Below are 461,373 nucleotides of genomic sequence, written 5' to 3'. Positions count from 1 at the left end.
CATTGCGTTGTGCAGAGACGGGCGTCCTTCGGGGCGCCCGTTTTGTTTTATTACGCCTGGTGCGCGCCTGTTCTGCGCCGGAAAGATGCTTTTGTTACAAAACTGGAAATAGCGCGTTAATCCTGGCTTAAATCAAAATGAGCCGCTGAAGGCTCTTTTATACTGCCCGCTGCTTGTTTGATCTGGAGTGGGTTATGTCACACAGTATCTTCAACCGCAGCTGGGCTGCCGTGATCCTTCATGCCTTAACCCGCCACGGGGTGGAGCACATCTGCATCGCGGCAGGCTCGCGCTCTGCACCGCTGACGCTTGAAGCCGGGAAACGCATGATTTGCCATACGCATTTCGACGAGCGCGGCCTTGGACATCTCGCACTGGGCCTGGCGAAAGCGAGCCGTCAACCGGTAGCGATTATTGTGACTTCCGGGACTGCCGTCGCCAACCTTTATCCTGCGGTTATTGAAGCAAGCCTGACCGGGGAACGCCTGATTGTTATCAGCGCCGATCGGCCGCCAGAGCTGATTGACTGCGGCGCGAATCAGGCTATCGGTCAGACCGGCATTTTTGCCTCACATATCAGTGGTTCCCTGAATTTACCTCGTCCTTCGCCTGATATTCCGGCTCGCTGGCTGGTCTCCGCCATCGATGCGCTTTTGCAACGGCATTCGTCAGGAGCGGTACATATTAATTGTCCTCTGGCAGAGCCGCTTTATGGCGAAGAAGGCGAGACGTTTCAGCGCTGGTACGACCCGCTTGGCCGCTGGTGGCATGACGATCAGCGCTGGCTTACGCTGGATGACGGTCAAAGTACGCCTGTAATGAGTGACTGGCACAGCTGGCGGCAGAGGCGTGGACTCATCGTTGCGGGCAAGATGAGTGCCGAAGAGGGCGAGCGGCTGGCAGCATGGGCGGCTGAACTGGGCTGGCCTTTACTGGCAGATGTGCAGTCGCAAACCGGCATGCCGTTGCCCTGCGCGGAAGTCTGGCTGCGCGAACCTCATGCGCGGGAAACGTTATCGCAGACGCAAATCATCGTGCAGTTTGGTGGCCATCTGACCGGTAAAAACGTCACCTCCTGGCTGGCAGCCGCTCAGCCGGATGCCTGGTGGCTGATCGATCCGCTGCCGGGCCGCCTCGATCCTGCCCATCATCGCAGCCGTCGTATTAAGGCCGGTATTGCCGCCTGGCTGGCCGCGCATCCTGCCGTTGCCCACCCCTGCTGGGCTCCTTCCTTAACGACGCTGGCGAATGAGACGCAAACCCGGCTCAGACGCAAACTGACGCAGTTTGGCGAAGCCCGGCTGGCCGCGCTGTTGCCAGCGCTGTTGCCGCCAGAAGGCAGTTTGTTTCTCGGCAACAGCCTGACTATTCGCCTGGTGGATGCTTTTGCTCAGCTTCCCGCGGGCTATCCCGTTTTCGCTAACCGGGGAGCCAGCGGCATCGACGGATTAATTTCCACCGCAGCAGGTATCCAGCGCGCCAGCCAAAAACCGTTACTGGCGGCGATCGGCGATCTTTCGGCACTGTATGATCTCAACAGCCTGGCGTTACTCAGGCAGGTCACTGCGCCGCTGGTGCTGATCGTAGTAAACAACAATGGCGGCCGGATATTTTCACTGCTCCCTACGCCCCTCGAACAGCGCGAGCGGTTTTTTGCCATGCCGCAGCAGGTGGATTTTTCCGCAGCGGCGGCGATGTTTGCGTTGCGCTATCACCAGCCGCAGGACTGGACATCGTTGCTTTCCGCTGTTGAGCAAGCCTGGCTAAGTGAAAAAGCCACCTTGATTGAATTACGGGTTGAGGATTGCCAGGGCGCCAGCCTGCTGGCGGCTGCCGTGAAGGGGGACGTATGATTTTGCATGCTCACTGGCAGGGATCTCATCACAGCAGCCGACCGGTTTTGGTCTGGCTGCATGGCTTTTTGGGCAGCAGCGCGGACTGGCTGCCTGTTCAGTCCGGGTTCAGCGACTGGCCGCAGCTCAGCATCGATCTCCCAGGCCACGGCGGTTCCCGTGCGCAGCAGATTAGCGATTTTGACCAGCTTTCAGCCCGACTGACTGCCACGCTGCATCATCATCGCATCCGGCGTTACTGGCTGATCGGTTATTCACTCGGAGGGCGCATCGCCATGTTTCATGCCTGCCGCCACAGCGGAGCCGAACTGGCCGGACTGGTGGTAGAAAGCGCCCACCACGGCCTGAACGCAGACGACAGAGCGCACAGGCTGGCGGCGGATCGGCGCTGGGCGACACGCTTTTGCCAGCAGCCGCTGCACCAGACGCTGGACGAATGGTATCGGCAGCCGGTCTTTGCCGATCTCAGCGCAGCGCAGCGGCAGCAGCTGATTTCACTGCGCAGCCATAATCATCCGCAGGCGCTGGCTTCCATGCTGCTGGCGACCTCGCTGGCGAAGCAACCCAATTTACTGCCTGAACTACAGCGGCTGCCTTGTCCGGTTTATTCGCTATGCGGCGAGCAGGACGCGAAGTTTAGCCAGCTCGCCCGACAGGCTGCCTTGCCCTGCGACGCGATTCCTGCCGCGGGTCATAACGCGCATCGCGCTAATCCAGGCGCCTTTGGCCGGCTGCTGGCACAGAAACTCTCTCTTGAGGAATCAACATGATCTATCCCGATGAAGCGACCCTTTATGCGCCAGTAGAATGGCAGGCGTGTGATGCCGGTTTCAGCGATATACGTTTTCATAAATCGCTGGACGGCATCGCCAAAATTACCATCAACCGTCCGCAGGTGCGTAATGCCTTTCGGCCGCAGACGGTGAAGGAGATGCTGCTGGCGCTAAACGATGCCCGCCACGATGAACAGATTGGCGTAATTATCCTGACCGGCGAAGGCAGCGAGGCTTTTTGTGCCGGAGGCGATCAGAAAATTCGCGGCGACTATGGCGGTTACCGTGACGAGTCTGGCGTTCATCATCTCAACGTGCTGGATTTCCAGCGGCAAATCCGCACCTGTCCTAAACCGATTGTGGCAATGGTGGCGGGTTATGCGGTGGGCGGCGGGCACGTGCTGCATATGATGTGCGATCTGACCATTGCTGCTGATAACGCGCAGTTCGGCCAGACCGGGCCAAAAGTCGGTTCTTTTGATGGCGGCTGGGGAGCGGCGTATATGGCGCGCATCGTCGGGCAGAAAAAAGCCCGCGAAATCTGGTTCTTGTGCCGGATGTACAACGCTCAGCAGGCGCTGGATATGGGGCTGGTCAATACCGTTGTCCCGCTGGCCGAACTGGAAAAAGAGACGGTGTGCTGGTGCCGCGAGATGCTGCAAAACAGTCCGATGGCGCTGCGCTGTTTGAAAGCCGCGCTGAATGCCGACTGTGATGGCCAGGCAGGCTTGCAGGAACTGGCCGGTAACGCCACCATGCTGTTTTATATGACTGAAGAGGGCCAGGAAGGACGTAATGCGTTTAATCAGAAGCGCCAGCCCGACTTCAGTCGATTTAAGCGTAATCCATAATGCGCCAGGCTACGCTTCTTAGTTACAACATACCTTTGGCGGCCGGGACGGTACTGCGCGATCGTCGGGTAACAACGCGCTGTGGCTGGCTGGTCAGGCTGAATGACCACGGGGCCGTCGGGTGGGGTGAGATTGCGCCGCTCCCCGGATTCAGCCAGGAAACGCCGGACGCTGCGCTGGCGGCGGCGACCTGCTGGCTGGAAAGCTGGTGTAACGGAGAAAATCCGGCTGAAAGCCCGCTCCCGTCGGTCGCATTTGGGGTGAGCTGCGCGTTGGCCGAGCTGAACGATGAACTGCCTGAGGCGGGGAACTATCAGAGCGCGACGCTTTGCGTGGGCGATCCCGATGAACTGTTCAGCCAGCTCTCTCAGCAGTCAGCACCAGTAGCAAAAATGAAGGTGGGCCTGTATGAACCGGTGCGTGACGGCATGATCGCCGCATTGCTGCTGGAAGCGTTACCGACCCTGACCTTACGGCTGGATGCCAACCGGCAGTGGAGCCTGGAGAAAGCACATCAGTTTGCCCGCAAAGTACCCGAACGGCTGCGTTCACGCATTGCGTTTATTGAAGAACCTTGCCGCACGCAGCAGGAATCCAGAACTTTTGCCCGGGAAACCGGCCTGGCGCTTGCGTGGGATGAAAGCGTACGTGAAGCAAATTTTTTGCCCCTCGCTGAACCGCATCTGCGTGCAGTGGTGATTAAACCGATGTTAACCGGCAGCCTGAGTCAGGTACGCACGCTGATTGCTGAAGCACAACGTGCAGGCCTGACGGCAGTCATCAGCTCGTCGGTGGAGTCCAGCCTTGGCCTGACGCAGCTGGCGCGCGTGGCTGAATGGCTAACGCCTGGCGTCACGCCCGGCCTGGATACGCTGGCGCTGATGCAGCAGCAGCTGGTTCGCCGCTGGCCGCACTCTTCTTTGCCGCTGCTAACGGCAGACGATTTGGTGACAGTATGGCAGCGCTGAATAACGGTTTATCAGAAACCCAAATGCGAACATTTAGTGACTGGCCATGGCGGCACTGGGCACGGCAGAGAGCGGAAGCATGTGCGCTCCGACAAGGCCAGCGTACACTTAGCTGGTCGCAGCTGACGCGGCAAATTGACGAGCTCGCCGCAGGCTTTATCCGTCAGGGCATTCATGCTGGCTGTGGCGTGGTGCTACAGGCAGACAGCAGCGAGCAGGCCGTACTGGCGTATCTTGCCTTGTTGCAGTGTGGGGCTCGCCTGCTGCCGCTAAATCCCCAGCTTCCTGCCAGCCAGACAGATTTTCTGCCTTCATTGAATATCGATTTTGCCCTGACGTTAAAAGGCGATCCGCCTGCCGGGATAGCCGCCTTACAGCGCCAGCCGCGAAGCGGAACGGTCAGGCATGAGTGGCAGGTGGAGACTATCGCCACGCTGACGCTGACCTCCGGCTCATCCGGGCGGCCAAAAGCAGCGGCCCATACTTTAAAAGCGCATCTGGCCAGCGCGCAGGGCGTGGTAGAAAAGATGGGTTTTACCGCAGCGGACAGCTGGCTGCTTTCGCTACCGCTGTATCACGTTTCAGGTCAGGGGATCCTCTGGCGCTGGCTGAGCGTTGGCGGCGGGCTGGCGCTGACAGATGGCGCAACGCTGTCAGCCTCGCTGGCGCGGTGCAGCTTTGCGTCATTGGTACCGACCCAGCTCTGGCGCTTGTTGCAACAACCTCTCCCGACACAGCTGCGCACGGTTTTGTTAGGCGGTGCGGCCATTTCCCCAGCGCTTACCCAGCAGGCAGAAGCGCAGGGCATTGCCTGCTGGTGTGGCTATGGCATGACGGAAACCGCCTCAACCATCGCGGCTAAGCGTGCCAGCGCAACTGTCGGCGTGGGGACGGCGTTGGCAGGGCATCGCATCAGGCTGGTGGCGGGCGAGGTGCAGCTCCAGTCGGCCGCGCTGGCCTGTGGCTACTGGCAAAATGGCGAGCTGCTGCCGTTGGTGGATGAGGACGGCTGGTTTCATACTCGTGATGGTGGCCACTGGGTGGCAGGTGAACTTCAGCTGACCGGCAGGCTGGACAACCAGTTTTTTTCCGCGGGCGAAGGCATTCAGCCAGAGCAGGTGGAAGCGGTGCTGGCAGCGCATCCCGCTGTTGATCAGGTATTTATTGTGCCGAAAGAGGACGAAGAATATGGTCATCGGCCGGTCGCGCTGGTAGCGATAAAGCCTGAACTGTCGTTAAGCGCTTTAGAAGCCTGGGCGGCGCCCAGGCTGGCGGGTTTCCAGCGGCCGGTAAGGTGGTATCTGCTACCGGAGCTGGACAGCGGTGGTATTAAGATTTCCCGCCGACAGTTGATAAATTGGGTAGCGCAGCAGGAAAAAGGGCGGTAATCCGCCCGGATCTGATTATTTCGCTTGTTTCAACGCTTCTTCAACGCCCGCGCCGTAAGCCGGATCCACCTGATAGAAAAGCGCAAGCTGGCGCTGCTGGATGAATTCCGGGATCTGAATCAGCTCACCGGCAATTCGTTTGAACATGCGCTGGTGCTCCTCTTCGCCAAGCAGGTTAAACAGGGCGCGAGGCTGGGAGAAATAGTCGTCATCTTCACGATGGTTCCAGTGGTCGGCCGCGCCTTCGAGTGACAGCGGCGGCTCGCTAAAATCCGGCTGTTCCTGAAAAACATGGAAGCTGTTCGGTTCATAAGTCGCACCATTGCCGCTGTTGCCGTCGACGCGCATTGCGCCGTCGCGATGATAGTTATGGAACGGGCATTTCGGCGCGTTAACCGGGATCTGATGATGGTTGACGCCCAGACGGTAACGATGCGCATCACCATAAGAGAACAGACGCCCCTGCAACATGCGGTCGGGCGAGAAACCAATGCCGGGCACCACGTTTGCCGGACTCATCGCCACCTGTTCTACTTCAGCAAAATAGTTGTCCGGGTTACGATTTAGCTCAAATTCACCCACTTCAATCAGCGGATAGTCGGCGTGCGGCCAGACTTTGGTCAGGTCAAACGGGTTATAGGGCGTCGCTGAGGCTTCCGCTTCAGGCATAATTTGCACAAAGAATTTCCAGCGCGGGAAATTACCCTGTTCAATAGCGTCAAACAGATCGCGCTGCGAGCTTTCACGATCGCGACCAATCAGCAGCGCGGCTTCATCATCCATCAGGTTCTCAATGCCCTGTTCGCAACGCATATGGAATTTCACCCAAAAGCGTTCCTGCTGGTCATTGATAAAGCTGTAGGTGTGGCTGCCAAAGCCATGGATATGGCGATAGGAAGTGGGCAGGCCACGATCGCTGAAGTCGATGGTTAGCTGGTGCAGGGATTCAGGCAGCTGCGAAAAGAAATCCCATTTATAGGTGGGATTACGCAGGTTCGTGCGAGGATCGCGCTTAACGACGTGGTTAAGATCCGGGAACTTTAACGGATCGCGCAGATAAAACACCGGGGTGTTGTTGCCTACCAAATCCCAGTTGCCTTCTTCGGTATAGAACTTCATTGAGAAGCCGCGGATATCGCGCTCGGCATCCGCACCGCCGCGCTCGCCGGCCACGGTGGAAAAGCGCATAAACAGATCGGTTTTTTTCCCCACCTCAGAAAAGATTTTGGCCCGGCTGAAGCGGGTAATATCTTTGGTTACGGTGAAGGTGCCGTAAGCGCCGGATCCTTTGGCGTGCATGCGACGCTCGGGGATCACTTCGCGATCGAAGTGGGCCAGCTTCTCCAAAAACCAGACATCCTGCAACAGCATTGGCCCACGGCGACCTGCGGTCATCACATTATTATTATGGGCAACGGGCGCGCCGGAAGCGGTGGTGAGTCCTTTTTTTGTCATGGGAAATCTCTCTGCATGAGTGGGGTTTTATTATTAAAAATCTGTTTTTAATTGGTACAAGCTATTGTATGCCGCTAGTTTGCCCGTGAACCGGCGACCTCAGCAATCTGGTGCTGGCTATCGCTGCCATACCCAAAACAAACGCAACGGCAAAATGACATTGTGTTTATTCCCCAGGCTTCATACAGTTAACGAATACTGAACGACCCGGAGAACAAAATGATCAGAGTGGAAATGCTCGCCACCGGCGATGAAGTACTGCATGGACAGATTGTCGATACCAATGCCGCGTGGCTGGCTGAGGTGTTGTTCCAGCACGGATTGCCGATGACCAGTCGACAGACAGTCGGCGATGACATCAACGAACTGGTGACGGTGCTCACTGAACGCAGCAAAATTGCTGATGTATTGATCGTGAACGGCGGGTTGGGTCCAACCAGTGATGATTTAAGCGCGCAGGCTGCGGCGATGGCAGCAGGCGTTGAGCTGGTGATGCACGAAGCGTGGCTGGCGAAAATGGAAGCCTTCTTCGCCGGGCGCGGGCGAAAAATGGCGGACAGCAATCGTAAACAGGCGGAAATTCCGCGCGGCGCAGAAATGCTGGATAACCCGGTGGGCACCGCTTGCGGCTTTGCGCTCAAGCTGAACCGCTGCTGGATATTCTTTACGCCTGGCGTGCCGTCTGAATATAAAGTGATGGTTGAACAGCAAATTCTTCCTCGCCTTAAAGCGCGCTTCCCGGTATCAGATCCGCCGGTCTGTTTGCGCCTGACCACTTTTGGCCGGGGCGAAAGCGATCTGGCCTCGGAAATTGAGCCGTTGCCGCTGCCTGAAGGCGTGGTGATGGGCTATCGCGCCTCAATGCCGATTATAGAACTGAAGCTGAACGGCCCGGCCTCTAAGCTGCCCGAGATGGAGCAGTTCTGGCAGCAGGTGCGGGAAATTGCTGGTGAAAGTACTATTTTTGAAGGCACTGAAGGGCTGCCCGCTCAGCTGTCACGTCGGCTAAAAGAAGCGGGCTACCAGCTGGCCATCAGCGAACAGTTTACTGCCGGACTGCTGCACTGGCAGCTGGCGTCGGCAGAAGCGCCGCTGGCTGCGGGAAGCGTGCTGCCAGCCAGTGAAGAAACGCTGGCAGAGCTGGTCGCCCGTAGCCAGTCACTTGCGCAAACCAGCCAGAGCGAGCTGGCGCTGGCGGTCGGCAGCATCCAGGACGAGCATCTGAATATTGCCTTACATACGCCGGGCGGAAGCTGGGGACAAAAAGTGAAGTTCAACGTCAACCGCCACGGCTTAAAAGCCCGCCAGGACGTGGTAGCGATGATGGCGCTGAATATGCTCAGGCGCTGGATGGATGGCCTGGAAATTTCAGGCGGCCACGGCTGGATTGATGTGGTTGAGACATTGCGCGGCTGAAAAGGGCTGTAAAGCAAAAGGCACGTTATTGAAAAATAAAGTGCCTTTTTTTAAATATCCACTTCGATATCGCCGTTCGCCTTACAGCAGCACGGCAGGATCTCTCCCGGCTGAATAAAGGCCAGCGGCTTCTCCGCGTAGCTGACTTCACCTTTCACCAGGCGTATGCGGCAGGAGCCGCAATAGCCTTCACGACACTGAAACTCAATTTGATATTGATGCGCTTCCAGCGTGGTGAGCAGATTGGGATGATCCTCAGCGCACTCCAGCCGGGTGCCGCAGGCGCTGAGAGTAACAAACTGGCGCATTGTTACAGCTGGAAGTCGTCGAAGTCGTTTTCACCCACTTCTGAGTCAATCTGACCCACCAGGTAAGAGCTGACCTCGACTTCCTGCGGAGCAACCTGCACGTTGTCAGACACCAGCCAGGAATTGATCCATGGGATGGGGTTTGAACGCGTTTTAAACGGCAGATCGAGGCCGACAGCCTGCATACGGATATTGGTAATGTACTCAATATACTGGCAGAGGATGTCTTTGTTCAGGCCGATCATCGAGCCGTCACGGAACAGATATTCTGCCCACTCTTTCTCCTGCTGTGCGGCGAGCACGAACAGATCGTAGCACTCCTGACGGCACTCTTTAGCAATCTCCGCCATCTCCGGATCGTCTTCGCCGCTGCGCAGCAGGTTCAGCATATGCTGAGTGCCGGTCAGGTGCAGCGCTTCGTCGCGTGCGATCAGCTTGATGATTTTCGCATTGCCTTCCATTAGTTCGCGCTCGGCGAAGGCGAAGGAACAGGCAAAGCTGACGTAGAAGCGGATCGCTTCCAGCGCGTTAACGCTCATCAGGCAGATATAGAGCTGTTTTTTCAGGGCGCGGAGATTAATCGTAACGCTTTTACCGTTAACCTGATGCGTGCCTTCACCCAGCAGATGCCAGTAGTTGGTCATCTCGATCAGATCGTCGTAGTAGCCCGAAATATCTTTCGCACGGGAAAGGATCTGTTCGTTGGTCACGATATCGTCAAATACGATCGCCGGATCGTTAACGATATTACGAATAATATGGGTATAGGAACGTGAGTGGATCGTCTCGGAGAACGCCCAGGTTTCAATCCAGGTTTCCAGCTCAGGAATCGAAATCAGCGGCAGCAGCGCCACGTTCGGGCTGCGCCCCTGAATAGAATCCAGCAGCGTCTGGTATTTCAGGTTGCTGATAAAGATGTGTTTCTCATGATCCGGCAGACCCTGATAGTCGATACGGTCACGGGAGACGTCCACTTCTTCCGGGCGCCAGAAGAAAGAGAGCTGCTTTTCAATCAGCTTTTCGAAAATGCCGTATTTTTGCTGATCGTAGCGCGCGACGTTAACCGGCTGACCGAAGAACATCGGTTCGTCCAGCTGGTTGTTTTTATTCTGCGAGAACGTTGTGTAAGCCATGAATTCTAATCCAGTGAGGGTGGGCCGGGTAAACCCGGCCCGACACATTGGCTGGGGCGAATCGCTTCGCCCCGCTAATTGTTAAATCTTGCAGGCGCCGCTTTCGCAGCCATCATCCTGAATGGAAGGTGCCAGGTCATCCTGCGCATCTTCCGCGCCGTCACGGGTGTTCTGGTAATAAAGCGTTTTCACCCCGAACTTATAGGCGGTCAGCAGATCTTTCAGCAGCTGTTTCATCGGCACACGACCGTTAGCAAAACGCGTTGGATCGTAGTTGGTGTTGGATGAAATTGCCTGGTCGATGAACTTTTGCATTAACCCGACCAGTTGCAGGTAGCCGTCGTTGTTCGGCATATCCCACAGCAGCTCATAGCTCTCTTTCAGGCGCTCGTATTCTGGCACTACCTGGCGCAGGATACCGTCTTTCGACGCTTTGATGCTGATATGACCGCGCGGCGGTTCAATCCCATTGGTGGCGTTTGAAATCTGCGAAGAGGTTTCAGACGGCATCAGGGCAGAAAGCGTGGAGTTACGCAGGCCGTGCGTTTTGATCTCTTCACGCAGCGCTTCCCAGTCCAGGTGCAGCGGCTCGTTGCTGATCGCGTCCAGATCTTTCTTATAGGTGTCGATCGGCAGAATGCCCTGCGCATAGGTGGTTTCATTAAACCACGCACAGGCGCCTTGCTCTTTTGCCAGCTCGTTTGAGGCTTTCAGCAGATAGAACTGAATGGCTTCAAAGGTCTTGTGCGTCAGGTTGTTCGCGCTGCCGTCAGAGTAGCGTACGCCGTGCTTCGCCAGGTAGTAGGCGTAGTTGATCACGCCTATACCCAGGGTACGACGGCCCATCGCGCCGCGTTTTGCCGCAGGGATTGGGTAATCCTGGTAATCCAGCAGCGCATCCAGCGCGCGAACGGCGAGGGTTGCCAGCTCTTCCAGATCGTCCAGGCTTTCAATCGCGCCAAGGTTAAACGCAGAGAGCGTACAAAGCGCAATCTCACCGTTTTCGTCGTTAACATCAGTCAGCGGCTTGGTCGGCAGCGCGATTTCCAGGCACAGGTTAGACTGGCGCACAGGCGCGATAGCCGGATCGAACGGGCTGTGGGTGTTGCAGTGGTCAACGTTCTGGATGTAGATACGACCGGTAGAAGCACGTTCCTGCATCATCAGAGAGAACAGATCTACCGCTTTTACGCGCTGCTTACGAATGCTGTCGTCTTTTTCATATTTGGTATACAGACGCTCAAACTCAGCCTGATCGGCGAAGAACGCATCATACAGGCCTGGCACGTCAGACGGGCTGAACAGCGTGATATCTTCACCTTTTAACAGGCGGGTATACATCAGTTTGTTAAGCTGTACGCCGTAGTCCATATGGCGGACGCGGTTGCCTTCAACGCCACGGTTGTTTTTCAGCACCAGCAGGCTTTCTACTTCCAGATGCCACATCGGGTAGAACAGCGTCGCCGCACCGCCGCGCACGCCGCCCTGCGAACAGGATTTTACGGCGGTCTGGAAATGTTTGTAGAACGGGATACAACCTGTGTGGAAAGCTTCGCCGCCCCGGATCGGGCTGCCCAGCGCACGAATACGACCCGCATTGATGCCGATACCGGCACGCTGGGAAACGTATTTCACAATGGCGCTGGAAGTCGCATTGATGGAATCCAGGCTGTCACCGCATTCAATCAAAACGCATGAGCTAAACTGGCGGGTAGGGGTACGCACGCCGGACATGATTGGCGTCGGCAGTGAGATTTTAAAGGTGGATACTGCGTCATAGAAACGCTTCACGTAATCCAGACGCGTCTCACGCGGATAGCCGGAGAACAGGCAGGCAGCAACCAGAATGTACAGGAACTGCGCGCTTTCGTAGATCTCACCGCTCACGCGGTTTTGTACCAGATATTTCCCTTCCAGCTGCTTCACGGCGGCATAAGAGAAGTTCATGTCGCGCCAGTGGTCGATAAAGCCGTCCATCTGCTCGAACTCTTCTGCGCTGTAATCTTCCAGCAAATGACGATCGTACTTACCCAGGTCGACCATCTGCTTAACCTGATCGTAAAGCTTAGGCGGCTCAAACTGGCCGTAGGCTTTTTTACGCAGGTGGAAGATGGCCAGACGTGCGGCCATGTACTGATAATCCGGCGCGTCGCGGGAGATCAGGTCGGCGGCAGATTTGATGATCGTTTCGTGGATATCAGAGGTTCTGATGCCTTCGTAGAACTGGATATGTGAACGTAGTTCAACCTGCGAGACGGAGACGTTTTGCAGTCCTTCTGCAGCCCAGTCAAGCACGCGGTGGATTTTATCCAGATTGATGCGTTCGGTGCGGCCATCGCGTTTAGTGACCAGTAGGCTCTGATTCATGTGGCGGTTAATCCTGTCCGTGAAGTCAAAAATATCCCCCGTTTATGCACAGCATACTCAAGTGTGAGTAACTCTGTGGATAAACACTATATATAGGGGGTAAGGGAAGTGTGGGTAACTATATGGTGAGTATTCTAGTAATTTATCAGCGCTTAACAAGGCTTGACGGCGACCCACTTTTACTGATCTAACGCCAGGCTTTTTCCTAAGTCCGCGTTTCTCAAGGCTCTGAAGCCATGTCAACAGCTTAAGATTTTTTTTAAGTTTTTTATTGAGCGCGGGATTCTTGTTCAGTACAAATAAATCAGGATTTTTTTTGCCTGAATTCTGTGCGCCAGGTAGCTAAAAAAGCAACGTCGGACAAGTACAAAAAAGCGTGATGAAAGAATTAAAATTTATATTGCCGGAAAGAGTAGCGGTTTGATGCGCAGGTTCGACAGCGTAGCGAGAAAAAATTTCCCTTAGGTAACAACAAGGCAGGCGAAGGGCCTGCCTGATACGTTACTTAAGCCGTGGATTTACCCGGCAACAGAATGCGTATGCACCATGTAGTTAACATCCACGCCGGGGGCCAGCTTAAACTTGTTGGTCAGCGGATTATAATGCAGACCGATCATATGGCGTTCACGCAGCGGCGTCTCATCAACCCAGTTGAGCAACTCGGCCGGGCGAATAAACTTCTTAATATCATGCGTACCGCGCGGCACCATACGTAAAACATACTCAGCGCCGATAACGGCCATCAGCCAGGATTTGCTGTTGCGGTTCAGAGTAGAAAAGAATACCTCACCGCCAGGTTTGACCAGGCGCGCGCATGCGTGAACCACTGAACGCGGATCCGGTACGTGCTCCAGCATCTCCATACAGGTCACGACATCGTATTGACCCGCAAACTGTTCGGCATGCTCTTCTACCGTCTGCTGGACATAATCCACTTTTACGCCGCTTTCCAGCGCGTGCAGGCGAGCGATCTGCAAGGGTTCAGCGCCCATATCCAGGCCGGTGACGTTAGCGCCTTCACGCGCCATGCTTTCTGCCAAAATGCCGCCGCCGCAGCCAACGTCCAGCACCTTTTTGCCAAACAGGCCGTCACTGTGTTGAGCAATATAACCGAGGCGCAGAGGATTGATCCGATGCAGCGGCTTGAACTCGCCTTCCAGATCCCACCAGCGGGACGCGACCGCTTCAAATTTAGCAATTTCATTATGATCCACGTTCGCGGTGGTGCCGTTTTGCTCTGACTTCATGATTAATAACTCCCATACCCGTTTGCCGTCAGTATACATCTTTCCGCATAAGTAAGGGCAGTGCTGACCTGGCGGTGGCATTCTGCCCTGATTTAAGCAGCCTGAACGACGCTTTCCATTCACCACCAGGGCGAAAGGTGATATACTTTCGCACCTTTGAATCCGGGTATAATTAGAAGGAAAGTGCCTCAATGAGTGACCTGGCCAGAGAAATCACACCGGTCAATATCGAAGAAGAGTTAAAGAACTCTTACCTCGATTATGCCATGTCGGTCATCGTTGGCCGCGCATTGCCAGATGTTCGCGATGGCCTGAAGCCAGTACACCGTCGTGTACTCTTTGCCATGAACGTGCTGGGCAATGACTGGAACAAACCTTATAAAAAGTCTGCCCGTGTCGTCGGCGACGTAATTGGTAAATATCACCCTCATGGCGACACCGCCGTGTATGACACCATTGTGCGTATGGCGCAGCCTTTCTCGCTGCGCTACATGCTGGTAGACGGGCAGGGTAACTTTGGTTCCGTTGACGGCGACTCCGCTGCCGCAATGCGTTACACCGAAGTTCGCATGTCCAAAATCGCCCACGAACTGCTCTCCGATCTGGAAAAAGAGACCGTAGACTTTGTGCCGAACTATGACGGCACCGAGCAGATCCCGGAAGTCATGCCGACCAAAATCCCCAACCTGCTGGTGAACGGTGCGTCAGGGATTGCAGTAGGTATGGCGACCAACATTCCGCCACACAACCTGACGGAAGTGATCAACGGCTGCCTGGCCTACATCGAAGATGAAAACATCAGCATTGAAGGGCTGATGGAGCACATCCCAGGGCCGGATTTCCCAACTGCCGCCATCATCAATGGCCGTCGTGGGATTGAAGAAGCTTACCGTACCGGGCGCGGAAAAATTTATATCCGTGCGCGTGGCGAAGTGGAAACCGACGCCAAAACCGGCCGCGAAACAATCATCATTCATGAAATTCCTTATCAGGTGAACAAAGCTCGCCTGATTGAGAAAATGGCTGAACTGGTGAAAGAGAAGCGTCTGGAAGGCATCAGCGCACTGCGCGATGAGTCTGATAAAGACGGCATGCGTATTGTGGTTGAAGTGAAGCGCGATGCGGTTGGCGAAGTGGTGTTGAACAACCTCTACTCGCTCACCCAGCTGCAAACTTCCTTCGGCATCAACATGGTTGCGCTGCATCAGGGCCAGCCGAAGATTATGCCGCTGAAGGATATTCTGGAAGCCTTCGTGCGTCACCGCCGTGAAGTGGTAACGCGCCGCACTATCTTTGAACTGCGCAAGGCGCGCGATCGTGCTCACATCCTTGAAGCGCTGGCCATTGCGCTGGCAAACATCGATCCGATTATCGAGCTGATCCGTCGTGCGGCCACGCCATCGGAAGCCAAAGCGGGTCTGGTTGCCAGCCCGTGGGAGCTGGGTAACGTTTCTGCCATGCTGGAGCGTGCCGGTGATAACGCCGCGCGTCCTGAATGGCTGGAAGAAGAGTTCGGCATCCGTGATGGCAAGTACTATCTGACCGAGCAGCAGGCTCAGGCGATTCTGGATCTGCGCTTGCAGAAACTGACCGGCCTTGAGCATGAAAAACTGCTGGACGAGTACAAAGAGCTGCTGGAGCAGATTGCTGAACTGATCCACATTCTGGAAAGCGCTGAGCGCCTGATGGAAGTGATTCGTGAAGAGCTGGAGCTGATCCGCGATCAGTTCGGCGACAAGCGTCGCACCGAAATCACGGCCAACAGCGCCGATATCAATATCGAAGACCTGATTAATCAGGAAGATGTTGTCGTTACGCTTTCTCATCAGGGCTACGTGAAGTATCAGCCGCTGACGGATTACGAAGCGCAGCGTCGCGGTGGTAAAGGCAAATCGGCCGCGCGTATCAAAGAAGAAGACTTTATCGATCGCCTGCTGGTGGCCAACACCCACGATACGATCCTCTGCTTCTCAAGCCGTGGTCGCCTGTACTGGATGAAGGTTTATCAGCTGCCGGAAGCGAGCCGTGGCGCGCGTGGACGTCCTATCGTCAACCTGCTGCCGCTGGAAGCCAACGAGCGCATTACCGCAATCCTGCCGGTACGTGAGTACGCGGAAGGCTGGAACATCTTTATGGCCACCGCCAGCGGTACCGTGAAGAAGACCGCCCTGACCGAGTTTAGCCGTCCGCGCAGTGCCGGTATTATCGCCGTCAACCTGCGTGAAGATGACGAGCTGATCGGCGTCTCACTGACCAACGGCAGCGACGAAGCAATGCTGTTCTCAGCCGCCGGTAAAGTGGTGCGCTTTGCAGAAAGCGCTGTGCGCGCGATGGGTCGTACCGCATCGGGCGTACGCGGCATCAAGCTGGCTGAGGGCGATCGCGTGGTATCACTGATTGTGCCACGTGATGACGGCGCTATTCTGACGGTCACGCAGAACGGCTACGGCAAGCGTACTGCTAACAGCGAATACCCAACCAAATCGCGTGCAACGCAGGGCGTTATCTCGATCAAAGTGACCGAGCGTAACGGACCGGTGATTGGTGCGGTGCAGGTTGTCGACAGCGATCAGATCATGATGATCACCGATGCCGGTACGCTGGTGCGTACCCGTGTATCTGAAGTGAGCGTGGTTGGTCGTAACACTCAGGGCGTTATTCTGATCCGTACTGCGGAAGATGAGAACGTCGTGGGTCTGCAACGTGTTGCGGAGCCGGTTGCTGAAGAAGAGCTGGATGCTATTGACGGTAGCGTTGCGGAAGGGGATGAAGATATCTCTCCAGAAGTGGAAAATGAAGATGATGCACCTGAAGGCGATGAAGACGAATAAACGTCATCGTTAAAAAGTGCCAGAGGCCGGTTCAGTGAACCGGCCTTTTTTTATGCCGAAACGAGCGGAGAAAATATTTTGGAAGCCGTTACGCATTTTAAAATGCGATAGCTGACGTCGGGCAGGAGGCTTGCTATACAGGCAGGGCACACAAAGGAGGTGGCCATGCAAATCAAGGTTGGACGTTATCCTTCCCCGTGGTCAGGGAGCCGGGAAAATTATCTTATTGGGGTAGTGAAAGCCGACGGCAGGAAGCGTGAATATCTGGTTGAAATCAATCGACTCCATTCGGCAATGCATTTTTTATTTAATAATGACTGGCCGCAATTTTATGTGGAAAATTTCATCTGGATGATTAGTTTTTATCCACATGATGCGTTATTCTCCCTCAATCAGTCCGGGCGTTTCGGATCTGACAGCAGGATGGCGTTTACTCGCCGGGAACTGGAAAGCCTGATGATCGAGGGTATTGGCGGTGCGATAGACGATTTTATGCAACGTCATCAGCCCGCGCTGTTGGTTGCCGTCGCCATACGCGAGAATCTGGGCAGGCTGTACCATCGTCTTTTAGTCCGACACGCGGCTGGTGCCGGATATATTTACCATCAAACATATGTGCAGGAGGCTTTATATGTACTCGAAATCAAAAGGAAAAGCGCCCATCCCCAGGGGCTCATCAATAAAATCATCCCGCGAAGAGGTTATCGCGCTGTCGCTGGCTTGCCTGCATGAAAGAGCGGAGCAGCTTGCCGCACTGGCGCAGTCGCAGGACGGATTAGGCAAATATGTTTTGCTGCATCCGGCAATAAAACCCTGAACGCTTCGACAGCAAGCTGACTCAGCCTGATAATACCGCTAAGGTTGTTGTTTTACAGGCTGATGATTAATCGTAATTGCGTCAATCAGCAGGGAATCGCTTTATCTGCGCAAAGTAAGCGAGGAAACGAAGGGGTAACTGGCTTTTTTACCGTTCTGGCGGTACTGTAGCGGGATCAAAATGAGTTACCCCATACCCGCTGCCACTGTAGGTTTCGCTTGAAATATTTAGTCTCGTTCAGAACCACGTTAAGGATTTCCCGCTATCTGTTCCGGGCGCTGGCGCTAATGCTCTGGACGCTGGGCGCATTGCTGACGACGTTCTATATCATTAATGTCCTGCACGAGAAAGAAGCCCAGGTTCGCCAGGAGTTCAACGCCAACTTTGAACAGGCGCAGTGGTATGTGCGTCATTCTGCTGATATTACCCGCGAGCTGAAATATATCGCTGAAAACCGGCTAAATGCTTCAGCTAACGGTCTGGACGTACTGAACGGTGTTTTTCCCGGGAAAACCTCGCTGCCTCAGTTTTATCCGCTGTATTCCGATTCTGACTGTAGCGCGATGAGTGATACCTGGCGTAATTCTCTGGAATCGCTGAGCTATTTCCTGCGCTACTGGAAAGAGAACTTTGCCACGGCTTATGAATTAAACCGGGTCTTCTTTATCGGTGGCGAAAGCCTGTGCCTGGCAGACTTTGGCGTTGGTCACGCCTCCGCCGATCGTGAGCGCACGATGAAGTCGCTGCACGAGCGCATTCTTAAATACCGTAATGGCAATGATGAAGAGCGTAAAAGCAGCTTCTTCTGGATTGCACCGACTAACCAGCCGGGCGTGAGTTATTACTATATGGTCACGCCGGTTTATATCGCCAACAAAATGGCGGCGCTGCTGGGCATTGAGCAGACTATCCGTCTGGAAGACTTTGTGCTGCCGGGCAGCTTCCCGGTTAACGCAACCATTCTGGATTCGAACAACCAGCGCGTCATGTCTTCCTCACGAATGGCGGCCAGAATCTCACTGGACGATCTGCCTGATGACAATGCCTGGTTCGGCTACATCAATGGCTATAAGCAGCTGGTGCTGAAGAAAACACTGACGCCTTCTTCACTGACCGTGGTCTACTCAGTCCAGACCAACGAGATGGTTGAAAAGCTGAAAATGCTGATCATCAATGCCATCCTGTTAAATGTGATCAGCGCATTAATTCTGTTTACCCTGGCGTGGCTGTTTGAACGACGTATGTTCCTGCCCGCAGAAGATAATGCGCACCGTCTGGAAGAGCACGAGCAGTTTAACCGTAAAATTGTCGCCTCTGCGCCGGTAGGCATCTGCATTCTGCGAACCAGCGACGGGACTAACATTCTCAGTAACGAGCTGGCGCATAACTACCTGAGCATGCTGACGCAGGAAGACCGCCAGCGGCTTACGGAAATCATCTGCGGCCAGCAGGTGAATTTTGTTGATGTCCTGACCGGCAGCAATACTAATCTTCAGATCAGCTTCGTTCACTCGCGCTATCGTAACGAGAACGTGGCGATCTGCGTACTGGTCGATGTTAGCGCCCGCGTGAAGATGGAAGAGTCATTGCAGGAAATGGCTCAGGCGGCAGAGCAGGCCAGCCAGTCGAAATCGATGTTCCTTGCCACGGTTAGCCATGAACTGCGCACGCCGCTGTATGGCATTATCGGAAACCTCGATCTGCTCCAGACCCGCTCACTGCCGAAAGGCGTGGAATCGCTGGTAACGGCGATGAATAACTCCTCCAGCCTGCTGCTAAAAATCATCAGCGATATTCTCGACTTCTCGAAGATTGAATCCGAGCAGCTGCGCATTGAACCGCGCCAGTTCTCGCCGCGCGAAGTCATCACCCACATCGCTTCCAACTATCTGGCGATGGTGGTGAAAAAGCGGCTGACGCTGTGGTGCTTTATCGACAGCGACGTGCCGGTCACGCTGGATGGCGATCCGCTGCGTTTGCAGCAGGTGATTTCCAACCTGCTGAATAACGCCATTAAATTTACCCATACCGGCGGCATTGTCCTGCAGGCTTTTGTGAAAGACGGTTATCTCGCTTTCCGCGTCCGCGATACCGGCGTAGGCATACCGGCGAAAGAAATCACCCGACTGTTCGATCCTTTCTTCCAGGTAGGGACGGGCGTGCAGCGCAATTTCCAGGGTACCGGGCTGGGGCTGGCAATCTGTGAAAAACTGATCAATATGATGGATGGCGATATCGAGGTCGATTCTGAACCGGGTATGGGCAGCCAGTTTGTGGTGCGAATTCCGCTGTACAACAGCCAGGTGATGATCCCGGTTATGCAAGACGGTCTGCAAGGAAAGCAATGCTGGCTTGAGCTGCGCAACGATGCACTGGCTACTTTCCTCATCACGCTGTTGAGCGAACATGGCATTACCGTACAGCGTTTCCAGGAAGGCATCAGCCTGGAACCGGACGATGTTATCGTTACCGATTACGATTACCAAAATCCGCAGGCGCATCGGGCGACTATTCGCTTTGACGGCAGTCATAATGACGGGCCGCAGGAGCTGTCGCCTGGGCGCTGGGTTTACGGCACCACAACGCCTCACGAACTGCCTGCGCTGCTGGGCCGTATCTATCGCGTGGAAGTGGATATGCCGAATGCCACGCCAGCCATGCCGGAAGCCGAAGAGAAAGGGGTCAGTAATGAAGATATCCTGATCCTGGTGGTCGACGATCATCCAATTAACCGGATGTTGCTCTCCGACCAGCTCGGTTCGTTAGGCTATCGGGTGAAAACGGCACAGGATGGCGTAGACGCGCTAAATGTGCTCAGCCGCAGCGAAATCGATATTGTGCTGACCGATGTGAATATGCCTAATATGGATGGATATCGTCTGACGCAGCGCCTGCGTCAATTGGGGCTAACCTTCCCGGTGGTAGGCGTCACGGCAAACGCGCTGGCAGAAGAGAAACAGCGCTGTATGGAAGCGGGAATGGACAACTGTTTGTCGAAGCCGGTTACGTTGAATACGCTGCAACAGACGCTGGCGTTTTATGCCGAGCGGGTCAGAAAAGGCCGGGAAGTATAAAACAGAGTGAAATTCGGGTATTAATCAGCAACCCGCTTGCGCAGAGGGAAGGTAGAATGCTTAAAAAAATGATCGGTGCAATGCTGCTGTCGCAGGTGCTAACGGGAACCGCCCTGGGCGGATCGGATACGGCAACCGATGCAAGAATCGACAGCCTGATGGGGCAGGGAACGCATCAACAATATCATCAGTTCCTGACTGATTTGCAGCAGGCCGTGGCGAAGGGCGATAAGCATGCTGTTGCCGCGATGGTTAGCTATCCGATAACCGTCACGGTCAATCAGAAGAAGCGGAAGATCAACACCCCCAGGGCCTTTATCCAGATCTACGATCGGGTGTTCACGCCCTCTTATCGTAAAAGTATTGTGGATCAGCAATACGCGGATGTGTTTGCCAGAGATATGGGCATCATGGTGGGTGAACACGGCGAGCTTTGGTACAGCGGTATTTGTCACTCGCAGGATTGCAGCAAGTTTACGATCAAAGTCATTGCGATTAATAATTAAAAAAAAAGGGTGAATATCTATTCACCCTTTTTATCAGAACGGAAGCTTAGTCCTTATCTACCGGCATCGTGCTGACGGAAGAAAGGTAGTTCAGCAGCGCAATATCGTTATCCACGCCCAGTTTCATCATTGCTGATTTTTTCTGACTGCTGATAGTTTTAATGCTGCGGTTCAGTTTCTTGGCAATTTCAGTCACCAGGAAGCCTTCCGCAAACAGCCGCAGAACTTCACTCTCTTTCGGTGACAGACGCTTATCGCCGTAGCCACCTGCGCTGATTTTCTCCAGCAGTTTCGCCACGCTGTCAGGCGTATACTTTTTGCCTTTCTGCAAAGCAGCCAGTGCTTTTGGTAAATCAGTAGGCGCGCCCTGTTTCAGCACAATCCCTTCAATATCCAGATCCAGAACGGCGCTGAGGATTGCCGGGTTATTGTTCATCGTCAGAACAATAATAGAAAGGTCCGGATAGTGACGCTTGATATATTTGATCAGCGTAATACCGTCGCCATATTTTTCGCCAGGCATGGAAAGATCGGTGATCAGGACATTCGCGTCCAGCTTGGACAAACTGTTGATGAGTGCTGTGGAATCTTCGAACTCACCGACAACGTTGACCCATTCAATTTGTTCGAGTGATTTACGAATGCCGAACAGAACAATGGGATGATCATCGGCAATAATTACATTCAGGTTGTTCATATTATTGGTTACCTTGCTGCAGCAGTTCGTTGACGTAGCGGTCAATTTCACTGGTGGTATTTTTAATGTTTGAATTGTCACACTCTGTAATGTGCTGTTCTAACGTTTCACAAAGCTGCTTGCCTGGTGTCAGATTAAGCATGGCAAACACGCCCTTCAGGCGATGCGCAGTCTGAGCAAGCGAACTCAAATCGCTTTCTGCGGCCTCATTATACAATCTCTTTACATCATCTGGTACTGTATCGACGAAGAGCTGGAAGTACCCCGGCGCGAAAAGCTGCGCCGTGTCCTGCTCTTCTTCCGTCTCGTCCAGGGCCAGCTGGAGCTCAATAAGCTGTAACAGCGCATCCTGCATTGCGCTACTGATATTGAAATTGACCCTGAACTGGTCACGAGAAAGCGCACTGTAGCCAGTTTCGTCATCCGCGAGCAACAGCGCCCACGGTGTCAGGTTCGCCGGATCGTCCGTTACCAGCACATCATGATCCTGTCCGGAAAAACGCTCATCAGGCGTAATACAGTTGGCACCCCAGTTTTCAAGCTGATGAACGACAATCTTTCTGACTTCATCCACGGTGATATCAATCAACGTTGTCAGGCCTTCCAGCAGCTTCTCTTCCTGCACCTGCAAATGCTCCTGCGGTGCGTGGATCTGGATGCTGTAGCGAGTGCCGATATCCGGTCGCGCCACGATTTCCAGGTGCCCGCCAAGCTGCTTACAAAGCTGTTTGCAAAGGAAGAAGGCCAGTCCAGAAGCCTGGCCGAAGCGATCCTGACTGGTTTCTCCGAGGAACGGGAAATCAGTATTTCCCATCTCATCTACGGTCAGGCCGGCACCGGTATCCACCATTTCAATGGCAAGCCTGTCTGGCCGATCAGCGGGATGACTCACCTCAATGCTGATCCGACCCCAGCTGGTGCTGGTAATCGAATAATGCAGCAGCGTAGTCAAAATTTTATAGAGTGCGCGACGGTCGCCAAAGCGGTTCTCATCGCTGTTAAGGCGATTACTGACGACCAGCTTCAGGCCTTTGCGGCGCATGGAGGGCAGGGCTTCTGTCACCAGCTCATCCAGCACGCTTTGCAAATTAAATGCGCCAGCATCGGGTGCCCAGTCATGCGTTTCAAGACGGTTAAGCAGCACGATATCGTCCACCAGACGCCGTAAAGCATGCGACTCTTCCAGCGCATCGTTGAGCGATTCAGCCGGCTGCGCTTCGCTGATGGCTTGCAGGTGATGGATAACGCTGGCCAGTGGCGCATTCAGAGCATGCCCCAGATTTTGCAGTAGCTGCTGGCGAGTCTGATGACTTTTATCCAGAACCTGCTGCGCCTTTTGCAGCTTTTTGTTCACCAGCAGCTCACGATCCTGATCGCGCATCATAAACAGCTGGGTATTAGCGGAAAGCAGGCTGCGGGCGTGGCGGATCTCATAAACCTCGTTGTTCACCGTCGCCTGTAATACGCCCTGATGCTGATCGGACATATTGATAATCTTTTGCAGATTAAGATGCGGCAGCAGGTGCTCGGCAATTTTGTTGCTGATAATAGTGCGATTGTTGGCAAAATCATACACCAGCAGACCGACCGGCATGCTGGCAACGATCTCATCATTGAGAATACGCAGCGATTCCAGCTCGGCGCTCTGGTTTTCACTCGGGCGAAGCGACTGCTGACGCAGCATAAACAGCCCGCCCAGTGAGAGCAGCAGCAGAACAAAGTTTGCCAGTAGCGGCCACATCAGGTTGCGTAATGTATCAACGATAAGCCCCAGCACGGGTACGCGATAAACCAGCTGGAGCGGGGTGCTGGTTAACGAAGCCGCAATCTCCACGTTAGGGTTGAGCAGCGTAACCGTGGTGGTATGCGTGCCGTCATCCACATCGGTGCTGTTACCGGAGACGGTGTTGTCCTGCTTAAGCTGGAAATTTTCCAGCGGCATATTGAGTGGAATAAGATCGTTAATCGGCAGATCAAAAGCCACAACCGTTGCCAGGTGGCCCGGCTGGTTAAAGGTGGTGCGTACGGTGAAGTAATGGTCGTTTTGCCAGGTAAAGCGCCGCAGAGGAGAGAAACTTTCCCGCTCGTCCAGCGCATTCGCCTGCTGAAGCATTTCTGCCCGCCGTGCGTCGACGATATTGCTAATCGCGCTCTCTTTATAACGCGTGGCCATATCCTTTAGCGGCAGGGTAGAGACCAGGATCATACTGTTGTCCTGACCGTTGAGGAAATACATCGACCAGGTACTGTTTTCAGCGCCCCACAGGGTATCAAGATAGTTGGACATCCGCAGGGTCATATCCAGCGTACTGCTGTCGTGCGAGCCAAAGATCAGCGCTTCGGTCTTACGGCGCGTTTTTTCCAGATAGTAAACGTCAGGACGCAGGCGAGTTTCCTGCAAGCTGTTTGGCGGCGTACCTGCGGCATTAGCGGCCAGATTTTCGTAAATCTGCCAGGTAGCAAAACGATAGGTATCGATACGCTTCTGCATGGCATGGGCGATATCGGCCATGGCGTAGCGTTTCTCCGTCAGCCAGGCATTGACGGCATTGTGGATCATAAACCCTGACGCGAGCAGCAGGACCAGAATAAACATCACAAAGAAGCGAGTGACATTACCCGAAGTCAGAGGAAATTTGTATGGCAACATAGCGTAGCTTAAGACCCCAGTTAACGTGTAAGCAGCCGGGCGCTGGCAGCGACGACTGGCAGCAGAACGGTAATAGCGCGAAAGGCTACGCTCAGGCTGTACTTTAATGCAAGCAACCCTGTCAGGATCGAGCCTGCCAGAATACCTGTATAAGTGTGGATTGTCATGGAGGAAATGGACCTGACAGGCGGCAGTATCAACAGGCTCATAGCATCACCCCTATTGGAATAGTTAAGCAAATTGCGTATATCTCAGGTCACGTTTCCGCCGCAGAGGCCATTACAGGTTGGGCATCCTGCATTGTCATATTTCCTGTTCAAAGCCAGGCTCCATTAGCACTACTTTTTATCACATTTAGCCAGATTTACGAAGAAAACCCGATGAAAAAAATCATTTTTCATCAAGGTTAAAACCTTGGCTGGCGCTACCGCTGACGTTATTAACCTCGAAAAACGCGCTTGTTAATGAATATTTGTCCTTAAGTGCTATTTTCCAGATAACTCCTGGCGAAACGGTGGAAATCTCACCTTAACTCAAATCATTGGCAGCAGAGGAAAATTACCCGCTCCGGGAAATGCAGTTTTCATTGGGTTGTGTAAAAAACAGGCAGTTTTTCGATGGGTATCTTTTGCCAGATTCCGTGACAGAATATAAATTTTCGCTAAATAAATCCTGACATATCTTATGGACACTCGTCCTTTTTTTACGCTTTCCCTGCGGTTTACTTACAGAATCTTAAAGTTTTTCTTTAAGTTAAATCAAAAGATTACCGCGTATGCAGCCGGGTAACCTGCATCATTTTGGTAATTCGATAAATTATAAGCTACATCATATGATTAATTTTTTTTATCTTTTCGATAAATATTAATCAAGTTATGTATCCGGATATTTCTTACTATCAGAAAAGAAAAATTTAAAAAAGATTAACCATTCAGTTTGGTTTTTTAACTTGTTTTAACAAATTAGCTCCCATTGGGATCGCTTACGCACCGGGTAAAAACCACTCCCTTAACCGGGTCTGGCTATTCATTACTTTGTGCGCAAACCTGAAGTTTTTCTTCACTTTTGCGCGCGAAACACTAATGCATACTTTGGCGCACAAGAGGTTACTATGGCTCAGCTTACTGACGGCAGCGTGGATATTCTTTCTCGCGACGATGGCAGAATCCTTTCACAGGCCGCAGCAGGGAACTCAAATACGGTTCTCCTCAATCAACCCAGCGTAGTTAGAATTCACGGCACCCGGGCGATGGTGAGCGAGTTTGAGCGACAGGGTAACGATCTTATTGTTCACATGCGCGACGGCCAGACCGTCCGCTATCAGCAGTTCTTCTTTGATGACGTCGATGGCGACCACAGCGAGCTGGTTTTCGATGATGGCGTAAATCCTCCTGAACATGCGTTATTCCCTGTTACCAGCGAGTTTGCCGATGCGCAAACGGCCATGGCGATCGCGCCGGAATATGAATCTCTGGGCGGACTCGATCCGCTGTTGCTTGCTGATACCGGGGCGGGAACGGGTGTTATCACCGCTGCGGGTATCGGTGCGCTTGGTCTGGCAGGCCTCGGCATCGGTGCACTGGCAAATGGCGGTGGCGGCGGCGGTGGCGGCGGTGGCGGAACCGCACTGGTCACGCCAACTATCGGTGTGAATACCTTTGCCGGTGATGACATTGTTTCGGCAGCAGAGAAAGGCGTTGCTCAAACGCTGAGCGGCACGACAACGGGCACGGAAGCCGGTAACACCATCACCATCGTGCTCAATGGCGTGACGTATACCACGACCATTGCCGCAGACGGCACCTGGAACGTTACCATTCCAGCAGCCGATCTGGCCGCGCTGCCAACCGGTAACAATACCCTTTCACTGAGCGTGACCAATAACGCAGGCACCACGGCGACCACCAGCGACACGATCGCGGTGGAAGCGAGTACCGTACAACCGGGTGTACCGACCATCGCGATTGCCGCTTTTGCGGGCGATGATGTGCTGAATGCCGCCGAGCAGCAAACGGCGCAAACGGTAAGCGGGACGACGACCAACGTCCAGCAGGGCCAGACCGTTACCGTAACCCTTGGTGGTCAGACTTACACCGCAACCGTGGGTGCAGATGGTACGTGGAGCGTAGCGGTACCGGCTACAGCACTTCAGGCGCTGGCGGCGGGCGCTTCAACGATCGGTGCGACCGTGACGGACACCGCTGGCGTCTCAGCAGATGCGACACACAACTTCACGGTGGAAGCACTGGCAGGCACCCCGGCCATTACCATCGCCGCCTTTGCTGGCGATGACGTACTGGATACCACCGAGCAGCAGGCGGCGCAGACCATCAGCGGGGCAACCGCCAACGTTCCACAGGGGCAAACCGTTACCGTGACCTTAAACGGTCAGACTTACACCGCAACCGTGGGCGCAGATGGTACGTGGAGCGTATCGGTGCCGGCTACTGCACTTCAGGCGCTGGCGGCGGGGACAACCACAATCAATGCCAGCATAACGGATGCCGCAGGCGCAACGGTCACGACTACGCATGATTTTACGGTCGCGGCTGCCGGTGTTCCAACAGTCGCAATTGACGCCTTTGCCGGTGACGACCTGCTGGATGGCGCAGAGAAATTGCAGGAACAGACCCTCAGCGGTACCACCACCAACGTTGAGCAAGGTCAAACCGTTACCGTGACGTTGAATGGCGTCACTTATACCGCTACCGTTGATGCTAACGGTGCGTGGAGCGTCGCGGTACCGGCTACGGCCTTACAGGCGCTGGCGGCGGGAACAGCCACTATTACCGCAGACGTGACCAACGTTGCCGGTACGCCAGCAACGGCGACGCACGATTTCACCGTCGAGTCTTCCGATCTCAGTAGCATTAGTATTAATCAGCTCAGCGGTGATGGTTATCTGAATATCACTGAAGCGCAGTCCGATCTGACTGTTTCCGGTTTTGCCACCGGGATCCCGGCAGGGACGGTAATCCGGTTAACTCTGCATGGGCGTCTTTACAGTACCACCGTCAACGATGATGGCAGCTGGAGCACGACCATTCCCGCGGCAGATCTCCAGGATTTGCCACAGGGTTCGAATTTAGTCATTGCGACTGCGACGCTGGCCGATGGCACGTTGGTACAGAACAGTACGGCCAGCGCGCTTGAGGTCATCACCATTCAGCCGAATGCCAATGTGAACGTGCCGTTTGGCGATGCGGTATTAAACAGTAGCGAAGCGGGTACGGCGCAAACGCTGGCCGGGAACACGGGCGTTACCGGGCCAGGACAAACGATTGTTGCCACGGTTGGCGGCACGGATTATACCGGTACGGTGAATAATGACGGCAGCTGGACCGTTTCCATCCCGCCTGAAGCGCTGCAAGGTTTACCGCAGGGCAGTACTGATATCACGGTCGTGGTCACCGACCCGGCAGGTAACAGCACCACCTCGACCACACCTGTAAACGTTGTCACGGTGGCGCCTGCATCAACTGTTCTGCTGCCGGATGCGCCGCTGAATCAAACGGACGTTACGCAACCGCTCACTATCAGCGGTGTCAGTGACGGCAGTCAAAATATTGCCGTTACGCTGAATGGCATTACCTACACCACCACGGTCAATCCTGACGGCAGCTGGAGCGTGAATATTCCCGCCTCCGATCTGCAACAGATTGCCAGCGGCGATTACCCCGTCACCGTGACAAACACCGACAGCTATGGCAACAGCAATACGCAAACCAGCACGCTTTCGATTGCCACCACGCCACCGACCGCGACGGTTGATACCATTTCTGGCGATGGCTACGTTAACGCCGGGGAATTTGACCTGCCGTTAAACTTCACCGGCACCACTCAGCCAGGCAATACGGTTGTTGTCCGCCTGGACGGCGTGGATCTTGCTGCCACCGTTGATCCAACTACCGGCGCATGGACGGCCGCGTTGACCGATGACATTAAAGCCGCCATTGCGGATGGCACCTATGTTGTCACCGTGGTCACCACTGACGCGGCAGGTAACAGCAGCGAAATCTATTCTTCTGTCACCTTCGCCACGACCCAACCGATTGTTACGGTAAATGCGTTAACAGCTGATGGTATTCTCAACGGCGCAGAGGTGACCGTTGCTCAAACGCTAACCGGTACGGCAACTAACGTGCAGGCAGGCAGAGAAATCACCTTAACGCTGGCCGACGGCTCGACCTTTACCGGCACGGTAGAAGCGGGAGGAGGCTGGAGCATTCTCTTACCGGCGGCCACGCTATCGGCGCTGGCTAACGGCACGCAAAGCTATAGCGTTACCGTGAGTGATGCAGCAGGAAATACCAGCAACACGACCGGCAGTTTTGACGTGGCGGTAGACAACAGCGTTGCCACGCTGGCCGTCGGACCCATCAGCGGCGATAACGCGCTGAACGCCACTGAAGCGCAGTCCGATCTGGTGATCGGCGGGAGCAGCGCCGGTCTGGCAGCAACGACGCCGCTCACTGTTACCTTTAACGGTGTTGACTATACCTCGGTAGTGAATGCCGACGGCACCTGGACCGTTACGGTACCCGCTGCGGCGCTGACGGGGCTGGCTAACGGAAACTACACCGTGGCCGTTACCGGTACCGATGCAGGCAATAATCCTGTGACCAGTGAAAGCCAGCTGGCTGTCCGTACAACTTTCCCGACTCCGGCAGATATCACCCTGAACTCACCTTTCGGCGATGGCGCCCTGAATGCAGCGGAAACAGCGACGCCGCAAACGTTAAGTGGCAACAGCGGTACCACCGCAGCGGATCAGACCGTGACGGTCAATATTGGCGGAGTCGATTACCCGGCAACCGTTAATGCCACCACGGGTGACTGGAGCCTGACGTTACTGCCAGAGGTGCTGCAATCTCTGCCGAACGGCAGCAGCGATATTATCGTTACCGTCACCGACTCGCTTGGCAACACGGTTAACAGTACCACGCCGGTGACGGTGGATACCGCTCCGCCAGCGCTGGACGCAGTAACAGTGGGCGACGGCAGCACCATTAACAGCCAGACGCAAAACCAGCCGCTGGCAGTGAGCGGGACGGCAGAAGCAGGCAGCACCGTCAGTGTGGTGCTGGATGGCGTCACCTATCTCACGGGCGCTGATGACAACGGTAACTGGAGCCTGAACATTTCTCCGTCGACGCTGCAATCGCTGCCGGACGGAAAATATGATGTTACCGTCACCGCAACGGATGCCGCAGGCAACCAGACCAGTTCACTGGTCCCCATCACCATCAGCACTGTTGCGCCGGTAGTGACGGTCGCGCCGGTTTCGGGCGACGGTTATCTGAACGCCGCCGAACATGCCGCCGCGCTGAGCGTTGCCGGTACGGCTGATGCGGGTTCAGCCGTGGTCGTTTCGCTGAACGGCGTCACGTATAACACCGTTTCTGATGCAGCAGGAAACTGGAGCGTTGAGGTTCCTGCCGATGCGGTCAATGCCTTAACCGACGGCACCTACGGCGTTAACGTGCAGGTGACTAACCCGGCAGGAAACAGCAGCAGTACGCTCCAGCCGCTCACCGTTGTGGCGCAGGCCGCTTCCCAGCCGACCATCACCGTAGCCGCCTTCGCGGGGGATAACGTGCTGGACGGTGCCGAAAAAGGACTGAACCAGCTGGTCACAGGCACCACTACCAACGTCGCCGCCGGGCAGCCGGTCACGCTAACGCTAAATGGTCAGCAATATACCGGCACGGTTCAGAGCGATGGCAGCTACAGTATCGAGGTTCCGGCCACCGCTTATTACGCGCTGGCGAACGGGGCACAAAACTATACTGTGGCGGTCAGCGATACGGCAGGGAATCCTGCCACGACGAGCAGCACCTTTACTGTTGATAACACCTTTAGCGCCATCGCTATAGGCATTGTCAGCAATGACAATATGTTGAGCGCAGCCGAAGCGCAAACGCCGCTGGTGATTTCTGGTAGCAGCCGTTTCGTCGCGTTTGGCGCGCGCATTCTGATGCGCTTCAACAGCGTGGATTATGAAACAACCGCCAACGCCGACGGCAGCTGGAGCGTGACCGTACCGGCCAGCGCATTAGCGGGCCTGGCTAACGGCAGCCAGACCATCACCGCCACCGCGACTGATATCAACGGCAACACCATTACCACCACGCAGGCACTGGATTCGGCAGTTACGCCTGATTTCAACCTGACGCTGAATCCGCCGTTTGTTGATGGTTCACTGAACGGCATTGAAGCCACCAGCGATCAGCCACTTTCGGGCAACACGGGCGTAACGGGCACCGGCCAGACCGTCAGCGTGGTGCTGGGCGGCATCACCTACACCGGCACGGTAGATACGGACGGTAACTGGTCAGTATTACTGCCGAATGCGGTGCTTCAGGCATTGCCGCAGGGCAGCAATGACCTGAATATCAGCGTGACCGATCCGTCAGGTAATGCCACCAGCCTGACGACCACCTTTACCGTCGACACGCTGACACCCACCCTGACGCTGGATGCGATCGCGCAGGACAATCGTCTGAATCTGGCTGAGCAAAACCAAACGCTGACGGTGAGCGGCAACGGCGAGGAAGGCGATACCGTTAGCGTACAGCTCAATGGCAATACCTATACCGGCACGGTAACGGGCACCGGCAGCTGGAACATTGATATCCCATCTGCGGCGTTACTGGATCTGGCTGAGGGCAGCTATAACGTGACGGTGAGCGTCACCGATGCCGTGGGCAACGTCAGTACGGTGATCCGTACGCTGGATGTCGATCTGACGCCGCCAGCGGTGACGGTCAACACCGTTTCCGGCGACGGCTATCTTAACGCGGCAGAGAGCAATCAGCCGCTGGTGGTGAGCGGCACGGGTGAGACGGGCAGCACCATTAGCGTGGATTTAAACAACGTCACCTATACCACCGTAGTAGGGGCTAACGGCCAGTGGACGCTGACCGTTCCTAATACGGCGGTTAATGGTCTGGCGGACGGTAGCTATACGCTAAACGTGACGGCCAGCGATCAGGCTGGCAACACCACGGTGACCACCACGCCGCTGACCGTTAGCACCTCGGTTCCGGTAATTAACGTTAACGACGTCACCGACAACAACGTGGTCGACGGTGCGGAACAGCAAACCGACCAGATCATCAGCGGTACAACGACCAACGTTGAAGTGGGTCAGCAAATTACCGTGACGCTGGATGGCGTCGATTACACCACCGCGATCCTTGCCGGCGGCGGCTGGCAGGTGACGATCCCGGCAGCCGCGCTAACGGGACTGGCGAATGGTGCGCAAACCCTCACCGTAAGCGTGACCGATGTGGCAGGCAATAGCAGCAGCGTTGATAAAGCCTTTACCGTCGATAACACGCTGAGCAGCGTTGCCTTCGATCCATTAAGCGCCGATGGTTATCTGAACGCGCAGGAAGCGCAAACCGATCTGTCGGTGACAGGGACAACCACCAACGTTGCCGAAGGCAGCACCGTTACCTTTACCCTCGGCGGCCAGACCTACACCGGCACAGTGGCGGCAGACGGCAGCTGGACGGTGACGGTGCCTGCGGCCGATTTGCAGGCGCTGGCGGAAGGGCCGCAAACGGCCACTGCCAGCGTCACGGCGAACAGCGGTGTGGTCACCAGCGAAAGCACGCTGGACGTGTATATCGATCGCGTGCCGGATCCAACGCTTCAGACGCCATTTACTGACGGCACGCTGACGAACGACGAAGCGGGCATTACGCAAACGCTGAACGGCACCACCGGACAAACGGGCGATGGCCAAACGGTCACGGTCAATATTGGCGGCACAGATTACACCGCCACGGTGAACAGCTCCGGCCTGTGGAGCCTCGATCTTTCTCCGGCCATTCTTCAGGCGCTACCGCAGGGGCAATCCGCTGTAACGGTGACAGTGACTGACGTGGCGGGCAACACCTCTGCTATTACGCCTGCCCCCACCATCACCGTTGCCACCACCTTACCTGCGTTAACGGTCGATCCGCTGGCGGGCGGCGACGGCATCATTAATGCTGATGAGCAGGGAAATCCACTGACAGTCAGTGGGACAGGAACGGCAGGCGATACGGTGAATGCCACCCTGAATGGCGAACAGTACTCCGCTACCGTCAACGATGACGGCAGCTGGACAATCACCGTTCCGGCGGCGGATTTGGCGGCGCTGGCAGATGGTCCTTACGCGTTGCAGCTGAGCGTCACGGACGCCTTCGGCAATACCACTACGCAGAACCTGCCGCTGTCGGTGGATACCGCAACGCCAACCTTTACCGTGGATCCGATTGCGACGGACAACATCATCGATCTGGCTGAACAGGGTCAGGGCGTTGATGTTACCGGTACAGGCACCGCAGGCGATACCATTGCCGTTACGCTGGGAGGCGATACCTTTAATGCCACCGTTGGTGCAGATGGCGTGTGGACGGTAAGCGTGCCGGCTACCACGCTGACCAACCTGACTGAAGGCGACAACACCGTCACCGTGTCGGCCACTTCGGCGGCGGGCAACACCGCCAGCCAGGATACAACCGTTGTACTGGATACCGCGATTGATGTCGGGCTGATCGTCAACACCGTGGCGGGCGATGATATTGTTAACGCGACCGAAGCGGTGCAGGGCTTTAACGTCACGGGCAGCGTGCCGGATGCGACGACCGCCGTGGTGGTAACGTTCAACGGCACAAGCTATCCGGCGACAGTCGGCGCAAACGGGTTGTGGACCGCTGCGATCCCGGCCAGCGCACTGGACGGTCTGGCCGATGGCGATTATCTGGTCTCGGTGACCGCAACGCCAGCAACGGGCGGCGCGATTACCGTACCGGCGACCATCACGCTTGATACCGCTCTGCCAACCTTTACCGTTGCGGCAGTTTCCGGCGATAGCTTCCTGAATACGGCCGAACAAGGGCAGCCTCTGGATATTACCGGGACAGGTACGGCAGGCGACAGCGTGCGCGTCACGCTTAACGGCTCCGTCTACACCGCGACTGTCGATGCCGACGGCAACTGGACAGTCACCGTGCCGGATACGGCGTTAATCGCGCTGACCAACGGGAGCTATCCGCTTAACGTTACCGTCACCGATCCGGCGGGCAATACCGCTACGCAAAGCAGCACGCTGGCGGTCGATCTCACCGCACCGCTGCTCACGGTCAACCCACTGAGCGGCGATAATATCCTCAATGCCGAAGAGCAGTCGCAGCCACTGACGGTTAGCGGTACGGCTGAAAACGGCGCGGCGATTACCGTCACGCTGGAAGGCGTTGACTACACTGCCACTGCCGCCGCCAACGGGCAGTGGTCCGTGGCAATTCCAACGGCCGATCTGCTGGCGTTAACCAACGGCGACTATACGCTCACCGTGACGGCAACGGATGCGGCGGGCAATACCACCACGCAGGACAGTACGCTCACCGTGGTGGCGGACGCCAACACGCTGCCGGTGCTGACGGTGGATAACTTTGCGGGCAACAATATTCTTGATGGTGCAGAACAGCAAGTTAATCAGGAGCTTAGCGGAACCACCACTAACGTACAGCCAGGCCAGCTGGTTAGCGTGACGCTGAATGGCGTGACCTATATCGGCACGGTACAGGCCAGCGGCGCATGGAGCATTACTGTTCCGGCAGCGGACCTGGTTAACCTGCCTTCCGGCAGTACGCAAAGCTATGTGGTTTCCGTAGGCGATGCGGCAGGCAATCCGGCCACGGTATCGGGAAGTTTTGATGTCAACACCGATTTGAGTGCTATCGCACTCGATCCGATCAGCGAAGATGGCTATCTCAATGCCATTGAAGCGCAAAGCGATTTAACCCTCAGTGGCACCGCGTCGAATCTGCCGGAAGGGAATACCGTGACGGTCACGCTGAACGGCGTAGATTACACCGCGACGATTCAAAACGGCGCCTGGAGCCTGGTGGTTCCGGCAGTGGATCTCGCGGCATTACCTGATGGCGTGCAGACAGTGACCGTCAGTGCCACAGACGCCGGTGATAATACGGTGACCAGCGACGCGACGCTCAATGTTGCCATTGCCACACTGCCAACGGCCGTTGCAGCAACGCCATTCACTGACGGAACCCTGAATGCTGACGAAGCGGCGACGGCACAGACGCTGACCGGCACCACGGGCGTCACGGGCGATGGACAAGCCGTGAGCGTGGTGATTAACGGTCAGACCTACACCGGGACGGTGGATGGCGACGGCAACTGGAGCCTGGTGCTGCCAGCCAGCGTGCTGCAATCTCTGCCGCAGGGCGACACCACGGCCCTGGTCACGGTCAGCGATGCGGCTGGCAATACGTCGACCTCGGATCTGACGCTCAGCGTTGATACGCTGCCACCGGCTGTCACGGTGGCGGATATTGCCGGAGACAACACCCTCAATGCGGCTGAACAGGGCAGCGATCTGCCCCTTAGCGGGACGGGTGAAGCGGATTCCGCGATTGTCGTCTCACTCAATGGCGTGAATTACACCGCTACGGTTGGGGGTGACGGCCAGTGGACGTTGACCATTCCGGCTGCCGATTTGGCGAACCTGGCGGATGGCGATTACGTGGTGAATACCACCGCGACCGATCCGGCAGGCAACAGCACGACGGTTGAGTCGCCGCTGACGGTCAAGGCCAGCGCGGCTGGCTTGCCAACTATCAGCGTCGATCCGTTTGCCAGCGACGATACGATCAATGGTGCCGAGCAGCAAACTACGCAATACCTGACGGGTACCACCACTAATGTTGAAGCGGGCCAACAGCTGACGGTAACGCTCAACGGCGTGGCTTACTTTACCCGCGTGCTGGCGAGCGGGGCGTGGCGGGTCGCTATTCCTTCTACAGCGCTCGCTGCACTGGAAGATGGAACCTCGACCTTCAGCATTTCCGTGGCGGATGCGGCAGGCAATCCGGTGACCACCACTCGCGACATCACCGTTGATGCAGGCGCGACCGGTATCAGTATCGATCCGCTCAGCACCGATGGTTATCTGAATGCGGTCGAAGCACAGGATGCGTTAATCGTCACCGGCACAACCGTGAATATTGCACAGGGCACGCCGGTCACTGTCACCTTTAACGGGCAGACCTTTACCGGTGCAGTGGGCGCAGACGGTACCTGGAACGCCATTATTCCAGCCTCTTCTCTGGCAGGCCTGCCGGATGGCGCGGCGACGCTAACCGTTGCGGTGACGGACGCTGGCGGCACGACAATCATCAGCGATGGCACGCTTAATGTGCAGGTTAATCAATTGCCTCTGGCCACTGCCGACGCACCGTTTAATGACGGCGTACTGAACGGCAGCGAAGCGGCAACCGCGCAAACGCTGACCGGCACCACCGGTTTGACCGGCGATGGGCAGATTGTGACGGTCGTCGTCGGTGGCATTACCTATACCGGCGTGGTTGACGCAAACGGCAACTGGAGCGTTAGCGTTCCGGCCGCCGATCTCCAGGCATTACCGCAGGGCGGCAACACGTTGCAGGTTACGGTCGCGGATGCGGCGGGCAATACCAATGTGCTGGGCGTGCCGGTCATCGTGGATACCGTTGCGCCAACCGTGACGCTGAACACCATCGCGGGCGATGGCATAGTGAATGCGGGTGAAGCCGCAGCGGAAATCACCGTTAGCGGCACCAGCACCGATGCGGAAGCGGGCCAGCTGGTTACCGTTTCGCTTGCCGGACAAAACTACACCACGGCGATTGCCGCAGACGGCAGCTGGACGCTTCAGCTCCCGGCGGGCCTGTTGCAGACAGCCGTCGACGGAACGTATCCGTTGACGGCGACCCTCAGCGATGCCGCAGGGAATAGTACCACGGCAACATCGGATATTACGTTGTCGACCGTGTCGCTACAGCCAACGCTGGATACGCCGTTTACCAATAACTATCTGAACACCGCAGAAGCGCAGGCCGACCAAACGCTGAGCGGCACCACCGGTGCGACAGGGGCAGGCCAGACGGTCACGGTGAATATTGGCGGCATTGATTATTCGGCCGCCGTGGATGCGAACGGCGGCTGGACGCTACCGGTGACAGCCGCAACGCTGCAAGCGCTTGGCGAAGGCATTCAGACCGTGACCGTAACCGCTGCGGATGCGCAGGGCAACACCGGCACGGCCTCCACGTCGATTACCGTTGACTACACGGCACCAACGCTAACTGTCGATCCGGTCGCGGGCGACAACATCATCAACGCGGCAGAAAGCTTACAGCCGGTCACCATTGGCGGCACCGCTTCGCTGAGCGAAGTGGGCCAGCTGGTGACTGTCACCTTTAACGGTACCGCCTATCAGCAGACGGTGCAGAACGACGGCAGTTGGCTGATCAATCTGCCGTCCAACGTGGTGCAGGGGCTGGCGGATGGCGCTTATCCGGTCACCGTGAGCCTGACCGACAGCGCAGGTAACGTCTCGACTCAGGATCTGACGGTCACCGTTGATGCTGCTGCGGCAAGTTTGCCAGTGATTACGCTGGATGCCGTAACGGGCGATAACTACATTAATCAGATCGAAGCCGGACAGGATCTGATCGTCACGGGTAATGTCACGAACGTCACTGAGGGACAGACCGTCACGGTGACTCTCAACAGCCTGACGTACACGACACTGGTGCAGGCAGATGGAACATGGAGCGCGACAATCCCGGCTGCTGACCTCGCCACGCTGCCTGATGGCGCACAGAATATCAGTGCCGCAGTTGCCGATGCGGCGGGTAATCCGGCGAGCGTTACCAGCCAAATTACCGTCATTGCTCAGGCCGCCGATCTGCCTGCCATCACTATCAATCCGATTACCAGCGATGACGTCGTCAATAATCAGGAAGCGCAGGACGATCTGCAAATTAGCGGAACCAGCCAGCGTATTCCTGCTGGCGATACCGTCACGGTCACGATGAATGGGAATGCCTATGTGGCAACAGTAGATGCCGATGGCAACTGGACCACGACCGTTCCGGCGGCTGATGTGCAGGCGTTGTCGCAGGGAACCAACACCGTAACGGCCAGCGGGAATGACGTGGCGGGCAACGTCGCCACCTCTACCGTTGATTTCACCGTCGATACGGTGCTGCCAGTGCTGAGTGTCGCTACCAGCGCCGGTGTCGACAACGTGCTGAACGTTTCTGAAGCGGAAGCCGGGCTGGTGGTCAGCGGCACTACCGACGCCGGACTGCCTGTTACCGTCACGTTGAACAACAAAACCTATTCCGCGACGGCAGCCGCCGACGGGACATGGAGTCTGACCATCGACAGCGGCGATTTGCTGGCGCTGGCGGACGGGCAGACACCGCTAACCGTCGCGGTAACGGATGCCAGCGGCAATACCGCCACCAGTGACCTCAGCCTGGGTGTGGCCATCAATGCTCTGCCAACGCTGACGCTGGATACGCCGTTTACCGATGGTCTGGTCAACGCGGCAGAAGCAGGAGCCGATCAGATTCTGACCGGTAGCGCGACCAACCTTGCTGAAGGCACGGCCATTACCGTTACCGTTGAAGGGCTGACTTTTGCCGGTGTGGTAAACGCGGACGGCACCTGGAGCACAACCATCCCGGCAGGTTCGTTGACCGGTCTGGGAGACGGCGCTTATCAGCTTGCCATTACCACCACCGATGCAGCCGGAAACCCGGCCAGTGCCAGCGGCAGTATCGAACTGCTGGTTGCGCCGCTGCCGGCCATTACCATCGCAACGCCATTTGTTGATGGGCTGTTGAATGCCACCGAAGCGGGTGTCGATCAGCTTATCAACGGCAATACGGGGATTACCGGAGCGGGCCAGACGGTTACGCTAAACATTGACGGTAACGACATTACGGCCACCGTAGACGAAAGCGGTGTCTGGAGCGCTACGCTAACGCCAACGCTGGCCGCAACGCTGGGCAACGGCGACCATACTATTACGGTTAACGTTGCCGACCGCGCGGGTAATACCAGCACCGATTCGCTGGTCTATACCGCCATCGTCACCGGACTGCCTGATCCAACGCTGGTTCAGCCATTTACCGATGGCGTACTGAATGCGGCAGAAGCAGCCGCGGGCGGCACGCTGGATGGCACCACCGGCATTACCGGCGCACAAACTGTCACCGTGGACATTAACGGCACGGCCTATACGCCAGTGGTTGATCCTGCCACCGGCGCATGGAGTCTCGATTTACCGGCGGGCACGCTGACTACGCTGCCGGACGGCACCTTGCCGATTACCGTTACGGTAACGGATGCCGTCGGCAATGTGGCCTCGGCTACCGATAATCTGGTTGTCGCGGTAAATACGCTGCCTGCCACCACCATCGATCTGCCCTTTGGCGATGGCCAGCTCAACGTGGCGGAAGCAGCCATCACCCAGACGGTTAGCGGCAACACCGGCATCACCGGTGCCGGTCAAACGGTAGCGGTGACTATTGATGGCGGCGCACCGCTAACGGCAACGGTTAATGCCAACGGTAACTGGACGCTGGATCTGACCACTGACCAGCTAACGGCACTGAGCGATGGCACCCATACCTTTGCCGTTACCGCCACGGACAGCGCGGGCAATGCCAGTACGGCCACCCTTGATTTCAATGCCTTGCTGACGCTGCCACAGCCTACCGTTGACGGACCGCTGTTTACCGACGGCTTCCTGAATATTGCCGAGGCGGGCGCGGCGATTACCCTGACCGGGACAACCGGCGTTACCGGCGCGAACCAGGGCGTTCAGCTGCAAATTGACCTGGACGGTATTGTCTATACCGGAACGGTTGCGGCAGACGGAACCTGGGCGGTGCCGCTGCCTGCCGGCGCGTTAAATAGCCTCGACGATGGCGCGCACAGCGTTAACGTGACGGTCATCGATGCCGCAGGTAACACCAATACCAGCAGTCTGGATTTCACCTCTCTGCTGACGCCGCCAGTCCCTGCGCTGGCCGTGCCGTTCGATAACAGCTATATGAACGGTGACGATGTGGCAGCAGGCGCTGCGCTAACGGGAACCACTGGCGTGGCGGGCGATGGACAGACCGTCATCGTCACCATCGGAGCCACTAACTATCCGGCAACGGTTGCCACCAACGGCGCATGGACGCTGGATCTCAATACGGCGCAGCTCAACGCGCTGGGCGAAGGATTGCAGAACGTCACGGTTGTGGCGACCGATGCGGCAGGTAACTCGGCAACGGTAGCGGGCAGCTTCACGGTTGATACGATTGCGCCAGTGGTTAACATCGATCCGTTCACCGGAGATAATGCGCTGGATTACGCTGAAAGTCTCACCACGCAGCTGCTGACCGGGACATCAACCGGAGCCAGTGAAGGACAGATCGTCACGGTAACGATAGGTACCGCATCCGTTGAGGGCGTGGTAGCGGCTGACGGCAGCTGGTCAGTGAACCTGACGCCAGTGCAGCTGGCGCAGCTCGGGACGACAGGCGATACCGGTACTATTACCGCCTCGATCGCTGATATTGCGGGCAATGCCGGTACGGCTACCACCGACGTAACTGTCGATCTCACCCCACCTCCGACGCCGCTGCTCTCGCTGAATCCAATTTCTGGCGACAACGTTGTTAACAGCACTGACGGCGCGACGCTAACGGTGAGCGGGACCTTCGCCAATCTGCCGACCACCGGCGGCGCGGTAACGGGCACCGTAGCGGTGACCATTAATGGTGTGGCGCAAGCGGCAACATCTGCCGTTGTCACCGCTGACGGCATCTGGACCATTACCGTTCCTAACACCACGGCGAATATTGCGGAAGGCACGGCAACGGTCACGGCAACCCTGACCACCGATCAGGGCACGACGCTCACCTCCTCCAGTCAGGTACTGGTGGATCGCATTGTGCCAACCGTCACCGTCAACACCTTTGCCGGTGACGATGTGCTGAACAACAGTGAAGCGGCCACCTCGCAAACCATCACCGGTACCGCCTCGGTCAGCGAAGCGGGCAGGGCAGTGACCGTCACGCTGAATGCGAAAACCTACACGGCGTTCGTGCAGGGCGACGGCAGCTGGTCTACCACCGTTGGCGCAGGCGATTTGCAGGCGCTGGCACAGTCCGGCCAGACCATTAGCGCGACCCTGACCGATGCGGCAGGCAACGTGGGCACCACGACGCACGACTTCACGGTTGATACCGGCGCGCCGCTGATTCAGGTGGATGCGCTCCTGGGTGACAACCTGCTGAACGCGACGGATATCCTGACAACCCAGGTGTTAACCGGTACGGCATCGGGCGCGGAAGGACAGACTATCGGCCTGTATGTCGGCGACAGTTCGCCAATCGCCACGGCGATAGTCAATGCCGATGGCACCTTTAGTCTGGATCTGACGCCTGAAGTGTTAGGCAGCCTGACGGATGGTGCTCTGGTGTTTGGCCTGCGCGTCAGTGATGCTGCGGGCAACGCCACCGATGCGACGTTAACGGTGAATAAGGTGGTTAACGCTGCGCTGAATCTGGTGGTGGATACGGTCTTTGGCGATGGCTTCCTGAATGCGGCGGATACCGCAGTTGCGCAGACGATTACCGGCGTGGCCAGCTCGGCAGGCGTTGGGGCAACCGTCTCGCTGACGCTGGGTGGAACGACCGTTAGCGCCGCAGTGGGTCAGGATGGCCGTTTTGCGCTGGTGGTGCCGCCAAGCCTGCTGGGCTTGTTAAGCGATGGCAATACCTCGCTGAATCTGGTGCTGACCGATGCGGCGGGCAATACCCGCACCGTCGGTGAAACGGTTACGGCTATCCTGGAAGCACCGGTGATTAACGCGATTACCGGCCTGTTTGGCGGCGACAACCTGCTGAACATTGCTGAAGCGGCAGTAGCGCAAACCATCGGCGGCACCATTAACGGTACAACCGGCTCAACCGTGACCGTGACGCTGGGCAGCAAGTCTTATCAGACCACGTTGCAGGCGGGCGGTGCATGGAGCATCAGCGTTCCGGCACTGGATCTGGCCGCACTAACCACCGGCAACCAGACGCTGGGCGTTACCGTTGTGGATCCGGCAGGGAACGTTTCTTCCACCTCAACCACGCTCGGCATCTTTACCGCTCAGCCAACGATTACCCTCAGCCCAATCTTTGGCGATGGCATCCTGAACGTTGCAGATGCGCTGGTTAATCAGACCATTAGCGGCACGGTCAATAACGTGGCGGCAGGCAGTATTGTCACCCTGACGCTGGGCAATGCCAGTGTCCAGGCGACCGTTGGACAAAACGGCACCTTCACCGCGACCGTCACACCAGCCATTCTCAGCACGCTGACCGACGGTAATCTGACCGTAGGCGCGAGCGTAACGGATGCGGCAGGCAACACCGCTACCGCGTCGAGTGCGCTGCTGACGAAACTCACGGCACCGGTGGTCAGTATTGCCCAGCTGTTTGGCGACGGCTTGCTGAATCTGGCGGATGCCGCGCTGGGGCAAAACGTTACCGGGACGATCACCGGGGCAGAAGCCGGTTCTCGTGTGGTTGTCACCGTAGCCGGTACACAGTTTGTAACGACCACGGCCGCGAACGGCGCGTTTAGCGTGGCGCTAACCCCGGCCATCCTTAAAGGACTGGCGGATGGCAATCTGACGGTGGGCGTCAGCGTTACGGATGCGGCGGGTAACACCAGCAGCGCCACGGCGGGGGCAATCGTGGGTGTGCATACGCTGCCTGCGGTAACGCTGAATCCGCTGTTTGGCGACGGCGTGCTTAACCTGGCTGAATCGCTGGTAACGCAGACGATCTCCGGTACGGCAACCAACGTCGCTGCGGGCTCAACCGTCACCATTGCGCTGGGAAATACCACGGTAACGGCAGTTGTCGGCCAAAACGGTGCCTATAGTGCGCAGGTTTCCCCGGCTATTCTTAGCACCCTGCTGGACGGCAACCTGACGGCCAGCGTCTCGGTCACCGATGCGGTAGGTAACGTTGCCAGCACAAGCGCTGGGTTAAAAGTGGGTATTCACACCACACCAACGCTGACGGTGAATACCGTGTTCGGTGACAGCGTGCTCAGCGCCAACGACCTCAGCACCGTGCAGACCATTAGCGGTACCGCCAGGAACGTGGCGGCGGGTTCAATCGTGACCGTGACGCTGAATAACGTCACTTACACCGCCACGGTGAACAGCAGCGGCGGCTGGACGCTGAACGTACCTAAAGCTGATTTGAGCGCGCTGCCAAATACCGTGCTGACGGTAAACGCTTCGGTGACGGACAGTCTTTATGGCAACACGGCAACCAACACCGGCACGCTGATCAATATTGCTCAGACTCCGCCATCCGTCACCATCTCCAGCATCTTTGGCGATGGCCTGCTGAATGCAGTGGATGCAACCGCGGCTCAAACCATCAACGGCACAACCACCAATGCGGAAGGTTCAATCCTTACCGTGCGGGTGGGAACGGCGACGTTAACGACGACGGTGGGTGCTAACGGGACCTGGAGCGTTTCCGTACCGGCTGCCACGCTGGCGGCGCTGGCCGATGGCACCAGCACCGTGACGGCCAGCGTAACGAACTACGTCGGCAATACCGGTTCTGGCACCGATACGGTGGTGATTAAAACCCATACGCTGCCGACGGTTGCAATCACCAACAGCACGGTATTCGGCGGCGATCACTACCTGAACCTTAGCGAAGCCAACGTTGCGGAAACCATCAGCGGTACCTCCACCAACGCGGTAGGCAGCACGGTTTCGGTTAACGTGGCGGGCAATGTTTATACCACCACGGTAGGCAGCAACGGGGCATGGAGTATTACCATCCCTTCCGCCACGCTGCGATCTCTTGCTGACGGCAGCTACACCATTAATGCAACGGTCACTGATACGGTCGGTAACACCTCGACCGGCAGTAATACCTTTACAGCGAAAACCAATAACCTGCCGATTGTGGGTGTCGATCCGGTGCTGAGCCTGGTCAGCGTGCTGGTCAACGGACTGACGATCTCCGGCGGCACGCTAAATCTGGCACAGGGCACCACCGTCAACGTTACGCTAAATGGCACCACGCAAACCGCAACGCTGGATGCGTTAGGGCGTTACAGCACCAAATTTACCGGTGGGCTGTTAACCACCTTAAGCCTTAACTCAATTGTCACCGTAACGGCCGTAGACGTGGCGGGTAACCCGGCGAACACCAGCACGACGCTGTTACTGGGTTCACTGTTGCCAACAACGACGACCTCGGCCGTGGCCGCGACCACCCTGTTGGCAGTTGCAGCAGATGATGCAACCGCGGTGGCCGCCGCTGATAACAGCGATACCACGACGGCGCAGGCAGCGACGGCCGCACGGGTGGCGACAACCTCGGAAACCAGCGACACGGATTCGTCAACCGTTGCCAGTACCACTTCTGACTCAACAACGACGACGGACGACACCACCACCACCGCCACTGCGGCAACGTCGGATGACAGCGGCTACACCATCGGCGGCCTGGTGATCGCCTTCGCGGATGGCCACACCGCAGAGGGCGCTTCCGTTACCGGCGGAACCGGCGACGATACTATCACGCTGAATACCACCAACTTTACGCACATCGACGGAGGAGCAGGCACCGATACGCTGGTGCTGAACGGGGAAAATATGACGCTGGATCTCACCTCGCTGGGGCTGAAGGTCGAGCATATCGAAGTGATCAACCTGGGCAGCAGCGGTACCAACAGCATTAAGCTGGATCTCAACGAGGCGCTGAATATCACCGACAGTCAGAGCAACGATTTGGTGATTAAAGGGGTGACAGGAGACCAGGTCACGCTGGCCAACGGAGATGGCGGCGTCTGGGCAACCACCGCGCAGCGCACGGTAGACGGGCAGGTTTATGACGTTTATCACAACTCGGCGCTGGCTTCGACCAACACGCTCGGGGACGTGCTGATCCAGCACGCGCTTCAGGTTCACGTTGTGTAACAAAGACTTTCTCTGCGCGGGGGGTGAAATTCCCGCGCAGGGCGTCTAAAGTTAAGAGGAAATTATCAATAGCGAGACGGTGACAGTTTCAAACCTAAAATCAGACCGACAAAATAAGCGTTAAATTTAAGTAAAGTGACTTCAGAAACATTAATGATAAAAAAAGCTGTTCTGGATCAATTTCCAGAATTTAGCCAATAGAAAAGTGCGTACGCGAGGATTAGCTTATCCATCTCCAGCGTTGCGCGCTTAACCTCATCTGCCGATAAGTGGTTGAGGTTAATAGTGGTAAATTGGGCTGACGCTCGGGTTCTTGCAAAGAGTGGTACTGTTTTTACTGGCTGAATCAGTCCGTATGCGTCAGGCACTGAGCACTTTTGTTTTTGGCTACAATTTTAACCATTATCCTTGTTACGGATTATTTTTCAATCCGATGAGCACCGGGTCAGGCTCGGCTCCGTTTTCGGCGCTGGCCAACGTATGTCTGCAAGAAAATAAAGCAAAGCTTTACTTTTCTGCGGCATCACTTTACTTATTTATTCGGTGCACAAGGGGATGTCCATGGCGTATTCAGGCGAAGGCCACGTCGATATTTTATCGCGGGCGAGCGGCAAATCGCTGGCTCAACTTTCAGCAGGCAATTCACACAGTTTTTTCCTAACCCAGCCCAGCGTTATTTCGCTACAGGGCACCCCTTCGCTGGTGGCGTCTTATCAACAGCAAGGCCAGGATTTGATCCTGCATATGCGGGATGGCAGCACCGTGCGCTATCAGCACTTCTTTACGGTGATGGATGGCGAACAGAGTGAACTGGTATTTCAGGAAGGCGGGCAGTCGCTTCAGCAGGCATTGTTTGCTTCTGAGTTACAAACCGATCCGCAAGCGATTGTTGCCCTGACGCCCGGCTATGAGTCACTGGAAAATGTTGACGCGCTGATGGCTTCGGCTTCAACGCCTGCCGCAGAAGCCAGCAATCCAGTGACGGCAGTGGGACTGGGCGTGCTTGGGCTGATTGGCGCAGGGGCCGGCGTCGCTGCGGCCAGCGGCGGTAGCGGCGGGGGTAACGACGCGTCCGGGCAAACGGCGGCTAACAGCACCGCTTCAGCTGACGCTGCCGTCTCTTCAGAAACTGCCGCGACCGCAACAGTCAGTGATGCCATAGCCAGCGACGCAACGGCAGCAACCACAGCCGAGTCAGCAATCCCTGATACAGCCGATGCCGGCGCAACGGCCACCGCCGCCGCACCTTCACTGACGGTCAACAGCTTTACCGGCGACGGCGTGGTCTCGGCGGATGAAAAACTGTCGGCGCAAACGCTGAGCGGCACCACACAAAACCTGGCAGCGGGCAGCCCCCTCACCATCAGTTTGAATGGGAAAACCTACACCACCGAACTGGCGCAGGACGGGAGCTGGAATGTAGCGATCCCGGCGGCCGATCTGCAACTGCTGCCACCGGGCAGCAACCAAATCAGCATCAGCTTTGCCAATGAGGCGGGCGGCACCACCACGGCCAGCAAGACGATTACCGTGGAAGCGTCCGAGGCACCGGCCGATGCGCCGCTACCCAATGCCACCATTGACACGCCGTTTGGCGATGGCCTGATGAATGAAAACGAGCATTATGCGGAATACACGCTGACCGGCACCACCGGCGTGGCGGGCACCAGCCAGCAGGTTGCACTGACTATCGATGGCGTCAGCTACACAGGCACCGTAGACAGCGAAGGCAACTGGCGCGTGCCGCTGTCGCTGGATGCCATGCGCGAAGCCGCATTCAGTGAAGGCGGCCACGATATTTCAGTGATTGTCACCGATCCCTGGGGACGAACCGCAACGACCACCAGCAGCTTTACCGTTGATACGCTGCATCCACCCGTTACAATCAATACGCTTTCAAATGATAACCTGATTGATGCCAGCGAAATCAACCAACCGCTGGTGATCTCCGGCACGGGCGAAGCGGGCAGTGCGCTCACCGTGACATTTAATGGCGAAAGCTATACGCCCGCCGTCGGTGAAGACGGAACCTGGCAGTTTACCGTCCCGGCCAGCACCCTGCAAAACCTGAGCGAAGGCAGCTATGTGGTTGCCGCCAGCGTGACGGATGAAGCAGGTAATGCCAGCTACAGCAGTCAGACGTTACAGGTTTACGCCTCAGAAGCCTTGCCCGGCCTGACGTTTAACACCATTTCTGGCGACGATGCGGTGAGCTATCGGGAAGGGATTTACGGCGTCGAAATTACCGGCACCAGTACCCATCTGGCTTCCGGTACGCAAATCGTCCTGACGCTGGATGGCAAAACCTGGACCGGCGGCGTTTATAACAACGGCTGGACGGTACAGCTCAGCGACACCGACCTGGCCGCCATTACCGACGGCAACTACAGCGTGACGGTCAGTGCCACCGACGTCAACGGCAACAGCACCAGCGCCACTCACGATTTGCTGTTAATCACTCACTACGGCAGCAGCAACCCGGTCGTCACCCCCAACGAAGTGACGCTCGCCGATGCTGTCGAACGCGATGGCCAGACCTGGTACACGCTTACCGGCACCCTGTCAGGCAGCCTTCCGATCCAAATGTTTGCCGTGCAGAGCAGCGAAATGAGCTGGCGGGATGGCGCGATCGGCGAAAACGGGCAGTGGAGCGTTGAGGTAAATTCTTACGATCTGGGATCGGGCATTGGCAGCAACACGCTACTTTTCGGCGTGCAGGACGGTGCCGGAAACTGGTTCGAGCAAGTCATTTCAGTAAGTTACGATCTGGAAACGCCAGTCGAATCCGGCAGTAACGCAGGAACCACCACGCCCGCAGAAGACAATCCCACGGACGGTGACAGCGCGTCTGCGGATAACCCAACCGGTGGCGACACGACGCCTGTTGATAACAGCGCCGATACGCCTGCGGCGACAACCGGATCGCCTTCGCTGGCGGTAAACAGCTTTACCGGCGACGGTGTAGTCTCGGCCGGGGAGAAACTGTCGGCGCAAACGCTGAGCGGCATCACGCATAATTTGGCGGCAGGAAGCACGCTGACCATCAGCCTCAATGGTAAAACGTACACGACCGCGCTGGCTCAGGACGGCAGCTGGAATGTGGAAATTCCGGCGGCGGATTTACAGTTATTGCCTGTTGGCAGCAATCGTATCAGCATCAGCTTTGCTAACGGCGTTGGCGGCACGACGACCGCCAGTAAAACCATTAGCGTGGAGGCATCCGAAGCCCCGGCCGATGCGCCGCTGCCGCACGCCACCATTGATGCGCCATTTGGCGACGGCTGGCTGAACAGTGACGAACATTACCAGGCTTATACGCTGACCGGCTCGACCGGCGTCACCGGCGTCAGCCAGCAGATCGCGTTAACTATTGATGGGGTCAGCTACAGTGGCACGGTCGACGGTGACGGCATCTGGAGCGTACCGCTTTCGCTCAACGCGATGATGAACAGTAACTATGAGGATGGCGAGCATACCGTCGCCGTTACGGTAACGGATGCCTGGGGCCGGACAGATACTGCGACCACGACCTTTATAGCTGATGCCCGTGCTCCCTCTGTTTTTCTGAATAATGTCTCTGGCGACAATTTGATTGATGCCGGTGAAATCAATGAACCGCTGGTTATTTCCGGGACGGGTGACGCGGGAGCCGCGCTGACCGTCACTTTCAATGGTGAAAGTTGGAACAGTACCATTGGCGAAGACGGGCAGTGGCAGTTTACCGTCCCGGCCAGCACCATTCAGACGCTGGCGGAAGGAAGCTATGTTGTTGAAGCCAGGGTCAGTGACGAGGCGGGCAACAGCTATTCGACGGGTAAAAGCGTACAGGTTTATGCCGCAGACACCCTGCCTGAACTCACGATTAACCCCATTTCCGGGGATGATGCTGTTAACTACCGCGAAGGGATTTATGGCGTCGAAATCACCGGCACCAGCGCGCATCTGCCAACCGGCACCATGATTGAACTGACCATAGACGGCAAAACCTGGACCGGCGGCGTTTATGGCAACAATAGCTGGTCTGTACAGCTAAGCGATACCGATCTCGCCAGCCTTACCGACGGAACTTATACCGTGGCGGTCAGGGCCACGGATGCAAATGGTAACAGTACCAGTACCAGCCGCGATCTGTTGTTGATTACCCATTACAACAGCAGCAATCCGGTAGTCACGGTGAATGACGTGACACAGGCTGATGCGGTTTATCACGATGGCCAGCTCTGGTATAAGGTCAGCGGCACCGCAGAAGGCACATTCCCTGTTTCTCTCTTCTCTATTCATGGCAGCGATAAAGGCTGGTTTGATGGCGTTATTAATGAAGATGGCAGCTGGAGCGTAGACGTTCGTGCGTATGAGTTGGGCAGCGTGGAGTTTGGCATTCAGGATCGGGCGGGAAACTGGTTTGAGCAGACGATTTACGTTAACACGCCCGATGCTCCCTCACTCAGCGTCGTCGCGGATTCTGCTGTTGCCGTGCTGGTTGCCGATAATCCTGTCGACAGCACGGCAACAACGCTCTCCACAGCGGCGACCATCGCCACCGCTGCCGACAGCATCACCGCTGAAGCCACCGCGGCGGCAGCGGCAACCGCAACGCCAAAACCGACGATTACCACGCCGTTCGTTGATTACTGGTTAAACGTGCAGGAAAGAAGCCACGATGAGACCCTGAGCGGCACTACCGGCATCACCGGCAGCGGCCAGTCGGTAGTGGTAAAAATTGGCAGTACAACCTATCAGGCAACGGTAACGGAAGGGGGCAGCTGGACGCTGCTTCTGACCCCGGCCCAGATGGCGGCCAGCAATTTTGTCGACGGCAGGCACTGGGCTCACGTTACCGTGACCAACGCCGAAGGCGAGACCGGCACCACCTGCGCCACTTTTGTGACCGACAGCGTGATGCCGCATGTCACCCTCAGCGAGCTGGCGGATGGCAACCGCATCAACGCCAGTGACATCACCGATCCGCTGGTGCTCAGCGGCACCGGCGATGTGGGTAATATCGTGACGTTAACGCTGGGAGCCGCCACATGGCAAATCACGGTAGCGGCCAACGGCACCTGGCAGGCCAGCATGTCGGCGGCGGAAGTTCAGGCGATGGCACCTGGCGACTACACCCTGTCGGCAACCATCGCCAGCAGATCGGGCAATGCCAGCAGCACTTCACTTGACGTCAGTGTTTACACCACCGACGCGCTGCCGACGCTGACTATTGATATTGTCGGCACCGATGACGCCATCAACATCAGCGAAGGCGTCTACGGCATGGCAGTCACCGGAACCAGTACGCATCTGGCTTCTGGCAGCCGCGTAGAATTAACGCTGGATGGTCAAACCTATTCAGGCTACGTCAATGGCAACAGCTGGAGCGTGCAGATTGACGATAATGCCCTGAAAGCCGTGGCGGACGGATACTACACCTTTACGGTGGCCGCCACCGATGCCGACGGTAACAGCACCAGCGCCAGCCGCGACGTCTGGCTGTTGACCCATCCCCGCACCAGTAATCCAACCGTTACCGCCAACGAAATCACCGCGGCCGACGCCATCTATCACGACAGCGTGCTCTATTACACCGTCAGCGGCACCATGGCGGCCATTTTCCCGCTTACGCTGGTCGCGCTAAAAAGCGACATCATGCAGACCTACTACACGGCTACCGTTTCGGAAGACGGCAGCTGGACAGTAGATATCCCGGCAAATGAGCTTCAGAACGGTTTTAACACGCTAACGTTTGGCGTGCTGGACATTGCTGAAAACTGGGAAGAGCAGCAGGTGGGCTTTGTCACCACGCTGAGTACGGCGAGCCTCACCACGCCGGACGGAACGGAGACTGCGGCTACCGCCACGCTTGCAGAAGATAACCCAACCGATGGCGAAACGGTTTCCGGTACGGATAACGGCCTGGCCACGGCGACGGAGAGCAATGACAGCGTGACGGATAGCAGCCTGGCGGAAAACAGCCTGAACGGAGAAAGCATCAGCGGCAGCGCCAACATTATCGGCACGGCAAGTGACGATACTTTCCGGCTCTCCTCGCTTGACTTCAGTCACCTCGATGGCGGTGCAGGTCACGACACATTGCTCCTGAGCGGTTCGCATCTGACGCTGGATTTTGCTTCGCTGGGCTTGCAGGTCAGCAGTATTGAAACCCTCGATCTCGGCACGACAGGAACCAACAGCCTGACGCTGGGCAAAACCGACCTGTTGCAGCTGACGGATAACGGCAGCGAAACGCTAACCATCAAAGGGGTTGAGGGCAATACGGTAAACCTGAGCACCACGGAAGGCGGTGTCTGGAGCGATGTTGGCCATCGCACGGTTGACGGTCAGCAGTACGATATTTACCACAACTCATCGGCCAGCTATCAAGGCATGCTGGCCGATGTATTAATTCAACACAACTTACAGGTACAGACAGCCTGACTCGGGTGGCGCGGGGCGGGCTTCTGCTCCGCGCCATTTTTGAAAACGATGGAAACAGTGGTGTAAAGATGAAGAGAGTGTGGGTATCCCTGTGGCTGGCCACGTTATGCAGCACGGGTCCGGGCGCGCTGGCAGCGGAACAACAGAAGGTGGCGTTTAACTGGCGCGCTGCGCCAACTGAAGAGCAAATTTCAACACTGACTTTGCGAGATGCGATCCTGCGGGCCTTTGCCCGTAATCCGAAAATATCTGAAGCCGCTGCGCAGATCCGCGTAGGTGAAGCGGATCTGGATGCGGCGCAAAGCGCCTGGTATCCGCAACTTTCATTACAGGCTTCCGGCGGGAGCTCACAGCAAACCTACTCCTCCGGCACCGTTAAAAATAAAGGCTCCGGCGGCATCACGCTCAGTCAGCTGCTGTGGGACTTTGGCCGCACCAATGGCGCGATTGACGAACAGCATAAACTTTCCGATGCGTATCGCTATGCGCTCTATGACACCATGACCACCGTGGCGCAGGACACGCTACAGGCTTATTTGCAGGTAAAGCGTTATCGCGCGCTGGTGGAAGCGGCGCGCAACAATGTCGCCTCGCTTGAGCGAGTCAGGAGCATTGCCCACGACCGCGCCGATGCCGGACTAAGTTCACAATCGGACGTCTTGCAGGCTGAAACCCGTATCGCCGGTATGCACGCCACCATGGAGCAGTATCGCGCTTCGGAGCGTTCGGCGCAGGCACAGCTGACGGTGCTTACCGGCGTGGTCTCAAACGATCTGCCCGATTTGCCGCAATCGCTGCTGGGCCAGCAAATCACCCTCGATCGCATTGCCTATGAAAAAAGCGCCGCCGTGCGCAGCGCCCAGTGCAAACAGGAAGCAGCAAGGGAACGCGTCCGCCAGGCGTCGTCAAATCACTGGCCAACGCTCAAAGTGGTGGCGGGTCGCACTCGTTATGAAGGAAACGCCAACACCAATACCTACTGGGATAACCAGTTGCAGCTTCAGGTTGAAGCGCCGCTGTATCAGGGCGGGCTGGTCAATGCAAAAACCCGCGCGGCTGAAGGCGATCGTGAAGCCGCCGAAGCCGCCATTCAACAGGCCAAACTGGATATCAATCAGCACGCCTCTACCGCGTATGCCGACATGATTGGCTCGCAGCAGCGCCAGGCCGCTGGCGAACAGCAGCTGAGCAGCGCCGATCATACGCGTTCGGTTTACGCCGATGAATACAAGCTCAATAAGCGCAGCCTCAACGATCTGTTGAGCGTGGAGCAGGACGTTTTTCAGGCAGACAGCAGCCGCCTGACTGCACTTTATGATGGCTGGGACGCCACGGTTCGCTATGCCGCCGCCGTTGATAACCTGCTGGACATTATGGGCATCGATCGCGAAGCGAACAGCGGACAAACCCTGCCGTCGCTTTAGCGCACAAGCCACTCCCTACAAGATAAGGTTTTTTTATGAGCAAGACCGCTAGCACCGAAAACTGGATCGACGCCATGCTGCGCGTGGCGGCAAGATTTGGCAAACCCGCGGATGGCTCCACGCTACGCCAGCAGATGCGCTGGTTCGAGCACCTTGCACCGGCACAGCAGTTGGAAAGACTCGCCGGGCTGCTCGGGCTGCATCTGACCATGACGCCGCGCGATAAAATTCGCTGGCGGCAGGAGGTGACGCCGGTGATCCTGATTATGGAAAGCGGCAGCGTGGTGGTGGTTGAAACAATTGATGCCGAAGGCAATGCGCGCTACTGGTTAAGCGACGGCGGCGACGTGGTGCGTGAGAGCGAGCTGTCACAGCTGCTTTCACAAAGCCAGGAACAGGTGGGCATTATTGGCGTGGCGGCCCGAGGCCGCGATGCAAGGATCGACGAATTCGTCCAGCCCTATAAAAAGCACTGGTTCTGGGAAAACTTTCGCGGCATGGGCCGTCGGATTATGGAGATTTCCCTTGCCTCAGTGGTCGGCAACGTGCTTGCGCTGGCCGGGATCCTCTTTTCAATGCAGATTTACGACCGCGTTATTCCGGCGCAATCAGTGCCAACGCTTTGGGTACTTTTTATTGGCGTGTTGATTGCAGCGGCCATTGAATATCTGATTCGACTGATGCGTACCCAGGTCTCCGATCTGATGGGTAAACGCATCGATCTAAAAGTGTCATCGATGCTGTTTGCTCGCGCGATGAACATTCGCAACGAAGCACGACCAAAATCGACCGGCTCTTTTATCTCTCAGCTGCGTGAAATCGATCAGGTGCGTGAGCTGCTGACCTCCACCACGGTGGGCGCCGCCGCTGATATGCCTTTTGTGCTGCTGTTCCTGTTTATCATGGCCTTTATCGGTGGGCCGCTGGTGCTGATCCCCATTCTGGCTATTCCGCTGATTGTGATCCCGGGCCTGCTTATTCAAATCCCGATGGCGAAACTGGCGAAAGAAGGGCTGCGTGAAGGCGCGCTGCGTAACGCGGTGCTGGTGGAAACTATCGAAGGCATTGAAGACATTAAATCGTTGCAGGCGGAACCCTATTTTCAGCGGCAGTGGGAGCAGACTCATGAGGTGAGCGCCACGGTTGGGATGCAGCAAAGGTTATGGGGCGCGCGGCTGACGGGCTGGGCCTCCACCGTGCAGCAGCTGACCTATGCCGGGATGCTGGTGTTTGGCGTGTATCTGGTGCTGCAAGGGGACATCACCACCGGTACGCTGGTTGCCAGCAGTCTGCTTTCCTCACGGACTATCGCGCCGCTTATGCAGCTGACCATGGTATTTTCACGCTGGCAACATGCAAAAACGGCGATGACCGGTCTGGATGAGCTGCTAAAAAAACCGCTCGATCAGCCGGAGGAGGGCGAAATGGCGCACTGTCCCACGCTGACCGGCCACTACGATCTGCGTGGCGTACAGTACAGCTACGATGAAGAAAACGTGAAAAACGTGGTCACTATCGGACAGCTGCAAATCAAACCGGGCGAGCGCATTGCCATACTGGGCAAAGTGGGGGCGGGCAAATCCACGCTGCTCAGAATGCTGGCCGGGCAGGCAACGGCGACACAGGGCAAAGTGATCGTCGACGGCGTGGATATTCGTCGTATCGATCCGGTCGATTTGCGTCGTCAGCTTGGCTGGCTGTCGCAGGATTCGCGTCTGTTCTTCGGCACGCTTCGGCAAAATCTGATGCTGGGAAATCCTCATGCCAGCGAACAGGAGATGTTGCAGGCGCTGCGGGTCAGCGGGGCGCTCAGCCTGGTGCAGCAGGATGCCGCCAGCCTGGATCGTATTATCAATGAGGGCGGTCGCGGTCTTTCCGGCGGGCAGCGGCAGATGGTGATGCTCAGCAGGATGATCCTGCGTCAGCCTCAGGTCGTGCTAATGGATGAGCCGACCGCCTCAATGGACGAATCGCTGGAGGATCACGTGATCCGTCAGATGCACGGCTGGCTTTCTGGCCGCACGCTGGTGCTGGTGACGCACCGGCCGGCGCTGCTGAAGCTGGTGGACAGAATCATCGTGATGGATAACGGACGCATCATTGCCGACGGCAAGCGGGATGAGATCCTCAATGCTGCCGCCGCGCAGTCGGCCAAACAGGCCACAACACCAGGAGATGCCGCATGAGCCTGATACTTGTCGATCGCAGCCTGAAACGTAATGAACGCAAAACGTCGGCCATTATCTGGCTGTGTACCGCAGCGCTGGTGATTTTCTTTATCTGGGCGCATTTTGCCATCCTTGACGAAGTCACCGTCGGCACCGGTAAGGTTACGCCCTCCAGCCGCGCGCAGGTCATTGAAAGTCTGGATGGCGGTATTGTTAATCAGCTGAATGTGCATGAGGGCGATATTGTCGACAAAGGGGAAATCATCGCCCGCCTCGATCCCACGCGGTTCCAGTCCAACTTTGGCGAAGCGGCGGCAAAAGCCAGGACGCTGCGCGCCTCGGCGGAGCGGCTGCGCGCTGAACTGACGGGAGCACCGCTGGCCTTCAGCGCGGAAACGCTGAAAGAGCCTGAGCTGGTCGCCCGGGAAACCCAGCTCTATCAGTCGCGTCGACGCAATTTGACCGAAACGGTGAGTAACCTCAACCAGTCGATGAAGCTGGTGCAGGATGAACTGCGGATGACCGAGCCGCTGGTGGCGAAAGGCGCTGCCGGACAGGTTGAGGTGATCAGGCTGCGTCGTCAGGTAAGCGATCTGCGCGGTAAAATTGATGAGGCGAAAAACGACTATGCGGTAAGAGCGCGCGAAGAACAGGTGAAAAATAATGCCGATCTGGATGCGCAACTTCAGGTACTGACCGGTAAAGAGGATCAGCTCACCCGCGCCACCATTTATTCACCGGTACGCGGCATTGTGAAGGATATCCAGGTCACCACGGTCGGCGGCGTTCTGCAACCGGGAGGCAAGCTGATGGAGATTGTTCCGCTGGAAGATCAGCTGCTGATTGAAACCCGTATCAATCCACGCGATATTGCCTATATTCGACCTGGCCTGCCAGCCGTGGTGAAAGTCACCGCCTACGACTCATCGATCTACGGCAATCTGGACGGTGAAGTTGAAACCGTCTCGCCCGATACTCTCCAGGATGAGGTCAAACGTGACCAGTATTACTATCGCGTTTACGTGCGCACTCAGAAAGCGGAGCTGGTCAATAAGGCCGGGCGTAAGTTTCCTATCGTGCCGGGCATGGTCGCGAACGTGGAAATTAAAACGGGTCAGAAATCGGTGATGGATTATCTGATTAAGCCCCTGAATAAAGTTAAAGAATCAATGCGCGAACGGTAAGAAATAACGCCACTGAATAGTTTATTAGCGAGACTTTCTTCGTCAGAGGTAATAAATTATTCGGTGGTTTTTGATGACGGAATTAAGACAGTCGCAGCGGGAAGTGAAAGGCATTTTTAGTGCAGATAAAAAAATGCCGAACACGAAGTCCGGCGGGAATTAGGGTAAAACAACACATTCGGGGTGAATGAAGATAATAATGAAATAAAATGATGATAGCGACGTCATTGTATAACCTGATGATGACTTATTTTTATCATTCAGTGCTCACTTAACTAACATTACCTAACTTGATGAATATGAATAATTTACTTATTTATTGACATTAAGTGCGCTATTTTTTACCTATATGTGCTGCTCAAAAGCTCCCCTCTTGAAATCATTTGCAATAATTAATTTACATAATGAAACACATTCGGAAATTTAGTATCATTTTCTTTATAGATTATTACTGGGTGAACACTAACATGTGGTTGCCGGCTGAATTTTCGACGTTCAGCACGCAGTGGTAAATAAGGCACATAACAAGAGGGTAATAAAAATGAAACTTCGCGTTCTTTCCCTGATGGTCCCGGCGATGCTGATCGCAGGTTCTGCAGGTGCTGCAGAAATCTACAACAAAGACGGCAATAAACTTGACCTCTTTGGTAAAGTAGACGGTCTGCACTATTTTTCCGATAACGACGGCTCCGACGGCGACCAGTCCTACCTGCGTTTTGGTTTCAAAGGTGAAACCCAGATTAGCGACCAGCTGACCGGTTACGGCCAGTGGGAATACCAGGCGGCACTGAACACCACTGAAAATGAAGGCACGGCAAACAGCTACACTCGCGTTGGCTTTGCAGGCCTGAAATTTGGCGATGCAGGCTCTTTCGATTACGGCCGTAACTACGGCGTGGTTTACGACATCGGCGCATGGACTGACGTCCTGCCAGAATTCGGTGGCGATACCTACGGCGCAGATAACTACATGTTCCAGCGTGCGAACGGCGTAGCGACTTACCGTAACAACAACTTCTTTGGTCTGGTTGATGGTCTGAACTTTGCAGTCCAGTATCAGGGCAAAAACAGCAGCGCAACTGAAACCGGCGGCCGTGATGTGCTGGGCGCGAACGGCGATGGCTGGGGCGTGTCTACCACTTACGATCTGGGCTCTGGCTTCGGTATTGGTGCGGCAATGTTTAGCTCCGATCGCACTAACGATCAGAACAACAACACCAACGGCATCCTGGGCAACGGCGACAAAGCGACAGCTTACACCGGCGGCCTGAAATATGACGCGAACAACATCTACCTGGCGGCGATGTATACCCGCTCACTGAACGCGACCCGTTTCGGCACCAGCAGCACCGACGACTCAACGGCTTACGGTTATGCGGATAAAGCCGATAACTGGGAACTGGTTGCACAGTATCAGTTCGACTTCGGTCTGCGTCCCTCTCTGGCCTTCGTCAGCTCTCGCGGCACCGACATCCAGGGCTATGGCAAACAGAACCTGAAAAAATATGTTGATGTTGGTGCGACTTACTACTTCAACAAAAACATGTCTACCTATGTTGACTACCAGATCAACCTGCTGGATGACAACAACTTCACCGACGATGCTGGCATCAACACTGATGATGTCGTAGCGTTAGGTCTGGTCTACCAGTTCTAATTACGAAGGGAGCGCAGCTTGCCTGCGCTCCCTCATTCTGCCGTTCCCTGCGTGTTATCTCTTCCTTACCGGCTCCCCACTTAACGATGACGTGGACGATGGAGCTGTCTGTTATGTGATTGCTTGTAATGCTTGTAGCCTGAAAAGATAATCAGCCCCAGGCAGATGAAAGGTATCAGGTAATAGATCATTAAGATCCCCCTTTTGTCGCTGAAATCAGCCGCCATACACAGGCAGCCATCTGGCCATTATCCTGGTTTGCTTACGGCATAAGATCAAGGGTGATTATACCGCATCGTTTTGATTTCATTGATATTCAGGTCCACAGTTAACTATAAAAAAAGGTTCGAAATGAGAAAGAATTGGCTCTATTGTATTGGGCTTACAGCACTTTTTTTACTTTCAGGCTGTGATAATCACCAGCGTGATGCGGACTCAGCGCTGATTCTGGAAGGACGCACTATGGGAACATTCTGGAGGGTCAGCCTGGCTGGCGTGTCGCCCGATCGGAGAGAAAAGCTGCAAAAGCAGGTGCAGCAGCGGCTTGATAATGACGATCGGGAGCTGTCTACATGGAAACCTGAATCGGTTATTTCCCGCTTTAACCGCTATCGTGGCAGCGAGCCGCAGCCGGTCAGTGACAATATGGCCGATATCGTAACGCTTTCCCTGCGTATCGGGCAAAAAACCCGTGGGGAAATGGATATCACCGTCGGGCCGCTGGTCAATCTTTGGGGCTTTGGGCCAGATAAACAGCCAATACGTATTCCCAGCCAGGCGCAGATTGATGCCGCTCGGGCGTTAACCGGCCTGCAACATCTGCGGGTGATTCAGCGCAGTGAAGGGGCATATCTGCAAAAAGATCTTCCCGATCTCTATGTCGATCTCTCTACCGTCGGTGAAGGTTTTGCTACCGATCATCTGGCGCGGCTGATGGAACAAGAGGGCATCAATAACTATCTGGTCTCTGTTGGCGGCGCGGTGCTGACTCGTGGGAAAAACGCGCAGGGCAACCCCTGGAAAGTGGCGATCCAGAAGCCGACCGATAAAGAGAATGCGGTACAGGCGCGGGTAGATTTACAGGGACATGGCATCAGTACATCCGGCAGCTATCGCAACTATTATGAACTGGATGGCCAACGAATTTCGCACATTATCGACCCGGAAACCGGACGACCCATTCAGCACAAGCTGGTTTCCGCCACGGTTATCGCGACGACCGCGCTGGAAGCGGACGGTTGGGATACCGGGCTGATGGTGCTGGGCGAAGAGAAAGCCAAAGCGCTGGCGCTGCGTGAGCATCTGGCGGTCTATCTGATTATCAGGCAGGGCAATGGCTTTACGACCTGGATGTCGCCGCAGTTTAACGCTTTTGTCCTGCCTTAAACCGGGCAGTACGCTGCCTGTGAGGAGCCGGTATGCTGGATTTGTTTAGTGAAGAAGCGCCGTGGGCAGAGCCGCTGGCGGAAGGGGCCGTGATCCTGCGGCGGCGCGCGCGTGATGAAGCGCAAACGCTGCTGGCGCTGGTGGAGCAGATCGCCGCTGAGAATCCTTTTCATCATCGCATTACCCCTGGCGGCCACCGGATGTCGGTGGCCATGACCAACTGTGGCGACTTCGGCTGGTCAACGGATTCGCGAGGTTATCAGTACAGCGAGCGTGACAGCACGACCGGGCAGCGCTGGCCTTCAATGCCGGCACCGTTTCGCCAGCTGGCACAAACCTGCGCCAGCGAGGCGGGCTTTCCTGATTTTAATCCTGATGCCTGCCTGATTAACCGCTATGAGCCGGGGGCAAAACTGACGCTGCATCAGGATAAAGATGAACAGGATTTTCAGCAGCCGATCGTTTCTGTCTCGCTGGGTCTGCCGGCAGTTTTTCAGTTCGGCGGATTTGAACGCGGAGACGCCACGCAGCGTGTTTTACTCGAACATGGCGATATCGTGGTATGGGGCGGTCCGTCACGCCTGAGGTATCACGGTATTCTGCCGCTCAAGCCTGGTATCCATCCCGCTACCGGTGCCTTTCGCTACAACCTGACGTTTCGGCGCGCTTTCCGTTAAGAAAGCCAATGAGAATTATTATTGATATCGTCCGGCTTCTCATTAAACTGCAGGCTGCTGATTTTACCGGGATGGTGTCATGGAGTTGCTTCGCGTCGTTTACCGCCAGTATCGCTGGCCTTTTGTGCTGGTCATCTTTCTCAGCCTGCTCAGCGCGGCGCTGGGCATTGGCCTTATCGCCTTTATCAATCGTGAACTGATTACTTCGCTCAACGCTTCGCTGCTGGTTTTGCCGGAATTTCTGGGTCTGCTGCTGCTGTTGATGGCGATCACGCTGGCTTCCCAGCTGGCGCTGACCCTGCTCGGGCACCATTTTGTCTATCGTCTGCGCGGAGAATTTATTAAACGCATTCTCGACACGCAGGTTGAGCGCATTGAGCAAATCGGTAGTGCCCAGCTGCTGGCAGCGCTGACCAGCGACGTCCGCAATATCACTATTGCCTTTGTGCGCCTGCCGGAGCTGATTCAGGGGATCATTCTTACCGTCGGTTCTGCGGCTTATCTGGCCTGGCTTTCGCCACGTATGCTGTTGATAACGGTTATCTGGCTGGTGATTACTATTGTGGGCGGCTGGCTGCTGGTCTCGCGTGTTTACCGCCATATGGCAAAGCTGCGCGACATTGAAGACAGCTTGTATGCGGATTATCAAACCATTATCGAAGGGCGCAAAGAGCTGGCGCTGAACCGGCAGCGCGCGCAGCTGATCTTCGAGACGGTTTATCAGGAAGATGCCCGCGCTTACCGGCACCATATCGTACGTGCCGATACCTTTCACCTGAGTGCGGTGAACTGGTCAAATATTATGATGCTTGGCGCTATTGGCCTGGTGTTTTTTATGGCTAACAGCCTCGGTTGGGCAGATACGGCGATTGCCGCCACCTACTCGCTAACGCTCCTGTTCCTGCGCACGCCGCTGCTTTCCGCCGTGGGCGCTTTGCCCACCTTACTGACGGCGCAGGTGGCGTTCAATAAGCTGCATAAGTTTAAGCTGGCGGCGCACCAGGAGAGCTTTAACGAACATGTCGTGACGCAAGAATGGCAAACGCTTGAATTGCGTAATCTCCATTTCCACTATGGCGAAAGCGGGTTCGAGGTTGGGCCAATCAATATGACGCTGCGTCGGGGTGAGCTGGTGTTTTTGATTGGCGGCAACGGCAGCGGAAAATCCACGCTGGCGATGCTGCTGACCGGTCTTTACCAGCCGGTTTCCGGGTTGATTCTGCTGGATGGCCAGCCGATCGATATCGTTGCCTGTCGTCAACTGTTCTCGGCCGTCTTCACCGATCTGCATCTGTTCGATCGACTGATCGATAATCAGGGAAATGCTGCCGATCCCGCGAAGGTTCAGCTTTGGCTGGAACGTTTACAGATGCAGGACAAGCTTAAGCTGGAAGGCAACAAAGTCCTGAATCTGAAACTGTCGAAAGGACAGAGCAAACGTCTGGCGCTGCTGCTGGCAGTGGCCGAACAGCGAGACATTCTTTTACTGGATGAGTGGGCGGCCGATCAGGATCCGCATTTCCGCCGTATCTTCTATCGTGAACTGTTGCCGTGGCTGAAAGAGATGGGCAAAACCGTGTTTGCTATCAGCCATGACGATCACTATTTCCTGCATGCTGACCGCCTGCTGGAAATGCGTGAAGGCCAACTGAGAGAACTGACTGGCGAGGCGAGAGCACAGGCTACCCTGGACGCAGTGCAGCAAACGGACACGGGCGTGGTTAGCTAAAGGCTGCATAAGCAATGCAGAAAGTCTTATTGGTCAGTAAGATACGAATAAAGGTAAGGTAATCGTGACGGCAGCAGGCCGTCACGGACTTTCCCGTCGTCTTGACTTATGGTCACGGCCGGTCTGATTTTTTTCAGGCCGGTTTTTTTATGTTGTCGCGTCGATAATCCAGCTCAGCACCTCATCCTGTTCTACCAGCACCCGTCCGCTGAATGCTCTGCCAGCCGTAAAACCCCCGGCAAAAGTGTGCGTCAGGCGTAAAGTAACCTGTTCTGCATTGGGGGTGCAGCGCACGATTTCCGCTGCATCAAAATTCATAAACTGCCTTAACTGCGGAAACAGTGCCTTATAAAGACTCTCCTTTAGTGAAAAGGCTACGGTCAGCGCTGTTGCAAAGGGCAGGCCGCTGTGTCGCAACACCGCCATTTCTTGCGCAGTCACAATCATGGACTGCATCTCCTGCGCCGTTTGGTGTTTCATCACCTGTTCACAATCCACGCCGAGTATTTTTCCACTGGTGGTTTTAGCCAGCAGCAAACTGATGCAGTGATGAGTATGTGAAAGCGATCCGGTAATGCCTTGCGGCCAGATGGGCGCGCGATCGCAATCATTGGCCAGCAAAAAGTCCTCAATGCCCAACTGACTCACAGCGTGTCTGACGCACAGGCGGCTGGCAAGATACTCCGCGCGGCGTTTATTAACGGCTTTATTCAGCGACTCGGGAAAGGGAATTTTGCAGGCGGCAAATAAAGCATTATCAAACTGCGTCAGGTCGAAGCGGGCCTGTAGCAACATGACGTCCGAATGATCTGCCGGTGACAGGCAGTTGAGGGTATGAAGAAAGTGGGGCGCTGGCAGCGGTTCTACTGGCAGTAGATCCAGCGCGCAAGGCACCAGATTGGGGAAAGAATGGTTGTTCACTTGACCTGACCTGCTTATCTCCTGAAGCGGTGATTTAAGCAGGTCAGGCACAAGATAGCAAAGCAGGATGATTTACTCGTTAGGAGGAATAGTAAAACCTTTTAACGACACGACAAAATGCTCGTTGCCACGTGATATTTTTGCTCCCCGATCGCACCAGTGGCTGGCAAAGCGAAAGAAGTCATCACTGTCAATATCATAGGCCAGTTCTACCCTGCTGATGCCGGATTGCAGCATTTCCTCTGCATCCCGATAATTTTTTGCCTTGATTGTTGCCATTATGATTACCTGTCGTAAACCGTTTTTGCTGCAAAAGTGTAACGGGAGCTTATGTTAGTAATATGACGTTTTTGTTTCAGGGCAGGGTTTTGAGATTATCGCCAGATTTTACAGGCCAGTCATTTATCGAGTGAGACGCAGGTTTGCTTCAGCGGTTAAAGAACCGGTCAGAGCGCTAAAAACTGGAGCGGCCAGCGGGAATCGAACCCGCGTCATCAGCTTGGGAAGCTGAGGTAATACCATTATACGATGGCCGCATGGTGGGTCGTGAGGGATTCGAACCCGCGACCGATGGATTAAGAGTCCACTGCTCTACCAACTGAGCTAACGACCCACGGGCGACAAAATAGCATATTGCTGGTATCAGGAATTGAGCAATATCAACTCGTTGGGAGAAAACCGCAGGCAACGCTGGATCGCTGGGTAGAAAGACCTTTTATCGGTTTTTATGCTTAGGAAAACGCCTGGAGAATTTATCTTAAAATGGACGACAAGGACGAAATATTAAGATTCAACGTTAGTGAAATTAGCCGGCAGGACAGGAAACGATGATGTTAAAGTCTTTTATTTCAAAAGATTAACGGATTTTTCAATTTTTAAAAAACAGGAGGTATCAGGGGGAACGCAATCAGACGACTCTCATCCGTAAAGCTTTTGTAAAGTGTTATGTTGCGTGCTGCAAATTTTTTTCCGGGATTAAATACCATGCGCATTAAACACTTAGATGGCATGCGAGGGTTGGCTATTCTGCTGGTTATCGGTTTTCATGCTTACAGCCGCTGGTCGTCACTGCTCAACTTCGCTACCATCACTAAAAATTTCCCTTTATTCTCCTTTGGTTATCTTGGCGTCCCGCTGTTCTTTATGATCTCCGGGTTCGTTATTTTTATGACGTTGGATAAGTCCAAAGGTTTCGTCAACTTCATGTTGAAGCGCTGGCTCAGGCTGTTTCCTGCGATGGTAATCGTTTCCTTACTGGTCTACTTTACCGCGCATCTTTTCGCCGAAAGACCTGGCGGCATCCCTTCGCCTTCAAACCTGATCCCTGGCCTGCTGTTTATCGATCCGCTGATATTGAAATATATTATTGGCTATCATATTAACGGTCTGGAAGGCTCTTTCTGGTCACTGTATGTTGAAGCGGTATTTTATATTGTTATCGGCGCAGTTTATTTCACCGCGGGCAGAAAATATTGCCTGCCATCCCTGTTGTTACCGATGCTTTTGGTGGCAGGCGCTTCGGCTTTTAAAAGTCTGGGGCATCCTGAAATCGCTGATTTTGTCGCCAAGTTTGGCTTTATCCATTATTCCTGGTTTATGATCGGCTGTCTGCTTTATGAACGTATGAACAATCGGGATGTGAAATTCCATTATGCGCTGGTCTGCGTTGCCGTGCTGATTAACTTTGCTTACTACGTTAAAAACACCGGCCCTCTGGTTATCATTCCGCTGGTACTGGCAATAATCCTGTTTACCGTTAGCTTCTATAGCAGCCACGTGCAGCGCTTTTTATCCACAAAGCTGCTCACTGCGGTCGGTTTTTCCAGCTATGCACTTTATCTTATCCATGAAAACCTGATGATTGCCTCGCTGAGAAAAATTGATGCGCTGGTGCAGAATGATTATGTCATGTTGATTATGCCGGTGCTGGTGGTATCAGTGATCTACTGCATCGCTTTTTTGATCACTAAATATGCAGAGCCTTTCCTCAGGAATATCCTGAAGAGCGTGATTTTTATGCGTGAAAAGGACAAGGTAGTGCAGGGCGGAAAGATTTAAACGCCTGCCATAGCGTTTGCTTGCTGCAATAAAAAAAGCAGCGGTTGAATTCATCAACCGCTGCTTCTTATTTTATGACGGCTTATTTGATCTCGGTAACCACGTTGGTCTCGCTTTGTGGTTCTTCGCCACGACGTTTACGGAAGACCACAATTGCCAACAGCAGCGCTGATACGGCCGGAACCGCGCCGATGTAACCGATAGATGACATCGATAAATCCAGGCTCACTTTATTACCTAACAGCGCGCCTGCACCAATACCGATATTGAAAATGCCGGAGAACATCGCCATCGCCACGTCGGTTGCATCGGGTGCCAGCGTTAGCACCTTCATCTGCATGCCCATGCCAATCATCATAAACGCCATGCCCCACAGCAGGCTGAGAACGATTAAGCCAGCCTTACTGGCGGCAACAGGCGACAGCAGAATCAGGCAGAGTGCCAGCAATGCGATTGAGGCAATCAGTAATCCTGACAGACGTTTCTCGCCGCTTTTACCAAAAATAATACTGCCGGTAATGCCCGCCATGCCAAAGATCAACAGCAGCAGCGTAGCGAAATCTTGATTAAAGCCCGCCACTTTCTGCACGAACGGTTCAATATAGGTGAACGCTGTGAAGTGTGCAGTCACCACGGTGACAGCCAGCACATACAGACCCACCAATGCCGGGCGACGGAACAGATCTGGCAGGCTTTTCAGTGAGCCAGTGTGTTCTGACGGTACGCGCGGCATGATTTTTAAAATCAAACCCAGCAGCACAAAGGCGCTTGCACCAATCAGCAGGAACGTACTGCGCCAGCCGAAGCTCTGGCCAATAATTCTGCCCAGCGGCAGCCCCAGTACGGAGGCCAAAGCCGTTGCCGTAGCAATCAGGCTCAGTGCCTGAGCACGCTTACCCGGCGGGGCCAGTCTGACCGCCAGCGATGCGGTAATGGACCAGAACAACGCATGAGCAAGCGCAACGCCAGCGCGGCTGAGCAGCAGCACATCAAAGTTCCAGGCGAAAAAGGCCAGCACATGGCTTACGGTAAACAAGCTGAATATCGCAATCAGCAGCAGCCGGCGGTCTGTCTGGCTGGTCATCAGCATCAACGGCAGCGACATCAGCGCCACGATCCAGGCATAGATAGTCAGCATGATGCCAGCCTGTGCCGACTCCATGCCAAAGCTGTGGCCGATATCTGACAGCAGACCGACCGGCATATATTCGGTGGTGTTAAAAATAAAGGCAGCTACCGCAAGAGCCAGAACGCGTGACCATGCGACTTTACGCGAGACGATGTTCATGTCAGACATAGGCTTCAGCTCCATTCCCGTTACAAAACGCGTAATTCTAGAAGCCTGCGTATAAAATTCAATCCGAAAGTGATCCTTATCACACTTTTTACAAAGCTTGAAGGTAAAGCTGCGGCTAAATTTCAATAAAAATGATTAAATTCAATTAGATAAATTTATAAGGGGATGCCGCTGGTTGAGGCTAAAATTTGGCAGCAGGTGCAAATGATGTTTGCTGATATGTCATCCCTACTGGTGGGTTACGTGTAGGATGTTGAGGGCAGTGCCGTGCCCGGGTCAAATTTTAGGCATTAAAAAGCCGCTAATCACAGAAAGTAGCGAAGTGATTTAGTCTTCGTTAAAGTCCTTAGCTGTTAGGAATCTGCACTGCTGCCAGCAACTGTGAGGCGGATAAATCGCCACAGAGCATATCGCTGGCGCTGTAATCATCCATCCGTCTTTGCGTCGTGAAAAGGGTACAGGGGAATTCTAGTGCTGGCACGGTATCGCTTCCTTGTGCGTGATAATCCATCAGCTTGTTCAGACCGTTAGAAATCATACTCTCCCTGAACAAGCTGTAAATATTCACCGACAAAGAAAAGACAATTCAGAATTCCGCCCGGTTTGCCCTGATTTTTATACAGGCAACAAAAAACCCGCAAACTCAGTGAGAATGCGGGTTTCTGTAGGGTATCCATCAGTGACCATGACTGACAGACTCTGTATTTTGGTCGGCACGAGATCACTGGAGCTAGTTTCAATAAATCAATGATTTATATCAGGAAATGCAGATTTTGATTTTCTGACGCTAGGCCCATTACTTGGCCTTAAGCTCGGACATGCATTTTTCCTCGCCTCAGACATAGGGTCGGCTGCAATCTTAATACCTTTGTTCTTTCCACATACGTCTCAGAAGGGCTACGAAGTCTTCAACGTAAGTATTCCGATCTGACGACAAAGCAAATGACTGTCTGACAATGTGTGCAGGACTTAAAAGCACAGGTTCCTTGCTTTGACCCATACCGAAAGACTGCATTGAGTTTGGACTAGCCTGGTGTTCAGCAATGGTGCGCCAGCCAGCGGAGGAAGCTCCTGCTATGCTCACGGCGGGAACAACATGAGTCAGCCGTTGCGTGTTATCTATCTCTGCCAGAAGCCATGAGGCGTAGTCAAAGCCCTTTAATAAGGTTTCGTGTACGGTTTCCTCGAGTATTACCGGCAAACCACCTGACTGCATTGGCATGGAAAGGATCAGAAGTATGTCCCCTGAGGGGGAAAGCTTGACTAAGTTGTGCACGTCGCGATTTTGACTCTGGCTGATACATAATGAGTCGCTATCTAAACTATCGTTAACTCCAGACTGCCTGTCGAAAATTGGTCCGATTCCCGAATTGTTTCCAAAAAGAGCTTCCTGCGACATGATGTTTATCAGTGCTTTGGAACCCATTTGAGCTGGACGGATAATTGTCGTGTCAGGGCCTGCTGCTATGGAGATTTGGAGTCTGACTGAGCTATGGAAATAGTTCTGATTTTCCTTAGGTAAATTCGTTATGGCTCGCTTTTTCAACCCTTCTGGGTCAACTGGTGATTGTGCATGAGCAAGCTGTAACTGACTAATGGCCTTAAGGGATTTCTCAAACAGATCCTCTGCGGAGCTGAATTCCTCTCGGAATAGTCCTTTTTCCCAGGTACTCACTTCATTTAGCAAATTTTCTTGTTCGGGCTCAGGATGAATATTTGCTTCAAGAAATATAATCAGTGGCTTAGTGGTGCGAGCTTCTAGTACTTCTTCATGAGTAGCAGACAAACCTTTTTGCTGTGGTGCTCCATAGCGAGAACCGAGTATCAAGATTACAGCGTCTGCTTCTCGGACTCCTCTGAGGCAAGTGACTTGGGGAGAGTCAGAACGCGCACCGAAATCCTCGGCCATGATAGGCTTATGACCAAGAATCGAAATGGCTCGTTTAACTGCAATTCGATTTTCTTCAAACCCAGATATCAGTGAACTAATGAAGATGTTCATAGGCTTCCCTACTTATAAAAGTTTAATGAAAAGTTTGAGGGACATAGCAACTATAAGTTTAGTACAAAAAGCACACAAAGAAATTTGACTTAAATTTAGCTATGATAAAAATCGAATGGTCGATGTAAAAAATTTTTTTCGTTTGAAAAATAAAACGTAAATAATAGCATTTTAAGTATATTGAAATTTACATATTTTCAAAATGCAAGAAAAGAATCCTTTATTCTCAAGGGGTTTAAAGATATTTATGGTATTTACTCAGGAGAAATACTATTTATCTGAGTGAATAATGAAACGTAAAATTAGACTTGAAGAAATCAATAAGAATGCAATTCGAGAAAATTTAATAATAAAAAAATTTGCAAAGTTAAAAATAATAAAATATAGATTCCCGGAGTTAATTAAAACGTAAACCGGGAGGTTGAAATGAATAAGTATGTAATTAAAAGTTTTATAATGAATGACGGTACGAGATCATGCCAAATAATACACAGTAGTTTAAAGCCTGTAGTTTATCCTAATTTGTATCTGGTAAGTGAAATAGTAAATGACAAATACACCGCTTCTACAAGACTAGCAGTAGCAAAAGTCATAATAATGCTATTAGATTTTTTTGAAAAAAAGAATATCGATCTTGAAAAGGTAATCAACGACAAGTGTTTTCTGGCAAGAGAAGACATAAAAGACATTATTACTTATATGTCTAAAAGAAAAGCTAAAGGTAATATATACGAGTTTAATCACAGAGAGGTAGGTTCAGGGACTAAATGCTATAGAGTAAAAATAGCATTTAAATATATCAAATGGTTATGTGAGTATTTAATAGGAAGCGAAGCTCACAATGACAGTCAGGCAAGACTATTTCTAAAAATGTTGAATGGATATACACCCAGAAAGAAGATCGCAGATACCTATTATATGGACGATGGAAAAGCAATTGACATTACTCAGAAAAAAGTTTTATTCAGATATGTTGGCGCTAACTCTTCAAGCAATATTTATAGTGAAAACGTCAGGAAAAGAAATGAGCTTATTATCATTTTGCTTTATTCACTCGGTATGAGAAAAGGTGAGTTGCTGAATTTAAGAATTAGCGATATTAATTTTGATAAAAGCACCATTTCAATTATGAGAAGACATGGGGATATATTTGATACTAGGGTTAATCAGCCCGTAGTTAAAACATTGAGTAGAAAAATGAAGGTGAGTGAATGGGTCATTGGAAAAGTTATTGAGTACATACAAACAGAGAGAAGAAATTATATTGGCAAGAAACCGCATGATTTTTTAATTATAAGTCACAAGGGTGGAAAACAAGCGGGATTGCCTATGTCCGTTAGTTCGTATGAAAAAACCATTCAAAAAATCAGAGAGCATGACCCTATCTTGAAAGAATTTTCAGGTCATTCGCTTAGACACACCTGGAACTATGAGTTTTCAGTGAAAATCGAAAAATTAAACTTCTCGTTGAATGGTCTCAGTACAGAGTTAATTAGATCTTATGCAATGGGCTGGACCCCTTATTCACAAATGTCGAATGTTTATAATGCTACATACGTTCGAGAACAAGCCAACAGAATTTTATCGTTAGTTCAAGATAGAATTCAAAATGAATTAAAGGAGCTTGTAAATGAATAAGTTAAAAGAAAAATTGGAACTGTCTAAAGACGATAATAAAAATAACGAAGCGATTACAGAACAAATCAGTTATTTGAGCAATTATCTTAAGAGGGACGTGACAAGCTTGCTTGAAAAAGTGCATTTTGATTTGCAGGCAGGAATGATTGAAACTTTGATTTTTTATGCGGAAAATTATTCTTTGGTATACCTAAAAAGTATTTTTCAAAGCTTACTCTATGTTTTTAAGTTTTTTTCTCCAAAAGAAATTAACAAAGAATTTGCATGGGATTTAAAAGCAAATCTTAACATTAAAAACTATAGGTATACAGTAAATACGAAAATTTTCATGATCAAATGGTTCGATCTTGGATTAGATGGTGTAAATGATGAAGCATATACCTTCTTCAAGGAAATGAAATCAAAAGGGAAACCACCAGGTCAAGTAGTTGGATCTATGGATCCTGAAAGAGGGCCATTTACAGATAAGGAGATAAGGCAAATATCTCTTATTTCCAGAAAAGCACGGAGGGAAAAAAGTTTAGATAACGAATGTTATCTAATAATTCAGTTGCTATTAACTACTGGAAGAAGAATATCACAAATACTTAACCTCAGAATGAAAGATATATTTAAAGAAGGTGGAGTGAGAATTCTAAGTATACAGAGGGCGAAACAAAGACCAGGTTCAAGAGAGTTGTACAGAACAGTCAAAGTATCAAAAAAACTTTGTAATCAACTTAATAGTCATGTAAGAGATAATCTTGACTTCTTAAAGAAGCATGGATTCAAGGATATTCCTTTAAGTGAACTTAGAAAGGCCCCGTTGTTTTTAAATAAAAAGTTACTAATGAATAGTTCTTTAAAAGGCTCGATCAATCAGTTGACAATTGGGCGGTCAAACTTGATTTATAAACTAAATAAATTTGCAAGTGTTCATAATGTAATTTCAGAAAGAACAAATAAAATTATTAAATTGAACCCTCACAGATTTAGATATACATTGGGTACTAAAATGGCCAGGAATAGGGCTAGTGTTCAAGAAATAGCAGTTGCTTTAGACCACACCTCAACAGCATGTGCAGCAATATATATTAAAAATGAGCCTGGGAATGCTGAAGTGATTGATAAAGCAGTTACTCCTTATCTTAAGGATATAGCGGAAGTCTTTATGGGGATTAGGCCTTTTAGTGGCGACGTTTTAATGAATGCTCTAAAGCCTGATTCTCTTAAAAATATCGAAAGTGAGAAGGTTTCTAGCCCTTGCCATGGCTGTAAAAGGTTTAATCCATGGAGGGTAGAATGAAAAATAATTTTTATGTCGTTGATAAAAATCGCAACCCATTAGAAAGGTTGGATAATTACATTACTGACGCCAAGAAAATATTTGAGCGTTTCAAATTCCCATTCCATTGGGAAGAAAACAAATGGAATGGATTCTGTACTTTTAAATCGTTAAAAGATGAAGATTCAAAGCCCAATAAATTGAAATATATGAATGAAAAATTTTGTGACTTTAGTAAAGCAATTATTATTCACAAGCACATTTTAAATCCCTCCAAGAGCTATACAGCTTTGATAGCTGCTCTACGGCTTTTAGAATTCTCCCTAAATAAGAAATGCAATTGTGCAGACGTTTGCTTGATTAACGAGAATGTGTTCGATTATGCTTATCAAAGAGCAAAGAAGTTATATAAAAGGAATACTGCATTTCAGATATCAGTTAATCTGCAAAAGATTTCTGAAATTATCTTTCAAAAGGGATTTCTAAATAAACACTACTTTTGCTGGAAGAATAAAACCAGACAACCTTCACCTGAACTGTATGAAAGTTTTGAGTGTCTGATAAGTCCCGAAGGGAAATTGTCTGGTTTGAAATCAATAGAGGCTTTAGCTGCAATCTTTGCAAAAGACGATTGCCTTTTAAGTGAGCAAGATTTATTTACAAGTTCAGTGTTTGCTTTACTCATGTGTGCACCTTCACGCATAACAGAGATACTGTCATTGCCTTTTGATTGTGAACTCTGTTCAGAGGATCACAATGGGGTAATGAGATATGGGCTTCGGTTATTCTCACTAAAAGGATATGGAGCAAATATAAAATGGATCCCGACCATTATGGTTCCTATAGCTAAGAAAGCTATATCGCGTTTAAAAAAACTATCTGAGAATGCACGTAAGCTGGCAAAAGAGTTAGAATATAATAACTTCGAAAATAAAAGCTCTGCCATTAAATATGGACTGGCGAAAGGATTTAAACCTGAGCAATTTAATGCGTTATGCTTGCAGCACAAGTATTGTTTTAGTTCTAAGAAAAAAACAGACTATTTTTCTCTTAGAGTTGCGAATGCAGTTGAGTTTAATAATGACATTTCATGTTATAACAAAAATAATATATTTGCTAGGCACAAATACTCTGATTCAGAAAATAAAAGTTTATTTTTTAATTCTCACCAGGCTCGTCATTTATTAAACACAATTGCATATTTAGGTGGAATGACAGATTTTGAGATAGCTCGCTGGTCTGGAAGGAAAAATGTTTCTCAAAATAATAGTTATAACCATGTTTCACAAGAACATGCTATGGATTTCATGGAGAATATACCAGAGGGGCTTTCTGAGAATGACACTCTATCAGACTTAAAAAATAATAAAGAGGAGCGTGTGAAAGAACCGGAACTAGATTTTGATCAGTGTCACGGGGCTTTTATGATTATGGACAATGGTTATTGTGAGCATGATTATGCAATGGCTCCATGTGGAAAGTATCCGGGATTTGATAAAAATAATAAATTTTTGAAAGAAAAATTTGAATATTTAATAAAAACATCAGATAAAGATAGTAGTTCTGGTGTCTACGGTGCGGATAAGTGGGCGAATGAGGAATTAATATTTAAAACTTGTAAATTATAGGTGGCTTACATGGCAAGAAGACTTACAAACAATGATAAAAGAAAGATAATTGAGTCTATAAATTCGTGGTCATTACCAGATAAAATAACCTGGGAAGGATTGTGCGATAGTGTAACCAAGAAGATTGGCAGACGTCCAACTCGACAAGCACTATATATGCATAAAGACATCGTAGGTGCATTTGAAGTTAAGAAAGATGTTATCAAATCAAAGTTAAAGTGCCAGGTGCGTCCAGGAAATCTCCAGGTTGCTGCTGAGCGGATTGAACGGCTTGAAAAGAAACTCGAAGACAGTGCTAAAACTATAGATGCTCAAAGAGAATATATAAATAAGCTACTGTTTTTTTGTGGCAAACACAATATACGTGAGAGCGATGTAATACAAAGCTGATATTAAACTAATCTTGATAGATTTCACCTATTGACTAGTTAAAGTTTTATGTTACTTTTTAATCGTCAGGATGACGATTATTGCAAGGATGCAACTATGAAAAATTATAATACTCTTACAAAAGAAGAGAAATTGCTTCTTCTTTTACAACTATATGTTGAAAAATTAAAACAGTCTGGCTTTGATCACAGTAGAATTGTGCGTTACATGTGGCTCTTCTGCGTAGGCTATTATATCAAATACTATCTTCCCGATCAGATGAACAGCACAATTGATCGCTTTACTATAATCTCTATGCTTTCAAATGCACTTAAATGTAGCTCAAAACGTATCATTGATACCTTAGGGTTTGAGCATGAGCTAACATACTTCTTTAGATATCTCATTCACTATGCGATTGATAATGAACAGGAGGCAGAGGGGATCTATCAGGCAGAAAGGGTTAAGTACGAGAAATCGGTCCTATTGAGTCAAGTATCACCTAACAAGAAAAAACGGAAAGGCAAAAGGCTTTGACTTTCCATATTTGATTAATGCTAGGATTGCACCAATCAATTAAGAATACAATTAGGTGTTATTTTCTCTTTCTTTTTTTGGAGTTTCTTTTTCTAAGCTTGGAGCTGGCTATTGCTTTTTCCTCTCTGCTTTTTTTGTTCCAAATATCTACTCCCTTAGCAAGATCTTCATACATATTATTATTGGGTTTTAGAGATTTAAGAATTTCAAGAATGATAGGAGACACGCCTAATGTTTTAGTTTTAATTACATAAGAAATATACTTTGAAGAAAAATACAGTGATAAAGAATAAGTTAATACTGTGATTTGCAACCAGATAGATTGTTCCATATTGAATCTACCCATTGAAATGTCATTTGTAATCGCAATGATGTAAAAAGAAAATGCACCCATGAAAATATTGATCAAAGCTGCAATTTTAATTGGGTATTTAACTCTACCAATTTTAAATTTGAATAATTTTAGAAAGTTGTAATGCGCACCTATCATAAAGCTTAAGCCAGCCATAGCAATGTCTACACTTGAATTAGTGAAAGTATTCTTCGAATCCCAGAATATAAAAAAAGTAATTACTGACATAATGAAAAGAGTTACAACTTCAAGTCTGCAACTCTTATATAATTTACGCATGTATGGCGTATTATAGTTTAGTGTAGACGTAACAAAGTCAAAACCATAAATGATAAACGTAATCCAGGAGGCAGAAAGTAAATTGTATTTAAACATGCCTGCTGTAAGATTAAATGAATTTTTGACTATTTCATTAATGTCTGTGCTGGAATAAGTTAGCATTATTAGTGGGCTGCTATCAGGGAATGCATGCCAGCACCAAAAAGTGGATATAAAAATAACAATCAAAATTATATATTTCATATGCGAACTTAACTTCTCATTATATAGGGCGTAAAAATTTTCTATTTTCAAAGGGATTAAAGATAATAACTAAATTTCTTGACTGGTCTTAATATTCCAACCTGACTGACTTTCTGCGCCTTTGCCGCCAGTAGAGGACTGCTCCCAATACTGGGTTTTGACTTTTGAAGCCTGAAACTGGTAGGACAATCCGATAAGGTCACGATTTGTCGTACCATGGAATGTTACGTTTGTGATTAATACGTCTTCCAGAGTTATACGGCAATACTCTATCTGGCTGCCGCCTGCTTTACAGACTGATAGCTCTATTTTGCCGATATGCTTGCCGTTTGAGACGTATCGCATGATAGCGGGTGTTGCTTTGTCGATTTGGGTCTGTACTGTTAGATCGCGAAACTGGACCTTACCAGCGCCGCCGCCGCCCCCAACTGACATATTACCAGGTTGTGTTGCACCCCATGTGAAAGAGTCTACGTTGATCCAGCCTTTGTGGTTGCTGTCCTGAGATTCACCTGTAATGCCGTCGATTTTTAAGAAGAGATCAGTACTCATGATTGGCCCTTTTTCTTTCACTCAGCAAACTTATCTGATTAAATAAACTTATAGATATACATAATGACATAAAGGGTCAGTCATGGACTACTGGAAACCGAACAGATTCGCAGATTACTTCCTGACAATGGCAAATGCAGAGGCAAATCAGCTTCTTGCTCATGCTAATCACCTGTCTCTTATCTATCTTAAAGACGGGCTTAATCGCTTGCAGTTTCAGGACGATGTTAAAGCTTTTGTGAATGCTCAACTTAACATAATACGGTCAGGATCTTCAGATGAGCAGTGCCAGAACTGCATACAGAATCTGAAAAAGGAAAATGAATATCTAACGATTCAGGACAGAATGCTTCGTGCTGGTACAGCTGCTGTACATGCGTCAGTTGAGCTCGTTAAGAAGGGAGATATCTGGGGCTATGTGATAAATGGAGTAGGTGTAGTTCTAAGTGGCCTGCAGGTTATAGCCGGAGTATCGGTCGTTGGCGCTTCCCTTGCTACCGGAACAATCATTGGAACAGCTTTTGGCGGAATGCTAGTGCTCCATGGGTTAAACGGTGTTCAGGAATCAGTTGAGAATCTGATTTATGGCAAAAGCGATAGCGAAGGGTTGTTGAAGCAGGGCTATGTAGCTACAGCGGAATTTTTGGGCTTCGATCAAAAGGTTGGACAGATAGCCTATAGCTCAACGGATCTGGCGTTATCGGTGTATGGCATTGTTCGCCTGGTTCAGAAACCGGAGGCATGGAGGCTTTTCTACTTCCTCAATACTGATTACGTTCGCGGTATAAAGGAAATGAGTAGAAAAGAGCTGTTTATTGAAGTCTATAACGACGGTATGGCGATCAAATCTATCAGTGATAATTATAATGAATGACCATGCTTTCTCATGAATCTGAATGCTTTAAATGCAGGTTTCAATGGAACGAAAACATACATGATTCCGAAACCTATTAAAAACGTAATTGAGTAAGAGACAAGGTTTTCATGAGTGCCATGACTCAATGTGAAGATAAAGCCTGCGAAAAGTATGAGCAGCAGGATAATGGAAACAACAAATCTCTTTGAAAGTTGAGATAACAACCAAGGGTAGGGGTAGGCGTCTTTCTCAGCATGTTGACGAATCACGGAAATTTCTTTAGGTGTGAACCCTTCCTGTCGTAAAAGTTGTTCGATTTGTAGTTTATTCATATCCATTATCCGTGAAGCATGAGAACATTTCAGGATTGTAACCGATAAGATGTGCTTAACACAAACTTAAAGACCCCACAAGTTTCAACCGAGGTCTTAGTCATTAAGTGTATTAGCACAGACTTCGTCTAACAGTTTTCATTAGCAGCACACAATCTGATCTGACAGTCTGCTTTGAGCGATTTTCGGAAATTACTAATAATTCGATTTTTTAATTCTTGGGTTTAGGTTAATGCGTGATAAGATAATGAGTACACTATTTGGTGTCCTATTATATTAAAATAATTGGTGGTAGATTACATTTCCGAGTATAACTGCTAAAAAACAATATGTTAAAATTTTCACAATCTTTAGTGTTGTTTCTAATATGTAATGTAGTCGAGAGGTTTCTTTGCTTTCTTTTGATGTTTTTTCCTTAACCTCTACCCCCCATTGAGAAATTTCAATCTGAGAGACGTCAGTTGTTCTGCGTGTTTTCCAAGAGATAATTGTGTTTGTTAATAAAAATGTAGAACCAAATATAATAAGTGGGGATAAATAAAACCAAAATGGAAAATCTTTCGAAAGTGTAATTGTAATGATAACGAAAATCACAATCCAAAGAAAAAGAAAAATAGCATAAAGGAAATTATTTAACCCAGCGATTGAGTAACGACTTTTGTTTTTATCAAGCAGGCTTGAGTATAATCTGCCGGAAAATAAAGGTTCTAATAGGCTTACATGATACTCCCAGTTTTTCTGCCAATATTCTCCACTTTTAAGTATGAAAGAGGAAGTTATAGTAATAATAACACCGAAAAAAGACACGCCAGCTAAGGACGCCAGTAAAAAATTTCTAGTTTCACTAAGAGCTCTATCTTTTGAAGGGTCTGCATCATGGACACGATAATAAGCTGCCGCTAAAATTGCACATGCTGTAATTAATGCAGCCACTAATGTCCAAATATAGGTGGTGCGTTTCCAGTAAAGTTCTATTTCAAATTTCCTAATGTCATGGGCCTTATCATATGACTCTTTAAGCTTCTCTAAATCTCCGTTAGTGAGATATAATTTATCGCTACAACCAAGTAGCTTTTTAAAATATAAATTAGCAGAAGGTTTTTTAAAATAATCTTGAGCAGAACTATCTTCGTAGGGATCACTTGAATTTTTATTTTTACTGGCATTATGGGAAGTAAATTCTTCATTCATAATAGTATTTTCCTTTTTAAGTCTGAGTTAAAACCAGAGATTTTCTTGGTTACTTAACAAATCTGCTTTAACAATTGTAATTACTCTAGCGTTGCCTATATTCCACAACTTAATTGGAAGTGTGTTCTGCAAACCATATATGGGTAACACACATTACTTTTGGATCTCTTTTTGCAATCTCTCCCACAAAGGTTTCAACTGCTTTCTTATTGAGTTAGAATTCATAATGCGTGAAGCACGATATCCATAAGTTAAAAAGTTTCGCTTTCCTACATGAGCATAACGTGCATAAACCTTTTCCTTAAAAAGTTCTTTGTCTGGTAGTCCTTTATTTTTTCTTATTTTATTCTTTCGCTTCATAGTTGCTTTTGCCAGCTTAACTCCACGCTTCATTCTGTCAGAATAGCGTGAAAGAGATGAGGATCTAAGAAAAATATTATCTCCATCGAAAATAAAACCTAGATATTGAAGTGGTTTATCAGATGTAATTTTTGTTGGAGTTGCTTTAAATTCTCTAATTTCTGTTTTCTTGACATTTAGAGAAACTTTAAGTTTAATCAAGCGTTTTTCTGCCTCACCAGCTACATTGTTTTTTTCATGCGTAGGTACAATAAAAAGCATGTCATCGCAATAGCGAAAATATTCCCCACCTAATGAAGACGCGTATTGATCCATCTCAATGTCGAAGTTCAACATATAGATGTTTGAAAGAAGGGCACTTATCGGAGAACCTTGCGGAATACCAAAATTAGCTTTATTAGGTACTATAAGGCTTGATTTCCTAACTTTATTCCTGAATTCTGCAAATGAGCAAATTTGCTTCCTTGTCTTTTTTGCGTGTTTTGCATTATTTTTAGGAATAGCCATAAGTTCATAAACTTTTTCTTTATCTACTTTAGAGTATTTTGTAATAGCTTTGAAAACAGCATAATGATCTCGGGGTAAAATGTCAGTAGTCAGCAATCTACACCAAGCATCTTTTAATATAGAATGGTCCAGAGTGTCAAAAAATTTAGATAAGTCTAAAGCAACCGCACTGCAATTACCTCTCCGTTTTATTTCCTGAAAGGCTGCATTAGCAAACTCAATATTACTTTTACCTAACGCTCTGAACGCTAGTATATTTTTGGATATATTGTGAGTGTGTAACTGTTCCTCATACAGGTAGTCGAGGATTTCAGAATAATAAGAATAGATATGACTATCGATGTGAGAGGAATACGCTATGGGCCTTTCTTTTATCGTTTTTTCTATTGCGTTTTTTCCCTTGTCTTTATGGATTTTAAAAGTAGTCGAAGTAAATGTTATAAACGGAAGGAACGAATGAGTGGCAACCGAATTAGGATTAGTAACTATATCTAAGGCATGCTCTACAGAAATTGGCTTATCAAAGTGCAAATAACCACGTTTTCTAAACCAAGGATGCTCACGAGATTCCATATTGTTAGTTCTCAGGGATTGTGAAACCGGGGCAACTTTGAACTGCGGTCGTCCAAAAAACATTGCCCCGGCTTAACAAAGTGGTCTTTATCCAACCTTCTCATACATACTGATTCGCAAGTAACCAGAGATGCATTTCACCGCAAATGTTAGAAACACTGTATAATGTAATCAGCTTAATGGAGACCGTTATGAGCATCGTCCACCTGTTGTTCAGTCTCTGGTCGGCGTGTTGCGAAGCTCGCTGGCCCGGACTGGACAAACTGTACACCTCCCCCAAGTCTGCACTTAGGGCAAATGATTTATAACACTTTTTAATGATTTATTGCAAGAGGAAAAAATCTTCTCTTATCTGAAAGTTAACAACTTTTTTAAACTGCTGGGAATTACAAAACTTATCGCAGATTATCTGCTTCCTGTTAATCAATACTAATTACTGTAAACTATTACCTCTTTTGGCACAGAGCTGCCTGTCAGATGAGGTTTAGGTCTGTACAATAGCTGTTTCCGCTCAAATCTGAAATAATTCAAATAAGAGCCTTTTTACAATCCGTTATGAACTGAATCGTTACTCTCACTGAAAGACCAGTTTTCGACTTTGTCTCCTTGGAACGTAACTGTTAGTGCCTTACTTTTCATGTCGGTTCCGTTCGTAAAAATTCCAACGATTGGAATATACGACGTTGCTGACATATTTGAATTCATGACTGAATAAAACCACATATCCTCGTTAGTATCAACGGTGGTTTTACGAGTAGGTTCACCGAACTGCTTTTGAATATCTTGCTTCGTGGTTCGACCTTTGAAGATCTTTGACGCAATACTTTGCTGCGTCTCATTTTTAATTGATTGATTCCCTGCTGTTGACGCACAACCTGATAAAACGATAATAGTTAATAAAGCTCCTGCAACCTTAGCTTTCATTATTTATTCCTTGTTAATAACCTGAGAAAGAACTCTCAACCAGCGTTTAATTTGCATTTCCATATCTTTATAACCGGTGTCCTGGTGAAACTTCCCTTTTTGCGGATAGAACTTGATCTGCCATTCGGGAAACATGACGTCCTTAACTTCAATGAAAAGACCTGAGTTGTTGAGATTTTGCTGTCTGATAGCGCCGGTTCCAAATCCCCCGTCATAGCCACCAGATTCCAAATTGTATCGCCAACCGATTACAGAGCTAAACGGATACGTTTTTTCGTTCTTACCATTCTTGAGCGTAATAGTCTGCTGCTTCTCATTTAGCAGTAGCTTTGAGTCGTTGAATTCATGGCTCCAGGAGCCGTCATTGCCTTCGTTGAAGTTATCGAAAGTTGAGACGTTATCTTTCTTATGCTTATAGCTAATACCAGCTGTCACAAGTAAGAAAAAAGCGGGGATACACCAAAGAATAAGCATTCCCATGGCGTCAGTTGGTTTTGCCTTGAGGACGATTAATACGGCCACGCCGATTGTAAACCAGACTCTGATTGAACGGAAGTAAGAGGGTTTTCTCATACTCATGCTGCTCATGTTGAATTCCTTTTAAAACCAATAGTTGAAGGTAGTCATGTCGGTAACTAGCTGATTGGTCACTGCTTTTACTGGGCATTTTTGAGCAAGCTCAAAACTTAAGCAAATCACTTGTACCGATCGATAGATCTTATTTGATAGTTATAAGCTATCATAATGCTATTAATTGATCTGTAAAAACGATCAATTGTTTTATGTTTTGAAGCGCTTAGACAGGAAAGATGATGTTCTTCAGAAGGTTGTCTAATTAGGCGTGTATAAGCTTTTTGAAAATTCTTCAGGCGTTTCGTTTGAAGTTTTGACGTCAGGCTCGGCTGATTTAACCGTGCTGATAACGGAAAATGAGGATTTTCTGTGGAGAAACGTTTTACCTGTCTCTTTGAGCAATTTTGCAAAGACTTGAAGGTAAGGAATGCTCAGTAGCCACTTTATGACTGCTGTCATGAGGTAGCTATTGTTGTTGGCTTGTCCCGGTGCTGTAAGCACAATGCTGGCAGGCGTATGTGCTTCGCAGGTTTCCGCTGTCTCAACTCTATGTTCCTGCTGGGGAGGTCGTGCAATAATTTCTGACTCTAACGTAGCCGGTAGTGACGGCGTAGTATCCCGGGTCGGAGCTTCTGTTACTGAATCACCCGTCTCATTACTTCTCATAGCCGGGGCTTCCAATGAAAAGAGCAGGGGGTTGTCGCGTTCAGGTGCGTAGCTGAGCTTCTCTTGTAAAGTCGCCCATGAGTAGGCTTTACCTAACTGAGAGGCTTTAAAAGCGATTCCAGCGTAGTCAAATGCGAAACCATTCATACGACCTGTAGATGATATATTTGGTAAGGGCGTTATACCGTTCTTATGGAGTGCTTCAACGAAGCTAGGAATGTCATTGTGAGTACGGAGGAGTGTATCAATTGTGTCCTGCAGGAATGTCTTCGGAGACGGGACCTGCTCGCGCTTCTCTTTCTGTTCCTCACCTCGTGATAGCCTCTTACGCCTACTGGAGGCGGTAGGGCACTGTAAAGGGGAAGGACCTATGGTTCTGGTCAGGTCATGTGCTGACTCGAGTTCCTGAATTACTCGCGTGCTGATTAGGTTTTCATTCCTTCCCAGGTAGAGCTTCCCTCCTACCAGGTCGACTCTACTGGCAATGATATGAATATGTTGACCTGCCTCGTCGTCATGTATGACATAGCAGCGCAGGTGCGTCTCACTGAACCCCATGCGATTCATATAGTCGTCAGCAAATGAAACCCACTGCTTCGCTGTGAGGGATTCACCTTGTGGCAGGCGGAGTGAGTTGTGCCACACCGGTTTTGCAACGTCTGTCCGAAGTGAAGCAGAAGCGTTGAACTCAGCAATCAGTTCAGGTGCTGAAGCGCCCAGCATGTTCCCCCCTATGATCACCGGGTCAGTTTTATGGTGAGTTCCAGGCTTTAATGCGTATATGACAACCCCAGCAAAACTCTTACCGCGCTTGATCTTCTGCATACCCTTCATGAGAGGGGATACTCCAAAGATCGGTTGTAATGAGACGTGAGCGAAGATCACTAATTTGACGTTTCACAGCGAAGAGTTCTGTTTTTGTCAGAGGGCTACATGATTGTTTCGCGTTGAGGTGATTAACAATTGCGTTTAGGCTGCGGTTTATTTCGCCAAACGTTTTCCATGCTGCTTTGTTGATCTCAGGAACGATAACAGGTTGGTTTTTCATGAAGCACATTCGAAGCCATTCGCCTTTGGCGTATTGTTTACGCTCATGATCCAAAGTATTTAGCTCTGAGTTATTCAGTCTAACACTAACGCAATGAATACGTAGGTTCTCTGCAAGGGGAGGTTGATAGGTGGTATCCATAGAAGCTCCTTTTCTATTATATAAAGATAAGCATATTCCTTATGCCTAATATATTTATAATCGATAGGTAGATTATGTCAACGATGTCGGGTTTGACTTTCCCCTTTTACAATCGAAGAGCAGAAAAAGCAAGGCTACTCAGCTTCGCTGAGTTAGCTCTTGCTCCTGAAGAGATGGATGTTGACATATTGAACAGAAATGATATTGATAAAATATAGAAGGAGGATCCAATGAAAATTTTTATATTTATAATGGTAATTGGTATTATTAACTTTTATGGTTTTATATGCCACCCGGAGATGAAACAGGCGCTCGTGCTAATGGATTTAATGTCATTTGCTATGGCATTAGCAATTATTTATGTAAGTGGAATGTCTAATGAAAGTGATGAGTAAATAAGCTGTAAGCAAACGGGGATGCCAAAAGTAGTAACGATAGTGAGAATAGTGAAATTAGAAATTTCTTTTTAAAAGGTTTTTTTCTTACCGACGAAATTGGTTTATTGTTATCTCCATTTTTTTCCCGTGAAGATGATTCGCTTTCTTTTTGACCATGCTTTTCAAATTTCATTACAGAAACCTCTTCATGTTCCAGCTTATTCCCATCTGATTTATGGTACTTATAATTAAATTGGAACCTTTCATGCTTTCCATCATTATCTTCCTTAGAGGGGATGTTTTCATTTTTGCTATGTTCATTTTTATGCATGATGAGTTCCTTTTCTGAGTTTTCTTTTACCCACTCAATTACAAACTCAAATAACGTAATTAAAGTTTTAGCTATAGTACAGTCAAGAATAACTATCTTTGCAAAGAATAGATTGCTTTCATTGACTACTGCTTTTAAATTATTTAGTTTTTGATATTCTGTATTATTAAACAGAAAAAGATAAAGTGCATAACTGACTGAAAAAAAGAGGATGAAATCGTTTAGTGATTTAATCGATTTGCCTCTATATATAAACCATGCTGCAATCATTAAGCTACTAGAAAAGATTGGAAAAAGGCTCAATAGTTCTGGGATGTTTTCAAGGGCTTTAAATAAATTAACTAAATAACTATTTTTTAAAATAAGTTGACCAAAAAACCAAGTGCATGCAACAATTAAGAGGACAAAAACTAAATCCAATACATATAATGCCTTAGAGTTTATTAGTTTTTTTTCTACATTTTCATTTGAGATATTGTTTTTTGTTTTGTTCATCTAGCTTCCTGCCTTTGTGTATCTTCATAGATTAGACAAAATACATAAATTTTTTTTATCTTATTAACTTCAAGGAGAAAGTAAAGCTTTATTTTTATTTTGTTTGTTATTGCATATAAAACAGTGTGTTGTGATAGCTTGATCACCATGAAATCCATGTTTGGAGTGTTATGATGGCTAACGATGAGTTAAAAGAAATTTTAGTTAATATTTTTGGACAACGCAGTGCAGGGCCTTTTCTTTTTGTAGGTTCTGGATTTTCAAGGAGATACATAGGGTTGCCTGATTGGGCCGAATTGCTATCAGTTTTTTGCAGTGCAAAAAAACCATTTGAGTATTATCTTTCAAGCGGAGATGGCACATACCCTACAGCTGCACGGCTTATAGCAGAAGATTTCAATAATGAATGGTGGACCGACGATTTATATTCCTCTAGCCGTGAGAAATTTAGTAAGAGAGTTACTGATAAAACTTCTGCAATGCGTTTTGAAATCTGTGACATATTGACCAAAGCTGTTCAAAAACCTTTGAGCGATAGCCTATATATTCAAGAAATAAATTTATTATCAAATCTTAACGTAGACGGGCTTATCACTACTAATTGGGACTGTTTACTTGAGCAGCTATTCCCTGACTATAAGATTTATACTGGGCAGAATGAATTGCTTTTCTCAAATCCGCAATCAATTGCCGAGATATATAAAATCCATGGAAGCGCTCACAAACCTAAGTCTCTGGTTTTAACTGACTATGATTATGTGGATTTTAATTTAAAAAATCCTTATCTTGCAGCGAAGCTAATAACAATTTTTGTTGAGCATCCTGTTGTTTTTCTAGGTTACTCACTTTCTGATAAAAATATTAGTGATTTACTTAGTGCGATTTCTGTATGTATTGGCAGCGACAATCTACATCAACTTCGAAATAATTTGATATTTGTTCAGCGAGAAGAAGGTATCGAAGAACCAACAGTCTCTGAAACTTATACTGCGATTGATGGCGTACAGATTCCTATTACGTTAATCCGAACTGATGATTTTTTACCAATTTATGAGGCCATAGACGAAAATAAAAGAAAAATACCAGCAAGAATACTAAGGTATTGTAAGGAAGAGCTTTATAATTTAGTTCAATCTAACGAGCCTGAGAAAAAGATCTATGTAGTAGATATTGATGAGGTCGAAAAACATGAAGATGTTGAATTTGTTGTTGGTGTGGGAGTAGCAGCCGCAAAGAAAAAAGAAGACGAAGTAGGCATGATCGGGTACACACAAATACGAAATTTGGACTTATTTGAAGACTTGCTAAAAGGTAATAAAAAATATCATGCCAATAGTATTTTAGATAGTGTAATTCCTAATGCTGGAAAGCATTCGCCTAACATACCTGTTTTCAAATATTTAAAGGAAGTAGATATTGAAAGTTTCGACGACTACAAAAGGTCTTCTCTTAATCTAGATAAGTGGGTTCTCCGCCAAGATAAAAGCTACCAGTGTTCTACTTATTTACGTTCTTACGTAAGAAAATTTAAAGGTAAGGATACTGAATATATAATTGAACACTGTACTCCTGAGTCAGCTGCGATCTATATTCCATTCCTTTGGGATAAAATTGATCTTGATGTTACTCGAGATTTTCTTATTGCAAATATTGATAAAATTAACCCTGATAATTCAAGTTATGCAACTTACTTTAAAAAATTGGCTTGTTTGTATGATAAACTAAAATACGGCTGGGTGTGAAGAGTTTCTATACAAATTATTAGCCCCTGTATTTTTAATGTCAGGGGTTAGTATTGAGTATCTCATTTATTAGGCTTCAAGCATTTAATAGCATGTATGAATGAGATATCTTCTAAGTCGTTTTCCTTTTTTAAATAAAAGCATGTTGTGCCATGTGAAGCTTTTCCTGTGAAAATTTCCTCAAATCCACCTCGACTCTTTTCTTCCCACTCACTATGATTTTTAAATAAACTTAATAAAAAATCATAATCTTCTCCTTTTACAGCATTTCCGATTGTGCCTTTATTGAGGATGCGCTGAGCCTCTTTCTTAATTAATTCCTTTGTAAGAAAGCTCTTTCCTGCCACGGTGTATTTCATTTCTTGTCCTCTTGAAATTGCTGAAAGTGACCGCAATGCGGTCACTAATTATTAAGCATACTGGGTTAGCTTCCAAGTAACCGACTTACCATTATAGGGTGGGAATCGATTATTTTTTGCAATCGGCGCAGTCGTTGAAGGAGTCCCAACAACAGTCCATACTCCACTTTCAGGACATGTTCCGCCAGTAGTGCCAGTGGTTCCGAGTGGTACTTTTGACATATATCAATCTCCAGAGGTCTTGTTTTAATCGTTAACACGATTTTTTCTAACGCAGATTGACATTACCATGTTTAAAAGTGCTGTTAACTCAGTTTGAGTTAATCAATTAAAAAATTGATAGCTGGAGCGATTAAGCTTCCATAATTTGAGTTAAGTAGAAATTGCAATTTACTCTGCTTTTTATCGAAAGCTAAAATTTTTTTTGTTTAAATCTTAACTGATAGTCAGCTATAATGCTCTTTTGTCCAATTGCACTGTTTTGTCGTTTTTATATTTATTTTTTTATTCTTGCGAAATATATTGCTGAGAGTAGATTGTAATAGAGAAAAATGTGGAAATACACTTGATAATTTACTGCTGGCTGAGCGTGCGCTATTAAAAAAAAGCCCCGAAGGGATTTTATGCGTTTAAGTTTACAATAATCATTTTTTTGAAGATTTACTAGGCTTCAGATCTGGAGTATTTCCAGGCGTGTTTTTGTTATCACGCTGGCGCTGATCAGGTTTGCCAGTTGATTCAGCAATGCGTTTTGGTCCTGGTTTAAGTGACATGATTGGTATCCTATATGTTCGAGAGGGAAATCTCTCAAGAATAGATATATACTTACTTGCAGGTGTTATCAAGTCTAATGACGGAATTATTTCTCTATAATAAAAGAATTATTATTAATAATTTACTGCTTTTTTATGAGAGGATTTATGGAATGGATTATTGGTGGGGTCATTTTATTTGCAATTATAGGCGCGATTCTGAAACCACGAAGATGTGATGTCTGTGGAATATTGTTTAAAAGAAACTACTACACCTGGACAATTGAAGGTCGTAAACAACATTTATGTCCTAATTGCAACAATAAAATGAGCCGAAGAGTCAGTAATAAAAGATTTACCGACAGATTCGGGTAATTAGATTATTGTAGATACTCTGTGCGGGTCTTTATTTGTTATTTGCTAAAGGTCAGGGTGGTGTAGTATCAGGATTGTATGTTCAAGATTACTTGATAACCACCCTCAATTAGTGTTCCAATTATGCACTTAGGCATTAAAAATTGTGCTAATTCTTTAAATGCCTTGTTTAGCATCAATTCTATTAGTTTCATGAAAACTATAGTTATTCGATTTTTCGATTATTCGAAGTCTTCAATTATTTTTTGGTTATAATCTTCCAAATATTTCTGTAATTCATTTCTGTCAATCAAACGTACTTTTGCTGATTCAGCAAGTTCTTTAGCCGAATTGGTGAAATATGAATTTGTAATAACCATTGCTTCGTCACATGAGTAAAATGCCTTAGCGGAGATAGCTTGTTGTACTGCTGAATTACCAACTGAGCCAGAATAGTTTTTTGCCTGAATAACAATATTTTTATCGAAACGAGTGACAAATAGATCTGCACCTTGATCTTGAGTTCTCTTGGTTTCTTTAACATCGTATCCAAGAGTTTGGAATATCTTGACTAAAAAGTCTTCAAATTCAAAACCATTCATTGAATCAACTGAGTACATATTAACATATTTATCGGGATTGAAATGTTCGAGGCGTATAGCCAATCTTTCTACCAGTATGTCAAAATATATAGTTTCACAGATTGATATATACTTTCTAACATTATCAATTGAGATCAATGGTTTTCCGGGAGTATTTTGTGCGTTCTCATCGAATTCTAATGCAGAGAAGGCTATGTTATTGCTCCAGACAAAGTATAGAAACAATGATAGATCAGATCTAAATGTCGTTCCTGCTTCTTCAATCCATGATTTTAAAGATTCTGTTAATGTAGGTTTGATATGTCTTTTGATCTCTTTCGCAAACCCGTTATATACAGCGTTAAATGATGTAGTAAGTAAAAGCTTGTCCAAAAGCATTGGCAGCTCTTCCAATTCATTAAACCCCTTTCGAACAAGTACTTCACGAAATAATACAAAATCAGAATAAGTGCTTTTGTCTTCCGATAAATCACTTTCTGATCGCTTATCATGTGAGAACTTTGTTGTGTAAATGAAATTAGTGAAATAAGGATCCTTAAACGTTGCATATTTATCTAAAACATTTTGCAAGAGACTATTGAGTTGGGACTGCTCTTTCTTTTTCCCGAACAAGTCTTTTATAATTCCTTTTGACTGATACTGAAATTCTGGATAAAAAGAGGGATTAAGAGGGATCATTTGTTCTGAGGTAATAGGGGTGGGCGTTTTTGTGCCCCATGAATTCGTTACAGTTGGTACTCCGCCAGAACACCAGGGACAAATAATTTCGAAAGATGTCTTGCTGCATGAGTAACACTGATAAATCATTAGGCTATTTCCTTTTAAAATTATTAGGCTTAGTCATGATCTTTGGATCATAAAGATGAGTTGCTATTCTTGTAGTTGAGTACAATGTTAAATGCAAATAATTATCATACTTTTAAATCATGGTAATGATTTACTGAATCATTTTCCAATCCTGATGAAAAGCTGTAGTTGCCACTTGCTGAAAGTTCAACATGCCTTCCCCACCACGCCATCATATCTCTTCGTTGCTCCAGATATTGAGAACGGTTGTAAGCTCTCCTGACCTCATTAGTATCAATGTGTGCCAATGCTGCTTCAATTACGTCAGGCTGAAACCCTTTCTCATTGAGAACAGTTGAGGCTATGGATCTCATACCATGCGCAACAAGGATGTCTTTGAAGCCCATGCGTTTCAGCGCCATGTTTGCCGTCTGACTGTTCATTGGTTCCAGTGGATTACGGTAGCCTGGAAAAACGTGTGGTCTGTGTTTACTGATAGGCTTCATGACTTCTAATACGGCAAGTGCCTGCTCAGACAATGGAACAATGTGCATACGTTTCATTTTCATGCGCCCGGCAGGAATGCGCCATTCCTTTGTCTCAAAATTGATCTCGTCCCACCGGGTCATTGCTGCCTCAGCTGGTCTTGTCATGGTTAGCAACTGCCATTCGATAAGGCAACGCGTTTGTCTGCCAATACTCGCAAATGCAAGAGCCTTCATAAGCAGGGGGAGTTGTTCAGGCGCAAGGGCAGGGCGGTGCTTAACGGTTGGTTTGTGAAAAGTTCTGCTGATTCTCGCAGCAGGATTGAAAGTGACTAATCCAGCGTTGAGAGCGTAATCCATGACTTCGTTGATACGTTGCGTAAGTCGTTTGACCGTTTCCAGTCTCCCGGCTGAGTGAGTTGGTTCAAGCGCCCCAATGAATTGCTGAGCAGTGATTTTTGAAATAGGTAATGAGCCAATGTGCGGGAAAACGTATTTACCAAGGGAGCGCCAGATATCGTTTAGCGTGTGCTGGGTTAGTCCGGCAGCTTCTTTAGTCTTAAACCATAATGCAGCAACCTTTTCGAATGTGTTTTCTGTTGCTTCTCTTTGTTGAAGTCTTTGCGCCTTCCTGTGCTCCTGAGGATCAATGTCCTGCTGCAGAAGTTTTCGGAAGTCTGTACGGAACTGGCGAGCTTCTAAAAGAGAGATTTCTGGGTAGGAACCGAAGCTGAGGATAGTGCGTTTGCTTGTAAAAGGTCTGTAGTAACGGAAGCGCCAGAGTTTTGAACCGGCTGGATTGATCTGAATTTCTAGTCCGTCTCCGTCATAGAGGACGATGGCACGTTCTGAACACTTAGCGTTTTTGATCTCAGTATTTGTCAGGGGTTTGGTCTGCCTTGCCACTTTAGCTCTCCACAAGAGTCCTTAGAGTGTTAGGCATATTGGTCGGCGCGTCACTGTATGACTAAGCCTAGAGATATGCCCAAATCAGTGGATTTCAATGTAAGAGTATGGACGTCACTAGACAATAGAAAAGTACAGCGGATCATGTTAACCCACTGTACTTTCAGGACTTATAGTCTTGTCTGGACTTTGCCAGACAAAACGTTGGGGATATGGATGGTCGGCACGAGAGGATTTGAACCTCCGACCCCTGACACCCCATGACAGTGCGCTACCAGGCTGCGCTACGTGCCGACACGTCAGCTAATACTACGCAATTTCGCTTTGAATGCAAGCGGCTAACGTCTTGACTGCTAACAATTTAACCAACTTGCCGTTGAACTTGTCGGCGATCAATTAGCGATGAATCTTTTCTCTTCCGTCAGCACCTGAAGCAGCAGGGCCAGCTGAGGTTTATGATCTTTCAGCTTATGCCCGGCGCTATCCCAGGCGGTATAGCTGCCGTTGTTATCCAGCGCCAGCGTTACCGTAGGCGTAGTGATCACTAACTGACGGTCGTTAATGCTGGAAACCCAGTTGCGGTTGCGCTGAGGGGTAAAGAGATCGTCACCCTGCGAATAGTCCGCTACCGATGTTCTTACATTCAGCAGGCGCTGCATCAGGGTAGCCATGATGTCCTGATGATCCGTAAGACGAGTAATCTGCTGCGCCGGTGTCCCTGGCCAGTGAACAACTAACGGAACCTGTAAATTGGCCCGATCGCCCATGCTGCTATTGCCGTCCAGCGCCACGCCATGCTGGGCGGTAATCACTACAACGGTGTTTTCCAGCAGGCCTTTCTCTTGCAGCGTCGCCAGCACGTTTTGTACCTGCGTATCCACATCAGCCGCCGTGCGGGTATAGCGTCGGGTAATCTCTTTCGCCGTAGCGCCGGCCTTATCCTTATCCATGCCGGAAAGAGAAAGGTAGGAGAACCACGGTGCGCTATTATTTTTCTGACCTTCCAGCCAACGCTGCCACTGCTCAACCGTTTGTGAATTCGACTGATTTTGCGAAGCAGGCAGGGAAAAATCACTCAGCAGCGCCTGGCGATAAAGAGGGGAAGCAAAGCCATCGGCAGCGAACAGGCCAAACTGATACCCCTGTTTTGCCAGCGCATCAATAAGCACTGAAGGGGTGCGTGAAGCCAGAATGCTGTCCATATAGCTGGGAGAAATGCCGTAAAACAGCCCGAACAAACCGGTGTCCGCGTGGCTTCCGGCGCTGAAATGCTGGGTAAAGTTAACGTTGGCATCCGCAAATTGCGCCAGATGGGGCAGCGATTTATCCAGCGTGTCTTCGTTCAAACCATCAACGGTCACCATCAACAAATTGTGATGGCCGGGCTCACGGAAGGTAATGTCGTTAAGCGGATAAGCAACCGACACGGCTTCCGGATTCCCCTGCTGCACCAGTTTGCGCTGATACTCCTGCGCATCCAGCAGCCCATAACGCTCAAGAAAGCGCCTTGCGGTCATTGGGTAAGAGAGCGGCAGGTTAGAGCGCTGCATGGTAATCGGGCGATAAAAGTTAGCATCGGCCCAGATATACATAATATGGCTGGCGGAAAAGGCCAGGATAAACAGCACGGCCAATGGTTTACCGAAGCTGCGCCGGTTCAGACTGCGCAGCTTCTGCCAGCTCCAGGTGGCGAACAGCATTTCCACCAGGAAAATAGCCGGCACGCTGATAAACATCAGCTGCCAGTCGCGTGCCATTTCGCTTTGATCGGGGTTAACCACCAGCTCCCAAACCACAGGATTTAGATGCAGATGAAAGCGATCGAAGACCGCGCTGTCAACCAACAGCAGCGTTAGCCCGGTGGTAGCAATAATGGCGGAAAGAAAACGAAGCAGCCGCTGCGACATCACCACAAAAGTCAGTGGGAAGACGATCAGCAGATAAGCAGCGAAAACGATGAAGCTGAAATGGCCTATCCAACTGGTAAACGCGTAAATACGTCCGGCCAGCGAGGCCGGCCAGTCGGAGACAAACAGGTAGCGACTACCCAGAATAAAGGCAAAGATAATATTAAACAGGGCGAACCAATGCCCCCAGCCAATCATCTGGGAGACTTTTTCACGGTAGCGCTGCTGGTTGTTTACCATAACAGAATCAGAGTTATCACATTAATGGGCTTTATCTTCATGCACGGAGGCTTGCAGCGCTTCGGCAAACGAGCGTGCCAGCGTGCGGCGCTGTGCCGGAGATACGCTGGTGTTGATCAAATTGGTCACCATATTTCCCAGTACCATCAGGGAAAGATCGGTAGGGGCCTTGTCTTTTTCAAGAACGTTGACCATTTCGGCGAGGAGTTTCTCCACGCGGTCGTCACTGTAACGGGATGATTGTGGCATAGCGTCGAACTTATTGAGTATTAAAGGGCGGCATCTTACCGTAAAAGTGCGATTTTTTCTGCACTTTTATCGTGAGGGAACGGTTAATGTTGTTGCCTGTTGATCGCAGCGACGTGCGGTGATTGAATACGCGCCTGTGTTATAAAGGAGAATCAACCATGAGTCTGGATATCGACCAGATTGCCCTTCACCAGATGATCAAACGTGACGAGCAGTCGCTGGAGCTGGTGCTGCGTGAATCGCTGCTGCCGGCTAACGGGCCGGTCACGGCGATGATGGAGGAGCTGCATCGCGTCTACAGTGCGAAAAGCAAAGCATATGGCCTGTTTAATGAAGAGAGCGAACTGGCCGATGCGCTGCGTAATTGCCGCAAGGGGCAGGATGATTTTCTGGCCTTCAGCCGTGCAGCAACCGGGCGTTTACGTGACGAATTAGCGAAATATCCGTTTGCCGACGGCGGCATTGTTCTGTTCGGACATTATCGCTACCTGGCGGTGGAATATTTGCTGATTGCCGTGCTGAACAGCCAGAACAGCATGCGCGTCAATGAAGAACTGGATATCAGCAGCACGCACTATCTCGATATCAACCATGCTGATATCGTCGCCCGAATTGACTTAACGGAGTGGGAAACCAACCCGGAGTCAACGCGTTACCTGACTTTCCTGCGTGGGCGAGTAGGGCGCAAGGTTGCGGACTTCTTTATGGATTTCCTCGGTGCAAGCGTCGGTCTGGATACCAAAGCGCAGAACAAAGGGCTGCTTCAGGCCGTTGACGATTATTGCTCCGAAGCCAGCCTCGATAAAAACGAGCGGCAAAACTATCGTCAGCAGGTCTACAGCTACTGTAACGAACAGCTTCAGTCCGGTGAAGAAATCGAGCTGGAAGGCCTGTCGAAAGAGCTGGCCCCGCTGGGTGAAAAGAGCTTCCAGGCGTTTACGCAGGAGCAGGGTTACGAATTGGAAGAGAGTTTCCCCGCCGATCGCAGCACGCTGCGTCAGCTGACCAAATTCGCTGGCAGCGGCGGCGGCCTGACCATCAACTTTGACGCTCTGCTGTTAGGTGAGCGCATCTTCTGGGATCCGACCACTGATACGCTGACGATTAAAGGCACGCCGCCAAACCTGCGTGACCAGCTACAGCGCCGCAGCAGCGGAAAATAGCCAAAAAAAACGCCGCGTTAAGCGGCGTTTCCTTCACATGATTTCAGACGAGCAATTAAGCGCGAACGAAGTCGATGTGGTGCAGTTTTGGCTTGAACGGGTGACGCTGAACAGCCTGCACTTTTACTTTGGTTTCTTTACCGTCAACAACCAGAGTCAGAACTTCGGTGTAGAACTCAGGCTTAACCTGCATGTTCATCACGTAGTCGTGGTCCAGTTCGATGGCAACAGCTGCTGCTTCACCGCCATAGATGATGGCTGGGAATTTGTTAGCTGTACGCAGGCGGCGGCTCGCACCCTTACCCTGCTCTTTACGTTCTTCTGCATTGATAGTGAACATTGTTCAGTCTCTTTATAGTGATTATCCTGCTACAGGCGACCCAGCAGCAGGTTGGAGTGTTCAGCTTTTGCATGTGCAAAAGCGGGGCGCATTATAGCCTGAGTTCGCCTTCACGGGCAACGAATTAAACCACTCAACCCTTAACGCAGCTCGTTGGCGCGACGATAGCGGCCCTGATAATCGAACATTTTTTCGCGGATCTGCCAGAAATGACGCTGTTTACGGGCCACCACAAAGTCGGGATGGCGAAGCAAGGGTTGCAGCGCCACGATATCCGCTGCATTCTGCCAGCCGAGGGGCACGCCGGGCGCGCGCTGATGAGGCCGCATAAACAGCTGTTCGAACGCTTTACGCTGAGCAGGCGTGCTTAAGCGGAAACGTTCACTGACTTCCGTCGCCTCTTCATCGAAATAGCGTGCTTTCAGCCATTCACCCTTTTCATCTTTACCGCTTTCCAGCACCATCGCGGCACAGCGCAGCACCAGCGCATCTTTCAGCTTGAGCGCGGCTTTTAACATATCGTCAGGATCGACCAGTACCGCATCGCACTCCTGACAGCGGCGGGCAGCGATATCGTTCTCGGCGTTGCAGTGTGGGCAGCTTTTAAAGCGGAAACGGTAGTCACACTGCTCGCGTTCGCCCTCATCGTCTTCAAAAACGCCCTGACAGCGGCGGCCAAAATGCTCAATGAGGGTGCCATCAGCCGTTGTTTTTCCCCAAAAGGTATTGGCGAAGCCGCAGGCCGGACAAAATACCTGGACCGGCTTGTTATCGCTTTTGCCTTTGGGCGCGCCGACTTCCGGCGTAAAAATATCATGTGGATTGCCGGCATAATCCAGAATCAAGCAGTCGGTTTTACCGGGACAGAGCCGCAGGCCGCGTCCGACGATCTGTTGGTAAAGGCTGACGGATTCGGTTGGCCGCAAAATAGCAATTAAATCCACATGCGGCGCATCAAAGCCGGTGGTCAGAACGGCAACGTTAACCATATAGAGTAATTCGCGGGCTTTAAACGCGGCAATTAATGCATCGCGTTCGGCCGCGGGCGTATCGGCAGTAATCAGTGCTTTGCTGCCGGGTAGCAGCCCCAGGACTTCCTTCGCGTGCTCAACCGTGGCGGCAAAAATCATTACGCCTTTTCGGTCCTGAGCAAATTCAACAATCTGCTGAATAATATGCGGCGTAATTCGCTGCTGCTGTTTCAGCTCCAGATTCAGATCGGCTTCGCTAAACAGGCCGTTTTCCCGCGCCGTCAGGCGGCTGAAATCATACTGCACTACTGGCATATCCAGCCTTTCCGGCGGCACCAGAAATCCATGCTTGATCATATAACGCAGCGGCAGTTCATAGATGCAGTCGCGAAACAGCGCCCGCTCGTCGCCACGTACCATGCCATGATAGTGGAACTGATAGATCCAGCCTTTACCGAGGCGATAGGGCGTTGCGGTTAAGCCCAGCAGGCGAAGCTTAGGGTTGCGCAGGCGTAAATGCGTCAGGATCTGTTGATACTGGCTGTCATCGGCATCGCTGATGCGGTGACATTCGTCAACAATCAGCAGGGTAAACTCACTGTCAAACTGAGCCAGATTGCGCACCACCGACTGGACGCTGCCGAAAACCACTTTGCTGCGGCTCTCTTTACGTTGCAGGCCAGCGGCAAAGATATCGGCCTCGAGGCCGTAAGCCTGATATTTGCTGTGGTTCTGCGCCACCAGTTCTTTGACGTGAGCCAGAACCAGCACACGACCGCGCGCAAGCCTTGCCAGTTCGGCAATCACCAGGCTTTTTCCCGCGCCAGTGGGCAGGACGATGACGGCAGGCTGGTGGGAGCGGCGGAAATACCCGATGGTGGCATCAACCGCTTCCTGCTGATAAGGACGCAGAGTAAACGACATTATTTCAAATCCGGAAGCAAAGCCGCATTATGCCACGAAAGCAGGGTCTGCGCGCCTGCGCCTCTGGGCCTGAGCGTGAACTCCCGATATACTCCCATCCGATATACTCTTCAGGCGTTTTAAGAACGTCGAATTTTTTCTACTAAACAGGCAGTGCAGATTGAATGCGACTTGATAAATTTTTATCTCAGCAACTGGAAGTCAGCCGGGCGATTGCCGCTCGTGAGCTGCGAGCGCGTAAGGTCACGGTTGATGGGGAAGTGGTGCGCGAAGGCTCTTATAAGCTCAGCCCTACCAGCGAAGTGGAATATGACGGCAACCCGCTGCAGCAGCAGTTTGGCCCGCGCTATTTTATGTTGAATAAACCGCAGGGCTACGTCTGCTCAACGGACGATCCGGATCATCCCACGGTGCTCTATTTCCTTGAAGAACCGACCGCTTACAAACTGCACGCGGCAGGACGTCTTGATATTGATACCACGGGTCTGGTGCTGATGACGGATGACGGACAGTGGTCGCACCGCATTACCTCGCCACGCCACCATTGTGAAAAAACCTATCTGGTGACGCTGGAAAATCCGCTGGCGGACGATACCGCAGAGCAGTTCGCAGCGGGCGTGCAGCTGCATAATGAAAAAGATCTGACTAAACCTGCCACTCTTGAGGTAGTCAGCGAGAATCAGGTGCGCCTGACGATTAGCGAAGGACGTTATCATCAGGTCAAACGGATGTTTGCGGCGGTAGGAAATCATGTGGTTGCGCTGCATCGCGAGCGTATTGGCGATATCGTGATGGATGAAGATCTCGAACCGGGTGAATACCGTCCGCTAACGGCGGAAGAAATCGCCAGCGTTGGCGTACCGGGCAGTTCAGCAAAATAAAGGACGTGAGCAATGAAGGTGCGTAAGGATAAAAATTCGTCGCTGGGCCTGGTGGTGATCCTTGGCCTGCTGGCCATGCTGATGCCGTTGTCGATTGATATGTATTTACCTGCGCTTCCGCAAATTGCTCGCGAATTTGGCGTGTCGGCAGGCAGCGTGCAGATGACGCTGAATCTCTACATCCTTGGCTTTGCGTTGGGACAGCTGCTCTACGGGCCGCTGGCCGACAGCTTTGGTCGCAAGCCGGTTATCGCCGTGGGCACGCTGATTTTTGCCGTCGCGGCCGCCGCCTGTGCGCTGTCGCAGACCATTGAGCAGCTGATTTTTATGCGTCTGCTGCATGGACTGTCAGCCGCTGCCGGCAGCGTGGTAATCAGCGCACTGATGCGGGACAGTTATTCAAAAGAAGAGTTTTCCCGCATGATGTCTTTCGTCATGCTGGTAACAACGATTGCCCCGCTGTTGGCACCGATTGTCGGTGGCTGGCTGCTGCTGCTGTGGAGCTGGCATGCCATATTCTGGGCGATTTCACTGGCTGCGGTAGTGACTACCGTGCTGGTAGTGACGCAAATCAAAGAGACGCTGCCGCGCGACCGTCGGCAGAAATTCCATCTGCGAACCACGCTTGGGAATTTTCTGTCGCTGTTTCGTCATAAACGCGTGTTCAGCTACATGCTGGCGAGCGGCTTCTCCTTTGCCGGCCTGTTCTCTTTTCTCAATGCCGGGCCGTTTGTTTATATCGAGCTTAATCACATTTCGCCGCAGGATTTTGGTTACTACTTTGCGCTTAACGTGGTTTTCCTGTTTTTGATGACGCTGATAAACAGCCGCTCGGTGCGGCGCTTTGGCCCGCTGGCGATGTTCCGTTTAGGGCTGCTGATTCAATTTACCATGGGCGTATGGCTGGTGGTTGTTAGCGCGCTGAACCTTGGATTTTTACCGCTGGTGTTTGGCGTAGCGATGTTTATCGGCTGTGTGGCTATGGTCTCCTCCAACGCAATGGCGGTCATCCTGGAAGAGTTCCCCCACATGGCGGGAACGGCCTCATCGCTGGCCGGCACGCTGCGCTTTGGCGTTGGCGCACTGGTTGGCGCACTGCTTTCCACCGTAACATTTACCAGCGCATGGCCCATGGTGGGATCGATTTTTGTCTGTGCCACGCTGTCAGTACTGCTGTTTATTTACGCCACCCGCCCACGAAGAAAAGCCACCCGTTAAATTATCTCCCCAAAGCTGAGGAACACGGTTTCCTCAGCTTCTCCGTTTTATTCGCTATAATGTTGTATTAATGTAAAGATAACTCGACGTTAAGTTACCTTTATGCAACAAAAGTGGTTGTTATCCCGCCGCGAACGCGGTAAATATAATTTTATTGAGAGCAAGCTCTCATAAAAACAGCCATGCTCTGGTAAAAATTGTTGGCAGGTCAACTCACTGGCCCAACAAAACCAGCAAAAGAATCGTCAGTAAAGGCGATGGCGTCTGATACCGATCTGGGGAGTTCAGGTGAATACGTTACAACATTCCGTGGTACACCGTTTACCGCAAAGCTATCGTTGGGGCGCAGGCACAATCGGTGCCAGCGTGGAGCCATTGCTGCTAAGCAGTATGGATGCAGAAGATGACCTGATTGGGCTTACCCTGCTCAGTCATCAGGGCATGCAGGCGTGGGATATTATGAAGATCATTAAAGAAGCGCTGGCTGAAATTCAGCTCGATTGCTCTATCGTGGAGTGGGAAGGGGAACCGTGTTTGTTCGTTGCACGCCATGATGAATGCGCGACGACCTGTCGGCTGAAAAACTTTGGCGTCGGGATTGCTGAGCCGTTTAAAAACGCTTCCGCCTGATTTCCGTGAGGCGGAAGCGCTGCTCAGGCCAGCGCAATCAGCTGCCGGGTATAATCTTCCTTCGGCGTGGCAAAAATCGTTTCACACTCTCCCTGTTCCACCACTTCTCCCTGCCGTAATACCACGACCTGGTGACATAACGATCGCACCACCTGTAAATCGTGGCTGATAAAAATGTAGGCCAGACGATGATCCTGTTGCAGCTTTTTCAGCAGCGCCAGGATCTGTTTTTGTACGGTACGATCCAGTGACGAGGTGGGTTCATCAAGCACGATCACCTGCGGCTGAAGGATCAATGCCCGGGCAATGGCAATGCGCTGGCGCTGACCGCCGGAGAATTCAGCCGGATAGCGCTGGCGCGTATCGGGATCCAAACCGACTTCCTGCATCGCTGCAATGACCTTTTCTTCACGCTGTGTCGCCGTTAAATCAGGTTGATGAACCTGTAATCCTTCCGCAATGATTTGCAGCACGTTAAGTCGCGGGTTCAGCGATGAATTAGGGTCCTGAAACACAACCTGCATCTGGCGGCGCACCGGCAGCATTTTTCGCCGATCCCACTGATGAAGCGGATGTTCACCAAACCAGATCTCACCCTGTGACGCAATCAGGCGCAGCAAAGCCAGCCCGGTGGTGCTTTTTCCCGAGCCAGACTCGCCTACCAGGCCCAGGCTTTCTCCAGGACGAAGCTCAAAGCTAAGCGACTTCAACGCATGATGGTGGCCAACAACGCGCTTCATAAACCCTTTTTTGATGGGAAATGCGACGCTGAGATCCTCAACGCGTAACAGAGGCGCAGCCTGCGTGTCAGCGGGGTCGGGCTTGCCTTCTGGCTCAGAATTGAGCAGCGTTTGGGTGTAAATCTCCTGAGGCGCGCTAAAGAGCTGATGCGTCGAATTATATTCCACGCGCTGGCCATTGCGCATCACCAGTACGTTATCAGCCAGTCGGCGCACGATGTTCAGGTTATGGGTAATAAACAGCAGCCCCATATTCATCTCCTGCTTTAGCTCTTTCAGCAGGGTAAGAATTTGTGCCTGAACCGTGACGTCCAGCGCGGTTGTAGGCTCATCGGCAATCAATAACTTAGGCTGCGTGAGCAGCGCCATGGCGATCATTACCCGCTGACGTTCACCGCCGGACAGTTGGTGTGGGAAATCGCCAAGCCGTTTTGCAGCCTGACGGATCCCTACGCGGTCCAGACAGCTTAAAATTTCTGCCCTGGCCGCCGCCGCGCGCATGCCACGATGGAGTGAAAGCACCTCGTACAGCTGCTTTTCAATGCTGTGCAGCGGATTGAGCGACACCATCGGTTCCTGAAAAATCATCGCCATCTGGTTGCCGCGCAGGCCACGCAACGTTCGCTCATCGGCTTTCAGCACGTCCTGGCCGTCGAACAGGATCTCGCCCTGAGGATAAATGGCTGGCGGCCCAGGCAACAGGCGCATCAGGGACAGTGCGGTAACGCTTTTGCCAGAGCCGGACTCGCCGACCAGCGCCAGCGTTTCGCCTGCCTCGACGGACAGCGAAAGATTGTCCACCACCAGGCGATCGATATCCGCCTGACGGAAGGCGATGCTTAAATTTTTGACAGAGAGCAGCGACATTAGTGCACCTTACTGGGATCGAAGGCGTCGCGAACCGCCTCGCCGATAAATATAAGCAGCGACAGCAGGATCGCCAGAGAGAAAAAGGCGGTAATCCCCAGCCACGGTGCCTGTAGGTTATTTTTCCCCTGTAACAGCAGTTCGCCAAGCGAGGGGGAACCGAGCGGTAAGCCAAAGCCCAGAAAATCAAGCGAGGTTAGCGTGGTGATTGAACCGCACAAAATAAAAGGCAGATAGGTAAGCGTGGCGACCATTGCGTTGGGCAGCATATGGCGCAGCATAATAGTGCGATCGCCAACGCCAAGCGCCTGAGCCGCGCGGATATAATCAAAATTACGGGTTCGCAGAAATTCAGCACGCACGACGCCAACCAGCTGCATCCAGCCAAACAGCACGGTAATCACCAGCAGCCACCAGAAGCCTGGCTGCACCACGCTGGAAAGCAGGATGATCAGAAACAGCGTCGGCATGCCGGACCAGACCTCGATAAAGCGCTGGCCCCATAAATCCACGCGCCCGCCGTAATAGCCCTGGCAGGCGCCGACGACCACGCCTATTACGCTGGAAACCAGCGTCAGCACCAGGCCAAACAGCAGCGAAATTCGCATGCCGTAAAGAATGCGCGCCAGCACATCACCGCCATTCGCATCAGTGCCCAGCCAGTTTTGTGCCGAAGGTGGAGAAGGGAAGGGGACGTTTGACGCGAAATTGAGCGTGCCATCGCCGAAGCGAATCGGTGCCCAGACAGCCCAGCCTTGCCGATCGAGACGCGATTTTAGCCACGGATCCTGATAATCGGCGGCGGTGGCTAACTCTCCGCCAAAATCTGTTTCACTGTAGTTCACAACCAGCGGAAAATAGAAGCGATCGTTGTAGTGCACCAGCAACGGCTTGTCGTTGGCCAGTAGCTCGGAAGCCAGACAAAGCACAAACAGCACGACAAAAATCCACAGCGACCAGTAACCACGGCGGTTACGGCGAAATCTTGCCCAGCGGGCCTGATTAACGGGGCTTAATCGGCTCATTGGCGTCCCTCAAAATCAATGCGCGGATCGACCAGCGTATAGGTGATATCGCTGAGAATATTCAGCAGCAGGCCGATCAGGGTAAAAATATACAGCGTACCAAACATCACCGGATAATCGCGCTGAATTGTGGCGTCATAGCCTAACAGGCCCAGGCCGTTCAGCGAGAACATCACTTCAATCAGCAGTGAACCGGTGAAAAACATACTGATAAAGGTGGCCGGGAAGCCGGCTATCACCAGCAGCATGGCGTTACGGAAAACGTGACGGTAAAGAATTTTTTTCTCATCCAGCCCTTTAGCCCGTGCGGTGACAACATACTGTTTGCGGATCTCGTCCAGAAAAGAGTTTTTGGTCAACATCGTCAGCGTAGCGAAGCCGCCTATCACCGTGGCCGTGACCGGTAAAGTGATATGCCACAGGTAATCCGTAATTTTGTCGTACCACGGCAGAGAATCAAACTGGGCAGAAACCAGCCCGCGTAACGGGAACCAGTCGAGATAGCTGCCGCCAGCAAACAGTACAATCAGCATTGTCCCGAACAGGAAAGAAGGAATAGCGTAACCAACAATGATGATTGAGCTGCTCCAGATATCAAAAGCGCTGCCGTTTTTGACCGCTTTCTTAATGCCTAGCGGAATCGACACCAGATAAATAATCAGCGTACTCCACAGACCGAGCGAGACCGAAACCGGCAGGCTCTCTTTTATCAGCTGGATCACCGAGCTGCTACGGAACAGGCTGTCGCCAAAATCGAAACGGACATAGTTCCACAGCATGGTGAAATAGCGCTCATAAAGCGGTTTGTCAAAGCCGTAGCGTTTAGTGATTTCGGCCACGACTTCCGGATCCAGCCCTCGCGAGCCACGATACTGATTATCGCCGGGTTGTGCATTCAGCTGGCTTCGCCCCTGCGTTTGCGGTGCGCCGCCCGAACCCGGCATGCCGGTGGACTGACCAAATTCGATATTCGCTAATGCCTGATCGACCGGGCCACCCGGCGCAATCTGAACGATAAAAAAGTTGATGGTGATAATCGCCCACAGAGTGGGGATCACTAACAAAAGTCGGCGTAGCAGATAAGCGCCCAAAGTTGACCCCTTTAACGACGTTGGGCCGGCAGCTGCGCGGCTTTGTTAACATCATACCACCAGCTGTCGAAGCCCAGAGAATAGGTTGGACGCGTGGTTGGCATGGAGAATTTGTTCCAGTAAGCGTAGCGATCGTTGGCGTTGTACCACATTGGGATCATGTAATAGTTCCACAGCAGTACCCGGTCCAGCGCGCGGCCCAGCGGCAGTAAGGCCTTTTGATCGCCCTGATGCTGATTAATTTGATTAACCAGCTCGTCGATAACCGGATTCGATACATGTGGGCGGTTATAGCTGGAATTAATATAGGCCGTTGCCCAGTAAATTTGCAGGTTGCTATCGGGGAACGGCATCGCCGGATAAGGCGATACCACCATATCAAAATCGCTTTTGCGCAGCCGTGCCAGATACTGTGAACTGTCGACCTGACGGATATTCAGTTTGATCCCCAGTCGGGCAAGATTGTGTTGGAAAGGCAGTACCCACTGATCGTTCCCCCCGCTTCGCATCATTAATTCGAAGTTGAAAGCGGCGCCTGTTTTCACATTAACCAGCTGCTGATTTTTCAACTCCCAACCCGCCTGTTTTAATAAATTCAGGGCGTTCAGAAGATGCGTTCGGTCGTAACCGCTACCGTCAGTATGAGAAGGACGATAGATTTGCGAGAAAACCTCATCCGGAATTTTTCCCTTGAAGGGCGCGAGAATCTCCAGCTCTTTGGCTTCAGGATAGCCAGCCGCCGCATATTCTGTGTTCTGGAAATAACTGCCGGTCCGTTTATAAGCACCGTAAAATAATGCTTTATTCATCCACTCAAAATCGAATACCAACGATATCGCTTCACGTATGCGGCGATCGCTAAACTGGGGTTTCTGCACGTTAAAGGCCAGCCAGCTGCTGGCTGTTGTGACGGTATTTGGCTTCTCATCCTGCACGATAAAGCCTTTATCAAAATTCTGTCCCTGATACTGCGTCGCCCATTTTTTAGCTGAGCTCTCAGAACGAAAATCAAACGCACCCGCTTTGAAGGCTTCGAAAGCAACGTTGTCATCCAGATAATAGTCATAGCGCAGGGTATCGAAGTTAAAACGCCCTTTATTGACGGGCAAATTAGCGGCCCAGTAATCTTTTACACGCGAATAGGTAATAGACTGACCAACTTTATAACGGGTGATGCGCCACGGACCGCTGGCAGGCGGCGGGGAAGGGAGCGGCTCGCCCAGGTTATGGTTTTTCCAGAATTTTTCAGGAAAAACGGGCAGGCTTAATAGTGAGAGCATTTTGTCGCGATCGGATGCAGGTTGCTCAAACCGCACGGTGAGTCGCGAAATAGCCCTGGCGGTGACGCCTTTATAAAATACCCGAAATTGTGGAACGCCTTCGGTCATGAACTTAGAAAAAGTAAACGCCACATCTTCAGCCGTAATCGGCGAGCCGTCCTGAAAACGTGCCTGTGGGTTTAGCGTCACTTCCACCCAGCGGTAACTGTCCGGGTAGCGGGCAAACTCTGCGATTAAGGGATAGTAACTGCCGACTTCATCTTCGGAATTAACAAACAGGCTATCATAAAGCGTATCTGTGCCTACGCCGGGGTTACCACGCGAAGAGAAGCGGTTAAAATTGTCGTAGGTACCAATAGCAGAAAGCGTAATACTCCCACCTTTTGGTGCAGCGGGATTCGCATAGTCATAGTGGCTGAAATCAGTGGCGTATTTAGGCTCGCCCAGCTGGGCAAAGGCATAACTCTCATTAATTTTCTCAGCCTGCGCTGCCTGAATAGTCAGGCTGAACACAATCAAAGCAAACCAGCGCAGTATCATGGCGTTATCAGGCTCCCAGGGAAAAACGCAATTATAACCAGACTAACAGTCAGATAAAGGATGGAGCAATGCGCTAAGACAGGTATTTACGCTTTCAGACATTATCAGTGGCGATCTCTTTTCCGGCAAGCGGCGGCAACTTGCTGTCACGGCCGAAATAATCAATCAGCTGCGAAACGGTACAAGGGCGGCTAAAAAGAAAACCCTGCATATGGTGAACACCGCGATCCGTCAGCCAGCGCGCCTGTTCGCTTGTTTCCACGCCTTCGGCCACGGTATGCAGATCCAGTTTCTTTGCCAGCGTCAGCACGGCGTCCAGTACCGGCGAAGACAAGGTTTCACGAGCAATATTTTGCACAAAACCACGGTCGATTTTTAAATAATCAAAATTGTATTTTTCCAGATAAATCAAAGCGCTATGGCCTGTTCCAAAATCATCTATGGCAATGCTGATATTGTTACTGTGCAGCCAGTTAAAAATGGTAAAGGCCGTATTTTCCTCGACCATCGCTCGCTCGGTTATTTCAAAAACATAGCGAAAATGCCCCTGCGGCATCCCTTCCAGCCACCGTGTCACATCCTGGTAAAATTCGGGATCGATAAGATGAGCAGGTGAAATATTGAGGTTTAGCCCGGTTCCCGCAGGCACCGTCTGGCATAAGGTTTCGCAATCTCGCGCCACCAACTCAAAGAGGTGGCGGGTCAGCGGAACAATCAGTTTTTTATATTCCGCGTAGCGAATAAACGTATCTGGGGGAATCGGGCCTTCAGTCGGATGCGTCCAGCGCATCAGGGCTTCAAGCGCATAAACTTTACCGGTTGCCGCTTCGATAACCGGCTGGTATTGCACGTGAAACTCGCCGCGTCTGATCCCCAGCAAAATTTCTTTACCGGGCTGTATTCGCAACATCAGCAGCAGATAACAGCCGCCGCCGCTAAATAATCCTAATAGCAGACCGGCTAACAGCAGCACATTAATATCCTGTACGGGCAGCTCTTCGCCATAAAGCTGCATGCTTAACGGGTAATTTGGCAGTGAAATTGTGCGTAGAGGCGGGTCCGGCAGCGTGGCAAGCTCAACAACACGCTGTTCCCAGCTGGTCAGCGCTTTATCACCGGTGATAATCGCCATTCCGCTGATTTCCTGCTGCCGGGCAGTAAACAGTAGCCAGGGGGTTAAATTAATATTTAGCGTAACAATAATACCGCTGCCGGGCGTCTGCTTGTTTGCCAGCCACATTAAGATCGCCGGTTTGTTAGTTCCCGCGGTCGTAATGGAGGCCAATTTGATATCAATGGATTTGCGGGTATCAAGTTCAGCGAATAGCGCTGTCGTCTCCAGGCCACCTTCAGCCGACGCGGAAGAACAATAAACATGATTATCACTCACCAATAAGATATTACGGATATTGGTCGTGAATGCGGCACGCTGAGTCAGCTCATTGCGTATACTGGCGCAGCTAAAACGCGTCATTCCCTGCAACGGGAAGAGATTTTTTTGCAGTTCGTCAAAATGGTTTAAAACATACTGCTGGGTATTCTGGGCTAGTTTGTCATGACTTTCCGCACGTCGGTGCCAGACAAAAACCCAGGCGGTGAGGGTAAACAGCAGAAGAAAAAGCAGACCTACTGTTGCACTTAGATAAACAATCCTGCGCCGGTTGAGGGCATGGCGCGTGAGAGTGGTTGAAAGTGGCATTGGGTGTGTCTCCCGTGAGTGCCGTTTTTTTTCTGCGCTGTCCTGCCCAACAGTGCTCCAGTTTTCAGATCGGCAGGATATACCGGTAAAGCGTCTTTTGTCTTCATATTATTATGATATGGATAGATTTTTTACTGTTTTCTTTCAAGAAATCAAACCTGATGGCGGCGCCCATTGCTGCGCTAAACAGGCGCAAAAAAAAACGCTGCGGAAGCAGCGTTTCTTATCTCGTTTTTCGCAGACTCAAGGGAAAGTCAGCTTTGCGTTCGGCTTAGTACCCGACGCGCATCGCGATAGCGATTTTTCCAGTAAGCTTCGTTCAGATTCGAAATCATTACGCCGCTACTGGTAGAGGCATGAACGAAGTTATCGTTGCCAAGATAAATTCCGACATGGCGCCCGGTAGAGCCTGAACGGAACAGCACTAAATCACCCGGTCGTAACTTGCCACGCTGAATACTTTTTCCCGTATCTTCCTGTTCGTAAGTCGAACGGGGTAAATCCAGACCAAACTGCTCGCGGAAGGTGGTCTGAACAAAGGCAGAGCAGTCAATGCCGCGTTTACTGGTACCGCCCATGCGGTAGCGAACGCCTTTCCAGTCCGAATACTGATCCATCAGACGGGATTTGATATCCACGTTCTGGACCATCTGTTCGAATTCATCCTGAGACGCTTGCAGTAAAAAACCGTTTTGGCCTTTAACTGCATGAGTATCAGTTTGTGCATTGTTGTTGGTATTCGTCGAGCTACAGGCTGAAAGCAGAGTGGCTAGCGCCACTGCGGGTAATACCCGCCAAATATATCTCAGAATCGGTTGAGACTTGACCATTATGTTTGTGATCCCTTGAAGTCCTTAACGACAAAGTCGCTAGCTAAATTGCGAAACAGAACGAGATTAATTAGCGCTACAGGGTAAGACCATTCCTGAAAACGTAAAACGCATCAGCGATCACGATAAAAAGTGTAAATGGCGGAAATATCTTACTGGTTGGCCTAATCGAAAATGAGATTACCCGATTAACAGCCCCATGGCGAGGGGTTTTAGCGACTTTTTTATCGCTTTTTATGATAAGAAACAGTGAGGTCGTAACATGGCCACTTTATCGGCAAACGCCCTAAAAACATGAGTAAAAAAAGGTAAAAAAGGCTGAAAATCCGGCAGTTAATCACGCCCTCAGATTAATCTTATTGCGGAGCGTCAAAGTTCAGCAGATTCCGCTGGCTGTCAAACATAACCAAACCTTTTAGTTAGCGACTAACCGGAATACGAATTAAAAAAAAAGGGCAATGAAAGCATCAGGAACTTTGCATTGCCCGGGTATTCTTTTAACGTAATCAGGGAAATTACTTAGCTGGCTTATATTTTCCTGGCAGATAACGATATAACGCATTGACCAACATATCGCTGCCTGGCGTAATTAACCACCAGCTCAGTCCCACCAGCACAATGGAAAGTGAACCCACCATCACATCGGTAAACCAGTGCGCGCCAATCATGATACGCGGCGTGGCAAATACCAGCACGATAGCGACGGCGATTAAAAAAGCACCCCGGCCAAAATAACGCAGCATAAAACAGGCAAAGACCATTAGCATCATGCCGTGGTCGCCCGGGAAGCTGTCGGAAGAGGCATCCTTGGTGGGAATACCGGTCAGCTTTGTGACGTGATTCACATCCGGGAAAAATTTCGTCGGGCTGACGTGAGAGACCGGAATTAAATGTCCCAGCTGATTAAGCACTACGGCACTCAGCAGCATTGCAATGCCAATAGCGAACAGGCGTCGCCGCCCCTGTGGCGTTTCTCGCCGCCAGAAACTGTAATACAGGCCGCCCATCGCCAGCAGTGAAACACCGTCAAAAGGGCGAAAATTGGTAATAGCAACCAGCCATAGCAGCGCCTTGTTTGTGACCAGCCGTTCGTTAAACCAGTAAAAAATCGTTTTATCGACGGTAAACCAGAAACCATGGTTTTCTGGCAGGTACCAGGAAAAAAACAGCGCCAGTCCCAGTACGTTCAGTACCAGGATACTCATTAAGCGTTTAGTATTCATTGTATGTTAAATACAGTTTAAGAAATCGTGACGGCGGAGATTATACCTGCAAAGTTAAACGAAGTTTCAACAAAGATGCCTGAAGCAGGTTCCAGTCTGCCTCTTCTTCGTGAATAATTTCGATACGGCTGTCTGGCGGCGTCGCCTGTCGAGTCTCAATGTTAAAATCTTGCCCCTGACGGTTTACACTGACTAAGCCTTCCTGAGTGCGCATAACACCTTTGATCCGCGTTACCGGCGCAAGACGTACCCACTCCAGCAGCCCGATAGTGTCAAAGCAGGTTTCGGCATCAAATATCCAGCCACAGGAATAGTAGCCCTGACCCTGATTCATCGAACGACGCCAGCGCGAAGCAGAGGTAAGGGCGAGTTTGGAAAGCTGCGACTCGGGGTGCGAATGATGATGCGGGCTTTGCGGCAGTTTCGTGACGTTTTTCCGCGGTTGATCCAGCAGTTCCTGAGCAATCTGACCAAAGCGGGCGACGACCACAGGCCGGGATAAGGCGTCCTGAGTCTGCCACTGTTGCAGCGCCATACGCGCGCTATCGTCCCAGCGGTCTTCTTTATTCGCAATAATGAAGTCAGCTGCGGCCAGCTGATCGCGAAAGTTCTCGTTTTCCCGAATGCGGATCTCATTAAGCTGGCGAGGATCGAGCAGGCATAAGGAAGCATTCAGCGTTAGCCAGGGCTGATAAACCGGTGAAGAGAGCATATCCAGAATTTGTTTTGGATGCCCAAGGCCGGTGGGTTCAATCAGCAGCCGGTCTGGTTTAGCCTGCTTTAATAACATATTCAGGCCGACCTGCATCGGAAGTCCGTTAACACAGCACATGCAGCCGCCGGGGATCTCTTTCAGTACAGCTCCGCTTTCGGCCAGCAACGCGCCATCAATCCCTATTTCACCAAACTCATTGACCAATACAGCCCATTTTTCACCCTCGGGCTTATTCGCCAATAAATGAAGCAGCGTCGTCGTTTTCCCGCTGCCCAAAAAGCCGGTAATCAGGTTTACCCGGGTCATAGTGACTCCTTAATAACGTTAAGGCTGATGATAAGGATATTTTGCAAATTATGCGATTTGGTTATTAAATGTTTATTTTTTGTGTATACTGGGTGATCTTTTAGTTAAAAATGAGGTGTTTTATGAATAGCAAACAGGCTGCGCTTGCTGCCCTGCTTTTCGCCTCATGGATGAGCAATGCTCTGGCAGCGGATTCGTCTGCCACTTCAGGTACGATCTATTTCCGCGGCGCGTTAGTGACAAACAGCTGTGAACTCTCTTCAGAACAAGATCAGGTGAACGCAACCTGTTACCGCGACGGTCAATACCAGCTTTCACGTCTTTCACTTAATAAGCGCGAGACAGCAGTGCCGGAATTTGCCAGTACGGAGGTTCGTTGGCTGGACGATGCGCATCAGCAGGGCATTATGACGGTAACCTATCAGTAACCGCTTGAGTTGTTATAACATAACAAAAGCGGCGATGCAGCCTGCATACGCCGTTTCAGAAAGGCAGGTTATTCAGAACGGCCCATGTAGCGGCGTTCAGGAATATGGATGCGGATTTTGTCGCCGCTGCTCAGATACTCGGGCACCTGAATAACCAGACCGGTGCTCATCGTCGCAGGCTTGGTTCTGGCGCTGGCAGAAGCCCCTTTAATACCCGGTGTGGTTTCCACAATTTCCATATCCAGCGTTTGCGGCAGTTCCAGCGCAAGAATCTGACCATCCATTGTCAGTACCTGAATGCCCGGAATTCCCCCTTCAGGAATAAACAGCAGTTCTTCTTCAATCTGCTCTTTTTTAAACACGTAAGGGGTATAGTCTTCGTCATCCATAAAGACATATTCATCGCCATCGATATAAGAGAACGTTACCTGACGGCGGCTCAGCGAGATCGCCTCAATAATGTCGTCGCCTTTAAAACGTTCTTCGACTTTAAGGCCGGTGCGGATATCAGTAAAGCGCATCTTATAGAGCGTGGACGCACCGCGAGCGCTGGGGCTTTGTACGTCAATATCTTTTACTAACAGCAGTTTACCGTTATAATTTACGGCCATACCTTTTTTTATTTCGTTAGCTCTTGGCATTCTGATTTTCCAATAGAAAGGGGCAGTGAAAATTCTCGCGACAAATTACTCTTGCTCACCGATTGAGGCAAGTGCTGAAGGGCGCAAAAGCGAGCCTGCCAGCGCTATTTGTGGGCTATCAGGAAAGAATAGTATTTCTTTCAGGCGGCTGCTATTGTCGCGTTTTCAGTTCAGGTGAATCCAAAATGCAGTGCCGTTCATTATGTGGTGCTTGCTGCACTGCGCCTTCTATCTCAACTCCCATTCCTGGCATGCCTGACGGTAAACCGGCAAATACGCCCTGTATTCAGCTGGACGACCAGCAGCGCTGTAAAATTTTTGCTTCACCTCTTCGGCCGGCTGTCTGTGCAGGCTTAAAGCCTGATGCGGAAATGTGTCGCAGTAACCGCAGCGAAGCGATGATCTGGCTGCTTGAGCTGGAAAGACAAACCGCACCCTAATCCCTCTGTGTCCTTCTGTTTTCTGAAAGCTGACGCCTGCTGATTAACGCTTTATAACGCGGTGTCCGTCGAAAAAATACCGGCACTGAATGTCAGGCTTTTGGTAAAGGCTGAAAATATAATCTTCTTTAAAATCATGGGGCTGAACGTGAGTTTGGGCTGTTTTGTCGAGCCTGGAAGGCGGGTGCTGAACGGGGATAAAGAAAAGCGTAAGGTGCCATCAGATTGTCAGTAAACGAAGCGGGAAGCCAGCTATTTTCTGAAATGCGCCGTCGAAGTGTGCGTGGCTTCAAAAATCTGCTACGCCGTTAACGGTAAAACTTGCAACCATATGGGCTTCAGGACCAAACTCATTGAAACGTTTCAGCGTTGTTTGAACAGCTTGTTACCTCAGGGATAACCTTTTTTCGCGAAAATTAGCTGAAACGATTCAAACGAAGCAGCGAGGAGAACTATGTTCCAGCTTGAACTGACCGCCATTCATCCCGGCGCCACGGCCGGGAGTAAAGAAGAAGCTATTCGCCAGGTTGCGGCCGCGTTGACCTCTGCGGGCAACGTTGGAGAAGGGTATGTCAACGGCATGCTTGCCCGAGAGCAGCAGACCTCAACCTACCTGGGCAACGGCATTGCTATCCCACATGGTACGACCGATACGCGCGATCTGGTGTTGAAAACCGGCGTGCAGGTTTATCAGTTTCCGCAGGGTATCGCCTGGGGCGAAGATCAAACTGCCTACGTGGTCATCGGTATCGCCGCCAAATCGGACGAACATCTGGCCTTGCTGCGTCAGCTTACTCACGTGCTGAGTGATGACAGCGTGGCGGAAGAGCTGAAAACCACTGACTCGGCCGAGACGCTGCGCAGCCTGCTGATGGGCGAAAAACAGGGCAAAGAGTTCAAATTCGACACCTCGCTGATTACCCTTGATGTGGCCACGGGCGATCTGATGACGTTACAGGCGCTGAACGCGGGCCGCCTGCAACAGGCTGGCGCAGTAGACAGTACCTTTGTCAGCCGCGTTATCGCTTCTCAGCCGCTGAATTTGGGGCAGGGCATCTGGCTGAGCGACAGCACCGAAGGCAACCTGACCAGCGCCGTTGCGGTCAGTCGCGCCGCAGCGCCTTTTGACGTAGCGGGCGAAAAGGCCGCGTTACTGGTTACGGTCGCCGTTGCAGACGATCGGCCGCTGGACGTGCTGAACTACCTCAGCGACCTGCTGATTAAGCAGAAAGCCGAACGTCTGCTGAGCGCTGATGCCGCTGGCGTGCTGGCATTATTGACCAGTGAAGTCTCAGAGCAGGCAGATGTGCTGACCGAAGAGTTCACCATTCGTAACGAACATGGTCTGCACGCTCGTCCGGGCACCGCTCTGGTCAGCGTGATCAAACAGTATAACTGCGATATGACCGTAACGAATCTGGACGGCAGCGGTAAACCTGCCAACGGGCGCAGCCTGATGAAGGTTGTGGCGCTGGGCGTGAAAAAAGGCCACCGCCTGCGCTTTACCGCCAGCGGTGAAGATGCACGAGCCGCACTGGATGCGGTTGGGGAAGCGATCGCAGCCGGTCTGGGCGAGGGCGCATCATGAGCAGACGTGTAGCAACAATTACCCTCAATCCTGCTTATGACCTGGTCGGTTATACGCCGGAAGTTGAGCGCGGCGAAGTGAACCTGGTGAAAACTACCGGGCTGCATGCGGCCGGTAAAGGCATCAACGTCGCGAAAGTATTAAAAGACCTGGGGATTGACGTTACCGTTGGCGGTTTCCTCGGTAAAGAAAACCAGGATGGCTTTCAGCATCTGTTTAGCGAGCTGGGCATTGCCAATCGCTTTCAGGTGGTAGAAGGGCGCACCCGTATCAACGTTAAGCTTACTGAAAAAGATGGCGAAGTTACCGATCTGAATTTCTCCGGTTTTGAAGTGACCGGCCAGGACTGGGAGCGCTTTACCACGGATTCACTGACCTGGCTGGGCCAGTTCGATATGGTTTGCGTTAGCGGAAGCTTACCGTCAGGCGTCGATCCCGATGCGTTTACCGAGTGGATGAGTGCATTGCGCACCCACTGCCCGTGCATCATTTTCGACAGCAGCCGCGAAGCGCTGGTGGCCGGTCTTAAGGCCGCGCCATGGCTGGTAAAACCCAATCGTCGCGAGCTGGAGATCTGGGCGGGTCGTAAGCTGCCGACGCTACAGGATGTCATTACTGCCGCGCATGCGTTACGCGAGCAGGGCATTGCACACGTTGTGATCTCTCTTGGTGCCGAAGGGGCGCTGTGGGTCAATGCGTCAGGCGAATGGATCGCCAAACCACCAGCTTGTGAAGTGGTGAGCACCGTGGGTGCAGGAGATTCTATGGTCGGCGGCCTGATTTACGGCCTGCTGATGCGTGAATCCAGCGAGCATACGCTGCGTCTTGCCACGGCAGTAGCGGCATTAGCCGTTAGCCAGAGCAACGTAGGCGTGAGCGATCGTACCCAGTTGGCCGCGATGATGGCGCGTGTCGACCTGAAACCTTTTAACTGACAGCAGGAGAGGCATAATGAAAACGCTGCTGATTATTGATCCTTCGCTGGGGCTGGCAACCAGCCATCTGGCAAAAAATATCACCCGAGCTGCGGCAGCCGCAAAAGGCCTGACGCTGACGGATCACCCGGCTGAAAGCGATCTGATTATTTTAGCCGGTAAAAACCCGCCGGCCAGCATTGCGCTGGAGGGGAAAGCGGTTTACCAGACTGATATTGCTGAACTGCTGCGTCAGCCTGAAGATGTGCTGACCAACGCGCAAACGGAAGCGACGACCTGGCATGCGCCCGCTACCGAAGCCGCGCCGGCAACCGAAGCCGCGGCCAGCGGTCCGAAACGCATTGTTGCGATCACGGCCTGTCCGACCGGCGTTGCCCATACCTTTATGGCGGCTGAAGCGATTGACGCTGAAGCGAAAAAACGCGGCTGGTGGGTCAAAGTTGAAACCCGTGGTTCAGTGGGTGCAGGAAATGCGATTACGCCAGAAGAAGTGGCGCAGGCCGACCTGGTGATCGTTGCGGCAGATATTGAAGTGGATCTGGCTAAATTTGCCGGTAAACCGATGTATCGCACCTCTACCGGTCTGGCGCTGAAGAAAACCGCTCAGGAATTCGATAAGGCCTTAGCGCAAGCTAAACCTTACCAGCCGCAGGGCGGAAGCCAGTCTTCTCAACAGGGCGAGAAAAAAGAAAGTGCGGGCGCGTATCGTCACCTTCTGACCGGCGTTTCCTACATGCTGCCAATGGTTGTTGCAGGGGGCTTAAGCATTGCGCTTTCCTTTGCGTTTGGTATTACCGCGTTTAAAGAGCAGGGCACGCTGGCCGCCGCGCTGATGCAGATTGGTGGCGGCAGCGCCTTTGCGCTGATGGTGCCGGTACTGGCTGGCTTTATCGCCTTCTCCATCGCCGACCGTCCGGGCCTGACGCCTGGTTTGATCGGCGGTATGCTGGCAACCAGCATTAACGCTGGCTTCCTCGGCGGGATAATCGCGGGCTTTATTGCCGGTTACGCGGCGAAATTTATCAGCGCGAAGCTTAAGCTGCCGCAGAGTATGGAAGCGCTGAAACCGATCCTGATCATTCCGCTGGTCGCCAGTTTAATCACCGGCCTGTTAATGATTTATGTGGTCGGTGGCCCGGTGTCCAAAATCATGGAGGCCTTAACGCACTGGCTGGCTAACATGGGCACGGCAAACGCGGTTCTGCTGGGCGCAATCCTGGGCGGTATGATGTGTACCGATATGGGCGGTCCGGTGAACAAAGTAGCCTATGCGTTCGGGGTTGGCCTGTTGAGTTCGCAAACCTATGCGCCGATGGCGGCGATTATGGCGGGCGGCATGGTACCACCGCTGGCAATGGGGCTGGCGACGCTGGTTGCACGCAAAAAGTTCAACAAAGGTCAGCAGGAAGGGGGCAAAGCGGCGCTGGTTCTGGGTCTGTGCTTTATCTCTGAAGGCGCGATCCCGTTCGCTGCCCGTGACCCGATGCGCGTTCTGCCATGCTGTATCGTTGGCGGCGCGCTGACCGGTGCAATCTCCATGTGGGTTGGCGCGAAGCTGATGGCGCCGCACGGTGGCCTGTTCGTGCTGCTAATCCCTGGCGCTATTACCCCGGTGCTGGGTTATCTGCTGGCAATCATTGCGGGTACAGTCGTTGCGGGTCTGGGCTATGCCATTCTGAAACGTCCTGAAGCGGAAATGGCGAAAGCATAATTTCCTGAAGGCAATAAGCGTGGGCAACCGCGCTTAAACTACGCAAAAACGTAAAGCGCGAGGAACATGGGCCTGTAACAAAGCGTCCTGGGCCATGGACGGTCCAGGTCGAGCCGGCAAGGACGCCGCTGTTTGCGTCTTTGTGGAAGGCACATGTTCTTCGTGCCAGCACTATATTTACAACAACAGCGCGGGCAACCGCGCTTTTTTACGTCTGAAGATTACTGCTGTTCCGACTTCAGCCAGGCGATTTCATCTTTCCAGATATCCGGATTAATGGTTTCCAGAATCAACGGAATACCGTCAAAGCGGCTGTCTTTCATTAACCAGCTAAACACCGTTTTACCGATGTTGCCTTCGCCAAGGCTGTGATGGCGGTCAACACGGCTGGCAAAAGCGCTTTTAGCATCGTTCAGGTGCATCCCTTTCAGATACTGGAAACCGACGATGCGATCGAAGTCGGCAAAGGTTTTCACACAGTCTTCTTCCGTGCGCAAATCGTAGCCGCCCGCGAAAGCGTGGCAGGTATCAATGCAGACGCCCACGCGCGATTTATCTTCCACGCCGTCAATAATGGCCGCCAGATGTTCGAAGCGAAAACCGAGATTGCTACCCTGACCGGCCGTATTTTCAATGACGGCAGTCACGCCTTTGGTTTTGTCCAGCGCGATATTCACCGACTCGGCAATGCGTTTCAGGCAGGCTTCTTCATCGATTTGATGCAGATGGCTTCCCGGATGAAAATTCAGCAGCGACAGGCCGAGCTGTTCGCAGCGCTCCAGCTCATCAATAAACGCGTGACGTGATTTTTCCAGCGCCTCTTCCAGCGGATGACCCAGATTAATCAGAAAGCTGTCGTGCGGTAAAATCTGATCGCTGCGGTAATGGTATTTCTCACAGGCATGACGAAAGGCGGAAATGGTTTCTTTACTGAGCGGGGCAGCACGCCACTGGCGCTGATTCTTGGTAAAGAGCGCAAAGGCCGTGGCTTCAATCTCATGGGCGCGAAGGACCGCCTGATCCACGCCGCCGGCTGCGCTAACGTGGGCGCCGATATATTTCATGCCTTTTCTCCTGAATGTCTGTATTACGGGCCGGTCATGATAACCAAAAACCGTCAGAAATCACGCCAGCAAATAGTGAGCTGCCAGGTTTATCGCACCACCGCCTGCAATCAGCCAGATAAACAGCAGCAGGCCCAGCAATATCGGTTTGAAGCCGGTACGCCTGAGCTGGCTGAGACGCGTCGTCAATCCCAGCGCCGCCATCGCCGTTGCCAGCAAAAGATTGTCCAGCTCGCCGATCGCCGAAACCCACGCCTGCGGCAGCAGATGCAAAGAGTTAAACAATGCGACAGCAATAAAAATCAGCGCAAACCAGGGAAACTGCACTTTTCCGCGCTGAGGGCTTTTTCCGGCGCGGGCATTCAGTAGCAGCAGGAAAGGCGCAAGCATCATGACCCGTAGCATTTTGGTAATCACCGCATTGTTTTCCACCTGCGGGCCAACGGCATGCCCTGCGGCGACAACCTGCGCCACTTCGTGCATAGTTGAACCGGTAAAAACGCCCCAGGCTTCAGGTGTCATCGCCGGAAACAACGTACTGAATTCGTGCCAGAGCAGGGGATAAAGGAAAATCGCCACGGTGCCGAAAATCACGACGGTCGCGATAGCAACGGTAACTTTTTGCGCTTCAGCCTTAATAACCGGTTCCGTTGCCAGAATCGCCGCTGCGCCACAAATGCTGCTGCCCGCGCCGATCAGCCAGACAGTATCGCGATCGAGCTTGAGAACGCGCCGGCCCAGCCAGCAGGCGATAAAAAAGGTTGAGCTGAGCGTGGCAAGGTCGATCGCCACTCCACTTATCCCTACGTCGGCAATTTGCTGGAAAGTCAGCCGGAAACCATACAGCATAATGCCCAGCCGCAGCAGATGTTGTTTTGCTATCTGCACGCCGGGCGCGCACGAGTCTGCAAGGCGCGGATAAACCGTGTTGCCCACCACAATACCCATAACCATCGCCAGCGTCAGCGTGCCGAAACCCGATGCGACGACCGCTGGCAGCGTACCGAGTCGCAGTGCCATAACCGCCAACAGTAAAGCCAGCGCAACGCCGCAGGTATAGCGCAGCGGTTGCGCTTGAAGGTTAAGTGATAATGTACTCATACGGCCTCTCCTTTGTTACAGGCAGCATGAAACAGAGTGGCTTAAAAGAGAAATTGATTATATATTTATAATCAACCTGAATAAGTAATAAGGAGGCGGAAATGTTCAGACTGATAAGGCGCTGGGCGCGCGTGATGAAGAAAGACGGGCTGATGCTGTGGTTTGCCTGTCGCGATCCGCGTACGCCCGTCTGGATAAAAGCGCTGGCCGCAGGTCTGGTATGTTATGCCTTCAGCCCAATCGATCTGATTCCGGACGTGATCCCGGTTGTCGGCTTGCTGGATGATGCGGTCATCGTGCCGTCAGGCATCATGCTACTGCTACGTTTGTTGCCGCAACAGGTGCGACTCGCCAGCCAGCAAAAGGCGACGCAGCAATCCACCAACAGAAAAAAAATTACCCGCTGGACAGGGTTAATCCTGCTGATCTGGGCAGGCATTATGGTCTTTTTGATCGGGCATTACAGCGCATAAGGAAAAGCGATGCATATTACATTAAGGCAGCTTGAGGTCTTTGCTGAAGTTCTGAAAAGCGGCTCCACCACGCAGGCCTCACAGGGGTTGTCGCTTTCTCAGTCAGCGGTCAGCGCAGCGCTGGCCGATCTGGAAGGCCAGCTCGGCGTGCAGCTTTTTGATCGGGTAGGTAAGCGGCTGGTGGTCAATGAACATGGCCGTTTGCTCTATCCGCGTACCGTTGCTCTGCTGGAACAGGCAACGGAAATCGAGCAGCTGTTTCGGGAAGATAACGGCGCGCTGAGAGTGTTTGCCAGCAGCACTATCGGTAACTATCTGCTGCCGGGCATGCTGGCAGGCTGGCGCAGGGATTACCCTGACTTGCCGCTCGAACTGAGCGTGGGCAACAGCCTGGATGTGATCAATGCCGTGGCGGATTTCCGTGTGGATATAGGCTTGATCGAAGGGCCTTGCCATGTGTCTGATATCGTTAGCGAACCCTGGCTGGAAGACGAACTGGTGGTATTTGCTGCGGCAGATGCCGATATTTTTCAGCAGCCGATCACGCTGGAAAGCCTTGCCGCCGCGCCGTGGATTTTACGCGAGCACGGTTCAGGCACGCGTGAAATCGTTGATTATTTGCTGCTGTCGCATTTGCCCCAGTTCAGGCTGGCATTGGAATTGGGCAATTCTGAAGCGATTAAACATGCAGTACGCCACGGGATGGGGATTAGCTGCCTGTCACGCCGGGTTATCGATGAGCAGCTGGCGGCAGGCACGCTGAAAGAGGTGCCGGTTCCTCTGCCAAAGCTGAAGCGCACGCTGCATCGTATTCATCACCGGCAAAAGCATCTGTCCAAGGCGCTGCTGCGTTTTCTGAGCTATTGCACTGAATAATCTACCAATGCGGCATGCAGCCGTCGGCCGCCTTCTCGTCATGCTATAAGCCGTACCGCTTATAACTAGCTTAAAATCTTCTGCTGCTAATAATCGGCCGCCGATCATGAAGCTATCTTATAACGTCGCGGAAGTAGTATCTCTGACGAAGGAGTTTGTTACAATCGCGCCTCTTTCAGTCAGAGCACAGCATTTCAAGATGGATCAGGACACAAAAACAACACAACAACCTGCTTTAAGGCGTGAGTTAAAGGCACGTCATCTGACGATGATCGCCATTGGCGGTTCTATTGGCACGGGTTTATTTGTTGCCTCAGGCGCAACAATTTCGCAGGCGGGCCCGGGCGGCGCGCTTCTCTCCTACGCATTGATTGGTCTGATGGTTTATTTCCTGATGACCAGCCTTGGCGAACTGGCTGCCTTTATGCCGGTCTCGGGTTCGTTCTCCACCTACGGCTCTAACTATGTTGAGGAAGGCTTCGGCTTCGCGCTGGGCTGGAACTACTGGTACAACTGGGCGGTAACCATCGCGGTTGACCTGGTCGCGTCTCAGCTGGTGATGAACTATTGGTTCCCGGACACGCCAGGCTGGATCTGGAGCGCCTTGTTTATGTGCGTGATCGTCCTGCTTAACTTCATTTCAGTGAAAGGGTTTGGCGAGGCGGAATACTGGTTCTCATTAATTAAAGTTGTCACCGTTGTCATCTTTATTGTCGTTGGCGTGCTGATGATCCTGGGCATTCTGCACGGCGGTGAGCACGTTGCAGGCTGGCAGAACTGGCAGATTGGCGATGCGCCTTTTGCCGGTGGCTTTTCGGCAATGATCGGCGTGGCAATGATAGTCGGCTTCTCTTTCCAGGGAACCGAGCTGATTGGCGTGGCGGCAGGCGAGTCGGAAGATCCGGCAAAAAATATTCCGCGTTCCGTACGTCAGGTCTTCTGGCGGATCCTGCTGTTCTACGTGCTGGCGATTCTGGTGATCAGTTTAATTATTCCTTATACCGATCCGAGCCTGTTGCGTAACGATGTTAAAGATATCAGCGTCAGTCCGTTTACGCTGGTCTTCAAACATGCTGGCCTGCTCTCTGCGGCAGCGGTGATGAATGCCGTGATCCTGACTGCGGTACTTTCAGCCGGAAACTCGGGCATGTATGCCTCTACTCGTATGCTGTTTACGCTGGCGCGTGAAGGCAAAGCGCCGCGTATATTCGGTAAGCTTTCAAAAGGGGGCGTGCCTCGTAATGCACTTTACGCCACGACGGTTGTGGCTGCACTCTGCTTCCTGACCTCTATGTTCAGTAATCAAACGGTTTATCTGTGGTTGCTGAACACGTCAGGGATGACCGGCTTCATCGCCTGGCTGGGCATCGCGATCAGCCATTATCGCTTCCGTCGTGGTTACGTGGCGAATGGACTCGATCTGGCCAATCTGCCTTACCGCTCCGGCTTCTTCCCGCTGGGACCGATTTTTGCCTTTGTCCTGTGCCTGGTCATCACGCTGGGGCAAAACTATCAGGCCTTCCTCGCAGACCGCATCGACTGGTATGGCGTGGCGGCGACCTATATTGGTATTCCGCTGTTCCTGATTATCTGGTTTGGCTACAAGCTGAAAAAGAAAACCCGTTTCGTGAAGTACAGCGAAATGAAGTTCCCTGAATTTAAGTAATCCTTCTTCTCCCTGAAAGGCGCGGCTCCCGCGCCTTTCGCGTTTTTCACGCCTGCTTACACATATAATTGATAACTATTATCGTTTCCTTTATTGTTAGCGCCGTATCTTTTTCGCAGGTAAGCATCCGCTGAGTAATCACAGGTATTGAGCATGAGTGTGACCCACAACCCCGAACAGTACGCCGATAAACCGCAAAGCGTGATGGGCCGTTATCATCAGGTATTGCGTCATCGCCTGGTTTTTATGGGGATACTGGTTGTCGCTATCCTTGCTTCGCTGCTGCTGGATTTCACGCTGGGTCCTTCGGGTCTGAAGCTGGATACGCTGTGGCAAACTTTGCTGTCGCCGGATAGCGTCGATGCGGGTACGCGGGTGATTGTATGGGATATTCGCCTGCCTTATGCGCTGATGGCGGTGGTCGTTGGCCTGGCGCTGGGCCTGGCGGGTGCCGAGATGCAGACAATCCTGAATAATCCGCTGGCCAGCCCGTTCACGCTGGGGGTTTCCTCGGCGGCCGCTTTTGGTGCCGCGCTGGCTATCGTGCTGGGCATTGGCATCCCGGGTATCCCCGATCAATGGTTTATCTCCGCCAACGCCTTTATCTTTGCGCTGCTGGCCGCGCTGATGCTGGACGGCGTGACGCGCTGGACGCAGGTCGCGACTTCAGGCGTGGTGCTGTTTGGTATTGCGCTGGTGTTCACCTTTAACGCGCTGGTTTCGATGATGCAGTTCATCGCCAGTGAGGACACCTTACAGGGGTTGGTTTTCTGGACCATGGGCAGCCTGGCCCGTGCGTCATGGGAAAAGCTGGGCGTGCTGACGCTGGCGCTGGTGATACTGGTGCCGTTCTCAATGATGAGTTCCTGGAAGCTGACCGCGCTGCGGTTGGGCGAAGACCGCGCCATCAGCTTTGGCATTGACGTACGTCGACTTCGTCTGGGCACGCTGCTGCGCATCAGTATTCTTTCTGCGCTGGCGGTGGCTTTTGTCGGGCCAATTGGCTTTATTGGTCTGGTCGCGCCGCATATTGCCCGCCTGATCTTCGGTGAAGATCATCGCTTCTATCTGCCCGCCAGCGCACTGACCGGCGCGCTGGTGCTGTCCATGGCTTCAGTGGTTTCAAAAAATCTGGTGCCGGGCGTCATTATTCCGGTAGGCATTGTCACTTCGCTGGTGGGCGTGCCGTTCTTCCTGAGCATTATTCTGCGTCACCGGGGGACCGTCTGATGGATGGATTGAAAATCAGCGGCTTTCATGCCGGCTATCCAAAACGTCAAATTATCAGCAACCTGAACGTGCCTTTGCTGCCCCGCGGGAAAATTACCGTTCTCCTTGGGCCAAACGGCTGCGGTAAATCCACGCTGCTGCGTTCGCTGGCGGGACTGAATCGCGCTCAGGGCGAGCTGTGGCTAAATGGTAATGAGCTGATGGCGCTGCCATTTGCAAAGCGCGCCGAAAAAGTGGTTTATCTGCCGCAGTCGCTGCCTGCGGGTGTACATCTGCACGTGCTGGAGTCGATCATTGTTGCCCAGCGCGCTTCCGGTGGACGTAACAGCGCGGCCAGTGAAGCTGAAGTAATGTCGCTGCTGGATCGCTTAGGTATTGCGCATCTGGCGCTGAGCTACCTGGATCAGCTTTCTGGCGGCCAGAAACAGCTGGTGGGACTCGCCCAATCGCTGATCCGCCGTCCGGAACTGCTGCTGCTGGATGAGCCGTTAAGCGCGCTGGATCTGAACTATCAGTTTCACGTTATGGACCTGGTGCGCAGAGAAACCCATAAGCGCAATATCATCACCGTGGTCGTGGTACACGATATCAATATCGCTTTGCGTCACGGTGAGCATGTTCTGATGCTGCAAAATGGCGAATTGATTGCTGATGGTTTGCCGGAAGAGGTTATTACCCCAGCAAGTCTGGCGAAGGTTTATGGCGTAAAAGGGCGTATTGAGCGCTGCTCGCAGGGCACGCCACAGGTTTTGATTGACGGCTTGGTGACGCAGCCTGTTTTTTGACAGGCGAGTAACGCATTCAAATAACGTCAGGCCCGGAGCTTCACGACCTCAGACAGCTGACAAGCTCAAAGCGCAAGGAACATGAGCCTGGAACAAAGCGTCCTGGGCCATGGACGGCCCAGGCCGAGCTGGCAGGGAAGCCGCTTTTTGCGTCTTTGTGGAAGGCTCATGTTCCTTGCACTTTGAGTCAGTGAGTAGCCTGAGGCCGGGATTTCCCCGGCCTTTTACATTATTCAGCCAGCAAATGCTGAGCGTGAAAGCGCAGATGATCTTCCACAAAGCTGGCGATAAAGAAGTAGCTGTGATCGTAGCCCGGCTGGATACGCAGGGTAAGCGGGAAACCCTTCTCATGGGCAATCGCTTCCAGACGTTCAGGATGCAGCTGATCGGCCAGAAACTGATCGCTGTCGCCCTGATCGATCAGCATCGGTACCGCCGTTGACGCCTGACGCATCTGCCAGCAGCTGTCATATTCACGCCAGTTCTCACTGTTCCCGCCCAAATAGGCGGTAAAGGCTTTCCGTCCCCAGGGAACCTCAACAGGATTGACGATCGGCGCGAAAGCCGACGCGGAGACAAACCGCTGTGGGTTACGCAGCGCCAGCATAATGGCGCCGTGCCCACCCATTGAATGCCCCATAATCGCCTGCCGATCGCTAACGTGGAAACTACTGGCAATCAGCGCAGGCAGCTCCTCATTAAGATAATCGTACATGCGGAAATGCGCATCCCAGGGTGCCCTGGTGGCGTTCAGGTAAAAGCCCGCGCCCTGACCGAGGTCGTACCCTTCATCATTAGGCACCACTTCACCGCGAGGGCTGGTATCCGGCATCACCAGCACCACCCCAAGCTCTGCCGCGATTCGTTGCGCGCCGGACTTGGTCGAAAAGTTTTCGTCGGTACAGGTCAGCCCGGCCAGAAACCAGAGCACCGGCGGGGCTGTTTCGCCTTTTGGGCCTGGCAGGAAAATGCTGAAGGTCATTGTACAGTTTAACGTTGTCGACAGATGGCGATAGCGTTGCTGCCAGCCGCCGAACATGCGATGTTCTTCCAGTAACTCCAGAGGGGAGGTCATTACTTTTCCTTATTTAGTAAAATGCACGACGGAACGGATCGATTTTCCTTCATGCATCAAATCGAAGGCGTCATTGATTTCTTCCAGCGGCATATTATGGGTGATGAAATCGTTAAGCTGGAACTCGCCGTCAAGATAGCGCTGTACGATGCCGGGCAGCTGGGAACGGCCTTTCACGCCGCCAAAAGCGGAGCCGCGCCAGACGCGGCCGGTGACTAACTGAAAAGGCCGCGTGGCGATTTCTTCACCTGCGCCAGCAACGCCGATAATCACGGATTCGCCCCAGCCTTTATGACAGCACTCCAGCGCGGAACGCATCACATTGACGTTGCCAATGCATTCGAACGAGAAATCCACGCCGCCATCGGTCATTTCAACAATCACATCCTGAATCGGCTTGTCGAAATCTTTTGGGTTAATCAGATCGGTTGCGCCCAGTTTAGTCGCCAGGTCAAACTTACTGGTGTTGAGGTCGATACCAATAATGCGACCCGCTTTCGCCATTTTCGCCCCGATAATCGCCGACAGACCAATGCCGCCAAGGCCGAAGATCGCCACGGTATCGCCTTCTTTGACCTTAGCAGTATTCATCACCGCACCCATACCGGTGGTGACGCCGCAGCCCAGCAGGCAGACCTCTTCCAGCGGCGCTTCTTTGCTGATTTTCGCCAGAGAGATTTCAGGAATAACGGTATATTCGGAGAAGGTCGAGGTGCCCATATAGTGGAAAATCGGCTTGCCGTCTTTAAAGAAGCGGGTGGTGCCGTCCGGCATCAGTCCTTTGCCCTGCGTGGCGCGGATTGCCTGACAAAGATTGGTTTTCCCTGACAGACAAAATTTACATTTACCGCACTCTGGCGTGTACAACGGAATGACATGATCGCCCACCTCAACGCTGGTAACGCCTTCGCCTACCGCTTCTACAATCCCACCGCCTTCATGCCCAAGGATTGCCGGGAAAACACCTTCCGGATCTTTGCCAGAAAGCGTATAGGCATCGGTGTGGCAGACGCCGGTTGCCACAATGCGTACCAGCACTTCACCTTTCTGTGGCGGCATTAAATCCACCTCTTCAATGGAAAGTGGCTCACCAGCAGCCCAGGCAACCGCGGCACGAGTTTTTATCATCTGCATCTCATTTATCTCCTTAAAGCGGGGTTGGGTATTAACGCCCGGCGGGTTAGTCGCATCAAAAGCGATCGGTCAGGGTAATTATGGACGAGTTTCATCAACTTCAGCGATATCGTCATTTTGTTCAGCGATTAGCGATTTCAGCGCCTTGATATTGGGCGTAAAGCTGTCACGCCGCCAAATCAGATAAGTCGCCGCTTGCTGGACTTTATCAGGCAACGAGTGACGCTGAACTTTATCATTCCCCGATAGCAGATCGAGTACCGATTCAGGCAGAAAAGCCAGGCCGCTGCCGCTCGCTACGCAGGCGAGCAGGGTGTGATAGGAGTGAATATCCATAAAGGCACCGGGCTGGACACCTGCATCGCGAAACCAATTTTCAAACCGCAGACGATAAGAACAGCTCGGCCTGAAGGCGAAAAGCGTATCACCGGCGGCATCACGGGGATGGCGAATGGGCGAATGGGCCTGACCTGAGATCAACACCATACGCTCAGCGAAAGCCACGCAGCTGTGAAGATCGTCGGAAATAATGGGGCCGTCAGCCAGCGCAGCTGCCAGCGTGCCTGTTCGTACCTGCTCAAGAATTTCACCGGTGGTGCCGGTACGTAATGAGAGCGACACCGCGGGATAACGCTGGTGATAGGCTGCGAGCAGGGAAGGGAGACGCGTTGCTGCCGCACTTTCCATTGAGCCGATCGTAAAATTTCCGCCTGGTTCGCCACTGTGCGTCATACTCAGCGCTTCTTCACTTAGCGCCAGGATGCGTTGGGCATAGCCAAGAAAGTTATGGCCGACGGGCGAAAGACGCAAACGCTGTTTTTCCCGAATAAACAGATCGGCCCCCAGTTCCTGTTCCAGTTGACGCAGTCGGGTGGTGAGATTGGACGGCACCCGATGCAGAGTCTCCGCCGCGCGTGCCAGCGAGCCTGTCTCAGCGACGGAGCAGAACATTTTTAGCTGTGTCAGATCCATTTATTCTCTCATCGTCAGGAAGTTGGTGTTAATTATTCACTTTTCGTGAGTTTACTGCTCGTGCATGATAACGACAACATTTTATAAACATTCAGGCTGTTCCAGTAACAAGGAGTGAGAGATGGCTTTACGTATTGCGCTGAGCGCCTTTCTGTCGCTGGTGGTAGCAATGGGCATCGGGCGCTTTGCTTTTACGCCTCAGGTGCCGCTGATGATTGGTGAGCATCAATTAACCCTCACCAGCGCAGCCGTGGTGGCCGCGTTTAACTATCTCGGCTATCTTTGCGGATCTTATGATGCGATGCGCGCTTCCCGGCAGGTTGAGGGGCGATTGAAAATCGGGATCTGGGGTGCGGTTGCGCTGACGCTGCTGTCTGCGCTGGCAACAGGCCCATGGTTGCACGCCATTATCCGTTTCTTCATCGGCTGGGCCAGCGGTTGGGTGATGGTACTGGTTGCCGCCTGGAGTAACGAACTGCTCCATAAGCAAGGGCGCATCGGACTTGCATCAGCCGTATTTGCCGGACCAGGAATGGGGATTTTTATCAGTGGCACGTTGGCCGTGGTGCTACACAGCCTGAACGTCAGTGCCGCCTGGGCATGGGGGGCGTATGGCCTGCTGGCGTTGATTCTGATTACCTTAATCGCCCGTGATTTGCCGCGCAAAGGGCAGCTGCATCGACCGGAAACGGCGCCTGAGCCGCTGGTGTTAACCACCGGCCTGAAAAAGCTGGTCTGGAGCTACAGCCTCGCTGGATTTGGCTACATCCTTCCCGCCACTTTCCTGTCACAGATGGCTGCCGCGCGTTTTCCCGGCAGCGCCTTTGCTCAGTTTGTCTGGCCGATTTTTGGTGGGGCAGCGGTAATCGGTATCGGCCTCGGGATTCTGACCCGGCGCTATGGTACGGCAAACCGGCGGCTGGCAATTGCGCTCTGGTTGCAGGCGCTGGGGGTCTTCTGTATTGACGCTGTTCCGGGGATTAGCGGGCTGGCGCTGGGGGCCTTGCTAATGGGCGGCGGGTTCCTCTGCGTTGTGCAGTTTGCTTTGCAATATGCTCGCGAGCAGGCACCGCTCCATATGCGTTATCTCGCCGGTCTGTTAACCACGGGTTATGCTACAGGCCAGCTGGTCGGGCCGTTACTGTCTGCCTTATCAACAGCGTTAACGCACAGGCTGGAACCGGCATTATACGTGGCGGGCGTGAGTTTACTGATAGCAGGTGCGCTGGTCTGGCAGCGAGCGTCAGTCGCTGAATGAAACAGTTTCGTGCTTGATTCGCTGGATTAACGGCGCATTGTGTAACAAAATACCGCCTCAGAAATTTTACCGGTCCCGCCGGGGCCGGAGTCACACCCGCTGGAGAAGAAATCGCCATGGCTACGTTAAGTCAGGAAGCCACACTCGTTCATGAAGCACTGGTTGCCCGTGGACTGGAAACCCCGTTACGCTCGCCTGCGCGTGAAATGGATGACGAAACCCGTAAACGTTTGATCGCCGGTCATATGACCGAAGTAATGCAGCTGTTGAATCTGGATCTGGAAGATGACAGCCTGGCAGAAACGCCGCACCGCATTGCTAAAATGTATGTGAACGAAGTGTTCTCTGGCCTGGATTACGCCAACTTCCCTAAAATCACCGTTATCGAAAACAAGATGAAGGTGGATGAGATGGTGACGGTGCGCGACATCACGCTGACCAGCACCTGTGAACACCACTTTGTGATCATCGACGGCAAAGCGACAGTGGCTTATATCCCTAAAGATAAAGTGATTGGCCTGTCCAAGATTAACCGCATCGTGCAGTTCTTCTCCTCGCGTCCGCAGGTGCAGGAACGCCTGACTCAGCAAATCCTGGTGGCGCTGCAAACGCTGTTAGGCACCAACAATGTTGCGGTATCGATTGATGCGGTGCATTACTGCGTGAAAGCTCGCGGCATCCGCGATGCAACCAGCGCGACGACCACAACGTCGCTGGGCGGCCTGTTCAAATCAAGCCAGAACACCCGTCAGGAGTTCTTGCGCGCCGTTCGTCATAGCTAATCGACTCAGGATCCCCGATGCCGCGTATACAGACGCTGGATTTTATCCGAGGCCTCGCCATTCTGGGGATCCTGCTGCTCAATATTAATGCCTTTGGGCTGCCCGCCGCAGCCTATCTCAATCCCGCCTGGAACGGAGCGCCTGCGTTGCAGGATGCGCTAGCCTGGGCCGCTGTCGATCTGCTTGCCCAACTAAAATTTTTGGCGTTGTTTGCTCTGCTGTTTGGCGCTTCGCTCAATATGCTTTTGCCACGCGGCAAGCGCTGGCTACAGGCCAGGCTGACCTGGCTGGCGCTGTTTGGCGTTCTGCACAGCCTGATGTTCTGGGAAGGCGATATTCTGCTCGACTACGGCCTGATTGGCATTGTGGCCTGGCGCATGATCCGCGACGTCGCCTCAACGCGCCAGCTGTTTAACACGGGTGCGCTGCTCTATGTGATTGGCAGTGGCGTGCTGATTGTACTGGGAATGGCCTCCGGGCATCAGCCGGGCAGTTCATGGCTGCCTGACGTCGCGCAGGTGCAATACGAAACGTTCTGGAAAACCCATGGCGGCTGGGAAGCGGTGCATAATCGGGTTGAACTGCTTTCATCCAGCCTGCTGTCGCTGGCAATACAGTATGGCTGGCAGCTGGCAGGCTTAATGATGATTGGCGCAGCGCTGATGCGCAGCGGCTGGCTAAAGGGAAACTGGGGCGTGGCGCACTATCGTCGCACCGCCGTTCTCCTGCTGGGGCTGGCTTTACTGATCCAGCTGCCTGGCATCTGGCTGCAATGGCACGTCGGATGGGACTACCGCTGGGCCGGTTTTTTTCTCCAGGTTCCGCGTGAGTTTGGCGCGCCGCTTCAGGCCGTGGGCTATGCCGCGCTCTGTTTTGGTTACTGGCCAACGCTTGTCCGGCTGAGAATCACCCATGCCGTAAGCTGCGTAGGACGCATGGCGCTGAGCAACTATCTGTTACAGACGCTGATTTGCACCACGCTCTTTAACCGTTTCGGCTGGTTTAATCAGCTCGACCGCCTGTCGCTGCTGGCCGTCGTGCCCGGCGTCTGGCTGGCCAATCTGCTTTTCTCCGTTCTCTGGCTACGCTATTTCCGCCAGGGGCCGGTTGAATGGTTGTGGCGTAAATTGACCGTAGCAGGCGGCGGTCAGCCGTTAACCAAATCAACTTCCCGGCATTGATATCGGTCACAAAGGTGACATCCGTCAATGTAACCGTTTTCATCCCTGTGACACCCCTCACGTAGCGTAAGCCCGCCCTCTGTCAGAATGACCGCCGGAATCACAGTGTCCGGGAGGGCTATGCAAATCTTATCTTCCTCAGGTAGCAGGTCATGATCACCATTCGCGATGTGGCCCGCGAGGCCAACGTATCGGTGGCGACAGTGTCGCGCGTGCTGAATAACAGCGCCGCCGTTACGCCAGAAACGCGTGACAAAGTCCTGAGCATTGTTGAGCGGCTTGGCTACCGGCCCAATGCCAATGCACAGGCGCTCGCCTCACAGGTAAGCGACACCATCGGCGTGGTGGTGATGGACGTGTCCGATCCCTTTTTTGGTGCGCTGGTGAAGGCTGTTGATACCGTCGCCCAGCGGATGCAAAAGCATGTACTGATCAACAACTCCTATCATCAGGCGGATAAAGAGCGCCACGCTATTGAAGTGCTGATCCGCCAGCGCTGCAATGCGCTGGTGGTTCACGCTAAGGCGCTGGGCGATGAGGAGCTCTCCTCGCTGATGTATCAGGTGCCGGGCATGGTTCTGATTAACCGCTCGCTACCGGGCTATGAGCACCGCTGCGTTTGCCTGGATAACCTTAGCGGCGCGCAGATAGCGACCCGCACGCTGCAACAACAGGGGCATCAGCGTATTGGCTATCTGGGTTCCTGCCATGCCATTGAAGACGACGTGCAGCGCCGCGCCGGCTGGCAGCAGACGATGGCGGAGCAGGGAAGCGTACCGCCGGAAAGCTGGTGCGCCAGCGCAGAACCCGATATGCAGGGTGGTGAAGCCGCTATGGTGGAACTGCTGGGACGAAATCAGCACTTAACCGCCATCTTTGCCTACAACGACAGCATGGCGGCCGGTGCGCTTGCCGCGCTAAAAGATAACGGCATTGCGGTGCCGAAGCAGGTTTCAGTCATCGGTTTTGATGATATTCCTATATCCCGCTACACCGATCCCCAATTAACCACCGTGCGTTATCCGATTGTTTCTATGGCAAAGCTGGCGACAGAATTGGCGCTTCAGGGCGCAGCAGGGCAGCTGGACGAGAGCGCGGATCACTGCTTTATGCCCACGCTGGTTCGTCGGCATTCCGTTGGCAGCTGCCAAAATGTGGCACCCGTCACTTACCCGAATAATACCGTCGTGTAACCGTTTTCAATCTGTGAGTAAATTCACAGTTAATTAACATTGTCTTCACTATGATGACAGCCACTTACCGGCTATGAAACTTGATGTAACAAATAACGTCACGCCAGCGCTGTTCCTGACCGCGACGCTGAGAACGACCCTACATAAAACCGGAGATACCATGAAAAAGGCTTTCACGCTCACTGCCCTGGTTGCCAGCATGATGTTAAGTGGCGCAGCACAGGCTGCCGACACCCGTATCGGCGTGACCATCTATAAATATGACGACAACTTTATGTCCGTCGTACGTAAAGACATTGAGAAAGAAGCAAAAAATAGCAGCGATGTTCAGCTGCTGATGAACGACTCGCAAAACAGCCAGTCGACCCAGAACGATCAGGTTGATGTGCTGGTGGCGAAAGGGGTGAAGGCGTTAGCCATTAACCTGGTCGACCCGTCGGCTGCGCCAGTGGTGATCAGCAAAGCCAAATCTAATGACATTCCCGTGGTGTTCTTTAACAAAGAGCCGTCCGCTAAAGCGCTGGCCAGCTACGACAAAGCTTATTATGTTGGCACCGACTCGAAAGAATCGGGCGTCAAGCAGGGCGAGCTGATTGAAAAACACTGGAAAGCAAATCAGGGCTGGGATCTGAACAAAGATGGCGTCGTACAGTTTGTATTGCTGAAAGGCGAGCCGGGCCATCCGGATGCGGAAGCCCGTACGAAATACGTCATCGACACCTTAAATAAAGACGGTGTGAAAACTCAGCAGCTCCATCTTGATACCGCCATGTGGGATACCGCACAGGCGAAAGATAAAATGGATGCCTGGCTCTCCGGGCCGAATGGCAACAAAATTGAAGTGGTCATCGCCAACAACGATGCCATGGCAATGGGCGCGGTAGAAGCGCTGAAGGCGCATAATAAATCCGCTGTGCCGGTATTTGGCGTGGATGCCTTGCCAGAAGCGCTGGCGATGGTGAAATCGGGCGCAATGGCCGGAACCGTGCTGAACGATGCAGAAAACCAGGCTAAAGCCACCTTTGATATGGCTAAAAACCTGGCGGCAGGGAAACCCGCAACCGAAGGCACCAACTACAAGCTGGAAGGCAAAGTCGTTCGTGTGGCTTATGTTCCGGTCGATAAAGATAATCTGTCCCAGTTTGTTAAATAAGCCCAACCTGAAACGGGCGCAGCGTGCTGCGCTCGTTATTGATGACGGCCGCCAGTAACCCTCTTTTCAGCCAGGTAGAACTATGAGCAGTGATCAAGTGCAACCAAAGCGCGAATATCTGCTGGAAATGACCAACGTCAGCAAATCATTTCCTGGCGTTAAAGCATTAGATAACGTAAATCTGAAAATACGTCCGCATTCTGTCCACGCGTTAATGGGCGAAAACGGTGCGGGAAAATCGACGTTATTAAAATGTCTGTTTGGCATTTACAGTAAGGATACGGGAAGTATTCTTTTTCAGGGTAAAGAGATTGATTATAAAAGTTCCAAAGAGGCGCTGGAAAATGGCGTTTCAATGGTGCATCAGGAATTAAACCTGGTATTGCAACGCACGGTCATGGATAACATGTGGCTTGGGCGTTACCCCCGCAAAGGGTTATTTGTCGATCAGGACAAAATGTATCGCGACACCAAGGCCATTTTTGACGAGCTGGATATTGATATCGATCCGCGTGATAAAGTGATCACGCTTTCTGTTTCACAAATGCAGATGATTGAAATAGCCAAAGCTTTTTCCTATGACGCAAAGATTGTCATTATGGACGAACCTACGTCATCCTTAACGGAAAAAGAAGTCAACCATCTGTTCACGATAATCCGTAAGCTGAAAGAACGCGGCTGCGGCATTGTTTATATTTCTCACAAGATGGAAGAGATCTTTCAGCTTTGCGATGAGATTACCGTTCTGCGTGACGGGCAGTGGATTACGACTCAGCCGCTGGACGGGCTGGATATGGATAAAATCATTGCCATGATGGTCGGGCGTTCGCTGAGCCAGCGTTTCCCGGATAAAAGCAACGTGCCGGGTGAGACAATTCTCGAAGTGCGAAACCTGACCTCGCTGCGCCAGCCGTCGATCAGAGATATCTCTTTCGATCTGCGCAAGGGGGAGATCCTCGGCGTGGCCGGCCTGGTCGGCGCAAAGCGTACGGATATTGTCGAAACGCTGTTTGGTATTCGTGAGAAGTCAGGCGGCACCATCAAACTGCACGGCAAAAAAATTAATAACCATTCCGCTAACGAAGCCATTAATCACGGGTTTGCTTTAGTAACGGAAGAACGGCGTGCAACAGGGATTTATGCTTTTCTGGATATCGGTTTTAACTCCCTGATATCCAACATCCGTAAATATAAAAACAGCATTGGCCTGTTGGATAATAACCGGATGAAAAGCGACACCCAGTGGGTTATCGACTCGATGAGAGTTAAAACCCCGGGCCATGCGACTTCAATTGGCTCACTTTCAGGCGGAAACCAGCAGAAAGTGATTATTGGCCGCTGGCTGTTAACGCAACCGGAAATATTGATGCTGGATGAACCGACGCGCGGAATTGATGTGGGCGCCAAGTTTGAAATCTATCAGCTTATTTCCGATCTGGCGAAAAAAGAGAAGGGGATCATTATCATATCCTCTGAAATGCCGGAGCTGTTAGGCATTACCGATCGTATATTGGTGATGAGTAATGGCATGGTGGCAGGTATTGTAGAAACCAAAACGACTACGCAAAACGAAATCTTACGTTTGGCATCAAAGCATCTTTAATGAGGTAAGGGCTGACACCATGAAAGCAGTAAATAAAAAGAATGCGCTCACCTGGTTAAAAGAGGGTGGGATATATGTTGTATTGCTGGTACTGCTGGCAATCATTATCTTCCAGGATCCGACCTTTTTAAGCTTAATGAATCTGAGTAATATTTTAACCCAGTCTTCGGTGCGTATTATTATCGCACTGGGCGTTGCCGGGTTAATCGTGACTCAGGGCACCGATTTGTCAGCCGGACGTCAGGTTGGTCTGGCGGCGGTAGTGGCGGCTACGCTGCTACAGGCCATGGACAACGCCAATAAAGTATTCCCGCATCTTGATACCGTACCAATTCCGCTGGTGATCCTGGCGGTCTGTGTCATCGGCGGCATTATTGGTCTGGTTAACGGCCTGATTATCGCCTATCTGAAAGTGACGCCGTTTATCACCACGCTGGGCACGATGATTATCGTTTATGGTATTAACTCCCTTTACTACGATTACGTGGGCGCTTCGCCGGTTGCTGGCTTCGATGAGAAGTTTTCCACCTTTGCGCAGGGCTTTATCCGCTTAGGCGACTTTAAGCTGTCGTACATTACCTTTTACGCGGCTATTGCGATTTTCTTTGTCTGGGTACTGTGGAACAAAACCCGCTTCGGCAAAAACATTTTTGCCATCGGCGGAAATCCGGAAGCGGCTAAAGTGTCGGGCGTTAACGTTAACTTTAACCTGATCCTGATTTATGCCTTATCCGGCGTGTTTTATGCCTTCGGTGGGATGCTGGAAGCGGGCCGTATTGGTTCAGCAACCAATAACCTCGGCTTTATGTATGAGCTGGATGCAATCGCCGCCTGTGTGGTTGGTGGCGTGTCATTTGCTGGCGGGGTGGGAACGGTAGCAGGCGTGGTTACCGGCGTACTGATTTTCACCGTTATCAACTATGGCCTGACTTATATCGGCGTTAATCCTTACTGGCAGTACATTATCAAGGGCGGCATTATTATTTTCGCCGTGGCGCTGGACTCACTGAAATACGCTCGTAAGAAATAAGCTTTCACGTTACCTCCCAGGCCAGGCGGCAGTGTCGTCTGGCCTTTGTCGTCCCTGGCTAGTGCGCCGCCTGACCTTTCATCTTTTGCTGCAATTCCAGCAGCTGCTCAGGCGTTACGGCAGGATAGCTTTGCGCATTTTCGGGGATTTCATGACGTGCTGGAATGGGCACCATCGGCCCCAGGAATCGCGGTTCACGTTTCATCAGGTAAAGATCGGCCAGTGCGCCAAGCCGGGCACCCACTTCACGAAAACGGATCGTCAGCATATTTTTTGGTGACGGGACGGCATAACACTGTGCCTGGATACCCATATGCAGCGCGATAAACAGCGCGCGTTCACAGTGAAAGCGCTGGGTGATAATAATGAAATCGTTGGTATCAAACACTTTACGCGTTCTGACAATGGAGTCGAGGGTGCGGAATCCTGCATAGTCGAGCACGATATCCGAGGGGGCAACGCCTGCGGCAATCAAATCGCGCCGCATTGTCATCGGCTCATTATAACTTTGCTGCGCATTATCACCGCTCAACAGCAGATAATTCACCTTACCGCTGTTATAGGCGTTCAGCGCGCCCTGCATGCGGTAGCGGTAATACTGATTAATTACGCCAGTGCGATAATATTTCGCCGTACCCAACACCACGCCAACCTGTCGATGGGGAAGCGACTGGAGGTCGTCGTAAACGTAAGGGGCGGTTTTCACGCTGATCCAGCGATCCAGGCCGAGCGCGGCCAGTATTATCGCGACAAGGATAATAATCAGGCCATAAATCAAGCGTTTTATCATGCCGGACGGTGCTCAGGCTTACAAAATAAAGGTGCCTCAAGGCTACTTTACCGCGCCTGGCGAAGCAAGCGGCAGCTTGCCAGATGGCGGCTTTTCGCACAATGCGCCGGGTGAAAGCGGTGTTTTTGCCGGGCGCGCAGAGCACCCGGCAATGATGGTCAGATCGAGGTCCGACGGTAGTTACGATATTGCGGTAGCCAGAAGTTGGCAGCTATCGCTCTGGAAAGCACATCTTCCGAACTCACGACGGCCACGCCGGCCAGCTGTGCAGCTTTGCCGACCGCCATGGCAATCACTTTTGATACGCCCTGAATATCTTTCACTTCAGGCAGAACCGGGCCGGTGCCGTCATTCACCAGCGGTGAACAGTCGGCAAGCGCACGGCTTGCTGCCATCAGCATACTGTCGGTGACGCGAGTAGCGCCAGAGGCGATAACGCCCAGACCGATGCCAGGGAAGATATAAGAGTTGTTGCACTGGGCGATAGGGAAGGTTTTATCTTTCCAGGTCACGGGCGCGAACGGGCTACCTGTTGCCACCAGCGCCGCGCCGTCAGTCCAGGCCAAAATATCCTGTGGCGTAGCTTCAACGCGTGAGGTCGGGTTGGACAGCGGCATCACGATAGGGCGTGCGCAATGCTTGTGCATTTCACGGATGATCTCTTCGCTGAACAGCCCCGGCTGGCCGGAAACACCAATCAGAATGTCAGGATGCGCGTTGCGCACCACGTCCAGCAGCGACAGCGAGTCGGAACTGGAATCCCACTCCGCCAGCTGCTCGCTTTTCTGCACCAGCTTACTCTGGAAGTTGAGCAGGTTCGGCTGCTTATCGGTGAGCAGACCAAAACGATCGACCATAAAGACGCGGGCGCGGGCTTCTTCATCGCTCAGGCCTTCGGATTTCATCTGGGCGATAATCTGCTCGGCAATACCGCAGCCCGCAGAACCCGCACCGAGGAAGACGACTTTCTGCTCGCTCATTTTGCTGCCGGCAGCGCGACTGGCGGCAATCAGCGTACCCAGCGTCACGGAAGCCGTTCCCTGAATATCATCATTGAAGCAGCACACTTCGTCACGGTAGCGCTCAAGCAGCGGCATCGCATTTTTCTGCGCGAAGTCTTCAAACTGCAACAGCACGTTCGGCCAGCGGCTTTTCACGGCCTGGATAAACTCATTAACGAAATTATCGTATTCTTCGCCGGTGATGCGCGGGTGACGCCAGCCCATATAGAGCGGGTCGTTCAGCAGCTGCTGATTATTGGTGCCGACATCCAGCACAACAGGCAGCGTATAAGCCGGGCTGATGCCGCCACAGGCGGTATAGAGCGACAGTTTACCAATTGGAATGCCCATGCCGCCGATGCCCTGGTCGCCCAGGCCCAGAATGCGTTCGCCGTCGGTGACAACAATCACCTTAACGTTTTGCTTGGTAGCATTTTGCAGCATATCTTCAATGCTGCCGCGATTCGGGTAAGAGATGAACAGCCCGCGCGCACGGCGATAGATTTCGGAGAAGTGCTCACAAGCCGCGCCAACCGTCGGGGTATAGATAATTGGCATCATCTCTTCCAGATGACTATCCAGCAGACGGTAGAACAGCGTCTCGTTGGTATCCTGAATGTTGCGCAGATAAACGTGCTTGTCGTTGGCGTTCTTGAAATCCTGGAACTGGCGCCAGGCGCGCTGGGCCTGTTCATCTATGGTCTCTACCGTTTCAGGCAGCAGGCCGTTCAGGTTGAAATCGTTGCGCTCCTCGACGGAGAAGGCGCTGCCTTTATTCAGCAGCGGGAATTCCAGCAAAATCGGGCCAGCATAAGGGATATAAAGGGGGCGTTTACTTTCGTGTTCGAGTTCCATGAAAAAATACTCATTCGGATCGTAATGTTGTGCGCCAATCCTAAAATAATTCATCTGAAAGTACAGCTTTTGTTAACAGCTGATAACAAAAGCTATCGCTTTGCTGCAGTTTACGTGCCCGTTACGGCAGGGAAAAGTTTCCGGGAGAAACTTATCTCAGCGGAACCGTAGTGAAATTCGCGCAGCCCAATGCCTGCAACGTAGCAAATGTCGCCTGACGCTGAATTAAGCGGGCATCTGGCGCTTCAGCCAGCACCGCACGCTGGATCTGTAGCACATCATAACCGGATAAATTCAGCATGATCAGCGCGGCCTGTAGCGGCGGCAGGCTGGGATTAAACGCGGCGTTCTCCGCATAACTACCCGCGAAAATTTTGTCGTCAGCCATCTGTAAGGCCACGCCGCTCAACGCCTGCGAGTAAGGCGCGTGGCTGCGGTTCGCAGCCTGTAAGGCGGCCTGGCAAAGCGGGTCGCCTTTTACAGTCAGACCATGATCAACGTCATCCAAAAGCAGCGTTTCAATAGCCAAATCGCGCGGGCCAAAAGCATCAGGGAGATAATCGCCCAGCGTGGCAGGCTCGCGTCCCGGAAGGTAGATGCGCAGCGACGTACCGCTGTTAAGCTCATTCATAAACTGGCGGCAATGTCCGCACGGCGTGTAGTTCACGGTGACGGCTTCCAGCGCCTTTTCACCGCGCAGCCAGGCATGGGCGATTGCGCTCTGTTCAGCATGTACCGTCTGCTGCATGGTGGCGCCAGAAAACTCCATATTGGCACCGAAATAGAGATGACCGCTTTGACCCAGCGCCAGCGCACCGACGTTGAATTTAGAAAGCGGGGCGACAGCGCAGGCAGCGGCAAGCGGCAGCAGCGCAAAACTTATCGCCTGGCGGTCCAGGCCCGTTTGGGCTTCGATCTCCGCCATCTGCGCCGGGGTTAAATACGCCGGAAAATCGTCAGCGGCTAATATTGGCTGGAGCACGGCCTGAAAAGAGGATGACAGCGTGGCAAAGGCGGGTTGAAATCGTGGGTGCATATCGGGCATCTCTTACAAGGTCGGCCGCCCATTCTGGCGGCCCGGCAGGGTATTGTATGTGATTATAATCACATTAATATTGCAACTTATGAAATAAAGCAGAGAAATGCGCGACTTATCGCAAGTTTTACCCCCACAGATGCATCAGCAGCGGAAACAGGAAAGGCGCCAGCAACGAGGTAATAATCCCGCAAATGACCAGCGCCAGCGAGCTGTAGGCCCCCTCCTGATAATCCAGCTCGGCGCAGCGAGCCGTCCCTAATGCGTGTGAAGCGTTGCCAATCGCCAGGCCGCGCGAAGCCTTGTTGTAGATCTTAAACATGTTCAGCAGCATATGACCAAATACCGCACCCAGTACGCCAGCAATCAGCACGCAAATAGCGCTGATGGCAGGAATACCGCCGAGCGTAGCGGAGACGGCCATCGCGATGGGCGTGGTCACCGATTTTGGCATCAGCGTGGCGGCGATTTGCGGCGTAGCCCCCATCCATAAGGCGATTGCCGTCCCTGAGATCATGGCCGTTACGCTGCCGATAAAGCAGACGCCGATAATTGATTTCCAGCGAGCGCGGATCTGATGCATCTGCTCATACAGCGGCAGCGCCAGCGCAACTACCGCCGGTTGCAGCAGCTGATTAAGTAATGAACTTCCCTGGAAGTAGCGCGCATAGGGCATCTGAATCAGCAGCAGCAGTGGAATAATCACCGCCATTGAAACCAGCAGAGGATTAACCAGCGAGATTTTTACTTTTGCGGCCAGCCTGCGGGCGGCAAAAAACACCAGCAGGGTAAGCGGTAACGACCACCAGATATCACTCATTACCGGCTCCGGGTTGAACAGGCCTGCCGTGCAGCCGGTGAGAAACCAGGCCCACCGTCAGCAGAACGATAAAGGTGCTTACCACGCAGGAAACCACAATCGGGCCGAACTGCGCGCTGAGAATATCGGTGTAGCTCATCACGCCGACGCTGATGGGCACAAACAGCAGCGCCATATAGCGAATCAACAGATGACTGCCGGGCTTTACCCAGTCAGCGGGAAGGATCTGAGTGGCCAGCAGGGCAAACAGAATTAACATGCCGATAATGCTGCCGGGAATGGTGACGGGCAAAAGGGCGGCAAGCGCGTTTCCGGCATACAGGCAAAGATAGATAATGACGAAGGCGCGAAGGTAACGCCAGAGAGCAGACAGCGCGGTGCGCATGAAAATCTCCTGTTTTTCCGAACCTATCCTTAGAAGGATAACAGCGTTCAGGCAAACATATGAGCACGGGCGACTGCCCGTGCTGTGAACCCTGAGGTTATTTAACCTGCATACCAGGCTGGGCACCGCTGTCAGGCGAAAGCAGGAAGATATCCTTACCGCCAGGACCCGCGGCCATCACCATACCTTCAGAGATGCCAAAACGCATTTTACGCGGCGCCAGGTTAGCGACCATCATCGTCAGGCGGCCGACCAGCACGGAAGGATCGGGATAGGCCGTACGGATGCCGGAGAAGATATTGCGGGTTTCGCCGCCGATGTCCAGCGTTAAACGCAGCAGCTTATCGGAGCCTTCCACAAACTCGGCGTTCTGGATGAGCGCAATACGCATGTCCACTTTGGCAAAGTCATCAAAGGTGATGGTGTCCGCGATGGGATCATCAGCCAGCGGCCCGGTCAGCGCCGGTTTGTTGGCCGCCGCGGCATCTTCTTTCGAGGCTTCGATCAGCGCATTGACCTTGTCCATTTCCACACGGCTGTACAGCGCTTTAAAGGCTGAAATAGTGTGGTCCAGCAGCGGCTGCTCAGTACCTTCCCAACTCAGCTGCTGATTGAGGAACGCTTCGGCACGTTCGGTTAGCGATGGCATAACCGGTGCCAGCCAGGTCATCAGCACGCGGAACATGTTGATACCCATTGAGCAGATTGCCTGCAGGTCGGCATCGCGGCCTTCCTGTTTCGCGACTACCCAAGGTGCCTGCTCGTCAACGTAGCGGTTGGCAACATCGGCCATCGCCATGATTTCACGGATCGCACGGCTGAATTCGCGGCTGTTCCAGGCTTCTGCAATGCTAACCTGCGCATCGATAAAGGTCTGATACAGTGCCGGATCGGCCAGTTCAGCAGAAAGCTTGCCGTCAAAACGTTTGTTGATAAAGCCCGCATTACGCGACGCCAGGTTAACCACTTTGTTAACGATATCGGCATTCACACGCTGAACAAAATCTTCCAGGTTCAGGTCAATATCGTCGATGCGTGAAGAGAGCTTGGCCGCGTAGTAATAGCGCAGGCTGTCGGCATCCAGATGGTTAAGCCAGGTGCTGGCCTTGATAAAGGTGCCGCGCGATTTTGACATCTTCGCGCCGTTGACGGTGACGTAACCATGAACGAACAGGTTAGTTGGCTTACGGAAGTTACTGCCTTCCAGCATGGCCGGCCAGAACAGGCTGTGGAAGTACACGATATCTTTACCGATAAAGTGGTAAAGATCGGCATCGGAATCTTTCTGCCAGAAGGCGTCAAAGTCGATGTCGCCGCGCTTGTCGCACAGGTTCTTGAACGAGCCCATATAGCCAATAGGCGCATCCAGCCAGACGTAGAAATATTTGCCCGGCGCGCCAGGAATTTCAAAGCCAAAGTACGGCGCATCGCGGGAGATATCCCACTGTTGCAGGCCAGACTCGAACCATTCCTGCATTTTATTCGCAACCTGCTCCTGCAACGCGCCTGAACGCGTCCAGGCTTGCAACATGGCGCTGAATTCTGGCAGATCGAAGAAGAAGTGCTCGGAATCACGCATTACCGGCGTAGCGCCGGACACCACGGACTTCGGATCGATCAGCTCGGTCGGGCTGTAAGTTGCGCTGCACACTTCGCAGTTGTCACCGTACTGGTCCGGGGCTTTACACTTCGGACAGGTGCCTTTGACGAAACGGTCCGGCAGGAACATGCCTTTTTCCGGATCGTAGAGCTGAGAAATAGTGCGGTTTTTAATAAAGCCGTTTTCTTTCAGACGGGTATAGATCAGCTCGGACAGCTCGCGGTTTTCGTCGCTGTGCGTTGAGTGGTAGTTGTCATAGCTGATGTTAAAGCCAGCAAAATCAGTCTGATGCTCCTGACTCATTTCGGCAATCATCTGCTCGGGAGCAATACCCATCTGCTGAGCTTTCAGCATGATTGGCGTACCGTGCGCATCGTCCGCACAGATGAAGTAAACCTGGTTGCCGCGCATTCGCTGGTAACGGACCCAAATATCTGCCTGGATATGCTCGAGCATGTGGCCGAGATGGATAGAACCGTTGGCGTACGGGAGTGCGCACGTTACCAATATTTTTTTCGCGACTTGAGTCATAGTGAGACTTGCTATACCTGATTAAAATAGGGGTTACGATGTTACCCGAAAGGCCCTCCCTGCGTAAACCATCCCGCGCGGCCCGCACCGATATTTAGCCTTTCTCAACACGTTGAGTCACATCTGATATGCTCTCAGGTAAAACCTAATCAAAAAAAGGAGCCGGGATGACCTCTCAATCCCAGAGTCAGCACTCACCGGAAGCGCTGCGCGCCATGGTGATGGGCGTTTTGACCGCATTTGAACATCCGACGCTGAAAAAGAATCTGACCGCGCTGAAAGCATTGCATCACTGCGCGATGCTGGATAATACGCTGCATATCGATCTTGCCATGCCTTTTGCCTGGCACAGTGGGTTTGAGGCGTTGAAAGAGAGCGCGAGCGCTGAACTACTGCGTCTGACCGGCGCTACGGCCATCAGCTGGCGTTTGAACCACGATATCGCCACGCTGAAGCGGGTAAAAAACCAGGCGGGCGTTAACGGCGTCAAAAACATTATCGCCGTCAGTTCTGGCAAAGGGGGGGTAGGGAAATCCAGCACCGCCGTTAACCTGGCGCTGGCGCTGGCTGCCGAAGGTGCGAAGGTCGGGCTGCTGGACGCGGATATCTATGGCCCGTCCGTACCCGATATGCTCGGCACTACCGATGAGCGGCCAACCTCGCCCGACGGCACGCATATGGCTCCGATCATGGCCCATGGCCTGGCAACCAACTCGATTGGTTATCTGGTGACGGACGATAACGCCATGGTGTGGCGCGGGCCGATGGCCAGCAAAGCGCTGATGCAGCTGCTTAACGAAACGCTCTGGCCCGAGCTGGATTACCTGGTACTGGATATGCCGCCGGGCACCGGTGATATCCAGCTGACGCTGGCGCAGAACGTGCCGGTGACCGGGGCTGTCGTTGTCACTACGCCGCAGGATATTGCGCTCATCGATGCACGAAAAGGGATCGTGATGTTTGAAAAGGTCAACGTGCCGGTATTGGGTATAGTTGAAAACATGAGCATGCATATTTGCAGCAACTGCGGCCATCACGAACCGATTTTTGGCAGCGGCGGGGCACAACGGCTGGCGGAACAGTATCAAACTCGTTTGCTTAGCCAGCTTCCGCTACACATTACCCTGCGCGAAGATTTGGACGATGGACAGCCCACCGTCATTCGCCGCCCTGACAGCGAATTCACCTACCTCTATCGTCAGCTGGCAGGCCTTGTTGCCGCACAGCTTTACTGGGAAGGCGAAGTCATTCCTGGCGACATTTCCTTCCGCGCAGTGTAATCGTGCAGCCCGGTGAACGCCGGGCTGTTATGTCCAGCCGCTTTACGCCGTCAAAGCACATAGTGCAGTAACAGATATTCTCCCTGTTCGCCCTCGCCGCTGCCCACTCTTTTCCAGCCGTGCCGCTGATAAAAAGCGAGAGCATGGGCGTTAGCTTTCAGGCATTTTAACGCGCCGGTTGAGGTGAAACTGCGTTGTACAGCCTGAAGTAAAGCACTGCCGATGCCCTGGCCCTGACAGGCTGGATCGACAAACAGACTGTGCAGAAAGTTGTCGGCAGGCAGCAAAGCAGCGAATCCTTTACGGTGTCCTTCTTCTTCAGCTACCAGAATCCGTTCGCCAAGCGTGACGCGGTCAAAGTCCTCCAGCCGCCACTCTTCGCCATCGAGCCAGTGCCAGTTTGCCTTTCGGGCCGCCAGAAATAGCGTGCGTAAAAACGGACGATCGGCTTCGGTGAAGGCGCGGATAACAATCATCTTGATCCCCAAACAGGTTTCACATGGCGTTCGCCTTCAATGCCGGTGCCACGGTATTCATAATCAATTTTTCCGGCTTCAAACAGCTGATCGAGCAGGGTGAAGTTATCCGGCGGCGTAACGTTGCAGCGGTTGTTAAGTGTGGTATCACGAATGGTGAACGAGCGATCGCCACGGGCGATTTGCTGTAAATAATTCAGCATTTGCAGGGCGGCAACGCTAATACCGTACTGCTCGTTAAGCGGTCTTGTCATGTTGCTTCTCGTTGTTCTGTGGTCGGGCTTTTTTCAGGGGATCGGAGGAACTTTAGCAAAAACTTTCAGAGGGGAACATCGGGGATTTCCGGGGGAAAGGGAAACCCGCTACCCGATGGAACGGGGAGCGGGTGGGGTTTTAGGCTAGAAACTGATGTTGATACCGCCGGCAAACAGCCAGTCGTTAGCACCTTCCTGTTGCAGCTTACGCTGATGGCGCACCTGCGTTGTCAGGGCGATATCTTTGTTTATCTCCAGCCGGCCTTCGGTCTTGATATTCAGGCTGTTTCCGCCGTTTCCGGTGTGGAAGTCCTTACTGCTCTGCCCGTTGCCTATCACCACTTTACCCTGATTATTTGGCCTGACTGCAAGGTTCACGTCCGTACCCAGGCGCAGCGTGCCTAATTTTCCTGCGGGTAGGGTGTAGTCGTAAGCCAGCCCGCCAATCCAGGCTTCACGTCGCTGTTGCTGATAGCTAACCTGAGCCCGATCGACATCGGTAAAGTTGGCTATCCGCATCTGCTGCTGACGATAGCCAGCATAAGGCCGAAACCTGTGCGCGCCTGATTGAATATATTTACCGGCTTCTGCCTCACCAAAAAATTGCTTAACGTTGGGTGATGCTGCGGTGCCGCGCAAACGGGTCGAAATAGTGCCTTTGGACCAGCCATAGCCGGACAGCAGGTTAAGATAATAGTCCTCATAGTGCCAGGAGAGCATCAGGTTCAGCGCATTGCTGTCAACGTTACCCTGGCTGACGCCATCTGCGGCGGAAGGCTTAAAGCTCAGATCGCCTTTTGACCATGCGCCGCTTACATTCAGCGACTGCCGATCGTTATGCCAGGCCGCCAGCGTTGTGCCCATCATCCAGCCTTTGTACTGGCTTTTATAGTTGTAGCCATACTGCATAAAACTGTTGCCCGATTGGTAATTATCATCACCGCGGTAGCCGAACAGGAAAAAGCGAGAGTGGCCTTCTTTCGCGCTATCCAGCGCGCTCTCTTTGAATAACATGGCCAGCTGTTCTTCTGCCCGGAACAGCGCGGAGGGCAGGGAAATATAAGCCGGAACCTGCGGCGTCACCGCGCGTCGCGTCGGTTTTGCAGGCTGAGGCGGTTCCTTTTCCGCAGGCGTTGCGGCCGGGGTTTCTTCGGCTGGTGCTTCTGGCGTTGCGGCTGGGGTTTCTTCCGCAGGCGCTTCCGGCGTCACGATCGGGGTTTCTTCGGCAGGTGCTTCCGGCGTCACGATCGGGGTTTCTTCCACAGGTGCTTCTGGCGTTACGATTGGCGTTTCTTCGGCAGGCGCTTCCGGCGTGACGACTGGCGTTTCTTCGGCAGGCGCTTCCGGCGTTGCGGCTGGGGTTTCTTCCGCAGACGCTTCCGGCGTGACGATTGGCGCTTCTTCCGGAGGCGCTTCCGGCGTGACGATTGGCGCTTCTTCCGCAGGCGCTTCCGGCGTCACGATCGGCGTTTCTTCGGCTGGTGCTTCTGGCGTGACGATTGGCGTTTCTTCGGCAGGCGCTTCCGGCGTGACGATTGGCGCTTCTTCGGCTGGTGCTTCTGGCGTGACGATCGGGGTTTCTTCCGCAGGCGCTTCCGGCTCGCTATTGCTGCCTTCGGATAACAGAACGTTTTGCAGGCGATAATCCCAATATTGACTGCCGCTACCGCTGACTTCGCGCTCGCTTTCCGCCGCGCTTCCCGGAGCAAATGCATACAGGCCATAAGCCCATGCGCCGCTGGCAACATAGTCACCCGCCAGTTTGAAACGATCTTTTGACGAATTTCCGCCAACCTGAATAATCGATACGCCTTCCGTATTATCGGCCGTGCCGTTGGCGTTGCTGTCACTGTCCGTCCAGCTACTCAGACTGTTAATGCTAACCATAACAGAGTCGCCATCGTTGATGTCTCCGGCAATCAGCAACTTGTCGGTCGCATTGCGATTGAAAGCGCTGTTCAGTGCCAGATTCACCGTACCGCTGGTATTCAGATTAGCCAGACTCAGCGTCGAGTAATTCGCCGTTTCGGCATATAAAGCGCCAGGATAGAGGGTTGATCCCTGGCTTGCATTTACCGTCTGTAGCGTTCCGCTACCCGCCAGCACGGTACCGCTTGCCATATTGACAGAAGGGGCCACATTGCCATTTAGCGCCAACGTGCCTGCTTCTAATTCGATATCCCCAGCGGTGGTAATATCCCCTTCAGCGAGTAAGACACCTTCACCGCTTTTTACCAACTTACCGTTGCCGCTAATATCTGCCGTAATCATGGATGACAGACCTTCTACGCTGCTTTCACGTTCGGTAATATCCGCCGTCAGCACGCTGTCCGTTCCTGCCAGCGTCAGGCTACCTGAAAGCAGAGTATGGGCATAAAGAGTCAGGCTGGCATTGTCTGCGACAGAGATCGTCCCGTCTAAAATGGCATGATCGCTCACCGTTAATGCTGCACCCGAGAGCACATTAGTCTTGTTTGTCAGGTAAGACTGCTCGCTCCAGTCGTCGCTGTAGAATACGTTACCGGCATGCAGCGTTTGCTGGCCTGACAAAATCAGCTCACCGCGCTTCACCGCCAGCGTTTCCACATCGGCCCCACCGGACAGTGTTGCACGGTAAGCGCTGTCTGATGCGTAATAGGAAAGATTTAGTTTGCCGCTATTCTGTTCGCCGATATGTCCAGGAAAGTTGAAACCATTGCCATACAGCGTGACGACGCCGGTTTTATCCAGGTTGCGGTTAACAATTTTTGCACCATTATCGTTATGGTTAATTTCTGCAAAAGTTAAGCCGTTGCCGTTAATATCCAGCGTCCCGCCGCGATAGCCAAACTGAATATTTTTGGTGTTAATCTGATCTTTATCCGCCAGCACCACCACCGGACGACCGCTAACCAGCGTCAGGGTAGAAAAGGCCTGCTTTAAGCCGTTTGCATCGGCCTGCTGATCGAGGATAACGGTCCCGGCACCCACGTTTAATCCACCGCTGTTTGCGCCTGTCGCATTAATATGCAGCGTGCCGTCACCGATTTTATGCAGCACATCGCCAGCAAGGCCATTTACCTGCCAGAGTACGGTCTTGTCTGCATCAACTTCGATACCACCGCCGACCCAGCTGTTATTCTGGCCCTCTGCCGATTTAACCTGATAATTATTGGAAAACTGAAGTTTGGCAGCGCCATGATTAACCGCCTGGTTTAAAACCAGAGTGCCGCCTTCGCCGTTAAAACGGAGATCTTTCGTGGCATCTAATTCTTCGTTAGTGGCATCGGTGGGCAGCGTTTTATCAGTGCCATGCCACAGCCAGCTTTTAGCCCCTTGGGTAATGGCATTTGGATCCCAGTTAATAATGCCCTCGGCGCTGCTATCAGTAATATCGGGATCGACATTGGCCGCCATCACTTGCTCAACAAAAGCATCCTGCACAAATAAAATATATGAACGCAGATTATAAGGCCCGTCGTTACCACCGCTGGTTAATACGCCTGCCAGTTTCCAGACTTTATCGACATTATCATAAACCAGCATTGGGCTGCCGCTGTCGCCGCCCCGGCTGGCACTGTCCAACGGCTGCACGTTGGGATCATCCGGGCTGTAGTTGTACCACCGCAGGCGCCAGTTTTCGAAAGTGGGATTGGTCATGGTACCGCCGGTTTTCCAGCTGTAAGCGCCCGCCAGTTGCACCAGCTCTTGTGTTTCGGCATCAACCTGAAATTGCGTACCCGCGCCCACCCGGGCGTACCAGGTATAGCGATCTGGATTTTCGCGTAATTCCGTGCCAACCACGGAAGGGATGGCGGCAGCTTCAGTGACAACCTTATTTAAACGAGGCAGATGAAAATCGCGCACGTCATATTCATTGCGATTAATCAATTTATAGATCGTTTTGTATTTGGCGTTATTGCCAAAATCAACGGTTTTATAACCGGTATTATGCTGTACGCTGGCAAGGTAAGAGGCAGAGAAAAGCGTAGCGTAGCCGCCGGAGACAACAGCACCAAAATCAGGCATCGGATAATCAAGTATGCCTGCAGAAGTGCCGTCGGTTTTAAAAACTTCAATATTTTCTCTGCCAACCGCATATTTCCCAAGGTTTTCAGCAAAGTCGCGGTATTCCTGAACGGCGACATCTTCCCGCATCACGCCAGCAAGAACGGACGTGGCGGCAAAGAAATTGCAGCAAAAAATAGCAAGAAACTTAAGCTTCATTTAATTCCCTTTGTAATCGGCATGTTGCAAATATCTTTGGTGCGTACAGCAATAAGAATTATCTTATTACTGATTAAGTTTGCCATGTGATTTTTTTAAAGCCACCTTTTGTGCCGATTTAATAAGTATTAAACTGGCGCGTTAGTTTAGTTTTATGATTAATGCTTCCAGTTAATGTTAGGCAGGTTGCAAATATATTTATATTGACAGGTCGACTATTTTATTTGTGAGATTCATGTGTTCTTCTTGTAATAGCTTCAGCTGTTTCTTAGGCGAAACGGCAGGATGAGGTAAAACTTGCGTTAATCCAGCCGCTTCCTTATGCTGCAAAGCTTGCACTATGACTCGGGGTGCCGTTTCTTTCCAAAGAAAGGGCTGAGAAAAACCCGTTGAACCTGAACTGGATAATGCCAGCGGAGGGAAGTCAGATGCCCAACCGCATCGCCTTCTTGTACGCCGGTTGGGAGTCTTATTTTGATCCAACCTTCTCGCTTTACGGCAGCGATGGCTGCGCCTTCTTTAAATCTTTTTCACCAGGCTTCACCGCTGATCCACTGCCTGACCAACGATGTGGTGCAATCCTTTACCGCCAACGTTTTGCTGGCGCTTGGCGCTTCTCCTGCCATGGTTATCGAACCCTCTGAAGCCCGGGAGTTCAGCGCTATTGCGGATGCCGTACTGATCAACGTCGGAACGTTAACAGCGGCGCGCAGTGAGGCGATGCTTACCGCCGTTAAAAGCGCCGTAAAAGCCGGGCGTCCCTGGACGCTGGATCCGGTGGCAGTGGGCGCCTTAACTTTCCGTAGTGACTTCTGCCAGCAGCTGCTGGAATACCGTCCGGCCGCCGTTCGTGGCAATGCTTCGGAAATTATGGCGCTGGCTCGTCAGACGGTTTCCGGGCGAGGTGTGGATAGCCTCCACGACTCCTCTGCCGCGCTGGAGGCGGCCACGCTGCTGGCTAAATCAACCGGGGCGGTGATTGCGGTGACGGGCGAGATCGATTTCATTACCGATGGGCTCCGCATTCTGGCCGTGCCAGGCGGCTCGGCATTAATGACGCGGGTGGTAGGAACGGGCTGCGCGCTCTCAGCGGTGGTTGCCGGTTTTACCGCGCTGCCAGGTGACAGGCTGGTTCATACCGCCAGCGCTTGCCGTTTGATGAGCCTGGCCGGAGAAAAGGCTGCTGCCACAGCGGGCGGGCCAGGCACCTTCGTGCCGTTGTTTCTTGATGAATTGTCTCGTTTACATCCGGAGGCGATGGCATGAAACGAATCAACGCGCTGACAATTGCCGGCACCGATCCCAGCGGTGGGGCAGGCATTCAGGCCGATCTCAAAACTTTTTCAGCGCTGGGTGCTTACGGCACCAGCGTGATTACCGCACTGGTAGCGCAAAATACGTGCGGCGTGCAATCCGTCTTTCCTGTCGATGCGGATTTCGTTGCAGCGCAGCTTTCCTCTGTGCTGAGTGATGTACGAATCGACAGCGTTAAAATCGGCATGCTGCATGACTCCGATATTGTTGAGGTGGTCGCGCAGGGGTTGCAATGGGCTGAGATTCCCTGGCTGGTACTGGATACCGTTATGCTGGCCAAAAGCGGCGATCCGCTGTTGTCGGAGCGCGCAGTAAAGACGCTGCGGGAGCGTCTTTTACCTCAGGCTTCGCTGATTACGCCCAATCTGCCCGAAGCGGCTGCATTGCTGGGCTGTGCAATTGCCCGTGATGAAGACGAGATGCGGCAGCAGGGCAGGGCACTGCTGGAAATGGGCTGTCAGGCGGTATTAATGAAAGGCGGCCACCTGAGCGATGAAGAAAGCCCTGACTGGCTGTTCACGCCTCAACTGGAGCAGCGTTTCACCGCTCTGCGCGTGCCGACAAAAAATACGCATGGTACCGGCTGTACGCTCTCTTCTGCCCTGGCGGCGCTACGCCCGCGTCATCAGGACTGGATAACAACCGTCCGCGAAGCCAAACAGTGGCTTCAGGTCGCGCTGGAACAGGCGGATACGCTGGAAGTGGGCGCAGGTTTTGGGCCGGTGCACCATTTTTATCGCTGGTGGTAGCGCATCTGGCAAAAAACTTTATGGGGAAGGTTCTGAAAAATGGAGTCAGCAATTTGCCTTAAGCGCGGTTGCGGGTCCACGCTGTTGGGGGTCAGGCATTTCAGCCGGGGGCGTTTGCTCTCATACACCAACAGGAGTTTACATGACGGACATCGTACAGTTACTGGGCAAAGAAGCAGACTCTCTTTTGCAACATCGCTGCATGACCATCCCCGCAGACAGCCTTTATCTGCCGGGTGCGGATTATGTTGACCGGGTGATGGTCGATAACGACCGTTCACCAACCGTGTTGCGTAATATGCAAACGCTGTATAACACCGGTCGCCTGGCGGGCACGGGCTACCTTTCCATTCTGCCTGTGGATCAGGGCGTGGAGCATTCTGCCGGGGCCTCTTTTGCCGCGAATCCGCTCTATTTCGATCCCAAAAACATCGTCGAACTGGCCATTGAAGCGGGTTGTAACTGTGTCGCCTCAACCTACGGCGTGCTGGCTTCGGTTTCACGCCGCTATGCACACCGTATTCCCTTTCTGGTGAAACTGAATCATAACGAAACGTTGAGCTATCCCACGCAGTACGACCAGACGCTGTACGCCAGTGTTGAACAGGCTTTCAATATGGGAGCCGTGGCGGTTGGCGCAACTATCTACTTTGGCTCTGAGCAGTCCCGCCGCCAGCTGGAAGATATCTCACATGCTTTTGAGCGGGCGCACGAGCTGGGGATGGTCACCGTGCTTTGGGCTTATCTGCGCAACAATGGCTTCAAAAAAGATGGCGTGGATTATCATGCCAGCGCCGATTTAACCGGCCAGGCCAATCATCTGGCTGCCACTATCGGTGCCGATATCGTTAAACAAAAACTGGCGGAAAATAACGGCGGTTATAATGCCCTGAAATTTGGCTCTACCGATGAGCGGGTTTACAGCAAGCTGACCAGCGATAACCCCATCGATCTGGTGCGTTACCAGCTGGCGAACTGCTATATGGGACGCGCAGGGCTGATTAACTCTGGCGGCGCTTCGGCTGGCGAAACCGACACCGCGGAATCCGTGCGCACCGCGGTCATTAATAAACGCGCGGGGGGAATGGGGCTGATTCTCGGCCGTAAAGCCTTTAAAAAATCGATGAAAGAGGGCGTGGCGCTGATTAACGCCGTGCAGGATGTCTATCTGGCGAAAGATGTCACCATCGCCTGACTGATGATTCAGGGGCCGGATGCGCCCCTGAATTTCCTGCTTTTTCAGTAATTTTGTTACAACTTCAGCCAGCAGAAGGGCGCTAATCTTTTTCCGCTCGGGATAAAATAGCCTTTTAATTCGTCGCGAGCTGTTGTTCATGAAATGGTTGTCAAAAAATGCCCTGCTGTTTGCCCTGAAAACCGGCATCGCGGCATTTTTAGCTTTATATATTGCGCTGGTGCTAAATCTTGATAAGCCAGCGTGGGCGATGGTTTCAGTCTATGTTATCTCGCAGCTCTATTCTGCTTCGACGCTGTCAAAAGCGCTGTTTCGTCTGCTTGGCACCGTGCTGGGCGGGATTTTTATTTTTCTCATCTATCCGGTTACCGTTACCACGCCGATCCTGTTCAGCTTCAGCGTTTCGCTGTGGGTTGCCTGTTGTTTATACCTTTCGCTGCACGATCGCACGCCGAAAAGCTATGTCTTTATGCTGGCAGGATACAGTGCGGCCATTATGGGCTTTGCGGATGTTACTACGCCGCTTTCTATTACCTACACGGTCATTTCGCGTATAGAAGAGATTACCGTTGCCATTATTTGTAGCGCGCTGGTGCATATGCTGGTTTTCCCGGTGCGAATGCGCAGCCTGCTGGAAAATAGCGTCAATCACTGGTTCGACAGCGCCAAAAAACTTTGTAACGAGCTGCTGACCGTTGAGGCAAAAAACCCTTCGCCGGAAAGAGAGCATATTCTGGTTCAGATGGCCAGTTATCCTGCCACCGTTGAATCGCTGATTACCCATTGTGTTTACGAAGGCGACGCTGCCCGAAAGCTCATTCGCCTGGTGGGCGCCCAATATCAGCACCTTTCTTATCTCATCCCCACGCTGACCGCCATTGAGAAGCGCCTGAGTTTACTGGCCGAACAGGATATCCGCCTGCCGGATTTTGTCGCTGAAGCGTTCAACCATTTTCTTGTCTGGCTCAACAGTCCGGAGCAGAGCGGTAACGCACAGGCAATACAGGCGGACCTTGCTGCGGCGCAGGATGAGATCGAAAGGCGCTACTATCATGGCGACATGAACGCGGAAGAGGGGCTGTTGCTTGTTGGGCTGCTTGAGCGACTGCTTAATTTTGTCCGGGTAGCGGAAAGTTATTTTGGCGCCAGGGAGCGGGTTAGCTTGATCAGCAGTAAAAAACAGCGCGGCGGGCAAAAGCTGATTAAAAAACATGCCGACAAAGGGTTAATGCTTTTATCCTGCTTTACCGCTTTTGCCGCAACGATGCTGGGTTGCCTGTTCTGGATTGGCACGGGCTGGAAAGATGGTTCAACGGCACCGATGATGGCCGCCGTGGTCTGCTCGTTTTTCGCGGCTCTGGACAGCCCCGTTGCTTCAATGAAGGTCTTCTTAAAAGGCGTGGTCATTGCCATCGTTATCAGCGTGCTGTACGTCGGGATTATTATTCCGGGCACCACGACCTATGAATCATTGATTATTTGCCTTGCGCCGGGGCTGTTCGCCCTTGGATTGGTTATTGCTAATCCGGCGACCAATTTTATTGGGTTGATTATTGCCACGCAAATCCCTGGTTTTATCGGCATGGCGCATCACCTTAAACCCGATTTGTTATCGATTATCAACGCGGCAATTTCAACCGTAGTGGGGATTGTGCTGGCTGTGGTGATTACCTCGGTCATCCGTAATAAAAGACCGGCCTGGACTGCCCGGCGCGTGTTGCGAAAAGGTATTAAAGAACTGCTTCAGTTTATCAGCGAAATAAACCTTAACGCCGCGACGCTGCTATCCCGCCAGCAATTTGTGGCGAGCCAGATTGATAAAATTAATATTATTTTGCCACGTAACAAAATCGATCCCATGGCAAACGTGGCGCTGGGCGGAAATCTGATCACTGAAATCTGGCTGGGCGTTAACTGCTATGATTTCTACGGCCGCCATCAGGCGATCCTCAAAGAATATTCGCTGGAAACCAATGTGCTGATGTTTGAAATTAATCAGTATTTTAAGAAACGGTTGAAGAATATTTCGCGTGAACCGCCCCAGTCATTGCTGGAGGCGCTAAATGGACTGCTGCTGCAAACCGAAGCCGCCAGCCGCTGTGAACCGGCGCTGTTTCGCCCGCTGTTCTACTTATTCAACATCCGTCTGGCACTCTATCCGACAGAAAGATGGCCAGCGCTTCCGACCTGATATCAGGGCTGTTCAAACCATTCGCTGTTTTGCTCGGCAATAGGCGTGATGGAAAAAATCATCTCCTGAAGATGGCGACGCAGAGCCTGTTCGGCGGCATCGGCGTTTTTTGCCAGCAGCGCCTGATAGATTTCATTGTGCTGCGCAATCAGGCTTTCTGGCGGCGAGACTTTACTCAACGTCAGAAAGCGCACCCGATCCATGGTGGCCTTGATATTTTCCACCGTCTCCCAGGCAAGCTCACAGTTAATGCTTTGCGCAATCAGACGGTGGAACTCATCATCCAGCAGCAAAAATGCCTGGCTGTTCTGACGTTCCGCCGACATTTTCTGTAGCTGTAAATTATGCTCCAGCAAAGCCAGGGCTTCCGGTGTGGCTTCCAGTGCCGCCCTGCGTACAACCGCGACTTCAACCGCTTCGCGGATAAAACGGCCATCGGCGACCCGCTGGGCAGAGATGCGACGCACAAAGGTACCGCGCTGCGGCAGGATCTGTACCAGTCCAGCTTCGGCCAGTTTAATAAAGGCTTCACGCACCGGCTGACGGGAAACGTCAAAACGGCTCGACACTTCTTTTTCTGACAGCAACGATCCGGGAGGGATGGCACAGGTGACAATATCCTGGCGCAGAAAACGATAAATCTGCTGATTAACGGGTTCGCTGGCGGTGATGGTGTAGGTCATTGACATTCGGTAATTTCATTCCGATAAGGCGTCATAAAAGCTGACGCTGGGAAGATCAGTCTAATCAGCCTGATGCACCAGCGCCAGCCCTTTTGCCATGAAACCATTACCCGGCGCGGATCGCCTGACGAACCGCAGCTTTTGCACCTGAAAGCAATAACAGCTGGTAGTAATGCGTAACGCGATCCCGGAATAGCGAGTTGTCCGGCAGGTCTTCGCCAAAGACTTCTTTCAGCGAAAGCAGAGCGGTAACACGTGGTTCACCTTCCGCGCTGCTTTGGGTTAATCGCGCCAGCTCAGACCGTAATGGATCGTTGATAACAAATGCTTTTCCCTGTTCATCAACGCCCTTTACGAAACGTATCCAGCTGGCAACGCACAGCGCCAGCAGTTCAAAACGACTGCCGTTGCGAAGATGCCAGCGAATGCTGTCGAGCCAGCGCTGCGGTAATTTTTGCGTGCCATCTGTCGCGATCTGATAAGTCCGATGTTTAATCGCCCGGTTTTTATAGCGTGCAATCAGGGAGTCGGCATAGGCAACCAAATCAACGCCGGTCGTTCTCAGCGTTGGCGCCTGCTCATCAAGCATGAGTTTGCGCGCGGCCAGCTGGTAATCAGCATCGTCCATGCACTCGCTGATGGTCTCGTAACCCGCCAGATAGCCGGTATAAGCCAGCAGAGAATGACTGCCGTTCAGCATACGCAGCTTCATCTCTTCATAAGGCAGGACATCGGCTACCAGTTCGGCGCCGGCTTTTTCCCACGCCGGACGACCGCTAACAAATTTATCCTCGATGACCCACTGGAAAAAAGGTTCGCATTCAACGCCCACCGGATCGGCACAGCCCAGTTTATGACTTAAAGACTGAAAAGCTTCGGCCGTCATGGCTGGCACAATGCGGTCGACCATGGTCGACGGGAAGGTAATATTCTGTCGGATATAATCAGCAAGCTGGCGATCCTGCTGCTCTGCCAGCTGTACCACGACGTTGCGGGTAACGTGACCATTTTCAGGCATGTTGTCACAGGACATCACGCTAAAAGGTGGAAGGCTGGCGTCGCGACGGCGCTTAATCGCTGCCAGAATAATCCCCGGCAGAGATTGCGGATCTTCAGGGTGCGCCAGGTCGTGTACGATGGCCGGATGGTCAAGATTCAGCTGGCCGGTTGCAGGCTGATAGCAGTAGCCTTTTTCTGTCACCGTCATGGACACGATCGCGACGTCAGGCTGACACATCGCGCTAATAATTTTTTCGATACCGTCGCAGTTACGATATAGCGCCTGTGTTACTACACCCACTACGCGGGTGTGCAGGCCGTCATCGGCTTTTTCCGTCACGCTATAAAGCAGGTCCTGTTGACGCAATGCATTGAACAGCTCGCCGTTATTGTTCAGGGTAATGCCGCACTCGCAGTAACCCCAGTCGCTGTTATGCTCGGCGGCCAGAATATCCGTGCATACCGCCTGATGAGCGCGATGAAAGGCACCAAAACCTATATGCACGATGCGCGTGCGTAAGGCGCTGCGGTCGTAATGGGGGATCAAAGTCCCTGCGGGTAATGTTTCAACGGACAGCATACATACTCCTTAATCAACAGGGTACGCCAGTGCGTACCCACAGCAACTAAACTGAAACCGGCGTTTTCGTACTTTTTGGGCTTTTGATCACCAGCAGAACCAGCACGGCACCCAGCGCCGCAACGACGCCCGCCAGAATAAAAGCGCTGTCGAATTTACCGGTGTGATGCACGATGTAACCGGTTACGACCGGGCCGACAATGCCGGAGAGGCTACCGATAAGATGGATAAAGCCGCTAATGCCGCCGACGCGGCTTTTATGCACCACATCCTGGATAATCGCCCAGTAAATCGCCCCGGTGATGTAGAGGAAAAAGATTGAGACCGACATCAGGATCACGGCGGGGTAAACGCCCTTAACCGAACCGGCAAGGGCCACGCACAAGGCTGCGGCGAAGAGAGAGACGACTAACACAATTTTTCGTGAAAGCAGGAGCTTACCGGTGATGTTGAAAATTTTGTCGGAGATCCAGCCGCCCAGCGCCAACCCGACAAAGCCGACCACCCAGGGGATCACGGTGGTCATACTCATTGATTTAATATCCAGGCTATGGGCCTGAACCAGATAGGCCGGGAACCAGCTGAGGAAGAAAAACAGAATGTAGTTATAGCAAAAGAAGGCGAAAGCGGTAACGAGGATAATCGGCTGACGCAGATAATAACCAAGGCCATGAGCGGCCTGTGCCAGTTCCTCATCCGGCGTAGTCTGTTCTTCTTTCAGGCGGGTAATCAGCGCCTGCTCTTCTGCGCTGACGCGACGGCTTTTCAATGGATTATCAGCGGCAATAAAAAACCAAATTACCATCCAGACAATCCCAATCGAGCAGATGATGACGAAGGCCGGACGCCAGCCAAAGGCGAGCGCAAGATAGCCGATAATCGGGCCGGCGACTGCGCCCCCCAGCGGTGAACCTGCGCTGAGAAAGCCCATCGCCGTGGCTGCCTGTTTTTTGGGAAACCAGCCATTAATCGCTTTGTTGGCGGAGGCGCAGATCGGGCCTTCTGCCATGCCGAACAATATGCGCAGGATTAGCATCGACCAGAAGCCAGTCGCCAGTGCAGTAAAGCCGCAGAACAGTGACCACATTCCTACTGCCACGCCCAGTACCAGCGTGGGGCCGAATTTATCGGTAGCCAGGCCGCCGATAAAATTAAAGATGGCATAACCGAAGAAGAAGCTGCCGAAGATCAGACCAAACTGCTCGGCATTGAGCAGCAGATCTTTTTCGATCATCGGCACGGTCAGCGAAAGCGCGACACGATCCAGATAGTTGATCATGTACACCAGAAAAAGCAGCAGAACGATGGTCCAGCGGAGATTTTTAAACATAGGAGTACCCTGGTTTTTTCTAATTTATAGATTCTCTTTCCGCGGCAGAGTCCTGATACCGGGAGCCTGAACCTGCTCCCAGACCGAATACGACTTAGTACGGTAAGCCTGGTGCCCGTCAGCTGAACGTTAAGATTACCTTGCAGCAGCTGCGCGGATCTTTTTCGAAAAGGGTCATGGCCGCTTCAATGTCACTTAACGGCAGATAGTGAGTAACCAATTTTTCAGGCTGGATTTTTTGCTGTTCCATCCAGCTAATGACTTCAGGAAAACGATGGCTGTTCAGACGTGAAGTAAACAGCGACAGCTCTTTACTGGTCAGGCTTTGTTGCGTCACCGTGCAGGGTTCGCCGGAAAAGCCGAGCAGGCCAATACGCGCTGCCGGTGAAGCCAGCGCAACGGCTTCTGACAGAATCGAAGGATGACAGGCGGCATCAATAATCAACGTCGGTTGCTCCCCTTCCAGCTGTGCAGCCAGCGGGATTTCACTGTTATCCAGCACGACATCAGCGCCATTCTCCAGCGCCATCTGTAGCCTTTCAGGCAGCCGATCGGCTACGATCACTTTACGGACGTTAAACACGCCTTTCAGTGCCTGAATTGCGGTTAATCCCATCGGGCCGGCGCCAAAAATCAGGGCGACATCGTTGGGCTGCGGTTTAAGAAAGGCGCAGATATTAGCGGCAATAGTAAAAGGCTCTACCAGACTTGCCAGCTTGTCAGGAATACTTTGCGGCAGCACATAAGCGTTTGAGGCTGGGACAACCGCGTACTCACTGAAGCCGCCGTCGCGGTGAACGCCAATAACCTGTAATTCGCGACAAACGTTTGGCCGGCCAACAGAACAGGGGTAGCAGTGACCGCAGCTGACGACCGGATCGACCGCCACTCGTTCCCCTGTGCGTGAGGCATCAACGCCTTCGCCTGTCGCATCGATGACACCAAAAAACTCATGGCCAATCACCCGTGGATAGCGTGCGAAGGGATTGTGACCGTGCCAGATATGTACATCAGAACCACAGATGCTGGCATAGTTGACCTTGACCCTGACTTCGCCCGCGGCTGGCTCAGGCAGGGGACGATCTTCCACGATCATTTCGCCGGGTTTAGCGATAACAACGCTTTTCATGGTGCTCTCCTTACCAGTTCCACAAGGTGCCATCTTCTAAACGAGCGACCGGCAGATAAGCGGGCTCATAGGGATATTTCGCTGCCAGCTTCTCGTCGAACTCAATGCCAAGGCCCGGTTTGTCACCCGGATGCATATAGCCATCTTCAAAGGTCCAGCTATGCCTGAACACCTCCATCATCTGCTCGGAATAGCCCATGTATTCCTGCACGCCAAAGTTGGGCACCCAGAGATCGAAATGCAGCGCAGCAGCCATACAAACTGGCGAAAGATCGGACGGGCCATGCGAACCGGTACGTACCTGATACAGCGAGGCGAAATCGGCGATACGACGCATACCGGTAATGCCACCAGCATGGGTAATAGTGGTGCGGATATAGTCGATGAGCTGCTCTTCAATCAGCTGCTTACAGTCCCAGATGCTGTTAAAGACTTCGCCCACCGCAATTGGCGTAACGGTGTGCTGACGGATCAGACGGAAACTTTCCTGGTTTTCGGCAGGCGTTGGATCCTCCATCCAGAACAGACGCGAGTCCTCAACGCTTTTGCCAAAGCGCGCCGCTTCAATGGGTGTTAAGCGATGATGCATGTCGTGCAGCAAATGTTCGTTAAAGCCATATTTGGCACGGATTGCCTCAAACAGTTTTGGTGTAAAATCGAGATACTTTTCGGTCGACCACAGCTGCTCTTCCGGCCAGTCACCCTTGGTGGCGGGCTCATAAGCCAGGCCTTTGCCTTTCGCCATGCCGTAGGTGGTTTTCATTCCGGGAACGCCACACTGCGCACGGATGGCTTTAAAACCCATCTCTTTATGCTTCGCGTAATCGTCCATCACTTCATCAATGCTGTGCCCGGTTGTATGGCAATAGACCATTACGCCAGTACGCGAGGCACCGCCCAGCAGCTGGTAAAGCGGCATATTGGCGGCCTTACCTTTGATATCCCACAGTGCCTGATCGACAGCCGAGATAGCGGACATGGTTACCGGGCCACGACGCCAGTAGGCACCTTTATAAAAATACTGCCAGATATCCTCGATTTGGTGTGCGTTACGGCCAATCAGCTGTGGGCAAACATGATCTTTCAGATAAGAAGCCACCGGTAGCTCACGGCCATTTAACGTCGCGTCGCCAATACCGGTAAGGCCTTCGTCGGTGGTGATTTTAACAGTGACAAAATTCCTGCCTGGACAGGTAACAAAGACTTCCGCTTTAACAATTTTCATTATCAAGACCCTGAGTTGCGACAATGGATAAAAAATACGCACTAACGTACTACCATACAAGTTAGCGTCGTCGAATATCCGATAACGATCACAATTGCGATCGCTTCGGCTTTCAAAATTTAAGACTTGTGCCAGCTATGGAGCTCTTTGCCCCGTTTCACCGGTGCGGTTTCTGGCAGATGAGAAATGCCGTACAGCGAAACCAACCCAAGAATGACGACATAAGCGGCCAGGCCATAATAGTGACCGCCGGACATCTGGAGGATCTTAACGGCCGTCAGGCCCAGCACGCCGCCGCCAATCAACGAACCGGTTTGCCAGATCAGCGCAATACCGCTGCAACGAATATGAGTAGGGAAAAGTTCCGGGAACCAGGAAGCTTGCGGCGCATAACACATACTGTGACCCAGCGTCAGCACGACGATCATGGCCAGCTGCGAGATCCAGTAGATGTTCTGGCTCATCGCGATAAAGAAAGGAAAAATGCTGAGGGTAAGCAGGAGAGCACCTGTCATATAGACCGGCTTCCGGCCAATCCGGTCGGAGAGTTTGCCCATCAACGGAATCGCCATAATTTCCAGAATCACCGCGACAATCATCGTTTGCATCATCAGGGTATCGCTGAGCTGATTGACTTTTCCCCATGCCAGAATGATGACCGTGAAAAGGCCAAACGAGCAGGCTTCAATCAGCTTGGCCGCCACGCCATAAACAATAATTTTGGGATAGTTGCGTATTACTTCCATTACCGGACGCGACTCGGCTGCTTTGGTTTCACGGATTTGGGCGAAAACTGGTGATTCATCAATACGCAGGCGGATAAACATGCCGACGATAACCAGCAGCGCGCTAAGTAAAAACGGGATGCGCCAGCCCCAGTCCACCATTTCTTCTTTCGACAGCAGCGCCGTTAAGGCGGCGAACAGCGCCAGAGGCAGTAAAAATCCGACCGGTGCGCCTATCTGCACCCAGCTGGCAAAATAGCCACGACGACGAGGCTCAGCATATTCAGCGGTCATCAGAACAGCGCCTGCCTGTTCACCGCCGACGCCAAACCCCTGGATTATGCGGATAATCACCAGCAGCGTGGGCGCCCAGAAGCCAATTTTTTCATAGGTTGGTAACAGCCCAATGCAGAATGTGCCCAGGCCAACCATCAGGATAGTGATAACAAGGGCTTTTTTGCGGCCGACTTTATCGCCAATATGGCCAAAAACGATGCCGCCCAGCGGCCGTGCAAAGAAGCCGACGGCGTAGGTAGCAAAGGCCGCCAGCGTGCCGATAAGTGGATCGCTGGAAGGAAAAAAAAGCGGGCCAAAAAAAAGTACTGCTGCCGTACCGTAGGCAAAAAAGTCATAATATTCGGCGGCGGTACCGATTGCGGATGCGCTGGCGACACGTCTTATAACCGAAGTGGAATCGTTTGTCTCGGCTGAAGCGATTGCTCTGGTGTTGGTCATAATCAATCCTTGAATAAGCCAGTAAGTTATAAAGACCTACTACCATACAAGCTGATTGGCAAGCCGTCTGCATGGAGGATCACATTTCTAACGTCCTTTTATTGGTGCGCAGCGGAGAAAAGAAGAGAGCCACTCGATGTGGCTCACAGCGCTATGCCAGCAGTTCGCAGGAGGGCGGCAGGCGGCAGGAAAGGGCAGCCGGCAGAATCTCAATACGGAATGACGTGCCGGTTAGCGGCTCGCCATCCAGATTAAAGGTCATTTCGTTTGGCGCATCAATTTCCAGCCAGGGCAGTGAAGCACGAATGATATTGGGATTTTCGTCGTCTCCGCCAATAACTGAATTAAACAGCGTAGGTAAGATCTCTTTTGACGTGACGATACTCAATTCCAGCATGCCATCGTTAATCAACGCGGCCGGACACAGACGTTGTCCACCGCCTGCCTGACGTCCATTACCGATCCCAATCACCAACGCATCGCCCTGCCAGTTGAAGCCGGGGCCGCTAAGCGTACAGGTGTCTGCTTTCAGGGTATCCATGCGCATCAGGCCATGAATAAAGTAGGAAACACCGCCCAGCGCCGATTTCAGCCTTTCCGGTGTTTCCGTGGTAATCCGCGTGCCGAAGCCGCCCGTCGCCATATTAATGAAATAGCGATCCTGATTGACCCGTGCCAGGTCAACCGGCGTGGCTTTACCAACGATAGCCAGACGCAGCGCATTTTCCATCTCTTCCGGAATGCCTGCGCTGGTCGCAAAATCGTTAGCGGTTCCCAGCGGGATAATACCCAATACCGGACGCTGTTTTTCAGCTACGCCCGCCAGCGAGGTGGCGATTTCATTGACGGTGCCGTCGCCACCGCCGGCCACCACCGTTGCAGCACCCAGCGTCACGGCCTCCTGCACAAAGCGCTCGCCATCCCCTTGTTCCCAGGTGACACGCACTTCAATCGGCAGGCCTTCTTCGCGCAGCTTCAGGATGGCCTCGCGCAGCGCTTCGTTACCCGCGCCCTTGCCGTTAAGGATAATCAGCGTCAGTGAATGTGTATCCATGTTATTTTCCTGTCAAAACTGCCCTGAACGAAAAGTGCTTCAGTTATAGCATATCCGCAGAGGGGAAGAAAAAGCGGCTCGTGGATGAATCGATAAATCAAAGAAAAGCCCGCCCGGAAGAACCGGACGGGCCAAAGAGGTGGTTTAGGTAAATCTGCCGTTTTGAATTGATCGTTTAAGCCTGCACAGCATACCCAGAAAAGGCGACAGGGAATGTGAGCCTGTTCTAAAATAAGTCACGTCAGGAAACTTTTATTTGGCGTCTTCCGGAAAATTCCGCATCAGGAGCGCGTAAGTCAGATCGATCTCTTCGGGCAGTGGGATCCAGACAAAATGACCGTTGCCGGGTGCGATATCGGTCGATTCCAGCCTGCGGTTTTCCATCTTTTCCAGTCGAAAATTGATATTGCCTGCGGGCGTCATCAGCTCCAGGCTGTCGCCCGTGCTGAATTTGTTTTTAACCTCCACCAGCGCCATTGCGCCGCGCCGCTCACCGGTAAATTCGCCGACAAACTGCTGACGCTCGGAGGCGGAATAGCTGTGATCGTAATTTTGATAGCTGTCATGCGTATGGCGACGGAGGAAACCTTCGGTATAGCCACGGTGCGCCAGTCCTTCCAGCGTTTCCAGCAGGGAATGATCAAAGGGTTTGCCTGCGGCCGCATCATCAATCGCGCGGCGATAGACCTGCGCCGTGCGCGCGCAATAATAGTGGGATTTGGTTCGGCCTTCGATTTTCAGCGAGTGAACGCCCATCTGCGTCAGGCGTTCAACGTGCGCCACGGCCCGCAAATCTTTTGAGTTCATAATGTAGGTGCCGTGCTCATCCTCAAAGGCGGTCATATACTCGCCCGGCCGCATCGCTTCCTCAATCATAAAGACTTTATCCGTCGGTTGACCCTCGCCGAGCGTCGGTTCAACGTTCCTGACCGGGATCGGCTGATACTGATGCACTATATTGCCAATCTCGTCCTGTTTGCCTTCTTCAACCTTATATTCCCAACGGCAGGCGTTAGTACAGGTTCCCTGATTTGGGTCGCGTTTATTAATGTAACCGGAAAGCAGGCAGCGACCGGAGTAGGCCATGCATAAGGCACCGTGGACAAAAATTTCCAGTTCAATATCGGGAACCTGCTGGCGGATTTCGGCGATCTCTTCCAGAGACAGTTCACGCGAAAGAATGACGCGCGTCAGCCCCATCTGCTGCCAAAACTTTACCGTTGCCCAGTTGACCGCGTTAGCCTGCACCGAAAGATGCACGTCCATCTGCGGGAAGGCTTCACGCACCATCATGATCAGACCAGGATCGGACATGATCAGCGCGTCCGGCCCCATTTCGACTACCGGCTGGAGATCGCGAATAAAGGTTTTCAGCTTGGCATTGTGCGGCGCAATATTGACCACCACGTAGAATTTTTTGCCCTGGGCATGCGCTTCGTTAATGCCGATTGCCAGGTTCTGATGGTTGAACTCGTTGTTGCGGACGCGCAGGCTGTAGCGAGGCTGGCCAGCGTACACTGCATCAGCGCCATACGCGAAGGCGTAGCGCATGTTTTTCAGCGTACCGGCCGGAGAAAGCAGTTCCGGTTTAAACATGAGGTATCTCGTCGATCTGATGTCAGGTCAGATATTGCAATAAAGGCCGTCACGGGACGGCCTTACGAAAAGTGTGGGGATTGTAAGAGGTGAGGGAAGGATTGTAAATTGCGCTAGATCAAACGACAGACATCTGCTTCCCAGCGATAGCCCATACCGTAGACCGCACGGATAAAGGGCTGGTCGGCGTCCAGAGCTTCCAGCTTTCGGCGCAGGTTTTTAATATGGCTGTCGATGGTGCGATCGGTAACGACGCGATAGTCGTCATACAGATGGTTAAGCAGCATCTCGCGGGAGAAAACTTTGCCCGGCTCCTGCGCCAGCGTTTTTAGCAGGCGAAACTCGGCGGGGGTTAAATCCAGCGCTAAATTATCCCAGCTTGCCTGGAAACGGTTCTCATCCACCACCAACAGTGACGCTTTTTGCGCTTCTTCCGGCGTCCGCTGGCAGCGTTTCAGAATAGTTTTGACGCGTGCCACGACCTCGCGTGGGCTAAAGGGTTTGCAGATATAATCATCAGCGCCGATTTCCAGACCGAGCAGGCGATCTATCTCTTCCGTGCGCGCCGTCACCATCACGATCGGCAGTTCTGAAAACCGACGGATTTCGCGGCAAAGCGTCAGTCCGTCCACGCCCGGCAGCATCAGATCAAGCAGCATCAGATCCGGCGGCGACTGTTTTACCCATTCCAGCACCTCATCACCGCGCAACAGATGATGGGTGCGATAATTGGCAGCCTGCAGGTAATCCACCAGCAGCTGGGCAAGCTTGGGTTCGTCTTCCACCACTAAAATGAGGGGGTCTTGAGATTCTTGATTCATGGCGCTCCTGCCGGTACGAAAAAGAGTATTGCTCTTAAATTACCTGGTACAGGGGAAGTGTATCGTAATTCTCAGTCCTCCGGCATCGGAGTGATCCGCTTTGATCGTTCCCTCGTGCGCTTCCACAATGTTCTGACAAATTGCCAGGCCAAGCCCGGAGCCGCCGCTGGCACGATTGCGGGAAGTTTCTGCCCGATAAAAACGCTCGAAAATTTGCAGGCGCTGATCGTCGGTAATACCGGGAGAGGTATCGTCAAACCACAGGGTTAGCTGGTCCGGTTGCGCCATCACCGTTACCGTCAGGGCGCCTCCTGCGTCGGTATAACGCAGGCTGTTTTCCATCAGGTTGGTGAACAGCTGCATCAGGCGATCGGGGTCGCCAAACAGCGGCGCCTGATCCGGCAGGTTAAGATCCAGCCTCAGCCCGTGGCTCTGATAACGCCCGCTGAAATTGGCGGCGACGACTTCCAGTAGCGGCACCAGATCGGTCTGGCTGCGACGGTAGGCCAGCGCGCCTTCATCGGAAAGGGAAAGCTGATGAACGTCATCCACCAGCTTAGTGAGCGTAGTGACTTCGCCCTGGAGTGAGACGATCGATTCCGGCGTCAGTTTGCGTATGCCATCCTGAATCGCTTCCAGCTCACCGCGCAGAATGGCCAGCGGCGTACGTAGCTCGTGCGAGATATCCGCCATAAAAGCGCGGCGCATGCTTTCATTTTTCTCCAGCGTGCTGGCAAGACGATTGAAATCCTGACCCAGACGGCCAAGCTCGTCGCGGCTGTCGGCTTTCACCCGGCTGGTAAAATCTCCAGCAGCGAGTTGGTGAGTCCCTTCGACCAGCCGCCTGACCGGCGCGAGCAGGCCACGCGACATTAGCCAGGTCACGGCAGCCGCCAGCAGCATCGTCAGAGCAACGATAATCCAGCTGGTGCGTTTTTGCTGCTGATCGAAATTGATATCCGCGCTGCGGGTCAGCCTTTCCGGTGGGGAACCAATAACCCAGCCGACGATATGTCCGGTGCTGGTGGTGATATTTCTGCGGCTCCCTTCTGTCGGTACCGGCGCTCGTGGCCCCATCATCACGTGATATTGCTGATCGATAATCCAGAACTGCGTGCGCCAGCCGTGCGGTGGCAGCTGATTGTTCGCATCAGGATTTTGCTCCAGCGAATGCAGGATCTGGAAAACCAGCTTGTTGTTATTGCGTAAAAAATCCCAGTTACCGTGCTGCTCATACTGGTCGGCCAGCGCGTCGCTCAGCAGGCCCAGCCGCTGTTCGTTGCCTTTTTTGATGTAATCAATAAAGCCGTGTTCAAAGCTGAGGCGCACGCCCCAGTGCATGGTGATCAGCACCAGCATGCAGGTGGAAAAAATGGCAATAAACAGTTTGGCGGTAATGCCAATACGCAACTTCGCAAACATTAAGACTTTCTCCGGCGCTGTAGCACCACGTTTTTACTGATGTCGGCCGGTACGCGCCAGAATACCAGCGCGGGGAAAACAATCACCACCGCCATACAGAGATAAGTATAAATAAAGGCTTGCTGCGTGGTTTCGCTTCCGGCAAGCGACTGCTGACCAAAGGTGCCGAGCAACAGGCCGGCCACCGTTACGCCGATACTCATCGACAGCTGCATCACCATCGACAGCAGGCTGTTGCCGCTGCTGGCTAGCTCATCCGGCAGCGTTTTGAGCGTTAAGGTGTTCATTGTGGAAAAGCGGATCGCGTTGACCATTCCCTGCAGAAACAGTACCAGCGGCAGCAGCTTTTCCCAGCCTGACAGCGCGACGGCAGGAAACAGCAGCACGACCAGCGCCAGGCCCACGGTTGACCCCGTCAGCACGTTGCGGTAGCCGAATCGGTTGACGATTTGCACCACAATCCGCTTCATGCCCATATTGCCCAGCACCATTGGGATCATCATCAGCCCGGCGTGAAAAGGGGTATACCCCATTCCGACCTGTAAAAAAAGCGGGGTCATAAACGGCAGCATGCCGCTGCCAATGCGCCCGGTCAGGCTGCCCAGCAGACCAACGGAATAGATGCGGTTATCGAACAGTTTGAGGCTGAACAGTGCCCGATCGTTATCGCGGGCGTAGAGCAGATAAAACAGCAGCGAAAAAATGCCTGCAAGAATGAACAGGCCGAGCAGGAGCGGCGAAAAGCCGGAGCCGTGAGAGCCATCCAACGCCAGCGTCAGCGTGGCCATGCCGACAGCCAGCAGCAGAAAACCTTTAAGATCAAAGCGCCCCGGCGGCAATCGGAAGTCCGGCATCAGCATCATAGTGGCAATGGCACCCACCAGCCCGACCGGTATATTAAGCAGGAAAATCCAGTGCCAGCTGGCGTATTGCACCAGCACGCCGCCCAACGCGGGCCCAAGCAGAGGGCCAACCTGGCCCGGCAGCGTGACGAATGTCATTGCGGCCATATATTGCTCGCGCGGCACCAGCTTCATTACCGTCAGCCTGCCGACCGGCACCATCATCGCCCCGCCGATGCCTTGCAGCACGCGTGAGGCAATCAGCTGATCGAGCGTGGCGGACATAGCGCAAAACAGTGAGCCGGCGCTGAACAGCACGATGGCGCTGAAAAATACGTTACGCACGCCGAAGCGATCGGCCAGCCAGCCGCTAACCGGTAGCATAACGGCGACGGTCAGCACATATGACACCACCACCGAATGCATATGCAGCGGATTTTGGTTCAGGCTTTGCGCCATCGCGGGCAGGGCGGTGTTGACGATGGTGGTATCCAGCGACTGCATAAAGAAGCCAAAGGCCACAATCCACAGCTGCCAGCGTACGCTGGCAGGAAGCGTATTCATCGGTTAATCGATCCTGAGTCAGACATAAAAGTTAGTACTCGCTCACAGGCTCTGGCTTTCTTTTCCTGCGCAGCTTATCCATATACAGATAAACCACCGGCGTGGTGTAAAGCGTCAGCAGCTGGCTCATCACCAGACCGCCGACGATGGTAATACCCAGCGGCTGACGAAGCTCAGCGCCGTCACCCGTCGTCAGCACCAGCGGCAGCGCACCAAACAGTGCAGCCAGCGTGGTCATCATAATTGGGCGAAAGCGTAGCAGACTGGCCTGAAATATCGCTTCACGGGCGCTCAGATTGCCATTACGCTGCGCATCCAGCGCGAAATCAACCATCATAATCGCATTCTTTTTCACAATGCCTATCAGCAGCAAAATACCAATCAGCGCAATCAGGCTGAACGGCGCGCTAAACAGCTCCAGCGCCAGCAGCGCGCCGACGCCCGCAGAAGGCAGGGTAGAGAGAATGGTCAGTGGATGCACATAGCTTTCATACAGCATGCCCAGCACGATATACATCGTGGCGATTGCCGCCAGGATCAGCCACAGCTGACTGCTCTGCGTCTGCTGGAAAATCTGTGCGGTGCCGGCAAAGCTGCCACGTACGCTGGAAGGCACGCCCAGCGAGGTCATGCTGCGGTCAATCGCCTCCGAAGCCTGAGAAAGCGACACGCCTTCGGGAAGGTTGAAGGAAATCGTTGATGCGGCGGACAGCCCCTCGTGATTGACCGACAGCGGCGCATTAGCAGGCTGCCATTTGGCAAAGGAGGAGAGCGGGATCGCCTTGCCGTCTTTATTAATCACGTACATCAGATCGAGCGAGCTGATGTCCTGCGTATAACGAGGATCGACCTGCATTACCACTTTATACTGATTGAGCGGCTGATAAATTGTAGAAATTTGCCGCTGTCCAAAGGCATTATTCAGCAAGTTGTTGGCATCTGACACGTCAATACCCAGCCGGGCCATGGTGGCGCGATCGTAGGTTAACGCCATCTCGGCACCTTTGTCCTGCTGGTCGGAATTGACATCCGCCAGTTCCGGCAGGGTAGCAAAAGCCTGACGGATTTTCGGTTCCCAGAGGCGTAAATCATCAAGGTTGTCCGACAGCAGGCTGTACTGATAGCCCGCGTTCGACTCGCGGCCGCCGACGCGCAGATCCTGAACCGCCATCAGAAACAGATTGGCGCCCGGCTCTTTTGCCAGTTTGACTCTGAGCCGGGCGATCACCTCCTGAGCATTTTCGCTGCGCTCACTTAGCGGCTTCAGCGAGATAAACATCGAGCCGCTGTTGGTGCGCGATCCGCCGGTAAAGCCGACAACGCTTTCCACCGCCGGATCGTCACGAACAATCTTCATAAAGTTTTCCAGCTTGCCGCGCATCGACTGAAACGAAATGCTTTGATCGGCCTGAATAAAGCCCATCAAACGGCCCGTATCCTGTTCTGGCATAAAGGTTTTTGGGATGGCGACGTAGAGATACATCGTCAGCCCAATGGTGGCGATAAACACCAGCAGCGTCCAGCGCGAATGGTTCAGCACCCAGTTCAGTGAACGACCATAGCCCTGCTGGATGCGCAGCAAGATTTTGCCCGCGCCGTGCTGCCGTGCGCCTTTGGGTTGCGCCTTCAGCAATCGCGCGCACATCATCGGTGTTAGGGTCAGTGAGATAACCAGCGAGATGGCAATAGAAACGGATAGCGTTACCGCGAACTCTTTGAAGAAGCGGCCGACCAGACCGCCAAGCATCAGCAGCGGCAGAAACACGGCGATCAGCGACAGGCTCATTGACAGCACGGTGAAACCGACTTCGCGCACGCCCTGAAGCGCCGCCTGGAGCGGTTTGACGCCAGCCTCAACGTGCCGGGAGATATTTTCCAGCACCACAATTGCGTCATCAACCACAAAGCCGGTGGCGACGGTCAGCGCCATTAGCGACAGGTTATTCAGGCTGAAGCCGCATAAATACATCGCGGCAAAGGTGCCAATCAGCGAAACCGGAACCGCCACCGCCGGGATCAGGGTGGCGCGGCCAGAGCGCAGAAAGGCGAACACCACCAGGATCACCAGCCCTATAGAAATCACCAGCGACTGTTCAACCTCGGCCAGCGAGGCGCGAATGGTCGGTGAGCGATCCTGAGCCACATCAATTTGAATCGAGGCCGGAATGGTTTCACGCAGTTCCGGTACGGCGGCACGAATACGATCCACCGTGTCGATGATATTGGCTTCCGGCAGCTTACGGATCAGCAGCAAAATGGCCGGTTTGGCATTGGCCATCCCGGCGTTACGCACGTCCTGGACTGAATCCGTCACCGTTGCCACATCCTGCAACCGCACTGTCGCGCGACCGTTATAATGCACAATCAGCGGCTGATACTCCGCGGCCGTTTTCAGCTCGTCATTGGTTTTCAACTGCCAGCGTTGGTCGCGATCTTCGATTGCACCCTGAGGCCGGCGCTGATTGGCATTATTGATAGCAGTACGTACCGCATCCAGCGAAACGCCCTGGTTGAACAGCGCCTGTGGGTTAAGATCCACCCGTACCGCAGGCAGCGAGCTGCCGCCGACGGTGACATCACCCACGCCGTCGATTTGTGCCAGTTTCTGCGCCAGCTGCGTTGAGGCGTAATCATACAGTTCACCCTGTGACCACGCATCCGAGGTCAGCGTCATGATCATAATTGGCGCATCGGACGGATTTATTTTGCGGTAAGTGGGGCGACCAGGCATCCCGGTCGGCAGCAGGCTCTGTGCGGCGTTGATTGCGCCCTGAACATCCCGAGCCGCGCCGTTAATATCCCGATCGTAATCGAAAACCAGAATAATACGCGTGCTGCCCAGCGAGCTGGTGGAGGTCATTTCACTGACGCCAGCGATGCGCCCCAGCGAGCGCTCCAGCGGCGTAGCGACCGACGAGGCCATCGTTTCCGGCGACGCGCCCGGCAGCGACGCCGAGATCATTATGACCGGAAAATCCACCTGCGGCAGCGGCGCCACCGGCAGCAGGCGGAAACTCAGGATGCCCGCCAGCGCAATGGCGATTGTCAGCAGAATCGTGGCGACAGGTCGGTGGATAAACAGGGCGAAAAATTTCACGAGGCCTTCTCCGCTTTAAAACGGCGGCGCGTCACGCGGGAAAGACGATCGAACAGCAGATAAATCACCGGCGTGGTAAACAGCGTCAGTACCTGACTGACAATCAAACCACCGACCATGGCAACCCCGAGCGGACGACGCAGTTCCGCGCCCACCCCGGTGCTAAGCATCAGCGGCAGCGCGCCAAACAGCGCGGCCAGCGTGGTCATCAGAATCGGACGGAAGCGCAGCAGGCAGGCCTGATAAATGGCTTCATACGGTGCCATGCCCTGCTCGCGTTCGGCGGCCAGCGCGAAGTCGATCATCATGATGGCGTTTTTCTTCACGATACCGATCAGCAGAATGATGCCGATAATCGCAATCACATCCAGTTCGTTACCGCTGATCATCAATGCGAGCAGGGCGCCAACCCCTGCCGTCGGCAAGGTGGAAAGGATGGTGATGGGATGGATAAAGCTTTCATAGAGCACGCCAAGAACGATGTACATCGCCACAATGGCGGCCACGATCAGCCAGACGGTTCCCGACAGGGCAGCCTGAAACGCCAGCGTGCTGCCCTGAAACTTCGTCATGATCTCCGACGGCATTGCCAGATCCTGTTCGGCAGCGGTAATAGCATTCACCGCCTGCTCCAGCGAATAGCCATCGCTGACGTTGAACGAGAAAGTGGTGGAAGGGAACTGATCCAGATGATTGATACTCAGTGCGCCGTGACGCTGTTCGACTTTAGCAATAGTGCTGAGCGGCACCACGCCGCCGTCGCTGCTGGTCAGGCGGATGCCGTCAAGCGCGGACAGGCCTGGCGTAGCCGACGTATCGTTCTCCAGCACTACGCGATACTGACTTGCCTGGGTATAAATTGTAGAGATCAGCCGCTGGCCAAAAGCGTTGTACAGCGCGTTATCAACGTCGGCCATGCTGATGCCGAGGCGGCTGGCATTATCACGGTCAACGTTGATGTAAGCTTCCAGACCACGATCCTGCCAGTCGCTGCTGATGTCCTGTAGCTGCGGCATCGTCGCCAGTTTATCCAGCAGTTTCGGCACCCACAGGCTGAGGGAGTCCAGCGAGCCGGTTTGCAGCGTAAACTGATACTGCGTGCGGCTGACCTGCGTATCAATCGTCAGATCCTGCACCGGTTGCAGATAAAGGCTGATGCCGGGCAGCGTCGAGATGGCGGCTTGCAGCCGATCGATAACCACCGGGATGCGATCGGCGCGCTGGTCTAACGGCTTGAGATTGATCTGTAAGCGGCCGCTGTTCAGCGCCGAATTGGTGCCGTCCACGCCGACAAACGAGGTCAGGCTTTGCACCGCCGGATCTTTCATCATAATCGAGGCCACTTCCTGCTGGCGCTGCGCCATTTTCGCATAGGAGATCGACTGCGATGCCTGAATCGTTCCCTGAATGATGCCGTTATCCTGCTGCGGGAAAAACCCTTTAGGGATGACGATCCACAGCAAAACGGTGACGGCCAGCGTGGTCAGCGCCACGCCCAGCGTCAGCCACGGATGATTGAGCACCCGCTTCAGCAGGCGGCCATAGCTGGCAATCACGCGATCGAACATCGCTTCGCTGGCGCGTGAAAAGCGGTTTTGCTTACGCAGCGATTCCGCATTAAGCATTTTTGCGCACATCATTGGCGTCAGCGTCAGCGAGACCACCGCCGAGATCAGAATGGAAACCGCCAGCGTAACGGCAAACTCACGGAATAAACGGCCGACGATATCGCCCATAAACAGCAGCGGGATCAGCACGGCGATCAGCGAGAAGGTAAGAGAAATAATGGTAAAACCGATTTCACCTGCGCCTTTCAACGCGGCGGCCAGCGGCTTCTCGCCTTTTTCGATATAGCGGGAGATGTTTTCGATTACCACGATCGCATCGTCCACCACAAAACCGGTGGCGATGGTCAGTGCCATCAGCGTCAGGTTATTGATTGAAAAGCCCAGGAACCAGATCACCGCAAAGGTGCCAACCAGCGACAGCGGCACCGCAACGGCGGGGATAATGGTGGCCGGCACGTTACGCAGAAACAGATAAATAATCATCACCACCAGCGCCAGCGCCAGCATCAGTTCAAACTGAACGTCCGCTACCGAGGCACGGATGTTGGTGGTGCGATCGGTAAGCACCTGCACCTCAACCGATTTTGGCAGTGAAGCCTTCAGTTCGGGCAGCATCTGTCGAATGCTGTCGGCGGTAGTGATAATGTTCGCACCCGGCTGGCGCTGGATATTCAGCACGATCGCGGGCTGGCGGTTTGCCCACGCGCCCAGCCAGCTGTTCTCCGCACCTTGCTCTACGGTTGCCACGTCGCGCAGGCGCACCGGCGCACCGTTCTGCCAACTGACGATAAGCTGACGGTAGTCTTCGGCGGACTTCATCTGATCGTTGGCGGAAAGCGTAATGGAACGCTCCGGGCCATCCATGCTGCCTTTCGCCGAATTGACGTTGGCGTTGCTGATGGCGGTACGCACCGTTTCGCTGTTTAGTCCAAGCGCAGCCAGCGCCTGTGCATTCAGTTTTACCCGCACGGCTGGCCGCTGGCCGCCTGAGAGGGTGACCAGGCCGACGCCTGATACCTGTGAGATTTTCTGCGCCACGCGCGTTTCCACCATATCCTGCACCTGCGTCATCGGCATGCTGGTGGTGGTGACGGCGAGCGTCATAACCGGCGGATCGGCTGGATTGACCTTGCTGTAAACCGGTGGATTAGGCAGGTCGGAAGGCAGCAGGTTGGTTGCGGCATTGATGGCGGCCTGCACTTCCTGCTCGGCGACATCAAGCGGCAGCGTAAGCTGGAATTGCAACGTGACGACTGACGCCCCGCCGGAACTTTGCGAAGACATCTGTTTCAGGCCGGACATCTGGCCGAACTGGCGCTCAAGCGGGGCAGTTACGGCCGACGTCATTACGTCCGGGCTGGCTCCCGGATAAAGCGTGACAACCTGGATTGTCGGGTAGTCCACTTCCGGCAAGGCAGAAACGGGCAGGGCGCGATAGCCAATAATTCCGGCAAGCATAATCGCAACCATCAGCAGCGTCGTGGCCACCGGGCGAAGAATAAACAGGCGGGATGGCCCGCCGGTCGAATTGGGCGGCATCACCTGCATTACTGGCGTGCTCCTTTGGCGGGCTGGGCGCTTTTAGCAGGCAGCGGGGTGGATTGCGGCGCGACAATTTCCACTTTGGCGCCTTCGGTCAGGCGGTCAATACCGTCCGTCACCACTTTTTCTCCCGCGTTCAGACCGGCGCTGATGACCACTTTTTCGCTGTCCTGCAAGCCGGTCTCTATCAGTTTCTTACTGACTTTGTTGTCAGCATTGACCACCCACACGAAATGCCCCTCGTTGCCCATTTGCAGCGCCGCGGCAGGGATGACAATCGCGTCCTGGAGCGTATTCACTTTTAGCCGCGTATTGACGAACTGGTTGGGAAACAGTCTGTCGTCGCTATTGTTGAAGCGGGCTTTCAGCTTAATGGTGCCGGTGGTGGTATCGATCTGGTTATCCATACTCAGCAGCGCGCCGGTGGTCAGCAACGTTTTATTACTGCGATCCCAGGCTTCTACCGGCACTGGCTGGCCCGATTTCTGCGCTGTCAACAAAGTGCCGATATCGTTTTCCGGCAGGTTGAACACCAAATCGACCGGATGAGTCTGCGTGATTACCACAATCCCGGTGGTATCACCGCTGCTGATATAGTTTCCTTCGTCGACCAGTCTCAGCCCGACTCGTCCTGAAACCGGTGCGACGATTCGGCTCCAGGTCAGATTTAGCTGGGCGCTGGCAACGCCGCCTTCGTCCGCTTTAATCGTTCCCAACGTTTCGCTAACCAGCGAACGCTGCGTATCCAGTTCCTGCTGTGAGACCAGATTGGTTTTCACCAGCTTTTCAAAACGAGCCAGATCGCGGCGGGCGTTGGCGAGCGTAGCCTGATCTTTTGCCAGCTGGCCTTGCGCCTGAGTCAGTGCGACCTGATAAGGTCGCGGATCGATCTCCGCCAGCAGCTGCCCGGCTGCAACCTGCTGGCCTTCGGTAAAGTGGATGGCGATAAGATCGCCGTCGACCCGGCTGCGTACCGTCACGGTTTTCGCGGCGGTCACCGTTCCCAGGCCCGAAAGATATTGCGGCACGCTCTGACTAACGGCTTCAGAAACCTGTACCGGAGCCAGTGCCTCACTGCCGCCGCGCCGCCCACCTTCCGATTTGGAATGGCGTGCGCCTGTTGTTTTCTGTGGAGCAGCAGAATGGCTGTGCCACCAGTAAATGCCACCCACAACCAGCGCGGCGGCGATCGACATCAGCCAGATTTTTCGGAAACGGTGCCGGTTATTCATGTTGTGTTCAGCTCTCCATTAGCAAAACGAGAAGTCCGGGGGCAAAAAAAGCCCTCAATAAGGTTATTTTAGCGGGTTTAATGACTTCAAAAGTGAAGGAAATAAGGATAACCGTTCAGTTGGTGTAAGTATTCATAACCTGAAATTCTTTTGCCATAAATCAACGAAGCGCGACAGCGAATGTTTGCTACCCTAATAATCACGCCCGAAACGCTTCATTCACAGGAGAAAAATCATGAGTCATACAGAACATCGTTCGCTGGGCCGTAGCGGTATTCAGGTACCGACGCTCACGTTTGGCGGCAACGTCTTTGGCTGGACCATCGATCAACCTACCTCTTTTTCGCTGTTGGATGCGCTGGTGGAAAAAGGCCTCAATTTTATCGATACCGCTGATGTCTACTCTCGCTGGGCGCCGGGCAACCAGGGCGGCGAATCGGAAACAATTATCGGTAACTGGCTGAAGCAGAGCGGCAAACGCGACAAAATCGTGCTGGCAACCAAGGTTGGCATGGAGATGGGCCCAAATAAAACCGGACTGGCACCCGCTTATATCCGCCAGTCGGTGGAAGATTCGCTGCGCCGTCTGCAAACTGATTATATCGATCTTTACCAGGCGCACCGCGACGACAGCGATACGCCATTGCAGGAAACGCTGGCGACCTTTGACGCGCTAATTAAAGAAGGCAAGGTGCGTGCCATTGGCGCGTCTAACTACTCGGCGGAACGACTGGCGGAGGCGCTGAAGGTGAGTGCCGATCACGGCCTGGCTCGTTACGAAACCTTGCAGCCTGAATACAACCTGTACGATCGTAAAGACTACGAGAGCGGGTTGGAAAAAGTGGCGCAGGAAAACGAATTAGGCGTCATTAACTACTACTCTCTGGCCAGCGGCTTTTTGAGCGGTAAATATCGTCAGCCGGAAGATGCGAAGAAAAGTCAGCGAGGGGAGGGCGTGGTCGGGAAGTATCTTAACGATCGCGGTCTGCGCATTCTGCAAGCGCTTGATCAGGTAGCCGAAGCCAACCATGCCACGCCAACGCAGGTTGCACTGGCATGGCAGATTGCCCGCCCCAGTATTACGGCACCGATTGTCAGCGTCACCTCGCTGGTGCAGCTTGAAGAGCTGAGCAAAGCCGCCGCGCTGAAACTCAGCGACGACGACCAGCGTAAACTCAGTGAAGCCAGCCGCTACTGAGATTAGCGGAACATTACCTGCGCCCAACGGGCCAGACCGGCGGTGACGGAACCGAAGTCATCGCCGCTGGTCAGCGGAATATCAGGCAGCTGCTGCTGTAGCGCCTGACGCAGTACCGGCGAGCGGGCGCTGCCACCCGTCAGATAGATAATGTCCGGGCGCGTGCCGCTCTCGTCGAGCGCCAGCTTCACCTGCTCCTGAATACGCTCCAGCGGCTGCGCGATAGCCGCTTTCAGCGCCTCAACGCTAATCTCAGTTTCCAGAGACGATTCAATAAACGCCAGCTCTGATGTGGTCTGGAGCTGGTCAGACAGCGCAATTTTGCTCTCTTCGGCGGCGCGAACCAGCCGGTAGCCCAGACGCTGCTGCCAGACTTTCAGCAGTCGCTTCACTTTTTCCGGCTCCTGCGCATCGCGGATCAGATCCTGCAACAGCTTACGGCTGGCGGTGGCGTAGAAATCGCTTTGCGCCGGAACATCGTTGATCGCCACTGCATTCCACCATGGCAGAGCAGGCAGGCCGATACCTTTCGTGGTGGAGCCGCCCGCGCCCAGCAGCGGCATCAGCTCCTTGAAGGCCAGCATAATATCCAGATCGTTTCCGCCCACGCGACAGCCGCTGTGGCCCAGCAGGCTGCCGTTACGGTCGGCTTTATCATGCCATTGCGGCCCCATCAGCAACATTGAGCAGTCGGTGGTGCCGCCGCCGATATCCACGATCAACACGCGGGTTTCCGTCTTCAGCGTGGCTTCAAATTCCAGTCCAGCCGCAACCGGTTCAAACTGGAATTCAACATCTTTAAACCCGGCACGGCTCGCCGCACGCGCCAGAATTCCCTGCGCCTGACGGTTCGCTTCTTCACCGCCCAGACCCTGGAAGTTAACGGGACGACCAATCACCGCCTGAGTGATGCTGTCATTCAGCTGCTGTTCAGCCGTCTGGCGAATATGCAGCATCATGGCGCAGACCAGATCTTCAAAGAAAGCCACCTGCTGTGGTTTCAAGCCGTTTGCACCGAGGAAGGATTTTGGCGATTTAACGAACCAGACATCTTCCGGATCGGCCATATACTGCGCCAGCGAGGCGAGACCGAACTGGACGCTGCCGGGCATGACTTCAACGTCCTCTTCCCGGTTCAGTGCCAGCGCGCGTCGTAAAATCGCCTGGTTTTCGGCGGCCGGCGTTGGCACCTGATGGTGGCGGAACAGCCATTCGCTGACCGCATCGCGGGTTGGCGCGCACAGCATAGAGGGGAGTAATCTGGAACCATTTTCCAGCGGCAACAGGGCAGGCATGCCCTCATTCATAACGGCGACCGAGCAGTTTGCCGTACCGTAATCAAAGCCGATAAACATTCGACCCTCCAGTAGCAATAAAAAAAGGGGGCGACTTTAGCCCAGGCCTGAAGGGAGAGCAAGAACCACAATCGTTTTTCGTCGTAAAGTTGTTATCGCTGCTGCCGTTTTGCGCGGCCAGGAGGGCTTGTACGGTCTGACATTCGCAGCGGCCTTAACCGCTGTTCATTTCCCCGTCCGGTCTAACAGCCGCAGCGGCTGCCTTGAGAGCAGCTCATTCTCCTGAAGTGACAGTACCGGTTTCAGACTGTCAATCAGATGGGGTTCGTACCGTGCATATTGACCGCGTCCGTTGCGCTTGGCGTGGTAGCAGGCCAGATCGGCCTGAGCCATCACATCGCTGAAGTGGTGGTTATCGTTGTTTAACAACGTCAGACCGGCGCAGGCGCCAATATGATGCAGACCGCCTTCCCAGCAGAAACGATAGTCGTTCACGGCTTTTACAATGCGATCCGCGATGTCGCAGGCCTGTTCTGCTGAACAATCGGGCAGCAGGACGCCAAACTCATCGCCGCCGAGACGCGCCAGGAAATCTCCGCTGCGCAGGTACAGCTTCATCTCGCTGGCAATCTCGCGTAACAGCGCATCACCCGCGGCGTGGCCTGCGCTGTCATTTACCGCTTTAAAACGATCGAGATCGAGGAAAATCAGTACATGCTGGCACTTTGCTTTACTGGCTGAATGCAGCAGTCGCTTAAGCTTTTGTTCAAAACTGACGCGGTTAGGCAACCCGGTCAGCATATCGTGCGAGGCGCTGTAGCTCAGTCTGCGCATCATTTCGCGGGAGTCGCTAACGTCCTGGATAACCATAACGCTGCCAATATTTTCACCCTCGACGGTTTTTAGCGCGGTAATGCTGTAATGAATATCAAACTGTTCGCCAGAGCGGTTATGCAACACCAGCTCCTGATCCAAATCCGGCTCTGATTTTTCCGGTGGCAGCTCACACAGCAACAGGTTTTCCATCTCAGGCCCGTCACTGCCCCGGGTGATATGCAGAATATCGCTGATTGCTTTACCGGCTGCCTGCTCCTGACTCCAGCCGCTCATGCTTTCCGCGACTGGATTCATAAAGGTCACGCGCATCTCTTCATCGGTACTGATAACCGCTTCGCCGATGGCATCCAGCGTAATATGCATGCGCTCTTTCTCTTCATGCAGCGCGTCGGTCAGCTGGCGCATGGCGGTGACATCCTGATTAATACCCAGCATTCTCGCCACTTCACCGTTATCATTCAGCACCAGCGTGGACTGGCTGCGGATAAAGCGAATGCCTTCATCGGTCTGGATGCGAAAAACCAGATCGACCGGGGAAGAGTTTCTGATCGCCTCGTCGAAAGCGTCAATCGCCGCCTGGCGATCGACAGGAAGCAGGCTGTTTACCCACGTCAGATACGTTGCCTGGCCACTTTCCTCCAGGCCGTAAATCTGAAACATGCGGCTATCCCAGCTCATCTTGCCGGTTTTCAGGTTCCAGTCCCAAACGCCGATGCCGCCAGCTTTATTTGCCAGGGTGATGCGCTGCATCAGGCTGCGGTTGACCTCTTCCGTCTGTTTCAGATCGGAGATATCTTCCATTTGTGAAATAAAGTAGAGCGGTTGCTGTTCGCTGTCACGAACCAGTGATACCGCCAGCAGCACCCAGACGATCTCGCCATCCTTACGAAAATAGCGTTTTTCCAGACTGTAATTTTCTCTTTCGCCGGTAAGCAGCGTGCGGCCCTGTTTCAAATCGGTTGCCACATCGTCCGGATGTGTGAACTGCTGAAAATTCATGCCGACCAGCTCATCTTTTCGATAACCCAGTATGCGGCAGAGCGATTCATTTACCTGCAGCCAGCGGCCTTCTGGCGACACCAGCGCCATGCCAATCACCGAAAACTCCATGGCGTGTCGAAAGCGGGTTTCGCTCTCGGTAATATGTTTTTTCTCTTCGCGGAAAGAGTGCATCACCAGCACCATCATATGGCTGGGAATAATAGCCAGTAAAAATGGCAACCACGGCGCGCTGTTAACAATAGCGAGGCCGTCGGCATACCTGACCAGCTGATTAAGCGCCAGCAGCAGCGTCATCATCGACAGCGTGGCAAAAAAGATAATAAAGGCGGAAAAACGCGGCAGGCGTACGGCGCTGTAAAACAGCACGACCATCACGAAGGTGAAGGACCAGGGCAAATAACGCAGGGCAAAATAGTTCAGCAGCAGCGTCACCACCAGCGTCAGCAGCGTTTCAAACAGCACGTTCTGACTCAGCGATTTACGCAGTTCTTCGTGCTGCCAGAGCAGCGCAATCGGGCCAAGCGCCAGCATGCCAATGGTTTCAGAGATGGCCCAGGTAACGAAAAAATGCAGGCTGGCCGTGCCGGTCAGGTTAAGCGCCCAGCAGGCAAGCAGTGCGCCAACCAGCGGGGTAAAGATGCCCGTCGCCACGACGACTTTGCTCCAGCTGAGCAGGGAGTCGAGCGGTGCTTTGGTATCCAGCAGCGCACGAAGAAGCGCGCCGCCGAGCAGCGCCTGAATCAGGTTGACCAGGGGAAAAGCCACCACCATCAAATGAGGGCCGATTATGAACGCGTTGGCGGCAACGATACCTGTCAGGCAGGCGCCCAACAGCAGCGGCAACGATCGGGGAGGTTGCCGGAAGACAAGCACGGTCATCAGCGCCGTAGAAAGCCACAGCGACGCGATCTGGTTACTCACCTTGATCAGTTCAAGACAAAATAAAGTCAGAATAAAAGCGAGCGCGCAAAGCGTTATCGCCTTCGTCCAGTTTTGCTTAGCGGAAAAAATAGTGTCAGTCGTCATTCACAAATCCAGCGCGGCACCAGCCAGGTTTGCCAGCCTGTTTCGGGTTACTTAAGGCATGCTAACACAACCCCGTTTGATTACATGGGGTAATTCAAAAGAGGGCTGTATTCGGACGATTGACCGGTTTTATTGCCGCAGTTTTAACAGGTCGCCACGCGTCCAGGGATGCTCAATGCCGGCAACCTGAACCGACAGGCGCTGCAAAAACTGCTGCGTGGTGGCAAGGCGACCCTGGCTTAGCAGCAACAGGGGCAGCAATAACGCCAGGCAAAGCTGTAGGGCCGAAAAGCCCTGAAGCCGGGTGCTGCGCTGGCTGACCAAAAAAGCGCTGCTCAGCGTGAAGCCGAGGATCAGTCCGGTCACAACTTCGCTGGTGGAATGGTAGCTCAGCAGCAGACGGGAAACGCCAACCAGTATCGGGATCAGGTAGCCTGCGCCCACGGCCACAACGCGCAGCGTGCCGGAAAAGCGACCGCTAAGCAGCCATAACATCACGGGCCACAGGGTTGCCGACATGGCAGTATGGCCGCTAACCCCCGTGAAATTGAGGTGTGCGCTGCCAAAACCAAAGCCCATAAACGCGACTTTGGTCAGGCTGACGATAGCGCCGGTCGCGCAGAATGCCAGGCACCAGTACCAGACGGTGCGCCGCTCGCTGCTTTTCCAGGTCATCAGGATAGCCATTACGATCGCGGTCGGAATAAGTAACATGCTGTCGCCGAAATAGGTCAAAAAATGCAAAGTAGGCCAGTACACCGTGTTTCCTTATTATTGTGAATTGTCCGGACGCCCCGGGCGCAGGCCGTGACGGATAACGCATATCCATCCCGCAAAGCACGGGTTTGCCAGACGCAAAAAAATCGAACCGGGTTGCTGGAATTCAGTTTACCGGGGAACGACGGTGAGAGGTAACGGGAAACTCCTAAAAGCTTTCCGCCCGTTTTCTCTGGCATCCACCCTGCATCATCCCTATAATTACGCGCGAATTCTTCCTTCCATTGTCTCAGACAATCAGTAACCAGGTCTTTAATTTATGACTGATAAGTCGCACCAGTGCGTCATCGTAGGTATCGCCGGCGCATCTGCCTCGGGTAAAAGTCTTATTGCCAGTACTCTGTATCGCGAAGTGCGCGACCGGGTAGGCGATGAAAATATTGGTGTTATCCCCGAGGATGCTTACTACAAAGACCAAAGCCACCTGACCATGGATGAACGGGTTAAGACAAACTATGACCATCCCAGCGCGATGGATCACAACCTGCTGCTGCAACATTTACAGATGTTAAAAGCGGGCCAGGCGATCGATTTGCCGGTGTACAGCTATGTTGAGCATACCCGCACCGAGCAAACCATTACGCTGAAACCGAAGAAAGTGATTATTCTTGAAGGGATCTTGCTGCTGACGGATGCCCGCCTGCGTTCGGAAATGAACTTCTCGATCTTTGTTGATACACCGCTGGATATCTGCCTGATGCGCCGTATGAAGCGCGACGTGAATGAACGTGGCCGCTCTATGGATTCCGTGATGGCTCAGTATCAGAAAACGGTTCGTCCGATGTTCCTGCAGTTTATTGAACCTTCCAAACAGTACGCTGACATCATCGTCCCTCGTGGCGGTAAAAACCGCATCGCGATTGATATCCTCAAGGCGAAGATCAATCAGTTCTTCGAATAGCCAGCTACTGCCCGGCAACCCGTTGTACGGGAGCCGGGACCTCGCGCAGGACGCGCCCGGATCTCAGGCATCCTGAAGTTATCAGTACCTTTACAGAAATGGAGTAGTAATCCATGCGTTTATGCGACCGCGATATTGAAGCCTGGCTCGACAACGGCCAGCTCGACATTCAACCCCGTCCTCCGGTTGAACGCATCAATGGCGCAACCGTTGATGTCCGCCTTGGCAATCAGTTCCGTACTTTCCGTGGGCACACCGCGGCATTTATCGACCTTAGCGGCCCCAAACATGAAGTGAGCGCCGCGCTCGATCGCGTGATGAGCGATGAAATCGTGCTGCCAGAAGGCGAGGCTTTCTTTTTGCATCCGGGTGAACTGGCGCTGGCCGTTACCTTTGAATCGGTAACGCTGCCGGATAACCTGGTAGGCTGGCTGGATGGCCGCTCGTCGCTGGCACGTCTGGGATTGATGGTTCACGTTACCGCGCACCGTATCGATCCTGGCTGGCAGGGACGTATTGTGCTTGAATTTTACAACTCAGGTAAGTTACCGCTGGCGCTGCGTCCGGGGATGCTGATTGGCGCGCTGAGCTTTGAACCGCTTTCCGGTCCGGCTGCCCGACCTTATAATCGTCGTCTGGATGCCAAATACAAAGGGCAGCAGGGGGCGGACGCCAGCAGAATCGATGAAGACGATAACCCGGCTTCTTAACCGGCCCCGCAGGATGTGAGGTAAGCCTGGCTGAACCACGCCGCCGGGCGTTCTTATTGAAAGAAATAAAGGTTTAAGGGGAAGGCATGAAAAGATTTATTACCACGCTGGCCATTTTGCTGGTGGTCGTTGTGGCTGGAATGACCGCGCTGGTATTGCTGGTCAATCCGAATGATTTTCGTGCCTACATGGTTCAGCAGGTTGAACAGCGCAGCGGCTACCGGCTGGCGCTGGACGGAAATTTGCGCTGGCACGTCTGGCCCCAGCTCAGCATCCTGTCTGGTCAGATGAGTCTGACCGCGCCGGGTGCGCAGCAGCCTGTGGTCAGCGCCAGTAATATGCGACTGGACGTCAAGCTGCTTCCCTTGCTCTCCCACCAGCTGGCGGTAAAACAGGTGTTACTGGACGGTGCCGTGGTACGTCTGACGCCGGGCAGCACCGCCCGGCAGCCTGATAATGCGCCGCCAGACCCGACGAATGCCGCGCCTTCGCTGCCTGCCCAGCGCTGGACTTTTGATATTGATAATCTGCGCGTTTCCAACAGCCTGTTGATTTGGCAACAAAGCGTTGGCAAAGAGCTGAACGTGCGCGATCTCAACCTTCAGCTGACGCAGAACAGGCAGCGGCAGGCGCATCTTGAACTGAGCAGCCGTATTAGCCGCGATCAGCGCGAGCTGCTGATGAATCTCAATGCCGATGTCAATCTCAGTCGCTACCCACAGCATTTATCTGCGCAGATCCAGCAGCTTGATTACCAGCTGAGCGGTGCCGATTTGCCGAAAGAAGGGCTGAAAGGCCAGGCAAAAATGCAGGCGGACTGGAGCAGTAACCAGGCGGCTTTCAGCCTGAAAAATCTCTCGCTCAGCGCTAACGACAGCGAAATGACCGGCAGCGCCAGCGGCACGTTGGGGCTGCGTCCTGAGGTTAATCTCGATCTTCATTCCACCATGCTAAATATGGATTCACTGCTGGGGCTACAAATCAGCGGTTCAGATGACCTATCGTTGCAGGCGCAGCGCTCCGGGCCTGCGCCGGTGATCGCCGTGGCACAACCGGAGGAACAACCTTCCGTGTTGAGCGGCATCGACGGCCAGCTGTCGCTGTCAGTGGATAAGCTGCGCTGGCGGGGAATGGATTTTGATCGGCTGATGATGAAGCTGTCAGGCCGGGATGGCCAGTTCGCGCTTTCAACGCTCAGGGGGGACATCGGTAACGGCAACTTCTCACTGCCTGGCGCGCTCGATTTCCGTCATCCGCAAACCCGGCTTACACTCCAGCCGGTGCTGCAAAATATTGCCATTGCACCCCTGATGAAGGCCTTTGAGCTGCCTGCGACGCTGAGCGGCGATCTGTCACTGACCGGTAACTTCAGTGGGGCAGGGCTGAATGTACCTGCTTTTAAGCAGGTATGGCACGGTGATGCGGCGCTGAATCTGAGCAATGCCAATATTGCCGGACTTAATCTGCAACGGATGATCCAGCGGGCCGTCGAGAACAGCAGTGCCCGCGTGCATGGCCCGGCCAAACAGGCCCCAGGCAGCGATATGCAGCAGATTACGGGTAAATTCACGCTCAACAATGGGCTGGTAAACTTTGCGGAACTGAACGGTCAGTCTTCAATGCTCAATTATCACGGGCAGGGCAGTGTGAATATGGTGAGCCAGCAGGCCGATATTCTGTTCGGCGTAACGGTGACGCAAGGCTGGCAGGGTGATGATGAACTGGTCCAGCGCCTGAAGCAGACACCGGTACCGTTACGCATTTACGGGCCGTGGAGCGGATTGAACTACGGCTTGCAGGTTGACAGCGTTCTGCGTCAGCAACTGCAGGATGAGGCCAGGAAACGGCTGAAGCAGTGGTCCGATCGTAACACTGACAGCAGCCGTAACGGCTCCGTTCAAAAACTGATGAAAGATCTCTAGACTAGGCTTCGTCGTCCTTATTCCGGGCCAGCGGGATTATCTGAACCTTCTGCACGCGATGGCTTTCCACCTGAAGCGTGCGGTACAGGTAATCCCCAATCTCAATCTCTTCGCCTTCTTTCGGTACCTGCTGCATATGCTCCATCAGCAACCCGGCCAGCGTGTGGTAATCCCGCTTTTCGTCCAGCGGCAGATGCAGATACATTACCAGATCCTCCAGCGGCATGTGGCCATTCGCGGTCCAACTGCCATCCGCGTTCTGCTGGATATCGTAACGGGGATCGAGCGTTTCGCCTTCGTTCGGCAGGTTGCCCGCAATCGTCTCCATCACGTCGCTTAGCGTCACTACACCTTCAACTGAACCAAACTCATCCACCACAAATGCAAAATGCGTACGCGCGTTACGGAACTGCTCAAGCGCTGGCAGCAGCGTTAGCTGCTCCGGAAACACCAGCGGCTGACGAATGAGCGCACGGATATCCAGACTGTCGCCATGCAAGGCTTGCTGCAACAGATCGATAACGTGTACGACGCCAAGCGGATCGTCGCTGTTATCCGTGACAACCAAACGTGTATGTTGATTCTGGTCCAGCATCGCCATAATTTTTTCCGGCGATTCGCTGAGATCGATGTGTTGAATATCCTGACGGGAAGTCATGATGCTACTGACAGTGCGCTGGCCCATCCCCAGCACGCGCGCAATCATCATACGTTCCTGTTTGTTGAAGATGGCCTGGCTTCCGTGGCTGTCGGCAATCATGGAGGAGGTTTCTGCGTCCAGCTCGGCGTGCTCATGGCTTCCGCGTAACAAGCGCAGCACGGCTTCAGCGGTGCGCTTGCGCAAAGGTGATTTGGCAGAGAGAAAACGGCGCCGGTTAAACTGAGCCAGCTGATTCAGCCCTTCAATGATGACCGAGAAGCCGATAGCGGCATACAAATAGCCTTTCGGGATATGGTAGCCGAAGCCGTCAGCTACCAGGCTGAAGCCAATCATCAGCAGGAAGCTCAGGCAGAGAATAACGATGGTCGGATGTTCATTGACGAAGCGCGTTAACGGTTTACTGGCCAGCAGCATCAGGAAAATGGCAACGATGACCGCCGCCATCATCACCGCAAGGTGATCAACCATGCCGACGGCGGTAATCACAGAATCGAGCGAGAAGACCGCATCCAGCACTACAATCTGTGCGACAACTGGCCAGAACCGGGCACCGCGCTTCTGGGGGTTCTCATCTTCATCTTTACCTTCCAGCCTTTCATTTAGCTCCATGGTGGCTTTAAACAGCAGGAACACGCCGCCCAGCAGCATAATCAGATCGCGCGCGCTGAAAGGATGACCAGCAAGCGAGAAGAAGGGGTCGGTAAGGGAAGAGAGCCAGGAAATCGATGCCAGCAGCAGCAGCCGCATGATCAGCGCCAGCAGCAGTCCGGTAACACGCGCCCGGTCGCGTTGTGACGGCGGCAGTTTTTCCGCCAGAATGGCAATAAAGACAAGATTATCAATGCCCAATACCAGCTCTAAGACAATCAGCGTGACAAGACCAGCCCAGATTGACGGATCGACGATCCATTCGAACATTACATAATCACCTTTAAAAATTCATGAATTGCCATGATGATAGCGGTTGCCTCGCAATTCAACCAATAATCCCTGTGAGTTGCCGATGGTTCAGATAATGGCTAACAATTCATCTAATCCGTAAATGAATTTATTAAACACAAATGTCACTTTTGACGTTGACTGTTTTCAAGATTATTCGCATAGGTTGTCTGATGAAACTGAGGGATACTTAAAGACTGAAGGCAAGAAGGGCGAGATTATTCTCATTTTAGAATGGAATAATTCTGAATTTTATCCGGAGGAAAAAGTGGCTACGTCAGGTATAGAGTACGGTAACAGCTAGTCTTAATCCTAAAAGAGAGTGTGGGCGGTGAGCTCCCCTTGTAAACAGGCCAGTAATAACTAGTATAGCAACGTGTTAGTAAATGTCTGCGTTAAAGTAGCAATTAGCACGGTCGCGTCTTTTAGTGTTGTTGATTATCGACACGACGGGATGACAAACGCGTTAGCCTGCCGCTCTGAGAGGACAGGATAAAACCAACAAGGTAGTCAGTTACAGCACATTGGCAGCTACAAGCCAGGGGCGGTAGCGTGTCTGAAATGGTGAAAAAACCACCACAAAAGACAGCAAATTAACCACCGTTGTTGTTGATTTTACATGTCAATTCTCGTGCTGCACTGCCAGTTACAATGACCTTTTTTACACAACTCCTGAATACGTTTCCTGTGTGATAAATGACGTGATTAAAAAACACGCGATTATTTTCAATGATGGAAATTATTAAATCACAGGCTTCCGAAGAAAAAATTAAGAGTTAACTATGCGCGATATAGAATTTACCTTTAAAGGGCTGTTAATAAAACTGTCACTGGCACTTTCAGATCTCATTTTTTTTAATGCCTCTTTATTTATTGCAGTTCTGATGATGAAAGCGTTACCGGGTAATATACTGGATGACATTTCCTCACAAGATTTGCAGTTAAATATTACCACACACATCATTCTTTCACTGATTTGTATTGCCTGGTTCTGGGTTCGCCTGCGCCATTATACTTATCGCAAACCTTTCTGGTTTGAATTAAAAGAAATCTTCCGCAGCGTCTTTATCTTCTCGGTAATTGACCTGTCGATTACTGCCTTATCTAAATGGGAAATGTCCCGCTGGACCTGGGTAACAACCTGGATTCTGGCGCTGGTACTGCTACCGCTTGGCCGTGCTCTGGTGAAAAGAATTCTTAACCGTTACGGCCTGTGGAAAAAGCAATCCATTATTATTGGTAGCGGTAAAAACGCTGAAGAAGCCTATATGGCATTGCAGAGCGAAGAGGTGATGGGCTTTGACGTTGTGGCTTTCTACGATGTTGATGGCACTACACCCGCTCCGGCGCTATTCGGTATTCCTGTTGTGCGCGAAGAGTCTGCTCTCTGGCAGCTGGTCAACAGCGAAACGCAATTTATTGTCGCCGTTGAGTTTGAACAAAGTCAGTACCGTGATGTGTGGCTGAAAAATCTGGCGAAGCACAATTGCCGTTCCGTTTCCGTTATCCCTTCTTTACGCGGCGTTCCGCTTTACGGCACGGACATGGCTTATATTTTCAGCCACGAGGTAATGATTTTACGCGTCAGTAATAATCTGGCGAAGCGCACTTCCCGCATTCTGAAACGCGCATTCGATATTGTTGGCGCGCTCGGCATTATCACGATGCTGATGCCAGCCCTGGCCGTCCTGATCTTCCTGGTGGCTCGCGATGGCGGCAACCCAATCTATGGTCACGAACGCGTGGGTCTGAACGGGCGCAAATTTAAGTGCCTGAAGTTCCGCTCGATGGTGATTAATTCAAAAGAAGTGCTGGAAGAAGTGCTGCGAACCGATCCTGTTGCTCGCGCTGAATGGGATAAAGACTTCAAATTGAAAAACGATCCGCGTATAACACGTATCGGTCATTTCATCCGTAAGACCAGTCTCGACGAACTGCCGCAGCTGTGGAACGTAGTGCGTGGCGAAATGAGCCTGGTTGGGCCGCGTCCGGTCATCGAAGATGAACTGGAACGTTATGCCGGCGATGTGGATTACTACTTTATGGCGAAACCTGGCATGACCGGCCTGTGGCAGGTGAGTGGACGTAATGATGTTGATTATGAAACTCGCGTTTACTTTGACTCCTGGTATGTGAAGAACTGGTCACTGTGGAACGACATCGCCATTCTGTTTAAAACAGTGGGTGTGGTACTGAAGCGTGATGGCGCTTATTGATACTCGCTGGTGAAGAAAACGGTGCGTTTTTGGCGAAGAACGCACCGTAGCGTGACTGATAACTGTCATTGACTTGCACGCTAAACAAACACTCGTAGCGAATGTGAAGCGTCGGTTTCGCAACCGGCAAGGCATAAAAGACGGAGTTCATGATAATGACCGACAGTTTCAGCGTTTGAATAACTGATCTCACTTTTGCAAGACGCTACACAGCGGCGGATCCGCCACTATCAATCAAATTACTGATAGCGATGAAATAGATGATTACAATCAAAACCAAGTTATTACCCTTGTTGATATCGGCAACTCTCCTTGCAGGATGTACGGTGGTGCCGGGTTCAAAGCTTTCTACCAGTGGAAAAGATGTTATTAAGCAGCAGGACAACGATTTTGATATTGATAAATACGTCAATGTCTTCCCGCTGACCCCAAGCCTGGTTGAGCGGATGCGTCCGGCACCGGTTGTCGCGCAGCCTAACCCTCAGTTGCAAAACGAACTGCAAACGTATGAGTACCGCATTGGGGTTGGCGATGTGCTGACCGTCACCGTCTGGGATCACCCTGAGCTGACCACGCCTGCGGGTCAATACCGTAGCGCCAGCGATACCGGTAACTGGGTTCATTCAGATGGCACCATTTTCTATCCCTACATCGGGCGTGTACGCGTAGCCGGCCGTACGGTGCAGGAAATTCGCAACGAGATTGCTAATCGCCTGTCTCAGTACATCGAAAGCCCACAGGTTGACGTGAGCGTTGCCTCGTTCAAATCGCAAAAAGCCTACGTGACGGGTGAAGTGACCACGTCCGGTCAGCAGCCAATCACCAACGTGCCGTTGACCATTCTGGATGCGGTTAACGCTGCGGGCGGTCTGACTGCCAATGCCGACTGGCGTAACGTGGTGCTGACGCATAACGGCAGCGAGCAGCCTATTTCTCTGCAGGCGCTGATGCAGAACGGCGATCTGTCGCAGAACCATCTGCTCTATCCGGGCGATATTCTGTATGTTCCACGCAACGACGATCTGAAAGTCTTTGTCATGGGCGAAGTAAAAGTGCAGTCAACGCTGAAAATGGATCGCAGCGGTATGACGCTGGCTGAAGCGCTGGGCAACGCGCAGGGCATGGATCAAACCATGGCCGATGCGACCGGTGTCTTTGTCATTCGTCCAATCAAAGGCAAGAACCGCAGTAAGATTGCCAATATCTATCAGCTGAACACCAAAGACGCTTCGGCAATGGTGATGGGATCGGAATTCCAGCTACAGCCTTATGACATTGTTTACGTAACTTCTACGCCGTTGACGCGTTGGAACCGTGTGATTTCACAGCTGGTGCCGACGATCAGTGGTCTCTACGATGCATCGCGTAACGTACAGACATTCCATAACTGGTAATAACCGGGAGCATTATGATTAATTCAATCTTAGTGGTCTGCGTCGGCAACATCTGCCGTTCTCCTACCGGAGAGCGGCTGCTGAAAATGGCGCTACCTGAGAAGAGAATTGAGTCTGCCGGGATAAGCGCGATGGTCGGTCATGAGGCCGACGCAACCGCCAGCAGCGTTGCCAGTGAACATGGGGTTGCACTGGATGGGCATGTCGCCCAGCAGTTAACGTCGGGCATGTGCCGGGATTATGATTTGATCCTGGTGATGGAAAAAAAACATGTCGATCTGGTTAATCGCATTAACCCCTCTGTACGTGGCAAGACCATGTTATTTGGCCACTGGCTCAACCAACAGGAAATAGCGGATCCTTATAAGAAAAGCCGCGATGCCTTTGAAGCCGTGTACGGATTACTCGAAAACGCTGCCCAGAAATGGGTCAACGCATTAAGCCGATAGTTGGGATTATCCATGAATATAAAAAGTAAGGCCTCGTCAGCGCCTAAAGAGGAAGCGGCTGGGTTTGACATCGCTCACCTGGTTGGACAGTTAATTGATCATCGCTGGATTATCGTGGCCGTCACGGCCTTTTTCTTATTGCTGGGGACGCTGTATACCCTGTTTGCCACACCTATTTATAGCGCGGACGCGCTGGTTCAGGTAGAGCAAAAGAGTCCAAACACCGTTCTGAACGATCTGACTGAAACGCCGGTGGAACCTGCTTCAGCGACCGAAATTCAGATTATCCAGTCGCGTATGGTTATCGGCAAGACCGTTGACGATCTGGGCCTGAACATTCAGGTACAGCAGGATTATCTGCCGGTGATTGGACGTGGTCTGGCTCGCCTGACGGGCAAAGTACCTGGACAGATTGCTGTTTCACGTCTGGATATGCCACGTACCTGGACTGACGGCATTGTAAAAATCGAAGTCAACGACGCCAACAGCTACACCGTTTCACGAGATGGCGACGAGCTGTTTAAAGGGAAAACCGGCCAGCTGGAAACCCATAAAAACGTCTCCGTACTGGTTAGCGATATCCAGGCCGAGCCGGGTACCAGCTTCACCGTGACCAAGCTTTCTGACCTGGCAGCAATCGGTCAGATCGTCAACAACCTTGCCGTTGCGGACAAAGGTAAAGACACGGGCGTTATGGGTCTGACCTATACCGGTGAAGATCCGGTGCTGATCAGCAAAGTGCTGAATCAGATTATGAACAACTATCTGCTGCAAAACGTTGAGCGGAAATCTGCCGAAGCTGAAAAGAGCCTGGAGTTCCTGAAGCAGCAACTGCCGCAGGTACGTGGCAAGCTGGATGAAGCTGAAGACAAGCTCAACACCTATCGTCGTAACAACGAATCTGTTGATATGTCGCTGGAAGCGAAGTCTGCCCTGGATTCCTCCGTTAGCGTACAGAGCCAGCTGAATGAACTGACCTTCCGTGAAGCGGAAGTGTCCCAGCTGTTCACCAAAGATCACCCAACTTATCGTGCGCTGCTGGAAAAACGTAAGACCTTGGAAGACGAGCAGAAAAAACTGAACCAGAAGATTGGTCAGATGCCGCAGACTCAACAGGAAATTCTGCGTCTGACGCGTGACGTGCAGTCCGGTCAGGAAATCTATATGCAGCTGCTCAACCGTCAGCAAGAGCTGAGCATCAGCAAAGCGAGTACGGTAGGGGATGTGCGCATCGTTGACCGCGCTGAAACCGCTTACAAGCCTGTTGCGCCGAAGAAAGCGATGATCCTGCTGGCGAGCCTGGTGCTTGGCCTGGTGATCTCCGTTGGCGTTATCCTGCTGAAAGCGCTGTTCCATCGCGGCATTACCAGCCCGGATCAGCTGGAAGAAGCCGGTATCAACGTTTACGCCAGCGTTCCACTTTCCGAGTGGCAGCGTAAAAAAGATGCCGAAGCGCTCAGCAAGCGCGGCGTGAAGGTGAAAACCGAACCGCAGAACAGCCTGTTGGCGTTGGGTAATCCAACTGACCTCTCCATCGAAGCCATTCGTAGCCTGCGTACCAGTCTGCACTTTGCCATGATGGAAGCCAAAAACAACATTCTGATGATTACTGGCGCAAGCCCGGGCATTGGTAAAACCTTTATCAGCGCCAACCTTGCAACACTGGTGGCGAATGCGGGTCAGAAAGTTCTGTTTATTGATGGCGATATGCGTCGCGGCTATACCCACGATTTGTTGGGCGCGAGCAACAAGGTTGGCCTGTCTAACGTGCTGTCAGGTAAAACGGCGTTCACGCCAGACCTGATCCAGCGTGGTAGCTACGGCTTTGACTTTATCCCACGTGGTCAGGTGCCGCCGAACCCGTCCGAGCTGTTGATGCACAACCGCATGAACGCACTGCTGGAATGGGCAAGCGAAAACTACGACCTGGTGCTGGTTGATACGCCGCCTGTACTGGCCGTCACCGACGCAACCATCATCGGTAAGCTGGCTGGAACCTCGCTGATGGTAGCGCGTTTCGAGACCAACACCCTGAAAGAAGTGGATATCAGCTACAAGCGTTTCGCGCAGAATGGTATTGATATTAAGGGCGTAATTCTGAACGCCGTGGTACGCAAAGCGGCAAATGCTTATGGCTACGGGTACGATTATTACGATTACAGCTACAAGGGTAATGCCAAAAGCTAAGTAACACAGAGGAGTCTTTCGGTGCTGAACTGGAAGATTCCTCTGCATTTTGGAGCCGTTGTCTGAACAGGCTGTTTCTGTATAACGTTTAATAAGGTGCCTTGTCATGAAGGATATTTTCTTCTCGATCGTTATTCCTGCATATAATGCGTCCGAATCGATTATCACTACGCTGGACTGTGTCAAAGCGCAAAGTTATCAGAACTTTGAAGTGAATATCGTTGATGATAAATCCGCTGATGCTGCCCAGCTTGCTGAAGTGGTAAACAGCGAGCGCTACCGCGACCTGAAAATTAACCTGGTGTTGTCAGAGGTTAAGCTAAACGGCGCAGGTGCAAGAAACCGAGGCATCGATCTGGCTACGGGTGATTACGTTTGTTTCCTGGATGCTGACGATGAATGGCATCAGGACAAGCTGCTGGAAACCGTGAAAAAGATTGAACAACTGACGGCTCAAGGCAAAGACCGCTTTGTTCTGTTTAGTCAGGTCAACATCATGCAGGACGGCGCCTTCCTGAAAGTCATGCCGCTTAACCTGCCTGAAAAAAATGAAAGCATCGCCGAATATCTTTTTGGCTGCTATGGCTTCATTCAGACCAGTACCATCGTGCTGAAGCGTGAACACGCGGCGGAAATCAAATTTGATGAAAGATTTATTCGTCATCAGGATTATGATTTTTGCATTCGTGCGGATAAAAGCGGCTTTGAGTTCATCATGATTGCGCAGCCTCTGGCGAACTATCATATGGTGACCAGCTTTAACTCCAAGCATAAAGGTGAATCGGTTAAATATTCCAACTTCTGGCTGGAAACCATGAGCCCGTATTTAAGCAAGCGCGATGTTTATACGTATAAAGCGTACAAAATGCCTATCCGCTATAAAGCGGACGGAAAAGTGCTGCATGCCAGCCTGAGCTTCGCACAATATTTCTTCCTGACCAATAAAGGAAATCGTGATTATTTCCTCGGCCGTTTAAAACAGAAATTTTCTGAACGCATTGCAAAAAAATAGCCTGAAAGAATAAATCGGCGGAAAGACGAATGGCAATATATTGGATAATCAGCTATAGCCTGTTGGCTTGCTGTATTTTTGAGTTGGCAGCAATAAACCAGCTTCAGGACACCAGAGTAAAACGCTTTACCACTTATCTCCTGTTCGTGGGCGCCATGGTTCTGATCTGCTTTGGCGGCTCACGAGGCCTGGGCAGTGGTATGGATGACAGTCAGTATCTTGATTTTTTCCATGATTTCTCGGCGCAGCTGCAGGTCAACACCTATTCAGCGATCACCGATACCTACCGTTATGAGAAATTATTTATGCTGCTGGCATGGGTATTTTCTCTGGTAACCAAGGAAAGCTACTACTTCCTGTTCTTTATTTGTGCAATTGCGGTATCGACCAACGTTTACTGCTATAAGAAGTATTCACCGCTGCTTTTATGCTCGCTGTGCCTGTATTCCACGCATCTGTTTATCAATAAAGATATGAACCAGATCCGATTTGGGTTATCGAGCGCCTTTGCCATTGCCTTTATCTGTTCTATGGCGACACGCAAACATATTCTGGCCGCAGTTTTCCTGGTATTGAGTACGCAATCGCACTCTACCGGCTATACGGTCATTCTGGTTATGCCGTTTATCTTTATGCGTGAGCGCAAGTATCTGCCGTTAGTGATCGTCTTTGCTTCAATTCCGCTGGGGATTATCGGCGGGAAAAAACTCTTCCTCGACTCACTGGGCATCGTGCCTGGGCTGGGAGAGCGAGCAGAAGGCTATAGCGGCACCGATTTCGATACGGCTTCGCCCGTTTTCGGCCTGGCTAACCTGAAGAACATCTTCTTTATCGGTGCTTTTACGCTTTACTACTTCCGCAATGGCATCAAGAAAGAGGACCGGCTGGTCTATATTCTGCTAATTGCTTACAGCGTCGGCGCGGCGGTTCGTATTACCTTCTCCGACTTTAGTATTTTCGGTGGCAGGGTAGGTAACCTGTTCCTGCATGCGGAGCCGATACTCTTCTCATTCCTGTTATTGCGAATACGTCATTTGCTGATCAATATTGTTTTGTTAGGCGGTATTGCAACCTATTACCTTGCCTACAACACCATCCTTTCTGCCCAGTCCATTACGGGCTACAGCGTTTCGCCATTGTTCAAACTGTTTGGCTGATATTGACGCCATCCTGACCTGAATTAAAACACCGGGATTGCTGAAAACGGCAATCCCGGTTTGTTTTTAAGATTAATTGCATGCTTCCCCGGCTGTGCCAACTGGCATAATGGGCTGTTCTTAGTGCGCGGTAGCTCCATGGTTTGAGCTGAACTTATTAACAGGATAATTTCCATGTACAGATTGCTAATTCTTATTGACGGGATATCAAACAGCGGCGGAACAGACCGGGTTGCCAGCACGTTATCAAGCCTGCTCTGCAATAATAATTATGACGTCACGCTGTTTTCTTTGAATAAAGGCGATCCTTACTACCCTACCGACAGCAAAGTAAAAATTGTTCATCCGCAGGCAACGAATCGCCTGATGAAACTCTATGAATTTATCCGCTTTGCCAAAAAAGAACGCTTTGACGGCATTATGATCATCTCAATGGGCAAACTTTCCGTTCAGTCGCTGTTAGCGATGAAGCTGTTCGGCGTGCGCTCAAAAATTATTTGCTGCGATCATGTTTCTATCGAAACCTTTAAAACGCCAATCCGCAAACTGAAAGTCTTCTGCTACGGTCTTGCCGATAAAATTGCGGTGTTAACCGATCATGACAAACACTATCTTGAAAGCAATTTCAACGTGAAGAATGTCCATGTGGTGAGAAACATTTCGCCGTTCTCTGATGAAAGTACGACCACCAGTCTGGATGAGCTGTTAGCGGTTAAACAGAATAAGGTGCTGGCTGTTGGTCGTTTAACCTACCAGAAAAACTTTGACCGTATGCTTGAGGTGTGGAAACGCGTTAACAAGCAGGGCTGGAAATTGCAGATCGTTGGCGACGGTGAAGACAAGCCTGCACTGCTGGAAAAGATCAAAAGCTATCAGCTTGAAGATTCGACCGAAATCGTCAGCCCGAACAAAAAAATCAACGAGTTTTACCGCTCTGCCGGATTGATCATCATGACTTCACGTTATGAAGGTCTGCCAATGGTGCTGATTGAAGCAAAGAACTTTGCGTTACCGGCAGTCGCGTTTGACTGCAAAACCGGCCCGGCTGAGATCATTAAAGACGACGGTTACGTCGTTGATTATGAAAACGATGAGGCTTTCGTCGCCCAGCTGAACGAATTGATCGCTGATGAAGAGAAGAGAAAGACCTTCGCCCAGGCGGCCTGGCGTAACTCCGCTAACTACGGCCCGGCCCTGATTTTAACCAAATGGAATGAACTTCTGAATTAAGGGGAAGGTGTACTATGTTTTCAGTTCTCATGTCTCTCTATCACAGAGAAAAGCCGGAAAATGTCGAGCAGTGCATGGCCAGTTTGCATCAGCAGACGCTTCAGGCTGATGAAATCGTCGTTGTCTACGATGGTCCGCTGAGCGACGCGCTTAAGGCTGCGGTCAATAAATGGAGCACGTTGCTGCCGTTAACCATTGTGCCGCTGGAAAAAAACGTCGGTTTAGGCAAGGCGCTTAACGCGGGCCTGGATCACTGTACGCACAATCTGGTTGCCCGTATGGATACGGACGATATCTGCCTGCCCGAGCGCTTTGAAAAACAAATCCCCTATATGGAAGCGCACCCTGAAGTGGCCTTGTCCGGCGCGGCAGTGATTGAGTTTGATGAGCACGGCCAGGAGCGTTTGAAGCGTCTGCCGCTGGACGATGAGTCTATCCGTCATTTTGCACGCATGAAAAACCCGTTCAACCATATGTGCGTCGTGTTCCGTAAAGATAAAGTCATTGCGGCAGGCAGCTATCAGCACCATCTGTTTATGGAAGATTACAACCTCTGGTTGCGCATGATGGCCCAGGGTTACAAGGTGTCGAATCTGCATGACGTTCTGATGCGGGTCAGAGCGGGCAGTGAAATGGTCAGCAAGCGCCGTGGCATGACCTATATAAAGAGCGAAATTCAGCTCTATACGCTGAAAAACAAGCTTAAGCAGACCAATTTTATTAACGGTAAGATCTATTTTCTGATCCGCACCTCAACACGTGTGATGCCCGCTAAAGTGATGCAGTTTCTCTACGAGAAAGACCGTAAAGGATAAGGGTAGCGTAGCTAATCCCTATGTACCGGCATTGTGAAGTACCTCTGGAGACTCGCCACAACACCTCACTAATCACGGAATTTTTATGAAGCGCAGAGAACTTATCCGAACAGCCTTCTCCTCAATTGTGGCCACAGCAGCGTTAAGTTCGCTGCCTGGCGTGGCCCGGAGTGAAGAAGCGGAGCTGAAGCTAAAAAAAGTACCGGCTGATGCTATCCCAAAGAATGACGTGCCGATTTTTTCCCCGGACGATGTCTTTACCATGCCAGAACCGTTCTGGCGCGATTTCCGCGGCAAACTCTATATCGGCAAAGCCGGGACGGATCCAACCCAGTCGCAAAATTTAGTGGATGTTTTTGTTAAGGATGCCAGCGGGGAAGTTTCCCTGCTCCAGCAGCCGATTGCCCTGACCCGCGAAACGATGAAGCGCTTCGTGGCGGCCAAAGGCGCGCTGTGGTCAAACAGCGAATATTCGATGGCGTTGCATGACGACAACGACCAGCAGCTTTTTTACGTCGCGGACGTAAAAAACAACGGTGTTTCAGAGTTCAGCCGGCGGCTGGCTCAGCCATCAGGCTATCAGCTGATTGGCGAGATAGGCTCTTACGACGCGCTGCGCAAAACCAGACCGCTGTTTAATGGCGCGAAAGTGCGTCTGAAAGGCTGGCACGAAGGTGCCGAAGTGGGCGGCGGCGCGTTTGTAGGCGAACTGACGGCAGCAAAAGATGACGGTGGCTACATCGCCTCTTCCGGCGGTGACTTCCACTGGCGGCGCGTGGTCAACGATCTCAACGCGATGACCGTCTTCGATTTTGGCGCGGTAGCCGATGGCCGGACCGATACGCTGCCCGCCGTTCAGGCGATGTATCAATGGGCGCAGGATAATAACAAAAGGTTGTCTATCCAGTTCCCGGCCGGACGCTTCTTTATCTCCTCTTTTGATATTTCCGCCCACTATGTCAGTTTCTTCCGCCTGGCTGGCGCGCCGGTCAATTTTGGCTATTTCCCCTCGACAACCCTGATCTCTGGCGGTAATTCAGACTTCGTGCTGAAAATTAATGCCCGCTGGGTCGAGCTGAGCAACATCAGCTTTGAAGGGCGTATCAAGGAGCTGCCCAACACGCAGGGCTTCTTCCATAATACCTGTCCAGCCGGGCAATACTTCCGCGGCTCCTGCCTGCGCTTTAGCTATGTCGGCGGGCCTTCTCTCAGCCTGATTGATACGCTGGATTGTAAGATTGACCAGTGGTATGCCAATAACTGTACTGGCGACGTGATTAAAGGCACCTGGTCCTACACCAAAAAGGGCAACTGGGATCACAACACCGCTATTGAACTGTCCAACTTCAACGTTCAGCACTGTTCAGGCGGTAAGGCACTTAATCTGCCGCGCTCCACGCAGTCGATTATTCATAATGGCTGGATTGAGCACACCGAATTCCCCGGCGATCTTTCTAACGGCCAGTGGATTGTGGACGCGCTGAGCATCGAAACCTGTAAAAACCCGTTAATCGCTCATCACTCACGCCTGAACATGCGCCAGATTAACCTGCAGGCAGGAAGCTGGATTGACAACTCGCTACAGGGCGATGAATGGCTCGGCCCTTATGAGCGTGGCTCAACGCGCGTCGAATCCTACGGCATCGCCGTTGACGGCAGCATGAAGTACAACTATCTGACCTCCCGCTTCCGTATTCAGAACAACAGCAATCAGGAAAAATGGTATGAGCTGGGCAACATTCATACCCCTGATGTCAGCGACAGCTGGGAAATTGAAATTCTCGGACAGTCGCAGTTCAGTAACGGCACGGTTTCCGACGCGCTTAAAAACATGATGGATGACCGCAATACCGGCGGGAAAGCTATCATCACGCTGCAACGCAAGGTGCATGGTTTTGAGGGAAGCTGGCACGTTGAAGGCAGTAGTCCGATTGTCGATGTGATTTATACCACCGAACATGATGCCGACACGCGGGTATTTGTGAAGCTGGCTGGCTGGTTAGGCTCGGCAGGGGTGCTGATGAAAACCACTGCCCGGGACCATTTCGTTACCGGCCAGTGCGCGCGTTTTGATAGCGAAATGGCTTTTGGTAATCCGCCTGACAGCGCCAGGCCTCGTCATGCGGTCCGTCGCTTCTCTGTGCATAACGGATTAGCCGGAATCGGTGCCAACGAGCAGGGCGACCTGCTGGTGCAGTCACGCCTCATTGAGGCTGATAAAGTTGATACGGCAAAAGCGCAGGGCTACGTGTCGATGGTTATTAATGGTCACCAGGTCGCTGTTCCTTATTTCGCGTTAAAACAATAACGACTTCTGTTTGAGGACAAACTCCGGGTAAAGGCTTGCCCGGAGCCACTCTTTACGTATTCCTTACGCAAGGATTTTTCGGATTATTACGCTTATTAACAAAGGGTTAATAACTGGTAAGATGGAAAGACTGATTGCGGGGGACCAGAGCCTGGTTTGTCAGTGATAATTCACTACTCAGGCTTAATGGATGACGATCTTATCAAGGTTATCATAACCTTATCATTGCAATAAGGTTACCAGCGGGTTATTCGCTCCGTGGAGCAGGAAAAGTTCTCGGGAATGATATTACCGAAGACGTCGACAGGATTTTAGGGTAAATCGATGAAACTTACATTTTTCACCATGCGTTTTCCGGTAGCGTCCGAAACTTTCGTGCTGAACCAGGTCATCCATTTTATTGACAGCGGCTATGATGTGGAGATCATCTCGGTCTTTCCAGGCGATCATGTCAACCGTCATGCAGCGTTTGATCGTTACAAACTGTCCGAAAGGATCCACTACCTGCTGCCGGAAGAACAAAGCAGCGCGGCGGAAAAGCTGAAGCAACGTTTAAAAATTGTGCTGCCGAAAATGCTGAATTCGGCCACCATCAAATCGATGAATATTCCTCGCTATGGCGATCAGTCGAAGCGACTGCTGCTGCCTGCGATTGTGGCGAATGCTAAAAAACCGATCGCCGCAGATGTGTTCCTGGTGCATTTTGGCTATGCAGGCGCGCTGGCTAACAAGCTGCGTGAACTGGGCATTTTGCGTGGTAAGCAGGCAACCGTTTTCCACGGTGCCGATATATCACGCCGTTTCATTCTTAACGAGCACAAAACCGATTATCCGAATCTTTTCCGGCAGACCGAGCTACTGCTGCCAATCAGCCATCTGTGGAAAAACAAGCTGATTGCAATGGGCTGTCCGCCAGAAAAAATTCACGTAACGCGTATGGGTATTGAACCTGAAAAATTCAATATGAAAATTCGCGAAGGATTGCACCAGCCATTACGTATTCTCACCGTCGCGCGCCTGACCGAGAAAAAAGGGCTGGGCGTGGCGGTTGAAGCCTGTAAATACCTGAAAGAGAAGGGCGCAGATTTCCAGTACACCATTATCGGCAACGGCGATATGGAAGATGAGATGCGCAATACCATCCGTAACGCCAACTTGGAAGACTGTGTCAAAATGGTCGGCTTTAAGCCTCAGGAAGAGATTAAGCGCTATCTTGATGAAGCGGATATCTTCCTGCTGCCGTCGCTGACGGCGGCCGATGGAGATATGGAGGGCATCCCGGTTGCGCTGATGGAGGCGATGGCGGTAGGTTTACCGGTTGTTTCCAGCGACCACAGCGGCATTCCGGAACTGATCGAGAACAACGTTTCAGGCTGGCTGGCACCGGAAGGCGATGCAAAAGCACTGAGCGAAATCCTGTTCCGACTGGCTGCTAACGGTGCCGATATTGGTCCGGTAGTGGCGGCGGCGCGACATAAAGTTGAAACCGAATTTAACCAGCATATCGCTTATCAAGAGCTGGCTGAAATTTTGGAAAAGCTTGCGCGTAGCTAGCTGGCTATTGGAAAAGAGCGTGGTCTTATATCGGATATCCGTCCGCGCTTTCTCTGGCCAGAAATATAATTTTTAGCAGCATGTTGCTGGCTGAAAAATTTAAAAGGGCAATCGCTGCAACGATTGCCCTTTTTTTTATTTGTGGCGATATCGTTTATTATCAGGGCGTTTTCGTACTGCAATAATTCCTCAACGCGATGCGAGTAAGCTAAGTGGGTTCAATCGCTTATCTTGTGGCGCAGTATTACGCATTCATATTCAGCTAACGCGCACAATAAAGAGCGTTCTGGGTCTCATTTTCCGTAAAAAACCGCTAAATTGCGGACCAGCTTCAGCTAAATTTTCAGATTAAGATTATACTTGCCGATCGCAGCTTTAATGCATAATCACCAGACGCTTTTTTACTTCATTTATATGGAAAAAATATGACCAAGCTTAAAGCAGTTATCCCCGTTGCGGGTCTGGGTATGCACATGCTCCCTGCTACAAAAGCCATTCCTAAAGAGATGCTGCCTGTCGTAGACAAGCCGATGATTCAGTACATCATCGACGAGTGCGTTGCGGCTGGCATCAAGGAAATTGTCCTGGTCACTCACGCATCCAAGAATGCGGTAGAAAACCATTTTGATACTTCTTATGAGCTGGAAGCGCTGCTGGAAGCGCGCGTTAAGCGTTCACTGCTGAGCGAAGTACAGTCCATCTGTCCTCCAGGCGTAACCATTATGAACGTGCGCCAGCCGCAGCCGCTGGGCCTGGCTAACTCCATTCTTTGCGCGCGCCCAATGCTGCACGACGAAGCTTTTGTGGTTGTCCTGCCGGATGTCCTGCTGGATGACTCCACCGCCGATCCGCTGCGTTACAACCTGGCCGCAATGGTTGCACGTTTTGAAGAAACCGGCCGCAGCCAGGTTCTGGCTCATCATATGCCGGATGCAGACCTGTCTGAATACTCGGTCATTAAAACCCAGGAAACGCTGGACAACCCGGGTCAGGTCAGCCAAATCGTTGATTACGTCGAAAAGCCAGAAAATCCACAGACGCTGCAATCCGATCTGGCTGCGGTAGGCCGTTACGTGCTGTCTGCCGATATCTGGAATGAACTGGAGAATCTGGAACCAGGTGCGTGGGGCCGCTACCAGCTGACCGATGCTATCGCCAGCCTGGCGAAGAAAAAACCGGTTGACGCTCAGCAGCTCACGGGTACCAGCTTTGACTGTGGTCGTAAGCTTGGCTACATGAAAGCCTTCGTTTCCTGGGGCCTGCGTAATAACGCTCAGGGTCGCGAATTCCGCGAAGAAATCAAAAAAATTCTGGCTAAGTAATTCTCAATTTCACCCTGACCGCGTGCGCGTGGTTGTAAGGAGTAAACATGGCTATTTTAGTAACGGGCGGAGCGGGCTACATCGGTTCCCATACGGTGCTAACGCTGCTTGAGCGTGGCGACGACGTTGTTGTACTGGATAACCTGAGCAACGCTTCACGCGAGTCCGTCAGCCGGGTGGAAAAACTCACCGGTAAAACGGCCACCTTCGTGGAAGGCGATATCCTTGACCGCGCCTGCCTGCGTGATTTATTCACCCAGCATGATATTTCTGCCGTCATTCACTTCGCTGGCCTGAAAGCCGTTGGCGAATCTACCCGCATCCCGCTGGAGTATTACCAGAACAACGTTACCGGTACGCTGGTTCTGTTGGAAGAGATGCGCGCGGCTGGCGTCAATCAGTTTATCTTCAGTTCATCGGCTACTGTTTATGGCGCTGATGCACCGGTTCCTTATGTGGAAACCACGCCGATTGGCGGGACTACCAGCCCTTACGGTACGTCGAAACTGATGGTTGAACTGATTCTGCGTGACTATGCCAAAGCGAATCCGGAGCTGAAAGCGATCGCGCTGCGTTACTTCAACCCGGTTGGCGCGCATGAGTCTGGCCAGATTGGCGAAGATCCAAACGGCATTCCAAATAACCTGCTGCCTTATATTGCTCAGGTTGCTATCGGCCGTCTGGAAAAGCTGGGCATCTTTGGCGATGATTATCCAACCAAAGACGGTACCGGCGTACGTGATTATATCCACGTGATGGACCTGGCCGAAGGCCATCTGAAGGCACTGGATCATCTGCCAGCCATTAGCGGTTATAAAGCCTATAACCTGGGTGCCGGAGAAGGTTACTCGGTGCTGGAAATGGTGAAGTCTTTTGAAAAAGCCTCCGGTCGTCCGATCCCTTACCAGATCTCTCCACGTCGCGACGGCGACCTGGCTGCGTTCTGGGCCGATGCCACACTGGCGGATAAAGAACTGAACTGGCGTGTGTCGCGTGGCATTGATGAGATGATGCGTGATACCTGGAACTGGCAGAGCCAGAATCCTGAGGGATATAAATAAAGTTAAGTAGCGCTTTTCTCTCAAGCCCGGCTAATGCCGGGCTTTTGCATATATTGAGGTGAGCCAGGCTCACAGGCCGATCCTTCTGTTAATTATAATAAAATCTGCTCTTATTTAATCCGCTATCATAAGTGACGAAATGTAGTTTAGCGTTCATTTTGTCTTCTTTTTGAGCTGGGTAATTTTTGCTCAGTGCCCGTATTAACTAATGTGTTATTAGCTCTGTATCCTGAGGGATAAATCTTATTTTAGTTAGTTTTCATTATTGCTGAATGATACAATCAGAAACTGTGCCTCAGGTTCAAGCGACAGGGATACTGAAAGCAAAAAATACTGTGTTTCAAAGGGTTGATGGTTAAAGCTGCTTGAGACAAACTTAACAAAGTTAAGACAGGAAGGGGAAGCAGCATAATTTTTCATCCGACGTACTGGGAGCCATGACCCAGGGGCGGTAGCGTGGCTAAAATTCATCCTGATAACCTGACCGTCGTATCCAATAATCTCTGGTTATTGTTCCAAATCACTTTTCGTTTAGAGACTTGCTATGAAGATTTTGATAACAGGTGGCGCTGGCTTCATTGGTTCAGCAGTTGTAAGACATATCATCAGAAACACTCATGATTCCGTCGTTAATGTGGATAAATTGACGTATGCGGGCAATCTCGAATCGATTAAAGAGGTCAGCGACAGCGACCGTTACCAGTTTGTTCAGTTAGATATATGTGACGCTGAAGGGCTGAGCAAGGTTTTAAATGAGACTGCCCCGGATGCCATTATGCACCTGGCCGCAGAAAGTCATGTAGACCGATCCATTACCGGGCCAGCAGATTTTGTACAGACCAACGTGGTGGGCACCTATACGCTGTTGGAAGCGACGCGCCAGTACTGGAATTCTCTTCACGGCGAGAAAAAACAGGCATTCCGTTTCCATCATATTTCTACCGATGAAGTTTATGGCGATCTTCCTCATCCGGATGAAATGAGTGGCGAGCTTCCTCTGTTTACTGAAACGACGCCTTATGCGCCAAGCAGCCCTTATTCTTCCACTAAAGCCGCCAGCGACCACCTCGTTCGTGCATGGGGAAGAACTTACAAGCTGCCGGTTATTATCACTAATTGCTCAAATAACTATGGCCCTTACCACTTCCCAGAAAAGCTCATCCCGCTAATCATCATCAATGCGCTTGAGAAAAAACCCTTACCTGTCTACGGTAAAGGCGATCAGATCCGCGACTGGCTGTACGTAGAGGATCACGCCCGGGCGTTGTACAAGGTTGTGACTGAGGCTGAGGTTGGCAGCACCTATAACATCGGTGGCCATAACGAAAAGAAAAATCTTGAAGTGGTGCAGACCGTTTGTGCGCTGTTGGACGAGCTTAAACCCGCAGAAGGCCACTACGCAGATTTGATTACCTACGTTAACGATCGTCCTGGCCACGATCGTCGTTACGCCATTGACTCAAGCAAAATCCAGCAGGAACTGGGCTGGAAACCTGTAGAAACTTTCGAATCAGGTATGCGCAAAACGGTTGAATGGTATCTCACCAACAGTGAGTGGATAAACAACGTTAAAAGCGGTGCTTATCAAAGCTGGATTGAGCAAAACTACGAGAAGCGTGACTAATGAACATCCTTTTATTCGGAAAAAACGGTCAGGTTGGTTGGGAGTTGCAGCGTGCGCTGGCACCTTTGGGTAATCTGGTTGCGCTGGATCGGCACTCCACAGAATACTGTGGCGATCTGGCTAATCCTGCGGGTATTGCTGCTACTATTAACGCGCTCAAACCAGACGTCATTGTCAATGCTGCGGCCCATACCGCTGTCGATAAAGCGGAATCCGAACCTGAAATCGCTGCCTTATTAAATACTGAAGCCGTAGCAAAAATGGCGGATGCTGCTGAAAAAGCAGGCGCGCTACTCGTTCATTATTCTACTGATTATGTATTCAATGGTCAGGGAGATAAACCCTGGACCGAAACCGACCGCACGGAGCCGTTAAGCGTATACGGTAAAACGAAACGCGCCGGGGAAGAGGCAATTATCGCCACGTGCAGCAGCTATCTGATATTCCGTACCAGCTGGGTCTATGCGGCCAAAGGCAACAATTTTGCAAAAACCATGCTAAAACTGGCTAAGGACAGAGAGGAACTCTCCGTTATTAATGACCAGTTTGGTGCGCCCACGGGAGCCGAATTAATTGCTGACTGCACGGCTCATGCTATTCGTCAGGCTAAGGGGCAACCACAGCTTTCCGGAATCTATCACCTGATAGCCAATGGTACAACGACATGGCATGAATATGCTGGTTTCGTTATTGAAACAGCAAAAGAAAAAGGGATGAATCTTCAGGTAAAAAAAATAAATCCTGTGACGACTTCTGCCTTCCCTACGCCAGCTAAAAGACCAGCTAATTCAAGACTTAATATCAATAAATTCCAGCAAACCTTCGCATTGACCCTGCCTGACTGGCGGGTAGGTGTACAGCGTATGCTTAGCGAAATTATTTAAATTGATGATAAAGCCTCATTCGAGGCTGTTTAACGGGTGCGAGAACATGAAAAATAAAGGTATTATTTTAGCAGGCGGCTCAGGGACCAGACTCTACCCGGTAACGATGGCGGTGAGTAAGCAATTATTGCCTATTTACGACAAGCCGATGATTTATTACCCGCTGAGCACGCTGATGATGGCGGGGATTCGCGACATTCTTATTATTAGCACGCCTCAGGATACGCCTCGTTTTGAAAGTTTATTAGGTGATGGTTCGCAATGGGGACTCTCCATTCAGTATAAAGTGCAGGCGAGTCCTGATGGTCTTGCGCAAGCTTTTATCCTCGGTGAAGAATTTATTGGGGATGACTCCTGCGCGCTGATTCTGGGGGATAATATTTTTTATGGCCACGATTTGGTCCCTCAGCTTGAAGCTGCTAAGAATAAAAAAACAGGGGCAACGGTGTTTGCCTATCATGTTCATGATCCCGAGCGCTATGGCGTTGTAGAATTCGATCAGGACGGCGTTGCTATTTCTCTTGAAGAGAAACCCGCCGTCGCAAAAAGTAATTATGCCGTGACCGGACTCTATTTTTATGACAACAGCGTAGTTGAAATCGCGAAAAGCCTTAAACCTTCAGCCCGTGGCGAGCTTGAAATTACCGATATCAATCAGGCTTATCTCAATAAAGGTCTCCTCTCTGTTGTTACGATGGGACGAGGCTACGCCTGGCTAGACACCGGCACACATGAAAGCCTGATTGAAGCCGGAAACTTTATTCAGACTATCGAGCATCGTCAGGGACTGAAAATTGCCTGTATTGAAGAAATTGCCTGGCGGCAAAAATTTATAACCAGTGCTCAGCTGGAAGAACTGGCTAAACCTTTTGCAAAAAACGGTTATGGCAAATATATGCTGAATTTGATTAAGAAATAATGCTCTGACTAAACTGGAAGGAAAAAACGTGAAGGTTATTACTACGTCTTTAACCGATGTCCTGATCTTTGAGCCAACGGTCTTTGGCGATCATCGCGGCTTCTTTTTTGAAAGCTTCAGCCAAAAATTTTTCGATGAAGCGGTGGGGACTTCCGTCAGCTTTGTGCAGGATAATCATTCAAAATCATCGCGGGGCGTATTACGCGGGCTGCATTATCAGTTAAATCCAAATGCTCAGGGTAAACTGGTGCGTTGCGTCGAAGGTGAAGTATTTGATGTTGCGGTCGATATCCGCAAGGGTTCAGCCACGTTCGGACAGTGGGTAGGGGTGGAGCTGAGCGCTGAAAATAAACGGCAGTTATGGATCCCTGCCGGTTTTGCACACGGTTTTGTCACGCTAACTGAAACCGCAGAGTTTGTTTATAAAACTACTAATTACTATGCCAAAGAAAGCGAGCGCTCCATCGTATGGAACGATCCTGATATCGCAATTGACTGGAAAATCTCAGACGTTCTTCTTTCCGACAAAGACCAGCACGCACCTCGTCTTCAGGATGCAGAGGTTTTCTAAATGAACGAACAGGCAAAAACACCGGGTGCCCTGGTTAAGACGATGCTGATACATCGTCGTTTAATTTACACGCTAACAAAAAGAGAAGTGATCAGCCGATATCGGGGTTCAATGCTGGGCCTGCTATGGTCCTTTTTTACGCCCGTATTAATGCTCGTGGTTTACACCTTCGTGTTTAGCGTAGTGTTTCAGGCTAAATGGAGTGAAGGTCAAACATCTAAATCGGCTTTTGCGCTGGTTTTATTCTCAGGTTTAATTATTTTCAATCTTTTTTCCGAATGTATTAACAAGGCTCCAGGCACAATTATTGCTAATGCGAACTATGTTAAAAAGGTGATATTCCCGCTGGAAATATTAACGTGGGTTAATATGGGCGCAGCGCTATTTCACTTTTTTATCAGCTGCGTAGTCTGGCTGGTGTTTTACGTTATTGAAGTGGGCATTCCGCATCTGACGCTGCTGCTGCTGCCGCTGGTGCTGATACCTCTGATATTATTGACGATGGGGCTGAGTTGGTTTCTGGCTGCATTAGGCGTTTATATTCGTGATGTCAGTCAGCTTGTCGGTATCATAACTATGGTGTTGATGTTCCTTTCGCCTATATTTTTCCCGACGTCTGCTCTACCGGCCAGCATCCGCTCATGGCTGTTATTAAACCCACTTGCACACTTTATTGAACAGGCCAGGGCGGTAATGTATTGGGGAATAATTCCCGATATGACGTCCTGGCTGATCGGCTTTGTAATAAGCACTGTTATTGCCTGGGCCGGTTTTTACTTTTTCCAGAAAACGCGCAAGGGGTTTGCAGATGTCATCTGAAGATATCATTACCGTTCAGGGACTCAGTAAGTGTTATCAAATCTACGACTCCCCTAAAGATCGGCTATTACAGATGTTTTATCGCAGCCGAAAAAAGCTCTATCGCGATTTCTGGGCGCTGAATGATGTTTCCTTCACCTTGAAAAAGGGAGAGACGGTCGGGATTATTGGAAGAAACGGTTCCGGAAAATCGACGCTGTTACAAATGATCTGCGGGACGTTGAACCCAACAGATGGACAGGTGAAGGTCGGGGGTAAAATCGCCGCCTTGCTGGAACTGGGTGCAGGCTTTAACCCGGAATTTACCGGACATGAAAATGTCTTTATGGCCGCGTCACTTTATGGCCTGACCAATGAACAAATCCGGGACCGCTATGAAAGCATCCTGGCCTTTGCCGAAATCGGCGAACATATAGATCAGCCGGTAAAAACCTACTCCAGTGGCATGTATGTCCGTCTCGCATTTGCCGTTATAGCGCACGTTGACGCCGACATATTAGTGGTGGACGAAGCATTGGCCGTCGGAGACGCCGTGTTTACGCAAAAATGTATGCGCTTTATCCGTAAATTTAAAGAAAACGGCACGCTGCTTTTTGTCAGTCACGATACCAGCTCGGTGATCAACCTCTGTGATAAGGCCATCTGGCTTCATCAGGGAAAAATGATAACCTCCGGCAAGGCGAAAGATATTGCGGAAAAATACCTGCAATACACGCTTCAGGAAGTTTATGGTGATGAAGCTAAGCTTGAAAGCCTGAAAGCAGCACCGATGTCCGAAGATGCTCAACCGATTGCTACCGGAAACGATAACGAAGCGGCAGCACTTGAGTCAGCGATAAATTATAATACCCAGTACGGTATCGAAAATAACCTTTCCGAAGCCAATGGCTGGAAAACAGGAGGGGGTGAAATAAATTCCGTTTCCTTCGCTGATATAAAAACTGGCAATACCCGACACATCTATAAGGGTGGCGAAGCGGTTAAGCTGACTGTTGAAGCAACGGTTCATCAGGAGTTTGACGCTCCCATTATTGGTTTTCTGGTAAAAGATCGCCTGGGACAGGTTCTTTTTGGTGAAAATACGTTGCCCTTCACCGCGCGTAATCCAGTGCCTGTTACGGCTGGCGACAAAATTAAAGCTGAATATACGTTTACGCTCCCTATGCTACCAAACGGTGAATATGCCATGATGGTGTCATTGGCTAATGGCGATATTAATAACCATGTACAGCACCACTTGCTTCATGATGCACTAATTATCAATGTTTCATCCAGTGAAGTACGTTGGGGACTGGTAGGTATAAAATTTGATGAAGTTAAGATGGAAATCAAATGAAGACACTTTTTGAACTCTACGAAAATCATCATGGAAAATCTTCCGACAAATGGACGATTTATTTAGAAACCTACCATGAATTCCTTTCTCCTCTACAGGAAAAGCCGGTAAATTTCCTTGAAATTGGCGTGCAAAATGGCGGTTCCCTGGAGATTTGGTCTAAATATTTTCCGAATGCTAATAACATTATCGGTTGCGATATCAACGAAAAGTGTGCGTCACTGGAATATGACAACACAAAGATAAGCCTGGTCATTGGGAATTCTTCTACAGCGAAAGTTAGAAACTGTATTGCAGAAATTTCACCGCGTTTTGATGTCATTGTTGATGATGGATCGCACGATTCTTCTGATATCATCAAATCTTTCCTTCTCTATTTCCCCCTAATAGAAGAGGATGGTTTTTATATTATTGAAGACCTTCATTGTAGCTACTGGCTAAATTTTGAAGGTGGCCTGTATGATCCCTATTCTTCAATGGCTTTTTTGAAAAAGCTGGGTGATATTCCCAATCATGAGCATTGGGGAAGTAACAAGCAGGAAAAAGACTATTTACGACCGTTTTATGAACACTACGACTGTATCGATTTCGATACCGTTGATTACAGTGAAATTCATTCCGTTACTTTCGTAAATTCACTATGCATCATTCAAAAAAGAAAAAAAGAAAGTAATATTCTGGGGCCGCGTGTAATTGCCGGCGAAGTTGAAACCGTCGTACAGGGCCATAGTAATATCCACGGCTCCTTTAACGAGCCTCAGGACCAGTTCAATAATCCATGGCGGAACCTGCCAACTTTCCCTGAAATGGAATGGAAAGAAGTTAAAGAAAATCTGAGCAGTGCTGAAAAGAAATTAAGTAAGAATCTTGATGAAATTAGAAGGCTTAAAGCAGATATTACTCATTACAAAGAAAATGAAGAAAAACTGCGCCAACAGGTTGCTGAGAAAGATGAGTTAATACATAGATTATCTCATGATAATCATGCCTTACTGACATCAACGAGCTGGAAAGTAACTCAACCTCTGCGCAAGTCAGCTACACATTTACGCAAAGTAAAAAAAGGTGTAGATCTTTCAGGCCAAATCGTCAGAGATTACGGTTTGAGCGAGAGTATTAATCGGGCAAAAAATATTTATAACCAGCATGGTTTTCGTGGCTTGATCAATAAGCTTCGTTATATTAATCAACTGCAACAGCTTTCTGCAGTGGTTGAGTCGAAGGCCCTTGCTCCCGTCACGTTACGCGCTGAGGCGCTACTCATTCCTAAAGTTCTTATTATCGCGGAAGTTTCTATCCCGCAATGTAAAAAGTATCGCGTTGATCAGAAAGTTGAACTTTTCAATCGACTCGGTATTGAAGTCACCGTTTTGCCATGGAGCCACCAAAACGAATGCATTAAAGCAATGCAGTCGCATACGCTGGTAATATTTTATCGTGTGCCTGGTTTTGCCAGCCTTGATCCGGTCTTTGCTGAGTGCAAGCGCCTCAATATAACGACCTTATGGGAAGTGGATGATCTGATTTTCGACGCCGAAATTTTGCGTAACAGCAAAACATTACAGGCTCTGGATACGGCCACTTATAATGGGCTTCTTGACGGCGCACACCTTTATAAAAGTGCTATGCTACAGTGTAGCGGCGCTATTGCTTCTACCCAGCATCTGGCTGACGAAATGGTAAAAGCCGGGGCTAAATATGCTTACGTTGTCGAAAATGCGCTTGATCCAGAAACCATTACAGCGGCTGAATCGATTACCACCGGCAGAAAAAGTCTTGAAGATGGTATTATAAGAATTGTTTACGGTTCGGGCACGACCACCCATAATATTGATTTTTTAGAAGCCGCTGATGCAATAGTGAGTGTCCTTAGGCAAAACAAGAACGTCCATTTCAGATTAATCGGCAATCTTGATTTACCTGCCTCATTCAAAGAGGTTGAAGCGCAAGTTGAATATATTGATTTATGCCCATACCGCGATTATTTAAAAGTTCTTGCTGAATGTGATATCAGTCTTGCCCCCCTGGAAGATTACATATTTAACTATTCGAAAAGTAATATTAAGTATATCGAAGCATCTATACTTTCTATACCAAGCGTTTGCTCACCGAGGCCCACTTTTAGCCGTGTTATCAAACATGGTGAGAATGGTTTTCTTTGCGAAACACCGCAGGAATGGGAAGATGTGTTAATGCAGCTGATAGAGTCGGAAACGCTGCGTACTAAAGTGGGTGCACAGGCCTACCATTCTGTTTATGAGCACTACTTACCCGAAAATATTGCGCATGAACAAGTAAAAAATATTATTTCTGACTATGCTCGTTTGAATGAAAACGACAAGAAAAATATTCTTTCGGTAAATTGCTACTATAATCCTCGCTCATTCGGCGGCGCGACAGTGGTGGCAGAGGAAATTAATAAGCGCTTTGCCAGTAACGAAGATATAAATATCCATGTTTTAACGTCGTTATCTGAAGAGTATGTGCCCGCGTATGAATTACGTCGTTATCAGTCATGGGATCATGAATGTTTTGGGATTGGCCTGCCGCGTATATTGCAACCAAATGAACACATAGTTAATCGTAAAATCGAGCCTGCCTTTTCTCAAGTTTTGGATATTGTTAAACCCGATGCGGTTCATTTCCATTCGATTCAGGGATTAGGCGTGACGATGCTTGAGATGTGTGCTGAGAGGCAAATCCCTGTGATTGTCACAACGCATGATTACTGGTGGCTATATGAACACCAGTTTATTTTGAGTTATCAGGACAAGCATCCTGCCGACGAGCGCGATAAAAATAAAATTTACTATAATCAGAAAAAGCGTGATGCGCTTTCTCTTGCTTCTGTTTTGCTGGCGCCTGGAGCCTTCTGTCGCGACCTTTATAAAAGCGAAGGGTTTAAGGAAATCTCGGTCAACAAAAACGGTGTAAATTATCCAGCTGTCAACATCGAAAGAACCAGGCCTACTACGCTTCGCTTTGGTTACCTGGGCGGTAATACTGAAATCAAAGGCTTCCACCTTCTCAAGGCTGCTTTCAAAAATATTTCGGCCCAAGATGCGGCGCTGACTATTATCGATAACACTCTCGCGCTGGGCTTCTCTTCCTTTAGCGAGTCGGACCTTGCGAACTTCAAAAATTATCAGTTGGCCCCGGCTTTTAGCCAGGAAACAATGGATGATTTTTATAACAGTATTGATGTTCTGATTTATCCTACTCAGTCAAAAGAGAGCTTCGGTTTGACGGTGCGCGAAGCGCTGGTGCGTAACGTATGGGTTATCACCTCCGATGCAGGAGGTGCGGCTGAAGACATTATTGAAGGACGTAATGGAACGATCATACCGTTCAATAATAATGCCGAAGAACTTGAAAAAGCCATCGTCGCTACGATAGCTCACTTCAGGCAGCTTCCTGCTGGAAAGATGGAAGACCTTCCGCACTCCCATATTCGCTCATTCGATGAACAATATGAAGAACTGGTAGAGATTTACCGTTCGGCTCACTGAAAAAAGGGCCTCTGGCCCTTTTTAATCAGGGTAATGTAAAGTGAACGAGAAAATTTTGGCCATAACGGTCACCTGGCAGCCTGTCATTAAAGACTTATCCCGCCAGGTTGCTGTCTTGCTCAACAGCAATGTAGATGTCGTTATTGTCGATAATGGTTCAGAAAATGTGGCAGCGCTGGAGGCGTATATCTCAGGCTGCCCGGATAATGTCTCTTTGCTGAAAATGCAAGAAAATCTCGGCATCGCTGCCGCGCAAAACCACGGAATTACCAGAGCGATAGAGCAGGGTTACGCTTATGTCCTGCTTATGGATCAGGACAGCCTGCCTGCCGAAAATATGGTTGAGGAGCTGGTCCGGGGTTTTTCAATGTTAACTGACGCGGCGGCAATCGGCCCTAACTTTACTAATGGACAAAAGGCTTCCCAGGCGCGTTTTATCCGTGTTGAGGGATTGAGCATCATTAAAATGGCGCAAAATGACAGCAGCAACATCGTTGAAGTTGATCATTTGATTGCCTCAGGTTCTCTGATCCCTGTGCGTGCGTTGGCAGTGACGGGTCTGATGGACGCGTCTCTTTTTATTGATTATGTTGATATAGAATGGGCGCTCCGTGCCAGGGCAAAAGGTTTACGCTCATATGGCTGCTTTTCTGCACAGATGCATCATGCGTTGGGTGATAATAATATAGCTTTCATGGGGCGAAATGTTGCCGTGCATTCTCCTCAGCGCCACTACTATATGGTAAGAAATGCTATTCTTCTTTATAAAAGAAAATTTATCCCGGTGAGCTGGAAAATTGTAGATTGCTATAAACTTGCTATCAAAATGACTATTTTGTTATTGTTTGCCGGGCAAAGATTCAAAAATATCAAAGCTATCATTCGGGGATGTCGGGACGGCATAAATAGCAAATCAGGTAAGTGTGAATTGAAATGAAAATTTCCGACAATGTTGATGAGTTAAATTCCGCTACTGCAAGCAGGATCCTGCGTGTCTCTGTTGTAACTTACTATATTGATGATGACATTTTTGCCCTGATGGGGTCACTGGAAACTGCATTTAAGCATTGTCAGGCTACGCGTTTTGAAGTGATCCTGATCGAAAACGGCTATAAAGAAAAAAATGAGCGCCACCGCGTTCTGGAAGAAAAGTATTGTTTCTGCGAGGTTATTATTGCCGGTGAAAACCTTGGCTATGGACGTGCTCATAACCTTGCTATGAATGCAAATGCAGACTATCACCTCATCCTTAACCCGGATATTATTTTGCATGAAAATACACTTGCGGTAGCCCTGGATTTTCTAAGCTCACATCCTGAATGTGGCCTACTCTCACCCCTTGCTCGCTGGCGTAATGGCGAGAGACAATTTTTATGTAAGCGTTATCCCAGTGTTTTTACCCTTTTGCTACGTGGATTCGCGCCATCCTTTATAAGGAAAATCTTAAAAAAACGGCTTGCTAACTATAATATGGCTGAGGATATTACCCTGGATAATGTCTACTGGAATCCCCCTATAGTTAGTGGTTGCTTTATGTTTTTCAGAAACAGCGTCCTGCAAGAACTGCGCGGGTTTGACCCTGACTATTTTCTCTATTTTGAAGATACCGATCTGAGTTGGCGCGCGGCCAGACTGACAAAAGTTGCCTATGTTCCACAAGTGGAAGTCGTTCATCATGGCGGTAATGCTTCACGAAAAGGGCTTAAACATATTATGTTGTTTACCTCTTCAATGATTAAGTTCTTTCATAAAAATGGTTGGAAAATGGTCTGATAAAAACGTTTTGAGGTGGCATCGTTTAAATAGTAAGCATGTTACCCGGAACATTTTAGATACCTATCACACCTATTGCTACCAACAGCCCTTACTCTTCAGTTAATATGAATTGAATACGGGCTTTAAGTCTATGTAATCCCCAGACAGGAGTATGTAATGTCCAAGCAACAGATCGGCGTTGTAGGTATGGCAGTAATGGGCCGTAACCTCGCTCTTAACATTGAGAGCCGCGGCTATACCGTTTCCATCTTTAACCGTTCACGCGAAAAGACCGATGAAGTCATCGCAGAAAACGAAGGCAAAAAGCTGGCTCCTTACTACACCATCGAAGAGTTTGTTGAATCCCTTGAGAAACCGCGTCGTATTCTGCTGATGGTACAGGCAGGTGAAGCGACCGACAAAACCATCGCTTCTCTGACTCCACATCTGGATAAAGGCGACATCCTGATCGACGGCGGCAACACCTTCTATAAAGACACTATTCGTCGTAACCGCGAGCTGTCTGAGCAGGGCTTCAACTTTATCGGTACCGGTGTTTCCGGCGGCGAAGAGGGTGCGCTGAAAGGTCCATCTATCATGCCTGGCGGTCAGAAAGAAGCTTATGAGCTGGTTGCGCCAATCCTGGATAAGATTGCTGCCCGCGCAGAAGGTGAAGCTTGCGTTGCATACATTGGTCCGGACGGCGCGGGTCATTATGTGAAGATGGTGCATAACGGTATCGAATACGGCGACATGCAGCTGATTGCTGAAGCCTATTCCCTGCTGAAAAATGCCCTGAACCTGAGCAACGAAGATCTGGCGAAGACCTTCAGCGAGTGGAACGAAGGCGAACTGAGCAGTTACCTGATCGACATCACCAAAGACATCTTCACGAAAAAAGATGAAGACGGTAAATACCTGGTTGACGTTATTCTGGATGAAGCGGCGAACAAAGGCACCGGCAAATGGACCAGCCAGAGCTCTCTGGACCTGGGCGAGCCTCTGTCCCTGATCACCGAATCCGTGTTTGCCCGCTACCTTTCTTCTCTGAAAACCCAGCGTGTTGCGGCTTCTAAAGTTCTGAGCGGTCCAACCGTGCAGACTATCAGCGGCGAAAAAGCGGAGTTTGTAGAGAAAGTGCGTCGCGCGCTGTACCTGGGCAAAATCGTTTCTTACGCGCAGGGCTTCTCTCAGCTGAAAGCGGCTTCTGACGAAAACAACTGGGATCTGCACTACGGTGAGATTGCTAAGATCTTCCGTGCTGGTTGCATCATCCGCGCGCAGTTCCTGCAGAAAATTACCGATGCTTATGCAGACAATGCAGAAATCGCTAACCTGCTGCTGGCGCCATACTTCAAAAACATCGCGGATGAATACCAGCAGGCGCTGCGTGACGTTGTGGCCTATGCCGTTCAGAACGGTATTCCAACGCCAACCTTCTCTGCTGCAATCGCATACTACGACAGCTACCGTTCTGCGGTGCTGCCAGCGAACCTGATTCAGGCTCAGCGTGACTACTTCGGTGCGCACACCTACAAGCGTACTGATAAAGAAGGTGTGTTCCACACCGAGTGGCTGGATTAATTTTAGCTGCTACATGAGTAATTCCAGGGGCTTCATTCTGAAGCCCTTTTGTCATATAAATATAATTTCACCCCCTGTCTTCAAATAATCGAGCGCGATCAATTATCATCTTTTAGGTTAACGTGCCTCAAATCAAGCCTCTTTCGTCATTGGTCGCGATCCACCATCATATTTTCAGGTTCATCCAGCCTGAAATTACATAAGAACTTAGTTTACCTGTGAGACAAATTTTATTAGTCTGTTCCTTTATTTTATAAAAGGACTTTCTCCCTTTGTCACTTTAAGGAATCTCTATGAGTAAAAAGATCGCTGTTGCTGTTGTTATCCCCTGTTATAAGGTAAAAAGCCACATCTTAGGGGTGATTCAGGCTATTGGACCTGAAGTGGACAAAATTTATGCCGTAGATGATTGTTGCCCGGAAGGATCTGGCGATTTTATTGAAGAAAATAATACGGATTTGAGAGTAACAGTCCTGCGTAACAGCGTTAATCAGGGCGTTGGCGGAGCAGTAATGCATGGCTACAGTGCAGCTTTAGCAGACGATATTGACGTCATTGTTAAGATTGATGGCGATGGGCAGATGGATCCGTCTTTACTGTGCGAATTTATCGCGCCTATTATAAGTGGTGAAGCCGATTACACTAAAGGTAACCGCTTCTTCAATCTTGAAAACATTATGGCCATGCCTAAAATTAGGCTGTTTGGCAATGCAGTTTTGTCCTTTATGACGAAAATATCTTCGGGTTACTGGAATATATTCGATCCGACGAATGGATATACGGCAATCCATAAAGATGTTATTAAAAACCTGCCGTTAAATAAAATAAGTAAGAGATATTTTTTCGAATCTGACATGCTTTTCAGACTTAATACACTAAAAGCTGTTGTGATCGATATCCCTATGCATGCCAAGTATGAAGAAGAAGTATCTAATCTAAAGATTTCTAAAATTATCGGCGATTTTTTGTTTAAACACGGCAGGAATTTTTGTAAGAGGGTTTTTTATAATTACTACCTGCGCGACATGTCCCTGGCTTCGATAGAGTTACCTGTTGGGCTGCTAATGTTGCTTTTTGGATTTTGTACCGGTATTTCGCACTGGGTTCACTCTATCCAGAGCGGTATTCCTACAACGTCCGGTGCTATAATGTTAGCCGCATTACCAATTATTATCGGCATACAGTTTATTATGGCTTTTGTCGGTCATGATGTGGCAAACACGCCTAAAAGAGCTTTCCATCGCAGGTATAAGTAATCATGTTTTATTTAGTCGCGCTATTGTGCGTTCTTGGTATTGCCGCAGGGCAAATAATGTTTAAGCTTAGCGCCATCGCTATGCATAAAAGTGGCACCATGTTTTCTTTTAACGCGCTGGCAATATTATTTTGTGCCTTTGCGCTTTATGGTATTACGACGATAGCGTGGGTCTGGGTTTTGCAAAAGATAGAGCTGGGCAAGGCCTATCCCCTGATGGCGCTTGCTTTTGCCATCGTCCCTATTGGAAGTTATCTGTTTTTGGGCGAAAAATTCACCTATCAGTATTTTTTCGGGGTAGCCCTAATTATGATCGGAATCATCATTGCCGTAAAATCTTAGTTTCATTTACAGATAAATGGTCTTTAAAAAAAGAGCCGTTAGCGTATGCTATCGGCTTTTTTTTTATCAATACAGCCTAATTATTATCGTTAGCTACGGCGGTGGCTGTTCTTGCTGCAAATATTACCAGGGGTATTGATTCTGCTGGCTATCCGGGCCAGGCACCGGATAGCTTTTTTATGGTCACGCTTAAATGTTATCTGTATGACCTACAGAACCATTATTTAATACTGCTATACTTAAACTGCATTTTAGGAATTTGGATCGTTTCGTCATCTTTTTGTTCAAACAGCCATAACGCCGCCGGAGAGGAATTACCAACTTTTTTGAAAGAGAAATCCATCGTTACTGCTCCGTTAGTGATTTTTAAAGGTTTATCAAATTTAAACCTGTAGTAGGCGTTATCAGGCCGGTTGCTGATATCGGAACTGGCATCGACACAGTTACCTTCTGAGCAGACATGTAAAGAAACTATGCCTTTAGCTGTTCTGCGATAGTTGGCCATTAACACATTGACATTTTTGACTTTGCCATTAGGGGTGCTTATCCCAAACTGTAAATGGTTTTCGCCGTCAAGGTTATAAATAGTCCCGTCACGCTTCACGTCGCGTTCTTGCGGAATATCAATAGTCGTATGATAGCGCTGATTAAGCGTGACATAAATAGTAGCAACAGAAACAACTGACAGGCTAACCAGTATCAGGGCAGTGGCTTTTTTATTGAATCTGAGCTGCGGCAGCGCGTACCCCAGAATTACTAAGGGAATAATAAAATATCTTCCCTGAACGCCATCTATTTCCTCGGTTGGGAAGGTAGACCATTGAACCAGCAGCGCTGCGAAAATTAAGGTAAGCGATGCAACAGCCAGTATGGCGATTAGAAATGCTGTCGCGCGGCTTGTCTTTAATTTTCCGACTACCAGATGTGCCAGTAATGAAGCCACCAGTAACGTAGCGAAAAGGTTACGGATTGTTTTATGGATGGGGGCGTCAAGCCACGCCAGGTTTCCTATCAATGAGTTATAGTAAAAGAATAGCTTGTCACTGTTTGTAAAAGTACCGATCGCTATATTCAGGGTAACCAGGGGGTTCTTGATGTAGTAGGCGATTATCTGTGCATTGCTTAATCCGCCATGCTTCACCGATGAGGGGTCATAAGAGCTTGTTATCGAATAACCAATCCAGCCCAGTGTAATAACGGATACAATAAGAAATACCGCCAAATACGTTTTTTTTCTGGAAATGAAGAACAGCCACAGCGGAATCAATACCATGCAAATTAAATTGGCGCGGCTGCCGATTACAATAATAATGCACAGTGCCAGACCTGACAGGATGTATCGCCAGTTTTTCTCGGTATCATTATTCCCACTGTTAAGCAACGTCATAAAAAATGACATGCCCAGGCAGGTAAGCGCAAGACTTATGCCATCAATAGTGGGCGAAAAAATCTGATAAACCGACATCGGCATGAGTATCAGGCAAAGCGAGAAAAGAGGAATAGGGTATATTCTGTAAGCAGCTAAAAAAATTATAATGCATATACCAAAGGTAACGTAATTTATTAGCGCGTAGGTTGAATAAACGCTGAGATTCAGCTTTTCACCCACATAAAAAGACACAGCCTGAGGGATATAGACAAAGGGCATATAAAAGGCCGTTGTCGGTAGTCCAATCTCCGCATTTTTACTTTCCCACTTTAACGACTTTAATTCTTCAATGAACTTATCACTTCCTCTATACGAGTGAGTGTGTACATAGTCACTGTATTTCAGCACCGCTTTGCCCAGTGAGCCATTAACTTCACCACCGGTAGTACCGTCTTTCCCTGTGGGCTCAAGCAAGATATAGCCCTGCGCCAGGCTATCTGCTCTGAAAAGATGTGTCGCTTCATCCGGGGAACCAAATGGAGGTTTTATGTAAAATATGGCTGACAGCAACAGGAAAGAGAATAGTATTACCGCCAGATAAACTGACCTGTTACCTTTTTTAAAGCATGCCCCAAAAGCAGCCTGAACTTTTTGTTCCATTTTTATAAGCCTGTCATCAATTTTGTAAAGTATAAAACTCTTCTACATAGCCATCCCGCACCCAACATTTAGAACGGTGTAAAAGCTCAAATCCGCCGGACTCCTCGGTAAAACGCATTACTGTGCGAGGATGAAAGCACTCGTGATTAATACTAAGAAATCCTTTAGCTACCATTTTCTTTATCTGTGTTAAATATTCCTTAATAAGGTTGTCTGAAATTTCAGGTAGGCTGTCCTGATTCAGAGCATAGGAAAATCTGTTATCATCCTGTTTTTGACATTCCCAATAAGGCAGCAGCTTCACAGCATTTTCCTTTGCTTCCTCGCCATAGAGCACGACATTATTTTCGCCAATGGCATGAATAAGATAATGCCCGGCAAGCAGACAGGTAATAGGTAAATCGAAAATTGTATAATCTTTCACGCCCAGGCGAAGTGAATACATAGCGGTTATGCCGAGGCCGCCACCAAATTCACAAACCGCTTCCTGCTTTTTATTGAGCGCATGTAGCCGGAGCGCACTATACAGGGCGTTAATATGGCGATAGTGCAAAACACTCTTGCCTGCTTTAATGCCGTCTGTGTGAATTATGCCCATCGGGGGATGAATATCTATGCCGATTTTATGAGCTATGCTGTTCAGCACGTCGGTGCTATCCGAGAGCATGTTGTCTCCCCATGGACCTGATTCCGGGCTTTCGTAGCGTAAAACGCCCAGGCTCTCCGCCAGGCTGACAAGTTTATCATGGTAGGTTAAGGCGATACTTTCGGGACGTAAATCCTTATTGAAACCGTCAATACAGGTTGTTATACCGCCAAACCAGACATAAGAAGTCCCAAAATTAGCTAAAAAATCGGCCAGTTTTACCGCGTCACGGCTGTCTATAGCGTTAAGCAACTCCGGCAGTTCATTACGTAATAAACCCGTCCATAAGTCTTCACCTTCCCGGCGAAGCGGAGAGGCCGCTTCATCGGCTAAAGCCTTATGATAGGCTTTGATTAAACGTTCTGCGACCTCCACCCGGTTTGCGATGTGGCGAGCAGGCTCGCTGGCTAGCGTCAGCGATCCGCTAAGGGATTTTATTGGATGAGATAATAGTCTTTCTGTCAGAAAATCATCACTACAGTTAAACAGGGCTGGACTTCTTGACTGAGAAATTAAAGAGGTTTTTTTTTCAATTTCATGCGTTAACCGAATATTTTCATTTCTGATATTATTGGTTGTTTCAACATAATGTCTAACCGAGGGGATGTTTAAGAGCAATTTTTTGATTTTTTGACTGGCCATTCCGTTTCTCATTATCTTAACGTCAGGGTTCTTAATAGCGCATTCTAAGTTAATTTTTTAGCAAACACCATTTGTCATAAATCGTTAGCCGCTGATTAGTCATTTAAATCAGTACTTCACCAGGCAGACAGGTAGCATCGGGCTGTTTCGCTCTGCATTTTCTTCGAACAGATGTTGCGCGAGCGTTTTCACGGTGGTAGGACCTGGGTATTGAAGCAAGGCCGCATGGTTTAATTTTGGGGGGTGATTTTTACTCGCAGAAATAAAACGATAGACATCAGCCTGTGAATTCTTATTTAAGAATGTTTGCCGGGCTGAAATCACAAACACGCAGATAATCCGCCACGTCCAGCACCATCGATTTTTCCAGCAGGCCGGCATTAAACGCGATTTCGCTGTTGCGCTCACACAGTGTGGGATCAACTAATACTTTCAGCTCATCGTGAAAGCTGAAGGGCGGTATCGCACCAAATACACAGTCGGTCAGCCGATCCACTTCCGCCGGGCTGGCCAGCGAGGCGCGCAGGCCGTCTACCGCTCTGGCCACCTTACTCAAATCAGCCTGTTGGTCGGCAGGCAATACCGCCAGGACGTACTGTTTAACGCCGTTGCCTTTGACATGGCAAACCAGCGCTTTGGCGCCCTGTCCGACAGCGGTGCCGCGGATCGCCGCCACTTCTTCACATTTACCCGTCGCTGCATGTTCCATCACTTTATAGCGTGCCTGATGGCTGTCGAGCAGCGCGGTTAGCTTGTCGAATGTGCTCATGCTTTCTCCTTGAGTAAGAGGCAGTTTGAGGGGGAGTTGAAGAATGCCTCGGACATCTTCAGCGTCAACTAAGGCCTTCAGGATGTTGATAAGCTCAAGGCATGTGCCGCATGTCAGCACAATGTTGATATCCTGAAGGCCGATCCCAGCCTGTTGCCTGGTCTTCTAATTCTGGCTTTCTCCTACCGGAGCCTTATTTTTACACCACTTTCGCAGGCAAACCTATTTATGCCGCTCGCGCAGATTATTAATAATCGCGCTCAGGTTCAAATCCTGATCCTGAAGCAGCACCAGCAGGTGATAAATCAGATCGGAAGCCTCGTTGGTCAGCTCGAAACGGTCATTAACGGTCGCTGCCAGCGCGGTTTCCACGCCTTCTTCACCCACTTTCTGCGCAATGCGCTTGGTGCCGCTGGCGTACAGGCTGGCGGTATAAGAACTTTTCGGATCGGCATGCTTGCGTTCGGCCAGCAGCTGCTCAAGCTGGTAAAGGAAAGTCCAGTCGGGCGCGGCCGGGGAGAAGCAGCTGGATGTGCCAAGATGACAGGTCGGGCCAACAGGATTGACCAGCACCAGCAGCGTATCGTTATCACAATCCGGCGTGATGCTCACCACGTTGAGGAAATGGCCCGAGGATTCGCCCTTGGTCCATAAGCGCTGTTTCGTACGCGACCAGAACGTTACCTTGCCGCTTTCCAGCGTGTTAGCCAGCGCCTGCTCGTTCATATAACCGTGCATCAATACTTCGCCGGAAACGGCGTGCTGCACAATGGCCGGCATCATGCCGTCGGTTTTGACCCAATCCAGCTGGGCCAGCTGTTGTTCTGTTAACACGTGCGAATCTCCACGCCTTTAGTCGCCAGGAACTTTTTCAGTTCACCAATATTGATAATCTGCTTATGGAAGACGCTGGCTGCCAGCGCACCGTCAACGTCCGCATCGCGGAAGGCTTCATGGAAATGTTCCATGGTGCCTGCGCCGCCGGACGCGATCAGCGGGACTTTACAGACTTCGCGTACTTTCTGTAGCTGGATGAGATCGTAGCCGTTACGCACGCCATCCTGATTCATCATGTTCAACACGATTTCGCCCGCGCCGCGCTTTTGCACTTCCTGTACCCAGTCGAGGGTTTCCCAGGTGGTGACTTTTGTGCGACTTTCGTCGCCGGTATATTGATTAACATGGTATTTACCGCTTTCGCTGTCGTACCAGGTATCAATGCCCACCACAATGCACTGTACGCCAAAACGGTCGGCGAGACGGGTGATCAGCTCGGGATCGGCCAGCGCCGGGGAGTTGATGGAAATTTTATCGGCGCCAAACGAGAGGATCTGCGTGGCATCTTCCGCAGACTTGATGCCGCCCGCCACGCAGAAAGGAATATCAATCACTTCAGCGACGCGCGAAACCCAGCTTTTGTCGACCACGCGGCCAGCCGATGAGGCGGTGATATCATAAAAAACCAGCTCGTCCGCGCCTTCCTCAGCATAGCGCTGTGCCAGCGGCACGATATCGCCGATAATTTCATGGTTGCGGAACTGCACGCCTTTTACCACCTGACCGTCACGTACGTCCAGGCAGGGGATTATCCGTTTTGCCAGCATTCGATAGCCTCCGAGACGGTGAATTTACCTTCAAGTAATGCACGACCCACAATGACGCCCTGTGCGCCACTGCCGCGTAGCGCATTGATATCGGCCAGCGAGCCGATGCCGCCGGAAGACTGAAAGGCGATCTGCGGAAAACGTGCCGAGATCTCACGATATAACTCAACGTTCGAGCCTTGCAGCGTGCCGTCACGAGAGATATCAGTGCAGAGCACATGTTTAAGGCCCGAAGGCTGAAACTGCGCAATAACCTCTTCAAGCGTCACGCCTGCCGCTTCCTGCCAGCCGCTGATCGCCACTTCTTTGCGGGAAGCATTAATACGGATATCCAGCGCCAGCACAATGGCATCGGCACCGTACTCTTTAAACCAGTTCTGCACTTCTTCCGGCTGTTTTACCGCAGTCGAACCCACGACCACGCGGCTTGCACCGGCATCAAGTAGCGCTTCCACGTCGGCTTTGCTGCGGATCCCGCCGCCGACCTGTACCGGCACGCGTACGCCTGCCAGCAGTTTTTTCAGCAAGGGAATTTGGCGAGCAGCAGGATCTTTCGCGCCGGTTAAATCCACCAGGTGCAGCACGTTAGCGCCCTGAGCTTCGTACTCCTGTAGCCTCGGCAAAGGATCGCTGCCGTAGTCGCGCTGCTGACCGTAATCGCCCTGATGCAGGCGCACCACGTTGCCATCAATCAAATCTAATGCGGGGATAATCACCGTTACATCTCCAGGAAATTTTTCAGCAGCTGCGCGCCAGCCGCACCCGAGCGTTCAGGGTGGAACTGTACGCCGAAGAAATTATCTTTCTGCACCGCCGCGGTAAACGGCTCGCCGTAGTTGCATTGCGCAATGGTGTGTTCATTAACCGGCATCGCATAGCTGTGGACGAAATAGAAATAAGCGCCGTCCGGAATGCCACGAAACAGGTGATTGCCCGCCTGCGGCGTAATCTGATTCCAGCCCATATGCGGCAGTGGCAGCCCGTGGTCCGTCATTTTTTGCACGGGTTCATTAATGATGCCCAGGGTTTGTACGCCGTTGCTTTCATCACTTTGTGAACCGAGCAGCTGCATGCCGAGACAGATGCCCAGCACCGGTTGGGTACAGGCTTTGATCAGCTCGATCAGATCGCGTTCCCGCAGCTGATCCATTGCCGCCTGAGCCGTGCCCACGCCGGGCAGCAGCAGCTTATCGGCCTGCAATACCACGTCGGCTTCGCGGCTGACAACCGGGTCATAACCCAGCCGCTGGATTGCCCACTTTACCGAAGAGAGGTTGGCACAGCCGGTATCCAGAATGACAACATCCATTACAGCACTCCTTTCGAGCTGGGCAGCGTGTTGCCTTCAACGCGGATCGCCTGACGCAGCGTGCGGCCGAAGGCTTTAAACAGGCTTTCCACACGGTGATGGTCGTTTTTGCCTTTGGTTTTCAGGTGCAGCGTGCTGGCCATGGTGTAAGAGAGCGAGCGGAAGAAGTGTTCAACCATCTCGGTACTCAAATCGCCGACGCGCTGGTAATTAAACTCGGCTTTATATTCAAGGTGCGGGCGGCCGGAGATATCCAACGCGCAGCGCGCCAGACATTCGTCCATCGGCAGCACAAAGCCGAAGCGGCCAATGCCGCGCTTATCGCCCAGCGCCTTCAGCAGCGCCTCGCCTAGCGCCAGGCCGGTATCTTCAACCGTGTGGTGATCGTCAATATAGAGATCGCCTTTCACTTCAATGTTCATGCGGAAGCCGCCGTGCGTGGCAATCTGATCCAGCATGTGATCGAAGAAACCGACACCGGTATTGAACTGGCTGTTGCCTTCGCGATCCAGCCAGACTTCCACCTTAATCTGCGTCTCTTTGGTATTACGATTCACCAGCGCATGGCGATCGCGTTTGGTCAGCTGCTGCTCAATGGCCTGCCAGTTAAGACCGTTCTGCGAATAGTGCAGGCCCTGGATGCCCATGTTGCTGGCCAGTTGCAGGTCGGTGGTACGATCGCCAATCACATAGCTGTTTGCCGTATCCAGAACGCCCTCGGCCAGCCACGCCGTTACCAGTTTGGTTTTCGGTTTGCGGCAGTCGCAGTTGTCTTCCGGTTTGTGCGGGCAGATCAGTACGTCGTCAAAGCGGATACCCTGCGACTCAAGCACCTGCATCATCAGGTTATGCGGGCCGTCGAAATCAGCCTGCGGGAAGCTGCTGGTGCCCAGGCCATCCTGGTTGGTGATCATTACCAGCTTGTAACCGGCTGATTGCAGCGCCAGCAGTGCAGGGATGACCTGTGGCTCAAAGGCCAGCTTATCCATGCGGTCCACCTGGAAATCTTCTGGCGGCTCGGAAATAATCGTACCGTCACGATCGATAAAAAGGACTTTCTGGCTCATGCTTGCTCCCTGGAGTCGGACGCGCCGGGTAATGTTTTTAGCGCTTCAATCGTGCGGTCGCACTCTTCACGGGTGCCGACAGTGATGCGCAGGCATCCCGACAAACCCGGTTGTTTATTCTGATCGCGTAAGATAATGCCTTGATCCCATAGCGTTTTAAATACCGCGCTTGAGGCGGTAAAACGCGCCAGCACGTAGTTAGTCTCGCTGGTGAACACCTTTTCCACGCAGTCGCACTCGCGCAGATCGGCTATCAGCTTTTCACGATTAGCTAAAACTTCCTTCACATGCTGTTTCATGATCGCCACGCCTTGTTCGCTCAACGCCTGGGCGGCAATATCGGCCACCGGCGTGGAGAGCGGATAGGGCGCAATCACCTTCATCAACAGCGCAATCACTTCAGCATTGGCCAGCGTAAAGCCGCAGCGCAGGCCGGCCAGCGCAAAAGCTTTAGAGAGCGTACGCAGGATCACCAGGTGCGGATACTCCTGTAGCCAGCCGGTAAGCGTTGCCGCCGGGCAAAACTCGATATATGCCTCATCGGCAACCACCAGCGCTTTGCCGCGGGTCATTTCCAGCAGCTGACGAATATCTTCCGGCTTAATCAGGTTGCCGGTTGGATTATTCGGGCTACATACGTAAACCAGCTTCACGCCATCCAGCCGTTCAGCGATGGCGGGCAGATTCAGCTGCCACTCTTCCTGCGCCTCAACGGTGCGGTATTCCACGCCAATCGTCTCTGCGCTGACGCTGTACATGCCGTAAGTGGGCGGGCAGAACAGCACGGCATCTTTACCCGGCTCGCAAAATGCCCGGATCAGCAGTTCGATACCTTCATCCGCCCCACGGCTGACCAGGACCTGATCGGGTTGCAGACCGGCGTAGGCCGCATAGCGCTCAATGACCTGTTTTGGCTGGCATTCCGGGTAACGGTTCAGCGTATTCTGGCTAAGTTCAAAAGGCACGGCCAGCGGATATTCGTTGGCGTTCAGCCAGACGTCGCCATTGCCGCCAAGACGGCGGGCAGACTGATAAGGCGTCAGTTTGCGGACGTTGGCCCGCGCCAGCTCTTCTATACTGCTGCTCATTGCTTCTCCTTGAGCGCGGCAACGCGCAGGGTAACGGCGTTTTTGTGGGCGATCAGTTGTTCAGCCGCGGCCAAAATTTCAATGGTCGGTGCTAAATTACTGAAGCCTTGTTGAGTCAGTTCCTGAACCGTCATCCGCTTCTGGAAATCCGCCAGGCCGAGGCTGGAGCAGGTTGAGGTAAAGCCATAAGTCGGCAGCACGTGGTTGGTACCTGACGCATAATCTCCAGCCGATTCTGGCGACCAGTCGCCGAGGAACACTGAACCGGCGCTGGTAATGCTCTCAACCAGATCGCGAGCCTGGCGTGTCTGGATAATCAGGTGCTCAGGCCCGTAACGGTTGCTGATTTCAATACACTGCGCCAAATCTTTTGTCACAATCAGGCGGCTGCTTTCCAGTGCTTTACGGGCGGTTTCGGCGCGCGGCAGGTCGGCAAGCTGCTCTTCCACCGCCTGCGACACGGCGTTGGCCATGTCCAGCGACGGCGTCAGTAAAATAACCTGCGAATCCGGCCCGTGTTCGGCCTGCGACAGCAGGTCAGAGGCGACAAAAGCCGGCGTGGCACCGGCATCGGCAATCACCAGCACTTCTGAAGGGCCGGCAGGCATATCAATGGCGGCGCCATCCAGCCGCTGGCTCACCTGACGCTTGGCTTCGGTGACGTAAGCATTGCCTGGCCCAAAAATCTTATCGACCTTAGGCACGGATTCCGTTCCCAGCGCCATTGCGGCAATCGCCTGCGCGCCGCCAACCTGAAAGACTTCCTGCACGCCGCACAGCTTCGCGGCATAGAGAATTTCATCGGCAATTGGCGGCGGCGAGCAGAGCACCACGCGTTTGCAGCCTGCGATACGGGCAGGCGTTGCCAGCATCAACACCGTAGAGAACAGCGGTGCCGTGCCGCCAGGAATGTAGAGACCGACGGAAGCGACAGGGCGGGTAACCTGCTGACAGCGCACGCCCGGCTGGGTTTCGATATCCACAGCAGGCAGCGTCTGGGCCACGTGGAACGTTTCGATATTGCCTACGGCGACGGCCATCGCCTGTTTAATTTCTTCGCCAAGACGCGCTGAAGCGGCTTCGATTTGCTCAGCGGTCACGCGCAGCGCGCCGACCTGAGTCTTATCAAACGTCGCGCTGTAAAAGCGCAGCGCCTCGTCGCCTTCCGCTTTTACCTTATCGAGGATCTGGCGAACGCTAAGCGTAATCGTGTCTGACGCTGAAATGGCCGGGCGCGTCAGCAGCGCCTGCTGCTGCTCCGTGCTGCAATCCTGCCAGTTAACAGGGGTAGCGAAGTTAGCCATCGGTTACTCCATCATCTTCTCAATTGGCAACACCAGAATGGAGCTGGCACCCAGCGCCTTCAGTTTTTCCATGGTTTCCCAGAACAGCGTTTCGCTGCTCACCATGTGCATAGCCACACGGCTCTTATCGCCTGCCAGCGGCAGAACGGTAGGGCGCTCGGCACCCGGCAGCAGAGAGATAATGTCTTCCAGGCGCTCGCTCGGTGCGTGCAGCATGATGTATTTGGATTCACGCGCCTGAATCACGCCCTGGATGCGGGTCATCAGCTTGTCAATCAGTTCCTGTTTCGCGCCCGGCATTTCGCCATCGCGCTGGATCAGGCAGGCTTTTGAACGGTAAATCACTTCCACTTCACGCAGGCCGTTGGCTTCCAGCGTGGCCCCGGTGGAAACCAGGTCACAGATGGCATCGGCCAGGCCTGCGCGAGGTGCGACTTCCACGGAACCGTTCAGCAGGCAAGATTTAAAGCTAACGCCCTGTTTGTCGAGATACTTTTTCAGCAGGTGAGGATAAGAGGTGGCAATACGGGAGTTTTGTAAACACTGCGGGCCGGTATATTCATCGTCCACCGACATCGCCAGAGAGAGGCGACAGCCACCGAAATCGAGGCGACGCAGCGTTAAATAGCGGGGATCTTCGCCCTGAGCGCGGCGCGTCAGCAGCTCTTCTTCCAGCACGTTCTCACCGATAATGCCCAAATCGACAACGCCATCCATGACCAGGCCAGGAATATCGTCATCACGCACGCGCAGGATATCAATCGGCATATTCTCAGCGAAGGCAATCAGGCGCTGCTGTTGCAGGTTGATTTTTATGCCGCAGCGGGCCAGCAGTTCGCGTGATTCATCGCTTAAACGGCCGGATTTCTGCATAGCTATGCGTAAACGCGTATTATCTAACATCGGTACTTATCCTCTTTTCCTGTCTGCTTCGATTTAACGGGCTACAGCTCATCCATTATCAGGGCCGGACTGAAATCCAAAAAAAAGCCCCCGGAAGGCGATCTTCCGGGGGCTTTTCTTGCGTTCTGCACCACTGGAAGATCCTGAATGTCTTCCAGCACACATCGCCTGAAAGACTAGTCAGGGTGATGGTGATGATGGTGGTTAAACTGAACGCGTGTCATATAATTCTCTTTGATGAATGGATATTCATTTCGTGACAAATAACCTAACCCAGGACAAACGCCGGGCGCAACCCTTTTTTGTCAACGTTGAAAAATTCTCTCATTAAGTGCTGATTGTCACCGAAAACCGGCTGGCGTAGTTTACGGGTATTGAGACGGATGATTACAGGAGTCGAAGGATGAACAGAGTGGCAATAGTGGGTTTGGGCTGGCTGGGCATGCCGTTAGGGCTGTCGCTAGCCGCGAAAGGATGGCAGGTGACCGGAAGCAAAACCACGCAGGATGGTGTGGACGCTGCGCGCATGTGCGGGCTGGAAAGCTACTGCCTGACGCTGACGCCGGACATGGTATGCGACGCGGACGATCTCAGTGAACTGCTCGACGTGGATGCGCTGGTGATTACGTTACCTGCCAGCCGCACCGCAGAAGGGGGCGAAAATTATTTGCAGGCGGTGCAGCAAATCGTCGACAGCGCGCTGGCCGCTAACATCTCCCGCATTATTTTTACCAGTTCCACCTCTGTTTACGGCGGTGGATCGGGGGCAATGACCGAAAGCAGCCCGCTTGAGCCGGTCACCATTGCAGGCAAGACGCTGGTGGAGCTGGAGAACTGGCTGCATCAGTTGCCCAATACGTCGGTTGATATTCTGCGACTTTCAGGGCTGGTAGGGCCAGAACGTCATCCGGGCCGTTTTCTGGCAGGAAAAACTGACCTGGCGGATGGCGGGCACGGCGTAAATCTGGTGCATCTGGAAGATGTGATTGCAGCCATAACGCTGCTGTTGCAACAGCCCGAAGGTGGACATGTTTATAACCTGAGCGCGTCTGAGCATCCGTCCCGTGAGGTGTTTTATCCGGCAGTGGCACGACAGCTGGGTCTTACGCCGCCCACTTTCCGGGCGGAAGAGAGCGCTTCAGGCGGCAAAATTATCGACGGCAGTAAAATCTGCGATGAGCTGGGGTTTACCTATCGCTATCCGAACCCTGCGAAGATGCCGCTGCAATAAAAGTGAGCTAAACCCCTAACCGATCCCTCAGCGCATACCAGGCCGCGCCGATAGCGGTTAAAGGCACACCAAGGCGTCGGCCGCCGGGGAAGGGCAGATGCGGCAGTTTGGCGAAAGCATCATAGCGTGCCGGATTGCCCTTCAGCGCTTCCAGAATCAGTTTGCCGGCCAGATGGGTAAAGGTGACGCCATGCCCGCTGTCGCCCTGCATGTAGTAAACCCCGTTTTCCAGCCGGCCAATTTGCGGCATTCGGGACAGCGTCAGCAGGAAATTACCGCTCCAGGCGTAGTCAAATTTCACGCCCGCCAGCTGTGGGAAGGTTTTGAGCAGCTTCGGCCGGATCAGCTCTTTGATATCGCCCGGTTCGCGCGCGCCATAAATGACCCCGCCGCCATACAGCAGGCGGTTATCAGCAGTAAGCCGGTAATAATCCAGCAGATAATTACAATCTTCCACGCAGCGATTGTTCGGCAACAGCGCAAGGGCTTTATCTGCTGAAAGCGGCTCGGTGGTAATAATCTGCGAGCCACAGGGAATGCTTTTTCGTGACAGCCTCGGTTCCAGATGGGGGGCTAAATAGGCATTACCGGCAAAAATCAGATATTTTGCCGAGACGTTGCCTGTGGCCGTCGTCACCTGATGCGGCGAACCGTACTGCACGGAAGTCACCTCGGATTTTTCATAAATGCGTCCGCCGTGCCGGCGAATCGCTTCTGCCTCCCCAAGCGCCAGATTCAACGGATGCAAATGGCCGCCGCTATGATCCAGCAGGCCGCCAATATACCGTTCGCTGGCGATTTCCCGCATCATGCCCGACCGATCCAGCATCTCTAACTGATGGTTACCATATTGCTGCCAGCGCTTACGCTGCGCCTGAAGGTGGTGCAGCTGACGGCCGTTCAGCGCAGCGAAAATGCCGCCGGGCCGATAATCGCAGGCGATAGCATAGCGATCGATACGGTCGCGGATCACCGCTGCCCCTTCAAACATCATGCTGCCCAACAGCTGCGCGCTCTCTTTGCCGTAGCGCTGCTCAATAACATCCACATCACGGCTGTAAGAGTTGACGACCTGACCGCCGTTACGGCCGCTGGCGCCAAAACCGACCCTGGCCGCTTCAAGCACCACCACGTCAAAGCCCGCTTCGGTCAGGTAAAGCGCCGATGAGAGGCCGGTGAAGCCGCCGCCGATAATGCAAACATCACACTGAATACTGTCATTAAGCTGTGGCCAGGGAGCGTGAGGATTAACCGAGGCGGCATAATAACTCTGCACATGTTCCATAACTCCCTCCTGAAACGCCATTAAAAGGTGGCCGGGGTATGCGCGCTGACAATACGGCACTGCTGCGCGGAAGAATTGGTAAAGCTGTGAGGATGGCCGGTGTTAATGACATAGCTCTGCCCGGCATGCAGATGATAACTTTGTCCACTGATGGTCAGGGTTATTTCCCCCTCCAGCAGCGTGCCGGATTCTTCTCCCTGATGGCGGATTTTTTCGCCGGTCGTCGTACCGGGCTGATACGTTTCCAGCAGCATCGCAAGGGTTCGCTGTGGACTGCCGTTGTGAATCAAACGCAGCGAGACGCCCTGACTGCCAATCTCGATCAGCTCATCAGGCTCAAGCACCACTTTGGGTTCAGCTACGGTTACCGGCTCCGAGAAAAACTCGGAAAGAGAGAGACCGTAAACCTTCAGCAATTTTTGTAACGTACTGACTGCCGGACTGACTTTGTCCTGTTCGATGGTGCTGATTGCGCTGTGCGTCAGGCCCGAAAGCTCCGCGACGCGTCGTTGTGACATGCCCATTTGATGGCGGATTTCTGATAAACGGCGGCCGGGTGCACTTTCGTTCATCGCCGTATCTCCTGGTGATGCTGAAGACAGGCATGAACAAAACCCGCAAATATCTGACGGGAGGAAAGGGATGCTTCACTTTGCCATTCCGGGTGCCATTGCACGGCCAGCGCAAAAGGATGCTGTTTCAGGCTGACGGCTTCAATCAGGCCATCGGACGCGCGCGCCTCAATACGCAGTACAGAACCCAGGGAGCGGATCCCTTGCTGGTGCAGCGAGTTAACGCGGAATATTGTTGCGCCGTCAACCAGCTCAGAAAGCAGGCCGCCTGGCTCGACAATCGCCTCATGAGCCGGCGCATACTGTTCCGCCAGCGATACATGTTTATCCTCACGGTGGTCCTGAAAACCGGCAACGCTTTGTACCTGACGATGCAGCGTTCCGCCTGTGGCGACCACCAGTTCCTGCAAGCCCCGACAAATAGCCAGCAGCGGCAGTCTTCGGGTGATGGCTTTTTGAATAAGCGTAAAAGCCAGCCTGTCGCGTCCCGCATCGGCATCCGTTTCCGTCCCCGTCTCGCCATAGTGATGAGGTTCAATATTGCTGGTGCTGCCGGTAAGTAAAATGCCGGCCAGAGGAGCCATAGCACTTTCTAATAGATCGTCTGAGCTTATCAGATGATGAGGTAAAGCCAGAGGAACGCCGCCTGCGGCCAGCACCGCATCAAGGTATTTATTCTGTACTGTCTGCGTGGGATGGCCGCCGAAATCTTTCTGACACATTACTACGCCAATCAATGGCTTGTTAAATATATTGCCCATTCCGTTCTTCCCCGACCTGTTCAGTATATCAACCGAAAAAGACGCCAGCGGCGCGTTTTTGCCCAGCAAAATTCAATCTAGCAACCCGCTGATGGTTATTCAAACGGATTTTTGCTGTAAAAATAAACATCACGTAACATTTGCAGGGGGATAATGTTGGCGCTATGTTAGAAATGTGGCTGTTATTTCGAACAACGTTTACTGAACTGAACGAAGGCGGGTGGCACTATGACCAATATCGTCGAAGTAGAAGACTTCACGAGGCACAGTGAAGAGCAGCGAACCAGCGCGTTCCAGCATGAAGTGCAGGCTTATCTGGAACGCCATCCTCAAACGCAATTTGTTGATATTCTCCTTAATGATTTAAACGGTGTTTTTCGCGGCAAGCGCATTCCCGTCACCAGTCTGGCCCGACTGGAAAAAGGCTGTTATTTCCCTGCTTCGGTGTTCGCCATGGATATCCTGGGTAACACGGTAGAGGAAGCGGGTTTAGGTCAGGCGCTGGGCGAGCCTGATAATATATGCGTCCCGGTTGAGGGCACGCTGATCCCTTCTGCCGCCGATCCCCAGCATCTGGCGCAGGTGTTACTCACCATGCGCAATCAAGATGGTACTCCCTTTGACGTTGAACCCCGGAACGTACTGAATCACCTCTGGCAGCAGTTACGCAATCGAGGGCTTTTTCCGGTGGTAGCGGTAGAGTTGGAGTTCTATCTGGTCGATAAAAAACGAGACGCGGAGGGCTATATTCAGCCCCCATGCACGCCAGGCAGCGACGAGCGCAATATGCAGAGTCAGGTTTATTCAGTGGATAACCTCGACTGCTTTGCTGAAGTGCTCAGCGATATTGAAGAACTGGCGCGAAAGCAGGGCATTCCCACCGACGGTGCGCTGGCCGAAGCGTCGCCAGGACAGTTTGAAATCAACCTGCATCATACCCGCAATATCCTCAGCGCCTGTGACCACGCCATTCAACTCAAACGTCTTATCCGCCAGGTTGCCGAAACTCACGGCATGAACGCCACCTTTATGGCAAAACCTTATGAGGAATATGCCGGAAGCGGTATGCATGTGCATGTCAGCATGCTCGACGCCGCCGATCGCAACGCTTTTATCAGCGATGACGGCAGCGATTCGCCTTTATTGAAACGGGTGCTGGCGGGCATGATCGATCTGATGCCCGCGTCTATGGCGCTATTGGCACCGAATGTAAATGCGTATCGCCGTTTTCTGCCGGAGGCGTTTGTACCGTTGCAGGCTTCATGGGGGCATAACAACCGCACCGTTGCGCTGCGTATTCCCTGTGGTGAAGCGGAAAACCATCGGGTGGAATACCGTGTTGCGGGAGCCGATGCTAATCCGTATCTGGTGGTAGCAGCCGTCGTTGCGGGAATGCTGCATGGCATTGATACTGCTTTACCTCTTCCACCGGCAGTGCAGGGCAACGGGCATCAGGCCGAAGGAAATCCTTTGCCGATCCGCCAGAGCGATGCGCTGTATGAATTTGCTCACAGTCCTGCGCTGCAAAAAATGCTGGGTGAACGCTTTGGCTTTGTCTGGCACCGATGTAAACACCATGAAATGATGCATTTCGAGCGGTTGATTACCGCCACGGAAATTGACTGGATGCTGAAAAACGCCTGAAAAAATCAGGTGACTGGCTACTGTAATGGGCTGGATCTGCCGCTGTGACGGGTTAAGTCTGGAATTTTAGGGTATCAGATTCGGCGCTGAAGCAGGCAAAACGGCCTTATTCAGTCCCATTCAGTAAAGAAATTGTTGCTGAAGGACTTAACTACTTGTCACAAGGCCATCAGCCAGGGCAAAATACGTCCCCTGAAAAATGAACTAACCGTCGCCTTTGTGCGTCGGTTATTTTTTTTGCCAGAAAAAAACTTTTGCCAAAGAGGCCGGTTTAAAACCGGATAGATACACTTTTTACACACATTCGTGTCATGTTGAGGAAAAGAACGATGGGGCAACACTTTATTTCTCCGGTCGCAGCCGGGCAGCACCTTCGCGATGACTACGGCGCCGTTGCAGGTTTCACCTTCATACCTGCCTGCCAGTCTGTTACCCCGATTAAGAAAAATGTTCGCACGACGCGAAGTTTCCCTGTGGTTCAACCCAGAAAGGTTGACGCTATGGGGAGGCTGAATCATGTCGCATAATACCCAGACCTCTGCGGCACGTCCGCACCTGAAAAAAACGCTAACTTTGATGCCTGTAGTCATGATGGGCCTGGCTTATATGCAGCCAATGACCCTGTTTGATACCTTTGGCATCGTCTCTGGCCTGACCGACGGTCACGTAGCCACGGCTTACGCGTTTGCTCTCATTGCGATCCTGTTTACTGCGCTGAGCTATGGCAAGCTGGTACGCCGCTTCCCGTCTGCTGGCTCGGCCTACACGTACGCCCAGAAAGCAATCAGCCCACACGTTGGGTTTATGGTTGGCTGGTCGTCGCTGCTCGATTATCTGATCATGCCGATGATCAATATCCTGCTGGCAAAAATTTATTTTGAAGCCCTGGTGCCCGGCGTTCCTTCCTGGATCTTCGTGGTATTACTGGTTGGTTTTATGACGCTTTCCAACCTGAAAGGCATTAAAACCGTCGCCAATTTCAACAGCATCATTGTTGTGCTGCAAATGGCGGTGATGATCGCTATCACCGGTATGGTGATTTATGGCGTCAGCCATGGAGAAGGCGCGGGTACGCTGGCGAGCAGCAAACCTTTCTGGTCTGAACACGCGCAGGTTGTGCCAATGATTACCGGTGCGACGATTCTGTGCTTCTCGTTCCTCGGTTTTGACGGCATCAGCTCGCTGTCTGAAGAGACGAAAGACGCAGGCCGCGTCATCCCGAAAGCGATTTTCCTGACTGCCCTGATTGGTGGCGTGATCTTTATTGTGGTGTCCTATTTCTTACAGCTCTATTTCCCGGACATTTCACGTTTCAAAGATCCAGATGCATCGCAGCCGGAAATCATGCTTTACGTGGCGGGTAAAACCTTCCAGTTCGGCATTCTGATTTTCTCCTGTATCACCGTACTGGCTTCAGGTATGGCCGCACATGCTGGCGTCTCTCGTCTGATGTATGTAATGGGCCGTGATGGCGTGTTCCCGGAGCGTTTCTTCGGCTACGTCCACCCGAAATGGCGCACGCCGGCACTGAACGTACTGCTGGTCGGCGTGGTCGCGCTGTCTGCAATCAGCTTCGACCTGGTCACGGCAACGGCGTTGATTAACTTTGGTGCGCTGGTGGCGTTTACCTTTGTTAACCTGTCGGTGATTTCGCAGTTCTGGATCCGCGAAGGCCGTAACAAGACGCTGAAAGACAACATCAACTTCCTGCTGCTGCCGCTGTGTGGCGCACTGACAGTGGGTGCATTGTGGATTAACCTGGAAGAGAGTTCGATGATCCTCGGCCTGGTTTGGGGTGCCATCGGCCTGGTTTATCTGGCTGTTGTTACGCACCGCTTCCGCAAGCCGGTCCCGCAGTGGACTGAAGAGCCAATGTAAACGGCTAAAAGAAAAGGGCGCTTCGGCGCCCTTTTTCGTTGCTGGTATCGTGCAGGCTCAAGGAACAGCGGCTTTCCACAAAGACGCAAAAAGCGGCGCCCTTTTTTAATGCCTCAGGAAACCAGCTCACGGGCGTAGTCGAACAGCGCCTTCAGCTGGGCCATCTTCGCTTTGTCACCTTCATACTGATTAAACAGCATCTCCAGCTCCTGCACGTAATCCTGCACTCTCTGCGGGTTCAACATCTCACGACGATGCGCCAGCCAGCGGTTTTGCTCGGCTTCATCAAGGGTTCCCGGGTAGTTGCGTGCGCGGAAGCGGAACAGCAATTTATCAATGCGGGCATCGTTGAACGTCAAATCCAGCGCCGGCAGGTTCTCCGGCGCGGTCTGCCGGATAATGTTCATCGCGGAACGATCCGCATCGCTGAAGAAGCCATCGTAGAGCTGCGCATCCACATCCTCTGACGCAACAAACGGTTCGGCTTCGGCAAACAGCGTCACCACTTTCTCCCGAATTTCCGGATGCTGGCGCAGCAGTGCCAGATTATCCAGACAGCGCTGACGATCGATGCCTAAACGCTCAGCATCTTCCGGGCGCAGGGTATTTGCCGGTGCGACCACCGGACACTTATTGATATGCATCAGCTTGATGGGGACGGGTAACGCGTCACCCAAATCTTCCCGGCGAGTGTATAACCGCTCGCGCAGCGCATCGGCATCCAGCTCCAGCAGCGGTGAGATGTCCTGAGCCAGATCGCAGGTAATCAATGCGTTTTTATTATCGGGATGCCAGGCCAGCGGGGCAATCCAGCTGGTATTACCGCGAAATGCGCCGAACATGCCAGAGATATGCACCAGCGGTTTCATCTGTGGGATATCGATCAGGGTCATGATTTTTTGCTTGTTGCGATGGCTGAACAGGAAATCGTACAGGCGCGGCTGCTTTTCCTTCACCCGTTTCGCCATAGCGATAGTGGCATAAACATCTGACATCGCATCATGCGCATTTTCATGCGCGACGCCGTTGGCTTTGGTCAGATGCTCCAGACGAAAGCTCGGAAAGCCGTCATCGTTTTCCGGCCACTCAATGCCTTCCGGGCGCAACGCGTAGCAGGCGCGCATAACGTCCAGCAGATCCCAGCGGCTGTTGCCGTTTTGCCAGCTCCAGCCATAGGGATCGTAAAAGTTGCGATACAGCAGGTTTCGCGTCACTTCATCATCAAAGCGGACGTTGTTATAACCCACGATGCAGGTATTGGGTTCGCTAAAAAGCTGGTGAATACGCTGGGTATAAGCCGCCTCGCTGATGCCTTTTGCCTGTGCCAGCTGCGGTGTAATGCCGGTGATCATCACCGCTTCCGGCTGCGGAAGGTAATCGTCGGCAGGCTGGCAGTAAAACACTTCTGGTTCGCCGATGATGTTGAAATCCATATCCGTGCGGATCCCGGCAAACTGCGCGGGCCGGTCCAGCGACGGGCTTTTGCCGAAGGTTTCATAGTCGTGGAAAAGGAAGGTAGGGGGGGAAGTTTCGCGTTTCACTGGCTGACATCCGGATAAAAGAAAATATCTCTGTATGGTAAAGCATTTAGCTATCGGCCTGAAGCTTTTGCCGTCGAAGTCTGCCTGGAAAGATGGCACAAATTAATTCTCTGAAAATTAATATTTTCTTGCACTTTTTTAGCGATTTATGGCATCGAATCCCGTACAACAGGCTGGTTTTTTTTATCTGTTTATTGAGGATTTTCCGTTGAAGAAGCGTCAGCTCGTAAGTTTCACTCTGGTTCTGGCTTTTGCCTCTGTGGCGCACGCCGAGGATAACCCACTCGCTTTCCCGCTGACGCCACCGGCGATTGATGCGGCTTCCTGGGTATTGATGGACGCCACGACGGGGCAGGTGCTGACGCAGGGCAACGCTGATGAGCGCCGCAATCCGGCCAGCCTGACTAAACTGATGACCGGCTATGTGGTCGACCGGGCGATTGACGCTAAGCACATTACGCGCGATGACATGGTGACGGTAGGAAAGGATGCCTGGGCTGCGGGGAATCCGGTGTTTAAAGGCTCCTCACTGATGTTCCTCAAGCCGGGTGAAAAAGTCTCGGTACGCGATCTCAGCCGCGGAGTGATTATCGATTCCGGTAACGACGCCTGCGTGGCGCTGGCGGATTACGTAGCAGGAAGCCAGGCGGCGTTCGTCGATCAGATGAACCAATATGTACAGAAGCTGGGCCTGACCAATACCCATTTCGAAACGGTTCACGGTCTGGATGCGCCAGGACAATACACCACGGCAGGCGATCTGGCGAAGCTTTCGCGCGCGATCATTTTTGGCGAACCGGATTTCTATCAGATGTATAGCGAGAAATCGCTGTCGTGGAACGGCATCACTCAGCAAAATCGTAACGGTTTGTTATGGGATAAAACGTTGCACGTGGACGGCCTGAAAACTGGCCATACGGAAAGCGCGGGCTATAACATTATCGCCTCCAGCGTGGATGGGCAGCGTCGTCTGATTGCCGTCGTAATGGGCGGGAAAAGTTCCAAAGGGCGTGAAGAACAGGCTCGCAAGCTGTTGCTCTGGGGACAAAACAATTTTGATACCGTGCAGCTGTTCCATGCGGGCAAGGAAATCGGACATGAAAATGTCTGGTACGGTAATCCCCATCGGGTTTCCGTAGGCAGTGATAAAGATGTCTATCTGTCGTTACCGCGCGAAGATGTAAAGAGAATCAAAGCGAAGTACGTGATTGAACGCAAGGATCTGGCCGCGCCGCTGAAAGCGCACGAGCAGGTGGGAACTATCCAACTGGTTGACGGTGATAAGCAGCTCGCTTCATATCCGCTGGTAACGCTTCAGGCCGTTGACGAAGCCGGTGTCATTACCCGCATCAGCGATTTTATCAAACAGAAGCTGTAACTCTCCCGGGCGGCTTCTCAGAAAGCCGCCCCTCGCCATTCGGCATTTTTAGGCTCCTTTCTGTTGGTTTTATGTTGAGGGTGTTATTCCACTGTTAGCAGTAAGAAATAGTGGCGGAAAAAATGCGCTATGCCCCGTACAGCGGGCCTGACATAGGGTATGATGCCCGGCGATCCTTAACCGCCTTCTGGAGATCTCTGTGCGTCCCGACAAGCCGTTATCGGCCTTTGAATTCACCCTCTATCGTAACTACCGTACGGTCCACGGCATTCGCATTGCGCTGGCATTTGTACTGACCTTTCTGCTGGTCCGCCTGCTCGCTATCCCGGAAGGAAGCTGGCCGCTGATTACGCTGGTCGTGGTGATGGGGCCGATTTCATCATGGGGAAACGTTTTTCCCCGCGCCGTACAGCGCATTGGCGGAACCCTCTTCGGCTCTGTCTCCGGGCTGATTGCCCTGAAGCTGGAGCTTTACTCTCTGCCGATTATGCTGGGCTGGTGCACGCTGGTGATGTTTCTCTGTGGTTTTCTGACCATGGGAAAACATCCTTATATGGCATTGCTGATCGGCATTACGCTGGCGGTAATTTGCGGCGCGCCGCCGGGCGACATGACCACGGCGCTGTGGCGCGGCGGCGACGTTATTCTTGGTTCGATTCTGGCGCTGCTGTTTACCAGCATTTATCCGCAAAAAGCCTATATTCACTGGCGCATCAAACTGTCGGACTCGTTGCTTGAAACAGCAAAAATTTATCATGCTGGCTTTTCCCCTAATCTGGTTGAGAAACCCCGTCTGACGCAACCTCTGCAACGGTTGCTCACTGGCGTAGTGAAAATGCGCTCGCTTATTGAGCCTTCCAGTAAGGAAACACGGATACCGCGCTCGGTATTTGAAGGGATCCAGACTATTAACCGCAATATGGTTTGTACCCTTGAACTTCAGCTCAATGCCTGGTGGTCATCCCGTGAAAGCCTGCTGATTATGCTTAATGCGCCTGCGCTGAAACGCACCCAGCAAATGACGGAAAATACGCTGCGGGCGCTGTCGTCGGCTGTGGTTGAAGGCAGTACGGAAAAAATCTCCGCCAACAGTGCCGAACTGGCCGAAATCACCCGGGAACTGCGTCAGTTGATCCGAGAGTCTGACAGCGATGAGCGGGTTGAAACGCCGATTCATGGCTATGTCTGGCTGAGTCTGGAAATGGTCGGTCAGCTCGAAAGGCTGTCGGATCTGATGCGGCTGGTGCTGCGTAAATAAGCGATTTGCAACAACTTATCGCGAAAAAGGGCGGTTCGCGGTAAGATATTCTCAGTCCGACTCTACAATTTGAAAATTGCGATCGGCCATGTAAGCCGAGCGCTACGATAATAACGCCTGCGCAGGCAGGCCTAAACGAAAGGTGTCTCCATGGAAAATGCAAAGCAGTCATTTCAGGACGTACTGGAGTTTGTACGGATGTTCCGCCGCAAGAACAAATTGCAGCGTGAGATCCATGATATCGAGAAAAAGATTCGTGATAACCAGAAACGTGTTCTGCTGCTGGATAACCTCAGTGAATACATCAAGCCTGGCATGAGCGTTGAAGCCATCCAGGAAATCATCGCCAGCATGCGTAGCGACTACGAAGATCGCGTGGATGATTACATCATCAAAAACGCCGACCTTTCCAAAGAGCGTCGCGAGCTGTCGAAAAAACTGAAGGCGCTGGGCGAAACCAAAGCGCAATAATCTGCGGCCGGGCAATACTGAAGGGCGAACAAAGCTCGCCCGATAACGACGGGCATTGTGCAGGCACGAGGAACACGGGCCTTCCACAAAGACGCAAAAAACGGCATCCTTGCCCGCTCGACCTGGGCCGTCCATGGCCCAGGACGCTTTGTTCCAGGCCTGTGTACCTCATGCTTTGAGTTGCCAGCAGTCGGAGGGCGAACAACGATCGCCCCTGGTTATTTAAGCCCTTCCACTCGCTGCGCCAGACGGCGTAACTCGCCGGCAAGATCGCTGGCCCTGGCCTGAGGCTCTCTTCGCGGCGCTGTCGTCTCGCGAACCACCAGCCTGGTGGCGAACGGCTGCAACAGCGCTACTTCTTTCTGCTGCGTCAGCTTCTCTACCAGCCAGTCCACGCTTCGTTCTCCGAGTTGTGCAAAATCCTGGCGGACAGTCGTCAGCGGCGGCTGATACCAGGCGCTTTCAGCCGTATCGTCATAGCCAATAATAGAGATATCGTCAGGAATACGCAGGCCGGCCTGATGTAGCGCCCGCAACGCGCCCAGCGCCATCTGATCGTTCGCCACCAGTAATGCCTCCGGCAAACCCCGTTCAATTAAATTCGTCACAGCCTGAAAGCCCGACTGCGCGCTCCAGTCACCGTTCATTACCGAATGGGGGGCGAGCTGATGCGCCTGCAAGACCTTCAGCCAGCCCTGATGGCGGGCCTGCGCGGCGACAGACTCTTCTGGCCCATTCAGCAGGGCGATCTGGCGATGGCCCAGCGACAGCAGATGCTCAACGCCCTGGCGCGTTCCGGCCTGCGCGCTGAACTGGCAGAAGGCAACCGGGGCATCTTCAGGGACATCAAGAAACAGGCAGGGAAGGGCGGCCGTAGCCTCGATGCGACTGGCCGTGGCGCTCTCCAGCGGCAGATTAATCAGTAGCGCATCCACACGCTGTGCCATCAGCTCCTGCACCGCGCCCTCAGCCCCTTTGTCTCCGGCCATCGCCACCACCAAACGGTAGTTCAGGGCGCTGGCACGTTGCTGAATGGCAGAGGCAATCTGCGCGGGCGCTGATAATGCCAGATCGCTGGTGGCCAGCCCGAGCGTGCGTGAGCGTTTTCCCGCCAGCTGCTGGGCCAGACTGTTTGGCACATAGTTCAGCTCGGCCATCGCCGCTTCGATTTTAAGGCGGGTGCGCTCCGCCACGCTTGCTGAATGATTAATGACGCGCGAAACGGTCTGATAAGAGACGCCCGCGGCAGCAGCGACATCGGCCAGGGTATGAGTCCGGGGTTTCATGGTTTCTCCTGAGGGTAGCCGTTGCAGTGTAACAATAAACGCGAACCGAATGCGCAACCCTCTGCTGGCTAATAAAAATCTGAAAGCGCGCGGCAAAAAAATTAATTTTTGCCGCCGGAGCGCGACCAGCGGCAGAACCACACTTTTCGTCAATAAAAAGACTTTGCATAACGGCCGTGCTTTAACCATCATCAGGTAAGTCTATTTACCTCATTTTAGCTGGAATTATCTTGCAAAACTTCAGAGTCTCTCTGCTGCAGGCTGTTAAACGTTCCGCGTGGTATCCCAAAAGACGTTCTTACCGCGTGCTGTTCTGGCGCGAAATCACGCCGCTGGCGGTACCGATTTTTTTTGAGAACCTCTGCGTCCTGTTAATGGGCGTATTGAGCACCTTTCTGGTCAGCTGGCTGGGCAAGGAAGCGATGGCGGGCGTTGGGCTGGCCGACAGCTTCAATATGGTGATCATCTCCTTCTTTGCCGCCATCGACTTAGGCACCACGGTGGTGGTGGCGTTCAGCCTGGGTAAGCTAAACCGGGAACGCGCTCAGGCTGCGGCCCGACAGTCGCTGGTATTGATGACGATATTTGCCGTGCTGCTGGCAATTGGCATTGAGTTCTTCGGCGAACAGATTATTGATGTCATAGCCGGCAACGCCGAACCGACAGTGAAGGCGCTGGCTCTGAGCTATCTGAATATTACCGCCTGGAGCTATCCGGCAGCGGCGATTGCGCTGATTGGCTGCGGCGCTTTACGCGGCGCGGGCAATACGAAAATCCCGATGCTGATTAACGGCGGGATGAACATCCTGAACATCATTATCAGTACCGTACTGATTTATGGCTGCTTTTCCTGGAAAGGCATGGGGTTCGTCGGCGCCGGGCTTGGCCTGACCATTGCCCGCTATATTGGCGCGGCGGCGGTAATATACGTGCTGGCGATTGGCTTTAACCCGAAGCTAAAAATTACCCTCAAAAGCTATTTCAGCAAGCTCAATACCGGCATTTTAATGGAAGTGCTGGGCATTGGCGTGCCCGCCAGCATTGAATCCGTGCTGTTTAACGGCGGCAAACTGCTCACACAGGTTTTTGTCGCGGGTATGGGAACCGATGTGATTGCCGGTAACTTTATCGCCTTCTCGATAGTTTCTCTGATTAACCTGCCGGGTAACTCGCTCGGTTCCGCTTCTACCATCATCGTCGGCACGCGATTGGGTAAAGGGCAGCTGGGGCAGCCAGAGAGACAGCTGCGGCATATTTTCTGGCTCTCAAGCATTGGGCTTTGCGCGCTGGCGGCGCTGACCGTGCCGTTCGCCGGGCTGCTGGCGTCGTTTTATACTCGCGATGCAGAAGTTATTCACGTGGTCAAAGTGCTGGTCTGGCTGAACGCGGCGTTTATGCCGTTCTGGGCCGCTTCATGGGTGCTGCCTGCTGGGCTGAAAGGCGCGCGCGACGCAAGATTTACGATGTGGGTTTCGCTACTCGGAATGTGGGGATGCCGTATCGTTGCGGGTTATACGCTCGGCGTGCTGTTAGGATTTGGCGTGGTGGGGATCTGGCTGGGCATGTTTTTGGACTGGATTGTGCGTGGTATTTTCTTCTACCGCCGCATGGACAGCGGCCGCTGGCTGTGGAAATACGCCCCCAAAACTGAACAACCCGCGAGCAATCTGGCGTTATCAAAAAATAAGATCCGGGAATAGCTATGCACTCTTCTTCATCCAGGGATACGGAATCCCTGTTTCAGCACCGCTCTTTTGTGGCGTTCTGGCTGGCGCGCACCAGCTCCAGCTTTGGTTTTCAGATGTTGTCGATTGCGGTGGGCTGGCAAATTTACGCCATAACCGGCCGGGCGTTTGATCTGGGGCTGATTGGCCTGGCGCAGTTCCTCCCCGCCGTGCTGCTCGCGCTGCCCGCTGGACACGTCGCTGACCAGTTCGATCGTCGCCGTGTGGTGCTGTTCGGTCAGTTAACCGAATGGCTGGCGATTGTGGTGCTGGCAGCCCTGACGCTGATGCACAGAACCGACGAGTTGGTCATCCTCGGCCTGATCTTTATCCTCTCCATTGCCCGTACGCTGGAAGCGCCCGCGCTTCAGTCGATGCTGCCCGCGTTAGTCCCTCCACGCATGCTGGCGCGCGCCACGGCAGCTAACGCGGCGTCCATGCAGACTGCCTCAATGCTCGGCCCGGCGCTGGGCGGTTTCCTCTACGTGGCGGGGCCGGGTGCGGTTTATATCGTCACCGGACTGCTTTATCTGATCTCCGTGGTGATGGTCAGCCTGCTGCGCTATGAGCAGGCACCGCCGGCCCGCACGCCGGCAACGTTCGCCAGCGTCTTTGCCGGCGTACGGTTTATTCGCAACCGTCCCGATGTATTAGGCGTGATCTCTTTAGACCTTTTTGCCGTTTTGCTGGGCGGCGCAACGGCGCTGCTGCCGATTTTCGCCAAAGATATTCTGCACACCGGTCCCTGGGGCCTGGGGTTATTGCGTGGCGCACCGGCCGTGGGCGGATTGCTGGTTGGGTTCTGGCTCAGTCGCCGCTCGCTGGAGCGCAACGTGGGAATGATCATGTTTGCTTCCGTCGCCGGATTTGGCGTGGCAACGTTAATCTTTGCGCTGTCAAAAGAGCTGTGGCTGTCGATCCTGGCACTCTTTGCGCTGGGCGGTTTCGATATGGTCAGCATGGTAATCCGTGGATCGCTGGTACAGCTGGATACGCCAGATGAGATGCGTGGGCGCGTCAGTGCGGTAAACTCCATCTTCATCAACACCTCCAATCAGCTCGGTGAATTTGAATCCGGCATGCTGGCAGCATGGATGGGCGCGGCACCCGCAGCGGCGCTCGGTGGCATTGGCACGCTGATTGTGGTGGGCTTATGGATGGCGTGGTTCCCCAGCCTGCGACGTCGTCAGCGTCTGCATAACGAACCCGTTATCGAAGATATTAAAGCAGGGTAAATTCCTGCGGGCTTCAGGGCAGAGCAATTCTGTTTTGAAGCCTTTTTAACCACGCCTGCCGGTTTACTCTCTCCCAACGCCTTTGCTCCCCACAACCCGCCTGTTGATGAAAATGAGTGCCACTCATCTCTCACTGTTTATCCGGGAAAACACCGGAAAAATCTGACGCTGACCTGCCTGCCACAAAACGGTAAAAATGATAACTATTTCTGATTGCAAATGAAAACCATTATCAATAAACTGAGCGTCATGCAATTTCAGAATCACTGTTTTACCATTATTTACATAGGGTTATAGGTATGGCTGGCGATTGGGAAAAAGAGGGTGAGGCCTGGTGGCAGCAAAAAATAGAGCAGGGGCTGCCGTTCGTCGTCAGGGAAGGCAATATTTGCACCGTCACATTTTACTGGCGGGACCCGGCTGGTACTGAACGCACGTCGTCAATCCGTCATGTCTGGATCTATATCACTGGCGTTACCGATCATCACCAGCAGCGCGCGCCGCAGAGCTTGCAGCGTATTGCCGGCACCGATATCTGGCAATGGCAGGTTCGCCTCAACGCCAGCTGGCGCGGCAGCTATTGCCTGATCCCTTCCAGTGAGGAGCAGGACTTTACCGCCGCCGCGCTGCAAAACCCGCCTGACCGCCAGGCGCTGCGTGAAGGCTGGCGCAAGCTTCTGCCTCAGGCAATTGCCGATCCGCATAACGTGAATAGCAGCTGGCGAGGGGGGCGGGGCCATGCCGCTTCGGCACTGCATTTGCCGCTGGCACCGCTGCAAAACGGCTGGGACACGCAGGAAACGGTCGATTTTGACGCGCCTCGCTGCGTGCAATGGAACAGCCAGCGATTGGGTAATCAACGCCGCGTCTGGATTTTCACTACCGGCGAAGGCCAGCCCGAACAGCGTCCGTTAGCGATTTTGCTGGATGGTAAATTCTGGGCTGAACAGCAGCCGGTATGGCCTGCCTTGCAGCGTGAAACCAATAACGGTCATCTGCCGCCGGCGGTGTATTTACTGATCGACGCTATCAGTACGGAAAATCGCGGGCAGGAGCTGACCTGTAACCCGGATTTCTGGCTGGCGGTGCAGGAAGAGCTGCTGCCGCTGCTGACATCGCAGGTCGCCTGGCGCAATGAGGCGGCCACCACCGTCGTCGCCGGGCAGAGCTTCGGTGGACTTTCTTCATTATACGCGGGCCTGCACTGGCCTGAGCGCTTTGGCTGCGTACTGAGCCAGTCGGGATCCTTCTGGTGGCCTAACCGCCAGCAGGCCGATAAGGCAGGCTGGTTAATTCAACAAATTACCGATGGGCTGGGCGACGGCAGCCGATTACGTATCTGGCTGGAAGCGGGCCTGCGCGAGCCGCTGATCCTGCAAGCCAATCAGCGTCTTTATCCGCTGTTGCAAAAAGCCGGTCTGACTACCCGTTATCGTCTGTTTGACGGCGGGCATGATGCCCTGTGCTGGCGAGGCGGCCTGATCGACGGCCTGACCGAACTCTGGCAGCCCGTCAGGCGATAAAACCGGCATCGAGAGGAGCCTGATATGGAGTACAGCAATCCCTTTGATCATCCTGAGGGACTTTTTATCATCCTGCAAAACTCGCGTGAACAATACAGCCTCTGGCCCGCGCATTGCGCACTGCCGCCTGGCTGGCAGGTGATACGCGGGCCTGAAAGCCAGCAGGCCTGCCAGCACTGGCTGGAAACAAACTGGCGCAGTTTAACCCCGGCTGAAGTGAGTACCACGGCCTCTGAGAACCCATCCTGGGGTGAGTAGAATGAGCGAATTACTTGTGAAAAAAGCAGAAGTGAAAACCCGTATGCCGCTGGTGGCGGCGCAGCCAGGGATCTGGATGGCTGAACAGCTGTCGCCCGTGGCGAATGCGTGGAGCGTGGCTCACTATGTGGAACTTAACGGCGCGCTGGATGCGTCGCTGCTTTGCCGGGCGGTGGTCAGCGGAATGACGGAAGCCGATACGCTGCGGATGCGTTTTGATTTTGAAGACGGCGTGCCCATGCAGTGGGTTGATGCGGACTGTACCTTTGCCTCGCCCCAGCGCTACGATCTGCGCGCGGAGAGCGATCCCGCTGCTGCCGCGCTGGCGTTGATGCAGCAGGATCTGGCAGGCGATTTACGCATCAACAGCGGCAGCGCGCTTTATCATCACGCTATTTTCCGGCTGAGCGACACGCGCTGGTTCTGGTATCAGCGTTTTCACCACCTGGTTGTTGATGGCTTCAGTTTCACCGCGATTACCCGCCGCATCGCCGAAATTTATACCGCGCTCGTCGCTAATCGTCAGCCAGCTCCCACGCCCTTCGTGCCGTTTAGCGAAGTGGTGGAAGAGTACGACCGCTACTCTTCTTCGCCGACCTGGCAGCGTGACGCCGCTTTCTGGCAGGAGCAGGCGCGTGCGCTGCCCATGCCTGCCACGCTTTCGCCGCTGCCGCTAAGCGGTTCTGTCGCGACCACCAGGCTTGTCCGGCATAGCTTACAGTTTGACCGGGACGATTTCCGCAAACTGATGACCCAAAGCGAGCAGACCGAAGCGGATATGGCGCTGGCGCTGATCGCGCTCTGGCTGGGACGTCTTTGTGGGCGCACCGATTACAGCGCCGGTTTCATCTTTATGCGTCGCCTGGGATCGGCAGCCTTAAGCACCACCGGACCGGTGCTGAATGTGTTACCTGTTGGCGTCAGAATTGCTGCGGACGCCACGCTGCCGCAGCTGGCTTCAGCGCTGTCGAAGCAGCTGAAAAAGGTGCGTCGCCACCAGCGTTACGATGCCGAACAGATCCAGCGTGATATCGGGCAGCTCAGCGAGCCGCTGTTCGGCCCGGTGATCAATCTGAAAATGTTCGACTACCAGCTGAATTTTGCCGGAATCGAAGGGATCACTCATCAGCTGGCCTCGGGGCCGGTGCGGGATCTGGAAATCGCGCTCTATCTGGACGAAGAAGGCAATGTCTCGCTGGAGATGCTGGCGAATGCCGAACGCTATGATGCACAAACGCTGCAACAGCACCTGAACCGCCTGCCGCTGCTGTTACGTCAGTTTGCCGCCGATGCCGGGCTGAAGTGTGCCGAAGCACAGCTGCTGCATCCGCATGAAAACCGGCTGCTGCAACAGGTTAACGCGACGGCGATGCCGGTCCCGCAAACCACGCTCAGTAGTCTGATCCGCCAGCAGGCACAGCGCACGCCGCATGCTGCCGCGCTGGCGGATGAGCATCATCAGTTCAGCTACCAGCAGATGCGTCAGCAGGTGACTGCGCTGGCCGCAGAGTTAACCGCGAGAGGCGTGCAGCCGGGTGATATTGTTGCCGTAGCCTTACCGCGCTCGGTATTTCTGTCGCTGGCGTTGCAGGCCATCGTGGAGCTGGGCGCAGCCTGGCTGCCGCTGGATACGGGCTATCCCGATGACCGTCTGACCATGATGCTGGAAGATGCCAGCCCACGCTTATTGATCACCACCGAATCGCAGCTGGGCCGCTTCAGTCATCTTAATGACCTGCCACGTTTCTGCTATTACCAAACGCTGCCGGTGACATCCGCCCCTCTGGAAGATCGTTCCCGACCGCAGCATACGGCCTATGTGATTTACACTTCCGGCTCAACCGGCAGGCCGAAAGGGGTGATGGTTGGACAGCAAGCGATCGTCAACCGACTGTTATGGATGCAGGATCATTACCCCCTGACTGAACGCGATGTTGTGCTGCAAAAAACACCCTGTAGCTTTGACGTGTCGGTGTGGGAATTCTTCTGGCCGCTGCTGGTTGGCGCAAAACTGGTGATGGCTCCGCCAGAAGCGCACCGCGACCCTGAAGCGCTCCAGCAGCTGTTCAGCCGTTATCGCGTCACCACCACGCACTTTGTACCTTCCATGCTGGCGGCATTTGTCGCCGCGCTAAGTGACGACGATGCGGTGGCGCAGTGCGCCTCGTTACGCAGAGTTTTCTGTAGCGGTGAAGCGCTGCCGGCCGGGCTGTGCCGCCAGTGGGAGAACAAAACCGCGGTGCCTTTACATAACCTCTACGGCCCCACTGAAGCTGCCGTGGATGTCAGCTGGTATCCCGCTTATGGCGACGCGCTGCGCAAAGTGACCGGCACCAGCGTGCCGATTGGTTATCCGGTCTGGAATACCGGGCTGCGCATTCTGGACAGTAATATGCAGCCCGTGCCGCCGGGCATTGCCGGAGACCTTTATCTGACCGGCGTGCAGCTTGCGCAAGGGTATCTGGCGCGAGCCGATCTGACCGCCAGCCGCTTTATCGCCGATCCTCAGTGTGCGGGCGAACGCATGTACCGCACCGGCGACGTTGCCCGTTGGTTGGACGACGGTGCGGTAGAATACCTTGGGCGCAGCGACGATCAGCTGAAGATCCGCGGCCAGCGTATTGAGCTGGGTGAAATCGATCGGGTAATGAGCTCGCTGGATGGCGTGGAGCAGGCGGTCACGCACGCCTGTGTGCTGGGCAAAAGCAGCGGCGACGGCGATCAGCGACAGCTGGTAGGCTATGTCATGTCGAAAGGGGAAACGCTGAATACCGCTGCGCTGCGCGAAACGCTTGGCGGGCTGCTTCCTGCACATATGGTGCCGGCGATCGTGATGCAGATTGACGCTTTCCCACTCAGTGCCAACGGCAAGCTGGATCGCAAGGCGCTACCGTTGCCACAGCTTGCTTCAGCTGCCGCCGGACGTGCGCCAGAGCCAGGCATCGAAACCACCGTGGCCGAAGCCTTTGCCCGCCTGCTGGCGTGTGAAATCAATTCGATAAACGATGATTTCTTTGCGCTTGGCGGCCATTCTCTGCTGGCGATGCGCCTGGCGGTCGATCTCCGTCGCCGTCTCGACAGGCCTGTCACCGTCGGGCAGGTGATGGTGGCTTCCACCGTGGGTGCGCTGGCGGAACAGCTAAGCCGCAATCAGAGTGAAGAAGAGGTGAACCGCGCCGGTATGGATACGCTGTTGCCGTTGCGCACGGGGGCCGGGCCCACGCTGTTCTGCTTCCATCCCGCCTCCGGTTTTGCCTGGCAGTTCAGCATATTACAGCGCTATCTGGACGCTCGCTGGTCGTTGATGGGCATTCAGTCACCGCGTCCTTCAGGCCCGATGCAGCAGGCGAACGACCTGGATGATATGTGCGAACGCCACCTTGCCACGCTGCGCGAGCAGCAGCCGCATGGCCCTTACTATCTGATGGGCTACTCCCTGGGCGGCACGCTGGCGCATGCGATTGCCGCGCGTTTGCAGGCCGCAGGCGAAAAAGTGGCTTTCCTTGGACTGCTGGATACCTGGCCGCCGGAAACGCAAAACTGGTCGCAGGAAAATGAACTTGATGAGGAGGTGCTGGAGGAGATCAACCGTGAACGCGAGGCGTTTATGGCCGCACAGCAGGGGCTGAGAGCGTCACTGGAGGCCGATCGCAGCGGCGATTTGTTCAGCACTATCGAAGGCAACTATGCTGATGCGGTCAGGCTGCTGTCGACGGCGAAAAGCCGCCGCTTTAACGGTGAAGCCACGCTGTTTGTGGCACAACAAACGCTGAAGCCGGGGCTGGATCCCCAGCAGGCCTGGGCGCCCTGGATCGGCAATCTACAGACATGGACCGTCGACTGCGCGCATGTGGACATCATTACCGCCGAGGCATTTACCCATATTGGTCCGCGCCTTAACGAACTGCTTAACAAGAAAATTTAATGAAACAACAATCTTTTATGCTCAGTCTCAGCTTGCTGAAGACACATCCGGCATTTCGGGCGGTTTTTATCGCCCGGTTTATCTCCATTTTATCTCTGGGCTTGTTGGGCGTTGCCGTACCGGTACAGATTCAGTTTATGACCGGTTCATCTTTACAAGTGAGTCTCGCGGTGACGCTGACCGGGATAGCGCTGTTTACCGGTCTGATGATGGGCGGCGTGCTGGCCGACCGTTATGAGCGCCGCAGGCTGATCCTGTTTGCCCGTTCAACCTGCGGCCTCGGCTTTATTGGTCTGTGCATCAATGCTGCGCTGCCGCATCCTTCGCTGTCGGCAATTTATCTGCTCGGGGTGTGGGATGGGTTCTTCGGCGCGATAGGCGTTACCGCGCTGCTCTCTGCCACGCCAGCGCTGGTGGGGCGCGAAAACCTGATGCAGGCGGGCGCGATAACGATGCTGACGGTGAGGCTGGGCGCGGTCATTTCACCGATGCTGGGCGGTGTGCTGCTGGCTTCCGGCGGGGTGGTCTGGAATTTTGGCCTGGCCGCAGCAGGGACGTTTATTACGCTCATTCCGTTACTGCGTCTGCCGTCACTTCCGCCACCTCCCCAGGCGAAGGCCAGGCCGTTCGCCGCACTGACAGAAGGATTCAAATTTCTGCTCAGCCACCGGTTAATTGGCGGCGTAGCGCTGACTGGCGCGCTGGTCACGATGGCAACGGCAATCCGCGTGCTCTATCCGGCACTGGCGATCCGCTGGGAGATGAGCGCACAGCAAATTGGCCTGCTTTACGCCGCCGTACCGCTCGGCGCGACGGCCGGTGCGTTGACCAGCGGCAACCTGGCCAGCCATTCCCGTCCGGGCCTGGTGATGTTGTTAACTGCGGTGGGATCGCTGCTCGCGGTTGGGCTGGCAGGCTTGATGCCTCACTGGGCGGCAGGGGCGCTTTGCCTTGCGTTGTTTGGCTACCTGAGCGCGCTGAGTGCGCTATTGCAATACACGCTGATCCAGACGTTGACCCCGGACAACATGCTGGGACGAGTGAACGGCCTGTGGACCGCGCAGAATGTGATGGGCGATTCGCTGGGCGCATTAATGCTGGGCACAATGACCGCCGTGATGATGCCTGCCACTGCGGCCAGCGGCGGCGGCCTGGGATTAGCCTTAATTACGCTGGGCCTGGCTGTTTCGCTTCGCTCGCTCCGGCATTACCGTAAGCCGGACGCGGTGCAACAGGCAGAACCCGTTATCGGAAAATAGCCAGCGCTGACCGGCTGCTGAAATTTCCCGTCTGCAACATAAACGTGCGGTTAATGCGCGGCGTTGCGGCGTGGATACAGAAGCGCTTTTAAACATTTTGTCATGTCTTGACATTACAAAAAATTTACTTAAAGTTACGACCTGATAATGAAAATGATAATCATTATTATCCCTTTTATCATTATGGCTGGAGATCGTTATGGAGACGCTTAGCGCTGATGAACGCAAGACCTCATCAGTACCTCTCTCTCAGGAGAGCTTTTTCTTCGCATCGCCGTGGAAAAGCCTGATTACCCATGGCCGCTTTGCCACGCTGGCGTGTCCGGCCGCAGACGGCGGTGATATCAACGGGAATTTTCAGCAGCAGGTGCGCCGCGCTTTTGCCGCGGCAAAAGAGAAGGGCATTCAGCGCCCGGTACTGGTAGGCGCGATTCCGTTCGATACGCGTAAACCTTCCGCGCTGTTTATTCCTGAGCGTTGCGAACAGTTTTCCCGCCAGCAACGCTTGCAGGCAGCCGGGCAGGCCCCGATCGGCATCGATCCGGTCATTAGCTCCCGGCAGGCCATCCCGGAAAAAGAACAGTTTATGGCGATGGTGGCGCGTGCGGCCGAAGCGACCTCGCAGCCCGATCTCGATAAAGTGGTGCTGTCACGCCTGATTGACATCACTACCGAAGAGCCCGTGGATGCGCCAGCGCTGATGGATCGGCTGATCGCCATGAATCCAACCAGCTACCACTTCCACGTGCCGCTGGCGGATGGCAGTACGCTACTGGGCGCAAGCCCGGAGCTGCTGCTGCGTAAGTCTGGCGACACCTTCTCCTCGCTGCCGCTGGCCGGTTCGGCCCGTCGCGATCGCAGTAATGCCGGTCTGGATCAGGCTATCGGCGAGCGGCTGATGTATTCCCAGAAAGATCGCTATGAGCATCGTCTGGTGACCAGCGCCATGCACGATGTACTCAAGCCTCGCAGCAAATATCTGGCCGTACCGGATAAGCCGGAGCTGATCACCACCTCAACCCTGTGGCACCTGGCTACGCCGATTGAAGGCAAGGTGAGCAACGAGCGCGAAACGGCGCTGTCGCTGGCATGCCTGCTGCATCCAACGCCTGCGTTAAGCGGCTTCCCGAACGCGCTGTCAAGGCAGTGGATCGAGGAACTGGAACCTTTCGATCGCGAGCTGTTTGGCGGCATGGTCGGCTGGTGCGATGAAGAAGGCAACGGCGAATGGGTAGTCACTATTCGCTGCGGCACGCTTGCCGGAAAACGTATTCGCCTGTTTGCGGGGGCCGGCATCGTTCCGGCTTCTTCGCCAGAATCAGAATGGCAGGAAACCGGCGTTAAACTCAGCACCATGCTGCAAGCTTTTGGGCTGAAATAAGGACATTGACATGACAATTTCATATTCACGCTGGCCGGCCGATCTGGCCGCCCGCTATCGCGAAAAAGGTTACTGGATCGATCTGCCGCTGACGGACATCCTCAGCCGCCACGTAGTTAGCGAACAGATCGCGCTGATCGATGGCGATCGTCAGTTCAGCTATCAGCAGCTGGAAGCAGACGCTACCCGCCTGGCCGCCGCCTTGCAGCGCCGTGGCCTGCGCTGCGGCGATACCGCCCTGGTGCAGCTGGGCAACGTGGCTGAATTCTATATCACGCTGTTTGCCTTATTAAAAATCGGCGTGGCGCCGGTTAACGCGCTGTTCAGCCATCAGCGCCAGGAACTGGACGCCTACGCCAGCCAGATCGAACCCGCGCTGCTGATTGCCGATCGCCAGCACGCGCTGTTTGCTGGCGACGACTATTTACAGCAGATGCGTCAGAACTGCCCGTCCCTGCGTGAAGTGGTATTGAATAACGCCCGCGAAGGCGACGTTTCGTTGCAGGAGCTGATTGCGGAACCGGAAGATAATTTTATCGCCGTGCCTTCGGCCAGCGAAGAAGTGGCCTTCTTCCAGCTTTCCGGCGGCAGCACCGGGACGCCTAAGCTGATCCCGCGCACCCACAACGACTATTACTACAGCATTCGCCGTAGCGTGGAAGTGTGTGGTTTCGACCGTCAGACCCGCTACCTTTGCGCGCTGCCTGCTGCACATAACTATCCGCTCAGCTCGCCTGGCGCTTTCGGCGTCTTCTATGCTGGCGGCTGCGTAGTGCTGGCGAGCGATCCGAGCGCCAATCTCTGCTTCCCGCTGATCGAAAAACACCAGATAACGGCGACGGCGCTGGTGCCGCCGGCGGTTAGCCTGTGGCTACAGGCGATTGCCGAATGGGGCAGCAACCGCGCGCTGAGTTCTCTGCAATTACTTCAGGTTGGCGGCGCACGGTTAAGCGAAGCGCTGGCGGCACGTATTCCGGCGGAAATCGGCTGCCAGTTGCAGCAGGTGTTTGGCATGGCGGAAGGGCTGGTGAACTATACCCAGCTGGACGATGACGAATGGCACATGTTTTCCACCCAGGGCAAGCCAATGAGCCCGGACGATGAAGTCTGGGTAGCCGATGAGCAGGGTAATCCGCTGCCGCGTGGCGAAACCGGCCGTCTGATGACGCGGGGGCCGTACACCTTCCGGGGCTACTATCGCAGCCCGGAACACAATGCAAAATCCTTTGATGCCAACGGCTTCTACTGCTCGGGCGACCTGATTTCCATCACCGAAGATGGCTATATCTGCGTGCAGGGCCGTGAAAAAGATCAGATCAACCGTGGCGGCGAAAAAATCGCAGCGGAGGAGATTGAAAACCTGCTGCTGCGCCATGAAGCGATTTTACATGTGGCGCTGGTCTCGATGGAAGACAGCCTGCTGGGTGAGAAAAGCTGTGCCTTTGTGGTGGGCAAACGTCCGGTGCGGGCCGTAGAGATCCGTCGCTACCTGCGCGAGCTTGGCGTGGCGGACTACAAACTGCCGGATCGCATTGAAACCGTTGAAAAGCTGCCGCTAACGCCGGTTGGCAAAGTCGATAAAAAATTACTGCGTGAGCAGCTGGCCGCGCGTCAGCTGACTCATTGATGACTGGAGAAATTATGTCTATTCCTGCACTGAAAGCCTATGCACTGCCTGCCGCCGCCGATTTACCGGAAAACAAAGTGAGCTGGACGTTTGAACCGTCACGCGGCGCGCTGCTGATCCACGATATGCAGAACTACTTCATTAATTTCTGGGGTGAAGATTGCCCGATGATCAAGCAGGTCATCAGCAACATTGCGGCGCTGCGTGAATACTGCAAGCAGAACGGCATTCCGGTTTATTACACCGCGCAGCCGAACCACCAGAGCGATAAAGATCGCGCGCTGTTGAACGACATGTGGGGGCCGGGCCTTAACAAGCATCCTGAGCAGCAGAAAGTGGTTGCTGAACTGGCACCGGATGAGCACGATGAAGTGCTGGTGAAATGGCGTTACAGCGCCTTCCACCGTTCTCCGCTGGAGCAGCACCTGAAAGAAACCGGTCGCGATCAGCTGATCATCTGTGGCGTTTATGCTCACATTGGCTGTCTGACCACGGCAATTGACGCGTTTATGCGTGACGTGCAGCCGTTTATGGTGGCGGACGCGCTGGCTGACTTCAGCCGTGAGGAGCATCTGATGGCGCTGAAATATACCGCAGGTCGCGCCGGTAAAGTGGTCACTACCGACGAGCTGCTGCCGGTGCCTCAGAGCCTGGCACATCTGCGCGCGCTGGTTCAGCCCATGCTGGACGAGGACGAAACGCCTGAAGATGACGAGAACCTGATCGATTACGGTCTGGATTCAGTCCGCATGATGGCGCTGGCGGCACGCTGGCGCAAAGTCTACAGCGATATCGATTTTGTCATGTTAGCCAAAAACCCCACGCTGGCGGCATGGTGGACGTTGCTTTCGCGGGAGCGTCAGGCATGAGTTTGAGCCAGGACTTCAGCGGCAAAATCGTTTGGGTAACCGGTGCCGGTAAAGGCATTGGTTATGCCACCGCGCTGGCGTTTCACGAGGCCGGCGCGAAGGTAACGGGGCTGGATCTTGCGTTTCAGCATGAATATCCTTTCCGCACGCAACAGCTGGACGTAGCCGATGCCGCACAGGTGCAAGCCGTGTGCCAGCAGCTGTTGCAGGAGACGCCACGGCTGGACGTGCTGGTCAATGGTGCCGGGATCCTGCGGATGGGGCCAACTGACCAGCTGGCGCTCGCCGACTGGCAGGCGGTGATGAATATCAACGTCGGCGGCGCATTTAATCTGTTTCAGCAAACCATGCCGGTTTTCCGCGAGCAGCGCAGCGGAGCAATAGTCACTATCGGCTCCGATGCGGCACACTGTCCGCGGATCGGGATGTCAGCTTACGGCGCATCAAAAGCGGCACTGCGCAGCCTGAACCAGACGGTTGGGCTTGAGCTGGCGCAGTATGGCGTGCGCTGTAACATGGTGTCGCCAGGCTCGACCGATACCGACATGCAGCGCACGCTGTGGACCAGTCCGGACGCGGAGCAGCAGCGCATTCGCGGTTTTGCCGAGCAGTTCAAGCTGGGTATCCCGTTGGGAAAAATCGCCCGGCCACAGGAAATCGCCAACACTATCCTGTTCCTGGCATCCGATCTGGCCAGCCATATTACGCTTCAGGACATCGTCGTGGACGGTGGCACAACGCTGGGTGCTTAACATGCAGGATGACACTATCTGGAAACGCCAGCTCACGCTTGATGAGCTGAACGCCATGGTCGGCGAGTCGATGATTAGCCATCTTGGCATGCGGTTTAGCCATATTGGCGATCGCAGTCTGGAAGCGACCATGCCGGTTGATGAACGCACGCGGCAGCCGTTTGGCCTGCTGCATGGCGGCGCCTCGGCGGCGCTGGCAGAAACGTTAGGATCGATGGCGGGTTATCTGGCCAGTCGGGAAGGGCAATGCGTGGTTGGCACCGAGATCAGCGCCAGCCATCACCGGGCAGTGACCAGCGGCCTGGTCAAAGGCGTTTGCCAGCCGCTGCATCTTGGAAAGAACCAGCAGGTTTGGGAAATCGCCATTTACGATGCGCGGGAGCGACGCTGCTGCACTGCCCGATTGAGTACGGCACTGCTGGGATAGAAAAATACCGGCGCGCGGTGCCCGATAAAGCCAGCGCGTCTTTTTAGCCATACCTTTAATTCAGTTACATGGAGAGAGAATGAATTTAGTTAGCCGTGGAAAAGGCATTTCCCTTCTGGCTTTGGCCTTGTTTGCCGCTGCGTTACCTGCTCACAGTGAAACAGCCGCGCCGCTGCGTGCAGCTGTCGCGAAGGGCGTTTACGAACTGGCCTTTAGCCCGTCGCAAAAAGCGCTGTATGTGGCAACTTCGCAAAGCCGTCAGAGCGATAAGGGCGGCGTGGTTTATCGTCTTGATCCGCAGACCCTGGCGATAACACAGGCGATCCATAACGATCTGAAGCCTTTCGGCACCGCGATCAACAATAAAACCGACACGCTCTTTGTGGGCAATACCCTCAACAGTGCGGTGACGGCCATTGATGTGAAAAGTGGCGATGTAAAAGGACGCGTGGTGCTGGATAAACGTCAGCGCAGCGAGAATGTGCGTCCGCTGGCACCGCGTGAGCTGGCCGTGGATGAAAATACCAATACGCTCTACGTCATTGGCGTAGGTGAGGACAGCCAGATTTGGGCCGTGGATGGCGACACCCTGGCAGTGCGCCACACCTTCACCGATATCGGTAAACGTGCGACCGCGCTGGCGGTGGATGCGGCCGCGCATCGCCTCTACACCGTTAGCGGCAACAACGAGCTGCTGACTTTCGATACCGCCAGCAACACGCTGCTGTCGCGCACGAAACTGGCTGAAGAAGGAGAACACTTCTTCCTGAATATCAGCCTGGATGCGGCCACGCATCGTGCGTTTATTACCGACTCCAAACAGCCGCAGCTGCTGGTGGTGGATACCCAGACCGGCAAAGTGCTGCAAAAAGTCGAGGTGCCAAAATCGCTGGCTGTGCTGTTTAATCCGCAGCGCAATGAAGTTTACGTTACCCATCGCGAAGCGGGAGAGGTTAGCGTAATCGATGCGAAAACTTGGAAAGTGCTGAGAACCATTAAGGCACCGACTCATCCAAACAGCCTGGCGCTTTCGCCGGATGGCCAGACGCTTTATATCAGCGTCAAGCAGGCCTCCAGCCGTAAGCAGGAAGCGACTTCACCCGACGACGTGCTGCGCGTCGCCCTGTAATCCTGTCCCGGAAGCCTGCGGGCTTTCGGGGTATTTTAAACAGGATCTCCTGATCCACCTCCTGTTTTCAGCCTGCCCCGGCAGCACTCTTTCCTGTGCCTCATCCTGCTTTTGTTTTAGAATCCGTAGTCGTTCAGGCAGTGCTGAATCTCGCTGGCCGCAAGCCCGGCGAGGTGCAAAAAACGGCTTATAAAAGGATGAACGTTATGAAAGAAAGGTTTCCGCAGGGCTTTTTGTGGGGTGGTGCCACCGCCGCAAACCAGGTTGAAGGCGCATTTGATGAAGAGGGGAAAGGACTGTCGATTGTTGATGCCATTCCCGGCGGCAAAGAACGCTTAAAGATTGTTTCCTCTCCCGAATTTGATTTCACGCTCTATCCCGACCGCTACACCTACCCTAATCACAAGGGCATCGATCACTATCATCGCTTCCGCGAAGATATTGCGCTGTTTGCTGAAATGGGTTTCAAATGTTATCGCTTTTCCATTGCCTGGACGCGTATCTATCCAAACGGCGTAGAGCAGCAGCCTAACGAGGCGGGCCTGCGCCATTATGATGAGGTGATTGATACCTGTATTCAGCACGGCATCGAGCCGGTTATTACGCTTTCACATTACGAAATGCCGCTGCATCTGGCCACGGAATATGGCGGCTGGAAGAACCGGGAAGTGATTGGTCACTTCGAGCGTTTTGCCCGTACGGTGCTCGAACGTTACGGTCATAAAGTTATTTACTGGATGACCTTTAACGAGATCAACAGCGCGGTACATTTCCCAATGATGAGCCAGAGCCTGACGGTGAAAACCGGCGCACTGGACGACCAGGCTAAATTTCAGGCATGGCATAACCAGTTTGTTGCCAGCAGCCTGGCGGTGAAAATCGCGCATGAAACCAATCCAAAAATTCAGATCGGCTGCATGATTATTTATGCCACCGCTTATGCTTACGATTGCGATCCGCTGAATCAGCTGGCCACGCTTCAGGAGATGCAGCTGTTTAACTTTTACTGTGCGGATGTGCAGGCGGGCGGTGAATATCCTTATTATGCTAAACGGCTGTGGCAGTCGCGCAATGTGCAGCTGGACATCCAGCCGGGCGATCTGGCGCTGATAAAAGCGCACACGGTCGATTACATTGGTTTTAGCTATTACATGTCATCAACCATCTATAAAACGAACCCGGAAGCCACGGCTGCCGCTGGCAATCTGCTGGGCGGAGCACGTAATCCGTTCCTTGAAGCCAGCGACTGGGGATGGGAGATCGATCCGGTTGGCCTGCGAATTGGCTTGAACCAGCTCTATGACCGCTATCGTAAGCCATTGTTTATCGTTGAAAATGGTCTGGGTGCTATCGACAAGCCGGACGCGCAATTTAATGTTGCCGATGACTATCGCATCAACTATCTGCGTCAGCATATAGCGGCAATGGCGGATGCAATTGAAGATGGGGTGGAGCTGATGGGCTACACCCCATGGGGCTGCATCGACCTGGTGAGCATGTCTACCGGTGAAATGAGCAAACGTTATGGCTTTATCTATGTCGATCTGGATGACACGCTCTCCGGCACCGGCAACCGCTATAAAAAGAACTCTTTTTACTGGTACCAAAAAGTCATTGCCAGTAATGGCAGCGATATAAGCTGATTTAGCAAAACCTTCAGGAGCAGAATTATTTTCTGCTCTTTTTTTTATCAACACTAATTAAATTAATAAAATTAAACTTACCCGCGAAATATATTTTATTTCCGGTTCTTATGTGCAATTTAAATTTAACTCAAATTCTCTTTTTTAGCTAAATGTGACCTGAAACATCGCCAGGCTAAAAAAAATATAGTCTGGTTGAACGTTGTGTGATTTAATTGCGCGGTGCTATACGACTCTGCCCGTCGGGCAGGGTTGGCCCTTTGTCCGGCCTGCGTGTACAGCTAAAGCAAGGCTGCTTCCGTCCTTTATCAGTGAAGCGCACCGGCGCAAGCGGATGCGATTAACTCTTTGTTTTTAAAAAATTAATAGCGGAGCGCTTTTTTGTAAGCTGCTGCCTGAATAACCCGTGAATGATGCTTAACTCAACTAAAGAACCCGGGGCTGCTAAATGCGTTTGAAACTCATTTTGGTCGCAGCAATAAACTTTTTGACAATCCTTTTGCTTTCCACGCTATGGGAGTTTGGTGCTGAGGAATATGTCTCTTCTTTATTTGGCTTAAGCTATGATGATAACTTCGAAGTGAGCGAACGACTCAGGTTTATTGTCACTTCCACGTTATTCTCTTTGCCTGCCATGATTATACCAGGACTGATAATCGCAAACCTTGTGCGAAAATTTGCGCTCACTGAGCAGAAGGCTATCCGTATGGCGCATACCGATGCGCTGACCGGAGCGGGAAACCGCAGGGCATTTAACAGCCATATTGCGCTCTGTGACAGCAGTACCGTGCCGTACGCTATCATCATGATAGACGTGAATGATTTTAAAATTATTAACGATCTTAACGGTCATCATCAGGGAGATGCCACGCTGGTTGCGCTGGCAGGCGTGCTGGATGACTTTATTAGCGCCAATACGCTGGTTTTCCGCATTGGCGGCGACGAATTTGCCCTGATTACTGATAGTTGTGAAACCGACGCGCTGATGGGACTGGCAGACAATATACGTCTGCGGGCCGCTAAAATCACCACCGGGCAGTCAGGGTATCTGAGCCTGTCGATCGGTATTGCGCGTTCTGACGATTGCAGTAGTTACAATGTGGTGCAGGCTGCGGATCTGGCCATGTATCAGGCTAAGAGCGGGAAAATGCAGCGCCTGAGCTTTTTTACCCCGGTTATGGCACAGCAGTTCCGGCAAAAAGAGATGCTGGAGCTTAGCGTGGCGGATGCCGTGGAAAATAATGCTATTGAGCCTTTCCTCCAGCCTATTCTCAGCCTGAATACGGGAAGACTGGTGGGGTTTGAGATCCTTTCGCGCTGGACACTGCCTTCTGGTGAAGTGGTCTCGCCAGAGGTCTTCATTCCTGTGATTGAAAAGCTGGGCCTGATCGATCGGTTGACCGAACAGCTGTTACAGCAGGTTTGTCACATCGCAAAGGACTGGCCGGAAGAGATTACCCTTTCCCTGAATATTGCGCCGAGACAGTTGATTAAATCTGATTTGACCAACCGCCTTTATGACATCATGCAAAGTTCAGGTCCGTTCCGCCTGGAGCTGGAAATCACTGAAAACGATGTGATGAGCAATTCTGAAGAGGCGCGACATTCCATTCAACATCTTAAGAATCGGGGCTTTAAGGTGTCGCTTGATGATTTCGGCACCGGCTATTCTAACCTCTCCATTTTGCTGGGGCTGGGCATCAATAAGATAAAAATCGACCGTTCCTTTATCTCTTCCGGGCCAGCTAATCGGGAACAGAGGAGGGTGGTGGAAACGCTGCTGGCATTATGCCGTGAGCTGAAAGTCGAGGTGACGGCAGAGGGTATTGAAGATTTCCCGACGCTGCTGTGGCTGAAAAAACAGGGATGCGATTATGGCCAGGGCTATCTGTTCCAGAAAGCGATGCCGCTCAGCAAAGTGAACGACATTTTATCGTCCAACTTTTATATGCTGATGTCGCAGAATAACGCCATGCTGCCGGAAGCGCCCGGCTACATGGCAGTGCCACAGACTTTCTTTTAGTGCCTCACAGGGCTTCCGTTCAGTCATTCTCCCGTGCAGGGAGTACGTGTCGGCCGCGACACCGACGGTGAGGGGTCTGTTATAACTGCTTAGGCGGCATCGGCCCGTGCCGAACCTGCGATAATCGGCCAGAAAAGCAAAAAGCCCGCTTAAGTTTCCTTAAGCGGGCTTTTCTATGTATGGCTCCTCTGACTGGACTCGAACCAGTGACATACGGATTAACAGTCCGCCGTTCTACCGACTGAACTACAGAGGAATTGTTGGAACGGGGCGCATGATATCCAGTGCTCTGCAGGTTGTCAAAGCCTGTTTTGAACCTTTTTGACTGAATGCTGAATTAATCGTCGTTTTACACAGCAGCAAGCCCGTTCAGGGGATAGGCTGATGCGTTTTTGCGCAGTCTGCGGCCTCTGCATCGCGCTTGTAGCGTGAGGGCCAGATCACCCAGGGCGGAATGTTAAGATGAGATGCAACAATTTTTTCACCACGAGGCCATTTTCGGTACAAAACATTCGACAGCGTTGATGAGAAAAGTCCCGAACGCCGCGAAAGAGCGGCCATGGATGTGCCTGTTTTTTTGATTGAAGCGATAATATCTGAGCTGTGCCAATCCTCATCAGGTGGCTATTGCGTATAGCTATACATATAATATCTCCTTGAAAATAGTTTACCTGAGTTCCAGGCTGTTTTCGGAATTTACTTGAAATTCCATGTGAGTCGATAGAAGTGCAATGAATTTTTATTTGAATGATTACTGTACAGAATGGAATGATTGAAAAGGGATTTTTGTTTTGTCAAAAATAAATAAGCAGTTATTGCTGTCACGTAAAATAGCCAGATATATCGACCAGAAACTTTTAGTGTGGGATAGCCCACAATATGCTTACACTATAGTTGATAAGTCTAATATCCTGAATACATTGATTATTTCAACTTATCCTCAGGGGTGGGTGGATATTTATCGGGAAAAAAACTTCCAGTGTGTCGACCCCGTTATCCATTCCGCTTTGACGCGATTTTCTCCATTTTCGTGGGGCAATAAATCTACTGATTTTTGTGATTTGAATTTTATTAAGAAATTCACCACGTCTACGAACTACCCGCTGGCTGGTGGTTTTACATTCGTCTTGCACGATCACAATAATAAGATGGCACTTTTATCAATGATTACCAGCGTAAGCGACCCGGAGCTGGAGAAAAGCATCATCACTGAACGAAATGCGCTGCAAATGCTGCTCATTGATATTCACGAGCAGATGTACAAAGCCGATCATGCTTTATATATCAACGATGAAAAGATATTTCTCCCTCAGAAAAATATTTTGTCCGTGAGGGAAAATGAAGTGCTGTACTGGTCGAGCAGGGGGAAAACATATGGGGAAATTGCAATCATAATCGGTATTACATTACGCACTGTGAAATTCCATATGGGAAATGTTGTTCGCAAGCTGGGGGCAGGTAACGCCCGACAGGCAATCCGAACAGGCGTAGAATTAAAGTTAATAATCCCTCCTTTTTAGCACTCGACGTCAGCTGAATTTTCTTCTTCATAAGAAAAATCAAAGCCATCTCGCAATTTACCTCTGCATCCAGAATCCCCATACAGTGTTTTTTGTCAGGATGATCACGTTTATTTCATTTTTGTGTTGTTTTGCCACTTTTTGAAATATACATTTCATGCATTCGCATCGCTCACCTGCAAGGAACTTATATGGAAAAGGTCAGAATTGGGTTGATTGGTACCGGTTATATCGGCCGCTGCCACGCTATTGCCTACGCGCAGGCTTCAACTGTGTTCCGGCTTAAAGGTGAAATTGTACGTGAGATGGTTGCAGAGGTGGATCCGGAAATCGCTAAAACGCAGGCAGCCGCGCTGGGGTTTCACCGCTCAACCGGCAACTGGCGTGAGCTGGTCGCCGATCCCAATATTGATGTCGTCGATATCTGCGCGCCTAACTTTTTGCATAAGGAGATGGCGTTAGAGGCGATACGCCACGGCAAACATGTCTATTCGGAAAAGCCGCTGGCGCTGGATGTAGCTGATGCCGAAGAGATGACGCGGGCGGCTGAAGCTGCGGGGGTGAAAACCCTGGTGGGCTTTAACTATATGAAAAACCCGACCAGCCAGCTGGCTAAAGAGATTATCGCCCGAGGCGAAATCGGTGAGGTGGTGCACTTTTACGGCACCCACAATGAAGATTACCTGGCTAATCCGCTGACGCCGCTCGACTGGCACTGCCAGAAAGCGCTGGCTGGCCTGGGGGCATTGGGCGATCTGGCGGCGCATATTGTTAATATGGCGCATTTTCTTGTCGGCGACATCAGTGAGGTATCCGGCGATATGCTGACGGTAATCAAACAGCGGCCGGATGCGAAAAATCCATTGGTGATGCGTGAAGTGGAAAACGAAGATCAGGCCAGCGCGCTCCTGCGTTTCGCTAACGGTGCGCATGGCGTGATTGAAACGTCGCGTATCGCCTGCGGCAGCAAGATGGGTCTGACCTATGTGGTAACCGGCACCAAAGGCACGATCCGCTATACCCAGGAAAGAATGGCCGAGCTGGCGCTTTATCTGCATGACGATCCGGCAGGGCGGCAGGGCTTCAAAACTATCCTGACCGGGCCGGCTCATCCTGACTATGCTGCATTCTGTATCTCGGCAGGTCACGGCATTGGTTTTAACGATCAGAAAACCGTTGAGATCCGTGATTTGATAAACGGGATTGCCGCAGGCGATCGCATGTGGCCAGACTTTGCCGAAGGGTTACAGGTGTCAAAAGTATTGGAAGCGATTGCTGTATCCGCACAGGAACGGCGCTGGATGACTCTCTGATTCGTCTGTGTGGCAGGGGCAAAGACAATAGCTTCTGTTCAGCATGCAAATAAAAACGGGTACCTCACTGATTTCAATTTGGAAATAGCCGTAAGCAGGGAAGTCAGGCATGTTAAACAACATGCCTGACTCAATTATGCTGGCAGTAAACGCTATTTCCCCCGCGATCTCGCCTTATCTGAACGGCGGTTCATTAAAGGTACGCAGCTTACGGGAATGCAGCTTATCGCCTTCTGCCCGCAGCAGATCGATGGCGCAAATGCCAATCTGCAAATGCTCCGAAATTGCGCCTTCATAGAAACGATTCGCCTGGCCTGGCAGTTTGATTTCGCCGTGGATTGGCTTGTCTGAAACGCACAGCAGCGTGCCGTAGGGAACGCGGAAGCGATAACCCTGAGCGGCGATAGTGGCGCTTTCCATATCCACGGCAACGGCGCGGCTCAGGTTGAAGCGCAACGCGGAGGCGGAATAACGCAGCTCCCAGTTGCGGTCATCGGTCGTCACTACCGTACCCGTGCGCAGACGCTGTTTCACCGCTTCGCCCGGCATGCCGCTGACCTGCTTGGTGGCGTCAAACAGGGCGCGCTGGACTTCAGCAATGCTGGGAACGGGAATATCGGGCGGCAGCACGGCATCCAGCACGTGATCGTCACGTAAATAGGCATGCGCCAGCACGTAATCGCCGATAGTCTGGCTTTCGCGCAGGCCGCCGCAGTGGCCAATCATCAGCCAGGTATGCGGGCGCAGCACGGCCAGATGATCGCAAATCGTTTTGGCATTAGAAGGGCCAACGCCGATATTGATCAGCGTAATGCCTTTGCCATCCTTCGCCAGCAGGTGCCAGGCGGGCATCTGGTGATTTTTCCAGGCCAGGCCGGACAGCGTTTCCTGGAGGTTTGGAGTTTCAGCATTAACTAAAATGCCGCCCGCGCAGGAAAGCGCTTCGTAAGGTGAATCGGGATCGGCGATCTGCTCACAGCCCCAGCGCACAAACTCATCCACGTAGCGCGTGTAGTTGGTGAACAGGACATAAGACTGAAAATGCTCAACCGGCGTGCCGGTATAGTGGCGCAGCCTGGCCAGAGAAAAATCGGTGCGCAGCGCATCGAAGTGCGACAGCGGATAAGCTTCCGTCGGCTGATAAAGGCCATCAGCATTTTCATCGCCGATTTGCGCCAGCTCGGTAGTTGGGAAATGCTGAGCCAGACCGGCGCTCATACTGCGATCCAGCCCCAGGTTCGAGCCATCAATCACGTACGGGAAAGGAATTTCCTGCTGTGAGGGCTTTACCTCCAGCGTCACAGGATATTCGCTGCACAGCATTTCCAGCTGTTCGGTCAAATAGTGGCGAAACAGTGACGGACGGGTAATGGTGGTGGCGTAGCTACCGGGACGGGTGAAACGGCCAAAGGCGCGTGACATTTTATGGCTCTCCGCATCGCCCTGCCAGCTGACACGCAGTTCAGGGTAGACAAACAGGCCCGCAGCCCGTTTGGCCTCGTCCGGCAACGTGCCGTTATCGATATAAGCGGTGATGGCTAGCCGCAAAGCGCTGACCGCCTCTTCATACAATGAGTCCAGCTTATCCAACGCTTCAGCGACGGTTAACGGCGTCTGTGTCATGGTCTCTCCTCAGGCGATTATCGATAGCAAAACAGCATGTTAACCGATATCGCGCAGACGCGCATGAAGGTTGCAGGAATTAACCGCACGCGTGGTTAATTTGTGGCAGACTGATAACCTGAACGTGAATAATGGTGAACCACAAATGGACGATCGGCAGCTTCAGGACAACCCGGTTGGCATCTTAGTGATTGCCGCCGGACATGGGCGTCGTTTTACCGCAGCAGGCGGTGAAACGGATAAGCTGCTGGCTGAATTTAGCGATGCGTCCGGCCGGGCAGGCAGGGTATTTGAACACAGCTGTCGCGCCGCCCTGCAAAGCCAGCTTCCGGTTTGTGTCGTGACCCGGCCAGCGCAGCACGCTATCCAGCGCTACTGCCAGCAGCAGGGCATTCCCGTGGTGCTGGTGGAGAACGATCGGATGGGGGAGTCGATTGCGGCGGGCGTTCGCAGAATGTCGGGCTGGCGTGGCTGGCTGATCCATCTTGCCGATATGCCGTTTATTTCTGCCGCTGTTTTACAGCGAATGGCCAAAGAAATAACGGATGAGGGGATTGTCAGACCAACGTTTGGCGGCCAGCCGGGTCATCCGGTGGGATTTGGTCGTAGTACGCAGGCCGCGCTTTCTCAGCTGACTGCTGAGCACGGCGCACGTGATTTACTGACCCAGTTTCCTCTCCATACCGTTGAACTGGATGATGAAGCGATCCTGCGAGATATTGATTTACCGTCACAGCTGCCGGACAAAAAATAGCGGTGCCCCTTACCATCAGCCGGGAAGGCACCAACGGTAAGGGGGAGGGAGAAATCAGCGCCTAAAGCAGCTTGTCCTGCGTGATGGGGAGATCGCGGATGCGTTTCCCGGTGGCATGCCAGACCGCATTCGCAATGGCGGCTGCAACGCCAACAATACCCAGTTCGCCCACGGCTTTACCGCCCAGCGCCGTCGCCAGATAGTCCGGCTGGCCGACATCAATCGCCGTCAGTTCAGGGATATCTGCATTAACGGCAATCAGATAATCAGCGAGGCTGGCGTTGGCTATACGGCCATCGCGATCGTCAATCACGCCCTGTTCCAGCAGCGCCTGACCAATGCCCATCACCATGCCGCCGATCCACTGGCTTTCTGCCAGTTTGGGGTTATAAACGCGACCTGAATCGAACGCGCCCACCATTCTTTTCACTCTTACCGTACCAAAATCCTCATCAACGGCGACTTCAACAAAGACGGCGCTCCAGCTGTGGGCAGAAACGCCGCCTGCGGTGGACGGCAGCATCATGGAAGAGGTGCGATCGGCGGCGTTACGGTCATCCTCACTGGCATCTTTAGCAAAGGTGTCCTGGTGCGCGACCAGCGTTTCATGACCGCTGAGTGCCAGCAGCTCGCTGAAAGTGATGCGGCGTTCCGTGGCGCTGTTTAACCATACGTGCCCATCCGCCAGCGACACGTCGGCGGGCGAGGCCTGCCACAGAGGCGACTGCTCGGTGCTGATGGCAAGCGCGATCAGCTTGTCCCGCAGCGCCAGTGCCGTTTTATGTACCGCGCCGGTCAGGACATTCGCCAGCTGTGAGCCGCCCGCGACAGGCGCGCGCGGTAGCTGCGTATCGCCTAAAGAGACGGTAATGGCCTCAGGCGGAACTTGCAGCACGTCCGCGGCCGTCTGCGCCAGAATGGTATAGGTGCCGGTGCCGATATCCGCGCCGCTGCTTTGCACTTCAATTTGTCCGTCGCCATGCACCACAATCTGCGCTTCGCCAGGCGTACGGTTAACCGGATAGGTGCCGGACGCCATCCCCCAGCCAATCAGCTGGCGGCCTTCGCGCAGGCTGCGCGGTTCAACGGGGCGTTTACTCCAGCCGAAAGCTTCCGCTCCCCGCTGGTACGCCTCACGCAGCTGGCGTGAACTCCAGGGGATTTTTGCCTTAGGATCCTCTTCGGCATAGTTGATCTGTCTGAGCGTAACGGGATCCATTTTCAGGGCGTAAGCCAGCTCATCCATTGCCACTTCCAGCGCAAAGGTGCTGGGGTTTTCTCCCGGCGCGCGCATCCAGCCTGGATTAACCGTATTCAGATGAATGAGCTGGTGATGGGAGAGAAAGTTTGGCGAAGCGTACATCAGCGACGTCACCGAGTTACACGGCTCCTTGTGCACATCTTCCAGCGCGGTTTCGTTCCAGCTCTCATGCACGATTGATTGCAGCTTGCCCTCCTTTGATGCGCCCAGCACCAGCTGCTGATGCGTTCGTGGCCGGCCACCAAAAGAGGTAAAGGTTTGCGGTCGGGTCAGTGCCAGTTTGACCGGGCGGTGAAGCTCGCGTGAAGCGGCACAGGCCAGCGCGCTGTGCGGCTGAATACCGCCTTTGCAGCCAAATCCACCACCCACGTAGGGCGAAACAATCCTGACGTTTTCATGGGGAATGTTCATCCATTCTGATACCACCTGACGCGCGCCGCCCACCCACTGGCTGGGTTCCCACAGCGTTATGCTGCCATTCTGCCAGTGGGCAATACAGCCGTGGGGTTCAATGGGAGAGTTGTATTCGCGTGGCGTGGTATAAACGCCGCCAGCCTGCACGTCTGCCGCGGCAAGCGCAGGCAGCGCGTTGCCCCAGCTGATGGTCAACGCTTCCGGCGCTTCAGGCGTCGCCTGAGGATCGTCGGGATGGATCACGGCGGCCTGCGGCTCATATTCCGTCACGATAAGCGCAGCGGCTTCGGTCGCTTCTTCAAGCGATTCCGCCACCACCAGCGCAATATGCTGACCGTTCCACAAAACCCTGTCGTCCTGTAGCGGGACAAACGTCTGCGCGGCGGCACCGCCCTGGCTGAAGGTTTTTGCCGGATGAATTTTTAGCCCGCTTTGAGAGTTGTAAACGGCCAGCACGCCGGGCGCTTGTCGGGCGCGGTCAATATCCATACGGCTGATACGGCCCGCCGGAATAGTGGACTGCACCACCACGGCATAAGCCATATTTTCCAGCGACTTTTCTATTGCATAAGCGGCCAGACCCTGAACTTTCAGGCTGCCGTCGGCACGGTTAAGCGGGCGGCCCAGTGACTGATAAGATTCTTTTAGCGGCACATCGTCGCGAGTCTCAAAAGTACTCATACCAGACCTCCTGCCTGCATTAAGGCCCGGGCGATAACACGCGGCGCGAGCACAATTTTATGTGCGTTGTGCTGGTGGGCGATGGCGCCCTCGGTGGCTTTTTCTGCCGCTTTACGCAGCGTTTCTTCGTTCAGTGGCTGGCCTTTCAATGCCTGCTCAACCTGATAAGCTCGCCACGGAAGCGTGGCCACGCCGCCCAGGGCGATGCGAACATCTTTAATCGTCACGTCATCGCTTTCCAGTTCAAGCCCAACCGCCGCGCTGGCTGCGGCGAACTCATAGGAACTGCGGTCGCGCACTTTGAGATAGTGAGAGCGCGCCAGCGCAGGGCTAAGAGGCACCTCAATGGCAACGATCATCTCACCCGCTGCCAGCTGATTTTCAATATCCGGGCGATCGCCAGGCAGACAGAAAAAATCGGTAGCGGCGACGGTACGCTGCTTACCGTCTGCGGAGTGTAAATGCAATACGGCATCAAAAGCGGTCAGTGCGACGGCAAAATCGCCCGGATAAAGCGCAATGCAGCTGTCGCTGATGCCCAATACCGCATGATTATGATTCTGCCCCTCAAGCGCTGCACAGCCCGAGCCGGGCTGGCGCTTATTACAGTTCGGATAGGCCTGCGGATCGCGGAAATAGCTACAACGGGTGCGTTGTAAAATATTGCCGCCCAGCGAAGCCATATTGCGCAGCTGAGCCGAGGCGGCCAGCGACAGACTTTCGCTTACTGCCGGGGCGTGAGTCTGTACCAGCTCGCTGTCGGCGGCCTGGCTCATTTTAACCAGCGCGCCCAGCTTCAGCCGGCCGTTCAGTAAAGCGATATCGCGCAGTTCGCTAAGATGACTGATATCAACCAGCTGGGCAGGACGCTCAACGCCGCACTTCATCAAATCGAGCTGCGTAGTGCCGCCTGCCAGAAAGCGGCTTTCAGGCTGATGATGTTGAGCCAGCGCGTTTGCCACACTGGACGCGCGGTGATAGCTAAATTCTCTCACGATGTCACCTCCTGCGAGAGATGCGTCGCCGCCTCTTTTACGGCCTTAACGATATTAGGATAGGCGCCGCAGCGGCAGAGATTGCCGCTCATATATTCGCGGATCTCATCGTCGGAACGCGCGTGGCCTTCTTTAATACAGGCGACGGCAGACATAATCTGTCCCGAGGTGCAGTAGCCGCACTGAAAGGCATCGTGCTCCAGAAAAGCGGCCTGCACCGCATGCAGGGTGCCATCGGCTGCTGCCAGTCCTTCGATCGTGGTGACAGAGCGGCCTTCAGCCTGCGCCGCCAGCGTCAGACAGCTAAGCACACGCTCGCCGTCAATATGCACCGTGCAGGCGCCACACTGACCCTGGTCGCAGCCTTTTTTCGAGCCGGTTAAAAGGAGGTGTTCACGCAGAACATCCAGCAGGGTGGCGCGGGGATCGGACGCCACTTCATAGTGCTGACCGTTTACGGTTAATTGCAGGGATTGCGTCATCGTGGTCTCCAGGTGGGGAGGTCGCTGACAGCGGGAAAGGCGCACGCCGCGCGTGCGCCGTTAACACTGCCTCATCGCTTCAAAAAATTAAGACCTGAAAAAGAAGGGCGAGCGTTTAGCAAACCCGCCGTCGGGATCGCGCATTTAGACGAGCGTATCCATCTTCAAGGATAGCCAGGATTGATGGGGCGGGAGAAAAGCATCGTTATTACTGATGCGCGGGCACTATCTGACTCATCTCTTCTGAAACAGGGGTCGCGCAATAAAGGCCTGGTAGCGTGCGTCTTCAGCGCGATCCATAAATTTGTTCGGCTCGCTGAACAAACAGTTCTGGCAACATTCGTACCAGCAGGGCAAAAAAGGGTGCCAGCGCCAGCTTCAGCAGCGCGTTAGAAAAGCGGTAGTGTACGATAAAAGTGACCGTGCACTGGCCGGGATGGTCCGGGTCGGGCGCAAATCGCCAGTCACCTTCGAAGGCTGCCAGAAACGAGCCAGATACCTGTTTCAGATGAAGCGAGCTGTGCGGATGAAACGTCGCACGCGTGGTGAGATTAAGCTGGGGCAACCGCGAGTGGCGCACGCCAATGCGTACCAGCTTGCGTTCGGGCTGGTCTTCCACAATTTCTACTTCCTGGCACCAGGGCAAAAATTCCGGGTAAGCAGCGACATCGGCGACAAGGTCATACATCTGACCCTGACTGAAATTAACCAGCATGGTTTTTTCGAAGGTAATCATAGGGGGCCTTATCGGTCGCGCTAAGCCTGAAGCGGCGAAAGGGGATCATCATGCCAGAGTAACGACCGGTTGACTGTAACTGTTGGCGCGCTTATTGATCGACCGCAAAACAAAAGGCGTGTCTGAGGCGACAAACACGCTTTTTTTACTCGTCTCATGGCTGCGGATTAGCGCGCGCGTTCGGAAGGGGTGTCGAGGAAATTAAGGATCGCGTCGTTAAACTCTTCCGGTGCCTGCAAAAAAGCAAAATGACTGGTGTTCGGCAGGATCAGTAAGCCAGCCTGAGGAATGGTCGCGGCAATGTGTTCAAGATGCGGACGCAAAATCCCCTCATCGCGATCGCCATCGGCAATCAGCACCGGCGTATGGATTTTTTTCAAATCGGCGTCCTGCCAGTTGGGCTGGGATTGCCACATCTCACCAATCTGCCTGACGAAGGCATCATATTCCTGCGGCGTTTTCGACAGCCGCCTGTACTCCTCTCCGGCGCGGGTAATATAGGACGCGAACAGCGGATTTTCCGCCACGTCGGCCCGAACCCCACGGGTGTCGGTATTCGGCGCATAGGCAAAGATTTTATCAACTCTGTCAGCGTGGCGCAGAGCCAAATCAATACCGATAATGGCACCATCGCTCCAGCCGACAATATCGGCTTTTGGCAGATGCAGATGATCCATCAGCGCTACAACGTCGTCGGTCATTAAGTCGTAGCCATAAGGCTGGGTATTTCGCGAGCTGCGGCCGTGACCGCGACTGTCGAGCACAATCACCTGATGATGCTTTGCGATAACCGGCAGCTGGTTACCCCAGTAATCGGCGTTAGCCAGCCCGCCGTGGATAAAGATCACTGGCGAACCGCTGCCCAGCGTGCCGTACCACAAATCGATGCCGTTCACTTTGGCGTAACCGGTTTTTAAACCCGCAACGGGCGCAGGCGTTGATGGCAAATGCTGCCAGCGATTGCCCCAGTTGACCGCCTCCGCCAGTGCAGTAACAGGCGCTGCGGCGGAACAGAGCAGCGCCCCGGCAAGCAGCCAGGAAAGATGCCGGTCTTTTTTCATACGGTTCTCCTTTAAAAGCGGTAAAGAATGAGCATACGTCACGCTAGCGCTGCATCCCCCAGCGTTTTACCGTCAATCTTTCCAGCGTGGCAAAAATCAGGCTTTCTACCAGCAGACCAATCACAATGACCGAAGCCAGACCCGCGAATACGCGATCGGTAAACAGCTCATTACGGTTTTGAAAGATATACCAGCCCAGACCGCCAGCACCGCTGGATGCACCAAAGACCAGCTCGGCAGCAATCAGCGTACGCCAGGCAAAGGCCCAGCCGATTTTCAGGCCGGAAAGAATGGCAGGCAGCGCGGCCGGGATCAGAATATGCCAGACATAGCGAAACCCGCTGAGGCCGTAGTTTCGTCCAGCCATGCGCAGGGTTTCGGAAACTGACATAAAGCCGCTCCAGGTCGTCAACGCCATGGGCCAGAGCACGGAATGGGTCAGGACGAAAATCAGGCTGTTTTCACCCAACCCAAACCATAACAGCGCCAGCGGCAGCAGGGCGATGGCGGGGAGAGGATTGAGCATCGAAGTCAACATGCCGAGCAGATCGCGAAAGAGGCGGCTGGAGACGGCCAGTGCGCTTAGCGCCAGTGCCAGCAGGCTTCCCAGCGCATAGCCTTTGATTAAGGTGCCCAGAGAAATGGCAATTTTATTGGGAAGCTCGCCACTCACCGTATCTTCAATAAAAGCCCGTAATGTCTGCGTAAAGCTGGGCAGCAGCAGATCGTTTTGCTGCCATAATGCCGCCGCCTGCCATAGCAGCAATAAAATCACCAGCAGGCCGCTTTTACGCAATCCGGCGCTGTTCCACAGTCGAACGCGCAACGGCAGCGGCTGTTCGATTTTTTGCTGTGGCAGAGGCGCAAGCTCGCGCAGGTATTCAGGGCGAACCGGTGGAGCCAGTTTGTGCAGAGGGAGAGTCATGACAATACGCTCATCAGAGGTGACAGGTGGGCGGAGGTGGGCTGCGACGCTGAAGATTCAGGCGTAAACAGCAGATCGTGTATCCGGCTGGCGGTTTGTTGAAAAGCGTCGCTGCCACTGTCTGCAAACGCGAACTGGTGACTGTTCATCTCGGCCCGAACCCGTCCCGGATGTGGCGAAAGCAGCAATATGCGGTTGCCAACAATCAGTGCTTCTTCAATGGAATGTGTGACAAACAGCAGGGTAAAGCGCTCATCTTCCCAAAGGCCGATCAGCTCTTCCTGCATTTTGCGCCGGGTCAACGCATCAAGCGCGGCAAACGGCTCATCCATCAACAGCATTTTGGGCTGCATCGTTAGCGCTCGCGCAATCGCTACGCGTTGTTTCATGCCGCCCGAAAGCGTATGCGGCCAGGCATCGGCAAAGTCTGCCAGGCCGACCTTATCGAGAAAATGCAGCGCCCGATCTCGTGCTTCTGCACGCGTCGCTTTACGGCTTGCCAGCAGCGGAAAAAGCGTATTTTCCAGCACGGTTTTCCACGGTGGCAGCTGGTCGAATTCCTGAAAAACCATCATGCGATCCGGCCCCGGTTTAATAACCGGCTGCCCCTCAAGGCGGATCTCGCCGTTAACCGGAGGAAGAAAACCGCCTATCGATTTCAACAGGCTTGATTTGCCGCAGCCGGAAGGACCGAGCAGGATAAACCGGTCGCCAGGCCAGACGTCAAAGCTGACGTCGTGCGTCGCCCGAATCTGCTGACGTCGCGTACGATATTCCAGCCCGAGACCACGAACCTGCAACAGCGGATTTGAGGATGTCACAAGCGCCTCCTGAATGAGTGTGGTGGTCATCGGTTAACTCCCCGGATGGGTCCAGGCTTCCGGAAAGAAATAATCTTTCCACGAATCCGCCTTGTTTTTCAGTACGCCGAGCTCATGCAATTTTTCGGCATAAATAAAGGTGCGCTCGGGCGAAATGGTAAAATCAATTTCCGGATCCTTAACAATCTTTTCAATCAGCGCTAACGGTAATTTTGAGTTCTCTGTGCGGATATAGGTCCGTGCCGCTGCGGCTTTATCGGCCTGAATAATGCGTGAGGCTTCAGCCAGCGCAGCATAAAACGCCCTGTACGTTTTAGGATTCTCATCGTGATATTTCTGCGTGGTGTAAAGCACATTAAAAGTACCGGGGCCGCCCAGCACGTCATAGGAGCTGAGAATTTTATGCACCGCAGGATGTTCCAGCGCCTGATACTGGAAAGGTGGACTGGAAAAGTGGCTGGTAATCTCCGTGCCGCCAGCAATCAGCGCGGCGTTAGCATCAGGATGAGGAAGGCTGACGCTAAGGGCGTCAAAGCGTTTAAAATCGCCTGCGCCATACAGCTTAGCGGTTTCGATTTGCAGCGTGCGTGACTGAAAACCTACCCCTGCGGCAGGCACCGCAATACGGTCTTTCTGGCTCAAATCCTTAATGTTTTTGACCGCAGGGTTATTGCTGAGCAGGTAATTAGGCATTGAGCCTAGCGAGGCAATCGCTTTCACATTCTGTCGGCCACGGGTGCGATCCCAAACGGTCAACATCGGGGGTACGCCAGCGGAGGCTACATCCAGCGCGCCCGAGAGCAACGCTTCGTTAATCGCCGTTGCCCCTGAAAGCGTTCGCCATTCAACTTTGATATCCAGCCCTTCTTCTTTGCCTTGCTTTTCTATTAAATGCTGGTCACGCACCACATCAAGAATCAAATAACCAATGCCAAACTGCTGCGCAATGCTAATATTTCCTTCCGCATAAGCCGATTGAGCAATGCCGCCTAATGACGTTAATAACATCGTAGCGGCGACAGCAGGCAGTCGGCGTTGGCTAAAAAACTTTTTCATTATTTCTCCCGGCAGGTATTATATATTTTTTAGATAATTAGCTGGCATCGTGAAAGGCAGACTAAGGCGAGAAGCAGGGCTTGTTAAATTCTTTTTAGCTATATTAAATAATCGATATAGGTTAATGTGAAATGTAATTGCGAAAAATAAATAACGTTAGACTAAATTCAGCTTTATTGCCTTTTTAAACGTACGGACTTTTTCAGTCATCAACCTGTTGCCCGCGTGGCTGCCGGTAAGGAAGCCTGAGTCAAATGAGTACAGCAAACCGACATGTCTTGTCCTTTACCGCCTTCAGAAACCTGTTCTGTGCGCGTATTTTCACCGTTTCGGGCAATGCTATTGCGCCTATCGCTCTGGCTTTTGCCGTGCTGGACACAGGCGGTTCAGCGGGCGATTTAGGTCTGGTGGTGGCCTCGCGCTCCGTGTTTAACGTCGCTTTTTTATTACTGGGCGGCGTGCTGGCCGATCGCTATTCCCGCAACAAAGTGCTGCTCTCATCGTCGGCGATCGCGGCGCTGTCGCAGGGGATGGTCGCCTGGCTGGTGCTGGCCAGCACTGCCAATATTCCCGCGTTAATGTTGCTGGGAAGCCTGAATGGCGCGGCTGCGGGGATTGCGCTTCCCGCGTCGTCCGCGCTGGTGCCACAAACCATTCCCGCGACGAAACTCAGGCAGGCTAACGCTTTTATACAGCTGGGCGTTTATGCCGGTACTATCGCAGGGGCTTCACTGGGCGGCGTACTGGTGGGTGCTGTGGGGCCGGGCTGGGGACTTGCTATCGACGCGCTGGGATTCGCTGTTTCCGCTCCTCTTTATTACTGCATCCGAATCAGCGCAAGTCAGCGGGAAGTGAGCAGCCATTTTCTGCACGATCTGCGAGAGGGCTGGCAGGCGTTTATCGCCCGCAGCTGGGTCTGGACGGTTGTTATCCAGTTCACCATTGTAAATGCGGCTTTTAGCGGGGTGATGATGGTGCTGGGGCCTGTCGTGGCGGATGCATCAGTAGGACGAACCGGCTGGGGGATCAGTATCGCAGCGGAAAGCGTGGGCCTGATTGTTGGCTCTTTTATGGCGCTTCGCTGGCGTCCAAACCGCGACATGTTGATTGGCGTCATGCTGGTGGCGCTTAGCGCCGTCCCCCTTTTCTTACTCAGTAAAATGGCCGCTACACCGGCTCTGATGGTGGCTTTCTTCCTGGCCGGAGTCGGGTTTGGGCAGTTTGGCGTGATCTGGGCACATCATCTGCAAACCCACATTCCTGCCGATAAGCTCGCACGCGTTTATGCGTGGGATGCGATGGGATCTTTTATCGCCATCCCGGTGGGCGAGCTTGCCGCCGGCCCTTTGGCGCTGCGCTATGGTAACGCCCACGTGCTGCTGGCCTGCGCGATAGCAGTAATCGTGGCCTCTGTAGCCGCAAGCCTGGTACCATCGATAAGGCGACTGGAACAGCGCCAGGCAATACGGGAATAAAGTGTGAAGCAGACAGCCTGACCTCGCTCTGATTCTTCATCGTCTGACCTGAGGTTAAAAACGCCGCCGGATAACGTAACCGGGTCTCAAACAGAGGATCTAACCATGCTTATATTTAATGTTTTTGGCCGTACGCTGGGTGTGAAAGCAGTGAGTTCTGGATGGGAACTGTATCGGGTTGATCTCAATGAAAACAAAAGTTCTCGCCTGCGTGACTATGTGATCCCTGCGGATGTGGAAACAGAAGGTTTAGCTCAGTGGCTGGACGATATTTTTCATGAAATGGCGACCGAAAAACATCCGGTGGTAAAACGAATTTCCTGAAAAGCAAAAGCCCGCTTAAGTTTCCTTAAGCGGGCTTGTATTTTTTTGATGTATATCAATAAACTGCAAATGATGATTCATTCATATAGGAAGGTAATAATTATCCTCTCTGTCACGGAAAAGGAGTTCGCTGAATGGCTATACCTGTTTATTTATGGTTAAAGGACGATGGCGGAAACCCCCTCAAAGGCTCTGTAGACGTACATCAACGTGAGGGAAGCATAGAGATCACCGCGCTGGCTCACAGCGTGTCACTCCCCACGGATGACCTGTCAGGCAAGATAACCGCAACTCGCGAACATGTCCCCTTTATTCTCACCAAAGCACTGGACTCTTCCAGCCCGTATCTTTATCAATTCGTCAGCTCAGGAAAACGCTTAAAATCCGCAGAGCTGAAATTCTATCGAATTAATTACGCCGGCCAGGAAGAAGAATATTTTAACGTACTTCTTGAGAATGCCCAGATTACCTGTGTTGTCCCCTTTATGGAAGATGTTAAAGACCCGGACTACGAACGCCACGATCATCTGGAAGTATTCGAAATAACATATGAGAAAATCACCTGGAAATATCTGGACGGCAATATTATCCACTCTGATTCCTGGAAAGAACGCAGCGCGGCATAAGGAGCACGGCACATGACATGGACATACTCTCAAAATACCGGCGAGCTTTGGCACAACGGTAAATTAGTGGGTACAGGTTATTCGGGAAGTTTGACAAACAAAAACAATCCTGACCGCCAGCACGTTAAAGGGATGGGACCAATTCCACGCGGAACATGGCGTATTAGCGGCTATACGAGTTCGAAGGGGCCTATGACTATCACCCTGACTCAGGTTTCAGGTGATGGATTCGGGCGTTCCCTGTTTCGTATTCACGGCGAAAAGAGGCCACCAGCGGTTCCCGGTTTTGCTTCTGAGGGCTGCATAATAATGGGACCGCGCATTCGCTCAAAAATCATCCAGTCAACGGATAACACGCTGGAGGTGGTCAGATGATCGGGCGTGCCGTTGTTCTGGTCGCCTGTATTTTATCAATGTCGTGCTTAGCATCGTCGGGCGAATGGAGCGCTTATATTCGACAGGTAGAACAGGCGGACCATAAAACGCTCCAGGCACTGCCGGAGAAGATTGGCAGTATTGGCGATACCCTTGACGCTGAGCACTCGGTGGAACTGACGACCGCTATCAGCATGGCGCTGATTAAAGACCCTGTATCTGTGATTAACGCAACCAAACCGCTGGAAAAGAGTACAGACCGCTTACAACAGCGTTTCGGTACGTCATTTATATGCAGCATACCCGGCATGACCCAATTTACACAGGCCCAGATTGAAGCTTATTTTGCGAAGGCTGAACCGGCGCTAAAAATGGCTGGCTCAGTGGCAGCGGAATGTCTCGGGACGATGCGGGATACCCTTGCCGAGATCAGGCAAGAGATAGCGCAAAGTGCCACGAAATAACCCAGGAATGCCCGACTTATGATGATCCCACTATGCCGGGCCTTCTTAAAGCATGCTAAAACGTGGGCATTAACCCTAATCCACGACGAAAGAATATTCCGGTCGCCAAGTCTGAGACCTTTAAATTTCAATATTAACAAGGAATTATGTCAGCTACGTAGTTTTTATACCTCTGAAACTTAAATCCCGATATCTGCTGACTGCATCTGTCCTGGTTAAGGTTCAGGCTTTTATATTTTCAGAATCGATAGCCAGAGAAGGCTTAATGCTGCGAGTTTTCGCGTCGGACAGGGACATAGGGTGGTCGCGCCATTATCGAACCGAAATGACCATAAATCAGACCACCAATTTCGCCGGATGCGGAAGGGGAAATGAAAATGCATCGGGAAGAAATTTCACGCTAACTTGTTGAATCTAAATCGTATAAAGATTCGTGAAGATGCATGAAAACAGGAATATGGCTCCTCTGACTGGACTCGAACCAGTGACATACGGATTAACAGTCCGCCGTTCTACCGACTGAACTACAGAGGAATCGTTTGAACGGGGCGAATATTAGCGATGGGCTGAGGTGTTGTCAAAGAAGTTTTTGCTTTAAACGTGCAAAAGCTTAAATAACGAACACAGCTGCAGTGATAAGGCGGGAAATTACTCATTCATTGCGTTAATTGCGCGGTTAAATAATGTCAGATTTGAATGCTGTCCAGGTTAGCAATATTCACTGTTATCGCAGACAGACAACTATTGCTCCGTCACTCAACGCAGAGAATAAAAAAACGGCTTGTTTTTGCTCGGTGCAGAATTAACGCATGTGCAAGCTGGAGACCTTATATTCTTAAGGCGGTTTGGCAGTTGTCCACCTTGTTCGGAGGGAGCGAAAGAATCATCCCCAACCTTATACAAACAGCTTCAGCGCCGCTATTCGCTTCAGTGCTTCGGCTAAGGCATCGTCATCGGCCGTCAGGCTCAGGCGTACAAAACCTTCACCGCCCGCACCAAAGCCGTGTCCCGGCGCGACCAGCACTTGAGCATCACGCAGCAGCTTCTCGGTAAACTGTTGGGCGGTAAAGCGTGCGGGTACGGGCAACCACAGGAAAAAGGTGCCCTGACGCGCATCGAACCGCCAGCGCATAGCATGAAGTGCCTGAACCACCTTTTCGCGACGATGGTGGTAAATCGCGGCGAAATGAGAAACCGTGCTTTCCGGCAGATCCAGCGCGGTCACGGCAGCGTCCTGCACCGCGCCGAATACCGTACTGTAGCTGTGCGTATGCAGTTTTTTGAATGCGCTGATAATCGAGGCGTTGCCCACGGCAAAACCGAAACGCCAGCCCGCCATCAGAAAGGTTTTCGACAGCGTATAAATTTCCACGCCCCAATGCTTTCCTTCTGGCTGAGCCAGTAAACTCAGCGGCTTATCCTGTGCATGAACGCCTGTCGCCGCATAGGCGAAATCGTGCAGCAGCGGGATCTGCCACTGCTGAACAAATTCCAGCGCCTCGGCAAACAGGGTGGGAGTCGCGATGGCACCGGTAGGGTTATGCGGATAGTTCAGCATCAGCAGTCCGGCCTGCCGCGCAACGTTTTCAGGCACCTGGCCAAAATCGGGCAGAAACTGGCGTGCAGCATGCAGCGGAATACCATAAAACTCTGCCTGCGCCTGAACGGCGGCAGAACGGTAAATGGGATAACAGGGATCGGTTGAAATCAGATACTGCCCCGGATTGAGTAAGGACCGGGGCAGACCGGTAACGCCAATGTGCGCGCCCTGGAACACGGCGATCTCATGTTCAGGATCCAGCTCCACGCCATACTGGCGCTGATAAAAGCGAGCAATCGCCTGACGCAGCGCGGGTTTTCCCCAAAAAGAGGGATAGTCGTGATTTTCAGAGAGCGCCGCAGCGGCTTGCAGACGGGTGACCACCGCAGCCGGTGTCGGCTGACGCGGGCTGCCGGAAGAGAGATCGATCAGCGGACGTCGCGAGGTATCTATTTGCGCGGCCATTTTCTCAAGCACGCTAAACAGATTTTCTTCTAATTGATTTACCAGCGCAGAGGCAGAAAATACCGGCATTCTCATTCCGATTAAATAAAAACAGGACGTCACTATCGCATAGCGCATTGCGGCAGAAAACCGAATTGCAGCGCATCGGGAAGCAATAAATGAGATAATGTTATTCAGCAAATGCAATAACGTAATCTGAATATCCTTAGCGCAATAAAGCCATAAGTACAGCCCGGTTTAGGCTTCTTACAGTCAGTCACTCTGTGATTTAATCGCCTTGATTATTCACGTAGAGAGATTTTTATGCGCATGACATTGATGAGTAAATTAGTTGTGGCTTTACTTTCTTCTGCTGCGCTTTTTTCAGCGGCGCAGGCGGATGATAAATTAATTCGTATTGGTTTTAATCCAGGGCCGTATAAAGACCAGTTTCAGCAGGGCGTTGCGCCCTGGCTGGTAAAGAAAGGCTATAAAATAGAATATAAAGACTTTAGCGACGGCATTCAGGTTAACGATGCGGTCAGCCGTGGCAATATCGAAGCCAATATCATGCAGCATCCGGTCTATCTGAAGTCGGTAAATGAGCGTCTGGGTATTGATAATGTGGGGATCGTGCAGGTGCCTACGCCACCAATGGGCCTTTATGGCGGCAAAATAACCACGCTGGAGACACCTAAGCCCGGCACCGTTATTTCCGTTCCCAATCAGGCGCCTAATGAATATCGTGCGGCGCTGGTCTTGCAAAGTTTAGGCTGGCTGAAAATCCGCCCGGACAGCGACCCGGCCACCTTCTCTCAAAAATTCATCAGTGAAAACCCCTACAAAATCGTACTGAAAGAGATGGACAATGCCCAGCAGGTGCGCGCGCTGCCGGATGTCGATTTTGGCCTGATTCAGGGAAATTTTGCCGTTTCCAGCGGGATGAAACTGGATTCTGCGCTAAAGCTGGAAGCCCCCACCAGCCAGTTTATTAACGTTGTCACCGTAGCCGGGAAAAACCAGCAGGCGGCGTTTGCCAAAGATATTGTGGCAGGGTACCGCTCCGATGATTTTAAAAACTATATTCGTTCGCACCATCAATATGATGGTTATCTGCTGCCTGACTATTTCAAATGAGCCAGCCCGTTATTACATTTAACTCAGTCAGCAAAACCTTCTCGCGCAAGGGAGAAAATTTGCTGGCGTTAGAAGAGGTCAGCCTGACTATCCATCAGGGTGATATCTTTGGCGTTATTGGTGCGAGCGGCGCGGGGAAAAGCACGCTGCTGCGCTTAATTAACCATCTGGAAGTGCCCGATCGTGGCGAGGTGCGGATTAATGATGTCTCGCTACAGCACATTACTAAAAAACAGCTCAATGCGGTAAAGAAAGATATTGGGATGATCTTTCAACACTTCAATTTGTTGAATTCCCGCACGGTGTTTCATAACGTGGCGATCCCGCTGATTTTACAGGGGCGTGATAAACACTTTATTCGGCAGCGGGTGAATGAACTGCTGGCTTTCGTCAATCTCAGCGACAAAGCGCAGCGCTATCCCAACGAACTGTCGGGTGGGCAGAAGCAGCGGGTCGGCATTGCCCGCGCGCTGGCGACCAACCCGTCTATTCTGCTGTGTGACGAGGCAACATCGGCACTCGATCCGCACACGACGGTACAAATTCTGCTGTTGTTACAGGAGATTAACAAGCGCTACGGCATCACCATAGTGCTGATTACCCACGAAATGTCGGTGGTGCAGAAAATTTGTCACAAAGTTGCCGTGATGGCGCACGGGCGAATAGTCGAGCAGGGCAGCGTGCTGTCGCTTTTCGGTCAGCCCCAGGACGCCGTCACCGCCAGCTTTGTGCGATCGGTGATCCACGATCGCTTGCCGGAGCAAACTCTGGCGCGGATTAGGCAGCAGGGCCACAGTCGCGCGCTGCGGCTGGAGTTTATCGGCCAGACGGCTCAGCAGCCGATCATCAGTCAGTTGATGCGCAAGTTTCCGGTTGAGGTGAATATCCTGTTTGCCAATATGTCTGAAGTACAGAGCACAATCCTGGGTTTTATGATTGTGCAGATTGGCGGCAAAACGGCAGATACCGAGGCGGCCATTCGCTATCTCCATCAGGCAGGAGTGAAAATCAGCGATGTTTGAATTCTTTGATACCGCCGTTACCGGCGAGCAGTTTCTGCTGGCGCTGCACGACACGCTGGTCATGATCGGCATTTCGCTGGGGTTTGGATCGCTGCTCGGCATCCCGCTGGGGATGGTAGTGGTGGTCTGTCGGCCCGGCGGTATTTTACCCAATCGGGTGCTTCATCAACTGTTAAATCCGCTGGTTAACGTTCTGCGTTCGCTGCCTTTTATTATTTTATTAATCACCATCTTGCCGCTGACGCGCTGGCTGGTCGGCACCACTATCGGCACGGCGGGCGCGATTGTGCCGCTGGTGGTGTTTATCGCGCCTTACATTGCAAGACTGGTAGAAAGTTCGCTGCTGGAGGTTGACGAGGGCATTCTGGAATCGGCCAATGCCATGGGCGCGAGTACCTGGCAAACCCTCTGGCATTTTATGCTGCCCGAAGCCGCCTCCTCGCTCATCCTGGCGCTAACCACGGCCACCATCGGCCTGCTGGGCGCAACGGCAATGGCGGGCACCGTGGGCGGCGGCGGCATTGGCGATTTAGCCATTACCTATGGCTATCAGCGATTTGATGCCTTTACCACGCTCACCACCGCGCTGGTGCTCATTGTCATCGTGCAGCTACTACAGACGCTCGGCACGCGTCTGGCGCGTCGAATACGTCGTGAATAACCTTCAGGAGAGCCAATTATGTCAACGGTAAGCCATCCCTCTGACGACGATCGGGCAGCGGCTGAACATCAGCTCACCGTCACCCACTGGGGAACGTATCGCGTCACCACCGATAATGGCTTGCTGACCGCCGTTGAGCCGGTTGCATGGGACAGGCAGCCGTCAAAAATCGGTCTGTCGCTGCCGGGGGCCGTACAGGGTAACAGTCGCGTACGGCTCCCGGCAGTGCGGCTTGGCTATCTTCAGGGCAAGCCCGACAATCGTGAAGGACGCGGTAAAGAGCCGTTTGTGGAAGTGAGCTGGGAACAGGCGCTGACGCTGGTAGCAAGCGAACTTGAACGAGTGAAAACAGAGCACGGCAATCAGGCGATCTATGGCGGCTCTTACGGCTGGTCAAGCGCGGGCCGTTTCCATCATGCCCAGAGCCAGCTGCACCGGTTCTTAAACCAGTTTGGCGGTTACACGGCCAGCACCAACACCTACAGCATTGCCGCCGGAGAACGCGTGTTGCCGCATATCCTGGGCGATCTCGACGAGCTTCAGCGCCAGCACACGCATTGGGCGGAGTTGGCGCAGCACTGTGAGCTGTTCGTCGCCATAGGCGGACTGCCGCTGCGCAATGCTCAGGTCAATGGCGGAGGGGCCAACGATCACGCGCTTGGCTACTGGTTGCAAAGGCTGAGCGACAACGGCTGTCAGTTCATTAACGTCAGCCCGGTGCGCAACGATCTGGCCGGCGTGCCGGATGCGAAGTGGCTGGCGATCCGGCCTGGCAGTGATACCGCGCTGCTGCTGGCGATTTGCCAGGTACTGATTGAAGAAGATCTCTTTCAGCACGATTTTGTCGCACGCTATACGGTAGGGTTTGAGCGCTATGCGGCTTATCTGCGTGGCGATCAACAAGGCGAAGCCAAAACGCCGGAATGGGCCGCGCCAATCACCGGACTGGAGGCGACGGCCATACGCCAGCTGGCGAGGCAAATGGCGAAGAAAAAGACCCTGATTAATATGGCCTGGTCGGTACAGCGTGCACGGCAGGGCGAACAGGCTTATTGGGCGCTGGTTGCCGTGACGGCGCTGCTGGGGCAGATAGGCACGCCCGGCGGCGGCATCGGTTTTGGCTATGCCTCCACCAATCTGGCGGGGGCGGATCGGCGACGATTTTCCGGCCCGCGCATGCCCGCAGGCGACAACGCGGTCGATACGCGTATTCCCGTGGCGCGTATCGCCGATATGTTGCTGCATCCTGGTGACGCCTATGAGTTTGACGGGAAGACGCGAACTTACCCTGATATTCGCCTGGTCTATTGGGCCGGCGGCAACACCTTTCATCATCATCAGGATCTTAACCGCCTGATCGAGGGATGGCGGCGGCCGGAAACGGTCGTGGTGCATGAGCAGTACTGGACGGCACAGGCTAAATTCGCCGATATCGTACTGCCAGCCACCACTTCGCTGGAGCGGGAGGATATTGGCAGCGCCAGCAACGACGGCTTTATGATCGCCATGCGCCAGCACCTGCCGCCGTTCGCCGAAGCGCGTGACGACTATACCATTTTCTCTTTGCTGGCCGACAAGCTGGGCTTCGGCAGCCGCTTTACCGAAGGGCGCGATGTCCGTGGCTGGCTGGAAAATATTTATCAGGCGTCCCGTCCACGCGCAGAAGCGGAAGGCATTGCCCTGCCTGATTTCGCGACGTTTTGGGCGCAGGGCAAGCTGGAGTACGCACGCCCGTCGGAACCGCAAATCCTGCTCAAGGCTTTTCGCGACAATCCCGATGCTGCGCCACTCAGCACGCCGTCAGGTAAAATCGAGCTGTTTTCCGCTACGGTCGCGGCCTGGGGTTATGAGGAAGCACCTGGACACGCTTACTGGCATGCACCGGAACAGGCGGCGCAGCAGGAACAAAAACGGCGCTGGCCGCTGCATCTGCTCTCCAGCCAGCCGCGTACGCGCTTGCACAGCCAGTACGATCACGGCCTGGTTAGTCAGCAGAGCAAAATCCACGGGCGAGAACCGCTATGGATGCACCCGCAGGATGCCGCGGCACGGGACATTCGCGATGGCGAGATCGTCAAAGTTTTTAACGATCGCGGCGAGCTGCTGGCGGGCGTTATTTTAACGCCTGACATTTTACCGGGTGTAGTACAGATATCTACCGGAGCCTGGTACGATCCGTTAGATCCTCAGCAGGCGCGTTCGCTGGATAAACACGGTAATCCCAACGTATTAACAACGGATACTGGCAGCTCGCGCTTAGGCCAGGGATGCAGCGCACAAACCTGCTTCGTTGATATTGAGCGCTTTGATTTACCGCTGCCGGAAATTACCGCCTGGCAGCCGCCGCAATTTGTGAAATGGTCGCCATAAATTTTAACGTGCATGCCATTTCCCCAAAATGGGTCTGGCTGAATCATTAGCCGCATCAGACTCATAAAGCTTTTGCATATCGAAAGAACGATAACTTCGTAGTACAGCCCATGACGAAATGGCAAGGTAAAACCTTCTAAATAAGCAGGGCGAAACAAGATGAGCACAGCGCAGACATTATCCTTGCCGGTGATTGATCTTACTCAACTAAATGGCGATTACGGACAACGTAAAGCTTTCCTGGAAAAATTAAATAACGCCGCTCGTGACGTTGGATTCTTTTATCTGACCGGCCACGGTATTTCTCAGCGGTTATTAGATGATGTGCAACGTGTCTCCCGCCAGTTCTTTGCGCTGCCAGAGCAGGAAAAGCTCAGCGTACAAATGGCCAACTCGCCGCATTTCCGCGGCTATAACCGCGCGGGTTCCGAAATTACCCGCAGCCAGCCGGACTATCGGGAACAGTTTGATATCGGTGCGGAACGCCCGGCCATCGACAATCCTGACGCGCCGTGGGAGCGCCTGCAAGGCCCCAATCAGTGGCCTGAAACCTTGCCCGAACTGCGCAGCTTACTGACCCGCTGGCAGCAGGAGATGACCAGCGTGGCGCTGGAACTGCTGCGTGCCTTTGCCGAGGCGCTGTCGCTGCCGCGCAATGCCTTCGACGACCTGTACGGTGAGTTTCCCAACGAACATATCAAACTGATCCGCTATCCCGGCCGTGCCGATGGCGAATCTCGTCAGGGCGTCGGCGCGCATAAAGATTCCGGTTTTTTAACGCTGCTGTTGCAGGATGACCAGGCTGGCTTACAGGTTGAGGTGACGCCGGAAAACTGGGTGGATGCCGCGCCGTTGCCGGGATCTTTTGTGGTGAACATTGGCGAGCTTCTGGAACTGGCCACCAACGGCTATCTGCGGGCCACCGTGCACCGTGTGGTATCGCCGCAGGGCAATCGCGAACGACTGTCAGTGGCCTTTTTCCTTGGCGCGCAGCTGAATGCCGTGGTGCCGGTTTATCAGCTGTCTGAATCGCTGGCGAAACTGGCGCAGGGGCCAACCAGCGATCCGTTAAATCCGTTATTACGTGAGGTCGGCTGGAATTATTTAAAAGGCCGTTTACGTTCCCATCCTGACGTCGCCAACCGCTTTTATGCGGAATATTTAAATAACACACTGAGAAAATAAAAATGATGAAAGCTGCTTTTTATACATTAGCCGGGACCGCTTTATTTGTTGCACAAACGCTTCATGCTGCACCCTTGCGCGTGGCCGCCGATCCGGTTCCCCATGCGGAAATTCTGGAATACGTAAAAACGATCGATCCGAAACTGGATTTGAAAATTATTGAAATGAGCAGCGGCGGTATCAATCCGAATGAATTATTAGCTTCAGGTGAAGTTGATGCTAACTATTTTCAGCACCTGCCTTATTTAAAAGATCAGGAAAAAGCGTTGGGCAAAACCTTTAGCGTTGCCGCAGCGGTGCACATCGAACCTTTGGGCCTTTATTCACATAAGGTGAAGTCGTTGGCAGCATTGCCTGAAGGGGCCAGCATTGCGGTACCCAATAATGCGCCAAACCTGAGCCGTTCATTGTGGCTGCTACAGAAAAACGGATTGCTGAAACTGAAGTCTGTCGGCGATGCCGCTTCGACGCTGGTGACGCCAGCGGATATCAGCGATAACCCGAAAAAACTTAAAATAATCCAGATCGAATCGCCGCAGATCCCGCGTGCGCTGGATGATGTTGATGCGGCGATCATCAACGGTAACTATGCGCTGGAAGCGGGTCTGGTTCCGGCGAAAGACGCGTTAGCGTTGGAATCGGCCGATCATAATCCGTATGCCAACCTGCTGGTGACAACGCCTGAACGACTGAAAGATCCCCGCATCGCGGAGTTAGCGAAAGATCTGACTTCGCCGCAGGTGGCCGAGTTTATCCGTAAAAATTACAACGGATCGGTGATCCCGGTTGAAGGCCTTAAACATGATTAAACTCGAGAACATCAGTAAAAGGTATCCCGGCGCAGCAGCGCCGGCGTTAGCGGATATCTCGCTGACCATAGAAGCACGCACCATTTTTGGCATTGTGGGCCGCAGCGGCGCGGGAAAAAGCACCCTGTTACGCTGCCTGAACCGGCTGGAACAGCCGACCTCCGGGCGCGTGATCGTTGACGGGAAGGATATCAGCCAGCTCAGCGTAAAGCAGCTGCGCCAACAGCGTCAGCAGACTGGCATGATATTCCAGCATTTCAATCTGCTGCACTCCCGTACCGTTAATGACAACATTGATTTGCCGCTGGAAATCGCGGGCGTGCCGGTAAAAGCGCGGCAGGCGCGAGTGGCCGCCTTGCTGAAGCTGGTCGGGCTGGAAAAGTTTGGCGATGCCTGGCCTTCGCAACTCTCTGGCGGCCAAAAACAGCGCGTCGGCATTGCCCGGGCGCTGGCGGCCGAGCCGAACTATCTGCTGTGCGATGAGGCCACCAGCGCGCTCGACCCCGAAACAACGCGCTCCATTCTCGACCTGCTGGCGGACATTCAGCAGCAGCTCAACATCACGGTCGTTCTGATTACCCATGAAATGACCGTGGTAAAACGTATTTGCCACGGTGCCGCGCTGCTGGAGCAGGGCAGACTGATTGAAAGCGGCACGCTGGATCAGATTATGGCGCACAAAAATGGGCGGCTGCGGGAGATGCTGTTGCAGGATGGCGAGACCGACCGGGCGTTTCTGGCAAAACATCGGGTGGAGGTGGAGACGCGATGCGTAGCGTAAATTGGGATCGTTTTCAGGATTTGATGCTCAACGCCACGCTGGAAACGCTTTACATGGTGGCGCTGGCAGCGATCTTTACCGTGGCCATCGGTTTGCCCGTGGGCGTGTTGCTGTTTTTGACCCGCAAAGAAGGCATTATTCCAAACCGTACTCTGTCCATCGTGCTGAATTGCGTGGTGAATATCGGTCGTGCGCTACCCTTTGTGATTCTGCTGATTGCCATGATCCCGGTAACGCGGCTGATTGTCGGCACGGCGCTGGGCAGCACCGCCGCCGTGGTGCCGATTACGCTTGGCGCATTCCCTTTTTTTTCCCGCATCGTGGAAAACGCGCTGGATGAGGTCGATCGCGGTCGTATTGAGGCCGTGATTTCGATGGGCGGCAGCCACTGGCATATTGTGAGCCGCGTGCTGCTGCCGGAGGCGCTTCCTGCATTGGTTGCCGGCATCACCCTGACGACGGTGATGCTGATTGGCTTTTCTGCCATGGCCGGTGTGGTGGGCGGCGGCGGATTAGGCGATCTGGCTATTCGCTATGGTTATCAACGCTTCGATAACACGCTGATGGCGGCGACGGTAATCGTACTGCTGCTGCTGGTACTTCTCGTGCAGAAATCAGGCGATCGTCTGGTTCGTTCATTAGCTTATCGTCGCTAAATTATAAGGATGTCGGCATGTTTACCATAAAATCCCCAGCTCGCTATGAACAGCAGGCCGGGCTACGTCATCAGGCGGGTGAACTGATCCGTCCGCTGGCCGCTCACTTACGCATTCTGACTTCACCGCGTGCCTGGCGGGCGGTGAACCCGTCGCTGAGTGAAAGCCTGGATCGCACCGGGATCCGCTGGCAGCTCGACTATTTGTCCGGGGAATGCACAGACGACAATATCGCGCGGTTTCAGCAAAAGCTGCTCGAACAGGGCGCAGAAGGCATTCTGGCCATTGGCGGCGGTCGCGTGCTGGATACGGCAAAAGCGGTTAATAACGCGCTGGGCGATCGTGTACTGATTGCGTTGCCGACGCTGGCAGCAACCTGTGCAGCCTGGTCGCCGCTGGCGATCGTGTATAACGCGGCGGGCGGCCATCTCAGAAGCCAGCCGCTGGACGCGATGCCGGCACTGATCCTGGTCGACAGCGAGGTGATTGCGCAAAGCGATGTGCGCTATCTGCGCGCAGGGATCGTTGATGCACTGGCAAAATGGATTGAGTTTGAACCTTATCAGCGGCACAACCCGCATCAGCTGGCGCTGGATGTAAAGGTGTCGGCGGCATGGCAGGCCGTTGAGATTTTCCAACGCTGGGGCGAGGAGGCGGTGCGGGATAATCAACAGCAGCAGGTTACGCAGGCGCTGGAAAAGGTCATTGAAGCGAATATCGTGCTGGCCGGGCTGGCAAACAGCGTGCGCGGCTCCCTGGATACGCCGGGCTTTGCGCATGTCATCCACGATGCGCTAACGCATCAGCCCGAATTACACGGCTGGCTGCACGGTGAAAAGGTGGGGTTCAGCCTGCTAATCCAGTCGCTGGTGGCGAACCGCAACGATCAACCCGATGCTGAACTACTGGCGCTGCTGCGTCATTTTGGCAGTCCGCTACGTTTGCCCGCTTTGCAGGGCGATCGCGCTGAGCGTATTGAGCAGATTGCCGCCGCCATTCACTTTCCCACAGCCAGTCTGGGCGATTTGCCGTTTACCCTCACGCAACCGGCGCTTAAAGAGGCGTTGTTGATGACTGACGTGAGAGATTTTGGCGATCGGTAATCTTGTTGGACAACCTTCCCGGAGAGCAGCCAATAACGCGTTTAAACGCTTTTCCAAAAGCGCTTACTGATTCATAGCCTAATGATGTTGAAATGCGCAGGATGGAATCATCTGAATTCTGTAACCGGTCGCAGGCCAGCATCATTTTCCATTGCGTCAGGTATTCAATCGGTGCAGTACCTACCGTTTCCTTAAAGTGTTTTGCAAAGGCTGAACGGGACATACCAGCCTGTTTTGCAAGCTTTTCCAGCGTCCAGTTATGCCCGGGGTTATCGTGCATACAGGCAATTGCGACGCTCAGTTGTTTATCCTTCAACGCAATAAGCCAGCCGCTCTTCGTCTCAGATCTGTCATTCACGTGTAGACGCAGCGCCTGGATTAACAGCATAAACGCCAGCTGTTGCACGATCAGCCCGCTGCCAGGCTGAGGATCCCGCACCTCCTCCGCCATCCTTTCAAGCGCCCAGTACATTGCTGCCCGGTCTGAGCTTTTCTGAATATGCACAACGGGTGGCAGTGAACGTAAAAGCATCTGCGCAGGGCGGCCAGCCAGCAGAAAATGACCGCCGACAAGAAAACAGGCCGACTTTTCGTCAGCTTTTGCGGCTATATCTGAAACCATTTCGGTACGAACAGCCTGAAAGTCGATCGGTTGCAACGATAAATCGGTCGCCAGTTGGAAAGGCGGGCCAGGGGGCAACAGATAGCAATCACCGGCAGTAAGCCGTACAGGCTCGGCAAGACCCTCCACTGACAGCCAACACGCGCCTGACACCACGGCATAACATTTCACCCCGTCATGTGACGGCCATTGCACCGCCCGTTGAGGGTTCAGGACGACTCCGCCTGAAACATAGCTTTCAGGTTTAAGTAGCGATAGCAGCTGAGAAAGCGGATCCATACCTGCTCCGGACGATTAGACATAAAACAGCGACTCTGTAACATAGATCGTATTACAGCTTACCCCTAAAGTAGCCGTACCGGGTTGTAACAGCAATCCATTACTGACATAAGGGCGGGCTGAAGATGCGTATTTTTCTCACGGGTGCGACCGGTTTTATTGGCACGGCTGTTGCCGCTCAGCTGATTGCTGCCGGCTATCAGGTCATCGGGCTTGCCCGAAGCCAGCAGGGGGCAGCAGCGCTATCTGCCGCAGGCGTTGAGGCTCATTTCGGCGACCTTGCGGATCCTGACAGTCTGCGAAGCGGCGCTGCGTTAAGTGATGGCGTAATACATACCGCATTTAATCACGATTTTTCCACCTTTCTTGCGAACTGTGAAACGGACCGCCGGGTTATTGACGCCATGGCCAGTGCGCTGAAGGGAACGCAGCGGCCGTTGATTATTACTTCTGCCGTCGGGCTGGGGTCATCAGGGCAGAACGTGCTGGCTGTTGAAAACCATTTTAATGCTGAACATCAGAACCCGCGTAAGGCGTCAGAGCTGGCAGGTATCAATGCATTAAAAGAGGGCGTTAATGTCTCTGTGATCCGGCTTTCGCAGGTTCATAATCCCTTAAAGCAAGGTTTAATTACGCCACTGATTGAGATTGCCCGGCAAAAAGGATTTTCCGCCTTTATCGAAGAGGGCCAGAATTGCTGGTCGGCAGTCCATCTCAGCGATGCGGCTTTGCTGTATGTTCTGGCGCTGGAAAAAAATAGCCCGGGAAGTCGATATCATGCCGTGGCAGAAGAGGGTATTACGATGCGCAAGATTGCTGAAACCATTGGCTATATTCTTAACGTGCCGGCCATAAGCATTGACGCAGCCAAAGCAGCAGAGCATTTCGGCTGGATGAGTAAATTTGTCGCTCAGGACATGTCGGCTTCAAGTGCAATCACGCAGCAGCAACTAAAATGGCAGCCGCAGGGACCCGATTTGATCGGCGATCTTAAGCAAGTGCGTATCCATACCCGGTGACAGCCAATACTGACGAAACAACATCAGTCAGTAAGGCTGGAGAGGATGTCCGTTTCCAGGTTTTAAATGCCAAAAGTTATCAGCCTTCCCTGATTGCTATAAACCCCAGAGGTACGCCGCCACAGAAGCTGTCGGTAACAGACTTGGCCAATCTGACCGTTAAAAATGGAGAACTTTGCATTTCACCTAACTTTTATCGGTTCCCGGCTAAAGGGCAATTCATTGTCCAGAACATACTTGACGTCCCCGGCGAGCAAGGTTCATAAAGAAGCGTTGTTACGGGCGTGGAATTTTCAGGCAGCCATGTTGTGAATATATCCCTCACAGACGGGGGAACAACGCGTTAAGGTAACCATAATGAATGCCTTCTGGCGCGATATTCATTTGTAATGTGATTCATATATAACTGGTTACGTCCATGTTTTGCATTGGTGGGGCAGTATTGCGCATGCGTCTCGACCAGCCGATTGTGTAGTGAGATATATTCACCATTGTGGGCCAGGATAAAAATGTTACACTTGAGCTGCTCGCCATTCAGGCATTTGATAATTATCCTTTTTAAGGAAGAAGAGAGTGAACATTAGCCAGGAGAAACTTTTGCAGTCAGGTTTCACGCAAAAAGAACTGCGAAAAATTAAGATTAACGTGGAAAGATTCGGTGGAACGCTTGATGTGGCTATCCAGGATCTGGCCTGCCGCTTCAGGCTTTTGACCTGGATTACTGCTGTTTGTGCAGTGATATTCATACTTTTGGTGGTTTTTAGCTCGCCTGTGAAAATTATCGCTGGGGGCGTGGCCTTCGTTTTTGGCATTGCCATTATGATGTTTGCACAACCCCCGATACTCTCCTACAAGTCATGGCGTTACTGGAGAAATAACCGCTGTTAATTTTTGTCGCCATCAACCGTTAACAGGTCAAAGATCACTTTTGCTTTGACTCCATAACCTACGATTTTCATCGTCAGTTTAGGACGAGTTAAAGAATCTATTTTTCTATGTCACGCAGATGAAATGAAGAAATCGTATTGGCAACGTTTATCAGCTTACGGGCTTCCAGGTTCACCATCGTTTCAGCCCAGTACTTATTTCTTCCTCCGGACTGCATCATTGTGAGTAGCGCCGCATCCATTGTAATTCTCCATGTCAGATTTAGTTTATGAGCAGTTTAATATTTTTAAGTGAAAGCATGAAGCTCAATGATCAAATTTCAGTTGAGAGATCAAGAGGAAAGATTTAGAAGGCCTGAATTTGCGGGCGTTTTAGTCGTGAATAATAACAATGTCAGATTGCGACGCTCATAAATTCGCATCTCAGTTTTTACCTCAAACCAGTGGCTCTTCAATCTCTTCAATAAGCTCTTTGCCCTGGTTGTGAATATTGCCAACCTTGCTGGTCACCGGATGCCAGCGGAAAGCACTTTCCGGAAGCGCTGCCTCTGCTGCAATTTTCTGGGCGCGAGAGGATGAGGTCTCCTGACTCAACCACTCTTTGACTGCATCAGCAGTGAGTACCAGTGGTCTTCGATCGTGTATATCTACCATGCTCCCAGCGCTGGCCGCGGTCACAATCACGAATCCCTCTGCGGCACGTTCCTTATCGTAAGGTGCCTTACCGATGGCAGCAAAAAAGAGGGGCTCATCATTTTTATGATGAATGAAGTAAGGTTGCTTATTTTTACCGTCTTTTTTCCATTCAAACCAGCCATCGGCTGGAACGACAGCCCGACCATGATTCCATAAAGGTTTAAACATTCTGCCGGTAGCCGCCGTTTCGCCACGGGCGTTGATCAGCGGCTGCTTGTCCCACCATTCCGGCGCATATCCCCACAGCACAGGATCCAGATGCAAATCATGGTCGCGTTCATTCAGCAAGAGCACCTTCGTACCCGGCGCGACGTTGTACCGCCCGACAGGTTCAGGGTCATGAATGATTTCACCGTCGCCAAGGCCGAGGAGATCAAAGTATTCATCACGACTGCGGTATTGCGCAAAACGTCCACACATAGTATTTCCCTCCTCCGTTAAGCATAGCTTCAGCTGAATACCACGCATGAACAGTCCAGAGTGTATTGATCACGATCCGCGTAACCGGCACAACGGGCAATAGTGAAGTGGAATAGCGTCGAAAGGGGCAGGAAAATCACTCAGGATGGAAGTATCGTATTGAATATAAAAACATATTAATCAGTCCGGGAAATTCCTGAGATAGTTGACGATTATCCATATCGCTCAACCCGGACTGAGTTTTTCATTAAGGGAACTGATTTGGCGAAGTTATTTAGCCAGCAGTTCTTTTCTGACGATTTCTGCGCCTGCACTCAAGGCATTTAACTTACCTGTTGCGACCTGACGAGACAGGGGAATCATGCCACAGTTGGTGCAAGGATAGAGCTTGTCAGCATCGACGAACTGTAGTGCTTTACGTAAAGTCGCCGCGACTTCTTCTGGCGTTTCAATGGTATTGGTTGCCACGTCAATCGCGCCAACCATCACTTTCTTGCCACGGAGTAGCTCAATAAGCTCCATGGGAACATGAGAGTTTTGACACTCCAGTGAGATGATGTCGATATTAGATGTCTGCAATTTCGGGAAAATTTCTTCATATTGGCGCCACTCTGAGCCCAACGTCTTTTTCCAGTCCGTATTGGCTTTAATGCCATAGCCGTAACAAATGTGCACGGCGGTTTCACACTTCAGTCCTTCAATGGCTCTTTCTAAGGCGGCAATGCCCCAGTCGTTTACCTCATCAAAGAACACATTAAATGCAGGCTCGTCGAACTGGATAATATCAACGCCCACAGCTTCTAATTCTTTGGCTTCCTGATTAAGAATTTTAGCGAATTCCCAGGCAAGCTTTTCACGACTTTTATAGTGGCCGTCATAGAGCGTATCAATCATCGTCATCGGACCAGGCAGCGCCCATTTAATTGGCCGATCGGTCTGCTGACGCAGGAGTTTGGCATCTTCAACAAAGACAGGCTTCTGACGTGATACCGGACCGACGACTGATGGCACACTCGCCTCATAGCGGTTACGAATTTTAACGATCTCACGCTTCTGGAAATCAACCCCGTCAAGGTGTTCAATGAAGGTCGTAACAAAATGCTGGCGCGTTTGCTCGCCATCACTGACGATATCAATACCTGCCCGCAGCTGATCCTCAAGACACAAACGCAGAGCATCTTGTTTGCCATCAATTAATTCCTGATCCTGGAGTTTCCAGGGAGACCAGAGTGTCTCAGGTTGAGCAAGCCAGGAAGGTTTAGGTAAACTGCCAGCAGTCGACGTAGGTAATAACTTTTTCATAATAATAGATGACCTTGTATATTGGGTTAATCAAAGAACGGAATCAGCAGACCATTGCGCAAGAATAGCGTGATAAGGTTTGATGAACTGCTCTTCGGTAAACTTTCCCTGTTCGATTGCCAGCTGGCTACGTTCTTCTCGATCATAAACGATGCGAGTTAAAGAATAATCCTGGTGGTTCAACTTTGGTTGATAGTGTTTTGCTGCTGCAGAATTAGCATTGTAAATCTCAGGCCGGTAAATCTTTTGGAATGTCTCCATCGTGCTGATGGTACTGATAAGCTCAAGATTAGTGTAATCGCCGAGTAAATCGCCGCTAAAATAGAAGGCCAAAGGCGCGACGCTGTTTGCAGGCATAAAGTAGCGAGCCTGCAATCCCATTTTAGAGAAATAGTGATCGGTCAGGGAAGGTTCATCCTGCGCATATTCGATGCCCAACACCGGATGCTCGTTACCCGTACGGTAATAGGTATTTTTACTTGATACACTCAGACAAATAACCGGCTGTTTACTGAACTGTTCTTTGTAGTTATTTGAATTTACGAAGCATTTAAAGATGTTACCGTGCAAATCACCAAAGCTGTCAGGAATAACGAATTCGGCTCTGTTTTTATTATGCTCAGGCAGCAACACGCTAAAATCATAATCCCGTACGTAAGAGGAGAAATTGTTGCCGACAATGCCTTCAAGACGTTCGTTGGTTTTTTTATCAACGATATTCGTTTTTAAGATTTCAATCACCGGGAAGGTCTTACCGTTGCCTTCAACATCAATTTCTGCGGAAATGATTTCAAGCTCAACAGAGTAACGATCGCCTTTGGGATTATCCCAATGCGCCAGGGAATTGAAACGATTGTCAATCATCATTAAAGCGTTGCGCAAGTTCCCCTGGCGGTTCTCGCCCCGGGCCAGGTTAGCGAAGTTGGTCGTGATGCGCGTGTTTTTGGAAGGGTTATAATTCTCATCGAGAGAAGTACGCTTAATGGTAAATGCAAAGTCTTTATTCATCGTCATCCGCTACCCTAATTTCTGAGATAAAACTGAATTTATTTATTTCCGGAGTTTCTGGTTTTATTCAGAGTTTTTAATGTTGTTTATGGTTAATAATATTGTCTATTTTATACCTAAGTCATTGATTAAGTGAAAGTGATATAAATTCAACGAACATGAGCCATTTTCATGATCGAGGCTGGTGGGTTTGCAGGTTTCTCTTTGCCACTGGATCCCCGCATGAACGCCTGTGCACTGCCAGGAAGCAACGAGCTGCTGACTGAACGGGTGTGACAAACGTTTCCTGTCGTAATTCCTGTCACGTGCATGCAGGCCTGCTAAGCACCTGGTACCAAAAGGGAAATTTTCAGGACATTTTTTTAGCAGTGTTATGATAATCCAGCACTTAAATTGTAAGAAAGGTAAGGGAAAAATGCCAATACCGGGCAAGTTTGTTATTAATAATCAGGAAATGTCAGCGCTCACCATGTTTGGTGTGGGCACCTTTGCTGCATACTCAGGGAATAAAGAATCCCGCAACCGGGTCAGCGACGTAGCCGTTCCTATGCAAGGTCCAATCCCCCCTGGGAAATATTATATTGTTGACCGGCCAACCGGCGGTTGGAAAGGCGTTATTCGAACTGACCTCCATGATTTTTACTCATGGCCAACCTCACCCCCTGTGATTAAAGCCGAATGGTTTGCTCTTTACAGGCAGGATGGAAGGATTGATGATTTTACCTGGATAAATGGCGTGAAACGGGGAAATTTTCGTCTACATCCGCCGGGCCCATTAGGGATTTCTGAAGGTTGCATTACGTTGAAAAACCGTACTGACTTTCTGGCTATCCGTCAAAGCCTGTTAAGTACTCAGCCCCAAAAACTGTCTAAGGGACTTTTAACGTATGGCACGATTGAGGTAATCACTGATGGAAAATAAACGTATACCGACCGGCTTAAAACTCTCTATTTTTGCCGCTGCCCTTATCGTTCTGTTCTTCATTCTCCAATGGCTTGGTACGGCCAGCTATGAACACTCTCACTTCTGGGAAGCGACCGCGGACCTGTTTGGTGATACCGATCTTGAAGGATTTATCATGATGAGTCTTGGGCTGATCAACCTTGTTCTTGCTGCCGTTGTTTACAAATTTACCGTGCGAATGATTGAAAAACGCCTGAACAAAGTAGGGTGACATACTCACATATTACAGTGGCCTTGCCTCTGCGGTTTCTCGATATGATGTAGGCGCTACCGGCGTAGAGAACGATATACCATGGGATGAAAAGCAGCAGCTATGGTTAAAGGGCGGCACACCTTTATCATGGAGAGGCAAATGACTAACCACAATGCAGCGCTGATCGCTTCACGACTGGCGCTAACCGCAGAGCAACGACAACAGACGCGCGCAGCGCTTGCACAGGGAAAGCAGGCAGAGCCGGATCGGCGACGCGCGCAGCGCTACGCTTTTCAGCAACGGACCCGGCAAAGCGTGATCGTGGGGGATACTAACGATCTGCTGCCGGTTTCTTTTTTGCAGCAGGGGATAACTTCGGCGCGAGCGGTGGCGTTGATCAGGGAAGATGGCGTGCCGAAGGGCAGTGGATTTCTGACGCATGGCAACCTCTTTATCACTAATCACCATTTATTACCTGAACCGTCTGCGCAGGGTGTCATAACCGTGCAGTTCGGCTATCGTCAAAGCGAAACGGGCGAAATCATTGATGGCCGACTTTATACGGTGGACGCGGACCGCTTCTGGCTTACCAGCCCGACAGAAGAGTATGACTGCACGCTGATCGCGCTGGGCGAAGCCGTTAACGGCAGCGGCGAGGCGCCATTGCCGCTGTCGCTTAACGATCGCAACGATAAGCATGCGCTGGGTATCAACCTGAATCTGATTCATCATCCGGGCGGCGCGCCACAGCAGATCACGCTGCGCAACAACGCATTGCTGGCACGGCACGAGCAGTTTCTGCATTACGAGGCCGACAGCGAGGGCGGATCGTCCGGCGCACCCGTATTTAATGACGGCTGGCAGCTGGTGGCGCTACATCATGGTGGCGTTGAAGACAACGGCAAGTGGGTTAACGAAGGCATTCGTCTCAGCGCGTTAACCGACTGGCTGAAAGGCGAACTGCCGCAGCTTTCTGTTGCAATGCAGACGCAGCTGATGCAGGCGTTAACCTCTGATGCCACGCCGCTGCGGTCTGTTGCCAGTGCTGCGCCACCGGATGAAAATTACCGCAATCGCGATGGCTTTCAGGCGGATTTTCTTGGTACATCTGTTGATATTGCCGCTATCATCGCACCGCGTGTAGCGGAAGTGGCACCCTTGCGCGACGGTAGCAAAGGCGCTGAAGCCAGGCTCGACTATCAGCATTTTTCGCTGTTAATGAGCGCCGAACGAAAACTGGCCTTTTTTACCGCAACCAACATTGATGGGGCCAGCTACATCAACATCGATCGCGACAGCGGGCAGCCTTCGTTGTTACCGGAGGGAGACCGCTGGTATGAAGACAGCCGCATCGACAGCCGCTACGTGACCGGACAGGCTTTTTACAGCGAGTTCAGCCGCTGGTTCGATCGCGGTCATCTTACCCGTCGTAGCGATCCGACCTGGGGCAGCGCCGCCGAAGCCGTTCGCGCTAACAAAGACACCTTTCACTTTACCAATTGCTCTCCGCAGCATTTCCGCTTCAATCAAAGTGTGCAGTACTGGCAGGGCGTTGAGCGCTATATTCTTGAATTCGGCGTATTGCAGTCAAAAAAACGGATCAGCGTTCTTACCGGCCCGGTGCTTAACGATCGGAGCCGGCAGTATGCAGATTTACAGGTGCCGCTGATGTTCTGGAAAGTCGTTCTGCGTACCGGGCCACAAGGGAAGCCTCAGGCCACTGCGCTGCTGGTCAGTCAGGACAAACTACTGGATGAGCCGCGCCGCGTGTTACCGCGGGCGCAGCCCGAAACGGTGCCCAATGTGGATGAATACCGTGTCTCCGTCAGCGCGCTGGAAACCCTGACCGGCCTTAATTTTAGTGCTTTCCGTGACTGGGATAGCTGGCAGCCGGATGCCGCACTGCTGGCGCAACCGCTACCCGCGAAGCTGATTATGACGTGGCAGGATCTGCTGTAAATTTAAGTAAAAATGAATGCTTTATAACAATGGCAAACCGATGATGTTTCCCAAAATTTGTCGCTATTTCCCTGTTATTCAGGGCTAATATTCAGGAGTCAACAAACAAAAGATGCATCATTTAACCCTCTTTCGTACGATAACGGCGTTGGCCCTTATGATTGTGGCGGGTTGTTCCTCCCATACTCCTGAAGAAGCAGACAGCCGCGCAAAAGATAAAACGGCCCATCGGGCCAGCGAGCCGGATCTTATCCCGGTCATCGCAGCATTACATGACCAAATGTACGCGTGGGAAGGCACGCCCTATGAATGGGGAGGCACAAAGCTTTCGGGCATGGACTGCTCTGGCTTTGTCTGGCGCACTCTTAAAGATCGCTTCAACCTGCCGATGAAACGCGTGACCACCAGTCAGTTAATTCAGATGGGTAAACGTATCGATCCCGATCGTTTGCAGCCCGGCGACCTGGTTTTTTTCCGTATTAATCGACAGATGCACGTCGGTTTTTACGATACCGAACGTTATTTCCTGCACGCTTCCGCCAGCCAGGGCGTGATGCGATCCTCACTGGATAACGTGTACTGGAAATCTGTTTTTCTTGAAGCGCGCAGGTTGCCAAACGAACATGGTGCACAGATATCATTTAATTATGATGAAGAACATAAACGCGTGCTGGCTAAAAACTAAGGGCTGCTCACCATTTACAGGTATAATCCCACGCATTCTTCAACAGGCTTAGATACGAAAATGACAAAACTCACCTTACAAGAGCAGATGCTAAAAGCTGGATTAGTGACCAGCAAAAAAATGGACAAAATTCAAAGGACGGCTAAAAAATCACGGGTTCAGGCTCGTGAGGCCAGAGAAGCGGTGGAAGAGAATAAAAAAGCGCAGCTGGAGCGTGATAAGCAGCTGAGTGAACAGCAAAAACAAGCTGCCTTGTCGAAAGAATACAAAGCTCAGGTGAAACAGCTGATTGAAATGAACAAAATTGTCATTTCAAAAGGCAATATTGATTTTAACTTCACCGATAATAATTTAATTAAAAAAATCGTTGTGGATAAGGCGACGCAGGCACAGCTGATTAGCGGTCGTCTCGCCATTGCCTGTTTGGTTGCTGAAAACAGCGGCGAGAAACAATACGCGATTATCCCAGCGAGCGTGGCCGATAAAATCGCGCAGCGTGACGCAAGCAGCATCGTATTAAACAGCACGCTGAGTCAGGAAGAGCAGGATGAAGAAGATCCCTATGCTGACTTTAAAGTGCCTGATGATTTGATGTGGTAATCAGAACGGGCTCACGCTGCGGCCGTTGATTTGCTCTCCGCTAACGGGATGAACAAAATCCAGCTCGCTGGCGTGCAGCATCAGCCGTGGCGTCTGTGCAGTGCCTGGCAACAGAAGACCGCCATACAGGTCACAGCCCAAAATAGGGTGGCCCAGCAGCTGGCAGTGAATGCGTAGCTGATGGGTGCGCCCGGTCTCCGGGGTGAGCTGTACCCGCGTCAACGGCAGTAACGTCCCATCCTCCAGCTCCTTATAAAACCGCTCAATGACCCGATAGCACGAACGCGCGGGCTTGCCGTTGATTGCGCAAATCGACATCAGCGGGAACAGCGCCGGATCTTTGGCAATCGCCGCCTCGATCACGCCTTCGTTGTCTTCGAGATGTCCGCAGAGCAATGCGCTGTACCTTTTGGTGACGGCGCGCTGGCTAAACTGCTGGCAGAGCGCGGCATTAACCGCTTTATTTCGTGCGATTACCATCAGTCCGGAAGTGCCAAAATCCAGGCGGTGAACGAGGGTGCAGCCGGGAAATAGCTGCACCAGCCGATGATGTACCGAATCAAGGTTTTGCGGATTTTTCCCCGAAAGGCTGAGCAACCCGGCCGGTTTATTGATCAAAGCCAGATGCTCATCCTGCCAGAGCATCTCTATCTGGTCATGGCACGGCGGGGCAATAAAGCTATCGAAAATCGCAGACATCAGGCTACCGGATGAAGAAGGGGAGCGGATGATAACGGATTTTCAGTCGACTGACGAATCCGGCTGGCCGTGACTCTCTCGCAGAGCTGAAATTTATCGTCCAGACTTAAAGCAAAGACGTAGTCTGCGCAGGCATTGTGATTTACACTGCGCGCTGCAAAAAACTCAGTAGATAAACGATTAAGTAGGCGGTAATGGCGATGAACGGAACGATCACAACCTGGTTTAAAGAAAAAGGTTTTGGATTTATCAAAGATGAGAACGGTGACAACCGTTACTTCCATGTGATTAAGGTCGCCAACCCTGATCTGATTAAAAAAGATGCGGCGGTAACGTTCGAACCCACGACCAACAACAAGGGTTTGTCGGCCTATGCGGTAAAAGTCCTGCCGGAAAGCAAATATATCTATATCGCGGGCGAGCGCCTTAAGCTCACGGCGATCAAATCTTACCTGGTTTACAGCGAAGAAGTCCCTGCCAATACCCGTATTGATAAAGAAAATACGGTGCTCTCTGTTGGCGTACTGATGAACAGCATCAAGCCGAAAACAGCCGCGAAGCCAGATGAAATGCGCACGCTAAAAAAACTGGCGATCACCACCTTCCAGGGCGGGACGCTCATCTTTTCGGAAGATGAGATAGACGTGGATGCCACGGTAAAACTGCTCAAGGTCTGAAAGCAGTCAGGCTGAACCCGTGCCGAAATCCTGTGATATTAAGCAGGATTTTGGTACTGAGTAGCTTGCGGGGGACTTCTACCGCACCACAGCTGCTGCTGGTACTGATTTTAGTAAAAGCAAAAAGCCCGCTTAAGTTTCCTTAAGCGGGCTTTTCTAATTTGGCTCCTCTGACTGAGATCGCCTTTGCCAGTAACTGGCTAATAAGTAAGCTAATGCTGAAAGCTCTCCCTGTCAAGACCACCAGAATGACCACCAATCGAAGCAGGTTCTACAAACTGATGTGTGCGGCCTCGTGCATTTGGTGATCGCTACTATTGTCACTGACGCCCCAAGTAGTAGATAACAACGTCAGTTTGTAATATCGGGTTGTTGACCCTGCCCCCGAATATGATCTAGGCATAACCGGCTTCATGTCAGCTGCAATCAGTCGGCAGACCCTTACGGCGTCGCCTGCGTTTTACACCCCAGCCGTTAAGGTTATAAATGCGGTATACCCGCTTGTTGTCTAATCAGTCAATATCAGGGTCAGATGGGGTCTTTGTCGTCTTCGTAGTCATCTGTTGATGCTACAACATGTTGCAAGACATCGTCTTCATTCCTATGTGATTCTCGCAAGGCTTTTACCCTGCAAAGCGTGTCCCGGAATTGAATTTAAAGACGAGCTCACTCTAATTGATCATGACTTTTCGCTTATTAATTTACCGCGTTAAGGCGTTCATTATAAAAAGTTTCTGACTTCCACATACTCAACATCAATGTTGCCAGTTTCCTTGCCAATGCAACAATAACCTTCTTATAGCCCATTCTGTGTCGGAGCTCATTTGCCCATATTGCCAGGCTTGTATCAGTGCCGTAACGGGTTAAAAGGCATGATGCTGCTTCGTAGAGAAGCGTGCGTGTCATTCGGTTTCCCTGCTTTGAGATCCCCCCATTTCTGTCAACCTCGCCGGATTGGTACTTTTTGGGTGTTAATCCGAGGAAGGCTCCGGCATCGCTTACACGTCTGAAGCGAAAGGGGTCGTCAATTGACGTTTTAAAACTTAATGCTGTCAGAACACCCACTCCCGGAACAGATTGCAATATTTGGCAAACTGGATCTTTTCGGCCCAGAGCCACCTGAAATAGCATGCTTGCGGCAGAGTTTCAGGGCCGTAACCCCGGGTTCGGCCTCGCGGACAATATTGATGACATTATCGTCGGAAAAGGATTCTTCATGAGGATGTACTCATTTGACGGATGAAGATATTGCTAACCTTGCGGTGTGTTAATCAATGGGAAGCAGGTCAAGAGAGGCTGCCATTACCGATGGCGCGGTTGACTTGATTTCACCAACGTTTCGAGGCTTATAGAATTCATGTCACACATAGGTTGATCATCATATAATGCATCGTGTATGTAGGTATAATCTTGTCAGCTGCGCTGACAACCTGTGAGTTATTTAGCGTTTATTATGATTTGATTCATCTCTGAACCCTTTGCTTCACCGTACAACCATCTCTGCAGCAATCGACTGTCTTCAGACAGATCCATATTCTGTCGAGTACATAAATAATAGTCCCTGCCATCATCGATTTCGTGGTCGAAAAGCTTCACCAGTTCGCCTGATGCAAGAAAAGGGGCGATCATCGGCTCCCTCAACAGGCCACATCCCAGACCGGCGCGCACCGCAGCCAACGTCAGCAACCCATCTTCAAAGATGGGACCCTCTTTCCTGAAATGCGTGATATCGAGACTGTTGAACCACTGCTGCCATGCATTCCTCTCCTCATCATGCACTTTTTTTGTTTGTGCCAGGATTTCAGGAGTATCGATATAGCCATGTGTGCGTAAAAAATCCTTGCTGGCAACTGGCACCATTTTCCCGGAGATCAGCTTTTCTGCATTGTATCCCGCCCATTGTCCGGTACCGAAGCGAATAGAAAGGTCAGAGGCATCGCTGTGATAATTACGGTGATTGGCATACACCACGTTAATTTCAATTTGCGAATGGATATTCGAGAATTTAGGCAGCCTGGGAATAAACCAACTCATGCCAAAAAGGGGAATCAGGCTGATAGTCACTTTGCGTGAGGGATTTTGCTCCATGATATGCCCTGTCGCTTGTCGGAGTACCGAAAATGCAGAACGAATGGAGCGGTAATATTCCCTGCCCGACGAACTAAGAACCAGCCGGCGGCCTTGGCGATCGGTTAGCGGCAGCTGCAAAAAGTTTTCCAACACACGAAGCTGATGGCTCACCGCAGAAGGCGAGATATTTAGCTCTTGCGCCGCTGCACTCAAGCTACCTAAACGCGCGATGGCTTCGAACACGCGTACAGCGCGTAAAGGTGGATCATCCGAAAACTCTGTATGTGATGCGAAATCATCATCGATTGATTGTTCTGTTTTTCTCATATAAACCACTATTTCTCAGCGGTGGAAACTCTCTGGTTGAAAATAAGTTAACTTAAATCATATGGTTATAGGTAATTCATTTTGCCATAAGTAAGAATATATACGTATTTTACAATTTTGCTCAATTATCGGATGTTAAGCGCGCAACCGCTAATTCCGGATAACTACTGTGGATACATTTATACAACAACTGATTAATGGCCTGATGCTTGGCAGCATTTATGGCCTGATAGCGCTTGGATACACCATGGTGTACGGAATTTTGCGCATCATTAATTTTGCACACGGCGACATTTTGATGACTGGGGCACTGACTACCCTGTCTGGGATGCAGTTGCTTACTCAACATTTCCCACACTTAAATGCACTGGTCGTACTAACGATTGCCACTCTGCTGTCAATGGGTGTTTGCGCGCTACTAGCAATGGGTATTGAGCGCTTTGCTTACCGCCGCTTGCGCAATGCTCCGCGCCTGGCACCGTTGATCAGTGGTATTGGCCTTTCTGTCCTGCTCCAGACCTGCGCGATGATCATCTGGAGCCGCAATCCGCTGATGTTCCCGCAAGTTTTATCGATGGATCCGATAGCGATCACCGCCGGTGATGCACAGCATCCCCCTGCCATTATTACTGTTACCGGTATTGTCACCTTCCTGCTGGCCTTGAGCGCCATGGCAGGGTTGTGGTTGCTGGTGGAGTTTACTCGGCTGGGGCGCGGTATGCGTGCCGTTGCTGAAAACCCTCGCGTAGCCAGCCTGATGGGCGTCAACCCAAACCGCATCATCACGTTGACCTTTGCCATCGGGGGTGTTTTCGCCGCTCTGGCAGGAGTCATGATGGCAAGTAACTACGGCAATGCCGGATTCTCGATGGGATTCTTACCGGGAATCAAAGCCTTTACTGCTGCGGTTCTGGGCGGGATTGGCAATATTCGTGGTGCCATGGTGGGCGGAGTACTGCTGGGTATTATTGAATCGCTGGGCGCGGGCTATCTGGGAGAGCTAACGCATGGCGTCTTTGGCAGTAATTATCAGGATGTTTTTGCTTTCATTGTCTTAATTCTGGTGTTGGTGTTCCGACCAGCAGGGTTGTTAGGCGAACGCGTGGCACAGCGTGCCTGAGGATAAGACTATGAGCGCTATTTCATTTGAAAATGTACCCAAACGCCGCCTCAATTCAGGCCTGTTATTACTGATCGTGGGCATGCTCATTGCGCCTTGGCTTGCATCTGCCACGGGTGGTAATTACTGGGTCAGGGTGATTGATTTTACTCTGCTCTACATCATGTTGGCATTAGGGTTGAATATTGTTGTGGGCTTTACGGGCCTGCTGGATATGGGGTTTATTGCCTTTTATGCCGTGGGTGCCTATCTCGCGGCGCTTCTGGCGTCACCGCATCTTCTGGATGCCTTTCCCGCCTTGCAGCCCATGTTCTCCCATGGCATGCATACCTCCTATTTGTGGCTGGTGCCGTTAGGCGCTTTTGTTGCGGGTATCTGCGGCATTCTGCTGGGCGCACCCACGCTGGGATTACGTGGTGACTATCTGGCGATCGTCACACTGGGGTTTGGTGAAATCATCCGTATTTTGATGCGTAACCTCGATCGTCCGGTCAATATCACGAATGGTGCAAAAGGCATTTCAGGTATTGATTCCCTGAATCTGTTTGGCCTGAAATTCAGTGGCACTTACCACCTGCTGGGCCAAAAAATTCCGGCACTCTATTTATGGTATTACCTTTTCGCGCTGCTCATCGCGGTCATCATCTTTATCTGTTTACGGTTGCAACATTCGCGCATTGGCCGCGCCTGGCACGCAATTCGTGAAGATGAGGATGTGGCGCGTGCCATGGGTATCAACGTCCGTAACTTCAAGCTGCTGGCATTTGCGCTTGGGGCGTCATTCGGTGGCGTAGCCGGGGTGATGTTCGCGTCTTTCCAGGGGTTTGTCTCACCGGAGTCGTTTACGTTGAACGAGTCAATCGTGGTTCTCGCCATGGTGGTCTTGGGCGGAATTGGGCATGTGCCGGGCGTCATTCTTGGTGCAGTGTTGCTCTCTGCATTGCCCGAAGTACTGAGAAGCCAGGCGATTCCATTGCAGCAGGCACTGTTTGGTAGCGTGATCATTGAACCGGAAATTTTACGTCAGCTGTTTTATGGCCTGGCGCTGGTACTGGTGATGCTGTTCAGGCCGCATGGCCTTTGGCCGGTGCGTCATCCGGGGGTGGCATCATGAATCTGCTGAGCGTGCGTCATTTGCATAAAAACTTTGGCGGTATTAAAGCGGTTGATGATGTCAGCCTGAACGTTAAGGCGGGCGACATTTATGGGCTAATTGGGCCGAATGGTGCTGGCAAAACCACCTGTTTTAATCTCATCACCGGGTTATACCGAGCTGACAGTGGCGAATTTGACCTTGCGGGAAAACCCTATACCCCGCAAAGAATAGAAAAAGTCACGCAAGCGGGTATCGCGCGTACTTTTCAGAATCTGCGTTTATTCAACGAGATGAGTGTGCTGGAAAACGTGATGATCGGCAGGCATGTCCGGACACGTAACGGTTTGTGGGCCGCTCTCTCCCGCCATCGCCGCGCGCGTGCTGAAGAGCGTGAGACCGAAACACTGGCATGGCAGTGGCTTGAATACACCGGTATTGCTCAGTTTGCCCACTATCGCGCTTGCGACCTGGCTTACGGCCATCAGCGCCGGTTGGAAATCGCCAGGGCGTTGGCATCGGATCCCAAACTGCTGGCGCTGGATGAACCCGCAGCGGGCATGAATGCGGCAGAAAAAGTCGCGCTAGGTGGTTTGCTGCGCCGCATTCGGGACGATGGTAAAACGCTGCTGATTATTGAGCACGATGTGAAATTGATGATGGGATTGTGCGATCACATCTCGGTACTGGACTACGGCAAAGTGATTGCATCTGGCCATCCAGAGACGGTGCGTCGCCATCCTGCGGTGATCAAAGCTTATCTGGGAGGCCATGCACATGTCTGAGCCTGCGTTACAGATCAAGGATCTTAGCGTGCATTACGGCGGCATACAGGCCGTACGAAGCATCAATATAAGTTTGCAGCCGGGAGAGCGGGGCACGCTTATCGGCGCGAACGGCGCAGGTAAAAGCTCCACCGTACGCGCTATCTGCGGTTTGCAGCCTTACTCCGGCGAGATTTTCTGGCAGGGGCAATCCATCAAAGGTTTGCATCCCAATGAGTTGGTCCAAAAAGGCATTGTGCTGGTACCGGAAGGACGCGGAATTTTTACGCGCATGACAGTGCTGGAGAATCTGCAAATGGGAGCCTGGCACCGCCGTGACCGCACCCATGTTCGCCACCACATTGCGCAGCTAATGGAACAGTTTCCTCGCCTTGCTGAACGAAAACAGCAGCTGGCTGGGCTGCTTTCCGGTGGGGAACAGCAGCTTTTAGCGATTGCCCGAGCACTGCTCAGCAATCCGAAATTACTCATCCTGGACGAACCCTCCATGGGGCTGGCGCCCATCATGGTGGAGCGCATCTTCGAGGTTATTCACTCTCTGCGTACCACTGGCATCACATTACTGCTGATCGAGCAAAACGCGCGGCTGGCGCTGCAAGCCACCGACCACGCTTGGGTGATGGACAGTGGAACCATACCCTATCAGGGGCGCTCGGATGCGTTGCTGAACGACGATCGTATTCAACAAATTTACCTGGGCGAATTGCCCATTTAACTTCACCAACATCAGGGAACACTATGAAAACAATCAAAATGAGTACCATCAGCACTGCACTGCTTCTGGCGGGTATGGCTGCTTCGGTGCCTGTACATGCTGACGAAACCATCCTGATCGGTCTGGCGGGCCCACTCACGGGACCTTCAGCGCGTATCGGCAAGGATTTGGAGAACGGTGCTCAACTGGCGATCGATGATGCCAATAAAGCGCACCCGACCGTGGGTGGCAAAGCTGTGACCTTCAAATTGCAGTCGGAAGATGATCAGTCTGATCCACGTGTTGCGGTTGCCGTTGCACAGCGCTTAGTTGACAGCGGTGTGGCCGGGGTGGTGGGACACTGGAATACAGGAACCAGTATCCCTGCCGCGCGGATTTATCATGATGCTGGCATCGCGCAGGTGGCTCCGGTCGCCACAGGGCACGCCTACACGCAGCAAGGCTTTGATACCAGCTTCCGCGTCATGGGTCATGATGATGATGGCGGTAACTATGCAGGTCAGTATGCAGTTAAAACGCTAAAAGCGAAGCGTATTGCAGTCATCGACGATCGCACTGCTTTTGGCCAAGGGCTGGCGGATGAGTTCATCAAATCGCTGGAATCGCAGGGCGTCAAAATCGTTGACCGCCAGTATGTGGACGATAAAACTGTAGACTTCAGTGCAGTACTTACGGCTATTCGTAGCAAAAATGCTGACTTGGTGTTTTTCGGAGGCGTTGACAGCCAAGCCGCACCGCTGGCGCGCCGCATTAAACAGCTTGGTATGAACGCAACATTAATGGGTGCGGGTGGGTTTGTTAGTCAGACCTTCCTGACACTGGCGCAAAAAGAAGGGGACGGTGTTGTTGCGCTGGAACCGGGCTTACCGGTAGATCAAATGCCGGGTGGTAAAGCCTTTGAGCAAGCTTACCAGTCTCGCTATCACACTCACATTGAACTGCATGCGCCATTTGCCTACGACGCTACACGCGTGTTGATTGCTGCGATTGAAGAGGCCAATTCTGCGGATGCAAGCCAATACCTGCCGGTACTGCGTAACATCAATTATGCCGGCGTGAGCGGACAAATCGCCTTTGATGCGCAAGGCAACCTCAAAAATCCATCCTTCACTGTTTACAAAGTCGTGAACGGTAAATGGCAGCCACAGACCGTCGTGGGTGGTGCTGCAAAGTAACGGGAGAACATAATGAGTTGTCATCAAAACGAAGAGCTGGGCATTCTTGCCCGGCGTAAGATTGAAGCCGAAATTATCAAACCGATTTATGACGTCCTGGTGCGAGAGCTCGGGAAGGCTCAGGCGCAAGCGCTGATTGGAGAAGCCATTGAAAGCGCGGCTATCCAGGCGGGGCAAGAGTTTGCCAAAAAAGAGCCCAAAAAGGCAGATCTGCGAAGTTTCGTCAATCTGCAATATCTCTGGGAAAAAGACAATGCATTAGACGTTAAAGTGCTCGATGACGACGGGCAACGCTATAACTATGACGTCACCCGCTGTCGCTATGCCGAGATGTATCACGAGATGGGCTTAGGCGAGATTGGGCATCTCCTTTCTTGTGCGCGGGATGACAAGTTTATTGTCGGTTATGCACCTGAAGTTGAGCTAACGCGCACCACCACAGTGATGTCTGGTGCGCCGCGTTGTGACTTTCGCTATCGGGTAAAATCATGAGTATCACAGCCCGTATCAACGCGCAACGACTGTGGCAATCCCTCGAAACCTTTGCCACTTTTGGTGCGACCCCTGCTGGCGGTGTGACGCGTCTTACGCTAAGTGAAGAAGACCGTCAGGGGCGAGATACCCTGAAGCGCTGGGCCGCTGAAGCGGGTTTTTCCTGCGAGATTGATGAGTTGGGTAGCATGTTCATCAGACGCCCCGGTAAAAATGCCGGGCTGGCGCCCGTCATGATCTGCTCTCATGCTGATTCACAACCGCAGGGAGGCAATTATGATGGTGTCTATGGCGTACTGGCCGGGTTGGAGGTGTTGCGCACCCTCAATGATCACGAAATCCAAACCGAGCGCGATATTCTGCTGGTTAACTGGACCAATGAAGAGGGCGCGCGATTTGCGCCAGCCATGTTGGCCTCGGGAGTTTGGGCCGGTGTCTTCTCTAAGGCCTTTGCACTGAGCCGCCTGGATAGTGCGGGTATCTCCGTTGCTGAGGCGTTGGAAACGATCGGCTATCAAGGTCGTCACAAAGTACAACCAATTGACCTTCATGCCTGCTATGAATTGCATATTGAACAAGGCCCGATCCTCGAAAAAACTCGCACGGATATTGGTATTGTTCATGCCGCCATGGGGCAGCGATGGTTTGAAGTCACCCTTCAGGGTTTTGCCGCGCATGCGGGCACCACACCAATGGATTTACGTCAGGATGCGATGTGCGGTTTTGCGGAAATTGTGCTGGCTGTCGAGAAGATTGCACAACAAAGCGGCAAGGATGGTCGGGGTACAATTGGCATGTCTCGGGTGGTGCCTAATTCCCGTAACGTTGTACCGGGTGAAGTTTTCTTCACCGTTGAGTTTCGTCATCCTGAATCAAAGAGTCTGGAAGTCATGGAATCAGGTTTGCATGATGCACTGAACACATTATCCCATCGTCATCTGACAGTTCACGTTGAGAAAATTTTTGATTATGCACCGATTAAGTTTGATCAGTGTTGTGTGGCTCGCATTGAAAAGGCGGTGGAACATTTGGGGTTCAGTCATAGCAATATGGTCTCCGGGGCCGGCCATGATGCTTGTTATATTCAACATGTAGCACCCACGGCTATTATTTTTATTCCTTGTGTAAAAGGGATTAGCCACAACGAGGCAGAAGCTATTTTGCCAGAATGGTCAGAGAAAGGGGCTAATACACTCTTTCGAACGATTATCATTGCGGCGAATGAAAGCGAGTAAATTCTCGTTAACTTAATATGCGTTAGCAAATTAAAACATATGCTTCGCACTATTAAGCATTTTGTCTGATTTAATGACCTGTTGATAATCGGCTGCTGACTCTTAATGTATGCCGATAAATCAATGATAAATGTCTCAGGGATAAGTAAATCGTTTCGCGGCTTCCAGGCACTCGACAATATCAGTTTCGATGTGCAACCACGAGAGGTGGTTTCCATCATTGGCCCGTCAGGTTCGGGAAAGTCCACGCTTTTACGTACGTTGAATCTTCTGGTCCTGCCCGATTCGGGGAAGATTTCAATCGGTAACGCATCTATAGATGCACAGCATGTCCAGCGAAAACAGATCAATACGCTGCGCAGTAAAAACTCAATGGTATTCCAGCATTACAATCTTTTTCGAAATAAAACCGCACAGGAAAATATTACTGAGGTCCTGCGTTTCGCTAAAAAACTAGGTCGCAAGGAAGCGGATGAAAAAGCCCTGGAATATCTCCATCGTGTCGGGCTGCATGATAAAGCGTCATCATATCCGGCGATGTTATCGGGAGGGCAACAGCAGCGGGTGGGAATTGCACGTGCGCTCAGTCTGGAACCTGAAGTCATTCTGATGGATGAGCCCACTTCCTCACTCGATCCTGAAATGCGCCGCGGCATATTAAAACTGATTGCCGAAATTGCGACGCAGAATATCACCCTGGCTATCGTGACTCATGAAATGAATTTTGCCCGAGAAATTTCAGATCGGCTCTTTTTTATGGAGCAAGGCAGAATCATCGCTCAGGGTGCACCCGATGAGATCATTCAAGGTGATGTGGGAAGCCGAATTGACGCCTTTGTAAACGACTACGAAATATAAGTCAGGAAACTAGACCATGAATTTTGACCTGATCTATATGTTCAAATTGATTCCCGCCATTCTGGGCTATCTGCCAATCACTTTGCTGATCTCGGGAGCTTCAATCATTGTAGCCACCTTACTGGGTTTGCTACTCGCACTCATGCTGCGTGGCGGAAAGCTACTGCGTGGTGTCGCTCGGCTGTATATTTCCTTTTTCAGAGGCACTCCAGTACTGGTTCAATTACTGATTATCTATTTTGGTTTGCCACAACTATTTCCAGTATTGAATTCCGTTGGGCCCGTTTACGCGGTTATCGCCGGATTGAGTTTTAACACTGCTGCATATTTGGCTGAGATATTCCGCGCGGGGATTGATTCAGTGGACCGCGGGCAAATTGAAGCTGCACTGGCTAGCGGCTTAAGCCTACCCGTTGCTTGCTGGCGCATTTTGTTTCCGCAAATTTGTCGCAATGCGATCCCGGCAACAGGCAACATGTATATCGGGCTGATTAAAAACTCCTCACTGGCTTTTACACTCGGTGTCACCGAGTTGCTGTCGGCAGGAAAACTTGAAGCCACTGCCTCGCTTAAATTCTTCGAAGCTTATACCGCTGTTGCATTGGTCTATTGGGGAGTGACCTTCCTGCTCTCATTACTGCAGCGGCAACTGGAAACCCATCTGGGCAAACCCTATCAACAATAATTCAGGAGTCGGTATGAAGTTAGGCGGATTGGTGATGTGCCTGTGTGCAGCAGTGTTGTTGAGCGCATGCGATCAAAGTAAGCAGACGAGCGATGCTCAGGATGTATTGCGTGTGGGTGCGACACCAGATGGTTACCCACACTACTTTAAGGAAGGCGGTGAGCTTAAGGGCTTCAGCGTCGATGTGCTGAATGCGGTCGCGAAGAAAGCGGGACTCAAAGTTGAGTGGGTTACTTCAGATTGGGTCGGTGTGCTGGGCTCTCTCCAGACCGGAAAAGTGGATACCGTGGGTAACTTCGCCGACACACCAGAACGTCGTAAAGCCTATAATTTTTCCACACCTTATTACTATTCAGCGGCACAGCTTGCAGTCAGTAAAAACAATAACTGGGTGCATGGCCTGAGCGATTTGAACGGTAAAACCGTGGCAGCGGAACTGGGTTCTAACTACGCCAACGTATTAAAGGAGTCAGATCCTGAGCATAAAATCAATCTGGTGACCTATGAAGGCAGGGACGTGGTGGTGAATGCGGTCGCGCAAGGTAAAGCCGATGCATTTATTTCAGGCCAGGTCATCCTGCTGGGACAAATCAAACAAAAAAGACTGCCACTTAAAGTCGTAGGCGAGCCTTTTGGCGTGCGTCAGGTGGCATTGCCGTTCCGCAAAGATGCGCAAGGAGACAAGTTACGGAAAAAAGTGGATGCTGCGCTCGACCAATTGCGTAATGACGGTACGCTAAAATCCATTTCGGAAAAATGGTTTGATCAGGACCTCAGTCACGCGCCAGCAGGAGGGCAGAATTAATCATGTCCTCTTTACACCTCGCCTTGTTTCTCGAAACCACCGGTTGCCATTATGCGGGTTGGCGTATGCCCTCATCTCAACCTGTACCGCATCCCGCTGATTTCAAACAGCTCAAAGCGTTGGCGATGCAAGCCGAGCAGGCAAAGTTTGATCTGGTGTTTATGGCCGATAAATTGTCGGTCGATGATATCTATGGCAATCATTTTGCCGAAGCCGTCACCCACCGTGTCACCGAACGGCCCGATCCTTTTTCGGTGCTCTCTGCATTGAGTGCGGTCACGGAAAAGATCGGCCTCGCGGGAACGATCTCAAGTTCCTTCGCTAGCCCGTTTGCGGCGGCACGCACGCTGGCGACGCTTGACCATCTCTCTCAAGGCCGAGCAGGGTGGAATGTGGTGACTTCAACCAGCGGAGGTGAAGCCAGGAACTTTGGGGTGCCGTTGCTGAGCCATGATCAACGCTACCATAAGGCCGATTCCTTTATTGAAGCGGTGTTCCGCTTATGGGACAGCTGGGAGGATGGTGCCATAGTGGGCGATCGAGAAAAGGGAATTTATGCCGATGCCCGTAAAATTCATTACGCTGACATCAGCAACAAATGGTTCAACGTGCAAGGACCGTTAAACCTCTCGCGCGCTCCACAGGGCCGCCCGGTAACGATTCAGGCTGGTGGGTCAGGGGCCTTTACCGAGCTGGCGGCCCAGCGCGCGGACGCCATTTTTGCTTCGGAAAAGCCCAGTCTTGCTGCAGCGCAAGCCTACTACGCAGCAATCAAAGCCAAAGTTGTGCAGTATGGACGCTCCGCCAATAGCCTAAAAGTATTGCCGGGGTTGCAGCCGATTATCGGGGCGACACAAAAGGAAGCAGACGAGTTACTGGCTGAACTCAGTCAGTTGCATCATCCCCTGGCGACGCTGACGCACCTTTCAAACACCATGGATTATGACTGGTCACAACACTCACTGGATGAAGCCATGCCGGATATTCTCCCCCATCTAAGTCGGCGTGAACGTTTTGCTCCGATGCTGGATCACGCAAGAGAGCAGGGCATGACGCTGCGTCAGTTCACGAAATGGATAGCGAGAAGTGGCTTTATTGTGGCAGGCACGGCTGAAAGCCTCGCAGAGCGCATGGCGCTTTGGTACCAGCAGCGTGCAGTGGATGGATTTGTGATCATGCCACCCTGGCCCGGGGCGGCAGAGGCCTTTTTTAATCACGTTATTCCACTTTTACAGGAAAGAGGAATTTTCAGGGAAGCCTATGAACACGACACTTTACGCGGCCATTTGGGTCTGCAGTGAACCGTTCTGAAAGCTGGGTACTGCAGGCCAAAATGTGTGCCGCGCTGATCTTAAAATCCTAGCGCTTGCCCATCACGTCGGCTGTCGCTGGCCGCGACATAGCCGTGGTCAGGACTCTCTGAAAGTCGCCAGATAAACTGCCCGGCACCGAAATCCATGTAGGGATCGTAAATGGATTTCAACTGATGTCCGCGATCCTTTAGTTGCTGTGTCACATCAGTGTCAAAACGGTTTTCCAGGTCCAGTGTGAAATCGCGATTCACTTTCCAGCGTGGAGCATCGCAGGCAGCTTGCGGTTGTTGCTGATAATCCAGCATGCGAACCACCGTTTGCACATGCCCCTGTGGCTGCATATCCCCGCCCATTACGCCGAAACTCATCTGTGGCTGACCATTTTGCGTGAGGAACGCCGGAATGATGGTATGGAAAGGGCGTTTACCCGGCGCTAGCACATTGGCTGATTTAGGATCGCTAGAAAAACCTGCCCCCCGGTTTTGTAAGCTGATGCCATATTCCGGCACCACCACGCCTGAACCAAAGCCCATATAGTTAGACTGAATAAAGGACACCATCATGCCGCTCTCATCTGTGGTGGTCAGATAAACGGTACCACCGCTGCGCGGGATCCCCGCCACGGGTAAGCTGGCGCGAGAAATATCAATCTGGGCAGCCCTCTGTTTAAGATAGGTGGGATCCAGCATCTGCTCGGGCGTGACTTCCATTGATGTTGGGTCAGCCACATAACGGTAGACATCTGCAAAGGCCAGCTTCATGGCCTCGATTTGTAAGTGCTGGCTATCAACGCTGTCCAGCGGCAGGCTGGCAAGGTCAAAGTTTTCCAAAATGCCCAGCGCAATCAGTGCGGCAATACCCTGTCCATTGGGTGGGATTTCATGCACCTCATAGCCACGATAAGACTGGCTGACCGGTGTTACCCATTCTGGCTGATAGCGACGTAAATCTTCTAATGTCAGGTTGCCGCCGGTTTTTTGTGCCCACTTCACAATTTTTTCGGCTAATTCTCCCTCATAGAAGGCTCGTGCGCCTTGGTCAGCAAGAATGCCCAACGTTTTTGCCGCCGCAGAAAAACGAAACGCTTCCCCTACTTGGGGCGCACGGCCATTTGGCATAAAAGCGTCTGCAAAACCTGGCTGCTCCGCCAGAATCGGGACGGCTGCCCGCCATTTCTTGGCCACCATGGGTGCGACCGTGACGCCACGCTCGGCGATCTCTAATGCGCTCTGCATTAAACGGGAGAAGGGCAATTTGCCAAATCGGCGATGCAGTGCATCCCAGCCGGCGATGGCTCCCGGTACAGTAACGGAGTCCCAACCGCGTTCGGGTCTATTTGCGTGTCCGCTGGCATTGTCACCATAACGTTGACGGAAATAGTTGAGATCCCACGCGGCAGGGGCAGGGCCGGACGCGTTGAGACCGTGCAATTGCCCATCTGCCCAGACAAGCGCAAAGGCATCGCTGCCCAATCCATTAGATACAGGCTCGACGATGGTTAAGGTAGCTGCTGTCGCGATAGCAGCATCTACCGCATTACCGCCCTCCAGCAGGACTCGGTTGCCTGCCTGGGCAGCCAGCGGATGCGAAGTCGAAACCACGTTGCGCGCAAAAACAGGCGTACGTGCGGTCAGATAAAGGTTTTCCCAGTTAAACGCCATGCTCTTTCCTCTGTTGCACACGCTCTTCAGCGGTGAGTTGCAATGCCCGTCGGTCCACTTTATTGGTTCCGGCAAGGGGGAAACCGTCGGTCAGCCAGATATGACGCGGATGCTGATAGGCGGGTCCATGCGCTAAAGCCCATGCTTTAAGCGCTTGGGGATCCAGTTGCTCACCCGCGCGTGGAATGACCCACGCAACCGGTTTTTGCCCTTTGATATCATCTGTCACCGGTACGACACAGGCTTGTTGTACCTGCGGATGGCTTTCGAGCAACTTTTCCACCTCACCAGGCCAGATGTTTTCGCCACCACTGACAAACATGTCATCATGGCGACCGACAAACCAGTAAAACCCCTGCTCATCACGGCGGAAAACATCCCCTGTGATGTACCAACCGTCAGATGTAAAAGGAGGGGAGACATCAGGCCGTTGATGATATCCCAGCATCAGCGCTGGGCTTTTCATCTCTAATACGCCTTCTTGTGCGGGTTTATCCTTTCTGCTCTGCAGTCTCACGCTAATGGCGGGATGAGGATAACCCGGTGATCCCGGCGGTGTTGGCAAACCATCAGGATGCGAACTGAAGACCACCGGTCCAGCCTCGGTGGTGCCATACGCATTGATAATGCGCGCTTGTGGTAACCACTGACGCAGTGCCTTGTAGAGGCTATCGCTGACGGGTGCTGAACCCATGCGAATCACCCTTACGCAGGAGAGATCGACTGAGGCTAACAATGCTTTTTCCTGCAACATCATCGCCAGCATGGGGGGGACGGCCGTCAGCCAACTGCATCGGTAGCGATCAACCGCTTGTAAATAGGCTCGGGCTTCAAATTGCGGCAGCAGGACGGTGGTGACATGGCTGGCGAGCGTTAATAACGCCAGCGCAAGGGCATTCATATGATAGAAGGGCGCCGCAATCAGCACTTTCTCGCCCGTCAGTTCCTGCGCGGTCAACCGGGTTTGTACTACCCAACGGTGACTGGCGTGGGTTAAACGAACGCCTTTCGGCATGCCGGTAGAACCCGAGGTATAGAGCATTAAAGCCAGATCATCGGCCTTGGGAAGCCAGGCGGTGAATTCACCGTTACGTTCCAGCGTAGTCAGCGCGCTGCCAAAAGCTACCTGTGGCAAATCCGTACTGACGCGTGCAAGTTGATCGCTGTCACCCAGCAGCAGTTCGCTGCCGCTGTCAGTGAGAATGCGTTCAATCGTGCTAACCGGAAAACGAAAATTAATCGGTACCGCCACCAAACCCGCGCGCATGATGCCCAGCAGGCAAGCAATATACTCAATCGAGTTACGTGCCAGAAGCGCAACGCGGCTCCCTGCTGGCCACCCGTACTGTTGCAAGCCAAGTCCGATGGCATCTGCACGGGTATTTAACGTGCGGAATGTGATGGTATTTTGTCGCTCATCCTGCGGCATCAGAAACGCGATCCGATCGCTTTCACGCAGGCTGGCGTGAAACACGCCGAGGTTTTCTGGCCAGTCTAAAAATGTCTTGTTAGTCATCGGTAAACTCCAGCACCATTTGCAGAGCCGGAATCGCAACACGAAGTTGTCCTGTACGCTGCTCATGCGGAAGGCCAATCGCTGCTGCCACTTGTGATACCAGTGTCAGGTCTCGCCCCGAAATCTGTATGGCAGCAAACCAGCTTTCACGTTCAGTCGCCAACGGCAGCAGCACACCGTATTCTTGGTGCCATTCCGCTGGACTGATGACGTGTAAAAGATCGGTTTGCCCAAGACGCGCGTATTGCTGTGCGGTGGCGACAACCTCTTTTGCGACCACAATCAGCGACTTTATTCTGCCCGGCTGAAGCCATTCGTCACGCCAGACCCACTCAGGGGTATGGTGCTGACAAAAGTAAACACGACCTGCGCTAAAGCTACCGGCTTGCAGGCGCATCGTGCTGAAGCGTGCTTCGCCACTGGCCTGAGCGCTGACGACCTCTCGTGAGATGTGTTGTACCGGTTGTACGGCGAATCCTGACTGACGTAGCGTATTTTCAGTTTGGGCGGCATCTGTCGTGGCAAACACTAACCCATCAATACCGACCGGGCTCTCCAGGAGTTCGCGTCGCAAGGGGTCGCGCTGATCTGGCAGACCAATCAGCTCCAGAAATGATGCTCAAACATGATCAGATGATTAATCGACCCCAGGCTGTGATATCCGCGCGGGGTTAAGTGGAAGCCCAGGTCTGCAAACAGCTTTGCGCTGTCATCCAGCGCAAAATGGCTATTAATCACCAAATGATCCAATGGCAGGATCATGCTACCCCCTGTGTGACCGGCGTGGCATAAAGACCCCGTCCGCTTGCGACCAGTCGACCTTCCGCATCATGGATCCAGGCTTCCGCACTGGAGGCGAGTTTGCCGTGTTTGATGACTTTGGCGCTTACCGTAAGATCACCGCGTGCAGGGCGATGGTAATCCACGTGCAGATTCAGCGTTGGCACGCCTTTTTGTGTCCAGGCAACCAACGCCCAGTCAGCTGCAAGGTCAATCAGCGTCGCCAGAATTCCACCATGAATGTAGCCACCCGCAGGATTGACCACAAACTCAGCGCGAAACGGAACCTGTAGCGTAATTTCCCCTTCCGCTACGTTGAATACTTTCAATCCCAGCCATTGATGATAGGGGCCTTGCAGCAGTTTTTGTTCGACTTCATGTGCATTCATGACTGAGCTCCTGATGAGGGATTAACAATGACTTTGCCGAGCACTTCACGGTCGCGAATCAAACGTAACCCTTCAGCGGCTTGTTCAAGAGGTAAAACGCGATCGATTAATGGTGTAATCTGGCCGTTGGCAACCATGTGCAGCAGCGCGGTTAAATCTTCCTTATAGAAACTGTTTGAGCCTTTGATATTCAGCTCAAAACTCCAGACATAACGTAAATCTTCTTTTGGGTCGTAACCCGCAGTTGCACCACATACCAGTAGCGTACCGCCGCGTTTCAGGCACTTCAGCGAGGGGCGCCAGGTTTCTCCACCGGTAAAGTTAATCACCACATCAACGCCCCCTTCATGCGTGCGGCGCTGCGGTTTTCCATATTTTTCGATCGCCCAGCGCGAGAAGTCCTGCTCGCGATAATTCACCACATGGTCGGCACCTAAAGCTTTCAGCGCTGTGGCTTTTTCATCACTGCCCGCACAGGCAATCACTTCCGCACCAAGGTGTTTCGCCAGCACCACACAGGCCGTGCCAACACCGCCGCTGGCGCCTAAGATCAGCACCTTGTCACCCGCTTTCACGGTATTGTGGGTTATTAGCATACGGTGCGCCGTGCCATAGGCCACGGGCAGGGCCGCCGCATGTTCGAAGCTCACCTTTTCAGGGATGGCTATCAGCTGGCTGGCCTCAACCAGCGCATACTCGGCCATGCCGCCATCAATCATCTCGCCCATCAAACCGACGCCGGGTTTCAGTGGATTCACCAACACGCGATCGCCGATGGCCCAGTCAGCGACATCCTCACCCACGCTGGCGATGGTGCCGGCTAAATCCAGCCCTGGCACAACCGGCAACGGAATCTTGATGCCCGGCATGCCCTGAACGGTGAACACATCGTGATAGTTGAAAGAGGAAGAGTGAACCTGCACCACCACGTGGCCCGCCTGGACAAGTGGCTGGGGCTTGTCAGGATCAATCTGCAATTGGTCAAGGTCGCCGTGTTGGTTTAATACCAGCGCTTTCATGAGTTGTACTCCGGTTTAGTTCAGGGTTTTGGATTGAAGGTAAGGGCGGTTATCAAACAGCTGATTGTTCAATGCACCTTTGACTGCGCCGCTACTGAGCAGTACCGCATGCTCACGCTTCAGCGTGTCAATGTCGGCTGTTTCAAATGACATCTGGTTCATGCGATCCCACAGGCCGACATAGGCACGGGCCTGGTCTTCCGGCAGATTTGCTTGAGTCTGAAGAATTTTCAGGACCTGGTCGGGATGGGTGCGGCCCCACGCCAGCGTGTCACGCAAGGCGGCAATAACCTGGGCAACGGCTTCAGGGTGCTGTGCGATCAGCTCGCTGCGTGCGGTGCCGACGCCGATATACGGCAGCGCATCGCTATGGGTAAGCTTTTTCCATTCGTCGGCATAGGTCGCGATGACGCGCAATTTCAGCTCTGGAAGTTGCTGAACGGTCAGCGTACGCAGGGCTGCGGCATCAATTTGTTTTTGCGACAAGAACTGCGCGAGGCGGGACTCGTTGCCACCAATCAAGGCAAAGTCATTGGCCGTGATGCCGGCATTTTCTTGTAACAGAGTGGTGCCAATTACCGCCACCGATGAGCCTGCCGGAGACATGCCTATTTTTTTACCTTTCAACTGAGCTAGCGAGGTAATGGGCGAACCTTGCGGCACAACAAAGGCCACGTCGGCGGGCTGGGTAGCGGCAATGATTTTGACCGGCACACCTTCTGAAGCCATGCTAAATACGCCAGCAACCGGTGCGCCGAATGCTAAATCAATCGATCCCGAAGCTAATGCCTTTAACGGTGCGTTTACATCCGGGAAATGCACGAACTCTGCATCGATCCCGCGCTTCTTAAGAAACGCCTGGTTTTCAAGCACTGCGCCGTAACCGAGGCTGACGCCCGAGGTCCAGTATCCGATACGAATTTTTGTGTTGGCAAAGCTAAGCTGCGGCAACAGCGTGGCCAGCAGCGTGAACAAGACAAGCAGCTTTTTCATGACATACCCCTGATGAAAAGAATGAGTTATATACGTTTTTTCCAGCGGAAAAGGTGTCGCTCCAGTGGCTTCAACAGACCACCTTCCAGCAACAACATCAGTGCGACGAGTAGTAGTGTCCAGGCGAAAACCTGGCTGGTTTGCACCAGGTCGCCGGCCTGGCGCAGGCGGTAACCGATCCCATCCGATGAACCGAGCGTTTCAGCCACCAGAGACACGCGCCAGCCGAAACCAAACGCCAGACGCGCACCGGAGAAGAAGTAGGGCAAAATTGAAGGAAAATAAATTTTTGACAGCAGTTGTCTGCGGCTCATGCGGAAACTGCGTGCCAGCTCCACAAACTGGGTTTCCACATTCAGCGCGCCCTGCCAGACGTTGGTTAAAATCAGCGGCATCGCTGTCATAAACACCACGAACACCGTGGTGGCGTCTGATATGCCAAACCAGATGATGGCAAAAATGGCCCAGATGGCTGAAGAGACCGTATTGAGGACTGCCAGCAGCGGTTCACAGAATCGTGCGACACGCGGATTGGCACCGAGCACCAAGCCGCAAAGCGTGCCGATAAGTGCGGCCAGCGCAAAACCTGACACCACACGCCCCAGCGTTACGCCAATGTCATGAAATAAGGTGCCGGTATGCCACAACCCAAGCAGAGCCTGCCAGGTCGCACCAGGGCTGGGTAAAATAAACGTCGGCAGGTGCTGCGAACCTTGCCACCATGCCAGCAGAAAAATACCCATCAGGACCAGACGTTGGATGAGCAGACTGAGCGTGCGTGAAAGTAATGTCATTTCACACCTCCAGCCTGAGCAAACGAATCTGTTCATTGACGTCAGGGAGAGTGGCAATGCGCGGTCGCGGTAAGGACAATGCCGTTTGCGAGTGAATACGACCTGGGTGCGGCTTCAGCACAACGACCCGATCGGCTAATACAACGGCTTCTTCAACATCATGCGTCACGATAATAATGGTCATTGCCGTTAGCGCCTGGATGCGTAAGAGTTCGTTGTGTAGCGTACTGCGCGTTTGAGGATCAAGACGTGAAAAAGGCTCATCCATCAGCATGATTTGCGGCTGCACCACCAGGCTGCGCGCCAGCGCAACACGGCTGCGCATGCCGCCAGACAATTGATGAGGCCAGTGCTGGGCATAATCTGCGAGTCCCACCAGCTTTAAAGCATCACTGACGCGTTGCTGCTTCTCAGATTTGCTCAGTGCGCTATTTTCCAGGCCAAAATGCACGTTTTGTTGGACTGAGCGCCAGGGTAGCAGTCTGTCCTCCTGAAACAAGTAGGCTACCTGTTGCCATTGCTGAAAATGCTTCGCTGCTGTTCCCTGAATAAGAATGTCGCCACCATCGGCATCAAGCAGACCGGAAATGAGATTGAGCAACGTGCTTTTTCCACCTCCAGAGGCACCAAGCAGAGCGACAATCTCTGCATTTTGAATGCTTAATGAAATTTTTTCCAGAACAGGCTGGTGGGCGAAGGATTTACTGACATCCTTTAACTCTATGGCCGCGCTCATTCAAATATCTCCCGCGGCAACACAGGTAATAAGGTGCCTTTTTTGCTCAGGGTGGCATATATTTTTTCCAGCGTCATCGCCTGGAAAGTCTCAATATGTCGGCGTGCAATAGTTTCAACGCGTTTTGCATCACCCTCTATAAACGCCTCAATCATGGCATTATGGTCATGTTTAATTTCGGGTTTAATTCGCTGAACATTAAATCCCAGTGCCACCAGGCGCGACATTTCATCCATCAGCCCTGACAAGGTATTAATCAGGTGTTGATTGCCCGTTGCTTCCGCGATGGTGAGGTGAAAGCGTTTATTAGCATTCATAAAAACATCGATGCGCGTAGAGAGCGGAGCAGCCACTTCAACGCGGCACTGCGCTTCCAGCGATTTAAGCAACTCAATATCCACTTTCCCCACAGCAAGGCGTGCTGCAAGCGGTTCGAGCGCGGCGCGCACCGTGAAGATCTCTTCTACGTCTTGCACAGAAACCGGTGCAATGCGATAGCCCTTGCGCGGTCGGGAAACGACAAGTTTTTCATGGCTTAGTCGGGTCAACGCCAGACGAATCGTGCTCTTACCGGTGTGATAACGCTCCATTAATTCAGATTCAGTCACCAGCGATCCCGGCAGCAAGCGGCAGGTCAATACATCGCGGCGAATCGTATGGTATGCCTTATCACTTAGAGATAAAAAATCAGTCACGCTGGCCTCTCAGTATGCCCTTGTGAGCTGCTCACAGGGCGAGGTTGAAGAGATGAGTTAGCGCATTCTTAATTAAACATATCGTCATTTCCTAATAATTAAATCAGTAATCTAATCTATAAAAATGCATAGTGTGGGCTGCTCACACACAGACACTTAGCATTTTACTGATTAAATTCGCTTTAATTATTCTGAGCATCCCACTTCATCCAGGAAATGCACATAAATAGATAAAGTTATTTGTTCTTGATTCAAAATCACTCCTTTACCCTGGTGACCAATACTCATTACCCAGGAAATAAAATATGCGACTGCAGTGGGTTTTATTTTCGCTTTTATGTGCAGGTGTTGTTCCGGCTAAAGCGGTTGATAATGTAACGGTTGCGCTGGCTATACCCTTAGCCGTACATGATGGCGCACCTTACGCGGCAGCACAGGAATTGGGACTGTTTAAGCAACAGAATCTGGCGGTAAATCTGGTGGTGTTCCAGGGTGCTGGCGCTTTATTACCTCAAGTTGCCAGCAAGCGCGTGACTTTTGGTTTTCCTGTTTCAGAGCCGGTGATATCCAGCTATTTCAGCGGCAAAAATCCTTTTCCGTTACGTTTTTTCTATAACGGCACGCCATCACAAACCATGGAATATGCGGTTTTAGCCGACTCACCCATTAAAACGCTATCTGACCTCAAAGATAAAAATATTGGTGTAGGCGCACTGACGTGGGGCACGATTCCTAACAGCAGAGCCGCGCTTAAGGTGGCAGGATTGCAACCCGGTAAAAATGTCCAGTTCGTCGCCGTAGGAGCGCTGGGATCAGGATTTGTTGCTTTACGGAATAAGCGGGTCGATGCACTGAATTTTAACAGTAGCTGGGACGATATTCTGGAATTGTCGGGAACACCGATTCGACGTATCGCTTACCCTGACGTGTTTCAGGAAAGTGCCGGCAATGGCTTTATCGCCCATGAGGATACCTTTAAAGATAATCCGGATCTCATCCGCCGCTTCGGCCGTGCCTATACCGAAGCGCACTATGTGTGTGAAATCAATCCAACCTATTGCGTGCAGGCGTTTTGGCGCCAGAACCCGGAAAACAAGCCGGCAAATGCCGATGCCAAAGCACTTGCTGATGCAACCACGCTTCTTTCACGCCGTCTGCATCGCACGCTTTATAGGGAAGACGGCTCGCGCCGGAGACCGGGTGAATACGATCTGAAAGTGATCCGTTCTTCTGTCACCGCCATGGCCCAGGCCGGTGAGTTCCCCAGCGCTGACGTACCCGTCGATCGCATCTTCTCGAACCAGTTTGTCGCCGCTTTTAATGACTTTGATAAGCAAGCCCTGAAAAAACGCGCCGAGGAGGCAAAATGAGCGCTCAATTATTCATCGACCATCCCGACGATTTGATTGATCGACCACGCCAGATTCGTGCAGTGGGTCTGGCTGAAGGCGTCGCCACGCTGACCACTGACTTTGTGCATGCTGATGGCAGCATCTGGCAAAGTGTTGCTCGCTTTGATATCGATGGATCGGGGGTGTTAAATCTCGACACGGCAGCACCGATTGAGGGGGACTGGTCGCTAGCGGAACCGGGAGCATTCATTTGGGCGTTGCGAAAGCAATCTGGAACTAACGATCCCAGTTCAAATGAAAGTCTGGCGCCGCGCGAATTGCAATTGCAGCTGCATGATGCGAAAGGTGAGGTCGCTACGGCAACACTTACGCAGCGTATTCTCGCGGACGGCGTTGTTCGACGCGAAGTCCGCGAGCAAGGATTGTCTGGCACGCTGTTCACGCCGTCAGGCACCGGGCCTTTCCCCTTGGTCATTGTGCTTAATGGTTCTGGCGGCGGTATGCCTGAATCCCGTGCGGCGCTGTTTGCGGCGCAGGGTTATCAATCACTGGCACTGGGATATTTCAAAGCGCCAGGCAGACCTGATTACATATCCGAAACGCCGCTTGAGTATTTTGAGCAGGCGCTAATTTGGGCTCGGCAAGCATTACAGCCGCGAGCTGACTTTATCGCGGTGGCAGGGCACTCACGAGGGGGTGAGCTGGCGCTGCTGTTAGGTGCAACTTATCCCGATCTGGTTTCAGCGGTGATGGGTTATGTGCCGAGTGCTGTAGTGCACGGCACATTACGTGCTGGACGCCCAGACGAGCCAAGAGATGCCATCGCCTGGACCTATCAGGGGCAACCTTTACGCAACATCTGGCAGGACAACCCCGCAGCGGATTGGCATGCTTTTGATCATCCACCGCAGCCCGGTGCACCTATCCGCCAGGCGCCTGCATTCGTGGCTGTTGAGCAACACGCTGCCAGCCTGACAGCTGCACGCATCCCTGTTGAGCGTATTGCCGGACCGGTGCTGCTCATCTCTGGCAGCGATGACGGGTTTTGGCCTTCTCGTGATTATTGCCGTCGCATTGAAGAAACGCTGCGGGCTCATCGGCATCGCTGGCCTGTGGAACATGTGGAGAATAACGGTGCGGGCCACGCCATTGGCTTTCCTGGTGTTCCGACGACTGACATCGCGCGTGTGCATCCGGTGGCCGGCGTTGTCATTGATGGCGGTGGCACCGCGCTGGAAAATGCACGAGCCAACCAACGTAGTTGGGAGCGGGTACTGGTATTTTTAGCTGCTGCAACATCGGCTCAGTCATGATTGAGGCACTGCAACTTCGGGATATTGAACTTACATATCCGACACGTCGTGGCACGATCCAAGCCTTGTCGAACGTGAATTTATCCGTGCGGGAAGGGGAGTTTGTGGCCATTCTGGGTCCTTCTGGCTGCGGCAAATCGACCTTACTCAAACTTGCGGCGGGATTATTACCCGCCAGTGGTGGGGAGATAACCCTTGGCGGCCATCCCCTGTCAGGTCCAGGTAAACAGACCGGCGTGGTCTTCCAGAAGCCTAATCTGTTGCCATGGAAAACGGTGCTAGAAAATGTACTGCTACCGGCGCGTACACTGGGTCTGGCTATCGTGCCAGCGCGCTTGCGGGCCTACCACATGCTGGAATTGGTGGGCTTGGCGGAATTTGCAGCGAACTATCCTTTTGAGCTCTCCGGCGGAATGCAACAGCGAGTGGGTATTGCACGAATGCTTTTACATGACCCGCAGCTATTGCTGATGGATGAACCCTTTGCGGCACTGGATGCGCTCTCAAGAGAAACGTTAATGCTGGAGTTACAGCGTATCTGGGAACAGCAGCGCAAATCCGTGCTGTTCATCACCCACAGTATTCAGGAAGCGGTGTTTCTTGCCGACCGCGTGCTGGTGATGTCGCCACGGCCTGGCACGCTGGTTGAAGATTTAACCATTCCGTTGCCGCGTCCGCGAACGCTTGAAACGCTTGCCGACCGGGACTTTATGCAGTTATGCCAGCATTTGAGGAGCTATTTTACTCATGCGTAAGATTATGCCATTCCTTTGCCCGACCATCAGTTTGGCGGTGCTGCTACTGCTGTGGGACTTTTCGGTACGGCTTTTTGCTATTCCTGATTATCTTCTGCCCGGCCCAGCTGCGGTGTTCTCAGCCCTTTATCAGGGGTTCGCGGATGCCAGTATCTGGCCGCATATTGCTGCAACATTAAGTGAAATTGCCTTGGGTTATACCTTTGGAAGTCTGTTGGCTATCGCTCTCGGCATCGTTCTGGCTGAATCCACTACCTTTGAACGATTTGTTTATCCGCTGCTGGTCGCCTTGCAGGCGATGCCCAAAGTCGCATTAGGTCCCATTATTCTGGTGTGGTGCGGTTTTGGCATCGCCTCCAAAGTAGTCTTGGTCACTCTCGTGTGTTTTTTCCCGTTGTTCGTTAATACCGTAAATGGCATTCGTCGCACGGATAATGAATTGTTAGATACCTGCCGGGCATTTTCAGCTTCGAAAGTTTACTTATTGATTCATGTGAAACTTCCATCGGCTGCCAGTGAAATATTTTCTGGATTACAGATTGGTGTTTCACTGGCGTTAATTGGAGCCGTTGTTGCCGAGTTTTTGTCAGCTCAACAGGGTTTGGGATATTTAATTGCTTCCAGCTCCGTCAATATGAGCCTGTCAACGATGTTTTCTGGTGTGTTGCTATTGGCGGTAATAGGCATATGTGGTGCTCATTTTGTAAAAATACTGCAGCGTAAGGTTGTTTTTTGGGAGGTATTAACAAAGCGTTAATCTAAAATTGGGGGTGTTTAAAAGATGCATTCAAATGTGTTTAATTACATGGTGAAGATTATGAAAATTCATTTAAAATTTAATTTGGGTTGTCGATTTTCTGAAATAGGTTTTGGCCTGAACATCTCATTCTGACCAATGAAAAGCTGTACTACCTGATTTTTGATGCGGTGTTGGTATAAAAAACCGGCCACGAAATCTTGTCATATCATCAGATCCCCGGCATCAAAGAACTGCTGACGCGACGCCTGCCGGGTGACAGCGTGATCAAAGCTGGGGATCGGATATCACTGAGATTAAGTGACCGCCATTGCCATCTCTTTGCGATGTCTGGTGAGGCTTAATCTTTGTTAAACTGAATAAAATGACACGCCACCCGGTGCCCTGGCGACACTTCACGTAATTCCGGCACCGTCTCACGGCACTGCGCTTCTGCCTGCGGGCAGCGTGACGAGAAGCGGCAGCCGGAGGGAGGCCGTGACGGATCCGGAATCTCCCCGTTAATCACCGCGATGGGTTCATGTTGTGGGTCGAGCGTCGGTACGGCGGCCAGTAGCGCCTGTGTGTAGGGATGCAGCGGCTGACTAAACAGGGCGTCGCGGCTGGCTGTCTCCACCAGTTGCCCGAGATACATCACAGCCACGTCATCGCAAAGATGTTCCACCACGCCGAGATCGTGCGAAATAAACAGGAAGGTGACGCCATGGTCATCGCGCAGATCGGAAAACAGGTTGATGATCTGCGCCTGAATGGAGACATCCAGCGCTGAAATTGGCTCATCGGCGATAATAAAGTCCGGGTTGAGAATCAGTGCCCGTGCAATGCCAATGCGCTGGCGTTGTCCCCCCGAGAATTCGTGCGGGAAACGCGGGTAATGCTGTGGAGCCAACCCGCATATCTTCATCACCGCGATTACCCTGTCGTACAACTCCGCTCGGGTGCAGAGTTTATGCGCCAGTAGCGCCTCACCAATGGCATCGCCGATACGCATACGCGGATTGAGGGAGCTGTAGGGATCCTGAAACACCAGCTGGATTTTGGGCCGCAGTGACTGCATTTCCCGCGCCGTCAGCGTCGACAGGTCCTGCCCCCGGTACTTAATCGTGCCAGCGGTTTTATCATGTAACCCCAGCACTGTGCGGCCTACGGTAGTTTTGCCGCTGCCGGATTCGCCGACAAGACCGAAGATGGTACCCGGGCGGATGCGAAAGCTGACACCGTCAACGGCACGAAGCTGCCCGGTTTCCTGACCAAACAGGCCATCGCGTATCGGGAAGTGCTTCTTCAGCGCGTCCACTTCAATTATGTATTCAGAACTCATGCGAAAGATTCCACTTTTTCACGGTGAAAACAGGCGGCCTGCCGCGCTGTACCCACCAGCGGCGGTATGCCTGCCCGGCAGATTTCACTGGCGCGATCGCAGCGGTCAAAAAAAGCGCAGAATGCGGGCAGCGCGGCAAGGTCCGGCACCTGGCCGGGGATGGAGTAGAGCCGACGTCGCCGCTCGCCGGGAACCGGTCGGGAGGCGATCAAGCCCTGGGTATAGGGATGCAGCGGATTACGCAGTACCTCTGCGGTGGGGCCGTATTCAACAACCCGCCCGGCATACATCACGACTACCTGCTCCGCCATCCGGGCAATGACGCCCAGATCATGGGTGATCAGCATCAGCGCCATCTGGCTGGCACGGGCCTGATCGCGCAGCAGACGCAGAATCTGGGCCTGAACGGTGACGTCCAGCGCGGTGGTTGGCTCGTCGGCAATCAGCAGTTTCGGCTGGCAGCTGAGTGCCATCGCAATCATGATGCGTTGCAGCATGCCGCCGGAAAGCTGGTGCGGGTAGCGGGTCATCAGACTCTCCGCGCGCGCCAGCCCGACGCGGCTAATCAGCGCGATCGCCTGCTGCCAGGCGGCTTTAGGTGATTCCCCCCGATGGCGAATCAATGGCTCACATAGCTGCTCGCCAATGGTCAGCACCGGATTCAGGGCGCTCATTGGTTCCTGAAAAATCATCGCCAGCTGGTTGCCTCGCAGGTCGGCCATCCTGGCGGGATTGAGTGTAAGCAGATCCTGCCCCTGGAAGCGGATGGCTCCGCCGTCAATACGTGCGGCCTGCGGCGGCAACAGTCCCATCAGCGACATGGCGGTAACGCTTTTGCCACAGCCGGATTCGCCGACAATACCCAGGGTCTGTCCGGCATGAATAGTAAAGGAGACCTCCTGCACGGCCTGCACACGCCCCTGTTCGGCGGCAAAGGAGACGGATAACTGTTCGAAGGTGATCAGTGGCTGGCTCATTTCTGGCTCCGTTTCATGCGGGGATCGAGCGCATCACGCAAGCCGTCGCCCAGTACGTTGATGGCAACCACGGTGATAAAGATGGCGATGCCCGGTGGCATCCACAGCCACGGGCGACGCTGGAAGTCGATCAGGCTATTGGCGGCATCCATCATATTGCCCCAGGAGGGGGTCGGCGGGACGACGCCAAGACCGAGATAGCTCAGCGCCGACTCGCTCAGAATGGCGTTCGCCACAGCCATCGTCGCCATGACCACCAGAATCGGGATGGTATTGGGCAGCAGATGACCAAACAGGCGGCGACGTGATGACAGCCCCAGTACCTGCGTTGCCAGCATAAAATCACGCTCGCGCAGCGAAAGGATTTGCCCACGCACCAGCCGCGCCAGTTTAGGCCACTCCAGCAGGCTCAGCATGATGACCACCATATAGATGCGCGCATCCGCAGAGAAATCGAGCTCCGACAGCATGGCGCCGGCGACAATCAGCAGCGGCAGGCTGGGAATAGTCATGACCAGATCGGCCAGACGCATAATCAGCTTGTCGGTCAGGCCACCCGCGTAGCCCGATACGGCACCGAGCAGATAACCCAGCGCCACCGACAGCAACATCGTCAGCAGGCCAATGGTCAGCGAAATGCGCCCGGCAAGAAGTAAACGGGTGTAGACGTCCCGCCCCAGGAAATCGGTTCCCAGCCAGTGCTGCACCCCTGGCGGTTTGTTGATCATCAGGGCATCCGTGGCGTCATTCTGCCACGGCGACCAGATCGGCCCCAGCACGCACCAGATCGCCATGACAATCAGTAAAACCAGGCACACCATCGCCAGAGGATTGCGCCGTAATGCCTGCCATGCCTGACGCCACGGTGAGGTCGTGGCCTGGGCCAGTGCCGGTATTACCGCTTTGCGCAGGCGGCGTTGCGTGGAAAAAAGTGAACTGATCATCATGAACTCACCCGAATACGCGGGTCAGCCCACGCGTAAAGCACGTCGGCCAGCAGATTGCCGAGGATAGTTAATACCGCCAGAAACAGCGTGAAACCCATCAGCACCGGATAGTCACGGGCAGCGAGCGAATCGATGTGGATATGTCCTGCACCCGGCCAGTTGAAGACTTTTTCGGTGATGAGGGCACCCGAGAACAATCCCGGCAGCTCAAAGCCGAGCAGGGTAATGATCGGCAGCAGCGCATTGCGTAACGCATGTTTCATGATCACCGTGCGTTCGCGTAAACCTTTTGCCCGGGCAGTGCGGATAAAATCCATTTTGATGACGTCGAGCATGCTGGCGCGAAAATAGCGCGTCAGGCTGCCCGCCTGCAACATCACCAGTGCCAGCACCGGCAGCATCAGGTGGGCCGCCACCTGCACAATATAGGCCCAGCCGCTGTCATCACTGCCGGTGTTGGTCATGCCGCCGACCGGCAACCAGTGCAGATCTACCGCGAACCATTTGATTAACAGCAGGCAGAGAAAAAAGGTTGGAAAAGACATTGCGGCAAACACCAGCACGCTGACCAGATGATCGAACCACGAGTTGGGTTTGATTGCCGACGCAATACCGGCGGCAAGGCCAATTCCCCAGTAAAACACCAGCGCGACACTGGCGAGCAGGAAGGAATTCCAGACGTATTGGTTGAGCAACTGAGTGACAGGAATCTGGTATTGCAGTGAGAAACCCAAATCACCCCGTAACAGCTGGCCGAGCCAGTGCAGATAGCGGGTGAGCAGCGGCTGATCAAGGCCGTAAATCGCCTTCAGCTCAGCCGCGCGTGCGGCGGTCAGCGTCACGTTGCCATCAATAAAGTCACCGGGTGTCTTTGCAAACAACATAAAGATGATAAAAGAGGCAAACAGCAGCATGGGCAGGGTGTTCAGCAGCCGCCTCAGGATAAAATTTCTCATGGTCTTCTCATATCAGCCGTCAGGAAGTCTCGACGGCTGAACAGTGGGCAAGGTTACTTAACGATTTTGACGTCCGGCAGACTGCCGGTCAGGCCGTTATAGATATCCGGTTTAAAGCCGGTCACGCGGGCGCTGCTGGCGGAGAGAATCTGGCGATAGCCGAGCAGGATCACCGGTGGGTCATCTGCCAGCACTTTGTACAGCTGGTGGTAAATCGGTTTGCGCTGTGCCACATCCAGCACTGCATTGCCTTCATTAATCAGCTTATCCACCTGAGGATTGTTATAGCCGGACTCCTTAGCCTCGGTGCTGTAGTAATCCCATACCCCGTCATGCGGATCGTTTAACGTGCTGGTACTAAAGGACGCCAGGTCGTAATTGCCCGCTTTGCGCTGGGCCATCAGCGCATTGAAGTCCACCACCTGGGGTTTCAGCAGCACGCCAATTTGTTGCCAGTCCTCTTTGGCGATCGGGATGAGCGCGTCGTTCAGCACTTTTTTGCTTGCCAGTAAGGTCAGTTCAAGACGTTTGCCGTCCTTTACGCGAATACCATCGGAACCGGGTTTCCAGCCCGCCTCATCAAGCAATTTTTTCGCCTGTGCCGGATCGTATTTGTAGGGATTCACGCCGTCCGGGTTATATGCCCAGGAGATGGGCGCGATAGGTTCGATAGCAACCTTGCCATACCCCTGGTACACCACATCAATTAGCTTCTGACGATCCAGCCCATAAATCAGCGCCTGACGCACCTTCGCGTCCTGCAACGCCGGGCGGCGAACGTTGAACTCGACTTTACTGTAATCACTGGACCCGTAGAGGTTGATATTGGCAAAGCCGAGCAGTTTCAGCTGTTCAATATCATCCGGTCGTGAAGTAAAGGCGTCGTAATCCGTTTCACCGGTCTGGAACAACTGGAAATTGGTTGAGGGGTTAGTGACGCGATAAATAAAACGAGGCGTTGGCGGTGTGCCACGATAAAAGTGGCTATTGGCATGAAAACGAATTTCCTGCCCGGGGATGTATTTGTCATAGACATAGGGGCCATTGCCCAGCGGTTTGCCATGCAGTGTGCGCAGATAGTCAAGATTGCCACGCTGATAGCCTTTGCCGTAATAAGCTTCCGACAGCACCGGCCCGCCAATTTTTGCCAGTGTGGTTGCGCCGGGTTGTGTGGTGGTGATCTGGAGCGTGAGGGGATCGATGACTTTCAGGCCACTGACGCTGTCGGCTTTACCTGCTTTATATTCCGCGCCCCCGGCAATATTCGCGAGGGTGATGTCGGTGTCACCATCATATTTCGGGTCGTACAGGACGGTAAGGGTAAAGGCGACGTCTTTGGCGGTGAGTGGGGAGCCGTCGCTGAACGTCAGATCGGGGCGTAGCTTAATGGTATAGACGTTGTTATCCGGGCTTACCGACCAGCTTTCCGCCAGACCCGGCACCAGATTGCCGTGGCTGTCCCAGTCAATCAGGCGTGAAAAAATGACGTTGGTGACATTTTCATCCCAGCCGTTGACAAAAAAGTAAGGGTTAAAAATCCCCTGAGGTTCAGAAATGCCCGCGACCACCGTGTCTTTGCGCAATTTCGCCGCTGCCGGAATCTGGCTGGAATCGGTGGCCGGGGTGATACCCTCTTTTAGGACATCGTCGGCAAACGTCATGGCGCTGAAAGCTGCCAGACTGCTGAAGAGTGCTATTTTAAGTCTGAACTGCATGCTTTGTTTGCTTATTAAACTGACCAAAAGAGATCCCTCAAAAATATAATGGCAATGTTCATTTACAAAAACTGAAAATTAATCTTCCCCGGATCCGGTGTCTAACAATCAAACGCTATAACAAATAACGAAATGTCCTTATGTTATTTATGGATAAGCTTGGAAATAATTTTCTTTATTACAAGAATGCGACTCAGATCAACGTTACGGCACAATAAAAAGAGCGGTTACGAATCCGGACGTCCGTGCTATTTTTAACGCGTTAAGCCGGAATGCCGCGGAAAGGACATTTGCCGCTGACTTTCATTGTGGATTTCAGTCGGGCCCAACGTGTGAGACATGCGGCAGTGCTGTCCAGCCCAGCTCTGGCGCAATCAGCGTCGCAAAATCGCTAATAATCTGGCTGTACTCCGCATAATGCAATTCATAAGGCAGTTCGATTCTCAGCTCATTCACCAGACGTAAGACGGGATCGTGGAACAGCCGTTCGATAATCTGCTCCGCACTGCCCACGATATCCTGAGAGAACAAGGTGCGTCGGGAGCCCTGAGGTGCCAGAGTGCGTGGATAGCGGCTGGCGGCAAACTGCTGATAATGTCTGCGGGTGGTGGCATCCGCACTGTCGGTGGGAATGATGACGCGTCCCAGGGCGATGCGCGCCGCACGCCGACCGGAAGCCGCAAGGTTTTCACGATACAGCTGGATTTGTGCCCGCTGCGCCTGGTAAAAATCGTCCGTTTCTTCACCGGAGGTGAGATTGCCTGCGAGCAGATTAAACCCGTGGCTGCCTGCCCAGCGCGCCGAGCGAAGTGATCCTCCGCCGTACCACAATCTGTCGACCAGACCGGCGGCAAAGGGCTGAACACGCGGGCGTTGCGTATTACCGGGTGAGAGAATGACCGTATTATCATCGCCGAAGAACCGGCCACTCAGGTTATCGCGCAGAGTCAGGACGCGCTGGTAAGAAAAATCCTGCTGCTGCCAGGCATCACCCCAGACAGAATGACCGATTAACTCAAGATGATTGGGCGCGCCTGCGCTCAGGCCGACATTCAACCGTCCCCTTGCGAGAATATCCACTGTCGCCAGATCTTCGGCCAGACGAAATGGACTCTCATAACCCATCTGAATCACGGCGCTGCCCAGTTCTATCTGGCGGGTACGTTGCGTGGCGGCCGCGAGAAAGGTGCTGGCTGACGATACGCCATGCTCCAGATGACGCTGTCGTACCCATGCACCGTTAAAACCCAGCTGTTCACCGCGTTCGAACAGCTGCAACGTCTGTTCAAGACCCTGAAGCGGAGCATCATCAGGATAATTCCCGGGTGTCAGAAACGAGATATGCGAGATAGCCGGTTGCGTCATTCTGTTTCACTCATAACGGGGCTTTAAGGCGTCAGCGTGACGACATGCTGGCGAATATCTGGATGGCTGACAATCAGACCCTGTTGCTTATACCAGTCGGCTATATGCCCGATATGGGTTATCGCGGCGTCATCGACCGGCGTGATGGGAACGGTGTTGACCTTGCCCAGCAGTGCCGCCAGTGTGTTTCCCTGCTGCCCCATTTGTGAAGCCCAGATCTTACCTGCCTCAAGCGGATGGGCTTTGGCCCAGTGGTTCTCTTGCTGCAATACGTCATAAACCCAGTTAAGCACTTGGGGGTGCGCCTGATAAAACGCCTCGCTGACGAAATAACCTGCTGCATTTTCCGAACCAATCTGCTGACCCGTACTCAGCTGGCGGGCGTCATAACTCTGTCTGGCCAGAGAGAGGAAGGGGTCCCATGTCGCCCAGGCATCGACATGTCCCCCCACAAATGCCGTACCGGTGTCGGAAGGGCTGAGATAAACTTTGGTCACCTCCTGCTCCGGAATCCCGGCACGATCCAGCGCGCGTGAGAGCAGATACTCGCCGGTCCCGCCTTTATTCACCGCCACCTTTTTGCCGCGCAGATCCTGCAATGAATGGATATCACTGCTATTGCGTACCACAATCCCTTCACCTTCGGCGGGCATGGCCTGATAAGCAAAAAAACGCAACGGCAAACCCGCAGCGATGGCGGTAACAAACGCTGTGGAGCTGCCGGTGGTCATGTCAATTGAACCGGCATTTAACGCTTCATAAGCAGGGGCGGCAGCCGCAAACGGGCCCGACCAGACGACGTTCACCTGATGCGCGGCCAGCGCTTTTTCCAGCGTTCCTTTCTCTTTAGCCAGCGCTAAGTCCGTGGGGCCACGCAGAAAACCAATGCGCAGCGTGAGCGGTTCAGTCGCCATTGCCATCCCGGCACACAGTATCAGTGCAGCAACAGCGGTACGGGGTATCCAGCGGGTCATATCTGTCTCCTGGCGTTCAGGGATAAAGCCATCGGGATGAAACCCACGGCAAAAAGATCGTCAGCCTGCTGCTGCTGTTCGGCTAACAGAGCGTCACTGGCAGGGGTGATACCCCAGGGACGCCCGCGTATTGTTTTCAGCCACTCATCAGGCAGGATGGCCGGGTTGAGCTTGTCGGCAAGAATCTGCGCGGCGGCTACCGGATGCTGCTCAATCCAGGCATCATTTACGCGCAACTGTTTCACGATCCAGGCGGCGACTTCGGGGTAGCGTTGCTGCCAGGCGGCACGCGTCCAGAACAGTGAACGGTTAATGATTTCATCGCCGACGGCGGAGCGCGCAACGACATCCTTTATCTGTAACGCCCGAGTCAGCCAGGGATCGATTGCCAGCCAGCCATCAATGTCGCCATTGAGTAAGGCAGTCATGGCATCCTGCCCCTGCAGGTCCAGCAGGGTGACATCGGTGCGGCGCAGGTTCTGTTTTTGCAGCAGACGCGCCAGAAAATGATCGGTGAAAGAACCGGGCATGCCCGTCAGTCGCTTACCACGCAGCGAGGAGATAGCGTTGCTTTGCAATGTCAGCAACGCGCAGTTGTTATTACGAGGCGGCGAGCTGGCGAGATAAGCGACGTCCAGCCCGGTGGCCTGCGCACTTATTGGCGGGGTTGATCCGGTGCCAACCACATCGACCTGTTCATCAACCAGCCACTCGCCGCTGCGTGCGCCCTGGGTATAGTCGAACCATTCCAGCTGCCAGCCCCGGTCTCTGGCGGCAGGTTCGATGACACCGCGATGGCGCAGAATAAACAGCGAGAGATTACTGGGATGGCTTCCCAGACGGATTTTCATTGCGCTGGATCTCCACTTCCGACCGGACGATCCCACAGATTTCCCCAGGTAAAGGTATTCTTTGCCGCGTCATCCGGCGGGGTGAGTGACAGTCGTGGCATCACCAGTTCGCTAAAGCGATAGGCTTCCTCCAGTAAGGGGAAACCGGACAGGATAAACACCTCAACCCCCGCCTGCTGATAGGCTCGCAGGGTGCGTTCTACCGTTTCCGGACTGCCGACGATAGCGGTGCCAGGTCCGGGACGCACCAGGCCAATGCCCGCCCACAGTCCGGGGTAGATCTCCAGCTCGCGCGGATCGGCGGGTTTCTGGTCATTGTGCAGAGCACTCATACGGGACTGGCCTACGGAGTCTGAACCGCGGGCCAGGTGCTGCCGGGCGGCAATGGCGCTGTCGTCCATCGAGGCATAAAGCGCGTCTACCGCCTGCCACGCAAGCTCATCGGTTTCACGCACGATCACATAAAGACGAATGCCGTAGCGTAACTGGCGATGGTGTTTATCGGCTCTGGCTCTCACCTGGGCGATTTTCTCTGCGGCCTGCGGCGGTGTTTCCCCCCAGGAGAGATAGGTGTCGATGTGCTTTGCCGCGACTTCCTGTGCCGCTTCAGAGGAGCCACCAAACCACAGCGGTGGCGGGGGATATCCGCCATTGCTCAATGCCAGCCTGGCGTTCTCAATATCCAGGTGTTCCCCTTTGAAGCTGACATTTTCTTCATTAAGCAGGGGACGTAACACCTGCAAAAATTCGTCACTGAGATCATATCGGGCATCATGATCCAGGTGCATGCCGTAAGCGCCCAGCGTATTTTTATCACCGCTGACCACGTTGAGCAGCACCCGGCCTTTCGAAAACTGGTTAAACGTCACGGCCATTTTGGCAAGCAGGGTGGGTGAGATCAGACCCGGCTGGATAGCAATCAGGAATTTCATGCGTTCGGTATAGGGAATAAGTGACGCCCCCAGAATCCAGGGATCATGTGCACCGGTCGCCAGCAGCGCGCCGGTAAAACCCAGATGATCTACCGCGCGGGCGACCTGCTGGAAATAGGCGTAGTTGACCTGCCGGCTGCCGGAGGCGGCCCAGGGTTGATGACCGTCTGGCGCGGTCAGATACCAGTAAATTTCCACGGTGGTTCTCAAAGCAATACAAACAGGAACCAAAGGAATAACAAAGGGTTATTGCGAGGGGAAATACTAATTATGGCAAAGTTTATCCATATCCAGGCTTAAGGTTATTTATCAACCCGGATTGGGAATGTTGTTAAAATAAACGCGACCTTAAAGGGCGTTGTTTATTCGTTATTAACAGTGATTCGCTTTAACGTCATATTTTGACGCTTTACGGCGTTAAATAAGGCATCAGCAGGTCGATATCATTGGCAGGAGATACTGATTGCGCTTTTTTGTCAGGCAATGTTGTCCGGGGTGGGTATCAGTTACCCGCTTGCCCATTTCAGGCTGGCATCATCACAATCAGAGTTTATTAAAGAGAGAACAGGCTTCGCCTGATAAAAGAATGATGACGCATCGCGGCTTGCTTTCCCTGTGAGTTATTCTCTGTGGTGTTGACTGTCATTGAACATTTGTTGTGGAACATTTGAACAGATGTCAGAAAAGAAAAAAGCCCGCTCAGTTTCCTGAGCAGGCTTCTCGAATTTGGCTCCTCTGACTGGACTCGAACCAGTGACATACGGATTAACAGTCCGCCGTTCTACCGACTGAACTACAGAGGAATCGGTTAGTGGGGCGAATATTAGCGATGGCCCCGAAGGATGTCAAAGGGCGATTGCAACTTTCCCGTCTGAACGCCTGTAAAACCAGCAATCTGCCGTTTTTGCCGCCCGAATGAACAAAATCCAATCTCATGCGCCAGATCCCACTTTGATGCGATTGCCGCACTGATGTTAGAGGTCTGTCAAATTTTCGTTATTTGTCATTTTTAAAACAGCCATTTCGGTGCTTTCATAGTAAATGTTTCAAACGTGTTAATTATGAAACAAACAAACTGGCTTGCCGTGAGCTTCAGAAAAGCCTCAAAAAGTGAAACGCCATTTTGAATTTAATTTATTGATTAAAAAAGATTAAATGTAAGATCACTCGCTCTGTAGCGACGCTTGCAAGACGTTTTAAAACCTGTGGATTCTCATAAAGTCGCCGGTGAAGTTGAGTGAATGTAAAAGATATCTTTCATTCGAGGTCCAGCCAGCCGCGCATGCTAACGATAAAAGGGCCCTGCCATGAACGTGAAACACAAGATTTTAGCATCGCTGTTAGTGTGTCTGTTACCGGTTGTCTGCCTGGCGAAAGATCTCCAGATCGGCGTATCGATGGCCTTGTTCGATGACAACTTTCTGACGATAGTTCGCACCTCAATGCAAAAGGAGATGCAGAAAGAGCAGGTTAAAGGCCAAATCGAAGATGCCAAAGGGGATGTCGCTCAACAGTTACAGCAGGTACAGAATTTTATCGGGCAGGGCGTTGATGCCATTATCGTTAACCCGGTCGATACCAACGCGGTTAAGCCGATTATGGATCAGGCCAGTAAGGCAGGGGTTCCGCTCATCTTTGTTAACCGTCGCCCCGCGGCAGAACTGACTGGCAAAATGGCCTACGTCGGTTCGGATTCCGAGCTGGCCGGTCGTCTGCAAATGGAAGCGCTGGCGAAAAACCTCAATTACAAAGGCAACGTCGCCATTCTGTTAGGCGATTTGGCGAACGAATCTACTCGTGAGCGTACGAAAGGCGTTAAAGCCGTAATCGCTAACTATCCCGGCCTGAAAATCACCCAGCAGCAAACCGCTAAATTCACCCGTAACGATGCCGTCGATGTGGTCAGTAACTGGCTGACCGCCGGTGACGATATCCAGGCTATCGCGGCTAACAATGATGAAATGGCCATCGGTGCCCTTCAGGCATTGGGGAAAAATGCGTCTCACATCCTGGTTGCCGGTGTGGATGGTACGCCTGACGCCTTGCAGATGATCAAAAATGGCAAAATGGTCGCTACCGTTTTCCAGGATGCCAAAGGGCAGGGCGAAGGCGCGGTGCAGACGGCGGTCAAACTGGCGAAAGGTGAAAATGCTCAGAAGCTTGTCGATATCCCATTCCAGCTGATTACCAAAGAAAATATGGCGAAGTTCACCACCATGAATCAGAAATAACCCGAGGTGATATATGGTCGCATATGCGCTGGAAGCCGAAGGGATCAGCAAGTTTTTCCCGGGCGTAAAAGCCTTAAATAATGTCTCTCTGCGCGTTAAGGCGGGCACAGTCCACGCATTGATGGGTGAGAACGGGGCGGGGAAATCGACGCTGATGAAATGCCTTATTGGGATTTATCGACCCGATGAGGGCAAGATCCGGGTTAAAGGTGAGGCGGTGCAGTTTCAGGACACGCTGGATGCGCTACGTTCCGGGATCTCAATGATCCATCAGGAACTCAACCTGGTGCCTTATATGACCGTGGCCGAAAACATCTGGCTGGGCCGCGAGCCGATGAAATACGGTTTCGTCGACCACGGAAAGCTGAACAAGCTAACGCGTGATTTGCTAAGTAAGCTGAATATCCGCCTGAAGCCCGAACAGCAGGTGGGAGATTTAAGTATTGCGGCACAGCAGATGGTCGAAATCGCCAAAGCGGTCTCGTGGAATGCGGATGTGGTGATTATGGATGAACCGACTTCAGCGCTGACCGAAACAGAAGTCTCGCATCTGTTCGCCATCATTCGCGATTTACGTGAGCAGGGCAAAGCCATCATCTATATCAGCCACAAAATGGATGAGATTTTTACTATCACCGACGAAGTAAGCGTTTTTCGCGATGGTGCATGGGTGGCCAGCAATACCACCGAAAGCTATACCCGCCAGTCGTTAATCACCCAAATGGTGGGACGCGAGCTGACCCAGCTGTTCCCAAAATTCAATAATGATATCGGTGAAGATGTCCTGACCGTACGCAACCTGCATCGCAAAGATGTTTTTCATGACATCAACTTCAGCGTTCGCAGAGGAGAAATCCTCGGCGTTGCCGGCCTGGTTGGCGCGGGACGCAGTGAAGTGATGGAAAGCCTGTTTGGCATGACCAGCCTGGACGGCGGCGAAATCCTGATTGATGGCGTGCCGGTTAACATCGATTCTCCTTCAACGGCAATTGAAAAGGGGCTGGCGTTTCTTACCGAAGATCGCAAGAAGTCCGGGCTGTTTCTGGTGCTGTCGGTAATGGAAAACATGAGCATCGTCAACATGCCGGAATACAGCAGCAAAGCGGGCTTCGTCAGCCATATGCAGATGGCGAAAGATTGCATGGAGCAGATCCGCCGGCTGAATATTAAAACGCCCACGATGGATCAAATTATCAATAACCTCAGCGGCGGCAACCAGCAAAAAGTGTTGATTGCCCGCTGGCTGCTGGCTCAGCCAAAAGTCCTGATTCTGGATGAGCCAACGCGCGGTATCGATGTGGGTGCCAAAGCGGAAATTTACCGACTGATTAGCGAACTGGCGAACCGCGGTGTCGCCATCATTATGGTCTCTTCAGAGCTGCCTGAAATTCTGGGCATGAGTGACCGGGTGATGGTGATGCACGGCGGTCGCATCACCGGCATCCTCAATAAAGAAGAAGCCGATCAGGAAACCATACTGTCGTTGGCATCCGAATAAGGTGTGAGGTTAAGTTATGAGTGATGTAAAAATGAATACTGAGCGGCAGCCCTCGGCTTCTTTTATCAGCAGTCTGAAAGGTAAATTGCCAAAAGATACCGGCATTTTTCTGGTGATGATCGGCATCGCGCTGATTTTTGAAGGATTTGGCTGGTACGTTCGCGACCAGTCGTTCCTGATGAATCCTAATCGGCTGGTACTGATTATCTTACAGGTGGCCATTATCGGCATTATTGCCGTTGGAGTGACGCAGGTCATTATCACCACCGGCATCGACCTTTCTTCAGGCTCGGTGATTGCTTTAGCGGCGGTAGTGGCCGCCAGCCTGGCGCAGACCTCCGACAGTCTGTCGCCGATGTTTCCCTCGCTGGTCAATATGCCTGCCGTTGTACCGATAGTCGCGGGCATTGGGGTTGGCTTCCTCTGTGGTGTAGTGAACGGCGTATTAATTACTAAAACCGGTATTCCCCCCTTTATTGCTACGCTGGGCATGATGGTCTCGGCCCGCGGCCTGGCGCAGTACTATACGCAGGGCAATCCCATCAGCTTTCTCTCCGACAGCTTTACGGCCATTGGTCAGGGGGCGATGCCGGTTATCATCTTCCTGGTGGTTGCGGTGATCTTTCATATCGCGCTCAAACATACCCGCTACGGTAAATATGTTTACGCCATTGGCGGCAACATGACCTCGGCGAAAGTCTCCGGTATTAACGTCAATAAATACCTGGTGATCGTCTATACCATTGCAGGCGGCCTGTCCGGGCTGGCCGGCGTGGTGCTGGCAGCGCGCGTCAGTAGCGGACAGTCCAGCATGGGTATGTCGTACGAACTGGATGCCATTGCCGCAACGGTGATTGGCGGCAGCAGTTTAATGGGGGGCGTAGGGCGGATTACCGGAACGCTGATCGGCGCAGCGATTTTAGGGCTGATCAAAAGCGGGTTCACCTTTGTGGGTGTAGACGCTTACGTGCAGGACATTATCAAAGGCATCATCATTGTCAGCGCCGTTTCAATCGATATGTACCGCAACCGTAAAAAACGCTGATCCTGTCTGAAAGTCTGCCGGAGACGCGCGTGCTCCGGCTTTCATGAGCTTTTCAACGCCAAAAGGTCGGTTTCCGGGCAGAGAGGTTATACAAACGCGCAGGTGTAAACGTTAACATGCACACCCTGATAGCATTTTTCGCACCATCGCAGTGCAGACCCATGTTGCGCCTTTTCCTCCACACTATGAATAAAATTGATTACTCCCCCGGTGATAATCAGATTCTCTTATTAAACCGCCTGTTAGCGACCTTACGCATTGCCGGGTGCTTATTTGGCAACTTCTGGCATGACGCTTGCAATAACATTCCCGTACCAGAGAGAAAACTTATTTCTTACCGCCATAGCAATGGCATTCGGGATCCGTGACGGAGGCAAAATGAACTTAAGACGACTGAAGTATTTTGTAAAAATCGTCGATATCGGCAGCCTGACTCAGGCAGCAGAAGTGCTGCATATTGCACAGCCTGCACTCAGTCAGCAGGTCGCGACGCTGGAGAATGAACTGGACCAGCAACTGCTGATCCGTACCAAGCGTGGCGTGACTCCAACGGAAGCCGGCAAAATTCTTTATGCTCATGCCCGTACCATTTTACGGCAGTGTGAACAGGCACAAACGGCAGTCATTAATGCAGGCCAGGCGCTGAATGGACAGGTCTCTATCGGGCTGGCTCCCGGCACGGCAGCCTCATCGCTTACCATGCCGTTGCTGCACACCGTACGTGAACAGTTTCCAGATATCCTGGTTTATCTACACGAAAACAGCGGCACATCACTAAACGAAAAAGTGATGAATGGCCAGCTTGATATGGCTGTGCTTTACGACCGGGCGCCAACGGCAGGGATCACCAGCACGCCGCTGATGAAAGAGGAACTTTATCTGGTTGGTGCCAGCGACTGCCCGGGACAAAATGTTGATCTGGCCGATGTGGCAGCCATGAACCTGTTCCTGCCGCGTGACTACAGCGCAGTGCGTAAGCGCGTCGACGAGGCATTTTCCTTGCGCCGCCTTAGCGCCCGAATCATCGGTGAAATTGAGTCTATCGCAACGCTAACCGCCGCCGTCTCCAGCGGAATGGGCGTGACCGTTCTGCCTGAGTCAGCCGCCCGCGCGCTGGTCAGTTCTACCAACGCCTGGATGGCGCGCATTAACAGTCCGACGCTGAATCTGCCGCTGTCGCTAAACGTCTCCGCCCGCCTGCCTCTTTCTCCATCGGCCCAGGCCGTAAAAAATATTCTGCTGTCGCTGCTGAACAAGCCGATGGTTGAAGATCGCGAACTGATGTTAGTGAGCTAATCTCGTTGGGCGCGCCACCGCGCGCCTCACTTCTTTATCGCTAAAAAGCATATAAAACCTCTTTTTATTATTTGTTGCTATCAATAAGCGTCATTAACATGACCTAAACCAACAGATAACAGAGGGAGGAGCGCACGTGAATTTTCAGCAACTTAAGATCATCAGGGAAGCGGCACGCTGCGAGTTTAATCTTACCGAAGTGGCGAATGCGCTGTTCACCTCCCAATCCGGGGTCAGTCGCCATATACGCGATCTGGAAGATGAACTGGGCGTGGAGATCTTTATCCGCCGCGGTAAGCGTCTGCTCGGTATGACCGAACCCGGTAAAGCGCTGTTGAATATTGCCGAACGCATTCTCGATGAAGCAGGGAAGGTCCGTCGCCTGGCCGACGTGTTCACCAATGAATCCAGTGGGGTGCTGACTATCGCCACCACGCACACTCAGGCACGCTACAGCCTGCCGAAAGTGATCAAGGCTTTTCGCGCGCTCTATCCCAACGTTCGCCTTGAATTAAATCAGGGCTCGCCGCAGGAAATCGTCTCCATGCTGGTGGCCGGGGAAGCCGATATCGGGATTGCCAGCGAGCAGGTAGTTAATAACCCTTCTCTTGCTGCTTTCCCCTGGTTCAGCTGGCATCATGCGCTGCTGGTGCCAAAGGGACACGAACTGGAGCAGGAACAGCCTGTTTCACTGGCTGCACTGAGCCGCTATCCGTTGATTACCTACCGCCAGGGCATTACCGGCCGTTCGCGTGTTGACCGGGCATTTCATGCGGCGGGACTGACGCCAGATATCGTGCTGAGCGCTCAGGATTCTGACGTGGTAAAAACGTACGTCGAGCTTGGGCTGGGCGTGGGCGTACTGGCCGATCAGGCCTGCCAGCTGGATGAGCACTCTTCCCTGACCAGACTGGAAGCCAAACACCTGTTTGAATCCAACACCGTCTGGCTGGGACTGAAGCGCGGGCAGCTGCAACGCAACTACGTTTGGCAATTCCTTGAACTCTGTAACGCTAATCTTTCGCTGGAAGAGATTAAACGCCAGGCGCTGTCAGTAAACGATGTGCCTGAACCGGTTATCGACTTCCAGATCTGACCGGAAAATTTCCACCTGAAAGCAACAGCGACAAGGCTGTCCGTCAGTGCGGCAGCCTGTCGGCAAGGATGCTTCAGCGGTTTGAAACAAGGGTGATGTAGTCGTCTGCGGACGCAATAAGTTTGCTGTCGTTAGTGACCAGCGGCATTCGGCCGTGCTTTGCCGTCGCGACCAGCAATCGGTCAAAGGGATCTTTATGCAGCTTTTCTGGCAGATCGGCGACCAGTAAGGCATGTTCGCTTTTTACCGCTATCTCTATCAGCCCAGCCGCAAACAATCCGTTTCTTAGCTCGGCAGGATTCACTGAAAAATCAGGCTTGTTTAGCGCACGCTTAATCACTATCTCCCAGATACTGGCCGCGCTGAAACAGAGAGTGTTTTCAGTATCTTCCAGATAATCAGTGACATCCGCATTGAGCCTTTCAGGCGCAAAAGCCATAAACAACAAGATGTTAGTATCCAGTAGTAGTTCCATTACGAATATTTTCCCTCAAATGCATCCTGAATCTCTGGGCAATCCATCTCATCAAAATTGTCCGGAATGCTGCCTTTACCCTTAAGAAAACCCAGCTGGCGTTTAGGCTTCTCTTCCCTGTAGGCAACGATTTTTACTAACGCCTGGCCATTTTTTGCAATGACGACAGGTTCACCTGTGCGGGCAACCTCCTGCACAAGCCTGGAGAGGTGGGTTTTGGCGTCATAGATGTTAATTTTTTCCATAATACTCTCGCACTGCGAATTGAACATTTTTTCACCTTAATCCTCGCTTATGGTTTGGTCAAGTTGGTTAGACTAACTTTACAAATAATGGACGTGAGAGAGTTTTCCTTATTGTGCCGGGAAACGACAAACCCTTTTTCCGGCTGCGTTTATCTTTAGTGAACTTTCTCGCAGCTGAATATCTGGTCTTACATGCTTGCAGCATAAAATTTCGTTTCGCCTCGCAAATCTTGCTGACTGCGGCATGGCTTCTGCGCATAACGCAGCATCCGCTGAAGCGATGCCGGTAGAGTAAAGTGATTACTCAGAGGGGATGATATGTTGACTCAACGCTTGAACGATCCGCAGTTGCTGAAACAGCAGGCCTGCTTTACGGGCAGCTGGCTCGGGGCAGATAACGGCGAAACGCTGCCGGTAATCAATCCTGCCAGCGGCGAAGTCCTGGCAACCATTCCGGCCCTGGGCGCACAGGAAACGGCGCGAGCCATTGAATTTGCTGATTCAGTACGACACGGCTGGGCAAAAACGCCCAATGCCGCGCGCGCGCAGCTGCTGGAAAAATGGCATCAGCTGATCCTCGATAACAGCGACGATCTGGCCGCGATAATGACTGCGGAACAGGGCAAGCCGCTGGCCGAAGCAAAAGGGGAAGTGCTGTACGGTGCCAGCTTTGTTAAATGGTTTGCCGAAGAAGCCCGGCGCATTTACGGTGAAACGATCCCGGCACCCGCCAGCGATCGCCGCATTCTGGTCATCAAGCAGCCGGTAGGGATTGCCGCAGCCATCACGCCGTGGAATTTTCCGATTGCGATGATCACCCGAAAAGTTGCGCCAGCGCTGGCGGCAGGCTGCCCCATCATCGTCAAGCCTTCAGAACTGACGCCGCTGTCGGCGCTGGCGCTGATGGCACTGGCGGAAAAAGCGGGCTTCCCGGCTGGCGTGCTGCAAGTTCTCACCGGGCTGCCGCAGGAAATTGGCGCTACGCTGACCGACAGCCGTAAAGTGCGTAAAATTTCCTTCACCGGTTCGACCCGCGTCGGCCAACTGCTGATGCAGCAGAGTGCCGGGAGTATTAAACGCCTCAGCCTGGAGCTGGGCGGTAACGCGCCGCTGATCGTCTTTGATGACGCCGATCTGGATATCGCCATTGCCGGTGTCATGGTCAGTAAATTCCGCAACGCCGGGCAAACGTGCGTCTGTGCCAACCGCATTCTTGTGCAGCGCGGCATCTATCCTCGCTTTGTCGAACGGTTATTAGCGGAAGTCGCGAAGCTGAGAGTGGGTGACGGCTTTAGCGAAGGAAGCACGCTAGGCCCATTAATCAACGCGGCGGCAGTCAGTAAAGTGAATGCGCATATCGAAGATGCTGTCAGCCTTGGCGCAAGCGTGCTGACCGGCGGCATCAGTCGCGCAGAGGGCACGTTTGTTGCGCCGACGGTGCTGGGCGACGTGACCGCTGAAATGCGTATTGCCCATGAGGAAACCTTTGGCCCGGTCGCGCCGCTGTTTGTCTTCGACCACGAAGAAGAAGCCATTGCGATGGCAAACGAAACGCCTTATGGCCTCGGCGCCTACTTCTTCACGGAAGATATGCGCCGGGCGTGGCGTGTGGGTGAAGCGCTGGAGTTTGGCATGGTCGGCTATAATACGGGCGCCATTTCGCTGGAGGTTGCACCCTTCGGTGGGATTAAAATGTCCGGTATCGGTCGTGAAGGATCCCATCACGGCATTGAAGAATATCTGGAAATTAAAGCGTTCCACTTCGGCAGTCTGTAATCGCTGAAAGCTAAAATTTAAAAAAGCCCACGCTCTTAATCTGAGGTGGGCTTTTTTTTTATGCTGACATAATCCGCCAGCGTTTTTATTTTCACTGCTGTTTCTCATTATTGGTGCAATTTATTTTCTTTTCGCTCCGCAATGGTGCGACGGCAAATAACTTGTAAATCATTAATTTACCTCGAGGTTGGCGTCATGCGATTTTCAGTGGTGATTACGGCATAAAATTTTTTTCCACTCGTTTTTACGCATTTTAATTTTTTTACTGGCTGGCATACTTTCTGCATTAAGTGAATAAGTACCGCAGAAATATTGCATTGTAGGCGTCAGTGAATTATTTCCTCGTCTCGCCGAAAAATAAGGATTCAGCCATGTTAAGTTTCGATCCTGATAAAGTTGCTTTACCTGCTGGTCACTACATTTTGGGTGAACTGCGTACCGATTCGGGCGCGCTGTTTAGCGTAAAGCGGCCTTCAGATGGCAGCCATGCGGGCGAGCTGGCGGAAGCCAGTGCCGCGCTGGTCGACGAAGCGGTAACTACAGCCGATCGGGCAGCCAGAGAGAGCGGCTGGAGCAGCTGCCCGCCACGGCAGCGTGGCGCAATCCTGAAACGCTGGGCCGATCTTATTGCAACCGACAGCCAGCTTCCGCTGCTTGAAGCGTTGGGATCCACGCGTCCGATTCATGACGTAACTGCCCATGAAATCCCGTTTACTGCCGAAGCGATCCGTTTTTATGCCGAATGTGCAGATAAATATAGCGGCGATGTGTTACCAACTCGTGACGCCAGCTTAGGGATGCTGGTGGCTGAACCTTACGGCGTGATTGGCGCGATAACGCCGTGGAATTTCCCGCTGTCGATGGCCTCATGGAAATGTGGCCCGGCGCTGGCAGCAGGAAATGCCGTGGTGCTCAAACCCTCGGAGCTGACGCCTTATTCCACCGTGCGTCTGGCTGAACTGGCGGTACAGGCTGGACTGCCGGCGGGCGTGCTGAACATCGTGCAGGGTAGCGGCGCGGTGACCGGTAGCGCCCTCGTTGCCCATCCTTTAGTGCGCAAAGTCTCTTTTACCGGATCGACACAGACCGGCGCCCGAATTATGAGCGACGCGGCCCATAACGGCATGAAGCCGGTGACGCTTGAGCTGGGCGGTAAAAGTCCGCAGCTGGTATTTGATGATGCCGGCGATGCGGCTGATGTTGCCGCGCGTATCCTGCGGGGCTTCACCGCCAACGGCGGTCAGGCGTGCGTGGCAGGCACCAGACTGGTGGTACAGCGCGGCATCGCCGATGCGTTAATCAGCGAGCTGATTGCCGGCTGTCAGGGCTTTCGTCCCGGTCTGACCTGGGATGAAAACAGCCGCTATGCGCCGCTGATTGACCGCCGTCAGGCCAGCAAAGTCGAGCAGGTTATTGCTGCGGCCGTTCGCCAGGGCGGCGAGATCCTGGTGGGCGGCAAGCGCTTTGCCGATACCGGTGACGGCCACTTCTGGCAGCCTACGCTGCTGGCGAACGTCTCGCCGGACAGCCCTGCGGTGCAGGAAGAAATTTTTGGACCGGTGCTGACCGTGCAAATCTTCGATGACGAAGCAGAAGGGCTGGCGCTGGCTTCTCATCCTACTTACGGCCTGTGCGCCGGTGTTCATACCAAAAATATCGATCGCGCTTTACGTGCCATGCGCGGCATTGCAGCGGGTACCGTCTGGATCAACCGTTACGGCCGCTCGGGCGATTTCATCATTCCTACCGGCGGCTTTCAAGGTTCCGGTATCGGCAAAGACTTAGGCCGTCAGGCCTTTGAAGCCTGCCAGCGTTATAAAAGCGTACTTATCGACTTCTAAATACCAACCTGAAGAGGATGCGTCATGGCTGTGTTTAAACCGAAATTTATTACCTTCGACTGTTACGGCACCTTGATCAACTTCGACATGGCCGGAGCGGCCGCCAGCCGCTTCGCCGGGCGGGTCAGCCCGGAAAAAATGGCGGCGTTTGTCACCGATTTTGCCCGCTATCGCATGGATGAAGTGCTGGGCGCGTTCAAACTTTATCCTCAGGTGGTGGGCGATGCGCTGTACCGCACCTGCAATAAGTGGGGCGTGGAATGCACTGCCGCAGACTGTGAGGCGATCATGAGCGCCTGCGCAACCTGGGGACCGCATCCTGACGTACCTGCCGGTCTGGCAAAAGTGGCGAAGGAATTTCCGCTGGTGCTGCTGACCAACTCCACTGACGAGCTGATCAAAAACCATGTGCCGCGTCTTGGCGCGCCCATCCATATGACCATCACTGCCGAAGAAGTGGGTGCCTACAAACCACAGATGAAAGGCTTTGAATATATGCTCAGCAAGCTCAACTGCGGGCCGGAAGAGATCCTCCATGTTTCCAGCAGCCTGCGCTACGACCTGATGACCGCACACGATCTGGGCATTACGCACAAGGTCTTCGTCAACCGTGGACACGATTCGGGTAATCCGTATTACGGCTACACCGAAATCAACGACATTGGCGGCCTTGCGGCAGTCGTAGGTTTGTAACCCGGCACACAGGAGCAGGGCGATGAAACTCGAATCTTTCTGGCAGGCGACGGCACCCACGTTTACCGGTGCGGCAACAGGCGATCTGCCTACTCACGCCGATGTGGTGGTGATTGGCGGCGGCTTCACCGGTATCTCGGCGGCGCTGAATCTGGCGCGCAGCGGGCTGAAAGTGGTGGTGCTGGAAGCCGAAGCGGTAATGAGCCAGGCTTCGGCACGCAACGGCGGCCACTGTAATACCGGGGTGTCGCAGAACTTTGCCGCGCTGGTGGCAAGCCAGGGCGTGGAGCAGGCCAGCCGCTACTATCGTGCTTTCGCCAGCGCGGTCGATTATGTGCAAAGTCTGGTGAGCGATGAGCAGATTGACTGCGATTTTATTCGCTGCGGCAAAATCAAGCTTGCCAGTAAAGCCTCGCATTTTGCCGGACTGAAGGCGACGTATGAGGCTTTACGCACCCATGTGGACCGCGAGGTGGAGCTGGTCGGCGCGGATGAGGTTCGTAGTGAAGTCGACTCTGCTGCTTTTCACGGTGGGCTGATCCAGAAGCGCGGCGGTCAAATGCATATGGGTAAATTTGGTATCGGGCTGGCGCAGGCCGCCGCGCGCAGCGGTGCCGAAATCTATGAACACACGCCAGTCACCCGCCTGACGCGGGTAAACGGCTACCAGCATCGTGTCTGCACCGATAAAGGCGAGATCCTCGCTGAAAAAGTGCTGATGGCGACGGGCTGCTCCAACACAGGGCCGTTCGACTGGTTCCAGCGCCGCATTATTCCGGTAGGCAGTTTTATTGTGGTCACGCAGCCGCTGCCGCCAGCGCAGCTACAAGCGCTGATCCCCCATAACCGCACCTGCGTCACCTCGATGAATATCGGCAACTATTTCCGCACCACTGCCGATCATCGTCTGGTCTTTGGCGGCCGGGCGCGATTCGCCATCAGCAGCCCCACTTCCGATGCCCGCAGCGGCAAAATTTTGCAGGCAGGCATGAGCAAAATTTTCCCAACCCTTGCTGAATCGCGTATCGATTATTGCTGGGGCGGGCTGGTGGATATGACGGCGGATCGTCTGCCGCACGCCGGCGAGCATGAAGGGGTGTTCTACTCCCTGGGCTACAGCGGCCATGGCACGCAGATGTCGGTCTGGATGGGCCGGGTGATGGCCGATCTGCTAGCGGAAAAAAGCGCTGAAAATCCCTGGCAGCGCGAAAGCTGGCCTGCCGTACCTGGCTACTTTGGCAAACCCTGGTTTTTACCCGTTGCCGGCCTCTGGTACAAAACGCTGGACCGGATCTCCTGAGCCATTAATTTGAATTGAGGGTGTGCAGATGAGTAAATTTCGTCAAGAATTTAAGCCGGTAAACCCATCTTTAACCCAGGCCATTACCGAGGTGTCTCTTACGCGACGAGGCATGATGAAGCTGCTGTCAGCGGGCGCGATTATGAGCACCGGACTGGTTGGCTTCCCGGAAATGAGTTTTGCTGCGGAAACCCCGGTGAAAGGCGGCAAATTACGCGCCGCGGTGGCCAACGCCTCAGCGACGGATACGCTCGACCCGGCTAAGGGCAGCAACAGCGGGGATTACTGTCGTCAGTTTATGTTCTACAGCGGCCTGACCGAGCTGGATAAAAACCTGACGGCTACGCCCGCGCTGGCGGAATCGATTGAAAGCAGCGACGGCATTACCTGGCAGATCAAGCTGCGTCCCGGCGTCGTCTTCCACGATGGCAAAGCGCTGACCGCGCAGGATGTGATCTGGTCGTTGAATCGTCATAAAGATCCGGCGGTGGCCTCCACGGCCATCACCCAGGCGAAGCAGTTCGCCAGTATCACCGCCGTCAGTCCCTCAGAAATCAGGCTGGTTCTCACGCAGTCGAACTTTGATATGCCAACGGTGCTGGCCACCAGCCCGTTTTTAATCCTGCGGGAAAACACGAAAGACTTCAGCAAAGCCGTCGGCACCGGCCCGTTTGTGCTGAAGAGCTTTACGCCAGGCGTCAGTACGGTTGGGGTGAAAAATTCACACTACTGGAAACCGGGCCTGCCGCATCTGGACGAGGTGGAACTGATGGGGGTTACCGACCAGGCTGCCCGCATCAATGCCCTGATGTCGGGCGATCTGCACATGGTGGCAACGCTCAGTTCCAATGACGTCAAACGCCTCAGGGCCTCCGGTCAGTTTGGCGTACTGGAAAGCAAATCCGGCATGTACACCAACCTGATCGTGCGAACCGATATGAAGCCCGGCAGCAACGAAGATTTTGTGCTGGGTATGAAGTATCTCCAGCCGCGCGAAATCATGGTGAAAACCGTGATGCAGGGCTTCGGCCAGGTGGCGAACGATACGCCGGTGCCGCCGTGGCATCCGATGTTTAACAAAGATATTCCACAGCGTCCGCTGGATATCGAAAAAGCGAAATATCACTTCAAAAAAGCGGGGATGGCGGGGGCCAGCGCCGAGATCATTACCACGCAGAATATTGAAGGTTCGGTTGAAGGCGGTCAGTTAATTCAGCAGCTGGGCCGTTCGGCAGGGATGAATTTCCAGGTTCGCCGTGTACCTTACGACGGCTACTGGTCAACGCACTGGACGAAAGATCCGCTTGGCTACGGCTCAATTAATCCCCGCCCAACGGTCGATCTGCTGCTCTCGCAGTTTTATCTCTCCGATGCGCCCAACAATGAATCGGGCTGGAAGAACGCGCAGTTCGATCAGCTGGTGGTCGCCGCGCGCGGCGAACGCGATGCCGCCAGGCGGAAACAGATGTATGGCGATATGCAGCAGCTGATTTATGACCACAGCGGCACGCTGATCCCAACCTTTATCAGTTCGCTGGACGGTCACAGCAACAAGGTGAAAGGCGTGGAGGCCTGGCCGACAGGCATGATGATGGGCTACCGCTTCCACGAGTTTGCCTGGCTCACCGCCTGATTAGCACGTCGTCAGGCTGACCTGATAAGGAGAAAGGCGATGAACCGTTACATGCTTTTTCTGATTGCCCGCCGCTGTGGCGCGGGCATCCTGACCTTACTGATTGTCTCCGCCGTGGTGTTTTTTATCACCAGCATGCTGCCGGGCGATGCCGCGCAAATGGTGCTGGGGCAGAGCGCCACGCCGGAAACGGTCGCGGCGCTGCGGCAGCAGCTGGGGCTTGATCAGCCGCTGCTGCTGCGTTATCTGCACTGGCTGGGCGGGATGGTACAGGGCGATTTCGGCACCTCGTTCGCCAGCCATCTGCCGGTCTCTCAACTGGTGGCCGCGCGCATGCCCGCCACCTTTGAACTGGCGGCGATCACCACCCTGGTTTCGGTTCCGCTGGCGCTGTTGATTGGCCTGACGGCCGCCATGAAACGCGGATCGCTGTTCGATCGCGGCCTGATGATGGCCACCATGGCCGTAGTCGCCGTTCCCGAGTTTTTGGTGGCCACCATTGCCGTGATTGTCTTCGCCGTGAAGCTGCACTGGGTTCCGGCTATGTCGTTAGGCACGCCCGCGCTGGATTTTGTCAGTTATCTGAAAACCTATGCGCTGCCCGTACTGACCCTGTGCTGCGTGCTGGTCGCGCAAATGGCCCGAATGACCCGCTCGGCGCTGATTAACCAGATGGACAGTCCTTATCTGGAAATGACGCTGCTGAAAGGCGTTTCACCGCTGCGTGCCATGCTGCGTCACGCCTTGCCGAATGCCGTTGGCCCGATAGCCAACGCGATTTCGCTGAGCCTCTCCTATCTGTTTGGCGGGGTGATTATTATCGAGAGCATTTTCAGCTATCCGGGGCTTGCCAGCCAGCTGGTCGATGCGGTCAGCAACCGCGATCTGCCGGTGGTACAGCTTTGCGTGATGCTGTTCGCCAGCTGTTATCTGGTTCTGCTGCTGCTGGCCGACATCCTGACCATTGCATTTAATCCAAAATGGAGAGGCTGATGAACGCACTAACCCTACCGTGGCGCTTCTTTATGTCGCTAACCGTAAGCGGGCGAATTGGCCTGCTGATGACGCTGGTGTGGATTTTTCTGGCGATATTCGGCACCGGGCTGGCACCGCATAATCTGGAGGATATCGGCGGCGGCCCTATGTTCGGCGGCTTCAGCCGGGAATTCTGGTTTGGCACCGACTATCTCGGCCGCGATATGTTCAGCCGCATTCTGTACGGCGCCCGCTACTCCATCGGTCTGGCGCTGGGCGCGGCGCTGCTGGCCAGCCTGACCGGTACGCTGCTGGCGCTGCTGGCCGCCGTCGCCGGGCGCTGGCTGGAAGAGATTCTCGGCCGCATTAACGATGCGATGCTGGTTCTGCCGGGGAAAATTCTTGCGCTGATGATTGTCGCGGTATTCGGTTCCTCACTGCCGATGCTGGTTATCACCGCGGTTTTCACCTACTGGCCCGGCGCGTTTCGTATTGCGTGGGCGATGGCTTCCAGCCTGCGCTCAATGGACTACGTTCGCGCATCGGCACTGCGGGGTGAAAGCCGCTTCTATATTGCCATTCACGATATCCTGCCAAACATGCTGCATCCGATGCTGACCGATTTCGGCCTGCGGTTTGTGTATATCGTGCTGTTGCTTAGCGGCCTGAGTTTCTTAGGCCTGGGCGTACAGCCGCCCTATGCCGACTGGGGCACGCTGGTGCGTGAAAATCTACAGGGCCTGTTTGATGGCTCTCCGGCGGTGCTGATGCCGGCCATCGCGATTGCCAGCCTGACTATCGGCGCCAATTTGTTTATCGACAGCCTGCAGGCAATGCGTCCGCTCAGCGCGGCGAAGGGGGTTGCATGAGCGTCACGTTACACAGTAGCCGCCCGGTTGTGGCGGTGGAAAATTTGCGGGTGGTCGCATATGGCGATGATGGCCGCGAAATCTCGCTGGTTTCTGATATCCGTTTTACCGTACAGAAAGGAGAAGTGCTGGCGCTGATTGGCGAGTCCGGCTCGGGCAAAACCACCATCGCGCTGGCGCTGATGGGCTATGCACGTCACGGCTGTAAAATTGCCGAAGGCACGATCCACGTTGCCGGAACCGACGTCACCTCATTAACAGCAAAACAGCAGTGCCAGTTTCGTGGCAACAAAGTGGCCTATATCGCGCAGAGCGCCGCCGCCTCGTTCAATCCGGCGATGAAAATTATGGATCAGGTGGTGGAGCCGGTGGTGATCCATGGGGTGATGAAACGGGCGGCAGCGGAAAAAAAAGCCGTTGAGCTGTTTCGCGAGCTGGCGCTGCCCAATCCCGACACCATTGGCCAGCGCTACCCGCATCAGGTTTCCGGCGGGCAGCTACAGCGATTGATGACCGCAATGGCGCTGATTAGCGATCCGGAAGTGGTGATCCTCGATGAACCCACCACGGCGCTGGACGTCACCACCCAGGTCGAGGTACTGAAAGCGTTTCGTCGCGTGGTCAGACAGCGCGGCATGACCGCTATTTACGTCAGTCACGATCTGGCGGTAGTCGCACAGATGGCAGATCGGATTTTAGTTCTGTTGAAGGGCGCGATTGCGGAATATGGCACCACGGAAAGCCTGCTGCGTGCGCCGCAGGCGGAATACAGCCGGCTGCTGCTGGATGCCGCAAAGCAAAAAATGCGGGCGACGCCCTGGCAGCCTGAAGACGCGACCGTCCAGCCGATGCTGGAAGTCCGCGATCTGTTTGCCGGTTATGGCCCGGTTGACAGTCAGGGCATGCCAAAAATTCCGATCCTGCATGATATCAATCTGCGTCTGTTCCGCGGTCAGGCAATGGGCATTATCGGCGAGTCCGGCTCCGGGAAAACCACCCTGGCCCACGCGATAGCCGGGATGAATCCACCTGCAAGTGGCCACATCCTGTTCAACGGTCACTATATTCAGGGGGACATGCGCGCGCGCCCGGAAAATGAATTACGCCGCATTCAGTACGTTTTCCAAATGGCGGATACCGCGCTGAATCCGGCGCATAGCATTGCCACTATTCTCAGCCGGCCGCTGAAGCTGTTTCACGGCCTGCGCGGCGCAGCGCTTGAAAAGCGGCTGCACCAGCTGCTGGAGTTGGTCAGGCTGCCGCGCAGCGTCTTGTGGCGCAGGCCATGGGCGCTGTCAGGGGGGCAAAAACAGCGTGTGAACCTTGCGCGCGCGCTGGCAGCGGAGCCTGATCTGATACTTTGTGACGAGGTCACGTCTGCGCTGGATACGGTGGTGGCCGCGGCGGTGCTGGATTTGATTACCGACCTGCGCCGCGAGCTGGGCTTATCGGTAATTTTTATCAGCCACGATCTGCATGCCGTTCGCTCGGTTTGTGACGAAATTATGGTGGTAAAAAACGGGCGCATGGTGACGCAGGTCGCGCGCGCCGACTACGATAAACCCTCTACCGAACTCTATTACGAACGTTTGAAACGTGCCGTTCCGGAACTTCGCCAGGGCTGGCTGGATGAACATGACGCTAACGATATTGCGCTTTAAGACGCATCACGAGGAAACACTATGCCCGCATTGATTCGCTACGTTCAGGACAGCCGCTATTTTCCGCCAGCGGCAGACGTCGTCATTATTGGTGCCGGTATTGCCGGGACGGTCGCCGCTTACGAACTGGCTAAGCGCGGTGTCAGCGTGGTGCTGATTGAAAAAGGCCTGGTGGGCGGCGAGCAGTCCGGCCGTAACTGGGGCTGGTGCCGCCAGCAGAACCGTGACGAACGGGAGCTGCCGCTGATTATTCATGCGCTTCAGCGTTGGGAAGAACTCACCAAAGAGACCGGCGAGGATTTAGGCTTTCGCCGCAGCGGGCTGGTTTACGCTACCGGAAATCAAAGCGAAATTGATGCCTGGGATAACTGGGGGAAAATGGCGAAAAGCTACGGCGTGCGCAGCGATATTCTCACTGCGGAACAGGCGAAAGCGATGACGCCAGGCAGTACCAGCCGCTGGCTGGGCGGCGTTTCCTCGCCCACCGATGGTCATGCGGAACCGGCGCTAGCCTCGGCCGGTATAGCTATTGCCGCTCAGCGTTTGGGTGCCAGCATCTTTCAACAGTGCGCCGTGCGCGGTCTGGATATTTCTGCCGGTAAGGTCAGCGGCGTGATAACCGAACGCGGCCCGATCAAAACCTCACGCGTGATTTGCGCGGGCGGTGCCTGGACATCCATGTTCTGCCGCCGCCATGGGATAGATTTGCCGCTGGGGAACGTAATTGGCACCGCTTTTCGCACTTCGCCGGTAGAGCAGGCTATTAGTATGCCGCTCTATACACCGGGTTTTGCCTGCCGCCCGCAGGCCGACGGCAGCTACACCGTGTCGGTTTCGGGACGCGGCCGCCTGACGCCCGGCGTGCAGGGCTTACGCTATGCACGTCAGTTTTATCCCACCTTCAAGGCGCGACGCAAAAATCTGAAGATCGATCTGGGCCTGGCGGCCTTTATGACCGGCCCGGAATCGCTGGCCCGCTGGCAGTTTGACGGCGTGTCGCCGTTTGAAAAAGTGCGTATTCTCGATCCGGCGGCCGATCGGGGGCTGGTACAGGAAGGACTGGCGGCAATGCGCAGAGAATATCCAACCATGGGCGCACTGCGGGTGGAGCAGGCCTGGGGCGGGATGATTGACAGCACGCCGGATGCGGTGCCGGTTATCTCTAAAATAGCCAAACTTCCCGGACTGATCGTTTCCGCCGGATTCAGCGGCCACGGTTTTGGCATTGGCCCCGGTTCTGGCCGGCTTGCCGCCGATCTGGCGATGGATGCCACACCCGTTGTCGATCCCACACCCTATCGCTATTCGCGGCTGGTGGATGGTTCCGACCTTGCCACGCCGGGCATGATGTAAAGGAGAAAAGCATGATTGACATCGTTGCAATGAGTGACGCGCATCTGGAGCGCGCAGTGGCACTGACTCAGCGTCTGAAGTGGCCACACCGACTGGCCGACTGGCAGCAGGCGCTGGCGCTGGGCGAAGGACTGGCCGCCGTGGAAGCGGGCCAGCTGTTGGGCACGCTGCTTTTCTGGCGCTGGGGCAATTACGCCACGCTGGGGCTGGTCATCGTCGCTGAGGAAGCGCAGAGCAAAGGCCTGGGCAGGCAGCTGATGCAGACGGCCATGGCAAAGCTGGAAGGTATCAACCTGCGGCTGCATGCCACTGAAATGGGCAAAGGGCTGTACGAAAAACTGGGCTTCGTTACCTGTGGCGAAATTGCCCAGCATCAGTGTCGTGAGCTGGCAGATTTTACCGCTGTTATACCCGGCAAAGGTCAGCGGCTTCGTCCTGCACATGCAGAGGAAACCCCCGCGTTGACCGCGCTGGATACCCAGGCGCATGGACTGCATCGTCCGGCACTCATCGCCAGCCTGCTGGACTGCGCAGAACGTTTTATCGTGCTGGAAGAACAGGGCAATGTAGAGGGATTTGCCTGCCTGCGCCGCTTCGGCCATGGCTACGCCATCGGCCCGATTATCTGCCGCAGCCTGCCGCAGGCAAAAGTGTTGGTCAGCGAACTCCTGTCCGGCCTGTCGGGGCAGTTTATCCGTATTGATACCGACAGCGAATACGGGCTGGGCGACTGGCTGAACACGTTGGGATTAGCGCAGGTCGATCGCCCAACCACGATGGTTCGTGGCAAAGCCTGGCAGCCTGAAGACGTCCGCGCCTTTGGCCTGATGTCACAGGCGATGGCCTGATGAATATCGTCTATAAATCTGAACCCGAACGCGGACGCCGCTGGCAGCGTTTACTGGCGGAGCAGGCGCCGGACATTCGTTTCCAGCTTTGGCCCGATATCGTCGATCCTGAGCAGGTTGACTGCCTGATCGCCTGGCAGCCGCCAGACAATATCATGCAGCATTTTCCCAATCTGAAAGTGCTGTTTTCGGTGGGCGCGGGCGTCGATCAGTTCGATTATGCCAGCCTGCCGGCCAGTTTGCCGGTAGTGCGCATGATCGAGCCCGGCCTGACCCGCGGCATGGTGGAATATGTCACGTTTGCCGTGCTGGGGCTGCATCGCAATATGCCGCGCTATCTGCAACAGCAGCGCCAGCAGGTCTGGCTTGAGCACCCTGGCCGGCCTGCTTCCCGTAGCCGCGTCGGCGTGATGGGCATGGGAACGCTGGGCGAGGCGGTGTTGCAGCCGCTTGTACAGCTGGGCTTTGACTGCGCGGGCTGGAGTCGCACAGGCAAAAACCTTGCTGGCGTAAAGAGCTTTGTCGGGCAGGGTGAACTGGGCAATTTTTTGGCCCGCAGCGATATCCTTATCTGCCTTCTGCCGTTAACGGCCGCTACCGAAGGGATCCTGAACGCCGAACTGTTTAACCAGCTGCCGCAGGGTGCCTCACTGGTTCAGGTGGGACGAGGCAAACATCTGCAACACGATCATCTTTTGGCCGCGCTGGATAGCGGACAGCTGTCGGCGGCGGTGATTGACGTGACGTCGCCCGAGCCGCTGCCTGTCGGTCATCGGTTCTGGCAGCATCCCGCCATCTGGCTGACGCCGCATATTGCCAGCCAGACGCAGCCGGAAAGCGCGGTTCAGGCGTTACTGGATAACCTCCGCCGTTTCGAACGTGGCGAAACGATGACGGGCGTGGTGGACAGAGAGCGAGGATACTGAGATGGATGACTTAACGGCATTGCGACGAGACCTGCACGCCCATCCCGAACTGGGATTCGATGAGCACCGTACGGCGGATATCGTGGCCAATTTTCTGGCTGCGCTGGGTATTGAGGTGCATCGCAATATCGGTAAAACCGGCGTGGTCGGCGTGTTGCGCCGTGGAACAGGTCCGGGAAGTGTTGGTTTGCGCGCGGATATGGACGCGCTGCCGATGGACGATGCCGGGATGCAATCCTGGAAAAGCCTGCACGCCGGTCGCTGTCACGCCTGCGGCCACGATGGGCATACCGTTATGTTGCTGGGAGCGGCACGTAAGCTGGCTGCTTCTCAAGAGTTTGACGGCACCGTTATTTTTATCTTTCAGCCTGCGGAAGAGGGGCTGGCCGGCGCGCGCGCGATGATTGAAGACGGTCTGTTCAGCCGCTTCCCCTGTGACGCGGTCTATGCCATACACAACTGGCCTGAGCTGCCGCTGGGCACCGCGCAAACGCGTGCCGGGCCGATTATGGCAGCGGCCGACCGGTTTGATATTACCGTTAACGGGGGTGGCGGCCATGCAGCACAACCGCATCTGAGCGCGGATACGCTGCTGGCAACCAGCGAACTGGTGGTGCAGCTCAACACTATCGTTGCCCGCGCGGTCGATCCCTGCGAGCCCGCTTTGCTGACGGTAACGCGCATTCAGGGCGGCTTTTCCCACAATATGATCCCGGCCAGCGCCAGCATCACCGGTACGGTACGCACCTTCAGCCTGGCCGTGCAGGACACTATCGAGAAGCGCCTGTGCGAGATGGCTGAACATGTTACCGCCGCGCATGGGCTGCAGGCGACCGTGGCCTATAACCGCTATTATCCCGCCACCATTAACTCGCCAGCGGAGGCGCAAATTGCGCTGCAAGCGGCGGGCCGGGCAGGTCTGCAAGCCTCTGCCGCCGCCAGCCCGGCGCTCACGTCTGAAGATTTCTCTTTTATGCTGGCGGCGCGCCCCGGCGCCTATCTGTGGCTGGGCTCAGGTGACAGCCAGCCGCTGCATCATTCCGCCTATGACTTTAACGACGCCGTGATCCCTTATGGCGTGGCCTGGTTTTGCGAAGTCGTTCGCACCACCATGCCGGTAAACATTTAATCCACGGATCCACTCGCTTTTCGACAGGTAATGCTGCCGCCGCCGTTAATTCGGCAGCGGCGGGAAAAGGCTTATTGCGATACTTGAGTTAACGTCATTCATTGAGGAAGAGAGATGCATAATTTACTGGACGAGCAGCACACATTTGTAGATAACGCACTATTTTTGGATGCCCGCGAAGCGCACGTACCGCGCGGCGTGGTCACCGCACATCCGCTGGTCATTGCGAAAGCAAAAGGATCGGAAGTGTGGGATGTGGAAGGCAATCGCTATCTGGATTTTGTTGCGGGCATCGGCGTGCTCAACGTGGGACACAGCCATCCTGCGGTGATCGAGGCCGTCACAAAGCAGCTGCAACAGGTTACGCATGCCTGTTTCCAGGTAGCGGCCTATCCAGGCTATATCGAACTGGCCGAACGGCTGAACAGGCTGATTAGCACGGAAGAAAAATTCAAAAGCGTTTTTTTTACCAGCGGCGCAGAAGCGGTTGAAAACGCCGTGAAAATTGCCCGCGCCTACACGAATCGTCCCGGCATTATTGCCTTTGACGGCGCATTTCATGGCCGCACTTTATTAGGCTGTACGCTAACCGGCATGAGCCAGCCCTACAAACAAAATTTTGGGCCATTCCCCGGCGACATCTATCGCGTGCCGTTTCCAAATGCGTTTCATAAGATTAGCGAAGCGGACTGCCTGAAGGCGCTGGACACGCTGTTTGCGGTGCAGATTGCCCCGGAACGCGTGGCGGCAATCATTATCGAACCGGTGCAGGGCGATGGCGGTTTCCTTCCTGCTTCTGCCACTTTTATGCAGGCGTTACGTGAGATCACCCACCGTCACGGCATCCTGCTGATTTGCGATGAAGTACAAACAGGGTTTGGCCGTACCGGCAAGATGTTTGGTTTTCAGCATACCGGCATCGTGCCGGATCTGGTGACGGTAGCCAAAAGTCTTGGCGGGGGTCTGCCGATTTCGGGGGTAGTGGGCAAAGCTGAGGTGATGGAAGCCCCGCTGCCCGGCGGGCTGGGAGGAACGTATGGCGGCAATGCGCTGGCCTGCGCGGCATCACTGGCGGTGCTGGATTTACTGGAGCAAGGCAACCTGCTGGCGCGAGCTAACCAGCTCGGCAGCCAGCTCGCCGGCCGGCTGCGGCTGTTAGCGGAAAAATATGCCTGTATTGGCGACGTACGGGGCATTGGTCTGATGCAGGCGGTAGAAATTATCGATTTCGAGAGCGGAAAGCCGGATGCCGCGCTGACACAAAAAATCCTCGAATGCGCCTGTCAGGAAGGATTGCTGTTAATTAAATGTGGCGTACAGCGCAACACCATTCGCTTTCTTGCACCGCTGGTTACCAGCGATTCACAGCTGGAAGAAGCGCTGCATATTTTTGATATTGCGCTGGCGCGTGCCAGTGGACGGTTGGGCTGACCGATTATTCCTCATTGATATTCTTACATTTATTGCTAATCACCGGCGAAGGTGTAACCGGGTAAAACGCTGGCGCAGCCGGCGGAAAGCGTGTTATACCTTCGTTACTGGTGACAATCTGGTAACAATGAGGGGTGTTATGAACGGCTTAATGAAACTGGACCGCATCGACATCAACATCCTGGTGCAGCTGCAAAAAGATGGCCGCATCAGTAACGTGAACCTTGCCGATGCCGTTGGACTCTCCCCCAGCCCTTGCCTGCAGCGGGTTAAACGCCTTGAAAGCGCAGGGTTTATCACCGGCTATGAGGCGCATATCAATCTTCCTAAAATCACCGATTCGGTCTCAGTTTTTACTGAAGTAACGCTAAGCGGTCATCGACGTGAAGACTTTATGCGTTTTGAAGCAGCGATACGTGAGGTTGACGAATTGATGGAATGTCATTTGATTACCGGGGGCTACGACTATCTGTTGCGTTTTATTACCCGCAGTATTGAGCATTATCAGGAAGTGATTGAGGCATTGCTGGATGCAAAAATTGGTATTGATAAATACTTCAGCTATATCGTTATTAAATCACCGATTATTAAAAGCAGCGTGCCGCTGCGCTCGTTGATTTCCCGTCATACCCAGGTTGAATTCTGATTTACTGACTCATGCGCCTTGCCTGACTGAGAGGTCGGGTAGGCCATCCTTTGGCCAGCTCAGAATACCTGTCACTTTTCCCCACTATAAACCCGTTATTCAGTGCTTCCTGAACCCGGCGGGAGAGAGCGTACTGCTGAATGATTAAACCAACGACAGTGCAGCTGTGGTTTCAGGAAGCGATGCGACTCTCGCTGCTACTGACGATCGCTAATTTAACCGAGTTTTCTCTCTCTTTAAGATAATAAATGTAGGTTTTGAGCTCAGGAAAGATCGATTCTGTCCTGTAATTGATTTCATTGAAATTGTCTATTTTACTTTTATAAAACGAAACCATGGACTGGCTGATCAGGCCAACAGCCTCCCCGCTACTGATAAGAGACAAATAGTCAGAAATATCATCAACAATAATAACTTGCGCAGTCGGGCTGAGTGTCAGGATCCGGGTGTGCGCATTTTTTATGTAAGAGTCATAAAAACCATTGTTGGGAATAATAATCGGGATGTTTTTGTTATCACTAATCTGAAAGTCGGGATATTTGTTCGAGAAAAGATAACAGGCTGGTTCACTAAAAAAATCCATAGAGACAATACCGTTTTCTGCTATTTGTCGATGCGAAATAATTCCGTGAATTTCGCCTGCCAGCAAAGCTTCCATGGAGTTTTTTATATCGCATGCACAGTAGGAGACGCTTTCCGTTTTCTTTTTGGTTTTAACCAATAAATTAAACAAAAATGGATTGAGGTTTTCCACACCAATCATCAGATTGCGTTTAATATTAACGTTAGTTTTTTTCTGGGAGAAAAAATCTTCCAGCTCTGTCATTTTATTATAGTAGGGCATGATTTTTTCATAAAGTTCGAGTCCTTTTTTGGTGAGCGTGAAATCATGGTCGTTTCTGGAAAACAATTTAAAACCTAACTCATCTTCCAGTATTTTAATTCTTCTTGATATGGGTGATGAGGTAACAAAAAGGAATTCTGAGGCTTTTTTCAGTGACTTTTCTCTGGCTAATACAATGAAACACTTAAGATTTGTTGATAAGAACATACAACCCCCCGGTGGTGACTTAGATGTTAATGCTACGTAAATTAATGAAAAATATAGCATACTTATCATTGTTACGGTGAGGGGGGGATCGGGGCAATAATACTGTTTTACTGAGGTTATTCATGTAGATGCTATTTTTTACTTCCTGTGGTTAATTTTTGAAATTGCCCATTTACCATTTGCTTATTATTCTCCACAACCTTCAATATTCAGCAAAATATATCGCTTTATGCGCTATTTCTGACGGAAAAAACTATAATTTTTAATATCAAGTTTTCAATTCATTAAATTTCAACACCAAAACGCAAATATCTTTTAATAAAGAGGCTTTAAATGAGCAATGTAAATGACAATAGCGCTAATAAGTTAACAACTGCGCTAAGTAACCTAAATGAAACGGCCGCCAAATTAAACGTAATTGATAAAGACGGCAAAAGTATTGACTTTGAAAAAATAGCTATTGAGCTTCAGTCTAAAATAAGTGAACCGAAAGACTTTGTTACGCTCCAGTCTGTCAGCGAATTACGTTCTCTTGAACCCAATACGCATGGTGAAATAGCGGTCGTCCTCTCTTATGATAAAGGAACAGGATACGGCGGCGGGATCTTTACCTATGACTTAAACGACAAAGTTAACGTTGAAGATTTTGGCGTGACCATCGTGACTGCCAGGGGGGCAAGATGGGTCCGTTATGTGGCGCATCCTTCAGTACTGAGCGTTGTTGATTTTGGTGCGATTCCCGATGGAAAAACGGATTGCCTTGAAGCCGTCACCCGCATGTGGAACTGGTCACGTAAGCTGGACAGAAAAACCAATACTCGCCCACACGAAAATATCGGTATTCATTTCCCGGCGGGGCACTTTTTCATTTCTAAATTCGATATTTCTGCCACCGAGGCCAGCCGTTTCCGCCTGACCGGCAGCCACGTTAACTTTGGCTACTTCCCTGCTACCAAGCTCTTCTCCGATCAGAAAGACGGCGAGTATATGTTCACCGTCAACGCGCGGTGGTGTTCAATCCACGGTATTGGTGTTGAAGGCCAGGATAATACGAAAACGAAAGGCTTCTTTAAAAACATCATTCAGGGTGGTCAGTATCTCCGCGTGACCGGCATGCAGTTTAATAATCTGGGGGGCCGCGGGCTGGATCTGCTGGATACCCTGGACTGTAAGATTGACCAGTGGTACGCCAGTCGCTGTGCCGGGACGGTAATTTATGGCCGATGGTCGGACCGTGCAGCCGGTTCATGGGATCATCTTACCGCGATTGAACTGACTAATTTTAATATCCAGTACGGCACTAAATCAGAGATGATCGATCTCCAGCGTGCGACACAGTGCATTATTAACAACGGCTGGATCGAGCATACGGAGTTCCCTGGTAACATTTCTAACGGACAGTGGTCCATTCAGGCGTTGAACCTTGAGGACAATACCAATCCGCTGAAATGCCACCATACACGCATCATCTCTACCATGCTCAATGTGCATGATGGGGCGGGTATGGATCTTTCAGAAACCGGCGATCGCTGGCTGTCAGCCTATGAAAGTGGCCAGACCTGGATTGAGAACCACGGGCTGAAACTCGAGGGTTCGCTAAACTATCAGTACATCACCTCGCCAGATCGGATGGATAACCGCCGTGATGCTGAAACCTGGTTTAAAGTTGGCGATATCGAAGCGCCGGAATGGACGACTCAGCTACAGATGCGCATTATTGGGTCTTCTCAGTTTGCGGCCATGCCCCAGACCCAAAATGATTACTCTACCCGTACACCGGAAGGCGAAGCGAAAATTTCGATTCAGAATGTTAATGGGCAATTTATTACTTCGTGGGCCGGTGAAGGCTCTTGCCCGGTAACACGAGTCATTGTTAAAAACCTGGGCAGCAGCAAAGCCAGTATTTACGTTAAGATCGCCAAGTTTACCGGCTTTTCTATAGCGTTGATTACCACCAACTGTTTTGACCGTTTTGCTCGTGGCGTGCATTTCCGCTTCGATAAATCCTATACCATGCTGTCCACGACAGAAGCGGCTGCACTGGATGCAGAGGCAGATACTGCGTTTAAACAGCACTGGTCCGGTAATGAAAATGTCGGCTTCGGCTATAACCATAACAACGATTTGTTAATGCGTAGCCGGGTCGTCAATACGACGGCCGTAGGAAACGCCACAGAGTGCCTGCGCGTAATGGTAAACGGGCGTGCTTACGGGATTGAGTTAAGACCGATCAATTAAACCATAACGCTCATTTTTAATAAAAGCCGGCCCCGACAGGTCGGCTTTTTTTGGGCTTTAGTGCGTTGTCAGCGTTATTTAACTACGGCTTAAAACGTTTGATCTTTGCCCGTTGGGTAAATGGCAATATGGAAGTTTATTCGTGGAGGAGTGTAATTTAAAGAGGTCGTTATGAGGCCAGAATAAATTATTATAGCAATAAAAACAAAAGCTTAAATAAATGGCAATTAAACGGTTTTAATAAGTATTTTACCCCAGGAAATAAACTCATTTATTTCATATGATTGTTAATTTGTAGCGGTGTCGCTTAATTATTGCGATTGAGTCTTTAGCCACTTCAAATAAAATACCTGTCGTCAAGCAATCGTTGTGCAGATTGTTCTCTCCGTCATTGCATTCACAATGACTTTATTATTGATAAGTGGAATAGAAATAATGACAAATAAAATTGTAATGGGTTTCTGGCACAACTGGCCAGCAGAAAATGGCCAGGGGTATAAAGGCGGCCGTTTTTTGGAAATGGCACTGTCCGACATTCCAGTACAGTATAACGTTATCGCTGTAGCCTTTATGAAAGTGCTGGATCTCAACGATCGTATTCCTGATTTCAAACCTTACAAAGGTAGCGATGCCGAGTTTCGTCAGCAGGTCGATATGGTCCATGCTCAGGGTCGTAAAGTCCTGATTTCACTGGGCGGCGCTGATGCACACATTGAACTGCACGCGGGTGATGAACAGGCGCTTGCCGCACGTATTATTACGCTGTCGGATAAGTTTGGTTTCGATGGCCTGGATATCGATCTGGAGCAGGCGGCTATTACCGCAGCTGATAACCAGACCGTGATCCCTGCCGCGCTGAAAATGGTTAAAGACCATTATCGTCTGCAGAATAAAAACTTCATCATCAGTATGGCGCCAGAATTCCCTTATCTGAGCCAGAGCGGTCATTACAGCCCTTATATCAACGGCCTCGAAGGCTATTACGATTACATCGCTCCGCAGTTCTACAATCAGGGCGGCGATGGTGTATGGGTTGATGAAATCTCCAGCTGGGTATCGCAGAGTAATGATGCGATGAAAGAAGATTTTCTTTTTTACCTGACTGAGAGTTTAGTCACCGGTACCCGTAATTTCCTGAAGATCCCGCACGATAAATTTATTATCGGCCTGCCAACCAATAACGATGCTGCTGCCACTGGCTACGTCGTTGATCCTGAGGCTGTCTATAAAGCGCTGGCGCGTCTTGAAGCGGCGGGGCTGCCCATCGCGGGCCTGATGACCTGGTCTGTTAACTGGGATGCAGGCACCAGCGTTGAAGGCAACGCCTACGACTGGGAATTTATTCGTCGTTATGGCTATCTGGCGGGTGATGGCGTTGTACCAGAACCACAGCCGACCCCTGAGCCAGCACCGGAACCGACTCCAGAACCAACGCCTGAGCCAACGCCAGGCTATGCCGAATGGCAGGCCGGTGTGCGTTATAACGACGGCGCGAAAGTGAGCTGGCTCTCTCAGAATTACATTTGCGTAATGCAGCACACCTCAAATATTTACTGGACACCGGCGTTAGCCACTTCGCTATGGCAGGTACTGAATACATCCAAAATGACCACAGGATTTAAAACAATGTCAGATTCATCTGGTGCGCAAGTAAAACCGGCTTTACGCCATGGTCATATCGCCACCCCTGCATCACGTGCCTATTTCGCCTGGCAGGAAGGCCGTCTTAATGCGGGCCAGCTAAACCAGCGTGAAGCCGGTAAATTTTTCCCTGCCCTTGACCGCGGCCTGTTCGACATCGTAGCGCCAACGGATTCTACCAATGCTCTGCCGCCGCCGGATGGCAAAATTGCCAGCGCAAACCAGGGCGATGGTCTGTTCCTGGATGAGCCAGGTACACACTGGAAAAAACATACCGTTGCGTCATCCGAGGTGATGAAGTTTACCTGGACTTACACGGCGGCACATACCACGCGTCGTTATAACTACTTTATTACCCGTGAAGACTGGAATCCAAACCTGCCGCTGAGCCGTGCGCAGTTTGAATCAGAGCCGTTCTTTAAGGTTGAGTTCACTGAACAGCCTTTCTGGAGCCACAGTAGCGTGCTGCGCCCAACCGGCCCGACCACGCACGATGTGCCTTTGCCACAGCGTAACGGTTATCACGTTCTGCTGGCCGTATGGGAAGTTGCCGATACAGGGAATGCTTTCTACCAGGTTATCGATTTGGATTTCGCCGGTAGCGTTACGCCAGACAATAACGACCCGGTTGTACCTGCCGGCCTGCGTGCAAGCGCTACGACCACCAACAGCATCACTATGGCGTGGAATGCCTCCGTTACCGCTGGCGTGACCTATCGTCTGTACCGTAATGGCAACCCGGTGTTTACGGGTTCTCAGCTGAGCTTTACCGACAACGGCCTGCAGGAAGATACGGCTTACAGCTATTCCGTCAGCGCGGTGAACGCGGCCGGTCAAGAGTCTGCGCGTAGCCAGATTGTTTCAGCCCGTACCAGTGCGGTGATCCTGCCAGGTACACCACCTACTGCACCGGTGCAGTTACACAGCATGTCAGTTACCACTAACAGTGTTGCGCTGATGTGGGGCTCGTCTACCGGTTCAGTTAGCAGCTATATCATCTACCGCGATGGCAATGAAGTGGCACGTGTGCTGGCTTCTCAGCTGAGCTACACCGATGCTGGTTTACAGGAAGCAACCACCTACCGTTACTTCGTGGCAGCAGAGAACGCCGCAGGTCAGCTTTCTGTACCGAGTAATGTGCTGAGCATCACCACCGCAGCCAGCAATGACAGCGGCGATGACGCCGACAGCGATTACCCACAATGGGTGCTGGGTGGTTCTTATCAGGTGGGGCAGATTGTACGTAACCTGGGCAGAAACTGGGTGGCTTTAGTGACCCATATTTCTTACTCACCGGACTGGGCACCTGGCCTGGAAGATTCTTTGTGGCGTGAAGTGATTTAACGTCATCAGTAGACAGGCATAGCGTAAAGGCCAGGGGGATCTGGCCTTTTTATTTTAAATCAGATTAATGATGTTGTTAGTGTCCATGGAAAAGAGAGGGCAACAACGTTGGGAAATATCATGAACATTAGTGATAAAGGGATTCGCTTTCTGAAAGCAGAAGAGGGCGAAAGATTAACGGGCTATCTTGATGTGGTCGGCATTCCTACGATTGGCGTAGGCCATACCGGTACCGTAGATGGCGTCGCGGTCAGTGTTGGAATGAAAATCGATGCGGAAAAATCAACCGAGCTGCTGCTACTCGATCTTGATGTGGTCGAACGGGCCATTAAGCGACAGGTGACAATGGCGTTAACGCAAAATCAGTACGATGCCTTGTGCAGCCTGATTTTTAATATTGGCACCGGCGCTTTTTCCGGCTCCACCGTAAGGCGAAAACTGAACGAAGGCGATTATCAGGGAGCGGCTGATGCTTTTCTGATGTGGAAACGCGCGGGCAGCGCGACCAGTATTCTGCTGCCTCGCCGCGAGCGTGAACGAAAGCTGTTTTTATCGTGAATTCATCTTATAGCCATCCTGAAGTCACCTGCTTGTCATATTCGCTCTGCATGCTGATCGTTAATCAAACGACCTGATAAGAGATAAAACGATGACTTTACTGGCCAGCTTTACGCATCCGGTTGCTGACTCACAGCGGGCTTTCCGCCTGATCCAGAAAGCAATGAGCGAACCGGGCGTGGTGGTTTCTCTGCCACGTTCGTCAGGGGGAGAGGCATCTCCAGCCGCTCTCGCCGTGCAGATGACGCTAGTGGATCGCGATACGCCGCTTTATGTTAATCCGTTATCTCTGGTCAATTCGCTGTCAGACAGCCTGCGACCTCATCAAAAGGAATCAGGAAAAGCGGCTACGGTGATTGTTGAGGTTACTGCGCTGAACGGGGGGCTGACGCTACGCCTTAGCGGCCCGGGTCGGCTGGAAAAGCGTGCTGTAGCACCGCGTCTGCCTGAGGGGGTATTACGTTATCTGCGCGACGAGGCGCGGGGCAACGTCGATCTGATTTTCACCTGCGAAGACAAGATGATGGCTCTGCCACATACAACCCATGTTCAGGTCTGCTGAACAGGCGGGTCGCTGAGCCTGCGTCGAAAAGGGCAAATCCATTCGCCCTTAACGCCACACGCCACACCTGATGATTAAAAGCGTGCCGCGGCTGAATTACGCATCCATTACATCCCACCACAGTTTATTCAGCGGATAGTAACGGTCACCCGTTTCAGGACGCTTTTCCCATGGCTTATCGATAATATAGTGAACGTTCTTCACTTCGCCCATTTCCCACATAGCAGCATGCTGGAAGGGTAACGTTTTCAGTGCGTTGTAGATATAGGGCAGGGGTTTCCAGCGCTGATGATAATAATCGTTGAGGAAATCCTGTTCTGCAAACAGATAGCGCGAGAGATCGCTAAGTTCCGCCAGCTTTTCCAGCATATCTTCATAAACCGCACGGTCCGGGCGTAATACCAGGAAACCGCCGTTGAGGTAGTTATCCACCTCATCCAGCTGTTCGGTGTGGTCGACCGAACGGCAGTAGCTGTAGAAACAGTTTTCTGGCCGCCAGCTTTTTGGATAGCTGGGAATTTTGTTCGGATTGCAGCGGCAGGCGTGGCAGGCGGCAATTTCGTCCTCCGCCAGCGGCAGCGTAAATAATTCATCCATATTCTGGATGACCAACATGTCGGCATCGAGAAAGACAATGCGTTCAAATTCGGTCAGCTGCCAGACCGCCAGCTTGGTCCACACCTCGGAAAAGCGCGCGTTGGCATAATTATGCTCAAGGCTGCTGTTCGGACTGACAGGCTGAACTTCGCGCACCAGACAGCCTTCGTTCTCCAGCGTCTGGCGACTGCGGGCATCAATATTTTCCGTGACCATTACCGCCAGCGGATAGCGGCTGCCGACTTTTTTCAGCGACTTTTGCAGCGCCTGAACGCCGATCAAATAGCCCGGCTGCGTCAGCAGGGTTGCCCATGCCTTCATTGGCACTCTCCTCAATCAATCTAATAATTCTGCGGTAAACGCATTGTCAAATTTACGCTGCGGGTCGAGTTCGTCCCGCACCTGGCGAAACGCGTCCCACTGAGGATAAATTTCTGGCCAGTTATAAAGCGCAGCGTCAAAATATTTTCCCCAGTGCGGTCTGCCGCCTTCAGCGGCTAACACTTTTTCAATCGCCTGCAGGAAACTGACGCCCTCTTCAGAAAGCGAGCCGTCCTCAGCATAATAAACCACAAAGCCAAAGAAGCAGGTATCCGCGCCATACGATGGGCTGAGCCAGGCGTCTGACGGGCCAGTGCAGCGTAAAATTATGGGATAATGCATATGCGGCTGTGTTTCACTGTGCCACTGCTTAATCTTACGGATCACCTCGGCCGTACGCGCTAAAGGAATGCCGATTTCGACATTGATTTGCGGGGTGGCGATGCCCCGGCAAAAGACCTGGTAAACGTCACCGGTGACGTCGGAAAAATCTTTAAAGCGCGTTACGGTACGGAAGGGTTTACCGTTTTCATCCACGATTTTTGTGTCGCTGCGCATATGCTCCAGCGTCTGTTCAATCGTTTCATTCATCGCATCGCTGGTTTCTTCCTGCTTGATCAGCTCGCTATTGTTGGCGTGGTATTGCGCAACTTCTTCGCTATTGGCTTCACGTGCGGCCCAGACGTGCACCTGGTTTTCGTTTGGGAACCACCAGGCTTTACTCAGCGCATAATTCTGGTTCCAGTCATAAATATCCTGTTCCAGCGTATCGCCGCTTACCGCATTTTTGTAACAGGTATAAATCAGCGAAGGGGTCGTGCGCAGCGTCACCTGAGTCACCACGCCTAAACTGCCAAGACCCAGTTGTACGGCATGGAACTTGGGGTGTTGACGATCGAAATCGGCAACCGTGCCGTCCGCCAGCACCATGCGGATGCTTAACGCTTCGTCGGCAATAGAGCTTTGCTGTAAACCCTGACCATGTGTACCGGTTGCCAGCGCGCCTGCCAGCGTTTGCGAGGCGATGACCCCGGGCGAAGAGGGCAACATTTTGCCTTCGGCAGTTAGCACTTCATACACTTCATGCATCAGCGTGCCGCCCGCAAACGTGGCGCTGTGTTCGTCAAGGCTAATCAGACCGCGTAAACGGCTCATATCAACCAGGGTGTCGCCCTTGTTTGCCAGCGCCAGCATACGGCCTGGCGACATGCGACTGCCCATAATACGGATTTTACCGGTACTGGTCGCAATCAGCTGCTGCAACTCTTTTTCGTTTTCCGGAATGCTCACGGCATTTTTTACCGCAAGCGTGGCGTTCTGTGCCCAGTTCCATACTTTGCCGTCTTCGGCATTAGGGTGGCGGCGGGGATAGCCGGCATATTCGCGTGCCATTAATTAACTCCTGGTATATGGCTAAAAAACGTGAAAAGCGCGGAAACGAGCTTTCGTGATTAAACCCCAATAAGGGTAGCTGAATTGCCCCGGAACGTCAGGCTTCAGGGTGAAAAAACTGTACACTCTGTTTCAGTATTGTACAGGTTTATTCAGGAAGGTCTTAAATAACGCAGCGTGGCATCAACCACCAGCTGGCGATTTCGGGCAATACTTTGCTGCTCGTTTTCGTCGCCGCCAAACAGCGTGTGAAAGGTATAGCGGTTCGAAACGTTATGCGTACAGATGCTGCTGATCAGACGGTGCACGTCCACCGTGTCGGCATCAGTATTGAAGACGCCGGCGGCTTTGCCACGTATCAGGATGTTCTCCAACACGTCGAGCGCGCTCTGATTCAGCTCTTTGATTCGTGACGACTGGCTAATATAGCGGCCGCGCATCAGATTTTCGCTGCACACCAGCCGCATAAAATCGGGATGTGAGATATGGTAATCGAAGCTGGCTTCGGCCAGTTTCTGCATGGCCAGCAACGGCGGCATCTCGGCAAGATTCAGACGGGTCTCATGCTGACGAATAGCCTGATAAACCTGCTCCAGCACTGCCATGTACAAATTTTCTTTATTGCTGAAGTGATAAACCACCATGCGTTTGGTGGTTTGCGCATGTCCGGCAATCTGTTCCATGCGTGCGCCCTGTAAACCAAATTCGGCAAAAGTCGCAAGCGCACCGGCAAGGATACGTTTCTTTAACCCTTCCGGGTCGTTTTTTCGCTTGATGATAGCTGGCATAGCGGGTCAGATAATCCGAGATGTGGCGGGGCCATGTAAGTAACTTGAACAGATAATCATACCATAAATCGCCGGTGAGATTTGCGCTATTCACCGCGAATCCGCCGTCTGGCCGCAGCCTAAAGCCAGATTCCGGCTAAAGACGGAAGAATATGATATTTCCCCTCACGGGGTGCCTGAGGTTAAAACTGTCTTACCGCAAATATCCATTCACAGAATTGCAGGAGAACGTCATGAAACCCTCGGGCCTGAAAAAGTTATTTGCTACTCTCACCGACTGGCTCTCCTCGCCGCTGCCGCTGGAAGAGAGCGTTGATCCCTCAAGACTGAGTGAGTCTCTGCTGCCAATCAGCCAGCTGTATGGCTTCGAGATGAGTTATCTGCGCGCGAGGGCCTTCAGTGAAAAATAACCTCTATCGCCTGACGCTCCGCTTCTGTTACTGGAACGAACTGTGCGCTCCTGACTAATTTTCGAACCGGGTATCAGTAAAGGTACCCAGATTTCATTTGCCTGCAATGCTTTAATGCAGCGGCCAGTCAGCGTACAGGTTCAGCGCCGCCTGACGGATAGCATCAAGGCTTTGTTCAAACGCTTCGGCGGACATCTGTTCGAACCGGGCGTGATTTTCTTCGCGACCATGCAGTTCAATCGCTTCCAGCGCGGGCTGAAGATTATCCGGCAAAGACGACCAGTCTTTTAACGTCATCCCTTTCAGATAGCCAATACACCACTCTTCAACGATGGTCACTTCCTGACCCTGCTCAGTACTGGTGCCAAATAGCGGGTCAAACTGGTCGGGATAATCGCGCAGGCGTTCAGCAATATCGTTCATATGCTGAGAGACCAGATCGACAAAGCGCTGATGATCCTGAGGCGATGCCCATTCCGGATCGTGCCCTTTACCGCCCCAGATCGCGGCCTGTAAATCTTCTGGCTTGATCTGCCCAGGCCCGGTAAGCGCGGCGGTCAGTAAACCATCCAGCTCCGATGCGTCGATAACCGCATCATCATTGCCGTGGTTCATCAGGATATCGTCCAGCCACTCCAGTTCGTCCGCCGTCAGTGGTCCTTGTTGCATGTCATAACCCCTTATATATCCGTTAATTAGCGCAGTAAGGCGCTATTCTCAACGCCGCTCACCTAAAAAGCTACCGTACATCGATAAAAAGCGGCTTTCAGCAGCGGTATTGTCTGCACTACCAGCGCATCGGTGCAAACTTCGATTGTTATTATGATGCCTTTTTAGCCAGCCGAAAATAAAAATGACCACGCAAAATATGTCGACAGGCTTTTGAGCCTTCACGTATTGTGCGAACCGGAAAAGCAAAAAGCCCGCTTAAGTTTCCTTAAGCGGGCTTCTCTAATATGGCTCCTCTGACTGGGATCGCCTTTGCCAGTAACTGGCTAATAAATAGACTAAACCTGAATTGTGATGCTGTCAAGACCACCAAAATGACCACCAATAGTTGCTGGTTTCCTAAAGCAAGTTTAAACGCTTCGCTTTATGTGTTAATTGTTCTACGATGCTCTCTGAAAAGGAGGGTAGCTAGAACGAGCATCAAAAAATCGGCTCGGAGCAAAATTTGTCCAAAGAGCTATAGAAGTCTGCTCAGTGCTGTGAGTTCAATGGGTCGATGCAACGCTATCCTTAATCGAAGGGGTACGTTCCATAATACTTCTGGTAGACCTATAAGACATTGTCTGTCGCTTGGGTTGAGCATAAAATATTCATTCAATTTTAAGTGGGTATTTTATGGAATACGTGGCTTTTGGTGATGAGAGTGGTACGACAGGGAGTGACCGCTGTTATGGCATTGGTTTGCTGTGTGTGCGTAAAGACACGTTGCACATCTTCAATGAGCGTGTCCAGAAGCTGAAAGATAAGTACGGTATTGTCGGTGAGTTGAAATGGTCTAAGATAAAGAACAGCGCAGGGCAGGCAAACATCTGCATTGAGCTGCTGGCTATGGTGCTCAAGAACTCGTGCTGCTTCCACTCAATTGTTGTAGTGAAGAACATTTACAACAACTGGTTGACGGACAGGGAGCTGGCTTTCTACCAGACGTACACAATGCTCGTTAAGAACGTTGCTAAGCAGATTAAGAGTGACATTGAGGTCATCATCGATCAGAAGATTGATAAGTACAAAAAGAACGATGAAGTTACGGGTATTGTTGCTAACAACATGCTGGCTAGGGCAGGGATGAAGAAGTTGGTTAAGTCTGTCACGATGCACGACTCTAAACATGATCTTGGATTACAGGTTGTAGACATCCTGACCGGGGCTGTGAATTCTGGGTACTTGAAGTACCTTAATCCTCGACTGGTACTATCAGTGGCTAAAGAACTAGCCTTTGAACGCATGGCTGCTCTGCTTGGCTGGGATATGTTCTACTACGATACATTCCCGAACAAGGATTTTAATATCTGGCACTTCCCGCAAGAGATGCGAGCTATGCCTGGTTCAAAGAGTATCCGTCCTGATTACAGTGTTCCGTTGGTTAAACGGGAAGAGCTGTCCTAACCTTGGCTTAAAAAATTGATTGTTTATGCATAGACCTGCTAGATTGAAAGGATAGGTATCAATTGATTCTTGTAGTAGCTAGCTGAATTTGGCCACCTGAACAGGGCGGTCAACGTTAGTTCCCTGACCTGTAGCCTGTTAATTAGTCTGCTGCGTGCCAGGAGCGGATTTTGCTGAGATCGTATGTGTTAATCAATCGAGAGCAGGGCAGTCAGTTGCTAAAGGGAGTGAGTTGTCAAAAGTTGTCGCCCACCATCTCCGCCAGGTGATTCTCGAGTGTTTGCACTCTAAGCGTCAGCTCAGCACCGTCTGGTTTCCTTAATAAGTCTCTGTAACTTAGGCGTCCACTTATTTTTTTGCAGGTGGACACCTCCGTGAGTACTCAAGAACGACATTCCCGTCAGCATTATTCCCCTGAACTGAAACTTAAACTGGTCAAAATGGCACTGAAGGCCAGCGAAGAAGGCAGCAGCGTTGCCGCACTTGCCCGTGAATACGACGTTAATGACAACCTGCTCTTTAAATGGATGCCCCTCTGGCAGAGCGAAGGCCGGGTATCCCGGCCACGACGCAAATACCGTAAAGCCGCATCTCCCGCTCTTTTACCCGTGCAGATTACTCCGCCACCGGGCAGCACGTCTCCGGTCTCAGCTTTTGCCGGTTCACCGGATACCGTCTGCCACGCCCGGCTTCGCCATGGTGATATCACGCTGCATAATCCTTCGCCTGAACTGCTGAGCCTGTTGCTGCGGGAAATGATGGCGGGAGAATCACAATGATGAACCTGCCAGCCGGCACAAAAATCTGGATAGTGGCCGGTATCACCGATATGCGCAACGGCTTCCACGGTCTTGCTGCCAGAGTTCAGACCGCCCTGAAGGACGACCCGATGTCGGGTCACGTCTTCATCTTCCGCGGACGTCGCGGCTGCCAGGTTAAGATGCTCTGGTCCACCGGCGACGGCCTGTGCATCCTGACAAAACGCCTTGAGCGTGGCCGCTTCGCCTGGCCGTCGGCCCGTGACGGCAAAGTGTTCCTGACGCCCGCGCAGCTGGCGATGCTGCTGGAGGGCATCGACTGGCGTCAGCCGAAGCACATCATGACGTCACTGACGATGTTGTAAAAAGCACGCAACCCTATTATAAATAAGGGCATGTATAAGGAATATACTGACCGGCTTCGCGAACTGGAAGCGCAACTCCGTCTGAAAGACGATACTGAAGCCTGGCTGCGCCAGGCGCTTGCCCGTGCCGAAGAAAAACTTGAGCACAGCGAGCGGGAAGCAGAATACCTGCGGGCGCAGCTGGATAAACTCCGGCGTATGAAGTTCGGCCACCGCTCCGAGAAAATTACCCGGAAGATAGCGGCACTCGAAACAGCGCTGGAACGGCTTGAGCGCGAAGGTGATGCTTACTGCGGCCGGGTGAATGACCCCGCCGTACCGCGACCGCTGCGCCAGACCCGCACACGAAAACCCTTCCCTGAATCCCTTCCCCGTGAGGAGAAACGGCGGCTGCCGGTGGAGCAGTGCTGCCCGGGCTGTGGCGGCGCGCTGTCATGGCTGGGGGAAGACGCGGCGGAGCAGCTGGAGCTGATGCGCTGCGCGTTCAGGGTCATCCGCACGGTGCGGGAGAAGCATGCCTGCGGGAAGTGCGACCGGATAGTGCAGGCTCCGGCACCGTCGCGGCCGATAGAGCGCGGTATCGCCGGACCCGGCCTGCTGGCGCGGGTGCTGACGTCAAAATATGCGGAGCACACGCCGCTGTACCGCCAGTCGGAAATCTACGGCCGTCAGGGCGCGGAGCTGAGCCGCTCCGTGCTGTCAGGCTGGGTGGACGCGTGCTGCCGCCTGATGGCCCCGCTGGAGGAGGCGCTGCGCGAATATGTGCTGACGCCCGGCAAGCTGCACGCCGATGACACGCCGGTGCCGGTACTGCTGCCGGGCAATAAGAAGACGAAAACCGGGCGGCTATGGACGTATGTGCGCGACGACCGTAACGCCGGGTCATCACAGCCCCCGGCGGTGTGGTTCGCGTACTCACCGGACAGAAAGGGCTGCCATCCTCAGGAGCATCTTGCCGGGTTCAGCGGCGTGTTGCAGGCGGATGCGTATGTCGGGTTCAACGAGCTGTATAAACCGGACCGTGAGGCCGGAGTCATACAGGAAGCCGCCTGCTGGCGCATGCGCGACGGAAAATCCACGATGTTCACGTGCGAACGCCATCGGCCACGACAGAAGAAGCCCTACGCCGCATCGGTGAGTTATACGCCATCGAAACCAGTATCCGGGGTCAGCCAGCAGAGTACCGGCTGTCAAAAAGACAGAAACAGACGAAACCGCTGCTGAAGGCGCTGGAAAGCTGGCTGCGCGAAAAGATAAAGACGCTGTCACGCCACTCGGAAACGGCGAAGGCGTTCAGCTATGCGCTTAACCAGTGGGATGCGCTGGCATATTACAGTGGCGACGGCTGGGCCGAGCCTGACAATAATCTCGCGGAAAACGCGTTGCGGATGGTGAGCCTGGGGCGAAAAAATTACCTGTTCTTCGGTTCAGATCACGGCGGAGAGCGCGGTGCGGTTCAGTACAGCCTGATCGGGACGTGCAAACTGAATGGCGTGGATCCTGAGAGTTACCTGCGACATGTGCTGACGGTTATCGCGGACTGGCCTGTCACGCGGGTGCATGAACTGCTGCCGTGGAATATCGTTATCCCCTCTGAAGAATAATCAACACGGTTCAGGCTGGACGCTTACTGTAGACTGGCAGGTCTGTCCCTTTCAACCTGCCGTTATTCGGCTCTGCGTCCGGCTCTTGACGCGCAGATATCTCTACGCATCCATTGTCATGAATTATAGGAGTGTTTTTTTAAAAAATGAAACACCATGTTCCAGAGCATTCATTGGCACTTTATGACTTGCTGTTTCGTCAATAATTACATTTACATTATTAGTCAGGTTGTTATCTAAAAGCATTGAATGTAAACGTTCAGTTTCTGCAACTGAGACTATTTCATCATTCCGGCCATGCCATAACATCAACGGTTGTTGGGCAAGTGCTGTGATGTTTTTACTCGAATCAAGTTTGTACAGATTTGCTAACAGATTATCTATTTTCTTATGGTCCTTACTAGATTTAATTTCAATCGGCGGAAAAAGCTCATGCGATAAGGTAGAGAAAAAACCCGAACCCATATAGCAGGCTGCAGCCTTGATGTGATTATAACGTGCCAGTAAACCCAGAACGGTAAACCCCCCCATTGAAGTTCCTGACACTGCAACTTTGTCATCGAGAATCAAGCCTTGTTGCTGATAATGGCTGACATATTCTTCGAACTCGTCGATATTATTTTTCAGTATCTGCCAGAAGAGAAAACGGCGCCGTTCAATATTGCCATCAAAGCGATCACCATGCTCGATAGCTTCCGGTAAGACCACGCGAAAACCTGCCCTGGCAAATGCATAGCCAAAAAAGCTGTTCAGTTCTTTCGATGAGGTGTAGCCGTGGAAATGAAAAATGGTCGGCAGTGTTTGATAGCGCTTTCCTGCCGGAACGGCATGGATTACCGGAATATCGCCAATAAATTCGTCGTAGATCTCGATCATTATGTTCTCCTCAGGAAAGCGTATATCGGCTGATCACCGCTGGGTCAGGATCCATGCCGATGCCAGGACGATCGCTGATGCTAAACACGTTACCCTGACGAATAGTGTCATAAGCAAACAGTTCAGCCTGTGGCTCGACATAGAGAAATTCGACTTCAGAGATATTGTGGTAAGCATTGGCAAGATGCAGTGTGGTGAGAAATCCAGGCCCGAAATAAGGGCTGTGTGGCAGCACTGGTAAACCATTTTTGCCGGCAATCTCAACTACCTGAAGAAACTCGCTGATGCCACCGACTTTGGTCACGCTGGGCTGAAGATAATCGACCGCGTGTTGTTCTACTGCGTGGAGAAACTGTTGCCTTGTGCACCAGTTTTCTCCCGCCCCCAGCGCGATACCGCGTTGACGGAACTGAGCCAGTTGCGCGAAATCTTCGGGCGGAAAAACCGGTTCTTCCAGCCATGCCACCTGCGGTAAACCGAGCAAGTGTTCAATGTTGTGATATGTTTGCTCGGCCTGCCAGCAGCCGTTGACGTCTATCGCCAGTTTCACTTCGCGGCTGGCTTTGGCAATGGCTTCGTGGCAGGCGGTAATTATTTTAATATCAGGTTCGTGAATTTTGATAATGGAGAAACCATCATCTACTGCGCGCAAACACTGAGACACGGCAGTATCACGATCGTTATAACCCACTAAGCTGGCATAGGTCTTGAGTGACTTACGTTTGCCATCGCCAAGCAGGCTATACAGCGGTGCATTCTGCCGCTTGGCCCAGAGATCCCACAGCGCTATATCGACCCCGGAAATAGCGAATAATGTAATTCCGTAGCGACCAAAAATATGCAAACGGTGCTGTATAGAATGGCTCCAGTCACGAATCGAGGTTATCTCGCTGCCTTCCAGCAGCGGTTTCAGCAAATTATCGATGATTGCTTTGGTCGCGGGGGTAACAAAGTATCCGAATGCCTCGCCCCAGCCAACGTTTCCATCGGTATCCTCAATGCGCACCAGCACCATTTCCAACTTATTCCAGGTGGTGGGGGTTGTCGGTTTTGGTTTGCCGCCATCATTAAAGGGGATAGCAATGATCTGCGCTTCAACTGACCGAATTTTCATGATTTTTCCCCCAAAGTAAGCGCGAAGGGCACAAACGGGCCGCCGACCCAGTTCGGACCTTCGCTGTCTGGCATAGCCGGCAAAGGACGATAAAGAGGATGGAGATGATGAGTTGCGTTGCTCTGCGGTACATAGCCCAATTCACGTGCACGCTGGTTAGGAAAGAATGCATCCGGGCACTCAGAGGTGCCATACACAATATCGCCGCGTGCGTCCGGATGCTCCAGCCCGATACGGGTGAGTTGCGCCATATCGGCAGCGCTCAGCCAGATGTGCAGACGGCGACTATCCACTACGGTGTCTGTTGCACTACCAATGCGAATACTTAATCCCTGAAGACCTATTTTATGCGCGTACAGCGCAAAGGCAGATTCACCAAAGGCTTTACTCAGTGCGTAGAAACCATCGGGGGCGACTGCAGCATGATCATTGTGGAATCCGGCAGCCGGATGCTGACCCAACACATGATGGGAGCTTGCAAAAACAAAGCGCGGGATGTTCCAGTGCTGACAGGCATCGAGCAGATACACTGTACCGCGATAATTTGCTTCAACAGTATCTTCAAAGCTGATGTTGAGGCTGTAGGCACACGCCAGATGGACAATGCCATCAACGCCTTCGCAGGCGTGCATTACTTTGTCGCGGTTGGCGATATCGCCAATGATTTGCTCCTCATTGGACTGTAAATCGCTGCAGGCAACACGATCAAAAAGACGCAAACGATAGTGCTCTTGTAGGTAGGGGCGCAAGCGTGACCCCACGCCACCTGCTGCTCCGGTTATTAAAATAGTTTTCATAAATTCTCCCCTCAATCTCGATACGATGCACTGGCTGCCAGTAATCCACCCTTTAAAGCGCCAAGATCGCTCGTGACGGCGATAAAGCTAAGGCCTTGTTGGAAGTAATTTTTTACTGTCTGAACATCAAATGAGACGGTGCCAATTGCTTTGCCATACTGCTTGCTTGTTTTAATAATGTGGTGGATGGCGCTGACCACTTCAGGATGTGTGGCGTTGCCGATATGTCCCAACGATGTTGAAAGATCGCTTGGGCCGATAAAAATTCCATCGACGCCTTCAACTTGTAAAATGGCCTCCAGATTCGCAACAGCTTTAGCGCTTTCTATTTGTACAACTACGCCAATGTTGCTGTTGATACGAGGGAGGTAGTCGTCCATCATGCCGAAATAATTCCCGCGATGTGAAACCGCCAAGCCACGCATGCCCTGCGCGGGGTAGCGTGTGGCTGCCACTGCACGTTTGGCATCTTCAGCGTTCTCTACCATCGGAATGAGAAAGTTAGTGACGCCAATATCCAGTAGACGTTTCAGCAGTACCGGGTCATTGAAATATGGACGGACCATTGCTTGCGTGTGAGTACCCTTAAGAGCCATCAATTGTGGTGCCAGATTGATAACATCATTCGGTGAATGCTCACAATCAAACATCACCCAATCAAAACCGCATAATCCGACCAGTTCAGTGACGATAGGACTTGATGAAGATCCCCAACAGCCAATGGTGCGATGCTGATGTGTGAGCGTGGTTTTAAAGTGATTCTCAAGAAATGGATATTTCATTTTTCACTCCGATAAAAGATTATTACGTTAAAGCTGCAAAATTAACTTCAGCTTTCCCGCGCACACGGAACAAAATAACGCAGGAACCAATAACACCTAAAATGCCTGCCAGAATAAAAGCGCCGGTGTAAGAGCTAGTCTGCACAATTAATCCGGTGACTGTTGGTCCAATTATTCCTGAGGTATTGGCGATGCCATGCATTAATCCGCTGGCGCTACCAACATAATTCTTGGGTGCTGCATCCTGGATTAATGCCCAATATGCTGGGCCAGCTAGTTGTAGCAATCCGATTGCCGCCGTCATGCTGATAACAGCAACGGTGGTGGTGCTGGCAAGGCCGGTTACGGCGATGCACACGGAACTGATCATAAATGCGGTTACCAGCACCACTTTACGGGAGAAAAACCGGCGCTGCGTTTTGCGGTAAATGGCGTCAATCAGTACGCCACCAACAGCATAGCCGAGCGCGCCAATTAACCATGGAAGCGAAGAGATAAAACTCATATCGTGGGGACTAACACCACGGGCTTCTACCAGGAAGGTCGGGAACCAGGTGATGAAAAAAAACAGTACATAGTTGTAGCAGAACAGAGAAAGTGCAATCGAAAGGATAGTCGGCTGCAGAATTGCTTTCCACATCGACGGCTTTTCACTTGTGGATTCTTCCTCAATGCTTTCCTGATCGCGCTGGTTAATCAGCGCCAGTTCTGTGGCGCTGACGCGTGGATGCTGAGACGGTAACGATTTGGATTTCAGACACCAGATGGCGACCCAGGTTAAGCCGATAAACATCAATACGACAAACGAAAAACGCCAGCCGAAGTAGTAGCACATTAGACCAACGAGTGGACCAGATACAGCCCCACCGAGCGGCCCTCCAGCCTGCTGAATTCCTACTGCGGTTGCTTTCTGGCGAATGGGGAACCAGTCGTAAATCACCTTATTTGCAACCGCAGCATTGGGTCCTTCACCCATTCCAAACAGCACCCGACAGAGGAAAAACGTCCAGAAGCTAAATGCACCAGCGGTTAAACCGCACATGATAGACCAGAACGTCATGGCAATAGCCAGTACGCGTTTTGCACCATATTTGTCGGCCAGCGCACCACCGATAAAATTAAATAACGCATATCCAATTGAGAAACTGCTGAATATCACTCCTTTCTCAAAACTGGTGAGATGAAAATCATTGCTGATAAAGGGCATCGCGACAGAAAGGGCGGCGCGGTCGATATAATTAATAACGTAAGCTGATGTCAGAAGAGTCAGTATCGCATAGCGATATTGGGTAAATATTTTCATGTCGATCACCTGTTGTAGGGTACAAAGTAATCATTGAAGGAAGCATTTGTATGTAATTATGCTGCGCCCGGAGGCTCTTTTATTTCGAACAGTGAGCGATGGCGAATGAGCGATTATTTTACCGGGCCACAAAATTATTCTCCGGCCTTGACCTCATAACCAGCCAACTGCTCAAACACCTTAATCACGTTGGAGTGATCCTCATTGCCAATGCCCTGTGCCATACAGGTTTTGTACAGTTCACGCACCAGACTGGCTATGGGCATCGGGGCATCTATCCCCTGGCTCAGTTCCATTGCCAGATTGAGGTCCTTGTACTGTAGGCGAGTCATAAAGCCGGGATCAAAATTTCGATCCAGCAGCAGCTCACCGCGAATTTCCAGGGCACCGCAGCGTGCGTATCCGGCTGAAAGCACCTCCACAATTTTTGCTGGGTTAACGCCAGCTTTCGCCCCCATCACCAGCGACTCACCCAGTGCAGCCATGGTTGCGGCTGCCAGTACCTGATTGCAGGATTTCACAACCTGACCCGCGCCATTGTCACCGACGTGCGTCACAAGGCTACCGAGCACGTCCAGTACGGGTTTACAGCGAGAAAACACGGCACTGTCCCCCCCAACCATCACCGATAAAGTACCGTTTTTTGCACCTTTATCGCCGCCGCTTACAGGCGCATCCAGCATATGTGCTCCGCTGGCGCTGATGCGTTCAGCGAACTGTTTTGTCGCGAGTGAAGAGATTGTGCTCATGTCGATCACCACTTTACCGCTACGCAGCCCCCCTATTACGCCCGCCTCACCAAATAACACCTCTTCAACCTGTGGCGTATTTGGCACCATAGTGATGATGATCTCTGCCGCCTGCGCTACGGCCAGATTACTGGATGCGCCGATAGCGCCCTCACGCGCCATCTCCTGCACATCCGCAGGCATGATGCTGTACGCGTGAACCTGATAACCGGCTTTTAGCAGGTTACGAACCATCGGTTTGCCCATGATGCCGAGGCCAATAAAGCCGATTACTGGTTTCATGTTGTCTCCTTAATATTCAATGATGCTGCGTAGCTCATCGACATCGACTTGGTTGAAGGCGCAGTTGTCGCGATGGCTTAGGTGGGCGGCGGTGCCAGCGGCATAGCCAGTAAGAAAGCATTGAGCGGTTACGCGCGCTGAAGCTAATGCCTCATGTTCGGCACATAGTGCACGACCCGCTGTGATGAGGTTGGGTATCCCTTCAGGCAGCAGTGTGTCGTAAGGAATATCGTAATAATCATCGTCAAGATAAAACATAAAGATGCCGTCGTTGCCATGTGCTTCAATACACCATGCGCTGCTGGCAACACTGCGTGTGCTTTTGTGTGCTTGGAACACATCGTTATTACTCAATCGCCCTTGGCCCTGTATGGTGCGGCTCTGGCGGATGCCGATCTGAGGAGCCACGTCGTTGAGCCGCGCCTGCTCAAAACCAGGAATAAAGTTTTGCAGGAAACGTTCATACTCTCGCACCATTTTTCGCCCTTTTAGCTCAGCGAAGGTGAGATCTTCGGCGTTAGTCGCATCAATGGGGCGTCCATCGTCGTGAAGAATACTGGTAACGTTGCACATCACTTCGCCTGGACGCGGGGAGGGCAGCAGGTAGATGTGTTTCCGAGGCAGGTGATACCCTCGTTTCTGCGCTTGTTCTACCCAAGCTTCCAGTTGCGGGATGGGGTGGCCTATACCGCGATTGATGTCCACGTTGTTCATACGGAAGACCATAGTTGGATACTGCACCATACCATTGCGACCCAGAGTGTATGGCACGCCTGCTTTGGCACAGAGATCGCCATCGCCGGTGGCATCAATAAAGCGTTCAGCAGTGATGCATTGCCGCCCGCTTTTATTCTCAATGATGACGCCGTGCAGTTGGTTGCCATTCATCACAACCTCTGTCACCAGACTGTGAAAGAGTATATGCACGCCGCTCTCAAGCAGCAGGTCGTCAGCAATCTCTTTCCACGTGTGGGGTTCATGTACGACCAGTTTTGTTTCGCCAAAGGGAAAAGGCTCGCTAACTGCCTGGCGATCTTTCAGGTGCTGATAAAACTCTCCAGCAAAGCCGTGTACCAGTTGCTGGTGCTTACGGCCTCTGCCGGAAGTAAATAGCCCGCAAATCGCGCCAGACATTCCCGCCGTGGCCATACCACCGCAAAAACCATACTTCTCAATCATCAGAGTTTTGTCACCCCGACGAGCTGCAGCGGTAGCCGCTGCAACACCGGTTGGACCACCACCCACAACCAGCACGTCGACATGGCAAGTAATAGGGGGGTTGCGACTTCGTTCATGACAGATATGCATGCGGACCTCGTTGCGGTTTATTCGATGTTCTTGACGTGGATGCTGCGTTTACCCAGCACCGCACCCTGAGCAATTGGCTGGACCAGTTGCGCATACTGTGCAAGATAGGTGCTGTTTCCGCCGCCGAGTGGCAATGGCTGCGGTTGCCACTGCGCGAGACGTGCATCTATTACTGCTTGCGGCACATCCATATCGATGCTGAGGTTGTCGAAGTTGATATGGATGGTTTCGCCCTGCGCCACAACGGCCAGCGGCCCACCGGCAGCAGCTTCAGGCATCAACTGGCCTACAATGATGCCGCGATTAAGCCCCGACAGTTCACCGTCGGTAATAACGGCAACGCGCGCCGCAATCCCCGCACCGTTGAGTGCAGCGACAAAACTACAGGCGAATACCGTGCCAGGACCACCAGCTGGCCCCATATTGCGCAATACAATGACATCACCCTCATGGATTTTTCCTGCCCCCAACGCTTCGATGGCTTCGTCCTCACCCTCATAAATATTGGCTGGACCCGAGAAATGCGATAGTTCACCCGGTACTGCCGAGAGTTTCACAATGGCACCATCCGGCGCCATGTTTCCGCGTAGGATCGCGATTCCGGGACGCTGGCTGATGGGGTTATCAAGCGTACGGATCACCTCATGGTTCTTCACCACTGCGTGCTGAATATTTTCTCCTACAGTCTTTTGCGTCACTGTCAGTGCATCCAGATGCAGGAAGTTACGCAGTTGGTTCATGACGGCGGTGGTGCCACCTGCGGCTTCCAGGTCTTCAGTACGGAAAGGACCATTAGGGCGTACAGAAGTCAGGAGCTTGATATCCTTACCAAATCTTTCGTATAAGCTGACAACATCAATGGGTAGCTCGGCCTCTGTGGCGATAGCCGAAAGATGGCGTACAGTATTCACTGAGCCACCGACAGCCAGCACGGTCATTACCGCATTCTGGATCGCTTTTTCAGTGATGATCTCGCGTGGTAGCACCTGCTTTTGTGTCAGCTCGACGATGCGCTTGCCAGCTGCCTGCGCATACTCTTTCACTTTGCGACCATTAGCCCAAATGGGGGAGTTACCGGGTAGCGTCATGCCCAGTGCCTCAGCCACGATGTGCATCGAGTTGGCTGTGCCGAGGCCGGCGCAGACGCCCGGTGACTGAATGCCAACGTCGGTCATGTCAGTGAGATCCTGTAAGGTGATCGAGCCCGTTGCCAGCGCGCCAACCTGCTCATAAACGTCATCAATGTCAAAGAACTGGTCGTCGAATTTCTCGTTGGAGCAGGTGCCACCAACCTGATAACCGCAGGTCAACAGCAGGGTTGGGACGTTGAGACGGGCGGCTGACATTAAATGCGCAGGGGTGGTTTTGTCACAGGAAGAAAGACAGATCATGCCATCCAGTACCGCACCTTCCACCATGCATTCCACTTCATTCACCATCAGGTCACGGGTGGGCATCAGATATCGTGCTTTTTTACCCGCACTGGTGACGAAGTCGCTTGGAGCAACGGTACGAACCTCAAATGGCAGGCCACCAGCATCGCGAATGCTTTGTTCCACGATGCGGCACAATTCGTCCAGATGCACATAGCAGCAGGACAATTTATTGGACGTGTTGATGATGGCGATTTTTGGCTTATGCATGTCCCCTTCGCGAATACCCATGCAACGCCACTGCGCACGACGAACAGCCCAACGGGTTGAACCCGGTTTGAAATTGCTTCTGAACATCTGGAGTACCTTTCGCTGGTTGTTGTTTTGTCGAGCCGACTATGCTTTGATAGAGGTAGGTTGTCCAACCAATTTTGCGAAAGTGATAGTATGCTCACAAAACTTGAGGATAATGAGTTTTCCACTTTGGACGACCTATTTAGATCACAGAATTGATTATGAGAATGGTGTATTGGTCCATCCAATTCTTGAGGTGTACGCCGATCCGCGCTAACCTCTGTCCATGGGATTGAGGCAGGAGAGCTGCCTCAATCCAGCAATTTAGAATCAAATGCAGGTTATGTTATGCCGGAAAAGAATAAATTCACGATGATCCCAATTAAACGAACTGATGTGTTCCAAACCATCATCCAGCATTTAAGTAATTTGCTGGATAGCAAACAGTTAAAACCGGGCGAACGTTTGCCTTCAGAACGTGAACTGGCTGAGATGATGAATGTCAGTCGTACTTCTGTGCGCCAGGCACTCAAAGTGCTGGAATCTTCCGGGCGGATTGAAACTAAAGTGGGTAACGGAACCTTCCTTAAGGAACTGCCCGCAATTTCACTCAACGACCCACAGAGTCTGGCTAAATTGATTGATAGCGGCGTTACGCGCGATTTCATGCGTAATCTAATAGTCGCGCGAACCGCCATCGAGCGTGCTGTGTTTGAGGATTATGTCTGGCGTGTTAACAAGAACGGAATCAATCAACTTAGAGTTCTTATCGAGAGCAATCGCCAACGATTCGCAAGCCAACCTCACGAAAATGATGACGCCAGGTTGGATTTGAGTTTCGAAAAGAATGTGGCACTACTTGGTGGCAATAGCATCCTTATCAATATGCAGGAACAGGTTCATCAGCTTTGGGGGATGGCTTGGAAACAGTATGGTTTCACACCTGAAGAGACAGAGGTATTGCATAAGGAACATCTTGGGATTCTTGATGCACTTGCAGCTAAGAACGCCTCCCGCGTAATAGATTTGATTGTGCAGCATGTTGATAAAGAGATTTGATATTTTAGTCCCTACGGTTATTCCATCTACGGCTAATGAATTTTTACTTTTCCACTGAACAGCCTCTCACATCTCTGAGGCTGTTTATTGTTCGTTTTTTCATGTCTCCCAGGCTTCTTAGCACGCCCTCACACATTGATGTATAATCCGCGGTCAATTTAGCAGAAAACTTTTGTCGCCAGTGACCCAATTAAAGCAGGCGATTAAGACAGGAATCGTCATGATGACCGCCGTGAATCCCCTCCCGCAACTTGATCGCGAAAAGCCAGTAAAAATGCAGGTCTATACTTGGTTACGTCATGCCATCATTAAAGGCGCGTTACACCCAGGAGCAATCATCGACAAAACGGCTTTAGCCGCCGATATGGGGATTTCCCCCACACCGCTACGCGAGGCGCTTATTCTGCTAAAGCATGATGGGTTCATTGAAATGATCCCTAATCTGCACACCATTGCGACCCTGATCGACACTCGTCTCGTGAAAGCCAATGCATTGATTCGCTACTCTCTGGAAGCTTCAATAGTTGAGCAGATTGCTTTAGACGGGTTGGGTCCAGCAGTTGAAAGCGCCTGCCTCGCGCTGGTGGATGAACAGGAACGCAGTTTTGACGCTCGCCATTTTGATCGCGTATTTGAGTGCGATCTAGCTTTCCATAAAACCCTTTGTGACGTCCTGGCGCTTCCAACGCTTTGGCACAACCTGAGTGCCAACCGTGCGCATCTGGATCGTGCCCGGCAGTGCTCACCAGTGAACTTATCGGGTATTCAGAAGGCGATAGCTGACCACCGCGAGCTTGTTTCACTCCTTAAAACGGGTGACGCAGTTGCGCTTCGTAACCTAATGAAGTTGCATGTTTATTCAGTGTTTGATGATCTGAAAAATATTAATCCTGAATGGCTGGTTGATTAGGATTAGCGAAAAATCTACTAGATGTGAAAGCATGTGGATGTTTGCCGGTCTAACCCTTGATCTGTTTCAAACTACAGCCGAACCACTATGACGTAATCACTAAATCTGTGATTGATAAATCATTAACTTTGCTGCAGCACTGATACGTTAATCCAAACTTAATCCTCAGATTAATACTTGGTGTGTATCAATGTTTGAGCTCTCGCAATTACGTTGCTTCACTGCTGTCGCCAGCGAACTCAACTTTCGGCGCGCAGCGGAGCAACTCAACATGACGCAGCCGCCACTCAGTCGGCAGATCCAGTTACTTGAACACCAACTCGGTGTGCAACTTCTTGAGAGATCAACCCGTTCGGTAAAACTTACCCATGCTGGTAAAGCATTTTATCAGCAGGCAATGCTCCTGCTGGAGCAGGCGCAATATGCTGCGCATCAGGTGCAGCGTATTGCCGCTGGCGAGGTGGGAAATCTGACCTTGAGCTTTGTTTCCTGCGCTATTTACGCGCTGATTCCGGCATTGATCCAGCAACTTCGATCTCACTATCCGCAGCTTAATCTGCAATTGAAAGAGCAATCCAGCGCCCAGCAACTGCAAGCGTTGCGTCAGCAAATCAGCGATATCGCGATTGTACGGTCCGCCCATCCGTATGGCGATTTTAATAGTGAATTGCTGCTGAGTGAGCGCTTTGTGCTGGCGCTGCCCGTTGCGCATCCCCTGGCAGATCAAACCTGTATTGATCTTGCAAGACTGCACCAACAGCCGTTTATTCTTTACTCACCTCAGAGCTGGCGGCCGTTCCACGATATAATTGTGCAGCTATTCCAGCAACATCAGCTACAACCAGCGTTTGAATCTTGTACAGGTTCCACGGTGACGATATTGTCGATGGTGCGCGGTGGTCTGGGGGTGGCGCTGGTGCCAGCGGGGGCGATGCAACTGCAATTTCACGATGTGGTTTATCGTGAAATCCAGGGGAAAACACGCCTCACCAGTGAGCTATTTTTGGTGTGGCGCAAAGATAACCTCAACCCCGCGTTGGACAATGTGATCTCCACATTGCACGCGGCGGTTAACGAATCGTGACGCTGGCTTGCGTCCAGTGTGAAACCTGCTCATGGAGTGACAAGCCGAGCCCAATGCGGGTTGGTACCCGCATCATGCCGTTACGGATCTCCAGGCGCTCGTTAAACACAGGTTCCAGCCATTCAAAGTGCTCAACCCAGGTTTGATGTGGGTAGGCAGCCGCCAGATGCAGATGAATCTCCATGACAAAATGTGGAGCCATCATCAAACCAGCTTCTGCGGCCAATGCGGAGACGTTGAGAAACGGTGTGATACCCCCGATGCGTGGCGCATCATGCATTACCAGGTCTACCGCTTTTCCTTTGATATAGGCTGTCACTTCACGTTCGCTGGTTAGCATTTCGCCGGTGCCAATTGGCGTAATCAACTGGCTGGCAAGTTGAGCATGGCCTTCGACGTCGTAGGCTTCCAGTGGCTCTTCTATCCACTGCAGATTGAATTCCTCTAGAGCTTTACCCATACGCAGCGCGGTGGGGCGATCCCACTGTTGATTTACATCTACCATCAGCGGCACATCCTCACCGAGTGTTTTACGCACTGACGCTACACGCGCTAAATCTTCACGGCGATCGGGATGACCGACTTTCATTTTGATGCCGCCAATACCGCGAGCCAGCGAATGCTGTGCTTTCTCGGTAATTTCACCGATGGATGCCTGCAAATACCCTCCGGACGTGTTGTAACACGGCACCGCATCACGCCATGCGCCGAGCAGTTGGGCCAGCGAAAGATTGGCGCGACGCGCTTTGAGATCCCATAGCGCAACATCCAGCGCAGCAATCGCCTGATTGGATAGTCCGCTTTTGCCGACAGATGCTGCGGCCCACAGAAGCTTGTGCCACAAGCGTTGAATATCGTTCGGGTTTTCACCAATCAGCAAAGGCGAAACCTCCTGCAATAATGCAAACTGCGCCGGTCCGCCAATGCGCAACGTGTATGTGAAACCGAGTCCCTTATAACTCTGTTCAGTTTCAATTTCAGCCACGAGCAGGAACACTTCCGACAATGCTTTTTGCCGGCCGGTTAACACTTTGGCATCACTGACCGCCTGCTTAAGTGGCACGGTGATCGCAGTGAGTTGAATCTGATGGATTTTGTCGTGCGAAGTTGAGTGAGTCATCATGGCGCTTTCCGAGTCAATGGTTGAGTAAAGTCAGAATGCTGACCAGGGCGCTATGCGTCTAATTCATATGCTGTATTGATTAAGACAATTCTGGCATTAACGCTGTGAAGATATTTGATAACGGAAAATTAAACTTACCCAATGCCACTGCGCAAAGCACGTTTTAACTCTTTTCAAATGTTGTGCTTATTAAAACCTTCTAGCCTTCGTACGCTAAAAAATTGTGATCAGCCTCGGATTCTCAAACGCCCCTTTTGACAGCATAGCTCTTCATCATTTACAAACCGATATATCGATGTATCGTTACATCGAAATAACAATAACCCTACATTACGGCATCGCTCGCTCCAGAATGCCCAACGACAAAACCAGGAGTAAACATGAAATTAAGCATCAGGTGGGGGATTGCATGGCTGCTGTTTTTTGCCGGCGTGATTAACTATCTCGATCGTACGGCACTCTCCATCGTCGCGCCATTAATTGAGAAAGACTTGAGTCTGACGTCAACAGAAATGGGCATTGTTTTCAGTAGCTTCTTCTTTGGTTACGCACTTTTTTGCGCGATAGGTGGTTATGCGGCGGACCGCTTCGGTCCGACTAATACGATGAAGTACACCATGGGCCTCTGGTCAATTTTTTGCGGTCTGACATCGATGGCGTCTGGATTTTTGTCGCTGCTGGGCCTGCGCGTTTTGTTCGGCATGAGCGAGGGACCGCTGGGCTCGACCTTTAACAAAACTGTTAATAACTGGTTCCCACAAAAAGAAACGTCTTCTGCTGTCGGCTTTGCCAATGCTGGTACTCCACTGGGGGGGGCACTGGCAGGTCCTATTGTGGGATTACTGGCAGTGCAGTTTGGCTGGCGCATCTCATTTATCATCATCATGCTATTTGGATTTGTCTGGTTGTTGTTCTGGCGTAAACGCGTCTGTGATGCGCCGGAGAATCATAGCCGTATCACTGCAGAAGAGTTGGCAATGCTGAAAGCCGATCAGCAAAATCGCGAAGCTCAAAGCGAAGCAGCTGGTAAGAAAACCACGGGATATTATCTCCGCCAGCCCACAGTCTGGGCGACGGCAGTAGCCTTCTTCACCTACAACTACTTACTCGTTTTTTTTCTCTCGTGGTTCCCGCTTTATTTAACCAAAGTGCATGGTCTTAATTTGCATGATATGAGTATCGCCAATGCCATCCCTTGGATTTGTGGGGCTATTGGTATGCCGCTAGGTGGATATATCTGTGACCGTATTTTTGTTAAAACAGGTAATGCGCTAAACGCCCGTAAAATAGTGCTGTCAATTTGCCTGTTAATTGCAGCAGGGTGTATTAGTTCTGTAGTCTTAATTCAATCAATGGTGCCTGCTGTTATTTTGATGTCAATAACGGTTTTCTTCCTGTACGGCACAGGTGCAATTTATTGGTCAATTATTCAGGACACGGTGCAGAAGCGTTCGGTCGGAAGCGTCAGTGGTGTTATGCATCTCATTGGAAATACAGCAGGTGTTATTGGACCGACAATCACAGGTATCATTATTGATAAAACGGGATCTTTTTATACCACTTTCTTTATAGCAGGCGGCATAGCACTGACAGGCACGTTAATTGTTTTGGTGTTCATCCGCCCTTTAACTTCACACGCCCACACCAGGGTAACCGCAGGTCAATAAGACTGCTTGCTTATTCAGTCATATAGGAAATATTTATGAGTAAGATTAAACATGTCAATATTTATCGAGCGGTATCACCACTGTCTCGTCCACTGGCTGATGCCACACATTCATTAACGGAAATTTCTTTCTTTATCGTTGAACTGGAATTAGATAATGGAATGACGGGTGAAGGTTACCTTCTTTCGTTCCACTATTCACCTCAGGCGATCATTGGTGCGTTGAATGATATAAAAGACAGTGTAATTGGATATTATCCGTGGCAGGCTGGGAAATATATTTCGGACACTGAAAAAGAGCATGAATACTTTGGTCATAACGGTCTGCAGAAATGGGCGCTGGCAACCTTCAACGTCGCGATGTGGGATGCATGGGGCAAAATGCTGCATCAGCCAGTGCATAAGCTTCTCGGAACCTACGTCGATAAAGTACCTGTGTATGGAAGCGGCGGCTGGATCAGCTACAGCGAGCAGGAGTTGGTGGAAGAGGTTTCTGACTACAAACGCCGAGGCTTCAGGGCTGTAAAAATTAAAGTGGGTTCGCCCACAATCGAAGAGGATATTGCCCGCCTGACTAAAGTACGTGAAGCTGTGGGTCCAGAACTGAATATTATGATGGACGCAAATCAAGGTATGACATTGCCAAGTGCTATAAAGCTGTCTGAGAAGTCGGCAGCATTAGGCATTCACTGGTTTGAGGAACCGCTGAACCACACCCATTTTGATGGTTATCAATTACTGCGAAACAAAACGGGTATTGCGCTGGCAATGGGGGAGCGCGAGTATGACCTGGAACCTCTGAAGAATCTGATTTCACGTAATGCGCTCGACTTATGGCAGCCGGATATCATCCGTATCGGCGGCGTTGAAGCCTGGCGTACTTCAGCCGCACTGGCTCAGGCACATCACATACCGGTTCTACCGCACTACTATAAGGATTATGACGTACCGCTGTTGTGTACAATTCCCAATGGCTACGGTGCTGAATCCTTTGACTGGATTGATAACATCATTGATAACGCCATGCCGATTGTTGATGGTTACGCACGTCCACGTGAAACGCCTGGCTGGGGGTTTAGCTTCCTGAAATCGCATCTTACCGAAGTGCGTTCCGGAGGCGAAAATGAGCACTGATTTGTTAAAAACATTCTTCTCTCTGGAAGGGCGACGCGGCATAGTTACTGGTGCATCATCGGGCATTGGTCTCGCCGTGGCCAGCCTGCTGGTAGATGCCGGAGCAACAGTCTACAACCTGAGCCGAACCGCACGCCATGAACAACATGTTGACTACAACGTTAACCCGGGCATTATTCATATCGCAACCGATTTGAACGACTCAGAGAATACGCGTCGTAGTATTGAGCAGGTCATTGGCGATCAGCCACTGGATTTTCTGATCAACAATGCGGGTATCACCAAGCGAGTGAAAGCCGAAGAGGTAACACCTGATTGGTGGCGGCAGATTCACGCGTTAAATGTGGATGCCCCTTTCTTTATCAGCCAATGTTGCTTCAATGCATTAAAAGCGTCACATCATGTTGGGCGCATCGTCAATATCTCCTCTATGGCGGCTCATCTGGGTTTTGCCGAGGTTAGTCCATACTGCTCTACCAAGTCAGCTATCATGGGCATCACGCGCGGGCTTGCGGTGGAGTGGGCGGGCGAGAACATTCTGGTAAATGCGGTCGCACCGGGTTGGATCAAAACCAATATGACGGCAACGGTCGCCGATCCTGACCGGTTAAAGAAAATCCTCGAACGAATGCCGCTGCATCGTTACGGTCACGTGCGCAACGAGCTGGCAACAACCATCTGGTTCCTGGTCAGTGATGCTGCAAAATACATCACCGGACAAGAAATTGCTGTTGATGGAGGGGCATTAAGTTATGGTTTCTGAAATGACAACATGGGTGTGCGAGCAACCCGGTTCACTGATTAAAAAGAGTTCTCCCATTCCGCAGCCTGCGGCCGGTCAGGCGCTGATCCGCCTACGTGCTTTAGGGATTTGTGGTACCGATGTTCATGCTTTTCGAGGTAATCAGCCTATGTTTGATTACCCTAAAATCATGGGACATGAGATTTGCGGCGAAGTCGTTAAAGCTGCGGACGATGTGGAGCATTTGCCGATTGGCCAGGCGGTCATTGTGATCCCTTATAAGCATTGCGGTGAGTGCTATGCCTGCCAGCGCGGGCGCATTACCTGTTGCACTAAGCTATCTGTGATGGGGGTGCATTATCATGGCGCCATGCAGGAATATGTTGCCGTTGATGCAAAACAGCTGCTAGCGGTTGATGATATTGATGTCAGAGACGCTGCTTTAATTGAGCCCTACGCAATCGGTGCGCATGCATTGGCGCGCAGTGGTGCGAAACAGGGTGATACACTGTTGGTCGTTGGTGCCGGAGCCATTGGCTTGGGAGTTGCAGATATTGCTTCAGCTTTGGGCATAAACATTATTTTGGCTGAGGTCAATGAAGGACGATTGTCTGAAGCGTGTGGACGATTTGGCTATCTTCATGCCCTCAATCCTCTGGCGGTAGATTACGCTGGTCGCCTGAAAGCCATCACTGAAGGACATGGCCCTGGCTTCATCATCGACGCGACAGGCAATGCGGCTTCGATGAACAGCCAGGTAGAACATCTCGCGGCAAGTGGAACAATTGTGTTTGTCGGTTTGCATAAGGGCGAAATTAGCTTCAATGATCTCGCTTTTCACAAACGCGAAACCACCATGCTGGCAAGTCGTGCGGCGGATATACAAGATTTTGAACAAGTGATCGCTTTGATGGCCACTAAACGAATTCACCCTGAACTACTGCGAGATAATATTTTTCCATTTAACGAGTTAAGTCAGTCTGCATTCAGCGATATGACACAGCCAAAAAATATTAAAACTGTAATTGAATTCGATAACACAGGTGATGTTGACAGGCCAGAATAATGTTGATTAATCGGGTTGTGGGAATAACCGCAATCCTGCTTTACGGCGCCCTCTAAAGTAAGCGATATATCCCGCGCTCTGACAGTCAGTTTCAAAGCAAGGCGCGGGATTTAATTCATGTCAAAGGTAACTTTATTCACTCATCAAGAGAACGAAGGTGATCATTTTTGTTCAGCGTAAGGAGTGCAAAGATACTAATCATAGCCGTAATCATGACGTACCAAGCGGGTATATCCAGATTCCCTGTTTGCTTGATCAACCCGGTAATGATCAATCCTGCGCATCCGGAGAACACCGCATTAGATAAAGAATAAGATAGACCTAGCCCTGTATAGCGAACGCTTGTTGGAAACATTTCAGCCAACATGGCTGGCCTTGGTCCTGCCAGTAATCCCACAATTCCTCCTGCGACGAATACGGCTATCTCTTTCACCAGCAACGTCGACGACTCAGCCTGGAGAATTTTTAACAGCGGAAATGCCATAATGAGCAGTAAAACAGCAGCCATTACCATGACGCTGCGGCGTCCGATTTTATCGCTAAGCATGCCTGCAGTAAGAATGGTAGCTGCAAATCCTAAATTGGATATCACCGCAATCAGCAGCGCTTGATTAAAACCAGTATGAAGCGAAGACTGGAGATAGGTGGGCATTATCACCAGATAAGTATAGCCCGCTGAAGACCAGACCATAACCCTCCCAATCCCCATCAGAATAGTTTTCAACGTAGCGCCCAAATCAGCCTTCACTTTTTGTGGCTGTTCAATCTGCGCCTTTTTCTGTTGCATAAAGCTTGGTGTCTCTTCCATGTTATACCGCAGCCAGAGAGCGACGGCTCCCATAGGTAAGGCCAGGAAGAACGGTATACGCCACCCCCAGCTCAACATCTCATCATGGGTAAGCACGGCAGATAACAATGCAACCAGGCCCGCCCCCGCCAGTAATCCCAGAGACACGGTAAAAGATTGCCATGCACCAAACAGTCCTCTTTACCTCGGGGAGCAAGAGGGAAAGCGCCGCCATACTCACCACCTGCAAACAGTCCCTGAAGGATACGCAGTGCAGTGACGATAAGAGGTGCGCTTATTCCAATGCTGGCGTAGTTACGAACAAAGCCAAGCGCAGTGGTGGCAAGGGTCATCATGATAAGGACAAAAACCAGCGTTGGTTTACGTCCTATTCTGTCACCCATGCGGCCAAAAATAATGGCGCTAAGCGGACGAAAAAGAAGGCGATAGCAAAAGAAGCATATGTCCGAATAATGCCGGTAAGCTCGCCTTCGCCCTGCAGCCGGAAGAAATTCTGCGCGAGAACCGTGGCAAGAAAACCGTAAACAGCGAACTCATACCATTCAATAAAATTACCTACAGAACCAGCTACCAATGCGCGTTTACGCGCAATTATTGTGTGTGGAGGAATCTGCATTGCGGGATCTCTATAATAAATTGTCAGGAAGACGACGTGTCACCGTCTTTGTGTTCAAGAGCCAAAACAAGACGGCCTTGACTTTTATTTAGTAGCGCTTCAGCTTCCTGCCGTTCCCTTCCGCTCAAGCATCATGATGGCCAGCTTGGCCTGATAGTCCGCTGCCAGTAGGGCGCTTTCGGCATGTTTTTGATCACACCCTGTAGCCTGCATCACGATTCTTACTGTTCGAGCTCTAAGTTTTTCATTTGTCGTCTGCACATCAACCAACAAATTCTGATAACACTTCCCTAAGGCCTGCACACCCGGGGAGTAAAACCGTACTTCTCGGCGAGAGCCAGTAATGGCGGGTTCCACCGGTGACGGCCGTCACCATAAACGTCACGTTCAATAATAATGGTCCTGCCATTATCAAACAGGAGATGTCGTGGCGTTCCGCCAAAAGCCAGAAGCTCTTGTTCAATGCCGTCACACCATGCTGCCGTATCCTTGCGGGGATAAAAACGCACAAAGGTTGCCCGGCTCCAACCCAGCGTGGCGACAAATGCCAGCAGCGGGTTCCGGCCCTGTCTGATCACCGTAAAATCGACCTGCATCTGCTCACCGGGCTGCGTCTCAAAACGCACGACTGGGTCGTTCGGCTGTTGCTTAAGCGGAAGCAAGAAAGCCGTCAGCATGCTGTATCCGCCGGAATACCCGCGAAGTTGGATCTCACCAAGCATAACGCTGGCCGGTATCCAGTGGGGTTTTGCAGCCTCAACCCGCTCAAGAAAATAGGGCTTAAACGGGTCCAGCTTCCCGGGCCGGGGAAGGCGTGCAGAATAACGAGCTTTAGCAGGCGAGTCCTGCAAACGAATATAACGGCGGACGGTCTGTCGGGAACAGGAAAGCTGCCGGGCAATACCCCGAATAGACATGCCCTGACGGAAAAGAACTGCAATCTCCACGCGTAACTCCAATGTCAACATAGCAGCTCCAAAGCTGCCTTTTTACCCCAGGTGGGTCTGTTTTACATTGGCATATGGGTCATTTTTGCATTGGTACTAACACACAAGCAATGCCAATGGTTTATGAGCAAGATGGAAGGGAGTATGTAGTGATCACTGCAACAGGTCATCACTTTATGCGCACACCGAAAGGTAACTATGTCATAGCATATGCATTACCAAAATAATTATTTAAGTTGTTAAGTTGTTAAGTTGTTAAGTTGTTAAGTTGTTAAGTTGTTAAGTTGTTAAGTTGTTAAGTTGGCAAAAACTATTTTGGCTAACTTAACTGGTGTTGATTATTAATATAGGTGCGGTTGAAATAATCCGCATCTGTATATTGACTTTTAAAATATAACTTATTGTGAGAGAGTGCTTATATTAACTCTGGCTCTTTTTTCTAATCATTGGAGGTTGAGAGCGTGGATAAATAATTTATTACAAGAGATGGTAAAAAGAGATGTTTTGATGTGGATTGAAAACTTAGAATCAACATTTTGACTGGAAGATGTGTCGAAAATTTCAGGTTGCTCTAAGTGGCATTTTCGACGTATTTTTCGCCAGCTGACCGGGTTTTCTTGGGCAAGTTCCATGCGTGAAAGAATACTAGAGCTCGCCGCATAAGCATTGATTGAAAGTTACGGGAAAATATTAGTTATATCTTTATTTTTTGGCTTTGTAAATCAACAGGCATTTACTTGGGGCATTACTTGTCATTATCATATGCCTCCCGGTAAATGGCGACAATCAAATACGAAATAGTTAAGCAATGAATTGAATTTGACAAGTTTATCTATTGACTAGTATTTAACAATCCCCTTAAGGTTTTTCTCCAGAATACTGAGTATATCAAAAGCACTTTGATTTTAATGTGGTTGTTAAAGTCCTCACCAATATGTTCATATTATTTTATTGAAACGCATTGTCGGTTCGAGGGCTACCACATAAAACGATGTTACAGGTTCTGTCAACTAATATGCTGATTGAAGTATAACCAAATTAACTCAAACTCTAATAAATCGCCTACAGTAAAGTATGCGCTAAAGTTGAAATATTTTGGATAATCAAGGGGGAGTTTTTTTAAGTTGTGATGCATGAGTTGTTGATGTGTTTTATTTTTTTTATTTGATAATTCTTATTTTAGTACAAGTATTAACCGCACTTGTGAATATAACTTTATATCTTAGTGGATATTTGCGATAGAAGGCTGGTTGTTAGGAATTGGGGGGGATGGAAGTAATCATCATCTAACTTATATTTACAATCTGGTTGATTATATATTTATTAACTAGGATCAGAGTGTTACTACATATTTCACTCTTAATGTGTAATCATAACTTGTGTGATTCATAGACATCGTTTCACTATAATGCCTTACATATGAACAGGGAAATTCAACAGCGGTTACAGTGGGTAAAACTTTATGAGACGTCTGGTGATGCGGGGTTCGTATGTCGTCGCTGCGGCATTTCTCGCCCCATATTACGTAAATGGTGGCGCAGATATCTGGCACAGGGTATGGCTGGTCTGGAAAGCCACAACCGTCGTCCTAAACACTCACCATCAACTAAGACTGGCCCCGACGAAATCGCTCTGATTCTGGAGTTACGAATACTGCGGAATCTGGGTGCAAGACGTATTCAAAGCGAGTTAAAACAGCTTCATTCGATCTCTCTGGCTATTGCAACGATCCACAAGGTTCTTTGCCAAAATCAGGTTAAATCTGTTGTTAAGTTCCGACGTAAAGCTGACTTCATTCGCTACGAACGCCCTGTTCCCGGTGATCGTGTCCAGATGAGTACCTGCAAGATTGGTCCCGGTTTATATCAGTACACTTCTATTGATGATTGCACTCGTTACAGGGATCTAAGGCTTTACTCTCGTCGCACGGCTGCTAATACACTGGATTTTATCGATTGTGTTATTGAAGAAATGCCTTTCCCAATACAACGGTTCCAGACGGACCGGGGAAGAGAGTTTTTTGCTGTTAAGGTGCAGGGAAAATTAAAAGAATACGGCATCAAGTTCCGTCCGAATAAACCTGCGTCACCTCATCTTAATGGCAAAGTTGAGAGATCCCAAAAAAAAGATAAAGCTGAGTTTTACGCAACCACAGACTTGGCTGCAAACAACCTGAGGGATCTCCTGGCGGAATGGCAGCACTACTACAACTGGGAGCGCCCTCACAGCGCCCACAACGGTAAAACACCGATGGAGCGCTATTTCGAACTAGCTGAGCAAACGCCTTACTCTGACGCCGTTTAAACAAGCTATCAGCCCAGTGAAGAACATGTACAGGAGCAAAATTACAAACTTGAACGTGAGCTGAGAAAATTGTAACGATGTCTATGAATCACACACATAACTACTGGTATGGCTGAAATTAATATAATTACTCGGTATACATCATTATTTTAATTGATGATCATTCCTTTCTCGTATTAGTTGTCAGCCACTTTTGGTTTTTAAAAACTGCTCCAACATCTCTTTCAGCATCTGTGCTTCGTCAGTTCCGTATGCGTCTTCGAGTTTGTCCTGATGATCGTTAACACGGCTGTTTTGCTGGTCCAGAACCGCTTTTCCTTTATCGGAAATATATAAACGGACTTTACGGCGGTCATGTTCGTCCGGGCGACGATAGACGAGGGCTTCCAGCACCATCTTATCGATGATTTTTGTCAGTGTCGGGAAGTTTTGCATTAACTCATCAGAAAGCTCACGCATCGTCACACCATCCTGATCAGCGATCACTTTCATTGCTCGCCAGTGTTCAAGCGTAATTCCCTCAAGCGAAAGCTGACGGTTTACGCGGCGATTCGCCTGAACCAGAAGGTGGGCGAGATATTCGTTTAAGGGCTTGTCCGACATGATGAGCCAGCTCAGGTTCGCATAACGTTGAATAGCGCTACTTTAGCACTTCATGTGATCGAGGTCATCATGTGCAAGGTCAATCACAAACCTGTAGCATCAATATGAGTTAGCACGCTTTTTGCATTAGTTTTAACTTTTGCCCAGCGGAGGATCAATCCATGTTCAGCTTAAATACCGGAGCGTTCCTCGTTAGTGCTCGATATGCCTGGCAACGAGCGCCAGCTTTGCACGCAGATAAGTCACCTGTTAGCCGTCAGATTCATCAAGTCCGGCAGAACAAATCAAAACCTTTACGTCTCGGATTACTGGTTCCTTTTCATGGATCTGATGCCATCTGGGGGCCATCCTGCCAGTACAGTGCGGTACTCGCGGCAGCAGAGATCAACCGTGGAAAGAGGGTGCTTGGCCGTGAAATTGAACTCTTTGCCCTGGATGCTGGCGGCGACCCTGAAGATGTAGTCGCCCGCTGCTGGCAGTTGGTTAACGATAATCAGATAGATGCACTGATTGGTGTACATCTTTCCAGCGTACGCGTTGCTCTGCGTAATGCATTTGCAGGTATCGTTCCTTATGTTTTTGCTCCTCTTTATGAAGGCGGAGAAACGACCCCCGGTGTTTTCGCTATTGGTGACACACCCCAGCAACAGTTCCCTGCTGCAATCGAATGGATGATGCAGCACCACGGAGTCAACAAGTGGCATATCGTCGGTAATGACTATATCTGGCCGCGGGCTACCCATGAAACGGTCAGACAGCTTATACAGTCACACGGTGGAGAAGTTGTCGGGGAGGATTATCTGAGTCTTGGCCAGGTCGATATCTCGACCATGATTGAGCGTATTGAAGCCTCAGACGCCGATGTGATCTTCGAGTCCCTGGTCGGTTCAGATTGTGTGTTGTTTAACCGGGCGTTTTCTGCGGCGGGACTCGACAAAAAGATTCTCCGACTCTCTGGCTCCATTGAGGAAAACACATTGCTGGGAATTGGCTCTCAGCACACCGGTAACCTTTATTGTGCAGCCAGTTACTTCAATGCACTTACCACCCCTGAAAATCGCGCTTTTATGGATCAATATCGGGCAGCCTATGGCCATTCTGCACCGATACAGGGCGTATTAAGTCAGTCATGCTACGACGCCATTCATTTCTTTGCCGCATTAGCTGAACGCGCCGGTGATCTTTCACTGCGTTCACTGACGGCGGTCTTCGAAGGACTTACCTACCACAGCGTCCGCGGACAGCAACGTATTACTTCAGGAAAATCCAATCCCACCATGTATTTAGCTGAGGCGGATGGTGTTCACTTCAACATCGTGACCTCGCTTCAGGAAGAAACATACAGTAGTAACGTTAATTATATTTGAAAAGTGAAATATAACTTGTTAGGTTAATTTCTCCTGGCGCAGGGGCGATCATGCCCGGCTGTTGCTTACATTGGCAGGGGAGAAACAGAGCAAGATGGCAATTTCACGTCGTAGCTTATTAAAAAACAGTATGTTATCGCTCGCTGCAGTGCCCTTTATCAGTAAAGTGCAGGCTGCAGAACCTATAAAAATTGCTGCGATTTTTGATCAGTCAGGTGGACTGGATATCTACGGCCAGCCGGTGATGAACTGTGTTGAATTGGCCATTGATGACATCAACAAGCAGGGTGGACTGCTTGGCCGCCCGGTAGAGCTGGTTAAGTATGATCCGCAGTCCAATATCCAGTATTACACGCAGTTTGCGACCCAGGCCGCGACCCGCGACCACGTGTCGGCTGTGTTTGGTGGCGTGACCAGTGCCTCGCGTGAAGCCATTCGTCCTATCCTGCGCCGCTATAAAACGCCTTATTTTTATCCCTCGCTTTATGAAGGTGGGGTATGCGATCGCAACAGTTTTGAAATCGGCACCACACCCGCGCAAACGGTTGCCCGCATAGTTCCCTATGCCGTGAAGCAGTGGGGTAAAAAGATTTACGTCATCGCCGCTGACTACAACTTTGGCCATATCTCCGCTGACTGGGTGAGCAAGTATGCGAAAGATTCCGGTGCGGAAGTTGTCGCTACTGAGTTCTTTCCCCTTGATGTCACCGACTTCGGTACCACCATCAAAAAAATCCAGGACGCCAAACCTGACATGGTGTTTTCACTGTTAGTGGGGGGCAACCATATCTCTTTCTTCCGGCAATGGGCGGCCGCAGGGATAGTCGGGCAAATTCCGATTGCCTCCAGCGATTTTGGTGTTGGCAATGAAAACCGCATTCTTACACCCAACGAGAGCGAAGGCATCCTTGCAGCCTATGCCTATTTTCAGGAGCTGGATACGCCGGTTAATAAGCAGTTCCTGCAACGTTTGCAGGCGAAGTTCGGCAATAAAACGCCCTATATCAACGAAACCGCCATTGATGGCTGGTATGCCGTGATGCACTGGGCTAATGGCGTCCGGGTCGCCAATTCGGTAGAACGCATGCCATTGATTGAGGCACTGGAAAAAGGATCAACGGTAGATGGTCCTGGCGGTATTTCTCGCCTGGATGCGGCGACGCATCATTTCACCGTTGATATCTATCTGGGGCAGGTTAAAAACGGCGCCTGGAACATTCTCGAAACCTACCCTCAGCAACCGCCTTCCGATACGGCAGCAGTCTGTAATCTGCTCACGCATCCGGACGACAACCAGCAATATGTCATTAAGCCCGGGGGTTAACATGATGCTCTCGCAGAGTTTCCAGCTGCAGAACTATGGCGGCGAGCCTGTTGCGGTGACACACCCGCTACCTGAGCTGCGTGCGCAGGACGTTCTGGTAAAAGTGACGCACGCGGGTGTCTGTCATTCCGATGTCTATATTCAGGATGGCTATCAGAATCTGGGTAACGGTGAAAAAATAAACTTTGCTGACAGCACAATGCCCATGCCGCTGGTCATGGGGCATGAGATTGTCGGTGAAGTTGTGGCGGTAGGCGCGGAGGCTGACAAAACGCTGATCGGCCAGCAACGACTGATCTACCCCTGGATTGGCTGTGGTCAGTGCGCGACCTGTCAAGGTGGCTACGATAACCACTGTGAACAGCCACAATCACTGGGCATCTTCCGTCATGGTGGGTATGCCAAACATGTTGTGGTACCTGACGGGAAATATCTGCTCGATATCAACGGACTGGATCCCGCCTGGGCCAGTACGCTGGCCTGTTCAGGGCTGACTGTTTTCAGTGCGCTTCGGCAATTGCAGCCAATGAAACCTGACTCTGCACTGGCGATTATCGGTATGGGAGGATTAGGGCTGAGCGCTGTTTCTCTGGCGAAAGTGCTGGGATTTACCCGGATCATTGCCTGTGACATAGCGGATCACAGGCTGGCAGCAGCCAGACAGCTCGGGGCGGAGCATGTACTCAATACCCGCAACAGTGCTGACCCTGACAACGCGCTGAAATCGCTGGCTCAACATCGACTGCACGGTGTCATTGATACTGTCGGTAATCCTGCAACCGTGCAGATGGCAATCAGCGCGGTAGCAAAAGGCTCTCGCATCATCCTCGTGGGATTGCAGGGGGGGCAAACTACGCTGCGCATCCCTTTGCTGCCTTTCAAAGCGCTCTCTCTCACCGGCAGTTACACGGGTAGCCTTGATGAGCTGACACAGCTTATCAGTCTGGCCTCTCAGGGTGGATTGAGTGCGTTACCCATCACTCAACGGCCGCTTTGCTGTTTACCGCAAGCTTTAGACGATCTGCGTACCGGCAGAGCCGTCGGTCGTATCGTGCTGAATCCCTGAGGAGCCTGAATATGCATTATCTGCTGCTTACGATAATTCAAATCGTTGACTCAATTGCGGAGTTAATCCTGGTTTCATTAGGGCTGGCGGTCATTTTTGGCATGATGCGCGTGATAAACCTCGCCCACGGTGAATTTATTATGCTGGGAGGTTTTACCAGCATTTTTGCCGTAAACGCAGGCATTAATGTCTGGGTAGCCATTCTGGTGGTGGCACCCTGTGTGGTGGGCATACTTGGGATGATCATTGAACGGATCATTATTCGTCATCTATACGGGCGAATGGTGTACACCATGCTGGCGACTTGGGGGTTGAGTCTGTTGTTAACCGGAATGGCAACCACGTCGTTTGGTAATCGTGTTCAGGGTATCTCCGCCCCCCTGGGCAGCGTCGATTTCGCGGGCTTCAGTATCAGTCTGTACAACCAGCTGATGGTGGTGGTTTGCCTGATTTTGCTGGTGGGCGGATATGCATTGCTGCGTTACACACGGCTGGGGCTGATTGCCCGTGCAACGATGCAGAATCCCGAAATGGCAGCATCGATGGGGATTAATCGCTCAAGAGTGTTCGCGATGACGTTCTCGCTGGGTGCTGCCTTAAGTGGTTTAACCGGTGCGTTGCTGGCACCGCTTTCGGGTGTGGTTCCTACCATGGGGGCGGCGTATGTCTCGAAAGCATTCATTACGGTTATTACCGGTGGAGCCAGCGTCATAACGGGCACCGGACTGAGCGCTGCCTTGCTTGGTTCTATAGGCACGGTGACCACCTTCCTGAGCAATCCAATCTTTGGCGATATCGCACTGCTGGCTGCGGCCTTAGTGTTACTGCGCATTCTGCCAACAGGTATAACCGGTAAAATTTTCCGGGGGGCATCATGAAACTCACTTCGACAGCATCCTGCAATATTGCGGCGCTGATTACTGGAATGGTTGTGCTTCTGGTGCTGCCTGCTGTGATGGATTTGTATTCACTCATCAATGCCACGATTTATGTCAGCCTGGCGCTTTTCGCGCTGAGCATGGCGTTAATCTGGGGGCATGCAGGTATTCTGTGTTTTGGTCAGTCCATGTTTTTTGGCCTGGGTGCCTATGGGTATGCTGTCGCTGGCGTTAATTTTGGCGACTCAACCTGGGCAGTACCGATTGCCATTGCTACGCCAATGCTGTTCGCATTGATCCTGGGATATTTCGTCTTTTATGGTCGTCTCAGTGACATCTATTTTGGCGTCATCACCCTCACCGTAACACTAATCCTTTTTAAACTGGCGAACAGTACTTCCGGGGATGCCTGGCATATCGGTAAAGCCAGATTAGGTGGGTTCAACGGCATGCCGGACACGCCACCCCTGAATATGCCATTTAATCCCGCTGTGCCACTTTCTCCTGATGTTGTGTTCATGATGGCGGTTTGTGCCCTGGTTGCGGGTTACATGCTGTGTAAATGGCTGATCGGTTCACGGTTTGGTCGGGCAGTTGCTGGTGTCCGTGAAAACGAAGCGCGCGCGGAACTGCTGGGTTACGACTCACGCCGTATCAAGTTGTATATGTTTGCCATTGGTGCGGGTCTGGCAGGACTGGCGGGCTGTCTTTTTGCCAACTCAGTTTTTGTCAGCCCCACGGTATTCAGCTTATCCAACAGTGCTCAGGTACTGATTTGGGTGGTGGTAGGTGGCGTCGGTACATTACTCGGCCCGATTCTGGCCTGCCTGATACTGCAGGGTCTGACAGCGTATCTCGGCACACTGGGATGGATTGACCCCAATATTGTATTGGGCAGTGTGTTGATCCTCTTTGTGCTGCTGTTACCCAAAGGTCTACTGCCAACACTTCTTGAGCGGTTACCTGTCATCCGTGCCAGAACGCCTTCAGCCACGGTGGTGAGCCGATCATGAACAATCCAATTCTGTTACAGGCAACGGGCGTCAGTGTGCAGTTTGGTGGCGTCAGGGCACTGAATAACATCGACTTCACGTTACGTCGTGGCGAACTACGCTGCCTGATCGGCTCGAACGGTGCCGGGAAAACGACCTTTTTCCGTTGCCTGACCGGTGTCCAGCGCCCCACCAGCGGCAGTATTGTATTCAACGGGAAACCGATGGTGGGATCTGAGCGTTTCCAGATTGCCCGACAGGGAATTGGCATCAAGACGCAGATTCCCCACCTCTTTGAAGGCTTATCTGCCCGGGAAAATGTCTGGCTGGGTCTGCGCGATATTGCCCGTCCCGCTGGACGTAATGAAAAGGTGGAGGAAGCGATGGAGCGGGTGGGGATCACTTCCCTCGCCAATAAGATCGTGGACAAACTGGCTCACGGTCAGCGCCAGCTGGTGGAACTGGCGATGGTCATTGCCAGCGACCCGCCGCTGATCCTGCTGGATGAACCCGCTGCGGGGATGACAGGTGAAGAAGTTAACCGCCTGGCTGAAATCATTCAGGAGATAAACCAGCGTCATGCGCTGGTTGTTGTCGAGCACGACATGAATTTTATCCGCCAGATTGGGAAGACAGTCACCGTCTTCCATCAGGGGAAAATTCTCGCCGAGGATAACGTCGAGGGAATTATGAGCAACCAGCGGGTACGGGAGGTCTATCTTGGCAAATCTCATGCGGCCTGAGTTGCTTAAGGTGCAGAAACTGCATGCCGGCTACGGGTCCATTCCCGTGCTGTTTGATGTTGATTTTACCCTTTATAACGGCGAGCTGGTGGGGGTTCTGGGACATAACGGCATGGGGAAAACCACGCTGTTGAAAACCATCATGGGTCACCTTCCGGCCAGCAGTGGGAGCATTCATTTTACCGGACTGGATATCACCCGGCTTCGCCCTGAAAGCCGGGCGCGTATGGGCATCAGTATTGTGCCGCAGGGACGACAAATTTTCCCTGCACTCAGTGTCACTGAGAATCTGCAAATGGGGGCGATACATCTCCCGGCTCATGCTGCACGTCAGAAAATTGAAGAGGTTATTGAGGATCTCCCTCGGCTGAAACCCATCCTGCCCCGTGCGGGTGGTGTGCTGAGTGGTGGAGAGCAACAGATTCTGGCCTTGGGGCGCTGTCTGTGCAGTGAACCACAACTGATCCTGCTGGATGAGCCTACCGAAGGCATCCAACCCTCTATCTGTGACGAAATTACTGAGACGTTACAAAAACTGGCCGGGCGTAATGGCCTCTCCATCATTTTGGTTGAACAGGATCTGACGTTTATCAGCCAGCTGGCGGAACGGGTCTTTCTGTTACGCCGTGGTGAAATGGGGGATCCCATTGATCCCGCCGTTCTTTCGGACAGCAACTGGGTTGCTGAATTTAACGGGCTCGGTGCCTGAATCCCAAACAGGAGTTCGACATGATAAGTATCACTGCGGTAATCACAGTGAAGGCAGGTTATGAGCGGGTAATGGCCGATGCGTTGCTGGAAGTTGCGGCTCACGTCAGGGAAAACGAACCTGGCACACAGGGATTTTACATCTCACAGGACAGCAGCAATCCCTGTGTATTCACCACCTACGAGCGCTTCACCGATGCAGGCGCAATGGATATACATAACAATTCCGCTGTAGTGGCGCGTTTTTTTGACATAGCCAAACCGATTCTGGCGGCTGACGTCATTCTGGTTACGGCAAATGAGGTATCGACGAAATGAGCGTAGAGAACATGACTGATTCATTGGATTTACTCAGCCCGGCAGCTGCCGTATTCGTTAACAAAGAACATAAGCTGTTTATTAACAACGAATGGGTCAGCGCAGTAGCGGGAGGCACAATAGAGGTCATCAACCCAGCCAATGGCCGTAGCTTCACCTCCGTCCCGGCGGGTGAGAGTGCGGATATTGATCGTGCGGTATCCGCTGCGCGGAATGCCTTTGAGCATGGCGAATGGGCAGACATGTCGCCTTCTGCGCGAGGCAAATTGCTGTGGCGCTTGGGTGATCTGGTGGAAGAGCATGCTGATGAACTGGCCCAGATTGAGGCGCTGGATAACGGTAAACCTTTTAACGATGCGCGCTGGGGGGATGTGGCTTTCAGTTATGAATTGCTGCGTTACATGGCGGGATGGAGCACCAAGATCAATGGTCAGACTATCCCATTGTCATCAGGTGCACCTTTTCATGCCTATACCCTGAGAACCCCTGTCGGGGTGTGTGGTCAGATCGTTCCCTGGAATTTTTCCCTGATGATGGCGGTATGGAAAGTCGCCCCCGCGCTGGCAGCAGGCTGTACGATTGTTTTGAAACCGGCTGAACAGACCCCGTTGACTGCACTGCGTCTGGCCGAGCTGGTGGCGGAAGCGGGCTTTCCGCCTGGCGTAATCAACGTTGTGACCGGATATGGTGAAACAGCCGGAGCCGCGCTGGCTGAACACCCCGATGTGGATAAAATCGCCTTCACAGGTTCAACGGAAGTGGGTAAAAAAATCCTTGCTGCTGCAGGCACTAACCTGAAGAAAGTCTCCCTGGAGCTGGGCGGTAAATCCCCGATGATCGTTTATGGTGATGCCGATATTGAGAAAGCCGTATCCGCTATCGCTTCAGGTATTTTTTACAACATGGGTCAGACATGTACGGCCGGTACCCGCCTCTATCTGCATAACGATGTGGCCGATCGGGTGCTGGAAGGACTTGTCAGTCACGCCTGCGCCTTAAAAATGGGGCCGGGACTGAATCCGGACACACAAATGGGACCGCTTGTTTCCGAAGAACAACAGAAGCGCGTCTGTGAGTACATCGCATCAGGTATTGAAGAGGGAGCGACCGTATTAACCGGAGGCAGTAGCTGGAATGGGGCCGGTTTTTATGTCGAGCCGACAATCCTGGACCATACCCACAATCAGATGCGTGTTGTTCAGGAAGAGATCTTTGGCCCGGTATTGTGTGTGATCCGCTTTACCGATGAGCAGGAAGAGAATGTTGTCATTCAAGCTAACAACTCAATTTATGGCCTGGCGGCGAGCATATTCACACGTGATATTAGCCGTGCCCATCGCGTCGCAAAACGCCTGAAAGCCGGAACCATCGGCATTAATACGCATCATGTCATTGATCCTGCTTTGCCTTTTGGCGGCTTTAAACAGTCTGGCTGGGGCCGGGAAATGGGGTGGGAAGCGATTGAGCTGTATACCGAACTGCGTTCGGTCGGTGTGGCACTTTAAGCAAGGATGCAGAAATGAAACTTAATCAGAACCCTACAGATTCGAGTGCCGCAAGCAGCCTCACCATCAATGGTGCGCGTTTATGGCACAACCTGATGGAAATGGCGGCTATTGGCTCAACCGATAAAGGTGGAAATAGCCGACTGGCGCTGTCTGCTGAGGACAGTAAGGGGCGCAGGAAATTCATCGCGGATTGCCAGTTGCTGGGAATGTCCGTCACTTCCGATGCGATAGGAAATCTGTTTTGCCGTCTGGTAGGGACCCATCCTGAACTTGACCCGGTCGTCATGGGGAGCCACCTGGACACACAGCCGAAGGGCGGGCGGTTTGATGGGGTTTATGGGGTACTTGCCGCCCTGGAAGTGATCCGCACACTGCACGATGCCGGTCTGCAACCCAAACGCAGCATTGAAATTGCGGTATGGACCAATGAAGAAGGTGCCCGGTTTACACCCGCCATGATGGGGTCAGCCGTTTTTGCCGGGATTATGCCACTCGAAGATGCACTGGCCCGCTTAGATGCGTCAGGTATCAGCGTTGCCGCTTCGCTGGAAAAAGAGCGCTGGACAGGCGATAGCCCGCTGGGACGTGCCTTTAACGCTTATTTTGAAGCACATATTGAGCAGGGGCCGGTGCTTGAGGAACGGGACCTGGTCATTGGTGTCGTGACGGGAGGACAGGCAATCAGCTGGCTGGATGTTACCGTAACAGGTAACTCGGCGCATGCCGGGACCACGCCGATGCAAAACCGGACTGACGCCTTTTTAGCCGTGGCATCAATGGCTGCTGCACTGGAAGACGTTGCAAAAAGCTTTGCCCCTGAGGGCTTATTGACGATCGGTGAACTCACTATTTCTTCCGCCTCGCGTAATACGATTCCGGGAAATGTTGTCTTCACTGTGGATTTGCGCCATCCGGATGACGCTGTACTGGCGCAATTTGACCAGGCCTGCCGCCAGAGTCTGGCTTCGGTTGCCGAAAGACGCGGTGTACAGGTATCCGTTAAGCAGCATTGGTTGAGTGCTGCCACGCCCTTTGATGAAAGCTGCGTCGCACTGGTTAACGAGGCGGCCACAGCATCTGGTTATACCCATCAACGCATGATCAGTGGGGCCGGGCATGATGCGATTCATATTGCCAAACACTGTCCGACAACGATGATCTTTATCCCATGCGCTGACGGTATCAGCCACAATGAGTCTGAAAGCATCGAACCGGAACATGCGGAGCAGGGTGCCAACGTCTTATTCAAAGCGGTCACTGCTCGTGCGGGCATGTAATTAGCTAAGCGGGAGAGCAGAGCGTTATTTTCTGTTCTCCCCTATTTATCGCTATGCCGGGAAGATATCCATCCTGCCATTCCTTTCTTCAGTATCGTTAATTTAAAGATTGCCATGAGTCCGGTATCGCTCATTTTTTATATTCTAAGGTTTTGATTTTATATTAGCTTGATAATAGTGCACTGGCTGCACTTATTTGGTGCTGCGAGATAATTTAATGCACTGCACTGGTGAAAATAAATGCCTTTGCATATTAATTGAATTTATAGCTGCTATTAAAACCTTAAAGTTGACTATTTACCCCTCAGGCGTAAATTTATTGTCAAATACAACGCTGGATATTTAATTCAAAGCACTATTATTTGATATTTCCGCGTTATTTTTTAATTATTTCCGGAGTGAAGAATGATGGTGTCAGCAGTCGTTTCCCGAAATGGCGGTCAGATTGTCTTAGAGCAACTGCGAGAACAGGGCGCGAGGAGAGTATTTCTTGTCCCTGGTGAAAGTTTCCTTCCCTGTATTGATGCGTTTAATGACCACAGTGATCTAATACAACCGATTGTCTGTCGCCAGGAGAGTGGTGCGGCATACATGGCTGAAGCCTACGGGAAAATGACCGGTGAACCCGGCATTTGCATGGTGACCCGAGGTCCTGGTGCAACAAACGCTTCAATCGGGGTACACACCGCATATCAGGACTCGACCCCGATGATTTTATTCGTCGGACAGGTAGGTAATGATTTTATTGAGCGTGAGGCATTTCAGGAAATTGACTACCGCCGCATGTTTGGTCAGATGGCCAAATGGGTGGCTCAGATTGACAGGACTGACAGAATTCCGGAATACGTCGCCCGTGCTTATGCCATCGCAACAAGCGGGCGGCCTGGCCCCGTCGTGTTAGCTCTGCCTGAAGATGTCTTGTGGGGCGAGTCCGATGTACCTGTTGTTCCGGCGCGAACGCGTCTGGAAACCTGGCCGGGTGCAGAATCACTGTCTCAGCTCGCCACTCATCTTGAACAGGCGAAGTGTCCCTTCCTGCTGGTGGGGGGAAGTGGATGGACTGAAGAAGCACAACAGCAAATCAGCGCTTTTGCGTCCCGATTTGATTTGCCCGTCGGTGTCGCATGGCGTCGCCTGGAATGTTATGACCAGCACGATCAACAGTTTGTCGGCCATGTTGGTTTTGCGATGCATGATGAATTGCGCCAGACGCTGGTATCCAGTGACCTGATTATTGCGGTGGGTACCCGAATAGGTGAAGCCACCAGCGAAGGCTACAGCTGGATTTCCTCGCCAAAACCTCAGCAAAAACTCATCCACGTGTACCCGGATCCGGAAGAGCTGGGGCGGGTTTATCGACCTGATTTAGCCATCAATGCCAGTGTAAATGGCTTTGCGGCGTCGTTAAGCAATCTGAAACCTGCTTCAGTACCGCTCTGGGCTGAGCTGCGTTGTCGCGCCCGTGAAGCCTGGCTTAATACACTTAAACCTTTGCCATCTCCGGGAGAACTGAGTCTGGATCGGGTCGCGGAAACGGTAGGACGTGTGCTGGAAGGCCGGGGGTGTATCACCGTCGGAGCAGGCAATTATGCGCTCTATCCGCATCGCTATATCCCGTTTAGTGGGCGTGGCAGTTCACTGGCTCCGACAGTGGGGTCAATGGGGTACGGTCTGCCAGCGGCAGTATCCTACAAGCTGGAAAACCCGGACCAACCCTCGATCTGTTTCGCCGGCGATGGTTGCTTCCAGATGAATATGCAGGAGCTGGGTGTGGCCCTGCAGTATGACGTAGGAATTGTGGTGCTGGTGTTCAATAACGGCATGTGGGGCACAATCCGGGCGCATCAGGAGCGTGATTTTCCCGGGCGTGAGACCGCTCTGATATTTACTAACCCACAATTTGCACGTCTCGCAGATGCCTATGAAGGCTTTGGCAGGGTCATCGATCGTACTGAGGATTTTGAAGCAGCGTTCCGGGAAGCATTACTGTTCGCGGAAGAAAAAAAACGTCCTGCCATTCTGGAGTTGCGCTATGACAGCAACGGGATCTCACCGGGTATGTTGCTCAGCGATATTCAGCGCAAGGCGCTGGAAGGTCGCGCGCAATGAGTTCTGAGGATGATTTGCTGACAGCATTACTTAGCGTGGAAACAGCAACTATCGGACACATGGTCAGTCATGGTTTTATGTCTCCTCAGCTGCAATGCATATTGCCAAATGTCCGTATCTGCGGGCTTGCGCTGACGGTCTCGCTGCCGGAAGATGACGGCTACAGTTTGCCATTCGCATTACAGGAAGCCCGCAGAGGTGATGTGCTGGTTATCGAACGTCTTAATGATAATCATCATGCGTGCTGGGGAGCCGTTATGACGGTGGCGGCACAGCAGGCCGGTATTGCCGCCGTTATTCTGGATGGTTACATCACCGATATTTCGGCCATTATTTCTGCGAAATTTCCTGTCTGGTGCAAAGGGCGCTCCCCTTTAACCACTAAACGGGGAAAAACAGGTGGAGCAGCTAATAAAAAAGTAACCTGTGCGGGTGTGGTGGTTAATCCCGGTGACATCATTTTAGCCGATGAAAATGGTGTGCTTGCAATTCCAAAAGAGGAAATGGCCAGCCTGCTGGATCAGGCGTTAGAGATTCAGAGGCAAGAGCCGTTAATAATAGAAAAACTAAAACAAGGAATAAGTTTGGCTGATATTTATGGCCTCTGACTACATATCCAGGTAAATATTCTCGCGTAATCTAACCTTTGGAGAGACAAGTTATGACGAGCTCAGTAGATTTTGATACTGCGTTGCCAGATGCACCCCCTGAAGTGAATATGCGTAAGGTTGCCGTTGCCAGTGTTATTGGAACAACGGTTGAGTGGTATGACTTATTTATTTTCGCCACAGCATCTGCATTGGTCTTTAATAAGATTTTCTTCCCGTCATTCGATGAGTTAATTGGGACGCTGCTGGCGTTTGGCACATTTGCCTCTGCATATGGTGCACGTATTTTTGGTGCGGCATTGTTCGGTCATTTTGGCGACAGGCTTGGCCGTAAATCCATGCTGCTGATTTCACTTCTGGCGATGGGCCTGTCAACTTTTGCCATCGGTCTGTTGCCTGACTATGCATCGATTGGTATCTGGGCGCCCATCTCGCTACTGACGCTGCGTCTGATCCAGGGGCTGGCATTGGGTGGCGAGTGGGGGGGCGCAGTATTGATGGCAGTTGAACACGCTCCCAAAACCAAACGAGGTTTATATGGTTCATGGGTGCAGATTGGGGTGCCAGTCGGTACGCTGTTAGCCAATCTGGCGTTCCTCGCCATTGCGGCATTCTTATCATCAGAAGATCTGCTGCACTGGGGCTGGCGTATTCCGTTCCTGGCCAGTGCTTTGCTGATTGCGATCGGTTTGTATATTCGTCTCAATATCCATGAAACGCCGGTATTCAAAGAAACAAAAGAAAGCGAACCACAGGTGCGGGTTCCCCTGTTTGAAATTGCACGTAAGCACTGGAAACAGGTTTTGCTCGGCGGTGTCGCTACTATGTCGACAGGATCCTCGTTCAATATCATCGTGGCATTCGGCCTCACTTACGGCACACAGACCTTAGGTTTCAGCCGCACGGAGATGCTGTCAGTTGTGCTGGTTTCCTGCGCACTTTGTATCGTATTACTGCCTGCATTTGGTGCCCTGTCCGATCGTATTGGGCGTAAGCCCGTCATCATCGCCGGTATCGTTGCCGAAGCGGTGGTAGCGATCCCGATGTTTATGCTGATGGATACCAAATCGCTGCCACTGGTCTTCCTGGGCTACGGCCTGCTGATGACAGCCTTTGCCGCCAATTATGGTCCAATCGCGACCTTTCTCGCTGAGCTGTTCGGAACCCGGGTGCGCTATTCAGGCCTGTCGGTTGCGTACATGCTTTCCGGCTTGCTGGGCAGTGCAACCACGCCAATTGTTACCACCGCACTGTTATCCTGGACGGGTAAAGGATCCTCAGTCGCCTGGTACCTGATTGGTTCGGCACTGATTTCCCTGCTGGCTCTGCTTTTGCTGTCTGAGACATTCAAACGCGATCTGAAAAAGGTGCAGGCACCTTTCCGGTAACTCACCAGCAGGCTCAGGGCATTTGAACCTGCTGCATTTTTAATGTGGGTGAGGGAACTTGCCCGCCAGCTGAAGGAAAAAATATGAAGCGTATTTCGGCGGCCCCAGATGCTCCCGCTCCCGTTGGCCCCTATTCACAAGCCGTTGTCAGCGGCAATCTGGTCTTTACTGCCGGGCAGATTCCAACAGACAGTTCTGGGCAACAACCTGAAGATTTTGAGCGTCAGGTCAGACAAACCCTGTTAAATCTTGAAGCTAATCTGCGCGCTGCCGGATCCGACTTTGATCATGTGATTAAAGTGAACGGGTATCTCACCGACTCTTCTCAGTTGGAAACCTTTAATCGTGTCTATGCTGAGTTGCTTGGCCATGCGCCACCCGCCAGGACAACGGTCTGTATTGCGCTATGGGGAGTCACACTGGAGATTGATTGTATTGCCGAGTTAGTCGCCGATAAATAACCGGCAGAAGCGTGGGATTAATATCCCGCGCTGTGCAGGGCTTCCTTCAGATAGCTGAGAAACGCCTCTTCGGCCTTATTGAATTTCAGCGCGTCATTCCACATCAGGTACAGCGTGATCTGGGCGATGCCATCATAAGGTGGCAGTTTCCATAACTGACCCGAGCGGATATCTTCCGCAACCATATGTTCGGGTAATGCGCCAATCCCTAAACCACAGCGGATCATTCTCTTCACTTCATGGACACTTGAGCTGATGCCAACTAACGGACCTTCGAGGGATTGCTGAGCGCGGAAAAGGGCTAATGAAGCCAGGACGCCGTCCAGCTGATCACTGGCAAAAGAGACAAATTTTTCCTGCCTTAGATCTTCTACCTTCAGATCCTGCTGACCAAAGAATGGATGGCTTCTGCCGCAAAAGAGAAAATAACGCTGATGCAGGAAAGGCGTATTCTCCAGCCCGGCAACCTGTTTATGTCTCAGGGATATTCCGAGTCCGGCATGATGATGCAATAACGCATGCTGTACATCAGTGCTGGATCCGGTGGTTATCTCGAACGTTGTTCGTGGATGGAGCGAGTGAAATCGTGTAATCACGTCATCGACGATATTGCTGTTCACCCCGGACACGAGGGCTAAGCGTAGGGTACCGGTGAGGTTATGGGGGATATCCTGCACGGCAATTGACAGGCGCGCGATGCTGCCGTAGATAGCGAGAGACTCCTGATACACCATCTCACCGGCAGTGGTCAGTGAGAATGTTGCTCCGGTTCGTATTATCAGAGACTCACCAAGTCTTTCTTCAAGACGTTTGAGAGCAAGGCTGACCGCGGGCTGTGAAAGATGCAGCCTGTGTGCTGCCCGGCTGATGCTTCCTTCCTGCACGATGGCCAGAAAGGTTCTCAACAGGTTCCAGTCCAGGCGATCATGAATTTGTGTCATTACATTCGTCCTGATTTAACACCGGTATGGATGGCTGATGCTGGTGAATACACTGCATCAGAATGCTGAACGCCTCAGCCATTTCCTGTTCGGGAAGTGACGCAAAACCCATGAGCAGTCCGCATGATTTCTGCGACCCGAGATAGTAACGGGAGAGCGGGCGCACCATTACGCCCTGTTGATTGGCATCTTCAGCTAAAGCGATGTCATCAATGTTTTCCGGAAGTCTGAGGATGAGGTGCAGTCCGGCATTACTGGTAAAAGGATGCAGTGCATCTTTGCCCAGGTGCTGCTCGATCAACGCGGTCAGAAAGCTACGTCTCTTAGCATAAAGCAGCCGCATGCGCCGGATATGAGCACTGTAATGGCCGTCATCGATAAACTGCGCCAGTGCACGTTGGGTGAGGAGATGCCCCGCACGATAAAGTTCGCCATGCGCGGTGACCAGGGGGGGCACCAGTGCCTCAGGCAGCACCACATAGCCCAGACGCAGTCCCGGATAAAGCGTTTTGCTGAAGGTGCCAATATAGATTACGGGTGTACCTGTCTCCAGTCCCTGTAATGAATGGATAGGATGACCGGAAAAACGAAACTCACTGTCGTAGTCATCTTCAATCAGCCAGCTTCCCAGCTTTCGTGCAATCGCCAGTAGTTGTTGTCGGCGTGGCAGACTCATGACCGGGCCGAGAGGGTACTGATGTGACGGGGTAACAAAAATCAGCCGAGGAGGGGCCGTTAATAACTCATCGGGGGGGAGCATTCCTGATTCATCAACGGGTATCGGGCAGATATTCACGTCATTCATCTGCAGAATGTTACGTATCCCCCAGTATCCCGGTTCCTCCACCCAGGCATAATCACCGGGATTGCACAGCATTCTGGTCACCAGGTCCAGCGCCTGATGGCTCCCTTCAGTGATAAGGATCTGCTCAGGCCGGCAATGGACCGAACGTGATACGCGTAAGTATTCGACTAATGCCTGCTGTAATGTCCTCTCACCGCCAGGGTGGCTGTTGTAAGTCAGCTGGGATGGCGTGGGATCACGATTAAGCCGCGTCAGATAACGACTGAAGAGTTTGTGTGGAAAGGCTGTCACATCAGGCACACCCGGCATGAAAGGTCCCCATTGCCTTGCGCTGGCGCTGGCCCGTTCGAGGAGATGTTTTCCGCGCACTGACAGGACCGATTTTGCCGGTGTCTGACTGACCAGCGGAGCAAGGGTGATCGTGTTTAACAGCGTATCTGGCACGCTTTCAGCCACGTATGTCCCGCTGCCCGCTCTGGAAACAATATATCCCTCGGCCAGTAGCTGGTCATAAACCTTGATAACCGTATTACGTGACACGTCGAGTTCCTGAGCCAAATCTCTGGAAGGAGGCAGGCGTGTAGCAGGAGACAGGCTGCCATCGAGGATAGTCATCCGAATCACGTTGTACAGACGAGTGTAAAGTTTTCCGCTCGTATTCTCTGCCAGTCGCTGTAGCAGCAAATCACCTTTCAAGGATTTCAATTGGCCCCCTAAAATATCACCAACTGGTTCTCGAAAATGGAACCAATTTAAGGCTATATAATCATCAATGCGCAGCCAGTCAAAGTACTTTATTCACTTAGTTTCCAGCATGAGAGGGTCACAATGAGTAATTCAGAACTGAATATCCGTCGCCTGTCAGCGACTCCTCGCGGAGTCGGGGTCATGTGTGATTTTTATGCCGAGCGTGCGGAGAATGCGACGCTCTGGGATGTGGAAGGCCGTGAGTTTATTGACTTTGCTGCGGGCATCGCGGTTCTGAATACCGGACATCGGCATCCCCGGCTGGTGCAGGCGATTGAGCAGCAGCTGAAAAGTTTTACTCATACAGCATATCAGATTGTGCCTTACGAGAGTTATGTCTCTCTGGCCGAGAAAATTAACAGCAGAGTACCTGTTGAGGGGGCCTGCAAAACGGCTTTCTTTACCACAGGTGCAGAAGCTGTTGAGAACGCGATTAAAATTGCGCGTTCGTATACCGGTCGCCCGGGTGTCATCGCATTCGGTGGCGGTTTTCATGGCCGTACTTACATGACCATGGCATTAACCGGAAAAGTCGCTCCCTACAAACTGGGTTTTGGACCATTCCCGGGATCCATTTTCCATGCACGCTTCCCGAATGCATTGAATGGCATCAGTACCCAGGATGCAGTAAAGAGTCTGGAATATCTTTTTAAATCCGATATCGATCCTAAACAGGTTGCCGCTGTCATTCTTGAACCGGTGCAGGGTGAGGGCGGATTTCATATTGCGCCGGATGATTTCATGCAGGCACTGCGTGGGATTTGCGATCAGCACGGCATTCTGCTGATTGCCGATGAGGTTCAGGCCGGTTTCGCCCGTACCGGTAAAATGTTCGCGATGGAGCATTACCCGGATGTGTGTGTTGATCTGATGACCATGGCCAAAAGTCTGGCGGGCGGGATGCCACTCTCTGCGGTGTCAGGACGTGCCGAGGTTATGGATGCACCAGGGGCTGGTGGTCTGGGGGGTACCTATGCAGGAAACCCTCTTGCCATTGCTGCTGCTCATGCAGTGATCGATGTTATTGAAGAAGAGAAATTGTGTGAACGTGCACAACGGCTTGGAGAAGCGTTGAGCGGTGTGCTTGAAGCCGCAAAACGTCAAAACAGATCGATTATCGATATTCGTGCGAGAGGCTCAATGGTTGCCGCAGAGTTCTGCGACTCTGCAACGGGTGAACCCTCAGCGGAGGTTGCGAAACAGGTGCAGAAAAAAGCGCTTGATGCAGGCCTGCTGCTGCTTACTTGCGGTACATATGGCAATGTCATTCGTTTTCTGTATCCGCTAACCATCCCGGATGAGCAGTTTGCTCAGGCAATGGATATTTTGTCGAGTGTATTGGGCAGCGTCTGACCAAGTTGCCAGATAGTGTTAAATACACTTAGTACGGCAGCCCCTTATATTCCATACGGGCAGTGGTTGCACTGCCCGTAAAACCTGTTGAAGCCCTTTAGCGTCTGATGGCTATGCCTTCATCAGATGGAATACCCCCTTACTCAACTTTGTTAACCCACAGTCGCCTATGGCGACCGTACATACCAATCAGCTGTGCTCTGGTGGTCGGTCGCTGCCGGGCGTAGCTTCAGAAACGGGAAAACCATGTCGTTTGCCCAGCCAAACGACCACGAGTGTCGTTGACAACAATACGAGCATGGTCGGCACAAACCCGCTGGCCCCCCAGTCGTTCCAGCAGTACACCTCCGACGATGCCGCCATCGGCTATTGCCATGTTCCAGACGCTGACCAGTATAGACTGTGCGATATCTGCAGTTTCTCTCCTGTTTTCGCCAACGCCGTCTGGAAGAGGGTTGCGGCACCGCCGCAACACCGAATACCACTAGCACCAAATCCGTTCGTCCGGCCAGCCTGCTTTAGCCAGAAACAGTGCGATGTAGGTATAGAGGATATTGTGTGCCAGCACTACTGACAATACCGGCTTGACACCTGTCAGGGTGAAAATATAACCAAGGTAAAGTCGCTTGCCTGCCGCCTGTCCGGCGAAACCAGGTAGCTTAAAGCATACCCACGCCATAAGTAGCAGCGCCAAAGCACTAACAAGGCCGAAACAGGTGCGCCAGCCCATCACATTGCCCAGTAAAGTTCCCGCCGGAACACCACGACATGCGCACCGCTGGAAGCCAGCATGCGACTGATTGCTCGCCCGATCCCACCAGTGCCACCTACGACGGCCACGTTTAGTCCATCGCACCTCGGAACGCCTGTGTCGCCGGGACGCCAGTTCCAGCTCTTATCTCGTTGCACTCATCTGCCCTCAATTATTTCATAGAGGTCATCATCACCTTTATAGAAACTGGAATAGATAGTGTTTTGGATAACATTGCTCCATAAATGAAGCAATCAGTAAGGGCATCATCAGCCCTTTTGTCATGCAGGAACATGCAGGGCACAGTGTTGCGTCAGAGAGAATTGAGGGAGAGGTACAACATGAAAGCTATATTGCTTCCTGCCTGAAAGCGTTGAATAACGACAAGCGCTATATTTTCAAATCGGCCAGCACAGCCTCTAAAGCACATCGTTACCTGATGGATAAACTCTGAGACCGGAATCAGACAACCGCAAGGGAATGCGGTTACATGGTTTTTAACCGGCAACGCTGCAAGGCGCAGACTGAGGCGGAACGCAGCACAGCGAGTACCGAACAGTCTTCGTCTGGCAGTGGAATAAAAAATAGCCTGGCTTGGCAGTATCGCTGCGAGGCCAGTAAGGCCATCACGATGGCCTGAGTCAAAGCTTACGTATAGCTGCCTAATGACAGGAGTTTCAGTTCAACAAAGGTATAAATGCGAAACACCCGACGGTGGCGTTCTTCAAGCGGGATGTGCTGATGGTTGATGATGACATGCCTGATGCTGTCAAACAGCAGTTCAAGCGCACGTTTCTTCTGTGGATCGGGCACAACATAAAAAACGTAAATCCACTGCTTGCGGGTACGGGCCAGCAGGTGGCTTGCCATGATCGACTGATAGCGGGCTCGGGTTTTCAGGCGGCGCTCGGTTTCAATGGCAATAACGTTACCGTCAGGCAGGGTCAGTAACCCGTCCGGGCGATGTTTCACCTGATACTGGCTGATAAAGGTGGACCGGTCGCCGTTAATCCATCCCGAAGCGCCTTTCTTCTCCAGAATAAGTCTGGCGGCCTGATTATCAAGATGGTGCTCCAGCGTCCAGCCGGTGATTTTTGATGGTTCAAACCGCGCAGGAAAGATTTTATCATTCGGGGTTAACATCACCGCCAGCCCGTCACTGGTGATCCCCCATAATGAAATCTTCATTGTCCGTGATTCAAGCACATGCTTCTGGATTAACCCCATTCGCTCCGTTTTTGCCAGCAGTGAATAAAGCGATTTGTGATCCCGGAAACCAAATAACAGCATCAGCGTTTTAAAATCGCTGTAGGTTTCTTCTCTCAGGAAATTTAGCAGTTGTTTGATTTTCTCGCTGTTGCGCGTCTGGCGCTCGTGATATGACGAAATCAGCATAACCGCTCCTTAAAAATCCAGCGGGGAGAAGTGTTCTTCATCATCAGATTGGGGCTTTGCCGGTTTTACTTCGCTTTCGTCGAAGAAAAGATCCGGGTGCGTTGTCAATACATCCGGTATGGATGGTTTATCATCTTCGCTAAAATCCAGCGTGATTTTCACTGGGGCTGCCGCTGCGGCAATATCAGGGGAAATCGAGAAGATTTCTAGCTTACGCTTTCGGATCTTTATCGGTGAAATCAGTGAAGCAGAAGGTAGCGTTTTTGTCGTAAAGATAAAGCTGACAAAATCGGGCAGGTTTAGGATCATATTGCTGTCAATAAAGAAACGTTCGGCCTGGCGGATTGTGCGCTCACTGTCGATGGTCTCCGTCAGCATATTATCTGTTTTAGCCTTGCGGAGTTCATCATCCACCAGAATCGTGCCTGACATTCTCGCTACCCAATCCGCCGTGTTCGGGTCCATAACCCGGTAAACCAGTTTGAATTTGGCATTTTCAACGACCGCACCAACAACGGCATCACCTTTCAAATCTGCCGGGCAGTCTTTTAAATCAGCAACGGACTGGTGGTCCATAATAATATGCACGCCTTTATCCCGCGCAGCGCCTAAACCTTCCAGCGCTGGCCAGGATAAATGGTATTTCAGTTCGGAAAGATAAATAGCAATGGGGCGGGGTACGTCTGTTACACGGTCGCGCCTTTCTGCTAACTGGTAAAGGCGAACCAGCAGCATACGCTGTGCGGTAATAATTTTGCTGTTTCGCATAGAGCCGATAACATAACAGCAGCCGCCTTCATCAAATATCTTATTAAGCGAGAATCCTGTCGGCGCATTAATGGCATTGAGTAAGGCCAGTTCCTCAATCTTGCCGAAAAAGGCTTTTATCTTATCTGCAATACTTTGAACGTAATCACCGTTATAAACATCACGGATTGTTGTCGATGGATTATCACTGACAAATTGTGCAGCCATACGGGCGGCTTTGCGATCATCAATGCGATAAAAATCCGATTCCTGCCCTTTTTCCGCCAGGCTGAAACCGGCAACAAACAATTCTTCCAGTTCATCGGGCGTAATATCTTCAATCAGATTTAACTGGTATTGCTGTTTTCGCAGGTCAATTAAGGCAAAAGGTTTTCCTGCATCCTCACAGGCTTTGCGGTAAAGGTGTGGAGCCCATTCATCTTCCTTGGGGTCCATAACAAACACACCTTCATCGGCCAGAATACTCTGGTAAAGCAATATGCCGGTGGCAACCCCTTTACCGGCTCCGGTGGTGCCGATAATGTCCGCGTGTTGTTTCTGCCAGTCCTTTAACGGGAGATACATCGGTTCATTCTTCCTGTCCATGCCAGTAAAAATGCCTTTATTCAGGTCGATATAATCCAGCGGGTTATAATGCAGAGTTTCCGGTAGCAGGGATTTTACGGTGCGGACATCAGTGCGCAATTCCCGTTCAAGGGTGGTCTTTTTAACAAGGTGCTTCTTTATTCTGTCCAGTTCCGGCGTGAATACCCGACGAAGCATAATATGAAAAATAATCCCGGTTACAGTGAAAGCAATCCGTACTGACCAGGCCAGTACCGTATTATCACTGGTGAGTCTGGTCTTATACAGCCACTGGAAGGATCCGATAACTATCGGGGCCAGTGTGCCAGAGAGAAAACACAGCAGGGAAAAAGCGAGAATCAGCTTTTTCCATAACGGGGCTTTCTGTCGTTCATCGCTTTTAATCGACGCGAAAAATGGCATCGTCAGCCCCGCTAATAATGCCAGCATTAGTTGTTGCTGTTGCATAAAAGCGAGCAGTGCCAGCATCCCGTTCACTATCGGCGACAGTGAAGCGGCAAGCTTATTCAAAATCACGTTGCCTCCTTCGTCAGCGGTTCGCCCCATGACATCGCCCCATCAGTTCGCCCGGCGGTGTCGGGCGAAAAGGCGGGGCGAGCGTATGGGGTAAAGATGGTGGCCGCTGTGCGGCCATATGCAGGAAAGCATGCTTCCCTGCACGAAACGGCGTGCCCCAGTACATGCGGGCTGGACGCCCTTATTGCCTGCTGCATGGGGGTAATGTCGCGGCTGGACGCCGCGCCAAAACCCCCAACGTCAACGGCGGCACACCGTCGCCCGCTACGCGCGACCACCCCCTTTAAGACGGTCGCTTTCGCCTTTTTCTTCCCTTTGCTCGTGCCTCGCAGCGGGAATAAAAGGGAAGCTGACCTTTAAAGAGGGTGGTCGCGCCACGCTACCGGCTTTTGGCCGGAGACTTAGCCGCGACGGTGTGCGGGGCGATGCCCCCCAAATAAACCGCTGTCGTGGGCGACAGCTTTTCGCTCGCTGGGGCGGCGAAATTTATTCGGCTCCCCCCGGCCGGCAAAATCCGCGTGGGCGCGGCTGTTTGCCGGTGAGGCGCGGTGCCTGAACTATTTTCGCGCCTTAACCCGCGAAAATAATTCTGTCCACTGCCTCATTTTTACGGCCCGCATTTCTTCACTCCTTAGTCCGCGAAAAATGTGCTGGGCCGTAAAAACCTGAAAACCGCCACGCCTTTAGCCGGACTCGGCTAAAAAATTCCGGCGCTATAGGAGACCTGCGAATAAAATTAAGGCAGGGGTTAATAGTGGCTCTCTTGGATTTCCCTGATGATGTCGGAATAACACTGACGACTTTCTTTAATGCTGATTTCATCCAGCGTAAATCCTCGCCGGTTAGCTTCTTCTGTCAGCGTTATTCTGTCGGTGCCGTTCAGCGTTTGCAGTAATTGCAATAACCAGCATATAACACGGTAGTGATAAATTTCATAATAAAGGCCGCATCCACGCATCGCCTCATTTTCAATGTGCTCAATAACACAGGCTGCGCTAATGGAATCTCCGCGCTGATGTGTCCAGGGATGCTTAATAAAACCCGGTTTGGTCATAAAAATTACCTCCGCTAATTATCCATGCATGTGGCCAAATTTATTGATAATCTGGCTGATAATTGCCGGGTCTGCCGAATCACACTCAAGTAAGAACGATTTTCTGGCATCGGCAGTATGGTCCGGCAGAAAACCGTGCTTGTTCTTTTTGACGATATTAAAAAATGTGCGTTCAGCAGAATGGCATTCATTGCCGCCGTTCCCGGTGGCTTTACCGTACATGCATAACACCACTTCACAGGCGTCAGCGGCCATGACGGAGGTGGAATATGATGCCATAATGCAGAGTAATAATGCGGAGGATATTTCTTTTTTCATTTCGGTCACCTTCATATTAAAAATAGTGTTGCGTAATTTGATAAGTTATTTATTGAAGTCCTTTACTGAATACACCTCTCATGTCATTGAGATGAAGGGGTTTAAAATAAATATCGCTCATCCGGCGTATGTCACCGTGAATATCAATGCTGACTATCACATCAATGCTCTTAAGCACCTTACGTAACAGAACGTCGAAAGGCATGTTCCGGCAGTCGGGATTTTCATAACAGCGGTCAATGAGCCCTTCAATACATTCTTCCGGGCTGCCCGCATGCAGGGAGGTCATTAATCCCTCATGTCCGGAACCGACGATTTTCAGTGCATCCCAGGCTTCCCGACCGCGAATTTCAGCCAGTAATATCCGGTCAGGGTTCATACGATAATTGGCGCGTATCAGTCTGCCAGGCGTGACAATGGCATTATCCCCGGCGTCCGCCGGATAAAAGAGATGGACATAATTGGTGTGATGATAGAAGTGGATTTCGGGGTTGTCCTCGATGGTGGTCAGCCTGAGGTGCCGGGGAATATAGTGCAGCAGCGTTTTCATATAGGTGGTTTTACCGGAGCCTGTTTCACCCACAATAAAAATCGTTTTACCGTATTCCACCGCTTTTTCCATAAAACGGGAAATATCTTCACCTTGATAATAGCGGGTCAGTTCAACATCTTTGTCTTCCGTTCGCTCCTGACCGCTGACCCGGTTATAAAATCCCGCATCAATCCATGACTTGTGTGTTTTCTGCCCGAATGAGGGCTTACGCAGCGTAATGGATACGGTATTGCGCTCACAGGCCGGGGGAATAATGGCCTGAATGCGCTCGCCTGTCTCAAGCGTGGCGGAAAGGATTGGCGAGGTGTCGTCGATATTATCGTCCTGCCACGACGCCAGCGCTCTGGCAAAGGCGTAACACTGACGCAGCGTAACCGCGGCTTCATGTCTTCGCCATTTCCCCCGGATTTTGGTATGCAGTTCACCCGGCCGGTTAACGGCAATTTCCGTCAGGCCGTCCTGCGCAATGAAATCACCAAACAGCTGGTTTTTCATAAAATCCAGCGACAGGTTTTCAGCGTTCATACCACCTCTTTTTCAGTCGCAGCTGCCAGACGGATGAGAAATCAATGTCAGTGCCGGTCATGATCCCGATGACATCACCCTGATTCAGGTACAGGGTGGGCGGGATATTGATGCTGTTGTCCAGCGTCGTTTTCGCCATTTCCGCCGTGGCTGCGCGGGTGTTTTCGGTGTAGTCGGTATTGCGGTCTTTCCCCGGGGCAGCATCCGACGCCGCCGCTGCCACGTCCTGCACGGTACTTAGCATCAGGGCATTGCCGAAGCGCTCCCAGAAATGGTTGTCGATCCAACCTGAGATCCCCGCCTCGCCGAGCGGGCCGCTGGCCTGCGTATCAGTTAGTGGGATTTGCAGGCTGCCGGGCTCAGGCGTACGCAGCTCCGTCCACAGCACAAACATCCGGCTGCGTCCATGCTGCAGCGCCCCGGTGCGGTAGATGCCACGGGCGACCGTTCCCGCCGGGATCAGCGTCACATGGTTGCTGGCGCTGTAAACATCTTCACTGATCAGACAGGAAATATGCCCCCCGACATCGGACACGAAGCGCCACATCATCGAACACGGGATATAGCGGTCCACCGGGATATAGAGATCAGGATCGAGGCCCAGCCGTCTGACGCCGGTGACACGGGCGACGCCCGGATTGTCGTTGTTACCCGTTTCCGGCGCGGCAGTCTCCGGGCAGCGCAGGCGGCCATCCTTTCCCCTGGTCAGTACTGACGGACAGGATGTGTATGTCGTGGATGATGACCGACTGTCGGACGTTTCTGCGTTGCTGCGCGGTTCATCCGGGGACGTGCGTACATTATCGGCCGGCATTGTTCGGGCGTTGTTCGGCCCGTCAGCCAGCGCGGCTGCCTTGTTCAGGGCGGGTGGGGTCGGTGGCAGTGATGGTGCGGGAGTAACGGTCTGGCTGACAGGGGCTGTTCGGTCCTGTATGTGCGGCCCGAACAGGCCAAACGGGTTACTGTCCATGCCCAGATTTTGACGCTCATGCAGCGTCTTCCCGGCGGAGGGCGGCGGCGCGGTGTCTGCTTCTTTCTCATTACCCCCTTTCAATGCACTGAAAAGACGATCGCCGCCGGATGCCAGGGCGATCACCAGCGCCAGACTCAGCAGGCTGACGATCAGCGTGCGGCGACCGGATGCCTTACGAAAACGGGTCACTTCCGGCTGGCCGGGCGGTGTTCTTTGCTCCGGCTCCTGATACGCCATTGCCGCACGGGCGCGTTCGCGGGCTTCCCCTTCCCGCTCTGCGGTGGTTTTTTCCGGCTCGTCCGGGACGGGTTTATCGGTCATTTAGCCTCCAGCGTAACGGACGGTGAAACGGTGTCGCTGCGGGTTATCGCGATGCGCCCGAACCCGTCGTTTTCTATCCCCACCACCGAGGTGCCGTAACGCAACACCAGTTGTGGCGCTGCCGGCACCACCATCACAATGTAATTACCCTGCTTAACTGTCCGGGGCGTGAGCGCCTGCTCTCGTCCGTTAACCACCCGGAAAACAGACGGCAGGGTTTTGATGGGGGAAAAACCGATATAAGCAAAACGACCATCATCCCAGGCAAAATCCGGTGCGATGGAGGCCGAACCGGCGGCGACCCGTTTGGTGTAGCGCCAGTTGCGTGGCGTGCTGGCCTGTCCGAATGCCGCTGCTATCTGCTGCTTCTCCTGTCTTTCACGCTGCAGCGTCTGACGCGCGGCGCTGGCGGCGGCGGATTGCTGGCGAGCCTCGGCCGGATAGTGGTAACGGATAACGAACGCCTGCGAGGGGGAATCGTGGTCCAGCACGTTCAGCTCCAGGCTGTAATCACGCTTTGAGGTCACCACGAAGAGGTTGGTCTTCCAGTCCTTTGCCGTGGGCAGGAAGACCTGGCTGACGTTGTTGCCGCTGGCGTCCGTCACCGGCTGGGTGATGGGGTTCGGGCTGACGTCTACCCGGTTATCACTTTTCGTCACCGTCCAGCCTTTTGGAAAACCCGCTTGCGCATCAATCACAGCTTCATCGTCGTCAAACAGCAGCGTGGTGACATAGCCAGGGCGGGTATTCACCACGGTGGCGTTCTGGCTGTTATACGATACGTTCTGCATCCGGCTGTCATAGGCGCTGCCGCGCGGGGTGGCGGCGCTCCATGTCGCGCATGACGCCAGTAAGCCCGTCAGGAGCAGGATGTTTTTCAGCATCATTCGCTCCTCAGTTCTTTATCGCGCTGGTAGCTGGTGACGATAAAGCCCAGCGGGTTCACTTCACGCTGGCTGTCCGTCAGTTGCTGATGCGGGACATAGCGGTAAGTGAGGCGGATATTCCAGAAGTCCGTTTTCACTGAATTATCAGAAATACGGCGGAGGGTGCGCTTAATACGCAGTGTTGCCAGGTTATCCGGCCCGGTGGCAGGCGCATGCACATTGGAAATAATGTCGATATAGACGACATATTCGGCTTTATTAAAAATAACGTCCGGGGCCTGGTCGCCGTTAAACCCGTCCAGATAATCCCGGTTCACGCTGTCGCTGTTAAATAACTGTACGTCGTCGTAATCACGCTGGAGGGAGAAATAATTATATCCCTCACGGAGCCTGACATAGTGTGCCGCCAGTGAATGGACCAGCGCTTTTTCAGACGCAATATCCCGCTCTTTAAGGCGGGTCATATACTCATAACGACCGGTCTGTTTATCCACCGACCACAATTCAATATCAGTGGTTTTCAGCGGCAGCAGAATAATCATGGCCGTAATTGCCAGTGCAGCCAGAATAAGCCCGGCAGCGGCCACCCGCCAGGCTGTTTTGCGGGAACGCTCTTCCTTTTCCAGCATGACGGATTCAAAAGAGCGGGAAACATTAATGATGCGCTGAATATCAGACATGGTGAGTCAGCTCCTGGATCATGGCGGGGGAATTAACCGGCTGGGGATCGCCGGACACCGGCGGGAGGTTGCCCTGATGCTGCACGCAGCCCGAAAGCGCGCACAGCACCAGAAGCAAGATGCTGAATTTCATGGAAGCCTCTTATCGGATAAATGCAGTAAAGCCGCACCGCTGGCAGAGGTCACGGCGTGACGAAGAAAAGAAATTAGCGGTCGGGAGGATCAACGGTGACGCTGCTGATTCTGGCGTTTCATGCTGTCAATGGCGGTGGCACGTTTCTGCCAGGCGTTCACGGTTTTGCCCGCCCCTGCGGCAATGAACCTGCCGGTTGTCGCTGCTACGGCTATGCCACCTTTGGCGGCCAGTCGGCCCCCGGCCTTTATGCCGGGTCTGGCGACGTCGGCAGATTTGCTCGCCAGCCCGCGCAATCCGCTCATCGCAGCCCACTGTAACACGGCCTGCACGGCGGCACCGCTCAGTGCAGTGGCTATTTTCGCTGAAAAATACACCACGACGCCTGCCGCAATCCCGGCCAGCAAACATTGCGCCGCCAGGGTCACCATATTGTTTTCAGCAGACGTTGCTGTGGCGGCATCCAGTATTTTATTCAGGTAGTTGATGGCGATCCGGACAGACAGGGCAGAAAACATGATCGTTAAGATTGCGGTAAATAGTGTTTTCAGCCAGTTATCAAACATGGGTTTAAGAAAACCGTACAGCAGGCAGAAAATAAAGAGTGGGGCGGTGGTGGTCATTAACAGAATGGTGATTTCGGCGAGCAGGTTGACAAAGGTTGCAGCCAGTAACAGAACGATTGCTCCGCCCCAGACCAGCACCTCGGCAAAACCGCCATTCACTTTAACGTAGGTGGAGGTATCGAGATTAAACAGCGTTTGCCCCAGCGCTTGTGCCTTTTCCCACACCGTGTCTAGGAGTGCCCAGACATTATCATCGCCACTGATGCCGTCCTTAAGCCCTTCAATGGCCGCAATGATGGCATCCAGCCAGCCCTCGCGGTTTAAAACAAAAGTGATGATCAGCAACATGCGCCCCACATCCCAGACAACATCTTCAACCGGCGTCTGGAGTTTGCCGCCAAGCGTCTGATACCCGCGATACGTAATAAACAGTGTGAAGGAACTGACGATAATCGCACTGATTAGGGTGCCGTAGTTAGAAGACTGACCTTCTAACACGGCGTTGAGTCCATCCATGATGTTTTTGTCCATACCAACAAAAATACCACCGGACATGGTACCTCTCATTAGTCAGGAAGAGACAGGGGATAAAACAGGGAGGGATCCCTGTTTTTGTTGGCGGGGATCTTACTGAGTGACGGATTTTCTTTTTTGGGCTTCCTGCTGAAACAGCGTCTCGAATTTTTCCCTGATGCCGGGTTTGCCTGTCTGGGCAAACATGAGTGCTGCCCGGTGCGCAAACTCGCAGTTGTCGCTTGCCTCACCATCCGTGAGGCATTGCGTATAGACTTTATAGGTTTCATCGGGATGTTCTTTATACCAGGCTTCTGATTTCGTCTCTTTACAACCGGATAAGACGAGAATGCCTGACATGATGCACAAGGTTAATACGGGTTTTAACATGTTAACCTCCCTATAGAGAGTTCAGATCGGCAACGGGCGCAGTTAATTGCTGTTGCTCAAAGGCTTTCTGTTTTTGCTGTTCCAGCAGCGTTGTTCGCTGTTCAGCCTGTTTGACTGACATTTCCCATTGGCTAGTCAGCGCATTTAATTGTACGCTTTTGGCCGCGATGGCGTTAGCCAGGTCCTGTGACTCTTTCGAATCCTGCGCATTAGCAATGCGGTCTGATAAATCCGATATATCGTCGAGCGTGCCCGTGATCTTGTTTTCAACCTCGGACGTATTTTCTATCGCTACGGCCTGATTCAGGATCATCTGTTTGCAGCTGTCCAGATAGCGTTGTGAAGCGCTGGACGGGTTACAGGTATCGAACGTTTTATATTTGTTATACAAGCTATTCAGTTCAGACGAATATGACCCGTTTTGGTTGCTCAGCAGGTCATCCAGTGAAATACCGTGCTGACGAAGATTATCAATATCGGTTTTCAGACTTTTGGCCTCTCGGAGAAATGCCTGAACGTCCCGCACGCCCGTTGCCGTGGCTAATTGCTGCTTGTAGGCATCAAGTTCACTTCTATAGTGGGTAACGGTTTCCTGCCACTGCTGGAGTTTCTGGATCCACTGATTCATGGATTCGGTATTCTGTACGGCGTCGAATACCGGTATTCCGGCGCTCATCGCCTGGGTGGAAATCAACAACGATAATGCCAGTATGATATCTCTGAACCGCATTTTAATTACCTCCGTCATGAATATTACAGGGCTTGTTCAAGGAAGGCGGCTTTCCAGTCATCAGGCTGCATTCCTTCCTGATACAGGGTGTCGAACAGTTTCAGGTTGTCTTCGCTGCCGCTGAGCATTTTGGTGAGTTTCCCGAGGCCCGATAAATCCATTTTCGCCATCGCCACAAAAGGCCGGGTTTCACCCGCGCGTAACGGTGTTTTCAGGACCACCATAGAGCGCTCCCCCGGATCGAGGTTTCTGACGATGTCGTACACGCTTTCCGGCACTTTCATCCTTCCCACGTAATCCGCCCGGCTGGCCTTCGGGTTGGCAAGAAATATCTGCGTGCTGCACTGCTCGATAATCGCCGGGGCAATCGGGTGCTTGACGATTTCGTCAGGCGACTGCGTGGCGGGTATGAAGATGCCGTTCAGCTTGCGGATCACTTTCAGCATATTGAGCGAGAAGCGGGAAAATTCGACATCGGCCAGCCATTTCCAGAACTCGTCCATGAACATCACCAGCCGGCGACCGTCCAGCAGGCTGGTGACGCGGTACAGCAGATAAAACGTGACGGGGCCGCGAATATCGTCATCATCGAGAAATTCCGTACCGTCGATACCTACGTTATCAATGTTGCTAATGTTGAAGGTGTCCTCCTCATTGTCGAATACCCAGCCGAACTCGCCGCCCTGCGCCCACTGTTTAAGGCGAATACGTAGCCCGTTGATGCGGGCGTCGGGGGTTGGCGGCTCCGGCAGGACTTCCAGCAGCCGGGTGATACCGAACTTGCGGTATTCCGGCGGGTAGTCGAGCATAATGGTATCTACGGCGGCACTGATCCGCTCCTCATCGCGCGGATCGAGCGGCTTGCCGTTGCGGCCGCACAGCATGCGCACCAGTCGTTTGATAAAACTGATATTCCGCCGGGTTGGGGCAAGCGAAAACGGGTTAAACCCGGTGGGAGTGCCGGTACGGATACGGAAGTAGCGTCCGCCCATCTGGCGTATCGCTACTTCCGCCGCCCGGTCCTTATCAAAATACACCGTGGTGAGCCGCTGGATTGTGGCTGAGGCGCTGAACGTCGCAGGATTGCGGTACTTCTGCATCAGTTGCTGCATCATGGTCATCAGCATCGTTTTCCCGGAACCGGTTTTCCCGATAATCGCCGTATTACCCGGCGTTTTTTCGTTGAAGTCATCCCGCCCGCTCTGGCTGTCGTGCAGGTTCAGGTAATACCCGCCACCACCCGGTGATTTGAGTATCGCGATGGCGTCACCCCAGGGATTGCCGCTCCGCTTGTGGGGATGAAAGTTGTGCAGGCTCGCCAGGTCGGCAAAGTTCTGGCTGCTGACGGCCACCAGACGGGGGCGCAACGTATACACCCCCGGCAGTTGCGCCAGGTACGCGGCGGGCAGCGAAAGCGTGGACAGCGTCGTCATAATGCCGAGGTCGGCGAAGGGCTGCGCCAGCGCGTTGGTGTCCTTCACCACCTGGTCGGCGCTGTCTGAGGATACCAGCAGGGAGAAGTGATATTTCCCGCAGGAGACATGCCCGGACTGGAGCAGGTCACGCAGGACAATCAGCTCTTCGCGCTGCGAAATGGCGTCGTCATCCGCAGAAGTCAGGCGCTTTTCCGCCAGACGAATATGCTTCTGCGCCTCATCGCGGGCCATGCAGGTGAAGGACTGCGTCAGCACATACTCGCTTTCGGCATACAGCAGCGCGTCCAGCAGGCCGGTCGCGGTTTCAGGCGAGTAATCTTTGATTTCCAGACTGCGAAAAAAGCGGGAGCCGCTGACCGTCTGGCACTCGGCGGTGTCGGTGGTAAAAAAGACATCTGGCGTGCTTAACGTTTCATAAAACGGTGCACGCGTGACCGCGACCTTTAGCCACTGGCCGGTGAGCAGGCGGTGATACAAGGACTGTTGGGCGGAATACACCCGCCGGTTTTCTTCATACATCCCCAGCGGCGTCGCCGTATAGCGGGACAGCGCCGATGCCAGCGCCTCCCGGTGCTCCAGCATTACTTTCAGGGCATCATCCAGCGCCGCTTTACGTTTACCGGACGGCTGCGCCTTCATGGCTTTTTTTTCCAGCGGAGAGAAGGGCGCATAGCAGAGGGTGAAAAACAGCCGGTGCCGCCAGAACGGCTTTTCGTTGATCGGCTGGTAATACAGCCGGGTCACTTCATCAGAAAAGGGAATACCTGAATTTGCGTCAAAGGCAGCGTGGTATTTTTCCCGGATGCGGTGAAGATAGAAAGTGACCGGCAGACCTTCATACCCACGAATAACGTTATTGAGATGCGTCGCCATTAAGGTCAGATGATGTTCGTCCTCGCATTCAAAAACGGTGCCCTCCAGCTCCCAGCTGGCAACCAAATCACCCTGGCGGTTTCTGATGACGTGCGGGTGAATATGGGAGGAATACGGAATGTATTTATCCAGCGTAACGCGCTCGTTTAACTTCATCTTTTCAATAAACTCCGAGACGTCGACGGCGTCATAGCGGTTTGCCAGCAGGGCATTGGCACCAAAATGTTTATTGGTGCCAAACCGTCCACGGGTTTTAAAGGCCAGCCAGAGCAGCCCGAAATAGTGAATATCGGCTCTGGCCTTTGCCTTCATCTCCAGCCAGGCGGGAATAAGCAGTAATATCAGGTAACAGCTGACATAGACCGCCAGCAGGACGATGGCCCCGCTGACCATCACGAACGGCACGAGGGGAATGCCTGCTATGGCGGCAGGCCGCGTCAGCGCTTTGTTCAGCGTAGCCATCATTGCCTCCCTTATGACGCCCAGTAGGCACCGAAACCTGACGCACCGACGATAAGGATGGCGCCAATGATGACGTTGCGCATGTCATGGAGGCTCTTGCCGTCAAACAAGACTTTGTATCCCACCCACATGGTGGCCAGCGTGATGGTGACGGCGGCGAGCCCGAGCAGGCCGGTGGAGGTGTTACTCAGCGTCTCATTGGCTTTATTAAATCCGCTGTCCGCTGCCAGCACCGGGCTTGCCATTAACAAGGAAGAGAGGACGGGCCAGTCAGTCTGTTTTCGTTTCATCATTGTTCCTCATGGTGGCCGGGAATGGGTAACGCGCCGCGTATCACGGCATTGGGGTAGCGCAGGGATGTCAGAACTGACGTGGCGTTCTCGGTAAGCTCGCCACGCATGACGGCGGTGGGGTAACGGATTTCCGGCACGAGCTTTTCGGCGGGTGGTCGCTGCCGGTCTTCCCGCGTTGACGGTACGGCGTAGCCGATGCGCTGGATGTAGCTGGTCTGGTTAAACGCGGATTCCGCTTGCTGGCCGGTCGTGAAATTTCCCGAGTAGTAGCAACTGAGCGCACGCTTGAGGGAACCGCCGCGGCGGTAGCAGTCGGTGAGGATGCGCTCAAAAACGGACAGGTTGGTACAGGGGTCAAGAAGGTCGCGGGCGCTCACGCGGTAATGACGGAAATTGGTGCTGGTGATTTGCATCAGCCCGACCGAATAGCGTCGGCCCTGTGCTGCCAGCCGTCCGGTGAGGCTGATGGCCTCATCCCTGCTCGTGGGGAAATGTGAAATCACGCCTTTGCCACTGGGCAGAATTTCAGCGATGGCATACGGATTCAAACCGGATTCGACCCGCGCCACATCAAGCGCCGTGGACGGGTGAATGCTGGGGGCGCACTGCATAGCCGCCGCCAGAAATACGGTGGTGGAAAGCATGATGGCCTCGGAATGGTAAACCGGGCAACGCGTACCGCCATCAGACGGCATAGGGCCGGGAAAAGGGGGAAGGGCGGTTAAATGGACTGAGTATCCTGTGTCGCGCCGCCGTCATCCCTGGGCTCAAGGAGCACTAACTTGCCGGAAACGGCAATGCCGGGTGTCAGCATGATATTCAGGCCAGACTTACCGTTATGAGCGAACGCCACGCCAACCCTGGTCCAATACGTGTTTATTTCGCCCTGTGCATCGGGTTGACTTTCCTGAGTGACAAATACGTGGTAAATGGGTTTTCGCATGACGCCTCCTCTAATAAAAACAACGATGAGTTAAATAAATGTCACATCCCAATTCTGCATTCCGGTTTTAACGGGTCAGCGAGAACATTCAGCGGCACCCTGAATTGTGGTTTCGTGACAGCCCGAACCTTATTTTTAAAGAGCAATACCCGACCTGGGGAAATTAACGACCATTCGGGCAACTATTATGTAATGAGGTTTTCAGGATCAGATATCCGGGGCGGTATATAAACGATAAATTCAAAGTTAAAATGAGAGAGATAAATTAGTGGTGGATGGGGTAAGCTCTGCGAAAAATAAAAGTAAGTGAAATATATAATAAAGACGACTGTATATTCATAGTTAATGATAGAGACATGCAGGGGAAATATTCCTGCATGTCTCTTTGACCATTATTAACGTGTTCGACGTTCAAGTTTTTCCTGGCATTCTGTGCAGGTGGTTATGCCCGGGAGTGCCTGCCGTCGCTTTTCAGGAATGGGCTTACCGCATAGACGACAATGGAATAATGATGGCGTAGACCCTGGCTTAAAACGACTCTGTTCAATCATATCCTCCAGTCGTTGCTCATTAAATTCCTGATCGCGGTCGATCTCATCTGGCATGTGCGGCCCTCCGGTCTGACGCCTCCTGTTCACAAAGTGCGATACGCTTCCAAACGATGGTCAGTGACAACCCTTCGACTTTCGGCAGCAGGGTTTGCGTTACCTGCATTATGGCGGCCAGCGCATCGGGTGATTCCAGGTTGTCCACCCGGCATTGTTGCCATTGCCGCCAGATGGCCCCATCCGTTTCTTCGTCCGGTTCACGCGTCCGGCCATAAGGCACACGGACGCCCAGCAACCGGCGGCGAAGGCAAACCTCGTTGGAGGTGAGGCCAAAATACTTATTGAGTAGCGCAATTGACCCACCCAGCCGGATAGCGTGGTTGATACGCTGTTGCTGCAGAACCTCCTCACGGGATTTCGCCAGAAGCAGGCGTAACGCCTCGTGATGAACCGTCACAGCCAAAAATGGTGCAGACTCACGACTGATGATAAACAGCTCGTCTAGTGACAACTGGTTAAGGGCATTCATTTCGTCGAAAGTGAATCCTAGCGATTCACAGTGACGAATGTTGCCATCCTTCAATGCATGAAGAGCATCGGTTAATACGGCGTAATTCAGTGATGGGATAATCATGATATTTTCTCCCTTCAGCCTACTGAGCGGCGGACTAATTTAATATTGATCCATTCGTCAATTTCCGATTCGAGCCAGGCGACACTGGCCGGGCCAATCTTTATTGAGCGTGGGAAGGTACCTTCTTTCATATACAGATAGATTTGAGAGCGCTTCAGACCCGTTTTTTCTTCAACCTGTTTCAGACGCAATAAATGATGGGATGTCATGATTTTCTCCTGTGCTGTAAGTAAATGGGACAGGCCCGGAGAGGACAAAAAAACACAGGAAAGGTGAATGAGGGAAGTTGATAAGCCCGTATTAAGGATATCGTTATGCTTAATACGGACTTTCAGGTTAAATAGAGTAATCTCATTTATATTTGATGTTTAGGTTGATGTGGGCGAACCGCGCTCAAGTGCAGTTTTTAGTGTGTCACCACTAAGATGATCGGTAATGCCGTCGGCTGATGCCCATTGTTCAAAGATGGAGAGTAGTTTATATGGCTTGTTGATTAATGGGCTTATGGCCTCATTATTCCGACAGGAAAGCCAGAACAGACGGGAGAGTGGTGTTGATATTCTTGTTGAAGATGAAGGTGATGTTTTATTTTTAACGGGGAGTTCGATTATTTTTTCAAGTTCTGTACGTCGGATTACAAAACTTGCATCTCGTGGTAACTCATGAATTGGGAAAAATGCGTATTCTCCTTTATTCTGAGATAAAAAGTGTTCGTGAATATCAGGGGTGATATTTTGAGGTAATCTCCTGATTTGTTTTTCTATCCGTTCCATCCATGTGATTTTTTCAAGTAAGATAAATAATTTACCATAAAGAAAAACTGAAATGCCATGATTTATTTCATTAGCCCCTTTAATGGGAGGGGGGATATTGAGAGTTCGAGCCAGTAAGCGTTGCACCAAAACATATTCATACCCAGCTAATGTTGTATTAATAACCATTTGCATAGGTGAAATGGCTTCATCATAAGTACTGATAATTAAATTCCTCCCCCGTTGAAAACAGTTATGGTCTACCAGGCAAAGTTGGTGTATTGGCGAATTCTCAACAGGACGCAGTTTTACTTTGTTGTTAGAAAACTGGATTTTCTTTACTATGACAGGTGACTGAAAGTAAATGGAAAGGTAGATGTTTCCAGATAAGGCTTGACGGTAAATGTCACTTATTGTCAGGCTCTCATTCCCCCTTTGCCTGGCTAGATCAACAGCTTCTTGTATAGTCACCCAGTCTGGCATTATGTTTCTAAAATTTAAAATGATGTTTTTTTTGACATAGTACAACTCCTTTCATGCAACAGTATCTTTGATAAAATAAAAAAAGATAATGTTATTTGATGGGATTTTTAATATATCGCCGTAACAACATAAAAATGAATATTGATTGATTGTGAAGTTATATTTTTTAAAAAAATTCAAAAGGTATTAGTGCTGGGCTTTCAATACTCAGTATATGTGGCTGAAGGTAGTGCTTTCACTCATAATTAATGGCCTGACTACGTTAATACGTAAGAGTTATACAAGTGGCAGAAATGGTTTTAGATGTATTATTCTTTGTTATTTTGCCGTCGTCAGTACCTGGTTAAAATCAGTGGAAAAAAGGCTGGCTATTCTTTTTTACCCTTCTGACAGTAATTTATGCGCTATCTCTAAAGCTTCTTCCTTCGAAGATGTTATAATCAAAGGATAGCCCCAGAATTTTTCATATACGATAGAAAAAGGTTTGGCCGCAATCCGTTTGGCATTGTTTGGTTCAATATGGATTGAGGCTTTTACGAAGGACCGTAATTCACTTTTGTGAGCTTTCATCCAACGTGTAGTTTGCTTCATCTCTTCAGGCGAATGCTCGTGTTTGCCATGAGCAACACCTTCATCGTTCAGGAAAACGAAGACCTCTTTACGCGCAAGCAGAGCTTCGAACTCTTTAAACGGGGATACATCTGGATCATTGCCAGGGGCAGCGATTTGCATCCACACGAAAGGGAACTGAGTAGCATCAATCCGCATAGTAATATTCCTTCCAAATTTTGGTTTCATCTATTGTCATTGAGGGGCAAAGCCTTAGGCTGCAACATACCAGCATGGTTTATTCAAACATACCCAAAAGTCTATAGAACGTCATTGTGTTGGTTGGCCATAATATTGCTCAATTCGGCCAGTTCAATGAACCCTTCCTGAAATCAGTGGCAGGTTAATTTGCGTTTCCGGGATTTCTTCCGTTTCAACGGAGGTAAATACCCTGAGACTGGAATCAGATATACGCATATACGCAGCGGATATTTACTAGTGGTTTAGTGCCCTTTTGTCACCAATATTGATAAATTTCTCAATATCATAGCCGTTCCTGCACGTCAGTTGAAATGCAAGCGTACATGGTCCAAAAATGAAATGAATGAATTGCTGAAGATTTTTGCACGTCATTTCATATAGTGAAGTGCACATAGTCTCCGGCTTCCAGAAGTGTGGTTTGTGTTGAAGGTAAAGGCTGCGTCAGTACGTAAGATGAAACCGAAGTGGTATACAAAATTTCCAGTTGTTTATCCCTTTCACGTCCATACCGTACCTGATGCAGCTCATAAACCACATAGGGGGGCAGTCTGTTTCTTTAAGAAATCCCCCAGAAATGGGACCTCATTTCATCCTGATAACTGGTGAGCTGTTGGGCTCACAGGTATAACTTTGTGTCTGACCGATTAGCACAGTTTCCGGGAAAGTCATGAAGATTGATTCAGGAAGAGTTAAATCACCTGGGTGGATAGGGGGGCAAAGCCCGGAGGCAGTCCAGTCTGACGAACGTCGATACCTGCCGGGGGACTGACCAAACTGCTTTTTGAAGGCACGTGTAAATGTCTGTTGAGAATCGAAGTGATACTCCAGGGCAATCTCCAGAATCGGGCGGTTGGTTAATCGTAGTGACACGGCCGCTTTTGACAGTCTGCGGGCGCGAATATAACTCCCCAGTACTTGACCAGTGACTTCTTTAAACATCCTTTGCAAATGCCATTTTGAGTATCCGGCTTTGAGTGCGACATTATCCAGAGACAACGGATTTGTAAGGTGGTCTTCAAGCCAGGTAAGCAAGTCGAAAATTATTGTTTCTTGGTTCATAAATCGCCTCCATTGTATTCAACAATTGTGAAAGGGAGCGTTTCTGTGCTTCTGCACCCTCTTGCTGTTCTGACAACGTCGCGATACCCCACCCAGTGCGAGTTCTCCGGGAAAGTTTCGAGCATCTAAATGTTAGATTAAAAATACGCGATTCAGCATTAGACTGCATTGCGAATGTTGGTCATAATATTATTCAATCCTGCCACCTTTTCCCGTAAATTGAGGTCCGATTAAGATTATGTCAAACATGGATTACTCTCTCGATTCTGTTGTAGTACCCGATGTGGATAGTATTCCCAGGCCTGTCTCCGTCATGAGGGCTTCAATGGTGTCTACAGGTTGGGAACAGGAACGGCATCAGCATCGCAAAGCGCAACTGCTCTACTCGGTGAAAGGTATGTTGAATTGCGAGGTGGAAGACGGCGTGTGGATTGTCCCTCCACACTGTGCGGTCTGGATCCCAGGTAATTTGCCTCATTCGGCCCGAGGTTCTGGTGATACCGAGTGTTATTGTTTGTTCGTTGAACCAGACGCGGCGCCAGGGCTTCCTAAAACCTGTTGCACTATTTCAGTAGAGCCACTGTTGCGAGAATTATTGTTGAAAGTGGTTGGTTTTCCCCAGCTATACCTGACAGATGGCCGTGAGGGGAGATTAATATCAACCCTTTTGGATGAATTGTCTTTAGCTCCTGTGGAAGATCTTCATTTGCCAATGCCTCGCGACAGGCGACTTCGTCAGCTTGCAGAAATGCTGCTGGCCGATCCTACTGACAAATGTTCTTTAGGTGAATGGGCTCATCGTATCGGCATGAGCGAGAGAAGCATGAGCAGGCTACTGTTACAGGAAATAGGAATGAGTTTTGGCCGCTGGCGTCGACAGCTGCATGTGATCCTTTCACTGCAACGTCTTACAAAGGGCGAAAGTGTGCAGACAGTAGCACTGGAGCTTGGTTATGAGAATGCCAGCGGATTTGTCACCATGTTCCGGAAAGCATTGGGCAAACCGCCAGGCCGTTACCTAATAGAACGAATGGCGGGTTCTACGGCTGGGGAGTCCGCCTATATGCCAGGCATCATTCGATTGGAATAAACGTTGCCCAGCTCTTAACATTCCACATTTTTAGAAAAACTCATTTTTGCTAAACACAAGATTGACTGTATTGAGCAAGATTCTGGCCGGACGTCGCTAACCATCTCACACAGAAACCGGTAAATTTGGAGTTTTCATATATATCGGAGAAAACTCATGGATCTTGGATTAAGTGACAAACGTGTACTTGTAACGGGCTCAACGGCAGGCATTGGGCTGGCTACAGCACGCATGTTGGCAGCTGAAGGGGCATCTGTGACAGTAAACGGACGGACACAGGCGCGTGTTGACAATGCTGTAGCTGAAATACTGAATGAGTTACCTCATGCGCGGGTCTCGGGAATTGCCGCGGACCTGAGCCATAATGAAGGTTGCGAAGCGCTGATAAACCTATTGCCGCATACCGACGTGTTAGTGAACAATCTGGGTATATTCGAACCTAAATCGTTCGGGGACATCACCGACGAAGACTGGTTACGTTTCTTTGAAACCAATGTATTGAGCGGTATACGTCTCTCACGCCATTATGTGCAGTCTATGAGATCGCGTAACTGGGGGCGGATTGTATTTGTTTCCAGTGAATCGGCTTTGCAGATACCTGCTGAAATGATCCACTACGGTATGACCAAAACCGCACAACTTGCAGTGGCACGCGGACTGGCTGAAAGTCTTGCCGGTACAGGTATCACCGTTAACAGTGTGCTTCCAGGCCCCACAGCATCTGAGGGCGTGGGCGCTATGGTTGCTGAGATGGCGGCGGGGCGTGGTGTTGATCCCAAATCAATTGAGCAGGAGTTTTTTGCGACAGCACGCCCTTCTTCGATACTTCAGCGCTTTTCAACGACACAAGAGATTGCTGCGATGATTGCTTATGTCTGTAGCGAGCGTGCATCTGCTACGACCGGCGCAGCACTCAGGGTTGATGGTGGTGTGGTGAGAGCAATTGCTTAAGAAAGAACTATCCAACAAATAGGTGGTGATAAGCCGTCTGTTAACCACCATTTCATCATGAGCAGCCAGCGCAAATTATGGTAACGGTAAATACTGGCTCGCCGTCAAGTTCGAATCCTTCCTGACCAGCAAGAGAGAGCAGATATTCATGTAATTTCGGGTCCTCAATGAAAATGAGTTTTTCCCCACATTTGCAACGCAGGCTATTCTGGTTACGTGATTGTTTGCATGGCTTGAGTGCATAGGTGGCACGACCACGAACTCCATCGGTGCGGACAAGTAATCCTGCCACCCATAAATCATTGAGCACCCGATAGATTGTGGCTTGTGTTAAGCTCCCGGATGGCTTCGAGTTAAGGAGGCGATATAATTGACCAGCACCAAGACAATGTGGTGCAGCTTGACTCAGAGTGTTCAGTATAGAAATTCTTGCATATGTTGCCCTGAGATGGCTTGCTTCAAGACGTTGAATATGCGGTGACTGACTGTCGTTCCCCCTGGAATCAGGGACGACTAAGTTAGTTCGCTTGGGTTGTTTTGATGTTGAAGTGCTTTTATTGCCAAATGACGTAATGCGATCAATGAATTTTGGGTTGTCATTACAAGCCATATTTATTCCCCTTTGCAGAGCTGACTTTTCTGCTGTGCGCTACAACGTAAAGCCTGCTGGGTGAAAATGAGTGTGGGTACCAGCGCGGCCCAAAACATGCAACGCGCTGGTGTGGGCTGTTATTTTGTACTGGTCTTTTCCCATCCTCCACCCAGGGCTTTAAATACGTTTACCCGGGCGTTACCTACCCGTCGGTCAGCTGCGGCTACCTGTGACCTTGTGTCTATCAGGTTGTTTTGCGCTACGATCACATCGAGGTAACTGATCGAGCCAACCCGGTATTGCTCTTCAGCTAACCGGAAGGCATTCCCTGCACGATCCCGTGCGTCGATCAGCGCCTCACGCTGCTGCATCGCGGCACCATAGGCGCTCAATGATTGCTCGGACTCTTTCAGCGCATTCAGTACTGTGCCATCAAAATGAGCCAGCGATGCTGCGGTTTGCGCCTTCGCCTGAGCGAGACGGCTACGTGCCACCATCATGTTCGGAAATGTCCAGGAGATCAGCGGACCGACTGAGAAAGACCAGGTGCGATTGCCTTTCAGATAGTCATTACGCAGGTAGTTTCCTGAGGCACCCAGCGACACGCGCGGATAAAGATCGGCCACCGCCACGCCGATGCGTGCCGTGTCGCCAGCCAGCTGGCGTTCGGCTTGTCTTACATCGGGGCGACGACGCAGCAGTGCAGTGCCGTCACCGACCGGTAGCACTTCCGCAATTTCTGGTGCTTTGGTGCAGGCACGTGCTGAAGCTGGTACCTGTGATGGCGTGCGACCCATTAATGCAGCCAGCTCGAACAGCGCAGCATCCCGCTGGCTTTGCAAAGGCGGTAGAGTGGCTTCGACCTGAGCCAACGTGACACCGGCACGCTCCACGTCCAGATGTGATGCCGCTCCGGCGTGTGCCTGATTGCTGATGAGGTCCAGACTACGTCGGGCCAGTTCAATGGACGAATGTGCTACGTCGATGGATTCGCCCTGGGCGCAGGCGCCCACGTAGGCCCGTGTCGTTTCAGCGACCACCATAACTCTCGCCGCATCGTAGTCGGCAGCGACGGCATCAGTATCGTCCTGCGCAGCTTCAATATCACGTCGAACCCGGCCAAACAGGTCGAGTTCATAAGAGACGTCAAGTCCACCGCTGTAACTCCACTGCGTGGGTGCCTGACCGGAGCCGGTCCATGTGGTCTGGTCGCGTCCGTAGCCTGCTCCACCCGATAGGTTGGTAGACGGTAGCAAGCCGCCTTGCGCTTCCTTGTAAATAGCCCGTGCACGCTGGAGGTTAGCGAGGGCGACACGCAGCTCGGTATTGGCCGAAAGAGCCTCCTGGACAAGTCTGTTCAGGATGGGGTCATCATACAATTTCCACCATTCAGTCGGCAGAGATTGAGCGGTATCCGTATGGTCCGGTTTGCTGACAAAAGGGCCGACTGCGGTTTGAGGCAAAGACGGTGCATGGTAATCGGGGCCACTGGCGCAGCCGGTGACGAAGGTTGCGACCGCAGTGACCAGGAAAGTGGCACGTAAAATGGGAAATAATGCCCGATGCAGAACTATGGTCATGGCATCAGTGTGAGCAGAAAACAGATCACAGTTCGACATCAGGTGCCTCCGTACTGGCGAGTTCGCGGGCGCGGGGGCTTTCCGCGACTGCCCGGTGATCTTTAGCAACGAAGCTGTAAATTGTAGGAAGTACAAACAACGTGAAGAAGGTACCGATAAGCATGCCCATAACCACCACAATACCGATAGAAAAGCGGCTTGCAGAACCTGCACCATCAGCGAACAAAAGCGGCACCAGACCGGCGACCATGGCCGATGTTGTCATCAGAACGGGACGCATACGCACCGTCGCAGCTTTCTGAATGGCCTCTATGCGGCTGAGATTTTCATGGTGCTGGATGTGATTAGCGAAGGTGACCATTAAAATCCCGTGTTTAGATATCAGCCCTATCAATGTTACGAGTCCTATCTGGGTATAAATGTTAAGCGTCGCGTAACCTAACCACAGTGGCACCAGCGCACCGCAGATCGCCAGCGGTACCGTGACCAGGATCACCAGCGGATCACGTAGACTTTCGAACTGTGCCGCCAGCACAAGGAAGATAACCACCAGCGCGAAGCCGAAGGACACCAGCAGACGGTTACCTTCCTGCACGAACTGGCGGCTGTCGCTGAGCCAGTCCACGCTGGTTCCGGGGGGCAGTGCCTGTGATTGCAGAAATGTGACTGCCTCCCCCATGCTAACCCCTGGCGCTGGCAACATTTCCAGTGTCGCCGAGTTCATCTGGCCGAACTGGGTAAGCTGGTTGGCCTGTGGACGCATCTCAACGCGAGTCACGGTTGAGAGTGGCACCTGAGCACCGGAAGTAGACTTGACGTAGAAACGTCCGAGGTCTTCCGGCGTCATACGGTCGCTACCACGTACCTGCGGGATCACATCGTAGGAACGATCATGGAAGTTGAAGCGGTTGACATAGTTCTCGCCAACCAGCACCGCCAGAGTATCGGCAACGGATTGCATAGTTAAACCCATTTCGCTGGCGCGGACATTGTCAATACTGATATGTGCCTGTGGGCTGTCGAAGGCCAGGTCATTTTGTACATAAAGGAACAATCCGCTGGCATAGGCCGCTGTTTTGATCTTCTCTCCGGTCTCGTATAACGTCTGAAAGTCGTCAGGCGAGCGCAGCACCATCTGTACAGGCAGGCCACCGCTGGAGCCTGGTAGCGGCGGCATCTGAACAGCCGTGACGGTTTCACCATCGATGGCACCGCCAGCAGCCTGAATTTGGCCCTGGATCTCGGTGGATGAACGCTTGCGCTCGGACCAGTCTTTTAGAATCGCGCCTGCAATAGTCAGGTTTTGCCCCCCGGAGTAATCGCCGATGTGGATGAAGCTGCTTTCAAATTCCGGTATCGACTCAAACACTTTTTCGATTTGTTCTGCATAATGTGCGCTGTAAGCAACTCCTGCATACTGGGGTGCCTTGGTGACGGCCAGGACAATGCCCTGGTCTTCCATCGGTGCCAACTCATGACGGGTACCTGAGAACAGCACTATGATGGCCCCCATGACTACTGCTCCTACCAGTAACACCACACCACGCGCAGATAGCGTGTGCGCCAGCAACAGTCCGTAGATAGCGGTCATCCCCTGCATGGTATGCTCGATCCGTTTTGCGAGGCGCCCTTCGCCCTGTTTTGAACTCAACAGGATTGAACTCATCACTGGCGATAGCGTAAGTGCAACCACGCCGGAGACGAGAACCGAACCAGCAAGAGTGAAAGCAAATTCCTTGAACAACGCGCCAGTCAGCCCCCCCATCATGCCGATGGGCGCATATACCGCTGCAAGCGTAATTGTCATTGCTATCACCGGGCCGACAATCTCACGAGCGCCCAAAAGGGCCGCACGTACAGGGGACAAGCCTTCCTCAATATGTCGATGGATGTTCTCCACCACAACAATGGCATCGTCTACTACCAGACCAATCGCAAGTACCATCGCAAGCAGGGTCAGAAGATTGATCGAAAAGCCGCACGCCAGCATCAGTGCAGCGGTACCCACCAGAGAAAGCGGGATAGTGACGACCGGAATGATGACCGCACGAAACGTGCCGAGGAAAAGGAAAATTACCGCGATAACGATAATTATGGCTTCAGCAAGCGTGTGTTTGACTTCCGAGATAGAAGCATTTACGAAGGTAGCCACGTTGTAATTGGGTGCTACCGTGAGTCCAGGCGGTGCCATTTCACGGATCTTTGGAATCAGCTCCTGTGCGTGTTTGACGATATCGATCGGATTGCCATCCGGGGTAGGTTGGAGCTCGATGAAGATTGCAGGAACGCCGGTCGCGAATGAGGCACTGTTGTAGTTCTGACCTCCGATCTCCATCGTGGCGATATCCGACAACCGCACCACGCCACCTTCGGGGTTGGACTTGATAACCATCTGGCGGAAATCTTCAACATTTTGCAGATCGGTCGCGGCACTGATATTGGTAACCGTCAAGGCACTCTTGAGTTGCCCCGGTGCGGACTGCACGTTGTTGGCACGCAACGCGGCTGCAACCTCTCCGGCTGACAGACCACGTGCGGCAAGTTTTATCGGGTCGATCCAGACGCGCATCGCCATGGTCTGGCCGCTCAGAATGTTGGCAGAGGCTACGCCGGGAATTCCTGTAAACATGGGCTGTGCCACGCGGGTGGCGAAATCCGTTACCTGCGGGATCGTCAGCGACTTACTGTAGAAAGCCACGTACTGGACCCCTGTGCTGCCCTCGGTAGACTTGCTGATGACCGGGTCCGTCACACCGGACGGCAACTGGTACTTGACTTGTTGCACCTTAGCGAGAATCTCAGTCATTGCGCGATCGGCGTTGGCGTTAAGTACCAGCCGTGCCTTTATTACACTCTTGCCCTGTGTCGTGGTTGAAGTCAGATATTCAATACCGCTGGCGGTAGCGATGGATTGTGCAATTGGCGTCGTAACGAAACCCTGCATCACCTCCTGTGTTGCGCCGGGTAAGGTGGTACTCACGCTGATGGTGGCATTTTCGAGATAGGGATATTGCCGTACAGGTAACTGAAAGACGGCTGTTATGCCCATCAGCAGGATAAGCAAGCTGACGACCAGCGCCAGAATCGGTCGGCGAATAAAAATGTCAGTGAAATGCACGATGTTTTTTTCCCTATTGTGCGTTTGTATCTGAAGCGATAGCTGATGAAGTAGACCTATTGCTGATTTTCACGGTAGCACCGGGCGGCAAGCGGTTCTGACCCGCCGTCACCACAATGTCACCGGCTTTAACGCCCTGCAGCACCATGACTTCTTCGCTGAGTCGCGGACCAGTGACCACCGGTACGGCGATTGCTTTGCCTATCCCCTGCGCGTTAGCGCTTTGCACGAGTACCACGCTGTCGCCAGAAGCAGAAGTCTGGATCGCCGTAAGGGGGAGAACGATGGCATCAGTAGTAGCGGGTAAGCTCAGTCGTGCCGTCGCGTACATTCCGGATTTCAGAGACAGGTCCGCATTAGGCAGCAACGCCTGAATAGTCGCGTTACGTGTTTCACTATCAATTCTCGGTTCGACAGTACTAATTCTGGCGGTGAATATCCGGCCCGGTGCGGCATCTACCGTCACCTGCACCGATGCGCCCGGTGTTAATTTGGGCAGATCCTGCTGAGGCAGCGTGAAATTTACGTAGAGGGGGTCGAGCTGGGTTAGCGTGGCGATTTCATCACCCGCATTAAGGTACTGACCAGGATTGATATGACGGATACCAAGTTGACCAGGAAATGGTGCACGAACGGTCTTCTGCTGGATACGTGCGTCAAGTTGCCGGACCGCGGCGGCGGTCTGGGCGGCTTCCGCCGTGCGCTGTTCAAGAAGTTCGCGGGACTCGGCCCCCGTTTTGGATAATGTTTGTGTGCGTCGAAGTTGCAGTTGCGCAAAATCAGCTTTTGCTTTGGCAGAAGTGAGATCCGCTTGTTCCGGAGCGTCATAAAGCTGTATCACGGCATCTCCTTCCTTCACAAACTTGCCCGATTCAAAGTTAATGGCGGTCACACGCCCTGATGTATCCGGAGCAAGCAATACTTCACGTACTGCCTGCAAACTCGCAACGGCTTGCAATTGATCTGCGACGTTACTGGTTTTTGCGCGGATTGTAGTTACAGGTATAGGTGGCAGAGTCTGTTGTTCTGCGCCACTGCTACGGAGGCTTCGCCAGGTGTACAGCAGGCTGAAGACTATAATGAGGGCGAGTATGCTGATAACTGCTGGCTTCACATGGCGATTCATTGCGAGGCTCATAAATGCTCACCTTTGTCAGGGAAAACAGACAGGGTTTGGGAGCAGGGCCGCGATAATTGCCCCCGAGTGTTTCGTAGATGCATGATTATTCCTCATCGATTTGAAATTAGGCTGTGCTTAAGCGCATTTTTGCCCACATCCAGGCATTTTGATTGGCACTCTATCCTTTCGATGAATTAGAGACATTGCGAAAATTTGTCATGTTATTTCGCATTCCAGCCAAAAAGACTTTGAAAGTACATTTTGGCTGTATTGAAAAACTATATGGCTGTATTTCGCTATCGCAACATTAATTCTCGTAGTTTAATGAGAATGAGTTTTATTTGAGTGTGTCGGCGCTGTAAATCCCTAGATCCTGAATGGTTTTTTTTTCGCAGAAAATTTTTTCAGAAAAGTATCTGGGGTGAAAGTTGATAGGCATCTACAAGAAAATGGGTGGCAGGCGCGGGTTCATATCACCGATATTGATAAATCAGGAAATATTAAGCTAGGCAATATAGGGCATTTATTTCTAAGTCTTGGAATATGATCTCACGACATTATTTCTCACTTAATCCAAACGAGTATATAAATGAAATTGCAAAAAGCTCTGGTTCTACGTACCTCTACCGTCATGATCAGTGCGTTTATCAGTTCATTGTCATTTCCGGCATTATCGTCAGACAGCCCCACGACCTCTTCTACAGAAGATACGATGACGGTTACCACTAATGGTCAGAGCTCAACTTCTGAAAATGCCTGGGGGCCAGTGGGTACAATGGTAGCAAAACGCAGTGCGACAGGTACCAAAACAGATACTCCGTTAATTAAAACACCACAGTCGATCACCGTCGTGACTCGTGAAGAAATGGATTTGCTGGATCCCCCGACGCTAAAAGATGCTTTTCGTTATTCAGCAGGTGTGATGGTTGACAACCGAGGGTCTGTAACTGGATTCAACTCAGTCAATATTCGAGGTTTTAGCCAGATTGCGGATAATATTTATCTTGATGGATTAAAACTTCAGAACGATAGTTATGCATCATTCCAAGTTGATCCTTATATGGTTGAGCGTGCAGAATTATTGCGCGGTCCTGTCTCTGTCTTATATGGCCTGAGTGACCCAGGGGGAATTATTTCTCTAGTGAGCAAGCGTCCTACAGCGGAAACCATACGTGAACTTCAGTTTAAAGTGGGGAATCATAATCTTTTTCAGACCGGTTTTGATTTTGGCGGTGCGGCCGATGATAACGGAGAATTAACCTACAGAATGACTGGTGTCGCAAGCGATCAAGATCAACAACAAACTGGCGAAAAAGCAAAGCGTTATTCCATAGCACCTTCATTTACCTGGCGTCCAGATGACAAGACTAGCTTCACTTTTTTAAGCAGCTTCCTTGATGAACCTGACATTGGCTGGTTTGGTTATTTACCTAAAGATGGAACCGTGACTAATGGTGCCGGAGGTAAATTGCCAACAAGCTTTAATGATGGTGAACCGGGTTATAACAAAATCTCCCGAAACCAGAAGTTAGTCGGTTATACATTCGACCATCAGCTCAATGATAACTGGACCGTCCGTCAGAACCTGCGTTATGGAACGGTCGATATGGATTATAAAACTATCTATGGTAGTAGTATTTCCGCCGTTGATCCTACTCAATTAACAAGAGGGGCATTGGCGTTCAAGGAGCATTTATCTACCTTCGCGGTCGATACTCAGGCACAAAGCAAGTTTTCTACAGATATAGTAGATCACACCCTGCTTTTGGGCGTAGATTATCGACGTACTCGAAACGACATCTGGCATGCCTTTGGTCTGGCATCAAATCTGAATCTTATAAATCCTGTTTATGGTAACACAGCGGTGCAGTATTACAGTACCAGCAGCCAGGTTGATCACCAGGAGCAAACGGGACTGTATCTGCAGGAGCAGGCTGAATGGAATCGCTGGGTATTAACTCTTGGAGGCCGTTACGACTGGTCCAAAACAGACAGTGTCAATCGCTTGAGCAATAATGCTGTTTCGGAGCAGGAAGACAATGAGTTTACATGGCGGGGTGGAATGAACTACCTGTTTGACAACGGTATTTCACCTTATTTCAGTTACAGTGAATCTTTCCTGCCCACAAGTGGCACTGACTATGCAGGTAAAACATTCCAGGCGTCACGAGCTAAACAATATGAGGCAGGATTAAAATATATCCCTGATGATGGGTTGATTTCCGCAACCTTATCTGTTTTTCAGTTGACGAAGAATAAAAATCTGAGTACGGATCCCGAACATATTTATTATTCAGTGCAAAACGGTGAAATACAGTCAAAAGGTATTGAGCTTGAAGCTAAAGCGGCGTTAACTGAAAATGTGGACGTCATAGGAAATTATTCCTATACGGATGCAGAATATACAAAAGACACTTTGTACAAGGATAAGCGGCCATCTGAAGTTCCAAAAAATATGGCGGCACTATGGGGTAATTACACTTTTCATGAAACCGCACTGAGCGGGTTGACACTTGGCCTCGGGGGACGGTATATCGATTCAACTGAAGGTGATAGTGCCAACTCATTCAAAGTTAAGTCCTATACCATCTGGAATGCAGCAGTTCAATACGATTTGGCCAGGTTTAATTTACCGGGCTCTAATGTTGGAGTCAGCGTTAACAATCTCTTTGATAAAAAGTACGTGGCAGGTTGTTACGCCACTACAGCGTGTTATTACGGAACTGAGCGTCAGATTACAGCGACCGCTACTTTTAAGTTTTAAAAAATAGCACTTACGAAAAACTTTGGTTTTCTTGCAGGCGATGAGTGAGATACTAGTTACTTTAGTAAACGAAATATTGATAAACTGTAAATAATATATAGAGTGATTTTTTCGCTGAGAATTTCGGTGACGTTTAGGAATGAACGCTTCGGTGTATTAGTACAAGAAGTCTTTAAAACTAAGCCTCCATGACGGTAAAGTCAGGAAAATATACCGATAGTAGAAAACTGTCGCTAGCGGTTTTTTATCAAACACAATTTTAATACTCTAATTGAGCGGGTTATTTTAGTTGTGGCAGGTTCAAGTTTTTAACTAAAGAAAGCAGATCCTAAATGTGTAGGATCTGCTTTCACTTTATCATTAATTATGTCAGGCTAGCTTGATTTATTCTAAAACAGTTTATTCGGCCCCGATTATAGGGCGGAACATACTTCCCCCGGCAAGCATCTAGATAGTCAGACCAACATTGTATCATTGCCCTTCTGGTTTCCAAATACACCGCTTTATGGATGTAAGTAAGCAGCACGCTGTTGCGCTCCTTGTGACTCATTTGACGTTAAACTGCATCTTGTAACCAGCGTCCAGATTCCATTAGGGCGCTATAAGCCATAGCCCGAAAGCCATACCCGCAGATATACATTTTCGTGTCATAGCCTATTATCCGTAGTGCCTTGTTGACAGTAATCTACACATCGGCCTGTAAGGGAGTTGCTGCTACGCATCAGCACTCCATTTAAGCTCTTTTAGTTTTCTTACACTGGCCTCGGATAGTGGATATATCTGAGGACACAGACTGCTTATGTTTTTGTCGCGCTAATTGGAATATTATTCTACCAAAGAATTGTCCTTATTAAGGTGTTTTTCTTATGCATGAAATGGTCTTCAAATATTACGCACTTCATGATGAATCTTCAACCCGAATTCATTATTTACCATACTCCAAACACAAGGTGAAATTAACTATTACTATTCCATATGTGACAAATATCACATTTATGCCAGGATTATTTATATGGGATTAATAGTCATTTGAAATAAATCGGGAGAAACGATGACAATCCGTGGCATAGAGCATATTGGCATCACTGTGAATTGCTTGAAGCAAGCAGAAGATTTTTTTGTTAATGCATTAAATGCTGTCGTGCTTTACCGGTTGGCTCCGCCGGGCGACAAAGATAAAGAGATTGCAGGCGAAAACATGCATCCTCTAAATGGTTTCCCTGTCGATATGAAAGTCACAGGCTTATCAATGTTGCGACTCGCCAACGGTTGCAATATTGAACTCTTTCAGACCTACCCCGTAGCAGATGATCATCAGGCTAACCCTGCGAATTCAGGCATAAACCATTTCTCGCTGTATGTTGATGATATCAACATGGCGGGTGAAAAAATGCGTGAACATGGCGCGAAAATGTTCGAAGGACCATCAGACTGCTTTGCTCAGGAAAAAGGCAAGGGAAACCAAACATGGTTTGGCATGACTACGTTCGGTGTTCTGATTGAATTAATCAGCCTTCCATCCAAGCTAAATTATGATGTTGAAAACACTGCCTCGCGATGGATCCCCGCCTCTTAAATCACCGGAGTGTACCGTGCAACGTAGACAATTTATAAGCGGCAGCCTTGCAATAATATGTCTCACAAAATCGACATTTTCTTTTGCAAAAATGATTAGCACACCCGCTTTAGAACGTAGCTTTACATCGCCCTGGTTGGCAAATGGTATAGCTATCTCATCAAGTGGGGCCACTTTTATCAATCTGCCGCGTTTTAAAGGGCATTTTGATTCGCCTGGGTTAGCCCGCATTACGCTTAATGGCCCTGTTGCTTTTCCCGGTAACCAATGGAACCAATGGCATGCTGAAGACGACGGGACAAATACTCTGGTTAATATAAATGCTTGCCACATATTTAATGATGATTTGGTTTGGGTGGTTGACCAGGGAGCACCTCAGGGCGATAAACCTAAAGCGGGAGCCGCGAAATTGGTTGCGTTTGATATCAATTCAGGCGAAGCGAAAAATATTATCCGGTTCGATGATAATTCATTGCCAGATGGTGGCTCGCCAAACGATCTTCGCATTCATGGTGAGCTGATTTATGTTACTGATTCAGGATTAGGTGGGATAATCATCCATAACCTTAAAAGTGGCCATACCATACGAAGGCTATCGGCATCGGTGCTGTTACGTAAACCTTATGACTTAGTGCAGAAAGGATTCAAAGGCAGAGTGTTGCAGGATGCCAGGGGAAAAAGACCGGAAGTACACAGTGATGTAATCGAAGTTACTGCCGATGGCGAATGGCTTTATTATTCAACACCGACGGGTCCGCTCTATCGAATACGTACCAAATATCTTCTCGATAATTCCTATACTGACAGTATGCTTGAATCTAAAATTGAAAAAGTAGCCGAAATTCCATCAATTGGGGGTTCAGCCATAGATGCCTATGGAAATATTTATTTATCCAATGTTGAGAAAAGGTCAATTGATTGCATAAAGCCAGACGGCTCAGTTGAGACACTTATTCAGGATGACCGATTAGAGACACCCGATGCTTTAATTATTGTCAATGGATGGATCTATGTTCCTGCGCCGCAAATAGAATTTCTTAGCCAAAATAATCAGGGTGAAGATCACACGCATTCACCCTGGTCAATATATCGTTTCCGTTTGCCTTATAAGACACGCAAATACTGAATCATATGATTTCAGGCTCATCATACATAGGTTTAGTTGATGAGCCCGCAATAATTACTTTAAGTAATAATTCATGTTTTCAATTACCTGTTTTGCAAGGACAGCATGGTCCATTTCCCAGCGCGCTGGACTAAACAATTCAGCAGACCATACGCCATCAAAGCCTGTAGCTCTAACAGCATCTGTCCAGGCCTGAATATCAATATCTCCTTCCCCTGGCATATAAGCACGTAGCACCGTTTCCTCCCATGCCTCCCCAGGTAAAGGCTTACGGCCATCACAAAAATGCACACCGAAGATAAGGGATGGATCTAGTTTTTTAATATCGTCAGGTGTAGTGGTACCCGTAGCAAATAAATGCCAGAAATCTATGACCAGCCCAACGTTAGGTTTATCGATGCGCCGAATGACTTCAAGTGCCTGCTCCAATGTATTAAATTTGGTATGAGCAATAACCTCAATCTGATAACGCACACCATACTGCTCGCCAATGGCAGCTATGTCCGAAATATTTTCAGTCATTATTTCGAGTATCTGCGTTTTAGGAAGATGATCGATGCCATGCTGTGCAAGTATCTGAATTGTCGGACACTCAAGCTCTGAAGCTATCTGCGTTAACCTCGTTGCTTCAGTCAGCATTTGTTGCTTAGAACCGTCCCTATAACGCTCAATATCAATTAGCGCATTCAGGCAAGATGTTTGTAATCCAAAGCCGTGTACCAACTTCTTCAAACTGCTGGTACTGCCGCCGTTATCAAGGTAACGCAGTAATTTATAGTGTAGAAACTCAAGTCCGTCGTAACCGGTTTCTGCTGCGATACGCGCTTCAGTCACTACGTTGCAATAATGTGTTGAAATACCGTGCAATGCCTTAATCATGTTTACCTCCCAAATTTTCGGTTGAAGCGGATGAAACAGCAGATGAATGGGATGTGTTGTTGAGCTTGATACGATCGGCAAGTAATTGTTCAATATCGTCTAGTGCTACACCGCGCGTCTCAGGGACATATCGTATGAGGAAGAGTAGACAAAAGAGGTTAATAGCGGCAAAGATCCAAAATGAAAATGCGCCATTAAATGCCTGCTGTAAAACCGGAATCTCATTTAAAACAGGAAAGAATTGGGTCACAAGGAAATTAAATATCCACATAAAACTCACAGCCATTCCCATCGCATAACTTTTTATACGAGGCGGGAAGATTTCTGATATTAGCACCCAGCATCCAGCCCCCCAACTGATGGCGAACATAACCATAAAAAGCAATGCGGAACAGATAGCGAGGTAACCACTATTTGGATTAAGCATACTTAATGACAATAACAGTAGAGACACAATGGAACCTATAGTCCCAATTTTCATCACTGGTAAACGACCAAAGCGATCATAAAGATTCATCGCTATGAATGAACCTAAAGCATTTAGCAGGCCTATGAAAATAGTCTGAAAAAGAAGAGTATCCTTACTCATATCACCTGTATTTAGGATCAATGGAGCGTAATACATAACGATACTTGCACCAGTAAGCTGTTGCAAAATTGCAATGCTACAGCCGATGAGCAATGCGTAGCGCAGCACGGGTGTATGCCAAATATATGACAGTGAACTGCTTCCTTTAGCGCTACTGCTGGGTTCACTGCGCATTGAGATAATCTGTCGAGCCTCTTCCTGATTAAGATCTGGATAGATTTTTTTGAGTACACGCAACGCTTTTTCGCCTTGCTGATGATTTATACACCATTGAGGAGATTCAGGAAGGATCAGCGTGCAGAATAGCATCATGATGACGGGAACAAACTGTGCCCCCATCATCCAGCGCCAGCCCTCATCTATCAGCCAAGTTTCGGACATACCACGACCAATGAGGTAATTGACGAGAAATACCAGTGTTTGAGAACCTACAAGCGAAAGGTTAAATATACCCGAGGCTTTCCCTCTTATACTGGCAGGTGAAATTTCGCCCATGTACATCGGTGCAACCGTTCCAGCTAACCCAATACCCAAGCCCGCGACAATACGTGCTGAAGAGAATAAAACAAAAGAATCTGCGAAAGTCGAACCCACGGCTGATAATGCAAAAGCCAGGGTGGCGAGGAGAAGTACGGGTTTGCGTCCTAGCTTATCCGCTAATTTTCCCGCAGCAAGAGAACCGATAATACAACCCACAAAGATACTTGATACTACCCACCCAGTTTGAGAGGGATCGAGTTGAAAATGCGCCTGAATTGAATCAACAGTGCCTGAAATCACACCGGTTGAATAACCAAACATCACACCACCGAGAGTGGCAATGCAGCATAATGAATACACATAGCGAGCATTACATCGACTATTATTCTGCATAATAGCCTCCGCCTAAAGTCACCAACGTCATAATGGTTCCTTACTTTTTAAGAAAAAGGAATTCTGCAGGTTTATGAAATAAACCTGTTCAGAAGCTTGCGGTCGGATGGCTAAAATTAAGTCTTAACTTGACCCGTTAGCCAGAATTTTTTATATCGCGCAGGTGGAATGCCGACAAGGTTATGGAATATTCTATGGAAATTATTAACGTTATCGTAACCGACTGCATTAGCAACTTCAGTTACGCCCAAGTCCGTACTAAGTAATAAGTTTTGTGCTTCGCCAATGCGACGCCTTGTTTGATAATGCTTAGGTGAATAACCTGAGTAATCTTTAAATGCATGTGCAAGATAAAATTGGTTCATGCTGAGTGCTGCAGTAATTGTGCTTAATGCAATGTCTTCTTTATAATGATTGTCAATATAATCTTTAACACGCTGGCCAAGCAAAATGGTGTCCGTTTCCTGCTCATGCTTGTGGCCCATCCATAAATTGCGACAAATTAAAAGCAACACATTTAGCAAATTGTCGCCAATCTCAGAGCTGTAAAGACGTTTGCAACTGACGTGGGACCACATCTGATCAAATAGTTGACAAATTTCACCGTAGAACTCGCCACTAGGCATGACAGTAGGTTGAGTACGAGGTGTCAATACATTCATAGGTAAACCATCTACTTTTAGCTGCTCAACACCGCAACTGAAGATCATCAACTCCTCCGAGGCCGTCGGTTGTTCATCATGCAAGACATTGGCGTTAAAAAGCATGATGTCCCCTTTTTTGACATCGTAGCTTCGTCCATCGATGTTATAGACACCGCAGCCAGAACGAATGAACATGATTTCAAAGCGATCATCGTGTTTATGCATCACTCGTGGTATTGCCGCTTCTGGTCCCTCTGCCTTACATATAAATTTTAGGCGTGGTCGCAGGCTGTTTTCGAAGCCATGGGAAAAGGGATGTTCATTGAGGCAAAAGGTCAGCATGATAGCTCCTGTCAGTGTGTCGCTATTCTTACATTACTTAATGGTCTCGTAATCATCAATTTTGCTTTTTATGATTATTTAACTCATTGAGATGTCTAGCTATTGCAATAATAAAAGTACTTCATGTACAAAATATTGTTATTCAAATTTCTCAATCAAAAAGAAGTTTGATCGCTGTCACACTTTTATTTTGTTCAAAAAATCGACGCTGCATTCCCGTATAATGCTGCTGGTTAGTTACAGATTGAACCGAACATGTTTTGAAAGGAAAAAATAACTGTAAATGAACAACATCATCATTATTGTTATTCAACAATTATCTTTAAATGTAGGTTTAATTAAAAAATGAAACATTTCCTCGATAACCCATTGATTTTATTAGATGTTAAATGCTCTTAAAAAATCATTAAAAGGTTAAACATCCATTCAATTATGTTAACTTTCACGCTGTCTTGACTCTTGTTTTGTCAATACATGGATATAGATGTGTGACATTAGTCACTTCAAATAGTGCTTTTCATTGTTAATTTATGATCACCCGCACGCCATGAGCTCGAGTGAGCGAAAGCATCTAGTATTTGAAATTAACTTTGATATAACGTTGTTGTAACGATAAGGGTAAACATTCGCTTCTCAAAATATAAAGAAACTAATATTGCAATTGATTATTAAATAATAAGTTTCAAATTCGGCTGAAAAATAACAAGCCCTAAAACTGACCATCATAACGGCTTCTAACCGTACGACCTTACAACCAGATGGAACAGATATGTATAATAAAACTCACCTGCAGAACCCGCAACGTATGCGGCTAATCACTATTGTGTCAACAATAGGTGGTTTATGCTTCGGTTATGATACGGGCGTTATTTCAGGCGCTCTAATATTTATGAAATATGATCTTAATTTGACGCCTGCTCAGGAAGGATTTATTACTTCTTTCCTATTGTTCGGTGCAGCTTTAGGATCCTTATTTGGCGGTTATCTCTCCGATAAACAGGGGCGTAGAAAAAACTTATTATGGGTTGCCGCAATCTTTATGTTTGGAGCATTAGGTACTGCCTTCGCCTGGGATGTTCCATCCATGATAGTCGCGCGATTTATACTTGGCTTAGCGGTAGGTTGTGCTTCAGTAACCGTCCCAATTTATATTTCTGAACTGGCTCGCGCCGACCAACGAGAAAGAATGGTTACAGTCAATGAATTAATGATAGTTACTGGACAATTTCTCGCGTATTCAGTCAATGCTGCCATTGTTAACCTTTACCCTGAAATGCAGCATAACTGGCGCATCATGTTAGCCATTCCAGCATTACCTGGTGCACTTTTGTGGATAGGTATGCTAATGATGCCCGAATCACCACGCTTCTTTATACGACGCGGTGAAACTGAAAAAGCAGTTAAAGTTTTGAAAACGCTTCGTCTTCCGGAAGAAGTTGATAGAGAAGTAAAAGAAATACAGCAGATCGTTAAAGCAGATCAGCTGAAGTTTAATCTTTTTGCCGAATTAAAGAATCGGTGGGTGATTCAACTGGTGTTAATCGGCTTAATGATTGTATTAGCAACACGAGTAACAGGTGTTAATACCATAATGTACTACGCTCCAACTGTACTCAAAGCTACAGGTCTCGGCGATGCAGCTGCAGTCACGGGAGCGGTCGCAAATGGAATTATTTCCGTATTGGCAACACTCCTTGGCATGGCATTAATTGGAAAACACTCACGTCGTAAAATGTTCTTTACCGGTCAGGCTGGCGTCACTATCAGTCTGCTTTTAATCGGTTTGGCGTTTAAATTATTTTTCCATACCGAAACTATTAATGGTGTAGAAACACTCCATGCCAATTTCGCTAATGCACCCTATGTAATCCTCGGTCTTATGCTGGTATTTCTGGTATTTATGCAGGGGTGGATCGCACCGGTATTCTGGTTGATGTTAGCTGAAATATATCCATTGCGAATGCGCGGCGTAGGAATGGGCTTTGCTGTATTTGGACTGTGGATGTTTGATTTCATGATTCAATCTATTTTTCCGTACCTGTTAAGCCATTACGGTGGTGGCATGACTTTCGGATTCTTTGGCGCGACTAACATCATTATGCTTCTTCTGTTGGTGAAATACTTGCCAGAAACACGCGGATTGACTTTAGAGCAAATTGAAAAGAAATTTCGCTTTTAACACTATTGCAACTAAGGAAGAATAAATGACTGTAAATATTGGTTTGATTGGTCTCGGTATGATTGGCCGTGATCATCTTAAGCGCTTCAGTAATGTTATTACCGGTGCGCGGGTAACTGCCGTTTGTGATATTAATCATACAGCAGCAGATGCAGTGGCAAATGAATACGGTGCAACGGCATTTTATGATGCGTTAGAAATGATAAATTCAGAATTAATTGATGCAGTCTTCATTTGTTCGATTGGCCCGGTTCATAAAGACCAGATACTTGCTTCATTTAAAGCCGGTAAACCTGTGTTTTGTGAGAAGCCGTTGACACCTACCGCCGATGAATCCAAAGAAATTATTGATGCTGAAGTGAGGGCAGGGAAACGCCTGCTCCAACTTGGTTTCATGCGCCGCTTTGATCCGGGTTATCAGGCGTTGAAAAAGACAATTGATGGCGGAGAACTCGGCGATATTATGCTCATTCATTGTGCTCACCGAAATCCTTCCGTTCCGGAAGGTTACACTTTGGAAATGGCAGTTAATGACTCAGCTACGCATGAAATTGATATCATTCGTTATTTGTTAAATGAGAATATAACATCTGTCCGCGTGGATAAACCGGGGAAAAAAACTCGTCGTGCGCAACCACATTTGCAAGATCCATTAATCGTGATTTTTGAGACAGAATCTGGTGTTCGTATAGATGATGAACTCTTCGTAAATTGTCAATATGGTTATGACATCCGTTGCGAAGTCATTGGTGAAAATTCCATTGGGGCACTCAATGAGCAGCAGTTAATAACGACTCGATCGTTGAATGGTAACGCGCAACACATTGCTCAATCCTGTATGGAGCGCTTCGCTACCGCCTACGACCGCGAGGTACAAACTTTTGTTGATAACGTTAACGCCCAGCGTGAGATGACAGGCCCATCATCATGGGATGGGTATGTTGTCGCTCTCGTCTGCGATGCTGGTTTAGCATCGCTAAAAGATGGTGCAAAACATGACGTTATTATTCCATCTCAGCCTGCTCTCTATCTTTGATTATAACTATAAGAGAAAAATCATGATGAAACTTGCTGAAGATGCTCTGCATTTAAATTGTCGTGCAGCAACAAAAACTGAGGCAATAAAATTCACCGCAGATGCATTAGAAAAAAACGGTTTTGTTAAGCCAGGTTTTTATGCGGGTATGTTAGCGCGTGAGGAACATGTATCTACTTATATCGGCTCAGGAATTGCATTTCCGCATTGTGCTAAAGAGAACCTCAATCTGGTGAACAAAACAGGTTTTCATGTTTTTCAATTTCCAAATGGCGTTAGTTGGGGAGCTGGAAAAGTCGTTTTCATAGTTGTCGCTGTGGCTGCAACACAAAATGAACATATCCAGGTGTTGGCAGACATTGCGGATCTATTAGGTAACGAAGTGAAAACTTACTTATTAGCAAATGCTAAATCCAAACAAGAATTTATTGAACTATTTGAACAGCCTTAATTAACATCCCAAGAAAAGGATTGAATAATGAAACTTGCATTGTGTACGGATGTGCTCGCTGATTTGCCGTTTTCGGCGATGCTGGATAAGGTCCAAAGTTATGGTATCAATGGTGTTGAGATGACCGCAGGCGGCTGGTCGCCATGTCCTCATGTCAAAACCGAAGAGTTACTCGCTTCACCTGAAAAACTTGAACTATTTAAAGAGGAACTGGCTCAGCGCAATATACGCATTGTTGCTTTGAATTGTTCCGGTAACCCACTGGCTCCAGGTGAATTGGGCGAAACACACACTAAAAGTAGTTACCGCGCAGTTGAATTGGCAGGCAGGCTTGGTGTTAAGAAAATAGTGATGATGAGTGGCCTGCCTGGCGGTGGACCTGATGATCGTGTTCCAAACTGGATTACGTCTACTATTTCATGGCCAGATTATATGCCAGGTGTCATTGACTACCAATGGAATGATGTTGCCATTCCATGGTGGAAAAAGTTTGTACAGCACGCTAAAAATCACGGGGTTGAGCAAATTGCTATTGAAGAGTTCCCATGTCAGCTTGTTTATAATCCATCTACATTATTGCGCCTGCGTAATGCCGTAGATGAGATGATTGGCATCAACCTTGACCCTTCACATTTAATAGCTATGGGCGCTGATCCCATAGCTGCGGCACGTAAACTTGAAGGTGCAGTGTTCCATGTACACGGCAAAGATGCACGTATTGAGCGAGGACTTGCAGACGTTGATGGACTTATGGAGTATCAGCCTGTCACCAACACTAAAACGCGTACGTGGAATTATGTCGCAGTGGGCTGTGGTCAAGATCTGAAATGGTGGAAAGAATTCTTCTCCGTCTTGCGAATGACAGGTTATGACGGTGATGTTTCACTTGAAATGGAGGATCTCACTATGAGTGTTGAAGCCGGATTACAAACTTCAATTGACGCGCTTAATGCAACGCTGAGTCGGTAAGATATGTTGTGCCTACTTTGTTATGGTAGGCACGCATTTGACCAGCTTATAAAATTGAGTCATATAAATAAATTACTGACATCAGGACATGAAAATTTTCAATTTCATCAGCCTTCAATTTCTACCAGTTGCCAGCATTTCAGCCATTAAAAAAAAATCAGCTGCACCTTAGCCGCGCTCTCTTTATCCGCTGCAAGTTCCAGCGCGCGTGCAGCATCCTGCATGGGCATTTCGGCCGAAAGCAGCGGCAGCGGATTGATTTTGCCTTGCTCAAGCCAGCGCACCGCGGTGGTGAACTCGCTGGTGAAACGGAAGGATCCACGCAGCTGTATCTCTTTGACCAGCAGCGGTCCGATGGGATAGTTCACTTCTGCCGCGCCCATGCCAAGCTGCACGATAATGCCGCCCGGACGCGTAAAGGCAACCAGCGAAGCCACCGCCGCCCCTGCGCCTGAAGCTTCAAAGCAGACATCAAAACTGCCGCCATTTTCCGCCCAGAGGTCGGTTTGCTGCTCGTCACGCGGATCCAACGCCGCGCTGGCACCCATCTCGTTCGCCAGCTGACGGCAACGCTCGCTGATGTCGGTTGCTACTACTTCGGTGGCACCCGAAGCCAGCGCCGCGGCGATGACCAGACAACCGATCGGTCCGGCGCCGGTGACCAGCACGCGCTTGCCGGTCAGATCGCCAGCCTGGCGTACCGCATGAATGCACACCGCCAGCGGTTCGGCGAAGGCCATCACTTTGGCATCTGCGCCGTCGCTGTACGGTACGCACTGCACGGGATTGACGCCAACATATTGGGCAAATCCGCCGTTAACATGTGGGAAAAACTGTGCGCTGCCCATAAAGCGCATTGAGCGGCACAGGTTTTGTTTTCCTTCCTGACACAGCGCGCACAGCTGGCACGGTTGGGAAGGATTGATCGCCACGCGCTGGCCAACCTTCAGGTCGCTGTTTTCTGGTACTTGCTCGATGATGCCAACAAATTCATGGCCTAAAATCATCGGCGCTTTCAGTACCGACATGCCCGCGCGGCCATGCTGGAAATAGTGAATATCCGAGCCACAAATCCCGCCACGCTCAACTTTGACTAACACTTGCTGCGCGTTCCACTCAATTTCCCGTGACTCACAACGCACATCATGTGCGGCATTGACGATCACCGCGTTCACTGTTTTTTGCTGCATTATGCTTCTCTCTATGCGTTTGAAGGGGTTTCGAATTTCTTCTTATTTTCAGCCGGTTGTTCGCCGGGCGGCGTCATCACTTCAATTTTGCCAACCAGCAGCAGGTAGGCCAAAAAGCCCATAAGCGCGACGGCGGCGATGTACCACATGGCGTACTGGAAGTTGTGGGTGCGCTGCAAAATAACGCCGATGATGATCGGGCTGACAATGCCGGAGAGATTGCCAAAAATATTCAGAAAGCCGCCGATGGTGCCAATTAAGTGGCGCGGAATCACATCGCTGCACACCACCCAGCCGAGATTAGAGAAGGCGTTGGCGAAGAAGGCGATAGAGAGAATAGCGATGGCAATCACCGGGCTGTCCTGGAAGAAATTCACCAGCGCAATCGAACAGGTGAGCAACATGCCCAGCATCACCGGCAGCTTGCGCGCAAAGGTGCGGCTGCGGCCACGCTTCAGCAGAAAATCACTTAGCGTTCCGCCGCACAGCACGCCAGCCATCGCCATCAGATAAGGGAACATCGCGCCAATCCCCGCTTTATCGATCGACAGATGCAGCCCTTTTTCCAGATAGACAATAAACCAGGTCAGGAAAAAGTAGAGCGTCGACGAGGCCGCGAACTGCGCGATAAACAAACCCCAAGTGGTGCGCTGACGCAGGATGTATTTCACCGATTGCCAGTTAACCTTGCCGTTTCCGTTTTGCTGATTCACCGAACCGTGCCCGCCGCCTTTGCGGATAATATCGAGTTCCGCATCATTCACTTTGTTGCTGTGCTGCGGGTCGCGATAGACAATCAGCCAGTAAATGCCGAACACAATGCCAACCAGGCCAGAGAGATAAAATGACATCTCCCAACCCCATTGAGAGACGATAAACGACAGCACCGGCGTCAGCAGCGCCAGACCAATATATTGCGCGCTGGAATAAGTTGCCGTTGCACGCGCACGTTCATGGTCGGGAAACCAGGTGGCGATGATTTTGGTGTTGGAGGGAAAAGAGGGCGCTTCCGCCACGCCAATCAGCGCGCGGCACACCAGTAGCATCATAAATGACGCGGTGGCGGTGGTGAAAAAGTGATGCGACGCCAATCCCATCAGCAGGGTAAACAGGCTCCACAGCACAATCGCGCTGCCGTACAGCCAGCGTGAACCAATCCGGTCAAGCAGATAGCCGACCGGAATCTGGCTCAGCGCATAAAACCAGGTAAACATCGAAAACAGTAAACCCAGCTGCGTGGCGGATAAGAAAAACTCGCCCTGAATATGGGAACCGGCCACCGCCAGGTTAGCGCGATCCATGTAATTGATAGCAGTGACAATAAACAGCATGAATAAAACGCTTAAACGCGTGCGCGTGGGTTTCATGGTCATGACTTCATTCTCTATTAGTATGCAGAGCGGGTTTGTGCCGTTGGCGTGCTCAGGCTGCTAAAGGTGGTCAGCGCGGTGAGTAATACCGCCACAACCAGCGATCCGCCCATAAATACGTAAGATGCCGCCGGGCTGCCGGTCAGGCCATTGAGATAGCCCACAATCCACGCACCGACGAAGGACCCCAGCGCACCGAAGCAGACCACGAAGGACATCGCGCCCGCCACAACGTTGCGTGGCAGCATCTCAGGGATCGCAGCGAAGAAGGGTCCGTACGGCGTGTACATCGCACCGCCCGCGATCA

The 461,373-nt window shown here is 52.0% G+C and carries 377 protein-coding genes, 6 tRNA genes, 10 pseudogenes, 1 riboswitch and 1 other annotated feature (1 of these 395 running past the window's edge); of the genes and pseudogenes, 203 read left to right on the top strand and 190 right to left on the bottom strand.

Features of this window, described 5'->3' with window-relative positions:
- Positions 1–194 precede the first annotated feature (194 nt).
- Genes menD through menE form a run of 5 tightly spaced genes read left to right on the top strand, consistent with a single transcriptional unit; the run spans position 195 to position 5,833 of the window.
- Positions 195–1,853 carry a 2-succinyl-5-enolpyruvyl-6-hydroxy-3-cyclohexene-1-carboxylic-acid synthase gene (menD, locus tag EHV07_RS15725; RefSeq protein ID WP_147198945.1) on the top strand — a complete coding sequence of 553 codons (1,659 nt, stop codon included), beginning with the start codon at positions 195–197 and terminating at the stop codon, positions 1,851–1,853.
- Positions 1,850–2,623 (top strand): 2-succinyl-6-hydroxy-2,4-cyclohexadiene-1-carboxylate synthase, encoded by a 774-nt coding sequence (gene menH, locus EHV07_RS15720; protein WP_147198944.1) that lies wholly within the window; start codon positions 1,850–1,852, stop codon positions 2,621–2,623. Before menD ends, menH begins: the two co-directional genes overlap by 4 nt.
- Complete coding sequence (gene menB, locus EHV07_RS15715) at positions 2,620–3,477, top strand: 1,4-dihydroxy-2-naphthoyl-CoA synthase (RefSeq protein ID WP_147198943.1); 858 nt, start codon at positions 2,620–2,622, stop codon at positions 3,475–3,477. The genes menH and menB overlap by 4 nt, the downstream gene beginning before the upstream one ends.
- Entirely contained in the window at positions 3,477–4,445 is a 969-nt protein-coding gene (gene menC / locus EHV07_RS15710) for an o-succinylbenzoate synthase (RefSeq protein WP_147198942.1), read from the top strand. The genes menB and menC overlap by 1 nt, the downstream gene beginning before the upstream one ends.
- Before the next feature lie 23 nt (positions 4,446–4,468).
- A complete protein-coding gene (menE, locus tag EHV07_RS15705; protein WP_147198941.1) occupies positions 4,469–5,833 on the top strand; it encodes an o-succinylbenzoate--CoA ligase in 1,365 nt (454 codons plus the stop codon).
- A gap of 15 nt (positions 5,834–5,848) precedes the next feature.
- Here menE and EHV07_RS15700 read toward each other — a convergent pair whose 3' ends face one another.
- Positions 5,849–7,288, bottom strand: a complete 1,440-nt coding sequence (locus EHV07_RS15700) for a catalase (RefSeq protein WP_147198940.1) — start codon at positions 7,286–7,288, stop codon at positions 5,849–5,851.
- A 219-nt stretch (positions 7,289–7,507) separates the two neighbouring features.
- Here EHV07_RS15700 and EHV07_RS15695 point away from each other — a divergent pair, with 219 nt between their 5' ends.
- Entirely contained in the window at positions 7,508–8,704 is a 1,197-nt protein-coding gene (locus tag EHV07_RS15695) for a nicotinamide mononucleotide deamidase-related protein YfaY (protein WP_147198939.1), read from the top strand.
- A gap of 50 nt (positions 8,705–8,754) precedes the next feature.
- Here EHV07_RS15695 and yfaE read toward each other — a convergent pair whose 3' ends face one another.
- From yfaE to ubiG, 4 genes are all read right to left on the bottom strand, one after another.
- Complete coding sequence (gene yfaE / locus EHV07_RS15690) at positions 8,755–9,012, bottom strand: class I ribonucleotide reductase maintenance protein YfaE (protein WP_147198938.1); 258 nt, start codon at positions 9,010–9,012, stop codon at positions 8,755–8,757.
- Positions 9,013–9,014: 2 nt separating this feature from the next.
- Positions 9,015–10,145 carry a class Ia ribonucleoside-diphosphate reductase subunit beta gene (nrdB, locus tag EHV07_RS15685; RefSeq protein WP_147198937.1) on the bottom strand — a complete coding sequence of 377 codons (1,131 nt, stop codon included), beginning with the start codon at positions 10,143–10,145 and terminating at the stop codon, positions 9,015–9,017.
- An 81-nt stretch (positions 10,146–10,226) separates the two neighbouring features.
- Positions 10,227–12,512, bottom strand: coding sequence for a class 1a ribonucleoside-diphosphate reductase subunit alpha (gene nrdA, locus EHV07_RS15680; protein ID WP_147198936.1), 2,286 nt, complete (start codon positions 12,510–12,512; stop codon positions 10,227–10,229).
- Positions 12,513–13,030: 518 nt separating this feature from the next.
- Positions 13,031–13,759: a bifunctional 2-polyprenyl-6-hydroxyphenol methylase/3-demethylubiquinol 3-O-methyltransferase UbiG gene (ubiG, locus tag EHV07_RS15675; RefSeq protein ID WP_147198935.1), complete on the bottom strand. Its 729-nt coding sequence runs from the start codon at positions 13,757–13,759 to the stop codon at positions 13,031–13,033.
- A gap of 191 nt (positions 13,760–13,950) precedes the next feature.
- Between ubiG and gyrA the strand changes: the two genes are divergently transcribed.
- The 4 genes from gyrA (at position 13,951) to EHV07_RS15655 (ending at position 20,987) form a co-directional block, all read left to right on the top strand.
- Positions 13,951–16,590, top strand: a complete 2,640-nt coding sequence (gene gyrA, locus EHV07_RS15670) for a DNA topoisomerase (ATP-hydrolyzing) subunit A (RefSeq protein ID WP_147198934.1) — start codon at positions 13,951–13,953, stop codon at positions 16,588–16,590.
- 165 nt (positions 16,591–16,755) lie between these two features.
- A complete protein-coding gene (locus EHV07_RS15665) occupies positions 16,756–17,322 on the top strand; it encodes a hypothetical protein (protein WP_147198933.1) in 567 nt (188 codons plus the stop codon).
- 303 nt (positions 17,323–17,625) lie between these two features.
- The gene (rcsC, locus tag EHV07_RS15660) at positions 17,626–20,481 is read left to right on the top strand and encodes a two-component system sensor histidine kinase RcsC (protein WP_147198932.1); all 2,856 of its coding nucleotides are present in this window, start codon (positions 17,626–17,628) and stop codon (positions 20,479–20,481) included.
- A 56-nt stretch (positions 20,482–20,537) separates the two neighbouring features.
- Positions 20,538–20,987, top strand: coding sequence for a hypothetical protein (locus tag EHV07_RS15655; protein ID WP_147198931.1), 450 nt, complete (start codon positions 20,538–20,540; stop codon positions 20,985–20,987).
- Between the two features lie 46 nt (positions 20,988–21,033).
- Here the strand turns inward: EHV07_RS15655 and rcsB are convergent, their stop codons facing one another.
- From rcsB to EHV07_RS24570, 3 genes are read right to left on the bottom strand one after another with little or no spacing between them, the layout of a single operon-like run.
- Positions 21,034–21,684 carry a response regulator transcription factor RcsB gene (gene rcsB, locus EHV07_RS15650; protein WP_124231344.1) on the bottom strand — a complete coding sequence of 217 codons (651 nt, stop codon included), beginning with the start codon at positions 21,682–21,684 and terminating at the stop codon, positions 21,034–21,036.
- A gap of 1 nt (position 21,685) precedes the next feature.
- Entirely contained in the window at positions 21,686–24,334 is a 2,649-nt protein-coding gene (gene rcsD / locus EHV07_RS15645; protein WP_147198930.1) for a phosphotransferase RcsD, read from the bottom strand.
- 20 nt (positions 24,335–24,354) lie between these two features.
- Positions 24,355–24,501, bottom strand: a complete 147-nt coding sequence (locus tag EHV07_RS24570) for a hypothetical protein (RefSeq protein ID WP_168199640.1) — start codon at positions 24,499–24,501, stop codon at positions 24,355–24,357.
- A 944-nt stretch (positions 24,502–25,445) separates the two neighbouring features.
- Between EHV07_RS24570 and EHV07_RS15640 the strand changes: the two genes are divergently transcribed.
- The 9 genes from EHV07_RS15640 to EHV07_RS15600 all read left to right on the top strand — a co-directional run bounded on the left by EHV07_RS15640 (position 25,446) and on the right by EHV07_RS15600 (position 60,840).
- The gene (locus EHV07_RS15640) at positions 25,446–44,189 is read left to right on the top strand and encodes an Ig-like domain-containing protein (RefSeq protein ID WP_147198929.1); all 18,744 of its coding nucleotides are present in this window, start codon (positions 25,446–25,448) and stop codon (positions 44,187–44,189) included.
- Between the two features lie 561 nt (positions 44,190–44,750).
- A complete protein-coding gene (locus tag EHV07_RS15635; RefSeq protein WP_168199639.1) occupies positions 44,751–50,615 on the top strand; it encodes an Ig-like domain-containing protein in 5,865 nt (1,954 codons plus the stop codon).
- Between the two features lie 68 nt (positions 50,616–50,683).
- The gene (locus EHV07_RS15630; RefSeq protein ID WP_147198927.1) at positions 50,684–52,039 is read left to right on the top strand and encodes a TolC family outer membrane protein; all 1,356 of its coding nucleotides are present in this window, start codon (positions 50,684–50,686) and stop codon (positions 52,037–52,039) included.
- Positions 52,040–52,074: 35 nt separating this feature from the next.
- Positions 52,075–54,225 carry a type I secretion system permease/ATPase gene (locus EHV07_RS15625; RefSeq protein WP_147198926.1) on the top strand — a complete coding sequence of 717 codons (2,151 nt, stop codon included), beginning with the start codon at positions 52,075–52,077 and terminating at the stop codon, positions 54,223–54,225.
- A complete protein-coding gene (locus tag EHV07_RS15620) occupies positions 54,222–55,391 on the top strand; it encodes an HlyD family efflux transporter periplasmic adaptor subunit (RefSeq protein WP_147198925.1) in 1,170 nt (389 codons plus the stop codon). The genes EHV07_RS15625 and EHV07_RS15620 overlap by 4 nt, the downstream gene beginning before the upstream one ends.
- Positions 55,392–55,932: 541 nt before the next feature.
- Positions 55,933–57,048: a porin OmpC gene (ompC, locus tag EHV07_RS15615; RefSeq protein ID WP_147198924.1), complete on the top strand. Its 1,116-nt coding sequence runs from the start codon at positions 55,933–55,935 to the stop codon at positions 57,046–57,048.
- 351 nt (positions 57,049–57,399) lie between these two features.
- Positions 57,400–58,434 (top strand): FAD:protein FMN transferase ApbE, encoded by a 1,035-nt coding sequence (apbE, locus tag EHV07_RS15610; protein ID WP_147198923.1) that lies wholly within the window; start codon positions 57,400–57,402, stop codon positions 58,432–58,434.
- Between the two features lie 32 nt (positions 58,435–58,466).
- Positions 58,467–59,111: a DNA oxidative demethylase AlkB gene (gene alkB / locus EHV07_RS15605; protein WP_147198922.1), complete on the top strand. Its 645-nt coding sequence runs from the start codon at positions 58,467–58,469 to the stop codon at positions 59,109–59,111.
- Positions 59,112–59,190: 79 nt separating this feature from the next.
- On the top strand, positions 59,191–60,840 hold the full coding sequence (locus EHV07_RS15600; RefSeq protein ID WP_147198921.1) for a multidrug ABC transporter permease/ATP-binding protein: 1,650 nt from the start codon (positions 59,191–59,193) through the stop codon (positions 60,838–60,840).
- Between the two features lie 147 nt (positions 60,841–60,987).
- Here EHV07_RS15600 and EHV07_RS15595 read toward each other — a convergent pair whose 3' ends face one another.
- The 4 genes from EHV07_RS15595 to EHV07_RS15580 form a co-directional block, all read right to left on the bottom strand.
- Entirely contained in the window at positions 60,988–61,761 is a 774-nt protein-coding gene (locus EHV07_RS15595; protein WP_147198920.1) for a 4'-phosphopantetheinyl transferase, read from the bottom strand.
- Between the two features lie 72 nt (positions 61,762–61,833).
- Complete coding sequence (locus tag EHV07_RS15590; RefSeq protein WP_147198919.1) at positions 61,834–62,040, bottom strand: hypothetical protein; 207 nt, start codon at positions 62,038–62,040, stop codon at positions 61,834–61,836.
- 183 nt (positions 62,041–62,223) lie between these two features.
- Positions 62,224–62,297, bottom strand: a tRNA-Gly gene (locus EHV07_RS15585).
- Between the two features lies 1 nt (position 62,298).
- Positions 62,299–62,374, bottom strand: a tRNA-Lys gene (locus EHV07_RS15580).
- A gap of 371 nt (positions 62,375–62,745) precedes the next feature.
- On the opposite strand from EHV07_RS15580, the gene EHV07_RS15575 reads away from it, so the two are divergent.
- Positions 62,746–63,819, top strand: coding sequence for an acyltransferase (locus tag EHV07_RS15575; RefSeq protein ID WP_147198918.1), 1,074 nt, complete (start codon positions 62,746–62,748; stop codon positions 63,817–63,819).
- Positions 63,820–63,901: 82 nt separating this feature from the next.
- Here the strand turns inward: EHV07_RS15575 and EHV07_RS15570 are convergent, their stop codons facing one another.
- From EHV07_RS15570 to EHV07_RS15560, 3 genes are all read right to left on the bottom strand, one after another.
- Complete coding sequence (locus tag EHV07_RS15570; RefSeq protein ID WP_147198917.1) at positions 63,902–65,116, bottom strand: sugar transporter; 1,215 nt, start codon at positions 65,114–65,116, stop codon at positions 63,902–63,904.
- 346 nt (positions 65,117–65,462) lie between these two features.
- The gene (locus EHV07_RS15565) at positions 65,463–65,627 is read right to left on the bottom strand and encodes a DUF3289 family protein (RefSeq protein ID WP_147200646.1); all 165 of its coding nucleotides are present in this window, start codon (positions 65,625–65,627) and stop codon (positions 65,463–65,465) included.
- A 348-nt stretch (positions 65,628–65,975) separates the two neighbouring features.
- Entirely contained in the window at positions 65,976–67,118 is a 1,143-nt protein-coding gene (locus EHV07_RS15560; protein ID WP_147198916.1) for a DUF4062 domain-containing protein, read from the bottom strand.
- Positions 67,119–67,544: 426 nt separating this feature from the next.
- On the opposite strand from EHV07_RS15560, the gene EHV07_RS15555 reads away from it, so the two are divergent.
- From EHV07_RS15555 to EHV07_RS15535, 5 genes are all read left to right on the top strand, one after another.
- Entirely contained in the window at positions 67,545–68,756 is a 1,212-nt protein-coding gene (locus EHV07_RS15555) for a site-specific integrase (protein WP_147198915.1), read from the top strand.
- Positions 68,749–70,041 (top strand): site-specific integrase, encoded by a 1,293-nt coding sequence (locus EHV07_RS15550; RefSeq protein ID WP_147198914.1) that lies wholly within the window; start codon positions 68,749–68,751, stop codon positions 70,039–70,041. Before EHV07_RS15555 ends, EHV07_RS15550 begins: the two co-directional genes overlap by 8 nt.
- Positions 70,038–71,648 carry a hypothetical protein gene (locus EHV07_RS15545; RefSeq protein WP_147198913.1) on the top strand — a complete coding sequence of 537 codons (1,611 nt, stop codon included), beginning with the start codon at positions 70,038–70,040 and terminating at the stop codon, positions 71,646–71,648. Before EHV07_RS15550 ends, EHV07_RS15545 begins: the two co-directional genes overlap by 4 nt.
- Positions 71,649–71,657: 9 nt before the next feature.
- Positions 71,658–72,038, top strand: coding sequence for a hypothetical protein (locus tag EHV07_RS15540; RefSeq protein WP_147198912.1), 381 nt, complete (start codon positions 71,658–71,660; stop codon positions 72,036–72,038).
- A 96-nt stretch (positions 72,039–72,134) separates the two neighbouring features.
- A complete protein-coding gene (locus EHV07_RS15535; protein WP_147198911.1) occupies positions 72,135–72,554 on the top strand; it encodes a hypothetical protein in 420 nt (139 codons plus the stop codon).
- Positions 72,555–72,612: 58 nt separating this feature from the next.
- Here EHV07_RS15535 and EHV07_RS15530 read toward each other — a convergent pair whose 3' ends face one another.
- Both EHV07_RS15530 and EHV07_RS15525 read right to left on the bottom strand, forming a co-directional pair.
- A complete protein-coding gene (locus EHV07_RS15530; protein WP_147198910.1) occupies positions 72,613–73,428 on the bottom strand; it encodes a hypothetical protein in 816 nt (271 codons plus the stop codon).
- 69 nt (positions 73,429–73,497) lie between these two features.
- Positions 73,498–73,980 (bottom strand): type VI secretion system tube protein Hcp, encoded by a 483-nt coding sequence (locus EHV07_RS15525; protein WP_147198909.1) that lies wholly within the window; start codon positions 73,978–73,980, stop codon positions 73,498–73,500.
- A gap of 82 nt (positions 73,981–74,062) precedes the next feature.
- Here EHV07_RS15525 and EHV07_RS15520 point away from each other — a divergent pair, with 82 nt between their 5' ends.
- Positions 74,063–74,854 (top strand): DUF4225 domain-containing protein, encoded by a 792-nt coding sequence (locus EHV07_RS15520; RefSeq protein ID WP_147198908.1) that lies wholly within the window; start codon positions 74,063–74,065, stop codon positions 74,852–74,854.
- On the opposite strand, the gene EHV07_RS15515 is transcribed toward EHV07_RS15520, so the two are convergent.
- The 8 genes from EHV07_RS15515 to EHV07_RS15480 form a co-directional block, all read right to left on the bottom strand.
- Complete coding sequence (locus EHV07_RS15515; protein WP_147198907.1) at positions 74,842–75,168, bottom strand: hypothetical protein; 327 nt, start codon at positions 75,166–75,168, stop codon at positions 74,842–74,844. The genes EHV07_RS15520 and EHV07_RS15515 overlap by 13 nt on opposite strands.
- Positions 75,169–75,444: 276 nt before the next feature.
- Entirely contained in the window at positions 75,445–76,359 is a 915-nt protein-coding gene (locus tag EHV07_RS15510) for a hypothetical protein (protein WP_147198906.1), read from the bottom strand.
- Positions 76,360–76,512: 153 nt separating this feature from the next.
- A complete protein-coding gene (gene drt2, locus EHV07_RS15505; protein WP_147198905.1) occupies positions 76,513–77,799 on the bottom strand; it encodes an antiviral reverse transcriptase Drt2 in 1,287 nt (428 codons plus the stop codon).
- 543 nt (positions 77,800–78,342) lie between these two features.
- Positions 78,343–78,723, bottom strand: coding sequence for an outer membrane protein assembly factor BamE (locus EHV07_RS15500; protein ID WP_147198904.1), 381 nt, complete (start codon positions 78,721–78,723; stop codon positions 78,343–78,345).
- Positions 78,724–78,726: 3 nt separating this feature from the next.
- On the bottom strand, positions 78,727–79,311 hold the full coding sequence (locus tag EHV07_RS24690) for a DUF4755 domain-containing protein (RefSeq protein WP_147198903.1): 585 nt from the start codon (positions 79,309–79,311) through the stop codon (positions 78,727–78,729).
- Positions 79,312–79,554: 243 nt separating this feature from the next.
- Positions 79,555–80,787 carry a relaxase/mobilization nuclease domain-containing protein gene (locus EHV07_RS15490; protein WP_254446256.1) on the bottom strand — a complete coding sequence of 411 codons (1,233 nt, stop codon included), beginning with the start codon at positions 80,785–80,787 and terminating at the stop codon, positions 79,555–79,557.
- Complete coding sequence (locus EHV07_RS15485) at positions 80,765–81,151, bottom strand: hypothetical protein (RefSeq protein WP_147198902.1); 387 nt, start codon at positions 81,149–81,151, stop codon at positions 80,765–80,767. The genes EHV07_RS15490 and EHV07_RS15485 overlap by 23 nt, the downstream gene beginning before the upstream one ends.
- A gap of 375 nt (positions 81,152–81,526) precedes the next feature.
- The gene (locus EHV07_RS15480) at positions 81,527–82,354 is read right to left on the bottom strand and encodes a hypothetical protein (protein ID WP_147198901.1); all 828 of its coding nucleotides are present in this window, start codon (positions 82,352–82,354) and stop codon (positions 81,527–81,529) included.
- A gap of 170 nt (positions 82,355–82,524) precedes the next feature.
- Between EHV07_RS15480 and EHV07_RS15475 the strand changes: the two genes are divergently transcribed.
- The gene (locus tag EHV07_RS15475) at positions 82,525–84,096 is read left to right on the top strand and encodes an SIR2 family protein (RefSeq protein WP_147198900.1); all 1,572 of its coding nucleotides are present in this window, start codon (positions 82,525–82,527) and stop codon (positions 84,094–84,096) included.
- Positions 84,097–84,158: 62 nt separating this feature from the next.
- On the opposite strand, the gene EHV07_RS15470 is transcribed toward EHV07_RS15475, so the two are convergent.
- The 7 genes from EHV07_RS15470 to EHV07_RS15440 all read right to left on the bottom strand — a co-directional run bounded on the left by EHV07_RS15470 (position 84,159) and on the right by EHV07_RS15440 (position 90,736).
- The gene (locus tag EHV07_RS15470; RefSeq protein ID WP_147198899.1) at positions 84,159–84,455 is read right to left on the bottom strand and encodes a DUF3223 domain-containing protein; all 297 of its coding nucleotides are present in this window, start codon (positions 84,453–84,455) and stop codon (positions 84,159–84,161) included.
- A 644-nt stretch (positions 84,456–85,099) separates the two neighbouring features.
- The gene (locus EHV07_RS25070; RefSeq protein ID WP_004170291.1) at positions 85,100–85,228 is read right to left on the bottom strand and encodes a hypothetical protein; all 129 of its coding nucleotides are present in this window, start codon (positions 85,226–85,228) and stop codon (positions 85,100–85,102) included.
- Positions 85,229–85,803: 575 nt separating this feature from the next.
- On the bottom strand, positions 85,804–86,970 hold the full coding sequence (locus EHV07_RS15460) for a restriction endonuclease (RefSeq protein WP_147198897.1): 1,167 nt from the start codon (positions 86,968–86,970) through the stop codon (positions 85,804–85,806).
- A 104-nt stretch (positions 86,971–87,074) separates the two neighbouring features.
- Positions 87,075–88,340, bottom strand: coding sequence for an integrase domain-containing protein (locus EHV07_RS15455; protein WP_147198896.1), 1,266 nt, complete (start codon positions 88,338–88,340; stop codon positions 87,075–87,077).
- Between the two features lie 217 nt (positions 88,341–88,557).
- A tRNA-Pro gene (locus EHV07_RS15450) sits at positions 88,558–88,634 on the bottom strand.
- Positions 88,635–88,732: 98 nt separating this feature from the next.
- A complete protein-coding gene (yejM, locus tag EHV07_RS15445) occupies positions 88,733–90,487 on the bottom strand; it encodes an LPS biosynthesis-modulating metalloenzyme YejM (protein ID WP_147198895.1) in 1,755 nt (584 codons plus the stop codon).
- Positions 90,488–90,508: 21 nt separating this feature from the next.
- The gene (locus EHV07_RS15440; RefSeq protein WP_147198894.1) at positions 90,509–90,736 is read right to left on the bottom strand and encodes a YejL family protein; all 228 of its coding nucleotides are present in this window, start codon (positions 90,734–90,736) and stop codon (positions 90,509–90,511) included.
- A gap of 158 nt (positions 90,737–90,894) precedes the next feature.
- On the opposite strand from EHV07_RS15440, the gene yejK reads away from it, so the two are divergent.
- A complete protein-coding gene (gene yejK / locus EHV07_RS15435) occupies positions 90,895–91,899 on the top strand; it encodes a nucleoid-associated protein YejK (RefSeq protein WP_147198893.1) in 1,005 nt (334 codons plus the stop codon).
- Between the two features lie 55 nt (positions 91,900–91,954).
- Here the strand turns inward: yejK and rplY are convergent, their stop codons facing one another.
- Positions 91,955–92,239: a 50S ribosomal protein L25 gene (gene rplY, locus EHV07_RS15430; RefSeq protein WP_147198892.1), complete on the bottom strand. Its 285-nt coding sequence runs from the start codon at positions 92,237–92,239 to the stop codon at positions 91,955–91,957.
- 140 nt (positions 92,240–92,379) lie between these two features.
- Positions 92,380–94,134, bottom strand: coding sequence for a DEAD/DEAH box helicase (locus EHV07_RS15425; protein ID WP_147198891.1), 1,755 nt, complete (start codon positions 94,132–94,134; stop codon positions 92,380–92,382).
- A gap of 164 nt (positions 94,135–94,298) precedes the next feature.
- Between EHV07_RS15425 and rsuA the strand changes: the two genes are divergently transcribed.
- The 3 genes from rsuA to EHV07_RS15410 all read left to right on the top strand — a co-directional run bounded on the left by rsuA (position 94,299) and on the right by EHV07_RS15410 (position 96,863).
- A complete protein-coding gene (rsuA, locus tag EHV07_RS15420) occupies positions 94,299–95,015 on the top strand; it encodes a 16S rRNA pseudouridine(516) synthase RsuA (RefSeq protein ID WP_147198890.1) in 717 nt (238 codons plus the stop codon).
- Between the two features lie 18 nt (positions 95,016–95,033).
- Positions 95,034–96,233: a Bcr/CflA family multidrug efflux MFS transporter gene (locus EHV07_RS15415; RefSeq protein WP_147200645.1), complete on the top strand. Its 1,200-nt coding sequence runs from the start codon at positions 95,034–95,036 to the stop codon at positions 96,231–96,233.
- Positions 96,234–96,521: 288 nt separating this feature from the next.
- Positions 96,522–96,863 carry a YejG family protein gene (locus EHV07_RS15410; protein WP_147198889.1) on the top strand — a complete coding sequence of 114 codons (342 nt, stop codon included), beginning with the start codon at positions 96,522–96,524 and terminating at the stop codon, positions 96,861–96,863.
- Positions 96,864–96,886: 23 nt separating this feature from the next.
- Here the strand turns inward: EHV07_RS15410 and yejF are convergent, their stop codons facing one another.
- The 8 genes from yejF to EHV07_RS15370 form a co-directional block, all read right to left on the bottom strand.
- Positions 96,887–98,470, bottom strand: coding sequence for a microcin C ABC transporter ATP-binding protein YejF (yejF, locus tag EHV07_RS15405; RefSeq protein ID WP_147198888.1), 1,584 nt, complete (start codon positions 98,468–98,470; stop codon positions 96,887–96,889).
- On the bottom strand, positions 98,470–99,495 hold the full coding sequence (locus tag EHV07_RS15400; RefSeq protein ID WP_147198887.1) for a microcin C ABC transporter permease: 1,026 nt from the start codon (positions 99,493–99,495) through the stop codon (positions 98,470–98,472). The genes yejF and EHV07_RS15400 overlap by 1 nt, the downstream gene beginning before the upstream one ends.
- A complete protein-coding gene (locus tag EHV07_RS15395; RefSeq protein ID WP_147198886.1) occupies positions 99,492–100,586 on the bottom strand; it encodes a microcin C ABC transporter permease YejB in 1,095 nt (364 codons plus the stop codon). Before EHV07_RS15395 ends, EHV07_RS15400 begins: the two co-directional genes overlap by 4 nt.
- A gap of 11 nt (positions 100,587–100,597) precedes the next feature.
- On the bottom strand, positions 100,598–102,406 hold the full coding sequence (locus EHV07_RS15390) for an extracellular solute-binding protein (protein ID WP_147198885.1): 1,809 nt from the start codon (positions 102,404–102,406) through the stop codon (positions 100,598–100,600).
- A gap of 94 nt (positions 102,407–102,500) precedes the next feature.
- Positions 102,501–104,105, bottom strand: a complete 1,605-nt coding sequence (locus tag EHV07_RS15385; protein WP_147198884.1) for a cyclic di-GMP phosphodiesterase — start codon at positions 104,103–104,105, stop codon at positions 102,501–102,503.
- A 254-nt stretch (positions 104,106–104,359) separates the two neighbouring features.
- Entirely contained in the window at positions 104,360–104,935 is a 576-nt protein-coding gene (gene mepS / locus EHV07_RS15380; protein WP_147198883.1) for a bifunctional murein DD-endopeptidase/murein LD-carboxypeptidase, read from the bottom strand.
- Between the two features lie 515 nt (positions 104,936–105,450).
- Entirely contained in the window at positions 105,451–106,158 is a 708-nt protein-coding gene (locus EHV07_RS15375; RefSeq protein WP_147198882.1) for a phosphatase PAP2 family protein, read from the bottom strand.
- A 40-nt stretch (positions 106,159–106,198) separates the two neighbouring features.
- On the bottom strand, positions 106,199–107,179 hold the full coding sequence (locus tag EHV07_RS15370) for a GTP-binding protein (protein WP_147198881.1): 981 nt from the start codon (positions 107,177–107,179) through the stop codon (positions 106,199–106,201).
- Positions 107,180–107,301: 122 nt separating this feature from the next.
- Here EHV07_RS15370 and EHV07_RS15365 point away from each other — a divergent pair, with 122 nt between their 5' ends.
- Positions 107,302–107,607: a hypothetical protein gene (locus tag EHV07_RS15365; protein WP_147198880.1), complete on the top strand. Its 306-nt coding sequence runs from the start codon at positions 107,302–107,304 to the stop codon at positions 107,605–107,607.
- A 68-nt stretch (positions 107,608–107,675) separates the two neighbouring features.
- On the opposite strand, the gene yeiP is transcribed toward EHV07_RS15365, so the two are convergent.
- On the bottom strand, positions 107,676–108,248 hold the full coding sequence (gene yeiP, locus EHV07_RS15360) for an elongation factor P-like protein YeiP (RefSeq protein WP_147198879.1): 573 nt from the start codon (positions 108,246–108,248) through the stop codon (positions 107,676–107,678).
- A gap of 185 nt (positions 108,249–108,433) precedes the next feature.
- On the opposite strand from yeiP, the gene EHV07_RS15355 reads away from it, so the two are divergent.
- From EHV07_RS15355 to fruA, 4 genes are all read left to right on the top strand, one after another.
- Positions 108,434–108,688: a YkgJ family cysteine cluster protein gene (locus EHV07_RS15355; protein WP_147198878.1), complete on the top strand. Its 255-nt coding sequence runs from the start codon at positions 108,434–108,436 to the stop codon at positions 108,686–108,688.
- Between the two features lie 454 nt (positions 108,689–109,142).
- Positions 109,143–110,276 carry a fused PTS fructose transporter subunit IIA/HPr protein gene (fruB, locus tag EHV07_RS15350; protein WP_147198877.1) on the top strand — a complete coding sequence of 378 codons (1,134 nt, stop codon included), beginning with the start codon at positions 109,143–109,145 and terminating at the stop codon, positions 110,274–110,276.
- Positions 110,273–111,211, top strand: coding sequence for a 1-phosphofructokinase (fruK, locus tag EHV07_RS15345; RefSeq protein ID WP_147198876.1), 939 nt, complete (start codon positions 110,273–110,275; stop codon positions 111,209–111,211). The genes fruB and fruK overlap by 4 nt, the downstream gene beginning before the upstream one ends.
- 16 nt (positions 111,212–111,227) lie before the next feature.
- Complete coding sequence (gene fruA / locus EHV07_RS15340; protein ID WP_147198875.1) at positions 111,228–112,922, top strand: PTS fructose transporter subunit IIBC; 1,695 nt, start codon at positions 111,228–111,230, stop codon at positions 112,920–112,922.
- Between the two features lie 221 nt (positions 112,923–113,143).
- Here fruA and nfo read toward each other — a convergent pair whose 3' ends face one another.
- Both nfo and EHV07_RS15330 read right to left on the bottom strand, forming a co-directional pair.
- Positions 113,144–113,986, bottom strand: coding sequence for a deoxyribonuclease IV (nfo, locus tag EHV07_RS15335; protein WP_147198874.1), 843 nt, complete (start codon positions 113,984–113,986; stop codon positions 113,144–113,146).
- A 60-nt stretch (positions 113,987–114,046) separates the two neighbouring features.
- Positions 114,047–115,087, bottom strand: a complete 1,041-nt coding sequence (locus EHV07_RS15330) for a YeiH family putative sulfate export transporter (RefSeq protein ID WP_147198873.1) — start codon at positions 115,085–115,087, stop codon at positions 114,047–114,049.
- Positions 115,088–115,188: 101 nt separating this feature from the next.
- On the opposite strand from EHV07_RS15330, the gene EHV07_RS15325 reads away from it, so the two are divergent.
- The 5 genes from EHV07_RS15325 to EHV07_RS15305 all read left to right on the top strand — a co-directional run bounded on the left by EHV07_RS15325 (position 115,189) and on the right by EHV07_RS15305 (position 120,117).
- Positions 115,189–115,560 (top strand): YkvA family protein, encoded by a 372-nt coding sequence (locus tag EHV07_RS15325; protein WP_147198872.1) that lies wholly within the window; start codon positions 115,189–115,191, stop codon positions 115,558–115,560.
- A 9-nt stretch (positions 115,561–115,569) separates the two neighbouring features.
- Positions 115,570–116,436, top strand: coding sequence for a DNA-binding transcriptional regulator YeiE (gene yieE / locus EHV07_RS15320; protein WP_147198871.1), 867 nt, complete (start codon positions 115,570–115,572; stop codon positions 116,434–116,436).
- Positions 116,437–116,635: 199 nt separating this feature from the next.
- Complete coding sequence (locus tag EHV07_RS15315) at positions 116,636–118,102, top strand: amino acid permease (RefSeq protein ID WP_147198870.1); 1,467 nt, start codon at positions 116,636–116,638, stop codon at positions 118,100–118,102.
- 153 nt (positions 118,103–118,255) lie between these two features.
- Positions 118,256–119,332, top strand: coding sequence for an iron ABC transporter permease (locus tag EHV07_RS15310; protein ID WP_147198869.1), 1,077 nt, complete (start codon positions 118,256–118,258; stop codon positions 119,330–119,332).
- Positions 119,329–120,117, top strand: coding sequence for an ABC transporter ATP-binding protein (locus tag EHV07_RS15305; RefSeq protein WP_147198868.1), 789 nt, complete (start codon positions 119,329–119,331; stop codon positions 120,115–120,117). Before EHV07_RS15310 ends, EHV07_RS15305 begins: the two co-directional genes overlap by 4 nt.
- A gap of 229 nt (positions 120,118–120,346) precedes the next feature.
- Here the strand turns inward: EHV07_RS15305 and fghA are convergent, their stop codons facing one another.
- From fghA to EHV07_RS15290, 3 genes are all read right to left on the bottom strand, one after another.
- On the bottom strand, positions 120,347–121,192 hold the full coding sequence (gene fghA / locus EHV07_RS15300) for an S-formylglutathione hydrolase (RefSeq protein ID WP_147198867.1): 846 nt from the start codon (positions 121,190–121,192) through the stop codon (positions 120,347–120,349).
- A gap of 9 nt (positions 121,193–121,201) precedes the next feature.
- Positions 121,202–122,326, bottom strand: coding sequence for an S-(hydroxymethyl)glutathione dehydrogenase/class III alcohol dehydrogenase (locus tag EHV07_RS15295; protein WP_147198866.1), 1,125 nt, complete (start codon positions 122,324–122,326; stop codon positions 121,202–121,204).
- Between the two features lie 78 nt (positions 122,327–122,404).
- A complete protein-coding gene (locus tag EHV07_RS15290; RefSeq protein ID WP_147198865.1) occupies positions 122,405–123,298 on the bottom strand; it encodes a LysR family transcriptional regulator in 894 nt (297 codons plus the stop codon).
- 121 nt (positions 123,299–123,419) lie between these two features.
- Between EHV07_RS15290 and EHV07_RS15285 the strand changes: the two genes are divergently transcribed.
- From EHV07_RS15285 to mglC, 7 genes are all read left to right on the top strand, one after another.
- Positions 123,420–124,556, top strand: a complete 1,137-nt coding sequence (locus tag EHV07_RS15285) for a YbfB/YjiJ family MFS transporter (RefSeq protein WP_147198864.1) — start codon at positions 123,420–123,422, stop codon at positions 124,554–124,556.
- A gap of 116 nt (positions 124,557–124,672) precedes the next feature.
- Positions 124,673–125,338: a GTP cyclohydrolase I FolE gene (gene folE, locus EHV07_RS15280; protein WP_147198863.1), complete on the top strand. Its 666-nt coding sequence runs from the start codon at positions 124,673–124,675 to the stop codon at positions 125,336–125,338.
- Positions 125,339–125,355: 17 nt separating this feature from the next.
- Entirely contained in the window at positions 125,356–126,519 is a 1,164-nt protein-coding gene (gene yeiB, locus EHV07_RS15275) for a DUF418 domain-containing protein YeiB (RefSeq protein WP_147198862.1), read from the top strand.
- Positions 126,520–126,671: 152 nt separating this feature from the next.
- Positions 126,672–127,712: an HTH-type transcriptional regulator GalS gene (gene galS, locus EHV07_RS15270; protein WP_147198861.1), complete on the top strand. Its 1,041-nt coding sequence runs from the start codon at positions 126,672–126,674 to the stop codon at positions 127,710–127,712.
- Between the two features lie 160 nt (positions 127,713–127,872).
- Complete coding sequence (gene mglB, locus EHV07_RS15265) at positions 127,873–128,865, top strand: galactose/glucose ABC transporter substrate-binding protein MglB (protein ID WP_147198860.1); 993 nt, start codon at positions 127,873–127,875, stop codon at positions 128,863–128,865.
- Between the two features lie 82 nt (positions 128,866–128,947).
- A complete protein-coding gene (gene mglA / locus EHV07_RS15260) occupies positions 128,948–130,468 on the top strand; it encodes a galactose/methyl galactoside ABC transporter ATP-binding protein MglA (protein ID WP_147198859.1) in 1,521 nt (506 codons plus the stop codon).
- A 19-nt stretch (positions 130,469–130,487) separates the two neighbouring features.
- Positions 130,488–131,498: a galactose/methyl galactoside ABC transporter permease MglC gene (gene mglC / locus EHV07_RS15255; protein WP_147198858.1), complete on the top strand. Its 1,011-nt coding sequence runs from the start codon at positions 130,488–130,490 to the stop codon at positions 131,496–131,498.
- Between the two features lie 58 nt (positions 131,499–131,556).
- On the opposite strand, the gene sanA is transcribed toward mglC, so the two are convergent.
- The 6 genes from sanA to metG all read right to left on the bottom strand — a co-directional run bounded on the left by sanA (position 131,557) and on the right by metG (position 138,516).
- Positions 131,557–132,288 carry an outer membrane permeability protein SanA gene (gene sanA / locus EHV07_RS15250; protein ID WP_147198857.1) on the bottom strand — a complete coding sequence of 244 codons (732 nt, stop codon included), beginning with the start codon at positions 132,286–132,288 and terminating at the stop codon, positions 131,557–131,559.
- Positions 132,289–132,446: 158 nt separating this feature from the next.
- On the bottom strand, positions 132,447–134,144 hold the full coding sequence (locus EHV07_RS15245) for an NAD-dependent malic enzyme (RefSeq protein WP_147198856.1): 1,698 nt from the start codon (positions 134,142–134,144) through the stop codon (positions 132,447–132,449).
- Positions 134,145–134,295: 151 nt separating this feature from the next.
- Positions 134,296–135,180, bottom strand: coding sequence for a cytidine deaminase (cdd, locus tag EHV07_RS15240; RefSeq protein WP_147198855.1), 885 nt, complete (start codon positions 135,178–135,180; stop codon positions 134,296–134,298).
- 127 nt (positions 135,181–135,307) lie between these two features.
- Entirely contained in the window at positions 135,308–136,000 is a 693-nt protein-coding gene (locus tag EHV07_RS15235; protein WP_147198854.1) for a CidB/LrgB family autolysis modulator, read from the bottom strand.
- Entirely contained in the window at positions 135,993–136,385 is a 393-nt protein-coding gene (locus tag EHV07_RS15230) for a CidA/LrgA family protein (RefSeq protein WP_147198853.1), read from the bottom strand. The genes EHV07_RS15235 and EHV07_RS15230 overlap by 8 nt, the downstream gene beginning before the upstream one ends.
- A 97-nt stretch (positions 136,386–136,482) precedes the next feature.
- A complete protein-coding gene (metG, locus tag EHV07_RS15225) occupies positions 136,483–138,516 on the bottom strand; it encodes a methionine--tRNA ligase (RefSeq protein WP_147198852.1) in 2,034 nt (677 codons plus the stop codon).
- A gap of 167 nt (positions 138,517–138,683) precedes the next feature.
- On the opposite strand from metG, the gene apbC reads away from it, so the two are divergent.
- Complete coding sequence (gene apbC / locus EHV07_RS15220; protein ID WP_147198851.1) at positions 138,684–139,796, top strand: iron-sulfur cluster carrier protein ApbC; 1,113 nt, start codon at positions 138,684–138,686, stop codon at positions 139,794–139,796.
- A 50-nt stretch (positions 139,797–139,846) separates the two neighbouring features.
- Here apbC and EHV07_RS15215 read toward each other — a convergent pair whose 3' ends face one another.
- The 3 genes from EHV07_RS15215 to EHV07_RS25090 form a co-directional block, all read right to left on the bottom strand.
- A complete protein-coding gene (locus tag EHV07_RS15215) occupies positions 139,847–140,269 on the bottom strand; it encodes a GNAT family N-acetyltransferase (RefSeq protein ID WP_147200644.1) in 423 nt (140 codons plus the stop codon).
- The gene (locus tag EHV07_RS15210; RefSeq protein WP_147198850.1) at positions 140,269–140,526 is read right to left on the bottom strand and encodes a hypothetical protein; all 258 of its coding nucleotides are present in this window, start codon (positions 140,524–140,526) and stop codon (positions 140,269–140,271) included. Before EHV07_RS15210 ends, EHV07_RS15215 begins: the two co-directional genes overlap by 1 nt.
- Positions 140,527–140,670: 144 nt before the next feature.
- Positions 140,671–144,732 carry a S6 family peptidase gene (locus EHV07_RS25090; protein WP_147198849.1) on the bottom strand — a complete coding sequence of 1,354 codons (4,062 nt, stop codon included), beginning with the start codon at positions 144,730–144,732 and terminating at the stop codon, positions 140,671–140,673.
- 336 nt (positions 144,733–145,068) lie between these two features.
- Positions 145,069–145,171, top strand: a riboswitch (TPP riboswitch).
- Between the two features lie 35 nt (positions 145,172–145,206).
- On the opposite strand from EHV07_RS25090, the gene thiM reads away from it, so the two are divergent.
- The 4 genes from thiM (at position 145,207) to EHV07_RS15185 (ending at position 150,181) form a co-directional block, all read left to right on the top strand.
- Positions 145,207–145,998, top strand: coding sequence for a hydroxyethylthiazole kinase (thiM, locus tag EHV07_RS15200; RefSeq protein WP_371419644.1), 792 nt, complete (start codon positions 145,207–145,209; stop codon positions 145,996–145,998).
- Entirely contained in the window at positions 145,995–146,795 is an 801-nt protein-coding gene (gene thiD / locus EHV07_RS15195; RefSeq protein WP_147198848.1) for a bifunctional hydroxymethylpyrimidine kinase/phosphomethylpyrimidine kinase, read from the top strand. Before thiM ends, thiD begins: the two co-directional genes overlap by 4 nt.
- A 142-nt stretch (positions 146,796–146,937) precedes the next feature.
- Positions 146,938–147,990, top strand: a complete 1,053-nt coding sequence (gene fbaB / locus EHV07_RS15190; RefSeq protein WP_147198847.1) for a class I fructose-bisphosphate aldolase — start codon at positions 146,938–146,940, stop codon at positions 147,988–147,990.
- Between the two features lie 139 nt (positions 147,991–148,129).
- On the top strand, positions 148,130–150,181 hold the full coding sequence (locus tag EHV07_RS15185) for an FUSC family protein (protein WP_147198846.1): 2,052 nt from the start codon (positions 148,130–148,132) through the stop codon (positions 150,179–150,181).
- Between the two features lie 2 nt (positions 150,182–150,183).
- Here the strand turns inward: EHV07_RS15185 and EHV07_RS15180 are convergent, their stop codons facing one another.
- The 14 genes from EHV07_RS15180 to EHV07_RS15115 form a co-directional block, all read right to left on the bottom strand.
- Complete coding sequence (locus EHV07_RS15180; RefSeq protein WP_147198845.1) at positions 150,184–150,870, bottom strand: GntR family transcriptional regulator; 687 nt, start codon at positions 150,868–150,870, stop codon at positions 150,184–150,186.
- Positions 150,871–150,970: 100 nt separating this feature from the next.
- Positions 150,971–152,443: a mannitol dehydrogenase family protein gene (locus EHV07_RS15175; protein ID WP_147198844.1), complete on the bottom strand. Its 1,473-nt coding sequence runs from the start codon at positions 152,441–152,443 to the stop codon at positions 150,971–150,973.
- Positions 152,444–152,489: 46 nt separating this feature from the next.
- A complete protein-coding gene (locus tag EHV07_RS15170) occupies positions 152,490–153,773 on the bottom strand; it encodes an MFS transporter (protein WP_147198843.1) in 1,284 nt (427 codons plus the stop codon).
- Positions 153,774–153,891: 118 nt separating this feature from the next.
- Positions 153,892–154,902, bottom strand: a complete 1,011-nt coding sequence (locus EHV07_RS15165; RefSeq protein WP_147198842.1) for a Zn-dependent oxidoreductase — start codon at positions 154,900–154,902, stop codon at positions 153,892–153,894.
- 10 nt (positions 154,903–154,912) lie between these two features.
- The gene (manD, locus tag EHV07_RS15160; RefSeq protein ID WP_147198841.1) at positions 154,913–156,127 is read right to left on the bottom strand and encodes a D-mannonate dehydratase ManD; all 1,215 of its coding nucleotides are present in this window, start codon (positions 156,125–156,127) and stop codon (positions 154,913–154,915) included.
- Between the two features lie 119 nt (positions 156,128–156,246).
- Positions 156,247–157,587: an MFS transporter gene (locus EHV07_RS15155; protein ID WP_147198840.1), complete on the bottom strand. Its 1,341-nt coding sequence runs from the start codon at positions 157,585–157,587 to the stop codon at positions 156,247–156,249.
- Between the two features lie 151 nt (positions 157,588–157,738).
- Positions 157,739–158,641, bottom strand: a complete 903-nt coding sequence (gene yegS, locus EHV07_RS15150; protein ID WP_147198839.1) for a lipid kinase YegS — start codon at positions 158,639–158,641, stop codon at positions 157,739–157,741.
- A 252-nt stretch (positions 158,642–158,893) separates the two neighbouring features.
- Complete coding sequence (gene yegQ, locus EHV07_RS15145) at positions 158,894–160,237, bottom strand: tRNA 5-hydroxyuridine modification protein YegQ (protein ID WP_147198838.1); 1,344 nt, start codon at positions 160,235–160,237, stop codon at positions 158,894–158,896.
- Positions 160,238–160,350: 113 nt separating this feature from the next.
- Complete coding sequence (gene baeR, locus EHV07_RS15140) at positions 160,351–161,058, bottom strand: two-component system response regulator BaeR (RefSeq protein WP_147198837.1); 708 nt, start codon at positions 161,056–161,058, stop codon at positions 160,351–160,353.
- A 39-nt stretch (positions 161,059–161,097) separates the two neighbouring features.
- Entirely contained in the window at positions 161,098–162,480 is a 1,383-nt protein-coding gene (baeS, locus tag EHV07_RS15135; RefSeq protein ID WP_147198836.1) for a two-component system sensor histidine kinase BaeS, read from the bottom strand.
- The gene (locus EHV07_RS15130; protein WP_147198835.1) at positions 162,480–163,886 is read right to left on the bottom strand and encodes an MFS transporter; all 1,407 of its coding nucleotides are present in this window, start codon (positions 163,884–163,886) and stop codon (positions 162,480–162,482) included. Before EHV07_RS15130 ends, baeS begins: the two co-directional genes overlap by 1 nt.
- A 31-nt stretch (positions 163,887–163,917) precedes the next feature.
- Positions 163,918–166,983: a multidrug efflux RND transporter permease subunit MdtC gene (gene mdtC, locus EHV07_RS15125; protein WP_147198834.1), complete on the bottom strand. Its 3,066-nt coding sequence runs from the start codon at positions 166,981–166,983 to the stop codon at positions 163,918–163,920.
- The gene (locus EHV07_RS15120) at positions 166,980–170,099 is read right to left on the bottom strand and encodes an MdtB/MuxB family multidrug efflux RND transporter permease subunit (protein WP_147198833.1); all 3,120 of its coding nucleotides are present in this window, start codon (positions 170,097–170,099) and stop codon (positions 166,980–166,982) included. Before EHV07_RS15120 ends, mdtC begins: the two co-directional genes overlap by 4 nt.
- Positions 170,099–171,325: an MdtA/MuxA family multidrug efflux RND transporter periplasmic adaptor subunit gene (locus EHV07_RS15115; RefSeq protein WP_147198832.1), complete on the bottom strand. Its 1,227-nt coding sequence runs from the start codon at positions 171,323–171,325 to the stop codon at positions 170,099–170,101. The genes EHV07_RS15120 and EHV07_RS15115 overlap by 1 nt, the downstream gene beginning before the upstream one ends.
- Before the next feature lie 235 nt (positions 171,326–171,560).
- Here EHV07_RS15115 and EHV07_RS15110 point away from each other — a divergent pair, with 235 nt between their 5' ends.
- Complete coding sequence (locus tag EHV07_RS15110) at positions 171,561–172,523, top strand: aldo/keto reductase (RefSeq protein ID WP_147198831.1); 963 nt, start codon at positions 171,561–171,563, stop codon at positions 172,521–172,523.
- Between the two features lie 2 nt (positions 172,524–172,525).
- Here EHV07_RS15110 and yegD read toward each other — a convergent pair whose 3' ends face one another.
- The 3 genes from yegD to EHV07_RS15095 all read right to left on the bottom strand — a co-directional run bounded on the left by yegD (position 172,526) and on the right by EHV07_RS15095 (position 177,442).
- Positions 172,526–173,878 (bottom strand): molecular chaperone, encoded by a 1,353-nt coding sequence (gene yegD / locus EHV07_RS15105; protein ID WP_147198830.1) that lies wholly within the window; start codon positions 173,876–173,878, stop codon positions 172,526–172,528.
- Positions 173,879–174,043: 165 nt separating this feature from the next.
- The gene (locus tag EHV07_RS15100; RefSeq protein WP_147198829.1) at positions 174,044–176,683 is read right to left on the bottom strand and encodes a diguanylate cyclase; all 2,640 of its coding nucleotides are present in this window, start codon (positions 176,681–176,683) and stop codon (positions 174,044–174,046) included.
- Between the two features lie 129 nt (positions 176,684–176,812).
- Positions 176,813–177,442, bottom strand: a complete 630-nt coding sequence (locus EHV07_RS15095) for a phosphatase PAP2 family protein (RefSeq protein ID WP_147198828.1) — start codon at positions 177,440–177,442, stop codon at positions 176,813–176,815.
- Between the two features lie 277 nt (positions 177,443–177,719).
- On the opposite strand from EHV07_RS15095, the gene udk reads away from it, so the two are divergent.
- The 3 genes from udk (at position 177,720) to asmA (ending at position 180,993) form a co-directional block, all read left to right on the top strand.
- Entirely contained in the window at positions 177,720–178,361 is a 642-nt protein-coding gene (gene udk / locus EHV07_RS15090; protein WP_147198827.1) for a uridine kinase, read from the top strand.
- A gap of 113 nt (positions 178,362–178,474) precedes the next feature.
- Positions 178,475–179,071: a dCTP deaminase gene (gene dcd / locus EHV07_RS15085; RefSeq protein ID WP_147198826.1), complete on the top strand. Its 597-nt coding sequence runs from the start codon at positions 178,475–178,477 to the stop codon at positions 179,069–179,071.
- A gap of 86 nt (positions 179,072–179,157) precedes the next feature.
- Positions 179,158–180,993, top strand: a complete 1,836-nt coding sequence (asmA, locus tag EHV07_RS15080; RefSeq protein ID WP_147198825.1) for an outer membrane assembly protein AsmA — start codon at positions 179,158–179,160, stop codon at positions 180,991–180,993.
- A 1-nt stretch (position 180,994) separates the two neighbouring features.
- On the opposite strand, the gene EHV07_RS15075 is transcribed toward asmA, so the two are convergent.
- Positions 180,995–182,572: a TerC family protein gene (locus EHV07_RS15075; protein WP_147198824.1), complete on the bottom strand. Its 1,578-nt coding sequence runs from the start codon at positions 182,570–182,572 to the stop codon at positions 180,995–180,997.
- Between the two features lie 803 nt (positions 182,573–183,375).
- On the opposite strand from EHV07_RS15075, the gene wbaP reads away from it, so the two are divergent.
- From wbaP to EHV07_RS14955, 24 genes are all read left to right on the top strand, one after another.
- On the top strand, positions 183,376–184,809 hold the full coding sequence (gene wbaP / locus EHV07_RS15070; protein ID WP_147198823.1) for an undecaprenyl-phosphate galactose phosphotransferase WbaP: 1,434 nt from the start codon (positions 183,376–183,378) through the stop codon (positions 184,807–184,809).
- A gap of 260 nt (positions 184,810–185,069) precedes the next feature.
- Positions 185,070–186,203, top strand: coding sequence for a polysaccharide export protein (locus EHV07_RS15065; protein WP_147198822.1), 1,134 nt, complete (start codon positions 185,070–185,072; stop codon positions 186,201–186,203).
- Positions 186,204–186,217: 14 nt separating this feature from the next.
- Complete coding sequence (locus tag EHV07_RS15060) at positions 186,218–186,652, top strand: protein tyrosine phosphatase (protein ID WP_147198821.1); 435 nt, start codon at positions 186,218–186,220, stop codon at positions 186,650–186,652.
- Positions 186,653–186,664: 12 nt separating this feature from the next.
- Positions 186,665–188,839 carry a tyrosine-protein kinase Wzc gene (wzc, locus tag EHV07_RS15055; protein ID WP_147198820.1) on the top strand — a complete coding sequence of 725 codons (2,175 nt, stop codon included), beginning with the start codon at positions 186,665–186,667 and terminating at the stop codon, positions 188,837–188,839.
- Positions 188,840–188,945: 106 nt separating this feature from the next.
- Complete coding sequence (locus EHV07_RS15050; RefSeq protein ID WP_147198819.1) at positions 188,946–189,851, top strand: glycosyltransferase family 2 protein; 906 nt, start codon at positions 188,946–188,948, stop codon at positions 189,849–189,851.
- A 29-nt stretch (positions 189,852–189,880) separates the two neighbouring features.
- On the top strand, positions 189,881–191,008 hold the full coding sequence (locus EHV07_RS15045) for an EpsG family protein (RefSeq protein ID WP_147198818.1): 1,128 nt from the start codon (positions 189,881–189,883) through the stop codon (positions 191,006–191,008).
- 174 nt (positions 191,009–191,182) lie between these two features.
- Complete coding sequence (locus EHV07_RS15040; protein ID WP_147198817.1) at positions 191,183–192,238, top strand: glycosyltransferase family 4 protein; 1,056 nt, start codon at positions 191,183–191,185, stop codon at positions 192,236–192,238.
- A gap of 14 nt (positions 192,239–192,252) precedes the next feature.
- On the top strand, positions 192,253–193,053 hold the full coding sequence (locus EHV07_RS15035) for a glycosyltransferase (RefSeq protein WP_147198816.1): 801 nt from the start codon (positions 192,253–192,255) through the stop codon (positions 193,051–193,053).
- Positions 193,054–193,138: 85 nt separating this feature from the next.
- Positions 193,139–195,361 (top strand): phage tailspike protein, encoded by a 2,223-nt coding sequence (locus EHV07_RS15030; protein WP_147198815.1) that lies wholly within the window; start codon positions 193,139–193,141, stop codon positions 195,359–195,361.
- A gap of 324 nt (positions 195,362–195,685) precedes the next feature.
- Positions 195,686–196,915 carry a glycosyltransferase gene (locus EHV07_RS15025; protein ID WP_147198814.1) on the top strand — a complete coding sequence of 410 codons (1,230 nt, stop codon included), beginning with the start codon at positions 195,686–195,688 and terminating at the stop codon, positions 196,913–196,915.
- 425 nt (positions 196,916–197,340) lie between these two features.
- Positions 197,341–198,237 (top strand): UTP--glucose-1-phosphate uridylyltransferase GalF, encoded by an 897-nt coding sequence (gene galF, locus EHV07_RS15020; RefSeq protein ID WP_147198813.1) that lies wholly within the window; start codon positions 197,341–197,343, stop codon positions 198,235–198,237.
- Between the two features lie 47 nt (positions 198,238–198,284).
- A complete protein-coding gene (gene galE / locus EHV07_RS15015; RefSeq protein WP_147198812.1) occupies positions 198,285–199,298 on the top strand; it encodes a UDP-glucose 4-epimerase GalE in 1,014 nt (337 codons plus the stop codon).
- 544 nt (positions 199,299–199,842) lie between these two features.
- On the top strand, positions 199,843–200,922 hold the full coding sequence (gene rfbB / locus EHV07_RS15010) for a dTDP-glucose 4,6-dehydratase (protein WP_147198811.1): 1,080 nt from the start codon (positions 199,843–199,845) through the stop codon (positions 200,920–200,922).
- Entirely contained in the window at positions 200,922–201,806 is an 885-nt protein-coding gene (gene rfbD / locus EHV07_RS15005; RefSeq protein ID WP_147198810.1) for a dTDP-4-dehydrorhamnose reductase, read from the top strand. The genes rfbB and rfbD overlap by 1 nt, the downstream gene beginning before the upstream one ends.
- Before the next feature lie 46 nt (positions 201,807–201,852).
- On the top strand, positions 201,853–202,725 hold the full coding sequence (gene rfbA, locus EHV07_RS15000) for a glucose-1-phosphate thymidylyltransferase RfbA (protein ID WP_147198809.1): 873 nt from the start codon (positions 201,853–201,855) through the stop codon (positions 202,723–202,725).
- Between the two features lie 28 nt (positions 202,726–202,753).
- On the top strand, positions 202,754–203,296 hold the full coding sequence (gene rfbC / locus EHV07_RS14995; protein WP_147198808.1) for a dTDP-4-dehydrorhamnose 3,5-epimerase: 543 nt from the start codon (positions 202,754–202,756) through the stop codon (positions 203,294–203,296).
- Entirely contained in the window at positions 203,297–204,115 is an 819-nt protein-coding gene (locus EHV07_RS14990) for an ABC transporter permease (protein ID WP_147198807.1), read from the top strand. It abuts the gene before it with no gap.
- Positions 204,105–205,451: an ABC transporter ATP-binding protein gene (locus tag EHV07_RS14985; RefSeq protein ID WP_147198806.1), complete on the top strand. Its 1,347-nt coding sequence runs from the start codon at positions 204,105–204,107 to the stop codon at positions 205,449–205,451. Before EHV07_RS14990 ends, EHV07_RS14985 begins: the two co-directional genes overlap by 11 nt.
- Complete coding sequence (locus EHV07_RS14980; RefSeq protein ID WP_147198805.1) at positions 205,448–208,960, top strand: glycosyltransferase; 3,513 nt, start codon at positions 205,448–205,450, stop codon at positions 208,958–208,960. The genes EHV07_RS14985 and EHV07_RS14980 overlap by 4 nt, the downstream gene beginning before the upstream one ends.
- 40 nt (positions 208,961–209,000) lie before the next feature.
- Positions 209,001–209,897, top strand: coding sequence for a glycosyltransferase family 2 protein (locus tag EHV07_RS14975; RefSeq protein WP_147198804.1), 897 nt, complete (start codon positions 209,001–209,003; stop codon positions 209,895–209,897).
- Complete coding sequence (locus EHV07_RS14970; RefSeq protein WP_147198803.1) at positions 209,894–210,733, top strand: glycosyltransferase family 2 protein; 840 nt, start codon at positions 209,894–209,896, stop codon at positions 210,731–210,733. Before EHV07_RS14975 ends, EHV07_RS14970 begins: the two co-directional genes overlap by 4 nt.
- Before the next feature lie 159 nt (positions 210,734–210,892).
- Positions 210,893–212,299 (top strand): NADP-dependent phosphogluconate dehydrogenase, encoded by a 1,407-nt coding sequence (gene gndA, locus EHV07_RS14965; RefSeq protein ID WP_147198802.1) that lies wholly within the window; start codon positions 210,893–210,895, stop codon positions 212,297–212,299.
- Positions 212,300–212,592: 293 nt separating this feature from the next.
- On the top strand, positions 212,593–213,555 hold the full coding sequence (locus EHV07_RS14960; protein WP_147198801.1) for a glycosyltransferase family 2 protein: 963 nt from the start codon (positions 212,593–212,595) through the stop codon (positions 213,553–213,555).
- A 2-nt stretch (positions 213,556–213,557) separates the two neighbouring features.
- Positions 213,558–213,896 (top strand): EamA family transporter, encoded by a 339-nt coding sequence (locus EHV07_RS14955; protein WP_147198800.1) that lies wholly within the window; start codon positions 213,558–213,560, stop codon positions 213,894–213,896.
- 220 nt (positions 213,897–214,116) lie between these two features.
- Here EHV07_RS14955 and EHV07_RS14950 read toward each other — a convergent pair whose 3' ends face one another.
- The 12 genes from EHV07_RS14950 to hisL all read right to left on the bottom strand — a co-directional run bounded on the left by EHV07_RS14950 (position 214,117) and on the right by hisL (position 225,481).
- On the bottom strand, positions 214,117–215,925 hold the full coding sequence (locus EHV07_RS14950) for a DUF2142 domain-containing protein (RefSeq protein ID WP_147198799.1): 1,809 nt from the start codon (positions 215,923–215,925) through the stop codon (positions 214,117–214,119).
- A gap of 16 nt (positions 215,926–215,941) precedes the next feature.
- Positions 215,942–217,213: a putative sugar O-methyltransferase gene (locus EHV07_RS14945; protein ID WP_168199637.1), complete on the bottom strand. Its 1,272-nt coding sequence runs from the start codon at positions 217,211–217,213 to the stop codon at positions 215,942–215,944.
- Between the two features lie 292 nt (positions 217,214–217,505).
- The gene (locus EHV07_RS14940; RefSeq protein ID WP_147198797.1) at positions 217,506–217,982 is read right to left on the bottom strand and encodes a YbaK/prolyl-tRNA synthetase associated domain-containing protein; all 477 of its coding nucleotides are present in this window, start codon (positions 217,980–217,982) and stop codon (positions 217,506–217,508) included.
- Between the two features lie 222 nt (positions 217,983–218,204).
- Positions 218,205–218,816, bottom strand: a complete 612-nt coding sequence (gene hisIE / locus EHV07_RS14935) for a bifunctional phosphoribosyl-AMP cyclohydrolase/phosphoribosyl-ATP diphosphatase HisIE (RefSeq protein ID WP_147198796.1) — start codon at positions 218,814–218,816, stop codon at positions 218,205–218,207.
- Positions 218,810–219,586, bottom strand: a complete 777-nt coding sequence (gene hisF / locus EHV07_RS14930) for an imidazole glycerol phosphate synthase subunit HisF (protein WP_147198795.1) — start codon at positions 219,584–219,586, stop codon at positions 218,810–218,812. Before hisF ends, hisIE begins: the two co-directional genes overlap by 7 nt.
- On the bottom strand, positions 219,568–220,302 hold the full coding sequence (hisA, locus tag EHV07_RS14925) for a 1-(5-phosphoribosyl)-5-[(5-phosphoribosylamino)methylideneamino]imidazole-4-carboxamide isomerase (protein WP_147198794.1): 735 nt from the start codon (positions 220,300–220,302) through the stop codon (positions 219,568–219,570). The genes hisF and hisA overlap by 19 nt, the downstream gene beginning before the upstream one ends.
- 2 nt (positions 220,303–220,304) lie before the next feature.
- Positions 220,305–220,895 (bottom strand): imidazole glycerol phosphate synthase subunit HisH, encoded by a 591-nt coding sequence (gene hisH / locus EHV07_RS14920; protein WP_147198793.1) that lies wholly within the window; start codon positions 220,893–220,895, stop codon positions 220,305–220,307.
- The gene (gene hisB, locus EHV07_RS14915) at positions 220,895–221,962 is read right to left on the bottom strand and encodes a bifunctional histidinol-phosphatase/imidazoleglycerol-phosphate dehydratase HisB (protein WP_147198792.1); all 1,068 of its coding nucleotides are present in this window, start codon (positions 221,960–221,962) and stop codon (positions 220,895–220,897) included. Before hisB ends, hisH begins: the two co-directional genes overlap by 1 nt.
- A complete protein-coding gene (hisC, locus tag EHV07_RS14910; protein WP_147198791.1) occupies positions 221,959–223,050 on the bottom strand; it encodes a histidinol-phosphate transaminase in 1,092 nt (363 codons plus the stop codon). Before hisC ends, hisB begins: the two co-directional genes overlap by 4 nt.
- Positions 223,047–224,354, bottom strand: a complete 1,308-nt coding sequence (gene hisD, locus EHV07_RS14905) for a histidinol dehydrogenase (RefSeq protein WP_147198790.1) — start codon at positions 224,352–224,354, stop codon at positions 223,047–223,049. The genes hisC and hisD overlap by 4 nt, the downstream gene beginning before the upstream one ends.
- Positions 224,355–224,357: 3 nt before the next feature.
- Positions 224,358–225,257: an ATP phosphoribosyltransferase gene (hisG, locus tag EHV07_RS14900; RefSeq protein ID WP_147198789.1), complete on the bottom strand. Its 900-nt coding sequence runs from the start codon at positions 225,255–225,257 to the stop codon at positions 224,358–224,360.
- Between the two features lie 78 nt (positions 225,258–225,335).
- Positions 225,336–225,458: a sequence feature (His leader region), on the bottom strand.
- Complete coding sequence (hisL, locus tag EHV07_RS14895; protein ID WP_100396937.1) at positions 225,434–225,481, bottom strand: his operon leader peptide; 48 nt, start codon at positions 225,479–225,481, stop codon at positions 225,434–225,436. It overlaps the preceding feature by 25 nt.
- A gap of 179 nt (positions 225,482–225,660) precedes the next feature.
- Here hisL and EHV07_RS14890 point away from each other — a divergent pair, with 179 nt between their 5' ends.
- Positions 225,661–226,488, top strand: coding sequence for an SDR family oxidoreductase (locus tag EHV07_RS14890; protein ID WP_147198788.1), 828 nt, complete (start codon positions 225,661–225,663; stop codon positions 226,486–226,488).
- A 7-nt stretch (positions 226,489–226,495) separates the two neighbouring features.
- On the opposite strand, the gene EHV07_RS14885 is transcribed toward EHV07_RS14890, so the two are convergent.
- The 3 genes from EHV07_RS14885 to puuD are packed head-to-tail and all read right to left on the bottom strand — an operon-like array spanning position 226,496 to position 229,106.
- Positions 226,496–227,773 carry an FAD-binding oxidoreductase gene (locus EHV07_RS14885; protein WP_147198787.1) on the bottom strand — a complete coding sequence of 426 codons (1,278 nt, stop codon included), beginning with the start codon at positions 227,771–227,773 and terminating at the stop codon, positions 226,496–226,498.
- Positions 227,774–227,793: 20 nt separating this feature from the next.
- On the bottom strand, positions 227,794–228,345 hold the full coding sequence (puuR, locus tag EHV07_RS14880) for an HTH-type transcriptional regulator PuuR (RefSeq protein WP_147198786.1): 552 nt from the start codon (positions 228,343–228,345) through the stop codon (positions 227,794–227,796).
- Positions 228,342–229,106: a gamma-glutamyl-gamma-aminobutyrate hydrolase gene (gene puuD, locus EHV07_RS14875; RefSeq protein ID WP_147198785.1), complete on the bottom strand. Its 765-nt coding sequence runs from the start codon at positions 229,104–229,106 to the stop codon at positions 228,342–228,344. Before puuD ends, puuR begins: the two co-directional genes overlap by 4 nt.
- Before the next feature lie 228 nt (positions 229,107–229,334).
- Between puuD and EHV07_RS14870 the strand changes: the two genes are divergently transcribed.
- Positions 229,335–230,750: a glutamine synthetase family protein gene (locus EHV07_RS14870; protein WP_147198784.1), complete on the top strand. Its 1,416-nt coding sequence runs from the start codon at positions 229,335–229,337 to the stop codon at positions 230,748–230,750.
- Positions 230,751–231,266: 516 nt separating this feature from the next.
- Positions 231,267–232,628 carry an APC family permease gene (locus tag EHV07_RS14865; RefSeq protein WP_147198783.1) on the top strand — a complete coding sequence of 454 codons (1,362 nt, stop codon included), beginning with the start codon at positions 231,267–231,269 and terminating at the stop codon, positions 232,626–232,628.
- A gap of 113 nt (positions 232,629–232,741) precedes the next feature.
- Here the strand turns inward: EHV07_RS14865 and sbcB are convergent, their stop codons facing one another.
- Complete coding sequence (gene sbcB / locus EHV07_RS14860) at positions 232,742–234,169, bottom strand: exodeoxyribonuclease I (RefSeq protein ID WP_147198782.1); 1,428 nt, start codon at positions 234,167–234,169, stop codon at positions 232,742–232,744.
- A gap of 208 nt (positions 234,170–234,377) precedes the next feature.
- Here sbcB and dacD point away from each other — a divergent pair, with 208 nt between their 5' ends.
- From dacD to EHV07_RS14845, 3 genes are all read left to right on the top strand, one after another.
- A complete protein-coding gene (gene dacD, locus EHV07_RS14855; RefSeq protein WP_174822362.1) occupies positions 234,378–235,547 on the top strand; it encodes a serine-type D-Ala-D-Ala carboxypeptidase DacD in 1,170 nt (389 codons plus the stop codon).
- A 199-nt stretch (positions 235,548–235,746) separates the two neighbouring features.
- Entirely contained in the window at positions 235,747–236,805 is a 1,059-nt protein-coding gene (locus EHV07_RS14850) for an FUSC family protein (protein WP_147198780.1), read from the top strand.
- A 150-nt stretch (positions 236,806–236,955) separates the two neighbouring features.
- Positions 236,956–237,276 (top strand): DUF496 family protein, encoded by a 321-nt coding sequence (locus tag EHV07_RS14845; RefSeq protein WP_147198779.1) that lies wholly within the window; start codon positions 236,956–236,958, stop codon positions 237,274–237,276.
- A 218-nt stretch (positions 237,277–237,494) separates the two neighbouring features.
- Here EHV07_RS14845 and EHV07_RS14840 read toward each other — a convergent pair whose 3' ends face one another.
- On the bottom strand, positions 237,495–238,562 hold the full coding sequence (locus EHV07_RS14840) for a LacI family DNA-binding transcriptional regulator (RefSeq protein ID WP_147198778.1): 1,068 nt from the start codon (positions 238,560–238,562) through the stop codon (positions 237,495–237,497).
- 212 nt (positions 238,563–238,774) lie between these two features.
- On the opposite strand from EHV07_RS14840, the gene EHV07_RS14835 reads away from it, so the two are divergent.
- The 14 genes from EHV07_RS14835 to EHV07_RS14770 all read left to right on the top strand — a co-directional run bounded on the left by EHV07_RS14835 (position 238,775) and on the right by EHV07_RS14770 (position 258,337).
- Positions 238,775–240,262, top strand: coding sequence for an EmmdR/YeeO family multidrug/toxin efflux MATE transporter (locus EHV07_RS14835; protein WP_147198777.1), 1,488 nt, complete (start codon positions 238,775–238,777; stop codon positions 240,260–240,262).
- A 2-nt stretch (positions 240,263–240,264) separates the two neighbouring features.
- Entirely contained in the window at positions 240,265–241,521 is a 1,257-nt protein-coding gene (locus EHV07_RS14830; protein ID WP_147198776.1) for an MFS transporter, read from the top strand.
- Positions 241,522–241,820: 299 nt separating this feature from the next.
- The gene (fes, locus tag EHV07_RS14825; protein WP_147198775.1) at positions 241,821–243,044 is read left to right on the top strand and encodes an enterochelin esterase; all 1,224 of its coding nucleotides are present in this window, start codon (positions 241,821–241,823) and stop codon (positions 243,042–243,044) included.
- A 24-nt stretch (positions 243,045–243,068) separates the two neighbouring features.
- The gene (locus EHV07_RS14820) at positions 243,069–243,302 is read left to right on the top strand and encodes an MbtH family NRPS accessory protein (RefSeq protein ID WP_147198774.1); all 234 of its coding nucleotides are present in this window, start codon (positions 243,069–243,071) and stop codon (positions 243,300–243,302) included.
- A 1-nt stretch (position 243,303) separates the two neighbouring features.
- The gene (locus tag EHV07_RS14815; protein WP_147198773.1) at positions 243,304–247,227 is read left to right on the top strand and encodes an enterobactin synthase subunit F; all 3,924 of its coding nucleotides are present in this window, start codon (positions 243,304–243,306) and stop codon (positions 247,225–247,227) included.
- A complete protein-coding gene (entS, locus tag EHV07_RS14810) occupies positions 247,227–248,486 on the top strand; it encodes an enterobactin transporter EntS (protein WP_147198772.1) in 1,260 nt (419 codons plus the stop codon). The genes EHV07_RS14815 and entS overlap by 1 nt, the downstream gene beginning before the upstream one ends.
- 199 nt (positions 248,487–248,685) lie before the next feature.
- Positions 248,686–249,867 carry an isochorismate synthase gene (locus EHV07_RS14805; RefSeq protein WP_147198771.1) on the top strand — a complete coding sequence of 394 codons (1,182 nt, stop codon included), beginning with the start codon at positions 248,686–248,688 and terminating at the stop codon, positions 249,865–249,867.
- A 10-nt stretch (positions 249,868–249,877) separates the two neighbouring features.
- Entirely contained in the window at positions 249,878–251,494 is a 1,617-nt protein-coding gene (locus tag EHV07_RS14800; protein WP_147198770.1) for a (2,3-dihydroxybenzoyl)adenylate synthase, read from the top strand.
- Positions 251,495–251,508: 14 nt separating this feature from the next.
- On the top strand, positions 251,509–252,363 hold the full coding sequence (locus tag EHV07_RS14795; RefSeq protein WP_147198769.1) for an isochorismatase: 855 nt from the start codon (positions 251,509–251,511) through the stop codon (positions 252,361–252,363).
- Complete coding sequence (dhbA, locus tag EHV07_RS14790) at positions 252,360–253,115, top strand: 2,3-dihydro-2,3-dihydroxybenzoate dehydrogenase (protein WP_147198768.1); 756 nt, start codon at positions 252,360–252,362, stop codon at positions 253,113–253,115. The genes EHV07_RS14795 and dhbA overlap by 4 nt, the downstream gene beginning before the upstream one ends.
- 1 nt (position 253,116) lies before the next feature.
- On the top strand, positions 253,117–253,542 hold the full coding sequence (locus EHV07_RS14785) for a hotdog fold thioesterase (RefSeq protein ID WP_147200642.1): 426 nt from the start codon (positions 253,117–253,119) through the stop codon (positions 253,540–253,542).
- 79 nt (positions 253,543–253,621) lie between these two features.
- Entirely contained in the window at positions 253,622–254,671 is a 1,050-nt protein-coding gene (locus EHV07_RS14780; RefSeq protein WP_147198767.1) for a YncE family protein, read from the top strand.
- Between the two features lie 206 nt (positions 254,672–254,877).
- The gene (locus tag EHV07_RS14775; protein ID WP_147198766.1) at positions 254,878–256,314 is read left to right on the top strand and encodes a glycoside hydrolase family 1 protein; all 1,437 of its coding nucleotides are present in this window, start codon (positions 254,878–254,880) and stop codon (positions 256,312–256,314) included.
- A 706-nt stretch (positions 256,315–257,020) separates the two neighbouring features.
- A complete protein-coding gene (locus EHV07_RS14770; protein ID WP_254446253.1) occupies positions 257,021–258,337 on the top strand; it encodes a bifunctional diguanylate cyclase/phosphodiesterase in 1,317 nt (438 codons plus the stop codon).
- 180 nt (positions 258,338–258,517) lie between these two features.
- Here the strand turns inward: EHV07_RS14770 and EHV07_RS14765 are convergent.
- A tRNA-Asn gene (locus EHV07_RS14765) sits at positions 258,518–258,593 on the bottom strand.
- Between the two features lie 113 nt (positions 258,594–258,706).
- Positions 258,707–258,898: a transcriptional regulator gene (locus EHV07_RS14760; protein ID WP_371419643.1), complete on the bottom strand. Its 192-nt coding sequence runs from the start codon at positions 258,896–258,898 to the stop codon at positions 258,707–258,709.
- Between the two features lie 230 nt (positions 258,899–259,128).
- On the opposite strand from EHV07_RS14760, the gene EHV07_RS14755 reads away from it, so the two are divergent.
- Positions 259,129–259,857, top strand: a complete 729-nt coding sequence (locus tag EHV07_RS14755) for a LuxR family transcriptional regulator (protein WP_147198764.1) — start codon at positions 259,129–259,131, stop codon at positions 259,855–259,857.
- 191 nt (positions 259,858–260,048) lie between these two features.
- The gene (locus tag EHV07_RS14750) at positions 260,049–261,170 is read left to right on the top strand and encodes a Gfo/Idh/MocA family protein (RefSeq protein WP_147198763.1); all 1,122 of its coding nucleotides are present in this window, start codon (positions 260,049–260,051) and stop codon (positions 261,168–261,170) included.
- A 174-nt stretch (positions 261,171–261,344) separates the two neighbouring features.
- On the opposite strand, the gene EHV07_RS14745 is transcribed toward EHV07_RS14750, so the two are convergent.
- Positions 261,345–262,793, bottom strand: a complete 1,449-nt coding sequence (locus tag EHV07_RS14745; RefSeq protein WP_147198762.1) for an AMP nucleosidase — start codon at positions 262,791–262,793, stop codon at positions 261,345–261,347.
- Positions 262,794–262,884: 91 nt separating this feature from the next.
- On the opposite strand from EHV07_RS14745, the gene EHV07_RS14740 reads away from it, so the two are divergent.
- A complete protein-coding gene (locus EHV07_RS14740; protein WP_147198761.1) occupies positions 262,885–263,547 on the top strand; it encodes an NTP transferase domain-containing protein in 663 nt (220 codons plus the stop codon).
- A gap of 61 nt (positions 263,548–263,608) precedes the next feature.
- Here EHV07_RS14740 and EHV07_RS14735 read toward each other — a convergent pair whose 3' ends face one another.
- From EHV07_RS14735 to EHV07_RS14700, 8 genes are all read right to left on the bottom strand, one after another.
- Complete coding sequence (locus tag EHV07_RS14735) at positions 263,609–265,903, bottom strand: xanthine dehydrogenase family protein molybdopterin-binding subunit (protein WP_147198760.1); 2,295 nt, start codon at positions 265,901–265,903, stop codon at positions 263,609–263,611.
- A complete protein-coding gene (locus EHV07_RS14730; protein ID WP_147198759.1) occupies positions 265,900–266,898 on the bottom strand; it encodes a xanthine dehydrogenase family protein subunit M in 999 nt (332 codons plus the stop codon). Before EHV07_RS14730 ends, EHV07_RS14735 begins: the two co-directional genes overlap by 4 nt.
- Positions 266,895–267,380: a (2Fe-2S)-binding protein gene (locus EHV07_RS14725; protein ID WP_147198758.1), complete on the bottom strand. Its 486-nt coding sequence runs from the start codon at positions 267,378–267,380 to the stop codon at positions 266,895–266,897. Before EHV07_RS14725 ends, EHV07_RS14730 begins: the two co-directional genes overlap by 4 nt.
- Positions 267,381–267,666: 286 nt before the next feature.
- Positions 267,667–268,116: a type II toxin-antitoxin system RatA family toxin gene (locus EHV07_RS14720; protein WP_147198757.1), complete on the bottom strand. Its 450-nt coding sequence runs from the start codon at positions 268,114–268,116 to the stop codon at positions 267,667–267,669.
- A 167-nt stretch (positions 268,117–268,283) separates the two neighbouring features.
- Positions 268,284–269,177, bottom strand: a complete 894-nt coding sequence (locus EHV07_RS14715; protein WP_147198756.1) for an alpha/beta fold hydrolase — start codon at positions 269,175–269,177, stop codon at positions 268,284–268,286.
- A 43-nt stretch (positions 269,178–269,220) separates the two neighbouring features.
- Positions 269,221–270,102 carry an ABC transporter permease gene (locus EHV07_RS14710; protein WP_147198755.1) on the bottom strand — a complete coding sequence of 294 codons (882 nt, stop codon included), beginning with the start codon at positions 270,100–270,102 and terminating at the stop codon, positions 269,221–269,223.
- A complete protein-coding gene (locus EHV07_RS14705; protein WP_147198754.1) occupies positions 270,099–270,953 on the bottom strand; it encodes an ABC transporter ATP-binding protein in 855 nt (284 codons plus the stop codon). Before EHV07_RS14705 ends, EHV07_RS14710 begins: the two co-directional genes overlap by 4 nt.
- 3 nt (positions 270,954–270,956) lie before the next feature.
- Positions 270,957–271,931: an ABC transporter substrate-binding protein gene (locus EHV07_RS14700; protein WP_217363433.1), complete on the bottom strand. Its 975-nt coding sequence runs from the start codon at positions 271,929–271,931 to the stop codon at positions 270,957–270,959.
- A gap of 302 nt (positions 271,932–272,233) precedes the next feature.
- Between EHV07_RS14700 and EHV07_RS14695 the strand changes: the two genes are divergently transcribed.
- The 5 genes from EHV07_RS14695 (at position 272,234) to EHV07_RS14675 (ending at position 275,243) form a co-directional block, all read left to right on the top strand.
- Positions 272,234–273,454 carry an MFS transporter gene (locus EHV07_RS14695; protein WP_147198752.1) on the top strand — a complete coding sequence of 407 codons (1,221 nt, stop codon included), beginning with the start codon at positions 272,234–272,236 and terminating at the stop codon, positions 273,452–273,454.
- 105 nt (positions 273,455–273,559) lie between these two features.
- Positions 273,560–273,778 carry a hypothetical protein gene (locus tag EHV07_RS14690; protein ID WP_147198751.1) on the top strand — a complete coding sequence of 73 codons (219 nt, stop codon included), beginning with the start codon at positions 273,560–273,562 and terminating at the stop codon, positions 273,776–273,778.
- A 134-nt stretch (positions 273,779–273,912) separates the two neighbouring features.
- A complete protein-coding gene (tssD, locus tag EHV07_RS14685; RefSeq protein ID WP_147198750.1) occupies positions 273,913–274,404 on the top strand; it encodes a type VI secretion system tube protein TssD in 492 nt (163 codons plus the stop codon).
- Between the two features lie 12 nt (positions 274,405–274,416).
- The gene (locus EHV07_RS14680) at positions 274,417–274,779 is read left to right on the top strand and encodes a tlde1 domain-containing protein (protein WP_147198749.1); all 363 of its coding nucleotides are present in this window, start codon (positions 274,417–274,419) and stop codon (positions 274,777–274,779) included.
- Positions 274,776–275,243 carry a hypothetical protein gene (locus EHV07_RS14675; protein WP_147198748.1) on the top strand — a complete coding sequence of 156 codons (468 nt, stop codon included), beginning with the start codon at positions 274,776–274,778 and terminating at the stop codon, positions 275,241–275,243. Before EHV07_RS14680 ends, EHV07_RS14675 begins: the two co-directional genes overlap by 4 nt.
- Before the next feature lie 458 nt (positions 275,244–275,701).
- Here EHV07_RS14675 and EHV07_RS14670 read toward each other — a convergent pair.
- Together EHV07_RS14670 and EHV07_RS14665 are read right to left on the bottom strand one after the other, a co-directional pair.
- Positions 275,702–275,777, bottom strand: a tRNA-Asn gene (locus EHV07_RS14670).
- 361 nt (positions 275,778–276,138) lie between these two features.
- On the bottom strand, positions 276,139–277,317 hold the full coding sequence (locus EHV07_RS14665; protein ID WP_147198747.1) for an aminotransferase class I/II-fold pyridoxal phosphate-dependent enzyme: 1,179 nt from the start codon (positions 277,315–277,317) through the stop codon (positions 276,139–276,141).
- A 249-nt stretch (positions 277,318–277,566) separates the two neighbouring features.
- On the opposite strand from EHV07_RS14665, the gene EHV07_RS14660 reads away from it, so the two are divergent.
- The 9 genes from EHV07_RS14660 (at position 277,567) to EHV07_RS14620 (ending at position 286,951) form a co-directional block, all read left to right on the top strand.
- Positions 277,567–278,364: a MetQ/NlpA family ABC transporter substrate-binding protein gene (locus EHV07_RS14660; protein WP_371419642.1), complete on the top strand. Its 798-nt coding sequence runs from the start codon at positions 277,567–277,569 to the stop codon at positions 278,362–278,364.
- Positions 278,361–279,386 (top strand): methionine ABC transporter ATP-binding protein, encoded by a 1,026-nt coding sequence (locus tag EHV07_RS14655; RefSeq protein WP_147198746.1) that lies wholly within the window; start codon positions 278,361–278,363, stop codon positions 279,384–279,386. The genes EHV07_RS14660 and EHV07_RS14655 overlap by 4 nt, the downstream gene beginning before the upstream one ends.
- Positions 279,379–280,047, top strand: a complete 669-nt coding sequence (locus EHV07_RS14650) for a methionine ABC transporter permease (protein ID WP_147198745.1) — start codon at positions 279,379–279,381, stop codon at positions 280,045–280,047. The genes EHV07_RS14655 and EHV07_RS14650 overlap by 8 nt, the downstream gene beginning before the upstream one ends.
- Positions 280,048–280,065: 18 nt before the next feature.
- The gene (locus EHV07_RS14645; protein WP_147198744.1) at positions 280,066–282,417 is read left to right on the top strand and encodes a molybdopterin-dependent oxidoreductase; all 2,352 of its coding nucleotides are present in this window, start codon (positions 280,066–280,068) and stop codon (positions 282,415–282,417) included.
- Positions 282,418–282,576: 159 nt separating this feature from the next.
- Positions 282,577–283,602, top strand: coding sequence for an isopenicillin N synthase family oxygenase (locus tag EHV07_RS14640; protein WP_147198743.1), 1,026 nt, complete (start codon positions 282,577–282,579; stop codon positions 283,600–283,602).
- A 5-nt stretch (positions 283,603–283,607) separates the two neighbouring features.
- Positions 283,608–284,411 carry a MetQ/NlpA family ABC transporter substrate-binding protein gene (locus EHV07_RS14635; RefSeq protein WP_371419696.1) on the top strand — a complete coding sequence of 268 codons (804 nt, stop codon included), beginning with the start codon at positions 283,608–283,610 and terminating at the stop codon, positions 284,409–284,411.
- A complete protein-coding gene (locus EHV07_RS14630) occupies positions 284,404–285,192 on the top strand; it encodes a methionine ABC transporter ATP-binding protein (RefSeq protein ID WP_147198741.1) in 789 nt (262 codons plus the stop codon). The genes EHV07_RS14635 and EHV07_RS14630 overlap by 8 nt, the downstream gene beginning before the upstream one ends.
- The gene (locus EHV07_RS14625) at positions 285,180–285,848 is read left to right on the top strand and encodes a methionine ABC transporter permease (RefSeq protein ID WP_147198740.1); all 669 of its coding nucleotides are present in this window, start codon (positions 285,180–285,182) and stop codon (positions 285,846–285,848) included. Before EHV07_RS14630 ends, EHV07_RS14625 begins: the two co-directional genes overlap by 13 nt.
- 17 nt (positions 285,849–285,865) lie before the next feature.
- Positions 285,866–286,951 (top strand): iron-containing alcohol dehydrogenase family protein, encoded by a 1,086-nt coding sequence (locus EHV07_RS14620; RefSeq protein WP_147198739.1) that lies wholly within the window; start codon positions 285,866–285,868, stop codon positions 286,949–286,951.
- Here the strand turns inward: EHV07_RS14620 and EHV07_RS14615 are convergent.
- The gene (locus EHV07_RS14615) at positions 286,902–287,852 is read right to left on the bottom strand and encodes an AraC family transcriptional regulator (protein ID WP_147198738.1); all 951 of its coding nucleotides are present in this window, start codon (positions 287,850–287,852) and stop codon (positions 286,902–286,904) included. The two genes, EHV07_RS14620 and EHV07_RS14615, sit on opposite strands and share 50 nt — an antisense overlap.
- 125 nt (positions 287,853–287,977) lie before the next feature.
- Between EHV07_RS14615 and EHV07_RS14610 the strand changes: the two genes are divergently transcribed.
- Together EHV07_RS14610 and EHV07_RS14605 are read left to right on the top strand one after the other, a co-directional pair.
- Positions 287,978–288,871 carry an SDR family oxidoreductase gene (locus EHV07_RS14610; RefSeq protein WP_147198737.1) on the top strand — a complete coding sequence of 298 codons (894 nt, stop codon included), beginning with the start codon at positions 287,978–287,980 and terminating at the stop codon, positions 288,869–288,871.
- A 573-nt stretch (positions 288,872–289,444) separates the two neighbouring features.
- Positions 289,445–289,759: a hypothetical protein gene (locus EHV07_RS14605; protein WP_147198736.1), complete on the top strand. Its 315-nt coding sequence runs from the start codon at positions 289,445–289,447 to the stop codon at positions 289,757–289,759.
- Between the two features lie 97 nt (positions 289,760–289,856).
- Here the strand turns inward: EHV07_RS14605 and EHV07_RS24560 are convergent, their stop codons facing one another.
- From EHV07_RS24560 to EHV07_RS14590, 4 genes are all read right to left on the bottom strand, one after another.
- Entirely contained in the window at positions 289,857–290,000 is a 144-nt protein-coding gene (locus tag EHV07_RS24560; RefSeq protein ID WP_168199635.1) for a hypothetical protein, read from the bottom strand.
- Between the two features lie 193 nt (positions 290,001–290,193).
- On the bottom strand, positions 290,194–290,874 hold the full coding sequence (locus EHV07_RS14600) for an SOS response-associated peptidase family protein (RefSeq protein WP_147200639.1): 681 nt from the start codon (positions 290,872–290,874) through the stop codon (positions 290,194–290,196).
- A gap of 270 nt (positions 290,875–291,144) precedes the next feature.
- Positions 291,145–292,176, bottom strand: coding sequence for a methionine synthase (locus EHV07_RS14595; protein ID WP_147198735.1), 1,032 nt, complete (start codon positions 292,174–292,176; stop codon positions 291,145–291,147).
- A gap of 30 nt (positions 292,177–292,206) precedes the next feature.
- The gene (locus EHV07_RS14590) at positions 292,207–293,184 is read right to left on the bottom strand and encodes a DUF1852 domain-containing protein (RefSeq protein WP_147198734.1); all 978 of its coding nucleotides are present in this window, start codon (positions 293,182–293,184) and stop codon (positions 292,207–292,209) included.
- Between the two features lie 415 nt (positions 293,185–293,599).
- On the opposite strand from EHV07_RS14590, the gene EHV07_RS14585 reads away from it, so the two are divergent.
- The 5 genes from EHV07_RS14585 to EHV07_RS14565 all read left to right on the top strand — a co-directional run bounded on the left by EHV07_RS14585 (position 293,600) and on the right by EHV07_RS14565 (position 297,585).
- Complete coding sequence (locus EHV07_RS14585; protein WP_147198733.1) at positions 293,600–294,106, top strand: DUF2778 domain-containing protein; 507 nt, start codon at positions 293,600–293,602, stop codon at positions 294,104–294,106.
- Positions 294,096–294,359: a hypothetical protein gene (locus EHV07_RS14580; RefSeq protein WP_147198732.1), complete on the top strand. Its 264-nt coding sequence runs from the start codon at positions 294,096–294,098 to the stop codon at positions 294,357–294,359. Before EHV07_RS14585 ends, EHV07_RS14580 begins: the two co-directional genes overlap by 11 nt.
- Before the next feature lie 141 nt (positions 294,360–294,500).
- Positions 294,501–296,300 (top strand): DNA/RNA non-specific endonuclease, encoded by a 1,800-nt coding sequence (locus tag EHV07_RS14575; protein WP_147198731.1) that lies wholly within the window; start codon positions 294,501–294,503, stop codon positions 296,298–296,300.
- A gap of 112 nt (positions 296,301–296,412) precedes the next feature.
- Entirely contained in the window at positions 296,413–296,985 is a 573-nt protein-coding gene (locus EHV07_RS14570) for a C40 family peptidase (protein ID WP_147198730.1), read from the top strand.
- A 60-nt stretch (positions 296,986–297,045) separates the two neighbouring features.
- Positions 297,046–297,585 carry a DUF2058 domain-containing protein gene (locus EHV07_RS14565; RefSeq protein WP_147198729.1) on the top strand — a complete coding sequence of 180 codons (540 nt, stop codon included), beginning with the start codon at positions 297,046–297,048 and terminating at the stop codon, positions 297,583–297,585.
- Here EHV07_RS14565 and EHV07_RS14560 read toward each other — a convergent pair whose 3' ends face one another.
- Positions 297,586–298,284, bottom strand: a complete 699-nt coding sequence (locus EHV07_RS14560; RefSeq protein WP_147198728.1) for an RluA family pseudouridine synthase — start codon at positions 298,282–298,284, stop codon at positions 297,586–297,588. It lies immediately after the preceding gene.
- A 194-nt stretch (positions 298,285–298,478) separates the two neighbouring features.
- On the opposite strand from EHV07_RS14560, the gene EHV07_RS14555 reads away from it, so the two are divergent.
- Positions 298,479–298,961 carry a cold-shock protein gene (locus EHV07_RS14555; protein WP_147198727.1) on the top strand — a complete coding sequence of 161 codons (483 nt, stop codon included), beginning with the start codon at positions 298,479–298,481 and terminating at the stop codon, positions 298,959–298,961.
- A gap of 696 nt (positions 298,962–299,657) precedes the next feature.
- Here the strand turns inward: EHV07_RS14555 and EHV07_RS24935 are convergent.
- From EHV07_RS24935 to EHV07_RS14545, 3 genes and pseudogenes are all read right to left on the bottom strand, one after another.
- Positions 299,658–299,867 (bottom strand): hypothetical protein, encoded by a 210-nt coding sequence (locus tag EHV07_RS24935; protein ID WP_254446251.1) that lies wholly within the window; start codon positions 299,865–299,867, stop codon positions 299,658–299,660.
- 12 nt (positions 299,868–299,879) lie between these two features.
- A pseudogene (locus tag EHV07_RS25205) lies at positions 299,880–300,092 on the bottom strand (transposase); the annotation flags it as partial.
- 306 nt (positions 300,093–300,398) lie between these two features.
- Complete coding sequence (locus EHV07_RS14545; protein WP_147198725.1) at positions 300,399–301,358, bottom strand: LysR substrate-binding domain-containing protein; 960 nt, start codon at positions 301,356–301,358, stop codon at positions 300,399–300,401.
- 169 nt (positions 301,359–301,527) lie between these two features.
- Between EHV07_RS14545 and EHV07_RS14540 the strand changes: the two genes are divergently transcribed.
- The 11 genes from EHV07_RS14540 to EHV07_RS14490 all read left to right on the top strand — a co-directional run bounded on the left by EHV07_RS14540 (position 301,528) and on the right by EHV07_RS14490 (position 311,622).
- Entirely contained in the window at positions 301,528–302,478 is a 951-nt protein-coding gene (locus tag EHV07_RS14540) for a branched-chain amino acid ABC transporter permease (protein WP_147198724.1), read from the top strand.
- Positions 302,479–302,560: 82 nt separating this feature from the next.
- Positions 302,561–303,592, top strand: a complete 1,032-nt coding sequence (locus EHV07_RS14535) for a branched-chain amino acid ABC transporter permease (protein ID WP_371419695.1) — start codon at positions 302,561–302,563, stop codon at positions 303,590–303,592.
- Positions 303,589–304,356 carry an ABC transporter ATP-binding protein gene (locus EHV07_RS14530; RefSeq protein WP_147198722.1) on the top strand — a complete coding sequence of 256 codons (768 nt, stop codon included), beginning with the start codon at positions 303,589–303,591 and terminating at the stop codon, positions 304,354–304,356. The genes EHV07_RS14535 and EHV07_RS14530 overlap by 4 nt, the downstream gene beginning before the upstream one ends.
- Positions 304,349–305,071, top strand: a complete 723-nt coding sequence (locus EHV07_RS14525) for an ABC transporter ATP-binding protein (RefSeq protein WP_147198721.1) — start codon at positions 304,349–304,351, stop codon at positions 305,069–305,071. The genes EHV07_RS14530 and EHV07_RS14525 overlap by 8 nt, the downstream gene beginning before the upstream one ends.
- Positions 305,072–305,094: 23 nt before the next feature.
- Positions 305,095–306,246, top strand: coding sequence for a branched-chain amino acid ABC transporter substrate-binding protein (locus tag EHV07_RS14520; protein WP_147198720.1), 1,152 nt, complete (start codon positions 305,095–305,097; stop codon positions 306,244–306,246).
- Positions 306,247–306,258: 12 nt separating this feature from the next.
- The gene (locus tag EHV07_RS14515) at positions 306,259–306,738 is read left to right on the top strand and encodes an L-2-amino-thiazoline-4-carboxylic acid hydrolase (RefSeq protein ID WP_147198719.1); all 480 of its coding nucleotides are present in this window, start codon (positions 306,259–306,261) and stop codon (positions 306,736–306,738) included.
- A complete protein-coding gene (locus tag EHV07_RS14510) occupies positions 306,735–307,973 on the top strand; it encodes a Zn-dependent hydrolase (protein WP_147198718.1) in 1,239 nt (412 codons plus the stop codon). Before EHV07_RS14515 ends, EHV07_RS14510 begins: the two co-directional genes overlap by 4 nt.
- Before the next feature lie 123 nt (positions 307,974–308,096).
- Positions 308,097–308,831, top strand: coding sequence for an amino acid ABC transporter ATP-binding protein (locus EHV07_RS14505; protein WP_147200638.1), 735 nt, complete (start codon positions 308,097–308,099; stop codon positions 308,829–308,831).
- 16 nt (positions 308,832–308,847) lie between these two features.
- Positions 308,848–309,516 carry an amino acid ABC transporter permease gene (locus EHV07_RS14500; RefSeq protein WP_097096885.1) on the top strand — a complete coding sequence of 223 codons (669 nt, stop codon included), beginning with the start codon at positions 308,848–308,850 and terminating at the stop codon, positions 309,514–309,516.
- A gap of 13 nt (positions 309,517–309,529) precedes the next feature.
- Positions 309,530–310,321: an amino acid ABC transporter substrate-binding protein gene (locus tag EHV07_RS14495; protein WP_147198717.1), complete on the top strand. Its 792-nt coding sequence runs from the start codon at positions 309,530–309,532 to the stop codon at positions 310,319–310,321.
- A gap of 2 nt (positions 310,322–310,323) precedes the next feature.
- The gene (locus EHV07_RS14490) at positions 310,324–311,622 is read left to right on the top strand and encodes an NtaA/DmoA family FMN-dependent monooxygenase (RefSeq protein ID WP_147198716.1); all 1,299 of its coding nucleotides are present in this window, start codon (positions 310,324–310,326) and stop codon (positions 311,620–311,622) included.
- 50 nt (positions 311,623–311,672) lie between these two features.
- Here the strand turns inward: EHV07_RS14490 and ggt are convergent, their stop codons facing one another.
- The 9 genes and pseudogenes from ggt to EHV07_RS14445 all read right to left on the bottom strand — a co-directional run bounded on the left by ggt (position 311,673) and on the right by EHV07_RS14445 (position 320,217).
- Positions 311,673–313,295: a gamma-glutamyltransferase gene (ggt, locus tag EHV07_RS14485; RefSeq protein WP_147198715.1), complete on the bottom strand. Its 1,623-nt coding sequence runs from the start codon at positions 313,293–313,295 to the stop codon at positions 311,673–311,675.
- Complete coding sequence (locus tag EHV07_RS14480) at positions 313,285–314,811, bottom strand: class I adenylate-forming enzyme family protein (RefSeq protein WP_147198714.1); 1,527 nt, start codon at positions 314,809–314,811, stop codon at positions 313,285–313,287. Before EHV07_RS14480 ends, ggt begins: the two co-directional genes overlap by 11 nt.
- Positions 314,804–315,573 (bottom strand): annotated as a pseudogene (locus tag EHV07_RS14475) (VOC family protein). Before EHV07_RS14475 ends, EHV07_RS14480 begins: the two are co-directional and overlap by 8 nt.
- On the bottom strand, positions 315,570–315,980 hold the full coding sequence (locus EHV07_RS14470) for a PaaI family thioesterase (RefSeq protein WP_097096891.1): 411 nt from the start codon (positions 315,978–315,980) through the stop codon (positions 315,570–315,572). Before EHV07_RS14470 ends, EHV07_RS14475 begins: the two are co-directional and overlap by 4 nt.
- On the bottom strand, positions 315,977–316,999 hold the full coding sequence (locus EHV07_RS14465) for a zinc-binding dehydrogenase (protein WP_147198713.1): 1,023 nt from the start codon (positions 316,997–316,999) through the stop codon (positions 315,977–315,979). Before EHV07_RS14465 ends, EHV07_RS14470 begins: the two co-directional genes overlap by 4 nt.
- A 15-nt stretch (positions 317,000–317,014) precedes the next feature.
- Positions 317,015–317,992 (bottom strand): ABC transporter substrate-binding protein, encoded by a 978-nt coding sequence (locus tag EHV07_RS14460; RefSeq protein WP_147198712.1) that lies wholly within the window; start codon positions 317,990–317,992, stop codon positions 317,015–317,017.
- 26 nt (positions 317,993–318,018) lie between these two features.
- Positions 318,019–318,786, bottom strand: a complete 768-nt coding sequence (locus EHV07_RS14455; protein ID WP_217363413.1) for an ABC transporter permease — start codon at positions 318,784–318,786, stop codon at positions 318,019–318,021.
- A 1-nt stretch (position 318,787) separates the two neighbouring features.
- Positions 318,788–319,522 (bottom strand): ABC transporter ATP-binding protein, encoded by a 735-nt coding sequence (locus tag EHV07_RS14450; protein WP_147198710.1) that lies wholly within the window; start codon positions 319,520–319,522, stop codon positions 318,788–318,790.
- Positions 319,519–320,217, bottom strand: coding sequence for a GntR family transcriptional regulator (locus tag EHV07_RS14445; RefSeq protein WP_147198709.1), 699 nt, complete (start codon positions 320,215–320,217; stop codon positions 319,519–319,521). Before EHV07_RS14445 ends, EHV07_RS14450 begins: the two co-directional genes overlap by 4 nt.
- Before the next feature lie 305 nt (positions 320,218–320,522).
- Between EHV07_RS14445 and EHV07_RS14440 the strand changes: the two genes are divergently transcribed.
- The 4 genes from EHV07_RS14440 (at position 320,523) to EHV07_RS14425 (ending at position 324,394) form a co-directional block, all read left to right on the top strand.
- The gene (locus EHV07_RS14440; protein ID WP_147198708.1) at positions 320,523–321,587 is read left to right on the top strand and encodes an ABC transporter substrate-binding protein; all 1,065 of its coding nucleotides are present in this window, start codon (positions 320,523–320,525) and stop codon (positions 321,585–321,587) included.
- Positions 321,584–322,882: an acyl-CoA thioester hydrolase/BAAT C-terminal domain-containing protein gene (locus EHV07_RS14435; protein WP_147198707.1), complete on the top strand. Its 1,299-nt coding sequence runs from the start codon at positions 321,584–321,586 to the stop codon at positions 322,880–322,882. The genes EHV07_RS14440 and EHV07_RS14435 overlap by 4 nt, the downstream gene beginning before the upstream one ends.
- Before the next feature lie 104 nt (positions 322,883–322,986).
- Positions 322,987–323,637: an ABC transporter ATP-binding protein gene (locus tag EHV07_RS14430; protein WP_217363412.1), complete on the top strand. Its 651-nt coding sequence runs from the start codon at positions 322,987–322,989 to the stop codon at positions 323,635–323,637.
- Positions 323,630–324,394: an ABC transporter permease gene (locus EHV07_RS14425; protein ID WP_147198705.1), complete on the top strand. Its 765-nt coding sequence runs from the start codon at positions 323,630–323,632 to the stop codon at positions 324,392–324,394. The genes EHV07_RS14430 and EHV07_RS14425 overlap by 8 nt, the downstream gene beginning before the upstream one ends.
- A 340-nt stretch (positions 324,395–324,734) precedes the next feature.
- On the opposite strand, the gene EHV07_RS14420 is transcribed toward EHV07_RS14425, so the two are convergent.
- From EHV07_RS14420 to EHV07_RS14375, 10 genes are all read right to left on the bottom strand, one after another.
- Positions 324,735–325,715, bottom strand: coding sequence for an ABC transporter ATP-binding protein (locus EHV07_RS14420; RefSeq protein ID WP_147198704.1), 981 nt, complete (start codon positions 325,713–325,715; stop codon positions 324,735–324,737).
- Positions 325,712–326,692 carry an ABC transporter ATP-binding protein gene (locus tag EHV07_RS14415; RefSeq protein WP_147198703.1) on the bottom strand — a complete coding sequence of 327 codons (981 nt, stop codon included), beginning with the start codon at positions 326,690–326,692 and terminating at the stop codon, positions 325,712–325,714. The genes EHV07_RS14420 and EHV07_RS14415 overlap by 4 nt, the downstream gene beginning before the upstream one ends.
- Positions 326,689–327,636, bottom strand: a complete 948-nt coding sequence (gene opp4C, locus EHV07_RS14410; protein WP_168199679.1) for an oligopeptide ABC transporter permease — start codon at positions 327,634–327,636, stop codon at positions 326,689–326,691. Before opp4C ends, EHV07_RS14415 begins: the two co-directional genes overlap by 4 nt.
- Positions 327,636–328,595, bottom strand: coding sequence for an ABC transporter permease (locus tag EHV07_RS14405; protein WP_033783607.1), 960 nt, complete (start codon positions 328,593–328,595; stop codon positions 327,636–327,638). The genes opp4C and EHV07_RS14405 overlap by 1 nt, the downstream gene beginning before the upstream one ends.
- Before the next feature lie 53 nt (positions 328,596–328,648).
- Complete coding sequence (locus EHV07_RS14400; protein WP_147198701.1) at positions 328,649–330,310, bottom strand: ABC transporter substrate-binding protein; 1,662 nt, start codon at positions 330,308–330,310, stop codon at positions 328,649–328,651.
- 315 nt (positions 330,311–330,625) lie between these two features.
- Positions 330,626–331,675: an LLM class flavin-dependent oxidoreductase gene (locus EHV07_RS14395; RefSeq protein WP_147198700.1), complete on the bottom strand. Its 1,050-nt coding sequence runs from the start codon at positions 331,673–331,675 to the stop codon at positions 330,626–330,628.
- 23 nt (positions 331,676–331,698) lie between these two features.
- Positions 331,699–332,649: an aliphatic sulfonate ABC transporter substrate-binding protein gene (locus EHV07_RS14390; protein WP_147198699.1), complete on the bottom strand. Its 951-nt coding sequence runs from the start codon at positions 332,647–332,649 to the stop codon at positions 331,699–331,701.
- On the bottom strand, positions 332,646–333,500 hold the full coding sequence (locus EHV07_RS14385) for an ABC transporter substrate-binding protein (protein ID WP_147198698.1): 855 nt from the start codon (positions 333,498–333,500) through the stop codon (positions 332,646–332,648). Before EHV07_RS14385 ends, EHV07_RS14390 begins: the two co-directional genes overlap by 4 nt.
- Positions 333,497–334,630: an LLM class flavin-dependent oxidoreductase gene (locus EHV07_RS14380; RefSeq protein WP_147198697.1), complete on the bottom strand. Its 1,134-nt coding sequence runs from the start codon at positions 334,628–334,630 to the stop codon at positions 333,497–333,499. Before EHV07_RS14380 ends, EHV07_RS14385 begins: the two co-directional genes overlap by 4 nt.
- A 529-nt stretch (positions 334,631–335,159) precedes the next feature.
- A tRNA-Asn gene (locus tag EHV07_RS14375) sits at positions 335,160–335,235 on the bottom strand.
- Positions 335,236–335,739: 504 nt separating this feature from the next.
- On the opposite strand from EHV07_RS14375, the gene EHV07_RS14370 reads away from it, so the two are divergent.
- From EHV07_RS14370 to cbl, 5 genes are all read left to right on the top strand, one after another.
- Positions 335,740–336,663: a sugar ABC transporter substrate-binding protein gene (locus EHV07_RS14370; protein WP_147198696.1), complete on the top strand. Its 924-nt coding sequence runs from the start codon at positions 335,740–335,742 to the stop codon at positions 336,661–336,663.
- A 13-nt stretch (positions 336,664–336,676) separates the two neighbouring features.
- Positions 336,677–338,161, top strand: a complete 1,485-nt coding sequence (locus tag EHV07_RS14365) for a sugar ABC transporter ATP-binding protein (RefSeq protein WP_147198695.1) — start codon at positions 336,677–336,679, stop codon at positions 338,159–338,161.
- Positions 338,162–338,192: 31 nt separating this feature from the next.
- The gene (locus tag EHV07_RS14360; RefSeq protein WP_371419694.1) at positions 338,193–339,206 is read left to right on the top strand and encodes an ABC transporter permease; all 1,014 of its coding nucleotides are present in this window, start codon (positions 338,193–338,195) and stop codon (positions 339,204–339,206) included.
- 378 nt (positions 339,207–339,584) lie between these two features.
- Positions 339,585–340,502: a nitrogen assimilation transcriptional regulator NAC gene (gene nac, locus EHV07_RS14355; protein WP_147198693.1), complete on the top strand. Its 918-nt coding sequence runs from the start codon at positions 339,585–339,587 to the stop codon at positions 340,500–340,502.
- 136 nt (positions 340,503–340,638) lie between these two features.
- Positions 340,639–341,598 carry an HTH-type transcriptional regulator Cbl gene (gene cbl / locus EHV07_RS14350; protein ID WP_147198692.1) on the top strand — a complete coding sequence of 320 codons (960 nt, stop codon included), beginning with the start codon at positions 340,639–340,641 and terminating at the stop codon, positions 341,596–341,598.
- Between the two features lie 73 nt (positions 341,599–341,671).
- On the opposite strand, the gene EHV07_RS14345 is transcribed toward cbl, so the two are convergent.
- Positions 341,672–342,073 carry a type II toxin-antitoxin system VapC family toxin gene (locus EHV07_RS14345; protein ID WP_147198691.1) on the bottom strand — a complete coding sequence of 134 codons (402 nt, stop codon included), beginning with the start codon at positions 342,071–342,073 and terminating at the stop codon, positions 341,672–341,674.
- Positions 342,073–342,345: a type II toxin-antitoxin system Phd/YefM family antitoxin gene (locus EHV07_RS14340; RefSeq protein WP_254446249.1), complete on the bottom strand. Its 273-nt coding sequence runs from the start codon at positions 342,343–342,345 to the stop codon at positions 342,073–342,075. The genes EHV07_RS14345 and EHV07_RS14340 overlap by 1 nt, the downstream gene beginning before the upstream one ends.
- 291 nt (positions 342,346–342,636) lie before the next feature.
- On the opposite strand from EHV07_RS14340, the gene EHV07_RS14335 reads away from it, so the two are divergent.
- The 14 genes from EHV07_RS14335 to EHV07_RS14270 all read left to right on the top strand — a co-directional run bounded on the left by EHV07_RS14335 (position 342,637) and on the right by EHV07_RS14270 (position 359,399).
- Positions 342,637–344,094 (top strand): NAD-dependent succinate-semialdehyde dehydrogenase, encoded by a 1,458-nt coding sequence (locus tag EHV07_RS14335; RefSeq protein ID WP_147198690.1) that lies wholly within the window; start codon positions 342,637–342,639, stop codon positions 344,092–344,094.
- Between the two features lie 371 nt (positions 344,095–344,465).
- Entirely contained in the window at positions 344,466–345,935 is a 1,470-nt protein-coding gene (locus EHV07_RS14330; RefSeq protein WP_147198689.1) for an aldehyde dehydrogenase, read from the top strand.
- Positions 345,936–345,959: 24 nt separating this feature from the next.
- A complete protein-coding gene (locus tag EHV07_RS14325) occupies positions 345,960–346,628 on the top strand; it encodes a haloacid dehalogenase type II (protein WP_147198688.1) in 669 nt (222 codons plus the stop codon).
- Between the two features lie 22 nt (positions 346,629–346,650).
- On the top strand, positions 346,651–347,928 hold the full coding sequence (locus tag EHV07_RS14320) for an FAD-binding oxidoreductase (protein WP_147198687.1): 1,278 nt from the start codon (positions 346,651–346,653) through the stop codon (positions 347,926–347,928).
- Positions 347,929–347,956: 28 nt separating this feature from the next.
- On the top strand, positions 347,957–349,561 hold the full coding sequence (locus tag EHV07_RS14315) for an ABC transporter substrate-binding protein (RefSeq protein ID WP_147198686.1): 1,605 nt from the start codon (positions 347,957–347,959) through the stop codon (positions 349,559–349,561).
- Positions 349,562–349,600: 39 nt separating this feature from the next.
- Positions 349,601–350,554, top strand: coding sequence for an ABC transporter permease (locus EHV07_RS14310; RefSeq protein ID WP_147198685.1), 954 nt, complete (start codon positions 349,601–349,603; stop codon positions 350,552–350,554).
- Positions 350,554–351,405 (top strand): ABC transporter permease, encoded by an 852-nt coding sequence (locus tag EHV07_RS14305; RefSeq protein WP_147198684.1) that lies wholly within the window; start codon positions 350,554–350,556, stop codon positions 351,403–351,405. The genes EHV07_RS14310 and EHV07_RS14305 overlap by 1 nt, the downstream gene beginning before the upstream one ends.
- Positions 351,402–353,066 carry an ABC transporter ATP-binding protein gene (locus tag EHV07_RS14300; protein WP_147198683.1) on the top strand — a complete coding sequence of 555 codons (1,665 nt, stop codon included), beginning with the start codon at positions 351,402–351,404 and terminating at the stop codon, positions 353,064–353,066. The genes EHV07_RS14305 and EHV07_RS14300 overlap by 4 nt, the downstream gene beginning before the upstream one ends.
- Positions 353,067–353,087: 21 nt before the next feature.
- Entirely contained in the window at positions 353,088–354,419 is a 1,332-nt protein-coding gene (locus EHV07_RS14295) for an FAD-binding oxidoreductase (protein WP_147198682.1), read from the top strand.
- A gap of 11 nt (positions 354,420–354,430) precedes the next feature.
- The gene (locus tag EHV07_RS14290; protein WP_147198681.1) at positions 354,431–355,267 is read left to right on the top strand and encodes a GNAT family N-acetyltransferase; all 837 of its coding nucleotides are present in this window, start codon (positions 354,431–354,433) and stop codon (positions 355,265–355,267) included.
- Entirely contained in the window at positions 355,267–356,193 is a 927-nt protein-coding gene (locus tag EHV07_RS14285; RefSeq protein WP_147198680.1) for a glyoxylate/hydroxypyruvate reductase A, read from the top strand. Before EHV07_RS14290 ends, EHV07_RS14285 begins: the two co-directional genes overlap by 1 nt.
- Before the next feature lies 1 nt (position 356,194).
- Positions 356,195–357,322: a M20 aminoacylase family protein gene (locus EHV07_RS14280; RefSeq protein ID WP_147198679.1), complete on the top strand. Its 1,128-nt coding sequence runs from the start codon at positions 356,195–356,197 to the stop codon at positions 357,320–357,322.
- Positions 357,323–357,436: 114 nt separating this feature from the next.
- Positions 357,437–358,753, top strand: a complete 1,317-nt coding sequence (gene gabT, locus EHV07_RS14275; protein WP_147198678.1) for a 4-aminobutyrate--2-oxoglutarate transaminase — start codon at positions 357,437–357,439, stop codon at positions 358,751–358,753.
- A gap of 139 nt (positions 358,754–358,892) precedes the next feature.
- Entirely contained in the window at positions 358,893–359,399 is a 507-nt protein-coding gene (locus tag EHV07_RS14270; RefSeq protein WP_147198677.1) for an Lrp/AsnC family transcriptional regulator, read from the top strand.
- Positions 359,400–359,571: 172 nt separating this feature from the next.
- Here EHV07_RS14270 and EHV07_RS14265 read toward each other — a convergent pair whose 3' ends face one another.
- On the bottom strand, positions 359,572–360,450 hold the full coding sequence (locus EHV07_RS14265; RefSeq protein WP_168199634.1) for a LysR family transcriptional regulator: 879 nt from the start codon (positions 360,448–360,450) through the stop codon (positions 359,572–359,574).
- 333 nt (positions 360,451–360,783) lie between these two features.
- Here EHV07_RS14265 and EHV07_RS14260 point away from each other — a divergent pair, with 333 nt between their 5' ends.
- From EHV07_RS14260 to EHV07_RS14240, 5 genes and pseudogenes are all read left to right on the top strand, one after another.
- A complete protein-coding gene (locus tag EHV07_RS14260; RefSeq protein ID WP_147198675.1) occupies positions 360,784–362,688 on the top strand; it encodes a hypothetical protein in 1,905 nt (634 codons plus the stop codon).
- Positions 362,689–363,090: 402 nt separating this feature from the next.
- Positions 363,091–364,278: pseudogene (locus EHV07_RS14255) on the top strand (glycosyl hydrolase family 18 protein); the annotation flags it as partial.
- 15 nt (positions 364,279–364,293) lie between these two features.
- Positions 364,294–365,673: a lytic polysaccharide monooxygenase gene (locus tag EHV07_RS14250; RefSeq protein WP_371419693.1), complete on the top strand. Its 1,380-nt coding sequence runs from the start codon at positions 364,294–364,296 to the stop codon at positions 365,671–365,673.
- 120 nt (positions 365,674–365,793) lie between these two features.
- The gene (locus tag EHV07_RS14245) at positions 365,794–366,231 is read left to right on the top strand and encodes a lysozyme (RefSeq protein WP_147198674.1); all 438 of its coding nucleotides are present in this window, start codon (positions 365,794–365,796) and stop codon (positions 366,229–366,231) included.
- Between the two features lie 91 nt (positions 366,232–366,322).
- Positions 366,323–366,793: a phosphonate C-P lyase system protein PhnH gene (locus tag EHV07_RS14240; RefSeq protein WP_147198673.1), complete on the top strand. Its 471-nt coding sequence runs from the start codon at positions 366,323–366,325 to the stop codon at positions 366,791–366,793.
- Positions 366,794–366,889: 96 nt separating this feature from the next.
- Here EHV07_RS14240 and EHV07_RS14235 read toward each other — a convergent pair whose 3' ends face one another.
- From EHV07_RS14235 to EHV07_RS14225, 3 genes are all read right to left on the bottom strand, one after another.
- On the bottom strand, positions 366,890–367,711 hold the full coding sequence (locus EHV07_RS14235) for a glycosyltransferase family 8 protein (protein ID WP_147198672.1): 822 nt from the start codon (positions 367,709–367,711) through the stop codon (positions 366,890–366,892).
- A 15-nt stretch (positions 367,712–367,726) separates the two neighbouring features.
- The gene (locus EHV07_RS14230) at positions 367,727–369,103 is read right to left on the bottom strand and encodes a D-arabinono-1,4-lactone oxidase (protein WP_147198671.1); all 1,377 of its coding nucleotides are present in this window, start codon (positions 369,101–369,103) and stop codon (positions 367,727–367,729) included.
- A 152-nt stretch (positions 369,104–369,255) separates the two neighbouring features.
- A complete protein-coding gene (locus EHV07_RS14225; protein ID WP_147198670.1) occupies positions 369,256–369,891 on the bottom strand; it encodes a TetR family transcriptional regulator in 636 nt (211 codons plus the stop codon).
- Positions 369,892–370,124: 233 nt separating this feature from the next.
- Between EHV07_RS14225 and EHV07_RS24555 the strand changes: the two genes are divergently transcribed.
- Positions 370,125–370,301, top strand: coding sequence for a hypothetical protein (locus EHV07_RS24555; RefSeq protein ID WP_168199633.1), 177 nt, complete (start codon positions 370,125–370,127; stop codon positions 370,299–370,301).
- Positions 370,302–370,412: 111 nt separating this feature from the next.
- On the opposite strand, the gene EHV07_RS14220 is transcribed toward EHV07_RS24555, so the two are convergent.
- On the bottom strand, positions 370,413–370,970 hold the full coding sequence (locus tag EHV07_RS14220) for a UPF0149 family protein (RefSeq protein WP_147198669.1): 558 nt from the start codon (positions 370,968–370,970) through the stop codon (positions 370,413–370,415).
- A 675-nt stretch (positions 370,971–371,645) separates the two neighbouring features.
- Here EHV07_RS14220 and EHV07_RS14215 point away from each other — a divergent pair.
- From EHV07_RS14215 to EHV07_RS14200, 4 genes and pseudogenes are all read left to right on the top strand, one after another.
- Positions 371,646–372,416: a DUF3800 domain-containing protein gene (locus tag EHV07_RS14215; protein ID WP_147198668.1), complete on the top strand. Its 771-nt coding sequence runs from the start codon at positions 371,646–371,648 to the stop codon at positions 372,414–372,416.
- Positions 372,417–372,790: 374 nt separating this feature from the next.
- The gene (locus tag EHV07_RS14210) at positions 372,791–373,195 is read left to right on the top strand and encodes a transposase (RefSeq protein ID WP_147198667.1); all 405 of its coding nucleotides are present in this window, start codon (positions 372,791–372,793) and stop codon (positions 373,193–373,195) included.
- Positions 373,192–373,539, top strand: coding sequence for an IS66 family insertion sequence element accessory protein TnpB (tnpB, locus tag EHV07_RS14205; RefSeq protein ID WP_147198666.1), 348 nt, complete (start codon positions 373,192–373,194; stop codon positions 373,537–373,539). The genes EHV07_RS14210 and tnpB overlap by 4 nt, the downstream gene beginning before the upstream one ends.
- A 30-nt stretch (positions 373,540–373,569) precedes the next feature.
- Positions 373,570–375,143 (top strand): annotated as a pseudogene (locus tag EHV07_RS14200) (IS66 family transposase).
- Between the two features lie 123 nt (positions 375,144–375,266).
- Here the strand turns inward: EHV07_RS14200 and yjfP are convergent.
- The 8 genes from yjfP to EHV07_RS14160 form a co-directional block, all read right to left on the bottom strand.
- Positions 375,267–376,019, bottom strand: coding sequence for an esterase (gene yjfP / locus EHV07_RS14195; RefSeq protein WP_147198665.1), 753 nt, complete (start codon positions 376,017–376,019; stop codon positions 375,267–375,269).
- A 10-nt stretch (positions 376,020–376,029) separates the two neighbouring features.
- Positions 376,030–377,133, bottom strand: coding sequence for a mandelate racemase/muconate lactonizing enzyme family protein (locus EHV07_RS14190; RefSeq protein WP_147198664.1), 1,104 nt, complete (start codon positions 377,131–377,133; stop codon positions 376,030–376,032).
- Entirely contained in the window at positions 377,130–377,930 is an 801-nt protein-coding gene (locus EHV07_RS14185) for an NAD(P)-dependent oxidoreductase (protein ID WP_147198663.1), read from the bottom strand. The genes EHV07_RS14190 and EHV07_RS14185 overlap by 4 nt, the downstream gene beginning before the upstream one ends.
- 11 nt (positions 377,931–377,941) lie before the next feature.
- Positions 377,942–378,712 (bottom strand): aldolase/citrate lyase family protein, encoded by a 771-nt coding sequence (locus EHV07_RS14180; protein WP_147198662.1) that lies wholly within the window; start codon positions 378,710–378,712, stop codon positions 377,942–377,944.
- A 22-nt stretch (positions 378,713–378,734) separates the two neighbouring features.
- Positions 378,735–380,015 (bottom strand): MFS transporter, encoded by a 1,281-nt coding sequence (locus EHV07_RS14175; protein ID WP_147198661.1) that lies wholly within the window; start codon positions 380,013–380,015, stop codon positions 378,735–378,737.
- 134 nt (positions 380,016–380,149) lie between these two features.
- On the bottom strand, positions 380,150–381,046 hold the full coding sequence (locus EHV07_RS14170) for an NAD(P)-dependent oxidoreductase (protein ID WP_147198660.1): 897 nt from the start codon (positions 381,044–381,046) through the stop codon (positions 380,150–380,152).
- A gap of 9 nt (positions 381,047–381,055) precedes the next feature.
- The gene (locus EHV07_RS14165) at positions 381,056–382,354 is read right to left on the bottom strand and encodes an FAD-dependent oxidoreductase (protein WP_147198659.1); all 1,299 of its coding nucleotides are present in this window, start codon (positions 382,352–382,354) and stop codon (positions 381,056–381,058) included.
- 17 nt (positions 382,355–382,371) lie between these two features.
- Entirely contained in the window at positions 382,372–384,084 is a 1,713-nt protein-coding gene (locus tag EHV07_RS14160; protein ID WP_147198658.1) for a dihydroxy-acid dehydratase, read from the bottom strand.
- Between the two features lie 285 nt (positions 384,085–384,369).
- Between EHV07_RS14160 and EHV07_RS14155 the strand changes: the two genes are divergently transcribed.
- From EHV07_RS14155 to EHV07_RS14145, 3 genes are all read left to right on the top strand, one after another.
- Positions 384,370–385,080 carry a FadR/GntR family transcriptional regulator gene (locus EHV07_RS14155; RefSeq protein WP_147198657.1) on the top strand — a complete coding sequence of 237 codons (711 nt, stop codon included), beginning with the start codon at positions 384,370–384,372 and terminating at the stop codon, positions 385,078–385,080.
- Positions 385,081–385,300: 220 nt separating this feature from the next.
- Positions 385,301–385,990 (top strand): GntR family transcriptional regulator, encoded by a 690-nt coding sequence (locus EHV07_RS14150; RefSeq protein WP_254446248.1) that lies wholly within the window; start codon positions 385,301–385,303, stop codon positions 385,988–385,990.
- Positions 385,991–386,180: 190 nt separating this feature from the next.
- Complete coding sequence (locus EHV07_RS14145; RefSeq protein ID WP_147198656.1) at positions 386,181–387,074, top strand: LysR family transcriptional regulator; 894 nt, start codon at positions 386,181–386,183, stop codon at positions 387,072–387,074.
- On the opposite strand, the gene EHV07_RS14140 is transcribed toward EHV07_RS14145, so the two are convergent.
- On the bottom strand, positions 387,061–388,197 hold the full coding sequence (locus EHV07_RS14140; protein WP_217363411.1) for a mandelate racemase/muconate lactonizing enzyme family protein: 1,137 nt from the start codon (positions 388,195–388,197) through the stop codon (positions 387,061–387,063). The two genes, EHV07_RS14145 and EHV07_RS14140, sit on opposite strands and share 14 nt — an antisense overlap.
- A gap of 380 nt (positions 388,198–388,577) precedes the next feature.
- Here EHV07_RS14140 and EHV07_RS14135 point away from each other — a divergent pair, with 380 nt between their 5' ends.
- From EHV07_RS14135 to EHV07_RS14120, 4 genes are read left to right on the top strand one after another with little or no spacing between them, the layout of a single operon-like run.
- On the top strand, positions 388,578–389,864 hold the full coding sequence (locus EHV07_RS14135) for an MFS transporter (protein WP_147198655.1): 1,287 nt from the start codon (positions 388,578–388,580) through the stop codon (positions 389,862–389,864).
- 35 nt (positions 389,865–389,899) lie between these two features.
- Positions 389,900–390,997 (top strand): mandelate racemase/muconate lactonizing enzyme family protein, encoded by a 1,098-nt coding sequence (locus EHV07_RS14130; protein ID WP_147198654.1) that lies wholly within the window; start codon positions 389,900–389,902, stop codon positions 390,995–390,997.
- On the top strand, positions 390,987–391,760 hold the full coding sequence (locus tag EHV07_RS14125; protein ID WP_147198653.1) for an SDR family NAD(P)-dependent oxidoreductase: 774 nt from the start codon (positions 390,987–390,989) through the stop codon (positions 391,758–391,760). Before EHV07_RS14130 ends, EHV07_RS14125 begins: the two co-directional genes overlap by 11 nt.
- Entirely contained in the window at positions 391,750–392,805 is a 1,056-nt protein-coding gene (locus tag EHV07_RS14120; RefSeq protein ID WP_147198652.1) for a zinc-binding alcohol dehydrogenase family protein, read from the top strand. Before EHV07_RS14125 ends, EHV07_RS14120 begins: the two co-directional genes overlap by 11 nt.
- A gap of 136 nt (positions 392,806–392,941) precedes the next feature.
- Here the strand turns inward: EHV07_RS14120 and EHV07_RS14115 are convergent.
- The 3 genes and pseudogenes from EHV07_RS14115 to istA form a co-directional block, all read right to left on the bottom strand.
- Positions 392,942–394,229: pseudogene (locus EHV07_RS14115) on the bottom strand (MFS transporter).
- 99 nt (positions 394,230–394,328) lie between these two features.
- The gene (locus EHV07_RS25200; RefSeq protein WP_371419641.1) at positions 394,329–394,490 is read right to left on the bottom strand and encodes a hypothetical protein; all 162 of its coding nucleotides are present in this window, start codon (positions 394,488–394,490) and stop codon (positions 394,329–394,331) included.
- A gap of 32 nt (positions 394,491–394,522) precedes the next feature.
- Positions 394,523–395,197 (bottom strand): annotated as a pseudogene (gene istA / locus EHV07_RS14110) (IS21 family transposase); the annotation flags it as partial.
- A gap of 1,398 nt (positions 395,198–396,595) precedes the next feature.
- Here istA and EHV07_RS14105 point away from each other — a divergent pair.
- A pseudogene (locus EHV07_RS14105) lies at positions 396,596–397,555 on the top strand (IS481 family transposase).
- A gap of 108 nt (positions 397,556–397,663) precedes the next feature.
- On the opposite strand, the gene EHV07_RS14100 reads toward EHV07_RS14105, so the two are convergent.
- Complete coding sequence (locus EHV07_RS14100) at positions 397,664–398,083, bottom strand: MarR family winged helix-turn-helix transcriptional regulator (protein ID WP_147198651.1); 420 nt, start codon at positions 398,081–398,083, stop codon at positions 397,664–397,666.
- A gap of 161 nt (positions 398,084–398,244) precedes the next feature.
- Between EHV07_RS14100 and EHV07_RS14095 the strand changes: the two genes are divergently transcribed.
- From EHV07_RS14095 to EHV07_RS14030, 14 genes are all read left to right on the top strand, one after another.
- The gene (locus EHV07_RS14095) at positions 398,245–399,450 is read left to right on the top strand and encodes a substrate-binding domain-containing protein (protein ID WP_147198650.1); all 1,206 of its coding nucleotides are present in this window, start codon (positions 398,245–398,247) and stop codon (positions 399,448–399,450) included.
- 94 nt (positions 399,451–399,544) lie between these two features.
- The gene (locus tag EHV07_RS14090; RefSeq protein ID WP_147198649.1) at positions 399,545–400,774 is read left to right on the top strand and encodes an ABC transporter substrate-binding protein; all 1,230 of its coding nucleotides are present in this window, start codon (positions 399,545–399,547) and stop codon (positions 400,772–400,774) included.
- A 1-nt stretch (position 400,775) separates the two neighbouring features.
- Positions 400,776–401,840 carry an alcohol dehydrogenase gene (locus EHV07_RS14085; RefSeq protein ID WP_168199632.1) on the top strand — a complete coding sequence of 355 codons (1,065 nt, stop codon included), beginning with the start codon at positions 400,776–400,778 and terminating at the stop codon, positions 401,838–401,840.
- An 11-nt stretch (positions 401,841–401,851) separates the two neighbouring features.
- Positions 401,852–402,718, top strand: coding sequence for a branched-chain amino acid ABC transporter permease (locus EHV07_RS14080; protein WP_147198647.1), 867 nt, complete (start codon positions 401,852–401,854; stop codon positions 402,716–402,718).
- Complete coding sequence (locus EHV07_RS14075; protein ID WP_147198646.1) at positions 402,715–403,731, top strand: branched-chain amino acid ABC transporter permease; 1,017 nt, start codon at positions 402,715–402,717, stop codon at positions 403,729–403,731. The genes EHV07_RS14080 and EHV07_RS14075 overlap by 4 nt, the downstream gene beginning before the upstream one ends.
- The gene (locus EHV07_RS14070) at positions 403,728–404,453 is read left to right on the top strand and encodes an ATP-binding cassette domain-containing protein (RefSeq protein ID WP_147198645.1); all 726 of its coding nucleotides are present in this window, start codon (positions 403,728–403,730) and stop codon (positions 404,451–404,453) included. Before EHV07_RS14075 ends, EHV07_RS14070 begins: the two co-directional genes overlap by 4 nt.
- The gene (locus tag EHV07_RS14065; RefSeq protein ID WP_254446247.1) at positions 404,431–405,162 is read left to right on the top strand and encodes an ABC transporter ATP-binding protein; all 732 of its coding nucleotides are present in this window, start codon (positions 404,431–404,433) and stop codon (positions 405,160–405,162) included. Before EHV07_RS14070 ends, EHV07_RS14065 begins: the two co-directional genes overlap by 23 nt.
- A gap of 20 nt (positions 405,163–405,182) precedes the next feature.
- Positions 405,183–405,479, top strand: a complete 297-nt coding sequence (locus tag EHV07_RS14060; RefSeq protein ID WP_147198644.1) for a putative quinol monooxygenase — start codon at positions 405,183–405,185, stop codon at positions 405,477–405,479.
- A gap of 11 nt (positions 405,480–405,490) precedes the next feature.
- A complete protein-coding gene (locus EHV07_RS14055; RefSeq protein ID WP_147198643.1) occupies positions 405,491–406,984 on the top strand; it encodes an aldehyde dehydrogenase family protein in 1,494 nt (497 codons plus the stop codon).
- A 14-nt stretch (positions 406,985–406,998) separates the two neighbouring features.
- The gene (locus tag EHV07_RS14050) at positions 406,999–408,264 is read left to right on the top strand and encodes a Zn-dependent hydrolase (protein ID WP_147198642.1); all 1,266 of its coding nucleotides are present in this window, start codon (positions 406,999–407,001) and stop codon (positions 408,262–408,264) included.
- A 405-nt stretch (positions 408,265–408,669) separates the two neighbouring features.
- Entirely contained in the window at positions 408,670–410,373 is a 1,704-nt protein-coding gene (locus EHV07_RS14045; protein ID WP_147198641.1) for a thiamine pyrophosphate-binding protein, read from the top strand.
- Positions 410,370–410,981, top strand: coding sequence for an RraA family protein (locus EHV07_RS14040; protein WP_147198640.1), 612 nt, complete (start codon positions 410,370–410,372; stop codon positions 410,979–410,981). Before EHV07_RS14045 ends, EHV07_RS14040 begins: the two co-directional genes overlap by 4 nt.
- A gap of 53 nt (positions 410,982–411,034) precedes the next feature.
- Positions 411,035–412,369 carry an MFS transporter gene (locus EHV07_RS14035; RefSeq protein WP_147198639.1) on the top strand — a complete coding sequence of 445 codons (1,335 nt, stop codon included), beginning with the start codon at positions 411,035–411,037 and terminating at the stop codon, positions 412,367–412,369.
- 83 nt (positions 412,370–412,452) lie between these two features.
- A complete protein-coding gene (locus tag EHV07_RS14030) occupies positions 412,453–412,830 on the top strand; it encodes a RidA family protein (RefSeq protein WP_147198638.1) in 378 nt (125 codons plus the stop codon).
- A gap of 17 nt (positions 412,831–412,847) precedes the next feature.
- Here EHV07_RS14030 and EHV07_RS14025 read toward each other — a convergent pair whose 3' ends face one another.
- Together EHV07_RS14025 and EHV07_RS14020 are read right to left on the bottom strand one after the other, a co-directional pair.
- Positions 412,848–413,771: a LysR family transcriptional regulator gene (locus EHV07_RS14025; protein WP_147198637.1), complete on the bottom strand. Its 924-nt coding sequence runs from the start codon at positions 413,769–413,771 to the stop codon at positions 412,848–412,850.
- On the bottom strand, positions 413,755–415,281 hold the full coding sequence (locus EHV07_RS14020) for a PLP-dependent aminotransferase family protein (RefSeq protein ID WP_147198636.1): 1,527 nt from the start codon (positions 415,279–415,281) through the stop codon (positions 413,755–413,757). The genes EHV07_RS14025 and EHV07_RS14020 overlap by 17 nt, the downstream gene beginning before the upstream one ends.
- A gap of 123 nt (positions 415,282–415,404) precedes the next feature.
- Here EHV07_RS14020 and EHV07_RS14015 point away from each other — a divergent pair, with 123 nt between their 5' ends.
- The gene (locus EHV07_RS14015; RefSeq protein WP_147198635.1) at positions 415,405–416,676 is read left to right on the top strand and encodes a 4-aminobutyrate--2-oxoglutarate transaminase; all 1,272 of its coding nucleotides are present in this window, start codon (positions 415,405–415,407) and stop codon (positions 416,674–416,676) included.
- 484 nt (positions 416,677–417,160) lie between these two features.
- Here the strand turns inward: EHV07_RS14015 and EHV07_RS24790 are convergent, their stop codons facing one another.
- Together EHV07_RS24790 and EHV07_RS25195 are read right to left on the bottom strand one after the other, a co-directional pair.
- Positions 417,161–417,406: a hypothetical protein gene (locus tag EHV07_RS24790; RefSeq protein WP_217363410.1), complete on the bottom strand. Its 246-nt coding sequence runs from the start codon at positions 417,404–417,406 to the stop codon at positions 417,161–417,163.
- The gene (locus tag EHV07_RS25195) at positions 417,406–417,516 is read right to left on the bottom strand and encodes an SDR family NAD(P)-dependent oxidoreductase (RefSeq protein WP_217363409.1); all 111 of its coding nucleotides are present in this window, start codon (positions 417,514–417,516) and stop codon (positions 417,406–417,408) included. The genes EHV07_RS24790 and EHV07_RS25195 overlap by 1 nt, the downstream gene beginning before the upstream one ends.
- Positions 417,517–417,749: 233 nt before the next feature.
- Here EHV07_RS25195 and EHV07_RS14000 point away from each other — a divergent pair.
- Positions 417,750–417,881 (top strand): annotated as a pseudogene (locus tag EHV07_RS14000) (DNA primase); the annotation flags it as partial.
- A 194-nt stretch (positions 417,882–418,075) separates the two neighbouring features.
- Here the strand turns inward: EHV07_RS14000 and mobC are convergent.
- The 22 genes and pseudogenes from mobC to EHV07_RS13890 form a co-directional block, all read right to left on the bottom strand.
- A complete protein-coding gene (gene mobC, locus EHV07_RS13995) occupies positions 418,076–418,822 on the bottom strand; it encodes a MobC family replication-relaxation protein (RefSeq protein ID WP_147198634.1) in 747 nt (248 codons plus the stop codon).
- Positions 418,823–418,831: 9 nt separating this feature from the next.
- A complete protein-coding gene (locus tag EHV07_RS13990) occupies positions 418,832–420,691 on the bottom strand; it encodes a type IV secretory system conjugative DNA transfer family protein (RefSeq protein ID WP_147198633.1) in 1,860 nt (619 codons plus the stop codon).
- A gap of 748 nt (positions 420,692–421,439) precedes the next feature.
- The gene (locus EHV07_RS13980) at positions 421,440–421,745 is read right to left on the bottom strand and encodes a hypothetical protein (RefSeq protein ID WP_147198631.1); all 306 of its coding nucleotides are present in this window, start codon (positions 421,743–421,745) and stop codon (positions 421,440–421,442) included.
- Positions 421,746–421,763: 18 nt separating this feature from the next.
- Positions 421,764–422,063, bottom strand: coding sequence for a TrbM/KikA/MpfK family conjugal transfer protein (locus tag EHV07_RS13975; RefSeq protein WP_147198630.1), 300 nt, complete (start codon positions 422,061–422,063; stop codon positions 421,764–421,766).
- 49 nt (positions 422,064–422,112) lie between these two features.
- On the bottom strand, positions 422,113–423,141 hold the full coding sequence (virB11, locus tag EHV07_RS13970; protein WP_147198629.1) for a P-type DNA transfer ATPase VirB11: 1,029 nt from the start codon (positions 423,139–423,141) through the stop codon (positions 422,113–422,115).
- Positions 423,131–424,435, bottom strand: coding sequence for a VirB10/TraB/TrbI family type IV secretion system protein (gene virB10 / locus EHV07_RS13965; RefSeq protein WP_147198628.1), 1,305 nt, complete (start codon positions 424,433–424,435; stop codon positions 423,131–423,133). Before virB10 ends, virB11 begins: the two co-directional genes overlap by 11 nt.
- Positions 424,432–425,319: a P-type conjugative transfer protein VirB9 gene (gene virB9 / locus EHV07_RS13960; protein WP_147200632.1), complete on the bottom strand. Its 888-nt coding sequence runs from the start codon at positions 425,317–425,319 to the stop codon at positions 424,432–424,434. The genes virB10 and virB9 overlap by 4 nt, the downstream gene beginning before the upstream one ends.
- Entirely contained in the window at positions 425,319–426,002 is a 684-nt protein-coding gene (locus EHV07_RS13955; RefSeq protein ID WP_147198627.1) for a virB8 family protein, read from the bottom strand. The genes virB9 and EHV07_RS13955 overlap by 1 nt, the downstream gene beginning before the upstream one ends.
- Positions 425,995–426,135, bottom strand: a complete 141-nt coding sequence (locus EHV07_RS24550) for a hypothetical protein (protein WP_168199631.1) — start codon at positions 426,133–426,135, stop codon at positions 425,995–425,997. Before EHV07_RS24550 ends, EHV07_RS13955 begins: the two co-directional genes overlap by 8 nt.
- A gap of 89 nt (positions 426,136–426,224) precedes the next feature.
- A complete protein-coding gene (locus tag EHV07_RS13950) occupies positions 426,225–427,256 on the bottom strand; it encodes a type IV secretion system protein (RefSeq protein ID WP_147198626.1) in 1,032 nt (343 codons plus the stop codon).
- A 72-nt stretch (positions 427,257–427,328) separates the two neighbouring features.
- Positions 427,329–427,604, bottom strand: a complete 276-nt coding sequence (locus EHV07_RS13945; protein WP_049089932.1) for an EexN family lipoprotein — start codon at positions 427,602–427,604, stop codon at positions 427,329–427,331.
- A 10-nt stretch (positions 427,605–427,614) separates the two neighbouring features.
- The gene (locus EHV07_RS13940) at positions 427,615–428,334 is read right to left on the bottom strand and encodes a type IV secretion system protein (RefSeq protein WP_147198625.1); all 720 of its coding nucleotides are present in this window, start codon (positions 428,332–428,334) and stop codon (positions 427,615–427,617) included.
- A 23-nt stretch (positions 428,335–428,357) separates the two neighbouring features.
- A complete protein-coding gene (locus tag EHV07_RS13935; protein WP_147200631.1) occupies positions 428,358–431,105 on the bottom strand; it encodes a VirB3 family type IV secretion system protein in 2,748 nt (915 codons plus the stop codon).
- An 11-nt stretch (positions 431,106–431,116) separates the two neighbouring features.
- Positions 431,117–431,395 (bottom strand): TrbC/VirB2 family protein, encoded by a 279-nt coding sequence (locus EHV07_RS13930; RefSeq protein ID WP_037038866.1) that lies wholly within the window; start codon positions 431,393–431,395, stop codon positions 431,117–431,119.
- Positions 431,395–432,042, bottom strand: a complete 648-nt coding sequence (locus EHV07_RS13925) for a lytic transglycosylase domain-containing protein (protein WP_147198624.1) — start codon at positions 432,040–432,042, stop codon at positions 431,395–431,397. Before EHV07_RS13925 ends, EHV07_RS13930 begins: the two co-directional genes overlap by 1 nt.
- A gap of 77 nt (positions 432,043–432,119) precedes the next feature.
- On the bottom strand, positions 432,120–432,341 hold the full coding sequence (locus EHV07_RS13920; RefSeq protein WP_103826093.1) for a hypothetical protein: 222 nt from the start codon (positions 432,339–432,341) through the stop codon (positions 432,120–432,122).
- Between the two features lie 395 nt (positions 432,342–432,736).
- Positions 432,737–432,946 (bottom strand): TraR/DksA family transcriptional regulator, encoded by a 210-nt coding sequence (locus EHV07_RS13915; protein ID WP_076945521.1) that lies wholly within the window; start codon positions 432,944–432,946, stop codon positions 432,737–432,739.
- On the bottom strand, positions 432,936–433,523 hold the full coding sequence (locus EHV07_RS13910; RefSeq protein WP_147198623.1) for a DUF2857 domain-containing protein: 588 nt from the start codon (positions 433,521–433,523) through the stop codon (positions 432,936–432,938). Before EHV07_RS13910 ends, EHV07_RS13915 begins: the two co-directional genes overlap by 11 nt.
- 14 nt (positions 433,524–433,537) lie before the next feature.
- Complete coding sequence (locus EHV07_RS13905) at positions 433,538–433,732, bottom strand: AlpA family transcriptional regulator (protein WP_147198622.1); 195 nt, start codon at positions 433,730–433,732, stop codon at positions 433,538–433,540.
- A gap of 159 nt (positions 433,733–433,891) precedes the next feature.
- Positions 433,892–434,758, bottom strand: coding sequence for a hypothetical protein (locus EHV07_RS13900; RefSeq protein WP_147200630.1), 867 nt, complete (start codon positions 434,756–434,758; stop codon positions 433,892–433,894).
- A gap of 378 nt (positions 434,759–435,136) precedes the next feature.
- A complete protein-coding gene (locus EHV07_RS13895; RefSeq protein WP_147198621.1) occupies positions 435,137–435,526 on the bottom strand; it encodes a hypothetical protein in 390 nt (129 codons plus the stop codon).
- Between the two features lie 244 nt (positions 435,527–435,770).
- Positions 435,771–436,627, bottom strand: a pseudogene (locus EHV07_RS13890) (helix-turn-helix domain-containing protein).
- Between the two features lie 247 nt (positions 436,628–436,874).
- On the opposite strand from EHV07_RS13890, the gene EHV07_RS13885 reads away from it, so the two are divergent.
- Together EHV07_RS13885 and EHV07_RS13880 are read left to right on the top strand one after the other, a co-directional pair.
- Positions 436,875–437,717: a helix-turn-helix transcriptional regulator gene (locus tag EHV07_RS13885; RefSeq protein WP_371419692.1), complete on the top strand. Its 843-nt coding sequence runs from the start codon at positions 436,875–436,877 to the stop codon at positions 437,715–437,717.
- Between the two features lie 156 nt (positions 437,718–437,873).
- Positions 437,874–438,668 carry an SDR family NAD(P)-dependent oxidoreductase gene (locus EHV07_RS13880; protein WP_064360511.1) on the top strand — a complete coding sequence of 265 codons (795 nt, stop codon included), beginning with the start codon at positions 437,874–437,876 and terminating at the stop codon, positions 438,666–438,668.
- A 55-nt stretch (positions 438,669–438,723) separates the two neighbouring features.
- Here the strand turns inward: EHV07_RS13880 and EHV07_RS13875 are convergent, their stop codons facing one another.
- The 4 genes from EHV07_RS13875 to EHV07_RS13860 form a co-directional block, all read right to left on the bottom strand.
- Positions 438,724–439,278, bottom strand: coding sequence for a Fur family transcriptional regulator (locus tag EHV07_RS13875; RefSeq protein ID WP_147198619.1), 555 nt, complete (start codon positions 439,276–439,278; stop codon positions 438,724–438,726).
- A 119-nt stretch (positions 439,279–439,397) separates the two neighbouring features.
- Positions 439,398–440,879 (bottom strand): efflux transporter outer membrane subunit, encoded by a 1,482-nt coding sequence (locus EHV07_RS13870; RefSeq protein ID WP_217363408.1) that lies wholly within the window; start codon positions 440,877–440,879, stop codon positions 439,398–439,400.
- Positions 440,866–443,958, bottom strand: coding sequence for an efflux RND transporter permease subunit (locus EHV07_RS13865; protein ID WP_147198618.1), 3,093 nt, complete (start codon positions 443,956–443,958; stop codon positions 440,866–440,868). Before EHV07_RS13865 ends, EHV07_RS13870 begins: the two co-directional genes overlap by 14 nt.
- A gap of 13 nt (positions 443,959–443,971) precedes the next feature.
- On the bottom strand, positions 443,972–445,096 hold the full coding sequence (locus EHV07_RS13860) for an efflux RND transporter periplasmic adaptor subunit (protein ID WP_147198617.1): 1,125 nt from the start codon (positions 445,094–445,096) through the stop codon (positions 443,972–443,974).
- 571 nt (positions 445,097–445,667) lie between these two features.
- Here EHV07_RS13860 and fhuA point away from each other — a divergent pair.
- Positions 445,668–447,842, top strand: coding sequence for a ferrichrome porin FhuA (gene fhuA / locus EHV07_RS13855; RefSeq protein WP_147198616.1), 2,175 nt, complete (start codon positions 445,668–445,670; stop codon positions 447,840–447,842).
- Positions 447,843–448,206: 364 nt separating this feature from the next.
- Here the strand turns inward: fhuA and EHV07_RS24930 are convergent.
- A pseudogene (locus EHV07_RS24930) lies at positions 448,207–448,547 on the bottom strand (tyrosine-type recombinase/integrase); the annotation flags it as partial.
- Between the two features lie 346 nt (positions 448,548–448,893).
- Between EHV07_RS24930 and EHV07_RS13845 the strand changes: the two are divergent.
- Entirely contained in the window at positions 448,894–449,418 is a 525-nt protein-coding gene (locus EHV07_RS13845) for a VOC family protein (protein WP_147198615.1), read from the top strand.
- A gap of 16 nt (positions 449,419–449,434) precedes the next feature.
- The gene (locus tag EHV07_RS13840) at positions 449,435–450,544 is read left to right on the top strand and encodes an L-dopachrome tautomerase-related protein (protein WP_168199630.1); all 1,110 of its coding nucleotides are present in this window, start codon (positions 449,435–449,437) and stop codon (positions 450,542–450,544) included.
- A gap of 54 nt (positions 450,545–450,598) precedes the next feature.
- Here EHV07_RS13840 and EHV07_RS13835 read toward each other — a convergent pair whose 3' ends face one another.
- The 3 genes from EHV07_RS13835 to EHV07_RS13825 form a co-directional block, all read right to left on the bottom strand.
- Positions 450,599–451,423, bottom strand: coding sequence for a sugar phosphate isomerase/epimerase (locus EHV07_RS13835; RefSeq protein WP_147198613.1), 825 nt, complete (start codon positions 451,421–451,423; stop codon positions 450,599–450,601).
- Complete coding sequence (locus tag EHV07_RS13830; RefSeq protein WP_147198612.1) at positions 451,416–452,885, bottom strand: sugar porter family MFS transporter; 1,470 nt, start codon at positions 452,883–452,885, stop codon at positions 451,416–451,418. The genes EHV07_RS13835 and EHV07_RS13830 overlap by 8 nt, the downstream gene beginning before the upstream one ends.
- Before the next feature lie 116 nt (positions 452,886–453,001).
- Entirely contained in the window at positions 453,002–453,871 is an 870-nt protein-coding gene (locus tag EHV07_RS13825) for an AraC family transcriptional regulator (protein WP_147198611.1), read from the bottom strand.
- A 769-nt stretch (positions 453,872–454,640) separates the two neighbouring features.
- Between EHV07_RS13825 and EHV07_RS13820 the strand changes: the two genes are divergently transcribed.
- The 4 genes from EHV07_RS13820 to EHV07_RS13805 are packed head-to-tail and all read left to right on the top strand — an operon-like array spanning position 454,641 to position 458,506.
- Positions 454,641–456,050: a sugar porter family MFS transporter gene (locus EHV07_RS13820; RefSeq protein ID WP_147198610.1), complete on the top strand. Its 1,410-nt coding sequence runs from the start codon at positions 454,641–454,643 to the stop codon at positions 456,048–456,050.
- Between the two features lie 25 nt (positions 456,051–456,075).
- Positions 456,076–457,086, top strand: coding sequence for a Gfo/Idh/MocA family protein (locus tag EHV07_RS13815; RefSeq protein WP_147198609.1), 1,011 nt, complete (start codon positions 456,076–456,078; stop codon positions 457,084–457,086).
- A complete protein-coding gene (locus tag EHV07_RS13810) occupies positions 457,046–457,537 on the top strand; it encodes a PTS sugar transporter subunit IIA (protein WP_254446245.1) in 492 nt (163 codons plus the stop codon). The genes EHV07_RS13815 and EHV07_RS13810 overlap by 41 nt, the downstream gene beginning before the upstream one ends.
- A 27-nt stretch (positions 457,538–457,564) precedes the next feature.
- A complete protein-coding gene (locus tag EHV07_RS13805) occupies positions 457,565–458,506 on the top strand; it encodes a sugar phosphate isomerase/epimerase (RefSeq protein ID WP_147198608.1) in 942 nt (313 codons plus the stop codon).
- A gap of 146 nt (positions 458,507–458,652) precedes the next feature.
- On the opposite strand, the gene idnD is transcribed toward EHV07_RS13805, so the two are convergent.
- The 3 genes in view from idnD to EHV07_RS13790 are tightly spaced (at most 20 nt apart) and all read right to left on the bottom strand, a layout consistent with a single transcriptional unit that may run on beyond the window.
- A complete protein-coding gene (gene idnD / locus EHV07_RS13800; RefSeq protein WP_147198607.1) occupies positions 458,653–459,696 on the bottom strand; it encodes an L-idonate 5-dehydrogenase in 1,044 nt (347 codons plus the stop codon).
- Positions 459,697–459,707: 11 nt separating this feature from the next.
- The gene (locus EHV07_RS13795; protein ID WP_147200627.1) at positions 459,708–461,063 is read right to left on the bottom strand and encodes an MFS transporter; all 1,356 of its coding nucleotides are present in this window, start codon (positions 461,061–461,063) and stop codon (positions 459,708–459,710) included.
- A gap of 20 nt (positions 461,064–461,083) precedes the next feature.
- Positions 461,084–461,373, bottom strand: partial view of an MFS transporter gene (locus EHV07_RS13790; protein ID WP_147198606.1) — the 3' portion only. Its footprint extends 1,000 nt past the window's final position; 290 of the gene's 1,290 nt are visible here — the last part of the coding sequence; the start codon falls outside the window, past its right edge; the stop codon is at positions 461,084–461,086.

Source organism: Pantoea sp. CCBC3-3-1 (assembly GCF_007981265.1).
Taxonomy (GTDB): domain Bacteria; phylum Pseudomonadota; class Gammaproteobacteria; order Enterobacterales; family Enterobacteriaceae; genus Erwinia.
Note: the sequence above shows the minus strand (reverse complement) of the source record. Positions and strands in the feature narration are given on the sequence as shown.

Excerpts from the sequence above, each read along its gene's own strand:
- menD (WP_147198945.1), top strand. The coding sequence starts at position 195 with ATGTCACACAGTATCTTCAACCGCAGCTGGGCTGCCGTGATCCTTCAT.
- menH (WP_147198944.1), top strand. The coding sequence starts at position 1,850 with ATGATTTTGCATGCTCACTGGCAGGGATCTCATCACAGCAGCCGACCG.
- menB (WP_147198943.1), top strand. The coding sequence starts at position 2,620 with ATGATCTATCCCGATGAAGCGACCCTTTATGCGCCAGTAGAATGGCAG.
- menC (WP_147198942.1), top strand. The coding sequence starts at position 3,477 with ATGCGCCAGGCTACGCTTCTTAGTTACAACATACCTTTGGCGGCCGGG.
- menE (WP_147198941.1), top strand. The coding sequence starts at position 4,469 with ATGCGAACATTTAGTGACTGGCCATGGCGGCACTGGGCACGGCAGAGA.
- EHV07_RS15700 (WP_147198940.1), bottom strand. The coding sequence starts at position 7,288 with ATGACAAAAAAAGGACTCACCACCGCTTCCGGCGCGCCCGTTGCCCAT.
- EHV07_RS15695 (WP_147198939.1), top strand. The coding sequence starts at position 7,508 with ATGATCAGAGTGGAAATGCTCGCCACCGGCGATGAAGTACTGCATGGA.
- yfaE (WP_147198938.1), bottom strand. The coding sequence starts at position 9,012 with ATGCGCCAGTTTGTTACTCTCAGCGCCTGCGGCACCCGGCTGGAGTGC.
- nrdB (WP_147198937.1), bottom strand. The coding sequence starts at position 10,145 with ATGGCTTACACAACGTTCTCGCAGAATAAAAACAACCAGCTGGACGAA.
- nrdA (WP_147198936.1), bottom strand. The coding sequence starts at position 12,512 with ATGAATCAGAGCCTACTGGTCACTAAACGCGATGGCCGCACCGAACGC.
- ubiG (WP_147198935.1), bottom strand. The coding sequence starts at position 13,759 with ATGAAGTCAGAGCAAAACGGCACCACCGCGAACGTGGATCATAATGAA.
- gyrA (WP_147198934.1), top strand. The coding sequence starts at position 13,951 with ATGAGTGACCTGGCCAGAGAAATCACACCGGTCAATATCGAAGAAGAG.
- EHV07_RS15665 (WP_147198933.1), top strand. The coding sequence starts at position 16,756 with ATGCAAATCAAGGTTGGACGTTATCCTTCCCCGTGGTCAGGGAGCCGG.
- EHV07_RS15655 (WP_147198931.1), top strand. The coding sequence starts at position 20,538 with ATGCTTAAAAAAATGATCGGTGCAATGCTGCTGTCGCAGGTGCTAACG.
- rcsB (WP_124231344.1), bottom strand. The coding sequence starts at position 21,684 with ATGAACAACCTGAATGTAATTATTGCCGATGATCATCCCATTGTTCTG.
- rcsD (WP_147198930.1), bottom strand. The coding sequence starts at position 24,334 with ATGTTGCCATACAAATTTCCTCTGACTTCGGGTAATGTCACTCGCTTC.
- EHV07_RS24570 (WP_168199640.1), bottom strand. The coding sequence starts at position 24,501 with ATGACAATCCACACTTATACAGGTATTCTGGCAGGCTCGATCCTGACA.
- EHV07_RS15640 (WP_147198929.1), top strand. The coding sequence starts at position 25,446 with ATGGCTCAGCTTACTGACGGCAGCGTGGATATTCTTTCTCGCGACGAT.
- EHV07_RS15635 (WP_168199639.1), top strand. The coding sequence starts at position 44,751 with ATGGCGTATTCAGGCGAAGGCCACGTCGATATTTTATCGCGGGCGAGC.
- EHV07_RS15630 (WP_147198927.1), top strand. The coding sequence starts at position 50,684 with ATGAAGAGAGTGTGGGTATCCCTGTGGCTGGCCACGTTATGCAGCACG.
- EHV07_RS15625 (WP_147198926.1), top strand. The coding sequence starts at position 52,075 with ATGAGCAAGACCGCTAGCACCGAAAACTGGATCGACGCCATGCTGCGC.
- EHV07_RS15620 (WP_147198925.1), top strand. The coding sequence starts at position 54,222 with ATGAGCCTGATACTTGTCGATCGCAGCCTGAAACGTAATGAACGCAAA.
- ompC (WP_147198924.1), top strand. The coding sequence starts at position 55,933 with ATGAAACTTCGCGTTCTTTCCCTGATGGTCCCGGCGATGCTGATCGCA.
- apbE (WP_147198923.1), top strand. The coding sequence starts at position 57,400 with ATGAGAAAGAATTGGCTCTATTGTATTGGGCTTACAGCACTTTTTTTA.
- alkB (WP_147198922.1), top strand. The coding sequence starts at position 58,467 with ATGCTGGATTTGTTTAGTGAAGAAGCGCCGTGGGCAGAGCCGCTGGCG.
- EHV07_RS15600 (WP_147198921.1), top strand. The coding sequence starts at position 59,191 with ATGGAGTTGCTTCGCGTCGTTTACCGCCAGTATCGCTGGCCTTTTGTG.
- EHV07_RS15590 (WP_147198919.1), bottom strand. The coding sequence starts at position 62,040 with ATGGCAACAATCAAGGCAAAAAATTATCGGGATGCAGAGGAAATGCTG.
- EHV07_RS15575 (WP_147198918.1), top strand. The coding sequence starts at position 62,746 with ATGCGCATTAAACACTTAGATGGCATGCGAGGGTTGGCTATTCTGCTG.
- EHV07_RS15570 (WP_147198917.1), bottom strand. The coding sequence starts at position 65,116 with ATGTCTGACATGAACATCGTCTCGCGTAAAGTCGCATGGTCACGCGTT.
- EHV07_RS15565 (WP_147200646.1), bottom strand. The coding sequence starts at position 65,627 with ATGGATTATCACGCACAAGGAAGCGATACCGTGCCAGCACTAGAATTC.
- EHV07_RS15560 (WP_147198916.1), bottom strand. The coding sequence starts at position 67,118 with ATGAACATCTTCATTAGTTCACTGATATCTGGGTTTGAAGAAAATCGA.
- EHV07_RS15555 (WP_147198915.1), top strand. The coding sequence starts at position 67,545 with ATGAATAAGTATGTAATTAAAAGTTTTATAATGAATGACGGTACGAGA.
- EHV07_RS15550 (WP_147198914.1), top strand. The coding sequence starts at position 68,749 with ATGAATAAGTTAAAAGAAAAATTGGAACTGTCTAAAGACGATAATAAA.
- EHV07_RS15545 (WP_147198913.1), top strand. The coding sequence starts at position 70,038 with ATGAAAAATAATTTTTATGTCGTTGATAAAAATCGCAACCCATTAGAA.
- EHV07_RS15540 (WP_147198912.1), top strand. The coding sequence starts at position 71,658 with ATGGCAAGAAGACTTACAAACAATGATAAAAGAAAGATAATTGAGTCT.
- EHV07_RS15535 (WP_147198911.1), top strand. The coding sequence starts at position 72,135 with ATGAAAAATTATAATACTCTTACAAAAGAAGAGAAATTGCTTCTTCTT.
- EHV07_RS15530 (WP_147198910.1), bottom strand. The coding sequence starts at position 73,428 with ATGAAATATATAATTTTGATTGTTATTTTTATATCCACTTTTTGGTGC.
- EHV07_RS15525 (WP_147198909.1), bottom strand. The coding sequence starts at position 73,980 with ATGAGTACTGATCTCTTCTTAAAAATCGACGGCATTACAGGTGAATCT.
- EHV07_RS15520 (WP_147198908.1), top strand. The coding sequence starts at position 74,063 with ATGGACTACTGGAAACCGAACAGATTCGCAGATTACTTCCTGACAATG.
- EHV07_RS15515 (WP_147198907.1), bottom strand. The coding sequence starts at position 75,168 with ATGAATAAACTACAAATCGAACAACTTTTACGACAGGAAGGGTTCACA.
- EHV07_RS15510 (WP_147198906.1), bottom strand. The coding sequence starts at position 76,359 with ATGAATGAAGAATTTACTTCCCATAATGCCAGTAAAAATAAAAATTCA.
- drt2 (WP_147198905.1), bottom strand. The coding sequence starts at position 77,799 with ATGGAATCTCGTGAGCATCCTTGGTTTAGAAAACGTGGTTATTTGCAC.
- EHV07_RS15500 (WP_147198904.1), bottom strand. The coding sequence starts at position 78,723 with ATGAAAGCTAAGGTTGCAGGAGCTTTATTAACTATTATCGTTTTATCA.
- EHV07_RS24690 (WP_147198903.1), bottom strand. The coding sequence starts at position 79,311 with ATGAGCAGCATGAGTATGAGAAAACCCTCTTACTTCCGTTCAATCAGA.
- EHV07_RS15490 (WP_254446256.1), bottom strand. The coding sequence starts at position 80,787 with ATGCAGAAGATCAAGCGCGGTAAGAGTTTTGCTGGGGTTGTCATATAC.
- EHV07_RS15485 (WP_147198902.1), bottom strand. The coding sequence starts at position 81,151 with ATGGATACCACCTATCAACCTCCCCTTGCAGAGAACCTACGTATTCAT.
- EHV07_RS15480 (WP_147198901.1), bottom strand. The coding sequence starts at position 82,354 with ATGAACAAAACAAAAAACAATATCTCAAATGAAAATGTAGAAAAAAAA.
- EHV07_RS15475 (WP_147198900.1), top strand. The coding sequence starts at position 82,525 with ATGATGGCTAACGATGAGTTAAAAGAAATTTTAGTTAATATTTTTGGA.
- EHV07_RS15470 (WP_147198899.1), bottom strand. The coding sequence starts at position 84,455 with ATGAAATACACCGTGGCAGGAAAGAGCTTTCTTACAAAGGAATTAATT.
- EHV07_RS25070 (WP_004170291.1), bottom strand. The coding sequence starts at position 85,228 with ATGTCACTTAAACCAGGACCAAAACGCATTGCTGAATCAACTGGCAAA.
- EHV07_RS15460 (WP_147198897.1), bottom strand. The coding sequence starts at position 86,970 with ATGATTTATCAGTGTTACTCATGCAGCAAGACATCTTTCGAAATTATT.
- yejM (WP_147198895.1), bottom strand. The coding sequence starts at position 90,487 with ATGGTAAACAACCAGCAGCGCTACCGTGAAAAAGTCTCCCAGATGATT.
- EHV07_RS15440 (WP_147198894.1), bottom strand. The coding sequence starts at position 90,736 with ATGCCACAATCATCCCGTTACAGTGACGACCGCGTGGAGAAACTCCTC.
- yejK (WP_147198893.1), top strand. The coding sequence starts at position 90,895 with ATGAGTCTGGATATCGACCAGATTGCCCTTCACCAGATGATCAAACGT.
- rplY (WP_147198892.1), bottom strand. The coding sequence starts at position 92,239 with ATGTTCACTATCAATGCAGAAGAACGTAAAGAGCAGGGTAAGGGTGCG.
- EHV07_RS15425 (WP_147198891.1), bottom strand. The coding sequence starts at position 94,134 with ATGTCGTTTACTCTGCGTCCTTATCAGCAGGAAGCGGTTGATGCCACC.
- rsuA (WP_147198890.1), top strand. The coding sequence starts at position 94,299 with ATGCGACTTGATAAATTTTTATCTCAGCAACTGGAAGTCAGCCGGGCG.
- yejF (WP_147198888.1), bottom strand. The coding sequence starts at position 98,470 with ATGTCGCTGCTCTCTGTCAAAAATTTAAGCATCGCCTTCCGTCAGGCG.
- EHV07_RS15400 (WP_147198887.1), bottom strand. The coding sequence starts at position 99,495 with ATGAGCCGATTAAGCCCCGTTAATCAGGCCCGCTGGGCAAGATTTCGC.
- EHV07_RS15390 (WP_147198885.1), bottom strand. The coding sequence starts at position 102,406 with ATGATACTGCGCTGGTTTGCTTTGATTGTGTTCAGCCTGACTATTCAG.
- EHV07_RS15385 (WP_147198884.1), bottom strand. The coding sequence starts at position 104,105 with ATGCCACTTTCAACCACTCTCACGCGCCATGCCCTCAACCGGCGCAGG.
- mepS (WP_147198883.1), bottom strand. The coding sequence starts at position 104,935 with ATGGTCAAGTCTCAACCGATTCTGAGATATATTTGGCGGGTATTACCC.
- EHV07_RS15375 (WP_147198882.1), bottom strand. The coding sequence starts at position 106,158 with ATGAATACTAAACGCTTAATGAGTATCCTGGTACTGAACGTACTGGGA.
- EHV07_RS15370 (WP_147198881.1), bottom strand. The coding sequence starts at position 107,179 with ATGACCCGGGTAAACCTGATTACCGGCTTTTTGGGCAGCGGGAAAACG.
- EHV07_RS15365 (WP_147198880.1), top strand. The coding sequence starts at position 107,302 with ATGAATAGCAAACAGGCTGCGCTTGCTGCCCTGCTTTTCGCCTCATGG.
- yeiP (WP_147198879.1), bottom strand. The coding sequence starts at position 108,248 with ATGCCAAGAGCTAACGAAATAAAAAAAGGTATGGCCGTAAATTATAAC.
- EHV07_RS15355 (WP_147198878.1), top strand. The coding sequence starts at position 108,434 with ATGCAGTGCCGTTCATTATGTGGTGCTTGCTGCACTGCGCCTTCTATC.
- fruB (WP_147198877.1), top strand. The coding sequence starts at position 109,143 with ATGTTCCAGCTTGAACTGACCGCCATTCATCCCGGCGCCACGGCCGGG.
- fruK (WP_147198876.1), top strand. The coding sequence starts at position 110,273 with ATGAGCAGACGTGTAGCAACAATTACCCTCAATCCTGCTTATGACCTG.
- fruA (WP_147198875.1), top strand. The coding sequence starts at position 111,228 with ATGAAAACGCTGCTGATTATTGATCCTTCGCTGGGGCTGGCAACCAGC.
- nfo (WP_147198874.1), bottom strand. The coding sequence starts at position 113,986 with ATGAAATATATCGGCGCCCACGTTAGCGCAGCCGGCGGCGTGGATCAG.
- EHV07_RS15330 (WP_147198873.1), bottom strand. The coding sequence starts at position 115,087 with ATGAGTACATTATCACTTAACCTTCAAGCGCAACCGCTGCGCTATACC.
- EHV07_RS15325 (WP_147198872.1), top strand. The coding sequence starts at position 115,189 with ATGTTCAGACTGATAAGGCGCTGGGCGCGCGTGATGAAGAAAGACGGG.
- yieE (WP_147198871.1), top strand. The coding sequence starts at position 115,570 with ATGCATATTACATTAAGGCAGCTTGAGGTCTTTGCTGAAGTTCTGAAA.
- EHV07_RS15315 (WP_147198870.1), top strand. The coding sequence starts at position 116,636 with ATGGATCAGGACACAAAAACAACACAACAACCTGCTTTAAGGCGTGAG.
- EHV07_RS15310 (WP_147198869.1), top strand. The coding sequence starts at position 118,256 with ATGAGTGTGACCCACAACCCCGAACAGTACGCCGATAAACCGCAAAGC.
- fghA (WP_147198867.1), bottom strand. The coding sequence starts at position 121,192 with ATGACCTCCCCTCTGGAGTTACTGGAAGAACATCGCATGTTCGGCGGC.
- EHV07_RS15295 (WP_147198866.1), bottom strand. The coding sequence starts at position 122,326 with ATGCAGATGATAAAAACTCGTGCCGCGGTTGCCTGGGCTGCTGGTGAG.
- EHV07_RS15290 (WP_147198865.1), bottom strand. The coding sequence starts at position 123,298 with ATGGATCTGACACAGCTAAAAATGTTCTGCTCCGTCGCTGAGACAGGC.
- EHV07_RS15285 (WP_147198864.1), top strand. The coding sequence starts at position 123,420 with ATGGCTTTACGTATTGCGCTGAGCGCCTTTCTGTCGCTGGTGGTAGCA.
- folE (WP_147198863.1), top strand. The coding sequence starts at position 124,673 with ATGGCTACGTTAAGTCAGGAAGCCACACTCGTTCATGAAGCACTGGTT.
- yeiB (WP_147198862.1), top strand. The coding sequence starts at position 125,356 with ATGCCGCGTATACAGACGCTGGATTTTATCCGAGGCCTCGCCATTCTG.
- galS (WP_147198861.1), top strand. The coding sequence starts at position 126,672 with ATGATCACCATTCGCGATGTGGCCCGCGAGGCCAACGTATCGGTGGCG.
- mglB (WP_147198860.1), top strand. The coding sequence starts at position 127,873 with ATGAAAAAGGCTTTCACGCTCACTGCCCTGGTTGCCAGCATGATGTTA.
- mglA (WP_147198859.1), top strand. The coding sequence starts at position 128,948 with ATGAGCAGTGATCAAGTGCAACCAAAGCGCGAATATCTGCTGGAAATG.
- mglC (WP_147198858.1), top strand. The coding sequence starts at position 130,488 with ATGAAAGCAGTAAATAAAAAGAATGCGCTCACCTGGTTAAAAGAGGGT.
- sanA (WP_147198857.1), bottom strand. The coding sequence starts at position 132,288 with ATGATAAAACGCTTGATTTATGGCCTGATTATTATCCTTGTCGCGATA.
- EHV07_RS15245 (WP_147198856.1), bottom strand. The coding sequence starts at position 134,144 with ATGGAACTCGAACACGAAAGTAAACGCCCCCTTTATATCCCTTATGCT.
- cdd (WP_147198855.1), bottom strand. The coding sequence starts at position 135,180 with ATGCACCCACGATTTCAACCCGCCTTTGCCACGCTGTCATCCTCTTTT.
- EHV07_RS15235 (WP_147198854.1), bottom strand. The coding sequence starts at position 136,000 with ATGAGTGATATCTGGTGGTCGTTACCGCTTACCCTGCTGGTGTTTTTT.
- EHV07_RS15230 (WP_147198853.1), bottom strand. The coding sequence starts at position 136,385 with ATGCGCACCGCGCTGTCTGCTCTCTGGCGTTACCTTCGCGCCTTCGTC.
- metG (WP_147198852.1), bottom strand. The coding sequence starts at position 138,516 with ATGACTCAAGTCGCGAAAAAAATATTGGTAACGTGCGCACTCCCGTAC.
- apbC (WP_147198851.1), top strand. The coding sequence starts at position 138,684 with ATGACCTCTCAATCCCAGAGTCAGCACTCACCGGAAGCGCTGCGCGCC.
- EHV07_RS15210 (WP_147198850.1), bottom strand. The coding sequence starts at position 140,526 with ATGACAAGACCGCTTAACGAGCAGTACGGTATTAGCGTTGCCGCCCTG.
- EHV07_RS25090 (WP_147198849.1), bottom strand. The coding sequence starts at position 144,732 with ATGAAGCTTAAGTTTCTTGCTATTTTTTGCTGCAATTTCTTTGCCGCC.
- thiD (WP_147198848.1), top strand. The coding sequence starts at position 145,995 with ATGAAACGAATCAACGCGCTGACAATTGCCGGCACCGATCCCAGCGGT.
- fbaB (WP_147198847.1), top strand. The coding sequence starts at position 146,938 with ATGACGGACATCGTACAGTTACTGGGCAAAGAAGCAGACTCTCTTTTG.
- EHV07_RS15185 (WP_147198846.1), top strand. The coding sequence starts at position 148,130 with ATGAAATGGTTGTCAAAAAATGCCCTGCTGTTTGCCCTGAAAACCGGC.
- EHV07_RS15180 (WP_147198845.1), bottom strand. The coding sequence starts at position 150,870 with ATGTCAATGACCTACACCATCACCGCCAGCGAACCCGTTAATCAGCAG.
- EHV07_RS15175 (WP_147198844.1), bottom strand. The coding sequence starts at position 152,443 with ATGCTGTCCGTTGAAACATTACCCGCAGGGACTTTGATCCCCCATTAC.
- EHV07_RS15170 (WP_147198843.1), bottom strand. The coding sequence starts at position 153,773 with ATGTTTAAAAATCTCCGCTGGACCATCGTTCTGCTGCTTTTTCTGGTG.
- EHV07_RS15165 (WP_147198842.1), bottom strand. The coding sequence starts at position 154,902 with ATGAAAAGCGTTGTTATCGCTAAACCCGGCGAAATGATCGTGGAAGAT.
- manD (WP_147198841.1), bottom strand. The coding sequence starts at position 156,127 with ATGAAAATTGTTAAAGCGGAAGTCTTTGTTACCTGTCCAGGCAGGAAT.
- EHV07_RS15155 (WP_147198840.1), bottom strand. The coding sequence starts at position 157,587 with ATGACCAACACCAGAGCAATCGCTTCAGCCGAGACAAACGATTCCACT.
- yegS (WP_147198839.1), bottom strand. The coding sequence starts at position 158,641 with ATGGATACACATTCACTGACGCTGATTATCCTTAACGGCAAGGGCGCG.
- yegQ (WP_147198838.1), bottom strand. The coding sequence starts at position 160,237 with ATGTTTAAACCGGAACTGCTTTCTCCGGCCGGTACGCTGAAAAACATG.
- baeR (WP_147198837.1), bottom strand. The coding sequence starts at position 161,058 with ATGAATCAAGAATCTCAAGACCCCCTCATTTTAGTGGTGGAAGACGAA.
- baeS (WP_147198836.1), bottom strand. The coding sequence starts at position 162,480 with ATGTTTGCGAAGTTGCGTATTGGCATTACCGCCAAACTGTTTATTGCC.
- EHV07_RS15130 (WP_147198835.1), bottom strand. The coding sequence starts at position 163,886 with ATGAATACGCTTCCTGCCAGCGTACGCTGGCAGCTGTGGATTGTGGCC.
- EHV07_RS15120 (WP_147198833.1), bottom strand. The coding sequence starts at position 170,099 with ATGCAGGTGATGCCGCCCAATTCGACCGGCGGGCCATCCCGCCTGTTT.
- EHV07_RS15115 (WP_147198832.1), bottom strand. The coding sequence starts at position 171,325 with ATGAATAACCGGCACCGTTTCCGAAAAATCTGGCTGATGTCGATCGCC.
- EHV07_RS15110 (WP_147198831.1), top strand. The coding sequence starts at position 171,561 with ATGAGTCATACAGAACATCGTTCGCTGGGCCGTAGCGGTATTCAGGTA.
- yegD (WP_147198830.1), bottom strand. The coding sequence starts at position 173,878 with ATGTTTATCGGCTTTGATTACGGTACGGCAAACTGCTCGGTCGCCGTT.
- EHV07_RS15100 (WP_147198829.1), bottom strand. The coding sequence starts at position 176,683 with ATGACGACTGACACTATTTTTTCCGCTAAGCAAAACTGGACGAAGGCG.
- udk (WP_147198827.1), top strand. The coding sequence starts at position 177,720 with ATGACTGATAAGTCGCACCAGTGCGTCATCGTAGGTATCGCCGGCGCA.
- dcd (WP_147198826.1), top strand. The coding sequence starts at position 178,475 with ATGCGTTTATGCGACCGCGATATTGAAGCCTGGCTCGACAACGGCCAG.
- asmA (WP_147198825.1), top strand. The coding sequence starts at position 179,158 with ATGAAAAGATTTATTACCACGCTGGCCATTTTGCTGGTGGTCGTTGTG.
- EHV07_RS15075 (WP_147198824.1), bottom strand. The coding sequence starts at position 182,572 with ATGTTCGAATGGATCGTCGATCCGTCAATCTGGGCTGGTCTTGTCACG.
- wbaP (WP_147198823.1), top strand. The coding sequence starts at position 183,376 with ATGCGCGATATAGAATTTACCTTTAAAGGGCTGTTAATAAAACTGTCA.
- EHV07_RS15065 (WP_147198822.1), top strand. The coding sequence starts at position 185,070 with ATGATTACAATCAAAACCAAGTTATTACCCTTGTTGATATCGGCAACT.
- EHV07_RS15060 (WP_147198821.1), top strand. The coding sequence starts at position 186,218 with ATGATTAATTCAATCTTAGTGGTCTGCGTCGGCAACATCTGCCGTTCT.
- wzc (WP_147198820.1), top strand. The coding sequence starts at position 186,665 with ATGAATATAAAAAGTAAGGCCTCGTCAGCGCCTAAAGAGGAAGCGGCT.
- EHV07_RS15050 (WP_147198819.1), top strand. The coding sequence starts at position 188,946 with ATGAAGGATATTTTCTTCTCGATCGTTATTCCTGCATATAATGCGTCC.
- EHV07_RS15045 (WP_147198818.1), top strand. The coding sequence starts at position 189,881 with ATGGCAATATATTGGATAATCAGCTATAGCCTGTTGGCTTGCTGTATT.
- EHV07_RS15040 (WP_147198817.1), top strand. The coding sequence starts at position 191,183 with ATGTACAGATTGCTAATTCTTATTGACGGGATATCAAACAGCGGCGGA.
- EHV07_RS15035 (WP_147198816.1), top strand. The coding sequence starts at position 192,253 with ATGTTTTCAGTTCTCATGTCTCTCTATCACAGAGAAAAGCCGGAAAAT.
- EHV07_RS15030 (WP_147198815.1), top strand. The coding sequence starts at position 193,139 with ATGAAGCGCAGAGAACTTATCCGAACAGCCTTCTCCTCAATTGTGGCC.
- EHV07_RS15025 (WP_147198814.1), top strand. The coding sequence starts at position 195,686 with ATGAAACTTACATTTTTCACCATGCGTTTTCCGGTAGCGTCCGAAACT.
- galF (WP_147198813.1), top strand. The coding sequence starts at position 197,341 with ATGACCAAGCTTAAAGCAGTTATCCCCGTTGCGGGTCTGGGTATGCAC.
- galE (WP_147198812.1), top strand. The coding sequence starts at position 198,285 with ATGGCTATTTTAGTAACGGGCGGAGCGGGCTACATCGGTTCCCATACG.
- rfbB (WP_147198811.1), top strand. The coding sequence starts at position 199,843 with ATGAAGATTTTGATAACAGGTGGCGCTGGCTTCATTGGTTCAGCAGTT.
- rfbD (WP_147198810.1), top strand. The coding sequence starts at position 200,922 with ATGAACATCCTTTTATTCGGAAAAAACGGTCAGGTTGGTTGGGAGTTG.
- rfbA (WP_147198809.1), top strand. The coding sequence starts at position 201,853 with ATGAAAAATAAAGGTATTATTTTAGCAGGCGGCTCAGGGACCAGACTC.
- EHV07_RS14990 (WP_147198807.1), top strand. The coding sequence starts at position 203,297 with ATGAACGAACAGGCAAAAACACCGGGTGCCCTGGTTAAGACGATGCTG.
- EHV07_RS14985 (WP_147198806.1), top strand. The coding sequence starts at position 204,105 with ATGTCATCTGAAGATATCATTACCGTTCAGGGACTCAGTAAGTGTTAT.
- EHV07_RS14980 (WP_147198805.1), top strand. The coding sequence starts at position 205,448 with ATGAAGACACTTTTTGAACTCTACGAAAATCATCATGGAAAATCTTCC.
- EHV07_RS14970 (WP_147198803.1), top strand. The coding sequence starts at position 209,894 with ATGAAAATTTCCGACAATGTTGATGAGTTAAATTCCGCTACTGCAAGC.
- gndA (WP_147198802.1), top strand. The coding sequence starts at position 210,893 with ATGTCCAAGCAACAGATCGGCGTTGTAGGTATGGCAGTAATGGGCCGT.
- EHV07_RS14960 (WP_147198801.1), top strand. The coding sequence starts at position 212,593 with ATGAGTAAAAAGATCGCTGTTGCTGTTGTTATCCCCTGTTATAAGGTA.
- EHV07_RS14955 (WP_147198800.1), top strand. The coding sequence starts at position 213,558 with ATGTTTTATTTAGTCGCGCTATTGTGCGTTCTTGGTATTGCCGCAGGG.
- EHV07_RS14950 (WP_147198799.1), bottom strand. The coding sequence starts at position 215,925 with ATGGAACAAAAAGTTCAGGCTGCTTTTGGGGCATGCTTTAAAAAAGGT.
- EHV07_RS14945 (WP_168199637.1), bottom strand. The coding sequence starts at position 217,213 with ATGGCCAGTCAAAAAATCAAAAAATTGCTCTTAAACATCCCCTCGGTT.
- EHV07_RS14940 (WP_147198797.1), bottom strand. The coding sequence starts at position 217,982 with ATGAGCACATTCGACAAGCTAACCGCGCTGCTCGACAGCCATCAGGCA.
- hisF (WP_147198795.1), bottom strand. The coding sequence starts at position 219,586 with ATGCTGGCAAAACGGATAATCCCCTGCCTGGACGTACGTGACGGTCAG.
- hisH (WP_147198793.1), bottom strand. The coding sequence starts at position 220,895 with ATGGATGTTGTCATTCTGGATACCGGCTGTGCCAACCTCTCTTCGGTA.
- hisB (WP_147198792.1), bottom strand. The coding sequence starts at position 221,962 with ATGAGCCAGAAAGTCCTTTTTATCGATCGTGACGGTACGATTATTTCC.
- hisC (WP_147198791.1), bottom strand. The coding sequence starts at position 223,050 with ATGAGCAGCAGTATAGAAGAGCTGGCGCGGGCCAACGTCCGCAAACTG.
- hisD (WP_147198790.1), bottom strand. The coding sequence starts at position 224,354 with ATGGCTAACTTCGCTACCCCTGTTAACTGGCAGGATTGCAGCACGGAG.
- hisG (WP_147198789.1), bottom strand. The coding sequence starts at position 225,257 with ATGTTAGATAATACGCGTTTACGCATAGCTATGCAGAAATCCGGCCGT.
- EHV07_RS14890 (WP_147198788.1), top strand. The coding sequence starts at position 225,661 with ATGAACAGAGTGGCAATAGTGGGTTTGGGCTGGCTGGGCATGCCGTTA.
- EHV07_RS14885 (WP_147198787.1), bottom strand. The coding sequence starts at position 227,773 with ATGGAACATGTGCAGAGTTATTATGCCGCCTCGGTTAATCCTCACGCT.
- puuR (WP_147198786.1), bottom strand. The coding sequence starts at position 228,345 with ATGAACGAAAGTGCACCCGGCCGCCGTTTATCAGAAATCCGCCATCAA.
- puuD (WP_147198785.1), bottom strand. The coding sequence starts at position 229,106 with ATGGGCAATATATTTAACAAGCCATTGATTGGCGTAGTAATGTGTCAG.
- EHV07_RS14870 (WP_147198784.1), top strand. The coding sequence starts at position 229,335 with ATGACCAATATCGTCGAAGTAGAAGACTTCACGAGGCACAGTGAAGAG.
- EHV07_RS14865 (WP_147198783.1), top strand. The coding sequence starts at position 231,267 with ATGTCGCATAATACCCAGACCTCTGCGGCACGTCCGCACCTGAAAAAA.
- EHV07_RS14845 (WP_147198779.1), top strand. The coding sequence starts at position 236,956 with ATGGAAAATGCAAAGCAGTCATTTCAGGACGTACTGGAGTTTGTACGG.
- EHV07_RS14840 (WP_147198778.1), bottom strand. The coding sequence starts at position 238,562 with ATGAAACCCCGGACTCATACCCTGGCCGATGTCGCTGCTGCCGCGGGC.
- EHV07_RS14830 (WP_147198776.1), top strand. The coding sequence starts at position 240,265 with ATGCACTCTTCTTCATCCAGGGATACGGAATCCCTGTTTCAGCACCGC.
- fes (WP_147198775.1), top strand. The coding sequence starts at position 241,821 with ATGGCTGGCGATTGGGAAAAAGAGGGTGAGGCCTGGTGGCAGCAAAAA.
- EHV07_RS14820 (WP_147198774.1), top strand. The coding sequence starts at position 243,069 with ATGGAGTACAGCAATCCCTTTGATCATCCTGAGGGACTTTTTATCATC.
- EHV07_RS14815 (WP_147198773.1), top strand. The coding sequence starts at position 243,304 with ATGAGCGAATTACTTGTGAAAAAAGCAGAAGTGAAAACCCGTATGCCG.
- entS (WP_147198772.1), top strand. The coding sequence starts at position 247,227 with ATGAAACAACAATCTTTTATGCTCAGTCTCAGCTTGCTGAAGACACAT.
- EHV07_RS14805 (WP_147198771.1), top strand. The coding sequence starts at position 248,686 with ATGGAGACGCTTAGCGCTGATGAACGCAAGACCTCATCAGTACCTCTC.
- EHV07_RS14800 (WP_147198770.1), top strand. The coding sequence starts at position 249,878 with ATGACAATTTCATATTCACGCTGGCCGGCCGATCTGGCCGCCCGCTAT.
- EHV07_RS14795 (WP_147198769.1), top strand. The coding sequence starts at position 251,509 with ATGTCTATTCCTGCACTGAAAGCCTATGCACTGCCTGCCGCCGCCGAT.
- dhbA (WP_147198768.1), top strand. The coding sequence starts at position 252,360 with ATGAGTTTGAGCCAGGACTTCAGCGGCAAAATCGTTTGGGTAACCGGT.
- EHV07_RS14785 (WP_147200642.1), top strand. The coding sequence starts at position 253,117 with ATGCAGGATGACACTATCTGGAAACGCCAGCTCACGCTTGATGAGCTG.
- EHV07_RS14780 (WP_147198767.1), top strand. The coding sequence starts at position 253,622 with ATGAATTTAGTTAGCCGTGGAAAAGGCATTTCCCTTCTGGCTTTGGCC.
- EHV07_RS14775 (WP_147198766.1), top strand. The coding sequence starts at position 254,878 with ATGAAAGAAAGGTTTCCGCAGGGCTTTTTGTGGGGTGGTGCCACCGCC.
- EHV07_RS14770 (WP_254446253.1), top strand. The coding sequence starts at position 257,021 with ATGGCGCATACCGATGCGCTGACCGGAGCGGGAAACCGCAGGGCATTT.
- EHV07_RS14760 (WP_371419643.1), bottom strand. The coding sequence starts at position 258,898 with ATGGCCGCTCTTTCGCGGCGTTCGGGACTTTTCTCATCAACGCTGTCG.
- EHV07_RS14750 (WP_147198763.1), top strand. The coding sequence starts at position 260,049 with ATGGAAAAGGTCAGAATTGGGTTGATTGGTACCGGTTATATCGGCCGC.
- EHV07_RS14745 (WP_147198762.1), bottom strand. The coding sequence starts at position 262,793 with ATGACACAGACGCCGTTAACCGTCGCTGAAGCGTTGGATAAGCTGGAC.
- EHV07_RS14735 (WP_147198760.1), bottom strand. The coding sequence starts at position 265,903 with ATGAGTACTTTTGAGACTCGCGACGATGTGCCGCTAAAAGAATCTTAT.
- EHV07_RS14725 (WP_147198758.1), bottom strand. The coding sequence starts at position 267,380 with ATGACGCAATCCCTGCAATTAACCGTAAACGGTCAGCACTATGAAGTG.
- EHV07_RS14720 (WP_147198757.1), bottom strand. The coding sequence starts at position 268,116 with ATGATTACCTTCGAAAAAACCATGCTGGTTAATTTCAGTCAGGGTCAG.
- EHV07_RS14715 (WP_147198756.1), bottom strand. The coding sequence starts at position 269,177 with ATGAAAAAAGACCGGCATCTTTCCTGGCTGCTTGCCGGGGCGCTGCTC.
- EHV07_RS14710 (WP_147198755.1), bottom strand. The coding sequence starts at position 270,102 with ATGACTCTCCCTCTGCACAAACTGGCTCCACCGGTTCGCCCTGAATAC.
- EHV07_RS14705 (WP_147198754.1), bottom strand. The coding sequence starts at position 270,953 with ATGACCACCACACTCATTCAGGAGGCGCTTGTGACATCCTCAAATCCG.
- EHV07_RS14700 (WP_217363433.1), bottom strand. The coding sequence starts at position 271,931 with ATGTTATTAACGTCATTAGGCGGCATTGCTCAATCGGCTTATGCGGAA.
- EHV07_RS14695 (WP_147198752.1), top strand. The coding sequence starts at position 272,234 with ATGAGTACAGCAAACCGACATGTCTTGTCCTTTACCGCCTTCAGAAAC.
- EHV07_RS14690 (WP_147198751.1), top strand. The coding sequence starts at position 273,560 with ATGCTTATATTTAATGTTTTTGGCCGTACGCTGGGTGTGAAAGCAGTG.
- tssD (WP_147198750.1), top strand. The coding sequence starts at position 273,913 with ATGGCTATACCTGTTTATTTATGGTTAAAGGACGATGGCGGAAACCCC.
- EHV07_RS14680 (WP_147198749.1), top strand. The coding sequence starts at position 274,417 with ATGACATGGACATACTCTCAAAATACCGGCGAGCTTTGGCACAACGGT.
- EHV07_RS14675 (WP_147198748.1), top strand. The coding sequence starts at position 274,776 with ATGATCGGGCGTGCCGTTGTTCTGGTCGCCTGTATTTTATCAATGTCG.
- EHV07_RS14665 (WP_147198747.1), bottom strand. The coding sequence starts at position 277,317 with ATGCCGGTATTTTCTGCCTCTGCGCTGGTAAATCAATTAGAAGAAAAT.
- EHV07_RS14660 (WP_371419642.1), top strand. The coding sequence starts at position 277,567 with ATGAGTAAATTAGTTGTGGCTTTACTTTCTTCTGCTGCGCTTTTTTCA.
- EHV07_RS14655 (WP_147198746.1), top strand. The coding sequence starts at position 278,361 with ATGAGCCAGCCCGTTATTACATTTAACTCAGTCAGCAAAACCTTCTCG.
- EHV07_RS14650 (WP_147198745.1), top strand. The coding sequence starts at position 279,379 with ATGTTTGAATTCTTTGATACCGCCGTTACCGGCGAGCAGTTTCTGCTG.
- EHV07_RS14645 (WP_147198744.1), top strand. The coding sequence starts at position 280,066 with ATGTCAACGGTAAGCCATCCCTCTGACGACGATCGGGCAGCGGCTGAA.
- EHV07_RS14640 (WP_147198743.1), top strand. The coding sequence starts at position 282,577 with ATGAGCACAGCGCAGACATTATCCTTGCCGGTGATTGATCTTACTCAA.
- EHV07_RS14635 (WP_371419696.1), top strand. The coding sequence starts at position 283,608 with ATGAAAGCTGCTTTTTATACATTAGCCGGGACCGCTTTATTTGTTGCA.
- EHV07_RS14630 (WP_147198741.1), top strand. The coding sequence starts at position 284,404 with ATGATTAAACTCGAGAACATCAGTAAAAGGTATCCCGGCGCAGCAGCG.
- EHV07_RS14625 (WP_147198740.1), top strand. The coding sequence starts at position 285,180 with ATGCGTAGCGTAAATTGGGATCGTTTTCAGGATTTGATGCTCAACGCC.
- EHV07_RS14620 (WP_147198739.1), top strand. The coding sequence starts at position 285,866 with ATGTTTACCATAAAATCCCCAGCTCGCTATGAACAGCAGGCCGGGCTA.
- EHV07_RS14615 (WP_147198738.1), bottom strand. The coding sequence starts at position 287,852 with ATGGATCCGCTTTCTCAGCTGCTATCGCTACTTAAACCTGAAAGCTAT.
- EHV07_RS14610 (WP_147198737.1), top strand. The coding sequence starts at position 287,978 with ATGCGTATTTTTCTCACGGGTGCGACCGGTTTTATTGGCACGGCTGTT.
- EHV07_RS24560 (WP_168199635.1), bottom strand. The coding sequence starts at position 290,000 with ATGGATGCGGCGCTACTCACAATGATGCAGTCCGGAGGAAGAAATAAG.
- EHV07_RS14600 (WP_147200639.1), bottom strand. The coding sequence starts at position 290,874 with ATGTGTGGACGTTTTGCGCAATACCGCAGTCGTGATGAATACTTTGAT.
- EHV07_RS14595 (WP_147198735.1), bottom strand. The coding sequence starts at position 292,176 with ATGAAAAAGTTATTACCTACGTCGACTGCTGGCAGTTTACCTAAACCT.
- EHV07_RS14590 (WP_147198734.1), bottom strand. The coding sequence starts at position 293,184 with ATGAATAAAGACTTTGCATTTACCATTAAGCGTACTTCTCTCGATGAG.
- EHV07_RS14585 (WP_147198733.1), top strand. The coding sequence starts at position 293,600 with ATGCCAATACCGGGCAAGTTTGTTATTAATAATCAGGAAATGTCAGCG.
- EHV07_RS14580 (WP_147198732.1), top strand. The coding sequence starts at position 294,096 with ATGGAAAATAAACGTATACCGACCGGCTTAAAACTCTCTATTTTTGCC.
- EHV07_RS14575 (WP_147198731.1), top strand. The coding sequence starts at position 294,501 with ATGACTAACCACAATGCAGCGCTGATCGCTTCACGACTGGCGCTAACC.
- EHV07_RS14570 (WP_147198730.1), top strand. The coding sequence starts at position 296,413 with ATGCATCATTTAACCCTCTTTCGTACGATAACGGCGTTGGCCCTTATG.
- EHV07_RS14565 (WP_147198729.1), top strand. The coding sequence starts at position 297,046 with ATGACAAAACTCACCTTACAAGAGCAGATGCTAAAAGCTGGATTAGTG.
- EHV07_RS14560 (WP_147198728.1), bottom strand. The coding sequence starts at position 298,284 with ATGTCTGCGATTTTCGATAGCTTTATTGCCCCGCCGTGCCATGACCAG.
- EHV07_RS14555 (WP_147198727.1), top strand. The coding sequence starts at position 298,479 with ATGGCGATGAACGGAACGATCACAACCTGGTTTAAAGAAAAAGGTTTT.
- EHV07_RS24935 (WP_254446251.1), bottom strand. The coding sequence starts at position 299,867 with ATGACACGCACGCTTCTCTACGAAGCAGCATCATGCCTTTTAACCCGT.
- EHV07_RS14545 (WP_147198725.1), bottom strand. The coding sequence starts at position 301,358 with ATGAGAAAAACAGAACAATCAATCGATGATGATTTCGCATCACATACA.
- EHV07_RS14535 (WP_371419695.1), top strand. The coding sequence starts at position 302,561 with ATGCTCATTGCGCCTTGGCTTGCATCTGCCACGGGTGGTAATTACTGG.
- EHV07_RS14530 (WP_147198722.1), top strand. The coding sequence starts at position 303,589 with ATGAATCTGCTGAGCGTGCGTCATTTGCATAAAAACTTTGGCGGTATT.
- EHV07_RS14525 (WP_147198721.1), top strand. The coding sequence starts at position 304,349 with ATGTCTGAGCCTGCGTTACAGATCAAGGATCTTAGCGTGCATTACGGC.
- EHV07_RS14520 (WP_147198720.1), top strand. The coding sequence starts at position 305,095 with ATGAAAACAATCAAAATGAGTACCATCAGCACTGCACTGCTTCTGGCG.
- EHV07_RS14515 (WP_147198719.1), top strand. The coding sequence starts at position 306,259 with ATGAGTTGTCATCAAAACGAAGAGCTGGGCATTCTTGCCCGGCGTAAG.
- EHV07_RS14510 (WP_147198718.1), top strand. The coding sequence starts at position 306,735 with ATGAGTATCACAGCCCGTATCAACGCGCAACGACTGTGGCAATCCCTC.
- EHV07_RS14505 (WP_147200638.1), top strand. The coding sequence starts at position 308,097 with ATGATAAATGTCTCAGGGATAAGTAAATCGTTTCGCGGCTTCCAGGCA.
- EHV07_RS14500 (WP_097096885.1), top strand. The coding sequence starts at position 308,848 with ATGAATTTTGACCTGATCTATATGTTCAAATTGATTCCCGCCATTCTG.
- EHV07_RS14495 (WP_147198717.1), top strand. The coding sequence starts at position 309,530 with ATGAAGTTAGGCGGATTGGTGATGTGCCTGTGTGCAGCAGTGTTGTTG.
- EHV07_RS14490 (WP_147198716.1), top strand. The coding sequence starts at position 310,324 with ATGTCCTCTTTACACCTCGCCTTGTTTCTCGAAACCACCGGTTGCCAT.
- ggt (WP_147198715.1), bottom strand. The coding sequence starts at position 313,295 with ATGGCGTTTAACTGGGAAAACCTTTATCTGACCGCACGTACGCCTGTT.
- EHV07_RS14480 (WP_147198714.1), bottom strand. The coding sequence starts at position 314,811 with ATGACTAACAAGACATTTTTAGACTGGCCAGAAAACCTCGGCGTGTTT.
- EHV07_RS14470 (WP_097096891.1), bottom strand. The coding sequence starts at position 315,980 with ATGAATGCACATGAAGTCGAACAAAAACTGCTGCAAGGCCCCTATCAT.
- EHV07_RS14465 (WP_147198713.1), bottom strand. The coding sequence starts at position 316,999 with ATGAAAGCGCTGGTATTAAACCAACACGGCGACCTTGACCAATTGCAG.
- EHV07_RS14460 (WP_147198712.1), bottom strand. The coding sequence starts at position 317,992 with ATGAAAAAGCTGCTTGTCTTGTTCACGCTGCTGGCCACGCTGTTGCCG.
- EHV07_RS14455 (WP_217363413.1), bottom strand. The coding sequence starts at position 318,786 with ATGACATTACTTTCACGCACGCTCAGTCTGCTCATCCAACGTCTGGTC.
- EHV07_RS14450 (WP_147198710.1), bottom strand. The coding sequence starts at position 319,522 with ATGAGCGCGGCCATAGAGTTAAAGGATGTCAGTAAATCCTTCGCCCAC.
- EHV07_RS14440 (WP_147198708.1), top strand. The coding sequence starts at position 320,523 with ATGCGACTGCAGTGGGTTTTATTTTCGCTTTTATGTGCAGGTGTTGTT.
- EHV07_RS14435 (WP_147198707.1), top strand. The coding sequence starts at position 321,584 with ATGAGCGCTCAATTATTCATCGACCATCCCGACGATTTGATTGATCGA.
- EHV07_RS14425 (WP_147198705.1), top strand. The coding sequence starts at position 323,630 with ATGCGTAAGATTATGCCATTCCTTTGCCCGACCATCAGTTTGGCGGTG.
- EHV07_RS14420 (WP_147198704.1), bottom strand. The coding sequence starts at position 325,715 with ATGAGTTCTGAATACATAATTGAAGTGGACGCGCTGAAGAAGCACTTC.
- EHV07_RS14415 (WP_147198703.1), bottom strand. The coding sequence starts at position 326,692 with ATGAGCCAGCCACTGATCACCTTCGAACAGTTATCCGTCTCCTTTGCC.
- opp4C (WP_168199679.1), bottom strand. The coding sequence starts at position 327,636 with ATGATCAGTTCACTTTTTTCCACGCAACGCCGCCTGCGCAAAGCGGTA.
- EHV07_RS14405 (WP_033783607.1), bottom strand. The coding sequence starts at position 328,595 with ATGAGAAATTTTATCCTGAGGCGGCTGCTGAACACCCTGCCCATGCTG.
- EHV07_RS14400 (WP_147198701.1), bottom strand. The coding sequence starts at position 330,310 with ATGCAGTTCAGACTTAAAATAGCACTCTTCAGCAGTCTGGCAGCTTTC.
- EHV07_RS14395 (WP_147198700.1), bottom strand. The coding sequence starts at position 331,675 with ATGACGCAACCGGCTATCTCGCATATCTCGTTTCTGACACCCGGGAAT.
- EHV07_RS14390 (WP_147198699.1), bottom strand. The coding sequence starts at position 332,649 with ATGACCCGCTGGATACCCCGTACCGCTGTTGCTGCACTGATACTGTGT.
- EHV07_RS14385 (WP_147198698.1), bottom strand. The coding sequence starts at position 333,500 with ATGAAAATCCGTCTGGGAAGCCATCCCAGTAATCTCTCGCTGTTTATT.
- EHV07_RS14370 (WP_147198696.1), top strand. The coding sequence starts at position 335,740 with ATGAACGTGAAACACAAGATTTTAGCATCGCTGTTAGTGTGTCTGTTA.
- EHV07_RS14365 (WP_147198695.1), top strand. The coding sequence starts at position 336,677 with ATGGTCGCATATGCGCTGGAAGCCGAAGGGATCAGCAAGTTTTTCCCG.
- EHV07_RS14360 (WP_371419694.1), top strand. The coding sequence starts at position 338,193 with ATGAATACTGAGCGGCAGCCCTCGGCTTCTTTTATCAGCAGTCTGAAA.
- nac (WP_147198693.1), top strand. The coding sequence starts at position 339,585 with ATGAACTTAAGACGACTGAAGTATTTTGTAAAAATCGTCGATATCGGC.
- EHV07_RS14345 (WP_147198691.1), bottom strand. The coding sequence starts at position 342,073 with ATGGAACTACTACTGGATACTAACATCTTGTTGTTTATGGCTTTTGCG.
- EHV07_RS14340 (WP_254446249.1), bottom strand. The coding sequence starts at position 342,345 with ATGTTCAATTCGCAGTGCGAGAGTATTATGGAAAAAATTAACATCTAT.
- EHV07_RS14335 (WP_147198690.1), top strand. The coding sequence starts at position 342,637 with ATGTTGACTCAACGCTTGAACGATCCGCAGTTGCTGAAACAGCAGGCC.
- EHV07_RS14330 (WP_147198689.1), top strand. The coding sequence starts at position 344,466 with ATGTTAAGTTTCGATCCTGATAAAGTTGCTTTACCTGCTGGTCACTAC.
- EHV07_RS14325 (WP_147198688.1), top strand. The coding sequence starts at position 345,960 with ATGGCTGTGTTTAAACCGAAATTTATTACCTTCGACTGTTACGGCACC.
- EHV07_RS14320 (WP_147198687.1), top strand. The coding sequence starts at position 346,651 with ATGAAACTCGAATCTTTCTGGCAGGCGACGGCACCCACGTTTACCGGT.
- EHV07_RS14315 (WP_147198686.1), top strand. The coding sequence starts at position 347,957 with ATGAGTAAATTTCGTCAAGAATTTAAGCCGGTAAACCCATCTTTAACC.
- EHV07_RS14310 (WP_147198685.1), top strand. The coding sequence starts at position 349,601 with ATGAACCGTTACATGCTTTTTCTGATTGCCCGCCGCTGTGGCGCGGGC.
- EHV07_RS14305 (WP_147198684.1), top strand. The coding sequence starts at position 350,554 with ATGAACGCACTAACCCTACCGTGGCGCTTCTTTATGTCGCTAACCGTA.
- EHV07_RS14300 (WP_147198683.1), top strand. The coding sequence starts at position 351,402 with ATGAGCGTCACGTTACACAGTAGCCGCCCGGTTGTGGCGGTGGAAAAT.
- EHV07_RS14295 (WP_147198682.1), top strand. The coding sequence starts at position 353,088 with ATGCCCGCATTGATTCGCTACGTTCAGGACAGCCGCTATTTTCCGCCA.
- EHV07_RS14290 (WP_147198681.1), top strand. The coding sequence starts at position 354,431 with ATGATTGACATCGTTGCAATGAGTGACGCGCATCTGGAGCGCGCAGTG.
- EHV07_RS14285 (WP_147198680.1), top strand. The coding sequence starts at position 355,267 with ATGAATATCGTCTATAAATCTGAACCCGAACGCGGACGCCGCTGGCAG.
- EHV07_RS14280 (WP_147198679.1), top strand. The coding sequence starts at position 356,195 with ATGGATGACTTAACGGCATTGCGACGAGACCTGCACGCCCATCCCGAA.
- gabT (WP_147198678.1), top strand. The coding sequence starts at position 357,437 with ATGCATAATTTACTGGACGAGCAGCACACATTTGTAGATAACGCACTA.
- EHV07_RS14270 (WP_147198677.1), top strand. The coding sequence starts at position 358,893 with ATGAACGGCTTAATGAAACTGGACCGCATCGACATCAACATCCTGGTG.
- EHV07_RS14265 (WP_168199634.1), bottom strand. The coding sequence starts at position 360,450 with ATGTTCTTATCAACAAATCTTAAGTGTTTCATTGTATTAGCCAGAGAA.
- EHV07_RS14260 (WP_147198675.1), top strand. The coding sequence starts at position 360,784 with ATGAGCAATGTAAATGACAATAGCGCTAATAAGTTAACAACTGCGCTA.
- EHV07_RS14250 (WP_371419693.1), top strand. The coding sequence starts at position 364,294 with ATGACCACAGGATTTAAAACAATGTCAGATTCATCTGGTGCGCAAGTA.
- EHV07_RS14245 (WP_147198674.1), top strand. The coding sequence starts at position 365,794 with ATGAACATTAGTGATAAAGGGATTCGCTTTCTGAAAGCAGAAGAGGGC.
- EHV07_RS14240 (WP_147198673.1), top strand. The coding sequence starts at position 366,323 with ATGACTTTACTGGCCAGCTTTACGCATCCGGTTGCTGACTCACAGCGG.
- EHV07_RS14235 (WP_147198672.1), bottom strand. The coding sequence starts at position 367,711 with ATGAAGGCATGGGCAACCCTGCTGACGCAGCCGGGCTATTTGATCGGC.
- EHV07_RS14230 (WP_147198671.1), bottom strand. The coding sequence starts at position 369,103 with ATGGCACGCGAATATGCCGGCTATCCCCGCCGCCACCCTAATGCCGAA.
- EHV07_RS14225 (WP_147198670.1), bottom strand. The coding sequence starts at position 369,891 with ATGCCAGCTATCATCAAGCGAAAAAACGACCCGGAAGGGTTAAAGAAA.
- EHV07_RS24555 (WP_168199633.1), top strand. The coding sequence starts at position 370,125 with ATGAAACCCTCGGGCCTGAAAAAGTTATTTGCTACTCTCACCGACTGG.
- EHV07_RS14220 (WP_147198669.1), bottom strand. The coding sequence starts at position 370,970 with ATGCAACAAGGACCACTGACGGCGGACGAACTGGAGTGGCTGGACGAT.
- EHV07_RS14215 (WP_147198668.1), top strand. The coding sequence starts at position 371,646 with ATGGAATACGTGGCTTTTGGTGATGAGAGTGGTACGACAGGGAGTGAC.
- tnpB (WP_147198666.1), top strand. The coding sequence starts at position 373,192 with ATGATGAACCTGCCAGCCGGCACAAAAATCTGGATAGTGGCCGGTATC.
- yjfP (WP_147198665.1), bottom strand. The coding sequence starts at position 376,019 with ATGATCGAGATCTACGACGAATTTATTGGCGATATTCCGGTAATCCAT.
- EHV07_RS14190 (WP_147198664.1), bottom strand. The coding sequence starts at position 377,133 with ATGAAAATTCGGTCAGTTGAAGCGCAGATCATTGCTATCCCCTTTAAT.
- EHV07_RS14185 (WP_147198663.1), bottom strand. The coding sequence starts at position 377,930 with ATGAAAACTATTTTAATAACCGGAGCAGCAGGTGGCGTGGGGTCACGC.
- EHV07_RS14180 (WP_147198662.1), bottom strand. The coding sequence starts at position 378,712 with ATGAAATATCCATTTCTTGAGAATCACTTTAAAACCACGCTCACACAT.
- EHV07_RS14175 (WP_147198661.1), bottom strand. The coding sequence starts at position 380,015 with ATGAAAATATTTACCCAATATCGCTATGCGATACTGACTCTTCTGACA.
- EHV07_RS14170 (WP_147198660.1), bottom strand. The coding sequence starts at position 381,046 with ATGAAACCAGTAATCGGCTTTATTGGCCTCGGCATCATGGGCAAACCG.
- EHV07_RS14165 (WP_147198659.1), bottom strand. The coding sequence starts at position 382,354 with ATGCATATCTGTCATGAACGAAGTCGCAACCCCCCTATTACTTGCCAT.
- EHV07_RS14160 (WP_147198658.1), bottom strand. The coding sequence starts at position 384,084 with ATGTTCAGAAGCAATTTCAAACCGGGTTCAACCCGTTGGGCTGTTCGT.
- EHV07_RS14155 (WP_147198657.1), top strand. The coding sequence starts at position 384,370 with ATGCCGGAAAAGAATAAATTCACGATGATCCCAATTAAACGAACTGAT.
- EHV07_RS14150 (WP_254446248.1), top strand. The coding sequence starts at position 385,301 with ATGATGACCGCCGTGAATCCCCTCCCGCAACTTGATCGCGAAAAGCCA.
- EHV07_RS14145 (WP_147198656.1), top strand. The coding sequence starts at position 386,181 with ATGTTTGAGCTCTCGCAATTACGTTGCTTCACTGCTGTCGCCAGCGAA.
- EHV07_RS14140 (WP_217363411.1), bottom strand. The coding sequence starts at position 388,197 with ATGATGACTCACTCAACTTCGCACGACAAAATCCATCAGATTCAACTC.
- EHV07_RS14135 (WP_147198655.1), top strand. The coding sequence starts at position 388,578 with ATGAAATTAAGCATCAGGTGGGGGATTGCATGGCTGCTGTTTTTTGCC.
- EHV07_RS14130 (WP_147198654.1), top strand. The coding sequence starts at position 389,900 with ATGAGTAAGATTAAACATGTCAATATTTATCGAGCGGTATCACCACTG.
- EHV07_RS14125 (WP_147198653.1), top strand. The coding sequence starts at position 390,987 with ATGAGCACTGATTTGTTAAAAACATTCTTCTCTCTGGAAGGGCGACGC.
- EHV07_RS14120 (WP_147198652.1), top strand. The coding sequence starts at position 391,750 with ATGGTTTCTGAAATGACAACATGGGTGTGCGAGCAACCCGGTTCACTG.
- EHV07_RS14100 (WP_147198651.1), bottom strand. The coding sequence starts at position 398,083 with ATGTCGGACAAGCCCTTAAACGAATATCTCGCCCACCTTCTGGTTCAG.
- EHV07_RS14095 (WP_147198650.1), top strand. The coding sequence starts at position 398,245 with ATGTTCAGCTTAAATACCGGAGCGTTCCTCGTTAGTGCTCGATATGCC.
- EHV07_RS14090 (WP_147198649.1), top strand. The coding sequence starts at position 399,545 with ATGGCAATTTCACGTCGTAGCTTATTAAAAAACAGTATGTTATCGCTC.
- EHV07_RS14085 (WP_168199632.1), top strand. The coding sequence starts at position 400,776 with ATGATGCTCTCGCAGAGTTTCCAGCTGCAGAACTATGGCGGCGAGCCT.
- EHV07_RS14080 (WP_147198647.1), top strand. The coding sequence starts at position 401,852 with ATGCATTATCTGCTGCTTACGATAATTCAAATCGTTGACTCAATTGCG.
- EHV07_RS14075 (WP_147198646.1), top strand. The coding sequence starts at position 402,715 with ATGAAACTCACTTCGACAGCATCCTGCAATATTGCGGCGCTGATTACT.
- EHV07_RS14070 (WP_147198645.1), top strand. The coding sequence starts at position 403,728 with ATGAACAATCCAATTCTGTTACAGGCAACGGGCGTCAGTGTGCAGTTT.
- EHV07_RS14060 (WP_147198644.1), top strand. The coding sequence starts at position 405,183 with ATGATAAGTATCACTGCGGTAATCACAGTGAAGGCAGGTTATGAGCGG.
- EHV07_RS14055 (WP_147198643.1), top strand. The coding sequence starts at position 405,491 with ATGACTGATTCATTGGATTTACTCAGCCCGGCAGCTGCCGTATTCGTT.
- EHV07_RS14050 (WP_147198642.1), top strand. The coding sequence starts at position 406,999 with ATGAAACTTAATCAGAACCCTACAGATTCGAGTGCCGCAAGCAGCCTC.
- EHV07_RS14045 (WP_147198641.1), top strand. The coding sequence starts at position 408,670 with ATGATGGTGTCAGCAGTCGTTTCCCGAAATGGCGGTCAGATTGTCTTA.
- EHV07_RS14040 (WP_147198640.1), top strand. The coding sequence starts at position 410,370 with ATGAGTTCTGAGGATGATTTGCTGACAGCATTACTTAGCGTGGAAACA.
- EHV07_RS14035 (WP_147198639.1), top strand. The coding sequence starts at position 411,035 with ATGACGAGCTCAGTAGATTTTGATACTGCGTTGCCAGATGCACCCCCT.
- EHV07_RS14030 (WP_147198638.1), top strand. The coding sequence starts at position 412,453 with ATGAAGCGTATTTCGGCGGCCCCAGATGCTCCCGCTCCCGTTGGCCCC.
- EHV07_RS14025 (WP_147198637.1), bottom strand. The coding sequence starts at position 413,771 with ATGACACAAATTCATGATCGCCTGGACTGGAACCTGTTGAGAACCTTT.
- EHV07_RS14015 (WP_147198635.1), top strand. The coding sequence starts at position 415,405 with ATGAGTAATTCAGAACTGAATATCCGTCGCCTGTCAGCGACTCCTCGC.
- EHV07_RS24790 (WP_217363410.1), bottom strand. The coding sequence starts at position 417,406 with ATGGGCTGGCGCACCTGTTTCGGCCTTGTTAGTGCTTTGGCGCTGCTA.
- mobC (WP_147198634.1), bottom strand. The coding sequence starts at position 418,822 with ATGCTGATTTCGTCATATCACGAGCGCCAGACGCGCAACAGCGAGAAA.
- EHV07_RS13980 (WP_147198631.1), bottom strand. The coding sequence starts at position 421,745 with ATGACCAAACCGGGTTTTATTAAGCATCCCTGGACACATCAGCGCGGA.
- EHV07_RS13975 (WP_147198630.1), bottom strand. The coding sequence starts at position 422,063 with ATGAAAAAAGAAATATCCTCCGCATTATTACTCTGCATTATGGCATCA.
- virB11 (WP_147198629.1), bottom strand. The coding sequence starts at position 423,141 with ATGAACGCTGAAAACCTGTCGCTGGATTTTATGAAAAACCAGCTGTTT.
- virB10 (WP_147198628.1), bottom strand. The coding sequence starts at position 424,435 with ATGACCGATAAACCCGTCCCGGACGAGCCGGAAAAAACCACCGCAGAG.
- virB9 (WP_147200632.1), bottom strand. The coding sequence starts at position 425,319 with ATGCTGAAAAACATCCTGCTCCTGACGGGCTTACTGGCGTCATGCGCG.
- EHV07_RS13955 (WP_147198627.1), bottom strand. The coding sequence starts at position 426,002 with ATGTCTGATATTCAGCGCATCATTAATGTTTCCCGCTCTTTTGAATCC.
- EHV07_RS24550 (WP_168199631.1), bottom strand. The coding sequence starts at position 426,135 with ATGAAATTCAGCATCTTGCTTCTGGTGCTGTGCGCGCTTTCGGGCTGC.
- EHV07_RS13950 (WP_147198626.1), bottom strand. The coding sequence starts at position 427,256 with ATGTCCGGTGGTATTTTTGTTGGTATGGACAAAAACATCATGGATGGA.
- EHV07_RS13945 (WP_049089932.1), bottom strand. The coding sequence starts at position 427,604 with ATGTTAAAACCCGTATTAACCTTGTGCATCATGTCAGGCATTCTCGTC.
- EHV07_RS13940 (WP_147198625.1), bottom strand. The coding sequence starts at position 428,334 with ATGCGGTTCAGAGATATCATACTGGCATTATCGTTGTTGATTTCCACC.
- EHV07_RS13935 (WP_147200631.1), bottom strand. The coding sequence starts at position 431,105 with ATGGCTACGCTGAACAAAGCGCTGACGCGGCCTGCCGCCATAGCAGGC.
- EHV07_RS13930 (WP_037038866.1), bottom strand. The coding sequence starts at position 431,395 with ATGAAACGAAAACAGACTGACTGGCCCGTCCTCTCTTCCTTGTTAATG.
- EHV07_RS13925 (WP_147198624.1), bottom strand. The coding sequence starts at position 432,042 with ATGCTTTCCACCACCGTATTTCTGGCGGCGGCTATGCAGTGCGCCCCC.
- EHV07_RS13920 (WP_103826093.1), bottom strand. The coding sequence starts at position 432,341 with ATGCGAAAACCCATTTACCACGTATTTGTCACTCAGGAAAGTCAACCC.
- EHV07_RS13915 (WP_076945521.1), bottom strand. The coding sequence starts at position 432,946 with ATGCCAGATGAGATCGACCGCGATCAGGAATTTAATGAGCAACGACTG.
- EHV07_RS13910 (WP_147198623.1), bottom strand. The coding sequence starts at position 433,523 with ATGATTATCCCATCACTGAATTACGCCGTATTAACCGATGCTCTTCAT.
- EHV07_RS13905 (WP_147198622.1), bottom strand. The coding sequence starts at position 433,732 with ATGACATCCCATCATTTATTGCGTCTGAAACAGGTTGAAGAAAAAACG.
- EHV07_RS13900 (WP_147200630.1), bottom strand. The coding sequence starts at position 434,758 with ATGCCAGACTGGGTGACTATACAAGAAGCTGTTGATCTAGCCAGGCAA.
- EHV07_RS13895 (WP_147198621.1), bottom strand. The coding sequence starts at position 435,526 with ATGCGGATTGATGCTACTCAGTTCCCTTTCGTGTGGATGCAAATCGCT.
- EHV07_RS13885 (WP_371419692.1), top strand. The coding sequence starts at position 436,875 with ATGGATTACTCTCTCGATTCTGTTGTAGTACCCGATGTGGATAGTATT.
- EHV07_RS13880 (WP_064360511.1), top strand. The coding sequence starts at position 437,874 with ATGGATCTTGGATTAAGTGACAAACGTGTACTTGTAACGGGCTCAACG.
- EHV07_RS13875 (WP_147198619.1), bottom strand. The coding sequence starts at position 439,278 with ATGGCTTGTAATGACAACCCAAAATTCATTGATCGCATTACGTCATTT.
- EHV07_RS13870 (WP_217363408.1), bottom strand. The coding sequence starts at position 440,879 with ATGTCGAACTGTGATCTGTTTTCTGCTCACACTGATGCCATGACCATA.
- EHV07_RS13860 (WP_147198617.1), bottom strand. The coding sequence starts at position 445,096 with ATGAGCCTCGCAATGAATCGCCATGTGAAGCCAGCAGTTATCAGCATA.
- fhuA (WP_147198616.1), top strand. The coding sequence starts at position 445,668 with ATGAAATTGCAAAAAGCTCTGGTTCTACGTACCTCTACCGTCATGATC.
- EHV07_RS13845 (WP_147198615.1), top strand. The coding sequence starts at position 448,894 with ATGACAATCCGTGGCATAGAGCATATTGGCATCACTGTGAATTGCTTG.
- EHV07_RS13835 (WP_147198613.1), bottom strand. The coding sequence starts at position 451,423 with ATGATTAAGGCATTGCACGGTATTTCAACACATTATTGCAACGTAGTG.
- EHV07_RS13830 (WP_147198612.1), bottom strand. The coding sequence starts at position 452,885 with ATGCAGAATAATAGTCGATGTAATGCTCGCTATGTGTATTCATTATGC.
- EHV07_RS13825 (WP_147198611.1), bottom strand. The coding sequence starts at position 453,871 with ATGCTGACCTTTTGCCTCAATGAACATCCCTTTTCCCATGGCTTCGAA.
- EHV07_RS13820 (WP_147198610.1), top strand. The coding sequence starts at position 454,641 with ATGTATAATAAAACTCACCTGCAGAACCCGCAACGTATGCGGCTAATC.
- EHV07_RS13815 (WP_147198609.1), top strand. The coding sequence starts at position 456,076 with ATGACTGTAAATATTGGTTTGATTGGTCTCGGTATGATTGGCCGTGAT.
- EHV07_RS13810 (WP_254446245.1), top strand. The coding sequence starts at position 457,046 with ATGACGTTATTATTCCATCTCAGCCTGCTCTCTATCTTTGATTATAAC.
- EHV07_RS13805 (WP_147198608.1), top strand. The coding sequence starts at position 457,565 with ATGAAACTTGCATTGTGTACGGATGTGCTCGCTGATTTGCCGTTTTCG.
- idnD (WP_147198607.1), bottom strand. The coding sequence starts at position 459,696 with ATGCAGCAAAAAACAGTGAACGCGGTGATCGTCAATGCCGCACATGAT.
- EHV07_RS13795 (WP_147200627.1), bottom strand. The coding sequence starts at position 461,063 with ATGAAACCCACGCGCACGCGTTTAAGCGTTTTATTCATGCTGTTTATT.